Raw genomic sequence first — 461,373 nt, forward strand, 5'->3', positions numbered from 1 at the left:
AAATATAATAACTTTGCATTTAATTTACCTATTATTGTCATTCCACGAATTTGTTTAGTAAAACAAATTATAGTGGAATCCACATTTAAAAAAGTTAGGAAACTTTTTTAATATCGAAAAGTTTTACTAAATTTTTTATCATGGGATGACACCGATTAGTATAGCAACATTAACCCTTATATTCAATTTCCGTCAAAGTTTCATCTAAAATCCCTATTACCTCATCAATTACGCCTTTAGTTATCACCAGTGGCGGAGCAAACCTTACTACCGTTTCATGCGTTTCTTTGCTTAATACGCCTTTTTTCAGCATTTCTTCACATACCGTTCTGGCAGATGCGTATTTTTTATCTATTTCCACACCTATCCAAAGACCTTTGCCCCTTACATCTTTTATTAGGGGGCTACCTATTTTTTTTATTTTTTTCTTCATATATTGCCCAAGAAATTGGCTGTTTTCTGCAAGATTTTCTTCCATCAACACATTTAAAGCCTCCATGCCTATAGCAGCGGCAAGCGGGTTGCCTCCGAATGTAGAGCCGTGTGAGCCGGGTTTGAATTGTTCCATTACCTCTTTTTTGGCAAGGAACATAGAAACCGGCATAATTCCGCCTCCCAATGCCTTACCCAATATCAGCCCGTCCGGCTTGTCAATCTCATGTTCAAAGGCGAACATTTTTCCCGTGCGTCCCAAGCCTGTTTGTATCTCATCTAACATAAGAAGTACGTTATTTTCTTTGCATATTTTTTGTACTTTTTGCAGCCAGCCTTTCGGCGGGATTATTATTCCCCCCTCACCTTGCATAGGCTCTACTAAAAATGCACAGACATCCGGCGTAATAGCTTTTTGCAGAGCTTTTTCATCACCGAACGGCACCGATATAAAACCGGGCGTTAAAGGACCGAAGCCTTCTTTATATTCCTTATCGGAGGAAAAACTTATTATTGTGGTTGTACGACCGTGAAAGTTACCGTCTGCTACAATTATCTTAGCTTTGTTCTTTGCTATGCCTTTTACTTTATATCCCCATAAACGGGCGGCTTTTATGGCGGTTTCTACCGCTTCTGCCCCCGTGTTCATAGGCAATGCCATGTCCATATGTGATATTGTGCATAATTTTTCAAGAAAAGGAGCTAATTTATCCGAGTGGAACGCCCTTGAAACTATGCACAGGCTCTTTGCCTGATGCTCAAGTGCAGCTAATAGCCTAGGGTGACCATGCCCGTGGCTTACAGCCGAATAGGCACTCATCATATCTATATAACGCTTGCCTTCGGTATCCCAGACATAAACACCCTTCCCTCTTTTTAAAACAACATGTAAAGGGTGGTAGTTTTTTGCGGTATATTTGTTTTCTTTTGCAATTATTGAATCCACTTAAACTCTCCTAAGGGCTATTTTAAAGGAAGGCAAAACTTCATGTAAAATTGCTTGCGTCATTGTTGAATTAACAGGTTAACAATGCCTACAAAACCTACTTAGCCTCTCATTAATAATCATACATGAGAAAAATTAAAAAAAGATTAAATACTATAAAAAATTATTACATGAGAAGGGCAGCTATATAAATTAACAAGAATTCATGCTATTAATATTAACTAAATATTAATATTAATTTGCAATAATAGTTAACTATTTATAGGGATATCTATCCTACAAAAATACGTGTACAGTATGAATATAACAAGAACGGCTAAAGAACGGAAATATGGCGTAAAAACCGAGAATGGTTTTACGCTTATTGAATTATCCATGGTTATTGTGATTATAGGGCTAATTGTTGCTGGCATTGTTGGGGGGCAGGATTTGGTTCAGCATTCTCGAATTTTATCACAAGTATCTGACCTTAAAAAATATGAAATAGCTTATAATACTTTTAAACTACAGTTTAATGCTATTCCCGGCGATTTTAATAAAGCTTCACAATATTGGTCGGGTGTACAGGGAGGGAATGGTAATAATATGTTAAATGAACCTGAATATGGATATGACAACTCATATGAAAATTTAAAGTTTTTTCAACATTTATCCGAAGCTACTTTAATTAATGAAAGTTATAATAATACATTTGTTCTTGGTGGCGGTTATCCAAAACTAAAAATTGATGATACTAAAGGTATGGTTGCAGCCGGTTATCAAGTATTAACTGGGAGTGGTGCTTTTTTAACTTGTTCTCAGCTTAATAATTCTACTGCCCATGCAATTAGAAAAGCAGCTTTGTATATGAATGTAGGTGTGCCTGGAGGCGGAGGTGGTTATAATGATGTCTTAGGAGTATCTAGTCCAAAAGTAATGCAAGCTATTGACAAAAAAATTGATGATGGATTTGCAAATAAGGGGCGATTTCGTGGGTTCACAGTTATTGCTTTTTGCGGACAAGATGGTAATTGCTTAGATGGTGTAAACGGCGACTACCTTGTTAGTAATAATCTAAAACCTTGCGTTGGTGAATATATATTGGAAGGAGAAGTTCCTGAAAACTAAAAATACAAGCTTAACAAGCCGAAAAAGATTAAATACTATAAATTTCCTCATAGCATTCCCATGCGGCAGCATGTGATGCTATTCTTGATATAAGCCCCAAGGAATCACAAACCTGTTTATCGTTAGTATGGCTTGAGATGCTTGCAAACCCCATTCCTTTGGCGTTTAAATTACCGTATGAGTCTTTCTGTGTATTAAGGCGGTAAATGCAGCCTGCGGGTTTTGCACCTATCATATATATCATCGGTTCGGCAGGATGCCCTTCAACCTCATCTATTGTCGGTACGCCCTCTTGTATTATAACCTCGGTATTTTGTATGCCGCCTTTGATGGTGTTCATCTTATTGCGTATTTTCTTACTCATTTCGAAAACTTCATCGCCTGAGCTTGCCGTCATTATTCCCATGCCATAAGTCCCCCTGTCGGACTTTATAAACACATAAGGCTCTTCTTTTATGCCGTATTCATCATATTTGGCTTTAATTTTATCTATAGTTTTATCAACCCTCAAGGCTACACACTCAATACCCTTTCTTTCTTTAAAATCAACTACGCCGCATCTTTGAAAATAAGTTGTTATAAGCCAAGGGTCTATATTAAATTTATTACTAAAATCCCTTGCCATATTATTATATGTTTCAAAATGCGATGTCTTACGCCTTCTATACCAGCCAAAGCCCACCGGAGGCGATACTATCTGTTCCACATCTTTTAGAAGTTCGGGCGCACCGTCTGTCAGGTCATTATTTACCAGAATAAAGTCAGGGTCAAAGCCGCATTTTGTTTTAACACGGTTGCCGTCACGTATGGCAGGTTTAAAGATAACGTCCATATCTGAGGCGGATTTTAGGGTAACATCTTCCCCCGATTCGCTAGTAGCAAGATTAGTGGTACACACCTGTAGCCCCGCTCCTTTGATTATAGAAGTCAGGTAGGCAATATTTTCCAGATAATATACGTTACGAGTATGGTCTTCGGCTACTATCAGTATTTTTTTTACGTTCGGGTGGTATCTTGCAAAAAACTCCTTAGTGGTTTTTTCTGCTTTTTTACGCTCCGTTTCATTCAGGTTATTGAATCCGGCAGGAAACAGGTTCGTATCGACAGGGGCGAGTTTAAAACCGGAATTTCTCAAATCTACCGAATTATAGAAAAACGGAGGTGTTTTTTCAGAGATATCCTCGAACCATTTATCGACCTCATCTTCCCTTCCGACTATTATATCTTTAATTATTTTTCTTATATCGGGTATAGGTTTTTCTACCCTATTCAACAAAGTTGGGTTGTTCATCCCAATCTCCTAAAATATTCATAAAACTAGCCAGTGCGACTATCGCTGCGGTATCAGCCCTTAATATCCTAGGTCCCATACCGACAGCTACAACATAAGGCTTATTTTTCATTATTTCAAATTCTGATTGCGAAAATCCGCCTTCAGGGCCTATAATTATCGCATATTTGTTAAATTTTGCGTCTTTTAGTGCTTTTGCGAAAGGTTTTCCGGCTCCCGACTCATCGCATAATATCAATCCCCTGTCCTGCTCCCACCGGTCGAGCAGCCTATCGAGTTTTACAGGCTCATCGATTTGTGGAACCGTAAGCCTTCCTGATTGCTCGGCGGCTTCTATAGCTATCAGCCTCAACCTATCGGTATTGACCCTTGAGACTACCGTTCTTTGGGTCTGTACGGGTATCAGCCTTGACGCTCCAAGCTCGGTAGCTTTTTGCACCAGATTATTTATCGGTGCATTTTTCACAGGAGCAAAGTACAGCCGGATATCAGGCTCGTCCTTTTGCTTTCTTACCTGTTTTAAAGCCTGCAAAGAACAGCTCTTTTTAGATATTGCAGTTATTGCCGCTTGCCATTCGCCGTCTTTTGCGTTGAAAACAGATATTTCATCACCTTGTTTTTGCCGCATCACATTACACAGATAATGTGCCTGCTCTTTTGCAAGTTCCACAAATCCGTTTTGCTCAAGTTTATTATCTATGTAGATTCTTATTTTAGGCATTTTTAATCCCTATCAATACGGATCAACCGCTTCCACCCTTATACCGTCTGCAAGATGTGTAGACCTAACAAAATGACCCATTTTACCGGTCTGCACAACCCTTGCTGCATAATGATGCAAAATATAACCTGATGAATGCGGTTGTTCCAAATAGTCCAGTATGAGAAAGAAGTCATCTTCCGTATTCGATGATGGAACTTGCATTACAACATCTTCTGCGGAATATGGTATTTTTATCGCTTCGGATTTGCGAATGAACGGAAGTTGCAAGTCACTAAATTTAGTTGTTTTTTCTATTTTTGCCTTTACAGCCTCCATTTTTTCTTCAAATGAAATATTTATTATATTTCCTTCAAAGCCGTCAGACAATATTACCCTATTATCCTCACAAGATATCCGACGATTCCCGTCTTGTTCAAAATCGGCCGGCACGAATATCCTGCTTGATAACAATCCGTTACCAACCGGTATTATGTATACTCCGTCCCTGTCATCGCTAGTTTTAGCATCAGTATATAATTTTGTTCCCTTAACATCTTTAGACATAAAGTTTGAATCATAGATATACAGCCCCCTTGTCTCTAGTGCAACATAGCCATTACCCACACAGAACGCACCATCGGAATCGGCTATCGCATTAAGCGGTATAACAATTAAAAAAAATATCAATAATTTTTTCATAAAATGCTCCATGTAAAAAAGAACCCTTAAAGATAATCTTTAAGGGTTCTTAAAAATTTAAGTAAACAACTTACTAGCCGTTATTTTCTGTTGTTTCACCACCCATTTCGGCATCAGGTGTTTTTCCTTCTTGGGCATCGCCTTCTAAAGCAGCCGGCTCTTCGGACTCATTCTGAATTTCAGGCTCCGGCTCTTTGCTTGCAGAGGCGATAATTTCAATATCAGCCTTTTCTACGGCACTTTTTACATAATTTTGTATAGCTTCCTGATATAAGGTACGAGCAAGGAAGTTCTTAACCTGATCATAAGGTGCAGGTTCTGCCGCTTCTTTTGACTCCAATTTTACCACATGCCAGCCGAACTGCGTTTTAACAGGCTCGGAAACTCCACCTACCTCGGTAGAATTTAAAGAACTCTCAAGCTCAGGTATCATATTACCTTCAATAAGGTATCCTAAGTCACCGCCTATAAGAGCGGTTTTATCGTCAATTGACTTATCTTTAGCAACTTGCTCAAAAGATTTTGTCTTAAGAAGACTTATAACTTTTTTTGCCTCGGACTCTGTTTTTACAAGTATGTGCTTAACTTTATACTGGCTTTTACCTTCTAAAGCGGCTTTTTCTTTTTCATAACGCTGCTTTATAGTTTCGTCCGTTACCTGATCTTTCGCCATTTGTGCAAGGAATTCTTCTTTGATTACATTTTCCTTGAATGCGTCAACTCTTTCCCTGACATTCTCTTTATCGGCCATACCTTTTTTATACGCATCTTCCAATATCATTCTTTGTGCAGCAAGTTCTCTTATAACAAGGAATTTTGTTTCCTCGTCAAGTTGAGCAAAGCTTGCACCCTTAGCACCCTGAACCATGTTCGAGAATTGTTTTTCCGCTTCAGAACTATATACGGGCTTACCGTTGACCTCGGCAACCACAACATCGTCGGCTTTCTTTGCGGAACGTATCGGCGAATTGTCAATCCTGCCGCCGTTAAGCACAAAATAAACAGCGGCAACAATAACCGTGACTCCTGCTGCTACCGTAAAAAATAAATTTTTTGAAGAGTTCTTTTTTGACCTTCTCATTTTTGACTCCTGATTTTTACATAAAACTTTAAGCTAAAGATATAGGACAATATTAAAAACATGGCAAGTAAAATAAAATCTACTAATTATTTTTATACTGGCATTTTAAAGACTTATTAATTATTTCATTCCAATGCCGTTCCCACCCATTATGATGGGTAACATCGGGCAAATTGACAAGTTCAACGCATCCTTTTGTACTATCTGCCTTTTTAGCAAAATTCTCTGCAATAAAAGGCGGCACAACCGTATCATCTATACCCGACAAATACATTTGCGGTATCCCCTTTAAACCATCGACAAAATCGGCGGCATTTAACGAGTCATTAAGCCGATCTACTTTATGGTAGTTGTTGAAAGCGACATGATCAAGATTTCCGGCAACGCTTCTAAGCGAAACAACATCATCACGGGTAGCGGCTAATATTGCAGCTATCGCACCGCCGCCTGAAAATCCTATAAGATTAATTTTGTCTACTTTAGTATCAGCCTTGATATTATCAACAGCCTGCCCCAAAGAATCGACAACGAGCTTTGAATACTTACTTCCGTTCCAGAATTTTGCATCGCACAATCGGTCTGATTTCAAGTCAAAATACTGGCATGGTCTTGCCAGATATATCACGTTCTCGGACTTATCTAAAGATGCAAGTTTTAGTGCAACGGGATTTTTCGGCGTCGGGTTAACCGATAACCTTCCGGGTGCAGCCCAAGCAAAGCCGTCGCCTTCGATATATATGTTCGCCGGTTTTGCAGGATTTGTAATCCTTTGGTACGACGTAATGGAAAAGCCATCGGTTTCCACCAATGACCTTTGCATCATATTTTTCAAAGCTATACCGTCTGCTACCGCAAGCCTTTTAGGTACGGGGTTGTATGTGCATGATGATATAAAAAATAATATAAATAAAATTTTATATAGCCTCATCTTAAGCAATCAGCGTACATGATAAAGCCATTTTTTTAAGAGCCTGCTCGGTAAGCTTTCTAAGCTCGTCTTCTATCTGTTTTTCGTCTGTTATTTTTTGGTTATTATTATTTACTACCAACTCTCCTTTCAAAACATGTTTTTTCAGGCTTTCTACGATAGCTTTAAAATCATTTTCACCATTTACATATTGAATTAGCACCCTTCCAAAAAGGTCTATACTAACCTTGTTAGCAAGCTGATTCGTAATCCAGTCGGTATATGTTGCCTGATATCTTGCAAGCTCAGATGTCTTAGGTTTTTCTGAAACAGATGTAACATACGCAGGAGGCTGTGACGATATATCCAGATTATTTGAGAAAATAAGTATTAACATTTTATTTAATAACGGCTCTTCAAAATCATCCTTTTTGATATGGCTACCTAGCCTTTTTTTCACTTCCTCAATTACATTTTTTACAGATACCGCCTTTTTTTCTTCAATAATATATAATAATGCGGTTAATAAATATTTATCATTTACCTGAAACTCATTACCCCCACGGGACTTTTTAAAAGGAAACGGTTTATTCGCAAAAGGATCGGCATCTTTTACATCAAAGTCCGGCACTATATCAGAACTTACATAAAACTCTTTTAGTTTAGAGCTATTTATAGTTCTGTTTATCTTTGCACCTTTTTTGCATAATAGAGTAGAGCGGAAACGTCTGTTCCGTATAAAGTCCATATATTGTTCAGCTCTTACTATGTCATTACCGACTTTTTTGAGAACTTCAGCCGTCTCTTTAGGAAAATTACCTATAAACATAGTAGCAACGGAGGCATCACCCAGATATTGCAGATTGTTCTCATTTGCTTTTTTCATAAATTCATGAAAATAAAAAGGCTCATTATTTTCTTCCAGATGGTCGTGTATAAGATAAGAGTCGGAGCAATTACTAAGTGTGTCTATTTCATTTTGGATAAATTTAGTATACGCTGTATCGGTGTTTGTGCCGTTTCCGTGTTTTATAAAATTAAGCAGCATTCTCGCTTCCCTGATTTTATCAGCAGGATTAGGAAAATTACCCGTATGGTATAGCATCATCTCCCTTATGCTTCTGACCACACCCCAGCCGGGCAGCGTATTATAACTTATATAAGCAACTCCTTTGTCACTTAGATTCTCATTGCAAATCTCAAATATCTTGTCCTGAATATCTTTAGGAACCCATGATAAGATACCATGTACTATTATATAATCGAATTTACCTAGCTTTTTATCTATATCGGCAATAGAAATCCCTTTAAATTCAAGATTTTTTAGTCCCATATTTTCTTTATGTTTATTTGCCTCGGCTATTTGTACGGAAGAATAATCTACACCTACAAACTCACTATCGGGAAATTTTATTGCCATCGGTATTATGTTACCGCCACTTGCACAGCCCAGCTCTAAAACTCTGGCTTTTTTCGGATTTACAACATCTGCGTCAAAAAATCTTGCGACCGTATAAAGATGTTCAGGATGAGTATTTGAGTAAGGATAACTTATATAAGGAACTATATCATAATCATTCTGTATTTTTTCAGCCGCCATTTATACCTCTTAAACGTTTTATATTTTTATTATTGATAGCCCAAAATTGATAAGCCCTCGGCAACCTAAAGTCAACCGATAACAACTCATTTTATGGTATTGATAATAAAAAAAGGCTCCCATACCTTAGCATGGGAGCCTAATTTGTCAGATTTCTAACTTATGATTAGAAAGCAAAACGAGCTTTTACAGCACCGCTGTGAGAATTGTAATCCTCTTTGCTTGCCCAGTCATAGTCGAAAGAAACAGTTACATTGTCCTGAGCTAGAACATCTAAGCCCAAACCAACGTTGAACTGATGTTGAGCAACGTCAGCACCTTTAGTGGTGAACTGAGTTGCAGCAACTCCAACGAAGTTGTTCTTAGCTTCCTGCTCATCACCGATTAGATCATAAGTCCAGCTAGTGCTGATTTCAGGTATGTAAGTCATTGAACCGTCAACGATCGGATAGTTCAATTTAACACCTATATCAGTTTTCAAGCTGTGAAGATCTTCGTTATCAACAGTAAGAGCTTGCGCACTACCGGTCTCAGTGTAGCTATCAAGTGCCAAGTAGTTATATTTTAATGAAGCTACAGGAGTAACATTTAAGCCACCCTCAACGTCCATTTTATAACCGGCACCGATTTTAGCAGTATATTGCTGACCGTCAAAGTCGCCTTTAGCTTGGTTAGAGATCGTACCTACAACTATGTTACGTGTAGTATCAAACTTGTTCATAGTAAAACCTAACAAGCCGTCGGTAAACCACTTACCATAGTCATGAGTACCGTATAAGCTTAACTGGTATGAATCAATATCGGTATCACCGTTAGCCGAATCAGCTTCAGTTGAGGCGTAAGCAAAGCTTGCACCCACTTTAGTTTCTTCGCTAAGAGCAGTATCCGCACCGATTCCGAAACCAAGAGTATCAGCTTGATAACCTTTTACGCCATCACGATCATTTTGGTCTGCGGCAGTACCGAATACTTCACCCCAAACACCATGATTGTAAGACATACCACCAGCTGCAACACCGGTACCTGAAATACCTGCCAACTGGTCTAAACGGTTACCTACAACACCGAATCCCGCTTCAGCAGCAGCCGTAGCAGCAGCGTTGATAGCACCTGACATTTCAGGATTCAACGTAGCTAGAGAAGACTCAATCTGAGCAGCTGTCGTGAAGTTATCCAACTCGGCCTGAATCGCAAGGATACCTGCATCAGTTGTAACACCGATAGCTTCAAGTGCAGCACCTACCGCAGACTCATTTGCTAATGAGCTTGCAGAGTTATATGTGTTCGCACGAGTTGCAGTTAGAGTCAACGTATCATTTGCAACATCAGTAGTAGTCAAAGACGCAGCAAAGCTTAGTATGTACGAATCATCAGTAACATCAAGATTAGCAGCAGTTGCAGTTATAGCACCACCTGAATTATCTTCAAAGATGTCATAAGTAGTACCTGTTGCAACATAGTTAGTAGTATTTACTATGGCAGAAATATCGGCACCATTTACGAAAGTAGCAGCACCGGTTGATACCACTTTGTCACTATCATCGGCAGTTCCCGAAGTGATACCGACTTGTAGAGCAGCACTTGCAGACTGATCATAAGTACCGTCGATAGTGAAAGTCACATCACTGTTAACTTTCAAAGTACCGTTATTGTCAAAGTCAACAGTAGCACCACCGGCATCATCGATAGCAACCGCAGCAGTTACAACTGTAGTAGCACCTTGGTCGATGATAAAGTCTTTACCAGTACCTTCCATGTTGAACTTATGACCAACGCTGAACGTACCGTTATCAACATTTACTATATCAGTGCTTACTTCACCACCGGTAGTTATCGAATCAGTCGAGCTATCACCCACATTGATAACGTCACCGTTATCACCGTCAAGGTCGATAGTACCTGTTATAGAACCGCCATGCCAGTTTAACGTATCAACACCGGTACTACCCAAAATAGCTGAATTAGTAGCAGATGCTGCAGTGATATTACCGGTATTTGTAATGGTGATAGTTTCGTCACCATCATTTGACGATGCCAAAGTAATAACACCACCTGTTCCGGTATTGGATATAGTACCCGAGTTAGTAATACCATCACCGGCACCAGTTGCAGCATCACCCAAGATAACCGTTGCCGCAGTACCTGCCGCAGTAATTAAACCGGAGTTATTGATGTAGTTATCACTAGTTAGGTTAGCTCCGGTAAATGTAGTCATACTGATAGCTGAAGTAGCAGCACCGGTTGACTTAATCGTACCTGAGTTAGTTATAGTTCCGTCCATATCGGCAACAACTATAGCATTACCGACAGATTGTACTAAACCTGAGTTAGTAATGATACCGGTTGCAGTACTTAAATCGGTAACAACATTAATTGCCGCACCGGTTGAACTGTTTTGGATAGTACCGGAGTTATTAATTCCACCGGTTGTAGTGCCGGCAAAGTTAATTGTAGCCGCAGTACCTTGAGAAGTGATTGAGCTATCATTGTCTATATCCATAGTTAAACCGGTAGCTACATCAATAGCTGAAGTAGTCGAACTGGTTGAACTGATAGTACCCGTAGTGTTGTTCAGGTTAGTAACAGCCGCATCAATATCAAAAGTAAGAGCACCTGAAGTTATCGTACCTGTGTTAGTTAAGGTAGTGATAGCCGCAGTGTTTTGAATCGCACTTCCGGTAGCAGATGAGATAGTACCGCCGGTGTTGTTCAAAGTAGTGATTGCTGCAGCAGCTAATATACCTTTACCGGTAGTCGTATCTTGAATTGTACCTGTGTTAGTTAAAGTAGTAATAGCACCACCCGTGTTGTCAATACCGGTACCCGCAGTTGCTTTTATCAAACCACCCGTGTTGTTTAAGGTAGTGATTGCAGCATTGGCATCAATAGCGATACCTGTAGTAGCCTGTATAGTACCTGTGTTGTCTAACTTAGTTAAAGCACCGGTATTAACCTGAAGACCGGCACCGGTAGTTTCACTGATAGTACCCTTGTTCGTCATAAGAGCGATTGCACCACCCGTATGAACGGCAGCAGTACCGCCTGCGTTAGAGATTGTACCACCGGTATCGTTTGTAAGTGCAGTATCAGCTATAAGGCTTACAGTCAGACCCGCACCGGTATTTGAAATAGTTCCGGTGTTAGTTATACCGCCTGATACGGCACCTGTTGCCAAGATAGTTTGAGCACCACCTACTGACGAGATAGTTCCGGAGTTAGTGATGGAACCTGTTAGGGCAGCTGCGATACTAATAGTAACACCCGCACCAGAAGCTTCAATAGTACCGGCGTTGGTAATAGTTGAAGAAGCAGTACCTACGAACATGATTGCAGAACCGGTAGTAGTAGTGATTTTACCACCTGCATTGTTTGTCAATGTAGTGATGTTACCGCCGTTACCAAGTGACTTGATAGCCTCACCCGAACCGTTTGCAGAAATAAGACCGGTGTTGTCTATCAAATCAAGAACTTTACCTGTAGTTATTTCAATAACGTTACCGTCATTCGCAGTAGTTTCAATAGTACCGGTTGTAGCAACGGTAATATCGCCTAAGTTATTGGCAACTTCAATTGCAGCAGTTGCGTTAGCACCGGTAGCTGTAATCTTACCGCCTGCAGACACAACTATGTTCGCAGTAGTATCAGCACCCACTTTAATGGTATCGGCGTTACCGCCACCACCAACACCTGAAATAGTGTTAGCACCGGTAGTTAACGTAAACCCGTTCGAACTAGCGTTTAATAATATAGCACCGCTTGTAGTGCCGGCAGCGTTAGAGTTAGCACCGGTAAGAGTGATGTTGGAAGTCAACACCTCACTTGTAACGGTACTAGCCGCAGTGCCTAAGTTTGCAGCATTTGCAGGGCTCATCGCCAATGCTCCCAATGTAACGGCAGATGCCGTCGTCATCAGGTTCTTTCTCAAAGATTTTGTAATCATCTTATAATACCTTTTTATAGTTATTAACAATTTTTATAAAAATTATTAACGTTTTCATACAAATTTTAAAAACAAGCATGAAAAACGTTCAGTTGAAAAAACAACTAGCCTATATGCTTATATTGTAAATAGAGATATTAAAACTACAAATTGCAATTGTTGTAAATTCCGAAACTTTGTGTGGCATTATTGCAACCGGATTTTATGATAGCCTTACTGTAAATTTCAGGCTTTAGATGGGCAAAATCGATATGGGTGTCATAATTTGACATGCCGTTTTTATTGTTAGTTATAGAGTAGTTATCCACATATCGAACTTCCGCTTCATTAGCCGAAATTCGTAGCTTTTCATTAAAGTAATTTATAAAAGCAACATATTCTTCCCTTCGGCTATGGTGAAGCTCAGAAATTACAAGCTCTTCATGTGGTGCGGGGATACCCCATATATAAATATTATGGTTCATTCCCTTTAGAGGCACTATCACTTTTAAAAAATAAGCATCTAACAACTTGTCGGTTTCTTCGTGCAGATCATTACCGTATTTTAGATAACGATAATACACTCCTTCGTTGGTACGGCAATCTATCTCACCGAAGCTCATGACTATGTTAGAGGCGGAAGGAATTGAGTTCATTATCCTTTTATACGCCACCTTCATCTTATTATCTTTGTCATTTATAAGATGCCATATTTTACAGCCCCTTATAAGCTCGGTTTTACATTTATAACCTGCGTTATTTATATTAATAACTTTATTGGAACATGTTAATGTATGGCTATCTCCTACTAAATATAATATATTTTCGGCATTGCCGTCTTTCCATTGATGTTCCTTATAAAATGCGTCAAGATTTTTCAGCATATTGCAATATGCACGAATATCGCGGTTGTTTAAGTAATGAGGGTTTTTGTTTGAAATCGTATATGTTCTTTTTACGCTATCAATATTGACCGGAACATCACCCAGCACCCAATTAGCAACTTCTATACAAAGCCTTGCCTCGGCTTCATAAATAGAATCTTTTTTAAAGCCGGAAATATTAGCAGATATAAACTCCCTCCAACGACTAACTCCCCACTTATATAATAAAACATATCCGTAATTTAAAACAGCTACGTCCTTGCTCTTATCGCATTTACAATCCGTAGCACGTTTATAATAGTTTTCAGCCTCATTTAGATTGCCTTGCTCAAATAGTATATTTGCAATGTTCACAAGTGAGTCATAATAATCGGGTCTAAGCTCTATAGCCTTCTTATAATATCCGACCGATTGTTGAATATTTCCGTTACTTGCCAGAACATTCGCAAGATTATAATTTGCTTCAGGATAATTCGGGTATAGCTCTATAGCCTTTTTAAAGCAATCTTGTGCTTCTTCTTTCATATTATTATCGTTATAGATAGCACCCAGATTATTTATACCGTCAATATATTCCGGTTTTATTTCCAGAGACTTTTTAAAATAGGCGAATGCGTCCCCTATTATCCCCTTTTGTTTTGCGATAAGTCCTAATATGCAGTACGCCATATGGTTATCGGGATTGACCTCAAGGGATTTTTGACAGCATCTTATGGCGTTTTCATATTTACCCTTATTAAAAAAATTCTCCGCCTTAATATAAAACTTACATTTTTGTTCCATGATATCTAATTCTTCAAAAACTATATTTTATTAGTAATTATGTATTTATTATCCGTATATTTGACATCATAATCATACTTCCTTATTTTAATAGTGAAAATTGCATTAATTAATATATACAAATAATGACCTTAGAAAAAAAGTCCTATCAGATAAATGACATGTTGCTTGAAGCAAAAGAAAATTTCAACAAGGGAAGTACAGTTAATTCGACCCAAATATACAAAAATATCCTTCAAGTTGAGCCTTATAATTTTCATGCCAACCAAAACCTTGCCATAATATTGAATAATGGCGGACAAGCTGCACAATCGGTAGAACAGGCAAAACGTTCGTTATTAGGAGATTTAAGCAATATACCTGCTAATGATATAGCTATCCTTGGTCTATTCTTTTTAGAGCATGAAAAATATAAATACTCCTTAAAATGTTTTGAGAAAGCCCTAGAGAAAGAACCTGATAACTATTCTTTTATATATAATGCCGCATATGTTGCAAACAGGTCTGACAAGTTCAAAATTGCTATAAATTACTACCTGAGTGCTTTAGAAATAAAAAGAGAACCTTTGGTTTTAAACCAGCTTTCTGAAATTTATTATAAAACTTCCCAAATTGATAAAGCATTTTCTTTAACTGAAGAATCCCTGAAAATCAAACCCGACACACCCGATGCCCTTACCATGATGGGAAATCTTTTAATCACCATGGGCAAGCTAGATGATGCCGAAAAAAATTTATTGAGGGCAATCGACTTAAACAATGAATGTATAGACGCATATCTAGCACTTGCTCGCATAAAAAGATTGGATAAAAAATATATTCAGAATCTTGAGCGGCTTTTGCAAAACTCGTCCTTACACCCATCTGCCAGAACTTACGGTTATTTTGCACTTGGAGAGATAAATAACAACTTTAAAAATTATGACGAGGCATTTAAGTACTACTTGCTGGGAAACTCGATAAAAGTAACCGAAACTAATTTTAATATAACTCCCCTTATACAGACTACAAAACGCTATATAAGCATTTTCACTAAGGAATTCCTACACAAAAAAAGGGCTATCGGACACCCTTCAAAAACACCGATATTCATTGTAGGCATGCCCCGTTCAGGCACTACCCTTACCGAGCAGATAATTTCATGCCATAGTAAGGCTGTGGGCATCGGAGAGAAAAGCTATATTGAGCTGATAGCAAAAAAGATACCGCCCATAAAACCTAAAGGGAGCATTGAAGAATTATCTTTCCCCGAATGCTTACCTTATATGAAACAAAAGGATATTGCTATCCATGCCGTAAATTATTTTAAACTGATAGAGAATTTCGACGGCACAAAAAAGGTAGTTAATAAACTACCGGCTAATTTTATTCATTTAGGGTTCATATCGTTCTTATTCCCGAATGCAACTTTTATACATTGTAAGCGTCATCCTTTAGATGTTTGTTTGTCGATATTTTTTCAGCTATTTATAGATATTGAATATTCGTACAAGATAAAGGATATTGCCGATTATTATAAATTCTATCATTCCGTTATGAAGATATGGGAACGGCAAATGCCGGGCAGGATATATAACAGTTACTATGAAGAGCTGTTGTTCAAACAGGAAGAAAAAAGCAGGGAGATAATTTCCCATTGCGGTCTGAAATGGGAAGAGGCATGTCTGGAATTTTATAAGAAGGAAGGAAACGTACACACCGCCAGTAAGTGGCAGGTACGGCAAAAATTATATAGCAGCTCAATGAATAAATGGAAAAATTATGAGAAGTTCCTGTTGCCTTTAAAAGAGTTCCTGTCCGCTGAAATAGCCGAATACGAGAACTACATAAATACACAAACCGGATATATAGCATCCAACAATACCGAATCCGATTGCACATAAATTTAAAGGAATGTTAATTTAATGATAGAAACCAAAGAAGAAAAGGTAATTGCCTGTAACAAATATTTCAGGGAAAATGATTTTATTTCATGCCTGAACGTGGCTAATGAAATACTGGTAAATGAGCCTGAAAATGCAGATATCAGATATATCTCGGCACTATGTTATATTGCACTGGGGCAAAAACTTGATATTGCAGAGAGCAATCTTATCTTCTGTATAAATAAATTTCCTCAAAATCCTGAGCTTTGGTTTCAGCTCGGCCGACTGTATAGCACGGGGCAACGATTGAACGAAGCTATAAAGGCATATCTAAAGACCCTTGAGTTAGACAACAACCATGTCGCAGCCCTTAATAATATCGGCAATATATATAATGACTCCGGTGATAGTGCTACCGCATTACAGTATTTCAACAGAATTTTGCAAATCAACGATTCCCTTTATTTTGTTTATAACAATATCTCACTAATATACAAAAAAGCAGGTTTATTGCGTGATGCGTTAGGTTATATATTAAAAGCTATAGAACTTGAGCCGAGCAGAGCAGATATAAACCATAATGCGGCACTGATTTATTTGTCGCTGGGTCATAACCAAAAAGCACTTGAACATTATCAGAAGGCATTTGAAATAAACCCTTACAACATACAGGTCGCCACCGAATATAGGGAAACATTATCAAAAGTATGTGACTGGGACGAGGAAAAAAGGGTTGAAGACGCTATAAATACTCTCCTGCAATCCGAAAATAACAGAGATTTTCTAGTTGCTCCTATGGGCAATATTCAGGAGACATCCAATCTTGCTGAAAATCTGGAAATTGCTATAAAATATACAAAAAAACAGGTGCGTAATATTTTATCTATTCACAGACCTTTTGAACATAATCCGTCACAGCGGGGAAATCGTGAAAAAATACGTATAGCCTATATGTCCTCTGACATAAACGACCACCCTGTGTCCCACCTGATGCGGGGCGTTTTCAAAAACCATGATAAGGATAGGTTCGAGATATACTTATATTCTTTTAGCGGACAGGATAAGAGCGGCTATCAGGATGAAATAAAGTCATATTGCAATAAGTTCATAGATGTAGGTTCAATATCCAATTATGAAACAGCACGTATCATAAATGAAGACCAAATAGATATCTTAATTGACCTGAACGGTCATACGGGAACATCAAGAGTTGAAGCATTAGCACTTAAGCCTGCACCGATACAGGTAAACTATTTGGGCTATATAGGCAGTATGGGGGCTGATTTCATTGATTATATAATAACCGATGAAATAGTAACCCCTAAAGAACATCAGCCTTTTTATACCGAAAAATTCGTATATATGCCTAATTGTTATCAGGCAAATGATAATATGCTGGAAATATCAAAAGATACGATAACAAAAAAAGATGAAGGACTGCCTGAGGATAAATTTATATTCTGCTCTTTTAATCAATCCGCAAAGATTGAGCCTGTTATGTTCAGTGCGTGGATGAATATTTTAAAATCCGTACCAAACAGCGTCCTATGGCTTTATAAAGGCAGCATCTATAAAAACTACAGCCTGACGGAACAGAACCTGAAGAAAGAAGCTAAAAAACACGGCGTTGACGCTGACAGGTTGATATTCGCAGAAGGCACTCCTATCAGTCGCCATCTAAAACGCAAATCACTGGCAGACCTTGCTTTAGATACTAGGTTATACAATGGTGGAACGGTAACAAGCCAAACATTATGGGCAGGAATACCCGTATTGACCTTAAAAGGAGAAAACTTCGCATCACGTATGGCATCTAGTATTTTACACTCGGTAGGTATAGACGAGTTGATTACTCACACAATTGAAGAATACGAGCAAAAAGCCATTGAGATAGCCCTTTGTAAAGAAAGGGCTAAAGCACTTAAAGCAACGCTTACAGGTAACATAAAAACCAAGCCTCTATTTAATACCGAGCAATTCACAAAAGACCTTGAACGGTCATATGAACTAATGTTCGACAATTACATTCAAGGCAATGGCTGCAAGCCGATAAAAGTATCTAGGACTTAGATTTTACAAGACGCTTTTGTATATTCTGCACGTTCATTACCGGAGGGATATTCTTATTACGCAAATACATCCAGTCATATAACACAAATGCCTTGAATATTTTATCAAATTCTTCCTGTAATTCATCTAATGAAGGTTTCTTTTCGTTTTTAGGATACTCACCCCTTACTGCTTTGAATATTTCCCCAATAGTTCTTTTGCCGTCAATATATTTAAACAGTAATCCGGCGTTCTTTGTGTTTCTAAACCTCACTTCCATGTTGTGTACTTTACATGTTACCACTTCATTTAAAGAACAGTTTTTTACTACTTCGTATATCGCCTTATAGCTGCCATCATTCATCAGAACGGATAAAAAAGGTATATTATTATGATCTGAAGTGCTTGGAGTTTTAGATTTAATTTTTGAAGCTAAAAAAGAATGCTTAATTATCTTACCGTTTATTAACTCGGCAGCAGCTTGTTTTTCTGCAACAGAAAGCTTTTCAAAATTATCCCGTAAATGTCTGTTACCTATATATGCTTCTATATTATAAAGGTTATTTCCCATTATATTTTTGTCAGAATAACAAAAATGGGTAATATCAAGAGAAGATTTTTTACATAATTCATACAGCTTAGGAACGCAGTAAGCTACATCATTAGAATGTAGAAGCAGGTCATATATACCGGTGTCCCCGAACTCTCTTATATCTGAAAATAAGTGATGTACGTCCATAAATCCGCTTGTTTTGGGAAGATTGCTTAATACCGCCTTACAGTTCTCAACTTTTTGCTGCATGTTCTTTTCATTTTTATTGAGAATCTTCATAAGATTCTGTATCTGGTAAACACCTTCCCTTCCATATTTGGCATACACCATCAGAGCCATTACGCCGTTATCTTTTAAAACCGAACTTAATGCCTCAAGTCCTTTTTCAGGGGATTCAAGATGGTGCAGCACTCCCGAACAGTTTATATAATCAAATTTTTCATCAAATAATTTTGCACAGTCAAGTAATGAACCGTGAACCCACTCAACATTATCATCAAGCCCCCTCACCTTTAACCTTGCTTTGGCAACTTCCATTGATGCATTGCTGATATCAAGATAAACTATTTTGACATTCCTTTTTCGGCATTGTTCCGCCATTGTAACAAGTGCGTCACCTGTTCCTCCTCCTGCGACTAAAACACTATAGTTTTCAGAAAAGTCCTGCTTACCTTCGTAATGATAATAATTCAGAAAATCCAGCGATGCGGAAGGTACATAAGTAAAAGATTCATATTCGTTATTCGGGTCTCTAGGCGGATAAGGATAGCTCTCATACTGGTTTCTTACTTCTTCTATATAATTATTTTCTTGAAATAAACTATTTTGCAATTTTTCCTCCTAAAATTTATCACTGTACTTTTTTTTTATTTTAATATCTATATACTGCTTCTAAAAATTTATTAATGTTAATTAATTTGCAACCCATGACATATAGCCTAAGCACTAATAAACCTCAAAAGAAATTTACAAAAAATTTTACTCTATACCATATGTGCCTTCTGGCAATTATCATTGAGGGATATGTTGTACTGGCAAGCGAGATAATAGCGATACGTCAGCTTATATCCTTCGTAGGAAGTGACACTCCCATAGTTGCCATAATTATAAGTGCTGTTTTATTACCTATGGCATTTGGTTATTATAATGGGGGACAGCTATATAAAAAGCTTTCACAAAAGAACTTTACCGTACAGATAAGGGATATACTGATAAGGAACGCAACTATAGCGGCTGTGTTTTTAAGCCTTGCACTTTCCCATATAGTATTGTCAATTTTCTTTTCCAAAATAGGTGATATCGGAATTGAATCTAGGATAGCCAAGACTTTTATTTATTCGATTATATTTCTTGTTACGCCTGTCTACCTACTTGCACAAACCACGCCTTTAATAAGCAACTATTTTAAAAAACACAACCTTTCACAAACCGCCGGAAAGATGCTGTTCTCATCAACGGTAGGCTCTTTTTTGGGTGCAATACTTACCTCACTATTATTAATGCACCTGATAGGGGTTAACAACACAGTTATCACTACTATATTGGCATTGTCGTTTTTAGTTGTAATGTTAAGCAGGAAGCTCGTTTCATTTCAAACTATTACCGTTCTTATAGTATCGATTTTTGTGTTAGCACTGAATAACAACTATACTATCGGCAAGTTCGGTATCGTATCTAACAACCAGTATAGCACCATAGAGGTGGTTGACGTACCCGAAGAAAGGGAGTTTGAATCACGTTTATTGAAAATAAACAACTCCGAATCATCAAAGTTCACTATAGACCCGTCTAAACAATTCCCATACTTAAAATACGTTGAAAAATTTGTATTGAGCAAATTACCGCAGGACAGGATAAACAACATACTGGTCATAGGAGCAGGAGGTTTTTCCGTTGGAACTCAGGACACCACAAACAACTATGTTTATATAGATATCGACGATTCGTTAAAGGAAGTTTCAGAGAAATATTTTTTAAAACACAAATTATCTGATAATAAAAAATTCGTTCCGGAACCGGCAAGATTTTTTTTAAAGCGGGACACTGAAAAATATGATGTCATTATCCTTGATGCATATACTAACATACACAGTATACCGTCACAGCTTGTAACAAAGGAGTATTTTCTGGACGTGCAAAAGAGGCTAAACGACAAGGGTATTATGATAGCTAACATCATCTCAAAACATAATTTTTCCGACGAGTGGAGCGTTAAAATAGATAACACTATAAGGAGCGTTTTTAGTTCTGTTAACCGTATTCCGGTTCATACATGGGGACCATGGGAAGATAACGATTCAAACGTTATATATATTTCCTATAATGCCTCAAAGCCTAGTCAAAAGATATATACCGATAACAAGAACAGTCATTTTTTGGACAAGTAAACGTTAAACATCCGGATTAGCTTTGAAAAATTATACTAAAGACCTGCCGATTTTATTATTCAACATAATGATAATCCTTCCATGTATCTGACTTATTAAACAACTCCAACTCACAAGAACCGTTTCGTTCATCGTGTGGGCATTGTTGTTTAGAATCATACGGATATATTCCCACAGTATGATAAAGTGTTGCAGGGCTGCATTTTCCATGCTCCGTATTATTTGATATTCTTATACAATCACCCGTACAATCGGAATTTCTTTGACAATTTTTTCCACCATCTTCATATTTTACACTACAAATAGTATTATCATCATGATGGTGACTAGAAATAGGGTGATGTACTAAAACACCTAAAACACCTCCCTTATTTTCACATAAATCATCCTTTAAATAAAAAAGTGAAAAAAATACATTAACAATAGAAACTGTGGATAATAATATTACAAGTAGTATTGTACGTTTTACATATAACACTATTATTTTCTTAGAGAAATTCATAATAACTTTGTCTTGCCTCCAACTTTATATTTACAAAATAACTAAACATCCAAATTAGCCTTGAACTCATCGCCCATGACCGCACTTTGTTCGGTTATAAATTTGTATCTTAGTTCGGGTTTTTTGCCCATTAGTTCTTCAACTCTTGTTGCTGCCAGTTCCTGTTTGTCTTCATCGATAGATACTTTCAGCAACACACGGCTTTCTGGGTTCATGGTTGTTTCTTTTAGCTGTGCGGGTGTCATCTCGCCCAGTCCCTTGAAACGCCCTACATCAACATTGCCCCTGCCTTTTTCAAGCTCTTTAACCAGCCTGTTTTTTTCAGATTCGTCCGATGCATAAAATGATTTAGTGCCTTGCGTCACCCTAAATAGCGGCGGTTGAGCCAGATATAAGTGTCCCTGCTTTATCATTTTAGGCATGAACTTATAAAAATACGTCATCAGCAGTGACGCTATATGTGCACCGTCTACATCGGCATCGGTCATTATGATAATTTTTTCATAGCGTAAGTCTTCTTCCCTATACGCATCACCGACACCGCACCCGAATGCCAGACCCATATCTTTTATTTCCTGATTCTGCATTATTTTATCACGGGTAGCAGAAGCCACGTTAAGTATCTTTCCCCTAAGCGGCAAGATTGCCTGTGTTTCTCTGTTCCTTGCCATTTTTGCGGAACCACCTGCCGAATCACCCTCAACAAGGAATATCTCCGCTCCTTCAGGTGCCTGCCTTGTACAGTCGGCAAGTTTACCCGGAAGCCTTATTTTCTGTACGACGGTTTTCCGCACTATTTCCCTTGTCTGCCTGCGGCTTAAACGCTCCTCCGCCCTGTCCACCACAAAGCCCAACAGCTCCAAGGCGGCATCTTTATTATCTGTAAGCCAGTGGTCGAAACGGTCTTTTATTGCATGTTCTACCAGCCTGATAACCTCACGGTTAGACAGCTTGTCCTTAGTCTGCCCTTGAAATTGCGGATTAGGTATGAACAAAGATATAATGCCGTGTACGGTATTGAAAACATCATCGGCGGTAATGCTGCCTGCTTTTTTATTTCCTGCAAGTTCCCCGAATTCCCTTAACCCCTTGAATAATGCGTTACGCAAGCCCGTTTCATGAGTTCCGCCTTGCGGTGTGGGTACGGTATTACAATATGAACGGGTTTTCACATCACGCAAATATGCCCAGTGAACCGCCCATTCAACCCTTCCGGCTTTTTCGGGGAAAATCCCCTCACCAGTAAACGGCTCATCGGTAACGGTGCTTTCCTTTTTTATGGAGGACACAAGATAATCTGCTATACCGTTAGGGAAGCGGATAATTTCGCTGACCGGAGCTTTATTCTTTGCATTTTCATCTATAAGGCTTTCGGCACAGTTCCATCTTATTTCCACACCTTTAAAAAGATATGCTTTAGATTTTGCCTGATTATATAATCTGTATGGTCTGAACTTTGTTCCTTTATCGAATATACTATCATCAGGGTAGAATGTTATTTTAGTTCCGTGTTCCTTCGGCTTGCACTGCCCCACTACCTCCAGCTTGCTTGTTGCATCGCCTTTTGAGTATGTCTGCCTGTATATTTTTTCATCACGCTTTACTTCCACTTCCAGTTTTTCAGAAAGTGCATTCACCACCGATATTCCCACTCCGTGCAGTCCGCCTGATGTATAGTACACTTTATTGGAAAATTTTCCGCCTGAATGCAGGGTTGTAAGTATAACCTCCAATGCCGACTTATCGGGGTATTTAGGGTGTGGGTCAACGGGGATACCGCGTCCGTTATCGGCAATGGTGATACTGCCGTCCTCATGCATACTTATTTCGATATATGTGGCAAAACCGGCTACCGCCTCGTCCATCGAGTTATCGAAAACTTCCGATACCAGATGATGCCTTGCAGCCTCGTCCGTTCCGCCTATATACATACCCGGTCTGTGCCTTACGGGTTCAAGCCCCTCTAATACCTCAATATCAACAGCCGTATATTCATTTTTGGGCTGCTGCATTTTAGTCGGGTTTGAGTTAAATAAATCTGACATTAGATGTAAATTATATTATTTTAATCTTGATTCGTCGGGCGTGCTAATATAGCATACACTGTCGTTTACAGGGGGTTAAATTCAAGGGAAAACTTAAACTATATAACCGCCTTAAAAGACCGCCCCGCACAGGACAATACAACTAAAAAACAACAAATACCATAGTAAAATCTTATAAAAAACAAGATTACATTACGAAAATCGTAATAGTTTCAAGAAAGTGATATACTTTATAATAAAAACTGATATTTTTAATAACACTTGTTTTTTATAAAATGTTAACATTTATATGTTATAGTAACCATTTGTTAAGAAAGATACGCAGGAATAAATGGACAAGCACGAAAAAACCTATAATGAACTTATAAGTTTTTATGATTTCGCAGAGGAGCTTATCGACACTGTCGAAAACAAGAAAGTAAGCGATCCTGTCAGCCAGCTTGAGTTCATTGAACCGCTTGTTGAGCAGATAGAACTTGCTACTGATTCTCTTGCGGAAGAATACAGGCATTTTCTTCAAACCGGAAAAAGACCCGGCTTTCTGGTAAGGCGTAAGATAGCTAAATCATTGAAGAGTATATATGAATCACTCGGGGAATGTAAAAAATACAGCATGAAACAGGCATCAAAAGATGCCAAGGGTAATTAGCATGACCGAGGAAAATAAATTTCAAAAAAGCTTATTAAAAGATAAGAAAAACAATGAAAATCATGACCCGTCTGATTTTTTTAATTCGGATCCCGTTGTTCCTGATGATGCCAATATTGACGAAAGGTTTCGCTGCCTAGACGAAGTGACCGATCATTTTTATGAAGAGCAGTTACTCGGTCCTAACACCCACCGCAGCGTTTTAAACACGGCAGAACTAGCCAAAAAAGGGCAGATAAACCTTAGTAAAGCCGGAAAAACTTCTCCAAAAGGTAAGTCTAAGGGTATTTAGTTTTATACAAACTCCCTGAATATCGAGATTATAACAGCTTTTTTATCAAGATGTATCCTTGAAGTATCCGATATTAATGCGTTTATTCTCTCCCTGATATCAAGGCAACCTTCGATTGACTTTGATGCTTTTAATTTTGCAAAAATATCTTTTTCGTTATTATTTAGCTTCGATTCATATGACTGACTCGCTAAGGCTTTTATTATACGTATCATTAAGCCGTCAATCAGGTATGCCGTAAGCTGCCAAGGGATTTTGTCACCTTTTTTGGTAACTATATCGACCAGTTCCTGCACTCTAACACTATCAATACGGGGCAATCCGCTCAAGGCATTGATTATTTTTGAATATATTTCGATGCCGTCATTATTATATAACTCTATTGCCACCCCCGGTGAGCCGTTTGAAAGATATGTCACCATATCATTTTCATGCGGAGCTATCTGCGGTATGTTCTGTTGTATGATACATGATGCATGCATATCCGAAAGCTCGCCAAGATTAAGGTAGCGACACCTTGATTTTATAGTAGCAAGAAGCTTTCCCGGACAATGGCTGACAAGCATGAATATAGCTTTTGCAGGCGGTTCTTCCAAAAGTTTCAGCAGTGCGTTGGCTGCCGCATTATTCATGTTATCGGCACTGTCTATTATAACAATACGATATGCCGTTTCCGAAGCACTAAGCCTTAAGAAACCTGCTATTTTCCTTATCCGGTCAACACTTATATCGCCTGATGCTTTTTCCTCGTCAGGTTCGATTACCAGAAGGTCGGAATGGCTGCCGCCGGCAACCCTGATGGCAGACTGGTTATTTTCACTAACCGACAGGGAGTTCGAACCCGATAGCAAAGCCTTAGCAAAACGATAGGCGAGCGTTGCCTTGCCCACGCCCTTAGAGCCGCAGATAAGCCATGATTGCGGTATCCTGTCTGTCTTTAAAACATCTTCGATAAGGCTTGCGGCTTTTTCATGCCCGTAAAATTCATTGCTAATTCTTGGATGCCGACTTAAATTTATCTCTTTTTTATTGGCTTTTGTCATATTATAATGTTTTGTCTATATTCTTTATGAGTATATGATATACCATAAAATACACTAATACCTAGCCAAAAACTATGCACGCAGAGAAAAAAGAACAAGCCGACGACATATTAAGCCGCTATAAACAACTGGCAGAAACTTCAAACCTTGAGCCGGATGCAGCTCAGGAAGAAGTTGTAATGAGGCTTCATAAGCTGGCTCAGGAAATCGAGCTAAATGCAATTAGCGGCTCATCTAGTTTTTTAAAGAAAATACTTTCTTCAAAATCTGACAGGGTCAAAGGGCTTTATATATGGGGCGGAATGGGACGCGGCAAGTCTATGATAATGGACTTATTTTATGAGGCTTCTTCTTTAGCAAAAAAACGCAGGGTACATTTTCACGCCTTTATGCTTGAGGTACACAGAACATTGCACAAATGGCGTAATGATGAGGGACGCAGCGAATCCGACCCTATCCCCGCTTTAGCCAAAACCATAGCAGAAGATGCTAAATTGCTTTGCTTTGACGAATTGCAGGTTACGGATATCGCAGATGCAATGATACTGGGAAGGCTGTTTGACGAATTATTCAAATTGCATGTTATTGTTGTAGCCACATCGAACCGACCGCCTGAAGATCTATACAAAGACGGCTTGCAACGTGAGAGGTTTGAGCCTTTCATCGATCTGTTAAAGGAAAATATAGAGGTGGTTGAGCTTGATGCAGCTAAAGATTACCGTTTGGGGCATATACGTTCTCTTTCAACGGTATATTTCTCGCCCCTTGGCTCAGATGCCGACAAATTCATAAGGAATGCTTTTATAGAACTTACCAATAACGCCACTCCTGTAAAAGCAAGGCTTGAAACAAGCGGTAGGGTATTATATCTGAATAAAACACATGGTGATGTTGCATGGGCAAGCTTTAAAGAATTGTGCGAAACGCCGCTAGGTGCTGCCGATTATATCGAGATAGCAAGGGAATTTAGCACATTACTATTAACGGACATACCGAAAATGTCCCGTGAGCATCGCAATGAGGCGAAACGCTTTGTAACTCTGATAGACGAATTATATGAACATAGGGTAAAACTTATATGCTCTGCCCAAACCTCTCCTGAAAAATTATACGAACATGGCGACGGTGCATTTGAGTTTGACAGAACGGTGTCACGCCTTATTGAAATGCAAAGCAGTAAATATCTGGAAAAAGGTCACCAAAGCTGAATAGGCTCTAAGCTTACTCTTGCAATTGCGTAGGCTGTTCTTCTAAAGGTTGCGGCTCGCTTTTTTGACCGCCTCCTAATATTTGCAAGGCTTTTTCATGACCCTGTGCAGCAGCTTTTTCAAGCCATGCCCTTGCTGCCTGTAAGTTCTTTTGTACACCCATACCTTTATTAAGCATGAACGCAACCCTGTATTGCGATTCGGCATCACCGCTTTTTGCTCTACTTAGATAGCTTTGGTAAGCCATTTCTTCATCGGACATTTCCTGTTTACTATAAGGATTACTTGTTTTTATCCTTTTCATCATAAAAGGGTATGATTCATTTTTATAAGAAAACGGTACGGACACTTTTGCACCGCCAACCGCCGCTCCGACAGCATAGTTATATGTATATAGCTTTCGTCCGTCAGGCAGATTTTCCGATGAACTTGCCATAAGATTTCCTGTAATATTTCTGCCCCTGTCATTTTTAAAGTCTATGGTAAAAGGCATCTGATTTAAGGTAAGGATTTTAACTACATAGCCTTTATAATTTGTATTACTGTTTTCATCGGTTTTTACAGGCAGTTCGCCTTCTTGAATCTTTATTATGGTTGAATCACCTATTTTGTAATTCATACCGAAATCCCTTAAGGAGAAAAAGTTATACTGGATAATTTTTTGAGGTAATTTAGCCTGAAGGATACCTTTTATAGCCCCTACACTATCAAACCTTGCTCCATCTTTTAATCTTATTTTTCCGGCAACGTTCAACCCGGAACTTTCGGGATATTTTACCTCTTCAGGCTCCAAAGCAACTTTGTCATAATCTTTGGTGTTAGTAGATATTCGCTTTCCGTCACCACTTGCAACATATGCAATAAACGGGGTAGGTATGGGAACAATATTTTCCGTTTCCAGTCTGTCATGCCACCTTAAAGTATAGACCGTCAGCTTTACATTATCATAAAAAGCACCTGTGCCGCTTGCAACCCTGCCGCCATTTTCGGCATATATCGCAAAAGGTCCGGATATTTCGAAAAACGGCTTATCATACAATCTGTGAGCGTTGAAATCCCTAAAAGGCTTTATCGGGACAACCCTTTGGTCACCGATAAATTCGTTAATATTTTGATCCATCTCATGTACAAAGACAGACTTTCCGTCCGCAGCGTTAACCTGAGTATCCCCATCAACCCGAGCATCCTGATTATCGGCATCGGATTTACTACCGACCTCATTATTATCCCTGCCTACCAGCATAAACCCCGCAATACCGACGGCAAATAGCACTATAAACGATATTATATATTTCATATATTATTCCTGTCCGCTTCATATTCAGTATATCAACTTAAAAAAAAATTAAAATATATTATTGAGTTATATACTTAGCACCGTTATATTGCCTGAAAAAAATAATAAGGAATCGGCAATATAATGAAAGCAATTAAATTTTTCCTGATAGCGGTTATTTTAGTTATAGTAGCGGCAGTAGCGTATTTATATAGTTCTTTAAACGACGTTGTTAAAAAAGGCATTGAAACTGTCGGTTCTGATGTTCTGGGAGTGCAGGTAACCGTTAGCAAGGTTGATATATCATTAAAGGAAGGCTCCGCCGAGATTACCGGTCTGAATATCGGGAACCCTTCGGGTTATAAAAGTGATAATGCATTTTCCCTTGGCATGGTAAGGCTTGCGATTGAACCTGCTTCAATAACAACCGGAGTTATAAGGATAAAGGATCTAAGCATAGTATCTCCTAAGATAAATTATGAATTTGTTGGCGGTAAGTCTAATATAGATACTATTAAGAATAATATCTCAAAAGGCAAAGATTCCTCTTCCGGTTCGCAAAAAGATAGTGGTGGGCGTTCAGGCAGAAATTCCAAATCCTTTGTTATAGACAATATTTTATTTACTGACGCAGCGGTAAATTCCTACATAGGGCAATTGGAAAAGACAATAAACCTACCTGAAATAAGCATTCAGAATATCGGCACTAACGAAAATCCTGCATCTGCAAAACAGGTGGCTACCATAGTCATCTCCCAAATAGTAAATAGCGTCTTGAAGAACACCGACCTTAACTCGCTTGGTGCAGACCTAAAAGGTGCGGGCAATGCCTTAAAAGATAAGGTAAAAGGTATAGGAGGCGGACTAAAAGGAGTGTTCGGACAATAAACTAATCGGTAAACTGCTCACGGATTATACGCTCCTCTAAGGAATGTCCCGGATCGAAAAGTATATGGATATTTTTCTTTTTTTCTTCTTTTATAGTGACACTGACAACATCTCGTACCTCGGTAAAATCCGCAACGGCACTTACAGGACGCTTCTTAGGATTATGTACTTCTATTTTTACAAGTGCCTTATGATTCAGAAGTGCACCACGCCATCTTCTGGGTCTAAACGGACTTATCGGCGTAAGTGCCAGAACTTCTGCCTTTATAGGAATTATAGGCCCATGTGCCGATAGGTTATAAGCGGTACTTCCGGCGGGGGTGGCAAGCAATATGCCGTCACATGTCAAATCCTGCATACGCATTTTTCCATCAATACTTATTTTCAGGTTTGCCGCCTGACGGGTCTGACGAAGAAGTGAAACTTCGTTAATAGCAAGTGCATGATGCTCTTTTCCGTTCTTATCTACCGCCACCATACGCAGAGGGTGTAAATTATATCGCTTGGCGGCATTGATAGACTCTATAAGATTATTTTCCCTGAACTCATTCATCAAAAAACCTACCGTACCGCAGTTCATTCCGTATATGGGTTTATCGGCTTTTATATATTCATGCAAAGTGTGCAGCATGAAACCGTCACCACCTAGTGCAACTATCGCATCAGCCTGTGCAACATCATCTATAAACTCATATTTTTTCTTTAATTGCTCAAGCGAGCTTTTGGCTTTATCCGAATTATCGGCTACACATGCTATTTTTATATATGTCATATTTATTTTCTTTTTTGAATAAGTAATTATTCTATAGGGATTGTTCAATAAATATAGTTTTTGTCATACTGAATTTATTTCAGTATCTTCTTTATCACGTTAGAGATGCTGAAACAAGTTCAGCATGACAAACAATTAAAGATTTCAGTACAATTTTTACAAAAACTATATTTATTGAACAGTCCCTATTCTATAAGCTGATACGAATTAAGCAACTTCTTTTGGTAATTTGAATATAACGTTTTCAGGCGTACCGTCCATAGTAGTTACAGTCACGTCGTATTTTTTGCGGAAAAAACCTATAATTTTATCTATCAATATTTCCGGTGCGGACGCACCCGCCGTTATGCCGATACGCTCGACATTTTCAAACCATTTGACATTGATATCATTTACATCGTTGATAAGATAGGAAGTAACGCCCATTTCTTGGGCTAAATCCTTTAGACGGTTTGAGTTAGAGCTGTTTTGCGAGCCTATAACCAGTATAATATCGGTTATCTTTGCAAGGCTTCTTACTGCGTCCTGCCTGTTTTGGGTGGCATAGCAGATATCTTTTATACCCGGACCGCTAATGTTGGGGAAACGTTCTTTTAAAGCTGCGATAATATCTTTTGTATCATCAACGCTTAATGTTGTCTGGGTAACATAGGAAAGCCGGTTTTTATCGGCAACTTCTATTTTCTTAACGTCCTGAACATTCTCTACTAATATGACATCGCTTTTAACCTGCCCTGACGTTCCTTCAACTTCGGGGTGTCCCTGATGTCCTATCAGTATTATCTGATTACCGCCCTCTTCGCTTCGCTGTGCTTCTTTATGAACTTTGGTAACAAGAGGACATGTTGCATCTATTACCGGCAGTTGCCTGTTTTTTGCAGAATCTATTACCTTTTGCGAAACACCGTGCGCACTAAAGATAGTAACCGCACCATCGGGAACTTCATCAATTTCATTGACGAAAACCACCCCCTTCGCCCTTAGGTCATCTACCACATATTTATTATGCACTATTTCATGACGCACATATATAGGCGTACCGTATTTTTCAAGAGCCTTTTCAACTATCTCAATAGCCCGTTTGACCCCTGCACAGAATCCTCTTGGTTGTGCCAGTATTATTTTCATAGTGTTTTCCCTGACATTGTCATTCCACGAATTTTGTTAGTAGAACAAAATTATAGTGGAATCCACATTCTAAAAAGTTAGGAAACTTTTTAGACATTATCCTAAGTATTCAAAAACCCTCTAAGCTTTCTTGAGCGGCTCGGGTGTTTTAATTTACGAAGTGCCTTTGCCTCTATCTGACGGATACGTTCACGTGTTACCGAGAATTGCTGCCCTACCTCTTCTAAAGTATGGTCGGTATTCATGCCGATACCGAAACGCATACGAAGCACCCTCTCCTCACGAGGAGTAAGCGAGGCTAATATCTTGGTAGTGGTTTCACGTAAATTTGAAAGTATAGCCGCATCAAGTGGAGCTATAGCGTTTTTATCCTCGATGAAATCTCCAAGGAAGCTTCCGTCGTCATCATCACCGACAGGATTTTCCAAACTTACAGGCTCCTTGGCTATTTTTAGAACTTTACGCACCTTATCAAGCCCCATAGAAAGCCTTTCCGCCAGTTCCTCAGGAGTAGGCTCACGTCCCATTTCATGTACCATCTGGCGTGTAGTACGGACAATTTTATTGATTGTTTCTATCATATGGACAGGGATACGGATAGTTCTTGCCTGATCGGCAATAGAGCGAGTGATAGCCTGACGTATCCACCATGTAGCATAGGTGGAGAATTTATATCCCCTTCTATATTCGAATTTATCTACCGCCTTCATCAATCCGATATTGCCTTCCTGTATGAGGTCAAGGAACTGTAGCCCTCGGTTAGCATATTTTTTAGCAATGGAAATAACCAAACGCAGGTTGGCTTCTATCATTTCTTTTTTTGCCTTCGATGCGTCCCTGTCACCTTTTTGCACGTCATTGACCAGACGCTTGAACTCGGCAACGTCCAGACCTATACCTTTTGATATTGAAGCGATTTGTGCTAAATGTTTATTTATTTCATCTTCATGGTTGCCGGTAAATTCTGCCCAGCCTTTTTCTTTTATTTTCTTGGCTTTGCTTAACCAGTCAGGGCTTAACTCATTGCCGGTATAGTGCTTCAAAAAACTTACCCTTTTTACCTTATTATCTTCAGCCAGCCTGATAAGTCTGGTTTCTACGGCAAGTATCTCTTTATTGGCAGAGTATAATTTTTCCAGTAACGATTCTATTTTTCCCTCATTGAAGCGAACTCCCTCTAAGCTTTTCAATAAATCTTTACGAAGTTTTTTATACTGCTCGTCATCTTTTGCTGCGGCACTTTTATCGCCAACGGCTACAAGATAACGCTTTTCCTGTAGTTTTAGAAGTTTTTCGCATATCTTTGACGTTTCCTTGAATGACTCAAGTATCTGCGGTGTAAGAGCCTGCTCCATGGCGGCAAGCGACATATTCACATCGGCAAACTCGTCCTCGAACTCGTCTTCACCCTCTTCTTCCTCCTCTATATCCTCTTCATCATTTTCTTCGTCATCATAACTATCTGCGGCTTTCTTTTTCTTTACCTTTACCTTTACCTTTTCATCGTTCTCCCCGTTAGGTGATATTAATGCCGCCGCCGGCTCTTCAGTCGCATCATCTTCAAATTCCTCACCGAATTCAGCCGTATAGGTAGCATCAAGATCTATAACGTCACGCAGCAATATCTGGTCGTTAACAAGGTCATCATACCACGAGATTATGTCACGCAGTGCAAGCGGAGTCTCGCAAAGAGAAAGTAACATTGTTTCCCTGCCTTTTTCGATACGCTTGGCAATTTCTATCTCGCCCTCACGTGACAGCAGTTCAACACCGCCCATTTCACGCAAATACATACGCACAGGGTCATCGGTACGCCCGATATCCTCAACTACCAACGGGTCTGATGAAAAGTCGGTATTAGCGTCATTTTCCAGATCGTCTTCACTTTCTAAGATAGTTGCACCCTTATTGGTGATATCTTTAATGATATCCTCTATCTGCTCCACCGACAGAATATTTTTCGGCAGCTCGTTATTTATTTCCTCATAGGTAATAAAACCATGTTTTTTTGCTGCATGGACAAGCCTTTTGACAATAGCGTTTATATCGCTTTGCAAGTCTGTTCCCGTTTTTTTAGTTTCCTTAGCTTGTTTGACTACTGCCGTTTTACTTTTATCGGCTTTATTTTTTGCAGGGGCTTTTTTTGTCATAGTTTTTTAACCTGATTGTTAAATTGTTTATTGTTGTTCGAAAGTCGCTTCCATTGCTAATTTCTTTTTATTCAAATTTGATATTTCCTGCCTTCTTACGGCAGCTTCCTCTTCGGACTCAGGTGTCATAATCAATTGTTTTTCTTCACATTCTATATTTAGATAAAGCAACTGTAATACACAAGAATAGTAGTTCCAAGCCGTGACTGCTTTTTCATATCCTAATTTGTTTTTTAAAAATACACTTTCCGTTAAATCGTTTAAATAACTTATATAATTACTCATTCCCTGATTTTCAAGGTGAGTTTTTAAATCTTGTGCAGTAATGTTCTCCTGTGAATCGGACACTTCTAGAATAGCTTGCCCTATTTTGTCAAGCATCTGATTTGAAAATTCAATGTTAATATATTCATCATAGATATTTTCGTCCTTTAAAAGCTCGGGGTGCATAAGCAATAAAAGTATGAAAACCGTCTGGCAGCCCCCCACCGTATTAATGTCAAAATCAGGCATATTCTCAAAGTCCGTCTTCTTGACGATGGAATTATTCTTATAATATTTGCCTCGGTAAAACTCCCATAATTTATTGCGGAAGAAGTCTTTATAATATTTAGCTACCGTTTCGTTCTTTATAGTTTCGGCAATAATGTTCAATCGTTTTTCAAGCTCGGCTTTTTGTTCTGGAGTTTTAATATCTTTTTTCCCCGACTGCTCCTCCCATACGGCTTCCGAAAGATTTTTAGCGTTCTGTAATATTTTACGCATATTATTTACGCCGTATTTTTTTATATAGTCATCGGGATCCATACCGCCGCCCAATACTGCGAATTTAAGTGTGTATCCGGGTTCAAGCATCGGTAGGCACAAATTAGCCGCCCTGTCCATCGCCCTTTTTCCTGCCGCATCACCGTCAAGGCAGATAACGGGTTCTTTCGCCATATTCCATAGTCGTCTTAGCTGGGTCTGCGTTATAGCAGTACCAAGAGGAGCCATGGCGGTTTTTATTCCGGCAGCGTCCAAGGCGATAACGTCCATATAGCCTTCGGCTACCACTACCTTACCGGTTTTAAAGGCAAGCTTGCGTGCATTATTTTCATTATAGAGCATTTCGCCTTTTTTAAACAATACGGTTTCAGGCGAGTTTAAATATTTCGGCTTACCGTCACCCAGTATCCTGCCTCCGAAAGCCACTACCCTGTTTTTTATATCCGAAATAGGGAACATTAACCGCCCCCTGAATTTATCATAGATATCGCCACGGTCATTTTTAGTAAGCAGCCCTAAATCAAGCATCTGATTTACCGTTACGCCTTTGCCTTCAAGATATTTTTTCAAAGCCCCCCTGTCATCGGGTGAATAGCCTATCCTGAATTTAGCGACCGATTCGCTCTTTAATCCCCTGTGGACAATATAATCAGCAGCAATTTTAGCATCCGGCAGTTTTTCTTCAAAGAACTTACATGCCATTTCCATTATATCATAAAGCGACTGTGCCTCTTTTTGTTTTTGCACAACTTCCTTGCTCACCACGGGCATAGGCACGCCTGCCATATCGGCAAGTGCTTTAACAGCATCGACGAACGGAAGCCCTTCAGCTTCCATGGTAAACTTTACTATATCCCCATGTGCGTTACAGCCAAAGCAATGGTAAAAACCCTTTTCATCATTTACAGTAAATGACGGCGTGTTTTCCTTGTGAAAAGGGCAAAGCCCCTGAAATTCACGCCCGTGTGCTTTTAGTGCAACTTTACGCTTCACCACTTCGGAAGTGCGTAATCTTGTTCTTATCTCATCTAAAAAGGAAGGTGGAAATTGCATTTATTAAGTTGCCGGTGAACAGTAATTAGTAATATGCTGATATGTTAATAGTCCTTTATACACAAAAAAACCGCATCTGGCAAATGGCAACTTAAAACTTACAAATTTTATAACATTATCCCTTGACATATGCGGGGCTTTTACATAAATTGTCGGGCGTTTGCCTGAATGGCGGCAAGGATACAATTAATAGACAATTAAATATGACCAAGAAGGAAGTTACCATTCCAAAAAACGCTACGGCTGCATTAATTCTTGCCGATGGTAAGATGTTTTTCGGAAAAGGGTTGGGAAAAACAGGTTCTACCATAGGCGAAATCTGTTTTAATACGGGTCTTACAGGCTATCAGGAAACTATCACCGATTTATCTTATGCAGGGCAAATAATAACTTTCACATTCCCGCATATCGGAAATATCGGAACAAATGATGAGGATAACGAATCGGTAAACCCTTCGGCAAGGGGTATAGTAATCCGTGAAGATATTACCAATCCTTCTAATTTCAGGAATCAGTTGCACTTAAATGACTGGCTGAAAAAGAAAAAGCTAACCGGAATATGCGGAATTGACACAAGGGCATTGACTCGTCATATCAGGCTTCATGGCTCACAAAATGCTACCATAGTATTTTTTGCCGAAGACAGAACTATAGACTTTGAAGTTATAAAAAAACAAACCGCCGACTACCCTTCATTAAAAGGCATGGAATTAGCCGAAGGTGTTTCCTGCAAGGATTCATCTAAATGGAATCAGGGAAAATGGCAGTTAGGCAAAGGATTTAGCGAGAATAAAAACGCCAAATATAAAGTTGTCGCCATCGATTACGGTGCAAAATTAAATATCCTGCGTTGCCTTGCCCAAGTGGGGTTTGATGTAACCGTAGTACCTGCTACAACTTGTGCCAAAGAGATATTGAAACATAAGCCTGACGGAATATTTTTGTCCAACGGTCCGGGCGATCCGGCGGCAACCGGTGAATATGCAATTCCGATTTTAAAAGAATTAATTGCGGCGAACAAGCCTATTTTCGGTATTTGTCTGGGTCATCAGTTATTGGCATTAGCATTGGGCTGCACTACCACCAAGATGCATCAGGGGCATAGAGGTGCAAACCACCCTGTAAAAGACCTTGCCACGGACAAAGTGGAAATTACCAGCCAGAACCACGGCTTCGTCGTTACCAAAAACGCACTGCCCGATGATGTGGAAATTACCCACCTATCGCTTTTCGATGATACGGTTGAGGGTATAAAGTCGAAGACAAAGCCTGTGTTTTCAGTGCAGTACCACCCTGAAAGCTCCCCCGGTCCGCATGACAGTTATTATTTATTTGAAAGATTTTATAAGCTGGTAGAGGGGAGGGCGTAGAAATGTTCCGTACCTATATAAAAACCGCTTTTTTCACTCTTGTTTTATTTCAAATATTTTTTTCATCTTCTTTTGCATCAGATATGAGCATTGAGAATTGCGATGAACTTATAGCTCTTGATGGAGAAAATTCTAAAAAAATGCTGTGTTGGTATGAATCGGATAATACAAATGACAATTTCACTTACTCCGGAAAAATATATAACGACGGCAAGTTCACCGATTTAAAAGACGGAATATATGAAGCTCGCAGGCATGCAAGAGTTTTTCGTGCCGAGAACGGGTATGTAATGTTTCATAAAGATCGTGCCTTTCTGGAAAAGGCAAAGCCTGACGATAAAGACATATTCGCTGAATTTTACGAAGTAAATTTTGAAGGCTTACAGCGTGTATATATATGCGAGCATGATAAAGATAAAAAAGTAAATATATGCAATTCTGCTAAAGACAAAGAATACACAACCAGAACAAATGTGACCTTTGAAACAAAAGACGGATTTTTGCCTGTAGGATGTTTTTATCACACCGGCTGGCTAAGTGAGCCCGCACTTATTTGCGAGGATTTGCATTAACTGTCACCCTGAACTTGTTTCAGGGGCTTAAAACAAACAAACCGAACTCTAACCGTTAACAACTAAAACCAGATAGAAAAAATGCCAAAAAGAACAGACATAGAATCAATATTGATAATCGGAGCGGGGCCAATAGTAATCGGTCAGGCGTGTGAATTTGACTATTCGGGGACGCAGGCCTGTAAGGTATTGCGGGCGGAAGGATACCGCATAATATTGGTGAACTCCAACCCTGCCACTATCATGACCGACCCTGAGCTGGCAGATGCAACCTATGTTGAGCCTATCACGACTGAGATAGTTGAAAAGATAATTGCCAAAGAAAAGCCTGACGCAATACTTCCGACAGTTGGCGGACAGACGGCTCTTAACTGTGCTATGGATTTAGCAAGGTTGGGGATTTTAGATAAATACGGCGTTGAGCTTATCGGTGCAAAGCCCGATGTTATTGAAAAAGCAGAAAACCGCCATTTATTTAACGAGGCAATGGACAGAATCGGTCTTGAAGTGCCTCGCAACAGAATTGTACGCAATCTGTCCGAGGCTGATGAAGCTTTGGATTATGTGGGCTTGCCTGCAATAATCCGCCCGTCTTTCACCCTTGGCGGTTCGGGCGGTGGCGTTGCCTTTAACAAGGAAGAATATCACGAGATAGTAAAAAGCGGTCTTGATGCCTCCCCGACTAACGAGGTGCAGATTGACCAGTCCATCTTAGGCTGGAAAGAATATGAAATGGAAGTTGTACGCGACAAAGCCGATAACTGCATAATCATCTGTGCCATTGAAAATGTCGACCCTATGGGAGTCCATACAGGCGATAGTATAACCGTTGCCCCTGCCCTTACCCTTACCGATAAGGAATACCAGTTGATGCGTGATGCATCTTTAGCGGTATTACGTGAGATTGGCGTTGATACGGGCGGCTCAAACGTACAATTTGCCGTTGACCCTGAAACAGGAAGATTAGTTGTAATTGAAATGAACCCGAGGGTATCGCGCTCATCTGCACTTGCGTCAAAAGCCACGGGCTTCCCTATCGCGAAAGTTGCCGCAAAACTTGCGGTGGGTTATACGCTAGATGAAATAAGGAATGACTGTACTGAAGTTACCCCTGCGTCATTTGAGCCTGTAATTGATTATGTGGTTACCAAAATACCTCGTTTTAATTTCGAGAAATTCAAAGGCTCCGAGCCTTTGCTTACGTCTGCGATGAAATCGGTGGGTGAGGCTATGGCAATCGGCAGATGTTTTGCCGAGTCCTTACAAAAAGCATTGCGTTCTATGGAAACGGGTCTTGACGGTCTGAACGAAACTAATATCGGTGATGACATTGATTCTATCAGGGCATCGCTTGCTAAAGTTGTACCTGAAAGGATATTGAACATAGCACAAGCTATCCGTCAGGACGTGAGCTTAGATGAAATACACCGCATTACAAAATTCGACCCGTGGTTTTTAGAACAGCTAAAAACCATAGTTGATGCTGAAAAAGATGTTCAAAAAAACGGGCTTCCTAAAAATAAAGAGGATATGCTGTCTTTAAAACAACTAGGCTTTTCCGACAGGAGGCTTGCAAAATTAGCCTCTACAAAGCCTGAAAAAATAGCCGATATCCGCAAGAAACTAGGCGTAACGCCTGTTTATAAACGTGTCGATACATGTGCTGCCGAGTTTGAATCGTTAACGCCTTATATGTATAGTTGCTATGAAAACGGCGACATAAACGGAGCCGAATGCGAGTCAAACCCTACCGATAAAGAAAAAATAATAATACTCGGCGGAGGACCAAACCGTATAGGTCAGGGTATCGAGTTTGATTATTGCTGCGTACATGCTGTTTATGCGTTACAAGAAGCAGGTTATGAGACTATCATGGTCAACTGCAACCCGGAAACCGTCTCTACCGATTATGACACTGCCGACCGTTTATATTTTGAGCCTTTGACCGTTGAAGATGTTCTGTCAATTGTCGAGGTTGAAGCGTCAAAAGGCAAGCTTAAGGGCATGATAGTGCAGTATGGCGGTCAAACACCTCTAAAAATCGCCCGTCAGTTAGAGGCGGCAGGAGTTCCTATAATCGGAACATCACCTGACGCAATTGATTTGGCGGAAGACCGTGAGTGCTTCAAGGCATTGCTTAACAAGCTTGGGTTAAAACAGCCTGTAAATGATATATGCAGCAGCCTTAAGCAGGTCGAGGAGCGTGCCAAGGATATGGGCTTTCCGCTTGTGGTACGTCCGTCTTATGTACTTGGCGGTTCTAACATGGCTATCGTGCATGACCATGATGCATTGATAGATTATTTTAACAAAACAACCGTCTCATTTGAAGATGGACCGATATTACTGGACGGCTTTTTAACAGATGCCGTTGAGGTGGACGTTGACGCTATTTCAGATACTAGGGAAGTTTATATCGCAGGTATTATGGAGCATATTGAAGAAGCGGGTATCCACTCAGGGGATTCGGCATGTTCATTGCCGCCATATTCACTTAGTGATAAGATAATCGAGCAGATAAAAGAGCAAACAAGGAAACTTGCACTTGCCTTGAAGGTAAAAGGACTGATGAATGTTCAGTTTGCGGTCAAAGACGGTGATATATATATTTTAGAGGTTAACCCTCGTGCCAGCCGTACCGTGCCTTTTGTCGCTAAGTCAACCAACACCCCTATCGCTAAGATTGCAGCCAGAATTATGGCAGGTGAAACCCTTGCTTCATTTAATTTAAAAGAGAAAAAACTAAAGCATGTAGCCGTAAAAGAGGCGGTGTTGCCGTTTGCCAGATTCCCGAATGTTGACGTATTACTTGGGCCCGAGATGAAGTCTACAGGTGAGGCAATGGGGCTGGACAGGGATTTTGGCAGTGCATTTGCCAAATCACAGCTTTCTGCAAGTAACCCTATCCCAACGGGCGGAACCGTGTTTATTTCGGTTAAGGATTCGGATAAAAAGCACATAAAAGAGTTTGCAAAGACCTTAATTGCGGAAGATTTTAAGATAATAGCAACCCGTGGTACTGCTCAATTCCTTAATGATTCGGGTATTGAGGCTGAAAAGATAAATAAGGTTCTGGAGGGCAGACCGCATATTGTCGACCTTATCAAGGACGGAGGCGTTGACTTAATAATCAACACTTCCGAGGGTGCAAAATCCATTGCCGATAGTTATAGTATCAGACGTACGGCTCTGCTTAACAAAGTTCCGTATTCTACTACAATAGCAGGTTCTAAGGCATTGATTAAAGCCATTTGCAGAATGAAAGAGGAAAAGGGGCTTGAAGTTTTTTCTTTACAGTCCTACTTTTAGTGGTTAGTAATCAGTGGTCGGAGTCTGGTATTTGTTTTTATGAAAACTAAGGAAAAAATAGTAAAAAGTTATAAAGATTTAAAAATTTGGCAAAAATCTATTGATTTAGTAGATTTTGTATATAAAGAAACCGAGGCTTTTCCAAGTGATGAAACATACGGTTTAAGAAGTCAAATTCGAAGATGTACAGTTTCAATTCCCTCTAACATTGCCGAGGGAAGTTCAAAAAATCTACTAAAGAGCTATTAAGATTCTTGAATTGAGCTTGAAACGCAATTTTATATTGCAAATAGGCAAAATTATATTCATAAAAATATATTGGACTTATTAGATATTAAAACTAGCGAAATCGGAAAGATGATTAACGGTCTTAGAAATAGTTTATATAATAAATTAAGCTCTTCTAACCGAACTGTTATCACCGAATACTAAACACTGAAAAAAAGAGAGAAAAATGAGCGACAATTTCCCTATTACCAATACAGGCTTTGCAAGAATGGAAGCCGAATTAAAGGATTTAAAAAAGATTCAGCGTCCGAAGATATCGGAGGAAATTGCCGTTGCCCGTGAACATGGAGATTTAAAAGAAAACGCAGAATATCATGCCGCCCGTGAGAAGCAGAGTTTTGTTGAAGGGCGTATTGCAGAGCTTGAAGACAGGGTTGCCCGTGCCGAGGTTATAGACATTTCAAAACTGACACCCGATACCGTAAAATTCGGAGCTACCGTTACATTAATTGATGACGAAACGGAAAAAGAAGTTACCTACCAGATAGTAAGCGAGTATGAGGCTGATATTGAGAAAAACCTGATATCCGTAGTATCTCCCCTTGCCAAAGCGATTATAGGCAAACAGGCAGAAGACTATGTAGAAGTTAAAACCCCTCGCGGCGAAAAGGGATATGAAATCGTGAAGATTGAGTATAGGTAGATTTCAACCCTTCCTAATCTTAGGCAAATGCCAGTTATATTTGTAAGCTATCATTCTTATAACAAAACCGATAACAAAAACTGCTGATAAGGTTATATTATTAAGTTCGTAATATTCGCTAAGGGCTATCATCATTAACGCTATCAAAAGTGCTACCGAGCCATAGAACTCGCTGTTAAATAATGCCGGTATCTCGCCTAATATCGAATCCCTTACCACTCCTCCGCCAAGTGCCGTTATGATGGACAATACCACCACCCCAAAAGGGCTAAGACCGTTCTCTATGGCTATTACCGCACCCGTAATGCTGAAAGCTACCAGCCCTAAAGAATCGCTGACAACAAAAAACATCTGTCTTTCAAGGCGTGTATATTTATGCAGTTTCAGTAAATATGCCGCTATACAGGTTATAAAAACAAGATAAAATGCCGATATGTCCTTCAGAACATTGGGTACGCCGCCTATCATAATATCACGCACCAATCCGCCTCCGTTTGCGGTAAGGAAGGCAACAATGAACAGCCCCATAATATCCAGCTCCTTGCGTACACCCTGCAAGTATCCGCTAAGGGCAAATGCCAGCGTTCCCAAGGTTGATGCTGCGAAGAATATATTACCGTCCACAAAAGGCTCTTTTAGAAAGGTTTCATGACTGCGAGGATTACAATAACTATCATTAATAAAGTAGGCACTTCATTTAAGATGCGGTAGAATTTAGCACTATGTTTATTCTCACCCTTGGCAAAATACCGCCTGTATCTTGCAAGCATTCCGTGACAACCGAACATGAACACCAGCAAAGCTACCTTCGCATGGAACCAGCCGCCTAGCCCTTCTTTACCCAATATTAACGCAAGCATGATGCCTAAAATAAGCGATGCTATCATTGCCGGATTAATGATATAGCGAAGCAGTTTAAGCTCCATTATCTTTAATTTTTCATCTAGTTCGCCACCTGTTTTCGCATCGGCATGATAAACATAAAGACGCGGTAGATATAACATGCCTGCCATCCACGAGATTACCGCTATAAGATGTAGCGATTTAATTAAAAGATAATGGTCTGCCAAATCAGCCTCCACCGACAAATTGTACTATTTCTATTTTATCACCGTCACATATAACCGAATTATCATACTCGGACGCAGGGATTATTTCACGGTTTTTTTCTATAGCCACAATTCTCGGATCAAGATCAAGATTGGCAATAAGGCTGTTCACAGATAGATTTTCATCTAAAAACGCCTCTTTTCCATTTAATATTATTTTCATATTTGCTTTCCTATATGATATATTCTAACCTTACGAGTTCTTATATAATAAAAAATGTATTATTTCAATGACTAAAATCATTATTATCAACGGACCTAATTTAAACCTGCTTGGCACAAGAGAGCCTGACATATACGGCAGCAAGACCCTGAGTGACATTGAGAACGAGTGCAAACTTCATGCACAAACACTCGATATAGAAGTGGATTTTTTCCAAAGCAATGATGAGGGAGAGATAATAGACAAAATACAGGAAGCTTCAAAAACACAGGACGGTATTATTATAAATGCGGGGGCATATACCCATACTTCCGTAGCAATCCGTGACGCTTTAGTTAATTTCGGCAAGCCTGTGATAGAGGTTCACATCTCGAATATCTATAAAAGAGAGGAGTTCCGACATAAATCATATTTATCCGATATAGCATCGGGAATGATATGCGGACTCGGAACCCAATGTTACACTCTTGCACTTACTGCTATTAAAGAAATAGTTTGATTAATGCTCACATCCGGTTGAACAGGCGTGTCCGTGTCCGTATTTTTTAATAAATTTATTCATTTTACGCATTAACGTATCACGTTTTAATTTGGACAGGTAATCAAGATAAACCACACCGTCAAGATAGTCCGCCTCGTGCTGAATACAGGTGGCAAGAAATCCTTCCGCCTCTATTACCTGCGGCTTTCCGTCATAGTCAAGATATTTCACTTTTATCCGCCTTGGTCTGGTAATATCGGCACTTATTCCGGGGAAGCACAGAGATGCTTCTTCAAAAACCTGAGTCTCATCGGATTTTTCTATAATTTCAGGATTTACCATAAATAATTTAGTATCCGTGTCATCTTGGGACAGATTGATAACTATAACCCTTTTTAATACGTCCACCATCGGAGCCGCCATTCCGACACCGTTCTCTGCCTTTAAGGTATCCGCCATATCATCCATAAGAGTGCGTATTTCGTCCGTCACCTCATCTACGGGTTCGGATTTTTTCTTAAAGATAGGGTCGGGTGCTAGGACTAGTTGTAAGCTTGGCATAATTACTACTTAATTATTAAAAAGAATTTATTTGTAACGCAGATACTATAATATTAAATAATATGCAACTATACACTTACAATAAAACCGATATCATTTTTTTTCATTAATTATCTTGTATTTAAAAAATTACTTCCCATATAGCATTTATAAAGGCGTAAATTACGTCATAAAAAAATAAAATTGAAAATTGAGGATATTGAAAAATGGCAGTAATCGGTATTGACTTAGGTACTACTAACTCTTGCTTTGCCGTAATGGACGGCAAGGACGCAAAAGTTATCGAAAACTATGAAGGACGTAGGACAACACCTTCAATGATAGCTTTCACCGGAAGTGACGGCAAGGAAAAAGTAGCAGGTGAAGCTGCAAAGCGTCAGGTCGTGACTAACCCTGAAGGTACTATTTATGAAGTAAAACGTCTTATAGGTCGTCTGTTTGATGCGCCTGAGACAAAAGAGGACATGAAACACGTACCTTACAAAATAATAAAAGGTAAAGGTAACGCTGCTTGGGTTGAAGTAAAAGGTGAAAAATATTCTCCAAGCCAGATTAGTGCTTTCATTCTTCAAAAAATAAAAGCCGATGCCGAAAGCTATCTTGGTGAAACTGTTGATAAAGCGGTTATTACGGTTCCCGCCTATTTTGATGATGCTCAGCGTCAGGCAACTAAAGATGCGGGCAAGATAGCCGGTTTAGAAGTTCTGCGTATAATTAACGAGCCTACCGCTGCCGCCCTTGCGTACGGCATGGACAGAAATGACGGTAAGACAATTGCTGTTTATGACTTAGGTGGCGGTACATTCGACGTATCTATCCTTGAAATAGGCGATGGCGTATTTGAAGTGAAAGCAACCAATGGCGATACTTTCTTAGGCGGTGCCGACTTTGATACAAAGATACTTAACTATATCATCGAAACATTCAAAAAGGATTCCGGCATAGACCTTTCTAAAGACACTCTTGCTATGCAGCGTGTTAAAGAAGCTGCCGAGAAAGCTAAAATAGAGCTTTCAAGCTCTACCGAAACAGAAATAAATCAGCCATATATCACGGCTGACGCATCGGGTCCTAAACACCTGAACATGAAAATCACCCGTGCTAAATTAGAAGAGCTTGTAGACGAACTGATAGCTAAAACTATCGAGCCTTGTAAAAAAGCACTTAAGGACGCAGGTTTAAAAGCATCTGATATTGATGATATTGTACTGGTCGGCGGTATGACTCGTATGCCTAAAGTACAGAAAGCCGTTAAAGAGTTTTTCGGCAAAGAGCCTCATAAAGGCGTTAACCCTGACGAAGTTGTCGCGCTTGGTGCTGCTATTCAGGCAGGGGTTTTACAAGGTGACGTGAAAGACGTATTATTGCTTGATGTTACGCCTTTATCACTTGGTATCGAGACTTTAGGGGGAGTGTTCACACGCCTTATTGAGCGGAACACTACTATCCCTACCAAAAAGGGGCAAGTATTTTCAACGGCTGACGATAACCAGTCTGCGGTAACTATACGTGTATTCCAAGGTGAGCGTGAAATGGCTAACGATAATAAACTGCTCGGTCAGTTTAATTTAGAAAATATCCCTCCTGCACCACGCGGTATGCCGCAAATTGAAGTTGAGTTCGATATTGACGCTAACGGTATAGTGAATGTATCTGCAAAAGATAAGGCTACCGGAAAAGAGCAGAAAATAACCATTCAGGCATCAGGCGGATTATCCGATGAGGACGTTGAGAAAATGGTAAGAGATGCCGAGGCTCACGCTGAGGAAGATAAGAAAAAGAAAGCCGTTGCAGAGGTCAGGAATAATGCTGACAGCATGGTATTTGCAACAGAGAAGTCCTTAAAAGAATATGGGGATAAGGTATCGGCAGGTGACAAAAAAGCAATTGAAGATGCACTTGCAGACCTTAAATCGGCTTTAGATTCTGAAAAGATAGACGTTGAGGACGTAAAAGCTAAAACGGAGACGCTTACTCAGGCAGCCATGAAGCTTGGTGAGGCTATGTATCAGTCGCAGGCAGCAGCCGAGGCGGCAAACGGCGAAAGCGGCTCTTCTGATGATGACGGCGTTGTAGATGCGGAGTTTACGGAAGTTAACGAAGACTCCGACGACAAAAAGTCCAAAAAGAAGAACGGTACGGAAGGTTAACGCCTTTATCCCGTCTTTCTTATGGAAGACGGACGGATTTACAGGAAAAAGGGTCTAAAATGTCTAGGCTCTTTTTCCTTTATAAACGTTTTTTATTTATAGCTAAAAATAGATTTTTTTGTACACTTATGATACAATGAAAGTTATTATTATAAAAATTGAGCAACATATGACAAAACAAAAATATCTCATTCCGATTATAGTTATAGTCCTGACTTTCACAAATAGTGCGTTTGCATCCGGCACGCCCCGTGAGGTTACCGGGGGCAAAACTTTTGTCCCTATGAACATAATAATGCATTTTAACGCACTTTCGCAACATGACAGGGAAAAATACATTCTACATCTTTACTTAAAAGCCAGAGAGACATATCAACAGGAAAATTATGACCATAATTACCATGATTTTGTAAGATTATATTCCGCTGATAAAGTGTATAACGCTTTTAAAGCATCGCTGGAAAACGGTGCAAACCTTGACAGCCCGTTACTTTTAGGGGCAAATGAGCGTATTCTCAGAGTAAAATCCTTAAAAATATCACCCCCGGAATCTTCGGCTTCATATGCCGTTATAGATTTTGTATCCGAAGATATTGACAAAGAAACGGGTTCTCGGTTTAATACTAGGGAAAAAACTGCGAAAATCAAGTTCGCACCTCTTAATATCGGCAAAATGACGGTCAATTCTCTCAACCCTTATAATTTTCAGGTTCTTGATTATCAAATTTCTAACGGTAAGGAATAAATGGCAAAACAGGATTACTACTCTCTTTTAGGCGTAGAAAAAAATGCGTCGGCTGACGAGCTGAAAAAAGCCTATCGTAAACTGGCAATGAAATACCATCCGGACAGGAATCCGGGCGATAAGGAGGCTGAGGCAAAGTTCAAAGAGCTATCTCAAGCATATGACGTATTAAAAGATGAGCAAAAACGAGCCGCTTATGACCGCTACGGTCATGCGGCATTTGAAAACGGAGGCGTGGGCAGCAATGCAGGCGGTGCCGGTTTTGATCCCGGAGCGAACTTCGCTGACATTTTCGGCGATTTGTTCGGTGATTTCATGGGCGGGCGTGGCGGCACTGCTCGCACAGCAAGCCAAAGAGGCTCCGATTTACGTTACAACCTTGAGATATCTTTAGAAGAGGCATTTTCCGGTAAGCAGCAGAAAATACAATTCACATCGGCAACCACATGCGATAAATGTACGGGATCAGGTAGTAATGACGGTTCATCGGCTTCTAATTGCGGTACATGCGGCGGCATGGGTAAGATACGCATGCAGCAGGGCTTCTTTACCGTAGAGAGGACGTGTACCTCATGTAACGGTGCAGGCAGGGTAATAACGAACCCATGCAGCAGGTGCGGAGGTGAAGGACGCTTAAGAAAAGAACGCACTTTATCCGTAAGTATTCCTGAGGGCGTGGAAGACGGAACAAGGATACGCCTGACCGGTGAAGGTGAGGTGGGCTTGCGTGGTGCTCAGGCAGGTGACCTATATATATTCGTATCGGTGCGTGAAAATGAGTTCTTTATGCGTGACGGCAACGACATACATTGCCGCGTCCCTATAAAAATGACTACCGCTAGTTTGGGAGGCGATGTTGAAGTTCCCGTAATTGACGGTACAAGGGCAAAAGTCACTATACCTTCCGGCACTCAGACCGACGACAAGTTCAGAATGAAAGGAAAAGGAATGACCGTAATGCGTTCCGGTGGTCGCCGTGGCGATATGTATATACACTGCAACGTAGAGATACCGGTAAAACTTAACAAGCGTCAGAGGGATCTGTTAAAAGAATTTGAAGAACTCGACGGCAGAGGAACTAATCCTAAAGTTGAGAACTTCCTGAAAAAAGTAAAAAATATATGGGCAGACCTTTAGTTAAGACGCTGCATTTACCTTACGATTTTGGTTTGTAAGGCATTTTTTCAAAAAATTTTCTGGTGTTTTATCCACAATTAGTGTAGCTTTATAAAAAGCAAGGGGTTGCATCGAAAATTTATTTTGTAAGTACTTGTATTTTAACAAGTAGGCTGTTTTACCCCTATTTTTTGTAATTAGTATCGAAGGTATCGTTATGCTATATTTAATGCGCAAGCAGGATGAATCAATCATCATAAACAATGATATTGAACTCAAGGTAATTGAGATCAAAGGCAAATCCGTAAAATTAGGATTTAATTTCCCTAAAGGTGCGTCCGTACTGCGAAAAGAACTTTATGACAAGATAATGGCTGAAAATGAAGCCGCATTGAAAATGGGGCAAAGTGTTAGTAGCGATTTACTGTCATCATTACCTTTATCTGTCGATTTCGGCATAAAATCGAACGAAGATTCTGAGGATTCAAAGGAACAATAAGTAAATTAATTTTTCAATAATGTTGTCATCCCCCGAACAAGTCGTGGATAACAATTGGAACTCTTGAAAAGTTAATTTACTATACTTGTAAGCTATAGATGCTGAAATAAATTCAGCATGACAAATATGTGTATTTAGTGAACACTTTAGCTATTATAACAAATGCATTAATCCTTATTTTTTTTATACCTCATGCCACCCAGTATTCCTTTTATATCGCCCTTTTCCGCATCACCAAGGGGCAAGAGTATCTGCCTGTAGCATAAAGTTGCTATTTCCTTACAAGGTATTTCGATATTATGTATTAACGGTTTCTTGGTTTCAACAACCTTGTTATATGCATCCATCGGGGTTTCAAGGAATCTTACAATCAAATTTTTTATATGAACTCCTGATGAATCTTTTTTAAATTCAGTGTTCAGGTTCTTCCCCAGATAAATAGTTTTGGCTATATTCATCGTTATAGTAGGAACAAGTTCTATCAAGAATATATCCTTGGAAAACTGTACGTCAAATTCATTGATGTCAATTTCCTTTAACTCAGGAAAATTCCTTTTACCCCTTTTTTCATCCCAGTATTCTTTCAGATAGTCTGTCAATCTTCTGTAATTTTTTTGCTCTTCTGTCATTTTTATCCTAAAGATTATGAGTTAGTACTAACTATGTATTATTAATTTTCAATCATACCTTAGTCAACTTATAGTTAGTGAAAAATGCTTTTATTTAAAATCAATAGCCGATATCGGCAACAATATACAATAAACTTGCTTCATATATATCGCACATGTTATATAAAGCCTACTTTTAATATATAAATACCAAGCAAAATGATATGTATAGTGTAAATCAGATTCGTTCCAAATTCCTTGAATTTTTTAAAAGCAAGGGGCATGAAGTCGTACAGTCCGCACCGCTTGTACCCCATAATGATCCGACCTTGATGTTCACCAATGCGGGCATGGTACCTTTTAAGGACGTATTCACACAAAACGAGAAAAGGAATTATGTAAGGGCAACAAGTTCGCAAAAATGCGTAAGGGCGGGCGGCAAGCATAACGACCTTGATAATGTAGGATATACAGCACGTCATCATACTTTTTTCGAGATGCTGGGCAATTTCTCATTCGGTGATTATTTTAAGAAAGATGCCATACGCTATGCATGGGAGTTTGTAACGGACGAGAAATGGCTTGGCTTGCCAAAGGAAAAACTATCGGTTACCGTCTATCACACCGATGACGAGGCGTTTGCTATATGGAAAGAAGTATCAAACCTGCCTGATGAAAAAATACTACGTATCCCTACCAATGATAATTTCTGGGCAATGGGCGACACAGGACCTTGCGGACCTTGTTCGGAAATTTTTTACGACCATGGAGATTCAATAGAAGGGCAATGGACGCTTGATGAAAACGGCGAGGATATGTTCGGTGACCGCTTTATCGAGATATGGAATCTGGTTTTCATGCAGTATGAAAAACTATCAAACGGCGACCAGATTAACCTCCCCGCCCCATCAATTGATACGGGAATGGGCTTAGAGCGTGTTGCCGCTATTTTACAGGGCAAGCATAATAATTATGAAATCGATTTATTTGAAAATCTGATAGCTGCAATAAAGGACGCTACAGGCAACAACGATAATGAAAAAATAGCCTCACACAGGGTTATAGCAGACCATTTGCGTTCGGTTAGTTTTCTGCTGGCAGATGGTGTTATGCCTTCAAATGAGGGGCGTGGCTATGTGCTGCGTCGTATCATGCGTCGTGCTATGCGTCATGCGAGGAATTTAGGCTGTAAAAATCCTGTTATTTATAAAGTTGTATCCGCACTGGTAAATGAAATGGGAGATGCCTACCCTGAATTAAAACGTGCCGAGGCTTTAATCACCGAAATAATAAAACTGGAAGAAGAAAAATTCGGTGAAACCCTAGACAGAGGCTTGAAGCTGCTTGATGAGGAAACTAAAGACATATCGGCAGGCGGTATATTATCGGGTGAAGTTGCGTTCAAGTTATATGACACATACGGTTTTCCTTATGACCTGACAGTTGATATTTTGCGTGGACGCAATATTGAAGTTGACGAAGAAGGCTTCAAAAAAGCAATGCAGGAACAAAAAGACCGTGCCAGAGCGGCATGGAAAGGTTCTGGCGAACAGGCAACCGAAGAAATATGGTTTGAGATAAAGGAAGAGGCAGGGGCTACCGAATTTGTCGGCTATGAGGCAATAAAGGCACAAGGCAAGGTGGTTGCTATTATTGCCGACGGCATGCCTGTGCAAACACTGCATGGGGGTGCGGAAGGCTCGATAATTCTAAACCAGACCCCGTTTTATGGCGAGTCAGGCGGTCAGGAAGGCGATAAGGGCTTTATCCGCTCGGATAGCGGTTTTGAAATGCAGATTTCCGATACACAGAAAAAGCTTGGTGCATTGCATGTACATGTAGGAAAGGCATTAAGCAGTGAAATAAAGGTAGGTGACGTTGTAACCGCTAATGTTGATGAGGAACGCCGCAATAATTTACGTGCCAACCATTCGGCTACCCATATCCTGCATGCGGTATTGCGTGAGGTGCTGGGCGAGCATGTAACGCAAAAAGGGTCATTAGTGGCTGAGGACAAGTTGCGTTTTGACATATCACACCCTAAAGCCGTAACCAAAGAAGAATTGCAGCAGGCTGAAGATAAGGTAAATGAAATAATCAGACAGGATTCAGCGGTCATGACACGTGTTATGGAGCCTGAAGCCGCTATAAAAGCCGGTGCTATGGCATTATTCGGCGAGAAATACGGTGATGAGGTGCGTGTTGTAAATATGGGTCTTAACGCTGGTGGGGATTATTCCGTAGAGCTGTGTGGCGGAACCCATGTAAGACGCACATCGGATATCAAAGAGTTCAAGATAGTTTCAGAGTCGGCAATTGCGGCAGGAATACGTAGGATAGAGGCAATCACAGGCGATGCCGTAAAGGCATATGAGGCACAGCAGGACGAAAAGAAGCAACGGCAGATAGATGCTTACAAAACTGAAATAACCGCATTACAGGAAGAAGCAGCCTCCTTAGGCGAAAAGTCGGAGGTTAATGCCGATTCACTACAATCTGATGATGATTTCCGTGATGCTATAAAGGGCTTGAAAAAGCAGATATCAAATCTCCGTCAAAAGGCTGCTATGAGCGGTACGGTGGAAAAAGAGGAAATAAACGGCATTGCGTTCATCGGTAAAAATTTCGGTGATGTTTCGCCAAAAGACTTGCGTGATTTAGTCGGCAACTTACAACAACAGATTGGTTCGGGCGTAGTTGCTGCGACATCTTCCTTTGAAGGCAAAGGCTCACTGATTATTGCGGTAAGTGACGACCTGACTTCAAAGGTAAATGCTGTGGAATTAGTGCGTGCCTCCGCCGATATTCTGGGTGCTAAGGGTGGCGGAGGCAAGCCTAATTTTGCACAAACAGGCGGAACTAACGGTGATAAGGTTGAAGAAGCTATTGCCAAGATAAGGGAAACCTTGGCAGCTTAATATTTGTTCTTTTGTCATATTGAATTTATAGTAAATTTGAATTTACTATATTTAAGCATCTAATTTTAAGCTTAAAAGCCACTGAAAAGGTCTTCTAGGCAGAAGATTCGGGTGACATTAAAAGGAATACAAAAATGCAAAAACTAAAAACAGCAGTTCTTATATCAGGCAGCGGTACAAACCTTCAGGCTTTGATTGACGCATGCGGCAATAGTGATTTTCCCGCTCAAATAGTATTAGTGCTATCTAATAAAGCCGATGCATACGGATTAGAACGTGCAAAAAAAGCAGGCATCAAAACCGCCGTTGTAAATCATAAGGATTTTGCCTCCCGTGAGGAATTTGATAGACAGATGGACAAGGTGATTATTGAATCAGGTGCTAAATTTATCTGCATGGCAGGTTTTATGCGTCTTTTATCAGGCTGGTTTACACAAAAATGGCAGGGCAAGCTTGTTAATATCCACCCCTCTTTGCTACCTTCTTTTAAAGGTGTTAATGCACAAAAACAGGCGTTAGAATACGGCGTAAAGATTGCAGGCTGTACCACTCATTTTGTAACCGAAGAAATGGACGCAGGGCCTATTATCGCACAGGCGGCGGTTAAAGTTGATGAAAATGAAACCGTGGAGAGCCTGACAGCTAAAATCCTTGAAAAAGAACATGAAATATACCCCAAGACCTTACGGCTTGTAGCTGAGGGAAAAGCCTCCTTTTAAAATATCAAAATAATAGACAAGCGGCACTTACTCCTTTAAGGTACAAAAAGATTAATTTTTTAGTGAGGATTTTATTATGCTTTTTAATGACTTTATAATAACAGGTGACAACGATGACGATATCTCTACAGGTATCGGTCAGGATTTTATTATAAGCCGTGGCGGTGATGATACTGTAGTTTCAGGAGCCGACAGTGATATGGTGTTGGCAGGTTCGGGTAACGACCGTATATTCGGTGAGAACGGTCAGGACTTCCTGTTCGGCGGTACGGGCAATGACGAAGTTAACGGCGGAGAAGGAAATGACTGGTTGTTCGGCGGGGAAGGTGACGATCTTCTCATCGGCGGTTTAGGTGCTGATAAAATATCCGGCGGAGAAGGTGTTGACACCTTCAAATACGTATCAACATTTGAATCCAACGGCAGCTTCTTTGATATAATTTTCGGTTTTGAACAAGGAACGGATATTATAGACCTTTCCGAGCTTGATTTTGACGGAATAAGCAGCTTTGCGGATATTACCGTTGATAATCAGGGCGGAACTACGACTATCGCAGGTAACAGCGTGGATTTTTTCGTTCAGTTAAATGGCGGGCATGACCTTACTGCCTCTGATTTTGTATTCTAAATTACCTTGAAAATCCCTTGTTTTAATAAACGATCAGGGGATTTTCTTTTTTGCGCCTTGCAATTAATTGTTGTATTTTGTGGTGGCTTACTTATATTCTTATAGCTTGATTGTTAAATTTATCGTCAATTCAACTATTTCCATTACGCATGAAAAGATCCTTAGCATTTATAATCGTCGGTATAAGTTTATTCTTTACAATGTTGCTAATACCTGCACCCGATGCTATAGGAGATACGGGCTGGCGTGTTATCGCCGTTATATCCCTGATGTTGATATGGTGGATAAGCGAAGCCGTACCTATTGCCATAACCGCATTATTACCTATCGTCCTGTTTCCGGTATTGAAGGTTGTCCCGTTAAATGAAGTCACTGCCAATTACGGTAACCATATTGTTTTCCTGTTCCTTGGCGGCTTTACCATCGCCCTTGCCATGGAAAAATGGAATCTGCATACAAGGATTGCACTTGCTATAGTCAGAAAAACAGGGACTCACGCCAACGGTATAATATTAGGCTTTATGATTGCGACGGCTTTTTTGAGCATGTGGCTTAGTAATACCGCAACTACCGTTATGATGCTACCGATAGCGGCATCTATACTTGCATTGGTAACCAACGGCAAGGCACAAAGCGAGTTGCCTCAATCTACGGCACGTTTTGCGTTATCGCTGGTGCTGGGCATAGCCTTTGCCGCAAATATAGGCGGAACGGCAACATTAACGGGAACTCCGCCAAATGCTATTTTTGCAGCCTTCATGCAAAAACAGTATGATTATACTGTTGAGTACGGCTCGTGGATAATGATAGGCCTGCCTTTTGCCGTACTTATGCTGATAGCCTGCTGGTTCGTATTGTGCTTCCTTGTATATCCAAGCCGTATGGGAAATATTGCGGGTGCAAGTTCAGAGATAGAAAAACGCTATAAGGCTCTCGGTAAGATATCATATAACGAGATAATGGTTCTTGTAGTATTTGTATCTACGGCACTTTTATGGATATTTAAGTCTTCCATACTTCCTTTTGCCATAAAGGACGCAGGTATTGCTATAGCTGCATCAATAATATTGTTCTTAATACCGAGGGAAGATAAAAAGGGATTTCTGATGCAATGGGGAGGACGACCTGAGAATAACGACATGATAAAAATGCCTTGGAACATATTGCTGTTATTCGGCGGAGGTCTTAGCATAGCCGGTGCTATGGATAAAAGCGGTCTGGTCAGTGTTATCGGTGAGCAAATATCGTCTTTTGATTCACTGGGCATTTTCGGTATAGTAGTGCTTTGCTTTATAGTAACTTTATTTATAACGGAAGTTATGAGTAACCTTGCACTTATTACTATATTCCTGCCTGTTCTTGCCGGAATTGCACTGAACTTTGGTGAGAATCCGTTGTTATTTGCTATAGGGGCTACTTTAGCCTCTTCATGTGCGTTCATGCTGCCTATGGCAACACCGCCGAACGCTATTGTTTTTGCCAGCGGTTATATAAAAATTGCCCAGATGGTAAAGGTCGGTACGGTTATGAATATTATATCTATAATACTTATCACCTTACTTTCATACACCTTGATAAGTGCGGTATTTGACATTAAAGCTAAAACCGTTCCCCAGTGGGCTAAGGTTGTTGAGAAATAGTTACAAGTATCGTAACTAACTTTTCAACAATGCTGTCATCCCCCGAATTTGCGAAGCAAATTATAGGGGGATCTTGTTTTAACTTATTCAGATCCCCGAACAAGTCGGGGATGACAACTCTAACTATTGAAAAGTAAAAATACTATACTTGACCATCGGATGACTTTTATTTCGAGTCAGGCTTAATGAATAGGTGTATTACCGTTCCTATCTCTTATTGAAAGAGCCTTGTTGGCATTATCACCCAATACTTCCAGAGCATGGGTTAACACTTCGGGGCATGTATGGGAAGCAAGCCGGTGCAGAGCGGTCGATTGTTCACGATTATTTGTATCAGTAAGCTGGAAATCGGCAAGCCCGTATTTATCGGCTTCATCAAGTATAAAATTAACCACCTTATTATTGTTGATATTATGGCTGACTATATCCAAAAACGAGCCTTCATATATCTGATTATCGGACTCAAAGCGGTTACAGCTAAAAAGCTCTTTTTTCTCATTTTCGGATAATTCACTTATTGTCTGAAGTATTCTTTTACCGGTTATCTTCATATCCGTCAAATCCAGCTCCAAAGCACTTATAATTTTCTTAGAAAGTTCTTTGTTACAAGTTTTGTTTTTTTCTCCCATTTAACTCCCCCCTTCGGTTATTCAATGCCTTTTCAAAAAACAATGCTGCTATTACGCCTCATTGTAGTATAATTTTTATTACATTGCAAATTTTATTGGAACGAATTTAGGACGATAATTATAAGTGTTTGAAAAATCAGGCAACACACTCGGGTATAAGGATGTCGAGTATTAACTCACCATCTTTTGCCAATATATCTATCTCAACATCGGTGAAATTTAGTAAGGTATTTCGGATGTCTTGAAGGTCTACACCGCCTTCAGATTCATTTATGATTATCTTATGAATATCTATATTGCGGCTTTTAAGGGCATTTATAGCGGTCAGGGTGTGGCTGATAGTACCAAGATAGCTACCCGTAACCAATATCGCAGGCAGATTAACTTCCTGCATCAGGTCAAGAAATGTTTTTTCCTTGTTTATAGGAACCATAACCCCGCCAACGCCTTCTATTATAAGATGCTCCGATAGTGCTTTTGCACTCTTACAAAATTTAACGACCGTATCGAAATTTATCTCCCTACCCTCTTTTGCCGCTGCCATATCGGGTGAAAGTGGAGCTATAAACCGCCATGGAGATATAGTATCTATATCATCGGGGAAGAACGGTCTTCCCATAGCGGAAAGGATACGACAGGTATCCGTTTCTTCATTATAATCTTCCCAACCGCTGATTATAGGTTTAAGACCTAATACACTTATATTTTGGGCAACAAGCCTTTTTATAAGCGAGCATGTAACATATGTCTTGCCTATATCCGTACCTGTTGCCGTAATAAAATATTGTGTCATTAATTAGCTTTAGATGCGTTTTGCTTATTTTGCTGCATTTTATGCTGGGTAAACAATGCTCCAAAATCCACAGGGTCAAGCATTAACGGAGGGAAACCGCCGTCACGTGTTGCGTCTGAGATTATTCTACGAGCATAAGGAAATAGCATTCCAGGGCAATATACCATCAATACCGCCTCTTTTTCTCCTTCAGGCACGTCTACCGAGAATATCCCCGAATAATTAAGCTCTACTACGAAAAGACCACTATCTTTAACTTTCGCTTTTGCACCCATTATAAGGCTAACCTCAAAGGCATTTCCTTCTATAGCCTGAACCTGAATATCAACCGAAACATCTATATTGGGTTTTTCGCCCTTTCCTATCAGGCTCTTAGGGGCATTCGGATTTTCAAAAGACAGGTCTTTTACATATTGTGCGTTAATAATAACCTGCCTGTTAGGCTGTTGATTATTTGGCTGATTTTCGTTCTTTTGTTCTTTTTTTGTCATTAATTTAACCTTTTCTTCATATTTTTAGTTTATAATAAAACTATATAAATTTATTGTAATAATAACTATCTTGCAACAGTCTATAATTTGATATAAGATGTAATATAGGGTTTTACGAGGAATTACCAGTTTAAATTAATGTTTTTGGGAGTGCTAATGGCTTTTGATATAATTTTATTTGCCGCTTTAGCTGTCTATGTAGGAATAAAGCTTTTTAATAGCTTAGGTAATAAAGACTATGACGATCAGATAAAGCCGAGCAGCCATACTACGGCTAATAACGTTGTTCAGTTCCCTGAGGGACTGAAGCAGCATGTTACTGACGTAAAGTTTGAGGAAGTAACGGAAAATTACGCCGAATTAGAGAAAAAACACGGCCCTGAGATAGCATCGAATATAAAGAAAATCAGAAGACTAGACCCGTCTTTTACCGAAAGTAGCTTTTTAACGGGTGCAAGCAAGGCTTTTGAAATCATATTAGAGGCATTTGCTAACGATGATAAATTAACATTAAGAAAGCTTCTTTCAAAAGATATGTATAATAGCTTTACCGATGAAATAGAGAACAGGAAGAAAAGCCAAAAAACTTATGAAAACACTCTTGTTTCTATATTGGCTTCCAATATAAAATCTATTGCACTTGAGAGAAAATACGCAAAAATAGTAGTTGAGATAGTTTCCGAACAAATAAACCTTATCAGGGACAAAAAGGGTGATATTGTTGAAGGGAACCCTTCTACAGTTAACAAAATCAGCGAGTTATGGACTTTTGCCCGCAACCTTTCATCTTCAAATCCTAACTGGGAACTTGTAGCTACGGGCGATTCTAAATAATTTTACTTTCCCGAATATGCTTAATGTGCTAAATATACACCTATAATCAGGTAAGATATAAGGTATATATTTATGCGTATAGGTAATTTAGTTTCCCTTTCATTTTTGTTGTGTTTTTTATGTTCATGCAGCCTTTTCGGGGATAAACTAACCCTAAAAGAAGCAAGCTTTGAGGAGATTTCGGGCTGGCAGGACGATAGCCATAACGATGCTCTGATATCTTTTTTACAATCATGCAAAAAGTTCGAATCACTGCCCGAAGACAGGCTTGCGCATAATAGCGGCGTAGCAGGTACATATGGCGACTGGAAAAAGGTCTGCCGCAATGCCGTTTCAGGACAATATTCCGACCCGAAACTCTTTTTTGAATCTAATTTCAAACCCTATCTTGCCAGAAACTGGTGGGATACAAAAGGAACTTTTACGGGATATTATGAAATTGAATTAAAAGGCAGCAGGACTCGCAACGGCTCTTACCAATACCCTCTTTATTCTAAGCCGTTTGACCTTGAAGACGGAAACAAATATTACAGCCGAAAACAAATAGAAAAAGGTGCATTAGCCGGAAAGGGCTATGAAATTGCATGGGTTGACGACCCTGTACGGGCTTTTTTCCTACATGTTCAGGGGTCGGGGCGTATAAAGATGGACGACGGCTCGGTAATGAGGGTAGGCTATAACGGCAAGAACGGGCATAAATACGTTTCTATCGGTCGCTACCTGATAGATAAGGGCTATATTGACGAAGAAGAGATGTCGGCTCAGGCAATAAAAAAATGGCTATATCTGAACCCCGATAAAATGGTAAAAGTCCTAAATGAAAACCCTTCATATGTATTTTTCCGTGAACTTGGTCATGACGGAGGACCTATCGGCGGTCAGGGAGTACCTTTAACGCCTATGCGTTCGCTGGCGATAGATAAGCGTTTCGTACCATATGGTGCTCCCGTTTGGGTTGATGTGCGTCTAAAAGGAGAGAGTGAAAAAGAATTCAAAAGCCTTCTTATAGCTCAGGATACGGGTGGGGCGATAAAAGGCCCTGTGCGTGGCGACCTGTTCTTCGGATATGGCGATGAGGCGGAACACCTTGCAGGCTATCAAAATAACGTGGGCCACTATTTCATATTACTCCCGAAAAATTTATAGAAAAATGTATTTTTGCAATAAAGTTGCAACAAAACATCTATATTATATCGTTATGATACTTGCATTATAACAGAGCGGGAGTTTAAAATGGGCTTATTTTCAAAAACTGATAAAGATACCGGTGAAGTTGCCAAGGAAGCCGTAAAACAAACAAGCGACAACGCTAAAGAGGCACTCGGTTTTAATAAAGAAGAAAAAGGAGATATTAAGGAATTAGCTAAAGAGGCTAAAAAAGTCGGAGAAGCATTCGGAACTCAAGCAAAAGAAGCTAAAGGTTATGACGCTCCTGCAAATAACGCTAAAACTCCTGAAAAAGAACTAGCAATATAACGTTTTATGTTAGACATATTATCAAATATAGGAAACATCCTCGGAAGCATTACTAAAGCATCTGTTGCCACAAGTGCTTTAAAGGACGTTGCCGACCCGGCAGAAAAATCCGAAAAAGGGGATATAGGCTCCGTTGTAGCAGGAGGAGGCTTTCAAAAGCTAGCCGACACCTTGCGTGAGGGCGGCGTGACCGAGCAAAAGGACGGAGTTTCAACATCTGCCCCCAATGTTTCACAGGAGCAAGATAAAGGGCTTAACAGATAATAGTCCTATAATGCACACTTCCTTCGAACGCTCCTTATTTTCTATATTAAATTCCTATAAAGTTTATGTTATAGTAACAATATGGAAGAAGAAAATAATTTAACAGATGAAGATTTGGAGCTTTGGTATTATGTAAGTAAGACCGTCGAGCCTTTACACGGCAGAGAACCTGTCGAACCTCCCGCCCCTCAACCTACCGACACTTCCATAAAAACCGAAGCAAACCTTGAAGACATCGAAAAACTAATTTCACAGATGCAACAAGCCAAAATATCCACTCCCCGGTATGATTATATAAAACACGGAACAATGTCCGGCGTAGACAAATCTACAGCGAAAAAACTTACGGGAGGCAAATTCCAAATAGATGCAAGCCTAGACCTGCACGGCAAAACTCAGGACGATGCTTTGTATTTGCTTCGTAATTTTATCAACAGCTCATATAGCTCGGGAAAACGCAATGTTCTGGTGATTACCGGAAAAGGTGCGAACAATGACGGTATTTTAAAAAATCAGGTTCCTCGCTGGCTTAACAATGACGGCTTACGAGAGCGTATTATAATGTTTTCCCACGCAAAGCCAAAACATGGCGGTGATGGTGCTTTATATGTATTGTTAAGAAAAAATAAATAATTACCCCGTATAATAATTAATACATAAAATGATTTTACAGGACTTATGGTTAATGAACAAAATAACAAGGGCTTTACGTTAATTGAGCTTTCCATTGTTATCGTAATTATCGGATTGATAGTTGCAGGAGTAGTCGGCGGACAGGCAATCGTCCGTCAGGCAAAGGTACGTGCTGTAATTTCCGATTATAACCAAACTTTATCATCTATAAACGCATTTAACCTTGAATATAACGGACTACCGGGCGATTTTAACAGAGCCGCCGCATACGGCATAGGAGGTGATGGTGATGGTAACAAAAAGATACAAGGACAAACCGTTGAGGGTTATTACGCATGGCAACATCTGTCGAATGCAGGATTAATAAGCGGCTCTTATACCGGATTAGACGCAGGCAATCCCGACTATCAGATGGGTATAAACATTCCGGGCTCATCATATGGAGGTAGCGTTGCGATACATTTATCTTATATAGGATCTGTAGGGAGCAATTGCCTGACCTTAGTTACACTTCCTTTATTTGGAGTTATAAACGAAACAAATGTGATAACTTTCGGTGCAATTGAAAATGCACCTTCAGGCTGTCCAAGGGATGGTTTTCTACGGGTGTCGGAAGCACATGGAATCGATACTAAAATTGATGACGGAAGTCCTGATTCAGGAATAATGTTCAGTGCAAATACCAGAAATCTAAATGTTAACGGTGACCGCTGTGTCGATAATCGCGTTCAGGGTACAGGTGGTGCAAATTATGACTTTGATGAAGAAGGTAACGATTGCAGAATCCTGTTTAGATTTTAATTACGACAGCTTCTTTTCCACCACGTCCCAGAAAATCGTCTCCAAACGAGTATCATTCAATCTGTTTATCGCCTGAATACCCGTTGGCGAGGTAACATTTATCTCTGTCAGATATCCGTCTATTATATCAATGCCCGTCAAAATTAACCCACGCTTTTTAAGCTCGGGTTTAAGTGCATCACATATCTGTTTTTCTCGAGCTGTAAGCTCTGTTTTTTCACCATGCCCACCTTGCACAAAGTTAGATAATATACTCCCCTGTTCGGGAACTCTGTTTACCGCTCCGGCAACCTCACCATCTATCAAAATAATTCTTTTATCCCCCTTATGCACATTTTCAATGAATTTTTGTGCTATGATAGGAGTTTTGTATTTATCTATGAGTTTATCGGCTATTTCTTTGAGGTTTTTCTCTATCTTGAAAACGTCCCTGCCACCATGTGCGTATAGAGGTTTCAGGACTATTTTACCATGTTCTTTTTCAAAATTTTCAATTGAACTGATATCGGCAGATATCAGGGTTGGAGGCATAAATTCGGCAAAATCGGTCACGAATATTTTTTCAGGGCAGTTCCTGACTTGCATAGGGTTATTTATCACCAAGACATCATCGGATATTTTGTCCAGAATATATGTGTACGTCAGATAGTTCATGTCATATGGCGGGTCTTGTCGCATAAGCACCACGTCCATACCTTTAATAGCTATGGTTTGTCGGTTGCTTAATTCAAAATAATCCTTTTCCCGCCTATATAATGAAAGCTTTTGAACATTCGCAAAAACCTCTCCGTTTTGAAGAAACATTTGTTGCGGCTGATAATAAAGCAGCTCATACCCTCTTTTTTGGGCTTCTAACGCTAAAACAAATGTTGTATCGCTATTTATATTTATAGATGCGATATCGTCCATCTGCACCGCTATTTTCAGTGACATATTTATGACCTGCTAGCATCAGTCTTTAATATTGCATGGTTAACTACTTTTTGAACTCCTTTTACCATACTTGCAATAGTCGTTACCTTGTTAAGCTCGTTTGCGTCCTGAGCTATTCCCATAAGGTAAACAACTCCGTCCACCACCTCTATTGAGTAATTGACCGAACGCACGCCTTTTTCCAGCAGCAATCTGCTAGATATCTGGGTTTTAATCCACTTATTCTGCACTATATCGGTAAGGCTGTTTTCATCTTTTATCGTAATATCGTTAATCACTTCCACCACTCCCTTCGGCTTCCATGCCAGCCTTACGGCATCTATCCTTGTTTCGGTGGAATTAACGGTTCCGGTAAGATGCACTCTTCCTTCTATTACTTCAACCGAAATACCTGCCAACAGGTCTTTGGATTTTTCCTCATTAACATATAGCTGTTTTATTTTCCAGAATATTGCCGTATCGTCTAACGCCTTACCTGCCGTCCTTTCCTGTACTGCAACCGTACCTACCGTTGCTACCGAACCCAGCACCGCCGTTTCTACGCACGAGCTTGTCAAAAGCATTGCCGACATTAAAAATATTATTTTTTTCATAACTACCCTACTTGCTTTTATTTGTTATTCTCACTTTATTTCCGAATCGGCATAAATATATTCTCAAATTCTCTTTTCAACACTTCATCAACTTTTTCTTTAGGAACATTTATACCTAATTTTTCCAAAGATGTAACCCCATATTGTGAAATGCCGCATGGAACTATTCCTTCAAAATGGGAAAGGTCGGGGTTTATATTAATAGCTATACCGTGATAAGTAACCCATTTTCTTACTCTAATACCTATTGCTGCTATTTTTTCTTCAGTTCCTTCATTTTCTACCCAGATACCTACCCTTCCCTGCCTTCTTTGACCGTCCACGCCAAAAAAATTTAAGGTGTTTATTATCCATTGTTCCAGATCGAAAATATATGCTTTTATGTCCGTTGCCTGACGTTTTTTTAAATCCAGCATTACATATACCACCCTTTGTCCCGGACCGTGATAGGTATATTGTCCTCCCCTGCCCGTTTGATATACGGGGAATTTATCCGCCTCCAGCAAATCATGTTTGGCGGCACTGCTTCCTGCCGTATACAAAGGCGGATGTTCGGTAAGCCATACAAGCTCATCAGATGTTCCCGATATAATACCGGCAACGGTTTTTTCCATAATATTCAGCGATTCGGGATAGTCCTGCAAACCGTCGCTTATAAGATATTGCATATTATCTTGATTAGAATGAAATTTATTGCTAATAGTTCTCACCTACCAATATAATATTTTTATGACTTTGTAAAATTTATTAAGTTATTTTGTCATAACTAATATTTATGCATGCGGAAAATGCGACCGTGGCGGAACCGGTAGACGCGCAGCGTTGAGGTCGCTGTGCCTTTAATTAGGCGTGGAAGTTCAAATCTTCTCGGTCGCACCATACTTTCAAAATGCTTTTCATATTTTTAATTTATGCCTAACACCCCCATACGGGCAATAAAGATATCATTGGATTTCACCTCCTTTCTATGCTAGAAAACCTTTGCGTACACTTAAATATAAGGATTCGGAGCAGAAAATGTCGGAAGATAAAGTCGAGATAGAAAAAGATGACGCTTCTGCCGCAGCTAATGAGTCTTACGGTCTTTCCGACGAGCAGTCCAAAGAGTTGCTGGAGGCTTTAGAAAACAAGCAGCGTTCCGTTGTAAAGGGGCTTGTAGACCCTCTGCATAGTGCCGATATAGCGGATTTCATTGAGAAAATATCGCCCGAACAACGCAGAAGCTTTGTAAAATATATCCGTAAAGATTTTGCTCCCGAGATATTGGTTGAAATAAACAATAGTGCAAAAGAAGATGTAATCGGGGTCTTGGGGGCAAGGAAAAGTGCCGAGGCGATAAATACGCTGGAAAATGACGACGCTGTTGAGGTTATGGAAAACCTGACAGAAGCCGGTCAGCAGGTGATTTTGGGAGAAATGCCTGAAAACAAGCGTGAACAGATGGAAGAGAGCCTGTCTTTCCCCGAAGATAGTGCGGGGCGTTTACTTGACAAAAAGATAGTTTGTGTTCCTGAATTCTGGACTGTAGGTCAGACCATTGATTTTTTGCGTTCCAACAAGGACTTACCGAGGGATTTTTACCAAATATTCGTTTCCGACCCAAAAATGAAGCCTGTCGGCGGAGTTTTACTAAGCCATATCATGTGTTCAAACCGCTCTGTTAAAATAAAAGACATAATGAGCGAAAACCTAAAAACCATAAAAGCGAATATGGATCAGGAGGAAGTGGCTTTCATATTCAGGCAGTACGGTCTGGTTTCTGCACCCGTGGTAAATGAAGACGGGCGTATGATAGGTATTATTACCGTTGACGATATCGTACACGTAATAGAAGAAGAGGCTCAGGAAGATATCCTGCGTTTAGGCGGTATATCCGAAACCGACATACATACCGGCTTTGCAGAAACCACCATGAGCCGCTTTCCATGGCTGATAGCCAATTTAGTTACCGCTATAATTGCGTCTATCGTTATCGGTCTTTTTGAGGAAACTATAGAAAAACTTGCCGCCCTTGCGGTTTTAATGCCGATAGTTGCCTCAATGGGAGGTAATGCCGGAACCCAGTCAATTACCGTTACCGTGCGTGCGATTGCCACTAAAGAACTGACATCAACCAACATGATGCGTGTGGTAAAAAAAGAACTGATGGTAGGTGGGTTGAACGGTATTATGTTCGCTGTAATAACCGGCATATTGTCTTATGCGTGGTATGGAAATGCCGGTTTAAGCCTAGTATTTGCCGTTGCCACCATATTCACCTTGCTGCTTGCCGGATTATCAGGTGCTTTAGTTCCCGTAGGGCTGGTTAAGCTAGGCGTTGACCCTGCAATAGCATCAAGCGTTTTGCTTACTACCATTACCGATATCGTGGCTTTCGGGGTGTTTTTAGGCTTTGCTACTATGATATTATTTTAATCTCTTTCAGGTTTAACTCCTCGAAGCTTGCTTCGTATAATTTAAGTTGCAAGTAGCAAGTTGTAAGTTGTAAGTTGCATCTTAAGTCAGGCATCACTTGTAACTCGCTACTTGCAACTTAACTGCTCCGTAGTAGTTTACTTATTACCCCTCAATTTGAGCAACCTTGTTACTTACATGGATAAATATTTCCTCGGAAGCTTTCTTGGATTCTACAAAAGAATTAGCGTCTTTTAACCAGTTTGAAATTAATATTCTTGAATCACCTCTTAATTTTTCAGCTTCTTCTATAGCTTTTTCCACATTACCGTTTTTTAGTGCCTTTATTCCTCTGGCTATTATATCCTCTGTTTTGTTACCGGTCTCATTAGCCTCTATTTTTCGTATCTGTACAAGATTAGACAATTTTAATGTCAATCGGTCAACAACAGTCGGTGCGTCCTTACTATTTCTGCTAACATTCAATATTTCATCGGCGATATCATCAAAATCTTTAGTTAGCTTTTCTATATTAACAATTCCGTTCCTTGAATTTTCTTCTAAAATCGAAATGCTATATTTTAGTTCGGAATTTTCTCCGGCAAAGAACTTGAAAGCTCGCAATTCCTGTTCGAAACTAACCGAATTATTCACGGCTTCCCGTAATTTCACTGCGGATAGAACCAGATTATTGGAAAAAGTGTTTAACTTTGCCTGTTCAAGCTGTTCGCTGACGATATCTATTTTTTCTTCTAAGAAAGCCGTCCGGTCGCTAACATCGTTGAGTCCCGCCGATATTGCTTGGCTATCATACGCCATCTTCTCATATTCTTCAGGCGTTAAAGAATTTTGAACAACTTCTTTTTTATCTTCTTCAACTGTGAGCAAGTCCGACAACTCTTCAACGACCTCATCTGAAGACCCCTCGTCTTTTTTGGCAAAGATATCTTCATCTTCAGAATATTTTTCGGCAAAAACCTGCATATCTACGGATAGTTTTTCAATACGCCTGTCAGCGTCTTCAATCTTTCCCGTAAGTACTTTGTTTTCTACTTCCAGATTATTTATCTTGTCACCGTTTTTCTCGTTATCAGATAACAGAGCAGATATTTTTTGCGAGGTTTGAACATACTGAAATGACAATCCTCCTATAACCGCCCATGTAATAACGAAAAGAAAATTAGTTACCCTGTTTTTTGTTTTCGGACTTGTTTTATCATCCGTTTTTTTCTCAGACTCTATTTTTTCAACCTTATCTTCTTTTTTATTTACAGCCATATTAACGCCCTTTTTTACTTAAATCAGATTAGCAATATTTTTCATATCGAAGTTTTCCAAAACTATAACTTCTTTAAAACTCTGTTTTGATATAACATTTTTAATGTTTTCACTCAAACAAAAGCAAGTTGTATTTTTAAAATCATATTTACCTGCTTGTTCCGCAAATACTTCGGCGGTTCTTTTTGAAAAGAGAAAAACATAATCAAATTTTTTATCTTCAAAGTATTTTTTACATTTTGAGGATATTTTTTTGACAGGCATTGAACTATATACCACCACCCTTGTTAATTTAAAGCCTTCCGGCTTTAAGTCGTTAGCTATTATATCACCCGATATATATAACAAACCGCCATCTCTAGGGGAAAAATTCTTTTCTATATATTTTTTAAGACTTTCAACATTCCCTTTAGAAGAAAACACTTTTTCAAATCCAAGTTCTTTTGCCGCCTGTGCGGTTTTTTCACCTACGGCGACTATATCTTTTTTTGTATAACCTACGGCTCTAACCGCATTAGCACTGGTTGCAACCATTAGCTGACAGCTATCCAGATACGGGTGTATCACTTTATTGGCATTTTGATAAAACTGAATTTCTAAAAACGGCTCTATAAAGCTCTCAACCCCGATTTTTGCAAGATCTTCTTCAAACTTCTTAGAATCTATATAAGGTCTTGTAACCAATGCCAGTTTTTTTTCTTTAACCATTTTTTTCATGAGAATTTATTTTTAGTTGAAATTATACTTAAAAATTCCGTTAAGTAAATTCAATCTAAAATCTTTTTTACTCCCTTTTTCTCAACCCAGAAGAAAAATATGCGCATTACTCTCAATTTTTAATTGATTAACTTCACAAAACAAATATTTTGAATTAAAAAGTTAAAACATAAACGTATTATGAATTCAAAAGATCAAATTATGATAAAACGCCTCAAAGAACAAATGAAAATCTCGGGTCTTAATGCCAGACAGTTATCACTAAAGGCAAATGTGGGCAAGTCGTTTATATACGACATATTAAGCGGTAAATCCACAAACCCCACAACCAAGAAAATTCAGGCAGTAGCCGATGCTTTGGGCATAAGTATGCAGTATTTAATGTGTGAAAGTGGCAATGATAACCACATAAAAGATGAGGATTATGTATTTATAGACAGCCTTTATAAAGATGAAGTAAATACACACAACTCTATTGAGGCCAATACGTCAAAAAAACTTAAATTGTCCTTTAAAAAAGACTGGATAAAGAAAACGCTAAACACCAACATAGAAAATATACGGTCACTGATAATTAATGGCGACTATATGTCACCAACGTTACAAAACGGTGATATAGCTTTGATAGATATTTCAAAAAAAACTCCTAACCCGCCCGGGATATATATTTTATATGACGGTCTTGGTTTGGTAGTAAAAAGGCTGGAAAGTATAAAAAAATCAAATGAAAATGTTATCTATGTAACTGCTGATAATAAAAACTACAAATCTTATGAATGTTCTTTATCTGAACTGAATATTATCGGAAGGATAATATGGTTCTCAAGAGCGGTTGGTTAATGCACTTCAAAAAATATCAGACATTTTCCCACGTCATCAGAATAGTCGTAAGTTGCCGAGGTTAAGTTCTTAAAAAAGTTATTTTCTATAATACAGCCACTATCAAATCTTGTAGCTTCGTTTCTACTTGCCTTGATCCAACCATCACCAGCCAAACCATCATCAAGTTTTGTATCTATGCTAATAGTATCTTTTGTTGTTACATATTGATGTAATGCATTATTTGAAGACGTAATATCTCCAATTTGTAAATGCCATTGATTTATACTACTACCATAGACATTATCATCGCTACGAGCTATGCGATAATAAACTCCTTGTCCAAAAGGCGTCGCCTCATTTGTTCTTAAAAATTCAGGAGTCGGGCCGACAACATATTTTGTATAAAGGTTTTCTACTTGCAAAACTTCCCAAAAACCATCCGGTTCATTAGTGTTATGTTCCATTACCCTATTTCCGTTACCGTTTTGTATTGAAGGATAGTAAGATTGTATATTCCTTATGTCACCCGGTAAGGCATTATATTGTAGTTTAAACGAGTTCATTGCTGTTTTTACTTGATTCACATCTGAAATTAAGTTCCGCAGCTTTGCCTGTTTTACGAGTGCTTGTCCACCAACCACACTTGCAACAATCAGCCCTATAAGAACCATAACTATAGATAATTCTATCAGGGCAAAACCTTTTTTTAATAACAACTCTCTTTTAAACATTTGAATCTTAAATAAAATTAAACCATTTGTAAAAATAATATTACCAAAAAATCCTTAATATTCAATTAATTTCCTACTTTAAAATATTTTTCCTCCTGCTATATTCAAATCCATGAAAAAAGAAGATACGTTCATACATTTACGGGTTCATAGTTCATACTCCTTGCTTGAAGGGGCGATTCCACCGAAAAATATGGTAAAGCTGTGCAAAAAATATAAGCAACCCGCAGTAGCTATAACCGATTCGGGAAATTTATTCGGTTCATTGGAATTTTCAGGTGCGTGTGCCGAAGAAGGAGTGCAACCCGTTATAGGCTGCATCATTGCGGTGGATTTCGCTACCGTGAAAAGTCCTTTTTCTACGCCGGTCTATGATAAATTATTATTACTGGCAAAAAATGATGACGGATATTTAAACCTATTAAAACTTGTCAGTAAATCATTTTTAGAAACACCTTCCGATGAAAAAGCACACATCTCCGTTGAAGACCTAAAAAAACATAACAACGGATTAATAGCCCTGACAGGCGGCGATGACGGTATTATAAACAGATTATTACTTGAAAAACAGGTTGATAATGCAGAAAAAGAGCTTCTGAATCTAAAAGATATCTTCGGCGACAGGTTATATATAGAACTGATGCGCCTTGAATCACTGACAGAAGATGAAACCGAGCGTCCGTTAATAGACTTTGCTTATAAACACAATATCCCTTTAGTGGCAACTAATGACGTATATTTTGCCGATCAGGGCGTGCATGAAGCTCATGATGCATTAATGTGTATTGCCGACGGACGCTATGTAACCGAACAAAACCGTAAGAAAGTAGGCAAACAGAATTATTTTAAGTCAACCCGTGAGATGGTGGAGCTGTTCAAGGATATTCCCGAAGCTATAGAAAATACCGTAAATATAGCAAAACGCTGTAGCGTAATGTCCGAGTATCGCAAGCCGATGCTTCCCCATTTTGATTGCGGTGAAGGTCGTTCTGAAGCCGAGGAGCTAAAGAAACAGGCAAAAGAAGGGTTGCAACTCCGACTTGATATCCATGTTTATAAAGACGGTCAGACAGAAGATGAAAGAGAGAAGATAGATGAAGAATATTTTTCCCGTCTTGATTTCGAACTTAACGTTATCAACACGATGGATTTCCCCGGCTACTTTTTGATAGTATCCGATTTCATAAAATGGAGTAAGAAAAACAACATTCCCGTAGGGCCGGGTCGTGGTTCGGGAGCGGGTTCGGTTGTTGCGTGGAGTTTACAGATAACCGACCTTGACCCGCTTCGTTTCGGTCTGCTTTTCGAGCGTTTTTTAAATCCTGAACGTGTATCTATGCCCGATTTCGATATCGACTTTTGTCAAGAACGCCGTGAGGAAGTTATAAGATACGTTCAGCAAAAATACGGACGTGACAGGGTTGCACAGATTATTACCTTCGGAAAGCTACAAGCTCGTGCGGTAATACGTGATGTCGGGCGTGTGTTACAAATGCCTTACGGGCAGATAGACCGTATTTCCAAGATGATTCCTTTTAACCCCATTGACCCCGTAACTTTGCAAAAAGCCATTGATATGGACAGAAGCTTCAAACAGATGGTTGATGAGGATAAGGAGATATCCAAACTGGTAAATATAAGCCTGAAGCTTGAAGGATTAAACCGCCACGCCTCAACTCACGCAGCAGGTGTAGTAATAGCCGACAGACCTTTGGAAGAACTAGTCCCTGTTTACCGCGACCCTCGCTCAGACATGCCTGTTTGCGGTTATTCAATGAAATACGCCGAAGGTTCAGGGCTGGTAAAATTCGACTTTTTAGGCTTAAAGACCTTGACGGTAATATCTAAAACCTGCGAGTTTGTGCGGCAAAAGGGCATAGACATAGATATATCGAAAATACCTATAGATGACAAAAAATCCTTTGAGATGATATCAAAAGGAGATTCTATCGGCGTATTCCAGATAGAGAGTGCCGGAATGCGCGACACATTACGCAAGATGAAGCCGGACAATATTGAGGACATAATCGCACTTATATCATTATACCGCCCGGGTCCGATGGATAATATACCTGCATATATCAGGCGTAAGCATGGCGAGGAAGAGCCTGACTATTTAGACCCGATGCTGGAAGGAATTTTAAAAGAAACATATGGGGTTATTATCTATCAGGAACAGGTAATGCAGATAGCACAGGTAATGGGCGGTTATAGCCTTGGCGGTGCGGACTTGCTGCGGCGTGCTATGGGTAAGAAGATAGCTTCCGAGATGGATCAGCAACGCAAGATTTTCGTAGAGGGAGCGGTAAAAAACGGTGTGGCAAAATCAAAAGCCAGCTCCATCTTTGATTTAGTAGCAAAGTTTGCAGGCTACGGATTCAACAAGTCACACGCTGCCGCATATGCCATGATATCATACCAGACGGCATATTTAAAAGCACATTACCCCGTAGAGTTTTTATCGGCTTCCATGAATCTGGATATACACGATACCGATAAAATAAATACCTTCCGTGCCGAAGCCGTTGAGCAGAAAATAACCATTCTACCGCCTGATATCAACAAATCCTTTGCATATTTCAGACCCGAAAAAACTAAGAACGGAGAACTTGCTATCCGCTATGGTTTGGGTGCTTTGAAAAGTGTGGGTACTACCGCTATGGGTATTTTGGAAAAAGAACGCAGTGAAAATGGCGATTTTAAAGATATTTTTGATTTAGCATCAAGATGTGGCGGTCAGGTAATGAACAAACGCCAGATGGAAAGTCTGGTAAAGTCCGGTGCTTTTGACAATCTACACAACAACCGTAAACAGATTTTTGACGCTATAGAATCAATATTACGATATAGTTCTATGGTAAATTCCGAGAAAAACAGCAATCAGTCAAGCCTGTTCGGAGGTGATGAGCAGTCAAAAACCGATCAGCCCAAATTGCCTGAAACAATTGACTGGGCATCGCTGGAACGCATGAATAACGAGTTTGATTCCGTAGGCTTGTATCTTAACAGGCACCCGCTAGAGATATATGCAAATATTTTGAGAAAAATAAACGTAGTACCTTATAACGAACTTGTAAATACTCTTACCGACGGTAGCAACTCTATAAAAATAGCCGGCGTGCTAATAGCTAAAAGAATGCGTTCATCTCCAAGGGGGCGCTTTGCTACCGTTTCATTTTCAGATACATCGGGCATATTTGAGATATCCATATTTAACGAGGACGTATTATCTGAGGCAAGGGACTTACTTGAACCGGGGACGGTATTGTTAATGGAAGTTGATGCCAGAAAAGACGATGGCGGCATAAGAATGAATGCAAATTCGGTAAAAAACATTGAAGACCTACAACTTAATTATCACTTGCAGATACATCTTGATAACACTAACGGCATAGAAAAACTAAAAGAAACAGTCGGTGAGCCTGCTGTCAGAAAAACAGGAATCTCTTTTATTACTAAAACCGATACACACATTGTTCATATCGGGCTAAAAGATACATATGACGTAAGTGCTTCATCTATAGAGTTACTAAAAGAAATAGAGGGCGTAAGGGAAGTTGTTGAAGTTTAATTTTATCACCTATTTATTCTGAATTTATACCTACATAATATATTTCCCATTGATATCTTAAAACATGAGTAGTAAAACAACGGATATAGTATAGAAGACTATGCGAAAGAGCGTAAAGTTTAAATTTGAGTTCTTTTTATTTCCTCTCCCTCAGGGGGAGAGTAGTTTTTTGACTTTTGCAGAGCCTTCTATAAATAACATAACCAACAAAAAGGTATTTAACAGTGGAAGGAACGGATATAATATTAGAGAGTGCGGGTGCTTCGTTTTTTGACGGACAGCTTAATTTAGTTCTTCTTTGCAATTTGGCAATCGCTATAGCAATATTTACATCTATAAGGTGGCTCTCCGGTGTGGTATCGCACACTAACCCTAATAAGGAACTATTAAAAAAGGATAACCCTGCGTTCGGTATATCCTTAAGTGCGGTTGTTCTGGCGGTTACAATCGTATTAACAGGAGCTATATACGGAGACCCTATATATGCGTTGGAAGATTCCGTTATTTCGGTAGGATTATACGGAATAATCGGCTTAGTATTACTTGCCGTTGCAAGGGTTATTTTTGAAAAAATCGCCCTCCCTAATATTTCCATAAGGGACGAGATAATAAACGGCAATATTTCAGCAGCAATAGCCGATGCCGGAAATGTGATTGCGGCTGCTATAATAATAAGGGCTATGATGGTATGGGTAGACGCAAATACTATAGAAGGAATAGTGGTTGTTCTTATAGGATTCTCTATATCTCAGGTTATTCTTACAGCTACAACTATTTTACGTACCCGTAGATTTGCGAAAAAACTGGGCAAGACATATCAGGAACATTTCACTGAAGGCAACACCTCTGCCGCACTTAGATTTGCCGGAAGAAAAATCGGTACTGCATTTGCTATAACAGCTGCGGCAAATGTCTTATTATTCGAAGAAATAGATATAAAAATGTTGGTATTATACTGGTCTTTATTATCGGTTATAATGATATTAGCCTTGAGCATTCTCGCTTTTATCGCCAACAAGATAATATTATTTCATGTGGACACCGACAGCGAGGTTATAAGGCAGCATAATATAGCCATAGGTATAATACAGTGCGTAATTTACATCTCGCTAGGAGTGTTATTATCCGAATTATTGGCGTAAGGTTATTTTATAACATACCAGTATCTGCACCACCGGTTGTCGTTGATAATGCCGCAGTAATCCGATAACCGTTGCTCCCCTAGTTTTTCCTTTAGGGAATAGACTTCTTCGGGTTTTAAAAATCCTGAAGTATTTCCCGTAACAGAGTTCGGCTCATCCGCCTTTTCCAGATTCGGTAAGGCTGTTGCGTTTCCGTAGAAAACATTAATAGACACCTCATCTTTAGTACCGTTATAAAGTGATATTCCCGTCTTAGGGTTTAAGGTACTTGTCGGAATACCTTTTCCAAGTATTATTGATGAATCGAATTTTTCATTCAACATATACGCAAGGCTAAGATGCTCAAAAACATAGCTCATCTCACCACCATAAGTGTACTCGTCGGAAAAAAGCCCCTCCTTGGTTCTTATGGTTGAATCTCCATTGCCGCTTTCGGTAGAAGACCAGATATCTTTTGCATTTTTAAAATCTCCCGGCATAGCTTTATATTTTAGCCTAAAACCGTTAAATGCCGATTCCACTTCGGATAAAAGATTTATTTCATTACGTATTTTAGCCTGATGTTCAATCAATCCTTTTACTAAAATACCGGAAATAATAAGACCCGTTATTATCAGTATCATCAACACTTCAAGTATTGTAATGCCTTTTTGAATTTTATAATTTGTTACGGTTATCATTGAAAAAACGCTAAATAATGTCCTTAAATATAACACATTATAGCATTTTGCTTATAGAAAATCACTATGTATTAAAACATTTAAAAAAACCGTCAGGGCAAAGTCTTTCTCCCTCATTAGAGCAAGCCTTTTTATTTTTAGGTGCGTTCTTACAAATATCCGCCAACGATCTTATAAAATCCTTTTCAACCGAAAGGGTCGGAACTCTTATATACTCTTTAACATTATTTTCATCTGCCAGTTTTTTATATTCTATATCCAGTTCTACCAAAGTTTCGGAATGCTCTGACACAAAAGCTATAGGCACAAGCACCACCGACTTACCGTCTTTACCGGCTCTTACTATTTCTTCATCGGTACTTGGTTTTATCCACTCAAGCGGTCCTACCCTTGACTGATAACAAACATTCCAATCAAGATTTTCTATTCCAATCCGTTTTGCTATTTTTTCTGCCCCTTGCTCCACTTGCCATTGATATGGATCACCTTTATCAATTATCTTTTTCGGCAGTCCGTGTGCGGAAAATAACACCCTGATGTTATCTTTATTTTTAACCTTGTTTATCGCATCATTTATTAAATTCAGATGCGACTGAATAAATTTTTCCTCATAAGGATAACAACATATAGTTTTGGTAGGAACTTCCAGCCCTGCTTTTTTAGCGTTATTATTCCAGTCCTTTACAGATGATGCTGTGGTAGTGGTAGAAAATTGCGGGTATAGCGGCAGCAATATAATCTCATCCGGGTTATAGCTTTTTACGTCCTTTACCACTTCATGCGAAAAAGGATACCAGTAACGCATACAAATAAACACCTTGTAGGCAACCGTACCTTTTTCATTCAAAATCGCTTCTAAGGCATCTTTCTGTGCGATTGTTTGGGGGATAATGGTAGACTTACCACCCATATGTGAATAAATTTCCTGAGCTGTTTTTTCACGTCTAGATGAAATTAACTTCGCAAGGAAGAACCTGAAAGGATTAGGAACAGATATAATAGCCTTATCATTAAACAGATTAAACAGGAACGGTTTAACCGCATTTAAGCTGTCCGGTCCTCCAAGATTAAATAATATTACGGCTTTTTTTTGCATTGTTATTTATAAAAATTACCGGAACCAAATCAAAATTTGTAAAAAAAAATACACTCGCTATAAATTAAAACAAGTTAAACTTTTTTAACTTCATCTATTACAGCCTGCACGTTTTCTATGGGGGTATTTTGCAGTATACCGTGACCCAAGTTAAAGATAAAAGGCTTATCCTGCATTAAATCAAGCAATTTTCGTGTATATTCTACTGCGGCTTCTTTATCTGCCATAAGCATAACCGGATCAAGGTTTCCCTGCACTGTCACATCTACATTATCCCTTATCCACAATGCACTCATACTCTGATCGAAAGATATCGCATTCACGCCTGTTTGCTTAGAATAATCTTTATAAAGAACCCCCGCACCTTTAGGAAAGCCGATTATGGGAACTCTAGGGTAGACTTTACGCACATTTTCAACGATTTTTTTAGTTGGCTCTATCGACCATTTTTTAAACTGATCTTCGGTCAGAACTCCTGCCCAGCTATCGAATATCTGAAGTGCCTCAACTCCCGCACTAACCTGTGCGATAAGGTGCTTTGAAACAGCATCAACCAACTTGTCTATCAGCAGTGAAAACAGTTCTGGGTGAGAGTAGCTAAATGTTTTGGTTTTTAAATAATCCTTACTTCCGCCGCCTTCTATCATGTAGGTAGCCAAAGTCCACGGAGCTCCTGCAAAGCCTATTAACGCACGACTACCGCACAATTCGCCTTTTGTAATTTTTATAGCTTTATACACGGGTGATAAAAATCCTTCATCATAATTAAGTTTATCTATATCAGATTCATTCTCTAAAGCTTTTAATTTAGGGCCTTCATTTTTGACGAAACTTACATCCATGCCAAGTGCATCGGGAATTACAAGTATATCTGAGAAAATTATAGCAGCATCAAAGCCGAAACGTTCTATGGGTTGTAGGGTAACTTCTGCAGCTTTTTGTGGAGAATAGCAGAACTCCAGAAAGTTGCCAGTACTATTTCTTACTTGTTTGTATTCAGGCAGATATCTGCCTGCTTGTCGCATAAACCAAACCGGTGTCTGTTTGTTTCTTGTACCGTTTAATGTACTGATAAATAATTTTTCCACATCGGGAGAATCTTTCTTGTCTAACATAATAAATATATATTTATATATAATAATAGTTGTTTATGTGTGCCTGCATTACTGTGGATTAAATTTTATCCACAAGACCATCAACATATAGAAAAAGATTTATTTTACCAGATTCTTTTGTTATAGACATTTTTTCCACATACTGTTGATAAAAATTTATATGATATTCACATGTTCATATTTGATGTAGAAGCGTGGGTGGAAAAATATGGATAAGTAAGAAGTTTTTTTATCCATGTAGTTATCCACACGGTTATTTAGTTAGATGTGAACAATGCGGTTTTGTGCAGGGTTTTAAATTTTGATGGATGGTAAAAATATTATATGGATACACTAGGTGAGTAAGTGTATGACTAAAATTAGTTAAAAAACAAAAATACATAAATAAAATGAATGATTCAAAAGAATTAAATTTCCATTTACACCTTGTGTCGGATTCTACGGCCGAGACGGTAAGCTCTGTAGCTCGTGCGTCTATTGCACAGTTTGACGGTGTTGAGGTGGAAGAACATACATGGCCTTTGGTGCGTACAAAGGCACAGGTAGACAAGGTGTTAAAAGGTATCCGTGAAACGGGTGGTTTTGTAATGTACACTATGGCGGATAAGCATCTTCGTAAACATCTGAAAAAAAACTGTGAAGAAATGGGAATACCTTGTATATCCGCAATAGCACGCATGATTACGGCATTATCGGAGTGGATGGACAAGAAGACTACATTCCATAAACCCGGTCGTCAGCATGAACTTGATGAGGATTATTTTAACCGTGTTGAGGCTATAAATTTTGCACTTACTCATGATGACGGGCAGTCCGTATGGGATTTGGAAGAAGCTGATGTTGTGCTTGTCGGTGCGTCTAGGACATCTAAATCTCCAACGTCAATGTATCTTGCATATCGTGGTTTTCGTGCTGCTAATGTGCCTTATGTTACGGGTGTTCCGTTGCCTGATATTGTGCATAAATTAAAGAATCCTCTGGTTGTAGGTCTTACAATAAGCCCCGATGTTCTGGTACAGATACGTAAGAACAGGCTTTTATCAATTAATGAACAGAAAAGCACGGACTATACCGATATTGAGAGGGTTAAGGAGGAATTGGTGCAGGTAAGGAGGGTTTTTACAAAGAATCAATGGCCGGTTATAGATGTTACTCGCCGTTCTGTTGAGGAAACTACTGCCAATATAATACAGATGTTTGAAAAAAGGAAATATCAGCGTGAAAAGGAAGTTAAATGACGCATAAAAAAGTAGCGGTAATAGGATATCCGGTAAAACATTCATTATCCCCCGTGCTGCATGGCTATTGGCTTAAAAAATATAATATTGACGGCGAATACGGCATGCTTGAGGTGAAGCCTGAAGACTTGGAGCAAACGTTACTTGGATTGAAAGATAAAGGATATGTTGGTTGTAACCTTACAATTCCGCATAAAGAGGCGGCTTTTGAATTGGTTGATAAGCAAACATCAGTTTCTTTTAGAGGACATGAACCAACAGTAATAAAGGCTATTAATACAATATTAGTTGAGAATGACGGTACTCTCACAGCAGCTAATACAGATGTTTATGGCTTTATCCAAAATATAAAAGAATCAGAACCTAATTTTAATTTTACTAAAGGTAGTGCTGTTGTATTGGGTGCGGGTGGTGCCGCTAGGTCTATTGTTTACGGTTTGATACAGAGAAATGTTCCAAATATTTTTATTGTAAATAGAACAAGAAGAAAGTCTGATATTATGGTAGGTGATTTAGAGTATTTTACAGGCTTTAATGGAAATAATTCAAAATTAAAGGCTTTAGGCTGGAACGACCGTAACGAAATATTAGCAGATGCCAATCTTTTAGTTAACACCACATCGCTTGGGATGAAGGGCAATCCAGAACTTGACATAAACTTGGAAAAACTGCCGAAAAATGCGTTAGTTACCGATATCGTATATAGCCCGATTGAGGTTGACCCAAGCAACCCTACTTATACAAAACTATTAAAAAATGCATCGGCACGTGGAAATTTAGTTGTAGAAGGGCTGGGAATGTTGTTATATCAGGCAGTCGCAGGTTTTCAAATGTGGTTTGGAGTTAAACCTGAGGTTACAGAGGATTTGCGTAAACACGTATTGTCCCATATAAAATGAGTGACCACGAAAGGTAAATGTTTTATGATAGTAATTGGTTTAACCGGCTCTATTGCAACGGGAAAAAGCTTTGTAGCAAGGTGTTTTTTAAAGCTTGGTGCTGCGGTTTTTGATGCAGATAAGAATGTCCATGAATTGCTTACTTTCGGCGGTAATGCTGTAAAGACGGTGCGAGAGTTATTTCCCGAATCGTACCATGAAGGTGAGATTTGCAGAAGCAGGCTAGGAGAGATAGTTTTTTCAGATAGTTCGAAGCGTAAGAAGCTTGAGGAGATAATCCACCCTTTAGTTGATAAAAGAAGAAAGGATTTTCTAAAGCAGTGTAAAAAAGACAAGGTTAAGATAGCGGTTCTTGAAATACCTCTTTTATTTGAAACCGAGCGTCAGTCATTATGCGACTATGTGGTTGTAACTACCGTTGATTCATATACACAGGAAAAACGGGCATTGGAGCGTAACGGCATGACAAAGGAAAAATTCGATGCGGTAAACTCACTTCAGATGGCAAGTCGTGATAAGGTTAAAAAAGCTGATTTTGTTATAGATACGTCATTTAGTGAGTTTGCGGTGTTTAGGGAAGTGAAGAATGTGATGAATAAAATTTTGAGTAATAATGATTAATAAAAAAACTATTAAGAGTTGATGAGGCGGGGTATTTTTAATATGGTAGTAAAAAAACGACTCGTTATAGAGTGGTAAAGATAATTTTAAGAGCATTAAGGTAATAACGCAGAAATTTTATGAGAGAGATAACATTTGATACGGAAACAACCGGAATTGATCCTAATTCAGGACATAGGATAATTGAAATAGGTTGTGTAGAACTGATTGATAAAGTAAGGACGGGTGAGGTATATCATGTTTATATAAACCCGCAAAGAGACATACCCAAGTCTTCTACCGACGTGCATGGTCTTACAATGGGGTTTTTGTCCGATAAGCCCGTTTTTTCGCAGGTAGCTAAGGATTTTCTTGATTTTATAAGAGATGACAGGCTGGTTATACATAATGCGGCTTTTGACCTGAAGTTTATAAATTCAGAGTTAGGTAAGCTTGATCTTCCGCTTGTAGAATTTGAAAGGGCTACCGACACTTTGAATATGGCAAGAGAGAAGTTTCCCGGTGCAAAAGCCAGCCTTGATGCCTTATGTAACCGCTTCGGGATAGACTTGTCAAAGCGTGAAAAACACGGAGCATTGCTTGATGCCGAGTTGCTGGCAGATGTTTATATTGAACTGATAGGCGGTACGCAAGGAGCTATGCAGCTAGATGAGAATGAAATAAAATACGAGGAAAAAACCGTCCGCAGGCGGAAGTATCTTGAAAAGCGTAGTTTTGAGGTTTCTAAGGAAGAGTTAGATGCACATAAACAATTCCTGTCCGGTATAAAAGAGCCTTTGTGGGAAGTTTAAGGTGTAAGAGGGATACCCCACTTGCTTGAAAGGTAAGACTCCACATCTTTGCGGCTAGTGATAGAAAGTGCACTAGGGAAGAATAATATCTCGCCTATTTTTCCGTCCATTCCGCTTGAAGTTGTTCCGTCATAATTGCCTATATATACCGGATCGCCGGAGTTGGAGGCTGTCACAGGAACGGTACGGCTATTATTTAACGTACCGTTAATGTAAATTTCGTGAGTGGTGGCAGGACCGAATGTTCTAAAAGTAAATATATAATCGGTATTTGTAGTTATAGAGCCGTTAGTTGATTCTACGCCATCTGTGACGTCCAAAGTTCCGTCACCTATATCAAAATATAATCTCCACAGGTTGACATTGGCAGTTTTAAAAGTTCCTATTTCAAAAGGATTTGCGTAAACCGTTCCTCTATTGAAGAATACTCCCCAATAGTTTCCCAGCTCGTCGTATTTTAGTGTGAACATTACTGTAAAATTACCGTTTACATCAAAGTCATCTCCTGAAGCGTTGGGAATAAGAAGTGTATCAAAAGTTAATCGGTTAAAATCAATAGCAGGTTTTGCGTTTATGCCTGACGATCTGTATTTAGGTCTTTTTGAGGCGGTTCCTTGTTTTGCGTGGTTATCATTGCCCGATTTATCCTTCCAACAGCCCACGTCATCGGAATAGGCGGCTGTTGCACCCGTACATGTATTATTTTTCAATACTGTAGCTGCCTCCTCAGCGTCAAGCCACAATACGGCGGTATCTTTTATGTCGGGATCCGTTATATTCCATTTGTCTATTAGATAAGTGTTTATAACGTTACGCTCGCTGTCTGAAAGGGCGTAGTCATAGATTATTATTTCACCTATATTTCCTGAGTGGAACATCTTGTATCCCGGCTCGTTCCAAGCCCCGATACTTCCCGGTCCCCATTTTTTTGCGTTGTCTGTGGTTATATTTTTTGAAACCAGACTACTACCGTTTCGGAATAATTCTGATTTAGTGTTATCGTCATATGCCGTAGTTAAATAATATCTTCCGGCTATTGCGTAATCATCTTTTTGGACTGAAAGCGGATTTCTGCCCCTAATATCGAAATACATAGGTGCGGTTGTTCCTCCCTTATAACCTATCCAGGTTGATTTACTACTTACACCGGACGCTCCTATAATTGCTTGCCCTACCCCGGAATAGCTGCTTTCTTTATGTATAGCAAAAACCGTTGATTTGTCAAATTCACCTATATCAGGATATTCCAGCCTTGTTGATGAGCCGTTGAATTTTAGCGTAGGTAGGTTATTTTGTCCGTCAGCATCGCTTGTATATATAGGCTCGTAAGAGGAGTTGGCTTGTGTTGCATGGAAATTATTACCGGATTTATCCATCCAGCAACCGACGGTGTGTACCCCCGGGGTAGCCTTTGTTCCGGCATTACAGCCGCTTGTTCTCCAGACCGTATCGGTGTCCGAGGCATCATACCATAGGGTGGCTGCCTCAAAGACGGTTTGAGTGTCTATACCCCATTTATCGCCAAGGTATGATTCTACGGTTTGTTTGTTTCCTGTTGATAATCCCGAATCATATATTAATATCTCGGCAACATTTCCATGGAAGAACATACTATATCCGCTGCCGCCTTCGTAGTATCCTCCTACAGTTCCCGGCCCCCATTTTTTACTTTGAGGACTTAATACTATCTGAGAGTCTTTTACTACTCCGTCACGGTGTATGGCGGCATTAATATTATCATCAATTAATGACGTTATAGCATAAACACCGGTCGTACCGTATATGTCGAATATTTCAAGCGGATTTCTGTTCGTTGTTTCAAAACCAAGATATATTCCGTCATCAGTTCCGTAATAAAGCCAAGAGCTTCCGTTAAGCGCATTTGATGTTCCGAACATAACATTGTAAGTGTCGGGGAAGCTAAGCGTCTTGTGAACGGCAAATACGGTAGTTTCATTAAATGTACCTATATCAGGATAGTGCAGTGCATTACTACTGCCGTTAAACCTAACCGTAGGCAAGCCGTTCTGCCCCGAAGCGGTGCTTGTGTAGGAAGGCTGGCGTGAGCCGATAGGTTGAACGGCGTGATAATCATTTCCCGATTTATCTTTTAGGCATCCGACTTTATCGGAACCTGCAACGGCATTGATTGTGCAGCTATCATTAGAAAAGACCATACACTGATCGGCTGCGTCCAGCCATAATTTTACACCGGCTACGCCAACGTCGCTTTCTTCATAGGCAGGGCATGAGTTTTTACAAGGTATTCTTTCATTTGTCCAGTTTCCGTTCATATCGCAATCGCTAAGAGGATATCCCGGTGCTTGGGCAACATAACCGGAGGCAACATCACATGTTCCCGTTACGTTTTTTTCTCCGGCGAATGTAAGCGGATATGTAGCGTTATTTGTTAATGTCGGAGCTTCGGGACATGTTATTCTTACGCACTCATCGTTTACGGTATTACTCCATGTGGCAGTGTTGTCTGCATTTAATATACAGTTTCTTGTAGGGTCTGCGGAAACCTTTTTATATCCGGGGGTGCATGATGTGTAAGTGGCTGTTTGTCCGCCTAGGGTAGTAGGCCAGTAGGCGTTTCCCTTGTTATCTGCGGGAGCTTCACATATGCCTATTACGCAGTTTGTTTTAACTTCCTGCCAATCTCCGTTATTGTCGCAATATTCCATTACCGTGCCGTTAGTTCCGTTCGGACAGAATGCACCCTCTTTTATTCTAACGCTGCCTATGTTTTCACCGCCGCTACACCGGATTGGCTGGCACGTATCACTTAAGGTTGTCCAGTAGTCGTTAGAATCGTTATCTATACATTGTAAAATATGGCTTCCGCTTTTCCCCGGAGGGCAGCCTATATTTTTCGTTGAATCCGAACTTGCGTTACATGTTCCGTAGACCGGTGAGCATGTAGAGCCGATAGCGGTTTTTTCCCACGTTCCGGCTATTGTACAAACTTCTATGGCACTTCCGGTATAATTGCTGTTGCAACCGGACGATGATATTTTTGTATCACCGATATTGTTAATACCGCATAAAATTTCAGTACAGTTATCAGGGAAAGGAACTCCCCACTTGTTATCGGTACATTTTTGCATTGCATAACCGGACTTGCCCCAGTCACAAGCCTGTGCCGGTCTTATTTCGTCGTTTGTCCTACAAGAGAGGTCTGTTCTGTGTTCGCAGTCCGAGCGTATGACTTTCCAGACTCCGTTTTCCGTACATTGTTCGACTATTCCTTCGTTACCTTTCATTCCGTTTATACATGAAAGTTTTCTTATATCTCCGAATATACCGTTACCGGTACATTTTACTTCTTCGCAAAATGCACCCGTTACTTCCCATGTTCCTGAATTGTCGGAATCTACTCGGCATGTTTCTACGATTTTACCCGTATATCCTATAGGGCATTTTTTGTTGGAGTCGCTTACGCTTCTTGTTTGACCTATTGCATTACAACTTCCGGAAATGTCAGGCGCCTCGTTATTTGACGAACTTTTCCTTATTAAAAAAAACAGTCGGCAAGATGCCGACAAATTTGACAAGTTATAACTACCGTTGCTTTTTACGCATTCGTCACCTGTTCCTATGGCAAGGATAGAGCCTTCCAGAGGTTTTCCGTCATCAGCCTTATTATCCAGTATTTGTGCTTCCTCCGGTGTTAAGACGCTTAAATCGTTGGAAGAATCGCTGAAGCCTGTTAGTGCAATGATTATTGTTTGCTCGGAAATATCATTTGTCGGGTCGCTATCGCTATTGAAAACGGTGTTTGCTGACGGAAGTATTTTATACCCCCCTCCTTCAAAACCTGAAGCCGGAACGCCCTTTCCGGGTATGTTGGTTGAAACACCGTCAAACTCGCCTTCTATCATTCCTGCCGTTGATAGATGCTGCCACAGGTTAAGTGCTTCGGCATCGGTATCTATAACTCCGTTACCGTTGCCGCTTACGGCATTCGGCAGGTTTGAAACGTTAGCTATATCGCCCGGTAAGGCATCATATTGCTCTTCGAATTGTTCAATTGCTCTGGTAACATTTTTGATATCGGACAAGACACTGTTGCTTTTTGTATTTTTTAGCACTATGAAGCCACCTGTAGCCACCACGATAATGGCTGCGATAGATGCTAGTACCACTGACATTTCAGTGAAACTGAAACCCCCGGTACCTCTAATGTTGCTATACTATTATGACACACTGTTTTATAAAAAGATAGTGTTTTAATCGGGTGACAAAAAGAAGAATATGGAAGTTATTCGGAATAAGCATAGAAAACTCTGCAAAAGCGGGTAAAGTTCAAATCTTAGTCCCTTCTCCCTCTGGGAGAAGGTTAGGGAGAGGGAGGGGTGTTTCAACAAAACAGTATCTTGCAATAAAAGCATCTGTTTAAAAAAATCCCTCACCCACCTCCCTCCAGCAGGGAATAAGAGCTATGCACACGCAAGTGGATAAAGTTATCTTCCTTTTTCATAAGACTGCACTATATCATGTTAAAAAGGGTTTTGAATGGGAAATTTACTATAAAAGACCTCCGCATAAGCCCCTTCTCCCATGGAGAGAGGCGGCTTCATGCGGAGGCTTCGTTTTGTGAAGGTAGATCAAGGCGTTATAGGAATGTTCCATTTGTTACTAAGATATGTGTGCAACGTATCGCGCTCACTATCTGAAAGAGGGTAATCAAAAAGAATAATTTCGCCCATAGTGCCATTCCAATAAGATCCACTATCTAATGAACCTAATTGACCTGGACCAAGAATCTTATTGTGCTGCGCAACTGTAACAAAATCGTCATAATAGGTTCGATCGCCGTTCATATAGCTATATACACGAGATGAGCTTTCAATTATTGTAGTTACGTAATAATTATTACGACTTACACTATAAGAACCATATGTATCATGAGCCTGGCCTATGTATCTGCCAGACATTATACGGTTGTTAACAGATAAGCCGTATCTACTATACCAAACTGGGATGTGCGCCGCTCCAAGACCCCAGCCATTTTTTGCCATTATATATGCTGTCTTTGGATAGGTATCCGCTTTAGTGACTAAGAAAATGGAAACTTTGGCATGACTACCTATATTAGGATAATCAAAGTTATCATTAGATCCGTCGAAATTAATAGTTGGTATATTATTCTGGCCACTTGCTGCCGATGTATAATTTGGACGCTTTATAGAATTGGACTGTCTTGCGTGATAATTATTGCCTGATTTGTCTAGCCAACATCCAACACCTGTGGAGGAACCCGGAGATACATTTGCGCCTGAGCAAGTATTGCTGGCTTTAACTGTATTATTATCATATGAATCATACCATAACAGAGTGTTTTGTGGTAAAGCATCTGCATTTCTCCTTGCACAACGGACAGGTTGATTGCGGATCTTACCCTGGTCGGTTATCTGGTGACCGTCACTAAAACGCTGTATCCAGGCATTATTACTATTGTTCTCCGAAGACGACCAGTACCACGGATCATAGCAAAATGACTTGCTTTCGATGATGAACTTTTGGTCAGTATAATCGAATACTCAATTATTCTGCCTGCAATACCCCAAAAAGGTATATTTTCTTTGGTAACAATATAAACACTGTTACCGCCACCATCCGAGATGAACACGCTCACCGAGCTATGTCGTAACATAACTCGTTCCGGCTACCTCTTCCCCGAACTTTTTAACCAACCTTGTGCCTGTCGTGCCAGGCTATCAACTTTTTCTGCAATATCTGCGTATTGCTTTCTTGGTAATATCTTTATATCATGCGACAACCTAATCAAAAGCTGAACAACCTGAATATTCTCAAGGATCATCTCAATATGCTTTTCTTTATCCTTTGAGCTATTGGCTTTATAAATTATAATTACGAGTTCGATAATCTCATCTTTTAACTTTTGTCCCAGAGTATATTTATAATCTCTGGGGAAATTCTTTGTCAAATGTATAATCTTTAAAAGTAGGTCGTAAGTCAACTTATAAATAGGTAAATGTTGATATTGTGCCATTATAACTACAGATTCTTTTGTTACCTTACTAAAATAACAAATTATAAAAATTATGCCATATATAAAAAATTGCGAAGTCCCGCAAGCGGGACTAAATGATTAAATAATTAAATGATTCATCTCCTGGCACAACGGACAAGACTAATATGATGCTTATTGGTGTAGTACTGGAAACCGTTACCAAAACGCTGGTCCCAGGCACGAGTACTACTGCGCTCCGAAGACGACCAGTACCACGTGCCTGTAACATTAAAGCTACTTCTGAGAGGGCCTGTTGTTCCTGAGTTTGTTACATCTGCTGCATTATTAACCGTAGGCAATGGATGATCAGGGTCGTCTGTGCCAATTAAATTAGCATACATAACATCTAATTCAGATATTGCAGGTAAGTACCAGCCAGCACCTAGGGCATTACAAGTCTCTGCAGCAGCGTGAGTGCCTGAACCATCTGCTACTAATGTATCTGTATTGATTGGCCCATCAATTGCAGCTGTAGTAGTCCATACTGATAGATTTACAACATTTACAGTAGCAGATTCTGAATTTGCATTCTTCCATTGATATGTATCTCTTGTAGTAGTAGTAGTATCGCTATGTTCACACCTGTCATCAACTGCGTCATAGCTTTGGCTTAAATCACAGCGACGAACGAAGAAGTCAGTGGTAGTTCCCGGCACGTCTCCGGCATAGAACATTACATCATTAATATTATTAGGATCACAGCCACCACCTTCAATCATTCGTGCACAACCATGATCACCTGACTGGCTTGCATAAAAAAGATCTCCTTCCGGACAAAGAGGCATACCCATAACAGGACCTGTAACACCCGGACACGAAACAATGACACTGACTTTGCATTTAATCCTTTCATTACTCCAAGTGCCGTCAAGTCCACAGTCCGCTATAGGATATCCTTCGGGAGCGGAGTATCCGGAAGTTTGGCATTGATTAGGAGGGGTTACTGCCGAAATATTCCAGTCGCCTGCATTTGTGACCGGATATATAGCATCGTCGTCAGTAGTTACCGTATCGTTATAATTAGCAGCCGGTATTGCAGGACATGTTATCCTTACACATTCATTATTTACGGTATTGCTCCATGTTCCGTCCGCATTGCATAATCTGGTTGGTGTTCCGCCCGATTCTTCATATCCTTCTATACAAGTTCCTGTTGCAGGGTTGCTTGCAGTGGTTGTAGGCCAGTATGCATTTCCGTCAGTGTCGCTTGGTTGCTCACAAACTCCTGTTACGCAGTTGTTGGTGAGAGCTACCCATGCTCCGGTTTCATCACAATATTCCATTACCGTACCGTTCTTATTATCGGGACAGAAAGCTCCTTCTTTTACCCGCACATTTCCTATGTTTATGTCTCCATCACATTTTATAGGTCTGCAAGTGTCGGTTAGAGTCGTCCAGTAATCGGTATCTGCGTTTATACATGTTAATATGTGCGTTCCGGTTTTCCCCGGCGGACACCCTATATCTTTGTCCGCACTTACTCCGAAAGTACAACTTCCCGAATAATCAGGTGTGCATGTAGAACCTATAGAGGTTTTTTGCCAAGTTCCGGCACCGGTACAGACTTCTTTTACGGTTCCGTTGTAGTCCGCCGAGCCACAAGTTGAAGCAGAATCCTGCACATCACCGATATTATCGGAATCGCACAAAATTGCCGAGCATGTGTCGGTAGTAGGAGTTCCCCATTTATTGTTAGTACAGGTTTGTATCATATACCCCTGTTCACCCCAATCGCACGCCTGTGCATGAGGTCTTACATCACCGTTTGTCGGGCAAGGCGTTGATGTTACAATGTTGCAATCCGAACGCAGTACTTTCCACACGCCGTTTTCGGTACATTGTTCAACGATACCTTCTGTTCCTTTCATTTTGTTTATGCACGATAGTTTTCTTATGTCTCCGAACATACCGTCCTTACCGCACTTTACTTCCGTACATAGCCTGTCTGTAATTTCCCAGACGCCCTGATTGTCGGAGCCTATTCGGCATGTTTCGATAATTTTTCCTACGTAACCTGTCGGGCAGGTTTGGTTAACATCACCTACCTGCCTTGTTTGTCCGAGTTCGGCACAAGACCCCGAAACCTCAGGAGCAACATTACTCGCCTTCCCTGATCTAATTAAAAACAGCACTCTGCATGATGCCGTTTTTTCAGAAAGGTTATATTCACCTCCTGCCGTAACACAGTCATTATTTAATCCTTCTGCCAGAATAGTACCCGTTAACGGATTGCCGTCATCTGCCCGTTCATCTATTGTTTTAGCATCTTCGGAGGTTAGAATGGGCAGAGAGTTGCTAGAAGAAGAAAATCCTGCCAATTCAATTATTAAAGCCTGTTCCGGTAGGTCGTTCGTAGCGTCCGCATCGGTGTTGAATCCCGTACTTGCTGCCGGAGTTATTTTGTATCCCCCGCCTTCAATATCGGCGGGAGGAACTCCTATTCCCGGTAGATTTGTAGAGTTACCGTCAAAGCTTCCCTCAATAAGTCCTGCAATGCTTAAATGCTGCCATACGTCCAGTGCCTCATCTGTTGAGTTTATAGTGCCGTCACCGTTGCCTGCATTGGCTCCTGAAAGTGATGAAACATTGGAGATATCTCCCGGGAGAGCGTCATATGTTTGTTTGAATTCGGAAATGGAATTTGAAAAACTTGATATATCTGAAATGATGTTTTGTAATTTTCCTCGTTTCATCAGGCTAACACCGGCGGTTGTCATTACAACAACGGCTGCAATAGACGCCAAGACAACCGACATCTCGACAAAACTAAAGCCCTTGACCTTGTGTTTAAAATTTTCCCCCAGCATAATTTTCCCCTACATAAACATCTGATTTATTATTATATCATTTTTAAATATGTTTTTCAAGGTAATTGCAAAAATAGTTATAAATATGATATTTCTAAGGAATGGTTATTCCCCATTTATCTGCAAGGTATACTCTTACAGGAAGATTTGCACCGGAATTCCCTATTAGTATTATTTCTCCGATTTCACCATCCATGGGTTTCGTATCATTATCATTTGAACCTATTTCAGCGTCTGTAGTTCCTGCTGTTACCGTCGGATTACAACACCATGCATTATAGCTTGTTTGAACACCGTTTTTGTATGTTCTGTTAACGGCACCGTGTTTTATTTCTCCTAATAACGTGTATTGTCCCGAATCAATAACATTGCCTGAGGTTACAGAGCGTTCTGCACCCGGACCATTACTCATTGAAAATATAAACTGATTAGGAGATGTTCCGGAGCCGGTATGGTAATGATACATTCTGGCGACTCCGCTTAAAGTTTTAGAAAGAATACTGTTTCCGGTAGTAAAATTATCAAATTTCACTACTGCAAAAAATCTCGTAAAATCCGATGTATCTAAACCGTTATCATCTGCCATGGATAGTTTTTCACCGGCTGTTCCTGAAAAATCAACGGTATTAAGACTATTAGCAGATGATGAGATTACATAAGCAGGACGCTTTGAAGGATTCGTCTGTTTTGCTTCGAAGTTAGATTTTTTATCCTTAAAACATGCTACGGAATCGGAATCAGGAGTTGCGGTAGTGGTGCAGCTATCGTCACTAAAGACCTGACAATTATCACTTGCATCGAACCATAATATCATAGAGGCAAATGCCGGTGCAGATGCGTCTCCACAAGGGGTTCCTTTGCAGCTTATTCGTTCATTTTCCCAATCACCGTTGATGTTGCAATCGGCAACGGGGTATCCTTCCGGGGCTAAATAACCGGAGTTTTGGCATTGATTAGGAAATGTTACTGCCGAAATGTTCCGGTCGCCAGCATTTGTGACCGGATATATAGCATCGTCGTCAGTAGTTACCGTATTGTTATAATTAGCAGCCGGTATCGCAGGACATGTTGTCCGTACACATGCATCATTTACGGTATTGCTCCAAGTTCCGTCCGCATTGCAGTTTCTGGTAGGAGTTCCGCCGGATTCTTCATATCCTTCTATACAAGCCGTAGCATTTACATTTATGGTTCCGCCTATACTTGTGGGCCAGAGAGCATTCCCTTGGTTGTCTTTTGGTGATTCACAAACTCCGGTTACGCAATTGGTAAAAGTGGGTTGCCACGTTCCTGTTTCATCGCAATATTCCATTACCTTTCCGTTCTTGTTATCAGGGCAGAACGCCCCTTCTTTTACCCTTACGCTGCCGATATTATGTCCTCCGCCACACTTTATAGGTTGGCAGTTATCACGCAGGGTCGTCCAATAATCATTGCTGCCATTATCTATGCACGTAACAATATGGCTTCCTGTTTTCCCCGGCGGGCATCCGATGTTTTGGGTCGTATCTGAACTTGCACTACATGTTCCGTATATCGGTACACAGGTAGAGCCTATAGATGTTTCTTCCCACGTTCCTGCTGCCGTACATAATTCAACAACCTGTCCCGTATAATTACTTCCGCAATTACTTACGGTTTGTGTGTCACCGATATTGTTTGCGCCGCATGTTACATTTAAGCATTGAAAATCGGGTGCTGCGGAAGGTACGCTCTATTTATTGTTTGTGCAGGTTTGTAAAACAAATCCTGTTTCTTCTAGGTCACACGCCTGTGCTTTTCTGATTTCTCCGTCTGTTTCGCACGAAAGGTCGCTTCTGTGTTCGCAATCTGAGCTTACTACCTTCCAGATACCGTTTTCAGTACATCTTTCAACGATACCTTCGGTGCCTAACATATTATTTATGCATGAAAGCCTTCTTGTCGAGCCGAATGAACCTCCGCCGCTGCATTTTACCTCTACACATTTTCTTTCGGTTGTTTCCCATTCTCCCTGATTACCGGAGTCAATCCTGCAAGTCTCAACTACGTTGCCCTCATAGCCTTGTGGGCATTTTTGGCTAACGTCGCTTTTTTGCCTCGTCTGACCAAGCTCGTTACAGAAACCTGATGCTTGTGGAGCGTTCTGATGAGTGTTTTTTCCTTTTATGATAAATAGCACTCTGCATGAAGCTGTTTTTTCGGACAGGTTATATTCTCCTCCTGCCGTGACGCAGTCATTATTTAATCCTTCTGCCAGAATAGTACCCGTTAACGGATTTCCGTCATCTACCCTTTCATCTATTATTTTAGCATCTTCGGCGGTTAATATGGGCAGAGAGTTACTAGAAGAAGAGAATCCTGCCAATTCAATTATTAAAGCCTGTTCAGGCAGGTCGTTCGTAGCGTCCGCATCGGTGTTGAATCCCGTACTTGCTGCCGGAGTTATTTTGTATCCCCCGCCTTCGATATCTGCTTTAGGAACTCCTATTCCCGGTAGATTTGTAGAGTTACCGTCAAAACTTCCTTCGATAAGTCCGGCAACGCTTAAGTGATGCCATGCGTCCAGTGCTTCATCCGGCGTGTCAATAGCTCCGTTGCCGTTTCCGGCTCCTGATGCACCCGATAAGCCGGTTATATCTGCGATATCTCCGGGCAGAGAGCCGTATTTTTTTTCAAATTGTTCGATGGATTCGGTGAATTCGGAAATGTGTGTAAGTATATTGCGATATTTAGTTTTTTGAACCATGCTTACGCCACCCAATGTAAGTACGATAATGGTGGCGACCGATGCCAGAACTACTGACATTTCAGTGAAACTGAAACCCCGAGCCGGTTGTTTTAAATTTTTTATCATCATAGATTTTATTGTGCCTTTGTTATATAGCCACCTTATTATTGTACTATTTTTGTAACTTCACTTCAAGGTTATTATTGCGTTGCAGTAAGATATGTTATTTTAAAAGCGTCGAATACGATAATAGTATGTATTCGATTATACAAAAAATCAATTTATTACGAGGTTTTATGGCAGATATGTAGGTACATAAAGTTAAAAGCTTGTTAAATAATTTAGCCGTTTTTCTTGGCACTTGAAAAAGTGGAGAATTTGTAATATTAATGCTGTTGTAAATTAAGAATAAATATGCACATGGATACCGATACGATACAGGATAAGGAAGCTTCTCTGGCCGACCATTTAAGGGAGCTTAGGAGTAGGATATTCGTATCTTTAGCCGTTTTTGTAATAGCGTTTGCGGTCTGTTACTATTTCGCCGAGGATATATATGCGTTTTTAGTACGCCCGTTGGCGGATATTTATGGCAATGAACAGGATAAGAGGCTTATTTATACGGGGTTGACAGAAGCTTTTTTTACTTACATGAAGGTGGCGTTCTATGCCGCTTTGTTTGTATCGTTCCCTTTTTTAGCATCGCAGGTTTATATTTTTTTAGCTCCCGGTCTTTATAAGAAGGAAAAGAGGGTTTTATTGCCTTTTATAGTTGCTACTCCCATATTATTCGTAGGTGGCGGTGCTTTGGTCTATTACTGGATATTTCCCTTGGCGTGGAAGTTTTTCGTCAGTTTTGAAAGTCCGGGAGGGGCGGGAGGATTGCCGATACAGCTTGAGGCTAGGGTCGGCGAATATTTGTCATTGGTGATAAATCTTATATTGGCGTTCGGGATAGCCTTTCAGTTGCCCGTATTGCTTACATTGCTTGCCAGATTTGGCTTTCTAACATCGGAAGGATTGCGTAAGAAGCGTAAATACGCTGTGGTTATGGTGCTACTTGTTGCAGCGTTTTTGACCCCTCCTGATATTATCAGTCAAATAGGTCTTGCCTTGCCGATGTTGTTGTTATACGAATGCTCCATAATAGCATGTAAGTGGGTGCAAAAAAATAATGAAAGTTGTTAGTGTTAGTGCTAAGTGATGGAGTTTTTTTATCAGAATTATTATCACTCAGCACAAACACTCAACACAAACACTAATTATAAACGGAATAAAAATGCATAACATAAAAGCGATAAGGGAAAATCCCGAATATTTTGACGATGGTATGAAAAGGCGTGGTCTTGGGCCTATTTCTGACGAGATATTGAGGCGTGATAAGGAAGTGCGTGGCGAGAAAACGGCTTTACAGGATTTGCAGCAACAGGCAAATGAATGGGCAAAGAAGATAGGCATGTTAAAAGCCAAGGGTGAAGATGCGTCCGAGGCTATATCTAAATCTAAGGAGCTTAAGGCTCAGGTGCAGGAGTTAAAGTCCAAGATGGAGAATGAGTCGGAGGATATTCCTACCGAACTTGTTGACGAGCTGCTATATACATTGCCTAATATCCCCGCTGATGATGTACCTTTCGGAGAGTCTGAAGATGACAATGAGGAAGTAAGGCGTTGGGGTGATAAGCCTGATTTCGATTTCCACCCTAAGGAGCATTTTGAGCTTGGTGAAGCCTTGGGTCTAATGGATTTTGAAACTGCCGCTAAAATATCCGGCAGCCGTTTTGTTATCTTAAAAGGGGCGTTGGCAAGGCTTGAAAGGGCGTTGGGGCAGTTCATGATAGATGTTCACACTAAAGAATTCGGCTACGAGGAAACAGCCGTTCCTATTTTGGTGCGTGATGACGCTATGTTCGGTTCGGGTCAGTTGCCTAAATTTGCCGAGGATTCTTTTCAGACTACCGACAATTACCGTATCATTCCAACGGCGGAAGTGCCTCTCGTAAATGTGGTTAGGGAGTCAATTTTAAATGAAGACCAATTGCCGATGCGTATGGTATCTTTAACCCCGTGTTTCAGGTCTGAGGCAGGTGCTGCGGGCAAGGATACACGCGGCATGATACGTCAGCACCAGTTTTGGAAGGTTGAGCTTGTAAGCATTACCGATGAGAATAGTTCCGATGAGGAGTTGGAGCGTAAAACCGCATGTGCCGAGGAGATAATAAGAAGGCTTAAAATACCTTACCGTGTGATGAAGTTATGTACGGGCGATATGGGCTTTTCAGCAAGAAAAACCTACGACCTTGAGTTGTGGATGCCCGGTCAGGTAAAGTACCGTGAGGTTTCAAGTTGTTCTAATTGTGGTGATTTTCAGGCACGCCGTATGAATGCACGCTACAAAAACGAAAAAGGCGAAAATCTGTTTGTACACACATTAAACGGCTCAGGGTTGGCGGTAGGCAGGGCAATGATTGCCGTTATGGAGAACTACCAGAACGCTGACGGCTCAATAACCGTGCCTGACATATTGAAGCCTTATATGGATATTGACGTGATTAAATAATTATGGAACAGATAAAAGATTTTTTATTAATGAATGAGGAAACCCGCTGGGTAACGCAGGTTTTCATAGTTATATTCCTGACACTTTTTGCAGGCTATTTTGTTAGTAAGTTCGTAGAGAAATTAAAGGTCAAATTTGAAAAGACCAAGAATCTGTGGGACGATGCTTTGATTCTTGCCTTAAGGCGTCCTATACGCATATTGATATGGATTATCGGCATGACATTTGCGATTGAGATAATCTATAAAGAAACGCAAACGCCGATATTTTCTGCTATTTATCCGTTTCGTGACGTCGGTATAATTGCCTCGGTTACGTGGTTTGTTACCCGTTTTATCAAGAATGCCCAGAATAATATCATTGACAGGGGCAAGAAAAAAGACGGCTCCGATTATGACAAGACAACTATTGACGCAGTAAGTAAGATATTGCGTGCGTCTGTGATAATTACGGCAGCATTAGTTATATTGCAGACTTTGGGCTTTAGTGTTAGCGGTGTTCTTGCATTCGGAGGTGTCGGAGGCGTGGCGATAGGTTTTGCGGCAAAAGACCTGCTGGCAAATTTCTTCGGTGCAATGATGATATATTTAGATAAGCCGTTTAAGATTGGTGACTGGATTCGTTCTCCCGATCAAGAGATAGAGGGTACGGTTGAAGACATAGGCTGGAGACAGACTCGAATCCGAACTTTTGATAAACGCCCTTTATATGTGCCTAATTCTGTTTTCTCCAGTATTTCGGTTGAGAACCCTTCCCGTATGCAAAACAGGCGTATAAAAATGTATGTCGGTGTCCGTTATGATGATATGGGCGTGGTTAAAAAGATAGTTGACTATGTAAGGCAAATGCTTATTCAACATACGGAAATAGACGAGAACAAGACTTTGATTGTTAATGTTGATGAGTTTGGGGCATCTTCCGTTAATTTTCTTGTATATACATTTACCCACACAACTGACTGGATTCGGTATCACGAAATAAGGCAGGACATAATGCTTAAGATATCTGAAATTATTGATAAGCATGATGCACAGATAGCCTTCCCTACCACTACTTTGCATATTCCGGACGGTATTGCGGTCAATAGTTAAATATAATTTGTCATACTGAATTTATTTCAGTATCTATTTAAAAAACGCTCAATGCTATTTTGAGCGTGGTAATTAAGGAAAATATATGAAAATATCCCCTCTTGCTCCAACCTCTTTTCCTGTTATGCCTCAAATTGAGGGCGTAAAAATAGCTACTGCCGCCGTCGGTATAAAATATAAGAACAGGACGGATTTGATGCTTGCGGAATTTGCAGCAGGTACGGTTGTGGCGGGGTGTTTTACCAAATCAAAAACGTGTAGTGCCAATATTCTTTGGGGGCGTGAGGCGTTAAAACAGGGGGCGGCAAGAGTATTGATAGTAAATTCGGGGAACTCCAATGCGTTTAACGGTCGTTCGGGAGAAGAATCGGTTGAGCGTATAGTAAATTATACGGCACAGATTTTCGATTGTGATAATGAGGAGGTTTATCCTTGTGCAACGGGCGTTATAGGTGCACCGTTGCCTGATGATAAGATTACGAGTGCTTTATCTTCCCTTAAAAATAATTTAAAGCCCGATATCTACGAAGAGGCAGCGAAGGCTATAATGACTACCGACACATATCCTAAGGGCAGTACCCGAACTGCCGTTATAGGCGGCGTAGAAGTCAGGATAAACGGCATTGCTAAAGGTTCTGGCATGATTGCACCTGACATGGCAACCATGCTTTCCTATATTTTTACCGATGCTAATATCGAGCAGGAAAAGTTACAGAAGATATTTTTGAAATCTATAGAAAACTCCTTTAATTCAATTACGGTTGATAGCGATACTTCAACTTCCGATACGGCACTTATTTTCGCTACGGGCAAGGCGGGCAATGATAAAAAAGCCGACCTGAGGGATTTTGAGGACAAATTACAGGAGTTATTACTTGATTTAGCTCATCAGGTGGTGAAGGACGGTGAAGGTGCTGCCAAGTTCGTTCAAATTACCGTGACAGGAGCAGAAAATAAAAAAGCCGCCAAGGTTATAGCTATGAGTATTGCCAACTCACCCCTTGTTAAGACTGCAATAGCAGGTGAAGACGCAAATTGGGGCAGGATAGTTATGGCGGTAGGTAAGTCGGGAGAAGAGGCTGATAGGGACGCTATGAGCGTTTCTGTGGGAGGTGTAAATATAGTTACGGACGGTCAGCTAAACCCTTCTTATAACGAAGGTGATGTAACCGCCCATATGAAGGGGCAGAATATCGAGATATTAACGGATGTCGGTATAGATGATGGGGAAGCAACGGTCTGGACGTGTGACCTTACTCATGACTATATAACTATAAATGCGGATTATCGGAGCTAGTTTTGCTTAGTTTTATAGTATTTTTTGAAACTACGGTAACGGTAATAACATCTTTTTGTTCGAAGTTCTCTTGAAACCATTCACGAAGTGCTTATTTTCCAAAAATTCTTGGAGCATATGTGTTGTTGCAACGTCTGTTTATGTGTCCGGAAATTTTATAATTATCATACAAAATATTTATAGCCTCGTCATCGTTGCCAAAATAGTTCTGGTAACGAACAGAAACGTTAAAAAAGCCCTGTTTATAATAAGTAGGCTGTAAGATAAAGTTAAATGAGAGTGACATTAATGCTATTTTTCTTGTTTAAACGCTATAGCCGCATTTATCATATTTTCAATTTCCGAAGCGTCGGTGTTAGTAACGTCTTCGGACTCCGTAGCTAAAATTGTGCAGCGTTCACCCGTAACTTCGGCAAAGCCTCCGCTGATGAATATTTTTTGTTTGTCCGAGCCTTCTTCAAGCTGAACGACTCCCGGACGTATGCTTGAAATAACCGGCGAGTGATTGGCAAGAACACCAAAATCACCATCGCTTCCGGGTATAACTACCATATCGACATCTTTTGATAAGACTAATTTTTCAGGTGTTACCAGTTCAACGTTTATTTTGCTCATTTTATCCTCCGGATAAAGGAACTAAGAAAATAAGAGTTTTCTTAAATTCTCAGTTCCTATATTCATAGTTCTTTAATTATGCCGCTTTAGCCGCCATTGTTTTAGCTTTTTCGATAGCCTCATCAATTGAGCCTACCATATAAAATGCCGCCTCAGGCAGGTTATCGTACTTACCTTCAACTATTTCTTTAAAGCCTTTAATCGTATCATCAAGCGATACTAAAGTTCCCGGAGTGCCTGTGAATACCTCCGCAACGTGGAACGGCTGAGAAAGGAAACGCTGAATCTTACGCGCGCGGGCAACCGTAAGTTTGTCTTCTTCCGAAAGCTCGTCCATACCTAAAATCGCAATGATATCTTGTAATGACTTATATGTTTGTAAGACACGCTGAACTTCACGAGCCGTGTTATAATGTTCTTCACCTACAATGTTAGGTGCAAGCATCTGTGACGTTGAGTCAAGAGGGTCAACCGCAGGATAAATACCAAGCTCGGCTATCTGACGTGAAAGTACCGTTGTAGCGTCCAAGTGGGCAAATGAAGTTGCCGGAGCAGGGTCGGTAAGGTCGTCCGCAGGTACATAAATCGCCTGTACAGAGGTAATCGAACCTTTATTAGTTGAAGTAATACGCTCCTGCATCGCACCCATATCGGTAGCTAGTGTAGGCTGATAACCTACCGCCGACGGGATACGTCCCAGAAGTGCCGAAACTTCCGAGCCTGCTTGTGTGAACCTAAATACGTTATCTACGAAGAATAGTACGTCCTGACCTTCCTTATCACGGAAATATTCGGCTTGTGTCAAGCCGGTAAGGGCAACACGTGCACGTGCTCCGGGAGGCTCGTTCATTTGTCCGTAAACAAGGGCAACTTTAGATTTTGACTGGTCTTCAAGGTTAATAACCTTTGATTCGATCATCTCGTGGTAAAGGTCGTTACCTTCACGGGTACGCTCACCCACTCCGGCAAATACCGAGAAACCGCCATGTGCTTTTGCGATATTGTTGATAAGTTCCATGATAAGCACGGTTTTACCGACACCCGCACCACCGAACAATCCTACTTTACCGCCTTTTGCGTAAGGAGCTAGCAAGTCGATAACTTTAATACCCGTAACAAGTATTTCTTCTGAAGTGGACTGGTCTACAAAAGCAGGGGCTTCAGCGTGTATGGGAGCCCTTTCTTTGGTTTTTACAGGACCAAGCTCGTCAATAGGCTCGCCGATGACGTTCATGATACGCCCTAATGTTGCCTGGCCTACGGGAACAGATATCTGCCCGCCCGTATCGGTAACTTCCGCACCACGAACAAGACCGTCTGTTGCGTCCATCGCAATAGTACGCACTGTGTTCTCTCCTAAGTGCTGTGCAACTTCCAGAACCAGTTTCTTGCCGTTATTTTCACACTCCAGTGCGTTTAGTATCGCAGGAAGGTTTCCGTCCTCGAATTGTACGTCAACTACAGCCGAGATTACCTGAGTAATCTTACCTGTTGCCGAACTGCTTTTCTTTTTTGTTGCTGCCATTTTATCGCTCCTTAAAGTAACAAAGTTATTGTTTTTACAATCCAATTTTCAATACGGGATTTTCACCCGTTTTTATATTTACAAATGTACCGAAAGGTACGCTAATCATATCTTTACAATGACCTATGTCATCTGCTTTAAACAACGGAATAGTATTTATTCCCGTATATTTTTTTAAACTTTCCAAGGCTTCATTGAAACCCTTTTCTTTTTTTTCAAACTCGTCTTCAAAAAAACTTCCCAGTATTATGGCGACGCTTTCTTTGAAAAAGCCCGCCTGACCAAGATGATTGAATATGCGGTCTATACGACCGGCTGTTTCATATTTATCATCTTCTAGCAAAATAATCTTGCCTTCGGTGTTAATACTATTTTGAGTGCCTAGCGTAGTTTGTACCAACGAAAGGCAGCCTCCTATTATTTTTCCGGCAACCTGCCCTTGGGTTTTAGCTTTTTCGTTTAGAGGTTTTAGCTTTATATCGTCATATTTATCTTCAAATAAAGACTTTTTCAAACTTTCTAGGGCTTTTTGCGACACCTCACCGTTTGCTATCTGCTTTAACGGAGGGGCATATATACATGGATAATTCCATTTATTTACAAAAAAATTCATTAGTGCGGTATTATCACTAAATCCTATAAAAGCTTTTTTTGATACGGGTGCCGGAATCGTACCGAGCTTGTCAAGAAGCTGATATGAACCGTAGCCGCCGGCTATACACCATATCGCTTTGGACTCGCTATTTTTCAAAGCCGATACAAGATGATTAAACCGATACTCGACAGAATTTGATGTCAGCTCGTTTTTGCCGTCTATCAGCTCTAAATAGGGCTTTGTATTAGCTTTTAAGCCAAAATCCTCTATAATTTTCAAACAACTATTATATATCTCTTCACTAAATCCCGACGATGGCGCAATTAAGTCAACAATATCGCCTTTTTTTAGCATATCTACACCGCTTCCGCACCTGCGATAATTTCAATCAACTCGGTTGTAATGGCAGCCTGCCTTGTTCTGTTATAAACAAGAGTAAGTTTCTTAATCATTTCACCTGCGTTCCTCGTCGCATTGTCCATTGCGGACATTCTTGCACCATGCTCACTTGCGGAGTTTTCTAAAAATGCGTTATATACCTGCACACCTAGATTTTTCGGCAACAATTCTTCTAATATTTGTGACTCGGACGGTTCAAACTCGAAGATTGAATCGGTTTGTACGGCATGTTCCTTGTCTATGTTAAGCGGTATTAATTGTTGTTCGGTAACTTCCTGAGAAATTGCGGTAATGAACTTGTTGTAATATATCGTGCATACGTCAAATTCACCATTATTGAACATTTTTATAATGTTGTTTGATTGCTCTGCCGCATCTTCGAACGGAATGAATTTCTTTTTACTTATATCAAAAGTTTTCCCGATGATATTATCTTTATGTTCGTTTTTTAAAAGTTCATATCCTTTTTTACCGATACATATTATCTTATACTCTTTCTTTTGCGATTTAAGATTCTGTATCTTTGCTTTTACAGCCTTGATAAGGTGTGTGTTAAAAGCTCCGCATAACCCGCGGTCGGAAGATATTACCACCAGCAGGTGTACATTATCCTTACCGTTACCGACAAGCAATTTAGGTGCGGATTCCGGTGATACATTAGCGGCAAGGGTACTTAGGACTTTTTCCATGCGTTCTGCGTAAGGGGCTGCATTTTCAGCAAGCTCACGTGCTTTACGCAACTTTGCAGCGGATACCACCTTCATCGCACTGGTTATCTTTTGAGTCGATTTAACGCTGTTAATCCTGATTTTTAAATCTTTTAAGTTAGCCATAACTTTTCCCTAGAGTCCAAGAATTACAGAATCATGCTACAAACGTTTTTACAAATTCACCCAACACTTTTTTCAGCTTACCTTCAACATCTTCCGATATTTTTTGCTCGGTACGGATTGCGTCCAAAATATCCTTATGAGAAGAGCGAAGCTTGCCGAGGAATGCTTTTTCAAACGCAACCACATCATTTTGAGGTATTTTGTCCAGATATCCCTTTACACCGGCAAATATTACAACAACCTGTTCTTCCATAACAAGCGGAGAATACTGTCCTTGTTTAAGCAATTCCACTAATCTTGAGCCGCGAGCAAGTAACTGCTGGGTAGCCGCATCAAGGTCTGAACCGAACTGTGCGAATGCCGCCATTTCACGGTATTGTGCCAATTCCAGTTTAATTGAACCTGCAACCTGTTTCATCGCTTTTAGCTGTGCTGCCGAACCCACACGGGATACTGACAGACCAACGTTAACCGCAGGACGTACACCTTTATAGAAAAGGTCGGTTTCTAAGAATATCTGACCGTCGGTAATTGATATTACGTTTGTCGGGATATATGCAGATACGTCGCCCGCCTGTGTTTCAATGATAGGAAGGGCGGTAAGTGAACCTGCACCGTTTTCATCAGACATTTTAGCCGCACGTTCCAATAAGCGTGAGTGCAAGTAGAATACGTCACCCGGATATGCTTCACGACCCGGAGGACGACGAAGAAGCAGGGACATCTGACGATAAGCAACCGCATGTTTTGAAAGGTCATCATAAACTATCAGCCCGTGCATACCGTTATCACGGAAATATTCACCCATGGTAACACCGACATATGGTGCAAGATATTGAAGAGGTGCAGGGTCTGAAGCGGTTGCCGCAACAACTATAGTATATTCTAAAGCACCTGTTTCTTCTAGTTTCTTAACTACTTTTGCCACAGTTGAGCGTTTTTGACCGATACAAACATAGATACAGTAAAGCTTCTTGCTTTCATCATCGGTTTTGCTGTTGATTGATTTTTGGTTAAGTATTGTGTCGATAGCAACGGCTGTTTTACCTGTCTGACGGTCACCGATGATAAGCTCACGCTGACCGCGACCGATAGGGATAAGAGCATCAATAGCTTTAATACCCGTTTGCACAGGCTCGTGTACCGATTTACGTGCGATAATTCCCGGAGCTTTTACTTCAATACGGCTGGTCTGTTTGCATTTTAAAGGGCCTTTGCCGTCTATAGGGTTGCCAAGACCGTCAACTACACGACCTAACAGCTCTTTTCCTATGCCGACTTCAACTATTTTTCCGGTACGTTTTACCGTGTCACCCTCTTTGATATCCGTGTCCGCACCGAAGATAACCACACCCACATTGTCGGTTTCGAGGTTAAGTGCCATGCCTTTTAGACCGCCCTTGAATTCTATCATCTCACCTGCCTGAACATCGTCAAGTCCGTAAATCACGGCGATACCGTCTTTTACGGTAACAACCTGACCGATTTCACTTAATTCAGGCTCGTTATTATAGTTTGCTATCTGCTTTTTCAATATACTTGAAACTTCTGCCGCGCGGATACTCATAAATTTAACTCCTTAAACGAATATTTACTTTTTTTGCTTAACCGGCTATTGCCTGTTTTGTTATAACTTTTAATTTTTCCAGACCGCCCGATACTGATGCGTCTATCATTTTTGAACCGACCCTTACTATTATACCGCCCAAAATAGCCTCATCGACTTGCTCTTGTGCGGTTACGGTTTTGTTCAGAGTTTTACTCAAGGATTTCTCGATATCCGTAATTTGTTTTTTCAAAAGAGGTTTTGCGGATATAATGTTAGCCGTAACCTCTCCGTTATGCTCTTTTACCATTTCAAAATACGAACTTGCCACATCATAAAGAATTTTTAGCCTTCCGTTATCTATAAGCACCTTGATGAACTTTTCGGTAATGTCGTTTACGCCTATTTTTTTCAGGATAAACAGCATAGCATTATGCTGTTCCGATTTTGAAATCACAGGATTTTGCACAGCTTCACGTAAATTTTGTGATTCTTTCAACAGCTCCTGTAGTGAAACGAAGTCTTTTTGTACTTTGTCAACGGACTTTGACTCTAAGGCTAACTCAAAAACGGCTTTTGCGTAACGTTTTGATAATATGGAATTTGACATATTTGTAAGCTCTTCCCTTTACGAACTTAAGTGAATCGGGGCATACTTAGCATAGGCGGCGTGTCGTTGCAAGCAGTAATTTGATTTTGCTCAGAGTTTTTGTTTTATATATGAATAATGATGTAAAAAGATGATTCTTTTTTAGGCATTGCTAACAAAAATAATTAACACTTCTTAAGTTGTGTCATTCCCCGAACTTACGTATGTAAATTATAGGGGAATCTCAGGTAATTTGAACAGGATTACCCTATAATTTTGTTACACAAAATTCGGGTAATGACGTAAAACTACATTAGTTAGCAATGCCCTTTTTAGATTATAAAGATAATACGACTTTACATAATGTGTCGGTTAGGGTTGTCAGTTCTTCTTTTGATATGGTAAAAGGCGGCATGATATAGACAACGTCCTTAAACGGGCGAAGCCATACACCACGTTTTATGAATTCGCTACGCATTTGGAATATTTCGTCCCAGTTTGTATCCAACTGGACGACCCCTATCGCACCTTTTATCCTGACATCAATAACTTTCTCTAGCTTTTTTAGCGGCTTTAGTGCCTGATATAGCTGTTTTTCTATTGCACTCACCTGTTCAAGCCTGTTTTCTGATTCAAACAAATCCAAAGACGCATTTGCGGCGGCACATGCAAGCGGGTTTGCCATGAAGGTAGGGCCGCTCATAAGTGCTTTTTCCATTTCATCACTTAAGAAACCGTTATAAACATCTTCTGTGGTTATTGTGGCGGCAAGGGTCATAACTCCGCCCGTCAGCCCTTTTCCTACGCACATTATATCCGGAGTTATTGAGGCCTCCTCACATGCGAACATATAGCCTGTACGTCCGAACCCCGTCATTACCTCGTCGGCTATAAACAGCAGATCATATTTTTTACATATGCGGTATATTTCTGCAAGAACATCGGTTGAGTGGAATTTTAGCCCCCCTGCTCCCTGTACCAGCGGTTCAATGATAACGCCCGCTACGGTATCGCCTATGCCGTCAACCATAGTTTCAAATTCTGCGAAATCATATTCATCGCTCGGCACTCTTAAAGAGAATTGTTTAGGCATATAATCGTTAAAGAACCTGTGCATACCGTCATCGGGGTCACATAAAGACATACAGCCCATAGTATCGCCGTGATAGCCGTTATCGAAACTGATAAACTTATTACGTTTTTTGTTTCCCTGATTACGCCAGAATTGTACAGCCATTTTCATGGCGGTTTCAACTGCAGTTGAGCCTGAATCCGTAAAAAAGACCCTGTCAAGTCCGGTAAGATTAGCCAGTCTTCGGGCAAGTTTATACGCCTGTTCATTTGCCGTGCCTGCAAACATGAAATGCGGCATTATTTTTGCCTGCGTTGTTAAAGCGTTTATGATGTGAGGGTTATTATATCCGTGGCATGCACTCCACCATGAAGATATGCCGTCAATAAGCCGGCTGCCGTCCTCCAAGGTTACCTTGCAGCCGTCTGCGGACACGACCTTTATCGGCTCCGGTGCGGTTTTTTCCTGCGTGTATGGGTGCCAGATATGTTCTTTGCCGTTATTATACCAGTTATCCTTCTTCATTTTCTCCCCGAACAAGTAACTTTTTGTCATACACGGGATTCACCGTTGAATGACATTAGAGTAATTACTGCAAGTTCCTCCCCGAAATAGAATCTTCTATTGTTTTGCTGATTTCGTCTACTGCTTCAGCTATGTTTTCTTTCCTATCCCATACGAAATCACCGCATCCTATGAAATCCACACCGCTATGCGTAAGCTGTTCGCACACTTCCCTAGTTATATAGCCCTTTACGGCACATGGTTTTTCAGAATGGGTTTTCCAGTATTGGACAAGTTCAAAAGTTTTATCTCCGCTATATTCAAACGATACATAATCTATAATATCATTAACTATATATTTTTTTGCGGTTGCTATACAGCCTTTGCAGTCTATGCCGATTATAAAGTTGTCACCGAATTTTTTCCTTAGATTTTCTATATTTTCTGCCTCATTATCATCAAGTATGATTCCGTCGGCGTTATACTTTTCCAGCATTTCTATACGTGATTTAATAATGAATACAATGCCGCTATTTTTGCATATTGCAGAAACAAGATCGGCATTTGTGTGATAATCTTCATCAGAAGCGCCGGGTAGGTAAAACTCAAGAGCGTGCATGTTTTTTTCATAAAACGATTTGTTTACCTGACGGAAGGCGTGTCCGAGTGCTATCGGGAATTCATAGCCGCTAGTTTGCATGGGGCTAGTGAAATACAGCCCGATATCGGGCGAGCCTTCAACTTTATACTCCCTTTTTTTTGAGGCGGCTTTTTGTAAATTAAGTTCTTTTAATTTTTGTTCGTCCATATTCTTTTGTATTTGTTTATAATCGGAACTTTTTAAAGCTATCTTACTGCGGATTCCTTAATATTTTGTTTACAAATCCCTTCAATTTCAATTCCTAAGCGGTTAAATAGCTTTTTATCCTCATTTTCTTTGGGGTTTGGAGTCGTAAGTAGTTTTTCGCCGTAGAAAATTGAATTTGCTCCTGCCAAAAAGCACAAAGCCTGCATTTGGTCGTTCATGCTCTCACGTCCTGCCGACAGCCTAACATATGACTTAGGCATCATTATACGGGCAACGGCGATTGTTCTTACAAAATCAAAAGGGTCTATATCGGCTTCCAGTTCAAGCGGTGTACCTTCAATTTTGACCAGCATATTAATAGGCACTGACTCAGGGTGTTCAGGCAGGTTCGCAAGGGTTGACAGCATTTTTACCCTGTCTTGCAATGTTTCGCCCATACCCACAATGCCGCCGCAGCAGGTTTTAAGCCCGACCTCATTTATATTTTTCAGCGTTTCCAGCCTGTCCGAGAAGTTACGGGTGCTGATTATCTTTGAATAATATTCCTCGGACGTGTCTATATTATGGTTATAATAATCAAGTCCGGCTTCTTTGAGGCGGCTTAGCTGCTCTTTTTTAACCATGCCTAGTGTTACACATGTTTCAAGCCCCAGAGATTTTACCTCGGATATCATTTCTTCCACTTTAGGCAAGTCCCTGTCATTGAGGTTCCGCCATGCGGCTCCCATACAAAAGCGTGATGCTCCCGCATCTTTTGCTTTTTGAGCTTCCCCTTTTACTTTTGCTACATCAATCAGAGGTTCTTTCTTTAATCCGGTATCATAATGAGCAGACTGCGGGCAGTATTTGCAGTCTTCGGGGCATGCCCCCGTTTTTATACTAAGCAGGGTGCTTACCTGTACTTCGTTAGGGTTGAAGTTTTCACGATGTACGGACGCAGCTTTGAACACAAGGTCATTAAACGGCAATGCGAACAAAGCTTCCACTTCCTGATTTTTCCAGTTATGGCGTATGTTATTTTTTAAATGCTCAACATTCATAGTCATATATAATTTTATGTTTTTGCCCTTTATAGACATAATTGACCGAATTTGTAAGCAATTTATTTACTATCCTGACAAAGACCAACGTGCTTTTGGCACAAAGTCTATATCATCGACCAATCCGGCTTTCATTCGTTCAATGCCTGCCCATGCTATCATAGCCCCGTTGTCGGTACAAAGTCCGATAGGAGGGCTGTGTCGTGTATATCCTTTTTGTTCGGTAATTTCATCTATTGTGTTGTTGATATATTTATTTGCAGCAACTCCCCCTGCGATAACAAGACGTTTTGCGTCAGGGTATAACTCTTCATAAATTTCAATGGCATTTTTGAGCCTGTCTTTAATTATGTCACCCACGCATTTTTGAAATGATGCACAAATATCATTTATATCTTTTTCGGTTATATTTTCCAGTTTATCAACCTCACGTTTTACTGCCGTTTTTAGCCCCGAAAATGAAAAGTCGCAGCCTGCCCTTCCCTTTAATGAGCGGGGAAAGTTAAACCTGTTCTCATCACCTTCTAAAGCTCTTTTTTCAACGACAGGCCCTCCCGGATAGCCGAGTTTTAGCATTTTAGCGACCTTGTCGAAAGCTTCGCCCAAGGCATCATCTATCGTACCGCCTAATTTTTTGTATTTATTTACCCCTTCAACGCTTAGGAACTGGCAATGTCCGCCTGAAACCAGCAATAGCAGGAACGGAAATTCAACATCTTCGGTAAGTCTTACCGTAAGAGCGTGTCCTTCCAAGTGGTTTACTGCGATTATAGGTATATCGGCGGCAGAGGCTATACCCTTTGCCACCATTACTCCGACTATAACCCCCCCTATCAATCCGGGACCTGCGGTAACCGCTATTGCGTCCAGTTCGCTATAGCTGTTTATTCCTGCATCAGCCATGCTTTTTGTTATAAGGGTGTCAATCGCCTCAATATGTGCTCTGGCGGCTATCTCAGGAACCACACCGCCATAGTCGGCATGTTCTTTTACCTGTGATAGTATCCGGTGTGAAAGGATATCTTTTTTATCCGTAACTATTGCCACAGCGGTTTCATCGCAACTTGTTTCTATTCCTAATATTATCAAGGCAGTGTTTCCCGATTATTTTTGTTGTTACTTACATAAAGTGCAAGGAGGTGAATTTCAAGTGTAATAAAAAAAACCCCTCAATTAAGAGGGGCTTTCTTTATTACCGAGAAGAGTTAGAGTAAGTAATCTAGAATGTTTCCATTTTAATCATCATGTTACAAAGCGGAGCTGTTGCAGTAAATTGATATTCGTCAGGATTCGGAGTTGTATTTTGACAAGCAGTTGCCAAAACTCCTGCGTTTGTAAAGTCTGCACCTGCTTGCTCATCCGGATCCGGAGTTGCATCGGCCTGACCGTTTACAGCCACTACGTTACCGGCACTTGGAACGCCATCGTCAATTTTGCTGTCAATGTCATAAGCATCTAAAGGTACGAAAGGCTCTCCCGTATCAAAGAAGTCATCGTCCTGACTTCCAACGACACCGGTTATGAAATAGTTATCCGTTCCGTCATTGAAAACGCTCCAGCCAAATCCTGTTGTTTTCATTGCAGGTATGCTATTACCCACGCCGTCATTTATAGTACCTGTTCCGGTAGTGCTTGAAAATCCGTCAAATACACCTTTTACAAGCTCTTTACCCGGAGTGGTAAGTTGTGACCAAAAGCATGATATTTCACCGTTATGAAGTGTTACGGCACCACCGTTATTGTCCCCTATCAACCCGTTTCCGTCGCCAAGGTTCGCTTCACCGTCACATCCGGTTGCAGCGGCATCGGCACCTGTTATATTACAGTTTGTCGGGTTAGGTCCGTCACCGTCACAAAGCCCGAATTTGTCTGTGTCCGTATCACCCGGTATTCCGTTATATTTTCCTAAGAATGTGTTAACGGCAACCTGAAATTCCTGATGTTGACGTACCGTTGCACGAAGTTCGGCGGCTTTAATTAAATCCTGTCCTACCAAAACACCGCTCACAATAAGACCTATGATTACTAGTACTATGGCTAGCTCTACCAAGGTAAAGCCTTTTTGGGATTTTCTAGATTTATATGTCATTTTTCTTCTCCGTTTTAATTCTACTAATGTTATTTTAACCATAATTAGTTAATTATAGATTAAATCTTAGTCTTAGGGTGCATACAACAAGATCGTTCTGAGTGTTATACGTTACGGCGTTGTTATTTGCGGCTCCTGTTACACATGCGGTAGCGTTGCCGGCAGTAGCGTTATAAACAGCTGCTGTTTCTGCGTTTGTAGCGTTACCTGCCCTTGCATGAACAACACCTCTTCTTGGCTGACCGTCATCAATTTTGTCGTCAATGTTCTGAGCGTCAAGCGGGTTTAGAACGTCAGTTGTAAGATAAACTCCGGAAGCACCGCCTGTAACTCCTAACATAAAATAGTTTGATGAACCGTCACTGAAAACACCCCAGAACTGACCTACTTTTGTGCTTGGCAATGTAGCTGAGGCGGTAGCGGCAGTCACTGCTGCACCGTCATATGACCCCGGTATCAAGGCCGCTCCCGTAGAGCCGAGATGATTCCAAAACTGAACGTTCTCCCCCAAGTCGGATGCAGGAGTTGCTGTTGTAGCTATTGTAAGGTCGGTAGATGCCCCTAATAATGTGTCCCCGTCGCCGTTACCGACGAAACCGAAATCAGTCTCCGCCCTTACATCGCCCGGAAGACCGTTATATTTACCGCGGAATGTACCGACTGCGGCGTTAAAAGATTCATATTGCGTCACAACCGCCCGAAGTTCTGCACCTCTGACCAGATCCTGACCGACTAATACACTTGAAATTATCAATCCTATTATCACCAGTACTATTGAAAGTTCCACAAGAGTAAAACCGTTTTGTTTTTTTTGTAATTTCTTACTCATATTTTATCTCCGTAATTTTTATGCCAAAAAGCACTTAAAGTAAAATTCACGTAATAATAAATGTAATTATGCAATTTATACCAATACAACTTTAATATATAATATAGTACAACCATACGCTTACCATTTTGGGAAAAAATTACAAAATAAGCAGGTGATTTTGTAAGAAACTACAAAATGAGTAATGAATATCTGACTCTTGAGAACGTGTATTTTAGCGGTAATCCTGTACAAAAAGCGTTACCGCTGTCGTTAAAACGCTACCTTAATTTGTTGCACGCTTCTTTTATGCGTCCGCAGGCATTTTTCAAGGCTTCGTCCGATGTGGCGTAAGAAATTCTGAAGAATCCTTCCAGTCCGAATGCCGATCCGGGTACTACGGCAACCAATGCTTCTTCAAGCAAGTATGTAGCAAATTCGGTATCATTGTTGATTTTATTCCCCGATGGAGCAATTTTGCCGATTAATTCCTTGCACTCGGGAAACACGTAGAAAGCACCCTCGGGCGTATTGCATTTAATGCCGTCAATGTCATTTAGTGCGGCAACAACCATATCACGGCGTTTTTTAAAGGTTTCCGCACGTTCCTTCAGATAGGACTGATCACCGTTTAAGGCTTCAACCGCTGCTGCCTGACTTATGGAACAAGGATTTGAGGTGCTTTGCGACTGCATCTTGGAAATAGCTTTTATCAATTCTTCCGAGCCGCCCGCATAGCCTATCCTCCAGCCTGTCATTGAGTATGCTTTTGAGACCCCGTTTATTGTAAGGGTTCTTTCGAAAAGTTTAGGCTCTACTTGTGCAGGCGTTACGAATTTAAAACCGTCATATACGATATGCTCATAAATATCATCTGCCATGATATATAGGTTAGGGTGTTCAAGCAGTACTTGGGTAATAGCCTTCATTTCATCGTAGTTATATGCTGCTCCCGTAGGGTTGCTGGGAGAATTAAGGATTATCCATTTTGTTTTCGGTGTAATGACCCTGCTTAACTGTTCCGGCTTCAGCTTGAAATTATTTTCTGCAGGACATCCGATAAATACCGGATCTCCGCCTGCGATAGCTACCATGTCAGGATATGATACCCAATATGGTGCCGGGATTATGACTTCATCTCCATCGTTTAGGGTAGACATCAGGGCGTTATAAATTACGTGCTTTGCACCTGAACCGACCGTTATCTGTGAAGGAGTATAGTGCAGATCGTTTTCACGTTTGAATTTCTCGCAAATTGCCTGTTTTAGCTGAGGTGTTCCGTCTACTGCCGTATATTTTGTATCTCCGCTTCTTATAGCGTTTATTGCTGTTTCTTTAACATTATCTGCCGTATCGAAATCTGGTTCACCCGCTCCCAGTCCTATAACATCCTTTCCGGCGGCTTTAAGTTCACGGGCTTTTGTAGTTACCGCTATAGTTGCTGATGGCTTAATTCTTGAAAGACGTTTTGCTATTAGGGACATTATTAATCACCGTTCATATAAAATTAATTAATTTCGATTGTTTTCATATACAGAAAGATTTAACGTAATACAATAACAAATATTTGAAAAAAAGTGCTAATTAAAGTAATATAGATATAGTTAATACAAATCAAAAATTTTATTATGGTATTATTCAGAAAAAAAAAGAAGCAAAAAACAAAAGCTTCTGTCGGCGGTTTCTTCAAGGACAAGTTTATCGGTGATTTTGATCTTTCAGATGCGGGTGTTAGAACTGTTTCATTTATAAAAAAGAAGGTTTCGGACGGAATTCAGGGAATTTATGATTCAAGGGACAAGTTAAAGGATATTCCGGGGACGAATTACAAACTCGGTCTGTACCACATGCAGCAGGGCAATTTTTATGATGCCATATTCCGTTTCGGCATAGTCTGCCGTTTTGCACCCGATAATATCGATGCTCATTATAATCTTGCACGTTGCTACATGTTCAGAGGAGCAAACAAGGAGGCTAAAAAGAAGCTTGAGCATGTATTGAAAAAAATACCCGACCATGTTGAGGCTAAATATCTTTTGAAAAAGATAGATTCACCGAAAACCGTAGAGTTTATTCCCGAAAGTCTTATAAAAGAAACTATTGATATAAGAGCTGATTTTTACCGTCAGGATTATATTGATAACGGCTATTCGGGGTCTAAGGCTCTAGTTAATGAGGTTTTCAGGAACGTTAATGACAAGAACCCTAATTATGATGTGCTTGACCTTGGTTGCGGCACGGGCGTTTGCGGTTTTATATTGAAAAAAAGGTCTTTGGCGAGGCGTATTGTAGGTGTTGATTTGTCAAAGATAATGATAGAGACATGCAGGGGAAAAAGGGTTGAAAGCGAGCCTGTATATGATGAGTTGCATGAGGCCGAGATATCAAAATATCTGCAATCGGAGCAATCAAAATATAATCTTGTGCTGTCTGATCTGGCAACGGACTTTATAGGCAAACTTGACGGTTATGCGGTTTCTATAAAGCGTGTTTTGGTAGATGGCGGTTGTTATGCCGCCGTAGTCAGATGGGAAGATGAGTTGAAGGAAGGATATAAGCTTAACTCTGATTATGAGGATTTTAGCTATTCAAAAAAATACTTTGTAGATAACTTCGCAAAAGCCGGGCTAAAACTTACAGGTTCCAAGGAAATTGATATGGTGGGTGACGAGAAGGCCGAAATATTAATATTTAAGTCTTAAGTTAACAATTTGACTTCGTAATATAACGTTCTGTTATAAAATCATTATATGGTAGTTCATATAAAAGATATTCACAACATATATGTGTGATATTAATATTTAAGCTTGAACGAAAAGCGTTTTTGTGCGAAACTTCTTGTAATAACCATAGTGTTTTAAACATAGTCTATCTCGTATCTAAAAGGAATATCAACCCCAAAGGCAAGGAGTGCTTATTATGTCAGGAAATAGAAAACCACATATAATAGTTTTGGGGAACGAGAAAGGCGGGGCAGGTAAAACTACCACCTCTATGCACGTCATATCAAGTTTGCTATATGACGGATATGCCGTTTCAAGCATTGATCTTGATTCCAGACAGCGTTCTTTATCTAATTATCTGGAAAACAGAAAGAAATATACACAAACCCATCAGGTTGAATTGCCGTCCCCTTCGCATTATATAATAAATAACAGCAGGCTTGATTCGCAGGTTGAAGGTAATCTTGATGAGCAAAAGAGGTTTGAAGAGTGTTTGAAGCGTGCATCGCTTAGTAGTGATTTTATCGTTGTGGATTCTCCCGGTAACGACACATATCTTTCAAGGCTTGCCCATTCATATGCCGATACCATAGTTACCCCGATAAATGATAGTTTTGTCGACCTTAACGTTTTAGCGAAGGTTAATGAGGACGATTTGAGGGTTGACCGTCACGGCGTGTATTCGGAGATGGTTTGGGAAGCTAAAATTTACAGGGCTCAACGTGATAAGGGCGAGATAGACTGGGTTGTGCTGCGTAACCGTCTTACTAATATTGATGCTAAGAATAAAAGGAAGGTGGCGGAAGCTTTGAATAATTTCTCCAAGAGGGTGCGTTGCAGGCTTGCAGAAGGTTTTTCCGAGCGTGTGATATACAGGGAGCTATTCTTGCAGGGATTGACGCTTCTTGACCTTGCTAGTGATAAGGTAGAATTTGATATGAAGATGTCGCATGTGGCGGCTCGTCAGGAATTGAGGAAATTCATGGATTTTTTGCAGTTGGAAAAAAAGTTTGAAGCGGCTGCTGTAAATACACAGATTCCTTCGGTAGTCGCGACACCAACCCAGAACAGGGAAACGATAGCGGCATAGATGGCTTACATTGCTTTAATAGTTGCCGTAATCTGGGGTATTCTTATACTGCTTAAGCTTTATTCAAAAGCTGATCCGGTCTTAATCAAGAAGATATATAAGGCAGTAAATCTTGTTATCGGGGTATATTTTGTTTACCTGCTTTTAAGGGCGGGCTTGCCTTATATTGCGGCGATGCTTGGTGGTGCTATGGCTCTTGCCCCGCATTTTAGGAAGATAATCGGACTATTATATACTTTTAAAATGGTCAAGGGGCTTTTCAAAGAAACCAAGACCGGAACCCCTAGTCCCGATAATAAAAACATTAAGATGACTAAACGGCAGGCATGCGAGATACTAGGCGTTGAAGAAAATGCCTCTAAAAAAGAAATAGAGGACGCATACAAGCGCCTTATGAAGAAAAACCACCCTGACACAGGCGGTTCAAAATATTTCGCCACAGAGCTTAATAAGGCGAAAGAAGTCTTATTGAAAGATAAGTAGTATTTTATCATTCGGCAGCTTGACCTGAGAATCTTTTTTATATACACACGGTCGATGTAGGTGCGTGAAATATTTTGAGAAGCAAATGACAAAATCCAAAAGCATTGATGACAATGAAATAGCCAAGTTTTCCGCAATGGCGGACGAGTGGTGGGACTTAAACGGCAAGTTCAAGCCGCTGCATAAATTCAACCCTGTGCGGATAGAATATATACGTGATAATGTTTTATCGCATTTTGACAAACAGGATTTCAAGGGGCTAAAGTTTCTTGATATAGGTTGCGGCGGCGGCTTGCTTTCCGAGCCTATGGCAAGGCTTGGAGCTGACGTTACCTCAATAGATGCGGCTGAAAAGAATATAAAGATAGCCTCCTTGCACGCCGAGCAATCGGGTTTGAAAATAGATTATCAATGCACGAGTGCCGAAGAGCTTGCTAAAAAAGGTGGCAAATTCGATGTAGTTTTGAACATGGAAGTTATTGAGCATGTGGCGGATATCGGCTCTTTTGTGCAGGCATCGGCGGATTTATTAAAGCCGGAAGGTCTGATGTTCGTAGCAACTTTAAACCGTACTTTAAAATCATACGCTCTTGCCATAGTTGGAGCGGAGTATATTTTGCGATGGCTGCCTAAAGGAACGCATGACTGGAAAAAATTCTTAAAACCATCTGAAATTGATGAGCTTGCTAGCGATAACGGGCTAAAGTTAAAGGAAATACAAGGCGTATCATATAACCCTTTGACAGATAAATGGAAGCTGTCGGACGATGTGGATGTTAATTATATGATGTTATTCGGGAAACAATAGGTGTTAAGATACTATTTTTGTTGAAACACCCCTACATCTTCCTAACTGTTAGGTGGGGGGCGATACATGCAGGTATAACAAACACTTGCGAGTTTCTGCCCCTCACAAAAACACTTTCGTGTTTTTAACTCTCCCTCAAGGGGAGAGTAGTTCTTTGACTTTTACAACGGATTCTATAGTAAATTTTAATTTATATATATTTTGTCATGCCGAACTTGTTTCGGCATCTAAAGTGCGGCAAAAGTAGAACCTGAAATAAATGCTTCGATGACAAAACATATCTAAATAGCCGATATTTCCTTTATCTTACGAATGGCAATAATTATCATTGAAATATCAGGATCTTCGCTTGCTTTAAGATCGGAAATGAACGAGTCGTAACGAGATATCATTTTCGTGTTTTTTTCCTTCCAGATTTCAATGGCGTTTGAACAGATATTATCCTTACATAAATGTTTTACCGCTTCTAAAGTCAGCCTTCTTTGTTGTAAATAAATATCATCAACAAGACTTTGGTAAGACATTTTTTCCCAATAGTTATCGGAGGGAAGTTTGCCGAGCATCCTTACTATCAAGCCAAGGTTCAGGTTAGCTCCAAGCTCAAAATATAACTTACCGGCAACACTTAACGGCAATTTGGCATTGCTTGCCACCTGAACGATGTCACAGGCAGAACGCAACACGTTTAAAATTGCCACCTTATGAGCCAAATCATCATCGATACCCATTTCTTTGAAACGGTTAAAACGCATTTCATAAACCTCGGTTACGGACTTTGGCAGAACTTTAATCAGATTTTCCGATATTTCCTTAACACCGGGTGCAAAATCTTTTACCAGTTTTGATACCTGCAATGGCTGAGGACAGTTCCTCAAAAACCAGAATGTCGAACTTTCAACTAAATTCTGTACTTCCATAAACAATATCTGCTGGTTTTCCACTCCTGCCTTTTTAGCGACGGAGATATTATCCCATAGCTCACGCAACCCGAAAACGTCCCTTGCTATAGTATAAGACCTTGCGATATCGCAATAAGGCACGCCCGTATCTTCCTGAATATGGTAGAACAAGGCGCTGCCCATACGGTTTAAAATACTGTTGGTAACGGAAGTTGCGATAATCTCCCGTATAAGCGGATGGCTTTCGATTTCTTTTTTATATTTAACCTGAAGATTATCAGGAAAATATTTTATCAAATCGTCGCTGTAATATTCCTCATCGGGTATATTGCTGTTTAGAAGATTATCATACAGGACTATCTTGCTATATGCCAGTATCACACTTAGTTCCGGACGTGTAAACCCGGCTCCTTCAGCGTGCCTACGGGCAATATCCTCAGGTGCGGGCAAATATTCTATATTACGGTCAAGATGTCCGTTCTTCTCTAAAAACGACATCATTCTGCCCAGTATTTCAAGGATACCGCTGCCCTGCTGCTGTGCTATAGTAATAGCCTGAGTTTGCAGGTTGTTATCACGCAACACAAGCTGTGCGACATTCTCCGTCATCGATTCTAATAATTTATCCCGATTCGGCATATTAAGGCTGCCGTCTTCAACGGCTTTACCAAGCACTATCTTGATATTAACTTCATGGTCGGAACAATCTACGCCGGCGGAGTTATCTATCGCATCGGTATTTATTCGCCCTCCTTTTTGGGCATATTCTATACGCCCTAACTGGGTAAATCCGAGATTACCCCCCTCACCTACTACTTTTGCCCTTATTTCGGAGCCGTTGATACGCAACACGTCATTAGCCTTATCGCCCACATCATCATGGCTTTCGAATTTTGATTTGACATATGTACCTATTCCGCCGTTCCATATAAGCCCCACAGGAGCTTTTAGCATATATTTTATAAGCTCGTCAGGAGTTACTTTATCGGAATTTATCTCAAGCAGTTTTTTTATTTCAGGGCTTAAAACGATACTCTTGTCACTTCTTTGGAAAACGCCGCCGCCTTTTGATATTAATTGCGAGTTATAATCAGCCCATGACGACCTCGGCATCTTAAATAACCTTTCACGCTCCTTATAGCTTTCTGCCGCATTCGGGTTGGGGTCAAGGAATATATGCAAATGGTTAAATGCACCCACAAGCTTGATATGTTTAGAGCATAACATACCGTTACCGAATACGTCTCCTCCCATATCACCGATACCGATAACACTAAAGTCATCTTTGTCCACATCAACGCCCATCTCATAGAAATGGCGTGCAACAGATACCCACGCTCCTTTTGCGGTAATTCCCATTTTCTTATGGTCATATCCGGCCGAACCGCCTGATGCGAAAGCGTCTTTTAACCAGAAACCGTATTCTTCAGATATGGAGTTGGCTATATCCGAGAACGTAGCCGTACCTTTATCGGCGGCTACCACCAGATAAGCATCGTCACCGTCATGCCTGACAACATTCTTCGGATGTTTTATCTTACCGCCGACCATATTGTCGGTCAAATCCAACAACCCCCTTAAGAACGTCTTATAGCATTCTACACCTTCTTTTAGCAGAGCTTCCCTGCCGCCTTCGACAGGAGCTTTCTTAACCACGAAACCACCTTTAGAACCCACAGGTATAATAACGGAGTTTTTGGTCATCTGTGCTTTCATCAATCCCAATACCTCGGTACGGAAATCCTCGAGCCTGTCAGACCATCTCAAGCCGCCTCTGGCAACCTTACCGCCCCTTAGGTGAACACCTTCAACCCTTGTTGAATATACGAATATCTCGGCATAAGGGCGTGGTTTAGGCAACCATGAAATTTCCGAGGAAATGAATTTAAATGAAATATAATCCTTATAGTTACCCTTTGTGTCTTTTTGGTAGTAATTGGTTCTCTTGGTAGCGTTTATTAACTCTACCAACCCTCTTATTACCCTGTCTTCAGACAGATTCGATACCTTGCTCAGGATAGAATCTATTTCAACCGTCACATCGGCAGAGGCTTTTTCCCTGTCACCTTTAAAATCAGGATCAAAACGTATATTGAACAACTCAACAAGAAGCTTTGTCAAAGAATGATGGTTACATAAGGCATTTTGTATATATTCAAGGCTGTAAGCAAAACATGATTGCTGCAAATAGCGGCAATAGGCACGAATCATCTTAACATCACGCCATTTTAAATTAGCAAATAATATCAGCTTATTAAGGTTATCATTATGAACCTGTTCAAACCATATTTTATTTACGGCATCTTCAAAATTATTTTTTATTTCTTTTAATTTCGGCTTCGTGATTCCGCTTACAATAAATCTGAATCTGTGTATCCATATATTGCCGCATTCATTATCGGGAGTCACAAGGTATGTATGCTCATCTAGCGTGGAAAGACCCATATTTTCCAATATAGGCATTACCCTTGAAAGCCTGACCTGCTCGTTTAACGTATATATCTTGAACTCAAATATTTCCTCGGTACTTTCACCCGATTCATAAATATCAAAAGTAACATGCTTTTTATCTATTACCTTTTCAATCTGTAAAATATCATAATAGGCATCTTCTACCGAGAATCTGTTGCGGTAGCTAAGAGAAAAGGCTTTTCTATATTTTTCATATATTTCCTCGCCGTCTTCCTCATCGAATTTTTTATAAATATAGTCTTGCAGGTCGTCTACCCAGTTTCTTGCGGCAGCGGCTACCATAGACTCGATTTCTCTCTCGTCATAGTCCGGTACATTGCCCGGCTCGGTCTTAACGATAAATTGTAGCCTTGCCATATGTGACTCGGTAACCTGCGTATAGTGGTTCGATATCGTTCCGTTTAATTCGGTCTTTAGTATTTTCTCTATTTTTTTTCGTAAATTGGTGTTCATTCTGTCTTTTGGTATAAACACCAGACAACTGATAAACCGTTCAAATTCATCTTTCCTGAAGAACACCCGTACTTTCGGCTGGATATTAAGCATTACTATGCCCATTGCCGAATCGAACAAATGCTCTTCGGAGCTTTGCAGCAACTCATCTCTTGGAAAATCCTCCAAAATGGCGGAAAGAGCCTTACCGCTATGTCCGCCGTCGGAAAATCCGGATTTTTTATGGATAGACTCAAGCTTTTTCCTTATCAGAGGAACATTCCGGACGCTTTGATAATAGACTTTTGATGTAAACAGACCTAAGAACCTGTGTTCACCGATAACATTTCCCTGTTCATCGAGCTTCTTTATACCGATATAATCCATATGCACGGGTCTGTGGACTAACGATTTTCTGTTTGCCTTGGTTATTTCTAACAAGGTCTGTTCTTTTCCCAAAAGAGGGTTGGTCTTAATTTCTTTGCAGTTACGAGGGGTGAGGGAAGGGTCTCCGAGTTTTAAAATACCCAATTTAGAACCTTCTGTTATCGTCGCTTCCTTACCCGAAGATTTTTCATAATACACATAACCCAAAAACACAAAGTTATTATTCTTTAGCCAGTCAAGAAACTCTTTGATTTCCTGAGCGTTATCAAGAACCTGCTTTTTGCCGGAATCTTTCAGGGAATGTACCAGCAAATCCGCCGAAACGCCTATTTCAGTAATTACATGGTTGACTTTTCTTAATATATCGTCCCAGTCGGTAACCGCCACCTTCACATGCTTAAAAACCGTTTGAAGCTCTTTTTCAAGGTTTGCCGCCTGTTTATCCGAAAGCTTCATTACCTGCATCTGTATAACCGATTCTAAAGCACCGCCTGACGATGTATTAGCGGAAACGGATTGTAAAATGCCCTTGTCGTCACGCACAGCCTTGATAACGGGGTGGAACAGGTCAACTATTTTTATTTCATGCCTGTTTACTTCTTCAGTGAAAGAATCCACAAGGAAGGGTATGTCATCATTTAATATTTCGATATATGTAAACTTACTTTCCCAGCCGTCGTTTTTCAGGGTAGGGTTATAAACCCTTAACTTACATCCGCTACGTGGTTTTTCTTCAATAAACTTAAAAACACCGATTGCCGAAAGGCAACGTTTTTTTATTTCCCGTTTTTTTAGCTCTTCGGCAGAAGTGAACTTATATAGCTCTTTGATAAAGTCCATCAGCCCTTTATCCAGAAGCTTTTTCGAATTTTTACTAGCTTCGGCAGCGATTGAATCAATTACTTTTAATGTAGTTTTTAATTCTGCATTCATATTTGTAAAACCTTATTGACGCACAATTTTCATAAATTTTTAACCGTTATACACCTTTATTTGGACATTGTGTATAAAAAAATCCGGATAAATAGTAATAAAATCATTAAACATGTGTTGCTAACTAAACATAGTTTTTGTACTTTATATCAAATTTTTTTTAATAGCTTCATCAAGCCGAACTTATTTTGTGCATCTACTCCGAGATAAAAAAGATACTGAATAAATTCGCCTATGACGAAAACTATGCTTAGTTAGCAATGTCCACGAACGAGAAACCAAGATGCAAACAATATTTGCCTGTGCAACAGCTCCTATAAAATCAGGGGTAGCGATAATAAGGGTGTCGGGTTCAAATTCCCTGAATATATTAAAATCCTTAACGGGGCAGGGGGCAATCCCTGCCGGAACGGCATTACTTAGAAAAATAAAAAATCCCGGAACTGACGAAATAATAGACGAGGCAATTATATTATATTTTGCCGCCCCTAAAAGTTTTACAGGCGAAGATGTTGTTGAATTCCACATACACGGCAGCAGAGCCGTTATATCCGAAATGCTGGAAATATTATCAACATTTAAAGATACAAGGCTTGCAGAACCCGGAGAGTTTTCCAAGCGGGCATTCGATAACGGCAAAATGGATTTAACCGAAGCCGAGGGGCTTGCCGACCTGATAGACGCTGAAACAAAAGCACAGGCAAGGCAAGCCATGCGTCAAAAACAGGGGGTTTTAGGAAGCCTGTATGACGGCTGGAGGAGCGAACTTATTTCCATACTGGCAAATATAGAGGCTTACATAGATTTTCCCGACGAACCCATACCTGACGACACGGTTGCCAAGGTAGTTGAACAGGTGATGGGGCTAAAGTCATCAATCGCAAAACACCTTAACGACAACCGACGTGGGGAAAAATTACGCAGCGGTATAAATGCCGTTATAGCAGGCGCTCCCAATACGGGAAAATCATCTCTTATCAACTATTTATCCAAGCGTGACGTTGCTATTGTATCTGAAATAGCAGGTACTACCCGTGACAGCATCGAAGTTCACCTAGATCTTGGCGGCTATCCCTTAACAATTATTGATACGGCGGGGCTTCGTAAAAATGCCGATACAATAGAGGCTCAGGGAATTAAAATTGCGTTACAAAAAGCACAAGACGCTGACATCAACATATTGTTATTTGATGCAAATCAATTACCTGATATTGATAAAAACACACTAAGTCTTGTAAATGAAAATTCTATAATTGTAATTAACAAGATTGACCTAAAAGATAATATTACCATTCCTGATATTTTAGAAAAACATTCACCGATTCTAATCTCTACTAAAGAACAGATAGGGTTAGATAAGCTACTTTTAAGATTGGAGGAAAAAACTAAAGACCAACTCGACATATCATCGGATCCCGTTATAACCAGACAACGGCATCGCTCACTTTTAATAGAAACAAATATTTCTTTAGATAATTTCAGTCTTGATGATGAATTGGAGATTGCCTCTGAAAATCTAAGACAGGCGGCTGTATCGCTAGGAAAAATAACGGGTCACATTAATATTGAGGAAATCCTCGATAGTATTTTCAGTAATTTTTGTATCGGCAAGTAACAACAATATCTAGTCGGGAATTTTAAAAACCCTTAGCAAGCCTTCTCCCGAAGACTTTCTATAACTCAGTCCTCCTCGATCAATGTATGAATATGCAAAATACCCAGAGCCAAAGGCGATTTTAGGGTCATCGTAATTATCAAAATAACGTGAAAAAACTTTTTGCCCATCGCTGGTTCTTATTAAATATATAGCAGATATTTTTGAAGAGGTTCTATATTTGCCATCTATAGATACGGCTATATATTTACCACTTGGATCGGCGGCAACTAATCCAAGTCTATAATTCTTTTCTATATCGTGTTGCCCTTGTCCGAAAGGAAAATGCCACTTTACATAATCGCCAGAATTTCCTATGTAATCAACATTCCAAGATACAAAGGATGATGGGTATTGGGGATATTTTATAATGTTGTTGCCCGATTTCTTGGAAGAAGGCAGTTTCATTTTTCCTTCTTTTAATTTACACCCCTTCAAATCAAACTTTGAACTTACATCATTATCTATGTTCACTAATAATAAATTATCTTTTTCATAAGAAAAATCTTCAGGTTTGTTAAACCAATTTATGCTGACTCCCCTGTAAACACAGATTTCCTCCCAGTCTAGGCTTATATCTTCCAATTTGTGTGTTTGTATAGCCCCTAGAGCTTCTTGCATTTGCTTATATTCTTCCGACCCCGGTTTAGACATAACACGAAATAGCTCACTTAAATCATGTGAAAAAGACTGCCCTATACACAAAAAATAAAAAATTGTTGTTGTGAGTATTACTTTATACTTTTTTCTCATTCTTAACCTAGCGTATTTTATATTGCAAACGCAAAACCACATGGCTTGCCGTGGATGAAGTAATCCTAAATCCAACGAGATTTAGGCAAGCTATGCTTGTAATAGACTGATACCACGGGGCTTGCCCCGTGGAGGTTCACATAATAAGGTTAATAGTAACATGATTGTACAAACATATCAATTGCCAGCTTGTACATTTTTTGTTATAGTGCCGCAAATTGTTTCACGTGAATCAATTTCTAAAAACACGGTATAAAAATGAATAATTTTGATGTAATTGTTATAGGTGCGGGACATGCGGGCATTGAAGCGGCTACCGCATCAGCTAGGGTAGGGGCAGAAACCCTTTTAATAACACTTAAAGAAGATAATTTGGGCGAAATGTCATGTAATCCGGCAATCGGCGGTGTGGCAAAGGGAACAATAGTACGTGAAATAGATGCACTTGACGGAATAATGGGACGTGCTATAGACAAAGCAGGTATTCATTACAGAATGCTAAATGCCAGTAAGGGGCCGGCAGTTTGGGGACCTAGAGCTCAGGCTGATAGAAAGTTATATAAAAAAGCCGTTAGCGAAATATTAAAGGACTATGAAAATCTAACTATAAAATATTCATCTGTAGAAGATATCATAGTCGAAGATAATGTTGTAAAGGGTATAATTACAGAAGATAGTCAAATCATAAAATGTTCTAAAGTTATTCTAACAACAGGAACATTCTTACGTGGCCTTATTCATATCGGGGAAAAAACTATTGAAGCGGGCAGGGTAGATGAAAAGCCGTCGATAGGTTTATCGGATACTTTATGCAGATTGAATTTTAATATGGGACGTTTAAAGACGGGAACGCCACCACGTCTTGACGGCAAAACCATAAAATGGGATTTAGCGGAAAAACAATCCGGCGATGAAGTGCCGACCCCGTTTTCATATATGAATGACAAGGTGGAAGTTCCACAAATAAGTTGTTATATAACCAAAACCACTCCAGAAACTAAAAAAATCATTGAGGCAAATGTTCACCGTTCGCCGATGTATTCAGGAAAAATTGAAAGTACAGGTCCTAGATATTGTCCTTCTATAGAAGATAAAATAGTTCGCTTTTCCCATAAAGAAACTCACCAAATTTTTCTTGAGCCTGAGGGGCTTGATGATGATACCGTTTATCCGAACGGCATATCAACTTCATTACCGGAAGATGTACAGCTTGCTATATTAAAATCAATGCCGGCATTAGAAGATGCCGTCATGCTCCGTCCGGGATATGCGATTGAATATGATTATGTTGATCCACGTGAATTATATCCGACATTAGAGACAAAAAAAGTAAGCGGATTATATCTGGCAGGGCAGATAAACGGAACAACAGGATATGAAGAAGCCGGAGGGCAGGGGATAGTATCGGGTATAAACGCCGCTTTGCAAGCACTCGGTAATAATGAAAATTTCATATTAGACAGAGCGGATGCTTACATAGGCGTAATGATAGATGACCTGATTAACCTCGGAACTTCAGAGCCTTACAGAATGTTTACGTCAAGAGCGGAGTATCGATTATCAATTAGGGCGGATAATGCCGACCAGCGTTTAACCCCGATAGGAATAAAATTCGGAGCAGTTAAAGCTTGCCGACAAGAAGCATTTGAAAATAAAATAAATGAAATTAATACACAGCGTGAAAAATTGAATTCGCATAAGGTTAGCCCCACAAAGGCTAAACAATTCGGAATTAGCATTAATCAAGACGGTGTAAAACGTTCTGCCTTTGAACTTTTGCGTTATCCTGATATCAAATTTGAAGACGTAGCAAAAATCTGGCCCGACCTTAACGAAATGAACAAAGGTGTTCTACAGCAGCTTGAGATTGAAGCTTTATATTCATCATATCTTGCTAAACAGCAAGCGGATATTTTAGATTTCAAAAGGAACGAAAATATTAAAATACCTTCTGGCTTTAATTATGATTCGGAGATGATTAGCCTTCCTAACGAAGCCAGAATAAAATTCAAGCAAAACAAGCCCTTAACCATTGGCGCGGCAGGCAGAATACCCGGCATAACACCGGCTGCCGTAACGGCATTAATGGTTGCTATACGGCAAAATAAGGTTGCTTAATGTAAAAATAAGGGTTTATAATTTTGAAAGCCTTTTCACGTGAAACACTTTGACAAAGTGTTATTCTGCATTTAAGAAAAACAATCTGCAACCAATAAATTTTAGAAAATATGGAAGATAAAAACTATCTTGAACGGTGTTATAAGGAACTGCTTGAAATTACAGAAGTTTCACGTGAAACGTTCGAAAAATGTGTTGATTACATAAATTTGCTTCTAAAGTGGAACAAAAAGATAAATCTTGTCAGCAAAAAACATGAAAATTTTGAAGATATCTGGGAAAGGCATTTTATTGACTCGGCTCAGTTGTTAAAATACATTCCACGTGAAACAAAAATAATAACCGATTTTGGAAGCGGGGGAGGATTTCCCGGAATTGTAATCGCTATATTAGGAAATTACCAATTACATCTAATAGAAAGCGATATAAGAAAATGTGCTTTTTTAAATGAAGCCGCACGGCTTGTCAAAAAAGATATACAAGTCCACAACAAACGCATTGAAAATATTAATAGCTGGCAAAGCGACGTTTTGACAGCCAGAGCCTTGGCATCCGTCGATAAATTGTTAAATCTGACAAAAGATTTCCACGGGAAAAGTAAAATATGTCTTTTCTTAAAGGGGCAAAATGTAGTAGAAGAACTTAAAGAGGCACAGGCTAATTGGAGCTTTGATTATAATATGCACCATAGTCACTCAAGTTCCGACGGTCGTATTCTTGAAATAACGAACCTTAAGTAATAGGATATGTTATGCAAACCACTGAAAATACTACAAAAGTTATTGCTATTGCAAACCAGAAGGGTGGCGTAGGAAAGACTACAACTACGGTTAATCTGGCAACCGCTTTGGCAGCATCGGGAAAGAAAGTCTTATTGATAGACCTAGACCCTCAAGGAAATGCCAGCACCGGTTTCGGTGTCAAGAGGGGGGAGCGTAAGGGCGATATATACGATGTAATCTGTGACAAAATCGACATTAAAGATGCTATTGCTAAAACTGAAATTCCCGACTTAAGTTTATTATATTCGACCGTTAACCTATCGGCTGCCGAAATAGAACTGGTAAGCGTCGTAGGCAGGGAGTTTGTTTTAAAAGACAAGCTGGCTGAAATTAACGGAATGTTTGACTATGTTTTGATAGATTGTCCGCCGTCACTAGGTCTGCTGACCATAAATGCACTGGTTTCCTCCGGCTCTGTTTTGATACCTTTGCAATGTGAGTTCTATGCTTTGGAGGGGTTAAGCCACTTATTAAAAACTATCGACAAAGTAAAAAAACACCTGAACAAAGAACTAAAAATACACGGGATATTATTAACTATGCAGGATAAGCGTAACAACCTTTCTCAGCAGGTTGAAACCGATGTAAGGGGCTATTTGGGCGACAGTGTTTTTAAAACGGTCATACCTAGAAATATTAGGGTATCTGAGGCTCCGTCACATGGAAAGCCGGCAATTTTATATGATTATAAATGCTCAGGCTCTATGGCATATATACATTTGGCAAAAGAAATGCTCCAACGAGAAAAGTTAGCAAAAGCAGTTCCGGCATAATTTAGTTTCACGTGAAACTTGGTGTAGGTGATATTAAAAAAATAGGATAAAAAAAAGATGAAAAAATCTAAAAGTGCATTAGGAATGGGACTATCGGCATTATTTTCTGAGGAAGATACTGCCGTTATAGACAGCGAATCAACAGGTCAAAGGGCGGTAGTGCAAACATCTGAAGACCTGTCGGAGGAGGATAATCCTAATGACAGAATGAGAGCCAGACTGCTTGACGTTAATATGCTGGTTCCGGGAAAGTTCCAGCCACGCGGATATTTCGATGAAGAAAAGCTAAACGAGTTAGTAAGATCGATAAAAGAAAACGGTGTTATACAGCCGATTTTAGTTCGTACAGAGGATACCGAAGGGCGTTACCAGATTATAGCAGGTGAGCGTAGATGGAGGGCTTGTAAGCAGGCGGGCTTGGAAAGAATACCGGCGGTTATCAAGGAGTTATCGGACAGAGAAGCTCTGGAGGTGGCATTAGTAGAAAACATTCAAAGACAAAGTCTAACGGCTATTGAAGAAGCGGAAGGTTATAAAAAGCTACTGGAAGAATTCGGATATACTCAGGAAAAACTAGCTTCAAATTTAGGCAAAAGCCGTAGCCACATATCTAACATGCTGCGACTATTAAATCTTCCCGATGAAATAAAAGATTTCATAAATACAGGTGCTTTGTCTATGGGGCATGCAAGGGCTTTAGTAAACGCACAGAACCCTATAGAGTTGGCGTACAAGATTATAGAAGAGGGTTTGAGCGTTAGGGAAACCGAAAAATATGCCGCCGGAAGTGGAAAAAGGGGAGGCAGAGCAAATGCTGCTCCCGTTAAACCGAAATTAGAGCCTTCCGTACAAAATACCCCTTCTTCTAACGCTCCTGTCGGAGAAAAAGACCCCGATCTGATAATTATTGAAAACTCCCTTTCCAATAGTATGGGTATGAAAGTTACCATTGACGATACGGAGGAGGGTGGAAAAGTAACATTGTATTTCAATAATCTATCCGAATTGGACAAAATCTTACAAAAGTTAGGGTAATGAAATATAGCTTAATTGCTCCCCCCTCTGCTTTACGCAAGACACTAAAAGTTGAAAAAAGTTGCAAACTATTAATTTTTACATTATATAGTGCCTACGATATTATTAGGGGAGAGTAGGAATTGTATAATATAATACCGGTAATATTAGCAGGCGGCGAGGGCAATCGTCTAAAACCACTTAGCACAAAAAAGAAACCCAAACAATTTTTAAAACTTTCGTCCGGCAAGAATAAGTTAAGCTTATTACAGGAAACGGCTAAACGGGCTTTACAGATAACCGATGCGAAAGATATTATAGTAATTTCATCCGAAGCACACAAAAAGATAGCGATAAAACAGTTGGGCAAGATTCATAAGGACTTATGTAACAACGTTATACTTGAGCCTTGCGGGAAAAATACAGCTATGGCAACGTCAATAGCCGCCATTTATGCGGCTAACAACCATAGCGATCCGGTATTGCTGATTATGCCTTCAGACCACTTGATAAGCGATTCGACCGAATTGATATATAGCATAAAAAGTTCAATAGCCGCCGCTAAAAGAGGGCATATAGTCCTGTTCGGTATAAACCCTACAAGAGAGGATGGGAACTACGGACATATCGTACAAGGTGACGAGTCCCTGTTCAGGGAGCTTTTTGAGGTAAACGGCTTTATTGAAAAGCCTGATAGAGAAAAACTTTCAACCCTTAAAAAACATGATAAAAAATGGTGGAATAGCGGAATGTTCCTTATGTCGACAAGAACATTTTTCTCTGAAATGAAGAAGAAAAACCTCGATGTACTGACAAAAGCCAGTAATGCTTATGCAAGCCTAAAGGAATCCGATTACGGCTATACGATTAACGAAAGCCTTTATTCGGATGTAAGGTCGATTTCAATTGATAAAGCCATCATTGAAGATAGTAAAAAGCTACTGGTAAAACCTGTTGATATTGATTGGCACGACCTAGGCTCATGGCAGTCAATCTGGGAACTTAGTCAAAAAGACGGGAAGGGGACGCCACTTGAGAATTTCCTTGATAAAATAGCAGCGGCTTCTTAATGAGGTAACTCTTGTCATATATACGTAAATCAAATTCAAATTTACTATAAATTCAGAACAACAAGTTCACTTATCATCTTTTTTCGGAGCGAACATGCCTAAAGTGCTTTCAAATATTTTCATATTCTGCTCAGTCATGTTCTCAAACATCTTGATAGGAGTGAATCTTGTCCAGTCCGCACTAGAGAAATTGACCATTTTTTCCTGATTTTGTATGAACTGCTCCATCATGGCGGTAAGATAACTTGGCACTACACCTTCTAATTTTGTATTACCGTACATTCCTATTAGCTGCCTTAAGAAATTTATAGGGAGCAGGTTATACCCTTTTGCTTCCTGCTCAAAAATTATCTGGGTAAGTACGGAACGTGTAATATCCTCTTCGGTTTTAGCGTCCTTAACAACAAACTCCTCACCTCGCTTTATCATATCAAACAAGTCTTCCAAGACAATATAACAGCTAGTCTGGGTGTTATACAAACGACGGTTAGCATATTTTTTAATAGTTACGATGTCATTATTAGCTTGTTTTGTCATGGATAAACTCATATTTTATAGTTGAGTGGGTTAACAACAATTAATTTGGAATTAAGTGTCTGATAATAAAGATACCAGTAAGATTATACATGAATTTTTAGAGCTTTGGCAAAAACAATTTTCATTTATTGCCAAAGACCCTAAAACCATAGCCGCAATGCTGGCAACATTCGCCAGTGAACAGGGAAAATATTTTGATTCATTGAAGGAAAACAAAAATGCTGAGTCAGGCTCCGATACAAACTACATAACGATGCTGATGATGAGCTACACCGGCTCCGCAAACGCATTGCAGATCTTGAAACGAGGGTCGCTGAGCTTGAATCCTCAACTGGAAGAGGAAGCAAAAAAGCTTCAGGAGAAACTAAGAGAAAAAGACCTAAAAGAGCTGTCGCTTGAACTTACCAAGCAATTAAACAACAGGTTCGGTGAACTTGTTTCAGTTATAAAAACCCTAAACAGATATGATTATAAACGCACCTTAACAGAAGGAGAAACCGTCTGGCAGGAAGGTTCAACAAGACTTTTGTCGTTTGAATGCGAATCTGAAAAAACCGTTATTTTCATTCCGTCTTTAATTAATAAATCATATATTCTTGACCTGTCGGAAAAACGCAGTTTCATACGCTATCTTCAAAAGAACGGTATAAATTCATATCTGGTAGACTGGGGAGAGCCTGAACAGGGCGAGTTGGGCTTTGACCTTGATGATTATATAGTCGGTCGCCTCGATAAAATAATTGACCATGTGGGCAAGATTAGCAAAAACCCTATAATACCGGCAGGCTATTGTATGGGTGGCTTGCTTGCTATAGCATCGGCATTACGGAACAAAGAAAAGATAAGTGCGTTAGGGCTATTTGCCACCCCGTGGGAATTCCATAGCAACGATTTTCAACGCTTTAATCTTGATGAAAAGGGGGTTGATTCTCTTGAGCAAATCATTAACTCTTCAGGCAAAATACCGGCAGGTATCATACAATCAATGTTCTATTATCTGCACCCCGAATCGGTGCAGCATAAATTTGAAAATTTCTTTTCCTTTATCAATGACGAATCGTCTGACATAGAAGAATTTATGGCGATTGAACACTGGGTAAATGACGGTATATCCATGCCGTCCAAGGTCGCAAAAACCTGTTTCATAGACTGGGTTCATAATAATAATGTCAGCAACCTTAAATGGACGGTCGGAGGAAATACGGTAGACCCCACCAAATTAGACCTGCCGGTGTTCGTTTTAAACTCCGATAAGGATCATATAGTACCCACGGGTTGCTTTGAACCTCTTTTGCCCCTTTTGAGCAATAAAACATATTTAAAACAGAATTTAGGACATATATCGATAATTGCAGGTTCAAAAGCAGAAAACATTGTCTGGAAGCCTTTTAAAGACTGGGTCGAAAATATATAGCAATATGACAGGGGTGTAGTAAATTTGAATTTAATTTGGTTATATTTGTCATTTTAAATATATTAACCGATACTTTCATAAAGAAAATCCGTTTATAAATCCACTTGAAAATTCAAAGTGTTTGTGTAGAGTGTTAAACATATTTTCAATGAAATTATTATTATCGTAAAAATATGAACGTTAAGACCGATATATTGTCCAAGATAAATTTAGATATTTCTGACTTGAAAAAAGAAAATCTTTTCCGACAGTTGCATGAAACGTCAAGGACGGGCGGTATTCATATAATCCGTGACGGCAGGAAGTTACTTTCTTTTAGTTGCAATGATTATTTGGGATTGTCGCAGAATCCCAAGGTAAAGACAGCCGCTATAGTTGCTATAGAAAAATACGGTACGGGTTCGGGGGCATCGCGTTTTGTAACGGGTAATTGCCCGTTATATAAGGAGCTTGAACAAAAGCTGGCACAGATTAAGAAAACTGAAGCAGCTACGGTTTTCGGCAGCGGATATCTGGTAAATCTGGGTGCTATACCGGCATTTATGGGTGTGGGAGATTTGATAGTCGCCGATAAGCTTGTTCATGCCTGTTTGCTTGACGGAGCAAAATTGTCAGGTGCGAAACTTATGCGTTTTAGCCATAATTCCGTGGAAAAATGTGAGGAGTTGCTGCGAAAACACCGTGATATCTACAAGAACTGTATAATACTTACCGACCACGTATTCAGCATGGACGGAGATGTTGCTCCGGTTAGCCGGCTATATGATCTGGCAGAAAAATATAATGCGTGGCTTATGACCGATGATGCCCACGGATTCGGTATTTTACCCAATGCCAAGGCTCATATTCAGATGGGTACTTTGTCGAAGGCTGCGGGCTGTTATGGCGGCTATATTTGTGCTTCTGCCGAGATAGTCGAGTATTTACAGAACAAGTCACGTTCGCTTATCTACTCAACGGCATTGCCGCCTTCGGTGCTGGCATCTGCTATTGAAGCGGTGGGTCTTATAGAGCAGCAAAAGGATAAAGCCTGTAAAGCTCTTACTAACGCACGTTATTTTACGGAGCTTTTGGGTTTACCTGAGGCACAAAGTGCAATAGTGCCGATTATATTCGGTGATGAGCAGAAAACTATTACCGCATCAAAGATATTGGAAGATGAGGGATATCTGGTATCTGCCATAAGACCGCCTACCGTACCTAAGAATACGGCAAGATTACGCTTTACATTCTCTTCGTTACATACTAAACAGAATATTGACGATATTGTATCGGTTATAAGGCAAAAATTGTTTTAAAGAGGAATGTTATATTATAGTGTCGTAACTTTTCAAAAAGCGTTGTCATCCCCGACTTGTTCGGGGATCTTGAATAAGTTAAAATGAGATCCCCCTATAATTTTCTACGAAAATTCGGGGGATGACGGCATTTTTGAAAAGGTAATTTTACTATAGGAACCTCTGCAAAAGGAGTAAGGAGTTATAAAATTTAGTCCCTTCTCCCCAAGGGAGAGGGAGTAGTTTGTACACTTTTGCAGAGGCTGCTATAATTGTTTTTTGAATTTTTTGTCAACCTGAATATTGTTTCAGGTTCTCTCATAAAAAATAACAGATGCTGAAATAAATTCAGCATGACAATAATAAAGTGCAAGATAATGAAAAATATAATTACGTTTAGCGGTTGGGGGCAGGATTATGACGCTTTGGAAAATATTGCCCCCGGAGCTAATCATATAAATTATAAGGACTTTGATAATATCGAAGCCCTTTTCGAGTCGTTGAGGGACACGCCCTGTGATATGCTGATAGGCTGGAGCTTGGGAGGTCAGTTGGCATTAAGGGCGATAGATGCGGATATATTAAAACCCAAAAGGCTGGTGCTGATATCCACTCCGTTCCAGTTTATATCGGGACAGGGTTTATATTGCGGTATAAATATGGATAGCTTTATTGAGTTTGAGAATGATTTTACGCATGACCCTGAAAAAACTTTAAAACAATTTGCCGCCCTGATAGCCAAGGGTGACAAAGATGCCCGTAATATCGCTAGGATATTGAGAAATGCAAATAATGAGGACGCTATAAAATGGTTATATTGGCTTGACCAGTTACGCAGTTTTTCATGCAAAAAGACGGACTATGATAAGGTTCCCCCGACATTGGCTATTACAGGCAGCAATGATATGGTAATACAACCCTCGCAGATAGACCTGTTCCGTCCTCTTATAAGGTCGGGATATAAAGCTGCCATACTTGAAAAATGCGGTCATGCCCCTCACCTGCATGATGAGCAGAAGGTAAGGGAATTAATAGCCGGAGTAGCATGATATCGGTTTTTAAAAAGAATATATCTCGTGACTTTGATAAAGCCGCCGGAAATTATGACGAGCATGCAACGGTTCAGCGAAAGGCTGCCGATAATTTATTCTCAATGATAAAGGACGATATAACAAACAATAAGTTTGTGTTAGACGCGGGTTGCGGTACGGGTTATCTGCATGAATTATTGAGAAAGAATAAGATACATTGTCCTTTATTCCAGACAGATATTTCATATAATATGTGTAAGGTTGCCGACGGTTATGCATCACCGCCTGAATATGGAGGAACATATACCTGCCGCTCCGACGTTGAAAATCTGCCTTTTGCCTCCTCCTCGATTGATTTGGTTTTTTCATCGCTTACATTGCAATGGACGGATGCGGAAAAAGTTTTGCAGCAAATATATAATGTGCTGAAGCCGAAGGGAAAAATAGCAATTGCCACAATAGGTTGCGGTACACTTTCAGAGCTGCATGAATCATCATTATCTTTGGGCAAAGAATTATATATCAATGATAATTTTGTGAACGAGGAATATTTGAACGGCTTGTGCGTAAACACCGGTTTCAGGAATATAGAGGTTCAAAGCGGTACTATAAGGATAGAGCATGATAATTTAAAGAAGCTGCTTATTTCTATAAAAGGCGTGGGTGCAAGCTATAAGGCAAAGCGTGAGGCGAGATATTTAGGTAAGGATTACTTTGTGCGGTTGGAAGAAAAATATAAGGAAAACTTTTGCAGTAACAATAAACTTATAGCCGGTTGGAATATTATTTATGTTACGGCGGAAAAAAGTTAGGAAGCTTTTTGTAGTCATTCCAAATTACGTTTTTATTCGTTCTTTTTGTCCCCCGTCGAAGGGAGAGGGTGTTTTGCAGAGATTACTATAAATATTTACTTCCGTTGCTATTTATATTATAATAACAATATGGGTATAATACGTAAAATTTTGTTTTTAATTGTTTTTGTAAGCCTGTCCTTTTCGGGTGCGGCTAATGCTGCCGTTGATTGCTGTGTTAAAGATGGCAACCCGGAACATGTGCCTATGATGATGGAAGAGCCGTGTCATGATATGGAAGAAGATGTTAAAAATAACGATAATAGCTGTGAAAATTGCGGTTGTCAGCATTGTATAGGCAGTCTTTTCACGTTAGTGCAGCTAAAAAATGCAATACAAAAAATCTCAATATCAAATTCGTATTTTGATGATAATTTTATATCAATATCAATAAACAAAATACTCCAACCGCCCAAACATATCTCCTAACGTTTTTTACAAGGCATTATTGTGCCTTATGCTAATCTATAACAGGAGATATTTGAATGAAAGTTTCTATTTCATTTATGCGGAATTTATTTCAGCATCTATTATATATCGCAATAATGTTTGTTGCCTCTATTGCGATATCGGCGAGTTCGTTTGCACGCCCCGTTTCATATCCTGAGGGGTGGACTATTATGCAAATGAATAACACGAACAGTAACAATCTGCATGTCCATTATTCACCGACAGCTAAGTATTCCATCGGCTATAAAGGAGAGTATCACAGAGCGGAAGAATGGCAGTTTCACGGTATGCAGCTAAATTATCTGGCAAAGAGAGTAAATAAAAAAAGCTCTCAAGCCAATATTTATCTGAAATCGGCAATAGGTGCTGCCTATAGTGATTTTGGGGCTTTTGACAATAAGACCGAAGCTGCCGCATCAATAGGCATCGCCACAGATTGGGAAACAAGGAGGTATTTCACTTCATATGAAAACCGCCTTACCTATGCCGGTGATATCGAGAAATCCTTTGAACAAAAGGCGAGGGTGGGGATAGCCCCGTATCTTGGTAGTTATGGCGACCTGCATACATGGCTGATGCTGGAAGTAGATCACAGTCCCAAACGTGCCGATGAGGTTATTTATACACCGATGGTGCGGCTGTTTAAGGACGTGTATTTGTTTGAATTCGGTGTCAGCAGTAACAAAGATTTTTTAATTAATACGGTAATAAGATTTTAAGGAGAAATAACATGAAGAAAATATTTTTATCAATTTCAATTGCAGTTTTGTTTTTAACAACTAACGCTTTTGCCAACCACCCCGGACATACGCATGATAATGAGCCGGAGGAAGCCACAGAGTCGAAAACGGGTAGCATTGAGGGTGCAGCATGTGAAGATATAGTAACCGTGTCTGTAAACGGTCTTGTATGCGATTTTTGTGCAAGGGCTTTAGAAAAGACCTTCGGTAAACAAGATGAGGTTTCCCGAATCAATGTAGACCTTGAAAAAGGGAAGGTGGCTATAGCCATGAAAGAAGGTATGACCATTTCTGACGAGATGCTTACCAAGCTTATTACGGATTCGGGATATAACGTAACCGCAATTGATAAGGGTTGCTAACATGGATAATGAAGCTGAAAATTACGGCAAGAAACAGACTCTCTTGCCGTTTATTAGCCTTTTTACGTCATTAGGTACGCTTGTTTGCTGTGCGTTGCCTGCCTTGCTGGTGACGATAGGGGCGGGGGCGGCTCTTGCTGGACTGGTAAGTTCCGCTCCTTGGCTTGTTGCCTTGTCTAAATATAAAATATGGACATTTAGCATTGCGGGGGGGCTTATTATCGTATCGGGGATAGTACGCTATAAAAACCGCAATGCACCTTGCCCCATAGACCCCAAACAGGCAAAAGCATGTATGAAGCTGCGTAGGATAAGCTCGGTTATGTACCGGCTTTCGGTAGCCGTTTATATGATAGGGTTCTTTTTTGCGTTTGTGGCAAGTAAGGTTTTTTATTAGGATTAAAAGCCCTCTCCCACAGGGAGAGGGAGTCTAACAAAATGAAAATCGATGTTTTTTTTCGATTTAGTTCATCAGGACTTCCGGACGTTCCTGTAACTTTTTCGTTTCGGCTATGACATCGGGGCGTATTCTGGAACTTGGCAGTATTACATTTGCCGTTGTACCCACTCCTACCTTGCTATCAAGCCTGAAAGTACCGCCATGCATCTGGGTAAGCATCTGACACAGAGGAAGCCCGAGACCGGTTCCCTGATCCACGTCATCACCGTGAACCTGCTCAAATACTGCCATTGCTTTGGGTATGTCCTTAGAGTCAATACCGCGTCCGGTATCGCTTACCGATATAACAATGTTATTTTCATTATCATAATGGCTGGAAACTACTATGTTTCCGCCTTCAGGTGTGAATTTAACGGCATTTGATAAAAGATTTAAAATTATCTGTTTTATCTTTCTTCTGTCAGCGTAGATATAACTCTCGTTTTGCCCTACTTCGTTTATGACGTTAACGCCGTTAGTGCGTGCCTTTTGTTCAATTATACGTATTGATGAGTTAATGGTTTTACCTATATCTACTATCTCTTCACGTAAGGTTAGTTTGCCCGCATCGCCTTTTGAAAAATCCAGAACATCGTTAATAAGCTCAAGAAGGTGGTTGCCGCATGAATTAATATCGCTTATACGTTCGGTTTGCGGAGGTGTAAGCTTCCCGAAATAATCCTTTGCAAGCATTTCGGAAAAGCCGATAATGGCATTTAGCGGAGTGCGAAGCTCATGGCTCATTTTAGCAAGAAAGTCGGATTTTGCCTGACTGGCAAGCAATGCTTTATTTTCAGCATTGCGAGATTTTTTGACCTGTTTATCAAAGAAATATGAAAAGGTAATTATAAGACCTATAAATAATACGAAAATAGTTCCGAACAGAGAATATTCGTTCCTGACCCTATTTAAATGTTCGAAAATTCCCGTCTCGTCAATACTCAAAAACACGGAGACCGGCATATCTTTTAAGCTCTGTGCAGAATAAAGCTTGAATTTATTACCGGCATTTTTTTCAAATATACGGGCAGATATTGACGGCTCTTTTGTAACCTCGTTGATAACGGGTGTAAAAAAAACGTTTTGTTTATCACTTGCCAACAATACGTTTTCCGCATTGCTGTTGTGGGTAACGGCAAGCTGTACCTGCTTTTCGTTTAATGCCGATCTTAGTATGTTTATAAGAAGGTTGCCGTCTATTACCGCAAGCACCATGCCGTCATACTGACCTTTTAGATTCTCCAGACGGCGGCTGGCGATTATCCGGTTGTCTTTTTCACTGGAAAGGGGGGTGATATACAGGCTGTTATCGGTAATTTCTCTATGATGTACGGCATGCTTCTTGATGGTTTCCTGAACGTTCATGTAGAGTGTTTCGACATCGCTGTCTTTTCTTACCACTATATCGATAAATCCGTTCTCGTCACTAATCATCATAGCACTGATATGAGGGACTTCATTAACCCATAAGCCCATATTATGCTCCATATCGGATTTTAACGATTTGCCGAACAGCATATTGAAATACTGGCGTTCAACCGCCCTGCGTAAAGTCTGGTCAACCGATATAAAACCTATCTCGACATTTGACGACAATATCTCGGTAAGCCTCGAAAGATCGAGTTTTGCTTGTGCTATAGTCTCATTATGCTCACGTTTATTTTGAAATATAGCAAAAGAAAAAAATAGTAACAACGCTATAGCACTGATTATTACTATTGTTCTTAGGTTAGATATTTTTAAAAGCTGCTGTTTCATTGTTTTTAATTATAAAAAATGTATATTTCGATTAAGTTGTCTAATTAAAACGTGTATTACAAAGGGTAACTTATTAGATAAAAGTTAACGAAAGGTTAACGGATAAAAAAATATTTTTATGAGTATAAAATGGTAGCACATATTAACACCGTCGCATTTCAGGGAATCACGCCTAAAACCATAGATGTTCAGGTTCATATAGCTTCAGGGATACCTGCATTTAGCATAGTGGGATTGCCTGATAAGGCGGTGGGAGAATCCAAGGAGCGTATCCGTTCTGCGATGAATTCGTTAGGACTTTCCCTGCCGCCTTCAAGAATGACGGTAAATCTTGCACCGGCAGATGTAATCAAGGAGGGAAGCCACTATGACCTTGCGATAGCGTTGGGGCTGATGATTGAAATGAACGTCCTTAAAAATGAAGAACTTGCCGACTATGTCGTTTTAGGAGAGCTATCACTGGACGGCTCGGTCACTACCGTTGCGGGAACTTTGCCTGCGGCTATCCACGCCGCATCAATAGGGAAGGGGATAATATGCCCGGTAAAAAACGGCCCGGAAGCATGTTGGGCAGGAGAAATAGAGATTCTGGCAGCAAGTAACCTGCTTGAACTTATTAACCATTTTAAAGGGACACAGGTAATTACTCCACCTACGATAAAATTCGATGAGGCGGCTAACACCAACTACCCCGATTTGAGGGATATTAAAGGGCAGGAAAGTGCTAAACGTGCTTTAGAAGTGGCGGCTTCCGGCAATCATAATATGCTGATGACGGGACCTCCCGGATCGGGCAAGTCAATGCTGGCATCAAGATTGCCCGGAATAATCCCTGAGCTTTCAAGCAACGAAATGCTTGATGTAAGCATGATAGAAAGTATCTCGAATAACCTTGAGGACGGCAAAATAAAGCGTGTAAGACCTTTTCGTGACCCGCATCATTCATGCTCGATGGCAGCTATGATAGGAGGAGGGAAACGGGCTATGCCGGGAGAAATAACGCTGGCTCATAACGGTGTTTTGTTCTTAGATGAGCTACCTGAATTTCCAAGGCAGGTGCTGGATTCACTAAGGCAGCCGCTTGAGACGGGGCAGGTGACGGTATCAAGGGTAAACGCCCATGTTACATATCCGGCTAATTTTCAGCTTGTTGCCGCTATGAATCCTTGCAGATGCGGATATCTGGGTGATGCCGACAGGGCTTGTAATAAAGCCCCTAAATGTGCCGTTGATTATCAGTCAAAAATATCCGGTCCCTTGTTTGACAGGATAGATATTCATATCGAAGTTCCGCCGGTTACCCCTATGGATTTAAGCAAAGAGCCTGCAAAGGAAGGTAGTACCGAGGTTTTACAAAGGGTAAAAACGGCAAGAGAAATTCAGGCAAAGCGTTATGAGGGGCTTAACATTACTACTAACTCGCAGGCAGACGGTGAGATATTGTTACAAGTTGCTTCACCTGATAATGAGGGCAAAAAAATACTTGATACGGCATATGAGAAAATGGGGCTTTCTATGCGTGGATATAACAGGGTGTTAAGGGTTGCACGCACCATTGCCGATATGCAGGATAACGAAAAGGTGAAAAAAGAACATATTTGGGAAGCTTTGAGCTACCGAAAGGTGAATTTAAGGTAGTTCAAAGCAACTGCGGATTTTAATTTATAAAAAGCCTTTATATTGTAACAAAAAATCTATATAATATAGATACAATTTAAACCCTACTAGAAGTTTCTAAATAATTATAATATATACGGTGCATAGTAAGTTAATAGGCGGTATCAAGAATGAGAAGAATTATAAATAGTCACAAGGATATTTCTTTTATAGCACGCAGTCCTGAAAATGAGAACGGCACTTCCGTTGAGCGTGAAAACGCTATAAGTGAAAGTGACAAAAATTCGGTATTTGACCTATCAAATAAAAAGCGAAAAGAGATTAGGGATACGGGTGAGCCTATCAGAAACGCTCAAAGAGGCGGATATAATATAGAAATTGATGAAGTCGGCAGGTTCTTCGGTGATAACAGAGAAAAAGCTCAATCAGACCTTAAAACCTTGGAAGAAGAAACAAAAGATAAATCGCCGGAAGAAAAAAATGATGCCGTCCTTAAATTTATCAGGGAAAAAGGAGAGTTCCTAAAACAAGAGATAAATGATGAAAAACAAGAATATCTAAAAGAAAATGAGTCCGAGCTACCTATGTTCGGAGGGGCAGGAGAGGCAAACCCTCAGGACGAACAATCCCTTGGTGAGACGGAAGCAATATTGGCAAGGATACGTCAGGTAAACAGGCAGGCTAAGTTAGACCATGAACGCAAACGTGATGTTGCTGCCCTTGAAAATTCTATTTTAATAGGTGCTGCTGCCGGAACTGTTACCGCTACGGTAAAAGCCCCGTTTGAAATGCTGATAGGGGGACTTGAAGAAATACAGAGGGAAGAGGGGATAGACCTGCGTGTATTGACGGGTATCTTATCGGGAGTTGCCGCTGTTGCCGCCGCTCCGTCAAACATTATAAACTTCTTCGCTCTTAGAAATGAAAGAAAGATTGCCGAAAGAATAAATGACCCTGACTATCTGGCACTGCTTGCAAGAGATGAAAAGGCATTCTTTAAAGGAAGCACTCCTAGCGTTTTCACAAGAAAATCAGATATAGACCTAAGCGAGAAAAATACATTATACGTCGACCCTGACAGAGACGGTGAACCCGGAGCGGGTGCTACTATCGGTGAAACCGGTAACTTCATCGGTGGCGGCAGAGGGCGTACTAGTGACGATCACGGCGGATTCTTCAATTTTATTGATAATCACGCACAGGAAGTAATGAGGAATAATAGCTTGAACAGCATCAAGGTCAGCGATAGGGAGGTTAATACACCAACCCCTAATCAGGCTGATAAAGATAATCCTCAGGGTTTGGGTTATTAAAAAATAGGCATTGCTAACCGAAATAGTTTTGCGTCATTACCATATAATTTTCTACGAAAATTCGGGGGATTGATAACCTATGGTTATGGTGCGGAAGTTCATTTTAAATCACTATAAAAACCTCTGCAAAACCACATCTCCCTCTTCCTAACCGCTAGGAAGGGAGCTACATATGCAGGTGTAACAAACACTTGCGAGTTTTTACCCCTCACAAAAACACTTTCGTGTTTTTAACTCTCCGGCAAGGGGAGAGTAGTTTTTGGCTTTTGCAGAGCCTTCTATACTCTTATTTATATTTTACAACCTCACCGTCTTTTAAGGTTACTATCCTATCCATTTGCTTTGCCAGTTCAAGATTATGCGTAACTATCAGCATGGCAAGCCCGACGGATTTAGCCGATTGTATCAGTATGTCAAAAACATCTTTTGATGTTGCAGGATCAAGGTTTCCTGTCGGCTCGTCCGCAAGCAGGATAGACGGCTTATTGACTATCGCACGTGCAATGGCAACCCTTTGCTGCTCACCGCCTGAAAGCTCGGACGGTTTATGATCTATGCGGTGCGATAAACCTAGCCTTTTTAAGATATCTTTTGCTTCGTCCGTAGCCTTATTCATAGAACTTTTTAATATAAGCTGCGGTATTATTACATTCTCCAGTGCCGAGAATTCAGGCAATAAATGGTGGAACTGGTAGATAAACCCTATATCCTTGCTTCTGATAGAAGTTCTTTGCATATCGGAAGCTTTGGTGCAATCTTCGTCATTTATTATTATTTTACCGCTTGTAGGGCTGTCCAGCAGTCCGGCAATCTGTAACAGCGTGCTTTTGCCCGACCCGCTCGGACCTATCAGGGCAACAGCTTCACCCTGCTTTATATCAAGACAGGCGTTTTGCAGAACTTTTATCTTGTTCTTGCCCTGCCTGAACGTTTTACTGACTTTATCAAGCGATATAACTACCTTACTCATATCTCAAAGCCTCCGCAGGGTCTTGTCTTGCCGCCTTATATGCAGGGTATATAGTGGCAAGGAATGAGAACAAAAGACCCATTCCCACAGACCACGCAACATCAGTAGCCTGAATATCAGAGGGAAGCTCCGACAAAAAGTAAATCACAGGATCAAAAAGCTTATTACCCGTTATTGACTCAAGCTTGCTCCTTATGGATTCTATGTTAGAGGCAAAGCTTATGCCTAATATAAAGCCCAGTAAAGTACCCACAACCCCTATCGAAGCACCGCAAAGGAAGAATATCCGTAATATCATTCCCCTTGTTGCCCCAATGGTGCGTAAAATAGCAATGTCATTGCTTTTGTCATTTACCAGCATTATCAGGCTTGAAATTATATTAAATGCCGCAATGAACACTATCAGGGTGAGTATCAGGAACATAACCGTTCTCTCTACTTTGAGGGCATTAAATAAAGTGGCGTTCGATGTTTTCCAGTCGCTTACTATAAAAAGCCCCTCCAGTACGGACTCTATCTTCCTTACTATAAGCTCGGAATGTTGCGGGTTATCGGTCATTATCTCAATTGAATTAACCGAATCGGGGAACGAGAAGAATAATTGGGCAGATTCCAGCGGCATCAGGATAATGTTATTATCATACTCATACATGCCGGCTTCAAATATAGCCGCCACATAATAGCTTTTCAGCTTTGGCATAGTACCTAGTGCCGTAGCACGCCCCTTCGGCGATATCAGTGTAACCTTTTCACCTACAAACACCCCAAGACGGTTAGCAAGCTTTGAACCCAGTATAATCCTGTTTTCAAGGGCGAAATCCTCAATATCACCGTCTTTGATATTGTCGGCTATCAGCGGCTTTTCTTTAACATCTAAAAGGCGTATGCCCTTTACGACCGCACCGGTAGTAGTGTATTTGGTAGTTACCATAGCCTGTCCGTCAATTATCGGAGATAATGACTTTACCCCCTCAATCTGAGTAAGACCGCCTGTCAGCTCATCAAAACCGCGTATCTCCCGTTCATAGCTAGATATGTATATATGACCGCTTACACCGAGTATCTTATTGGTTATCTCCGCCCGAAAACCGTTCATGACTGCCATTACAACTATCAGCGTAGCAACACCAAGGGCAATTCCGATAAACGAAAAGCCTGCAATTACGGATATAAAGCCCTCACGCCTGCGGGAACGCAGGTATCTAAAGGCTATCATTCGTTCAATTTTTGAAAACATACTAATTTTTTATTTAGATAAGTTTTTCTAATGCAGCTTCAACTGATATTTCCTGTTTTTCGCCTGTCTTGCGACTTTTAAACTCAACCATACCTGCAGCTACTCCTCTTGGTCCTACGGCAACCTGCCACGGCAGACCTATCAAATCCATTGAGGCGAATTTTTTCCCGGCACTTTCTTTGGTATCGTCGTATAGTACCTCAACGCCTGCATTTTGCAACTTGTTATATATATCCTCACAAGCTTTATCGCAAGCTTCATCACCTGTGCGGATATTTACCAGCCCCACCTTAAACGGTGCGACGGATTCAGACCAGATTATCCCTGCATCATCATGACTTGATTCTATTATAGCACCTACAAGCCTTGAAACTCCGATTCCGTAAGACCCCATGTCGGGATATACGGACTTGCCGTCCTTATCCAAAATAGTAACGTTCATAGCTTTGGTGTATTTAGTACCGAAGTTAAATATATGCCCCACTTCTACGCCACGTCTTGTACGCAAATCTTCTTTTGCAACCGGACATTTTGCCTCATCGTGCATTTCATCGGCGGCAGCGTAAAGCTTTCTCATCTCATCAGGGTTCAATTCGTCCTGTGCTATAAGGTCATCAAACTTTTTGTCGTAATATATCTGGCTTTCGCCTGTTTCTGCCAAGATCTGGAATTCATGGCTCAAATCACCGCCTATAGCACCGTTATCAGCCTTGACCGGAATAGCCGTCAAACCCATACGCTTGAAGGTCTTTAAATATGCTTCATACATGATATCGTAAGACTTTTTAGCTCCCTCTTTATCAAGGTCGAAGCTGTATGCGTCCTTCATCAAAAATTCCCTGCCGCGCATAACACCGAAACGCGGGCGTATCTCGTCCCTGAACTTCCACTGTATGTTATAAAGGTTAAGCGGAAGGCTTTTATAGCTCTTAGTGTTTTTGCGGAATATGTCGGTAACCACCTCTTCGGCGGTAGGTCCGAAAAGCATATGGTTATCATGCCTGTCGGTTATACGCAGCATTTCCTTGCCGTAATCGTCGTAACGCCCCGATTCCTGCCATAATTTTGCAGGCTGTATGGTGGGCATCAATATCTCTATTGCCCCCGCCTTATCCATTTCCTGACGGACAATGTTCTCTATTTTCGTTAATACCTTTAAACCCAAAGGCAACCAGCTATATATTCCCGAATTTGTTTGGCGTACCATGCCCGCACGCAGCATTAACCTATGCGAAACTATTGTAGCCTCGGCAGGATTCTCCTTGATTAGTGGAATAAAAAATCTTGATAAACGCATATATGAATCCATTAAAGTCTATAATTCTTCTAAGTAGTATGCCTGATTATCATATCATTTTTTAATTATCAAATAATTCATGATTTTATAGCCAATTAACTTGATTTTTGCACGAGCATGCTTTGTAGCGAAGCGAGTGTTATCCTAACCGGCGAGCAAATCTCCATTTTGTAACAATTGTGCGGTATTGGCGCAATTTTGATTTTAAATAATTCTTTCTATATAAAAAAAATCCCTCCTGAATTACAGGGGGGATTTTTTATCGGTTAATCATAACTGCTCTTATAGCCTTCTATTTAGCTCTTCTTCCATATCCCTTACGGTCGAGATAAGGGTGGCATTAGCGTTATAGTTGGACTGAATACCGATAGTTCTTGTAAGCTCTTCAGCTATATCTGCCGTAGACCCTTCTAGGGAGCCTGCAACTACTGTTCCAGCTCCACCTTGTCCGGCATCTTTTAGGTTAACCTCGCCAGAGTCCTGAGTTACGGCAAAAGTGTTTCCGGTTTGAGGGGAAAGAGCATTCTGGTTTGCCACTGTAATTATAGGTAGTTTATAGATAGGTTTTATCTCGCCATTACTGAAATTAGCGTTTACGGTTCCGTCATCATCTACGGTTATACCCTTGAACTGTCCTGCTGCTACACCGTTTTGTTCTATGAACTCTACACTGTAAGAGGAGTCAAATTGACGCAGTCCGTCAGTAAGACCTATAACTGTAGCTCCCGGAGTGCCGCTTGGCTGCCCTGACGTTCCAAAATCGAAGACAACGGTGTTATCGACCGCACCGGTAGACCATGGTATTGTAAGTGGAGCCGTTAACGAATTTGAAACGTTGTTTAAAGAGCCGTCTCCGTTAAATGTTACTGTTCCGCTTACTAATAGCCCGTCAGCAGAGCTGTTGCTTAACTCTGACGGGGCAAGGGAATAAAACTCTACCGCCCATGTGTTGACACCGACTTTTAAGAATGAAAGCCTGAAGTCATGCCCCGTACCGAGTGCGTCAAATACTTCGATATTACGAGGGAAGTGAGGGGTAATATTACCGCCCGCCATGTTTAGTGTTGAATCCGATGAGTTGTATGTTACAGGAACGACCGCAGACTGTGCTGTTGCCGCCACGGTTCCCGTAATACTCATTTCAGTGAAAAAGCCGTCACCGACATTGTGGTTATCGGCTAAGCCAAGTTCCTTTACTAAATCATCGGATGAATCACCGATAACTAAGCCTGTGGCGGATGTAGCTGAGCTTATCGTAATACTAGTATTACCTGAGGCATTGTTCAATGTTGCTGCAAAATCTCCGTCAAGGTCAATAATTGATTGAAGCTCTGCCATTGTAGCAAATCTTAAAGCTCCGCCTGAAGCTGCAACGTCGGCTAATCCGAATTCAGTTAAGAAGTCTGTCGCATTTGAGTTGGCGAAGGTTAAGCCTAAGTCAGCATCAACAGCCGCTATATACAAAGTATCGTTCTCAATTCTTGCGATATAATCGGTACTTGCCTGTATTGCCGTTACTAAAGTTGCAAGGCTGTTAAATTGTCCTGCCGCTGTGTTGGGGGATACTGCGGTATATGTAAAGGTTGTTGCACCGCCACCATCATTAATAGTAAATGCGTGACCGTCGGTAATAGAACCGCCGCCGAATGTTCCTGCGGTCGTAGTCGCTGTAAACATAGCATTCGCCGAGGATATAGTGTCACTTGTTTCAAAACCACCATATGTAACTGTAAGGCTATTACCGCCTCCTGCCTGATCGTCCTCTAAAACAAGGGTATCACCTGCTGCCATTGCAGTTCCGCCAACCGGAACTATTAATTGGGTAGAAGTAATAGCCCCGTTCTCGTCAGATTTTAAATCTGCCGTAACTATATTATCTATTTTAGTTACAGTTAGTGTATCTTGCGGATCGGCAGAGAATATCTCTATATTAGCACCCGATGTAGGGTTGTTAATAATGGAATTAAGGTCAGCTTGAGCGTTTACCAGAGTTTGTAGTCCCGAAAATGTATTCCAGCGTAATACACCCGAAGATGCTGCTAACTGGTCACTAAAACCAAGCTCGTTATGTAAGTTACTGCTGCTGACATCGCCGAAAGTTATGGCTTCCGTTGCATCAACCGAAGAAACAAATAGCTGTCCGCCCGATGTTCTTGCGGTAAGACCTGTTGCAGCGTCAATTGCCTGAGCCAAAGTATCAAGGCTATTAAACTCACCGATTCCTGTTGAAGGATTTGCCGAGGTATAAGTAAAAGTTACTGTCCCGCTTGAAGTAGTGGCAATTGTGAACTGGTCACCCTCTGCAAGGTTGGTGCCTGTTGTAAATGAGGTGCCGGTAGTTGTCGAGCCAAAAATAGCAGATGTGGTGATATCGGAAGACTCGGCAAAACCGCCATAAACAAGGGTAGAAGCAACACCGTTCGATGTTACGGTTATGCTATCTCCTTTTTGTGTTCCGGCAACGGGAACTACTATGTCATCTTCGCTAATAGAACCGTTAACAGAAGATGAGCCGGGGGCAAGATTAACGGTAGCACCTTGAAATACCGCCTGACTGGAGTTAAGGTTCAAACCTGTGGATATTGTAGTGGTTGCAGATGCCGTACCGCTTGCGGCGTTGGTGTCAACTACTACTAACGAGCTGGTTGATTCTGCTGCCGTAGTATTAAGGTTGCCCGTGTCACCCGGTTTTCTGCCGTCATTATCAAGCGGCCAGCCAAGCAACTGTAGACCTTCGGGGTTTACAAGCTCGCCTTTGTTGTTAATATCGAATGAACCGGCACGAGTAAGCAATAATGTACCGCTTTCGTCCTGTACCGCAAAGAATCCGCTGCCTGATATGGCAAGATCTGTCACCCTTCCGGTTGATTCAATCAAGCCTTGTGATTCTATGATGCTTTTTGCGTTAACCGACACACCTCCGCTTGAATAACCGACACCTGAGTTAGTGTTTGTAACAAGCGTAGAAAACTGGCTTTTTACCGCTTTATAACCGGGTGTTGACGCATTTGCGATATTGTCGGCACTAATCGAGATACTGGTACTTTGTGCCTGTAGCCCTGTTACTGCCGAGTTCCTTGCTCCTGATAATCCCATAATTTATCCTCCTTATGTAAGTTATTAGTCATTAGTTGCTTAGGTTTCCCTAGCTTTCTTCACTTAGTTATCCTAATTATTTTGCGAGCGGATGGAGATAATATCCCCGACCGATGTTTTTATATTTCCTACCAGTAAAACTACATCGTCCGACTCAAAATTCGCTCCTGTTACTATTCCCTTTGTTACGGTGTCGACTGATGTTATTTTAGCATCTTCCCCTTCACCGATAGCGTAATCGACCGTAACGAAATATTCTCCGTCAGATAAAGGGTTGCCGGCATTATCAAGACCGTCCCAGACTATAGTGTTTTTGCCGCTGACTTTTTCACCGTTGGCACGCCTTACAACATTTCCTAGAGTATCCTGAATAACTATAAATACGTCATCGGGACGTTCGGGAATGTCGTATGAAAATTCCGCCCTTCCGTCTTTAAGGCTTACAATCGGGGTGTTGAACTCTATTTCCTTATCAAGGTATGACACCGGTGAGCCGAAATTATCACGTTCTGCCTTTAATAATGATTCTATTGATTCAAGGTGGGCATTCTGGTTTATTGACTGTTCAACTGAAGATAGCCTTGTAATACTGTCGATGAACTCCGTTCCCTCCATCGGGTCAAGCGGATCTTGAAACTTTAACTGGGCAAGGAGTATCGTCAGGAAGTCTTCCCTTGTGCCGACAAATGAGTCGAAATCCTCCCCGCTTTTTGTTTTTGTCGTAGATGCCAGCCCTATGCTTGATGCTGCATTTGATTCTATTGTTGCCATAATATATCTCCCTTATACCCTTATGTCCAAACCGTCTTTCATTACAAAGCTACGGTTGTAAATTTGTGAAATATCTTCAATGCCGTTATCCTCGGCATCTTCATTATTTTGTGCGTATGATTTGCCGAATGCTTCTTTTATTATTTCTTTCCACTTCTCATCACTTTGTTCGTGGAAACTGAAACTCAAATCGCCCGATTGTGTCTGAAGTGCGTCTTGTAATAGTCCTTTTAGCGAACCGGACTCTTTTTGAAGCAGGTTTAGCGTATCTATTTTCTCTGCCATAACGGCAACTTTGGTCTTGCCGTCATGACCTGTTTCTATGCGGACATCAACGCTGCCGAGTTCTTTAGGGTGCAGTTGGATTGTTATCTTACTTTCACCCTTAGCACCTAGTGACGAAATGCCGAATTTTATCTGAGCCATTACGTCATTTGCCTTATCTGCCTTTAAAGCTCCCATATTCTTTATGTTGTTGGATACCGTATCAACATATTTTTGGAATTTGATGAACTCTCCGCTATTAACAGGAGCGTCCGAATAATTCTGCACCGATGACGGAGTCAATGACTCTGAAGAATTTTGGAAGCTGTTTGAATTGTTATTTGAAAGGTTGTTTTGTAGCCCGCTTGCCTGTGTATTGGCAGGGTTTTGTGCTAACTTGTTTGACGCTATCTTTTGGTTGTCCAGTTGATTCTGTAAGTTTTTAGTTAACTCCTGAGTGTTTTGTGAATCACCTGAAATAAGGCTTTTCAAAATATCGGCGTTCTTACTTGTAAAGTTGTTTATATTAAGGTTTTCCTGCCTGTTATTATCGACTTTTTTGTCCTCAGGATTAATATTTAGCAGGCTTTTTACCTGATCGGATCTGATATTTGTTTGCTGAACCTGTGGCTCTTCGGCAATTGTTTTTGCTGTTTGTATGACATCTTCTGCAACTTTTGCTATCTGCCCTTCGCTGATATTAGCGATACCGCTAAGACTCTGTGTGTTTGTTTGTTGTGATTGTAAAAGGTTGCTGTTAATTTCAGGCGTATCACCTGATATTTCAATATTATCAAGTGCGGTTATTTGGGCTTTTGCAGAGGATTGCAGCCCTGCGTTTGCTATCTCGTTAGAAATTGACGATACTGCCTTGCCTAAGTTGCCTATTATATCGCCTACAGGTGTTATCTGTGTGTTCAAACCTTCGGCTTCCTGCAATGAAAGCAAGCCCTCCAATATGTGATTGCCTAAATTTTGCTTATTGCCCGATTTTTGCAGTAAGGCGTTATTTGTGCCTGAATTCTGTAAATTACCTATCAACCGTCCTAAAGAAGCATCGTCCGAGAAATCTATCTTGCCAAGGTCTATATTCTGTGATTTTAAGGATTTTAATATATTGATTATATCGTCGTTGCTTATGCCTGACGGTAGTTTTTTATCATTATCTACGTAATCTTTGAAATTCCGGTCACTTTCGGCATAATGGGCGGACGGCGAATTATCACCGTTCCTCCTAGTATCAGGCTTTTCTACCTGCTGTGCCGTTAAAATGTCCAGTAACCCGAGATTCATTATATTACTTATATTTTTATGATACCGCTTCTTTGCGATATGGAAAATTCATTCCAACCAAATATAAGCAATAGGCGTGCCAAGTCTTGTAACGCCTTGTATCTAGATGACTTTGTCGATGTGAACGGAGTTATGCTTATGATTAAAATATATAAAAAGAGGTAAAAATTGCCTTTTAGTTTAGGAAGTTATTGCCATATCTTATTTTTTAGACCGCATGGTTGTTTAGGGTTCAGAGGGCGGCGCATCTTGGGACTAAACGACTAATCTACCATATAGGTTTGCCGCTGCTGCCGATTCCAAGCTCGTCCCACATTTTCGTTACCTTATCTACGACATTTTTATCCATTTGTATCTTAGTACCCCATTCACGTTTTGTTTCCGCACCTATTTTATTCGTAGCATCAAAACCGACTTTACTGCCTAAACTCGGTTCGGGAGAGGCAAAATCCAGATAATCGATCGGCGTATTTTCTATAAAAGTCATATCACGGGCAGGGTCCATGCGGGTAGATATCGCCCATATAACGTCCGTCCAATCCCTTACATTAATATCGTCATCAACCACTATCACGAATTTTGTGTACATGAACTGCCGCAAAAATGACCAAACCCCCATCATGACACGCTTGGCATGACCGGCATAAGCTTTTTTCATGGAAACTACCGCAACACGATACGAACACCCTTCAGGCGGCAACCAGAAATCAACTATTTCAGGGAATTGCTGTTTTAGCAAAGGCACAAAAACCTCGTTCAATGCTTCACCTAATACCGAAGGTTCATCAGGCGGTCTTCCCGTAAAAGTACTAAGATAAATAGGGTTTTTACGCATGGTTATGGCAGAAACGGTAAATACGGGGAACTTTTCAACCTGATTATAATATCCGGTGTGGTCGCCATAAGGTCCTTCATCTTCATAGTCGTCAAGGCTTACATGTCCTTCCAGCACTATTTCAGCCTCGGCAGGCACTTTGAGAGGAACGGTCTTGCATTCAACCAGTTCAACGCTCTTTCCCCGTAGTAATCCGCTAAACTGATATTCGGACAAGGTATCGGGAACAGGCGTTACCGCCGCCAGTATCGTGCCGGGGTCTGCACCTATAACCGCCGCTACAGGGAACGGCTCGTTTTTCTCCTTAGACCATCTTTTATGCTGCTGCGCTCCGCCTCTGTGCTTTAGCCAACGCATTAAGGTAGTGTTTGCTCCGGTAAGCTGCATGCGGTAAATGCCTAGGTTAAAACCGTCCTGCCCTTTTTTTGTTATTCCTTGTGTAACAACCAACGGCCATGTGATAAGCGGAGCCGGTTCATTGGGCCAGCATATCTGTACAGGCAGTTTGTTCAGATCAATATCATCACCTTGTATAACAACCTCCTGACAAGGGGCTTTCTTTACGGTTTTAGGCGACATATTCAAGGCTTTTTTAACAATGGGCAGCATTTCCCATGCCTCTTTGATACCGGCAGGCGGTTCAGGTTGCCTCAAAAATGCTAAAGTCTCGCCTATTTCCCTCAAATTTTCAGGTTTGCAGTCCATACCCTTTGCGACACGCTCTACAGTGCCGAATAAGTTTACAAGTACGGGTATATCTGATTTTCCGTTTGGTGTTATAACATTTTCAAATAATAACGCAGGTCCTTTTTCTGCCAGAACACGAGTCTGTATCTCGGTCATTTCAAGTTCGGTGGATACGGGGTGTTTTATTCTTATTAAATCACCGTCCTTTTCAAGTTTGGCGATAAAATCCCTTAGTGATTTATATGGCATTATTTTTTATAAATATTTAAGTTTTTTACAGGATTATATAGTAAATTAACTTTTCAACAATGCTGTCATCCCCCGAATTTTCATAGAAAATTATAGGGGGATCTCGTTTTAATTTATACAGATCCCCGAACAAGTCGGGGATGACAATTTCTAACTCTTGAAAAGTTACGTTACTATAGTTATAAACTGTTGAAAATCAAGATACGTAAATCGGGTGGTGTATAATAAAAATATAAGCAGGTTAGAATATAGGTTTGATATTGTTTAAAAACGGCATTATATTTAAAAACCTAACCTAAAAAAAGAAATAAATGTTTAAATTCCTGACTTTTATACTTGTATTAACCCTTATCTCGGTTTCTGCCGTATGGTTTATTGAAAATGACGGGTCGATAGTGGTTGAGTGGATGGGATACCGGATTCAAACTTCGGTTATGTTCACGGTATTTTCTATTATAGTTCTGTTCTTTTTGCTGTTCGTTATTTTGCAGATATTGTCGGCTATAAAAAATGCTCCTAAGAACTATCAAAAATCAGTAAAAGATAAAAAGAAAGAAAAAGGGCTTATAGCACTGACGGAAGGTTTTGCCGCAATAGCCGCAGGAGATGTAAAGCAGGCAAAAAAACTTACTAAACAGGCAGTAGGATGTTTAGGTCACGTACCGGTTACAAAACTGCTTGCCGCCCAATCCGCACAGCTTGAGGGCAATTTCGGTGAGGCTAAAGTGCATTATAGCACAATGCTCGAAAATAAAGAAACCCAAATGATAGCTATAAAAGGGCTGCTTTTACAGGCGGAAAAAGACGGTGATACCGAAGAAGCCATAACCCTTGCAGGTAAAGCTATTCAGGCACAGCCTAACTCGGACTGGGCAAATAAAGTATTGCTTCGTCTTTATAAAATAACCAAACGCTGGAAAGAAGCACGGAATTTAACCGAACGTGCTGCAAAGCTTAAACTTATAACGAAAGAGCAGGCGAAACGTGATATAGCAGTGATGGAAGTCGCATTAAGTATTGAGGCTAAAGAAAAGGGAAATATACAAACGGCAATAGAATATGCACAAAAAGCCTGTAAGGCGTTGATAGGATTTCCACCTTCCGCCGTTATTTACGCAAAGTTATTACTTGAAGCAAATAAGAGCAACAAACGAAAAGCCGTTAATGTACTTGAAAAATGCTGGAAAATTAATCCGAATTCTTTGATAGCCGAAGAGTATATGGAAATTTATAGTGGTGAAACACCTGAAAAAAGACTAAAATACGCCGAAAGACTGCTAAAATTAAAACCTAATGATGTAAATTCACATATTATTGTAGCTAAAGCGGCAATTGCGGCAGATAATACCTCCAAAGCCAGAAACCATCTGAAAGTATCACTAAATATCAAAGAAACGTCTCAGATATGCCTTTTAATGGCTGAAGTTGAGCGAATAGAAGAAGTTGATGATGAGGCTGTAAAAAAATGGGTCAACCGTGCTAAACTATGCCCGCCCGATACAGGTTGGCACTGTAAAAAATGCAGTGCATCGCAAGCCGTATGGAATGCTAATTGTGATAATTGCGGCTCATTCGATAGCCTGAAATGGAGCAATAACAAATCTACGATAAATATAGTAAACCCTAAAGAACAACTCTCTATAGAATCCTAAAGTGATAAAATCTATCTGCAATGAACACTGTAATAGCTGTCAGTCCTATTCTCTGTAGCCGAGGTAGTATCGTTAAATCTCAAATATCGAGGCTTTTTACGAACTTGTTTAAGAGCAAGTCTTTGAAAAGTAAGGCTTATTAAAATTTGTAATAAAACTTTAATATTTCTCTTGCAATCAATGCCCGTTATTGATACAATAAAATTATTAGGGCTATGATAAAAACTAGGGAAGCTCCCGATAAAAAAATTAAGAAGAAAATACTTAGTAGATAATGTTCGGTTTCAGTTATTCTTAGATTTTATCCTAGCCTTAATTAAAAGATAAAAAAATAACAACACTCCAATTCCTTCAGTTCGAAAAATACACCTCCTCAAAAGGGAGGTGTTTTTTTATAATTTTTAGAAATTAAATTACTTTTAATTTTTCAATATTTATGCCCAACACCCTTGACATTGCTTTGGCTTTTAAAATAGATTCTTCAAACTCTTTTTCCGCACAAGAATCGGCAACAATTGCCCCTCCCACCTGAAACTCGAATTTATTATCTTCAATGATGATAGTTCTTATCACTACGGATAGGTCGGCACTGCCGTCCCCTCCAAAAATGCCTATCGCACCTGAATAAACACCTCTTCTTACTTTTTCCAGTTCAGAGCATAACTGCATGGCTTTTATTTTCGGTGCACCGGTCATAGAACCGGGAGGGAAGCACCCTTTTATCAAATCCGTTGTACTGCAACCCTGTTTTTTTATGCCTTTTACCGTTGATGCCATATGATGTACGGTAGCATAAGATGTCACCTCGAATAATCCTTCAACCTTTACCGAGCCTTCTTCGCAGTGGCGTGAAATATCGTTGCGGCTCAAGTCTACTATCATCAGGTTTTCAGCTCTGTCTTTTTCGCTCATCTGTAGTTTTTTCTTAGACTCCCTGTCTTTTTCTGCATCATCAAAGCGTGGGGCGGAACCTTTTATAGGTCTTGTGTCAACATCACCCTCGGCACTTACATGCACGAACCTTTCAGGGCTTGAAGAGATAATAAATCTGTTATCCAGTTTTAATATGGCAGAATATGGAGCGGGGCTTACTTTGCAAAGTTCCGTAAAAATATCGACAGGCTGTGCGTTTTTAATTTCACCATAGAATTTTCGGGTCAAATTAGCCTGATAAAGATCGCCTCTATATATTACGTCTTTTATATAATCGACCTTTTTAAGATATTCATCTTTAGTCATATTAGAAGCGGTATTAACTATCGTATGATTCAATATAGCGGTCTTTGACGGAGCCGGTACATAATTTAACATCTCCTCGGACTGTCCCCATATGTCTATACGTTTCTTTTTATGGTCGAATATAAGTAAAAGCCCGAAATTAATCATCCACATATCCGGCATGTTGATGAAGAACCCTTCATCTTGAGTTAATTTTTCCAGAGAGTTTTTCAGCCCGTAACCAAGATAACCAAGCCATGCGTTTTCGATTTCACTCTTATCGCTTGATAGGGCTTTTTCAAGCTCACTAAAATCCGATGATGTTATTTGTCTTTGCGGTTTCATTACCAGAATTGAGCGTGTGCCTGTAAAATCATTTTTCAGACCGGAATAGAGCATAATCCAGTTTTCTTGTTCATTTTTCAATGATGAAACTATGTCTAAAGGCTCTTGCCATGATATTGTTTTTAAAAGACGCATAAATAATGCTTACAAAATATTATAATACAACTTGTCACCCCTGCTAGCCTTTTGAGGGTCTTATGCACGTTAAGAGATGCTGAAATACAAGCATGACACGGTTAGTTTATTTACACCGAATATATTACAAAATCAAATTTATAATAAAATTCGGTTATTTTCATAATCAAAAATTCTTGGGTCATAGTCGCTATAATTCTTGCAAAATATGACAAAAAACAATATACAGGCACTACTTAAAAATATAAGGATTTACATAATGTCATACAAAATAGCGGTAGCCGGTGCTACGGGTAATGTCGGAAGGGAAATATTGAGCATTTTATGGGAACGTAAATTCCCTGTTTCCGAAGTGGTTGCACTTGCCTCAAAGAATTCAAAAGGTCAGAATGTCAGCTTTGGTGATACGAAGATATTAAAGGCTCAGGTTCTGGATGATTATGATTTTACCGGTACGGACATTGCGTTATTTTCACCCGGCGGTGCGGTATCTGCAATTCATGCTCCGCGTGCTGCCAAGGCAGGTTGTGTCGTGATAGATAATACTTCATATTTCCGTATGGATCCGGACGTGCCTTTGGTTGTGCCTGAGGTTAACCCTGATGCTATTGCCGATTATAAGAAAAAAAATATAATAGCAAACCCTAACTGTTCTACCATACAGATGCTTGTTGCGTTAAAGCCGTTACATGACGTATCAAGGATAAAAAGGATAGTGGTGTCTACATATCAATCGGTCTCAGGTGCGGGCAAGTCTGCAATGGACGAGTTGTTCAACCAGACTAAGGGTATTTACATGAACCAAAAATTACCTCCGATAAATTTTTCACGCCAGATGGCATTTAACGTAATTCCGCAAATAGATGTTTTTGCCGATGATGACTATACGAAGGAAGAGTTAAAAATGGTTAATGAGACTCACAAGATACTTGACCCTAATATAGGTGTTAGCGTTACTTGTGTGAGGGTTCCGGTATTTAACTGCCATGCCGAATCTATAAATATAGAGTTTGAAAGCCCTATGGAAGTCGCAACGGCAAGGGAAATCCTGCGTGAGGCAAGCGGTGTAACCGTTATTGACAACCCTATTGAAGGTCATTATGCAACCCCTATAGAGTGTGCAAGGGAAGATGATGTTTTTGTTTCACGCATAAGAAAAGACAAAACAGTTGAAAATGGTCTTAACATTTGGGTAGTTTCTGATAATGTAAGAAAAGGGGCTGCGTTAAATGCCGTACAGATAGCGGAAAAACTTATAGAAAGTTATTTATAATATATATAAACTCTAAAGTGCATTTAACGAAAACACCATATAATGTTATTTGGACAAAAGAGTATGAATTTATATATAAGAATTTTATTTTTTAGTTTTGCGGTTATTCTTTTTAAGCCGGACTTCTCATATGCCCGTCCTACTGTTGAGGAAATAGAGGAATTTATTTTCGAGCAGCGTAAACTAAATAAGACCCCCGACCTTATTAAAAAGTTCGGTACTGATTTTACGGAACTTTTCTTATCCAGCACAGACCTTAGCGGAGTTAATTTAAGCGGGGCAAATTTGCGTGAGGCAAGTTTATACGGAGCTAACCTTAGTAATGCTAATTTATCAAAGGTGAACCTTATCGAATCCGACCTTACATCGGCTAACCTTAATGGCGCGGACTTTTCATATACCGACCTTACCAACTGTGATATCCGAGAATCCACTGCCGAAAATACTAACTTCCGGCATTCAAAGTTAAAGAACGTATCATTTTTTAACAGCAAGCTGAACAAGGCTGATTTTTATAAGGCAAATCTTGAAAATATAAAGCTTCATGGTTCCGAATTAAAGGGCGTTAACTTTAATGAGGCAAACATGTACGGAGCCGACCTCAAAGAATCTAATCTGGAGAGGGCTAATTTTGTCGATGCGTATTTGGAAAGTTCGGACTTTCAGGGAGCAAGGGCGTTTTATACTAACTTTAAATCCGCCGATATGACGGGAGCTTTGATATCGCGGGCAAAGTTCTACAAGGCAAATTTAAGCAATACTCAGATTACCGATACGATTGCGTATTATTCTATTTTCCAAAGCTCCGACATGTCTGAAAGTGACTTAAGCAGATCAAATTTTTCCGGCTCTAATATAAAGTCTGTGAATTTACGTAAAGCTATCGCTAACAAAACCGATTTTACAGGTGCTAACCTTGAGGATTCAAATTTACTTTTTTTACAGGCAGTCGAGTCTGAGTTTAAAAGTGCAAACATGACCAGAACAAAGCTTGCCGGAGCTAATCTTGAGAAGTCTTCATTTTATGAAACTATTTTACGTCTTTCCGATCTTACAAATGCGAATTTAAAATCGGTAAGTTTTGACAAGACCGATTTAAGGTCGGTCAATTTAAAGGACAGTGACTTGAGGCAAGCTGCAATATGGAACTCCGACCTTATAGGAGCAAAGTTTGATAACTCTAACCTTCAGGGAGCGAACGTACGCTATTCTAACTTTGCAAAAACAGATATTTCAAACTCTAATCTTAAGAATATGTTATTGTTTAGTACTATGGGTCTTGAGACCAGAATCAAAGAGTTGCAGGAACTTGGCGTATTCACCTCCGTAAAAGATATAGAGAAGGCCTTACAAGAAAAGAAGGATCTATCTTATATGAATATGGAAGATCTTGACTTAACGGGTATAAATTTAAGCGGTGCTAATCTTTCTTACGGATTATTTGAGAAAACCAATTTTACGGACGCTATCTTAAATCAGGTTAATTTCAAAGGTGCGGATCTTTCCAGAGCTAATCTGGAAAAGGCAACCATACAAATGGCTAATTTTGAGGATGCCATACTAAACAGAACCTACATGCGCGGTTCCAAGCTGGACAAAGCAAATTTTACTAACGCTGACATGAGGGGAGCCGAGTTATGGCGTTCAAGCCTTGTCGGAGCGAATTTTACTAACACCAACCTTGAGGGTACTAACCTGATACAGAGCAATTTATATAAGGCACAGTTTGTAAACACTCGTATGCACAGAACGGATACCAGCGGAGCTATCCTATATAAAGCTACTTTAAAGGACGTTAGGGGCATTACTAAGAACGGTCTTGAGCAGATAATTGTACGGACTAAAGTAAAACCGAAACTTGATTAATGATATGGCAAAAAACAAAACTGCATTGATTACCGGTTCAACAAGCGGTATCGGACGGGGCATAGCGGAAGTTATGGCTCAAAACGGATATAACATTGTTATAAACGGTTTTGGCGATGCGGAAGAAATTAAAGAATTACAAAAATCTCTCGAACAAAGCGGAATATCCACATTATATTCCGATGCCGATATGACCAAGCCTGAGCAGATTTATAAAATGGTTGATGATACGGTCAATAAGTTCGGCTCGATTGACCTGCTTGTAAACAACGCAGGCATACAGCATGTAGACAATATTGAAGATTTCCCTAATGAGAAATGGGACGCTATAATTGCTATAAACCTTTCTTCATCTTTTCATACTATAAAGGCTGCCGTTCCTTATATGCAAAAGCAGAATTTCGGTCGCATAGTGAATATAGCTTCTGCACACGGTTTAGTGGCCTCACCGAAAAAAGCCGCTTATGTTGCGGCAAAACACGGGATTATCGGTCTTACAAAGGTAGTTGCACTGGAAAATGCGGAATCTGAAATTACCTGCAATGCTATTTGCCCGGGCTGGGTATTAACCCGGCTTGTACAAAAACAGATAGATGCAATTGCCGCAAATGAAAATATATCCATAAAAGAGGCGGAAATAAAACTTCTCTCGGAAAAACAGCCTGCAAAGAAATTTGTTCAGGTTCACCAGATAGGTAACATGGTTAACTTTTTATGTACCCAAGAAGCCGGAACTATAACAGGCTCTTCAATATCGATAGATGGCGGCTGGACGGCAAAATAATTATCGTTCCGAATGTTGCCAACTTTCGATTTCTCTTCTTTCATCTTCCAGTTCCTGCCAATATCTTTTGGCAAGTTGCGGTGCATAATTTTCTGCATAAGAATAGTCGATACGGTTTTTTAATTTAGATAATGAAGAATGTGCCTCTTTCATACTAACTTCACCGCCTTTTTCATAGATGGATTTATCATAATCGGGAGATTCAATATCGACAAACTGATCAAAATCACTTTCTTTTGCGGTCAGGTCGCTGTTTTTTAAATTTTCAATATTCAACTGAACAGGCTCATTTTTTTGCCTGAGAATCATAGGTTTTGGTTTCTGCTTAGAAACCTCGCAGGAATGCAGTTTATTATACTCAAAAAGAACCTCGGGATGTGTCATAATATATACTCTGTTTGCAAGCCTAGGCAGCCAGCTTTTTCTTTAATATTTCGTTTACCACCTGTGGATTGGCTTTTCCTTGCGAAGCTTTCATGGTTTGTCCTACAAAGAACCCGAATAATTTATCCTTACCCGAACGGTATTGTTCAACTTTATCCTGATTTGAGTCTAATATCTCGTCTATCATTTGTTCTATAGCACCCGTATCGGTAACTTGTTTAAGACCTTTTTCCTCAACTATAGAATCTGCGTCCTTACCGGTTTCATACATGATGGCAAAAACTTCCTTGGCTATCTTGCCGGATATCGTATTATCCTTAATAAGATCAAGAAGACCGCCTAATTGCTTAGCTGAAACAGGAGAGTCCTCAATATCATTACCGCCTTTTTTCAAAGCACCGAACAATTCCCCCGTCACCCAGTTAGCGGCAAGTTTAGGGTCGTGTCCTTTTGCCACTTCCTCGAAATACTCTGCGGTCGTCTTATCGGCTACGATAACAGAAGCATCATAAGCTGAAAGCCCCATATGTATCACGTAACGTTCTTTTTTTTCGTCAGGCAATTCCGGCAGTGTATCACGCAATTTTTGTACATATTCTTCTGTAAGCTCTAAAGGAAGTAAATCAGGGTCGGGGAAGTAGCGATAGTCATGAGCATCTTCCTTGCTTCTCATTGTTCTTGTTTCTCCCTTTACCGAATCAAAAAGACGTGTTTCCTGATCTATCTTGCCGCCTGTTTCATATGCTTCCACATGGCGGTTTGCCTCATATGCTATAGCCTGCTGTAAGAAACGCACCGAGTTGAGGTTTTTTATCTCACATCTGGTACGCAGCTCATCGGAACCTACGGGACGCACCGAAACGTTAGCGTCACAACGCATAGAGCCTTTCTCCATATCACCGTCACAAGTTCCCAGATAACGCAGAATAGTGCGTAATTTTTTCATATATTCGGCGGCTTCCTCACCCGAACGCATATCGGGTTTTGAAACTATCTCCATTAAAGCGATGCCAGAACGATTCAGGTCTATGAACGAGCTGTCGGGGGACTGGTCGTGCATTGATTTTCCTGCGTCCTGCTCAATATGGATACGCTCAACGCCTACTTCACGTGTGGAACCGTCTTTCATATCAAGCACAACAGTTCCCTCGCCCACTATGGGGTCGGAAAATTGCGATATCTGATATCCTTGCGGCAGGTCTGCATAAAAATAGTTTTTTCTGTCAAATATGGAGCGTAAATTTATTTTTGCCTTTAAGCCCAAACCGGTACGCACCGCCTGACGCACACATTCTTTATTTATCACCGGCAGCATTCCGGGCATAGCGGCATCTACAAGTGATACCTGCGTGTTCGGCTCCGCTCCGAAGAAAGTTGATGAGCCTGAGAATAATTTTGATTCCGAGGTTATCTGGGCATGTACTTCAAGTCCTATTACAATTTCCCAGTCGCCCGTATTTCCTTTAATAATCTGTGTCATAATATAGTTTCTAGTTATTGGTTATTATTAATTCGTTTTTTAAAACAGTCCCACATGTCACTCCCCGCTTTAATTGAGAGAAGATCCACGCATAAAGCGGGGATGACAGTTTAGGTTATTTTCGTATATAAATCTTCCCATGTCGGATTCATTTGTTCTATTACTTTTATTTTCCAATCTCTGCTCCGGCGTTTTAACCTTTTTTCTCTGTTTATTGCAACTTCCACTTCTTCAAACACTTCGTAATAGACAAGAGTTTTTGTATTATATTTTTTAGTAAAGCCTTCTACCACATTATTTTTATGCTCATAAACCCTTTTTACTAAATTTGATGTTACACCTGTATAAAAAACACCTTCTTTTTTATTTGTAAGAATATAAACATAATAATTCTTGCTGTTCATATAATTAACTTAAAAACTTGTCATCCCCGCTTTATGCGGGGATCTTCTGTCAATTTAACAAGATTCTCTTCTCTAATTTGTTTTGAATCCTACAGGAACGGTAAATTTTATCCTGCTGATAGTTTCCGTACTTTTTTCGTCTTCTTTGCCTTTTTCACCTTTCACGCCTCCCTTGGCGTTCACTACGAATATCTTAGCGTCCGCCGAAACCTCACCTGAAGTTTTACTGGTTTTGGTAGTTGAATCCATTACCTGTACGGCAATATCAAATGCGACTTCCTGTCTGTCCACCTCGTTTTCCACACGTGAATCATATGCAGAAGGAGCTATACATCCCTTTGAAGATTTATCTATCTCCTTACCGGCATCATAAACACCCTCTACTATATCAACCAGTGATTTTTTTATAAATGATTTAAGTTCAAGCATTTTTATGTCCTTTTTTTGTTGTCACCATGAAAGCCGCTATCAAGATAGCAGTTTAACCTTTCCTAAAGCCCCTTAAACTCGGCAGCCTTTTCTAACGTACCTGCTACCTTGAACAGCGTTTCCTCATCAAACGACCTTCCGATTAATTGTAATCCAAGCGGCAGACCTTCACTGTTCAAGCCTGTAGGGATTGACATTCCCGGCAATCCTGCCAAAGATGCAGGAACGGTGAAAACGTCATTTAAGTACATAGTTACAGGATCCATTTTTTCACCTGCTGCAAAAGCTGCCGTAGGGGTTGCCGGGGTCAGGATAACATCGCATTTTTTATAAGCATCGTCAAAATCCCTTGCTATCAGCGTACGTATTTTTTGTGCCTTCTTATAATACGCATCATAATATCCTGCCGATAACACATATGTGCCTATCATGAGACGGCGTTTTACCTCGTCACCGAAACCCTCGGAGCGTGTTGCCTCATACATTTCATCTAGTGACATACCTTTTTCAAGAACACGTAAACCATAGCGTACACCGTCATAGCGTGAAAGATTGGCGGAGGCTTCCGCAGGGGCGATAATATAATAGGTAGGCAATGCATATTTTGTATGCGGCAATGATATATCTACAATCTTTGCACCTGCCGCTTTTAGCATATTCTTGCCGTTTTCCCATAATTTCTCTATTTCAGGTGACATGCCGTCTTGATGGTATTCTTTAGGGATACCTATTTTCAAACCTTTGATATCTTTTCCCACCGCCTTGGAAAATCCCGGAGTTTCCATAGGGGTTGAGGTGGAATCTTTTTCATCATATCCGCAAATTGCTTCAAGCATTATGGAGGCATCTTTTACCGAACGTGTAAACACGCCTGCCTGATCAAGCGAGCTTGCAAAAGCTATCATGCCCCAGCGTGAACAGCGTCCGTATGTAGGCTTAATTCCCACATTGCCGCAAAATGCCGCAGGCTGACGGATAGAACCACCCGTATCACTTCCCAACGCACCCATGCATAAGTGAGCCGAAACAGCCGCAGCAGAACCGCCAGACGAACCGCCCGGCACAAGGGCAGTATCATCACCTTTTCTTTTCCATGGGTTTTTTACAGAACCGTAATAGCTGTTAAGGTTACCCGAACCCATGGCAAATTCGTCCATATTAGTCTTACCCAGCATTACCGCACCTTGCGAAAACAAATTAGCCGTAACGGTTGATTCATAAGTAGGCGTGAACCCGTCCAAAATGTGCGAGCATGATGTTGACCTAACCCCTTTGGTGCAGAACAGGTCTTTTACACCTACAGGGATACCTTCTAATTTACCTACCTTGCCTTCTTTACGCCTTTTATCGGATTCCTTTGCCTGCTGTAAGGCTATTTCCGGTGTTTTGACCACGAACGCATTGAGGTCTTCTTTTTCCACTGCGTCTATATGGGTCTTTGTCAACTCTTCAGAGGTAAAGTCTCCATTCTTTAATCCGGCTAATGCTTCTGCTATTGTAAGTCTGTTTAGTTGTGTCATTATTTTTTCCTTGTTGTGTCACACTGAATTTATTTCAGTATCTCCTTTTAATTTCATTAGATGCTGAAACAAGTTCAGCATGACATTGCTATTCCACTACCTTAGGCACTACGAAATAGCCGTATTGACTGCTTGGAGCGTTTGCTAAAATATCATCACGGCAACCGCCGTCAGTTACTTTATCTTCACGGCTGGGTGACTGCATATTTACTACCGATGCCATAGGTGGAACTTTGTCGGTATTGACCTCCTGTAACTGCTCTATCCATTTCAGTATGTTTGAAAGTTCTTCTTGAAAATGTACTACTTTTTCATCTGTTAATTTGATTCGTGATAGTTTTGCTATCTTTCTTACTTCTTTTTCTGATAAAGACATGCTATTTTCTCTGTTTTTACAATAATAAGGGTAATATTTATTAATACTTATAGGCGATAAAATCAAGTAAATGATAACTATTAACACAAAAGAGTTCTTTGAACACATACAAAAAAGCGGTGCTTTGCTGGGTCTGGATATGGGAAAAGCCAAGATAGGGATTGCGATATGTGATGCCGAGCGTATTATCTCAAGCCCCATGGAGATATATCAGCGTCGCAATATGAGCAAGGATATGGGGCATTTAGGCAAGCTTTGTACTGATAACCGCATTGTTGCAATAGTTATCGGCTTGCCGTTGGAGATGGACGGCTCGGAAAATGAGAACTGCGAATCGGTGCGTAATTTTGCCGATAAGCTGAATAAGAAAACAGGTCTTCCAATATTGCTAAAAGATGAACGTATGTCAACTGCGGCGGCAACGCGTGCGTTATCTGAAACCGGCATGACACGCAAAAAACGGCAGGGATTGGACGATAAGGTGGCGGCAAGTATTATCTTGCAATCTGCTATTGAAACAAAATAAAAATCCCCATACTTAATAAAACATTTAAATTTTTTAATAAAAAACCAAATGAAAACTCAAGATATTTCTGCTTTTTTATGCTACAATGTCGTTTTATGTTTTAGCGGTAAAACAAGCGTAAGTTTTTAAATAAATACTATATAAATTGCTGCATGAGAGAAGATTATTTACTTTCGACGTTAAAATCAACTCAGCTTTTTGCTTCTGAGATGCAAGTCTCATACGACAATAGCAAGCAGCTATATATAGGTAAATTTGCTTCTGCCAGAGGTGAATATCTAATCGAAGGGCCTAACAGAGCCGAAGTTACATATGAGATGGATCGTCTTCTTCAGGAAGAATACCGTCTTATGCAAAAAGAGGTCACTAAAAAAAAATCATTCCAAGAACAGGTATCAAGCGGGCGTTCGAGGGGTAGCGGCGGTCGTAGCATGGGCGGGGAAACTGTCCACAAGATAGACGCAAGCGAGGCTAACAGGCTAAGTGCGTCAAGGGGCTTAACCGCTATTGATGTTGTAACCGGAGGTATGGCGTTAGTTGCAGGGCGTTATGTCGAAGCAGGTATAGCAGCCGCCTCATTAGTGCTTGGTGACTTTTTTGAAGGTGTAGAAAGTCTTTGGGACAAAACCGATAAAGTATATGCCGTTTCATTCGGCGGCGTGTTAATTACGGCAAGCACTCGCCGTCAGCTACGCAGAAAACTCTCCAGACAGAAACAAAAACGCCTTCAGCTTATAATGAACCATGTACGTAAAATGGGTCTTATCAAGGGTGCGTCAGATGGTCCTATTGAAAAATATAAGCGTGAGAATAATAAGATAAGACAATTACGCAAAAAGAAGGAAAAGGCGTTACAGCTCGGTCCTGAAAAATGGCGGAGAACGGTATCTCCACAAGGGCAGCAAACCGGCTGGAGATCAAGGACACTTGACCTGAGAGAGCGTATAAAGGGCAAAAAAGCCCTTGCCGAACAGCTATGGGTAGAACGTATAGGAACAAGAGAGAAACGCCTGAATTGAGAATTGCTTAATGTTATTATAGGCATTGTTCACTAAAAATCGTTTTTACGCTTTATATCAATATTTTCGAACAATATACTTATCATAATTTACTATCCTCTTGCGGAAAGCTAATTTTTTATGCTAGAATTTCAATTTCCAAAATTATGAGAAAGTAAGTTATGCCGCCAAAACCTCCCTTGCAAAGCAAAGATATAGCAAAAATTTTTTCATCTGTAAGGAACAGGCTTGACCCATCTAACACACAAGCGGCAGGTGATGATAAAAATAATGCAAATATAACGTCGCATATCGAATCACATATTGAAAAGAATTTTCCTATCACCGTAAAACCTCAGGGAGTGCATAGTGAACTTATGCAAAAGCAGAACTTTACTTCATTAGGGCAGGGAGGTTTTTTAGAAAGATTAGGTTTAGAGAGTTTTTCCCTACAAAAAAAAGCCGCTCCAAAACTAAGCTTTAGCCAAGAGTCTGCTATTATACAAAAGGGTATTGTGGGCAAGATAACGTTTGATAAAAATATTTCACCTCCGCATCGGAAAAAAGTAGTCGGAGCTATCGGGAATCTCATAAAAAGCAGTTCCACTTCTCCACTTGTGCGTGACGTACTTAGTTCAACGTCAAAAAGCAATTCGGTAAACAAAGTGTTTTTTATCGAAGATCCCCGCATTCTGCTTACTAATAACGATTCAATGTACGCTCCTCCTGCAAAAGCCGCATTGGTCTACAATGTCAATGAAGCCGTCCCCACACAAGATACGTTAAGATCATTTATACACTCATCTGCCTATGCTTTTCAGCATGATTTGATGAGTGGCGAAAAAACCCAAGGCGTATTTGATAGTAATGCACTAATCAGAGCTTTCGAAAGGGATTATTTTAACAATAATGGCAATCCTCAATTAGAGAACTTTGCTCGCAAAATATCCTCCGCACGCAATGCAAATCAGCCGAGCAGTCCTAATGTAAAAAAAGCATGTGAGATACACGCACAATTTGTTGAGGAAATGGCAATTGACCTTAAAGGCACAAAAGCGACCTTTCCGGCTATCGCAAAAAAAGTAGAGGAACTGCACGAGCGATATAATCGGTCACTTGCCCAATCAACCGGCAATGTAAATAAAATAATGGAACGCTAGTAAGCCTTAATTAGCGTACCGCTCCTGCTTCTTTTGTTTTTTTATCAACCTTCTTTTCGCTATTAAAGAAGCCATTTCACCGCCGATATGTTCTTCACCGTATTCTTTGGCTATGGCTATCTGTTTTTGTCTTTGGGCATAGCGTTTTCTTTGTTCATCTGATTTTTCATCGTAGCAATGGTGGCAGCTTACACCTTGGGTGTAGTATTCATGTTGTTTATCTTCTTGCGTGATAGGCATGCGACATGCAAAGCACTGGTCATACTGCCCCTGTGCCAGCCCGTGTTTTACTGCAACACGTGAATCGAATACAAAACATTCACCTTCCCATAAAGATTCATCTTCATCTACTTCTTCCAGATATTTTAGGATACCTCCTTCTAAATGGTAGACATCTTTAACACCAAGCTGCTTTAGGTATGCTGTAGATTTTTCGCACCTTATACCGCCCGTACAGAACATGGCAACCTTCTTGCCCTTGAACTTATCAAGGTTGTCCTGTGCGTATTTGGGAAACCGGCGGAAAGTATCTGTTTGCGGGTCAACTGCGTTTTTAAAAGTACCGATAGCGGTTTCATACTTATTTCTGGTATCGATAGTAACTACATCGGGGTTGCCTATAAGTGCATTCCAGTCTTTTGGTTTTACATATGTTCCGACTATATGTTGAGGGTCTATATCCTCAACACCCATAGTAACTATTTCTTTTTTCAAGCGTACTTTAGCACGGGCGAATGGGATTTTATCGGCATATGATTCTTTAGTTACTATGGCTGCAAGTCTTGGGTCTGATTTAATATATCGGTGCAGTGCCTTTATACCTTGTTCAGTAGATGCAACCGTTCCGTTTATCCCCTCACGGGCAAGCAGCAGGCTTCCTTTTACGTTATTATCTTTCATTGCCCTTAGGAGCGGCTCTTTAAGATCTTCAAAATCCGTTAGAGTGGCAAAGTGATACATTGCCGAAACGACATATTGTGACATAATAATAATCCTTATATAGCGAAATCCGGAACGTAAATCCGGAGCTTTACACGACCGCCTTATAACATTATCGAATCAGTTTGTCTAGTTTTTTTGGAAGGACATGTCATCCTCGAAAATTGGGGGGGGACGAGGATGACATTAACAAAGGCATAATTTCTATATAGTAAAAAATTATTGGTAGGTTTATAGCACACTTATCGCACATGTGTCAACAACTAATGTCATAAAATAATACATTTTTTACAGTTTTACGCACATTTTCCGGCATTCAATGCTACTTATAGCATACATAACCAAATAAATACCAATTAAAAAATGTAAATATATTAATTATTGCAATCATAAATATATACGATTAATTTATCAGCCCCTAGTCATGTTCGTCTGGGGGATTTTTAATTTTAATATAGGTAATTTTATATGGCATTTATTCCAGGTACAAACGGTAATGATGTTTTAAACGGAACCAATGATGATGATATCATACTTGGGTTAGACGGTGACGACTTAATATTAGGTCAGTTCGGATTTGAATATATCGACGGCGGTAACGGCAACGACACTGCGGACTATAGTTATTATAACGGAGGTATAAACTCAAGCCTTACATCAGGCGGTACTGATTTCCCTAACGATGCATCTCCGACAGGTATTGATGTTCTTGTTAATATAGAGAACCTTACCGGTTCTTTAGGTGATGATATACTTCAAGGTGATAACGGTGATAACGTTATCATGGGTCTTGACGGTAATGATATCATTTTGGGCGAAGGCGGTAATGATACGTTACTAGGCGGTGACGGTGACGATCTAATAAGAGGTGGTTTCGGCTTTGAATATATAGACGGCGGTAACGGTAACGATACTGTTGACTACACCTACTATAACGGCGGTATAGTAACAGACCTTAACACCGGAATTACCGACTTCCCTACCGATGCTTCCCCGACAGGTGTTGATACTCTTGTAAGCATTGAGAACGTGATAGGCTCAACAGGTGATGATATCATAAAAGGTGATTCGGGCAATAACGCACTTATAGGTGATGCCGGTGACGATCAATTATTTGGTGGCAACGGTGACGATATCCTTATAGGCGGTGAAGGTAACGATTGGATTCAGGGCGGCTTCGGTTTTGAATACATTGATGGCGGTAACGGCATTGATACGGTTGATTACAGTTATTATAACGGCGGTATAAGTTCAAGTTTAATAGGTGGGTTCACTGACTTCCCTAATGACGGATCTTCAACTAATGTAGATGTGCTTATCGGAATCGAAAACCTGAACGGCTCTTTGGGTGATGATATTCTTCAGGGCGATAACGGTGATAACGTTATTCAGGGTCTTGACGGAAATGATATCATTTTAGGCGAAGGCGGTAACGATACGTTATTAGGCGGTGCCGGTGATGACTGGATTCAGGGCGGTTTCGGCTTTGAGCATATTGACGGCGGTACAGGTAACGACACTGTTGATTACAGCTATTATAACGGCGGTGTTGACACAAACCTTACTACGGGCATTACCGATTTTCCTAATGATGCTTCCCCGACAGGTGTTGACACTCTTGTCAGCATTGAGAATGTTGTAGGCTCGGGCGGTAATGACAATATTACAGGCAACTCTGATAACAACATGCTTTTAGGCGGAGAAGGAAACGATTCCATCTTCGGAAAAGACGGTGATGACGTATTACTTGGAGAAAACGGCAACGATATACTTGTTGGCGGTTTAGGTTCGGACATACTTTCAGGCGGTGCGGGAGATGATATATTCAAATTTACCTCATTATCCGATTCAGGTGCAGGTTCATTTGATTTCATATCCGACTTTACGAAGGGAGAGGACTTAATAGACGTTAGCGGTTTAGGGTTTACCGGTATTAATAACGTAGTACCTTTCGGTACTCAGTTAGCGTTCTATTATGACGGCGTTAATGATATTACCGCAGTATTATCTACGGGTAGCTTCGCCTTTATCTTAGACGGCAATGTTGCTTTAGATAATTCGGACTTTATCGTATAACGACTTTTATTTTTCTAAGGAAAAAGCCCCTATGATAAATAGGGGCTTTTTTTACTAATAACCCCTATACCTAAAAACAGGCACACATGTAACTTCATCAAATCCCACGTTATATTGTGCCGTATCATCATATGATGCAGCACCACTTGCCGTACAATTACCTGAGGTTGGGATTTGTGCATAAGACGGATTGTGGGGTAGGGAACTATGCCAGTGCAGCGTATTATTGACTCCAACATAGCCTTCAACTATCACCCAACCTGTAGCGGGTATTCCATCATCAATTTTATTGTCAACAGAAAATGTCTGTTTAGGAGTCAATGAAGGAGCAACCCCATAATTTCCCCAAGATGAATCTGAAGCTCCCAGAACATATTGATGCCCCTGCCACTGCAACCTGTTATAGACCCCCCAATGAGAACCCATATCACTAAGCGGTAACACCCGTTCTCTTTCAGTCTCGGTCATATTGGTACTAACTCCGACGGTAGTATATGGTGCAGGTAATAACTCGCTGGCATTTTGTCCTAAATGCACCCAAAAATTCCAGCACTCACCATCATGACCATTACCTGAATTATTTGGTGAAACGATATTTTTGTCCCCGTTACCATTTTGAATGCCCGGCCAATAATTACTAGCATTACTCATATCGCCGGGGAGAGCGTTATATTCCAATCTGAAAGTATTATATGCAGTATCAAATTTCTCAACATCAGATATTATCGAGCGAAGTTTTGTCTGTTCAACTAATTTTCCACCCCCAACAACACCGGCTACAATAAGCCCTATAATTACAATAACTACAGACAACTCAATCAGAGTAAAGCCTTCCTCAACTCTTATATTCCGCCATTTTATCATCCGTCTCTGAAGATAACTAAAATGCATAATTTGTCCATTATATAGTATTTTTACTTTTTAAGAGTTAAATTTGTCATCCGCAACTTGTTCGGAGATCTCTATAAATTTAAATAAGATTCCCCTATAATTTGCTTCGTAAATTCATAGGGATGAAAGCATTGTTCAAAAGTGCAAATACTATATTCTAAACCATGTAAATATTACAAGCTTTTTTAAATGTTTATTAAAGTTTATACATAAGAACACTAAAGTTCTTTTTGCCATTGAAAGGTTTTTGCGTTTCCTTCCCATCAAAAGTTATACCCTATGCTTACAGCTCCGAATATCGAATCCTTATTCTGATCTTCGAATTCTTTGGTGCGGTAAACGGTGGTATAGCTGATACGGGCATTCCCTACGGTGAAAGAAACGCCCGCACTTGCATCGAGGACAAAATATTCTTTGTCAATGCTGTGTGAATCGGCAAACGTATTGCCGTCCAAGAATATATTTCTTGCGATAGCACGCCCTTCTACTCCTGCGAAAAGCTGCCAGTCAAATTTGGCAGGGGTCGGGAAATATCCCGTTCCCGGCATTGACGGCTTTACAAGCAACGGCTTGTCCTGCAATCTATTATTTTTATGAGAGAATTTTATTATACCTCCTGTGTTGGCATAGGTATATACATTCCCTAATGAAAACCCGAAATGCGGTTCAATAGCGGCAACATAATTGCCAAGCTCGGCAGATAAAGCCTCCGGCCATCTACGCTGCCACGCAAGTATTAAACCCGGCTCATTTTTAAGCTGATTGTCCCACCCCTTAGGCTCGGGACTTTCTATAAGCTTATGAACGCCTTTTTGTCCCTCTTCTCCCAATGCTAACGGTCCTATTACACCTAGGGTAACTTCATAATCATCAACATAATTGTCTTTAATGGTTACCATTGCCATAGAGCCGTAAAGGAATGCCGCCCACGGACGGTCTGAATCGTCCTGAGCGACCTTATCAATTCTATCCGGTGTGTACATACTTTGTCCTATCGAGTAAGAAACCGATGTAACATCATTTATCTCTAGCCAGGGAAATATTTTCTCCAGATTTTCCGTAACTCCGGGCGGCTTCTTACCCAGTTCAAACCAACTAAGCCGGATTCCTGAAGTGTAGTTCTGGTCTGTTCCTGCTCCGAACAGGTCGTTTTCTACCGTTAAAGTGAAATAGCCGCGGTCTTTTTTAGATTTTATATTATTATTTACAACCTCTTCAAGGCTCGGGTTGTCCTGTGCAAATGCACGTGAACACGCCAATACGCTCAGGATATTTAATATTAAGAATGTTTGTGTGAATCTCATACCTTGGTTATAATCTAATTTACACAGTAAACAAATATAATTTTTAACCGCCGCATGAAAACAGCAGATATTTCGGCTACAAATAATAATATTATTTAAGCTCTACTTGAGAGGGCGAATTTTTGGCTAAAAACCACTAAATATTGTGGTTTCAAAAAAGTTATCCACATCCTTTTGTTGAAAAAGTATAAATTTTCTATACTAGATGTTGACATATATAACATCAGCTTATACTATATGTGCATAGGCTTTCGGTTGTTATCCTACTTTGCACTCCTTATGTATCTCCCTTGCGTTCAAAGTTCTAACCGGAAGCCTCCCTTTTCTTGGAAATCAAAGAAATTCAGCATTTTTTATACAAAGTTAACGGAAGTTGTCTTTAACGGTTAATAATCGCTAAGGCGATTTGGGGGGATTGTATTGTCAATAAATTTAGAAATACTATAACTGTATTTTGTAATGTGGAACTCGTTTGAGGCATCTCATAATAATTGCATATAAGATGCCTCAAAAATTAACACAACTAACTTAAGCCGTACCGGTTACGGCATTCTTGCCTTTGGAACGCTTACGGTTGATAAGTTGTTTTGCCGCCACAAGTATAACCAACGTACCTATATAAAATACCAATTGTATCGCATATGGTTTGGCGGTATAGCCGAAAAGGGCGTGTATTATCTGACCCAATAAACTCTCATTGCTTAGTATAAAGGACGAATCCCACACTGTGAACGCCATTGACTCGAACCAGCCCGCACTTGCCAGATATTTAGCGGCAGATGCAGACATTCCGGCACATAAAAACATCAATAACCATGTGGTAACACCGAAAACATGTTTAGGAGATATCCTCAATAGTCCGAAATACATAGCACCGCCAAGAATCGTACCGGCAAAAAGACCCAATACCGCACCCGATATAATGCTGGACATTTCTTTCCCCGAAGCCATCATGCCATGTGTGAATAACACTATCTCCGCACCCTCTCTCAAGACAGCCAGAGCGATAACTACCGCTATAGTATATAAAGGAAGGTTGCCTTCAATAACTTCGTTGCTTACATGCCTTAGATGTGCCGTTAGTTCTCGGGCGTGTTTGCTCATCCAAAGTGCCGTAGCACCTATAACCGCTGATGCGGATAGCAATATAATTGCATTAAACAATTCCTGTCCCAGCCCTTCGGCGGCATTAGATATTGCCTGAGCGAAGAATGCAACGACAAGTGAGCCGAAAACACCCGCACCTAAACCTATCAATATCCATTTGTTACGCTGCTCAAGCTCTTTTGCCGCAACCATAACAACCCCTAATATTATCGCTATTTCCAGTATTTCACGGAAAATAACTATAAAAACAGGTATTACATCTGAATTTAAATATTCAAGCATTTTAACCTTCCTTAATAAATAATCGTTTAGATAGACTACTCGGCAATAATAACACCTTGTGCGGTTGCCTCGTTGAACTCACCGAAATATTTATAGCTTCCGGCTTCTACAGGTCCGACAAAAACTATAGCCTGACTATTACCGCTGATGATTTTCTCACGGTTAAGGTCGTGGCTTTCAAATTCTTCAGGAGAAGAGTCCTGATTATCAATTACAAGCTTGACCTTTTCACCTGCGGGTATCTTTGTTTCGGCAGGAATAAAAAGATGGTCTTTAATTATAATCTTAAACTCTTTTATTTCAGCAGACGCTATGTTAGCGGAAAATAATACGGCTATAACACCTAAAAATAATGATTTCATAATAATCCTCGATATTAAATAGTAATGATTCTTAATTGCGTTTCGTGTAACTAATAACTAATTTTTTCTAAAAGTGCAAGTTTTTTAAAGAATCCTAATATTTATATAAATCTATAACAATTGCAGGCATTGATAAATTAATCGGTAAGTTAAAGAATGACATTTGGCGAATATTGTTTTATATTAATAACTAAAGGGAAATGTATTCGGTATAAATATATAGGTAATTATGCTAGTTACACGTAGGCAGGTTCACCAGCTTAAAAAGAAAATAAAGAACACAATTATGCTATTAACCATAAGCGGTGTTACTGCGTATGGGGGATTATATTTTATGGGCAAGGGGTATATTAACAAATATGATTTGCCTTTTTTGCCTGACGAAATGAATTTTTACCTTTTTTTAAACGGATATAAATTAAATGAAGTGGAGGCTTATATACCTGATGCTCCATTGCAAAAAAGACTTAAAACAAATAAAGATTTTACGAGTAAGGATAAAAAATACAGGTATGTAGCACATTCAACAATTCAGTTTTATGGCAGGGTTTTATCAATAATAAGATATCGAATAGACGATAAAGCTGAAATATCTCCTTATGACATGGCATCGGGGTGGTTGGATATGTCTAGGGTGGAGCTTATAAGAAATCTTAGGTTCTCGCAGGGTGATAGGAGGTTATACACCGACCCGTGGGATACATGGGCTCCTGATGACCCGAGAATTTCAATGAACTTTACTAATATGCATATTATACCTGCAAATAGTAAAGTTATGCAGACATTATCTACTATAAAAAAATATGACGTATTTGAAATGGAAGGATATCTGGTAGATGTAAGAGGGGTAGAAAAAGAATATGTTTGGAATAGCTCAAGAACAAGAGCCGATATAGGGCGAGGTTCAAGCGAAATAATTTATGTAACCGGCCTAAGAAGACTTGAACCGCCTATCAAATTGGAATAATTTTGGAATCCAAAAAATAAAAAGAAGTATGAACAACTTATGTTCGAGATAATACAAATTGCCGTTTTACCGCATAATGCTAATTATAATTATATACTGCACGGGGAAGGGGAAACCGTAATCGTAGACCCGTCTTTATCCGCTCCCATTATAGATGTACTCAAAGAAAAAGGGTGGCGTGCGGATAAAATAATCAACACACACCACCACTGGGATCATACTGACGGCAATATGGAGTTAAAGGAATTCTATAACGCAAAGGTAATAGGATTTTTGCAAGATGCCCATAGAATCCCCGGCATTGATATTTTCTTAAATGAAGGAGATGAAATACAAATATGCGGTGAAAAAGCTCGGATAATGTTTCTGCCCGGTCATACGACGGGGCATATCGCCTATTATTTTGAAGAATTAGATATACTTTTCTCAGGCGATGTTATTTTCGCAATGGGTTGTGGCAGACTATTTGAAGGAACGTACGAGCAGGCATATGAAAGTTTGCAAAAAATAGTGTCACTGCCACCACATACCAAAATTTACTGTGCACATGAATATACGTTAACTAACGGTAAATTCGTTCGGACAATCGACCCTAAAAACGAAGATGTAAAAACAAGAATGCAGATTACGGAAAAATTACGGGCACAAAATATTCCTACTATACCCACAACTGTAGAAACAGAACTAAAAACCAATCCGTTTGTCAGGGCTAAGAGTGTAGGTGAATTCGAGAAAATAAGAAAAGCAAGGGACAGATTCTAACAGGAAGTGAAAAAATTCAACGTTATATCAATGCTTGTTTAACCATTCATTTTGTGTTTTTTCTTTTATCTCTATTCCCTGTAAGATACCGTCTGCGTATATATGCGTCACTCTCATGGTTATGTTAATCTGAGATACTTCATTTTCCACATGTTCTTCGTTATGCTCAGAAACGGGTTGCCCCGTTTGTTTTAAAATATCCTTTTTATTCTCAATAATTTTTCCCTTTTCCCATTGCCTTGTCCCTCCTAGTCCTTACATATCTGTTAATATTCTATTGATATCTAAATATAGCAATTTTTTGTTACAAAAACGTTTCAACATGAGGCGTTTTATAAAAAACTTTATTTTTGTAAATTAATTGAAATAAAAATAGGCACTAATGTAAAGAAAGTGTAATAAATAGTGTAAAAACAAGAACTTTTGTTATAAAAAATTAGCATTTGAACGTATTGTTATCCCCGAACAAGTCGGGGATAACAATTTTAACTCTTCAAAATTCCTTGGTGAATTATAAAGCTTAAGCCGGAACAGCTTCTTCTTCGGTTACGGAATCGGCATCACTTGTTTTTAATATTCCGGCTTTAGTAAGTATTTTCTTCTCAATCTCATTGGCCATCTCAGGATTTTCAAAAAGGAATTTACGAGCGTTTTCTTTACCCTGACCTATTCGGGTACTTTCATATGAAAACCAAGAACCTGCCTTTTCAACAATGCCCGCCTGCACACCAAGGTCGATTATCTCGCCAAGCTTGGAAATACCCTCTCCATAGATTATGTCAAACTCAACCTGTTTGAACGGAGGGGCAACCTTATTCTTAACTACCTTAACTCTTGTCTGGCTGCCTACAACATCTTCCTTATCTTTTAAGGAGCCTATGCGTCGTATGTCAAGACGAACAGATGCATAGAACTTTAGAGCATTACCGCCTGTAGTTGTCTCAGGGCTACCGAACATAACGCCTATCTTCATACGAATCTGGTTAATGAATATAACCGTACAGCCGGTTCGTGAAACGGAACCCGTCAACTTTCTTAGTGCCTGACTCATAAGGCGAGCCTGCAAGCCCATGTGTGAATCACCCATATCTCCATCTATCTCTGCCTTAGGAGTAAGGGCGGCTACCGAGTCAACCACAACAACATCAACCGCACCTGAGCGTACCAGAGTATCGGTTATCTCTAAAGCCTGCTCACCGTTATCCGGCTGTGATATAACCAGATTATCAATGTCAACACCAAGCTTTTTGGCATATTCGGGGTCAAGTGCATGTTCTGCATCGACAAAAGCACATGTTCCGCCTTTCTTCTGGGACTCGGCTACTATATGCAATGTAAGGGTGGTCTTACCCGAACTTTCAGGGCCGAATATCTCTATAACACGACCCTTTGGCACTCCGCCCACACCCAAAGCCATATCAAGACCAAGCGAGCCTGTAGGAATGGCGGCAACTTTCATTGTTTCTTTTTGACCAAGCTTCATGGCAGAGCCTTTCCCGAATGCCTTTTCTATTTGTGCAAGAGCAGTATCTAGTGCCTTTTGTTTATTGTCGTCCATTTATATTACCTATTTTTACGAGTTTTATTAATAACAATCAGCTATACTAAAGTTAGCGAGAGTTTGCAAAATATTTATATCACCTACGACCGAAAAGCTTTTCGATATCATTTAATTTCAGTTCAACATAAGTAGGACGACCATGGTTACACTGCCCAGAATACGGAGTTTTTTCCATATCACGAAGTATGGCATTCATCTCATGTAGATTAAGTCTGCGTCCGCTCCTTACAGAGCCGTGACATGCCATAGTGCCGCAAACATGCTCAAAACTCTCCTGAACGTTTAATATCTCGCCATGTTCTTCCAAGTCGTTTGCAAGGTTCTTTATCAACCCTTGTGCGTCAACCTCTCCGAGTAATGCAGGAGTTTCACGCACTACTATAGCACTATCGCCGAACTTATCGATAATCAGCCCCATTTTCTGTAAAGCCTCTTTTTGTTCAAAAACCCTCATCGCTTCCATAGGGCTTAGCTCTACCACTTCCGGTATCAGCAATCTTTGTGATGACACGCCTTTGCCGTCCATTGCCTCTTTCATACGCTCATATACCAGCCTTTCATGTGCGGCGTGCTGGTCAACAATAACTATACCGCCCTTAGTTTGTGCAACTATGTAAGTTTCATGCAACTGACAGCGTGAAATCCCCAGCGGATAATTATTATCGTTTACTACTACATCTTCTTCTACCGGCTCATGCCTTACCGACACGAGCTGTTGTTCTTTGCTAAATAGTTGTTCTTGCGGTACGGTTGCGGAAGCCGACGGCTGCCTAAATTCAGCGATTTTTTCATTTAGTGCCGGTCTTACCTCGTTTTCTTTATTAGGGAAGTACGCACCGAAATTTCTGTTAACATCACTATATGAAGGTCTTGGAAATGCTGCAATCTTGCTTGCATTTTGCGGCTCTGATGATGGCTTGAACGCACTTAGTGCATGTGCCGATACGGTTGAAGATGCTCTGTGTCCTGCGGTAGACAGGGCGTTTTTCAACGTGCTGACTATCAGACCGCGCACCAGACCGTTATCACGGAACCGTACTTCTGCCTTGGTTGGGTGTACATTTACATCAACCTCACCATTGGCAAGTTCAAAGAATAATGCCACGACAGGATATCTGTCACGGGCAAGGAAGTCCTGATACGCTGCTCTGATAGAGCCTAAAAGCAGCTTGTCCTTAACCGGACGGTTATTTACGAATATATATTGCGAATTTGCCGTACCTTTAGAATATGTCGGCAGACAAGCGTAGCCATGTAGCCTGATTCCCTCTCTGGCAGTGTCCACCTCAATGGAATTTGCGTCAAAGTCACGGGATATCAGGTCATTTAAGCGTTCATTAAGCTTGCCGCCTTTAGAGGTGTTTATAAGTTCTTTTTTCTCATTTTTAAGTGTAAAGCCCACATGCGGATTAGCCATTGCAAGTTTAGTAATAACTTCCTGTATATATATCGTCTCTGTTTTTTCGGTCTTTAAAAATTTCAATCTGGCAGGAGTTGCAAAGAACAGGTCACGCACCTCTATTTTTGTACCCCTGCTTATCTGTGCGGGGAAAACTTCCGATTTTTCACCGCCATCTACTTTTATTGCCCATGCGTCATTTTCTCCTTCGTGGCGGCTGGTTACGGTCATACGTGAAACCGAACCGATAGAAGGCAGAGCCTCGCCCCTGAACCCTAAGAAATTTATATCGAACAAATCATCATCGGAAAGTTTTGATGTAGCGTGCCTTTCAAGGCATAGGTCAAGCTCATCGGCCGTCATGCCTTTACCGTTATCGGCAACCGATACAAGATTACGTCCGCCGTTATTTACAACCACATCAATTTGTGTAGAGCCTGCATCTATGGCATTTTCAACCAACTCTTTAACAACTGATGCAGGTCTTTCTATCACTTCTCCGGCAGCAATTCTGTTTATTGTAGTAGGGGATAATATGTGTAGTTTCATAAAAAATATTTTAATTATTTCATTTTTTTATACGTTACTATATACATCTGAATCGTTAAATTCAAACTATGTCTTTTATTAGTTTTTAATTATAAAAAAGGACTTTTTTAGATTTTTTAAGGACTCGTTAACTATTTGTTAACTATTTGAGTGCATTTTAGTTAACGCTTAGTTAATTTGATGCATTTTTTTGTCACGATTGTTTAAAATGATATTAATAGTTATATTTTCCTTGAAAAATAAAACTTTTAATGTGAAAGTAAGTGGTCAACATTGAAAGATGTTTTTAACATTAATTTTTTATAATAATAACTTTATAACAATGTATGTTTAAATTTTTCCGTAGGAGCTTTAGAGAATGCGAGTATTATTAGTTGAGGATGATTCTGCAACGGCAAGGTCAATTGAATTGGCTTTAGCTTCAGAGGGTATAGTCTGTGATATTGCAAATTTAGGGGAAGAAGGTTTAGAGATCGGCAAAATCTACGATTACGATATAATCATTCTTGATTTGATGCTACCTGATATAGACGGATACGAAGTTTTGTTACGCCTTCGTTCTGCAAAAATACAGGTTCCTATACTTATATTGTCGGGTTTATCCGGCAGTGAGCAGAAAATTAAAGGTTTAAGCTTCGGTGCCGATGACTATCTTACCAAGCCTTTCAACCGTGGTGAGTTGGTTGCCCGTATTCAGGCTATAGTAAGGCGTTCTAAAGGTTACTCCGATTCGGTAATACAGATTGATGACCGCATTGTTATGAATCTTGACAGCCGTACCGTTGAAATTGATAAATCACCTGTTCATCTTACTTCAAAAGAATACGGCATATTAGAGCTTCTTGTTCTTCGTCGAGGCTCTTTAATTACCAAAGAGATGTTTTTAAACCATTTATATGGCGGCATTGATGAACCTGACCTTAAAATTATAGACGTATTCGTATGTAAATTACGTAAGAAGCTGGCTAAGATTACGGGCGGGTTTAACTATATCGACACCGTTTGGGGTAGAGGTTATATCTTAAAAGAGAATGTGTCCGAAGATGCGGAGGCCGCCGTTCCTGCCGAGCAAGGAGCCTGAAAGGGGAAGACTCCGGCGGAGGATTTGTGAAGAAGTGACTAATCTTAAATATAACGGGCGAACTTGTCGCAGTGCTTGATTTTGCGGTTTAGTGAAAATTCTTATTACTCAGCCCTTTCACCGAAAATAGCCGTACCTATCCTAACATGAGTAGCACCGCAATCAATCGCCTGCATATAATCGCCGCTCATACCCATACTGCAAATATCAAGATTATGTTTATTACATAAGTCCCGTAGCATTTTAAAATGCGGCTTAGGGTCTTCGTTTACAGGCGGGATACACATTAATCCTTTTACGGGCAAACCTTTTTCTATACAATCTTTGATAAACATATCGGCATCTTTTGGTAGCACTCCGGCTTTTTGCGGTTCTTCACCCGTATTTACCTGAATAAGGCAATCAGGGTATTTACTTTGCTTTTTCATTTCTGTTATAAGTGCGTTTGCAAGCTTTTCCCTGTCTACCACCTCTATAACATCAAATGTCTTTATTGCTTCTTTTACCTTATTGGTTTGCAACGCCCCTATTAGATGAAGCTCCACATCAGAGTGTTTTTTACGAATCTCAGACCATTTCTGCACGGCTTCTTGAACTTTATTCTCACCGAAGATTTTGTGTCCCGCCTCAATAGCCTGCAATGTTTCATCGGCGGATCTATATTTACTTACCGCTATTAATTTAGCCCTTTCGTTAATTTGATAAGATATTTTTAATAAATTTCGCTTAATATGTATCATAAATGTAGTTTTTTTGAATTTATTGAAAATTTAAGATGTATTTTTACAACACAAATGCATAAAAAGGCGTGCAGGTAGCATTATTAAGCCATTATCTGTTGTTATCTGACACCACGATACTATCTTGTTCAAAGGTTATTTGAAATATTATTTTCAAGTACGACTGAATTTAGTTTTTTACTATTAAATTTAAAATATGGATAACAAAATGAAAAAAATCTTACTTGCTACAACTGCTGTCGGTTTATTTGCAGCCGCTTCGGCAAATGCATCAGGTCCTACTGTGACTGTTGGTGGTTATGCTGATTTCCAAGTCGGTTCATCCGATCAGGAATCTTTATTTGAAGCTAGTCCTTTGACTAACGCATTCTCTAAAGACTTACACACAAGAACCGATACTGAAATTTACATTAAAGTTGACGGTAAAACCGATAACGGTCTTGGCTATGGTGCTTTAATTGAGCTTGAAGCCGATGTAAGTGCTGATGATGATACCGGTGCTAATAACAATGCCGAAAGAGCTTATATCTATGTAGAAAGCGGATTCGGACGTGTTGAAGTCGGTGCTACGGGTGATGCGGGTGATGCATTGCGTGTTGACGCAAGCACATTTGCTCGTGCAACAGGTGGTATCGGTGGTGATTTCTACAATTATGCCGACCTAGGAAACTCTCAAACTCCTGTAAGTGTTAGCGATTTTTACATACTTCCGGGTCTTCCGACTGCTGTCGGTCTGACAGGTGAAGCTGACGGCGGTGTTAAAACTGCTCGTGCTACTGCTAACAAAATCAGCTACTACTCTCCGCGTATCCAAGGTTTACAACTTGGTGTAAGCTACACGCCTGACCAAGATGAGCGTGGTACTGCATCAGGTTTCAGTGCTGATGCAAACGGTGCTGCCGGTGCTGTTACAGGTATCGAAAATGCATGGAATGTCGGTTTAAACTATGACGGTGAGTTCAACGGTTTCGGAATTGAGGCTTCTGCTCAGGCTGAGTGGGGCAACACTGAAAATGCAGGTCTTGTTGCTACTACTCGTGACGACCTACAAGCTTATGCTTTCGGTTTAGCCGGTAGCTATGCAGGTTTCACTCTAGGTGGTTCATACGGAATTATTGATGAGTCTTCAAACACAGCTACATTGAACACCGAGATAGATTACTGGACATTAGGTGCTGCTTATGTGTTCGGACCATTCGGTACTTCAGTATCTTACATGGATTCAACTATTGAAAACCAAACGGGTACAAATGACGCTGAGTTCCAGAACATAGTAGTTGGTGCCGATTACCAATTAGCTCCGGGACTAGTTCCTTATGTTGAGGTTTCTTTCTTTGAAACCGATAATAACATAGCTGACGTTGCCGGAACTTCTGTTGACAACGAAGGTACTGTATTTATCGTTGGTACTGAATTAAACTTCTAAGTTTAACTAGTATTAGAATATTAAAAGGCGGATCATACGATCCGCCTTTTTTTGTTGAAAGTAACTTAAGTCAAAAAACTATAGCGTTTCTAATGTTAAATGATAATGTCATCCCCCGAATTTGCGAAGCAAATTATAGGGGGATCTGTTTTAATTGACAGAAGATCCCCGCACGGAGGCGGGGATGACAACTATCAATAAATTTTGGAAATACTATAAATTAGATCCCCCTATAATTGCCTACGGCAATTCGGGGGATGACAGCAGTATCCAAAAGGGTAAATACTATAATTTAAAGGACTATATATAATCAAACTAACAAATCCCGATTTCCGCCAATTGCCGTTGTATTTACCGTATATGTCTTTTCGGTTACGAATCTTAAAAGATAGTTAGGCCCTCCGGCTTTAGGCCCCGTACCGGAAAGCCCCTCACCGCCAAACGGTTGCACACCTACCGTTGCACCTATCATATTACGGTTAACATATAAGTTACCCACATTGACCCTTTGCCGGATATATTCCGCTCTTGATTCTACCCTGCTTTGAATGCCAAGCGTCAGCCCGTAGCCTGTAGAGTTAACTTCTGCAATAACATTATCAAGATTCTTCCCGCTATAGCGTACAACATGCAGGACAGGACCAAACACTTCCTCTTTCAAATCGGCAATAGAATTTATCTCAAACACATGCGGAACTACAAAATATCCTGCATCGGCAATTTCACTTTTTATATCGGCTTTTGCCACCAGCTTGTGTTTAGCTTTCATGCTTCGTATATGCGTATCAAGTTTCTTTTTTGCGTCAATATCAATAACGCTTGAAATATCGGTTTCCAACATTTGGGGAGAACCGATATTAAGGGTTTGCATAGCCCCCGATAGCACTTGTAGCAACTCATCGGCGATATCATTTTGCACGTACAGCACCCTTAAAGCCGAGCATCGTTGCCCGGCACTCATGAAAGCCGATTGGATTATGTCGTCAACAGTCTGTTCAACCAGTGCGGTAGAATCTACTATCATAGCGTTCTGACCGCCTGTTTCTGCGATGAAAGGAATTATCGAGCCCCCTCTTGCAGCCAGATTATTATTGATAATATTAGCGGTTTGATTAGAGCCTGTGAACACCACTCCTGCAACCCTGTGGTCATTGAGTAATTTTTTACCGATTGCCTCACCATCACCAAGAAGCAGGTTTATCACTCCTTTAGGTACACCCGCCTCATACAATAACCTTACGGCATATGCGGCAATAAGGGGTGTCTGTTCGGAAGGTTTTGCAATTACCGTATTGCCCGTCACAAGTGCGGCAGATACCTGCCCTAAGAAAATCGCAAGCGGAAAATTCCACGGACTTATGCATACAAAAACCCCTCTACCGGTGTAAGAAAGTAAGTTCTTCTCACCTGTAGAACCTTGCAATATAATATCTTCCCCCAGCAGTTTCCTTGCCTTGACGGCATAATATCTACAAAAATCCACTGCCTCACGCAATTCGGCTATTGAATCGGCTATTGTCTTGCCTGCCTCCCTCATACATAACGAGATTACCTCAAGGCTGTTTTTTTCCAGAAGGTCAGCCGTTTTCTCAAGAATTTCAGCCCTTTGGTCTACCGGAGTCTTGTTCCATTTTTCAAATGCCTTATGACTTACCTCAACAGCTTCTAAAACCTGTGTTTGTTTTATATTGCCTACCTTACCGACCTTGTGCTTATTGTTATAAGGGCTATAAACGTCCTGAACCTGCCCTGAAACTTCTTTATTGCCGATAAATGAAGTAGCCGACCATTTGTTACCCTTTAATTTATCCAACTCGCCCAGAAATTTTTCAACATCCGCCTTATTGCCCGTATCCAAGCCTATTGAGTTTTTTCTATCCTCATAAATATCCGAAGGTAAAGGGATTTTGTTTTTTTCAGCCTTATATTCAAGAATGTCGGAAGAAAGGTTATTAAGTGCTATTTTATCATCGGATACATTTTTTACAAAAGAACTGTTAGCACTATTTTCAAGCAGCCTTCTTATCAAATAAGGTAGCAGCTCCTTGTAGCTTCCTACGGGTGCATATACACGGCAAGGATATTTTTTGACCACCTCGTCATATATAGAGCCTCCCATGCCGTGTATTAACTGAAACTCGAATTGCTTACCCTTTGCGGCTTTTTCTATTTCGGCGATAGTAACAGCGTTATGCGTAGCAAACTGAGGATATATGTGGGCTTCTGTTTCCAGCATTTTATATGCACATGCCAGATATGATATATCGGTATGTTCTTTATGCGTAAATACGGGATAATCCTCATGTGAGGCAATTTGCGACTTTTTTATTTCAGCGTCCCAGTAAGCACCTTTTACCAGTCTTACGGGTATTTGTTTTCCGATATGTTTTGCCAGAGCCTCAATATAGTCTATAACCGCAAAAGCGTGCCTTTGATAAGCCTGTACCGCCAAGCCTATTCCCTCTGCTTCTTTTAGGTCGTTATCGCATAAAAGTTCGGTGAATATTTCCAGTGTCAGGTCAAGCCTTTCGTATTCTTCGGCATCTATGGTTATTGATATTCCGGCATCAAGAGCCTGCATAACAACTTCTTTTAATTTAGGCAGAAGCTCGACTTTTACTTTTTCAACATTAGTGTAATGAAAATGGGGGTGGAATGCAGAAAGCTTTATAGATATAGCCGGTCTTTTATATCTTGCCTGCGTCAGGTCAACCGCATTTTGTATATTCTCAATAGCGGTTTTATATTTGTTTATATATATCTGTGCCTGCTCGGGTGAGCGTGCAGCCTCGCCAAGCATATCGTAAGACATCACATAGCCTTTCTTTTCATATTTTTTTGCACGGCTCATGGCATCGTTAATATCTTGCCCCATAACAAAATGCCCGCCCAGCAGTTTCATAGACTGTTTTATAGAAGAGCGTATAAAGGGGGTTGCAGCAGACTTAATAGGCTTTTCCCGATTCAGGAATTTTCCTACGATTTTCATACCCAATGCCGAGGCTTTCATGACCTTTGAGTTTCCCTTTCCCTTAAACTCGTCCCATTTTACACCCTGTAGCTTGTCGTGTATAAGGGCGTTTGCAGTCGAGCTGTCGGGAACTCTGAGCAAAGCCTCACAAAGCGAAAGTATCGCTATACCTTCGTCCGTATCAAGACCGTACTGCCTGAAAAAAGCTTCAATACCTATTGAATCGACGTTATTCCTGATATGTGAAATATAGCTATTTGCAGCAGTCTTTATCGGGGCAAAGCTGCCACGTTTATCTTTTACGATTTTCTTTAATTTAAGAACGGTTTTATCTTCGGAGCATTTTGCTTGTGAACTTACCTCAAATAATAATTTACCTAATTTTTTATCCATAAAATAACATCGAATTCCCTGTTAAATAACAAGACTATTTGTTACATATTATGTTTATATAGTCAATTAACCTGAGTTTCTTAAGCAGGATTTATATATTGTTGAGACTTAGGTAGTGTCGACAAATTATTAATGAAAAGTGAAAATACTATAACTACCTGATTCTTTCTCTTCGACCGCCTGTAGCAGCAGGCTCCTCACCGGTGGGAGGAAGTGCGTCTTTTTCCACTTTACCTTCCTCGGGTAACGCTCCTCTTTGTCGCCTTTCTGCCTCACCACCGGCTCCTATATATTTTACAAGCAATTCATTGGTTCTTTTAGTTTCTGCCAGAATTTCTTTTAACAATTTTGTTTGTTCAGTATTTTCACCTACAATAACCGTTCTGTCATCAACTGCACTTGTGGACTTATTATTAAATCCGGCATAAGCCGCACCTGATGCTAACACAAACGTAACAGCAACGGTACTAATGTATTTTTTATTCATTATTTGTCCCCTTTTTAGTAGATAATATATTATATTATATTATCATGTCATCATATAATTATACTATAATTTTATGATGACAAACATTATTATCTGTGCCATTGATACTAAAGACATCAAACAGGCAAAAAAGCTTGCACTTTCGGTGAAGGACAGCGTAGCAATGGTTAAATGCGGTCTTGAGTTCTTTACGGCAAATGGTGCGGCGGGTATAAAAGAGATTGCGTCAACCGGCATCGAAATATTCCTTGACCTGAAGTTCCATGATATTCCCAATACGGTTGCAGAGGCCGTAAAAAGTGCGGTTAGCCTTGATGTTAGCATAATAACTATCCATACACTCGGCGGCAAGGCAATGATGCAGGCTGCATCTTATGCGGCAAAAGAAGAGGCGGCAAGGCTTGGAAAACAAAAACCGCTGATAGTAGGGGTTACGGTTCTGACTAGTATGGACGACAACGAACTAAACGGCATAGGGATAGATAAAGCGTCTTTAGAGCAGGTGAAAATATTAGCGAAGCTGGCAAAGGAATCGGGACTGGACGGCATTGTCTGCTCACCGCATGAAATAAAGTCGGTAAAATCGATATGCGGCAAGGATTTTGTAACGGTAGTACCGGGCATACGCCCCGACTCAAGCACCAACGACGACCAGAAGCGTGTTATGACACCAAAACAGGCGGTAAATGAAGGAGCTGATTATATTGTAATAGGAAGACCGATAACGCGTTCAAAAAATCCGGCAAAGACTGCACGGGATATTTTTAATATTATAAAATAATTCTTTACTGGATTTTGTGACATATTATTGTTATAATGCAGCCCCTGACATTATGTTAACTATAATTTTTTTATAAAAATATGATTAAGAAAATACTAATTTGTACATTATCTGCTTTTTATGCATTCGGCTCATACGCATCGACCGAAGGCTATCAAGGCTATGATTCAAAGGCTCCTGTCGAGATAACTTCGGATACTCTGGAAATAGAACAAGATAAACAAAAAGCCGTATTCAAGGGCAATGTTGAGGCTATACAAAGTAATATTACTATCAAATCCGATGAGATGCTTGTTCATTATAAATCAGGTGGGGGCAAATCCCAAAACTCGGTATCGAAGGTTGAAACCGTAGGCAATGTCACGCTAAAAACCCCTAAAGAAACCGCAAGCAGTAATAAGGGCGTTTTCGATGTAGATAAAAAACTCATTACTTTATTGGGTAATGTTTCACTAAAAAGTGGAAAAAATGTGGTAAATGGCGAAAAGTTTGTTTATAATTTGAACACGGGTAAAAGTAGTATCGTTAGCGATACGAAGCAAGAAGCGAACGGGACGGAGAAAAAAGGACGTGTTAGGGGGGTTTTTATTCCCGAACAATAGTTTTTCTCTTTTTAAGATACAGGTAGTCTATGATTAAGAGATTTATGGATAAGAAATCACTCTCGGTTAGGGAAAGTGCTGAAACATTGAAAAAGATAACATCGGGCAATACGCCTAAAATAAAAAAAACAGCCGATAAGAAGCAAGTGGACTTTGAAGCACTTAATAAGGCAGCTATAGATAAGATTACGAAAAAAAAGCCTGTAGCTAGCCAAAAATCGCTTTTTGAAGAGGCTATAGTAGAAAAGCCCGTTACTCAGCCGCCGGCTAATGATATAACTGCCGATGATAAGAATGTCATCGTTACCCCTTTAGCAGAGGAATCTACTCAAGATATCGTTAAGGAAGAAGCTGCGGTCAAAGAGCCTGCCGTTATTGAGGCTATTAATAACACGCAGGTCACAAAAGAAGTGAAAAAACAAGAGAAAAAGCCGTTTTTAAAGGCTGTAACCTCAATAGTATCCGAAGAAAAAGAGGATACTCCTAAAAACGCAAAGCCGGACGAGACGCACGACGAGCCTCCTCAGATAATCAAGTTTGAAAACTTGAAGAAAGATTCCCCGTCAAAAGAAAATATTTATTCTATCGGCAAGAAGTCGGACGAGAAGAAGAAGCCCAAAAAACCCAAATTAATTGCTACAAATCCCAAAAAAGGTTTGCATATTTGCAATTTAGGTAAGTCATATGGTGACAAGCCTGCCGTGCGTGACGTATCTATGGTATTAAACCGTGGTGAGGCAGTCGGCTTATTAGGGCCCAACGGTGCCGGTAAAACTACGTCATTTTATATGATAATGGGTCTTATCCGCCCTGATTACGGCACTATATCACTTGACGGTACGGATATAACCAACCTTCCCGTTTACCGCAGGGCTAGAATGGGTATAGGCTATCTTCCACAGGAAGCATCTATATTCCGCGGCATGACGGTTGAAGAAAATATACTTTCGGTTTTGGAGATATCCGAGCCGGTTTCGGAAAAAAGGTCTGCAGAGCTTGATTCGCTACTTGGTGAATTTTCGATAACGCATCTTCGCCGCTCTCCGGCAATTGCTTTATCAGGCGGTGAGCGTCGCCGTGTCGAGATTGCAAGGGCACTTGCGAGCAACCCTTCATTTATACTGCTTGACGAGCCGTTAGCCGGTATTGATCCGGTTGCCGTAGCCGATATCAAAGAGTTGATATCGCACTTAAAGAACAGGGGGATAGGGGTGCTTATCACCGACCATAATGTTCGTGAGGCGTTAGACCTTATCAACCGTGCTTATATTATCCATGACGGCAAGGTGTTGATGGAAGGCACTCCTGCGGAGATTGTCGGCAATAAGGAAGTGCGCAGAGTATATCTTGGCGATAAATTCAGCCTTTAAGTTTATGCTTTTTGTCATTTTGAACTCATTTTAGCACTTATTGCTTTTGAAAAATACTAAATAATCCTCATCTCTCCGGTTAACCGATTGCATTCAATTTTTATATTTTAGGGGTATAATTGTACCCCTATTTATCCCCCCCTGCACCCCAAGATTATATAAGTCAAAATAGGACAACATAGAACTAAAGATACGGACAATATCTATATATCAAGGAAAATCGGACTAACTAGGACTAAGTAAAACCAAAAGATGGCGGTGAGGGTGGGATTCGAACCCACGGTACGATTGCTCGCACGCCGGTTTTCAAGACCGGTTCCTTAAACCACTCGGACACCTCACCGGAAAATGGCTATCAAAATAAAAAGGAAAGCTGCTTTTAACAGATAGCTATATTTTATGCAAGCTCTTTTGAATGGATTTGTTAATGTTCTTAAACTTATTCTTTAGGCCATCTGTTATGCACCCAGAACCACTGGCTTGGTTCCTGCCTTACCCAGCCTTCCAAAATAGAATTTATCCTTATCATGGCAAGCCGGATATCTTTATGTTCATTGCCGGTATTATCGACTTTAAACGGCTCGTAGACTTTAACCTTGAACTTTGCACCGCCCACCCTTCTAACGTGCAAAGGAATTAGCCGACATTCATATTTAAGTGCAAGGTTAGCTATTGCAGGAGCCGTCATTGCGTCCCGTCCGAAGAACGGCACGGGAATACCGTCATTTTGCTTCTGGTCAACTAACATACCTATATGCTTGCCCTCTTTTATGGCTTTTATTAGCATTCTTGCACCTTTAGTGCCTTTAGGCATGCAACCTTCCTGATAATTGCCTCTAACGTCTAAAATAAGCTTATCCAGATACGGATTATTGGATTTTCTATATACAAGATTTACTGACGGACAACCTTTTTCGAATATAGTTTTCGGTACTATTTCCCAATTTGCAAAATGTCCTGAGAAAAATATAGTGGTTTTACCTGACTCACCGGCTTTTTTAATATGCTCGGCTCCTTCGACCTCAACTATTTTTGCAAAATCATCTTCTTTAAATGCCGCCATGTGCGGAAACTCACCGGCCACACGTCCAAGATTATCCCACATTTTTAGTATGGTATCTTCAACCTGTTTATCGGTAAAATCGGGGAAGGCGTTTTTAATATTACGCCTTGCAACCCTGTTCACTTTTAACAGCTTACCAAGATTCCTGCCTATAAAGCCCCCTATTGAGGACGCTGTACCGATAGGCAATATCTTAAAGAAGCCGTATAATAGCTTTACTATGCCGTATTCTAGCAGGTGTTTTATCTTCAAGGCACTTCTCTCCGATTTTACTATCAGGAATACTACAAAAATTAAAAGATACTTTCCAGTATTTTCCTTATTTCCTGCTCTTTTTCAAACTCAATAGATATAGGCAAGGTTTCAATGTCCTTTTTGTGAACGTTAGAAAGACGGACATAATCTTTTTCGGTAGTTATAAGTTTGGCGTTCCAGCTTTTTGCCAGATTCCTTAAATCGTCAATATCCTGTTGTTTATAGTTATAATGGTCGGGAAACTCTTTTTTCTCCCTGACATTATAGCCGTTTTCTACAAGTGTATTGAAAAATTTATCAGGATTGCCAAGTCCGCAGAATGCAACATATTTATCGGTTTTTTTATCATGTTTTTTTGCTTTTATCTTGGCCTTGATGATTTTTTTATCTTCAAGCTTCGATAAAATATATTTTTTATCATCACCGATGAACACCACTGCATCAACCTTACTAAGCCCGCTTTTCAGGCTTTCTCTCAAAGGACCGGCCGGAATGATATAGCCGCTGCCGATACCGTAGCTACCGTCAATTACCAGTAGCGACATGGTTTTTTCAATGGTAGGGTTTTGCAATCCGTCATCCATTATTATTACGTCAAAATCCTTTTCGCACGCAAGTTTTCCCCCTGTAACACGGTTTTTTGAAACTATGGTTGTAGCAACACGACTGAGCAATATAGGCTCGTCGCCCGTATCCTTTGCTTTATGTATATCGGGATTCACTATCGTAGTAACCCTTAAAGTGCCTCCGTACCCGCGAGTTAAAAATACGGGTTTCTTCCCCATATCGGTTATTATCTTGGCGATTGCTATGGCAGTAGGGGTTTTTCCGGCACCGCCAACCGTCACGTTACCTATGCAGATAACAGGCTTGGAAGGCTTATACGGTCTACTAGCCGCATTCCTAATGAAGCTTATCAACTGATATATAATACTAAACGGAAAGAGTAGAAAATTATAAAGTGATACTTCTTTCCAGAAAGACGGTTGTTTCATATTTCTTTAGAAATTTACATTATTTTTACAAAGCATGTACATCTTGTAGTTAATAATTGCAAGTAATTAACATAAAAATTATTACGGATATTACCAACTAGTAAATTTCGAAAATATACATGGCATGACATGCGGTTCTTTTGTTACTAAGTAAATATTCTCCGTTGGCAGCCGTCAGGCAGTTGCCATAATTGCTGCTCCACGCCCTATAGGCAAGAAAGCTGCCTTCAAGCGGTATGCCGTCATCAATTTTTGTATCTATAGCATGATATAGTGCCGGCGTTCCTGTTCCTACATCATCGTTAAAATCATGACAATGCGGCATATTTTGAAGGTTTCCCGCATGTAGATTCAAAGCGACTCTGGCTCTGATGGTTTGTGAATTTTGAAATTCAACGGTATAATTATCCCCTCCGAAAACACCACCGGGCAAGCCGCCTGATGCACCCATGCCTTTCTTAGGGTCTGTTATTAAAGAGGGATAGCCGACATTAATTTGTGGTATAGGCTCATACTTACGATCTGTCAAACCTGCCAGATATAGGTGGTAAAAGAAAATAAGATCTTCGCTATTGTTAACGCAATGTAAGTTATCTATCGAATTAAACCCCGAAATATCCCCTATTGCCGAATTCCCGTTGCCGTTCGGTACGGCAGCTCCCCAGTACTTAGATGCGTCTTTAAAATCACCCGGTATTGCATTGAACCTATATTTAAATGCTTCATAGGCAAGTTTATATTTTTCCAGCTCTGATATCTGTGTTCTTATTTTTGCCTGTTCAACGATAATATTTGAGCTTATTATGCCGGCTGTTATAATAGCTACTATCACTATAACGATAGATAGCTCGACCAGAGAAAAACCATTTGATTTTTTTACTAACATACAATGCCTTATTGTATGTTATACCCTAAAACGACACATTTTGCAAAGATATTGTTGTTATTCACGCCGTAAAAATTATAATGACAAAAAAGCAAAATATTATTATAAGAAGTTTGTTATGAAAAAATTATACACAATAAAAACAATTATCATTTTGAGTGTTTTAGCTATTTTAGGGGGCTGCTCAAAGGATCTTGATGTTCAGGCACAATATCCTAAGTCACAGGAAGATGAAAGACGTGTCCGTGCCGGCAAGCTGACCGGTGAAGGCGGCTTAAAGCTGTTTGGCGGGTCGTCTGATAATGAAGGCGGCAGTGGTTCGGGTTCTAATGTCGGCATAGGTATCAATAGTTATCTGTGGCGTGCTACGTTGGATACTCTGTCTTTTATGCCACTTGCTATAGCTGACCCTTTTGGCGGTGTGGTTACTACCGAATGGTATGAGGACGCTGACGCTAAAGGTGAAAGGTTTAAAGTTAATGTGCTTATCCTAGACCAAACGCTTCACGCAAATGCACTTAAAGTGTCGGTTTTCAAGCAGAACAGGATTAACGGGGAATGGCGTGATGCTAAACCTAATCAAAAACTGATAATAGACCTTGAGAACAAAATACTTACAAGTGCAAGGAATTATAAGGTTGAGAAAGAATCTCAGGGTTCTTAAATGAAAACTATACGCATTCCACGCAAATAAAAACATTGTTACACCAAACACCGTTTCAGGTGTCTTATTTAAACAAACTAAGGTGCTGAAATAAGTTCGGTATGGCAACTAAAAGAAAGGTCAAAAACTATGGCTGATTCCATAGAAAATTATAATGTACGCATAACCGAGAGTAAGTGGCAGCAAAAATGGGACGAGGCAAATTCCTTTTGTGTATCTGATGATAAGGATAAGCCTAAATATTATGTTCTTGAGATGTTCCCATATCCTTCGGGTCGTATCCATATGGGGCATTTGCGAAATTACACTATAGGCGATGTGATTGCCCGTTATAAAAAGGCACAGGGCTTTAATGTTCTTCACCCTATGGGTTGGGACGCATTCGGTCTGCCTGCTGAAAATGCTGCTATTGAAAATAATGTTCACCCCGCAAAATGGACTATATCAAACATTGATTATATGCGTGGTCAGTTAAAGAAAATCGGATTTTCATATGACCGGTCAAGAGAGTTTGCCACCTGCACGCCTGATTACTACAAGCACGAACAAAAAATGTTCCTTGATTTTGTTAAAAATGATTTAGCTTATCAAAAAGAGGCGATGGTCAACTGGGATCCTATAGATAACACGGTTCTTGCTAACGAGCAGGTAGTAGACGGTCGTGGCTGGCGTTCGGGAGCAATTGTCGAGCGTAAAAAGCTGCGTCAGTGGTTCTTGCGTATTTCCGATTCTGCCGAGGAGTTGTTACAATCCATCAAAACATTGGACGGCTGGCCTGAAAAGGTGCGTATTATGCAAGAACGCTGGATTGGCAAGTCCGAAGGATTGCGGATTTTCTTTGATATTGAGGGCGAAAGCGAGAAACTGGAAGTTTACACCACTCGTCCAGATACGATATTCGGTGCGGCATTTTGTGCTATTGCGGCTAACCACCCTATTGCTATCGAGATAGCTAAAAATAATCCTGATGCCCTGAAATTTGCAGAAGAATGCAACAAGCTGGGCATGGCTGAGGAAATAATAGAAAAAACTGAAAAACTTGGTTTTGATACGGGTTTGAAGATAGTTCACCCGTTTGATGAGTCTATAAAGCTGCCTTTATATATTGCCAACTTCGTATTAATGGAATATGGCACGGGTGCAATATTCGGTTGTCCTGCCCATGACAGGCGTGACCTTGAATTTGCCCGCAAATATGATTTGCCTGTAACTGCGGTAATATCACCGGACGGTAATAGTGATTTTTCCGTTGCAAATGAAGCCTATACGGGCGACGGTACGCTTATAAACTCCTCTTTTTTGAACGGCATGAGCGTTGCCGATGCAAAATCCCGTATAATTGATGAAATAGAGAAAAAAGAACAGGGTCGGCGGACTACAAACTATCGCCTACGTGACTGGGGAGTTTCCCGTCAGCGTTATTGGGGCTGCCCGATACCTATGATTTACTGCGGTGATTGCGGTACTGTGCCTGTCCCTGAAGAGCAATTGCCTGTTGAGCTACCTGAAGATGTGACCTTTGACAAGCCGGGTAATCCGCTTGACCGTCACCCCACTTGGAAACATGTTAAATGCCCTGCGTGTGGCTCAGACGCTTTGCGTGAAACCGACACTTTCGACACATTCTTTGAATCATCATGGTATTTTGCCCGCTATTGCTCACCTGAATATGATGGCGGACTAGATAAGGATTTATGCGATTACTGGCTACCTGTTGATCAGTATATAGGCGGTATTGAACATGCGGTGCTGCATCTTTTATATGCAAGATATTTCACATTAGCCCTGAACAAATGCGGATATTTAGGCGTAAAAGAGCCGTTTAAAGGCTTATTGACGCAAGGCATGGTCTGCCATGAGACTTATCAGGATAAGAACGGCAAGTGGTTATTGCCTGATGATGTAGTAAAAGAAAAGGGTGACGCAAAACATATTAAAACCGGCGAGCCCGTCACTGTAGGGCGTTCGCAAAAAATGAGCAAATCCAAGAAGAACGTCGTTGACCCTACCGTTATAGTTGACGCTTATGGAGCGGACACCGCAAGGTTGTTTATGCTCTCTGACAGCCCTCCTGAGCGTGACCTTGAATGGTCTGATTCAGGCGTGGAAGGTGCGTATAAATACATTAACCGCCTGTGGAAAATGGCATCTAGCCTTAATAATGAACTAAGCGGCAAGGAAACTAATAGCGATTTTGAACCTGACGGAAAATTGTTAGATGTTAAAAAGCAGATTCACAAGACCATTGAAGGTGTTACCGATGATCTGGATAATTTCCGCCTTAATAAAGCGGTTGCAAGAATCCGTGAATTAACTAATACTTTAAGCGATATTAAGTCTGATGATGAAAGGTCGCTTGCCATTATTAAAGAGGGTATGGAAACGGCTATATTGCTGTTTGCTCCGATGATTCCGCATTTGTCCGAAGAGCTGTGGAGCTTGCTGGGTAACGGTAAAATGGCGATAGACACCCCTTGGCCTGTGGCAGACAAGAAATATCTTGTTGATGATACGGTTACTATTGCCGTACAATTGAACGGCAAGCTGAAAGCTACCATTGAACTTGCTAAGGACGCTCCGAAAGAAAGTGCTGAGAAAAGTGCGTTGGATAACCCTAAGATAAGGGAAGCTTTGGCAGGTAAAGAGATTCGTAAAATAATTGTAGTACCAAACAGGATTGTAAATGTCGTTGCTTAAAAACTTTAAAAAAATAAATTCATATATTAATTCCCTCTCTCTATCGGAGATTGTTAGGGTGAGGTCAGTTGCAATGACTTTATCGGCATTTATAACCGCCTCATGCGGTTTTACACCCATATATAAGACGGTGGACGAAAACGGTAATGCGGCAATGAATCTTGCAGCAGTAAAAGTTGAATCATCGCATGACCTGATGGGACAGTTTTATTCTAACAGGCTGACCGACTTACTTAACCCTGCCGCTGTTCAGGTAGAGCCGCAATACCGTATGACAACCACCCTGAGCAAGAGCAAAACACCTCTTGCTATTCAGCAGGACAGGACGATTACCCGTTATAAGATTGTTGTTTCAGTCAATTACCGGTTGGTGGATATAAATAGCGGCAAGGTAATAGACGAAGGCAATTTAAGACGTGAAGGCGGTTATGACAAGGTAGATTCCGATTATGCGACTTATATCTCCGATGAGGACACCACAAGGCGTATTATAAAGGAACTGGCTGAAGATACACGTATAAGGATAATGGCAATTCTGGTGGAATAGTCCCATTGTACATTTGTACTTAAATAAGTATATAAAAAATGAAAATACAGCCTGCAAAGATTCAATCATTCATCAAAAATCCCGACAAGGGAATTGATTATATTCTGGTTTACGGTCCTGATGCCGGTCTTGTAAGCGAATATACAAAAACAATCGCAAAAACCGTATTAGATGACCTAAATGATCCGTTCCGTGTTGCCGATCTTTCATTTGACAGGCTGAAAGATGAGCCTTCTATTTTGGCAGATGAGATTTCAGCTATAAGTATGATAGGCGGCAGAAGGCTGGTTAAAGTGACCACCACATCAACTTCCCTGCCTAAGGAGCATGCCGATATTTTACAATCGGTAAAAAGTGAGGCTCTGGTTATTTTTTCCGCCGGCGATTTGCCTGTTACATCTACTTTAAGGAAGTTCTTTGAAAAAGAACAAAATGCAGCGGCTATTGCCTGTTATAAAGATGACAGCCGTTCTATAGCTGCGGTAATAAATGAAAAATTTGCTAAGTATAAGATAAAATGCGAGCCTGATGTCGTGCCGTATTTGTGTGGCAGTTTTGCCGGTGACCGCATGATAATCTTAAGTGAAGTTGAAAAACTTATAACCTATATGGGTGAAGAACAACATATAAAGCTCGAAGATGTGCAAAACTCCGTAAAAGACAGCAGCGAGTTTTCTTTAGACGAGCTTTGCAATGCCTTTGCTTCTCGCAATCCTCGTCAGACGGATTTACATATGACCAAAGCTTTATCCGAGGATATTGCGGTAATTATGATAATACGCAGCCTGCTACGTTATTTTATGCGCCTACAGGAAGCAAGGAACAAAATTGATTCGGGTATGAATGACCAACAGGCAGTTTCATCTTTGCGTCCGCCGGTGTTTTTTAAGCAGGTTCCGATATTCAAACAGCATCTAAATAGCTGGCGTAGTAATGACATATCACGAGTGATTAAGCAGCTAATCGAGCTTGAAATAGACTGCAAAACTACAGGCAACCCTGCCGAACTTCTTTGTCAGAGATTATTATTGGTATTACCGCTTGCCGTTAGGTGAGGATAAGAAATGCCCGAAATGGGAATAAATATATAACACCATTGCCATATATTAATTACTAAGATATAATTAACACTGCCTTAATAAGTTAATAAATACTCGGTATTTTAATTGTGGAGTAAAAAGGAGTTCTAAGCATGCCAACTGAAAAAAATAGCAAAATTGTAAACGGCAACCCGGTTGAAATAACATCTTCAAATGATAAACTTACAGATGCTCAACTTCAAAAAAATTATGAAGCGTCAAGAAATCAATTTAAAGAAAAATATGGGGTAGACTTTAATAATGTAAAAACCCGTGCAAAACGAGAAAAAGATGTAAAAAGCACAAAAGAACTTGTCGGTGAAGGAAAGAAACATTCGAAAGACGAATTTCAGCAAGATTTTAACTCATTAAAAGAAGCATTTGTAGCAAAAGGTTCATCATTTAAATTTTCCGACTTAGAAGCATATTCGAACGAACTTACAAAGCAAAAGTTTTTAGAGCCTGAGAAAGAAATAGTAAAAGAGAAGACACCGACACAAAAATTTTTGCAGAAAGCAAGAGCAACAGGAGGGGAACTAGCTCAAAAACTCCAACAAAGAGGAAAAACAGAGGCAACTCACGTAACTCAAGGTACTAGTTATGATAACTTATATACTAAGGAACAATTTGAGGAATATCAAGCTAGTAATCAAGTTTTAATTGATAAATACGGTATAGATATTGCTAGCAACACAAAAATGACCGATAAACAAGTTAAAGAGCAACTTATACCAAAATTAAAAAATGCACTTGAGCCTGAAGGAAGTTCACCGGAACAAATTCAAAAAAATAAAGTGCAATTTAAAAAAGATCTCGACAAACACAAAGCGGCGTTTACCGAACGATTTAGTGAACCGGATCAACTAAGTACAATTTCAAGACTTGAAAATAGTGAATATCTCCAAGAAATCAGGGAACAAAAACCTGATACTCCGTCAAAAGCGGCAAGCACAAGTCCAAAAGCAGCCAAACAGCTTGAAGGCATTGAAAGAAATACCGGCAACGGTTCCGACAACAAATCGTTTGCAAGTAGAACTCAAAGCCGGAACCAAAGGTAATAACTTCAACCTTACTTTGTCGGTAAAAGTTATATTACTCTCCATGTGCCGGTGAGAAGCTAGGGACATCGTTAAATGTGTACAGGTTTTCGGTTTTTATAAAATCAAAACCGTTTTCCTGTAATGCGTCAAGTAGCCGTATTATCTGACCATGCGAGCTTTTTTTTACCTCACCCAAGGGGAAGAAACGTCCCCACCAAAATTCGTCCGCTATAGGCATAGAGCCGCCTTTATTAGGCCATACTTTTAATCCCCTGCTGCCTATCATCTGTAATTTTAGGTCGGTATTTTCAACTACTTTCAGAAGAGCCGCCGCCAACTGTTCCGAATCACCTTTAGTCCAGTCAAAAAATACATCGACACCTATCAGTTTTTTCTCTTCGATATTTCTGTTAAATGTAACTTTCACATTAGAAATATTTGTAGCGGCATACATATAATTTGCAGGAGCAAGCTTTTCAGGCTTCTTGCCCAGACGTGCGATAACTGCCTTTGTAAACTCCTCGGTATTAACCTTCTGATAGCTTACACCCTCATTGTAAATATCAGCGGTGTGGATACCGTCTTCAATCGTCCTGAGGAATGCATTCCTGATTTTCTCGGCAATATTGGGTTGCCCTATATGTACAAGCATCATAACGGCAGCATTTAACAGACCCGAAGGGTTTGCTATGCCTTTACCCGCAATATCCGGGGCAGAGCCGTGTACGGCTTCAAACATAGCAAATTCATCACCGATATTTGCACTTCCTGCCAGACCTGCCGAACCCGATATTTCCGCCACAATATCGGATATTATATCCCCGTACATATTTCCTGTTACAATTACGTCAAAATCTTCAGGGTGGCTAGACAATCTGGCTGAACCCGTGTCAACAATAAGGTGGTCGTTTTCAATATCGGGGAAGAATTCGGCAGCCTCGTTAAAGACTCTACGGAACAAGCCGTCTGTCATTTTAAGGATATTATCCTTACTAAAGCAGGTTACTTTCTTACGTCTGCCGGCAACTGCATATTCAAAGGCAAATTTATTTATTTTTTCACAGCCCCTTCCGGTTATTACCTTTAAACTCTGACAGGTATTTTGTGTTTGCCTGTATTCGATTCCCGTATAAAGCCCTTCTTCGTTTTCACGTATAACCACAACATCAAGCTTAGGGTGTTTAGTGTTCACATAAGGGGCATAAGATACGCAAGGACGTACATTAGCGTAAAGACCTAAAACACGACGTAAGGTAATGTTAACGCTTTTATATTCTCCGCCTTGGGGGGTTGTTATCGGTGCTTTTAATAATATCTTGTTTCTTCGGATTATATTCAGGCATTCATCGGGTATTCCCGATTTAAAGCCCCTTTTATGTGCCCTTTCCCCGATTTCTACGGCATCAACGGTTATTGCCGCTCCTGCTTCTTTTAATATAAGTATGGTAGCTTCCATTATTTCAGGTCCGATACCGTCACCATATGCTACCGTAATATTTGTACTAGTCATTTTTATGCCTTTTACTAGTTTTCAATACCGGTGATTGTCGTCAACTACCTACGCTTTATAAAATTTATTACTTTTCACCGATGCTGAACATACTGACATTTAAATCTTAAAGTTTAGTAAATATATCTTCAATATTATCGACAATGTCATATAATCGGCGTGTTTTTTGACCTGCAAAGCCAAGATCCATGAACTGCTCGGTAAGCTTTATCCAATTGTCCCAATACCCTTTATAGTTGTAAAGAACTATCGGTTTATCGTGGGTATGTAGTTGTTTCCATGTTATTACCTCAAAGGTTTCGTCCATAGTCCCGAATCCGCCCGGCAATATAATAAAAGCATCCGATTTATTGAACATGGTCATTTTACGGGTATGCATGTCATCAACGGTTATAAGCTCGGTCAGACCGATATGCTCTCTTTCCAGACCGTCTAGGACTCTTGGGAAAACACCGGTTACAGTGCCGTCATTTTCTAAAGCGGCATTTGCCGTAGCTCCCATTAGACCGCAGTCGCCGGCTCCGAACACCATATGGTATCCGTTATCTGCTATTAATTTACCTACTTTTCTTGCTTCTTCAATATAATCCCCGCTTACATTATTACTTGCCCCACAAAAGACACAGACCGACTTCTTCATTTTTATAAAAACCTACTTAAAATTTATATTAATTGATGAATTGGTATAATGATTTACAAGTTTTGGCAATATTTTATTTCCTTATCGGGATTAATATAGTATTAGTTTTATTCTTTATAGTGATTTAAAACTTATTGAGATAATGCAAAGATGGGTTCTAAAAATCTTTTTAATCTGATACTTGATTCAATTCCTCCTATACACAAAGAAGGTTATAATTTTATTGCCATATTTGCGGTTACAACGCTTCTTCTTTTGATTATAGCACCCGCTTTTTTCGGTTTTTTAGGAATTGTAGCTACTATATGGTGCGCGTTATTTTTCCGTGATCCGCAAAGAGTGGTTCCTGTAGGCGATAATTTTATTATCAGTCCGGCAGACGGAATAATTTCCAAAATAGAAACCGTTTCTCCTCCCGAAGAGCTTGGTATAGGCAATGAGGAGGTTATAAGGGTAACGGTATTTTTGAATGTCTTTAACGTTCACATTAACCGTTTTCCGGTGACAGGCGAGGTTACCGGACTTAACTATCACCCCGGCAAATTCTTAAGTGCCAACCTTGATAAGGCAAGCGTTGAAAATGAACGCCAGTCGGTTGTTATAAAGACCAAAGAGGGCGGTCATACGGTAGTATGCGTGCAGATAGCAGGATTAATCGCACGCCGTATCGTGTGTTATTTGGAAGAAAAACAGGAAATGCAGGCAGGGGAGCGTTTCGGTCTGATACGTTTCGGCAGCCGTGCAGACATTTACCTTCCGGCAGGAGTTAACCCCAAAGTGGTTGAGGGACAAACTGCTATAGGAGGCGAAACCATAATTGCCGATCTGAAAAGCAAGGCTACGGCGAGAAAAGGCGAAGTAAGGTAAATATATGCCAAGCTCGAAAAAGTCTAATCCTAACGAACAATATCCTATCGTAAAACTTTTGCCGAATCTGGTAACTATAGTAGGCTTGTGTTTCGGCTTGTTTGCATTGAAATTCGCCATACTTGAACGCTGGGAGTTAGCTGTAGGGTTAATAATTATAGCTACATTCATTGACGGCATTGACGGGCGTGTGGCAAGAATGCTAAATGCGTCCAGTGACTTTGGGGCTCAGTTGGATTCTCTGTCAGACTTCTTCAATTTCGGGGTTGCACCTGCTTTGGTGCTATATTTATGGATAGGGCATGAAATAAAAGGACTAGGCTGGGCTGTAGCTTTATTCTTTATCATCACACAAGCATTACGTCTTGCCCGCTTTAACACTTCGCTGCATGACGATAACCATAACGACAATTATTTTTATGGCGTACCCGCACCTTGCGGTGCCGGTTTAAGCCTACTTCCCATGATTATAACGTTTTTCTTTAATGAGCATTTTGACGGGCAGGCTTTATTTGAAATTACCCCGATGACGGTAATTATATATATGGCGATTATCGGTATTTTAATGGTAAGTAGCGTTCCTACTATTTCGGTAAAAAAGGTCATTATACAAAAAAGGTTCGCATCTCTCTTTCTGGCATTCGGAGGATTATTTGTCATTGCACTTGTTACCGAGCCTTGGATAACATTACCGTTAATAGGAGTATTCTACCTTGCTACAATTCCTTTCAGCATCTTTTGCTACTACAGGAAATCCTAGGTTTTTAATCTGATATTACAAAAAATTCCACTAATTCCAAAATGCCGATTTTAGTAAAAAATTATAGTTACCGGCTTACCCCATAACATTATTTCATCGGACTCACCGGGGTTTTGTAAGTATCTTAGTTCTATTTCGAAACTATCATTTGTTGTAGCTACGACATTTTTGTTAAATTTTGAGTTTTTGGTATTACTAAAATTTATGCCACGGCTTTCCGAACTAAATTGTTTTGCGGCATCTTTTTTTAAAAATATTATACCGAGATATTTTTTCTCACCGATATCGTCAAAATAAGAAATTATAGGGGTTTTGATAGTAAAATCGCCGCCTTTTTCTGCAATTATGCTGATATTTTCCTTATCTTCAATAGTGTTTAATTTGTCATTTAATGCCGACATAAGATTAACTAGCTCTTTATTATTTTCTTTGGCGTTGCTAACCGACGGCAAAACGGACACAGTTGCACTCAATAAGAACACCATGAGCATAGCTTTTATTTTCATTTTAGCCTCATTACAAAATAAATTTGGAAAGGTCTGAATTTCGGACGAGGTCGCCAAGCTGTTTTTCGACATATTTGTCGTCTACCTGTACCGCACTTCCTTCATATTTATCACAGTTATAGCTTATATCTTCCAATAATTTTTCCATTACGGTATGCAGCCTTCTTGCTCCTATATTTTCAACGTTTTTATTTGATTCCGTAGCTATTCGGGCAATCTTTTCAATTCCTTCCTTGCTAAAGCTCAACTCAACATTTTCTGTTGCCATTAATGCCTCATATTGCTTTAACAGGCTTGATTCGGGTTCTTTTAGGATACGCACCATATCTTTTTCCGTTAAAGCGTTCAGTTCAACCCTGATAGGCAGTCTTCCCTGTAATTCGGGCAACAGGTCGGACGGGCTTGAAAGGTGGAAGGCACCCGATGCAACAAAAAGTATATAGTCGGTCTTTACCAATCCGTATTTAGTAGATACGGTAGTTCCTTCAATCAGAGGCAGCAAGTCACGCTGTACGCCTTCACGGCTTACTTCTCCACCCCTTGAATCCGAACGAGCCGTTATCTTGTCCATTTCATCAATGAACACTATTCCGTAATTCTCAGCCAATATCAACGCATCTTTGATAATCTTATCTTCATCGATAAGCTTGTCGCTTTCTTCATTCATAAGTATTTCATATGACTCGTCTACGGTCATTTTTTTAGTAACGGTACGCCCACCCATTGCCTTCCCTAGCAAATCACCGATATTCAATACGCCCATCTGGCTTCCGGGCATTCCGGGAATATCAAAAGATGACATGGCAGAGGACTGCGTTTCTGCAACGCTTATTTCAACCTCCTTATCGCTAAGCTTGCCGTCATGCAGTTTCTTGCGGAATTTTTCTCTTGTATCTTCCGATGCATTTTCGCCTACAAGCGAATCCAATATACGTTCTTCTGCGGCAAAATGGGCTTTTTCCTTTACTTCCTTACGCATTTTGTCACGGATAAGAGTAACGGCACTTTCTACCAAGTCCCTTATTATCGAATCTACATCACGTCCTACATACCCTACTTCCGTGAACTTTGTTGCCTCTACCTTTAAGAAAGGCGAGCCGGACAGCTTTGCGATACGCCTTGCTATCTCGGTTTTACCCACGCCTGTAGGACCTATCATAAGAATGTTCTTAGGCAATATTTCTTCTTGCAAAGCCCCTTCAACTTTTCTTCTACGCCAACGGTTACGCAATGCTATGGCAACGGCTTTTTTTGCATCGTCCTGACCGATGATATATCGGTTAAGTTCCTTTACTATCTCTTTAGGAGTTAAATTCAGGTCGCTCATTAATTTTCTCTTTCTTTATTTTTAGGATATTGCGATGGGTTTTATTTTGTTGTTTTTAAACTTTCAATAGTGACATTATGGTTTGTGTATATGCATATATCACCTGCTATTTTCATAGCTTTTTTAGCTATTTTTTCAGCGTCCATTTCTTTTATGTCAACTAATGCTCTTGCGGCTGCCATAGCGTAATTTCCGCCCGACCCTATAGCAAGTAAGCCATCATCAGGCTCAATTACATCACCCGTACCCGACATAATAAGTGAAACTTCGGAATCTACCACAATCATCATGGCTTCCAGCCTGCGTAGATATCTGTCGGTTCTCCAGTCTTTGGCAAGCTCAACACAGGCACGTTGTAACTGGTCAGGGTGTTTTTCCAGTTTTTGTTCAAGCCTTTCAAACAGGGTAAAAGCATCTGCGGTAGCACCTGCAAAACCTGCTATTATTTTTCCGTTAGCAAGTTTACGTACTTTTTTAGCGGAATTCTTCATAACGGTATTGCCTAGCGAAACCTGTCCGTCACCCGCCACTACTACTTTATTGCCCTTACGCACTGAAACTATCGTAGTGCCGTATATTGTATCGGGTTTATGATTAATCATGAGAGAAGACCTTTTTGTTATTTTAACTATATATGTAGTGGCTTTGAAATAAATTTCAAGGTTTGAACTATATTTCGTATTAAACAATATGTGTTATAGTTGTAATTTTTTAATATTTAATATATAAGATTGTTAAACTTTAGTATAATTAATTATATTTTATTTCATTGTTGAAAAGGATAAAAATTTTGAGAACCGCTTCTGTAAAAAGACACACAAAAGAAACTCAAATTGAAGTTGAGATAAACCTTGACGGGAAAGGTAAATACGAGGTTTCCACAGGGATCGGTTTTCTTGACCATATGCTTGAGCAGCTTTCACGCCATAGTTTAATGGATTTGAAGGTTCAGGCAAAAGGTGATTTGCATATTGATTTTCACCACACAACCGAAGACACGGGCTGGGCAGTCGGCGAGGCATTTTCTAAAGCTTTAGGTGATAAAAAAGGCATCACTCGTTACGGTCATGCTTATATCCCTATGGACGAAACATTAAGCCGTGTTGCACTTGACCTTTCCAACCGTCCTTACCTTATCTGGAATGTCGGTTTTAGCAAGGATAAGCTAGGCGATATGGATACGGAACTGTTCCGTGAGTGGTTTCAGGCATTCTCCCAAAGTGCCGGAGCTACTCTGCACGTTGAAAATTTGTACGGCGACAATAACCATCATATAATAGAATCATGCTATAAGGGGCTTGCCAGAGCGATTAGAACGGCTATTGAGATTGATCCCCGTAAATCCGATGAAGTTCCATCGACAAAAGGAGTCTTATAATTTTAAGGATATGCAAAATGAAACTTTATAATGTTTATTTAAAGAAAGATTCGGATAATCCGGCAGAATCCGTTAAGATAATTCAGGAACGCGGCTTTAATATATGGGCGGGTATCCTCCATGTTATATGGGCGTTATTTAATAGAATGTGGTTCGTAGCTGCCGTACTTTTCATAATAATGGCAACTATGGCTTATATATCTACGTTGAATGTTCTTGCCTATGAAGCCGTTATATTTATGAGGATAGGGTTCTTTGCATGGGTCGGTTTTTCGGCAAATGACTGGCTTTGTCAAAAAGCTGAACAGGACGGCTATGTCTTAATTGATATATTATCTGCCGAAACCGTTATTAAGGCTCAGAAGAAATACACCGAATCTTGCGTTGCACAATAACTTTTCGTGCATTTATCATGTCAAAACTGGCAATTTTTGTATAAATAGTGTACAATTCTTATATAAATAATATTTAGTCTTTAGGAATATTGATGTCACAAATAACTATAATTGATTATGGCTCGGGAAATCTTCACTCTATAGCGAAGGCTTTTGAAAAAGAGGCAGGTTCCCGCAAGCTGAAAGTTGTAATATCCGACAAGGCAAGTGATGTTGATAAGGCAAGCCATATAGTCCTGCCCGGAGTGGGAGCTTTTGGCGATTGTATCAAGGGTTTGCAGGGTTTGGACGGCATGATGGAATCTTTGCATGAGAATGTGCGTTTGAAGAAAAAGCCGTTCATGGGCGTTTGTGTCGGTATGCAGATGCTTGCCGATGAAGGTATGGAGAACGGCTCTCACAAGGGTTTGGGCTGGATATCAGGTAAGGTTTTACCGCTTAAACCTTCTGACGCTAATTTAAAGATACCGCATATGGGCTGGAACGAAATAAGGATAGAGCAGGAACATCCGGTATTAGAAGGGATAAGTTCGGGTGACCATGTTTATTTCGTGCATTCATATCATTTTGATTGCACGAACAAAAATAATGCTTTAGCCTCAGTTGATTACGGACAAAGAGTTGTGTCGGTGATAGCTAATGACAACATTGTTGCCGCACAGTTCCACCCTGAAAAAAGCCAGCAGGTAGGTCTGAAATTTATATCTAACTTTCTTAATATGTAATGGAGAAACCGAAGAGGCAATGTAAAACCGAAAGGAGGTTATATGGCAGATGCAATAAAAAAGGACGCAAATATCATACTAATTGAAAAGATTAGTGAGTTTAAGAACACTGACTTGGAAGACATCTGCGATGCTACCGAAAGTACCATTATAGACAATAAAGGCAGTTTCAATATCGGTTTGAAGCGTTCGGAACCTCCGGTCAGGGAGCGTCTTGAGCAATATTGGAAGGGAGTGCTTCTTGTACCGCAAAGAGAGCTTTTTGTCGGTCGTCTTGACGGCACGATATCTTCTTCGATACAGCTTATAAAGCCCGGCCCGAATAATCAGACTTCCGGCTTCACATGTTGGGTAGACCAGCATTTCGTAGCACCGTGGGCAAGAGAACACGGACTGGCAAAATCCCTGCTTAAAGCTGCTGAAAAAGAGGCTAAAGCACTTGGTCATACCGTTATGCGTCTGCGTGTTAACGCCACATTGCAAAGTGCTGTTCATATGTACGAATCATGCGGTTTCGTGCGTTGGGGTACGCTGGACAAGTTCGAGATAATCGACGGCAAAATGACCGCCGGACATTATTATTATAAGGATATAAAATAAATTCCATTCAGGCGAAAACGCTATAATTGAATATAAACTACCTCATTCCCGGATAGAATTTATTATCAAATTCAAAGGTTATTTGAACATATCTGTTACGCACGTCTTTATTTATCTTCCCCGGATTCTCACGCGGTTTGTTTTCGCCATATGCTTTAACATCAAGCAGTTTTGCATCAACCCCGTGTTCATTTATAAGATAATCGGCAGCCGCCTGTCCTCTGGCAAGTGCAAGTTTCATGTTATACTCGTCACTCCCGACAAGGTCGGTATTTCCTCTTAAAATGACCTTTCTCGGATTGAACAGGTCAATATCCTTTGCGACTTTGTCTAAGATGCTTTTTGCGGTGATACCGAGCTTGGTGCTATCGAATTTAAAGAACAGCAGAGAATATTCCGGCAGTTGCTTCAGCATTTTTTTCTGTTCGGCAAGAGCCTTTGAAAGTACAAGCTTATGGTATGCTTCCATTTTTCTTTTTTCAGCTTCTATTCTTGCCGTTTCCTTTTGTTTTTCAATACGCCTTATCTCTGCCAAAGCGTCCTTTATACGCCCCCTAACCTTATTGAATTCATCTTGGCACGGTAGTACGTCCTGTCCTTTTATTTCTTTCTGTGCTCTGACGTCCTCTTGGTCGGACCAGCAGTCAAACATAAGCTGCGCTCTTGCCGATTCTTCAGGAATCATTTCTTTAGTACCGTTTACAAAAGCAGCCTCAAGGAAATATTTTGACCCCAATAGCCCGTTCAGCCTTGCAATCGGTATTTCCTTATCGAACAGATTTTCCATATCCGGAGCAAGGCTCTGAGTAGTTACCAGAGCCTTTCTTCCATACGTATTGGCTTTTTTAAAGTTCTTTTTGCTTATCTCGTAATCGTAAAATTCAAGATATCCCATACGTAGAGTTTCAAGAAAAGGATCGTGAGCGACCGTTTTTTTTCGTACGGACGAAACATCTATCGGCTTAACGGTATTGCATGCTTGTAGCAGGATAGCTAAAACTATTATGAACAAAGTTTTATTCATATATCACTCCAAAATTGTATCTCGGGAACATTTTTACAATTAATTATTAAAAAATTCAAGGATAAACAATATTGAAGTAGCCATAATCCGTTATTTTTACTTGGAAAAGACCTAGAATATCACGCCGCAAGGTGACATTATATTCCTGACCGCCCGATATTCCTGTGGTGTAAGGAGCATTTCGGGGTTTATATCGTTATGTATGGCAACTTCCTGCACAACATGCGCCCATGAGCATTTATTAACGAACAGCATGCCTTCTATATCCAAAGTTCCGCCTTCCCCTATAAACCCCATTGTCGAGCAACTCCGCCCCATTAACACCGGTTGCATTATACCGGTTATAAGCTCGGGTCTGTTATGCGTCATGACTATAACTTTTCTTGCAGAGAATGGGAAAAGCTTATCCACTATCTTTTTCGGTGCCTGATGTTTTTCTTCACCTTTATTACGTGGTTTCCTGAACTTACCCGGTTCTATTATATAGCTTGTAACATGCGGTATTTTTTTCTCTGTCAGCCTTTTTGAAGCTTTTATTGCTTCTTTTAACTGATATGCACCCATTACCACAAGAGCAACTTCCGCCTTTGTAGGAAGGAATTGTGCCTGTTTAACACTTATTCCGCCATCATGCATTAGTTGTTTAGCCTCATCTTTAGAAAAAATCAGTTCCAAATCATGCTTCGGTGCGACAACAGTCCATATCTGTCCTTGAGTTTTATATACCTCGTCCATAACAGCCAGAGTGCTATTATAGTCGGCAGGATAAATAACCCTTGATATATCTGAGGTTTCACCAAGCATAGACTCACTCATTGACGGGTCTTGGTGCGATAGTTCGTTTTTGCTGTTTTCCCATGTGTTTGATGTCATAACTACAGGCACTGAAAGCCATTTTGCTTTTTTGCCGTGGTCTTTCATATGTTTTGAAAAAATGATTTCCTGCCTTGCCTCACCGAACATCTTTGAGCCGAACGCTTCATATGTAACTATTATATTGATACCGCCCTTATTACCGAAGGCGGCACCTGCTACGGCTTCTTCGTTCAATGCCGTAATCACATTACCCAGCGTAGATTCATGCGAAGCCCCTTCTGCCTCTACCACCCTGAATTTCAGTTCTTCCAAAGTATCGTCCATTTTATTAGACAACATTTCATCGGGGTTACCGACCCTTGGGCGTAAATGTTTATTATCCTGCAAGGTAAGTACGAATGCGGTGTCGATAGCGTCCATAGGGCCGGCTTTTTTACCTGCTTCAACCCTCTTCCATGGCAGTACGGTTGATTTTTGCAATGAAACGTCACGGTTTGCTATAGGATTGTCTTTTTCTTTAAGCCTATCGGTTTTTCTGTGGTTGGATAGGCAGCTTGTAGCCTCACTAAGATCCATTGAGTCAACAAATAGCTTAGCACAATGTATATTGAACCTTTCTGCGGCAACTACATCATATCTTGGATTTTTGACCAACGGCAGGTTATGGGCAAAATTCGTACCTTCGTTATAAAAACCCGCACCTTTTGGAGCTACTGCTACACCATACGGTATTTTTATTTTATATTTGTTTATATTATCGAGGTTGGCAACATTGCTGAGCAGACGTTTTTCCTGTTCCAAAATACACCATGCAAAAGCGGCAGGATCACGCCCGTCAAAAATAATAGGCTCGAAATCGTGTAGTTTCAGATATTCGGCGAACCACTCCGCACCGCCTTCCTGCTCCATTGTTGACCTTTGGTCTATCCTTCTGCCGTTAGATATCATTATCGGGCATATAAGACCGGAATCCTCGGCTCTCCACCATCTTGAAGTCCAGTCCGAACCTTTTTGTTCTTCGAAGGCTCCGTCACTTAAAAAAGCTACCAGCCTTTCGCCCAAAAGAGGCATATGGGCATATTGTAATGATGCAAACCCAAGATATCCGCCTTCTAAGTGTCCGCCGCCCGTATTTGCGTTAACGTGGCTGCCAAGGGGTGATTCCTGCACTCCTCTATCATTTATCTTATATGAATAAAAATCACGGCAGAACTTTGATAATGCCTTATCGTCATAGCAGTAATGCTTTTTATGGGCTTCCGTCATATTGTCCAGCAGCAGGTTGACCGAATCAATTGCAGACACGGCGTGTCCTTGCTCCATAACCCATGCTCTGGTAAAATTAGAAAGAGCGTTAGCCAGCATATATCCGACATAGGCAGGTATCATATTCAATGTTCCGCCTAAATGTCCCTGCGGGTCTTTCTTAAAGTCACTTAAGGCTAACTTCCTGCCGTCGGTGTAGACATTTTTTGCGTAGACCTGATGCACACTAAGCCACATAGCAGCATTAGCGACCTTGTCCGCTGATGAAAGCATTTTATAAAATGTCTGTTTATCTATATTGATATCTTTAAGAAGCTCCTTGATATGCAGCTTTGTAATCTGCTCGTGTTTGATAACCCCGTATCCGCTTAGCCATGTCCTTTCTTCTGTAGTCATATCTTCGTCGATCATATCGTATATTCCCAAATACCTTTCTTAACACATTATTGATAATAGCACGTTTTTATTAACAACCGGTAAAAAAATATTTTTATTTGCGAATTTCTAAATGATTAATTTCTTAACTATATGGTTGACCCAAAACTTGAAACATGTTATATTTTAATACAGTAATGTTACATATTATGACACATTAATGTTTACAATAAAAAAAGTGGGGGTATCCGTAATGGCATTTTATACAAGAAAGCCTTTAGGTTCTTTAAAACTAATTTTTACATTTTTATCAGCTATATTTATATCATTCGGCAAACCCACTATATCTTTTGCCGCTACGGAAGCATTCCTTAATTTTGATGATATAGTTAGTGAAGGTAGCGGATCATCGGGAATAGATGTAAGAGATGACGGAAAAATAGTAAATTATAAACCGGGCGACTGGTTTTGTATTGATATCGGAAAATCATTAGGTAATGATGCGGAAATTCGTATAAAGCTAAAAAGGCTGGAATCCAAAAGCGGTTCTATTTCAGTTAAACGCCTCACAAGTAACGGCACTACTTTGGGAACGGTAAACATTTCCAATATAAGTCGCAGTAGTTACCAATGGACTTCAAAAGTAAAATTGGGTGGAACGAGCCAGAAAGTGCTTTGCTTTGTTCTAAACGGTGCCAGAGTGCAAATCGAAAATATAGCCGTTACCCGTAATGACGATGACGGCAGTAGTGGCGGTGGAAGCGGAAGTGACGGAGGAAGCGGAAGCAATATCCAACATATGGGAACAAATGTAAAGTATGAGAAAGGTGATATTTCTATCAAAGCCCATTCTAGTACTCGTCCGGACGATTTATTATTGCTATTTGTTCACAGAACGGACGGTCCTGTTTTGAAAAGCAGTTTTAACGGCTGGAAATTTTTGGTAAAATGTGAGAAACATCCGACCAATTTTAACCAAAACGATACTCATTGCGATCACAACGGCACAAACACCGACCTTGGTCAAACGATATTTTGGAGAAAAGCGGATTTCTCAGGCGAAAAGACTTATAATATTGACATGAGCGGTAGTAAACCGACATGGGCAATGATAACCACGCTTAGAAATGCCAATACCGACAATCCTATGAGAGACTCTAAGACTTTAGGCTGTGATGGCACAAATAAAAGTAAATTTCCTTCTGTAAATGCAAAGAAAGGTGATTTACTGGTAATGTCTCAATCATTTGACGATAAAGTTTCAAAAGATAAGTTCGGAGCACCTAGCGGAGCTACAACCCGTGGGTATGTCGCAGGTTCTGATGAGGCAGGCTTTCTGTACACCAAGCCTGTCACTAAAGACGGCAGCACAGGTAGCCAGACAACTACAGGAAGCGGGGCTTCATCATGTAAGGACGGTCTTATATCTTTAACCATAAGAGATAAATAATTATCCGTAACTAAAAAACCGCCCGTTAAACCGAGCGGTTTTTTAGTATAAAAGACTTTTTCTAATTTTTTATTAGCGATAGTGTTTAAAAATAAGAGTGTTAATTTGCTAATAAACATACCAAGGATAACAAGGCAACATACTAAAATAGGAGATAATCTAATGATTTCAGGGCTTTCTAGTAAAGTGAGTTCTCACTTTAAAACCATTTTATATACGGGATTTTTTAGTTTAGCATTAGCTTCAACGAGTAATGCCGCCAGAGTCAGCGTAAATAACTGGCAACATTGCGGTAAAACAGTAGATATAAAAACGCATCTGAACAATTTTAACAACAACTACTTAAGTGCAACAAGCGACCTTGGTAAATTATCCGTAAGAACCGGCAAGGACGGCACTACAAAGTTTACCATACAATGTTTTACAGGCGATAATAAGATTGCACTTAAAACGAGTCAGAACAGATATGTTGTCGCAGTGGGTGATACTATAAAGGCAGACAGGACAAAGGTCGGAAACTGGGAAAAATTCGAAGTTCACACCGGAAACAGCAGCGGTCGCTTTGCCTTCAAAAGTAGTCACGGCAAATATATGGTAGCAGAGCCTAACCGTACCGTAAAAGCCGACAGAACAAAGATAGGAAGCTATGAAAGCTTCGTTTTAGAAAGCGGCGGAAGTACCTCGGGAGGGGGCGATACAACTAAAGGAATTATAAACGCTGACGAAGGATATGCACGCAAAGAGGGTAGCAGCTACCCGAAACATAAACCTACAAATCAAATCGGTAATGCCATATATGACGGAGGACTATCTGCTTCCGCTCTATGTTTTAACGTTAGCGGAACAAAAATTTGTGCCTCTGATTTTAAACATTCGGTAAAAAGTAGTGCCGGTGGTCATACAGGCGATAAAGCACCTTCTAGGAAGTTTGCAATACCTAAAAGAAGCGGCTCTGACTATTCTTTAATTGCCGTAAGTGGTGGCGGTCCTCACTTTAATCGCAATAATGAGCGTACTCGTGTTAGAATTGATAGCTCACCGGACTGCCATATTATCGGTCATAGGGGCGGCGATGATAAATCACTTTATTTAGTAAAAAGAAAAAATAATAACAGTTGTCACTTTACTTCTGATGGTGCTACACAATTTATGAATATTTCTACTAGCGGTAAAAAATTAACACTAATGTGCGGTAACACTCTCGATCCGATGTACGATCAAAAACCTACTGCATTTTCACCAAGACTAAAAACCGGTGAAATGGCAATATTTGGCGGCGATGACCCTGAGCATAGCTCGACTCGTATAAAAAACCTTAACGACGCTATTAATCCGAGTGAAAGTTCACGTAAGGCCATGTTCTTCCCGGAAAATAAGAAATTTAGCTTTGATGACCACATAATATTTACGCAAGGTAACCCATCGGGTCTTTACGGCTCAAACGGAATGAAGCGTAACGGAGCCTTCTTAATTCTAAAAGTCGGAAACGAAGAAGGTGACACAGGTAAGATTACCAAAGATTCGGCAGGTCATAATAATTGTGTAAATAAGTAAGTTATATTTTATAGCATAATTTAAAAAGAGGCGGTAATAAAATACCGCCTCTTTTTTTACCTCAGATAAGCCAGATTAACAAATTATTAAGAATTAGGCATTATAATCAAAAGCATAACCAAACATGCTAATTCAAACAAACAGGCAAAATGGATCCGTATCAGGCAGTAGCGTTTGCGTTTTTTCTTGGAGTTATTTACTATTATACCCGTTCAGGACAAGCTCACTATAATAAAGCCATGTCTTTTATGCGTAGAAACGAAAATGAACGGGCTATAAAAGAATTAATTCAAGCTGCAAAAAAAGGTTATGTAGAGGCGATGTATGAATTTGGTTGCATATGTAGCCGAACCGATAATTATCCGGAAGCAATAAAGTGGCTCAAGAAAGCGTCTGATAAATCACACGCAAAAGCTCAGACGAAGCTAGGAACATTGTATCTTCAAGGAGAGGGGGTTAGCCAAAATTATCAGCAGGCAATATTATATTTCCAAAAGGCTCTATCTAACAACGATCAGGACGCATTGATGAATATAGCATTGATGTATATGCAAGGATTAGGGATTGAACAAAATAACAATAAGGCAATGGAAATGCTGGAAAAAGCCGCAGAAAAAAGCAGTGCAAAAGCCTGCTATGAACTGGGAGAGATATATTTTAACGGAAAAGGAGTACAAAAAGATTCTGCCAAAGCATTTCAATGGTATAAAAAATCATCGGAGATAGGCTATATTGACGCTGCAAAAAAACTTGCATTCCTATACAGTAAGGGTGACGGTATAGAAAAAAACTATAAAGAGGCGTTACACTGGTACAATGTCGCAGCTAATAATGGCGATGAAGACTCAATGATGGAAGCAGGAATGATGTATCTTGACGGCAGAGGCACTTTGCAAAGCGATAAAAAAGCGGCTGAACTTTTTGAAAAAGCCGCCCGGAAAGGGAATCAACAAGCTAAGATAATACTTGAAAAAATGAACTACCGACTTGATGACCTGCCAAAAGCAGGTTAATACTCATTATTTAATAGCTAAGTTTCCCATTAATCGGTTTTCCCACTAAAATTAGTATTTCTAAATTTATTGATAGAAGCTCTTGAAGTCGCAATCCCAGACTTGTTCGAGAATATTATTCTACTTTGATTATATATCTCGCACAAGGCGAGTATGAAAATAATATGCTATACTAAATATATATAACCTTTATATTACCTTTCAATTTTATTATTAGAAATATTATGTTATCATTTAGTAACGATACATGTATTTATAAAAACAAATGTTATGACAGAAATAGACAAAAACGAATATTATTTAAAAATACCTTCCGGCTACAAAACCGAAATTGACGGATGCTTTGTAGAGCCTATTATTTATCAGCCCACTCCAAAAGGAGCTACGATAATTGCGGATTACTACAATGACAAATACGATTTATCGATTTCGGTAATAGATCACTCACAAAACGTACCGCAAGGTAGCGATTTAAAAGCCCGTTTTCAAGAATTTAGAAATACCGTTAAAAATTTAACCTTAGAGCCTGACAAACCTAAAGGGTTCATTCTAATGCACGGTCAAAACCATTCTGTTCCCGTTATAATGTCTAAAGAAACACAAGAAGACGGTTCAACAAAAGATTTTATGATAATATTTGACTCAACATCGGGTTCTAGGACTAAAGGATATTATCCTATTGCCAATATGTACCCCGAACAACAACTACTACTTAATAACGGCACAAGGCAAGCTGACGGTCAATCATGTATAACCGATTCACCGGCAATTTTAAAAGATGCATTAAGGATAGAAAAATTAGGTACAAAACTACTTGAAAGATCATTTAATTACGATGAATACTCGGCACAACAGAGAGAAAAAGAAGGGAGACCACCGAACAGGTTTCAATCAGCTCCCGTTGAAAATGACAACTTCCTTGTATTTGAGATGCCTTCATCATTATGCAAAACCGCTCAGATATCGAACTTCTTAGAAAAGAACAATGCCGACCTTGATAGCCCTATTATTTCAAACAAAAGTGATGCTATTTCTTTAAGCTTAAAACGTGAATCAAGCCAATCCACTGTTTCATTTATAAAGACATCTGAAAGCAACAATGAAACATTCACAGATAAAATGCTGGGTATAAACCGATATCTACACAAAAAAAGTAAACGCCACGCTGAAATAATTGATAAAAAGCTGCTTGAAATGCAAATAGAAAAAAGCGAAGTTACAACACCCGAAGAAAAAAAATGGTCAACAAAATTTACAAAAAAATCCGGCGAACCAAATGAAGACAAAGGTATGTCAATTTCCTAATAATCAACCTTAATAAAATATAAACCGTGTGCAGGAGCCGTAGGGCCGGCGACACTTCTGTTTTTTGCGTCCAGAATATCTTTTATATATTCAGGCTGCCATTTGCCCTCGCCTATGAATTTTAAAGTTCCGGTTATGTTCCTTACCATGTGGTGTAAAAAAGACTGAGCGGACACAGATATCCGTATAAGTTCGCCATTTTTTTCTATCCTAATCTCATCAAGGGTCTTTACCGGAGAATTTGACTGACATTGCGAGTCCCGAAAGCTTGTAAAATCGTACTGCCCTATTAAATATGAAGCAGCTTCTTTCATTTTATCAACATCAAGTGCAACAGGAACGAACCACGCCCTTCCCTCCTCTATAGCAACCGGTGCACGGCGGTTTATAATCCTGTAAACATAATATCTCTTTTTTGCACTGAAACGTGCGTGAAAATCCTTATTAACATTCTCACAATCCACAACTACTATTTTATTAGGTCTTATATGCTGATTTATAGCTCCCATAACCTTCAATGGCGGCATTATCTTTTGCATATCAAAATGAGCGACCTGACCTAATGCATGCACTCCGGCATCTGTTCTTCCTGCAACATGCAGCCGCACATTTTCGCCTGAGAATTTTTCAATAGACTCTTCAATACATTGTTGTATCGACATAGCATCACTTTGCCTTTGCCAACCGACAAGACCCGTTCCGTCATATTCAATAGTTAACTTATATCGGTTCATAATAGCACCAAAACAAATAAAAAAGGCGGCAATCCTTTAGACTGTCGCCTTTTTTAGAACAATGAGTGATATTAGTAAACTCTAATTTCAACACGACGCATTTCGCGATTCTCTTCTTTTTCTTTATCGAACCAGCCTTCACCACGAGCAGCAGTTTTTATATCTTCAGGTGCAAGACCTTTTTTCATTAGCTCGCTACTAACGCTTTCCACTCTTTTCATAGAGATGATTTTGTTAGTCTGCTTACTTCCGATACTATCGGAATAACCGATAACTTTGATTTTCTTGTCTTCCTCTTTCGCAAGGTTTGCTACTTCATTAAGTTTTGCTCTATCTGCTTGTGAGATTTGAGCACTTCCGGAATCAAAATATACCGAATATTTTTCTCCCATCATACTACACCCTGATAACATTCCTGCTACAAGGACAGTCCCGATAACTTTGCTAGCGTTCATATCGCTCTCCTTTTAATTAAAGTTTTTAACTGTAGCTAAATGCCACAGCTTCAGTAACACTAACAAATGCAATCTGCGTGCCAACTTATGATAGAATAAGATTTAGCCTTATTATACTTGGTTATTAGAAGGTTTTTGGAATACCAATAAATAGGCGATTAGCTACGCAATTGTTACAAACACGAACACTATTGTATCATTTTCGATTATATATTAGTTGTAAATACAACTAATAAGTACAAAAAAGGAGCTTTAAAAGCTCCTTTTTAATATAATATTCTTTAAGCAACAATAAGCTACGAGTCCATTTGTTGGCGTTTACGATCTAACTTACGTCGTCTACGATCGGACTCAGCACCTCTACGCTTTTTCTTCTCAGACTCTTTTTCATAATGCCTGCGAAGTTTCATCTCGCGAAAGATGCCTTCACGTTGCATTTTCTTTTTAAGAGCTCGAAGAGCTTGCTCGATATTACCGTGTACAGAAACTTGAACCAAGTTCAATACCCCCTTTAAAGGATTAGTAGTTAAACAAATTCCCCCGACAAACGAGAGAAGTAACTTATTAAACTATAAAGCCAATAAGTCAATACTTTATTGATTTATAATTTACACATTATATATTAAAATGAGCAAAAAATAAAGACATGGTATTTATTATGCAGGAAAAACGTGAAAAAATCCTTAAAGAGGCATTAAAAATAGTCCCGTTTGAAGGCTGGACTAATAAAACCCTTATAGAAGCGACTATATCCGCAAATCTTGAAAAGCAATACGCCAAGATTGCCTTTCCAAGCGGCGTTGCCCAATTAGTAGAATATTACTTACGTGATTTGGACTGTAAAATGTTGGATAAGCTAAAAGGGCAGAAATTTGATAACCTTAAAGTCCGTGAAAAAATAGCCCTCGCCATAAAAACAAGGCTGGAAATTGCCGAACAAGAAAAATCGGCGATACGTAAAACGGTTTCTTATTTTGCAATACCTTGTAATCATTTTCATTCAATGAAGTCTATATGGAAAACCGTTGACACAATTTGGTATGCAGTAGGTGATAAATCAGCCGATTTTAATTACTATACGAAAAGAAGCCTTCTGGCAGGCGTATATAGCAGCACATTGCTATATTGGCTAAATGATAAATCGGACAACCACGAAAATACATGGAAGTTTCTAAACAGGCGGATTGAAAATGTAATGATTATTAATAAGGCAAAAAGCTCATTTAGTAATTCATTTACAACATTAAACCGTAACAAAAAACACGCATAGATATACAATTAAACTTAAGCAAAGTAGTCATGGAGTAGTTCCCTATTGAACTCTTCTCATGGGCAGAAAAAAATCATACGCTGTTAGCACCAGTCTATTCTCGTCTTTTACAAGAAATTTCCAATGGCACCCTTTAGCCTCTATATAGGAATTTGCATATACCGTTCCCTTGCCCTTTTCATTTTGACTGTAGGAAACTTTAAAAGCACTCGCATTACAACGCTCTTCTTCATTGTTTGATTCTTTGAATTTTATACGTATGGCATCACTTTTCACAGATAATATAAAAGAATCTGACATAATTTTTTCTGCATTTTTTTTATGGTATTCACGAGAAAAAGCATTTAAATCTACTTCCCATTCTCCATTTAGATAGTTTTCAGCCTGTTCTTCGGTTTTTATGTCGTATGTATCTGATGAAAGAATATATTCATCACATATTTCGCCAAACTTACCTCTCGGACAATCTGACAATTCATTTAACTTCGACATCTCATATTTATTATCTTGCAATAACTCAGATGCTAAAGCTATGCCATTAACATTTAACAGCATTAAAAACAAAATAATGTAATAATTAGCATTGAACATCTTTAAATAACCCTTTAATCGGAATATTTTAAATTATATATCATGAACTTAATTTTACAATCAAACATTATTTGGCTGATAACCCGACAACCTTACCTACTATAACCAGTGTCGGCGGCTTTAAGTCCATTTCGCAAGCGTCTTTATATATGTTTTCCAATGTTGAAAAACATGACCTTTGATTTTTAGTAGTTCCTTCCTGAATCGCTACCGCAGGGGTGTCTTTATCTAATCCGTTCTTAATAAGATTATCGGTTATGCCGTCAAGGTTCGTAAGCCCCATATACAAAACCAAGGTGGTATCGGGACATGCTAGTCCTTTCCAGTCTAAATTGACCTCCTCACCTTTTTGTTTATGACCCGTAACAAACCTGACTCCCGTTGCAAGCCCCCTATGTGTAAGCGGAACGCCGCAATAGGCACTACAGCCGTCAGCCGCATTAACACCGGGAACAACTTCAAACGGAATATCGTGTTGAATCAGATACTCCACCTCCTCCCCTCCTCTGCCGAAGATAAAAGGGTCTCCGCCTTTCAATCTGACGACAATCTTGCCTTTCTTAGCCTCGGCAACCAGTGCGGAATTAATTTCGTCCTGCGTCATCACATGTTTTCTGCATGATTTTCCGGCATATATCCTTTCAACCGAATCAGGTATCAGGCTAAGGATTTCTTCGGATATAAGCCTGTCATAAATGACAATATCGGCAATTTCATTAATAAGACAAAATGCCTTAACGGTTAGCAGCCCTGCATCACCGGGACCTGCACCTACTATATAAACAAAAGGAGCGTCAGGTTTTGAGTATTTTATAACAATTCCCTAAAAAATCTTAATTGCCTTCGCAACGTTTTTTCATACGATTATAGGCGGCGGTAAAGCCTGACAATGAGTACCTGTCGATAGAGTATGTACCTTTTATTGAAGTACCCCTAATATCCAGATGGCTCTTTTTTATCATTAATGCAATCAACTCTTTGTCCTGCTTTGAGTCTTTAGCCCATGCCAACTCGCCTTTAGTGAACATTTCAAACTTATTGCCCTCTATATCAACCGCAACGTCGCTATTTAACTTATACTTATAACCTGAAGAGGCACTTACTTCAAAAACATCATCATTTAATCTGGTAACCAACAAGTAAGGATCTCCACGCTTAGTATAGTTGCCCGTTTTGCTTATAGGAAAGCTCGCCATATAGCAAGCAACCTTTCCTTGCAGATTTGTAGTATATACCGTCCAGTCCTTATACTCTTTGTCAACAACCTGAGCAAAAGCCACACCTGAATATGCTAATACGACAAAGCCGAATAACGGCGATAAAAAATTCTTTTTCATGAGGTAAAAGCCCTTCCTTACTATTAATACATTTAACAGAAATTAACCCTAATTTAATATCATTATAGATAACGCTTTAGAAGCTCTAAATCAAGTTGTTTATCGCAAAAATTATAACTATTTCAAAGCAATTTTATAACCGGTCTTATCGGTAATTATTATATCATTACCGATATCTATCTTTTTCCTTAAGCGATATATATGGGTTTCAAGTGTATGCGTGTCTACATCACCCGAATAACCGAAAACCAGCTCAAGCAGTTTCTTTTTATCTATAATATCAGGATAAGCATTAATCAATGAAACAAGTATCTTTGACTCGGTGTCGGTCAAATCTATCTTATCGCCGCCATTTATTAACTCATTACCTTTAAAATTAAATATAAAATCCTGAATTTTATATTTATAACCTAAAATTAAATTCTCAACAATAGCAAAAAGCGAATTTAATTTATAAGGAAGCTCAATATCCTTACCGACAAATATACAATTCTCATTTTTATAGTCGCTTTCACCGATATCACTTGCAACAACGGTAATATCGTTAACAGGCTTATTTTGAAGATATTCCGCCAATGAGTCATATTTAATGAAAAACAGCTCTGAGTTCAAACTGCTATAACCCGATAACAAGTCAAAAAAATCATCTTTTTTAGTAATTACGCTTACCTGCACACCATACCCGCTTGTATCTTGCTCATTTTTAATATAAAAACCTAAATATAATAAATTTTGGCATTGCTAACCAAAATAGTTAACACTCTTTAAGTTGCGTCATTCCTGTGAATTTACGTATGTAAATTATAGGGGAATCTCAGGTAATTTGAACAAGATTACCCTATAATTTTGTTATACAAAATTCGGGTAATGACGTAAAACTATTTTGGTTAGCAACGCCAAAATTCAAATTTACTATAACCTGAATATTAACTTGGAAATTATATGCTACTTGATAAAAAATCAAAGATATTATTATCAATTGAACGGGCTATAAACGAAATTAAGCTAGGACTTCCTGTAATTATAAAATCAGGAAATGAAGCAATATTAACAATTTCCCCTGAAACAGCTAATCGTAAACTACTGGAAAAAATCGCAAAACAGCACGAAGTAAAATTAACAATTACACAAAATAGATTGAATTTTATAAATAACAATAACAACGCAGCTTCAAATCAAACTATTGCTATTAGCCCACAAAATCTTTCGGATATTCCGCAAATTTGCGGACTTGAAGAAATATCACAAATTAACAGCACGGGCGGCAAGAAGGCTTCCGAAACTGAAAATGAGGCAATCGAGCTAAGCAGACTTGCCGAACTTATACCCTCAATGATAACATTTGATTATAATAACGAATATGACACGGAAAACATATCGGTAATAACAAAGGAAGAAATACACGAGTATAAACGCATAATATCTCTTGAGCTAAACGAAGCGTGTAGGACTAAGCTTACTTTAAGGCATGAAATACAAAGCGAGATTATAGCGTACAGGTCTAATATAGGTGGCAAGGAGCATTATGCGATAATGATAGGACAAATCTCTGACACCCCCATAATTAGGATACATTCATCTTGCTACACCGGTGATTTGCTTGATTCCCTAGCCTGTGACTGCCACGACCAGTTACATACCGCAATCGAGTTCATGAACAAAGAAGGCGGCGGCATTATATTATATATGCTACAAGAAGGCAGGGGAATAGGTCTTATTAATAAATTACGTGCATATACCCTGAAAGAAAAAGGATTTGATACGGTAGATGCTAACGAAGCTCTTGGATTCAACGATGATGAACGCCTATTTGAACCTGCCGCTACTATCTTAAAGAAGTTAAATATAAACCAAGTACAACTTCTAACTAACAACCCAAAAAAAGCAAAGGGTCTGGAGGAGTGCGGAATTAAAGTAATCAAATGCGTTCCGCATATTATGGAAACCAACAAACATAATGAAAGTTATATCAAAACAAAATCTGAACGACTCGGACACAAAATTTAACAGAAATAAAAAGCGAAAACGCTATACATGCGTTAATGTCAGTTGTTTTTGTATGAGTTATCTTATTTTAGAATCCTAATCTAATATTGTTTTTTTAAAATTTCCTTCCTTTTTTCCTTTAATATTATCTCTTTAAATTGCCTGAATAGTATCAATTCAAGATGAGGATATACGTTGTTAACTATCGTTTCCATTCCTGCCTGATTAGGGTGTATCCTGTCTGCCAATGTCAGGTCTGTATTTCCGGCGATATCTTTTAAAATGTTCGGGTATAATTCTATTTTGTATTTATCTGCAAGATATTCATACATACTTTGAAATTTATCCTGATATTGCGGGTGTGCCCCTTTTGGCAACTTTACCCCGGTTAATAGAATCTTCACATTGTTTTGTTGTAGCATTTGTACGATACTTGCCAGATTGGCATAGGTTGTCTGAGGTTTTAGTTGTGAAAAAGCATCATTTGACCCCAGTGCCAATATAACAATGTCAGGTTTAAAATCTAACACTATCTGCACTCTTTCAAGCGCAAGTTGCGTCGTTAGTCCCGTAAATGTTCCGTCAAGAACCTGTATATTGTCGTACCCTTCAGACTTCAATTTACGTTCAAGTGATTTTTTGAAAGTGTATTCTGCATCTAGACCCAATCCTGAGACCAGACTGTCTCCGAAAACTATTACTTTTACTAACTTCTGTTTATTTTTTGATTTAGTATCCGCATCACTTTTTTGGGAATATGCGACAGTTGTATCAAAAAAAAAGAAAAGAACAAAAAATATTACTAAATACTTCATTTAACTAATTTTATTTTTCTATAATCTAAAATATTATTCTATAACAAATTATAATCAAATTCAACTTACAATGAACGTTTCGTGTTATTTTCAATTGCAAAATTCATTTATGTAGTTTATCTACATGTACAAATATATAGAATACATAAAGGGTTTTAAGTTATGCATCTTACAAATGAGGTTAAGCAGATTTTAAGCGGTTATGAAAGTGATAACCCCGGAACAAAGACTAATTTATCCAGAATCTTAATGCACGGCAAGCTTGGCGGAACGGGGAAACTTGTTATACTTCCTGTCGATCAGGGATTTGAACATGGTCCTGCCAGAAGTTTTGCTCCTAATCCTGATGCATATGACCCTCACTATCATTATAAGCTGGCAATTGATGCAGGTTTAAGTGCATATGCCGCACCACTTGGAATGCTTGAGGCGGGAGCCGATACTTTTGCAGGTGCAATTCCTACCATTTTAAAGGCAAATAGCTGCAACTCGTTAGCACCGGGCATTAGAGATCAGGCTTTGACGGGAACTGTAAGAGATGCGTTAAGGTTGGGTTGTTCGGCTATCGGGTTTACGATATATCCGGGTTCGGATATGGCATTTAATATGATGGAAGAAATAAAAGATATGGCTTTAGAGGCTAAGGCTAATGGAATTGCCGTAGTTATATGGTCATATCCTCGTGGCGGTGAAATATCTAAAAAGGGTGAAACTGCCATAGATATAACTGCATATGCGGCACATATGGCAGCCTTGTTGGGTGCTCATATCATAAAAGTTAAGCCTCCTACGGACTATCTGGAGCAAGAAGAGGCAAAAAAAACTTATAAAGATAATAACATTGCAATTTCTACCATGAAGGAGAGGATAGCACATATTAAAACCGCTTCTTTTAACGGACGCAGGATAGTTGTGTTTTCAGGTGGTGCTAGTAAGGATACTGACGGCTTGCTAAATGAGATACGTGAAATACGAGATGGCGGCGGTAACGGCTCTATAATCGGTCGTAATACGTTCCAACGTCCTCGTGGGGAGGCAATAAACTTGTTGAACAGCATCATAGATATATACTTAGGTAAAAATTAATATGCCGGCAAAAAAGCAAAATAAGCTCAAAAAGTTATTAGCAAATCTCAGAAAGCCGAAGCCTACGGTTGCCGTATTGCGTCTAAGCGGCGTAATAGGTACGGTAGGTATGGCTAAAAAAGGGCTTTCACTTGACGAGTTAAATGAAGAGATAGAAAAAGCATTTGAATTGTCGGGGCTTAAAGCCGTTGCTTTACAGATAAATTCTCCCGGTGGCTCTCCCGTGCAATCTGAATTGATATATAAACGCATAAGAATGCTATCGGAAGAAAAGAAAATTCCGGTTTACTCATTTGTAGAGGACGTGGCGGCATCGGGCGGCTATTGGCTTGCCTGTACAGGTGATGAGATATATGCGTCTGAAAGCTCGATAGTGGGCAGTATAGGAGTTATTTCGTCAGGTTTTGGCTTTGTAGAGGCTATTAAGAAGCTCGGTATTGAACGCAGGGTATATACGCAAGGTGAAAATAAGTCGATTTTAGACCCGTTCCAAAAGGAAAACCCTAATGATATTGAGATTTTGAACAATCTACAAAAAGACGTGCATGAATCATTCAAGAATCTGGTTCGCACCCGTCGTGAGGGGAAAATAAAGAAAACCAACGAGAAAAAGCTGTTTAGCGGCGAGTTCTGGAACGGCGTAAAAGGAAAAGAGTTAGGGCTGATTGATGATATCGGCGATATGCACTCTGTTATAACTGAAAAATACGGCAAGAAAATTAAATTTGAGAAAATATCCAAGCCTCAAGGCTGGTTAAAGAAAAAATTGACGGGAGCGTCCCTGTCCGTAACTGACGGTATTACAAGCTCTATCGCCGAGAAAATTATCTGGAACCGTTTCGGGCATTAGAATAACAGATACTATAACATTTATGCTTATTATAGCAACAATGCTAACTCTTTACTTGAAAAACAAGTCTTTTTCGGCTACATATCAAACCATAATTATGTATTTAAAGAGTTTTAAAAATGAACGCTGCAAAAACTAAGGCTCCTCTGTCGTTTCAGGGAATGATAATGGCTTTACAACAATTCTGGACGGAACATGGTTGTATAATATTACAACCATACCACACCGAGGTTGGAGCAGGAACATTACACCCTGCAACGGTTTTAAGGGCTTTGGGTTCAGGTTCATGGAATGTTGCTTACGTACAGCCGTCAATCAGACCAAAAGACGGCAGATATGGTGAGAACCCTAATAGATTGCAGCATTACTATCAATATCAGGTGGTTTTGAAGCCCTCCCCTGAAAATTTACAGGAATTATACTTAAAAAGCCTGAGAGAAATCGGCATAGACACTATGAAGCATGATATCCGTTTTGTTGAAGATGACTGGGAAAATCCGACGGTAGGAGCTTGGGGACTAGGCTGGGAAGTCTGGTGTGACGGCATGGAAATATCACAGTTTACCTACATGCAGCAGGTTGGCGGAATTGACTGCTCCCCCATACCCGGTGAGTTAACTTACGGATTAGAGCGTATTGCCATGTATATTCAGGGCAAGGAAAGTGTTTATGATATATTATGGAATGATGAAGGTGTTTTATACGGCGATGTGTTTAAGCAAAATGAACGGGAGTTTTCAGCATATAACCTTGAATATGCAGATGCCGAGATATTATTCAGGCATTTTGAGGATTATGAAAGGGAATGTTTGTCATTAGTTGCAAAAAATCTTCCCCTTCCCGCTTATGACTTCGCCTTAAAAGCCAGCCACCATCTTAATCTGCTTGACGCAAGGGGGGTTATAGGTGTAACAGAGCGTGCGGCTTATATAGGTCGTGTAAGGACTTTGGCAAAGGCATGTTGTGAAAAGTGGGTTGAAAACTGCTAGGGTATAAAAAATGATTACAATGTTAAAGGCAAAATTGCACCGAGGTAAGGTTACTGAGGCAGACCTTAATTATGAAGGGTCGATAACCGTTGACCGTGACCTTTTGGACGCTGCCGGAATATTAGTTTATGAGCAGGTTGACGTTCTGAATATCAATAACGGCAACAGGTTTACTACCTATACGATTCCCGGTGAGAGGGGCAAAGGCGAAATATGTGTAAATGGGGCGGCTGCAAGGCTTGTCCAGAAAGATGATTTGGTGATAATCTGTTCATATACGCATATGGAAGAGGCAAAAGCTCGTAATTTCGAGCCAAGAGTTATCTTGTTAGATGAAAATAATAGAGTGAAAAATAATGGCACAATTGCTGCTTGAACTATTTAGTGAAGAAATCCCTGCCGGTCTTCAAATAAAGGCATGTAAGGATTTTGAAGAGGGTATCGGTCAGAAGCTGAATGATTCATCTATTGAGTTTGAGTCGGTAAATGCTTATTCTACCACAAGGCGTGTGGCTGTGGTAGTAGAAGGAATCCAAAGGACACAAAAAACAAGCATTGAAGAGCGTAGAGGTCCTAGGGTCGGCTCTCCAGATAAGGCTATTGAGGGTTTTTTAAGTTCAACCGGTTTAAAGATTGATGAATTAGAACAAAGAACGACAGATAAAGGCGATTTCTATTTTGCAGTCATAAAGAAGGAAAGTAAATCCGTATCCGATACGCTGGCTAAAGTTTTACAGGATTTTATATCGTCATACACATGGGCTAAGTCAATGTATTGGGGAGAACATAAGATTCGCTGGATTCGCCCCCTGCATAATATACTCTGCCTGTTCGACGGTGATGTTTTGCCGATACAGTTCGGTCATATAACTTCAAATAACAAAACTTCAGGACATAGATTCTTAGGTAAAAAGGATATTGAGGTAACTGATTTTTCTGATTATAAGCAAAAATTAGAACAAAATTCGGTTATTTTGGATATCGAAGACCGTAAGGAAATTATTTCAAAAAAAATAAACGAGCTTGCAAAATCAGTCGGTTTAAAAGTAAAAGAAGATTCTAAGCTTCTTGAGGAAGTTGCCGGATTAGTTGAGTTTCCCGTTCCATTGCTCGGCACTATTGAAGAAAAATTTATGTCGGTTCCGCAGGAAGTTTTGATAACTGCAATGCGTTCGCATCAAAAGTATTTTTCCGTAGTTGACGATAAGAAGAAAATCGCACCTTATTTTATTACCGTTTCAAACATAAAATCATCTGACGACGGTAAGCAGATAATTGCCGGAAATGAACGGGTTCTACGAGCCAGACTGGAAGATGCTAAGTTTTTCTGGGATACCGATAGAAGAAACACGCTTGAGTCAAAAATAGAATCCTTGAACAAGGTTATATTCCACGCAAAGCTAGGTACGGTTGCACAAAAAGTTTCACGCATTACCGATTTGTCAAAATTTTTAGCAGTATGGGTTCCGCATGCAAATCTGGTGTTAGTAGAAAGGGCTGCAAAATTAAGCAAAGCCGATTTAACTACTGAAATGGTCGGCGAATTCCCTGAGTTGCAAGGCTTTATGGGAAGCTATTACGCCATAGAAAGCAAAGAAGATAACGAAGTAGCCGATGCGATAAAAGAGCATTATAAACCCGTAGGACCTAATGATGCATGCCCGAAAGCCCCTCTAAGCGTAGCTGTGGCAATTGCGGATAAGATAGATACTTTAGTCGGATTATTTGCTATAAATGAGAAGCCTACAGGCTCAAAAGACCCCTACGCACTACGCCGTGCCGCATTGGGCGTTATTCGTCTTATTGTTGAAAATAAACTGCACGTTCCTCTGAAGTTGTTGATTGAAAAGTCAATGTCAAAATATCCTCCGGCATTATTTAAAATAGAATCACAAAATAAAAAACGTAAGTTGATACCGGTAGGTGGAAAAAAACGAAATGCTAAGTTCAGGCAGCTTAGGACTACGAAAGAACTACTTGATTTTATTGCAGATAGATTGCGTGTCCTGTTAAAAGACCGGAATATCCGTCATGATATAATTCAAGCAGTTTTTGATGACGGCAATGAAGATGATTTAACCCGTCTTGTAGCAAAAGCCGAGGCTTTACAGGATTTTTTAGACAAAGAGGACGGGATCAACCTGCTTGCCGCATATAAACGGGCTACTAATATAGTGTTAGCAGAGGAAAAAAAGGACAACGTATCCTATTTTGAAGAGCCTGATGTAGGCTTTTTAGAAGCAGGTGAAGAAAAATCCATATATAAAATATTCAACGAAATAAAACCTGTTATCAAACAGGCTTTAAAAGATGATGATTTTGTACTTGTAATGAAAGAGTTGGCAAAGCTTCGTAAACCGGTTGATGAATTTTTTGATAATGTTACCGTTAACTGTGAAGATAAGGATATTAGAAAAAACAGGTTATACCTTCTTTCCCAGTTGCGTGAGTTTTTGAATAATGTTGCTAACTTTAGTAAAATAGAGGGTTAAGCAATCCGAAACATCAAAAACGGTACAAAAAAGATAATTTAACCTTGCAAAAAGACATCTATTGTCTTATTAACGCAAAACAAAACTTTTAGTTTTGTCGGAGGATTAATTCTAATGGGTATTACACATATGAATAAATGGGTCTATAATTTTGGAGATGGTTCGGCAGAAGGAAACGCAGGCATGAAAGAATTGCTTGGCGGAAAGGGGGCTAACCTTGCTGAAATGTGCTCTTTAGGGCTTCCTGTTCCTCCGGGATTTACAATAACTACCGAAGTTTGTACTGCCTATTATGAAAATAACCGTAATTACCCTGCCGACCTTGAAATGCAGGTTAATGAGGCTTTAACTAAAATTGAAGACACTTTAGACAAAAAATTCGGTGATGCACAAAACCCTTTACTGGTTTCTGTGCGTTCGGGTGCTAGGGCATCAATGCCCGGTATGATGGATACGGTTTTAAACCTAGGCTTAAATGATGCTACTGTTGAAGGTCTGGCTCAAAAAAGCGGCAATGAAAGATTCGCATATGATAGCTACAGACGCTTCATACAAATGTATTCTGACGTGGTTTTAGGTGTTGACCACTATCACTTTGAGGATTTGTTAGAACAGAAAAAACAGGATAAAGGTGTTTTTCAAGATACCGATCTTGATTCTGAAGATTTAAAGGATTTAGTTTCCCAATATAAGCTGAAAGTTGAAGAAGAAATAAGCAAAGAGTTCCCGCAGGACGTAAACGAGCAGATTTGGGGGGCTATTAATGCGGTGTTCGGTTCATGGATGAACTCACGTGCAAAAACATACAGGCGACTTAACGAGATTCCTGAAAGCTGGGGAACTGCCGTTAACATTCAGTCTATGGTATTCGGTAATATGGGTAGTGATTGTGCTACCGGGGTTGCGTTTACACGTAATCCGTCAACAGGAGATAATGAGTTTTATGGTGAATATCTCGTAAATGCACAAGGAGAGGACGTTGTAGCAGGTATAAGGACTCCTCAACAGATAACTATTGACGGTAAGAACAAACAAGATAGCGACCTTCCGGCTATGGAAGAAGAGATGAATGATGTTTATAAGGAACTTGTAGATGTTTATAAAAAGCTTGAAAAGCATTATAAGGATATGCAGGATATTGAGTTTACCGTTCAGGATCGCAAATTATGGATATTACAAACCCGTAACGGAAAAAGAACAGCTGCGGCGGCTATAAAGATAGCCGTTGATATGGTAAATGAAGGGATTATAAGCAAAGAAGAAGCTATAAGCAGAATTGACCCTGCTTCACTTGACCAGTTATTACACCCTACTCTTGACCCGAAAGCACATCGCAGAGTAATTGACCGAGGTCTTCCGGCTTCTCCGGGGGCTGCATCGGGTGCGGTTGTATTTACCGCCGAAGACGCTGAAAGAAAAGTAGCTTTAGGTGATAAGGTTATTTTAGTGCGTATCGAAACAAGCCCCGAGGATATTCACGGTATGCACGTTTCAGAAGGTATATTAACTGCTCGTGGCGGAATGACATCACATGCGGCGGTTGTGGCGCGTGGCATGGGTAAGCCATGTGTTTCAGGTGCAGGCGGCGTTAGGATAGATTACAAGACTAAAACTTTCAAAGCCGGGAATACGGAAGTATCCGAAGGTGATATAATTACTATTGATGGCTCTAGCGGAGAGGTTATTTTAGGTAGCGTTCCTACAATTCAGCCTAATTTATCAGGTGATTTCAGCCAGATTATGAAATGGGCAGATGATGTGCGTGACTTAAAAGTGCGTACTAATGCGGAAACTCCCGAAGATGCGGCTACCGCAAGAAAATTCGGTGCCGAGGGTATCGGTCTTTGCCGTACCGAGCATATGTTCTTTGATGCAAGCCGTATTGTTTCAGTGCGTGAGATGATATTAGCGGAAAATGAAAAGGGTCGCCGCAAGGCATTAGCAAAATTGCTACCTATGCAACGAGAGGATTTTGTCGAGCTATTTAATATAATGGAAGGTCTACCGGTTACTATCCGCCTTCTTGACCCTCCTTTGCATGAGTTCTTACCACACACCGCTTTAGATATGGAAGAAGTTGCAAAGTCAATCGGTGTTAGCGTCGATGATGTAAAAAGGCGTGCCTCACAACTTGCCGAGCATAATCCGATGCTTGGGCATAGAGGGTGTCGCTTGGGCATAACTTACCCTGAGATATATGAAATGCAGTCAAGAGCTATTTTTGAGGCCGCCGTTCAGGTAAGCAATGAGGGAACTTCAGTAATTCCTGAAGTGATGATTCCTTTGGCGTTAAGCAAAAAGGAGCTGGAAATATTAAAAGCCGTTATTGTTAAAGCCGCAAATGCAGTGTTTGAAGAAAAAGGCAAAAAGATTGATTATCTTGTAGGAACAATGATAGAGCTTCCTCGCGCCGCTTTAAAAGCAAATGAGTTAGCCGAAGAAGCGGAGTTCTTTAGCTTCGGCACTAATGACCTTACGCAAACTACGCTTGGAATTTCACGTGATGATTCGGCTTCATTTATAGGTGCTTATAAAGAGGCGGGTATTTTTGAGCATGATCCGTTCGTGCGTCTTGACAGAGAAGGTGTCGGTGAGTTGATATCAATTGCTGCGACACGTGGACGCAAAACAAGAAAGGATATTAAGCTCGGTATATGCGGAGAGCATGGCGGAAACCCTGATTCCGTACATTTCTGTCAGGAAATCGGTTTAAATTACGTTTCTTGCTCGCCTTATCGTGTTCCTATAGCAAGGCTTGCTGCGGCACAGGCTGCTTTGGCAAATAAAGCAAAGGCTAAAAAAGTAGCTTAAAACTCGTCATACAATTATAGTAAATTAACTTTTCAACAACGCTGTCATCCCCCGAATTTTCGCAGAAAATTATAGGGGGATCTCATTTAAATTTATAGAGATACGTACCCGTACAAGGTGGATATAACAATTCTTTCTGAAAAGTTAAATTACTATATTATACGGTTAGTTTATCTTAAAGCGAAATCAGCTTCTCGGCTGCCGAGCGTGCCTCGGTAGTAATTTCATCACCTGCAAGCATACGTGCTATTTCTTCACGTCGCTCATCTAAAGTAAGAGGGCGGACATTGGTGTTTGTCCGATTTTTCGTTTGGATTTTTTCTACCTTTAAATGGTAATTACCCTTTGATGCAACTTGTGGCTGGTGGGTTATAGCAAATACTTGCAATTTATTTCCTAGCTTTGCAAGCCTTTTGCCTACTGCGTCAGCTACCGCACCGCCAATGCCCGTATCAACTTCATCAAATATCATGGTGGGAACGGACTTTACATCCGATAGCACCACTTTTAATGCCAATACGAATCTTGACAACTCGCCGCCTGACGCAATTTTAGAAATAGGGGCAAATGGTGCGCCGGGGTTGGTTTTTACAAGAAAGTTGACTTTGTCAAAACCGTCCGCCCCCCATCTTTCCTCTGTTTTTTGTTCGATTTCTACTTTTAATTTGGTATTTTCCATTTTTAGCGGGGCAAGTTCTTCCATTAACGCCTTTTCGATTTTTTTTGCAGCTATTGTTCTGGATTTATTTAATTCCGTAGCCGCCTCAATATATTTTATCTTTGCCGCTGCAACTTCTTTTTCAAGATTAGCTATTATTTCATCTTTATTGGCTATTGAATCCAGCTTTATTTTTACTTGCTCAATATATTCCTCCAAATTGTCGGAGATTACATTGTGTTTTCTGGCTGCGTCTTTTAGTGCAAAAAGCCTTTCTTCAATTTCTTCCGGATTTTCTGCGGAATCATCAATCTTTGATGCTTCGTTATTTAAAAGGTGAACTGCCTCGGTAACCTCAATAATTGCCCTGTCGATAACCTGTGATATCTCATCAAATTTAGGGTTAATATCAACCGAGCTTATCAGAGTGTTTTGTACAGACCTTAAGATATTTTCTACATTCCCCTCTTCTAGCAAAACAAACGACTTGTTAATCGCCTCAATAGACTTATCTCTGTTTAACAACATATTACGTTTTAAAGTTAACTCATCTTCCAGACCTTTTCTAGGTGATAATGCCTCAAGTTCCCGTAGGACAAATTTTAGGTATTCTTCATCAGATGCAGCTTTGGCTTCAGATTCTTTAAGCTCGGTTAATTTGTTTTTTAAAGAGTTATATTCCTGATAAGCATTTTTAGTTTTTGATAATTCTTTATCATTTTTAGCGAATTGATCTAATAAAAAGCGGTGTGTTTTTGGATTGAGCAAGCCTCTTTGGTCGTGCTGACCGTGTATTTCTATAAGTTGCTGGGCAAAAGTTGAAACAAAACCGGCACTTACGGGGCAGTCATTTATGAAAGCCTTGCTTTTGCCGTCATCAAATATAACACGCCTTAAAAGAACTTCTTCATCTACATCAATACCTTGCTCGGCTAACAGGTTTTTTAATAACGGATTATTGGAAATGTTAAAACTTGCGGTAACCGAGCCTTGCTTCTCCCCTGCCCTTATTAACGATGTTGAGCTTCTGTTTCCTATAGCAAGCCCAAGCGAATCAAGCAATATTGACTTACCGGCTCCTGTTTCTCCTGTTAAAACGCAAAATCCATTATCAAAAGGTATATCCAGTTTGTCGATTAATACTATATTACTTACATATAGATTTGTTAGCATATTATTCTTTGTTATTTTTATATTTTCTTAAATTTCGCATCCACGTTTTTTCTTCTTTATCCTCTTTTACAGTACCGTCTATTTCATCTGAAAGGTCTTGTGTATCGTCACTTTTCGGACTTGTTTTACTAAATATATCCAAGCTTCCCCAGCTAGAAAAATCGTACCACTTGCCTTTTATATCCTTTTGAGCATCGGCAGTGAGTTTCTTACCTTCAAGTATGCGGTAGGTTTTCGCATACCACGGGCTGTCAGGAAAGTTATATCCTAATACCGCACCATATTTTACAGCTTCTTCACGCACCCCGAGTATAGTATAAGCCTCAACTAATCTGTGCAGGGCTTCGGGTACATGTGAAGTTGTTTGATAATCTTTTACAACATTCTGGAAACGGTTAATTGCAGCTATGGTATTGCCTTGTTTTAAATAGAAACGCCCGACATTTACTTCCTTTCCTGCCAAATGGTCAACTACCAGATCAAGTTTTAGCCTTGCATCATTGGCATATCTGCTGTTTGGAAATCTTGATATAACCTCCTGTAGTGCCGAACGTGCATAAATAGAATTGCCCTGATCTTTATCTACGGTTGAGATTTGTCTATAAAAACTTAAAGCCCTCAAATAATATGCATAAGCAATATCTTCGTTACCGGGGTGCAGTTTTGTGAATCTTTCGAGCTTCAAAAGTGCGTCGTCATATTGCTCATCTTTAAAGCTTGAATATGCAGACATTATCTGTGATTTTGTCGCCCACTTGGAATAAGGGTATGTTCTTTCAACTTCCTCAAACCCTTCAATAGCATCATCATAATTTCTTCTGTCTAAGTTTGTGATAGCTTTATTATACATAGCCTCAACTGAAATAACTTCCTCGACTTCATCTTTCTTTTTTAAGGCAGAACAGGAAGTGATTAAAAATATGCAAACTATTGAAGAAAATATTTTAAAGAAATTCATATCCATATGCTCCGCTATGTCTATTTTCATACTAAATTTATTTCAGTACGACAAGTTACACTGATAAAGTTCACTATAGGAAATAACTTAATAATTTCCAGTAAATTAATCAATCCCCACCAGAGAATTTGCAAAAGATTCCGCATTGAACGGTTTCAGGTCTTCTATGGACTCACCGACACCGATTGCATGTATGGGCAATGCAAATTGTTTTGCAAGGCTTACAACAACTCCACCCTTTGCCGTGCCGTCAAGTTTAGTAACGATTATACCGTTAAGATTGACCATTTCGCCAAAAACTTTAACCTGACTATTGGCATTTTGCCCTGTAGTTGCATCAAGCACTATAATGCTGTTATGCGGAGCTTCTTCATCAAGTTTTTTTATTACTTTGATAATTTTAGTGAGTTGCTCCATAAGATTTTTTTTATTTTGCAGTCTTCCTGCGGTATCTATCATCAGAATATCTGCATTTTCTTCTTTTGCTTTAACAAAAGCCTCGTATGCAACGCTGGCAGGGTCAGCCCCTTCTTTGCCTTTTATTAAAGGACAACCCGAACGCTCCGACCAAACTTCAAGCTGCTCGACTGCTGCTGCACGGAAAGTGTCACACGCTGCTATTACGACCTTCTTGCCTTCTTTTTTATAGTTATTGGCTATTTTTCCGATAGTTGTAGTTTTCCCCGTTCCGTTAACTCCGCACATTAATATTACCTGCGGCTTTTTCCCCGTTAACTGTATGGGCTTTGCCACCGGTTCAATTATTCGGGCTATATATTTAGCCAAATCCTGCTTTATTTCCTCGGTTGTTACTTCCTTATCAAACTTATCTTTCGCTATTTTTGAAGTAATATAAGAAGCAGTTTGCACGCCCATATCGGAAGTTATTAAAAGGTCTTCTAAATCCTGCAATGTGTCATCATCAAGTTTTTTTCTGACGAAGATATCTTTAATGCCGTCATTTAGCTTTGAGGAGCTTTTATTTAGACCTTGCTTTAGTCTTTTAAGCCAGCCTTTTTGCTCGGCTTCTTCAGATTGCGGAGGTGTTTTTGAAGGCTCGGCAATTAAAGGCTCTTCTATCTGTGTTTGTGCAATAGTAACTTGTTCCGGCTCGTTTGCCGTATCATTATTTTCAGTTATAGGCGACTCGGAAGGAATCGGGTCAGAGGGCTGATCTTCCTGGGCATTTACCGCCTCAGGATTAATATCTTTTTTTTCTTTTTTCTTTTTTTTCCCGAATCCAAACATATCTTATGCAGCCTTATCTTTACTGCTTTTTTTCTTAGGCTTTAAATAATGCTTCAGATACTCGCCTGTAATACTATTCTTGCTAGCAGCTATTTCTTCAGGAGTACCGAATCCCACAAGGTTTCCGCCCTTATCACCGCCACCCGGACCTATATCAACTATATGATCGGCAGTTTTTATCACATCAAGGTTATGCTCTATCACTATAATGGTATTGCCGCCATCTACTAATTTATGAAGCACTTTTAACAACTTACCGATATCTTCGGCATGAAGACCGGTTGTCGGCTCATCAAGTATATATAAGGTACGTCCTGTAGAACGCTTGGAAAGCTCTTTGGCAAGCTTAACCCTTTGTGCCTCTCCACCCGATAAAGTCGTAGCGGATTGCCCCAGCTTAATATAGCCTAGCCCCACTTCCTTTAGTGCTTCCATTTTTTCTTTGATAACAGGAACTTTAGCAAAAAATATGTCGGCTTCTTCAACATTCATATTAAGAACGTCAGCTATAGATTTGCCTTTATATTTTACTTCCAAAGTTTCACGGTTATAACGCTCCCCATGACAAGCGTCACAATTTACATAGACATCAGGCAGGAAGTGCATTTCAATTTTTATCAGACCGTCACCCTGACAAACTTCACAACGACCGCCTTTTACGTTAAATGAGAAACGACCCGGTTTATATCCCCTCGCCTTTGATTCCGGCAGGTTTGTGAACCAGTCACGTATAGGACCGAAAGCCCCTGTATAAGTTGCCGGATTTGAGCGCGGCGTTCTACCTATCGGTGATTGGTCTATCTCGATTATCTTATCTATTGTTTCTAATCCGGTTATGGAATCGTGCATTCCGGGAGTTACTTTAGTGCCGTTTAGTTTTTTAGTAACGGCTTTATATAATGTTTGTATCACAAGGCTTGATTTACCGCCGCCCGATACGCCTGTTACACATGTAAACGCACCCAGTGGCAGGGTTACATCAATATTTTTCAGGTTATTTGCCCTTGCACCCTTTATTTTTATTGATTTTTTCTCACTCCAACTTCTGCGTTTTTCAGGTATAGGAATAGATTTTTTACCGCTTAGATATTGACCCGTAATACTTTCCTTGCTTTTCATTACTTCTTCGGGAGTACCTTTTGCAATGATATTACCGCCGTGGATACCCGCACCAAGCCCCACATCAATAAGGTAATCCGCCTGACGCATGGTGTCTTCATCATGCTCTACCACTATAACGCTATTACCTAAATTTTTTAGTCCTTGCAGTGTATTTAAAAGCTTTTGGTTATCGCACTGGTGCAGACCGATTGAAGGCTCGTCCAACACATACAAAACACCGCTTAAGCCAGAACCTATTTGAGATGCAAGCCTTATACGCTGGCTTTCTCCACCTGATAGCGTTCCCGATTCACGGTTTAACGTCAGATAATTCAATCCGACATTATCCAGAAATTCCAATCTTTTATTTAACTCTCTTAATATGCGTTCGGATATTGCTTTTCTTGTTTCATCTAATTTATCATACAAGCTGCCGAACCATTCTACGGCTTTACTGATAGTGAAATTTGCAGTTTCTCCGATATTTAACCCTTCAATTTTCACACAAAGAGATTCAGGTTTTAATCTGTGTCCGCTACATGCGTGACATTTTGTAAGATCCTGATATTTCTCCAACTCCTCACGCAACCATGAGCTATCAGTTGATTTCCAGCGTTTATTTAAGCTATTTACAACACCTTCAAACTCTTTTTTAAGCGTGAAGCTTCTTGAGCCTTCGTCATAATCGAATGTTATTTCTTCTTCGCCTGAGCCGTAAAATATAACTTCTTTGATATTCTCCGGCAAATCTTTGAAAGGCGTGTTTAAGTCAAATTTGTAGTGCTTAGCCAGCCCATGTAATGTTTGATCGACCTGACGTGAGTTAGCCTGCGCCCAAGGTGCTATCGCCCCTTTGTTCAGTGCTATGTTGTCATGCGGTACTATCAGCCTAGGGTCAAAGAAAACTTCTGTTCCAAGACCGTCACACTCGGTACATGCACCGTAAGGGCTGTTGAATGAGAACATTCTAGGCTCGATTTCCTCTAATGTAAAACCTGATACCGGACATGCAAATTTTTCAGAAAATACGATTCGCTCGCCTTTGGAGTAATTGCCTTTATAATCTTTAGGAAGGCTGACTATATCGACATATAGTATTCCGCCTGATATACCGAGCGATGTTTCTATTGAGCTAGGCAAGCGATTGCCCAAATCTTCTGCTACTGCAATACGGTCAACAACCACTTCCATATTATGGTGTTTATTCTTATCAACGGTTGGTAGGTTTGTAACTTCATGCAGCTCACCGTCAATCATAAAACGAGTAAAGCCCTGCTTCTTAAGTTCAAGTATCTCACGGCTATGCTCGCCTTTTCTTCCCCTTATAAACGGTGCTAATATATATAACTTAGTGCCTTCAGGAAGGGTCAATATCCTATCGACCATTTCAGAGATGCTCTGGCTTTTTATCGGTTGTCCGGTAGTTGGTGAATAAGGCACACCTATGCGTGCAAACAAAAGACGCATATAGTCATATATTTCGGTAACCGTAGCAACCGTTGAGCGTGGGTTTCTCGATACCGTTTTCTGGTCTATCGCAATGGCAGGTGAAAGCCCTGATATTGATTCTACATCGGGTTTGCCTTGCATTTGCAGGAACTGTCTGGCATAAGACGATAAACTTTCTACATATCGCCTCTGCCCTTCTGCGTAGATAGTATCAAAAGCAAGTGATGATTTGCCCGAACCGCTCAGTCCGGTTATAACAACCAGTTTATTTCTAGGAATGTCTATACTAATATTTTTTAAGTTGTGTTCTTTTGCACCGACTACTTTGATGAATTCTTCCATTTTGCCTCTTAAGATATAGTATAACTTCCAAGCTGTGCATTTTACATACATATCCCACAATAAGCAAGGAGTGAATGTAAGTTATGCCGGGGAGCGTTCAATAAACATTGATTGAGCCACGCTGCACTTGTTTGTTGCATCTAAAACACAACAAAACACACTCCTTTTTACACTGCATTAATTAACTTCCCTGCACGAAAATATTGTATTATCTGATACAAAGCAGCATTAGTAATTTTCTCCTGAGCCTGCAACGTAGAATCTGCGATATGATTTGTTAATATGCATTTATTATTCTTATCGGCTTTGACAAACGGCTCTATCAGATCCATATCACCGTCTATCGCTGCTGCGGTTAATATTCCCGAATTCAAAGCTTCTTCAAAATCGGTGGGGTTTATCAATTGCGGTCTTGCTGTATTTATTAACACACTGCCTTTTTTCATTAGCGAGAATTTTGATTTATCAAAAAAACCCTTAGTCTCCTTGGTTAAAGGGACGTTTAAGGAAATAATATCCGGTTTTGCCTTGAGTAACTCTTCCACAGAGTCATATCTTTTATAAGGAAGGTCTTTTTTGCTTCTGTTAAAATAAGATACCTTCATGTCAAACCCTTCACACATTCGGGCTAAGTTCGTACCTATATTACCCATACCTATAATAGCTATCTTTTTTTTAGATAATTCCTGCCCCTGATAATATGAAGGATCTTTTGTTGTATTATTTCTAACATCATTGTTAGAAAGGGAAATTTGCCTGTTCGCAACAATCTCCATCATAAGGGCAAAGGTATATTCTGCGGTAGATACGCTATTTTCCCCCGGAGTGTTCTCAACAACGATATTAAGCTTCTTAGCGGTTTTTACATCAATTGCATTCATTCCGCTGCCGCCTCTGACAATTATTTTTAAATTTTTAGCCAGTTCCATTACTTTTGCCGGAACTTCCCGCGGTCTTACAACTAAGCCGTCATAATCTCTAATTACTTTTTCAATATCTCCTTGCATATAATCGGGGCAATATGCGAAATGTATTTCTTTTTCACTAATATTTGCGGGTATGGGGTTCTTTATATGCACATACACACCTTTTTCGTTTTCCTCAAAGCTCATTAGAGTTCCTATATCCAATGATTCCGCAATAAGAATTTTTACCATATGATTTACTCCTAATTAATTTTGCACAATAATTGTTCTACATGACTCTTGTAAACATAAAAAAATTGCGATAAGTATATATCTATTATGAATATAAACCCTTTTATAGACCTTATAGCTACGGTATTTCGCATCTACGGGTGGATAATGTTCGCTTGGATTATCGTTAGTCTATTGCTGACGTTTAACGTAATTAACAGACACAATCAGTTTGTTGCCAGATTATATGAGGCACTATTCAAAATGACCGAGCCTCTCTTGCGCAGAATTCGCCGCTGGATGCCTGATTTGGGAGTTATAGATATATCACCGATAGTGGTATTCTTAGGAATCGAATTCATGATTCAAGTCTTATACACATATTTTTATAAATACGGCACATATTAATAAAAAATTAACCAAAAAATTGTTCAAATAACAACTTTTACATGCTATAGTAGAATCGTAATTTATAATAAAATATTGTATTAGATTATATAAATATGCATAGACTTGTAATTCTAGTATTGTTTGTATTACTATCCACAAAATCATACGCACAGGATAAAGTAGTATCATCTGACATATCGGTTTCAGATATAAAAGAACACATTAAGTCAGAACGAACGGTCTTGCGTGGAAAGTACAAGGTTGATATTCCGCTAAAATTTAAAAAAGAGTCTTCAATATACGCTACAAGGTACGGTAATACTAAAGAAGTGCTAAACTTAAACGGCTTGTCACTATCGGGAATGGACTTACGAGGCACTAGTTTTACAATGGCAAGCATGATAAAAACCGACCTAAGTGACGCAGACCTTTCAAATGCGGATTTGGTATATGTTGACTTAACCGGGGCTAATCTTAGCAACGCCAATCTTAGCAAAGCAGATTTCAGCAATGCCGTTTTTGATTCGACAAAACTAAAGGGTGCAAATTTTGATGGTACAAATCTTTTTGGGGCTAAGTTTATTAAAATTGGGGACTTAACGCAAGATGAGATTAATAATTTAAAAAAACGCACTAATTCTTATGTAGATTTAGAAAGAGAACCGTTACCTGATTATTATAAATTTGATAAGTAATTGGGGTTATTGAATTAGTATAGGCTAAATAAGCCTCCTTTTTAATTTTTTACTAACTCAACAAAAGTTGTCGTATTTATAACATGCTCCATCTCATTACCTTCTTTCCTTAACAGCTCTACTTTGCCGATATATTTGCCTAAAACCCATTCGGTATCTTTATGTTTATAACCGATAAACTGAAAGTTATGCCTACGATTTTTAGTAAACGGTCTTGTTTCGGTCTTAATTACTTCACCCCTTGGGTTTATTATAGATAATTTCAATCGATCACCCGCCACTATCCCGAATATATCGACCCAGAATACCATTAGCTTAGAATCATATTTTATCATCTTTCTGCTGAACTTCCCCTCTCTTGCTCCCTGCGAGTGAGGCACTTTCTCCGAAAAACCCATTGTGAGCAAAGACGTTGAGATATATTCCAACCTTTTTTCAGTTTGCTTATCCCATAAAGGATATATATCCAAGCTATCACAAGGCACATTTATTTCACCGGTAATAGGGTTGTCACCGGTGAACGGGTCAACGGGCTGTCCGTTTAAACTAACGGTAAACTCAAGGTATGGGAAAGAAGTAATTCCGGAAAGACCGACCTGACCTATAATCTCCCCTTTTTCAACATAATCACCGACTTTTTTAGTGATAGAACCGTTCATCAAATGGCAGTATTCGGTCTTATATCCTCTTTTATGGTCTATTATAACTCCGTTGCCACACTCACGCCCTCTTACAGCCTCTTCGCCTATCAGGTCAACACTTATATCGCTCATGCCGTCCCTAATAAAAACAACAGTACCGGAGTCCGATGCCACAACATTAACTCCATCTTTCATTTGAGTATGGCTTCTGAGCATAAAATCAGTGCTTTTATGATTATCATAGCTTAGCTTACCGCATGTGTGGTCGGTATAAATATCCTCTTCTATGCTTTTATCATAGTAGTTAAAAATTATGCATTCCTCACCGTAATCGCATGCGATAGGTATGCCTAAATCCAATGCATAAGCATGAAAATTATAAGAAATTACCGATAATACCGCTAAAAGCTTTTTCATATAAAGCTACTCAAGCATTTTCAATGTCTTTGATAAAAACTCTCTTCTGTACAAAACTATAACAACAACAACACTTGCAATCATAAGCAGTATAGGGCTTATAAACCAGCATATCCCCACAAGACCGAAATAATACGACCTCATTCCTTTATTGAAATGCATACTGGTGTTATAAATCATGTCCGAAATATTTTTTATATATTTATTTGCTTTTTCAGTGTCCTCTTGTGATGATTTTTCATCATCAATCCTAGGTGCCGATACCATTAAAACAATAGTAAAATTGAACTGGCGAATCACCCACGTAAATTTAAAAAACGAAAAAATAAAGATTAACAACATTGACAACGTCTTAAAAAACCATGTTGTTAAATTCATATGCTCCGCAAAAGGCAGTGAATCTATCATTTCAATAGCTCTATTACCGTAACCTAAAAGTGCGAACAGACCTCCTATTATCAAAATAGAAGTCGACGCAAAGAAAGTCGCACTTTGTATCAGGCTTGCAATAATCCGAATATCGACTAGCCTGTCTTCCCTTCTCATTAGGGAGTTTACCCAGTTTATACGGTGCTTATGCATTGCCGTAACAAGGTTAACGTCTTTGTGTCTATCTGCAAATAACGAGTAGCCCGACCATATTACGAAAAACCATAATAAGGCTATAATATCCAGAAGATATATATCAAAAATTCTTGTCATTCAACGTTACCTAGTAATCCTTGTGTAGCCAGTTTTACATCAGACTGCGACATGATAGAATCGCCGACCAAAAATGCCCAAACCCTAGATTCGTTCATTCTAATAATATCAGCGTATCCATAGATGCCGCTTTCGCTTACCACAACTTTTTCATCAGGCATAAGCGGAGCAAGTCTTTCAGTATTTGCAAGATCGACTTCCATTGTTTTTAAATTGCGGTTATTGATTCCTATTAATACGGACTTTAATTTTAACGCTTTTTTCAAATCCTGCTCGTCATGCACTTCAATCAAAACATCAAGCCCAAGCTCAATTGCTTTTTGTTCAAGTTCTATCGCTTTATTTACATCTAAAACAGCCATAATCAAAAGAATACAATCCGCTCCTATAGCCCTTGATTCTACTACCTGATACGTATCTAAAATAAAGTCCTTCCTAAGCACCGGAAGCTTACATGCATCTTTAACTATTTTTATATATTCATCATTACCCTGAAAATAATGCTCGTCGGTAAGAACGGAAATACATGTTGCACCGCCTTGCTCATAGGCTTTTGCTATCTCGGAGGGTTCAAAATAATGCCTTATCACTCCTTTACTCGGAGAAGCTTTTTTAGCCTCTCCTATTAATGCATTCTCGCCTGATTGGATTTTAGCTATTATACTTTGAACAAAACCTCTTGTTTCAGGCAATGATTTTATCTTCTCTAATAATTGCTCTTCAGATATTAATGCTTTCTTAGATTTTATATGTATTTTTTTATCTTCACATATCGCACTTAAAACATCACCTGATTCTTTTATTATCGACTCTATTTCCGCTCCCGTATGTTCGGCAAGAACATCGGCCTCATCTTCAGCTAGTTCAATTTTATCGGTAATGATGCTTATTTCCTGTTCTTGGTTTTCTTCCGAATCATATTCATCAGCAAGCTCGTCCTGAACAATTTCCTCATGCTCAAGGTTAACTATTTCAATGTCGGTATTATCAACTTTAGTTTTTTTCTTAACTTTACCGGCAGCCTTATTATCTTCGGATATAATATCTATCTTATCCTCAGGAACGTGATTAGTTTCAGAAGCGATTTGCTCATAATCGCTTTCTTCTTCATCATTAATTTTTAAATTATCATCAGATTCGGTGATATCGTGACTGCTCATTTTTAAAATCCATATAAGATAAATCGGATAAAGTATTTTTATACTTATACATCAGGTAGTACAAAAATATAAGGTAAAATTTTATTTTTCTTATGAGTTAGTAATTGCACATAATTTCATTAATGCGTCATTTGCCGCACCTGACTCTATTGACTCACTAGCTTTGACGATACCGTCTTCTATATTTTTTGCAACACCCGCAACCACCAAAGCCGCAGCAGAGTTTAGCAATACGATATCCCTATAAGCCTCTTTTCCTTTGTTCATTAGCAAATGTTTTAAATGCTGTGCGTTTACGTTGGGTTCACCGCCTTTTAAATCATCGGATTTTGCTTTTTTTATTCCAAAATCACTCGGTTCAATTTCAAATTTCCTTACCCTGCCACCTTTTAATTCCGCCACAAATGTTTTGCCTGTCGTGGTAATCTCGTCCATTCCGTCACTGCCATGCACCACCCATGCACGCTCAAGCCCCAGTTTTTTCAAAACCCTCGCAATAGGCTCTACTAATTTTTCACTATAAACCCCAAGCAATTGAAAACTAGCGTTTGCAGGATTAGAAAGAGGTCCCAGAATGTTAAATATAGTCCTGACACCCAATTCCATTCTGATCGGGGCAACATGTTTCATGGCGGTGTGGAATTTTGGAGCCATCATAAAACATATATTAGCTTCCCTCAACGCTTTTTCCATAACATGTTTGTCAGCGTCAATATTAACACCCACCATACTCAAAACATCTGCCGAACCCGATTTAGATGATATAGCCTTATTCCCGTGTTTTGCAACAGGCACACCACACCCTGCAACTACAAAAGCAACCGCCGTAGATATGTTAAAACTTCCCGAACTATCTCCGCCCGTACCGCATGTATCAAGAGAACCCGAAGGAGCTTTGAACTTTTCAGCTTTTACTCGCATAACTTTTGCCGCAGCGGCTATCTCGTCTATTGACTCTCCCTTCATACGCAAGCCTATAAGAAATGCTGCAATTTGTGCAGGAGTCGCACCACCCTTCATAATTATCTGAAACGACCTTTGTGCCTCATCTTCGGTAAGGTCGTTTCCCTCAACTATCTTTGATATGTATTTTTTTATTTCATTCATTTTTTTACCAATTTTAAGAAATTAGCTAAAATGTCATGCCCATGCTCCGAGGCAATACTTTCAGGGTGGAACTGCACACCGTAAATATCATACTCCTTATGCTGCAAAGCCATTACCAGACCGTCATCACTTTGTGCGGTTATTTCCAGACAATCGGGGAAGCTATCACGCTCAACAACCAGTGAATGATATCTGGTTGCCTTAAGGGGGCTTTTTATTCCTTCAAATATACCTTTTGAATTATGCTTTATGTTGCTGACCTTGCCATGCACAGGTTCAACCCTTACTATTTTTCCTCCAAAAACCTGACCTATGGCTTCATGCCCCAAACATACTCCGAATATGGGCAATTTACCGGCTGCTTTTTTAATTAATTCGGGGCATATACCCGATTCATTAGGAGTGCAAGGTCCCGGAGAAATAACAATACCTTTTATAGTATCGTCATTTAATATTTCGTCCACGGTCAAAGCGTCATTGCGCACAACCTTAACTTCAACGCCTAATTCACTGATATAATGATACAAATTATATGTAAAGCTATCATAATTATCTATTAAAATAATCATACTACCAATCCCTTTTAGCAACTTCTTCAGCAGCCCTTATCAACGCCATGGCTTTATTGCAGCTTTCCTGATATTCAGCCTCAGGGTCACTATCGGCAACAACACCGCCACCTGCCTGAACATACAGCTTATCGCCTTTTGCTAAGCCTGTCCTGAGCGTAATACACATATCAACATCGCCATTTGACGAAAAGAAGCCCACGCCTCCCGCATAAAAGCTACGCCTTACATTTTCCAACTCGTCAATTATTTCCATAGCCCTTATCTTGGGTGCACCTGAAACAGTACCAACGGGAAACCCTGCTATCACTGCATCTAAGGCATCTATATTTTTTTTCACTTTGCCTTCGACCTTTGATACTATATGCATTACATGCGAATAATATTCTATAACCATATTTTCAGTAACCTTAACAGTACCTATGCCAGACACCCTGCCTACATCATTACGACCAAGATCTATCAACATCAAATGTTCGGCAAGCTCTTTTTCATCAGATAGTAAATCTTTTGCTAATTTATCATCTTCGATTTTGTCAGCACCTCTTTTTCTGGTTCCTGCAATCGGTCTAACCGTTATTTTTCCATCGTTCATTCTTACCAGAATTTCAGGACTTGAACCTATCAGCGAGAAATCACCCATTTTTAAATAAAATGAATATGGCGAAGGATTCATACTTCTTAAAACACGGTATAGTGAAAGCGAATCGTAAGGGAAATCAATGGTAAATCTTTGCGAAGGCACTACTTGGAATATATCGCCTGCCATAATATATTCTTTAGCCTTATTTACCATTTCATGATATTCTTCCCTTGAAATATTACTGCTGATATTAAGTTTTTTATTTTGTAATTTGGCATCGGCATTTTTCAAATAATCTAAACTTAAATTGGTATCTATAAGCTTTTTTACCGTATATAAAATACGGCTTTCCGCCATTTTATAAGCCTCTTCGGCACTATCGCCAAAATTAAACACGGGGGCAGCGATTATCATAGAGTCATTTACCGAATCGAACACTATAACTATCCGAGGTCTTATGAATAAAGCCTCTGGAATACCTATAATGTCTTCATTGCCGTCAGGTAGCTTTTCCATATACCTGACCATATCATACCCCATAAAACCGAATATGCCTGACGACATAGGCGGCAAACCTTTGGGGATATTAAGCTGTGATTCTTTTATATAATTCCTCAATGACGAAAATACATCTTTTCCGTCATCAGCAAACGCATTTTTATCCGATGGATTTTTGTTTATTTGCGGAAAACCGTCAACACATCTCCAGATGCTATCGGGCGACATAACGATAAACGAATATCTGCCGCGACTTCTTCCCTGCTCTACTGACTCGAACAGACCTAAATATTCTTCACCTTTCAACTTCAGGGCAACAGAAACAGGAGTTTCTATATCGCAGGAAAGTTTAGTCCAGATAATATTACCTGTATTTTTATTATAGTTTTGTACAAATTCTTCAATAGCAGGTAGTATCTTCATATTATAAACTTAACGAATTCAACATATTCTCATTTTCTTCCACAGGGTATTGTTTTCTAAGGAAATAATTATACTGCCTCAATATATCGTCGGTAAAATCTCTTTTCAGACTTTCCTCCAGATTAGCAAGCTTACCTTTATCTACTTGAGAGTCTTTAATATCGGCTAATTTTCCCATTACATACTCACCCTTATCAGATAAATAATAAGATGTGGATTCACCTTTTTTCAAACCGAATAACTCAAGTGATAACTGCGCAGGAACGCCGCCTTCATTATCAAGGAAAGCGTCAGGTGACGGTCTTTTTATCTCGTCGGACATCTTAAATTTAAGTCCCATCGACGAAGCCAGTTCTTTAGGAGCTTTTCCGCCTTTTATTTCTATAGCGACCTGCTCGGCAATCGCCATTAGCTTCTTGCGTTTTTGAGATTCTTTCCATAAGGCTGTAACCGTTCCTTTTACCTCATCAAGTGCCTTAACCCTTTGAGGCACTACATTATCGACCCTCACCAGCACATATGTAGAATTATCAGAAAGCAGCGTCATAGACGAAACTTCGCCCGACTCAACTGAAAACGCAACATCGGCAAGAGTCTGCGGATCAGGTATATCGGTCAACGGCTTGCCCGAAGAACCTTGAGCATTGGAGTTTATCGAAGGAATACTATGTATAACCAAATCGAATTTTTTAGCTATATCCTCCAGTTTGTTACCGGCGGCAAGCTCATCTTCTATTTTTATTGAAGACTGCTCGAATATCTCCGCTGCCTTAACATCTTTTAAATAATCCTCTATCTCCCCACGCACTTCTTCAAAAGGTATGCCTTGCGGCTCGGATATTTTATTAATCGTAAATATATGCCAACCAAGATCAGTGTTTATAGACTCGCTATACTGCCCTACTTCCAGAGCGAAAACAGGAACAACCACATCTTCTGGCAGCTCGTCATGCCTGACTTCACCAAGCTCTATCTTTTTATCATCATACAAGGATACCTTACCTTCGTTTATATCCTCAAGAGCTTTTTGTGCATCTTCCTCTTTTTCAAAAAGATACTGTACAACATCTCTTTTTTCAGGCTCGGTGAATGATTCTATATTATCCTCATATTCCGCTTTCATAGCCTCTTCACTAACCTGAACGGAATTTTTAACATCTTCATAACCGTATGTCAGATACGTAACCGTTCTGCTTTCGGGAACGGCAAAATTATTGCTATTATCCTGATAATACTGAATAAGGTCGGCTTCCGAAGGCTCTTCCATCTCCTTAACATAATCAGTTGGAATATAAATAAGCTCAGCAGTACGGTACTCGTTGCGATACCTATATAATGTTTTGGCGGTATTTTTCATAGATGACGGCGATACCGCAAGAGTGTCAACTAAAATACCTATTGCCGCCTCATCTTTGATATCCTTAACATACTGTTTTTCGTCAAGACCGTTATATTGTAAAACCATTTTAAAGTTTTCGGGGTTAAACTTCCCCGACTCATCATAAAAAGCACTTTCTCTTGCTATAATATCCCTGACTACATTATCACCGACCTTCAAATTTAGCTCACCTACTCTTAATCTTATAAGCTTGTTATCGACCATCTGGTCAAAAACTCTTCTTTTAACATCAAATTGCTGCATAAGTTCGGGAGTAAGTGTTGTTCCTAATATCTGCTGAAAACGACTGATTTCCCTCTGCAAGGAGTTATAATACTCTTCATAACCGATTTTTTCGTCACCTACTTTAGCTATAGTCGTGCTGCTGCCGCCTCTAAATACGTCTCCCACGCCCCAGACAACAAAACTCAGGGCAAGAACACCTAGCAATAATTTTACAAAAATATTTTGAGAACCTTTTCTCATAGCTTCGAGCATAGCAACAACCTATTATGACTTTAATTATAAGCATTAAATAATAGTCATCGATTGCAATTAAAACAACAATGAATTTAAATAATTTGCTATTATTGATTTTTTTTATATAAGAGTTATGAATGTTTAATATTGTTCAATCATAAAAAAGCATCTGTAGCATGACAAAGAAAAACAAAAACATCCGAGAATACCCTATAATAATTGCAAATTGGAAGATGAACGGTCTTTTGCGTGAAAGTATGCAGAACTTCAAACAGCTAAGGGCAAAGATAAACGATAGCTTAATCGGCTGTGAAATAGTGATATGTCCTCCTTACACTTTACTGCGTGATTTTGCTGAAAAAATTCCGGGAACAGGCATAAAGCTAGGCGCACAAAACTGTCATGATAAACTTGAAGGTGCTTACACAGGCTCAATAAGTGCGAAAATGATTCGTGATATGACCTGTGAATATGTAATCATAGGACACTCCGAAAGAAGAACCACAAGGAACGAGGGAAGCGAACTGGTACGCAACAAAGCTGAAATTTGTCATAGCCAGAAGCTTAGTACTATCATTTGCGTTGGTGAAACTCTATACGAAAGACAGAACGACCTTGCCAAAATAGTGGTACGTGAGCAGGTTCTGCACTCAATACCGAAAACCTCAACCGCCGAAAACACTATAATTGCATACGAGCCTGTATGGGCTATAGGTACGGGCAAAACCCCAACGGCAGAACAAATTGAGGAAATGCATAATTACATAGCACATGTAATAAATGAAGAACTAAAACAATTTGAAAACCAGCCAAGAATCGTGTATGGTGGCTCGACTAGCTCACAAAATGCACGTTCAATACTATCTGTTCCAAGTGTTGACGGTCTTCTGGTGGGCAAAGCCAGCCTTGATCCTGATGAATTCTGGAAGATTATTGAGGCTACAGGCTAAATATATAATAAATTTAAGGAATACCTAAATGTCAGAAATGTTACATATATTACTTGTTGTGCAAGTTATAATAGCCGTTTCAATGATATGCGTAATTTTGCTTCAACGCAGTTCAAGTGACGGTTTGTCAGGTCTAAGCGGCGGTAGCGGAGGCGGCAATTCATTGGTATCGGGAAGAGCCTCTGCAAATATGCTCACAAAAACCACTGCTTACTTAGCTGTAGCTTTTATGGCTAACAGCCTTGCTATGGCAACTATAACAGCTAGAGGCACAAAAACCGTAGACAGGGTTATTGAAAATATCTCAACAGAAAATAATGCTTCTGATATCGGCGAATCGGGTGAAGTTAAAGAAATCGAACCTACCGTACCGGTATCCGAATAAACTTTTTTATTATAACATAAAAAAATAGTTTATTATTATTGATTTTATTGCCTTATTTTGTAGTATGCAGCAACAATTTTACTAATGCTTCTTTAAGTTTAGGATATGGCAAAATTTATATTTATTACAGGCGGTGTAGTTTCGTCTTTGGGTAAAGGGCTGGCATCTGCCAGTCTTGCTGCTGCTTTGCAATCAAGAGGGTACACTGTTCGCTTGCGTAAACTTGACCCATATCTGAACGTTGACCCCGGAACAATGAGTCCCATACAGCATGGCGAGGTGTACGTTACCGACGACGGAGCGGAGACCGACCTTGACCTTGGTCACTACGAAAGATTCACGGACGTTGTGGCTCGCAAGGGCGACAATATCACGACCGGTCAAATATATTCCAAACTAATCGCAAAAGAGCGTAAAGGCGAGTACTTAGGTGGAACTGTTCAAGTAATACCTCACGTTACCGACCTGATAAAAGAATTTATTTTAAGTGACACTGATGATACGGATTTCGTACTTTGTGAAATAGGCGGAACTGTCGGAGATATAGAAGGTCTGCCGTTCTTTGAGTCTATCCGTCAGCTTGGCTATCAGCTTGGTAAAGACAAGACTATATTTGTCCATTTAACGCTGGTTCCTTATATTCCGGCAGCAAGGGAGCTTAAAACAAAGCCCACCCAACACTCTGTAAAGGAATTACGCCAGATAGGTATTCAACCGGATATATTATTATGCCGTGCCGATAGGGAGATACCGGAGAGTGAGCGTAAAAAAATAGCCTTATTTTGCAACATAAAAGAAGAGTGCGTAATACAAGGACTTGACGTTAAGAGTATCTACCAAGTCCCTATAAAATATCACGAAGAAGGTTTTGACAATCAGATTCTCATGCATTTTAATATGCCGCATGACAAGAAGGCTAACTTAAAAAAATGGGAAAAACTTGTCGAGAACGACCTGTCTGCAACTGAAGAAATACACGTTGCCATAGTCGGTAAGTATGTAAAACTAACCGAAGCATATAAATCTATAATAGAATCCTTGCATCATGCTGCAATGGCAAATGAAGTTAACGTTAAGATACACTGGATAAACTCCAGACGCTTCTCAGCCGACACGGCTGCTAAAAAACTACCTTCCATGGACGCAATCCTTGTTCCCGGCGGATTCGGTGAGGACGGTGTTAAGGGGGAATTAAACGCTATAACATACGCAAGGACTAATAACGTACCGTATTTTGGAATTTGCAGGGGTATGCAGCTAAGTGTTATAGAGGCTGCCCGCAACCTTGCAGGCTTAAAAAATGCCGATACATCGGAGTTTAACGAGACGGAACACACCGTAGTCGGTCTTATGACCGAGTGGTTCAATGGCGAAAAACAAGAAACACGCAATAAAAACGGTGATTTGGGCGGCACAATGAGGCTAGGCTCATACCCTTGTAGATTAGTACCGAACTCACTGGCTAGGAATGTGTACGGCAAAGCCAATATTGAAGAACGGCACAGACACCGCTACGAGGTAAATATAGAATATAAAGAAATTCTGGAGAAGGCAGGCTTGTTATTTTCAGGCATGTCACCTGACGGCAAGTTGACTGAAATCGTTGAAATACCTAAACACCCGTGGTTCATAGCAGTGCAGTTCCACCCTGAATTCAAGTCACGCCCTTTTAGTCCGCACCCGTTATTTAAGGGGTTTGTTGAGGCGGCAATAAAATATAACAAAAAAAGAAAATAAAATGACCGAATCAAAACATATAAAAGTAAATAATATCAAGGTAGGTAACGACCTACCGTTTACATTGATTGCAGGACCTTGCCAGATGGAATCTCGTGACCACGCCTTGATGATGGCCGAAGAACTTACAACGATAACACAAAGGCTTAATATTCCTTTTATATATAAATCGTCTTTTGACAAGGCAAACCGTACAAGCCTGAACAGTAAACGCGGAATCGGTCTTGAAAATGCATTGCCGATATTTAAAGAAATAAAAGAAACATTCGGCTGCCCTACCCTTACCGATATCCACAATGAAGAACAATGCGGCTTAATTGACGATTCGGTAGATGTATTGCAAATACCGGCTTTTTTATGCCGTCAAACCGATTTATTGATAGCTGCGGCTAAAACGGGTAAGGTTATAAACATAAAAAAAGGGCAGTTCTTAGCCCCTTGGGATATGAAGAACGTAGCTGCTAAAGTATCAGATTCCGGCAATGATAACATCATATTGACCGATAGGGGTACTAGCTTTGGTTATAATACGCTTATATCCGATATGAGAGGGCTTGCAACAATGTCTGAGACCGGCTATCCGGTAATTATCGACGCAACCCACTCCATACAGCAACCGGGCGGTCAGGGAGGCACATCGGGAGGTCAGAGGGAATTTGTTCCGGTTATATCAAGAGCCGCAATAGCGGTAGGAATAGCAGGTACATTCATGGAAGTCCATCAGGATCCTGATAACGCACCATCTGACGGACCTTGCATGGTTATATTGCAAGAGCTAGAAGAAATCCTAAAAAAACTTGTAGAGATAGACTCCGTAGTTAAGAACTAACCGATAGCCTGATTTTTAGGGCTTCTTTTCTGACATGGAGCATCATTATCAGTATCCGCCGATACACAAGGACTTTTCAGATCATATTTTGCACTATCATCTTTTGCACATCCCTGAATAAATAATAACATCAAAACCACATATATATATTTCACGAAATACCCCGACTGAAATTAAGAAGATGTCTATATGATATAAATTTAAGCCGTAAAGTCAAATATACAATTAATTAACTTGATATAAATTTATAAAATCAGAAAATAATGAACACATCTCCTAGCTTACTCATCATCTTTTTTATCCGAGTCTTTGCTTTGCTTGTCCCTTTCACTTTGCTCAAGCCTTTTCCTGCGTAATTTTTCTCGTTCTTCTTCCTCTTGTCTACGCATTTTTTCAGAATAAACTAAATCACCCTCATATTCTCTTACATCTTTGTCCAATTCAAGAAGAGGCTTATTCTTCTCTTGTTGAGATTGAGATTTTCTATCTTGCTCTTTAGCACGCTGTGCTTCATTTTCTATCTCTTTGTCAATCCATTTTCCGTCATCAACTTCAGACTTGTTCTCAGCTTTTTTACTATCATACGCATATGAAATTCCGGCACTTGCTTTTTGTCTTTCAGTCAAACCTTCAACTAACACCGCTTGCATACTAGACGGTATCTGCCTGAATTCACTTGAATCAACGAAGTCTGCAATTCTATTTTGTAAAGGAGTATTATTACTTATATCACTATTACCTACCAAGCGTAACAATTCGTCAGCTTCTATAATTGCATCAACTTCGGATTTTGTATTGCCGTGAGCCGTTCCCGATGTCCGCAATTGTTCGGCAGCCAGCCCGAAGACTGCGGCAGCTCCTTTATCATTTGACCTAACATATGAATCCAGAAGAAGAGAGCCGACACCATTAGATATTGTAGCTTCCTGCTTCTCGGATTCTTTTAGTGCCGAATATAAAGCAGCCTGCATATCTATAGGCAACAACTCAAACTTACCGGATTCAATAAAACCAAGTGCCTCACGTCTTTGAGCTAAAGTTAAATTATTGACATCAATTGCACCATCTGCAAATCCAAGTTTATCGAGTAATGTTTTAGCCTTTGCCACTGCTTCATCAACGGCACTTTGAGCAGGCTTGTTTTTAGCAGATAAATCCCTATAAAGAGAAATAGGATTTCTTAACACCTTCTTAGAATCGGTTAAACCCGCTCCTCTACCGAATCTATTAATAATATCCAAGTCTTTACTTGCCTTAGCCTGTTTCAGTATTGAAGCTTCTAGTACGTTACGAGCCTTATCGTTATTATTAACCTGATTCAGCAATTTATTTAATAAAGGCCCTCCACCGCTTTGGGTGCCGGCTTTTAACATAGCAATATCCAGTAAACCTCTACCCTCTTTAGTCCTCATCATATCCGACAGACCTTTTTCAAGTAGGTTAGCTCCACCGCCTTTAGCAGCAGATTGTTTCAACGCCTGATTAAGAAGGCTTGCACCGGCATCACGACCTGCCAGTCTTTCCATCATTGTTTTATCGCTACTATTTTGAGCCGCCTTTAATATTGATTGCTCTAATAAGCTCTTCGCTCCTTTATCTTTACCGACTTCCCCTAAAGCCTTTTCAAGAAGGCTTCCGCTGCTACCGCCTTTACTACCGGCAGCCTTTATAATAGCCGCTTCTAATAAATTCTTAGCACCTTTATTTTTGGACATATCCGCAAGGGCTTGATCAAGTAGATTCTTCCCACCACCTTTAGCGGCAGAATCGGCAAGAGCCTTATCAAGTAAACTCAACCCTCTGCCTTTAGCATCTTTTATGGATTTCTCTAAGAAACTTACACCACCATTATTTGCAAGAACATCTCGAAGCGACCTATCCAATATACTTAAACCACCGGTATTACGAGCCTCTATCATAGATTTATCTAAAAGACTTAGACCGCCGCCCTTAGCAGCACCATCTCTCAACGCCCTTTCCAAGAAGCTTAAGCTTTCACCACCGCTTTGAGCGGATTTTCTTATAGCCTCTTCAAGAAGATTCTTGCCGTCTCTTACACCGTCCCTTAAGCCGCCTACTTTATCTCTTCCCAAATCCTCAAGATCTCTCAAACCGCCTACTTTATCTCTTCCCAAATTCTCAAGATCTCTTAAACCTCCGACTCCTTTTCTAATATCATCACTATCTTGTTTCCTTCTGATACTAGCCTCTATAGTACCCTCATCAGCCAAACCGGCAAGAGCAGACTTTCTTGCAGCATTCGTTAACAGGTTCTGCCCCTTCTCCATTAGAGGATTCTTATCTTCTTTTATCATACCGTCCTGAATGATGCCCATTTCTCTTGTTCTTATGCTCATACCTTTAGCACCCGTCAACTCGACCATAGTAGCTCTTTTTATTTTTCTAGGAGGAGCAAGACCTCTTGTAGAATAAGCACCGTCCCAAAAACTTAGCACTTCATCCATTAGATTTTTGGTATTTTGCGATTTTCCTATATTCCACGCTTTAGCTGAAAATTCTTTAAACCCTGACATAATTGTATGGGTCAATCCCATAGCAGGGCCGAATATATTAGCAGTATCACTCGGAGAACCTCCTTTTAACGCTTTAGCCATTTCAGGAACAAAATCCATAAACGCTAACATTAATAGGACGGCTACCATAAACACCAGAAAATCAGTGAATGACAAGAAATTTTTTTCAGTTTGATATAATGCTATTTTTTCCCTATCAAATATCGGGTCTAAATATGGTACGTCCTCATACCTGAAAGCCATTTCAGGATCTCTTCCGGCACCACCGGGATCTCTAAAGCCGTTTTGGTCAACATCCATCCATATATTGGTCATATGAGTACCGATATCAGGCATCCAGAATTTCAGGTTAAATAAGTGGAAATGGTGCGATATATTTTTATTAACACCTAAAAAGTCAAAATCGGCATATACATTCCAGCATACTTTATAACCGATGGTTTGTTCCATATATGAAATTATCAAAGCTGCAAACATACCTAATGCGGCCATAAGAAGTAAAATCTGTATCCCTGCCGAAACAAGAGAGTTGAACCACTCAACCGTTAAATGCTTAGTTTTCTCAAATAACATTGTAATTAGGAAGAAAGGAGCCAATGCTATTAAGATAGCAATAGAGATAAAACCTATTATATAAACAATAATTGCTTTAATAACCGCAAAAAGGAATAATACCATAGCAAGATATAAAAATATTATAAATATTATTCCCAACGGAAAATTAGAAAATAAAGTAGAGCTTATTTTAGCCGCCGTTTCACCGGAGAATAGTCTGGCTAACAATGCGTCCATAGAATACCAAGGGCTTTGCGGGTCATAATTCTGCCAAGGATTCAACAGCAGCGATCCTATACTGTCTACACCGTCAATAAATGCCTGAAACAGGAAGTTGTTGAAGAAATCCCAACTGTCAGGACCTATCAGGGATATTATGACTGCAACCTTAAACATCCGTATAACCGCATCTTTTCTATACTCTTCCTGACTTCTTGCTCCTATAATCAAACTATATCCATATATTATCATATAAAGAACAAGCAATGCTCTTATTAGATATATAAACTCGGCATGATTAACTATACCTTCGTAAATCCTTCTCATTATCTCTTTGACAGGCTCTAGAAAAAAATCTACTATCTTTTCAACAGGACCTGAATTCGGACTACGGGTTCCCTCTTTAAGTTTTACGGTATATTCACCCGTATTATCATTATAATATCTGTCAATTATCTTAAAGAACAACTGATCACTGGTATACGCCTCAGGGAACTCCATTACTACCTGCCCCCTTGCAAGATAGCCGTCCAATCCTCTTGCCATATTATGGGCATTCGACACATTACTTGTCGCCTGATCGATAAGAGACTGACCTTCAAAAGTTTTTGATGGTGCGGTAACAGACTCATCGCTTGTAATACCGGGTCTTTTGGAATCAGGTATATGATAAGTAGCTATTACATCACTATCGGTTGCGTTACCGCTATCATCATTTGGTGCAAAACCTACATACAATCCCATTCCATAACGGAAATAGCACGGCGTAAATCCGTTAGTCTTATTAATCGGCTCATATTGAGGATCGTTAGCCCCTTGTGCTACATAAGTATTAATTGCGGGATTCGGAGCTATAGGAGGACGTGCAGGGTTCTGCGAACTAGGAGCTGTTTGTATGTTAAAATTCTCAGGATTAAGAATTAAACGATAATCAAAATTATGGTCAAGATAATATAACGTATCGGTATCATCATAATGCTGCCACAGAACACTCGGTGACAAGTCAAAATGACCTGCATTGGTTCCGTTGTCACCAAAAACCGTCATTGACGGAGCGGCATTTCTTGTAGGACCTTCATTATTTGTAACCTTATACTTACACTCCCTATCTTCCACACTCTGACCTGCGTCATATGCAGTAACATCTCCTTCGGGCTTGGTAGAAGAATAATTAACCTCTCCACCGAACCAAGATGTCCACTGATCCGATTTACCGACGGTCATAACAATAGGGACAAGATTACGGTCTAAGATAACTTGACCGCTATCAATAGCTCTTACATGCTGATCCGGATAAGAGCCGTAAACAGCACCGTTTGTCGCAGCGGAATTTGAAACATAGTCATCTTTTGCTTTATAATATAGCGAGTAGTCAGGAGCATATTGCTCTTTAGGTCCGACAGTCTTCTCCATATCTTTTTTATCAATAAATCCGCCATATTGCTTGACGATACTCTCCGTATCGGCAGGAACCAATACTTTTGCGTATCCCCAGTCATCGGCTTCAACACACTCTAAACCACCTGAACCACAATCTCTCTTACAGTGTTTGCCGCCTGCATCACATTGCCTTTTACACACTTCTCTACCACAACCGCTTGCGAGCAGTAAAATAAAGATGCAAATTAAATTTAGTAATGCTTTCATCATAATATTTACAAAATAATCCAAAATACCTTTTTAAAACTTCTCTCCCTGTGCTTTATTGTAGCACAATTAAAACTTATTTTTTAAAGTTTTTAGTAATCGGTTTTATTATCCCTCCGTTTAGAGCTCCAAGTGCTCCCCGTCCTACTTTACCGGCGGCCGTATTGCCTGAGGCAAATCCTTTAGCAGCTCCCATAGCCGCGGAAGTACCCATGGTTATGGCAGCTTTCCCGTATCCGGCAAATTTATTTAAGGTTTGCCCTGCCGCAGAAGCTAACGATCCTACGGTACTACCGAACATCAATTCGGAAGTCAGATCGGCCATCCATTTAACAAAATTCAGTAATGCCGTTAAAATAATTAGATATATCAACATCATAAAGAACTGTATCGGCATCTCTAATCTACCCTGAGGAGAATTTGCCCCTTCGGCAGAAGGCAGATAGAAATTAAACAACGGACGATTGATATTTATTATACCACCGACAGTAACATCAAGGTTCCAAACCGTATCCCAGCATACACGATAATATAGTAACGAATATATTGCCGAATATACAAACACGTTAAATATCGCAAGTGCAGTAACAACCAGAACAGGTTGTAATGTGTAATTAATAAGGTTTTTAATCCATCCGTCAAATAGCGGCTTAGTTCTGTCGAATAACATAAATGTTAAGAATATAGGTGCAACAATCAATAAAAGTGCTATAGCCAGATTTGCTAAAAGATACAATATCATAGCTTTAAAGATAGCAAGTATGAATATTACCATTCCAAATAATATCAAAATTATGTAAATAAAGCCTACGGGACTTGCGAATAATAGACCTGCAATTTTTATCCAAGTAGCTTTATTAAATAGCGTATCAATCGTTATATCCGTAAATTTGAAAACACTAAAGTTATCCGGCACTGCACCAAGAGGATTAAAACCGGTATTTAAACTACCCATACTATCATACAGATCGGCAGACAAAGTATGACCCGTAAAGTCTCCGCTTAACAAAAATATCAGATCATCGACACCGTCAACAAAAAGTCGGAATAAAAAGTTATTAAAGAAGTCCCAGCTATCAGGAATAAACAACACTGAAATAATTGACATTTTTATTATACGTTTCAAGAAATCACCATAGTCATCATTAACCATTCCCAGCATGAACCTAAAGGAATAAAGGATAATGTATAGAATCAACACCGCCCTTAATATGTTAAGGAACGGACTTACGGTAACACCGTCATAAGATAATACCCCGCCACTTCCTACCAAAACCAAATACATCCTTTCGGCTATTCCCGGATGCCAAGCCTCTATTACATGTCCTGTAGTTGCACCGGTGTTATCTCTCCACTCCTGAACATCTCCATACATATCCCGGAAAACAGGATCCGTACTAACCACCATACCGTCTTCGGTAGTATAACTTCCTATGGTATTGCAAGTAGCCTCATCAATGGAGTAATTTAACTGCTCTTTTGATATATAGGTAGTTTGAGGATTACCGTTAGCATCAGTATAATTAACTGTGTTAGCTCTACAATATCCGAATATCATACCTTTAATAGGATTAATAATCTTTTGCGTAAAGTCAGAAAAGTCCGAGCTTACTTTTGTAGTTCTTATCTTTACTTTATACGAACCGAAATTATCTCCGTAATAACCCGGTTGAGGGTGTAGCGGAGAGGTAGTATCGTCCCTTATTTCAAACCATAACTCGGAAACACCACCTCCGGGTAAAACATCCTCATACTTACCCGGTCCCTTATAAAAAGCCGGATATGGAGAGGTATACGCCTCCGGTCTCATATCCATATTAACTTGGGCACCGGCACCTACCGTATATCTCACATACTGCACAGGTAAACCGCTCCACCCGTCTATCACAAGGTCACATACTCCGGGGTTAACAGGCGAACATCCTTCCGGGGTAGTCTGGTTTTCAATTGTAGCCTGCCCCGGACCAAGACGCATATGCATATACTCACCAAAAGTACCTATACATCCCTGACCTATTGCTATCTCATAACCGCCGTCATTCGGATTATCTCCGGTAAAATTATTACCGTCATTCGCATTGCCGTCATCATTACCGCCGTCATATTCATTATCCACCCAGTGATCACTAGGTGAATGTGTAGACCACGGATGCTCCCTACATTTCTTGCCTAGAGCAGTCTCCAAACCGGGGAACTCCTGCAATCTTCCGGCAGCTCCGCAAGCTGCCACTGAAGCTGTTACACAAACCTGATACATTCCAAGCCATGCGACCGGAATACAACGCATTGCTATAGGACCGAGTCCGCAGGCAAAACATTTACCGCTAAACGGTGTATCACCACCGCTCCAAGCATATTTACCCAGCCACGGCGAAAATCTTTCATCTCCGCTATTATCAAGCCCCCTTGCTTCTGCGGTTCTTGCATATTTCATCCATATATGACCGTCCTGTGCCGCAGTTCCTTTAAAACCGCCGGCATTATCACCTACCGTACCGTTGTCGAATAGTTCGAAAAACTGAGGAAAGTCACTGGTAATATAAGCCTTCCGGTTCGTTTCTAATTCAGGTGCCATAATACATGTATTCATAATATCGGTATCAGGTGCGGAAGGGTCGCACATATCTCTTGTAGTAGCACCGTCTGATCCGGCAAGCCTGATAAAACTGCACGTACCGGGTGTTACCGTAGGGTCACAAACCGTTCCGGGTTCAGCAGTATTCCTAACCGCACCGTACCACCAAACATCATTAGGAGGTGCATCTTCACCGATATACACATACAACCCCTCACCTTCTCTTTGAGTGCCGGCTCTATCATCGTAATTACCGTTTACAAGCATACTTAGCTTATCACCCGCTCCAACCCTCATCGGAGTTCTAGGACCGGCAGGCACTAAAGGTGTGTAGTCCAGACGTTGCCAGTTAGAGTTTCTAGGGTCTATTCCGTGCATTTCCGTGATTTCAAGACCATTTTCATTTTTTAGATTATAGTCCTGACCTTTAAATACTCTATCACCGGAACACAGATCAATTACACCGCTTATATCTACTTTAATATCTTCTCCGGCAAGGACTGATATACCTGAATATGTAAATTGCTCATTTGCATGGACTATTATCTCCCTGCTTTCTATATTTCCCCATTCATCTTCGTTAACACATTCAGGAGCCCCCGGCGGCACACCGCAAGACGATAAAAGAAGCATACCTACAAACAAACATAATTTTTCAGTAAACGCCCTTGAGCTTCCACTAAAAGATAATGTTTCAAAATATTCCTTAAATTTGTTCATATACTTCATTATCACCATTCTACCAAAAAACTATTTTATGATAAACAACATAAAATTAATTAGTTAACATTTTCTCCTATGAATCGTCCTTATCCTTATCCTTATCTTTGTCTTTCTCGTCATAACGGGTTGTATAGCTGTTTTTCTTAGCATCGTCCCAGAACTTCTTAGCCTCTTTAGCCTCGTCATTCTTCTTGATTCTTTCTTTGCGGTTTTTCTCCATTTTATCAAGGCGCCTGTTAACATTTCCTGCAAGATTTCTTGCTCCCTTAACCGCACTTTTTCCTGCCTTTAACGCCCTTGAATGCTCTACTCCGTACTTAACGGGATCTTTAGCAAAATCCTGTGCTTCCTTAGCAGCGTTCCTCGCTCTTCTGATATTTTTACCGACTATCCTGTCGTTATTCTTAATTACCGTTTTCTTAAGTGAATTAAACGCTTTAACAGGAACATTAGCCACGGCTTTAGCTGCGTTACCAATCGAATTGCCTACTCCTTTAGCTACGTCAGCAGTATATTTAACAGGATTTTTAACAAACTTAACAGCCTCAGTTCCAACAGCTTTACCGCCTCTATAAGCACCTTTAACGACTGCCTCACCACCTTTATAAGTAGCTGCAACAGGTGTAGCTATCTCTTTTCCTAGTTGTGAATAATACTTCTTGCGTCCTTCCGACATAATATCTTGACGTTTTCTATACTTACTCTTATAAGCTGCTTTATTTTCCATAAATGCCTTGTCAGCACTTTCAACCGAGGCTTTAACATTTCCTTTGTCTTTATAAGCCCATTTAAGGTTATTTTCATAAACCCTCCTCTCAACCTTACGGGCTTCATTCCTATCTCTTTGCGACCTCTTAGCGTCAATAACGGTATCTCTCCAGATTTGATTTGAGCTTTTCTTCTCAGGTAGAGGAGCTTTTCCTTGACGTTCCCTACGAGCGTTTTGCAACATTCTCTTTCTTTCGGCGTTTGTTATGCCTTTTCCTTGCTTAGCTTCACGCAGCTCTCTTAAATCTCTTCGCTTATCGACGTTAGCTCTTATCTTAGTTTCATCCAAGTTGCGTTTTAATTCTAATTCTCTGGCTTTACTTACTTTTTGCTCTCTGGCTTTAAACTCGGCATTACCTGCAAACAGATCCTTGGTGGTTTTAGCGGTCTTCTGCTCCGACCTTAATTCTTTTTTAGCATCTTTTATTCTATTTTTTACATCAGACCTGATCTCTTTTTTCTCAGCATTATAGGCTAGGTCTTTTCTGATATTATCCAGATATTTCTCTCTTTTAGCTTCTTTTGAAAGACCGCCAAACATTTCTTGTTTAGTCTTAAGCTCTCTTAACTCCCTTGAGGTCATTAAGCTTTTCTTCCAGTAGTTTTTTCCGCCCATACCGTCACTTTCACCTTTAGCGTCTATAAGCGGATTAAATCCGGAACGTCCTCCAAGCATTTTGAGGGCTTGTCGTTTAGTTTTCATGTATCTATCCGACATCCTTTCACCCAGCACTCTTTCGCTGCCCCAATCGGCAACCGCAAATCCTGCTTTACCGAAGGTAGTGCCTACTCTGCCTGCGGTTTTAATAGCACTCGTTCCCTGACCTACTACATTACTGGTTGCCCTGTTCAGGCTTGTTCCGATATTACCGGCAGTAATTGTAACTCCAACCTCTACTATCCAGTCTAAGAACTTAAGTAACGCACTACAGAATATTATAAATATAAATACAAGGAATATAGCGACAGGAGTTCTGGCAAACTCAGAATCAGGCTCCATTCCACGCCCTATAGACCAAGGTCTGTAACCATGGAATATACATGCCGCATCAAAGTCATGTACTAAATTAAAGAAAATCAATTCGTTAACAGGGAAATCTATTTCAAATATACATCCGTAACACACATCGAATGACAAAACGGTATAAAATGCAGAATATATAAATATATTAAATATTGTCAGAACCGTAAATAACAGAACCGGCTGTATCGCATAACTTATCAGATTCTTAATCCAGTTGTTGAACATTATTCTTGTCCATGAGAACAACAGGAATGATATAAACAAAGGTGCAAGGAATAATAGCAGCGAAACCATTATCACCGACAATATATACAATATAACCGCCTTAAGCAGAGCTATAACAAAAAGGATAATTCCTACATATATTAGTATTGCCAGTATAAAGCCTAATATCGAAGAGAACATCAACGCCTCAATCCTGATAGCGGCATCCGTACTAAAATATCTCTGCATCGTTGCGTTCAAAAAGTCGAAAGTAAACGTCTGCCCGCTAGGATCTACTACCAACGCATGTGCATCGCCACCTACCGCTCCTCTTGAATCAACCGTAGCCTCCATAAACCGACCGGAAACTATCTCAATCAAGTCTTCGGTTCCTTCAATAAATACACTGAATAAATTTTCATAGAAGAAAGTCCAGTTGTTTTCCGTCATAAGGGTAGCAACTATCATTAGCTTTACTACAAATTCAAATAGCTCCTTTTGGGTTATATTTGATAAACCTAACATATAGTTAAATGCAAAGAATATTACCGCAAGGACTAGAAGCATTCTTATGTAATATATAAAACCGCTATCAGTGGTAAGGCTTTCATAAACGTCCCTTGTAAGACCGCCTTCACGCAATCCGGTAGTTGCATCAACATCTCCCTGTAGTAGCTCTTTCACAGGATCTATCATTGAGTTTATAACATCCGTAAACCCAGAACTATCCAGTGTTAAATTAACATTATAAGAACCGGTATTACTTGCAGGCGAGTAATCACCGTCACCGAAACCGACACCTTTTGCCCAATTTATAGCACCGTTATCAATAACCTTTAGCCATATTGTTCCGGTTCCTACGACGTTGCTTGCAAAAGTACCGCCGGTAGCGGCAACAGCATCAAGATCTATAAGTTCTAACGGGCTATTGGGATCATTACCTATTGCCAAATGTAAAAACTCGCCTCGTCTACCGGGGCAATTATTTAGATATCGGATTTTAAAAATTACTTGGCTACTTGCGTCCTGACTATTTCCGGCATAATTATCCGCATGATTTCCTTGGTGGCTAAATCTAATATATAGCTCTTTGGGTGCATCTGCAGGAGGGCTTGGATGCAAACTCATTTGAGTAAGATCAAATCCATTCCACGCTATAGATATCTCATCTGGAGATGCTGTAGACGTATCAAATACAAAACCTGGGGAAGTATCAAATAAATTAAAAATACGCTTACCTGGAGTGGGAGGAATAGTTGTCACATCCCCAGCTAGAGTTAAAGTTTGACGAGGTGTAAGGGAGTTCACATGTGAAAAGTAACTAATAAAAGGAATACGACTGTCCAAATGCGTCTCACCATATCTGATTCCAGCAATATCTCCTGTAAAATCAGCACCTACTGCATCAATAGGTCCTTTCACGTTCCATATTCCAATCGGCAAATCTGGCTCGGCCAATCTAGCATATATTTGGTCACCATCAAACCAAGCTCCACCTAAAGGTGGGACACCTGATGGAGCTGGCATATTAAAATTGGTTTTCCACCACCCATCAATATCGATTTCAAAAGTATTACCGTATGGTATTTTAAATCCTGTACCTTGCCACGCTTTAGCTTCTTGTGTTGTTGGATCAAGCCTTACTGTTGCACTAATCCAGTTATTAGCACAAATATCAACATTATCATCTTCCGTCTGAACCGTCAGATACTGTCCCGCCGTCACAGTAAAACCGGTGTTGACCCATGCAGTCGCACCGGCTGAATTTGCCGGGACATTCACACGAACAGATGAAACCGTATTAAACCTATCACCATAAATACATTTATCAGTACCCGGATCTCCATGGCAAGCAGCAACAAGAAATAGGGTAATCAATAACCCTACTAATCTCACTATTAATAAATTTTTGCTTGCTACCATTATAATATATACCGATAAAACATTTTAAATTGTACAATATCTTTGTTAAGATTTTTATAAACATTTAAAAATCTTTTTTTAAATTACTACAAACTTTCCTTTACCTCACTTTTTGCATCAGATGCCCCCTCCACCTTAGCGTTTTTACGTTTTGCATTAATACTCTTATTTAATATTCTTTTTCTTGCCCTTCTTTCCAGAGTGTTTGTTATGCTCCGCCCCGCCGTAGCTCCGGCAAAGCTGCTAAACGGTTTAATTGCATGCTGACCTATCTTGTGAGGTGTTAACTTAGGAGCCCTTGAAAGACCGATAGCACCGCCACCTGCGGCATTTGTTAAAGTAACCGACATTTCTTCTACAAATCCTAAAACCGCAAAAGCCAAATAACAAACCAGAACCATTTGTATCAAGCCTATAAATAAGTGCTTTGCATCTTTAAACGAAATGGTTGAAAAGTAGTTATTTAACCCGAGTCCAAGATGGTTCGACCTTTCTTTCTTAATAGCTACTTTTTGCACTACACACCCCATTGCATGCGGATCTTCACATTCAAAGTCCTTGAAATCGGCTCCCTGATTAAATGCATTGTTAAAGTCCAATTCAGAACATAAAGCCAGTAAAGTTCCTCCCTTCCATTTCATGCAAAGCCTGTTATCATATTCTCCCCCCTCCATCGGTACAAATGTGTGATTACCCTCGTACATAGCCATATCCATAGCCGCAAACAAAAAACCAAGAAACGCAAATAATATTACGGGCTGTACCACATAAGCTATTATCTGCGATAACCATCCGTCAAAAATATTTTTGGTAAAATTGAACAGAACCGAAGGAATAATTAAAGGTCCTATAAATGCCAATAATACCAAGCCCATTGATGCCATTATATACACATGTACGATTCTGATTATCAGCATTATTGTAAATACCGTAACAATCACAGCTAAAATAAAATTTACAAACCCGATACCGATATTAGTAAATATTGAAGCAATAGTTAAGAGCAACAAATGCGGAGACCTCGGAGCCTTAACGTTATCACCGATACCTAACACCTTGGAAATTTTACAATCTATCATATCCCATAGCCGCATATACTCTTTATCTGCAGGATAATCTGTTCCTGTGTTAGCTACCAATACTCTAAAATCGCAATATCTATAACCATAGCTTGACGCTTGAAATTTAGCCTCATCATATATATCCAGGGCAGCATTTCTGGTACTAATTGCAGCATTAACCTGCCCTTGAGTACCCGTACCGCTCGCTAAATTTCGTCTTGCCTGTATAAGAAGGTTATTCGCAGTAAGTAAGTTTTCTGCCGCAGAACCGGGATTGGCCGGATTTAAATCTTCATTAGCAGCTTCAGCGGTAGCCAGATCTCCCGAAGAAGCTTCCAAAACAATCAAGGAAGCTGACTTTGAAATATTCTGCAATGAAGGTAAGAAGTCTGCCATTCCCGTTCCTATCGCAAAATAAACCACTAAGCCGACTTTTAGAGCAAACCAGTGCCACTCTCCCGTGCCTATACCTCTTTTACCATAAATGTACGGATAACCGAACACCATTACATAAAGGATTAAAAGTGCCCTAATAATATTAGTAAACTCTTCGACAAAAGACTCATATATTGTTAGCGTACCACCGTCCAGTATAGGCTCGTCAAAAAGATTTGACATAGTTTCTTCTATACATTCTATGACCACACCTGTAAAAGCACGGTTTGAACCGTCAGGATATCTAAACATCGAACTTGAAGAATCGTACTCGGTACAAACATCAGATATAAGGTCTCCCCAATCCATATCCACAGCTGTCGGAGGAGGAAGAGGAACCGGTATACAGTTAAACGGCAAAGAAGAATCAATCGGGTTAACAAGGCCATTGGACGAACCACCTATTAATCCGAATAATGCCCCGTCAAGTTTTTCATTTTCATCTATGACCGATCCTCTAACAGGTACGCCGCAATCTTCCGGGTAAAATGGTGCTTGGGCATAAACACACATCAAATCACCTTCCAGTTCCGCAACAATAGTTACCGGATTTACAGCCGGACCGCTACCGCAACTGCCGGTATTTATCAAATTACAAGTCTGATCACTATCTAAAAGACCGGCTCCCTTTTTGTATTGAACAGTTACCGTAAAACTATTAACATCTACTCTTGCACCGTTTAAATTACGATTGCCTTCACAAGAACAAGACGAATTACTATCGCCGGGGGAATTACATAAAGGGTTAGTATTATCATCTTCAATACTGGCATAAGGGTTACAGTTGCCGTGCAAAATAGACGTAACATCACCAACATAATCGGAGGAAGAGCCAAGAACCGTCCCCTGTGCAGGGATTGCACATACGGGAGCAGCATAGCTATTACTATACGGAACGACTATTGCTATCAGCAAAACCGATATAATATATTGAAATTGAATTTTTTTATAAAAATTTAACATCTTTTTTCCAAAACAGCCCTTTTAATAGCCGCTACACAAATTTATTAACTGTCCTTTTTACCTTTATTACTATCGCCTTCCTTTTTAGCGGTAAACTTCGCAGGTTTGTTTTCCTGAATTTTATTGTCTTTCACCGTAGTTTCTTTTATTTGATTTGCTTTTACCGTGTTTTCTTTAACGGCTACCGGTTTGGATCTGTGTTCATCGCCTTCTTTAACCTTGGTTTCCTTAATAGGCACAGCTTCCGACCTATGCCTATCGGCTTCTTTCACCGTAGTTTCTTTAACCGGCTCTGGTTTTGACTTATGCTCATCGCCCGGTTTTATTTTGTGTCTGTTATTTTCATTTAAAGCCCTGCTTGCATGTTCCAGATTTTCATTATCGGGGCTAGGTCTTGATATATCTTTTTCTTCCTGCCTGCTTACTTCTCTATCTTTTTTCTGATCTTTAGCCATAGATTTTTCCATAGTTCCTTCTTCCGTACGCCCTTCTTGCGGTCTTAACCTATCGCTAATATCTACTAATCCTTTTTCTTTATTATTTTCGAACCTCTCTTTCATTGCCTTACCTATCAAAGAGTTATCTTCTGTTCTTCCACCTCTTCCGCCGGCATTCCTGACGGCTATATCGGTCTCAAGCAACGACATTCCGCCTGTGCCGGCTCTCAAGCTCCTTGAAGCACCTAATCTTTCGAACGCCCTTGCATTGCCGGCAAATGCAGTGGTAACACTTCGTACGCCGGTATTTACAACTCCGCCTTGAGCTGCAAGTCCTGCCGCAGGGCCTATAACAGGAGTTCCGCCACCCGGTAATTCGCCACCTGTTAATTTTGATGATAATTTTTCTACAGTACCAAGTAATGCTTTTATTATCACACAAACCAGCAGCAATTTTAGCAAGCCTACCAGAAGCGTTAAATCCTGTTGATTTAACGCAACTTTATAAAACTTAATATCGGTAAGGTCACTTATAAAGGCTACGTCTATTTTATGAATCCTTGCAACTTGGAATATACAACCTATTGCATCGGGATCATCGCACTGCTCTAAAGTTATAGCCTGACCGTTTTGTCCCCCGGTTCCTGTTGATGCCTCTATTTGATATGGAATCGGCACAGGATCCGAAGCAATAGGAACGAACGAGCGATTATCGCCAAAATATATAATATCTATCACAACAAGGGCGAATGATAAAAATCCGAATAATATTACAGGTTGAACCAAGAACGATATTACCTGTTGCAACCACTTTAAGAATATATCCCTTGTATATCCGAACAATGCCGCAGGAATAATTAACGGCGATATAAATAACAGCATTATTAATCCCATAAATGCCAGTATATAAATATGGACGGCTCTAACGATGAGAAGGATTAGAAACAATATAACAACCACCGTTATAATAAATATAGGTAGACCGAAACCGGTTGATACCACTGCAGTAGCAGCTACCCATAGAACTTGGGGGTTCCATGTAATTTCATCAGGTCCTCCGGGTGCAGGCTCAAATAGCCCGTTATTATCCACATCAATCCAGTTATCCCCTATTCCAAGATACTTTGACAACTTACAATCAATCGTATCCCATATTGCCATATATTCGTGACCGGGTGTATATATTATCCCGCTAGCTGCACGGAAATCGCAATACTCATATCCGTTATCAACACTGGACTCCAGACCGACCTCCATAACATGAACGGTCATGGCTCTTGAAATATAATTAAACGAAGGGTACAATTCTGTCACACCGTTACCGATGGAGAAATATACGATTATTGCTAAACGCATACCGAACACTATGCATTCCTGTCTTGTAGGAGGATTTTTAGAAATAACCAATCTATAGCCGAAGAATATAACGTATAATATCAGCAACGACCTTACTAACGTAAAGAATTTATCCTGCACACTTTGGAAAAACGTCAGTCTATCCGGTTCGGCGGGATCCTGTATGAAAACGTTCCTCATAGTCTGATATATACACTCAACTACAACACCGGTAAAAGGACGAGGCCAGTTACTTGTAATAGGAGGGGGAGCACCGGTAGCAGATGTCGACCAATCAATATTTCTTCCCGGAACAAAAACATCATAACCGGTACACACCGGAGATATGATATCCGTTAAATTCAAAGTTCTCAAATCTTGTGGCGTATAAGCAGCCCTCAGACAGTGCCTATGACCGCTACCTATATTTTCAGCATACGTACTACCGCTAACGGTAGAACCCTCTGCAACGGCAGGTAGTAAATCCAGAACTTCATGCATAGTACCCGGGAATCCGGGATCTATCATTGAACCGCCACTATCAAAATACTCTGCCTCAACCCTCCATGTAACACGGCGGTCATCTGCATATGCGTATATACACATGTAATCCCCTTCTAGGGCAAGCTCAAATGTAACACCCAGTGATTGGTAAGGAGGATCGGACAATGTTAAATCGGCAATAGGATTAGTTATTGATAAACTAACATTCTCAACTACTCCGTTAGGTGCATCATCAAGAAGGTCTACCATTAAACTCGGGGGATACTCATCAAAAAAGCGTTGAAGAAATAACGGCAAGTCCTGATTTACCGTTCGTGAATCACCACGGACACTCACCAACGGATTAGTCTGCCCTTGCCTGACGGGACTACAACTACCTACCGCCCCCCCTCCCAAAGGGTCATAAATATTAACAACATCACCTGCAAAAATCGGCTCAACCACAGGTCGTCCCGCACCATCATCTAAAGCCATACCCGGACTTGCAGGATCCTCTACGCATTGAGTGGCAGGCTCGCATGTTGCGGTAAATATCGGCTGCCCTTTCCTTGTAGGATATCTCATAACCTCATTAGGCAGTAAAGGCTCCACTCCCACACCTGAAGGGCATAGGCTACCGCCTCTATATGAGTCTTCTAACTCATCAAACACACACACATAGTCAATGTTACCGCCGCTACTACACCCTAATCTTATTGCATCGATATCAAGGTTCGGGTCATAACAATCATAATCTTTATTATAACCTTCATGATATTCGGGACTTCCCATACCCTCATTTATATCCCAATCGCAACCACGGAAAGTAAGTAAAGTACCGCTTAAATCATCAAACTCCGTACGAGTTTCCAGATATAAGTATTCCCCTAGGGAATTAGTGGGCAAAAATTCGGCATCTAAATCATTTACAACACCATCGCCATTATAATCATCAAGATGAATATTAACAATTTTACTACTATCATAAGGGTATGACTCAAACCCTTTTTTTGTTACGTACAGCTCCTCGCCGTTATAGGTAATTACATCACCTTCTTCGGCTCCCATGTTAACACCGGGAAGAGCTACGTCAATAAGACCCGGGTTAACTTCCGTACCGTCATCAGTATAAAACATGGTTATAGGGGTTGTGGTAGAATCGCACTCGTTTGTATATCTTATCTCACCGTCCGAATCATAAAAATAGCATGTCGGAACCTCTAAAAGACCGGGAATCTCAAGTTCTCTGGGTGAAGTAATTCCGACAGGCTCAAATAAATTAAATTCAACATTAACGCTATTACCCGAACCACCTGTTATTTTAGCCCCCGGTAAACGACCCGTTGTCTGCTTGTCAATAGCTGACTTTATCTGCTCAAGAGTCATAGTTTGTGCAATAGCATTGTACACAACAAAAGGAGATATCAACAATAGTAAAAATGTTAATAAATATTTTTTGACTCTAAACAATTTAAGGCAGCTAATCATAAACAACTACCTAAACTGATATTCCGTGTTTATACATGTTTCACTCTCTCCCAAAAAACAGGTAACCAATCATCAGGATTATCACCCACTTCTTTTCTTATCTCATCAAGCAATATTACCGTCTCCGCACGTCCTGATAATACGTTTATAACGTTATCCATACCCGATAGATCAATACGTGCAACAACAGCGTCCGTACCCTGCTTTACCAAGAAAAACCTACTACCCGGATCGGTTGTTTTTATAAGTGTAAATTCTCTCTGACTTAGCATAAAATGCGACCTGTAGACATCTGTAGCCTTAAGGTTCGGTAAAAATATCTGCGTAGCCGTCTGCTGAATAAGCGTATCACTGATACGACTTTTACTAGCATCTTCAACCGATTGAGTAGCAAATATAACAAAACAATTTAACTTTCTTAATACTTTCAGCCAATCTTTGATTTTTGGTGCAAATACCTCATTATCAATTAACGCCCAAGCCTCATCGAGTACTATCATTGAAGGAGTACCGTCAAGAGAAAGGTTTATTTTGTGGAATACGTATAACAGAACCGGACCAAGACTAGGCTTATCCTTAAGTAACTCCGCCATTTCAAAGGCGAATATAAGGTCTGTGCTAAAATTAATATTATCTTTTTCATTATCAAACACACTGGCGTGTGAGCCGTGACCGTGCCACATAGCAATACGCCCCGATAATGAATCCGGCCCTCCCATTCCAAGGAACGGGACTATGTTTCTTAACATTCTGTCTTTAGGGTGTAATTTATAGTTACCTACGATAGCCTCTTCTATTTTTGCACTATCATCAGCAGATATTGACTCGCCGTTAGTACAAACCAGACTTTTCATAAATTCCGTAAGGAACGTTCGGTTTTCACCGGTATCTTCAAGTGCAAACGGATTAAAGCCGCATGGGGCAGACGGATCTATATCGGTGTAAACTCCCTCTAATGCCCTGATAAATATTTCTGCTCCGCGGTCTTTATCGAAGAAGAACATTCTGCATTTGAATTTCCTTGCCTGAGCACATAAGAAGTTCATCATAACCGTTTTACCCGCACCGGTCGGCCCGATAATAGTTGTATGCCCTACGTCCCTGACATGGAAATTAAAGAAGAACGGCGTACCTGAAGTAGTGTCCAAAGTTGTAACATGGTCTCCCCAGTGATTATCATGCTCTTGTCCGCTTGGAAAATTATGCAAAGATGCCAGACTCGATAAATTTAATGTGTTTATCGTAGTCTTTCTAACTGCAAACTCGTCATTACACGGTAACTGAGCCCAATATGCAGGTTCAAGATTAACCCTTTCCCTAACAGGTATCGCACCGGCATTCCCCAACTCCGTAGCTGCCATCGCAAGTGCATTTTCCAATGTTTTCGGATTATCTTCAATACATAGAACGGTAAGGTGATGCAGACCGAATCCTATACGACCACTCATCGCATCATCTAGTGCGTGATTAATTTCTTCGATCTGAGAAATCGCAACATCACCAGAATTTACCATACGTCCTTGTTGCAATTTCATGCTATTTATTGCACCTGTACGATCCGAAAACGAATATGACTGGCTTACGATTAATTCAAACGGCATTTGCAAAAAACCGTCCATCATAGTTGCCGAGGTTCTTGAAGGATATTCTTTGATGCTGACAATACCTGCAAATTTACTGCCTTTGGGTGTTTTCACTTCAATAGCACGGCTTCCGAAATATAACCTGTCTACAGGCAAGTATCTCGATATATCGGTTGAAGGGACAAGAATCGGTCTACTTTGACCGCAATTTACTAAAGTACCTAAAAACTCAAGTATTTCCGAGTAAACCCCTCCGCGTCTTTCTACAATACCTAGTACTTTGGGCTTATAGTCCCTAAAAGTACTGATCAATCTTGATGTCATTTCATCAAGTTCTTCATAACCTTCAAACATCGTTTTAGCCCAAAGGCTTTTGTCTGCGGTTTGCTGTAACTTTTCGAACATACTTTCAAAAGCGGCAACGCCGCTTCTTGAACTTTTTCTAACTATCGTGATGTAAATTTCATTTATAAAACTTTGGTGATTTATGTGCTTTTCACGCCATTGATCTTCAAGGTACGTGGCAAATCCGGGTGGCATGCTATGCCCTTCGTCCACCTGAAATGTGGACTTTCTTCTTCTCACCAAATGAAAATATAAAGATACCCTACCTGCTCCGATACCCTTAAACAAAAGGTTTCTGATATTTTTTCTAATATCGACATCTTCATCATCTGCCGTTTCAAACGAAAATCCGCCAAGCTTTACAACCTGAACAAGACTTTCATCTTCGGTCATTATGGTACTTCTATTCCAATGATATCTGTACGGAATAAAAAATGACTCCGGGAACTCTTTTCTTACATATTTATCTTTCTGAGTTCGTTGCCTAAAAATCTTAAGCATAAAAATACAATCTTTTACAAATTCGTATAATTCAATTCAGCAAATTATACGCATCCGATACATCCTTAGTAAAAAACAATGTATAGATGAAGGATACAAACCTCTAATTAACAAAATGTGCTTCAAATAAAAAAGTAAATAATTTTACTATACTAGCAAGCACCCCCAAAAAAAGTTACATTACGTCATATGAATTCATAAGACCATGATAAAATTTATTTTTACATTTATTGCACTTCTGCTGCTTTACCATAAAAAGCTCCATAAAAAGCGGTTCTTTTTCTGACAAAACATAAGCAAAGCCATGAATAGGTATCATACCGAAAAAAAATCTAAAATCCGAGGTAAGCACAAACCCCATACATCCGATAAGGAAGTAAGTCATTACAACCAAATAGCTCACACCAAATATCATTGAAGGTCTTGTCAGACCCAAAAACAACATATCGGTTTCTAACTCACCTGTTTCCATAGCATTGACTTTTTAATTCCAAATTTAATTAAGTTTAAATTACGCTTATTAATATTTTAACCGAGTTTTATTAAAGTTTTATTAAACTACATACTCTAAATTCTATTATTTAATGTTTTATTTTAACACGAAATAATAAACAAATCATCAAAAAACCTAGGATTTAATAAATAATATCCGATGTTCCGTTTCTTTTAAATACAAAATTATGTTTTTATGATTTTTTATAGAAACATAGTCAAGTTTGCTATATACATAGGCACTTCACAATAGACTCAACAAAACTATGAAGTATCTACACAGCAATGCAATACGACATTTTAAGCAAAATAAATGATGTAAGCGATATTCGCACAATGGACTTAAAAGAGCTTGAAACGCTTGCACAGGAGCTAAGATCAAGGACTATTGAGTGCGTATCCAAAACCGGCGGGCATTTAGGTGCCGGCTTGGGTGTTGTTGAACTTACCGTAGCACTTCATCATGTTTTTGAAACCCCGAAAGATAAGTTAATATGGGACGTAGGTCATCAAAGCTATCCGCACAAGATACTTACGGATCGCAACGACAGGATAGAAACCATAAGGCAACCGAACGGTTTATCAGGATTTACAAAGCGTTCCGAAAGTCAATACGACCCTTTTGGAGCCGGACATAGCTCAACATCAATATCGGCGGCACTTGGAATGTCAATTGCAAGGGACATTAAAGGTGAAAACTTTGAAACAATCGCTGTTATCGGTGATGGTGCAATGAGTGCCGGCATGGCTTATGAGGCAATGAACAACGCCGGTGACCTGCACTCACGAATGTTCGTTATATTAAACGACAATAACATGTCTATAGCACCGCCGGTCGGTGCTATGAGCGGCTATTTATCACGCCTTATATCATCAAAGCCTTACTTGACTCTAAGGAATGTAGCCAAAAAAGCTGTTAGCCACCTCCCTTCCGCAATTGAAAAAGTAGCTAGAAAAGCGGAGCAATATACTAAGGACTACTGGGTAGGAGGCAATTATTTCGAAGAAATGGGGTTTTATTATGTCGGGCCTGTAGACGGTCATAATTTAGGACAGTTAATAGCAATTTTAAAAAACCTTAAAAATGATAAAAGCATCAACAGACCTATCCTTATGCATATAGTCACCGAAAAAGGTCATGGCTACGAGATGCCTGAGGCAAAGGATCCATCATTGCATGCCGTAGGAAAATTTGACCTAAAAACCGGAACTTTAAAGAAAACAAAATCAAACGCTCCTTCATATACGTCTGTTTTTGCAAAACAATTAATTGAAGAAGCGGAAAATGACGGAAAAATAGTAGCAATTACGGCAGCCATGCCAAGCGGCACGGGGCTTGATAAATTTGCCGAAAAATTTAATGACCGCATGTTTGACGTGGGAATAGCCGAACAGCATGCCGTAACCTTTGCAGCCGGTCTTGCTTGCGAAGGATTAAAGCCGTTTTGTGCTATATATTCAACATTTCTACAAAGAGCTTATGACCAAGTAATACATGACGTTGCTATTCAAAAACTGCCTGTCAGATTTGCAATAGACAGAGCCGGGTTAGTCGGTGCTGACGGGGCTACTCACGCAGGCTCTTTTGATATAATGTATCTGGCAAACCTGCCTAATTTCGTTGTTATGGCTCCTTCAAACGAACTTGAACTTGCAAGAATGGTAAAAACCGCCGCACAAATAGATGATAGCCCCTCTGCAATAAGATACCCTAGAGGCGACGGTATAGGCATAGACTTCCCTAAAAAAATAAAACCTGTAAAGATAGGCAAGGGAAAAATAATACAAAGAGGTTCCGATATAGCGATATTATCTTTGGGAACAAGGCTGGAAGAGGTAAAAAAAGCCGCACAAGAACTGCAAAAACAAGATATATCGACAACTATAGTAGATATGCGTTTTGCAAAACCTGTTGATGAAAACCTTATCATTGAGATAGCAAAAACTCATAAAAATATAATAACCGTTGAAGAAGGCTGCTCAGGCGGACTGGATACGCAAGTCAACAAAGCTATAAACAACAGTATGTTGCAAGGCAAACCTAATGTTCTAAATTTAAATCTGCCGGACATCTTTATAGATCATGGGGTAGTGGAGGATTTATACGAAAAAGCCGGCTTAAATTCTAGCGGCATAGTAAAATCAGCAATTTCTTTAGTGAATAAAAGCAATTTAAAAGATATTAAATAACATTTTAGCAATGTCCTATTAATTGGCTGGAAAATATATAAAATACTACTTATGAAACAGCAAATAACCGGATATTTAAAATCTCACAGTAATGACGCTCAGGGTATATTATGGATGCTTTACGGCTGCTTCTGGTTTGCATGCATGGCCTCTATTGTCAAATACCTGACTTTTGATATGGAGCCTTTTACCTTGGTTTTTTTCAGAAGTCTTTTTGCACTGGTTTGCATTCTACCGGGGCTATACGGCTACGGTATCCACAAAATAAAGAGCAAAAATATAAGTTTTTATTTTACAAGGGCAATAACCGGAACTGCCGGAATGGTGCTTATTTTTGTAGCAATAGCAAAGCTCCCCATAACAACGGTAACGGCACTAACATTCACCGTTCCGCTGATTACAACCGCATTTGCGGTTATTTACCTTAATGAAAAACTCAAAAAGCATAATGTTATTGCGTTATTATGTGGCTTTTTCGGAGTGCTTATAATATTAAGACCGGGTACCGAAACATTTCAAACGGCATCACTACTGGTAATAGCTGCGGCATGTTTTTGGTCAATATCAAACATACTAATCAAAAAACTTACAAAAACCGAAGATCCCAAAGTAATAGTGTATCTAATGATAATTATCATGGCTCCGCTTTCTTTACCGCTTGCCTTATTAAAATGGCAAACACCCGATACCGCCCAGTTGCTTTTATTATTTTTATTGGCATTCGTATCAAATCAGGCACAGTTTTCTTTAGCACACGCATATTCAAAAGCGGATATGTCTACGGTTTTACCGTTTGATTACACAAGAATGATATTTATTAGTATTATGGCATACTTCTTTTTTGGGGAAATAATTGATTTTTATACCGCAATCGGCTCGATAGTTATATTCTTTAGCGGCGTGTATATTGTAAAACATCAGCGAAAAAAATCACCGCCGATTATTGATAGCGGAGAAACACTAACTTAATCACCGTCTTTATATCTATGTTTTTCAGCACAATTACTTATTCCGGTTTTTAAACAACACATATAGTCCCATTTGCCTTTTATGAATTTTCTACGCTTGGCGTAATAGTCGCTCACAATATACTTGCAACTGCTTAACCCCTTTACAGTACCGACATATATTTTCTTCTCATCAGGCTCATATTGAATAAAATATGAATTATAAGTATTTCTTTCATGAGGACTAACCGCATCATCGCCGCAGGACGAAAGAAACAATACAGACATCGAACATAATATTAGCGATAAGGTTTTCATAAGCAACTAAAAATACTATAAAAAATAATATTTCTCCCTATGATATTGTACCACAAAAACCACATACTAACAATATGCACTGCACAAAAACGAAATGCCCCCAATTTTATTTGATTTTATCCGATTAAAATGTAACTTTTGATAGCTTAATGTCGAATTTCTTTATAAATAACACCTTCAAGCGAGATAAAAATGACTAATAAAACCAAAAAAATTGAATCCGATAACAAGCCTACCGAGAAAAAATGCGGTATAATTGCTAAATTTTCTATTATTTTTAAACTAATCGAGTTTAAGCTTAAAATAGCTGATTTTTTAAGTCCGTTAGTAAATTTAGGCATAAGATTCTGGATGGCTTGGATATTCTTAAAATCAGGGGTTTTAAAGATTCCTAAGGACTTTTTGGGTCTTAACATAGGAAAAGGATATTCATGGGATAGTACTATTTATCTTTTTGAGGAAGTACACCCTGTTCCGTTATTATCACCAAATGTGGCTGCGGTATTAGGAACGGGATTAGAAATATTATGCCCTATATTGTTAATAATCGGTTTAGGTGCAAGACCTGCGGCGGCTGTATTACTTATAATGACAGGGGTTATAGAGTTTACAAGTGATCCTGATTTCCTATCTGAAACCGCAAGATTAATCCACCAATATTGGATGATATTACTGGCAGTAATCGTATTTAATGGTCCGGGAAAGCTATCCGTAGACCATATTATCCGCAAAAAATCCTTAAGCTGCCCTAAATACAGGGAAATTGCAGGAATCAAGGAGGCATAAAAGATGGGGATTTTTTTATCCCCACCTTTTTAAATTACGAATCAAACCAATAAATAAATAATATATTAGGAACTTATCTAATAATATTAATCAGAAAACGGCAACCACATTCCTAAATAAATTAACAAACCAATTGCCCCTTGATGCGGAATATATAAAATTGTATTCGGCAAATTATGCCGCTAATTTTTTTAACATTTTAAAAAAGGAATTCGATTATGCCTTTATTTTTTGGAACTGCCGGCAATGATACAATAGCAGGAACTGCCGGACCTGATTTAGTTGTTTCTTTTTCAGGAGATGACTTAATACGTACTGCTGACGATGACGATCTGATTTTTGCCGGAGCGGATAACGATAAAGTTTACGCCGGTAACGGTGATGACTATGCGTTTGGCGGCTCAGGAGATGACTATCTCAATGGAGGAGCCGGTCGTGACTTTTTAAGCGGTGGCGAAGGTAGCGATGAGCTGGAAGGCGAAGACGGAAACGATGTTCTCGTCGGCGGCAACGGCATTGACAGATTATACGGTGGAAATGACTCTGATAGGTTATCAGGCGGCAATGACACTGATAGATTAGTCGGAGGTAAAGGAAGAGACATACTTATGGGCGACGAAGGAGCCGATGTATTATACGGCTTCGACGGAACTGCATTAGGTGATGGAGCTACCGACATTTTCGATTTCAACCTACTTACAGATTCTAACTCCGTTGCTCATGATATTATAATGGATTTTGAGCAACAAATAGATAAGATTGACCTTGCCGACCTGTCTGCATTCGGTATCAACGGCATGGCGGATCTGGCTATAGGCGACGATGGTACTAACACATACATAAAAGGTGTTAACGTTGACTTTTTAGTTGAACTTTCAGGAGTTTATACCCTTGGTGCTACTGATTTTATTTTCTAGTAGTTATTATTGGATTTGCTGCAAATTGCAGCAAATGACATTTAAAAAATGTGTCATACGCCGGCTTTGTCCGGCGTATCCATTATGTATTTAATCAAAAAAGATAGCTTCTTAGCCCTATCTTCAACGGTATTTGCCTCAAGTAGCCGCTGCTTTTGTTTATCGTCAAAAGGCAGATGCATAGAAAAAAATGTAACTATATTAAAAGCCGGAGTATCGGGCAGTAAATCCCAATCCATTGCGATTGAGTTCTTTTGTGCGTATTTTTTTATAAGTTCTATGAGGCTCGGCTTGTCTATATCGGGATTAAGGTTAACTACTAAATCAGATTCATAGTCTTCAAAAGAAACGCCAAAACGCCTATATTGCCTCATAGTCGTAACTTCCCTGAGCAGTTTAAAGCGGCAATATCCGGTTAAAACTACAAAGAAACTACCATCAACCATTTCCTCGAACTTAGTGATTTTTCCCGCACAACCTATATTGTGGAATATGTCTTTTGCACCATGTTTCTTATCGCTATCGGTTATGCACACACCTACCATTCTATCTTTTGATGCCAGTGAGTCCTGAACCATATTTATGTATCGTGGCTCAATCAGCTTTTGAGCTATCTGCCCACCGGCCAGAAGTAAATTATTTCGAACAGGTAAAATAGGTAAGCTATCGGGAAATTTCATATATTTACTTGTTAGGCGGATAACTTGGCTTTGTAAGAACATAATAGGCGGCATATAGCATTATAGCCCCTGAACACAAAAGCCCTATTGCGGGTATATTAGCGAAGAAAAGCATATATATATAACTTAAGGTCATTGAACCGATAGATGCAACCTTAGCAACAGGAGGGATAACCCTGTATTTATCCCATAATTTAAGCTGATCACCGAACATTTTATGGTTATAAAGCCAGTCATGAAACCTTTGCGAACTTTTAGAAAAACAAAAAAGTGCTAATATAAGGAAAGGAACGGTAGGTAATAAAGGCAGCATCGCACCTATAAACCCCAGCCCTACGAATATAAATCCCAAAACCAGCATTATAGGTCTTGAAAAAAAACTAGCATATTTTACAGATGTTTTCATATCTAACCGGATATTTTTTGTTCGTAGAATTCTTCTCCGATAACTATCTGTTCCCTATTGTTTTTTTCACGCCATTCGTTAGTATCACGCAGGGAATATATACAACCGCAATATTCCTGTTTGTAGAATTTCTCACGCTTTGCTATATCATACATTCTTTGGGAACCACCGTTTTTTCTCCAGTTATAATCCCAATACACAACATCTTCAAACAATGCGGCAGCCCTATGACCGCAATCATTTATCTGATCCATATTTTTCCAACGGGAAATGCCCAGTGAACTGGTAATAACCTTAAAGCCGTTTGCTTTTGCATATTCGGCAGTTTTTACAAAACGCATATCGAAGCACATAGTACACCGAACGCCCCTTTCAGGCTCATTTTCCATACCCTTAGCTTTACCGAACCAGTTTTGCACGTCATAATCGGCATCAACAAATGCAATACCGGTTTTTTCGGCAAATCTTATATTTTCCTCTTTACGTATTTCATATTCTTTTTTAGGGTGAATATTAGGGTTATAGAAAAAAATCGTAAGTTCAATGCCGTTTTCTACCATAAGCTCCATAAGCTCACCCGAACACGGGGCGCAGCAGCTATGTATCAAAACTTTTTTCTCACCAAGCGGCACATCAAGGTCAATTTGGGGTCTGATGTGAGATGGAATTTTCTTAGTATCGGGAACCGTATCTAACATATTATTATTTCTTCTTTTCTTTAGGTTTCATCTCTATATCAGAAAGTTTCTTTAAAATAAAGTCCGAAGTTGTATCCGAAAGCTTATAAACCCAGCCTTTTGCAGCATCATTTATCCTTTTAGCCTCACCTTCAGCGGTGTTTTTATATGCCCTTGCAGAAATTTTAGCCCACACACCCTCACCTGAGTTTTCCACAACGGTTAGAATAACATCAATACCGTCATAAGTCCTATAGCTAACCTCTTGAATGAAGTTCTCATTATAAATAACTGATGAATCAGGTCGAATGGCCGTCAAAGTAAGGCCTTCATCAAGAACTTCTCCCATCTTATTTAACTGATTTTTGCTTTCAGGCTCTTTGCCGGAAGGTCCGGTTATATCAAAATCAACAGTAGGCATCATTCTGGTTATTTCATATTCTTCACCATGCTGCGGAGTATAAGTTACTTTCATAACCCTCTCCTTAGCAATATCATATTCAGGTCTGTTAAGGAACGTATTGATACCGATATCATAGTCCAAATCCCCCTTAACTAGCCATACCTGATTTTCATCGGTTTTTCTTACATAAATAGCATTTTCATTATTAAGTTTACCGAACGCCCTTTGCTTCCCTCTTATAAAATCGGCATAAACAATATCTTCCGTTGCATCGGACATAACTACTCTTACCATATAGTCCTCTTTTATTTCTTCCAACACCCCTAAATCTTCGAAACGCTTAGGATTATCTGTTTTCTTTTCAACTACCTTAAGCTCTTGAACATTTACTATAAGTTTATTAATAATGGCTTCATCGACAACATAATCGTACATTTTCTCGATTACCCATTTTCCACCCCTTTTGCGAATAGTTATCCGGTTATCTTTATTATATATAACTATCGTGGCAACATCATCAGCCTTCCCCTGAAGCTCCTCAATAAAGAAAAGCCTTGGTTTTTCATACTCATCGACCGACTTATCGCTTACAATATAAAACATATAAGCCAACACCGTTAATGTAAGCGATGCTAATATTAATAATTTTTTATCATTCTTTTTCTTTACTGCTTTTTTTGCCATAACAAACTAATTGTTCTTTTTATATTTCTTTTTTGTAGATGAGCTTTTTATCATAAAAATAAACACCGCAAAACAAGTTATTAAAATCGGCATCAACCAGATATTTATAAACTTCAAAGTACCGCCTAAACTTTCGATATTCTTCCTAAGCTCGCCTTTCAACCGCCTTGTTTCTCTCTTTATCTTTTCCATTTCTTGGCTGAACTTGCTAATTTCCAGTTCCTGCTGTCTTTTATATTGATAGCTGTTTTGAATATTTTCACGTGCCATATTCTGCAAGTCTGAAAGTTTTTTCTCCGTGTCGGCTAATTTTCGGTTAAGCTCCTCCTGCTTTTCAACAAACTTATCCTCCGATTCTCTCCTTAGCTCCTCAACAACTGTAAAAGGTCTGCTAAGAGCCCTTCTCCCCCTAAGGCTCATAAGCTCCGTAGTGCCGCTTAGATGCTCAAGCGAATTAATGACGAATGAGGCATTATCGGCAATTATATTTACCACTTTTTGCCCGTCATAATTTCGCATCTGCGCCCAGTTCTCTTCCGTTAATATATCGGTATCCGCCACAACTATAATATGCACCTTATCCCTTGAAACCGATATATGCTCGGTACGCAAAGCCTTCTTAGGGAACGCTGTTTTTAAATTTCCCGATATCAAAGCCGCTATAGTATATTTATTTTCATCTGCAACAAAATTGCGTAATAACTCTTCAGGATCTTTTGAGGGTCTTATCCGGCTTACAGATATTTTCATAGACTCCTGATTTGATTCTAATAACGGCGTTATATCAACGTCTAAAAACCCCAAACTATCTATATAACCGACTGAATTTACATTGATAGATTTTAACAAGGCGGTTATCAATTCTTCCCTGTTTATGTTTTCCTCTCGCAAATTTAACCACGGAAGATAATTAACAATATTCCATGTTTCCTTAGGGTTATCGCCCTTATTGAATTTTCTGGCAGCTTTCCTGTCTGCTATCACGGTACTTTCACTTATTTTTATACCCCAAGAGGCAAATAATTGATTGGTATTACCTGAAAAGCTCCGGTCATCAGGATTACCCGTTCCCGCCCCCTCTTTATTCGGGTCTGCGAAGAGAAGAAGTTTTCCTCCTTTCATCAAATACTGATCAATAGCATATAGCGTATCTTCGCTGAAATCCTTAGGCTGAACAACCATCAACACATCAATATCATCAGGTATTACGGTGTTTTGGGCATCTATACTTTCAATGTCGAAAGTTTCCTTTATTTGCCTTATGATTAGCCAGTCACTTTCTCCGCCCAAAACTTTCAGACCGAGCATAGGTCCGCTACCGAGCTTAAAACTACTTAAAACACCTACTTTTTTTCTTTTCGGATTATTAAGATCATAAATTATTCTGGTTATCTCATACTCAAGGAACTTCTCTCTTTCCATACCGAACACCGGTATTACCTTAATATCATCAACCGAATTTGAAGCAACAAGCCCCAAATATGCCTTAGTCCCCAGATTATCAATCTCCAGTCCTTTTATACCGTATGAAATAGCCAGTTCCTCCTCTTCGGAAAAAGGCTTAGGGTCAATTATTTTAAACTTTATACGCCCGTTGGAGTATTTTGCGTAATCTTCTAAAAGCCCTCTTATCCTAGCGGCATATGACTTTAAAATAGGTATTCCGTTAGCTACCGAGTTTGAATAAAAAAACCTTAATGTTATAGGCTCCTCTATGTCATTTAAAATGTTTTTTGAACCTTTTGATATGGTAAACATACCGCCTTCGGTAAGGTCTATCTGATACTTATTCAAACTCAACGAGCTTATAACATTTAGAGCAAAAAATAATATCACCGACAACACAACATACGGTAAAGCCCTGTATTTATTTCTTTTTTTATTCATTGCCATATCTAAGCTACGCCCTTTTTGTATCAATAACTACGATATTTATATACAGCCAAAAAACTATAAACGATACGAAGTAAACTATATTTTTTAAACTCAGTGCACCTTTCAAAATATCATCAAAATTCTGTATAAAACTAAATGAACTGACGGTATCTATAACAAACTGCGGTAAATTTAATGCACTGAAGAAATCCAGCACTATCGGAAACCCACTCACCGTAAACAAAAAACAGACCGTTATACTAATTACGAACGACACGACCTGATTTTGTGTCATAGCAGAAATGCAGGAACCTACTGCTAAAAAAGCCCCTCCCATAATAAAGCTGCCTATATAACTGATAATAATGATACCGTTATCGGGATCGCCAAGATAATTAACGGTCAGCCACATAGGGAAGGTCATAAATAATGCTATTCCTGCAAATATCCACGCCGCTATGAATTTACCTATTACCGACTCAAAGGTAGATATCGGCAATGTAAGCAATATCTCAATCGTCCCCGACCTACGCTCTTCCGCCCACAACCTCATTGATATTGCAGGTATTAAAAACAGATATAGCCATGGATGCCAATTAAAAAAACCTAACAGATTCGCCTGCTCGGCATCATAAAAACCACCCAGATAAAACGTGAACATACCCGACAGCATCAAGAATACTACTATAAAAACATAAGCTACGGGTGTTTCAAAATACCCCTTTAATTCTTTACATGATACGGCGATAATGTTTCGCATAATTTTCCCTGCTACTTCTCCACACTTGATTTAGTAAAGTTCCTGAAGGAATCGTTCAGATTTCCGGGCATTTCATAGATAGTTTCAACCGGAGCCTCGGTTTTTCTCATAACGGAAGCCACGCTTGAAAGAATTTCCTTGCCTTTTTTGGGATACGCAATAACGGAGTTCTTGTTTTCAACATTAACCCTGTCAACATCTTTAATTTGCAATATATCATTTAGTATGCTGTCGGCAGGTGCTTTATATAACCTGACATAAACCGCATTATTAGCAGGATCTTTTTCCGTTAGTTCTTTCGGCTTACCGCTTGCCACTATCTCACCCTCTGAAATAATGATAGCGTTTGTACATACGGCATCTACCTCTTCTAATATGTGGGTTGATATAACAATGGCTTTTTCTTTAGCCATCTGTAGTATCAATTGCCTTACATCATATTTCTGGTTGGGGTCAAGACCGTCTGTCGGCTCATCTAATATAAGAACCTTCGGATCGTGCAAAATAGCCTGAGCCAACGCCACCCTTCTTTTATATCCCTTTGACAGTGTTTCGATTGTTTTATAAAAAACATCACTTATGCCAAGCTTATCGACAACGAAATCCATACGCTCCTTTCGTTGATAATCACTCAATCCCCTTATTTTTGATATAAAATGCAGGAAGCTTGCGGGAGTCATATCGCCATAAATAGGCCCTCCTTCAGGTAGATACCCTATCTGCCTTTTAGCCTCTAGCGGATTTTCCAAAACATCGACACCGCCAACCTTCACATTGCCGGAAGTAGGATCAAGGTATCCTGTTATCATTCTCATAGTAGTGGTTTTTCCGGCTCCGTTAGGCCCTAAGAATCCCAACACCTGCCCCTTTTCAACTGAAAATGAAACACCTTTTACAGCTTGAAAACCTGCAAAATCCTTATGAAGATTTTTTACTGATACCAAAGATGACATTGATGTTTTCCTCTTAAAAACAATGATTCATTAATAACAAATAAAATTAATGTTTTCCAGATAAAAAGATATTAAAAATAGAATAACAAGGCATATATAAACACTATTGATTAACAGGCTAACATAGCAACTCTATTTAATCGACATAGTACCTTCAACTTCAAGACCGTATCCGTCCAGACCTATTATCGAATGTCGGGAATTAGTAATAAGCTTCATTTTTTTGACACCCAGATCAAGTAATATTTGCGCACCGATGCCATAATCTCGCAAGACCTGATTATCTTTCTTTTTATCGCCTATCCTATTCTCTACGATTTGCGATACCATAGTTTTATTTGGCTCTCTTAACAGAACCAGAACCCCACAACCTTCATTTGCTATGATTTTCATAGCTTTTTGCAGCTCACCGCTTTTGTCGTCAAACGTATCACCCAATACATCGGACAAAACATTCATGGCATGCATACGCACGGGAACACTCTTCTCTTTACCGATGTCACCTTTTACAAGAACGATATGCTCCGCATATTCAACCGTATTTACATAGACATACATATCAAACTCACCGCCATACTTGCTGGTAAATTTTGTTTTTTGTTTACAACTGACAAGCTTATCATTACGCCTGCGATATTTTATAAGATCGGCTATTGTTGCAACTTTAAGATTATGTTCTTTAGCAAACTCCATCAAATCCGGTAGCCTTGCCATAGTGCCGTCATCGTTCATTATCTCGCATATAACTCCGGCAGGCTTTAAACCGGCAAGTACGGCAATATCAATCGCCGCCTCGGTATGCCCTGCACGGACTAGAACACCGCCTTCCCTAGCCTCTAGCGGAAAAACATGCCCCGGAGTAACTATATCTTCCTTCGTTTTTTCCTCATCTATGGCAACAGCAATCGTACAAGCCCTGTCTGCGGCGGAAATACCCGTAGTCACACCTTCCCTTGCCTCTATAGAAACCGTAAATGCCGTTTGATGGCGACAGCTATTATGCCTTGCCATAGGAGGCAGCCCTAAAGTTTCTATCCTGTTTTTTGTCAGCGTTAAGCAAATTAACCCACGCCCGTACTTTGCCATGAAGTTAATAGCTTCCTTGTTAGCCATTTGTGCGGGAATTACAAGGTCGCCCTCATTTTCCCTGTCTTCATCATCAACAAGGATAAACATCTTGCCTTGTTTGGCATCTTCAATAATATCCTCAATAGGGGACAGAAATTTTTTAGGCATATCTATATATTCTTTTGTTCATTTAACCTTGCTACATAGCGGGCTAAAGTATCTATTTCAAGATTAATCTTTTGCCCTGCTTTAAAGCTATTAAAATTTGTAAACTCCCACGTATGCGGAATTATATTAATATAAAATTTATTATCATCAACCTTATTAACGGTTAAAGATACCCCGTTGAGCGTCACAGAACCTTTTGAAGCTATAAAATATTTTAACTCCCGTGGTGCTTTTAGCACTATTTCATGCGAATCATTAACCTTTTTTATACTTATTATTTCAGCCAATCCGTCAACATGCCCCGATACTATATGACCGCCAAGCTCATCACCTACTTTTAAAGCTCTTTCAAGATTTACTTTATCGCCCTCTTTCCAATCGGCAATATCGGTACAGGACACGGTCTCATCAGATATTTCCACACAATAAGTATCGTTTTTTTTAGATATTACGGTAAGGCATACGCCGTTATGTGCAATAGACGCACCGATATCTATAGAATCAATATTATATGAAGTTTTAATACGGGCAAGTAGTTCACCTTTTTTATCAAGTGAAACTATACTACCTATATCTGTTATTATTCCGGTAAACATTATTTTTCCGACTAGTTTGTAAATTGTCGGAAATAATATACAACTAATCCCAATCGTATGCAAACATCATCTGACAACCTTTTGCATCTTTAAATGCTGCATTGGCACTTTGATAAACCGAAGCTGTACCGGTTCCCGTATAACAAGGGGTTTTAGTGTCATAATTAGATCCGTCCCAACTTGCACCTGCCGATACAAACCCGAAATCAGGCAAGCCGTCATCCATTTTTTCATCTATGCCTTTTGCCTCAATTGGTGTAATAGCTCCCGCCCTGTATCTGTTATCCGAATGTATAGAAAAAATCCCTACGTGATTATTAAAGTCAGCCGTCACCGTATCATCATCGGAAGCACTGCAACATCTGACATATAATAAAACCTCATCTACAGAGGTACTGGGAACATTACCGGCAACAGCGGCAGTAGCTTCAACAAAACCGGTTCCCCAAACTCCGTTTAAATTCACGCTTAAAGTTATCATATCCGCAAGTGCAAGCTGCTTTACCGCCTGAAAAGGCTCATCACTTGTTGTTAAGCCCGTACCGTCCAAGAAATCCGTATCTATCACCCCGTCATTATCACCGTTGGCAGATTCTACCGCCCCCCAATAATCTTCAGCATCGGAAATATCTCCCGGCAAACCGTCATATCTTAGTTCAAACTGCTTTATAGCCGCTTTATACTCATTAACATTTACTATCAAAGCTTTCAGTTCCGATGACTCGATTAAGTGCTTTCCTGCCAAGGTTCCGGCTACCAGCAAAGATATTATAACCAGAACTATTGAAAGCTCAACTAACGTAAAACCTTTTGAATATCTTCGCATAATTATCCCCCCGATATTGTAACCGCCAAATACTATTATAGTATATATAACTTATAAAGTGAAATTTCATAGAACAATCTCAAAAAAAATCTTTACATATGCTTATTATTTTTTTATTTATCTACAAATCTAGTTAATTAAAATAAAGGACATGTGGAATGGCAGTTGATATGATAGATTTTTTTAATAACTCTTATAAGAATATTACAAAACATCACACTCAAATGGTTGAGGACGATAGAAAAAGCAGGTTATTACAAGGAATGCAGCTTACCGCCCGGACTTATTATTCCAATACCGCAGCAGAATTAAGCAGTAAAAATTTTAAGAATTTAAGCGAACAATTAGATACGGCTCACGAATTAAATATTGATTCCGGCAAAGTTTATGAAGCTTTATTCTCTAATTCATTTCCAAGTGAACTCCCGTCATCTTCATCAGGGCAAAATTCCGAGATAACTCGTATGCGTGAGGATCTTGATAAAAGCCGTCTTAAAAAAGCCGACAGCATTAAAGATGAAGCGAAAGAGTTATTAGATAATTTTTTAAATTCGAAAGAAGACACTAAGGAATATGATAATTCTAAAAGGGATTTACTCAGGGGAGTTAAACAACTAAGACAAAATTATCCTATCGGTCTTCGAATATCAAATTCGGGTATCTCATTAGAACAAGGCTCACCTGTAAGTAATGAAAAAAAGTTTGCAGACATGTTTGAAAGCAAGAAAACTTCAACACATGCCAAAAAAGTAACTTTTGCGGAAGAGCCTACAACAGTTTACAATATAGGGTTCGCCCGTTGATTTTAATATTTAAGGTTTCCGTGTAAAAACCGGTTCGGCATCTTTTGACAATGATTTATTGTAAGCATAACCTTCATAGTTAAATTTTATAAGGTCATCGGCGTTTGTTATTTGGTTCTCGATTATGTAACGTGCCATAAGCCCCCTCGCCTTTTTGGCGTAGACCATAATCATTTTATACTGACCGTTTTTATAGTCCTTAAATGCAGGGCTTATAATTTTAGCTTTTAGAAGTTTAGGCTTTACCGACTTGAAATATTCGTTAGATGCAAGGTTAACTATAAGCTCATTTTCACATTCATTAATTTTTTCAGTGATTTTATTACCCCAAAATTCGTATAGGTTCTTACCCTTGTTATTCCGTAACTTCGTCCCCATTTCCAGACGATATGGCTGCATCAGGTCAAGCGGTCTTAAAAAGCCGTATAATCCCGATAATATCCGCAAGTGCTTTTGGGCGAATTTTACATTTTGGTTATCTAATTTTTCAAATTCCAACCCGTCATATACATCGCCTTTAAAAGCATATGCCGCCTGTTTTGCGTTATCTTTTGTAAAAGGAGTAGTAAATTCTTTGTACCGTAGGTGGTTGAGTTCGGTTAATTTGTGACTCAGGCTCATTAAAGAGCTTATTTCTTCTTTTGATAATCCTCGTAATGTCTTTATAAGCTCACAGGAATTTTCTATAAAATCCGGAGTTGTATATTCACCTTTTACAGCCGTTGCAAAATCCATTGATTTGGAGGGTGATAATAAAACGAGCATTATTTTTTCCGCTTTTTCGTATGTTCGATAATTTCGTAATCAACATCAATAAAGTCGTCAATGTCACGGGATTTATCGCTATTATTTCGGGCTTTATTCATTTTGTACGTATTCCAAACACGCAAGATGGGTATTGCTATTATGAGTAGCGTTATTACCCCTATAGCCACTATAAACCCAAAGGTCAAAAAAGCCAGAACAGCCACGCCTACCAATACAAATTTTAAATTGGATTTAATTTGTTCGATTATAATTGCTTTTTTCTGACTAAAAGCCATATATTTCCTTTGCGTTGCCGTATAAAACCTTCTGTTTTTCCGAATCATTAGTGCAAGCATATTCGGATATTTCTTTTATAAAAGATAATACGTTATTATAATTCATAAACTCGCAATATTTTTTCCCTGCATATTCAGGCGTTGATTCGAGTACCGGACCTGCAAACGGAGCATCGCTCGCACCTAGTATTAACTTATCATGCCCGACCGATTCTACGATTTGCCTTATAATCGGCTTTACCTTATCTGCGTCAATACTGGTTCTGTAACCCGGACCTTTGAAGTATATATTGTTACGTAACTTTGATATTTCAAGTAGCCGCCTGAAATTGATATCGTCCTCGCCAAGCTTAGGCAAGCCCAGATGGTCGATAAGTATAGTGATTCCCTTGGGGATTTGTTTAATAAGTTCAACTATATATCCGCATGTTCCGAATATCAGGACATGCTTTCCCTCTGCTTCGATTATTTTTAAAAAACTTTGCCATTGTTCGCTCGAAATATCAGGCGTGGAATCTTTTGCGTAAAGCCTTATTCCCTTTACATCATCTCTTTTTATCCATTTTAATGTATTTTCATTATTCAAATCACCCTTTATTACACCTGCGGCTTTTTTGCCGTTCTTTTTCAGTTCGTCCAATGCACTGATTACATGTTGCGAGTTTTTTGACATACTAAAATCTACAACAACAACAGATTCGGGGGAATTGCCTTTTAACTCATTGAAATAAATCTCCGGAGTGTTCAATGAATTTTGCGGCTGTAATGTAGGTATTCCGTCATTGTTATCATTTTGTGCAAATAGATGAACATGTGTATCTATCCAGTTCATGAAAAATCCTCCGTTTATTAAAAAATTAGTTATATTTTTTTATCATATTAAAAATATTTTATACATGTTTTTTCCATGAAAAGCATCATTTTACAACCTAAACTAGATTGAAAATGGCAAAAAAACCTACAAAAAGCTGTTGCGTTGCACAACAACATGTTCTTGCCTAGTGTTTATATACAAAGTATATACTGCCATTGATAGTAAACTAAAGATATTTTTGCAACTTATTACAGGAAATAAAAAGTTATGGTATCTGAAAAAAAGAAACGTGTAGCAGGAACTCGCCCGAAGAAGAAGAGAGAGATAAGGGCAGGTCTATCGAATGTTATAGGTTCTATTAAAGAAAGCCGTTTTAACAGGTATATTTCGCACGGAATGTATCAGAACCAGAAAAATAAATTTTATTCCGCCGATGAGATAACAGAATTAAAAAATGCAGGCGTAGAAGACAGATTACCTCCACGTGCTACGGCATGGTATATGGATTTAGCGTCCAGAAGCCCGTCTATACGTAATTTAATAAAGGCACGCCCTGAAGAAACTAAAGATCTTTCAGGTGAAAGCGATCCTTCAAATCAGTTAAAATACAGCCCTGTACCCGGACTTCTTCACAAATATGAATTAGTGCTTTTGTATGTTGTCAGGGCATGTAGTTCATGGTGTAGATATTGCTACCGTTCTGACTTTTTAGTCGGTAGGACTGAAAAAGATATCGGCTCAATTCAAGAAATTACCGATTACATTAAGGGGCATAACGCAAAAGCAAAAGAACATAACAAGCCTGATGTTCCTTTGAAGGACAGGATTATACCTATCAGGGAAGCTTTATTATCGGGTGGTGACCCTATGGTGCTGTCTAACAAGAATCTTTTTGACTATATGCATGGTCTTGCTAATGCCGGTGTGCGTATGATTCGTATCGGTACTAAAGAGCTGGCGTTTTTCCCTCAGCGTTTTGACGAGAACTTCTTTGACATGATTGATTTGTTCCATGAGTTACACCCGCGTGTCGGGCTTGCCTTCATGGTACATTTTACACACCCTGACGAGTTATTGGAACTAGATGAGAACGGAAACCATATTGAAGATGACGAGGGTAATTTTAAGCGTATTGAGGTAACTGAAAAAGCGATTAAGAACTTACGCAGCCGTTATTTCATTACACTTGAGAACCAGACTCCTATTATCGATAGCGTCAATGATGATGCCGAAACTTTAAATCTCCTTCAAAAGCAGTTGAAACGTATCGGTATTAATAACCACTATTACTTCCAATGCCGTGAGATTGAAGGGCATAAGGCTTTTGCCGTTCCGGTTGAAAAGTCGTGGAAAATACACAGCATGTCACAAATGGGATTGTCAGGGATTGAGAAATCACGCTTTGCGATGTCCACCGAAACCGGCAAGATGGAGGTTGTGTCAGTTATTGATAAGCCTGATTTTAAAGCGTTAGGAATAGAGCTTCCTGAAGTTGTGAAGGCTTTTGTTGATGAGTTGATAGGCGATGGTCTTGTTGTATTTAAAATGCACCGTACTCCGTATTTTGATATGCAGGGTGACTTGGTAATAGCAAAAAGAAATCCTAATGCATTATGGATTTCCGGCTATGAGGACAGAATTATCTATGACGGGCGCAAAAAAGGCGATGAAAAATATTCTCCACTTGCGAAGATATTAAAGCCGTTTATTGAAGCTAATGAAGAAAAATTACCTGAAATTTTAGAGAAAGTCGCCGCTGCTGCTTTTTAATTAATCTTCTTGCAAATATAATTTTGATGCCCATATATAAATAAGGCAATACTTGCTACCCTCTCCCCTTGGGAGAGGGTAGCAAGTATGGCGACTAAATTATTTTCTAGTGAAAAGAAAACGATGAAACTTTTGTTATGTTATTTGTCACCCAGTCGTATGACGGGGTCTGGAAATGCTTGCAAAACCGCACCGGACCCCGTTATAAAAACGGGGTGACAAATCATAGTTATATTATAACTTTAAAAAGACCCTGAAATAAATTCAGGGTGACAATATAATGGGGTACAAAAATGGACTTTAATAAATTCACCGAGCGTTCCAAAGCAGTTGTTCAGGCGGCACAAAGCTCCGCACTTGCAGCAAATCATCAAAAATTTACTCCCGAACATCTTTTAAAGGCACTTATTGAAGATGAAAGCGGTCTTGCAGGTCAGTTAATAGTTTCTTGTGATTCTGACCCCCGTGATATTGAGGCACAGATAGAAACCTCTATTGAAAAAATGCCAAAAATATCGGGAAGCGGTTCGGGACAGCTTTTTATGGCTCCCGAGCTGGCTCGTATTTTTGAAGAAGCTCAAAAGCTTGCTAAAAAATCAGGAGATCAGTTCGTTACGCTTGAAAGATTGCTACAGGCTGCCGCAACGGTAAAAGGCTCAGACGTTTACGAAATACTAAATTCTAACGGCGTAACTGCACAAAAACTTCAAGCTGCCATTGATATAATAAGAAAAGGTCGTACCGCCGATTCACAGACCGCCGAGGATAGCTTTGACGCTTTAAAGAAATACGCTACCGATATGACCGAGCTTGCGGAAAAAGGCAAGCTTGACCCCGTTATAGGGCGTGATGAGGAAATACGCCGTACCATTCAGGTTATATCCAGACGTACCAAGAACAACCCCGTCCTGATAGGTGAGCCGGGTGTTGGCAAAACCGCTATATTAGAAGTACTGGCACAGCGTATGGTTGCAGGTGATGTGCCTGAAAATATGAAGAACTCAAGATTAATGGCTTTAGATTTAGGTGCATTGATTGCAGGTGCAAAATTCCGTGGAGAATTTGAGGAGCGTTTAAAATCTGTTTTGAACGAAATAAAATCGCATGCGGGTAATATAATATTATTTATTGACGAACTGCATACCCTTGTTGGAGCGGGAGCCTCTGAAGGCTCTATGGACGCTTCTAACTTGCTAAAACCCGCCCTTGCCAGAGGTGAATTGCATTGCGTAGGAGCAACTACGCTTGCCGAATATAGAAAATACATTGAAAAGGACGCTGCCCTTGCAAGGCGTTTTCAGTCTGTATTTGTGTCCGAGCCGACAGAACAGGATACAATTTCTATATTACGTGGAATTAAGGAAAAATATGAACTGCATCACGGTATCAGGATTTCTGACGGGGCATTAGTGGCTGCCGCTACTTTATCAAGCCGCTACATAACAGACAGGTTTTTACCCGATAAAGCCATTGACCTTATTGATGAGGCTGCAAGCCGCCTGCGTATGGAGGTAGATAGCAAGCCTGAAGAAATAGATGAATTAGACAGAAAGATAATCCAATTAAAGATTGAACAGTCAGCCTTAAAGAAAGAAAAGGATAAAGCTTCAAAAGACAGGCTTGAAAAGCTTGAGTCCGAACTATCAGAATTAGAGGAAAAAGCCTCCGACCTTAACAGTAAGTGGCAGGCTGAAAAAATGAAGGTACAAAGTATCCATAAAATTAAAGAGGAGTTGGACGCTGCCCGTTCCGAACTTGAAATAGCACAACGAGGTTCAGATTTACAGCGTGCCGGAGAGCTTACTTACGGTATTATTCCCGATTTAGAGAAAAAGCTTGTCGTAGCCGAACAAAATAATAGTAAAAGCACTGTAAAAGAGGCTGTTACCGAAGAGGATATTGCCGCTATAGTATCACGCTGGACAGGTATTCCGGTTGATAAGATGCTAGAGGGTGAGAGAGATAAGCTGCTTAAAATGGAAGAAAGGCTCGGTGAGCATGTTATAGGACAGGCTGATGCGGTAAAAGCCGTTAGTGAGTCGGTACGCCGCTCTCGTGCAGGTTTACAAGATAGGAACAGGCCGCTTGGTTCTTTCTTGTTCTTAGGGCCTACAGGAGTCGGCAAGACAGAACTTACAAAAACACTGGCACAATTTCTTTTTGACGACAAAAACGCCCTACTCCGTGTCGATATGTCCGAATATATGGAAAAACACTCCGTAGCACGCCTTATCGGTGCGCCTCCGGGATATGTAGGCTATGAAGAAGGCGGTAAATTAACCGAATCCGTGCGTCGCAGACCATATCAGGTGATTTTGTTTGATGAGGTGGAAAAAGCACACCCAGATGTATTTAATATATTGCTGCAAGTGCTTGATGACGGGCGTTTAACGGACGGTCAGGGGCGTGTTGTGGACTTTAAAAACACCATTATTATACTTACATCAAACTTAGGCTCGCATATTCTGGCTGAACAAAAAGACGTGGAAGATACGTCTAAAGTTCGTAATGAAGTAATGGAAGTCGTAAGAAGTGCTTTCAGACCTGAATTTTTGAATCGTTTGGACGAAATAATATTATTCCACCGCTTGTCAAGAAAACATATGGATTCTATTGTAGAAGTTCAAATGCGAATTTTATCAGGCTTGCTAGAACAAAGGAATATCAATATAGAGCTTGATAACAACGCTAAAAAACGGCTGGCTGACAAAGGATATGACCCTATGTATGGTGCAAGACCTTTAAAACGTGTTATTCAGCAGGAAATTCAGAATAAACTTGCTAATATGATTTTAGACGGTTCGGTAAAAAACGGAGATTTGATTAAAGTTACGGTAAAAAATAATGAGCTTTATTTTATTTGTCCCGATAAAAACGGTGCAAAAGCCGCTTAATTAAAAAAATATACATTTTTTGTCATTTGTTTACGAAATATTTACAATTGAACTTGTATAATTTATAGATTAACTTAAATAAGTTATTTTGCTAACTATAAAAAAATTTGAGCATATGTTACGTAAACAGCCGAAAAGTAAAACGAAAGTATCAAGCGGACAGCCTACAAAAGGTGGCTGGCAAATGGATAAAGCCGAGAAAAATAAAGGGTCGGGTATTAAGAACCTGTTCAAGATGATGTTACTTTTTCTTGGCGTAGGTTTAATCGGTGTAAGTTTCTTTCTTTCTTCGGACGGCGGAGTTGCCTCAATAACCGCTGATGAAAAAAATAACGATAATAACGGTAAGCTAGTTCATGTAACAGGTAAGCTGTCTTCAAAAGCACTTGAAGATCCTATGTTCCTTATAGGGTATGAGGGAGTGGGGCTAAAAAGAATTGTAGAGATGTACCAATGGGTTGAGTCTAACGGCGAGTATGCTAAGGAATGGAAAAGCGAGATAGTTGCTTTATCAGAAGATGCCAGTGACAAGGTTAATCCGCCGGAAATGTCTTTTTTATCAGAGTCGTGGAAGGTTGAAAAAGTAGATTTGGGAACTTTCGGTCTTTCCGAATCCATAGTTGAGAAAGTTGTTAATTACACTCCGTTAGAATTAAATCAGGAAAATTTTTCAAAATTAAATCAGCATGGTCAGGCAGCATTTAAGTTACATGAGGGTATGTATTTTTGGGGGCATGACCAAAATAACCCTTTAATAGGTGATATTAGAGTTAGGTTTGAAGTGGCAGAAGCAGCTACATATTCGGTTCTTGCCAAACAAACAGGCGGTAATTTAAGTGCATATAGCGATGGAGGAGCTACGATAGAGAAGGTAGCCAGAGGCAACGTTAGCTTAGAAACAATGCTAAAAGGCGTTGATTCTGTCGGTGGCGGCATTATGCCTCTTATACTTAGAGTTATTGGCGGTATTTCATTCGTTTTATTCGTATTAACAATAGTGCTCGGCAAGAAAAATTCTTCAAAAGCGGCTAAAGAACAAGTGGCTGACGGTAAAGAAGCGGTATCCGACAATCAACCTCAACAGAATACGGATAGCATTCCGGCTTCTACTGAAAATAAAACTGCGGCAATTGATGACGGATTTAATTCCGATAACATTGATGATGAAGTTTTAGAAGATATTGAAATGCAGGAAGACGGGTATGGTTACGAACCCGAAGATACCGGCAACGAAAATGCTATGCCCCCTTCTCTTGCCGCCGCCGAAGAGACTTATGACAACTTTAGCGACGACATTCCCGAAAACATAGATATGCCTTACGAAGACGACGATGACGATAACGAAGTGCCGGAAGGGATAGAGATTATAGGCGGTGATGACTTTGAAGAAGAATCACCCAGAGCGGATTCATCGGAATTTGAATCTTCACCTGAAGAATACGAGACAGAAGACGATAACGAAACCTCGGAAGGAATCGAAATTATAGAAGAAGAGCTTGATGAATTGCCTGAAACAGACGATAACGATTCCTTAGAGTTCGAGTCGCTATCTGAAGACGAACAAGAAGATGATAACGAACCTGAAGGGATTGAGATTATAGACGAAGATGACTTCGAAGAAGAAGTGCCGAAAAAAAATTCATTGGAATTTGAACCTTCATCTAAAGCACCCGAACCTGATGATAACGAAGTACCTGAAGCAATTGATATTATAGAAGAGGGACTTGATGTATTGCCTGAAACCGAAGATGATAGCCCGCTAGAGTTTGAACCGTTATCCGAAGATAAACAAGAATATGACGATATTATCATTGAAGATTTTGAAGAAGAATTCAATGAAGGTGGCACTGCCGAAGCTGAAAATGCGGAAGAAGTTCCCGACTTACCCAATCCGAGGGAATTTTTAAATAAAAACCCAAGCGGTAACGCCGAGGAAAATCTTGTGGAAGAAGATGAAGTATCATTTGAAATAGATGCCGGTAATATCCCTGATAACTTTGATCCGAATGCAGAAATGGAAATAGACACGGACGAAGATATAGAAATTGATTACGACGCATATATTGACGAAGAGCCTGACACTGATACCGAAAGCAATGATGAGAAAAAATAGCCATACTCACCATACTATGGTCTGACCGTAATATCCGAGGATATAATGCAAAACTCCCTCCTCCTTTGGGAGAGGGTTGGGGTGAGGGATTTTTTCAACATATACTTTAATTACAAGCTAAGACCTCTGCATAATACGTCATCGCCTGAATTTGTGAAACAAATTATAGGGCGATCTCATGAGATTACCCTATAATTGCCTTTGGCAATTCGGGTAATGACGAGCTTTATTTGCATTATGCAGAGGTCTTAAGCTACTGCGTTTGTTGAAACACCCCTCCCTCTTCCTAACCTTCTCCCAAAGGGAGAAGGGACTAAGATTTGAACTTTATGCAAAAGTCGCAAGCTACTATTCCATAACAATATCAGCGGTTTGGATACCTTTTGAACGTAAGAATGTAAGAAGGCTCATAAGACGGTCAATCGTAGCGTTTTTATCTCCGTACACAACCACCTTCTTTTCCGGTGAGTTACCGTAAGCATCAATAAGGGATTTTTTGAATAACTCAAAATCTTCGAATTTTTGTTCATTTATTGCCCACATTTTTTCTTCTGCAAAAATGGTGATTTTTATTGTATCTTCTTCAGTCAACACCTTTAAAGCGTCCTCTTTGTCCTCCGGAAGAGTTACATCAAAAACCTGTTGCATTGTATTGGTAGTCAGCACCAGAAAAATGATAAGCATGAACATTACATCAAGAAGAGGTGTAAGGTCGGGTATCAAATCTGACATTATTCCTTTGCGTTCGGAGCCTGAATTTACATCAATCATATTTAAATCTTCACGCCTTCAAGTTTTAACGAAAGCCTGTTTAACTCGGTTTCATATGCCGATATTCTTGTTTCCCTCATTCTTGCAAAGATAAATGCGGCAAATAAACAAGGCAATGCAACGATTAAACCCGCTGCGGTCGTTAACATAGCAGTCCAAAGACCCTCTGCAATTAAAGCAGGATATACAGGCCCTTCATGTGTCGCTATTTTTTTGAAAGACTCGATAATTCCAAGCACAGTTCCAAGCAGCCCCAGCATAGGGCTAACAACGGCAATTACCCTTAATATCTTGATACCGAAATCATAAGGCTTTTTTGCCTGCGTTAATAAAAAAGTCGCAAGCTCGTCCCGTATGCTCTTTGGTTGCCGAGAATTTTCTTCTAAGATATGTTTTATTTCATGGAAAACCCTACACTTGTCAACAGGCGGTAATTTTAAATAAAAGATTATACGTTCAAATATTATCGCCAACCCTATTAAGGATAGTATCATTATCGGAATGCCAAGAAAGCCTATATATTGTAATTTATCCATTTTTTTCTACTTTAAAACAAATTCGTACGGAGCCTTAACCCACTGTCTGGTAGGCACGTTATTCACATATGACGGTTCAAACTTCCACTTCCATGCAACTTGCATAACGGCTTCATCTAAAATTCTATATCCCGACGACTCAAACAACTCCACATCTTTTATTACACCGTCAATATCAATAAGAGCCTTTATAACAACCTTTCCTTCTAAACCCAACATTAAAGCTCTTTTCGGGTATTTGGGAGAAACCCTTACACCTTTAAATGAAGCATCTTTAATAAAACTGTTATTTGCAACGTCTTTTATAGGATAATCGGTTTTTTCTTCAACCGATTCCTCAATATACTTATCTTTCACTTCTTCACGGGCTATAGGCTCTTCAAACAAGGAGGCGTTCGGCAGTGGCTTGGCAATCTCGGCTTCTTTTAATACCGCAACCTGCTTTTCAGACTTAACTATCTTTTTTAACGGCGTTTTTTCAAATGCAGGTTTAGGTTTTGTAAAATTCAGGACTACAGAAGATCTTTCAATAGCACTAATGCCGTTATCATAAAACTCCGTTTGTTTTACAAAATACAAAAATGCAGCCAGTACAACAACATGGAGCGTTAATGAAGCACCTGTAGCAGTACCTATCCGGCAGAATTTTCCACTGTTATTTAACAATACGGACATGTTTTTTGATAATATTTTTTATATTATAAACCCTTATGGCGGATTTATAACAGTTTTTATTTTTTATTGCAATTAATAATGATTCTTATTGACATATATTTTTTCGGAGTTTATGAACTTGAGAATCACTTGCAAAAAAAACAAAGGAAATTAAAATGGCAAATAAAATTTCACTAAAAACATTTTTAGCATCAACCTCATTGATGACTGTTATGACTACAAGTGCCTTGGCAAATACGACTAAAGAGCTTGAAAGGGTTATGGTTATAGGCGGTCAGGATAAGGTAGCGGAAATTACAGGTTCTGCCCACTATGTGGGAGAAGAAGAATTAGATAAATATAATTATAATGATATAAACCGAGTATTAAGACAGGTTCCGGGTGTAACTATTCAGGAAGAAGAAGGGTACGGAAACAGACCTAATATCGGAATCAGAGGCGGACGTTCGGAGCGTAGTGCCGATATTACTTTGATGGAAGACGGCGTACTAATCGCCCCTGCCCCATATTCTGCACCGGCGGCTTATTATTTTCCAAGAGTTGACAGAATGGAAGCCGTTGAGGTTCGTAAAGGCTCAAGTACTATCAAATTCGGTCCTAGAACAACATCAGGTGCGGTAAATTTAGTATCAAGTTCGATTCCTGCCCAATCAGAGGGAAAGGCATTACTTGCATATGGTGATGATAATACACAAAGAGCGCAACTAAATTACGGTAACACACACGGTAGATTCGGATATGTTATAGACTTAGGTCATGAAGCTACCGACGGCTTCAAATCAATTGACGCAGTTGGCGGTGACACGGGATTTTCGATTCAGGACGTTATGGCTAAGTTTAGGGTAACCAGCGACCCTAACGCCGAAATATACCAACATATCGAGTTTAAGGTCGGAGCTACGGAAGAAGATTCTGACGAAACTTACTTAGGTCTTTCACAAGCTGATTTTGATGCTGACCCGTTCAGAAGATACGCAGCATCACAAGTTGATAATATGGACGCAGACCACCAGCAATTCCAGATAAGACACTATATCGAGCCTACCGATAACTGGGATATAACCACCACGGCATATAGAAACCAATTTGCACGTAACTGGTATAAACTGCAAAGTGTAGAAATCGGCGGTGCAACGCTTGGTACGGCAGATGCTATTGATAGTGCCGCATATCTTGCAGCATTAAAAGGACAGACAGACCTTGCGGGCGATGCTAATAATAACCTTGCCGTACGTGCTAATAACCGTGATTATGTTTCGCAAGGAATACAAACTAACGTGGGTCACCAGTTTGATTATGGAAAAACAAGTCACGATATAGAATTCGGTATTCGTTACCACTATGATGAGGAAGACCGCTTCCAGCATCAGGATTTATATAGCATCACCGGCGGCGTTATGAGCTTAACTTCAGCAGGAGCTCCGGGTAGCAACGCAAACCGTGTCGGTTCAGCCCATGCTACGGCTTTATTTATTGAAGATGAGATAAAATATGAAAACTGGACTATAGTTCCCGGTATCCGTTATGAACATATTGAACTCAAACGTGAAAACAGGGCAAACGGTCAGGTTCATGAAAACGACCTTGATGTTGTTGTTCCGGGAATCGGAATTGCCTACCAGATAAATGATGCAACAAGCGTATTTGGTGGAGTACATAAAGGTTTTGCTCCTCCGGGACCATCTACTAACACATCACAAGACCCCGAGGAAAGCATAAACTACGAGTTTGGAGTCCGCTTTACTGAAAATGCATTCAAAACAGAAGCTGTTGCATTTTATAATGACTATGACAACCTGCTTGGTGAAGAAACGTTATCAGGTGGTGGCGGCACAGGTACAGGAGAGCAATTCAACGGCGGTCAGGTAGATGTTTACGGCGTTGAGATAGGTCTGGAATATGACTTTTCAGCATTACTTGACGATTCAAAATATAAATTCCCGGTCGGAATCGGCTATACATATACAAAAGCTGAATTTGGAAGCAGCTTCGATAGTGCCTTTGATGAATGGGGTAGCGTAACAGATGGCGACGAGTTGCCGTATGTTCCTGAACATCAGGTTTATATTTCGGCAGGAGTTGAGGCTGAAAAATGGGCTTTGAACGCATCTGCTAAATATGTTGACGAGATGAGAACGGTTGCCGGAAGCGGCTCTATTCCGTCAGGATCGGGTACTGATGAGCATATAATACTTGATATAGCAGGTGAATATGAGGTTTATAAGAACACCCGTGTGTTTGCTACGCTTCATAACGTAACTGACGAGGAATATGTTGCGGCTCGACGCCCTGCCGGAGCAAGACCGGGAGCCCCTCGTACTTTACTTGCCGGTTTAAAACTTAAATTCTAAAAATTACTTTTTTTCATTTTGTTTACAGGCTCTATTAGCAATAATAGGGCCTGTGTTTTTTAACATATTGGTGTTTATCGTGAATTACAGTAAATTTGAATTTAATTTACTGTAATTAGCATGGATTTATTAATATTCCTTTATAACCTCGTAAGCTGCGTTACATTCCTCTGTTTGCATATTAATATCAAGGAAGTACCAGTTATTTTCGATTAATTCTTTGCATTTGCCTATATATATTATATTCGCCTCTAAGGGGTTTTGTTCGAAAAAATCTAATTTTTCTTTATATTTTGCTTCATCTAATATCTTATCGGTGTGATTAGCAAGTATATCCGATACTACCTGACAATGCGTATCTAACTTAATCATGTTTGATTTACACCATTTTAGTTTATATTTTGCTTCTAAAATATTACTTTTGTAATGCTGCTTATAATTTTCTATCTGTTTTTTGTCTTCAGATATTTTTTCAAGCACTTTTAAAGACATTTCACAATCATGAAGGCTATGCACAATTCCTTTGACGCATTTTTCTTTTATGCCTTGAGTCATTTCAATGTTATCAAGGTAATAGCTTTCATTCTTTTTTAAAGCGTTTAGTTTTTCAAGTTCCTGTTCTTTTTTTATTCTATTTAACCTTTTTTGTTCTGCCCTTGCGGCTTCACATTCTTCGTCTTTGATATTTTCATCATATTCATACCATTGATTTGCAAAAACAAGTTTACACCTTCCGGCAAGAAGGTCTTGCGCCTTATCGGGATTTTCTGCAAAGTATTTCCTGTAATAATTTTTATATTCTTTTTTGGCTTTTTCTCGTTCTTCTTCAAGTCTTTGTGCCGATTCCAACAACTCGGCAATAACATTTAAGGCTGCGAGGCAGTCTAAGGCTGAAACTTTGGCTCTTGTTTTATTTTCTATGCAGCTTACCATAAAATCTTCGGCTAATTTATGTTCTTTTGAAAAATAGTCGGTAAGGGACTGGTATTTTTTTGAATTAAATGAATTTGTATCGGTAATATTTTGAATGAATTGTTCTTTGTATTTACTTAATAGTTTTAATAATTCGATTTTATCATTTTTGATTTTCTGCTCATTTATGGCAGCCTGAACAGCCTGACACTCATCATTTTCTATAAAAATACTTGCACTGTTTTTTGGAGAAAACTCTTTGCATTTTGTTTTTAATAATTTTTGAGCCTCGGCAAGATTGCTTCTGAAATAATTCAAGTGCCTTTCAAATTCAACTTGATTTCTGTTTTTACTGACGGTTTCGTTATATATTTTAAATGCCGTTTCACATTTAGTGCTATCTGTTTCAATTTTTTCCTGACATTTTGTTACGGTATCTCTGGCAGCTAGAATGTTTCCCCTGTAGAACTCTTCAAGGGATATTTTTTTTTCTTTAATTTCTTCGTGTTCTTTTAACGCAACGGACGCATACCGGCATATAGTCGGATCTATTTTTTGCGTCTGACAGTCGGTGTCGGTTTTCTTGGCTTCTATTATATTTCTTTTAAAGTATTCAAGATTCTTTTCAATGTTGCCGTCGATTATTTTTTGATTATTTTTTGATTGTTCTATTTCTTCCAACTCTTCTTTTGCCGCTTCACATTCGATATCATGTAGCGATGTATCCTCATCATATTGCGGATTGGAAAATAGTTCACCACACTTATTATCCATAACTTCTTCTAGTCTGTTAGGGAATTTTTTGAATAATTTTCTATAATCATCAAATGATAATGATTCTTCTTCCGTATCAGGCGGACTTTCTTCGACAGGCTGTTCAAATACCTCTTTGATTATGGCTTGCTTTTCTTCGGATTCTTTTAGCTTTTTTAGCCCCTCTTCAGCAGCTTGGCATACTTTATTTTCAGCTTCAATATCGCTTGGACATTGTTCGCTCAATAATTTTTCTGCCTCTTCTTTATGCAGGGTAAAATAAGATGCATTTTTTTCTACCTCTAATGCACATAAAAAAATGAGAGATATTATGCAAAATAAAACCTTTCTTGTATCGATTTTGAAAAAATACAAAGCTAACCTGTGCTAAACCTGATTTAAAGAACGTTTAACCATTAATTTTTTTTACTTCTTCCAGCACTTCTTCTACATGACCTTTTACTTTAACCTTTCTCCACACTTGTCTTACTATCCCTTCCTTGTCTATCAGAAAAGTTGAACGGTCGATTCCCATATATTTCTTTCCGTACATGTTTTTTTCTATCCATGATCCGTATTTAGGGATTACATCAAGATTTTCGTCCGAAAGAAGTGTTATTTTAAGCGATTTCATGCTCTTGAAGTGTTCGTGTGTTTGCGGGTCATCTTTTGAAACACCGAAAATAATCGTATCATTTTTAGAGAATTCTTCCAACTTCTCCGTAAAGTCAATTGCCTGCTGCGTACAGCCGGGAGTGTTATCTTTCGGGTAAAAATACAGCACGATATTTTTGTTCTTTTGTTTTGATAAAGTTACTTCATCAAATTTATCCGATTTTAATGTAAAATCAGGTGCTTTTTCGCCTTGTCCTGCCGTGTTCATAAAAATCCTCTTCCTTATTTTTAATATATACTTTATACATACTTAAATTTTGATACACTCATTATTTACCTGTGTAAAATAGTTTTTTTTAATGTACAATCTTTTATAGATTTAGGATTGTTCGATAAATATAGATTTTATTCAAAATTAGCAAATAACAGTGATTATACGAAGTCTTAAATTTTCTACAAAATTGGTATTGATACTTAGTATATTATTTATACTTGGTTGTGCATCTTTGTTTGCATGGATTCTAACCGGTCCACGCTCCCTGTCTTCGATAACTCCGTCTATTGAACGTGAATTAAGTTCACTAAGCAAGAATATAAATGTTACTATAGAGGAGAGCTTCATAAAGTGGGATAAGGAAGAAAAGGCGATAGTTATTGAAGCAAGCGGCATTTCGGTATTAAACCGTAAATCCAATATACCCGTTGCAAGATTCCCCAAAATAGCATTTGATTTCAGCTTGCTGAACCTTTTGAGAGGCAATTTGGTGTCGTCTGATATAACCCTGATAAATCCGAGTTTTTATTTAGATACCACAAAAAAATCTTTATATTTTGATAGCAAAGAAAAAGATGATGTTGAAGCAAATTCGGCTTTTAATGATGTAGTAGAGTCTTTAAAAAAAGGGGAGTATAGTTTTCCTGTAAACAGCATACGCCTTAAAAACGCAGATTTGTTTATTAGTAACGGTTTTAGCGATTTTGTCTGGCATGCTAAAGACGGATATATAAGAATTGATAAAAAAAGTAAGGTAATATCCGAACTGAATCTGAATTTCGGGAAGGAAATGACATATCTGGGAGCTGAAATTTCCTATAAAGAGGGTGTGTATGATAACCAGTTAAAATTTAAGGATTTGCCAAGTTATATTTTATCCGATCTGTTCCCTGATAATGATATATTGAAAAACGTAAATTTAATCTCATCGGGTAATGTAAATTTTTTGATATCCGAAGAAGGGGAAATGATTCAAACCGAATTTGATATCGGTAGCGTTACGGGTGAAGTTGAGCTTTTAAAAGCTTTTGCTGAGAAATTTAAAATTTTAGGAGCGAAAGCTAAGGGTAGTTTTTACGATGGTTTTTCAATGTTAACACTGGATAAGTTTGACGCAAAAATTGACGACTCCATAGTTTTGATATCGGGCAAATTCGCAAATTTACTTCCCTCCCCTGATTTTGCACCGTTAATTAAGGCAGATGTTACGGTCAAAGATTTTAAAGTTAATAATTTGCATAAATACTGGCCCATATTATTGGGAGAGGAGGTTAGAGGTTGGGTTGTCGATAATATTACAGGAGCTGAGGTTGCCAAAGCAACGGGTAGTTTTAATTTTACGCCCGAATATTTTAACCGCATGTACGAATGGAACCGAAGCGGCAAAGTCGGTCCTATACCTCGCATGGCCGAAAATGCAATTGATGCCTTGATAGAAGTGGAAAACGGTAAAGTCACGTACATGGAACCATATCCGCACATAGATGATATTTCCGGCACTGTAAGTTTTACCGGAAAAGAGATGAAAGTAAATGTAAAGAGTGCAAAGATACGGGATTCCTTGGTTAATAATGCGGTTGTAATTATTGAGGATATGTACGAAAAAAACTCTCCTGTTAAAATAACCGGCGAGTTTAACGCTTATGTACGGGATTCCATAGCTTTTCTTAAACCTGCCTTAAAAAAACACAGGCTTACAAAGCATTTAGATAGTATATATCATGCAACCGGCACTTTAAGCGGTAATGTCGGTATATCTTTTCCTATAACTAACAGCTTAAGTTACGACCGGTTTGATATTGAAATTAACTCAAAATTTTCGGACGTAAAACTTCCCGCCTTTATAAACGGGCATGATGTAACGGATTCTTCCTTTGATTTAACATTAAAGGATAATCTACTTAATGTAGACGGTACATTCGGCATTTTGAAAGGCGTTGCAAAGGTATCTTACAACAGGGATATAACGGTTAATAATCAGGCTGACTATACTATTTCAGGTAAATTTACTCCTGAGAAACTTAAGAAGCTCGATATTGCCGACATACCGGAATTTATAAAGAACGAACTGTTCTTAGAAGTAAAAATGCGTGAAAGAGACGGGACAACTTATGCAAATGGAACTGCCGACCTAGCCGAATCCGAGATATCTATTCCCAAAGCTGATTTTTTTAAAGAAGTTAACAAGAAGTCAAAGCTGGTTTTTGCATTAAATAATTACAAGGAAGGGAGTATAAACGAAACAGAGGTTAAAAACTTTGTTCTTTCCGGTGATGATTTTGCAATAAACGGCAGTCTGAAAATAAACAATGCAAAGCTGAATAGTTTAGAGATAAAAAGTGCCTCATATAAAAATAATGATTATTCATTAAGCTACAAGCTTGAAAATAATGCTCATGTAGTACAACTTAACGGAAAAACACTGGATTTAAGTTCGGTTTCATTCGGTGAGTACTTTAAAGACGACAAGACGGACGAAAATAATGCATTTTCGTTTAAGGCTGCCGTTGACAAGGTTTTTATGAAGAATAGCGAGTCTTTATCAAAGTTAACGTTAGATATGGATTGCTCTTCCGAATTATGTTCTTCTATAAATGCTTATGCAAAAGCGGCACGTGATTCATTTGTCGTTTTGAGTGTAAAGCCTGTAGGGAAAAGTTATTCATTTATGCTTGAAACGGACAATGCAGGTTCGGTGATTAATGCTTTTGGCGTTTCAAAGCATATTGAGGGCGGGCGTTTAACTGTCGAATCGACATTTTCTAAGAGTAAAAACGGTTTAGTTGCAAACGGTCTGGTTCAGATACATGATTTTACGGCTATAAAAACGCCTATTTTAGGCAAACTTCTTACATTAGCTTCTTTAAAAGGAATATCCGACCTTCTAAATAATAACGGTATCCGGTTTGAGCGTTTTGCGGCTCCGTTCCATATTTCAAGAGGAGTGATAACCCTGCATGATGCCAAAACGGCAGGTTCTTCTATCGGAATTACTTCGGAGGGAACTATTGACATGAATTCCGGTCATATTGATTTAAGTGGTGCTATAGTTCCGGCATATGAAGTTAATAAAGTTTTAGGGGACATTCCGTTGCTGGGCAATCTATTAGTAGGAAAAAAGAACGAAGGAGTTATAGCCACCAAGTACAGGGTTAAAGGGCCGTATGAAGACGTTAAGATAACGGTAAATCCTTTGACTATATTAACTCCGGGCTTTTTGAGGAATATATTTGATATATTTTAACGTGCAAATGGTAGAAACTATCAGACTTTTTTAGATATGGCTATTGCGGTTTTGGTCATAAAAGAAACAGCTCCTCTTAGCAAGGGATATGCCGGAGCTTCTTTTGCATGATTTGCTATCCCTAAGTCCCTATGTTCAATTTCTTCATCACGGAACTTTTTGATTTTTTTCTTTAATTCGGCTTCATCATCAGACAGATTATCAAGCTGCTCCTGATAATGCTTCTCTATAACGTCTTCCACCGCTTCGGTGCATGCCATAGCTGCTTTTTCTCCCATAAGTGCCGTAGCCGCACCTAAGGCAAAAGCACCCACATGCCACACGGGCATCATAACCGTAGGTCTTACCCTGCGATTGGATATTTCATTCTCAAAATATTGCAGATGCTCTTCTTCCTGCCGTGCCATATGCTTTATGGTTTCATACGAAGCGGACTTTTTCAGGACTGCCATCTGACCGGCATATATCATCTTAGCACCATACTCACCGGCATGGTCTACTCTTATAACCTCATGAACAAATTGTTCATCTTTTATATCACCGGGTAATCTATTCTTTTTTGCCATGTGTTTTTCTGTAGGAATCGGACTTGTTCATCAATCTTATTTCTTTATACATTCTAACCGACATTATCAGCGTTATAAAACCGATAGAAGCGGAAAACATAAAATTCCACCCAGCCATTGATAAGCCCAAAAATACAAACTGCGGTTTATCACACGGAACATTAGGCTTGCCCATTATCTGTGTAGTCATTTCCTCTAAAGTTGAAGGCACTTCATCTTCTCCGACTACGCAGCCATCTGTAAGTGAAAATTTCCCCTGCTCCACACCAACGTGAAAAAAAGCCGTAGCTCCACCTGCTATTAACGCAAGCGAGCATATGAATATCAACATTATTCTTAATGTCTGGAATTTTTTCAAGAATATTGCTATCCCGCTTAGCAGGATAATTACAAAGTACGGTATCCTTTGGTATAAACACAATATACAAGGCTCCATACCGAACACATACTGCGACGTATAAGCACCTGATAATGCTAATATACTAAATATAAAGAGGAATAATGTTATGTTAATACGCATATTATTATATTGCACAAAAAAACATGTTTACACAACAAATTTATTGGGAAATATTAAGGCTTACTATCAAAACTATGGTGCATTACGCCGTTGGGGTGAAATGCGTCAAAAACAAAGGCAAACGTTACTACATAATTAGTATCCTTAAATAACCCTTCCTCAACTTTCTTTATCACCGAAACATTACCTATATCACGGGATAATGATATATTAAAATTGTCCAGAACGGAGTTTTGTAACGGCCTCCAAAAAAGAACTATATCGTTATGTTCTATTTGCTTCATTCTTCTAACCGTTTTTAAAGGCCATGCTTCATCACCTACAACAACCACATATTCCATCGGAGCTATCTCTCCCTTATATTCGCCGTCATATAAATAAGGAATGGTTGCACTATCATAGTCAGGATAAGGACTTGCACCGTAACTTCTTATAATATCATTTGGAACCAAAACCTTGCCGTTAGGCTGCCTTAGCCTGTACATATGAAAAGACTCGACCTTGGAGATAACTTTATTTAGCTCCCTGCCAATCATATCCCCCACAACGGCATCACCCGTATATTGCTGCCACCAGCTTTCGGTTTTCCTGTCATACATTAACCTGTTGGACTTATATAATTTACCCGTACTTCCAAACTCAACTTCTTCACCGTCTATAAGCCTTTCAAACACAATAGATGAATTACACAGCGGACAATATGTAACCGCAATAGGGGTGTTCCCTATCTTATCGTTAATTATCTCATGCCATAAAAGTATTCTGAGCGGATAAGCCCTTGCCTCACCGTTCAGATAAACGGTGATAACCGGCTCGTATCTACGAATATTATCTATCTCATCAACCGTTTTAAAAATCGGATTATCTATAGAAGGTATCCCGTCCTTTTTAGGCCCGCCTTCTATTATGCGGCTATAATCTATAGATGATTTCGTAAAATCGGTTTTAGACCATTCTTTTAGGTATTTTTTGTATAGCTTATCGCTGACTTCTTCCGAGTTTTCAGCAAATGCATTAGATGCAAACAAACTAAATATAACAACTATGACTATATTAAATTTACTCACATCTCACCGCCCTTATGATTGGGACTCCAACAATGTTTTAATATTTGTTATAAAACGATTAAAACTACCTGCCTGTTTAACATCTTCAGACGCAACAAGCGGATACCTTTTTCTTTCCATATTCGGTATCTGTATAAACAAGCTGCCTATTTTATCGCCTTTTTTTATAGGGCTGGCAACCGGACCTTCATACTCTACACCTACTTGTATATCATTTGAAGAAAGCTTCGGTATCAACAGCTCTATATCATCTTGGATTGCAATGCTTACTTCATTTGTCTTTCCTTGCCACACCTGTGCATTATCAACCACCTGCCCTTTTTTGAATAAAGTTTTCATAGCAAAGTTACGGAAACCATAATTTAACAATCTTTCAGCTTCATCGGTTCTGTTAAATTCACTATCCAGACCGTTTACCACAGCCAACACACGGCGACCGTCCTTTTCACCTGAAATAACTATGCCGTAACCACCATCGTCGGTATGACCGGTTTTTAAACCGTCAACACCGATATCCCTAAATAATAAAGAGTTCCTGTTGGCTTGCTTTATATTGCTATATTTATACTCCGCCTTAGCAAAATAATGGTAATATTCCGGAAAATCCTTGATTATACGGCGTGCAAGAATAGTCAGATCCTTAGCCGACATATAATGCCCTTCATCAGGCCAGCCCGTTGAATTTACAAAACGGCTGTTTGTTAAACCTATTCTTTTAGCAGTCTCGTTCATCAACTCCGCAAAAGATTCCTCCGACGAGGAAATACCTTCTGCAACGGTAATACAGGCATCGTTACCCGACTGTACTATTATCCCGTTAAGCAATTCTTCTACGGTCACTCTTTCCGTATGTCTTAGGAACATCTTCGAGCCGCCCTTTTTCCATGCCTCTTCACTGACGGTAAATTCATCATCAAGTTTTAATATGCCGCTCTTTAAACGCTCAAACACGATGTATGCAGTCATCACCTTTGTCATTGACGAAGGTACCATTTTTTCATCGGCATTTTTCTGATACAACACATCTCCGGTATCATAATCCATCAGTGCTGCATACTTCGCCTTAGTATCAAACGCACTTGCGGAAAAAGGTATTAAGATAAGTAATATAAAATAAGCTCTAGCAATCAGTTTTTTCAAAACAAAGACCTTTCTGATATTTAAATTATTATTGAATTGACGGAAGCTCTTTAACTATCATCGCATCAGGGTGACCGAGGTTAACTACTTTTTGTAAAGCCAGTTTAGCAACCTTCTCACTTGGCATCGGTCCAAGCCTTACCCTATAAAGCTTTCTTCCGGCTATTGAAACTGGAGCAACTATTACATCTCCCAAAGGCATAAGCCGTTTTTCTATCCTGTATGCATTCGCAACATCGCTATAAGTACCCGCCTGAACAAAATGCTGTTCGGTTTCAGGGAGCTTCCTTACATTATCATCATGCATCATAGGCTCTTTGTAATCAGGTTCCAACTTCAAAAGCTGCTTTGTTACACTTTCGATAGTCCCTTCAATTTCGCTATCATCTACATCGCCCTGCCATGTCCCTACCGCCTCTATGTCTACATCTTCTTCTATAACATCAAGTTCTTTTTCGGCAACATTTCTATTATTTTCCGACAGCTTATAATCTTCTTCTGACGGCTTAGAATCATTTATCTGTATTTCTGGCAAATCCCCCGATGACGCAGTCACGGCAGGACTTTTTGTCAACATATTAGAAAGCTTCTTAACCGGTTCTAATATCGAATTTTTATCCACCGAAAGAGAAAACGGCGTATTTTTTTCTTCCTTCATTTCATATTCTTCATCATCGATAGCATAGGGAGATTTAGATTCGGACGATTTGAACAAAGATGAAAATCTACTTTGCTCCTCCTCTAATGGAGTTTTAGAAGATGGCGACTTTTTTATTCCTGAAAGCAATCTGTTTGTCTGTCCTTTTAAGAACTGAACTCTTACCTTCGCTATTCCCTTTTCCCTGAAGCCCAGAATATCGGCGGCTCTTTCAGAAACATCAATAACCCGCCCTTTAGCAAAAGGTCCTCTGTCATTTACCATCAAAATTATCGTCTTGTTATTTTCAAGATTAGTTACCCTTACCATACTCGGCAACGGCAAAGTATTATGTGCGGCAGTTAAGGAGTTTTTATCGAACGTATCACCGTTAGCGGTTGGTTTTCCGTGAAATTCGTCACCATACCACGACGATATACCCGTCTCATCATAATCCGGCTGTTCCTTCGGATAATACCACGTACCGTCTATCTGGTAAGGATTACCGACTTTGTAATATCCTTTATGATCGTCATAGCTTACTTTTGGAGGAGTTTTTTTTGATACGGCACATGATACCAGCAAGATTGAAGCAATTAATGTTGATAATATTTTTTTATTGAACAACATGAGACAACCTCTCCTAATTAATGATCCCGTCAGATAGCATACCGACAGCCGTTGCAAAATACAACGAACGATTCCACTTTAACACGGTTTTATAGTTTGAATAAACCAAAAAAGCACGCTTTTTCTCATCTTCAGGCTTTATTATAGAAGCTTTAATATCGGATCTTTGAGGCAAGCTACCGCCATCTGCTTTTCTTACCCCTAATTTTTGCCAGTCAGACAATCCCTTCTCAATATCCCTGCCGATTAATTTTTCATCAAAATTCTTAGGCAACTTTACTTCACGCCCCCATGTAATATCATCATTCCAGCCTCTTTTAGAAAGATAGTTGGCAATTGACGCAAAAACATCTTCTTTAGTCCCCCAGATATCACGCTTACCGTCATTATTATGGTCAACGGCAAGCTCAAGAAAGCTTGACGGCATAAACTGCGTTTGTCCCATAGCACCCGCCCATGAGCCTTTCATATCTTCAAAAGCGATGTGACCTTCATCAATAATTTTCAGAGCATCGAGCAGTTCTTTCTTGAAAAACTCCACCCTTCTTCCTTCAAAGGCTAAAGTAGCAAGGGTGTTAACTATTGTAAAACCGCCCATATTTCTACCGAAATCGCTCTCTACTGCCCATAGTGCAACTATAAATCTTGGCTGGACACCATATTTTTTGCTAACTTCGTTTAGTATTTTTTCGTTTTCTTTTAACATAGCCTTAGCACGCTGTACCCTAAAATCAGGCACTACCGTCTGCAAATATTCTTCAAAGGTTTTTGTTTTATATGGCTGCGTTCTATCCAGTTCTATAGCCCTTGGAACAAATTTAACATCTTTCATGAACTTATAGATAGTTTGCTCACTGATACCTTTTTGCTTCGCCTCCTCTACAAAATCAACTATCCAACCGTGAAAAAGCTTCTCGTCATAAACCACCTCTTCCTTTTCATTTGCAAAAGCAATATTAGAAAGTAGCAATATCACTACAAAAGTAATTCTTTTTAAAATAGAAAATATCATCGAATACCCAAAACCTATTATACCTAGTTTATTTGCCCTAACAAGATAGCAAAAAATAACTCGTTAATGCAACCGTAATTTAACCTATCACACCCCGATTTCCTACTAAATATTATATACACGCAAGATTACCGATTGCAACAGTTGAATCTGCAATTAAATTGTCTATATATTATATAGATATCCATTTTAGGAGTATATAAAAATGAGAATTTCTTTTGCTTTATTGAGTGTTATAATTAGTTTGTTACTAATATTATCTTGGCACGGCAATGCACATGCGGCAGAAAAAAAAGCACCATCTTCAAAAGAAGAGGTGATATTATCATATGCTCCGCTTGTAAAAACAGCATCACCTGCCGTTGTGAACATATATACAAAGAAGAAAGTTACAGTTAAGCGTGGTATATCTCCATTCTTCAATGACCCTATATTCCAGCATTTCTTCGGCAATAATTTTTCGGGAGGCTCTGTAACCGAGCGTATTGAAAGCTCTTTAGGCTCAGGCGTAATAGTAAGTAAAGGCGGACTTATAATAACCAACCACCACGTAATTTCTGACAGTACCGACATAAGAGTGGTATTATCAGACAGGCGTGAATTCAATGCAAAAGTACTATTAAAAGATGAACGTACAGACCTTGCGTTATTAAAAATTGATACCGACAAAGACCTTCCTTATCTGGAACTCATGGATTCTGACGACTTAGAGGTTGGAGACATAGTAGTAGCTATAGGAAACCCTTTCGGCGTAGGGCAGACTGTCACAAGCGGAATAGTCTCGGCAGTTGCCAGAACTACTATCGGCATATCCGACTACCAGTTTTTTATTCAGACCGATGCGGCAATAAACCCCGGAAATTCAGGCGGTGCATTGATTAACATGGAAGGCAAGCTGGCAGGATTGAACACAGCCATATTTTCCAAAACAGGGGCTTCAAACGGAATAGGCTTTGCCATACCGTCTAATATGGTTAAAACCGTTATACGCACAAAAGGTGAAAGGGTTGTACGCCCTTGGCTTGGAATCGGCATTCAGGCAGTTACACAGGAAATAGCCAACTCAATAGGGCTTGAAAGGCCGGTTGGTGGGATATTATCAGCCGTTCACCCCGATAGTCCTGCATCTAGAGCAGGTTTAAAGGTCGGAGATGTAATAGTAGGCATTGACGAACATGAAATACTTGATGAACACGCCTTGCATTTCAGAGTTGCCACATACAATATAGGAGCAACAGCAAGTATTCATTTCGTACGAAACGGAAATTTAAAGTCCTCCAGAATAGAAATGGAACAGCCACCTGAGAAACCTAAGCGTGACACAAGAATATTCAAAGGCAACAACCCTCTTTCAGGCACTACGGTCATGAATCTTTCACCAGCTGTAGCTGATGAACTTGGTCTGAAGTTTCTGGCAGAAGGAGTAATAATCACCAATATTGATAAAGGTGTGGCATCAAGGATCGGTATTAACAAAAACGATATTATCAAAACCGTTAATAACAAAGAGATAAGCACCACCAAGCAGCTTGAGGAGTTATTAAATAGTAATTTTGCTACATGGTCGATTACGGTACAAAGAGGCAACAGGCTTTTAAATATCATTTGGAATGTCAGGTAAATGAAGTCCTTATTTGAAAATGATATTAAACAAAACACGTCAAAACCTCTGGCAGAACTGCTTCGTCCAAAAAAACTGGAGGAGGTTGTAGGGCAAGAACATTTGCTTGGTAGCGAAGGCAGCCTAACAAGATTCTTAAAGAACAGGAATCTGCCCAGCCTGATTTTTTGGGGAACTCCGGGTTGTGGAAAAACCACTATCGCAAGATTATTAGCAACCGAAATCGGCTACCACTTTGAAATTATATCCGCCGTTACCAATGGGGCTGCCGACCTGAAAAAAATATTTCAGTCCGCCCAAATACGAAAACAAAACGGCACTAACACATTACTTATGGTGGACGAGATACACCGCTTCAACAGAGGACAACAGGATTTATTCTTGCCATATGTTGAAGACGGCACTGTTACTCTTGTCGGAGCGACAACGGAGAATCCGTCCTTTGAAATAAATTCGGCACTTTTATCAAGATGTAAAGTTCTAGTCTTAAAGCAGCTAGATAACAATAGCTTAAAAGAAATTGTAAAAAGAGCAGAAAATCATTTTAACAAAAAACTTCCGCTTACTGAAAACGCCTTAGAAACCATTTGCCGTATATCCGATGGTGACGGAAGATATCTGCTCGGTATGTGCGAAGACTTATTTAATATGGAACATAGTCAGGAAATAGACACCCAGCAGCTAACAAAAATATTGCAAAAACGTTTTCCTATTTATGACAAGAATCAGGATAGCCACTATAATTTAATAAGTGCATTGCATAAATCACTCAGGGGGTCTGATGTTGACGCTTCACTTTATTGGTTCAACAGAATGCTCGACGGTGGTGAAGACCCGATATATATATGCAGAAGGCTGGTAAGGTTCGCAGTTGAGGATATAGGACTTGCAGACCCTAACGCAGTTGTTCAGGCTAATGCGGCAAAAGATGCCTATATGTTTTTAGGCTCACCCGAAGGAGAGCTTGCCGTAGCACAGGCAGTTATCTATCTTGCCACCGCTCCAAAATCAAATGCGGCATATACGGCATATAAATTATCAACCGCATCTGCAAAAAATAACGGCTCGCTGCCTCCCCCTAAATATATAATGAACGCTCCTACCAAGCTTATGAAAGAACTCGGTTACAAGGAGGGTTACATTTATGACCATGACACCCCCGAAGGATTTTCAGGACAGGATTATTTCCCCGAAGAAATGAAACGGGAAGAATATTACCACCCCGTTGAACGAGGCTTTGAACGTGATATTAAAAAGCGTATAGAATATTGGAAAAAAATTCGGGAGAGTCGACAATGATTCCCATATACATAGCAATTGGCGGAGCGATTGGCTCGGTTTTAAGGTATTTTACATCAAATTATTTCAACTCTGTTTTTAAATTCGGTTTTCCGGCGGGAACACTGGCTGTAAACGTCATCGGCTCATTAGCAATGGGGCTTATTATCGGATATCTGGTCAAAACACTTCCGCATAGCAATGAGATGAGGGCGTTTCTAACAGTAGGCTTGCTAGGAGGATTTACAACATTTTCAGCGTTCTCGCTTGATGCGGTTACACTCATACAAAGAGGAAATATATCACATGCTTTTATTTATATAGCTTTATCTGTTATTGTCTCTATAATGGCACTCTTTATTGGATTACAAATAACCAGAAATATACTTTAAAATAATGACAAAAGTTCAAACGGAAAAAGTTAAAGCAGAAGATAACGATATCAGAATAGACCGCTGGTTTAAAAGGAATTTTCCAGCCTTCAGCCATACATCAATTGAGAAAGCCTTACGCAAAGGTCAGATACGTATTGACGGAAAAAAAGTAAAATCCTCAACGCATGTTCTGGAAGGTCAGGAGATACGTGTACCTCCCATGAAGGAATACATAAGAGAAGATAAGCCAAAACCTAAAATTGACGAAAAATATATAACGGAAATACAAAAATCGGTTATCTACAAGGATAAGGATATTATTGTAATAAACAAACCTGCCGGTCTACCCACACAAGGAGGTGTAGGCATTAATGTAAGCGTAGATTCTCTTTTGGAATTTTTAAAATTTGATTATGATAAAAGACCCAAATTAGTACACCGCCTTGATAAGGACACCAGCGGAGCTTTAGTTCTTGCCCGCTCGACTACTACCGCATCGGAACTTACAAGTGCATTTAAGAGCAAAAACATTGAAAAAACTTATCTGGCTTTAGTGGTCGGCAACCCCGAACTAGATGAAGGTAAGATTGATTTAAGTATCAGTAAGCAGGATTCCGGGGCAGGCAAAGAAAAAATGATAGCTGATAAAAAAGGACAAAAAGCCGTTACATATTATAAAGTAATCGAAAAAATGGGCAAAAAACTAAGCCTTGTAGAGCTGTATCCGCACACAGGACGCACCCACCAACTACGTATTCATATGTCACATCTCGGAAATCCGATATTAGGGGACGGAAAATACGGCGGAAAATTAGCGTTCATTGAAGGATTAAGTAAAAAAATGCACCTTCATTCATATTCAATACAATTACCCGGATATCAAAAACCTTTTTTCGCTGAAGTCACTGGAAAAATGGCAGAAACTTTTAATAAACTGGGTATATCACATAAATAACCCTCTAAAACTAAAGCTTATTTAAAAACTTTATAAAATTACTGCAATTTTATAAAGTTTTTCATTGAAATATCCTACCCAAATATGTCATTATGGTTAATAGGGAATATTCATAAAAAATAGTATCTTTAATTTTATACATTTTTGTGCTATAATTAATTGAATTAATACATGTAGTGTTAAATTATAGGGAGAAAAGCTCTTGTTTTTTAGGTCAAAAAATTCTTTTTCTGTTCTTACTTTTTTTCTATTTACAATAGTTATATCTTTTTCTACGCCCTCATACGCAAATCCAAAATATGCATCATTGGTAATTGATGCCGATACAGGAGTTGTTATGCATCAGGAAAACGCCGGAAAAACAAGGCATCCTGCTTCTTTGGTAAAAATGATGACATTATATATGACGTTCCAAGCTATAGAACGTGGCGAACTAAGCATGAACCAAAGTCTTAAAGTTTCAGCACGTGCGGCAGGAATGCCGGCAAGCAAGCTGGGTTTAAAAAGAGGCTCAAAAATTAAGGTAAAAGACGCTATATTGGCTCTTATAGTAAAGTCGGCTAATGATGCTGCGGTAGTTTTGGCGGAAGGAATAGGCGGCAGTGAGTGGAAATTTGCAACCATGATGAACCGTATGGGCAAAAAGCTCGGAATGAATGACACAAATTTCGTTAATGCATCGGGTCTTCATAACTCACGTCAGGTTACAACCGCATATGACATGGCAAGACTTGCCGTTGCACTTCGCCGTGACTATCCAAGACATTATCATCTATTTAATAGAACAAAATTTTACTTCAACGGCAAAGTGTATCAAGGACATAACAAAGTTGCAAGTAGCTATAAAGGTGCAGACGGCCTTAAAACAGGATATATAACCGCAGCAGGTTTTAACCTTGTTACATCTGTAAGACGTGGCGGGAATAGCATTGTCGGCGTTGTTTTAGGCGGCACAACATCTAAACGCCGTGACCGACACATGGTTCAATTGTTAGATAGGGTGTTTTACAAAATGGCACAAGGAAACACACCTAAAGCCACCATGCATACGGGAGTTGTGCCGTTCCCTAATCTAAAACCGGGAAGAAGCATGCAGGCTGCCGTTTCAGACTCTACACCCGAACCGAATTTAAAACCTCAAGTATAGCTTATAATCTGCACTGAAATCTTTATTTTTTGTTATGCTGAATTTGCTTCAGCATCTCACACGTTGACACAAGACCCTGAAACAAGTTCACCGGTGACAAGTCAACCATTAAGCGTACAATTCCGTATATTTATTATACTCGTAACAATGACGGATATAAGAAGCGTTGAAAGCACTACTCGGCATCATCAAGCTTTAATTTAGATGATTTATCTATGCTTTTTTCTATGCATTTTATCATCAAGCCTGCGATATCTTTTCCGGTTACCTCCTCAATTCCCTCAAGTCCCGGAGACGAATTGATTTCCAGAACTTTCGGCCCTGAAGATGAGCGTATTATATCAACACCCGAAACATCAAGATGCATTGCTTTGGCAGCTTTAATAGCAATCCTTTTTTCTTCAGCCGTTATTTTAACAGAATCGGCAGTACCGCCTAGATGTAGGTTCGCCCTGAACTCGCCTTCTGCCGCCTGTCTTTGCATAGCACCGACAACCTTTCCGTCTATTACAAAACACCTGATATCCTTGCCTTGTGCCTCTTTAATAAACTCCTGAACAAGTATGTTAGCCCTAAGGCTCTTAAAAGCATTAATAACACTTTCCGCAGCTTTTGAGGTTTCAGCAAGAACAACTCCACGCCCCTGCGTTCCCTCCAACAACTTAACAACAAGAGGTGCACCGCCGACTGATTTAATTATCTCTTTCGTATCAAGTGGGGAACTTGTAAAGCCGGTCATAGGCATATCAATTCCCTTAGCCGCTAAAAGTTGTAGCGACCGAAGCTTATCTCTAGAACGTGATATAGATACCGATTTATTCAGGCAATAAACGCCCATAGACTCAAACTGCCTTACAACGGCACAGCCATAAAATGTTGCCGAAGGTCTTATTCTCGGTATTATGGCATCAAAGTCTTTTAGGCTTTCCCCTCCCCTGTACAGAACGTCAGGCATAGACGAGGATATATTCATGTAGCTTTGCCTTACATTTATAAAATACATGTCGTGACCACGCTGCTCACCGGCTTCCATTATCCTTTTATTTGAGTATAGATCCGGGTTACTGGCAAGAAGCCCTATCTTTAACCTATCAATTTTAACCGGAGCTACATTGTAATGCTTACAAACATCTTTTTCGTTCTTAATCCCCAGACAAAATGATGTATTAGGGTCGATTAACAACTCATTGGTCATCGCCTCACGCCCCAGCAGCATTCTGTAGCCCATAGAGTCCCTGTTTGTTAGGGTAATTTCTATGTCCCATTTTTTATCACCGAGTATGATAGGGGTTTTGATAACGTGCCTTGTCTGCTTTTCACCGCTTGAACTTTTTACGCTTCTTCTATCGACGGCCCTTGCAACGCATTTTTGTACTATCTTGCGATTGCCCTGAACAGGGTGTATATCAAACTTAACATACTTGATGCCGTCTTCAACAAAAGGATTGATATTAAAAGCATGTAACGATGATGTTTTAGCTCCCGAATCAACCCTTGCTTTTAATGCAGGCAGGTTAAGCTCCGGCAATGAACACCATTCTTCTTTTCCGATTATAGTTTTGTTAGGCATTAGTACCCTGCTTAGTTAAAAATGTCGAATAAATCTAATTACATTTATACATTCATATGTAAACATTTAATTTTAAATTATACGACTTTTTTTAACCTTCACGTAATTCCTTAGCTAATAAAAATGCCAGTTCAATACTTTGCGAAGCGTTCAGCCTAGGGTCACAGTGCGTATGATATCTATCTTTTAGGTTAACCTCCGATATAGCCTGAGCACCACCTACACATTCGGTAACGTCCTGACCCGTCATTTCAATATGTATCCCTCCTGCATAAGTACCCTCAGCCTTATGTATATCAAATACATTCCTGACTTCCGCAAGAACTTTATTAAAAGGTCTCGTTTTGTAGCCGTTAGGTGACTTAATAGTATTACCGTGCATAGGGTCACACGACCACACGACAATACGCCCTTCTGATTTCACTTTTTTAATAAGGGTAGGTAGGAAATCTTCCACTTTTTCAGCTCCCATACGGGAAATAAGGGTAATTCTACCGGCCTCATTATCAGGATTTAAAGTATCTAAGATACGTATAAAATTATCAGGGTCGGTCGAAGGCCCTACTTTCATACCTATAGGATTTGCTATACCACGCATATACTCAATATGTGCTTCCTCCAGATTACGGGTTCTATCGCCTATCCAAAGCATATGTGCCGAACAATCATAGAACTGAGCGTTATCGCTATCCTGCCTTGTTAAGGCCTCTTCATAATTTAGCAACAAAGCTTCATGTGAAGTAAAAAATTCCGCCTCATGTATTTCATCTGTTCTTTCCAAGTCTAAACCGAAGGCTTCCATAAATGAAAGGCTTTCGTTAATCCTGTCTACCAAATCCTTAAATAGCTTACCTTGAGCCGATTCGGTAGCAAATTCCATATTCCACTTATTAACGTTACGCAGCGATGCATAGCCACCCTTTGCAAGGGAACGCAAATAATTCAATGTAGCAGTAGACTGGTCATAAGCCTTTAACATACGCGCCGGGTCAGGCTCTCTGGCACCTTCGGTAAAGTCAATGGCGTTTACCATGTCACCACGATAACTTGGCAGCTCAACCCCATCAATAATTTCAGTGTTTGCCGAACGTGGCTTTGCAAACTGACCGGCTATTCTACCTACTTTTACAACCGGCTTTCCGGCTCCATACATTAACGCCACCGTCATTTGCAATATTACCCTAAAATAGCTTTTTAGGTTCTCGTCGCTAAATTCGGCAAAACTTTCGGCACAATCGCCACCTTGTAAGAGGAATGCTTTACCTTCAGCCACTTTAGCCAAGGATTTTTTTAACTGCATTATCTCGCTTGGCTGAACAAGCGGCATACGCTTTGCCAACTCCGACTCAACAGCCTTTAATCCTTCAACATTCTTATATATAGGCTGCTGCTGAATAGGAAAATCTCTCCATGAACTTTTAGTCCATTTCTCATTATTTGCAGATTTTACTTTACTAGTCATAAATCCTCGTTAATCTATGGTCTCTTTTTTAAGGTGCATAATTTAATCTTTTTATCAATAATTATAAAGGTTTTTTATTATAATGGGTAAGAAAAATAACATAATTGCCTTTCAAGGTGTTGAAGGAGCACATTCCGATATGGCATGTCGACAGGCTTATCCTTATATGGATACTATGGCATTTGCGTCATTCGAAGATGCTATGCAGGCTGTTTTGGACGGAACTACATCGCTGTGCATGATACCTATCGAAAACTCAAAAGCCGGACGAGTAGCAGAGATTCATAACCTTTTGCGTAACACCGAACTATCTATTGTGGGTGAATGCTTCCAAAGAATCGAACACTTCCTTGTAGCACCAAAAGGCACTAAAATTAACGATATTACAGACATTTACTCTCACCCTCAAGCCCTCATGCAGACTAAGGAAACATTAGCCGGCTATAATTTTAAAAAGCATGAATATTCAAATACCGCCGCAGCCGCCCAAGACGTGGCAAAGTGGAATGACAAATCAAAAGCCGCTATATCATCAAGACTGGCTGCCGAGCTATACGGCTTGGACGTAATACTTGAAAATATTGAAGATGCAAATGACAACACAACCATCTTCATAGTTATGTCACTTGCCCCTATTGATGTTAACCCTGACGAAAAAACCATCACAAGTGTGTTATTTACCGCCAGAAACATACCTGCGGCACTATATAAAGCACTTGGCGGCTTTGCCACAAACAACGTAAACCTGCTGAAAATCGAAAGTTATATAGCTCCGGGTACATCAAGCACCGCTGAATTTTTTATAAGCTTTGAAGGTCACCCCGACCGGCGTAATGTTCAACTTGCTATTGAAGAACTTGGTTTTTTCTGTAGAAAAATAAAAGTTCTGGGTGTATATTCTGCCGATCATAAAAGATATGAATAAGACTATATAACGGTTTATGAAAAGAAAAGCTGAAAACATTGATGATAAGCTAAAACAGCAAACGGCACTACCGCCACGACCTTTATTTCCGAACGAGTATTTGCAACAAAGTACGAAAAAAGATACGAAATGGACTAACAAGGTTACAAAACAAAACGTAGAGGTACAAGCTAAACATAACGCAAAACTTGTTCCTAACACAGTGTCGGAAGATGATTTGCCGTCTGCTGTTTTTGCACATTCTATAGAAGAAATAAAACAAATACTTCCTGATGCCTCCCTAATATCACCTGACGAAATAAAAAATATTTGGGATTCTGATGAAAAAAAATATACTAAAAAAATAAGCCCGGAAGGCACTTATATAACTAAAGATGGAGTTATATGCAGACCGCTAAAACCACCGTCTGCGTTTAGATAAAACCTAAATAACTAATTATAATAAAAATCATACCATTTTTGTTTTAGATTATTTATCTTTATTGCGGTAGGAATATGCACTTCTTTTATATAATTACGCTCCAGATTTTTCCAATCTATGGAAAAGGTAGTTGCATACATAACAAATACTATAGTAAATAAAGATATTCCGTTGGCAACCGAATTTAAAATTGACGGTCTGATATCGGCTCCTCTGTTTCTTATATTTTCAACCCTTTTTATCCTGCTTTTAGTTCTCGGGTGCGTCGAAAAGATACTGAAATACGACCCCTTACCAAGGGCGGCAAGCCCTAAGACCATTGAATACCCGCCGACAACATTAGCACTATCCCTATCACATCTATATTCTATAGAACGCCCGAACCACTTCATTAAAAAACCATGGACAGGCATATATACCCATCTTAAAAAAAGACCGGAGAACCACGTTACAAAATTATATGTCCTATAAATGAAAACTTTTATATACCAGCCTATAAACGGAATAAATAACAACACATTTGCAAGTATCAGCAAAAATATCCTCATCATATTTGCTACATAACGGTTGATAGTATAGCTTGAGGCGGTCAGCAATCCGGGCAGAAAATCCTTATTTACCAAATGTGACAACTCATGCCCCATAATTCCCTGTATCGCCCTTACATATAACTCCTCATCATCTTTATACCTTCTGTGTATCTCGAATATTAATCCTAAAGTTAGCGTAACCGTCTGATTATTAGAACCGCCTATAGCATAAGCATTTACAACCTCGCCGTCAGTGTCTATTAGAAGCCTAGTGTTTTCCACACCGAACTTACTCCTCAACCACTGGAAAGAATCCATTATTTCCTGCTGTCTGGGAATCGCTGTCATAATACTTATATGTCTTGCACGCCTGTTTAGGAACTTTGCCGTAAATCCGAAAAGCATATCAAAGAACATATACAACAACGTAAATACACAAATCATTGAAACAAACAAAAGGAATATGTCCCAAAACGCCTTTGCAAAAAAATCATTGAAAATTATATAAAGAGGGAAAAAAACTAATGAGGCAGGTATAAGTAAGAAAATAAAATTTGCTATTGTAAGCATAAACGTTAATAAAAATACAAAAGGCTTGGCAAACATGATAAGTTGATATTTAAGTTTTATGCAAAGTAAATTTGAATTTACTATACGTATTTTGTCATCCTATGGAAAAAATTTAGGAGAAATTTTTTACCATGGGATCCAATTCGAAAAGTTTAGGAAAACTTTTCGATATTAAAAAAGTTTCCTAACTTTTTTAAATGTGGATTCCACGAATTTGTTTTACTAAACAAATTCGTGGAATGACAAGTTTACACAAATTTAATTCAAATTTACTATAAAGCTACAATATCTTATATATTAGCTATCTAAACAACCATAAATTTATATTATTTGCTATGAACAGTAAATTGCAGAGCAGCTTTACTTTCAAACCGGTTTTTCTCTACTGTTTCAGGAGCGGAAAAACCAAGCCTTTTTGTATGGATATCACGTGCTACAACATAAACCCCTGACTGCTGCTCTGCTACTTTATTAAAAGTATATGAGAGTGCCGCCAAAGCATCACTTTCAAGCTTACTCCCGTCCGGTTGCATTTGGTTATGCATAGACAACGGAACCATTGAACATACAAAGGCAACTACTTTATTACTAGTCTGCAAATGATGCTGTAGCTCAGTCTTGAGAAGGGTCGCATTATGTGCGACATTATCGGTACCATGCGGTATTACAATAAAATTATGCTCATTATTATTTCTGATAATGCCCGCCAGAGAACTTATATCACTACTAGAAAACTGCTTACTATCCTTAATTAGCCGTTCAGACTCTTCATACACCCCCCAATCGTAATAATCTACCATTGGGTCGCTAATATGACCTTTCATAATACTCACAATTTCATGGCAGTCAAAAGTCGCTACATTATACGGTGGAAATCTAGGTAAATCATATGGCTTAGAACCCATTGTACCACCGGTGGGTATGACCAATTTACGCTGAGAAACCTCGTTTAAAGATTTAATAACATTACCGGACTTCATACAGTACTTATATCTAATAAAATTAACGCTCTAACAATACATTGGAAATTTGTATTTTTTATTGCAAAAACGCCTCTTCCTTCATTTCCATAACAGGTTTTGCACCGTTTACTATGGAAGCTAAAAGTCCGTATGTTTGCGGAAGGATTTTTTTCATGAAAAATTTACCTGTAGATATCTTTGCTTCATAAAAATCCTTATCAACTCCGTCTTCTTTTAATTTTCGCAAAGATACCTCGATAAGCTGCACCCAGATATATGCGAATACCACCAAAGCCATAAGCCTTAAATATTCACTTGAACCTGCCGCCGCCTCATCAGGGTTGCCCATTCCGTTTGCGGCTATCCATAAAGATGCCTGCTGACCGTTCTTGAGTGCCATATATAAATCTTTAGTATATTCGGACATTTCAGGGTTATCACGGTGTTTATTCACAAAATTATCGGCAGGGTGGAAGAAGGAACGTAAGTACTTGCCCATTTTTTTAGGAAGTTTCCTTCCGACTAAATCTAAAGCCTGAATACCGTTTGCACCCTCATATATCTGAGCGATACGTGCATCACGCACATACTGCTCCATGCCGTATTCTTTTATATATCCGTGTCCGCCAAAAATCTGCATACCCATATTGGTAGATTCAAACCCTGCATCGGTATAGTATGATTTCAATATCGGAGTAATAAACTGCACAAAATCATCAGCTAGCTCTTTTACCTTATTATCATCGTGTTTCTTGCTGATATCTATTTGTAAAGCCGTATAGCAAGCCAACGCCCTTGCACCTTCATTAAAGCTACGCATAGTAAGTAACATACGCCTGATATCAGGGTGTACCAAAAGAGGGTCGGCTTCTTTTTCAGGATATTTAGGTGCTTTTAGCGACCTTCCCTGCAATCTCTCCGATGCATATTGAGCGGCGTTCTGATATGACACCTCCGACAAGCCAAGCCCCTGAATCCCCACATATAGCCTCGCCTCATTCATCATAGTGAACATTGCCCTCAAGCCCTTATGTGCCTCTCCTACAAGATAACCGACAGCTGTGTCATAATTCATAACGCAGGTAGGTGATGCATGTATTCCCATTTTATGTTCAATAGAACCGCAGGTAACATTATTTGCACCGCCCAATGAACCGTCATCATTTACCCAAATTTTCGGAACTACAAATAAACTTATGCCTTTAACTCCGGCAGGTGCATCGGGCAATTTTGCCAGAACAAGGTGAATTATGTTTTCCGTAATATCCTGCTCACCGGCTGAAATAAAAATCTTAGAACCGCTTATCTTATACGTCCCGTCTTCATTGGGAATTGCCTTTGTTCTAATTAACCCCAAGTCCGTTCCGCATTGCGGTTCTGTAAGGCACATTACCCCCGACCATGTTCCGTCCACCATTTTGGGCAGGAATTTTTGTTTTATCTCATCAGTGGCATGCATATATATTGCATTATACGCACCATGCGTCAAACCCGGAGTAATTCCGAATGAGAGATTTGATGAGCATATCATTTCACTTACCGACATATTCAGAACTTCCGGCAGCCCCTGACCGCCAAAATCAGGCGAACATGTAAAGCTTGTCCAGCCTGATTGAACATAAGTTTGATACGCCTCTTTAAAGCCTGAGGGAACAGTAACCTTACCGTTATCGAATTTCACCCCCTCTGCGTCGCCGGACTGATTGATAGGGAACAAAACCTCTTCACATAATTTAGCACCCTGATCAAGCAATGCGGTAATGAGGTTATCGTCCACCTCTTCAAAACCCTGAATATCGTTATATTTCGAAACATTAAGCCATTCTTTTAATACGAACTCAAAATCTCTTACCGGTGCTTTATACTGAGGCATAAATTACTCCTTAACCGTTATTTTCTTTTGGAACCACAAATTTTAAAGTGGTAATTACAGGATAGTGGTCGGAACCCATAGCCGGCCCCCTTTCCCGTTTTTGAACTACAATATTATTTGACACTAAAATATTATCAATCGTTATCCCCATCAAATTAGGTAGGAACGAAGGCCAAGAAGGCTTATATGCTCCTATGCCCAGACCTATATCACCCTCTTTCATATTAGACGATTCTGCCATTTTCCGAAAATGGGGCGAGAACCTTGTACTATTAAAATCACCTACAACCAGCCTATGGTCTATTTTCTCTTTAACCACATGCTCGCCTATTGATTCAAGAACGTCCTGATTGGTCTGTGCAAAACTCGGAAATATCGGCGGCGGAGGATGCGTCCCGTATAAAACGAAAGGCACTTCATAACCCGTAGTCTCTCCTCGCAGGACTATTACTGGCGACTCGTCTTTTAGATATTTTATCTCTATCTCGTCAACATACAAACGGCTGAAAACCGCCATATTACGACCTCCTCTCATATCTTTACTGATATGATAAGGATACGCCCACTTTATTCTTCTGATAGCATCTTGCCATCTTTCATTGACTTCTAGTAGAACTACTATATCGACATCTTCGGTTTTAGAAACTATCCACCTAGTCATTTCATCGACATTAACGTTATTGCGGTTAACATTATATTGCAAAACCTTAACTTCATCGTAATCTTCGGTAACCTCCTCATTTATATCAAAATACGGTACAACCTTATAAGCCTGACTTGCACATATAACCAACGTTATCAATGCCCACATTTTTCTTTTTGCAAACAATAGTAGGATCGTCAATAGTGCCGCTATAAGTACGTATTGCACCACAAAATGCGAGAAAAGGTCAAATAACCAGTACATACTCGCCATATATGAAAACGATACCGAAAACAAAAGTATAACCGCAAGAAAAACCCACAGTCTTGAAATAAAACTTTTTTTATTCTTATCCCTACGCCGTCTCATTTGCTACCTGCATGTTATATAACTTTTTAATTCCTAAGAGGTTTGCCCGTCTCAAGCATATGTTCGATTCTGTCCAACGTTCCTTCATTTTTAACCAGTTCCATAAAAACATCAAGTTCCAGATTCAGTAAATCCTGCTCTGTAAGTTCTTTTGTTATATCGGTATTACCACCGCTTAACACGGTTGCAAGTGCTTTTGATACAACTTCGTCATATTTAGTAGCTTTACCGTTTTTTACGTATCCGTCAATGGCCATATTAAGAGCAGCCCTTGCAGTTTTACCCGGCAGGCTTATTGAACGCATTTGCGGCGGACTATATCCGTCAACCAACTCAAGGCACTTATTCTTTGCATCACTCAATAGCCTCTTACGGTTCATGCTAATTGAATCTTTATCAAGCAGGATAAGCATATCTTTAGCCTCCTCCGCCGACTTGGCTACTTTTGCAAGACCGATATTTTCAAAAGACCTGATTATGGCAGGCATAGTATTAGCCGTCTTTATAGGACTCAAACCACTGAACATACGCCCGAGTTTGGCCGTAACGGTTTGCTCATCAAGCCTTTTGTCTATATTGCGTATTAGCATTTCCTTACAACCGCCCCAGCCGGGAACAATACCTACACCAACTTCAACAAGCCCTGTGTACGTTTCAACATGTGCCTGTACCGCATCAGAATGCATCAATATCTCACAACCGCCACCTAATGCCATACCGCTTACGGCAGTAACAACAGGAAATGGGGCAAATTTCAATGCCATATAGGCATCTTGTCCACGCTTGATAATTTCCCTGATATCCTTCCATGCGGCAACATTTGCGGCAAATAACAAAACTCCGATATTCGCACCCACACAGAAATTATCAGAGTCATTAGCTATAACCAGACCTTTATACTGCTTTTGCACGATTTCAATTGATTTTTCTATCATTTCAAGAATCATAGGGTCGACGCTGTTCATCTTGGACGTATATTCAAGACATGCAATGCCGTCACCTATATACCATAAGCTTGCCGAAGGGTTTTTCAATATCGGTTTATTTCCTACCTTCTTATCAGCCAGCATCCATGCATCAGGTGAAACTTTTATTTCCGCATAATCACCGCTGCCGGTTATATAAAAACGCTTACCGCCCTCAAGTTTATACATCGGATTATCACCCGCTTTTTCAAGCAGTTTAGGAATACTCATTCCTTCCGACTTTAACTTTTCAGCCAGCCATTTTGCTCCCGAAACTTTATCACAACCTAATTTATCAATCAGCTCAAAAGGACCGTATTTCCAGTTATAGCCTAGCTTCATAGCTTCATCTACGGCAACAATATCATCTGATATTTCAGGCACTAACGAAGCCGCATAGCTCAATGTTTTCAATAATACCGACTTTCCGTATTTTCCGCCTATATCATCATGTTCTATAAGTTTTCTAAGCCCGCCTTTAGCCGCATCTACACTTTGCAAGCTAGGTCTTACAGCAGGAGAATATTCACCTGTTTTTAGGTCAATTACTTCCTTAATCTTTTCGCCTGTTTCGGTATTTAAACGGTAAAACCCTCCGTTACCCTTCCTGCCTGTATAACCTTCACTTATCATACGCTTAACAAGTTCAGGCTCTTTATATATCTTTATAAACTCATCGGTTTCGGGCAGGGTTTTTGAAAATTCCTTCGCTATCAAAGGCATCAAATCAATGCCTATCAAATCCAACAGACCGAATATGCCCGTTTTAGGAATTCCCACGGGTCTTCCCATTACCAAATCAGCCTCTTCAACCGTAATACCTATATCCATAGCGTCCAGAACACCGACAGTCATCCAGTAGCACCCGATACGGTTAGCAATGAATCCTGGGGTATCTTTACAATCGACAACTCCCTTACCCAGCTTCACATCACAAAACTCCCTGACGACTTTTGCTATATCGGCAGATGTATTCTCACCGACCACTAACTCAAGTAATCTCATATATCTTGGAGGGTTGAAAAAATGCGTAACCATAAAATGCTTGTTAAATTCTATAGGCATTTCTTCTATCAACAAATGCAGCGGTATCGTAGATGTATTGGAGGAAACCACAGCCTCAGGCTTTTTAAACTCACTTATTTTTTTATACAGATCCCTTTTGATTTCCAAATCTTCCAGAACCACCTCAATAATCCAATCAACATCGGATAATAAGCTTAAATCATCTTCAAGATTACCGGGTATTATAAGTTTGGCTTTACGCCTATGCGTCAATGGTGCCGGATCGGTTTTCAACAATCTTTCAATAGCACCTTTGGCAAGCTGACTTCTGTCTTTTGCATCTTTTGGAACGATATCCAGCAAGACTACTTCCGTTCCCGAATTTGCCACATGTGCCGCAATTGAAGCCCCCATAACACCGGAACCTATAACCGCAACTTTATTTATACTAAAACTCATACCTTAACTTCCCGTATTTTTTCTATATTGCTTCTAATATCGTAGCTATTCCCTGACCGCCGCCGATACACATCGTTGCCAGAGCGTACTTCCCCTTCTTTCTTTTTAACAATCCGGCGGCTTTACCTACAATACGCCCCCCTGATGCACCAAGGGGATGACCTAAAGCAATCGCCCCCCCGTCAAGATTTAGCTTTTCCGTATCAATATTAAGCTCCTTGATGACAGCGATAGCCTGTGCCGCAAATGCTTCATTTAACTCAATTATATCAATATCTTTTAACTCAAGACCTGCTCTTTGCAATGCTTTTTTTGTAGCATTAACCGGTCCTATCCCCATAATTTCAGGAGCACAGCCCGAAACGGCAAAACTTTTTATACGGGCAATCGCCTTCAAACCGTTTTTACCTGCATATTCCTCACTACATATAAGCAATGCTACCGCACCGTCAGTAAGAGGCGATGAAGTTCCGGCTGTTACCGTGCCTTTTGAATCAAACGCAGGTCTTAGCTCCTCCAGTTTTTCAACCGTAGTTTCAGGGCGGATACAACCGTCTTTAGATACCGTTTTACCACCATAGACAATATTGATTATCTCGTCGTTGAATTTTCCGCTCTCCGCAGCTTTATAGGCTTTTTTATGACTATCTACGGCAAATTGCTCCTGTACCTTTCTTTTTATATTATATTTGTTAGCAAGATTTTCCGCCGTTACTCCCATACTTTCATATGCTTCGGGATATCGTTCATATAGTTCGGGGTGAGGAAGCGGGTTAAAGCCCGTCATAGGCACTCTTGTCATTGATTCCATACCGGCGGCTATAAACACATCTCCCATACCTGCCGCAATGTTTGCAGCGGCAATATGCACGCTCTGCATTGATGAGCCGCAAAAACGGTTAACCGTTTGCCCTGCAACGGATATCGGCAGCCCTGCAATGAACGAAACAAGCCTTGAAACATTTAACCCCTGCTCACCTTCAGGGAAAGCACAACCCATTATCAAATCTTCAATATCGGTTGCCTTTACCCCCGTTCTTTCAACTAATGCTTTTACCACTTGGGCGGCAATCTCATCGGGTCTTATATCGGTCATTTCGCCTTTATGTGCCGGAGTAAACGGAGATCGTACATATCCGGCAATTACTGCATTCTTCATCAATTCCTCTACTACATGTTGTCAAATAATCCGATTATAGTAATTGCAAGTTAATAAAAACTCTAGTGTTTTTTTATATTATACTTATTCCAAATAACTTCCATGCGTTTGAGAGTAATTTACACGCTATAAAATACCCGTCATACTATTCAGCTCTCACCGACCTTATCCTTCTTAGCAAGTTCTCTTTTCAATATTTTTCCTATCAGCGATTTAGGCATTTCATCTACAAACTCAATATATGCAGGCTGCTTATATTTTGCTAACTTTCCTTTTAGGAATTCTTTTATTTGAGCCTCGGTTACTACCTCCTCCTGTTTCAGCTTGATATAGGCTTTAACTAATTGACCTTTTTCGTCATCGGACACACCCAGAACGCTAGCCTCCTCAATACAAGGGTGCTTATATAATTCTTCTTCAATTTCCCTCGGATAAACGTTGAAACCGCTTGTAATTATCATTTCCTTCAACCTATCGACAATATAGATATAACCGTCTTTATCCATATAGCCCATATCTCCGGTATGCAGCCACCCTGAGCGAATCGTAGCTTTTGTCTCCGCCTCATTACCGAGATAACCCTTCATGACCTGAGGGCCTTTGATGCATATTTCACCTATCTCACCTATCGGCATCGGCTTCCTTTCCCCTTCAATATCCATTATTTCAACAACGGTATTGGGCAAAGGTATGCCTATAGCCCCCTTCTTGTTCTCACCGAATAAAGGATTAGCCACGGCAACGGGTGAGCTTTCGGTAAGCCCGTAACCTTCTATCAGTTTACAACCGGAGATTTCCTCAAACCTTTCTTTAACTTCTAACGGCAACGGCGCACCGCCCGATATACAGAATTTGAGCGAAGACAGATTATAGCTAGGTGTTTTCTCATGGTTGTTAAGGGCGGTAAATAAAGTCGGGACTCCGGGCATTAATGTTATTTTCTTTTTAGGTATGTCTTTTAATAGATTACCTATTTCAAGGCGTGAATGTATTACTATTTTACACGCTTTTAATATGCTAAGATTCATAACTACGGTCATAGCAAAAACATGGAAGAACGGCAGAACGCCGAACATCACCTCCTCACCCTCCTTCAATCCCTCAAACCAAGCACCTGTCTGGATAGTGTTGCCGTATAGATTTGCATGTGTCAGCATAGCACCTTTTGGCGAACCTGTCGTACCACCCGTATATTGCAAAACGGCAACATCTTCTTTAGGATTAATTTCTACATGCTTGAAATTGCCGTCATTTTCATAGAACGAATCGGCACAAATATTAGCCTCTCCATAACTAACCGAGGCTACCGATTTCTTTTTAAATAAACCGAACATCACCCCTTTTAAGAGCGGCAACTGCTTTTTAAAATCACCCACAATTACCTTCTCAAGCATTGTAGATTGTAAGAGGCTTGCTGTTTTATCAAAAACCAAGCCTAAATTTAAAGTTACCATTATTTTTGTTTTGGAATCCTGCACCTGATGTACTAATTCATTAACAGTATAAAGAGGATTATAGTTAACTACAATCCCGCCTGCCTTTAAAATTCCGTAATACGCAATTATAAACAAGGGACAGTTCGGCATTAATAAACCTACCTTATCACCTTTTTTAACACCGTTGTCCTGAAGGCCTTTAGCAAATTTATCTGATAACTTTAAAATATCATTATAACTGTATATTTTTCCATAATAATCCACACAAACGCAATCGCCGTACTTTTTGGCAGACTCGTCCAAAATCATATGTAGGGGCTGCAAAATTATGGGGTTATCCCACTTAATATTTTCAGGATAGTTTTTCTCCCACAGATATTCTTTTTTACGTATAGCCATAATCAGATTACAAACCTTTCATTAATAAATCCATTTCAGGATAAACTATATTTTTTTTATTAGAAATATTTTTCTTATAAGTTGCAATATAGTAAATTCTAAATTCATTTCTCATAAAAAACGTCATTACCCGAATTGCCAAAGGCAATTATAGGGTAATCTCACCGAGATCGCCCTATAGTTTTCTAAAGAAAACTCGGGCGATGACGTAAATGAATTTAGAATTTACTATACATATCAATCATGACAATTTTTAGCCTTCGTAACGAAATCATTTGTAAAATTACTTATTGATGTTATCTTAAATTCCCGTTTTCCAATTTTTTATTACATAAGAAGGTATTTATATGAAACAGGATAACCCAAACGAACCCGACCAAAAACATAGTTGGCTACAAAAATTACTAGAAAACAACAGTAAAAAACAAGACCCTCTGGAAACAAGTCTGTCCGATTCGAGCAGAGCAGAAAAATCAGCCGACTTAGACGAGTCGGTTAGGTCGGGTCTTAATGCATCGAACAGAGCAAAGCTATCTGAAGAAAATAAAAGTAAAAATCACGTTCAATCATTAAAAGATGAAAGAAGTAAAATCACGGCTGAAGAAGTAATGTGGTTTGGAAGTTAAAATATAACTTAACATAAGTAGGGTTAGACAATATCCTACTTATGTCCCTTTTCAATTTTTATCAATGCTTCTAAAATTTTTCTTCCGATAACCTCCGATTCATATTTTTGAGCCGTCTTATATGCATTCTCAGCAAGTTTTCTAGCCAAAGCCCTGTCGTTTAATAATTTTTCCACCGCCGAAGCTATCATTCTGCTATCGCCTTTTTCAACAATAATTGCATCTTTTTTCTGCGTAGCTATTTCCGCAGGTCCTTCTGAATCGGTAGTGATTACCGCTTTTCCCCTTGCAAAAGCTTCCAGCAAAATTATACCGAAAGGTTCATGTATCGAAGGCAGCACAAAAATATCTATATTATTAAAAAACTTCGACTTATTCTCAACCCACCCCAAAAACTGAACCCTATCATCTAAATGCAAATCCTTAACAAGCTTTTTGAGTATAGGCTCTTCTTCACCTGTTCCGCCTATAACGGCTTTAAAATCAACTGCCCTGTCTTTTAGCTCGGATAAAGACCTTACAAAAAAATCAAATCCTTTTTTTTGTACAAAACGCCCCATAGTACCTATAACAACCGGCACTTTGAATTCACTTATAGCAACTTCGGAACTAGGCATTTTTATCATGTTCGGGATTTTGTATATAGTATCTTCTTTTTGTCCCATAGAGATAAGGGTTGATTTTAGATCTTCGGTTGTCGCAAACATGGCACTAAATCCGATTTGCCTTTTTAAGCTATAATTATGCGTAACGCCGACTATAGGTAGTTTAAGCTTTTGTGCGGGAGACCTTAACAGGATTGCCGCCCTGTTACCGTGTACAATAATTACATCAGGCTTTATTTGCTTCAGGATTTTCTTCAGATAACTTTTAGCCAAAAAGTCAAATATACCTTTATTTTTAACATTAACTATGTTCACCTGAAGACCTACCAGAGCAGGTCTTACCTGAGCATTAGGATGTATAATAGCCGTTACCTTACACCCCTGATTCTTCAGACATGTGCAATAATCTATAAAAGCTTGTTCTATACCTCCTAAACCACGGCTAAACATGGCGTTTACTACATGCATACAAGACCTTTTTTACTATTATCGATATCCAAAAATTAGAAAAAATGCACACAAAGCACCGTTTGGTGGTATCAAAATCTAAAAAGAACCACAAGTTTAAAAACTATACAAGATTATTTGCGACATAAAAGACTTTAATTAACCCAATTGCAAGTTTAACGATCAAACCGTTAAACTTACGTTAATTAATCGTCATCAGGTAATTTACTTTTTTGAACTCGGCAGGCTTTATAATCTCACACGACTCAACCCTTACCGAATGTAACTTACCGTCGAGTTCACGCTCCCAAAAATCCAAAAACCCCTTTAAATGTGGAAAATCAGGGGATTTATCATATTCTTGCCATAAATATGTTTGTAACAAAGAAGGATGGTCGGGCATAAAATAGAAAATATTTGCCGTTGTTAGCCTTAAATCATTTAACATTAACTGCATATAACTCATACAAATAACCTCCATAACCACGAGTTATAAGGTTATTATAGCATAAAATTTGTTAAATTTTGATTAAAATTAACAGAAAAACCATTACAAATAATACTATTCGCCCGTCATTATCCTGTCAACCAGCTCTTTAACCGTAGGAACGAATCCATCTTTATAGAAAGGATCTTGAGCAAACTTGTATGCGTTATGACCTGCAAACATCAATTGATCTTCAATAGAACCGGCTCCATGTGCAATATCCTGCAAGGTTTTTTGTATGCAAAAACTTCTTGGATCGGCTTTTTTACCGGTAGTATAATCATCATGATCCTTCCAGTTACTGAAGCTACAATGACTCAAACAGCCCATGCAATTTACCTGATCCTCATGAATAATATCAGCTTCTTTTTTAGTGACGAATATCAATGTAGATTCCGGCGTTTTCAACGCCTCCACATAACCTTCCGAAATCCATTTAACCGCTCTTTCTTTGTCTTGAGTTTCAACATAGACATTTCTTTTTCTCGGCCCTATAGGCAAGGCTTCGGTTAATACGCCTTCAGGATTAGTAACATACGGAATCTGCCTGTCCTGCCTGCCTTCAAGGCTTCTTAAAAAATCATTCCTCACAGCAGAAGAATAAAAGCCCGTAGGGCTAAATCTATTAAGCAGAACATCGCCCTCACTTAAGGTCAAAAGCCTTTTTTTCCAATCATCAGGCACAGGGCTTTCCTTTGTCAGTATAGGTCTTGTACCGTATTGAAAGCAAATCGGCCCTATCTCAGGGTTATCAAGCCAGTGTGACCAGTCTTTCAAATACCAAACCCCTCCCGCCATAACGATAGGCGTATCATTCAAGCCCACCGAATTCATAAAACTTCTTATTTGTGCAACCCTCGGATACGGGTCTTCCGGATTTTTAGGGTCTTCACTGTTACTTAAACCGTTATGACCTCCGGCAAGCCACGGGTCTTCATATACCACGGCTCCAAGCCTTTCGTATGATTTTGAATATGAACGCTTCCATAATGCCCTGAACGCTCTCATAGATGAAACTATAGGATAATAATAAACATTATATTTTTCTGCTATTTCAGCTAACTTATAAGGCATTCCCGCACCGCATGTAACGCCATGCACAAGCCCCTTAGCACCTTCCAGCACACCTTCTAAAACCCGTTGTGCGCCACCCATTTCCCATAAAACATTTATGTGCAAACGCCCTTCACCGTTAGATGTCTCATGAGCGATTTTAGCCTGATGGATACCGCCTTGAATACCCATTTGGACAAGCTCTTCATGACGTTCGCGCCTCGTATGTCCTTTATAAACTACAGGGATTACATTGCCGTCTTTATCGTAACTATCGGCATTTACGCCCGAGAAGGTTCCCACAGCACCGGCTGCGGCAAAAGCACCCGAACTATCACCGTTAGTTACAGCCACTCCCTTTCCACCCTCAACAATCGGTAAAACTTCTTTCCCTGATATAAGAACCGGTTTTAAATTTTTTAACAAAGTTTATTCCAATTTAAGTTTAAAAATATAGTTAAGAAAAATTTTATATCAAAGACACTTTAATAAGTCCACACGATAAAGACCTTTGACGATAAAAGTTAAAACAAACCTCGTAGTAAAGATTAAAGAATAACCGAGAAAATAACAGGTAGCACCCCTGCTTATTTAAGTATTAGCCGGCATTGCACAGACTACGCATCTTATCATAAGCCGCAGTAAAGCCGCTTAGTGAGTATGTATCGATAGAGTAAGTGCCTTTTGTAGAAGTGCCTTTTATTCTCATTTTCATTCCTTTTTTCATTTTACCTATTGCTATATTATCGTATTTTGCCGTTTTAAACCACGCAAACTCACCGTCTGTCACGCTAAGTTTATATTCCACGTTATCGATAATAGCACGAGGCTCCGTACCTTCTTTATACGGATAACCGCTCGTAATACTGAACTCATCACGATCACCGCTAACATTGGTTACCATCACATAAGGATCGCCCCTATGACTGTAATTACCGGTCTTATTAGTCGGAAAACTAACAATGTAGCACAACTTCCGACTGTTTTGATAAGAAGTATATACCGACCAGTCCTGATATGAGTTTTTAAATTCCTGCGAATTTGCAACCGAAGCTACCGCAAAAAATGAAAAAACTACTGATATAAATAATAATTTATGTCTCATATTAAAAAACTACTTATTTTTTGTTACTATTGACTACGCTAAAGGATTAACGCAAAAATCATTTTTGGTCAAATTATTTTCAAAAAAACCTTGATTTAGGCTAGTATCGGCGGAAAAATAGTTAAAAAATTAACTAACCGATCAGTTTTTTCATCTTTTCCCGAGAGGCTTGAAAACTTGATTCCAACTCACCGAACAGATCTTTGATTTCTTCAATGTTACCACCTTCATCTATCATCATTGAATGAGCTTCGCTCTCAATTTTATCGGCGATATCCGACACTATTTCAGCGCCGAATTCATTGGCAGTATTTTTCATTGTATGGGCAAGAGATTGGATTTTAAGGCAGTCTTTTGACTCAATTCCGTTTTGTATTCCGACAATATAAATTGAGGAATCTTTAAAGAAATTATTTATTTCCGAGGAAAAGTCATCTTCTAATAATTGTTTTATTTTCAGGTACTTTTTCTCATTTATCAAATGTAACATCGTTACAACATAGTAAAAACAAATATGCCTTTACCGCCTCTTTAAAATAATATAAAAACTATTATCATAAATTATACATACCAAAAGTTAACAAACAATTAACCCGAGTCAAAAACAATACCGATTATAACAACACAGCGATTTTAATATGAAAATTCTACTTATAGAAGATGATATAAAAGTATCCGAATATATAATAAACGGCTTAAAAGAAGCAGGGCATAACGTAGACAGCTCAAGGGACGGTAAAGACGGCTTATTTCTTGCTACCACCGAAATTTATGATGTAATTATAGTTGATAGAATGCTGCCGTCAGTTGACGGACTTACAATTATACAGACAATGCGGGCTTCCGATAACAAAACACCTGTTATCATATTAAGTGCACTTGGAGATGTAGACGATAGGGTAAAAGGTCTAAAATCAGGTAGCGATGATTACCTTGTAAAGCCTTTTGCCTTTGTTGAGTTGATGGCAAGAATAGATGCTTTAAGTCGCAGAACGGCAGGTTGCTCAGGGAAGAACCTAACCGTTTTAAAAGCAAGAGGCATTGAACTTGATCTGTTATCCAGAAAAGTAAGGGTAAATGATAAGGAAGTTGATATTCAGGGGCGTGAATTTAACCTCCTTGAATACCTGATGCGAAATAAAGGCAATGTAGTTACCAGAACCATGCTCTTAGAAGGTGTTTGGGATTACAATTTCGACCCTCAAACCAATGTTATAGATGTACATGTCAGCAGGGTACGCAAAAAGATAGGCGATGATGGCGGAAAAATAATCAGGACGGTTCGCGGTGCAGGATATATCATCGAGTAGCCCTCGAAATTATTATCAAAGTTCCAGCTTTAAAATGGCTGCTCTGTTTACGTTTCTGTTAAGCCTGTGCGTAATAATCATAGGATATTTCTTGTATGATTTCAGCCAAAAAAGCTTTTTGAGGGAAACTGAAGCCGCAATTAATAGTGAAATTGAAAACATACTGTCAATCACCTCCGATGCCGGCAGTAAAGGCGTGGAATCTCTAATTACAAAGCGAGGTAAACTAAAAAAACACCCTATATACTACTATCAGGATATAGACGGCAACTTTCTTGCAGGCAATATAGATAATGTTCCCAAGCAAACTTCGCTGATAAAAGAGGGTATAGTCGGTTTTAAAATAGACATAAACGGCACAGAGCATCAGGTTGCCGCCAAAATACACACATTTGCCGACGGTTCAAAGCTATTGGTAGCAAGGAACATTCACGACATAATAACCGGCTATAACAAGCTGAAAACTTTCAGTATTTTTATTATAATCTTTATGTTACTGGTAGTTTTGATAAGCTTCCTGATAAGTAACTTTGTTGTCAGCCGTATAAACAAAATAACCAATACGGTACGGCAGATAATAGACACAGGCGACCTGTCACGCCGGATATCGACCGATAGCAATTGGGACGACCTTAGCTATCTTTCCGATACGCTTAATCATATGCTGGAAAAAATAGAATCCCTGATGCAGAGTGTAAAGCAGGTCAGCGACAATATCGCCCATGATTTAAAAACCCCTATAACAAGACTAAGGGGGGACTTAGATAACTTAAAGAACAAAAAGCTTACCGGAAAAGATATTTCACAACTGGTAGATGAAGCAGACAGGATAATAAATATATTTAATTCCCTATTGAGAATCGCAAATATTGAAAAAGGCAAGTCATCGCAAAATTTCGCCGATATACAAATAAACACCGTTTTAAAAGACGCAGTTGAACTTTATGAGCCTTTCATACACGAAAATAACTTGCACATTAACTTTGAGGCGGAAGAAACTCTACTTATAAATGCAGATAAGGACATGTTGTTCCAGATGTTCGCAAATATAATTGATAATGCTATAAAATTCTCACCTTCTAACAGCGATATTAATATCAGGCTATCAAAAGAAAAAAATTATGCACTGGTATCCATATCCGATAAAGGAGCGGGGATAAATAAAAATGATTACGAAAAAGTTTTCGAGCGTTTTTACAGAGCCGATAAAAGCCGCAATACACACGGTCACGGTCTTGGACTAAGCATGGTTAAGGCTATTGTAGATATCCACAAGGGAATAATAAAATTAGAGGATAACAATCCGGGTTTAATAGTAAATATCTATATACCTATAAGATAAAAATTAAAATCTTTTAATATATCAAAGACCTTTATTTAATGTAGCCTGTATTATAATGTTCTTATTAAATATAATACGGATTCTTTTTTATGAAAATTGCTATAATAGGGAGTGGAATTTCCGGGCTTGGTTCGGCCTATTTACTGGGCAAAGAGCATGATATTACCATATATGAAAAAAATGATTATATCGGAGGGCATAGCCGTACCGTAGATGTAAAAATTGACGGTAAGGACATAGCTGTTGATACGGGCTTCATAGTTTTTAATTACCGCAATTATCCTAACCTTTCGGGGCTGTTTAACCATCTGGGCGTAAAGGTTGCAAAAAGCGATATGTCGTTCGGTGTAAGTATTGATAATGGCCGGCTTGAATACGGCACACGCAGACCTTTTGATATATTCGCCCAAAAAAGGAATCTACTACGCCCCAAATACTGGGAAATGCTTTTTGACATATTAAAATTCAACAAAAATGCAGACAAATATGTTAATAGGGACATCACCCTCGGAAAGCTCCTTGATGAACTTGGAACGGGCGATTGGTTCCGTAATTACTATCTTTTAGCTATGGGTGCTGCTATATGGAGTACGCCCACTAAAGGAATGCTTGATTTTCCTGCAAAAACATTTATCAAATTTTTCGATAATCACGGTCTGCTTACAGTTAACGACCAACCCCAATGGTACACTGTCGAAGGCGGAAGCAAAGAATATGTTAAGATAATTACAAAGAAACTTACAAACAGTGTCAGATTGTCATGCGGAGTTGAAAAAATAATCCGCAAAGAAAGCCATGTCGAGATATTATCCATTGACGGAAAAAAAGAAAAATATGACGCTGTAATCTGTGCTTGCCATAGCGATCAGGCTTTGAAAATGCTTGATGAGCCTACTGCCGATGAACAAAAAATACTCCAATCAATAAAATACCAACCAAATGAGATGTATTTACATTCCGACACAACCTTTATGCAAAAAAGGCAGGGGGCATGGTCTAGCTGGGTTTACCTGTCCGAAGGTAAGGAGGACAACTCCGAAAATATAAGCCTTAGCTATTGGATGAACAACCTACAACCGCTAGAAACCGACAAAACCGTCATAGTTACACTTAATCCGCACAGAAAACCGGACGAATCTGTTATTTACGACCACTATACTTTTGAACACCCTGTTTTTGATGATGATGCTATAAAAGCTCAGGAAAATATAGAAAAAATTCAAGGCAAGGATAAGATATGGTACACAGGGGCATGGCTTCAATACGGGTTCCATGAAGACGGTCTGTCAAGTGCCGTAAAGGTCGCAAAAAAACTCGGAGCAAAAATACCATGGCAATAGATGCTCGGATATTTAACGCAAAAGTTATGCATAAGCGTCTATTCCCGAAGGTTAACGGCTTTACATACGGTATATATTACATAGCATTACCGCTTGAGCAACTGAACGAAAAATCTACTGCCCTTCCCGATATATCTATAAATAAATATGCATATTTAAGCTTTTATGAAAAAGACCACGGCAGCCGTGAAGGAACAAATCTTGAATTATGGATAAGAAAAATCTTAAAAGAACATAACATAAACGAACATATTAAGGAGATACAATTAGTATGTATGCCAAGGGTGTTCGGTTATGTTTTTAATCCCGTAAGTTTTTGGCTTTGCTTTGATAAAAATGAAAAATTAATAGCAGTTCTATGCGAAGTTAATAACACTTTCGGAGAAACGCACAGCTATCTTTGTTATAATAAAGACATGAAGGAAATTAAAACCGATGATATCATAAAAACAAAAAAGCTATTCCATGTATCACCTTTTTTAAAAAGAGAAGGAGGCTATAAATTCAGATTTTCATTAAACGGCAATAAGCTGGGTATATGGATAGATTTCTACGATTCGGAGGGCAAAAAACAGCTAATTACCTCACTTATCGGAACATTAGAACCCCTTACAAAAGAGAGTCTGAGAAAAGCATTTTACAAACACCCATTGGTAACATTAAAAACTATTTTTCTAATCCATTGGCAGGCAATAAAGCTTATCATTAAAGGAATAAAATATATCCCTAAGCCCAAACAACTAAAAGACAGGATAAGTAAAAATTAAAAAAGTTTAATTTAACAGTAACCACCTATTTATATACTAAGCGGTATAATAGTAATTGTTTTCATTAGTACGGGACTATAATAATGCTAGAAAAACAGGTTATTAATAAATTTCTTCAACAGCTTGAGAAAATTCAATACGGCTCTGTCGGGGTAACTACTCCCGATGGGAAAAAATATTATTTTGCAGGTAAAAATTCCGCAACCCATGCCGATTTAAAAATTCATGATTACAGGGCAATAACCAACCTTTTGGCGAAAGGTGATATAGGGTTTGCCGAGAGCTACCGTGACGGCTTGTTTGACTCGGACAACCTCGAAAATCTCTTAACAGTAGCCTTGCAAAATGCCCAAATAATGGAAAGTTACCTATATGGAGGCAAGTTTTCAGGCATAATGGCACAATTGCTTTATTACATGCGTTCAAACACCCTAAAAGGCAGCCGTAGGAACATTCAGGCACATTACGATTTGGGAAATGATTTTTATTCCTTGTGGCTAGACCCTACAATGTCTTATTCGGCAGCCATATTCAAAGATGAAAACGAGCCTTTAGTTCAGGCACAACACAACAAATATGATAGAATAATAAATAGCTTAGACACAAATTCCGGAAGCCTTCTTGAAGTAGGCTGCGGGTGGGGTGGCTTTGCCGATAGGGCTGTTGAAAAAGGTGATTTCGCATTAAAGGGAATAACAATATCAAATCAACAATATCACTACGCAAAAGAAAGGCTAAAAAATAATGCCGACATAGTTTTAGAAGATTATCGTAAACTAGAAGGAAGATACGATAATATCGTATCAATTGAAATGTTTGAAGCTGTAGGGGAAAAATTCTGGACAACATATTTCAGTAAAATGAAATCATTACTAAGTCAGAAAGGAAAAGCCGTAATACAGACTATAACTATTGACGAGCAGTATTTTGAACGATACAGAAAAACCGGTGATATGGTAAGAAGTTTTATTTTCCCCGGCGGTATGTTACCTTCGGTAACACGCTTTAAACAAGAAGCGGCAAAAGAAGACTTAAACGTAAAACACATACACAGCTTCGGTCAGGATTACGCGAAAACACTAAAGCACTGGTCAAAGTCATTTGAAAGCAATCTGCCGAAAATCAGAAAAATCGGCTTTGACGAAAAGTTCATAAGGCTATGGCGTTTTTATTTATGTGCCTGCACTGCAAGCTTTACGGCAGGCAGAACAAACGTAGTTCAGGCAGAGTTAAGCCATGCTTAGATATTTTATCATTTCATCAATTATATTATTTAGTTTTTGTCAGACAAGCTTTGCTGAAAATTATCTGGAAAAACATATCCAATCTCCAAAAATAATAGGCAGCTCAAAATTCAAGGTTATGTTCTGGCATGTTTATGATGCGAGCTTATACTCAACCGACGGGAAGTTCTCTTTTGACAAAACATTCGCCCTCAAGCTCGACTATAAAAGAAAATTAGAGGGCGAAAAAATAGCAGAAAGGTCTGCCGAAGAAATGCGTAAAATAGGTTTTAATGATGAAGTAACTCTGGCAGGCTGGTTTTCGCAAATGCGTAGTATATTCCCGAATGTCGATAACGGTAATTATATTACGGGAATATATATACCGGGTGAAAATACTATATTTTATATGGACGGTAAAAAAATAGGTGAGATAAGTGATAAGGAGTTCGGAAAATGGTTTTTCGGTATATGGCTTAGTAAAAAAACAAGCGAGCCTGAACTTCGCTCAAAACTTCTGGGAATACGCTGATGCGTGAACAAATATCCGCAAAAGAGCTTGTATCATATGGCAGCCTTGCCGCTCCCCTATCTTTTGCGGGTATCTCCATTTATGTAAACGCCCCCGACTATTATGCAACACAGTACGGCATGTCATTAGGCACACTTGGACTAGCCTTACTGGCATTGCGTTTTATAGATGGAATACAAGACTCTATCATAGGTTATTTAAGTGATAGGAACATTCACAAACGAACGATTTTCATGCCCTTATCACTGATAATACTTGGTATAAGTTTTTTCATGCTGTTTAGCCCCATAACAAGCCATTATTTAATATGGTTCATATTAATGATATTTATATCTACTACGGCATTTAGCATTTTAACTATAAACCTTAACTCGATAGGTGCAATGTGGAGCCGTAATAGCGAACAAAAAACTACTATAGCCGCATATAGGGAAATATTCGGCATCATCGGTTTATTAATTGCGATAACACTTCCTTCAATATTACAAATGCAAATGGGCAAGGTATCCGCGTTCTTTATTATGGGATTAACACTTCTTATGTTAATAGCCCTCACTTTGCCCGTATTTTTTTCTTTAAGTGATAAAATTATACTAAAAAGTATATCGCCAACAAAATTAAACGTAACTTCGCTACCTACAATTCCCAATAAAATCAAACAGTTTTATATAGTTTACGCCTTGAGTATGCTTGCATCATCGATTCCTGCCGTTTTAGTATTATTTTTTATAAGGGACAGGTTGGATTTAGAAAATTATACGGGATTATTCCTGCTTACATATTTTGCAGCAGGTGCGATAGGCATACCTTTATGGAAAAAATTAAGCATAAAAAAATCGAAAAACATTGCATGGCTATACTCTATGTTGCTGGCAATTATAGTGTTCTTTTGGGCAACATTTTTAAACCAAGGAAGTTTCTGGCAGTATTTAATTATATGCCTGCTATCGGGCATAGCTTTCGGGGCAGATCTTGTTTTGCCACATTCGATTCTTGCCGATTATACCGACAATAAAAAAGATAGTAAGCATTCATCTTTTTATTACGGCATACTTGCTTTTTTAGCCAAATTATCTTTCGCACTGGCTGCGGCAATATCATTGCCATTATTGGAAAGTCAGGGCTTTGCACCTGCAAAAGTAAACTCTGAACATGCACTTACGGTATTAAGTATCATTTATGGTGCTATTCCGTGTGTGATAAAAATATTTTCAATATTACTACTTAGGAGAATGACAAATGCTACAAAAACTGATTATCATAGGAGCTTTAATAATGTTAAATAGTTGCGGAAACAAACTTGATGTATATAAGGACACTGAACCCAAAGCCGATATAAAAGAATACTTTAGCGGCAATATTAAAGCATGGGGGCTGGTGCAGAAACGCAGCGGTGAGGTAACTACACGGTTTGACGTTGATATGGTAGGAAAGTGGGACGGGAACAAGGGAACATTAACAGAAGATTTCCGCTATTATGACGGAAAAACCCAGCAAAGAATCTGGACACTTACTAAAAATGAAAACGGAACTTATACCGGAAAGGCAGGCGACATAATAGGCGAAGCGAATGGAAAATCCGAAGGTAGTGCCGTAAATTGGTCATACACGATGGATATACCTGTAGACGGAAAAACTTACAGGGTAAAACTTGATGACTGGATGTGGCTTATGAATGACGGTATATTGATTAATCGCTCTTATATAAAGAAATTCGGTATAGTAGTAGCGGAACTTACTTTATTCATGCAAAAACAGGATTAGCATGCCTTTTGACAACCAAAATATATGGATAATAGGTGCAAGTAGCGGTATCGGTAAAGAACTTGCCACACAGCTTGATGCCCTTGGAGCAAAACTTATATTAACTGCCCGTGATAAGGACAAACTAAATGAGCTGAACAAGCAGTTAAATAACAAACATAGCGTTGAAGCACTTGATGTCTCAAATCATTCAGATGTAAAGAAAGTTAGCAAGCATATTATCAAAAACCATGATAGCGTTGACAGGGTAATATTCCTGCCTGCCCTATATAAGCCCGATTCAATTGAGAATATGGACTTGAAGTTTATGTCCGATCTGGTAGATGTAAACCTCAAAAGTGTTTTTTATATAACAAATGAGGCTTTAAAAATATTTAACAAACAAAAGTTCGGGCAGATTGCCATATGCGGCTCGGTAGCAGGCTATACGGGTCTTGCCAACGGACAGCCATATAGTGCCACAAAAGCAGCTATAATAAACTTTGCCGAAAGCCTTTATCTGGAGTCCCCAAAATACATAGATGTAAAACTCATTAGCCCCGGCTTTGTAAAAACTCCTATGACGGCTAAAAATAAGTTCAAGATGCCGATGATTATCAATCCTCAAGAAGCTGCTAAGTTTATCATACACGGTCTAAATAAAAATAAATTCGAAATACATTTTCCAAAAACATTTACATTTCTGTTAAAAATAGTATCTATGTTACCTTACACGATTAAATTCTATGTAACTAAAAAATTTAGGTAAATATAATGCGGATATTGATTACGGGTGGTACTGGTTTCATTGGTAAAGCCTGTACTAAATTTTTGACCGCAAAAGAACATGAGGTAATTATCCTTACAAGAAGTAAGGATAAAGCACCTTTATATGCCAAAGTAATAAGTGAAATTGACGAAATAAAAAAAGGCGATAAAATCGACGTTATAATAAATCTGGCAGGCGCTCCGATTGATAAACGTTGGACGACAGAATATAAAAACGAGCTAATTTCAAGCAGGGTTGACATCACCGGTAACGTCATATCACTTATAGAAAGATTAAAAACAAAACCGAAATTACTAATCAGTGCATCAGCCATCGGTTACTACGGCTGTCAGGGCGGTGAGAGATTAGTGGAAAAATCAGCACCTGTTACAAATTTCACTCATGAACTATGTAAAACATGGGAAGACGAAGCTTTAAAAGCTAAAAATTACGGTGTAAGAGTTTGCATAGCAAGGCTAGGTGTGGTTTTTGGTATCGGTGGAGGTATGATTGAAAAAGTGCTTCCCTCTTTTAAAAGCGGTCTTGGCAAAAAACTAGGAGACGGTAACCAGTATTTATCATGGGTACATTTACATGATGTAGTAAGAGCATTTAACTTCTTTATTAAACATGATAGCTGTTCGGGAATTTACAATGTTACCGCACCTAATCCTGTAACTAATGAACAATTCACCACTGCCATGAATGATACTCTTCATCTTCCGACATTCTTATTTATACCGGCAGTTTTAATTAAACTGATTTATGGCGAAATGGGTGAAACATTACTTTTACAAGGACAGTATGTTATACCTAAAAAACTGTTGGACGAAGATTTCAGGTTTAATTTTAATACGGTTGAGGAAGCCTTGTCGCAAATTCTGGAAAACCGCAAACAACTTTAAACAACCGCTGCAACCCTTTTATTTACCTCGCTTTTTCCCAATATCTCAACAACCTCAAACATATCGGGAGATACATGAGAGCCTGTAATCGCAGCACGCAGCGGCATCATTATTTTGCCTAGCCCCAATTGCTTGTCTTCAGCGAACTTTCTTATAAAACTTTCAATACTCACAGCCTCCCAACTTTCAAGCTCCTCAAAGCTAATCAACAAATCACGTAACACTTGCGTGGCATCGCCGGATAAAGCTTTTTGTGCTTGCGGCGTAAATTCCGAAGGAACACCAAAAGCATAAAACAATGACAAATCAGTCAGCTCATTTAGATTTTTAACTCTTTGCTTTAAAGAGGTCATACCTTTAGTTAGCCACTTTTTAGATAAATCATCAATCGGCTTTCCAATTCTTTTTTCTAACAATGGGGTAATCAGCCCGACAAGACGCTCATCATCGGCTTTTGAAATATAATGTGAGTTCAAATTATCAAGTTTTACAAAATCAAACCTTGAAGGTGACTTGCCCAATGATTCCAAATTGAACCAATTTATTGCCTGCTCGGTAGAAATTATCTCATCATCGCCATGACTCCACCCAAGCCTTAGCAAATAATTACATATAGCCTCAGGCAGATATCCCATATCCCTATAAGCCTCAACTCCTAATGCTCCGTGTCGTTTGGACATTTTTGCTCCATCAGCTCCGTGAATGAGCGGTATATGTGCATAAACAGGGCTTTTCCAATCTAAAGCATCATATATCAATTGCTGTCTTGTTGCATTCGTTAAATGGTCATCTCCCCTTATAACATGGGTAACTTCCATATCATGATCATCGACAACCACTGCCAGCATGTATGTAGGCGTTCCGTCAGAACGCAAGATTATCATATCATCTTGTTCTGAATTTTGTACTACCACACGCCCCTGCACAACATCTTCTATTGCCGTTTCACCCTCCTGCGGAGCTTTCAGCCTTATTGCAGGCTCAATATCATTGGGGATATCCGCCCTATGACGGCAAGTCCCGTCATATTTAGGACTGCGTTTTTCCGCCATTGCCTGCTCACGCTTTGCATCTAGTTCTTCTTTTGTGCAATAGCACTTATACGCTTTTTTTTTCGATACCAGCTCCAAAGCAACTTCTTTGTGCCTTTCCACCCTTGAGAATTGATAAAATTCATCGTCCCAGTTAAGCCCAAGCCACTTCATGCCGTCTAAAATAGCGTTTACGGCTTCATCAGTGGAACGCTTACGATCCGTATCTTCTATTCTCAGAAGGAATTTACCGCCTTTATTTTTAGCGTAAAGCCAATTAAACAAAGCGGTTCTGGCACCTCCTATATGTAAAAAACCTGTGGGAGAGGGAGCAAAACGGGTTACAACTGTCATTTTATGTAATATCAATTAATTAAATTCGCTGTAGATTATTACATCAAAGACTTTAAAAAGTAAACTGTTAGGATTTACGAAAGTGTTAATAAACATGGTGTTTAAATTCAACCTTTCTTCCGAAGAACGTATTCAAGCTTTTGAATTGCAAGATCTTGCATTTGTTTTTGGGTCACGCCTTTAACGGGAGCCACTATACATGTCTCTGTGCCGGTCTTGGGGTCAATAGCACTGACTTTAACAGAGTCCCCTACCCTAACAAACTCAATTATATACTGATTATCGGCATCAGATTGCATTTTAATATATAATCAAAATTATAAGAACAATCCAAACTTATACTAATTCAACTTATGTTGCAACATTGAAGCACTTTCACCTTCAGGCAGCTGAACAACACGCCATGCATCTTCATCAGCGAAGAATTCATGCAACAACTTATTATTAAGCCCGTGTCCCGATTTAAATCCTGAAAGATGCCCTTTCAAATAAGCTCCGGCTAGATATATATCACCGATACAATCCAGCACTTTATGGCGGACAAATTCATTTGAGTAACGCAGACCTTCTTTATTGATAACACCACCATCGTTTACAACTATAGCGTTATCTAAAGAGCCGCCTCTTGCAAGACCGTTTTTCCTCATAAGGTCAACTTCCTGTTCAAAACAGAAAGTACGCGCACGACATAACTCACCTTTAAAAGTAACATCACGTGAGTCAAAAATAGCTTTTTGATTTGATATCACTTTATCACCGAAATCTATTTCCAGACCGACAGAAAAGCCTTCCGCAGGAGCGATAGATATATATCCGCTATCTGCCTTATCGCTTTCAGTCACTCTTATTTCTTTTAGAACTTCAATTACCTTACGTGTTTTATTTTGCTCTTTAACACCGGCACAATCAACAAGGAAAACGAAAGGCTCAGAACTACCGTCCATGATAGGCACTTCCGGAGCGTCTATCTCAATAACACAGTTATCAATACCACAGCCCCACAAAGCCGCCATTAAATGCTCTACGGTAGCAACCCTTACTCCGTCTTTATTGCATAATGTAGTGCCAAGCATGGTATTTGAAACATTTTTATAAGATGCTTCAACAACATTATCCTTGTCTTTAACATCAGTACGTATGAACACGATACCCGTATCTTCGGAGGCAGGATTTAATACTAAGCCTGTTTTCACTCCCGAATGCAAACCCACACCGACGCAGCTTACCTTATTTGCTAATGTTTTCTGATAACTGAACATAATTGTTATTTCCTTTATTTTAATGTGCTTTGCTTCCTGCAAATGACACGTAACCTCAATTACAACATAGCAATATGCCTTTGTATCTACAAATCACTCTTTATTACTAATTGTTACAGGATTAAATATTGCTCAGCCGGCAACGGGACTAACGGCATTAAAAATTTCCATTACGAACTTTTTTCCGAAGAAAATTATTAAAGTAGTTATGGTAATTCCTACCGTTCCGGTCACCATACCCAATATTATAAATATTCCGTCCTTACTTAATAATCCCAGCGACATAAAAAGAATTCCTACAGCGGGTATAAGATTTGTAAATGGCAGAGGTATCAATATAGAAATGGCAAAAAAAAGTGCAAAAAATCCTATCACTTTTTCACCCTCGGGCGATGAGGCAAACGAAAATCTCGGTCGCAAGACCCTCTCGGCTTTTCTCAAGTATGGAGCCGCTTTTTCAACGATTAGTGCCACAGTTTCACGCTTTATTGTTTTTGCACCTATTTTTTTAGGCATCCAAGGTGAATCCATTCCCCTTATCATTTGTATTGAAAAAACTATCAACGGAATTGCCGGAACGGCAGTAAGACCGGGCGGCAATGCAGGAACGCATAACGGAAGGGCAAAAAACACCATTAAAATCCCGAACCCTCTTTCATGCAAAGCAGTTTTTATTTCATGTAATGATATTCTATCGTTGCGGTTATCCCTAACCACACCTTCTAAAACATCAGATGCCAGCCTGTCTTTTTTACTCATTTATATGTATTATTATTACCTTGTCAGAATAGATTGTAACATGTTTGCATAAGCACAGCTACAAAAAATAATCCTCAAAAATAAAAATAATATAAAATTTTAAAATAAAACATAGTTATTATATCTTTAGCACAATCAAGCAATCCTATTAATGTTATCACTGAAAATATAAAGTAAAAATAATAAATTTACTTAATTCCTTCTTATGAAGTATTTTGCCGTTTTTTAGAAAAAATCAAGGGAACAACACACGGCATAAAAACTATTACAACGAACGCAAGACAAGCTAAAGATTAAAAAAACAACTACTTATCAACATACATGGTTTCATCTTCCGCCACATATCCGAGCAACCGCCTAGCCTGTTCGTCCAACAGGTCGGGGTCAACCGACTCATCTCTTAGCAGGGCAACTCTGTTTTCAAGCCTTAATTTTTCAGCACTCACATAATCAAGCTCGGTTTTTGCTTCGGCAACCTTCTTTTGAATATCTATCATAGACAAAAGACCGCTCTCACCGCTTATTACGTGATAAAAGAAGTATCCGAATACCAACATCAGTAAGAGAGTCCCTATAGACCCTATCAAGCTTACACCTGAAGAGGAAGAAGAATGCATACTTTGCTTTCCGTTTATTTGTTATTTATAGCTATTAATATTATGGCAGATTGCTGCAAAAATCAAGGAACTAATTAGCCCGCAATTCTCAGTTTCGCAGTTTTCAAAACTCTTTTACCAGGATACACAGCCTCATTGTCCAGATATTCTTCTATCCTGATTAGCTCATTATATTTTGCCAGCCTGTCCGAGCGTGACAAAGAGCCGGTTTTTATCTGACCTGCGTTAGTTGCAACGGCTATATGTGCTATGGTTGAGTCCTCGGTTTCACCCGACCTGTGTGAAACTATAGCATTATATCCGGCTTCCTGTGCAATAGAAATAGCCTCAAGAGTTTCGGATAACGTACCTATTTGATTAACTTTTATCAAAATTGCATTTGCCAGTCCGTCTTTGATTCCTTTTTTTAGTATCTCAGGGTTTGTAACAAAAAGGTCATCGCCTACAAGCTGCACCTTATCCCCTAATTCTTTTGTAATTTTTCTCCACCCTTCATAGTCATCTTCCGCCATAGCATCTTCTATAGAAACGATAGGGTATTTTAATATTAATGACTCATAATATTTTATAAGTTCATCTGAATTAAGCTTTTTCCCCTCGCCTTTCAGGTTATATACACCGTCTTTATAAAACTCGGTTGAAGCCGCATCTAAAGCTATAGCCACATCATGCATAGGTTGATAACCGGCATCTTCAATAGCCTTGATAATATAGCTTAACGCCTCATCAGAACTAGCCAAATCAGGGGCAAATCCTCCCTCGTCACCAACGCTCGTACTATAACCGTCTCTATCTAGGTTTTTCTTTAATTTATGGAATATTTCAGAGCCGATACGTATCGCATCACTTATGCTTTTAGCCGACACAGGCATTATCATGAATTCCTGTATATCAATAGGGTTATTCGCATGTTCCCCGCCATTTATTATATTCATCATCGGAACGGGCATTACAACGGCTTCTTCTCCGCCCAGATACTCGGCAAGAGGAATGTTCATACTATCGGCGGCAGCCCTTGCAACGGCAAGCGAAACTCCTAAAATCGCATTAGCCCCCAGCCTTTGCTTATTTTTGGTTCCGTCAAGCTCTATCATAGCCTTATCAATAGCAGCTTGATCGTATGCGTCCATTCCGACAACCACATCGGATATTTCGGTATTTACTGCATTAACGGCTCTCAAAACACCTTTTCCGTTATAACGATCTTTGTCACCGTCACGCAATTCCCAAGCCTCTAACGAGCCTGTTGAAGCACCCGAGGGAACTCCCGCACGACCAAAAGCACCGTCTTCCAACACAACATCAACTTCCACCGTCGGATTACCTCGACTATCAATAATTTCACGTGCCTGAATCTGAGAGACTGTTACCATTTTAAACCCTGCTTTTATTTACACTTTACAACATTAATAATAAGGCACTTTCTTTTACACTAGTAAATAAGGCAATTTGTAAAAAACCAAATTAGCCGATGATTAACAAAGCGTGAATGAGTCCGAACCGTACTATAGTTAAACTATCAGGGCTATTTTTTAATATATAAGTTCATTGTTAGCAAGGCATTTATGCCAAAACTACGCAACAATCCTTACTGATCTTCCAGATGCCTGTGAGGACCGGAGTGTTTATGCGAGTGGATATATAACTTGCCGTCCTTATCCATATGCTCATGCATTTCATTTGGTCCTAAATTTTTCATTAACCTGTAATGACTAGGCTTCGGCTCTGGAACGTTTATAGGTTCCGGCTGAGGCTGAGGTCTAGGTGCGGGAGGCTGAGGCACAGGAACAATAATCGGCTTAGGAGCAGGAGTTTGAGGCAAAGGTTGTTTCTGCCCCTTACCGCCGCAATCCATAAGGTCATAAATATGCCCCAGATATTCTATACGGGCATTGGCTTTTTTTATAGCTTCTTCGCCATCTACAAAACCACTCACCCAGCAAAGGGGCATTAAAGACTCACCCAAACCTATAGCCTGCTCTTGTGCGGCTGCATTTCTGTAGTGTTCGGCCTCATTAATCTCAAGTATAATATCTTTACAGGCAAGTTTTTTGTCACTTCTTTGAATTGCAGTAACCCTTAACGGCACACCGCAGGTACATGATGATAATAAAAAAAACAGACAGCCTATTACTGTTATTTTTTTAATTTCCAATTCAAAGCTCCCGACAAATTTCATAAAAAGAGCGGACACTATACACCAAAACAGCACAAAATGAAATATTAAATTCCGGTTAATCCCATATAATCGGATATACAAACCATGATTTTATAGATTTTTTCAAAAACATTGCTATATTTTAACACATGATTAAAAAAATATCCGTTTATACTAAAATATTTGTTCTGACTCTTTTGCTGGTTTCGGGGAGGGTAAGTGCTGAAGAAAACCATTCCCAAGCCGTTAGCCCGCAAGATTTAGCCACATACCAAAATGATATTGAACGAATTGAAAATTACCTCAATGCCATTAAAACTTTAGTTGCACCTTTTACCCAGACTTCATCTGATGACGGCAACGCAGACGGCACTTTTTATCTTTCAAGACCGGGTAAATTAAGATGGGAATATAACCCTCCCACCCCAATCCTTATTATAGCCAAAGGTTCGTTACTTACCTACTATGACTCGGAGTTAAATCAGATAAGCCATATAAGCCTTGATGACGGTCTTTCCGGATTTTTAACAAGAGAGAATATAAGCTTCGGCAGTAACGATATCTCAATATTAAAATTTACAAAAGAAAACGGAAAAATAGAGATTACCATCAGCCAAAAACAAAAAGAGGAAGAAGGTAATTTAACCCTTAGATTTTCAGATGAAACTGCCAAACTTTTAGGCATGACCGTAACCGATGCAATAGGGAAAACTACTACGATTGATTTTATAACTCTTGTTTATGACAAGCCTATTTCTACAAAATTATTTTCCCTTCCAAAAGTTAAAAAATAACATAACAGGAGTATAGCTATGCCAAGCTTTGATATTGTTTCTAAAGTAGATATTCAGGAAGTTGACAATGCGGTCAATTCCGTTCTAAGGGAAGTGGCACAAAGGTTCGACTTCAAAGGCAGTAATTGTACTTTAGAACTTGATGATAACGAGATTACCGTCAAAGCTGACGATGACTATAAGCTAGATCAGATACAGCTTATGCTCAAAGGACATTTTACCAAACGTAAAATTGACGCAAAATCTCTTGATTTCGGCAAACCGGAAATGGCATCGGGGAACTCTGTACGCCAAAAAATAACGGTAAAACAAGGCATTGACTCTGACACTGCAAAATTGATAGTAAAAGAAATAAAGAACAGCAAAATTAAGGTTCAGGCATCAATACGCGGAGAGGAAGTAAGGGTAGACGGTAAAAAACGTGACGATTTGCAAAATGTTATTTCAATGATAAAAGAAAGCAAGCTTGACCTGCCTTTACAATTTATCAACTTTAGGGATTAACACTTTTTTAACCGTTTAATGTTACACTTGAGCATAACTTTATTCAAATGCTTAAGAGGATAATATTGGCATTTACCGAACAACAAAGGAACGACTTTTTAAATTTTTTAAGTTCAATCGACAAAACAGTCGGCTCCAAGCTTCCTGCCAAAGAAGCAGGCGATTTTTTATACTTAATCGTAGATTACTCGGTTACTGACGAGGAGTTTGAATTAAGAATAGCCAAAATCTTTTTTAAAATTCCGGAAATGCTTAATGAACTTAGAAGTTCAATAAAGAATCTATCCGCCGTAAGGCAGGCAATGCTTGATGAAGAAAGTGCCAATGCGGAAGAATCCAGAGAAATTGCACTGGAGTTCTTTACACAAAGAGTCGATGAATATTATGAATTGGCTTTTTACGAAGAATTAGAAGCAGAACACGAACTCAACGCCATCGAGAAAAAACGCCGCAATGACCGCAAGGCTGAAAAACGTCAATTTGAAAAAGAATTACAAAGACTAAAAGCCGAACAACAGATAATTTTCGAGATTGAAAAAGAAGAGCGTCAAAAACGCAAAGAACAAAAGCAAAATGTCGAGAAACAAATTCAGGACGAACGCCAAAAAGAATACGATGACGGCGTAAAAGAGCGCAAGGAACGCCAAGAAAAAATAGAAAAAGAAATAGCCTCTTTGCAAACAAAACTACAGGCACAATATGAAATTGAATCCGAAGAACGCAGAAAAGTCAGAGAAGAAAAACAAGCCGAGCAGATAGAAAGAAGTAAGGCACAACAGGAAGTACAGGAACAACAAGCTCAAAAAAGACAAGAAGAAAAAGAACAGGAGCAAATGTTCATGAGAGCAAGACAAGCAGAACTTCAGGCCGAACAGGAACGACAGATTGCAATCCGGCTTGATAAAAAGCATAAAGAAGAGCAAGAGCGTATAAAAGTAGTAAGATCAATACAGGAATCACAACAAAAAGAACGCAATAACCGTAAAAAGCAATTACTTACTACAAACCCCAAGTTAAACTTAAAAAAAGACGGCTAATAAAGCTAAAACGGTATCACGAAAGAAAAAGTGGCTCCTTTATCAGGATAATTATTTTTAACCCATATTTTGCCACCATGTGCCTTTACCATATTTTTACATATTGAAAGCCCTAGCCCCGTACCGCCGCTTTGATCGTTAGTAGCGGAAGATTGTTTAAAAGGAGCAAATATCTCATGAAGTTCTTCTTCGGGAATACCGCACCCCTGATCTGCAACGTTAACCTGTAATGCATCAAGGCTACCACCGTTTCTTTTAGCTATTTCAGCCCTTTCAAAACTTATAGATATTTTTGATTTTTCAGGACTGAATTTTATAGCATTACCGATTAAATTTGTAAAAACCTGCGAAAGTTTTTGTCTGTCCACTCTGGCACAACATTCAAAATCAGGTTTTTCTACTTTTACAGTGAGATTACTATCTTTAATTACACCGCTCAATTCTTCTACGACGCTATTAGCAATTTCTACAATATCATTTTGCTCTTTTGCCAAAGATACCTTGCCCGATTCGGTTGCGGCTATATCTAAAATACCGTTCACCAGATATTTTAGTCTTTCCGTACTTTGTACTATCCTTTCAAAATACTTGTATAACTCGTCCCTTGAAACAGATTCGTCCTTAGCATCATTTATACCGAATTTAGCAAATGACAATATCCCGTGTACGGGAGTCCTGAATTCATGGCTCATATTGCGTATCCATTCACTTTTATGCTTATCGGCTTTTTCAGCTTTCATTAAGGCACGCTCAGTAACCTTAAGTGAGTTAGACAACTCCTCCGTTCTAGCGTCCACTAACTGCTCAAGATCTTTATTGTAGTCCCTCACCTTCATCACCATGCGGTTAAATACACCTGCCAAATTACCTATTTCATCATTATATATAACCTTTGCAGTGATATTATAGTTTTTCTCATTTGCTATCCGGCTGGCAGCTACGACAAGTTCGGCTATCGGTCTTGCTATAAACCTGTTTGATTTTAACGATATAAAATAAACCAAAATAAAAATAACTACACAAATCCCTAATGCACCGATAACCGCATAATACAAATGCTCCCTTACCTCTCTTAGGTCGGCAACAATATATATGCTACCTAAAACATTTTCAGAAATAGAAATTATCTGCCTGTTCACATACAGATATTTTGATTCTATATCTTTACTGACATCAGGTGTTTCGGGACATTGCAGATTCGTAAAGTTTGTATATTTTGCAATTACGGATAATTTATTATCATAGACACAAGCTAAAACTACCTCGTCTTTATTAGCCAGATCCGAAAGGTTTTTTTCCACTTGCTCGCTATCACCGAAAAACTCAAGTGCGGGAGCCGTTCTTTTTGCTATTATATCCGCCAGTAAGTTTATCTCCTCTACTACGCTATTCTTTACATTGTGGGTGTCATACACAATAAATAACGCACAGATAAGCGTTAGGGTAACCATAGTAATGAACATGGTAACCATCATTAATTTATTTTTCAAAGATGCTTCTGTAAACAGGCTGGTTATTTTTTTCATATATTAACAATTTAGTGATTACTTCCAAAAATTCCTAATTTTAAATTTTTGCAATTATATTTGGTATTCGTTAACACTTTATTAAGAAATATCACTTAATATCTTCGAATCAACAACAAAATGATGATTTTTACTCATGAAAATAAAACTATTAGTTGCTAGTACATTCTATATAACTTGTTTTAATTGGGCAAATGCAAATAATCTGTCGCCGTTGGAAGAGTTGCTTAATACGAAAGTAACCACCGTTTCCAAGGTGGAAGAAAGGGCATTTGATGCAGCGGCAGCAATACATGTAATAACTAAAGAAGATATAAAAAGGTCGGGTTTAACCTCAATACCCGAGATACTACGTCTAGCACCCGGCGTTCAGGTGGCACAAGCAGGTTCGGGACAATGGGCAATATCGGTAAGGGGGTTTAACGGACAATTCTCAAACAAGCTACTTGTACTAATAGACGGCAGAAGTGTTTATACACCTTTATTTTCAGGTGTTTACTGGGACGTGCAGGACACATTAATAGAGGACATCAAACAAATTGAAATAATCAGGGGGCCGGGGGCAACACTTTGGGGAGCCAATGCGGTAAACGGTGTAATTAATATAATTACGGAAGAAGCCGTAAATACTCAAAAAGGCTACGTTAACCTGATTACAGGCAATAACGAACAAATCGCATCGACAAGATATGGCGGAGAATTAAGTAGCAATACGAAATACAGAGTTTACGGTAAGTTTTCAAGACACAATGAAACAGAGACTTTAAGCGGAGCCGATTCCAACGATGAGTGGAATATGTGGCGTACGGGATTCCGTATAGACGGCAACAAGTCAACTAACGACTTATACACCATTCAAGGCGATGCGTATTCGGGAAATGAAAATCATAATCTGGTTTTACCGACGCTAACCTCTCCTTTTTCAACTACCGTACCCGATGATGAAGAGGTAAAAGGCGGCAACGTACTTGCAAGATGGAACAGGATATTTTCAAACGGTTCAAACACAACTATACAATCATATATAGATTATATAGACAGAAATGTTCATTATTTTAATCAGCAGAGATTAACTTATGACCTTGATATCCAGTATAATTTAAAGAAGCTTGGTGGGCATCAAATCACTGTAGGGGCAGGATACAGGCTTGTATCTGATGATATTGACGGAACGGCTTTCCTTAATTACACCCCTACTCAAAGAAACGATGACCTTTATAGCTACTTCATTCAGGACAAGATAACTTTAATAGACGAAAAACTGGCACTAACCGTAGGCTCTAAGTTTGAACATAATAATTACACAGGCTTTGAGCATCAACCGAGTGCAAGGATATCTTACACTCCTAATTTAAACCATACTTTATGGGCGTCGGTATCAAGAGCCGTCAGAGTTGCAAATAGAAATATGGAAGATGTTAATTTTCGTGCGGCAGGCTCCGGTTCAGGCTTTGTAACTTTTGTCGGCAACAAGCAGGCAGACTCAGAAGAACTTGTAGCATATGAAACCGGATACAGGGCTAAACTTCATAAGAATTTTTCATTTGATATTGTGGGCTTTTATAATTCATACGATAATTTAGCATCAAATGAATTTTTGAATGCTCTTACGGTTCAGGCAGGCAATAACAACAGCGGCAAGACTATCGGTTACGAAGTATCCGCAAAGTGGAGTGCTACTAAAAACATCATATTGGCAGCAAATTACACTAACATAAATATGGATATTGATTCGGCATCGGCAAGTCAGGTAACTTCTGCTTTAAATACACCTAAACATCAGGTCGGTATTTCTTCACACATAAACTTGCCAAAGAACATACAATTTAACAATCATTTATATTACAACCATAAGATACAGAATGGGGCAATTCCTTCATACTACAGATGGGACAGTAACATAAAATGGAAATTAAAAGAAAATTTTGAAATAACCCTAGCAGGTCAAAATTTAACAGATTCAAAGCATCAGGAGTTCACCGCATTTACATATAGTAATCAGGCTAATATCGGTAGAAATGTTTATGTAAAATTAAACTACCACTTTTAAAAGAGGTAAAAAATGGAGAAAAAAGTAAAATATTCTTTTTTTCATAAAAACAACAAACACGAATTAGTGCAGGATTACTTTCAATTAAGAACAGAAGTATTTCGAGAATATTGGGAGCTTGATAATTTTTCAGGTGAAGAAGATGAATTCGATAATGACGCACATATTCTGGTAATACATAAAAATAATGTATGTGTCGGAGGAGCAAGACTAGTTCTTCACTTACCCGGTAGTAGCAATTTACTCCCGATAGAGACCGATTCTTTTAAAATGGTTAGATTGTTTCCCGATTTTAATTTGGAAACAAACATATACTCGGAGCTATCCAGAGTTGTGTTGTCAAAAGAATACCGAACAGGAGAGTATTCGGCTTTTTTATACCACATGATCGGAGAAAAAGCACGCTCTTTAAATGTAAAGTATGTATTTGCCTGCGCCCCTTTATGTCAGGCTAGAATGTCCAAAATTGCATGTAGAAAAGTAGGAATCAATCTGGAAATAAAATCCGAAATAGATGTTCCCGAACTTCCTACATACGAAGGAAATAAAATGTATTTGTCCATTACTGACTTGACAAATACTCACTCAACCAAATATCAGGAACATTTACAAATAAAAGATACGGTATGATAAAGTTCTTATTCTCAAAATGTCCGGTACTTTTTGTATCGGGCATGGTCTTATTATGGAGTGCGTCCTCATATGCTCAGACCGATGAGAGTAGGGTTAAGGCATTGTGGGTGCATACCCTGATATCATACATAAAGTGGGATAGTGAGCATGAAAAACAAGATAAAACTATATGTACCAGAGGTCTGGACAGGACTTATCACTTCCTAAAAGAGATTCAGGAAGAAAAAAAAACTTCATATAATTTTATAGAAACCGGTAGTAACTCCGATCTGAATCAATGTAATTTGCTTTATATAGCAGCGTCCGAGAGGAACAACTTATCAAGCATATTAAACAATGTCGAATCAAAGAACATAGTTACCGTAAGTGACATAAAAGGTTTCGCCGAAGATGGCGGAATAATCGAACTTTCCCATAAAGACGGTACGGTAAAAATAAAAGTAAACGTTAAAGCAGCAAAAAAAGCAAAAGTAATAATAAATAGCGACCTGCTTGCAGTTTCTACTATTATCGACAAATAACTGTTCGTTCGTATTTCTAATTGTATTTAAATACAACTCTATATAATATGCCTTTATAAAAAATATAGTGATGATTGTGCAGAAATATATTGAACGAATAAGGAGGCTAGAAGGCAAGAGGCGATATTTTTTTTCGTTCATATTCGGTTGCCTTAGCGGTTTGTCTTTGCCTCCTGTTTATATGATTCCTGCTGCGATAGTCGGTTTTACAGCCCATTTGCATCAAATTGAATCTTGTACAAATAAAAAACAATCATTTTGGCTTGGCTGGTTCTACGGTCTGGGCTTTTTTGTAGTCGGTCTGTATTGGATATCGTTTGCACTTCTTGTGGATATAGAACAATTCGGCTGGATGATTCCTTTTGCAATGTTCGGCATACCTGCCGTTCTGGCTATATATACCGCCATAGTTTCCTTAATAACATACAAACTAAAATATACGGGCTATCAAAGGGTGATTTTATTTGCCGTAATATGGACGGCATTTGAAATGTTACGAGGAATAGCTTTCACCGGATTTCCATGGAATTTAATCGGTTATATCTGGACGGTGTCCGACTCCATGCTTCAAATAACCGGTATCACAGGTATATTCGGCTTGAGCTTTATTACCGTTTTGGCATTTTGTATGCCCTACTGTATTAATCGAAGCGGCAAAAAACCTGTAATAATAGCCTTTAGCGTTTTATTGCTTACATTCGCCTTCGGTCAATTAAGGCTGTGGAATGCTGAAAATACATTTTATCATCAGAAAATAAGGATAGTTCAGGGCAATATCGAACAGCAAAATAAATGGGACGAGGACTATAGGAGTAGTATAATAAATAAATATCTGAAAATGACCGTTTCAAAACCTTTTTATGCGGTAAAGTACGTATTATGGCCTGAATCTGCAATTCCTTATTATCTGGAAGCAGATTCATTTCTTACCGATGCTATAGGCAACGTAACTCCTTCAGGTGGATTCTTAATTACAGGCTCAATACGTTCGGAACGCTCCGAGCTTGGTTTTACAGGAAATATATATAACTCAATTCACACAATTGACCATAACGGAACTATAATATCGGTTTATGATAAACATCACCTTGTACCGTTTGGCGAATATGTGCCGTTGCGTTCCGTTCTTCCTATCGAAAAAATAACTCCCGGTCAAAAAGACTTCACCGAAGGAAACGGAGTAAAGACCATGCCTGTTCCGGGCATGCCTTCATTCAGCCCTCTTGTTTGTTATGAGGCTATATTCCCCAATGCCGTAATTGATAAAAATAACCCGCCCGACATGATGATAAACGTTACTAACGATGCATGGTACGGCAACAGCTCCGGTCCATATCAACACTTTAACACGGTACGGGTAAGGTCAGTTGAACACGGCATACCTTTAATAAGGGCTGCAAATAACGGAATATCGGGAGTTATAGACCCTTACGGCAGAGTCTTAGAAAAAACTAAATATGGTGAAGATGCCGTTTTAGACGCTAAAATACCCCACGCCTTAAAATCCCCTACCCTTTACACTAAATTCGGGAATTATATTATTATGCTAATTATGTTAGCTATGTGCGGATTTGTATATTTTAGAAAAAATTTGGGCATTGCTAACTAATAGAAACTTGTAAAATTCATTTACGTCATACCCTGTGTTTTCTTTAGAAAACTATAGGGCGATCTTATGAGATTACCCTATAATTGCCTTTGGCAATTCGGGTAATGACGTTTCTCTTTTAGGATAGGAATTGAACAAGTTACTATAGGTTAGCAATGCCTAAATTTATAGTATTTACTTTATCTGCAATACATAAATAAGCGAAAATAACTTCCTTAACGTTTCAAAATCCACAGATATCCTTTCGTCCAAAAGCTCCTCAAGGATTTCCGAACCTTCATTATGCACCCCTCTCCTGCCCATATCTATAGCTTCCGTCCTTCTTGGATCGGCAGTTTTTACGGCATCATAATAGCTTTCACAGATAATGTGATAGTCCTTGATAACCGATCGAAGCGGAGAAAGGGAAAAAGACAGGTTCTCAAGTTTGTTATCACCGTTACTGATATTCATTACAAACTTGTTGCTGACTATTTCAACGCACAAATTATAAGGACCCGAATGTCCTTTCAACTCGAACTCGTTTTCTTCAAGTATATCTGTAATAGCTCTTTGGCGAAGATGGCTGTTTTTTTCACTGCGGATTATAGACTTTGAATCTATTGAGATTTTTTCAATCCTGTTATCAGTCATGCCTTGCCCTTATTGACAGAGCGTGGGCTGTCAATCCCTCTTCATCAGCAAGGCAGGCAGTACGCTTTGCAAGCTTGAAGAACGCTTCCTTGTCGCACCCGATAAGAGAAATTCTTTTCAAAAAGTCATAAACCGACAAGCCCGATGAAAATCTTGCAGTTCCCGCCGTAGGCAGAACATGGCTGGGACCTGCCATATAATCCCCTATCGCCTCAGGTGTAAAACGCCCTATAAATATCGCACCTGCATTTTTGATATCTTTTACGATAGAATTTGCGAATTTATCATCTAAGGCTAGCTCAAGATGCTCAGGTGCTATCCAATCTATCAGGTCAACCACTTCTTTTTCAAGGTCTTCAACTATTATGACCGCACCATTTTCCGACCAGCTTGCACCTGCTATTTCCGCACGTTCCAGCTCTACGCATATCTTATCTACCGACTTCATCACTTCAAAAGCGAACTGTTCATCGTCAGTTATTAAGATACTTCTTGCGTTTTCATCATGTTCTGCCTGTGATAACAGGTCACTTGCTATCCATTCGGGGCTGTTCTTGTTGTCGGCAACTACCAGTATTTCTGAAGGCCCTGCTATCATATCAATACCCACATAGCCTGAAAAATAGCGTTTAGCGGCAGCGACATAAGCATTTCCCGGACCTACTATCATATCCACCCTCGGAACGCTCTTTGTACCCGTTGCCATTGCAGCGATTGCCTGAGCTCCGCCGATTTTGTATATCTGATGAATACCGGCTATTTTTGCGGCTGCCAAAACTGACGGGCTTAACTTTCCGTGAGGTGCAGGAACGACCATTACAATATTTTCAACGCCTGCAACTTTTGCAGGAATTGCGTTCATTAAAACTGAACTTGGATAACTGGCTAGCCCTCCGGGAACATAGATACCGACATTTTTTATAGGCTTCCATATATTACCGAGCCTGACCCCTATATCATCTTTATAGTCAATATCTTTGGGCATCTGCTTTTTATGATAGGATTCTATCCTGTCCGCTGCGGTTTCCAGAGCATCTATTACATTACTTGAAACGGCATTATATGCTAACTGTATCTCTGTTTCGGTAACTTTTAACTCCTCGACCGAATCAGCTTTGACATTATCAAACATGTTTGTATATTTAAGTACGGCATCATCACCTTCTGCCATTACTTCATCACATATCTTTTTAGCCGAATTAACAACTTCAGGACGCATTTCAGCCTTACTTGAAAATGCCATTAACTCATCAAGGAATTTTATAAAATTCTCATCTGTACTTTTAGCTATCTTAACCATTTATAGCTCCTTTAAAACCGTCAACTATTTCATTTATCTCACTGCCCAGAGTTTTCAACGCCGTGCGGTTTACTATCAGACGGGAGGAAATATCCGCTATTTTTTCAACTTCCTCTAAACCGTTAGACTTGAGTGTAGCACCGGTTGAAACAAGGTCAACTATCCTGCGGCATAATCCCAATTTAGGGGCAAGTTCCATTGCGCCGTTTAATTTTACACATTCGGTCTGAACGCCTTTTTCAGCGAAAAATTCTTTAGTGGTTCTGGGATATTTAGTAGCAACACGGATATGGCTCCATCTGGAAGGGTCTTCTTCTTTTACCAGACCTTTTGTAGCTGCAACCGACATGCGACACTTCCCTATACCCAAATCCAGTAATGAATACACCTCATTATTATCAAATTCGGTTATAACGTCACTTCCGGCAACACCGATAGCCGCCGCTCCAAATGCAACGAACGTTACAACATCAAAGCTCCTTACCCTGATAATATCAAAGTTACTTTTATTCGTCGTAAATCGCAGCAATCTTGTATTTGAATCGAAAAACTCCTTCTCCGGAACTATTCCAGCTTTATCGAACAAAGGCATCAGCTCTTCTAAAATGCGACCTTTAGGGACTGCAATAATTAATTTATCCGTCATCTTACTTTTATAATATATTTTAAGAGTTTTCGAATATATCAAATAACATTAAAAAATAAAAGTATAATCGGCAATAACTAACGCAGAGTGTTTGATAAACATAGTGCAAAAGTCAAAGAACTACTCTCCCCTTGCCGGAGAGTTAAAAACACAAAGTGTTTTTGTGAGGGGTAAAAACTCGCAAGTGTTTGTTAGACCTACGAAAGGGGATAAAAAGAACTCAAATTTGTGGGTGAAGGATTTTTTCAACATATGCTTTAATTTCAAGCTGCTGTTTTTTGTTGAAACACCCCTCCCTCTTCCTAACCTTGTCCCAAAGGGAGAAGGAACCAATATTTGAACTTTAACCTTTTGCAAATGGTTCTATAATACTCGGCATACGCAGTCTTTGACCTGCTTATCCAAGCTCAATCTTATGATTCTCCGATTAAAACTAAGCGGTGACGCAGCTTTCTTGCTTTTCTTCTTTTAAATCACTTTTCGTATCTTCGTTTTTTTTACTATCCGATTCGGAAGCGGCTATAGCTTTTACCAAAGATAATACTTTTTTCCTGAGTTTTATATCCGCTATAGATTGATAAGCCTTAACAAGAGCCATTAACTCCTTGTTATTGAACTTTTCATGTTCAAACAAAAAATCACCGTCTGCTAAAGAGCTGTTTTTTCTAGAATTACTTTCGTCAAGGTCTTCAAAAAAATAAGAAATGCCCACGCCCAGCAAACATGAAAATTCGTATAAACGGCTGGAGCCGATTCTATTTAAACCTCTTTCATATTTTTGAACCTGTTGAAAAGTTATGCCAACAGAATCACCAATATCTTCCTGACTCATACCAAGAATAGTCCTTCTTGCTCTAAGTCGTTTACCTACATGAATATCTACCGGATGCGGAACCATAATTTTACAAACTTTATATTTAACTCTTCAAAACCCTTAAGAAATTAACAGATACACTAAAAAATTAATTCTTAATAGACTAATTTAACTACCTAACCACACGGTTGAGCAAGGAAATACTCGCTCAACCACACGTCAAAGCTGCACAATTATCGAAAAAAGCAATATTTATCAAAACCTTACATTAATGAAAAAAATATTCCGAATATGCCTACTCCGCAATGGAATATAAGGTTAAAAAATAAAACCTTACAAGACAATGTTAATAGCATCTCATCTAAAACACTTAAAAACATTCATAAAATTGCCGATTAATTAGAAAGCATGTTGTATTTTTCGGTCACTTGCTGTATAAGGCTGTTCTTGAAATTATCTTATGGAATTTTTATGACTCAGATTCGCAATATTGCAATCATTGCACACGTTGACCACGGCAAAACCACACTTATTGACAACCTTTTGAAGCAAAGCGGCACTTTTAGAGAAAATGAGAACGTGCAAGAACGTGTTATGGATAGTAACGACCTTGAAAAAGAACGTGGCATAACAATACTTGCAAAATGTACCTCCATTAATTGGAAAGATACACGAATTAATATCATAGACACTCCCGGACACGCCGACTTCGGAGGAGAAGTTGAGCGTGTATTGTCAATGGCGGACGGAGTTATACTTTTAACCGACGCTGCCGAAGGTCCTATGCCTCAGACAAAGTTCGTACTTTCAAAAGCACTTGCACAGGGTTTAAAACCGATAGTTGTTATAAATAAAGTTGATCGCCCGGACGGTCGTCCCGATGAAGTAGTTAATGAGGTTTTCGACCTGTTTGCAGCACTAGATGCCAATGAAGAGCAGCTTGACTTCCCTATATTATATGCCTCAGGTCGTAACGGCTGGTGTACAACTGAATTAAATGATGAACGCAAAGACCTTACACCTATGCTGGAGTTGGTATTAAAGCATGTTAAAGAGCCTGATGTTGATTTGAACGCTCCTTTTTCAATGCTGGTAACACTTCTTGAATCAGACCCTTTCTTGGGACGTATCCTTACAGGGCGTATTGTTAGCGGTAAAGCAAAGATAAACATGCCTGTAAAAGCAATCAATCTGGAAGGTGAAGTTGTTGAGCAGGGCAGACTTACTAAATTACAGTCATTCATAGGGGTACACCGTGTTCCGGTTGATTCTGCCAATGCAGGTGACATTATATCTATAGCGGGAATGGAAGAAGCTTCAGTTGCCGATACAATCGGTGACATTTCCATATCAAAGCCGATTCAATCCACTCCTATCGACCCTCCTACTATGGCGATAACCATCGGAGTGAATGACTCTCCGTTTGCCGGTCAGGAAGGTTCCAAAGTAACTTCCCGTATGATACGTGACCGTTTATTTGCCGAAGCTGAGACAAATGTAGCTATTACCGTTAACGAAACAACCGGCGGTGAGGCTTATGAAGTTGGCGGAAGGGGCGAGTTGCAGCTTGGTGTTTTGATAGAAACAATGAGGCGTGAGGGTTTTGAACTTTCCGTTTCAAGACCAAGGGTGCTATTTAAAGAAGAAAACGGCAAGAAATTAGAGCCTATTGAAGAAGTGGTTGTTGATGTTGATGACGAGTTTTCAGGAACGGTTGTTGAAAAAGTAAGCTTGAGAAAAGGTAAAATGGTTGACATGCGACCGTCAGGCGGCGGCAAGACTCGCATAGTGTTCCACGCACCTTCACGTGGTCTTATCGGTTATCAGGGGGAATTCATGACAGACACCAAAGGTACCGGCGTTATGAACCGACTATACCACTCACATGAGCCGTATAAAGGCGAAATCGAATCACGCCGTAACGGTGCTTTGATATCTACAGGACAGGGAGAGGCGGTTGCATATGCTATATTTAATCTGCAAGAACGTGGTGTAATATTTGTCAAACCTCAGGAAAAAGTTTACGAGGGAATGATAGTGGGTGAGAATAGCCGTGATAACGATCTGGACGTAAATATATTAAAAGGTAAACAGCTTACCAACGTAAGGGCATCAGGAACCGATGAGGCTATAAGGCTGACTCCTCCTAAAAAACATACGTTAGAAGAAATGATATCTTATATCGGTGATGATGAACTGGTTGAAGTAACGCCGAAAAATTTAAGGTTAAGAAAGCGTCTACTCGACCCTAACGCCCGTAAAAAAGCAATGCGTGAGAAAAAGGCAGGTTAATCGGGCAAAAATTACTTGTAATTGACGTAAAATACCTTATTAATATGCCCTCAAAATAAGCACCCGTAGCTCAACTGGATAGAGTACTTGACTACGAATCAAGCGGTTAGAGGTTCGAATCCTCTCGGGTGCACCATTTGCTCTTATTTTAACGTCTACTAAAGTCCGGTTTTCTCTACATATCAACACTTATCCGGTTTAATTGCTTCCAAAGACCTCCGTTAACACGCTGCCATTCGGGCTTTACCGAGCTTTGATTAACGATAATTGTGTTATGGTGGAGCCAGTCGGACTCGAACCGACCACCTCAACGCTGCCAGCGTTGCGCTCTACCGGATGAGCTATGGCCCCATGGGGAAGGGTATTTTATTAATATCTTTTTATTAAAGAAACAAGCAAAACTTTACAAATAAGTGCTTATTTATTTGTATATGAAAGTATATCGGCAAGATTGACTGAATCTGCTATTTTTAATGCGTCCGAGTGAGACAGCTTAAACCCTTCAACTTCCAGAACCGCATCTTTGCCTACGGCAATAACGAGCTTGTTATTCTGCGGACTACGATAGAACTTGGTTATATAACCGTTATACTCCCCTACTCCGCCGCTACCGTCATTTAAAGTAGCAAGTTCATATATCTCGTTGTTAAGATTTGAACCTACAACTATAGATATTTTTATTAACTTATCATCGCTTACAAATTCCTGCGAGGCAACCGCCTGACCTGATATATACCCCTCCTCCTCAGGCTCGATTACCTCGGTTCTCAGTTCCCATCCGACAACTTCTTTAGGCAGAAATTCTTTTAAATCTTCAGACTGCTTTTGCCTTATATAGGCAATTGCCTCATTTAATTTATCAACTGATTTGAACTTATTGTCAGAAATATATTCATTATCGGCTTTTGACAATATATCGGATATATCACTCTTTTTTACCGTTTGTTCGGAGGCAACGGACTCCATTGCCATAGGCGTATAAACAGCCACTTCCTGATTGGTTTTGTTATAGTGTATCACACTTAGTATGCACGCTAATGCTATCATAACAAGAACAAAGAACGAATATGCAACTTTCATAATACCTCCGATTTTTTTATAAAAAGATATACCACCTATCATCCGATGCCAAGACAAAATTATTTATTAGAATAGTACTTACACCCTTTATAGGAGGTAAGCAAATCGACTTCCTCACCGTTTTCATTAATACCGAAATAACATCTATATTCGGGAACGGTCATTTTAGAGCGCATCTTTATGAGCCACCCGCCCTCTTTTTTATCAACAAAAACCTTCCAACCCAAATCTTTGTGAGAATCAGAAACTGACAAAAATATATGGCCTTGAATGTTTTTGTTAGTCAAAGCCAGTTTAATAAACTCCTCTTTATTTTGCACGGGCAAATCAGGAGTCATATATTCTTTAATCTCATCTATATTTTCAAACTCAAAATCAGGCTCCGGTGCGGCAAACAGATGGTAGAGGAAACCTCCGCCCATACCTCGTTCTACCTTTTGTGCGTAAGAATTATTATTTATTATCAATGCAATAATAATTAAAGCTAAGGTAAAAAATTTCCTTTTAACCACTGCTTGCCTCATTTAAATCATAGTTATTCAAATTTGCCCTTCTGTTAGCCGGATAAAAATACGGCTCAACATACGATGCCTTCAAACCGTCAGGGTTGAACACAACATCATAAACAGCTTTTACTGGCTCTTGGATATTATTCCAATTATTATTTAACAAAGCATCATCTACCAATGCTTTATATTCTTCATCGTCGGAATTTTGTTCATCTACCAGTTTAGCCATACGGATAATGCTGTCTTTAACCGTATCCTCATTCACCACACCATGCAGCAGCCAGTTTCTTACAAATGCGGCTTTAATTCTTGCCGTTGCCCTATCTTCCATTAACGGGTCGCCCGATAGCTCCTTCACTCCCGAACAGCCTATTCCCCTTCTTACCCATGGCTCGGCATAGGCAAGTAGACCGTGAACGGCAAAATCAAGATTCTCAATAATTTCACCCCTACTTAGCTCATCAAGATTTGCTGCCGGAAAATCAAACAAATCTTTAATATTAACCTGCTTGATATTTTTTCTGTACCCTTCCTGCATTTGACGTACATTGCCGAATATATGGAACGCCATGGCATGGATTCCTGCCGCCATAGGTGATGGCGACCACCCTGTATCGGTAAGCCCCTTTACCTGCTGTTCCTTGCTTTTTAGCAATCCTTTCATATCTTTTATAGCTGCCCACATTCCCGCCCCTATCTGAGGTACGTTCATTTTCAGGCTGATATTAACGTTATGCAGCTCATATGAGGTCTTGTATAATTTTGAAGGCAACTGCCTGTATGGAGCTATTGCCCCCTGATGCATCATAAGATCAATAAAACTACCCGTATAATCAAGAAAACCCGTATTAGTAAAGAATATTATATCCTTAGCCTCATCTATGCATGCGGCAAGCTGGGCATTAGTACGCATTTCCTCATTCATAATGCCTATTTTATTTGCGTTTTCAGGCAATCCCAACATTTGATTTATACGGTCAAATAATTTTACATTAAGCTCAACTTCCTCCCTGCCGTGCATTTTAGGGGCTACATGGTATCTATAGCCTATTAAACTTGTTATGAAGCAATCCAGTATCTTTTCAGGTATGGTATTACCGTCAACCGTGATAATATTTTTATCGGCTATCATGTGAGAACCTACATCACGAACTAACGCTAATGAACTCCTTTTTAAGGTTTTTTCCCGCTTGGTCTTTACACATAGATATTTTGTGTCTTTATTTATTTTGCGCGTCTTTCCCCTAACCTCGCATTGAAGGTCGCCGTCATGAATGCCTTTTAATATCCTGTAAGCCTCATATTTATTTTCAGGAGTCGAAACCGAAGCATCCTCCAAATCAATTATATAGGTAATCGCCGACTCTACGATAACGTCCTTGATTTTATTCTCGCCTATGAGCAATTCAATTTTCAGACCGTTATTTTCCAGCAGAATCGACGTTATCTGCTCTCCTTCCAAAGTTATGCCTATAAGCTTATCGCTAGTAAAGTTTATAGCCTCATCATCGGATTTTTTTGCAACTAATAAATTATTTGTTTTATCATACACGAAGCTTTCTATATCGCTCCAACCCATATTATTTTCAAATTTTACGATTTTATCAAGGAATCCGTTTGTATAGCCGATAACCTCAGCCTCACGCTCTTTATCTTCTGTTTTTTCATCAATTATATTTGAAGTGTACAGGCTGCTATATAAACTTTGCCATCTGGCGTTAGCAGCATTTAACACCATATTGACCTTATCGGCAGGAACTACAAGCTGTGGTCCTGCCATGGGGTTTAATTCCTCGGCAATTCCAATAGATGAGACATTCTTGTTACCATCTGAATTTTCAATAAATCCTATATCTTCGAGCTTTCTTACAACTTTAGAAGTTGGAATAGAGCCTTGTTGTTCCTTAAAAAATGAGTCTATCTGCTCTTGCAATTCGTCCCTTTTTTTCAAAAGTTCGTTATTTGGGGCTGAAAATTCCCTTGTCAGCTTTGCAAGATATTCAAATATGCTTTCAACTTTCAGTTCTCTTTCCTGACAGATTTCACTGACAAAATCGTATAACTCATTAGATACATTAATGTTTTCAGATATTTTTTTCATTTTAATTCAATTTACCTCATAATTGACCGCAATTAACAATATAAGGTTATAAGGCGTTTAACCTCAAGATTTTTTATTGATTAAATGTTCGTATGGGTTTATATACACGGGTGATTGAAAATAAATTTGCGGGTACTATACTCATGAAAGACTTAGAAAATAATAAGATTTTAGCATCAATTATCGTAGCCGGCTTAATAGCCTTAATATGCGGAAAAATAGCTAACGGTCTATACCACCCTGTAACGGAGCCTGAGAAAAGAGGGTTTCAGGTAGAAGTTGCCGAAGCCGGAAGCGAAGGCGAAGAAACCGCCGAAACCGTAGAAGAAGTAATAGATATCCCCGCTCTTATGGCTGCCGCAAGTGTTGAAGAGGGGCAGAAAGTTTTCAAACAATGTGTTAGCTGCCATACTCCTGAGCAAGGTGGAGCTCATAAACTAGGACCTAATTTAGCAGGTGTCGTTAATGCAAAACAAGCAAGTAAGGAAGGTTATGCATATTCTGACGCTTTAAAAGCCGTCGGTAAAACATGGACATATGATGAGCTGTTCGCATTCCTAAAAAAACCTAGAAAATACGCTAGCGGAACAAAAATGAGCTTTGCAGGAATTAAAAAACCCGAGCAAATAGCTAACGTAATTAAATATATGGAAAGCAATTAAAATACTTAAAATGGTTAAAAAATACAAAAAAGGCGTTATTTCAAATAACAACCTGTCGGAAAACAAAGAATTAAATAAAATTAGTAAGTTAGTAGATTCCCACACTGAAGACGAAAAAGAGCTAAATGAAGCTCTCACAGACGGCTTATTCGGTTCTTACGTTCTGTATAAGAGTGAAAAAAACAATTTTTCGGACTTAGAGACTGTAAAAGCAAGCAATAGGTTTGTTGACTTAGTAGACCGCAAGACTAATGTTGAGAACTTTCGGTAATTATAGTCCTTAAAATTAACTTCCACCTATTAATGCCATCCTCGCCTAAGTGCGAGGATCTTCTTTAAACCTGCGGTACGGAAGTTATTTTAAATCACTATAGAAAATCTGCTTATTTCTAAGATTTTTTATGCCATTTTATTTTATTGTATATATGATAATTTATATCATATAAAAAAACAGATAGTTTCATAAAAAAATGATAAGGTTATCCGCATTACTTATAATATTTCTAATGTTTTTCAACGGCATAGGTTACGCTGAAAGTAAAACTTCACACGGAATATCAATTTTCGGCGATTTGAAATACCCGAAGGATTTTAAACATTTTGACTATATTAACCCCGATGCACCCAAAGGCGGCGAAGTAAAAATAGCCGCCATCGGAACATATGACAGCTTAAATCCGTATGTCATCAAGGGAGTTCCTGCCGAAGGCATTGAAATGATATTCGATACACTTATGAAAAGCTCTGCCGATGAAAGTGCGTCTGAATATGGGTTAATTGCCGAATCGGCGGAAATTTCACAAAACGGTGATTATGTAATATTCAATTTAAGAAAAAATGCCGGATGGCACGATGGAACACCCATTACCGCAGATGATGTCGTTTTCTCATTTGAAACCATAACAACAAAAGGACACCCGCAATATAAATCTTACTATCGGGATTTTGAATCGGCAGAAAAACTCGGTACGCATAAAGTAAAATTCAACATCTCAGACCCAAATAACAGGGAGTTACCGTTGATAATCGGTCAACTTCCTATAATTTCGAAGAAATATTATACTGAAAATGACTTCGAAAAAGGCACGCTTGATTTTCCACTTGGCAGCGGTGCATATAAAATAAAGAGCATAGATGCCGGACGCTCAATTACCTATGAAAGAGTTAAAGACTACTGGGCAAAGGATTTACCTGTAAATGTCGGTCACAACAATTTCGATATAATAAGGATAGATTATTACCGTGACGCAACCGTAGCGGTTGAAGCATTAAAAGCAGGTGAATATGATTTTCGTCGGGAGAACATATCAAAAACATGGTCAAATGCCTATAATATCAGGCAGGTAGAAGACGGGCGTATGATTAAGGAAGAACTACCCGACGGCAAGCCTACAGGTATGCAGAGCTTTATTTTCAATACCAGACGTTCGGACTTTGCCAATATAAAGGTGAGGAAAGCACTGCAATACGCATATGATTTTGAATGGGCAAATAAGCAGCTATTCTATGGTGCATATGCAAGAAATCGTAGTTTTTTCGGCAATTCGGAATTCGAAGCAAAAGGGCTGCCAAGTGACGGTGAGTTGAAATTGCTGGAACCATACAGGGACATATTGCCTAAGGAAGTATTTACAGAAGAATATAACCCTCCTGTTTCAGATGGTGAGCTTGGACATCGCCAAAACCTTCTAAAAGCCCAAAAGCTTCTAGATGATGAAGGCTGGGTATTAAACGACATGAAAAGGATAAACCCGAATACGGGCGAGCCTGTCAATATAGAATTCCTGCTTGTATCACCTTCTTTTGAAAGGGTTGTTGCCCCGTTTATAAGAAGCCTGAAAAAGCTTGGCATTGAAAGTACTATACGCACCGTAGATACCTCCCAATATATAAAGCGTATGGAAGAATTTGATTTTGATATTATGGTTAAGTGGTTCGTGCAAGGGGCGGCTCCGGGTAACGAACAGATAAATTACTGGGACTCTTCGACTGCCGATGTAAAGGGAAGCCAAAATCTTATAGGGATAAAGAACGAAGCCGTTGACGCTATGATAAAGCATATAACATCTGCAAAAACAAAGCCTGAACTAATAAATGCGGCTAAGGCACTTGATAGGATATTGCAATGGAATTACTATGCTATTCCGCAATGGCATTCAAGAACGCATCGTGTTATTTATTGGAACAGGTTCGGGCGACCTAAAATTACTCCGCCATATTCCCTTGGCTTCCCCGATACATGGTGGATAGATAAAGAAAAAGAAGAAAAACTTAATAAGCTGCAAAATAAGGAATCTTAAATGGTAAAAATAGCGACATGGAACGTTAATTCCGTAAAAACAAGGATAGAGCATCTTGTTGAATATTTGAGGAGTGACGAAGCACCTGACATATTATTACTACAGGAGTTAAAATGTATGACCGACAAGTTCCCCTATATGGAAGTGGAGGATTGCGGCTATAATACTGCCGTACATGGTCAGAAAACCTATAACGGAGTAGCCATACTTTCAAAGTTCCCGATTGAAGATGTTGTAAAACAACTACCGGGCGATGAAGATGATGAGCAGGCAAGGTACATAGAAGCGGTTATTTCATTAGAGAACAAGGCAATAAGGGTTGCTTCGGTTTATGTTCCCAACGGTCAGACACCCGACTCGGAAAAATTTCAGTATAAAATGCGATTCTTTGACCGCCTTTATGCCCATGCAAAAGAGCTTTTGAAATATGAAGAAGTGCTGGTTATAGGTGGTGATTATAACGTTGCCCCCTCCCCCATTGATGTTTACGACCCCAAGGCTTTAGATGGAACGACATGCTTCCACATAGATGAACGCAAGAAATTCCGTACACTCGAAGGACTGGGGCTGACTGACGCATATAGGGCGGCAAATGAAAATAAAGAACAATTTAGCTGGTGGGATTACCGTGCAGGTGCATGGCAGCAAAATAAAGGTATGCGTATAGACCATCTTTTATTATCACCTGAAGCTGCCGATATAATGGTTAGTTCCGATGTCTATCTTGAACCACGCACCAAAGATAAACCGTCAGACCATACGCCTGTGTGGTGCAAATTAAAAACAAGTATTTAATGCAAATGCCCGTCATACTATGGCCTGACCATAGTGTCTAAGATATACAACATTTCGTTTATTACCGTCATACGCCAACACCGCTCGGCGTATCGATTGTAAAATCTCTATAGAAGCCTCTGTAAAAGTCCAAAAACTACTCTCCCCTTGAGGGAGGGTTAAAAACACAAAGTGTTTTTGTGAGGGGTAGAAAACTCACAAGTGTTTGTCACACACGCCTTGTGCTGGTATCTCTAATTTAAATAAGATTACCCTATAATTTGCTCCGCAAATTCGGGTAATGACGTGTATATAATATTTTCTCTTAACCATAAAAAAAGCCCCATAAAATGAGGCTTTTTTTTGAAAATATAATATTCGATTAACGCTTGGAGAACTGGAAGCTCTTTCTTGCTTTTGGACGACCCGGCTTCTTACGCTCAACAGCACGGCTGTCACGAGTAAGGAAACCACCCTTACGCAATACCGAGTGGAACTCGGGGTTATATTTATCCAAAGCCCTTGCAATACCGTGTAAGATAGCTCCGGCCTGACCTGAAAGACCACCGCCTTTTACAGAACACACAACATCTATTTCACCGTTGGTATTGGTCGTATCAAAAACCTGACCTATAACCATACGAAGTACCGGACGACCGAAGTAAATTTCAGCATCTTTACCGTTGATAGTAATTTTACCGTTACCTTTTTGTATCCAAACTCTTGCAGAAGATTTCTTCCTACGACCCGTAGCGTAAGAACGACCAAGTTTATCTATCTCAGGCTTACGATCTTCTTGTACTAACAATTGTTCTGTCATGCTGCTTCACTCTTTTTGTTTTTTCTGTTTTGAGAACCAAAATCCAATATTTCAGGTTTCTGACCTGCGTGAGGATGCTCAGAACCTTTATAGATATGTAATTTTGACATTTGTTCACGCCCTAAAGGACTTCTTGAAATCATTCTTTCGATAGCCTTGCCGACAACACGCTCAGGATATTTCCCTTCGATAGTCTTACGAACGTTTCTTTCTTTAATACCGCCCGGGTATCCGGTATGCCAGAAATATTTCTTACCCTCGTATTTCTTACCCGTAAGGTGAACTTTTTCGGCATTTATAATTATAACATGGTCACCGCAATCAATGCTCGGAGTGTATGTAGGCTTGTGTTTGCCGCGAAGTATCATAGAAGCTTTTGAAGCCAGCCGCCCCAAAACCAGATCTTCGGCATCAATAACATACCATTTTCTTTCAATTTCAGATGGTTTTGCACTATAAGTTGTCATTTTATATCTACTTTTTTCTAATGTTTCCTAAGCTTACACTTATAAAGAGGGAGATATATAAGCCATATACACACTATTTGTCAATGAAAAATTAGTATTAGTTTAACTTTATGGTTAATATAAAATTTTATATACCGTTAATCTTGTAAACAGTTAGACTTTACAAAAAAAATAAAATATGCTCAGGTGGTATATTATTTTTAAGGTTAGTAATTTTGGAGTTATTTTAATGCCTGATTTGATTGATGAAATTAAGGAAGATATAAAGCAGGAAAGGCTTACTAAACTATGGCAGGATACAGGCACTTACATCATCGGCGGTATCATTTTAACAATAGCGGTAACTGCCGGTAATGTTTTTTATAAAAGCTACAAAAAGTCTAAATATGAGAATTTGGGTACCGAGCTTTATTCGGCATATGTAAAGGAATCTATTAACGAGCCGGATAAATCTATTGACGCATATGATAATATCGCAAAAAACTCGGATACGAATATATCGGCAATTGCCGATATACGTAAGGCTGCTTTACTTGATAAGGCCGGTAAAAACGATTTAGCAATACAGCTTTATAAGGATATTTCGGAAAACAATTCATACCCCATTGAGTTCAGGGAGCTTGCTGAAATATTATATTTAAGGAACGCAATAGAGTTTAGCGAACAAAACGATATATCGCTTATTAACAGACTTGAGGACATCTCTAAGTCAAACGGACCTTTCAGATATTCCGCAAAAGAAATGCTGGCGTTTGCTTTGTACGAGAGCTTACAATATAATGATGCAAAAAAACTTTTCACAGAATTAAGTGAAGAGGAAGCCACTCCCGCAACAATGAGGAGCAGGGCAAATGAAATGGTTAATGCAATCAATATAGAATCTGAAGATACAAATGGTTAGTAGATTTTTATTATTAACGGTATTGTTATTATCGGTTAATGCGTGTAGCTATTTTCCTAATTTAGGAAAAAACGAAGAGATATACGGCAATAAAGAAGACAGGGTCTCTATTTTAAAAGCCGAAAGTAATATAAAGGTTGATTCTGAGGCGGCTCTCACACCCCCAAAGCTACCTAAAACACGCTTTAACAACAAATGGTCTAAAAGCCATGGTTATGACTCCCTAACCCCTGAAAATATCGAAGCCCCTCTTGAGTTCAACTTTCGTGCTATAGAGTCAATAGGAAAAGGCACGCCGAAATCCGTAAAATATACTATTTCACCCGTTATAGCCGAGAACAAGATATTTACTATAGACAACGATGGTGTAGTAACTGCGTTTGATGCAAATGATATACGAAGTGAATTTTGGAAATACGAAATAGAAGTTGATAAAAAAAGCGGAAATTTCTCAAGTGCCGGAATGCTTTACTATGAAGGACATCTATACATATCGACCGGTTTTAATAAAGTCATAGCACTTAATGCCGAATCGGGTAAATTATTATGGAACCGCAATATTAACGGCGTTGCCCGCTCTGCACCCGATGCCCATAACGGCATATTACTTATAAGCACGGCAGAAAATAAGCTATATGCGTTAGATATCAAGGACGGTGCTATTTTATGGACGCACAACGGTACGACCGAGGAAATAAGCGTTTTAGGTACGGCATCTCCCGTAGCATATAAAAATCTGGTATTTGCGTCATATTCTTCGGGTGAGTTATACGCACTGAATATAGAAAACGGCAACATATTATGGTTTGACTCTCTATCTACCGTATCGGATTTAAAAAGCGGCTCCTTTGTGGATATTGATGCGACACCGGTTGTAATAGGCGATAAAACATTCGCTATTAACCGTCAGGGTGTTCTTGCAGCATATGAGACATTCGGCGGTTACAGATTGTGGGATATCGAGGTCGGCGGCGGCAAAAACCTTTGGTATGCAGACAATATAATATACCTGATAAACGATGAAAACATGTTAATCGCTATAAACACGAAAATAGGCGGTATTGCATGGATAAAGCAACTACCCGAATATGAAAAGCCTAAAAGAAAAGTAGGGCGATATTACTGGACCGGACCGGTTTTAGCTCAAGATAGGTTGCTAATTGTCGGTTATCACGGAGAGTTATTATCTTTATCACCTCTAAACGGTGATATCATAGATGTTACAAAAGTGCTTTCGGGCATTTCCCACCCACCTGTAGTAGCATATAATTCCTTATATATGATTACAGGAAACGGCAAGTTGGTCGTTTATAAATATATTGATAAAGCGGGTAGAAAATCACTAACCGAAAAATACGTGCAACCCCAATAATCAGCTTTTATTATATAAAACTTCATATTGCTATAGTAATAAATTTGGTATATAAACACCTTTTCCGATTTATATCGGTACTATAGTTTTTCCGCTTATTATTACACGATTAATTTAAGGCGATGTATGGAAATACTACATGAACCGACAAATGACGAAGTGTAACAAAAAATAAGAAGTACCATTAACCATGTCATTTACAGCTTGTATAATAGGAAGACCTAACGTTGGCAAATCCACTCTATTTAACCGCCTTTCAGGTAAAAAACATGCACTTGTTGATGACAGACCGGGAGTAACACGTGACAGGCGTGAAGGAGCTGCCAGAATCGGTGACATGGAATTTAGGGTAATAGATACGGCAGGTCTTGAGGAAGCGGAAGAAGATGCTCTTGAAACACGTATGCTAAAACAGACTCGGCAAGCGGTAGAAGACTCCGACTTATGTTTAATGGTAATAGATGGAAGAGCCGGCTTAACTCCCGATGACAAGTTCTTTGCCAACTGGCTGAGAAAGATTCACAAGTCAATTATCCTTATAGTAAATAAATGCGAAGGTTCTCAAGGTGAATTCGGACTCAACGAATCATACGGGCTGGGTTTTAGGGATATAGTTCCTATATCTGCCGAGCATAATGAAGGAATGGCAGACCTATATGAAGCAATTGCTCCATATAAGGCACAGTATGATTATGAAATAGGTGAACTGGAAATCACAAAAGAAGCTGAAGACGGAGATAAATTCATTCAGGTAGCGATAGTCGGCAGACCAAATACGGGAAAGTCTACATATCTTAACAGTTTATACGGCGAAAACCGTGTATTGACAGGACCTGAGGCAGGAATTACCCGTGATTCAATATCTATAGACTGGCAGTTTGAAGGTAAAAATATCAGGCTGATTGATACGGCGGGTATCAGACGAAAATCCAACGTACAGAAAAAGCTGGAAAAACTATCCGTAGCCGATTCACTGCGTGCGTTACGTTATGCCCATGTGGCAATATTGATGATAGATGCCACTATGCCTTTTGAAAAACAAGACCTGCATATCGCAGAAACCATCGCCAACGAAGGGCGTGCCGTAGTTATAGCCTTAAATAAGTGGGACTTGGTCGAAGATAAAGCTGCAACCCTAAAAGAATTAAAGTATAAAGCTGATGAATTATTACCGCAAATCAAAGGGGTTAGCCTGATAACCATTTCAGCTTTAAATGGTGAGAATGTTGAAAAGGTTATGAAGTCAGCCTTGGAAGCATATAATGTATGGAACAAGCGTATCACCACTTCAAAATTGAATGATTGGCTAAGGGAAGCCGAAAGTAAGCACCTCCCTCCCCTTGCTAAAAACAAAAAACGTATCCGCCTTAAATATATGACCCAAGGCAATACCCGCCCCCCTACATTTACGGTATTTATAAACCGTCCTGAAGATTTACCTGCAAGTTATAAACGATATATCGAGAACTCTTTAAGGGACGATTTTTCAATGCCGGGAGTGCCTCTTAGGGTAATGTTCCGTAAGAATGAAAATCCTTATGAAAAAAAGAAGTGATAAATCTATAATTTATCCAAATACCACTCTATTATACAACTATCAAGCGGGCTATCTAAATCGTAATCAGCGACATTAGAAAGATGGTCTGCAGTGGCACAACCACCTAGAGCCTGTATACGGTGTGTTATTAAATTACCTGAATCTGCATCACCATCGTCAATTTTGTCATCCACAGATTTAGCTTGCCTAGCATTAAGACTATTAGTACCTGCCCATATACCGCCGGTACTATCATTGACTATACCGATCCTAAGCTTTGTACCATAATGCTTTAAATATCTAAGCTCCTGATCCTCACTAGGAGGACTACCGGTAACACTATAAAATGTAAAACTAATATTACCGTAAGGTTGCGAACTCGGTATATTAACACCCGTATCAAAATGTATATTACCTACATCCGCTACCACACCGCTAAACTGAGCAGGAATAAGCTCTGATCCGGTAAGATGCGCCCAAGCATATAAGTCTTCGCCATTTTGTTTTGATATCAGCCTAACTCTTCCGTCCCCATCTCCGTTTGTTATAGTCACACCACCTGCTGTAGTCCAAAACGATGTAGCCTGAGGAAAGTCGCCAGGCCAATAACCATATTCTTCCTTAAATGTATTTATAGCAGACGTATATTGAATAATTTCAGTTGATAAACGCCTTAGCTTGGCGGCATCATATAACTGCTGTCCACCTATTACGCCGGCAACAATAACACCTATAATAGCCACAACTACAGACAGCTCAACAAGGGAAAAGCCTTTTTGTTTTTTACGATTTTTTAAGTTAAGTAAATAAAATTTCATATAATTTATTTTTTTTATAATCAAAACCTATCTAAATAAAACTCCATTATACAGTCTTTAGCCGTACTTGATAAATTATAGCTTGCTGCCGGTGCGTTATATGGTGCGGTTGTACAGCTACCTCCGACATCAGTATGTGTAATTAAATTACCCGAATCCGCCTTTCCGTCATCAATTTTTACATCAATCGCCTGAACCTGCTTTGCAGCTAATGAATTTGCATTATTCCAAGGTCTGCCTACATTATCAAGCCCCGAAACCCTTAGTTTAACGCCTCCTATTTCTTTATATATGTAATTATCTTCTGTTACAATAAAGCTAAAAAAAGAAAATACCATATTTTTAAATGCAACCGATATAGGAATATTAACACCGGCATTATAATGAGTTACACCGGCATCTGAAACAAGCCCTGAATAAGTCCTCTCCGGTATAAGTTCAGAACCGGATAAATGCGCCCACGAATATAAATCCTCATTATTTTGCCAAACATCTAATGTAATAACATTATCACCGTTTCCGTTAGTAATATTTACACCGCTTTTAGGGGTAGCCGTCCAAAACGCAACAGCTTGCGGAAGGTCTCCCGGCCAATAACCGTATTCTTGCTTGAAAGTATTTATAGATGATACGTAACTTGTTATTTCCGTTGATATGCGTCTTATTTTAGCAGAGTCATATATCTGCTTTACACCGATTACGGCTGCAACAATAACGCCTATAATAGCCACAACCACAGACAGCTCGACAAGGGAAAAGCCTTTTTGTTTATTTAGAGCTAAATTATTTTTAAAAAGCAACGGCATAATCTTAAAATTATGCCACAAAATGATTAAAAAATCATTAAGCCTCTACTAACTCAGCCTTTGCCGGCTCTTTTTCTTCATCTTTTTGGCGTTTTTTATAAGAATTTTCCAAAAGGAACTCATTAAGCTTCTTTACCGACTTATGTTTTGCCGCATAAGTAACCACTCTGCCGCTTTTTTTAGACTTTAAAACACCGGCATCATTTAATTGAGATAAGTGAAAAGAAAGCGTTGCAGGCGGAACTTGCAGTATCTCCGATATCATGCCCGCAGATATCCCTTCTTCCCCCTCTTGTATCAGCAGTCTGAAAATCGCTAATCTGGTTTCTTGAGACAACGCCGATAAAATTTTAAGTGCTTTTTTTGCTTTCATATTTAAAACTAGTCCTACATTTTTTTTCACAGTTATTTAATAAATATATAAAAATAAAATAACAAGTAGTTTTTTAAAAAATTATTTTATTTTCCGACAGATATTCTTCGACGTGCTTCACATAATTATCCTCTGAAATCTTAATGAATTTCGCCTCGTCCTCAGTTAAATCCCTAAAAAACTTACCGGGATTTCCAGCCCAAATCTGACCTTTTTTCACCACCTTAGAAGGAGTTATTAAAGAACCTGCCGCAACCATGCCGCCCGATTCGATAATTGCATCGTCCATTATAGTTGCCCCCATGCCCACAAAGCATGAATCTTCTAATTTACATGCATGTAATAACGCCTGATGACCTATTGTAACTCCGCTTCCTATTATAGTCGGGTGACCGTTTCTGGTAACATGTATTACCGTTCCGTCTTGTATATTGGTTCTCTCGCCAACCCTAACGTGTGCAACATCGCCACGCAGGACACAACCGAACCATATTCCCGATTTAGTCCCTATTTCAACATCACCTATTATATCGGCACTCGGTGCTACGAATGCTCCGGCGGCAATAGTCGGTTTTATCCCTTTATAAGTGTGTAAGCCGGCCAAGATATAAACTCATCTTATTTATGGAAAAACAGGAATATAATCTAAACCGCACGTTTCATCAAGCCCAAAGATTAAATTCATATTCTGGACTGCCTGCCCTGAAGAACCTTTTGTAAGATTATCTATAACTGAAACTATAACAGCCCTGTTATCGCTATTTCCTTCTGCAACAGAAATTAAACACATATTTGTACCGGCAACGTCCCTTGTGGACGGAAAAATACCACTTAAACCGACATTTACAAAACTCTCTCTATCATATTTATTATTCAAGGATTTTTGCAAGTCGGCAACGGTTTTATTTTTATTCAATTTTACGTAAATAGTAGACAATATTCCTCTGCTCATAGGCACTATTTGCGGAGTAAAATTAATTTTTATATCACTTTTACTTACAGAAGATAATGTTTGCTCCATCTCCGGAATATGCCTGTGTTTATTGATGTTATAAGGCTTAACCCCTTCATTTACCTCAGTAAATAAGAATGCCTGTTTAGCCGCCCTGCCCGCACCGGTAATCCCTGTTTTAGCATCGATAATAATATCCGTTTTTTCAATAATACCGTCTGTCAATAACGGTACTAGCGGCAATGTAGCTCCCGTAGGATAGCAGCCGGGACATGCAATTATCCTTGCGTTTTTGATTTCTTCCCTGAATATCTCGGTAAGACCGTACACGGCTTCTTTTTGCAGCTTTGGTGCGGCATGTTTATTTCCATACCATTTTTCATACACATCAACATCTTTAAGCCTGAAATCGGCAGAAAGGTCTATTATTTTAAGATGAGTAGGCAATTTCTTTATAATTTCCTGTGAAGTTGCATGTGGCAAGCAACAAAATGCAACATCTATTCCTTTAAAATCAACATCGGAAAGTTTTACCAGCTCCGGCAGGTCAAACGCTGCCAAATGCGGGTATATTTCCGATACTGGCTGCCCTGCACTACTTTCGGCAACCAGATACTTAATTTCAACATGCTTATGCGTCAGCAATATCCTTATCAGTTCAACGCCCGTATATCCGCTTGCCCCGATTATTGCCGCATTTATTTTTTTAGTCATAATATTAATAGCTTATAATGTTTTTAATCTCTTTCAGGTTTAATTCCTCGAAGCTTGCTTCGTATAATTTAAGTTGCAAGTTGTAAGTTGCATCTTAAGTCAGGCATCACTTGCAACTCGCTACTTGCAACTAAACTATATGCCCCTTAGCTTGCCTCAGGGGTTTTTACTAATATCATAGATGTAATTTTTGATTTATCAAGAAGCCTTAGCCTCATTCCACAATCTATCCATTTCTTCTAAATCGGATTCCTCAAGGCTCCTATTCTGTTTTGCAAGGCTGTTTTCAATATGTTTAAAACGCCTTATGAACTTTTCATTGCAGCCTTTTAAACAAACTTCAGGGTCAATTTTCAGCTTACGCCCAAGATTGCTTACACAAAACAGCAAATCTCCGAATTCTTCTTCAATATTACCATCTCCTGCCACGGCTCTTTTTAACTCATCATATTCTTCGTCAATCTTGTTATACACCCCTTCTAAATCAGCCCAGTCAAAACCGACCTTAGCCGCCCTTTTTTGCAGCTTTACCGAGCGTGTTAACGCAGGAAGTGCGATAGCTACGCCGTCTAAAACACTCACAACATCGCCGTCTTTAGCTTTTGCAGCTCGTTCTTGGGCTTTTTGTTCCTCCCATGCTTTTTCTTGCTCCTGTGCGGTTTTTATATCGGCATCTCCAAAAACGTGGGGGTGTCTTTCGACAAGTTTATTTATTATGGAATCAACCACATCGTCAAAATTAAAGCTACCCTGTTCGCTTGCCATTTGACTGTGGAAAATAACCTGTAACAGCAAATCCCCCAACTCTTCTTTTAAAGCCTGCATATCACCCTTGTCTATCGCATCGACAACTTCATAAGCCTCTTCGATAGTATGCGGCGATATTGATTTAAAGTCCTGCTCAACGTCCCAAGGGCAGCCTTTTTCGGGGTCACGCAAAAGCGACATTATTTCTTTTAATCTTTCAACATTATTCATAATATTATCTTTGTTAGTTATTCATTTTTAGAAGAAAACCCGAAAGCCATCTTGTATGTAAGGATATTCATTTCAGGCAAGTGGTCGGGCGGCACGGGGATAACGGGGTCAGCCCTTTCCGCCATTGAAAGCAGTGCCGAATCCAATATAGGGTGACCGGTTGATTCTTCAATTTCAGCCTTTAATACCTTACCGTTACGCCTGATAGTAATTTTCAGTATTCCGCGTCCGCTTAATCTTAATAGTTCGGCTTGTTCGGGATATACCTGAAATTTTTTCAGCCATAACGGCAGCATCTGCTCATATGTAACCAAATCCTGAGATTCTTCATCGGTGACATTCCCCACCTTTGAGCCTAAAGTACCGACTTCATGTTTTTCAGATGAAGACGGCTCAATATAAATTTCATCTGATGCGGTATCAGGTATTATCATTCCTTCTGCCGCCACTTCAACCACTTTCCTGACCATTTTTTGCTCTTTGGCTACAAATTGGCTTTTTTTGCTTATATCACTATCTTGCGGTTTCGGCTTCGGCTTTACATCAATAGCATTAAAATCTTCCGTTTCATCGGATAATTTTAATTCCGACAAATCTATATCACTCGTATCATTATCATTTGCATTATCCGCCTCAACAACATCTTGATTTTCCTTAGGAACCGAGGCTATCGGCAAAGGGCTATTCTTATTTTCAAGTGCTGCCTTATCAACTCCGAGTTTTATTTTTAACTCATGGAATTTTGTAGGTTCATTAGCATCATCAAACGCAAAATTAACCGTTAGAAGAAGTATATGTATAACTCCTGAAAAGATAAAAAATATACTGAAATACTCATTATCTTTTTTCATTATTTGCTCACCTGTGTTACAAGTGAAACATCGTTGCCTCCGGCATCTTTTATAGCGTTCATTATATAAATCAGGGTTTCAGCCGGAACGTTCAGGTCAGACTTAATACTTATCTGTTGATTCGGGTAATTTATATAAAGGGTATGTAATATAGTTTTCAAATCATCTTTGGCTACAATATCATTATTTATAGCTATTTTGCCGTCACTTGATAAATACACCGTACTTGGAATCTGCGGCTTCATATTACCGCTTGTAGATTGGGGCAGGTTTACTTCAAATATATCGACACCTTCTATTGAACCTGCCACCATAAAGAAGATAAGCAGTAGAAAAATCACATTAATAAGCGGTATCAGGCTTATTTGCGTATTAATTTTTTTTGCACGTTTAAATTCCATGTTAAAACCGCATATTATCCTGAACCTTCAACTATCGAAATATTATAACCTCCGGCAGATTTTATGCCGTCCATTGCGGTTACCAATTCCTGCACCGAAACGCCTCGCCTGTTTGTTACGATAACACTCCTGTCCTTATTATCCTTTAATTCATCGCCGACTATATCACCAATAAGTGACAAGCTATATTCCTTTCCCGAATACACAAAACTATTACCCTCTTTGAGTATAACAAGAACAGGGTCGCTATTGCCCGTATTTTCAATTGAAGAAGTGCTTTTAACCGATGTTATATTCAGGTCTACAGCCTCGGTTAACACAAATTCACTGGTTAACAGGAAGAAAACCACCAACAAAAATATAATGTCGATTAACGGGGTTAGATTTACCGCTCTTCTTTTCTTAGTAGTTCTGGCAAATTCCACTTCTTTATGTTCCTGACTTTGATAATGACAAAATAGACGAAACGCTTTCTTTCATATTAGAGCGTATTTCTTCGATTTTTCCGTCAATTATATAATGTGCGGCAATTGCAGGTATCGCCACCATCAGTCCGGCAACCGTAGTAAGCAATGCTTCCCAGATTCCTCCCGCCAAAACCGAAGGGTCTACCCTTGAGCCTACCTGATGAATCCCTGCAAAGGCTTTTACCATACCTATTACCGTACCTAGCAAACCTAACAAAGGGGCAATATTTGCCACCATCTCAAGCCCTCTTAAATGGCTTTCAAATGTTCTTATTACCTTTGACCCCGAAGCTTCAACGGCTCTTTCTCTCTTTAAGTCGGTCATAGGCATCATAACGGCATATCTGAGTGCAGTTTCAATAACTCTTGCTATAGGGTTTCTCTGATTTCCGGCAATCCGTGAAGCCTCGCCTAGTTTTTGGCTTTCCACCGATTCAATAAGCGGCTTTAAAAAATCGGTTCTAAATACTTCCAGACTCCAGAACTGATATATTTTATAAAATATTACAGAAACAACATAAACCGAAAGGAGCAGCAAAATCGCCATTACCGCACCGCCTTTTTCTAATAACTCCGTTAATATCATACCTGACCTTTTTATTTTTTACGTTTATTAGAAAATCAAAGATTTAGCGACTTTAAGCCAAAAAAAAATAATTTTCTATATTTTTATTTAAAAGAAAAGTATAAAACCATCAAGCATATAATATTCATGTCACAAAATTTTGCGGGTTTAACAAAGATACAATAATGAAATCTTCTAGAATTTCAGGTAATGAGCTAAACAAAGCCGATATAAGCAGGCTTAGTCCTGTAAAGAAATATCTCTTTCCATATAAGCCGTACATAATAGGTGCGTTTATCGCACTTTTGATAACATCTTCATCAGTCCTTGGATTAGGTAAAGGGCTTGGATATCTTATTGATAACGGATTAAGCGGCAACAATCCGGAGCTACTTAACAAGGCACTCATTGCCATGATGGCAATAACCACCCTGCTTGCTCTTGGCACATATGCACGATTTTACCTTATAACATATACCGGTGAAAGGGTAATTTCAGACATAAGGAATGACATCTATAACCACATATTAAAGCTGTCACCTGATTTTTTCGAAAAAACAAAAGCAGGTGATATAATCTCCGCCATAAATGCAGATTGTACATTAATACAATCGGTTGTCGGAAGCAGCTTATCTATTGCATTGAGAAATTCAATAATGCTTATAGGCGGTGCAGGGTTGTTGATACATACCAGCCCGAAGCTTGCCGGAATCGTATCTATAGTTATCCCTATGGTATTATTTCCGATAATATTACTAGGTAAAAAACTCAGGAAAGCATCAAGGGCATATCAGGAAAAAATAGCTGAAATTTCTTCGCACTCCGAAGAGACGATAATGGGAATAAAAACCATACAGGCTTTTGTCAATGAGGCGCATGAGGCAAGTATTTTTGATAACACCTTAAAAAGCACCTTAAAGGCGGCAAAAACCCGTATAAGGCTAAGGTCTTTACTGACCTCGATAGTGATTTTATTTGTATTCGGTGCTGTTGGTTTTGTATTATGGATAGGAGGGCAAGACGTATTAAACGGTACAATCACCCCCGGAAAATTATCTTCATTTATTTTCTATTCCGTTTTAGTGGCAGGCTCCACAGGAGCTCTCAGCGAAGTTATCGGCGACTTGCAGCGTGCAGCAGGTGCGGCTGACAGGATATTTAACATACTAAAAACCCAACCTAGCATTAAAAACTGTGTTGCCCCTAAAAAAATATCCGACCAGACAAAAGGCGATATAACTTTTGATAATGTAACTTTTTCCTATCCTTCAAAACCTAAAATAGCAACCCTGAAGAACGTTTCATTTGAAATAAAAAATGGTGAAACCATTGCTATCGTCGGTCATTCAGGTGCAGGCAAAAGCACTATATTCAATCTGTTACTTAGATTTTATAATACAAGTTTCGGTGATATATATATTGACGGTATCAAGATAAAAGATATTGAGCTTTCGCATCTTCGCTCTTTATTCGGATTAGTCCCACAGGATACGGTGATTTTCTCTGCATCTGCTTATGATAACATATTATTCGGCAGACCCGATGCTACCGCAGAAGAAGTTAGAAATGCGGCTAAACACGCCGCAGCTTTAGATTTCATTGAAAACCTGCCTGAAGGCTTTAAATCGCACTTAGGTGAAAAAGGAGTACGCCTTTCAGGTGGAGAAAAACAGCGTATAGCAATTGCACGCATGTTCCTCAAAGACCCTAAAATATTGTTATTGGACGAGGCGACATCTGCACTTGATGTTGAAAACGAAAATTCCGTACAAAAGGCATTTGAATCCTTAATGCAGGAAAGAACCACACTGGTAATTGCCCATCGCCTATCTACCGTACAAAAAGCCGATAAAATAATTGTGTTTGATAAAGGCGAAATAGTAGAAACCGGAAATCATAAAACCCTTATGGGCAAAAAAGGAGTTTACGCAAAACTTGTTTCAATGCAGTTTAGTGAGTAGGATAAATTATTAATTAATCCTTAGTAATCCAACCGCCGCCAAGCACTCTTGAGCCGTCATAAAAAACACATGCCTGCCCCGGAGCTATTGCACGTTCAGGCACGTTTAATACTATTTTTGCAGTATTGTCATTCGATGCGAATATCTTTGCATTTACAGGGTCTTGCGTTGAACGCATCTTCACAGTGACTTCCATACCTTCTGACGGAATATCACCGGAGCCTAGCCAGTTGATATCTTTTATACCGAATGAATGCGAATCAAGGTCACTTTCAGCACCGACTATCACCTGATTTTTTTTAGCGTCTATTTTTACAACATATAAAGGGTCACCGCCGCCGATACCCAACCCCCGACGTTGTCCTATGGTATAATTGACTATTCCTTTATGCTCGCCGAGCTTTTCGCCTTTTACATTCACAATGTCGCCGGTCTCCCAAGCTTCGGGACGCAACCGCTCTATAACTTTTGCATACGAACCGTTAGGAACAAAACAAATATCCTGCGAGTCAGGCTTATCGGCCACTTCCAGTCCGTATTCTAAAGCAAGCTCACGGGTTTTTTCTTTTTTCAGACCGCCAAGCGGGAAATGTATGTAATTAAGCTGTTCTTTAGTTGTGGCAAACAGGAAGTAGCTTTGATCCTTAGAATCATCAACAGCTTTGTGAAGTTCAGGGAAACCTGTTTCATTATCAATTCTTTGCACATAATGCCCCGTCACCAAAGCATCGGCATTTAAGTCTTTAGCTACCTTGAACAAATCCCTGAATTTTACCGACTGATTACATTTCACACACGGTATAGGAGTTTCACCCCTCAAGTAAGAATCGGCAAAATCGTCCATCACCGATTCTTTGAAGATGCTTTCATAATTCAGTACATAATGAGGGAATCCCGCTTTATCGGCAACCTGTTTTGCGTCATAAATATCTTGTCCGGCACAGCAAGCACCCTTTTTTTCCAAAGCAACACCGTGGTCGTATAACTGCAATGTCACCCCGATAACCTGATAGCCCTGCCTATGCAGCATGGTTGCCACAACCGAGCTATCCACTCCGCCTGACATAGCCACAACGACTTTAGTATCTTTTATATCTTTATTAGGACAAAATGTATTTTTCATGTGACACTTGTAACCGAAAACACAGTAAATTTCAAGTTATTTAAGCATCAAGCCGCAAGCAATTTTGCAATCGGTTTAAAACTTTTTCTGTGATGGACGGTTACACCGTATTTTGCTAGCCCCTCCTGATGTATTTTAGTACCGTATCCTGCATTTTTTTCCCAGCCGTAATAAGGGAACTCCTCTGCAATTCTTTTCATTATTCTATCACGGGTTACTTTGGCAATAATTGCCCCTGCTGCAATAGAAAGGCTTTTTGAATCCCCTTTGATTACGGCATGTGCCTTGCAGCTTAAAACCGGACACTTGTTTCCGTCTATCAGAGCCATGTCAGGTTTTACGCTTAAGTTATCCACAGCTTTTTTCATTGCCAGCATAGAAGCCTGAAGAATGTTCATTTCATCTATATCTTCAACGTTAACAATGCCTACACCTATTTGTGCAACTTCCTGTAATTTATCAAAAATATACTCCCTCTTCTTCTCGCTTATTTTTTTTGAGTCATCAATCCCAAGCGGAAAATCATCTCTGTTTAAAATTACCGCACCCGCAACTACAGGTCCTGCCCAAGGCCCTCTACCCGCTTCATCAACGCCTGCAATCACACCGCTAAAACTATTTTCTATTGAAAAATCCGGCATATTTCCCCCTTAACTAAATGTTACAAAAAATATTACTTAGTTCAATTAATTATCATTGAAAAATATATGTAAGCATGTATTAGTTAAATAGTACATTTGAATTTATAAGCTATATAAATCTTTCAAAATTTTTTGCAGAAAATGTTATGTCACGTATAGTAATCATATTACTGCTTTTATTCACATCCGCATGTAGCTCAAGTCTGCAACAGCTACAAAAAGTAAAGCCTACGGGAAATACATATCAGATACGCCTTGCTAACGAGTATCTGCAATATGCCGAGGCGGAAGCCGATCAGTATGACTGGTATGACTCGGGACATTTTGCACGTAAAGGGCTGCGTTCTGCCAAAGGGATTGAAGTAGAGCCTGAACAATTGGAATATTGGGATATTAAAAACGAGGATTTGCCGACATTACGGCAGGCACGCCGATACCTGATATCAACCCTTGACAATGACATGAAAAGAAATCACCCCAAAGAAGCGGCTAAGGCTATGTTCTTGTTTGATTGCTGGGTTGAGCAAACAGAAGAGGTGTGGCAGGAAACGCACATATCCTATTGTCGTGAAAAATTTTATGAGACCTTAGACGGGCTATATATTTTAGCCGAAAACGACCGCAAAGCTAAAGAAGAAATGCTTGCTATGACCGAACAAAAGGTTGCCGAAGTCGCCATACCTGAAATTCAAAAAGACCTTTCTACCGACATAATAAATTCAAGAATGACCGAGGGCATAAAGCTATCGGACTATGCGGATAAAACAGGTGAAAATAATACCGACAAAGCCGGAACGGGAGGACCTCTTGTTTGCGATGCCGACTGCACAAATAAAGTAGAGAAACGGTTATTGTATTTTGCATTTGATAGTGCCGCTATAACCGGCCGAACTAAACGTGTACTTCATGAAGTAACCACAAAATTACAAGACGTTGAAAGCTACGAAATAACCTTAAACGGCTACGCCGATAGGGTAGGACATGAAGATTATAATATGGAGCTTTCAAAAAAAAGGGCGGAAGCCGTAAAGAAAGAGCTGATTGAAAAAGGCATACCTTCGGAACAAATAGTCATTTATGCCTTTGGTGAGATTCACGGCATAATTGAAACTAATGATGAAATAGCGGAAAAAGAGAACCGTTCGGTTCAGATAATCCTTGAAATGTAGTTTATAACTTGACCTTATTGCAATGGAAGCTATTTTATACTCTAAAAAAACATGAGAACCGTAAGTGAAACTAAAAACTGACAAAACACAAGAAAACTCACCTCTTTTTACATTAAAGTCTCTTGTTAAGTCAGACCTGAAAAAAGTAGATAAACTTATATATAGCCTGATTGTTAATAAAATTGATTTAATCCCTCAAATTTCAGAGCATACAATATCATCGGGGGGAAAGAGGCTTAGACCTATACTAACTTTGGCAAGTGCCAAGCTATGCGGATATACCGGCACTTCCCATATTGATTTGGCTGCATGTGTGGAATTTATCCATACCGCCACTTTATTGCACGATGATGTTGTCGACAAAAGCGATTTAAGACGTGGCGAACAGACTGCAAACAGCCTGTGGGGAAACAAGGAAAGCATTTTAGTCGGTGATTATCTTTTGGGAAAATCATTTCACTTAATGGGTGCGGCAAAATCTCTGGATATATACCGAATACTGTCTAACGCAGCCGTTGTAATTTCCGAAGGAGAAGTTTTACAATTATCGGCCTCAGGCAACATAGACGGCGGTAAGAATAAATATTTTGAAATAATTTCCGCAAAAACTGCCGAACTATTTGCAGCAGCCGCACAGGTAAGTGCCGTAATTGCAAAAAGAACCGATGAAGAAATACAAGCCGTAAGAAATTTCGGATTTAATTTAGGAATAGCATTCCAGATAGTTGACGACCTTCTTGATTATTTTTCCAATAACGATGTAATGGGCAAAAGCGTCGGTGATGATTTCAAAGAACAAAAAGTTACGCTTCCCGTAATATACGCTTATGAAAAAGCAACCGCTGACGAACAAAACTTCTGGAAAAGATGCATTAACGAAGGTAGGCAATCTGAAAATGATATAGAAACTGCAATTAACTACATGAAATCGCATAATATATACGATACGGTCATGAACAAGGCATTTGAATACGCAGATATCGCCAAACAATCATTAAGTATATTTAACGACTCCGACTATAAAACGGCACTTTTAGACATAGCTGATTTTTCAGTAAAAAGAACAAGTTAGATTTTAAAGAATTGCAAAAATGAAAAAACTACTCTCCCCTTGCCGGAGAGTTAAAAACACAAAGTGTTTTTGTGAGGGGTAGAAACTCGCAATTGGTTGCTATATCTACATTTGTCACCCCTCCATCAGGGTGACAAATGTAATTAATTATTCCGACTAAGCAGCATTAGATAACGAATCAACATTTTTTATCCAGTCCGCCAGCCCCCTAATACCTTCCAAGGTATAAGCACAATATTTTTCAACAAACTCATCGTTGATTTCTTCTTTTTCAGCAGCTTTTAACGCTTTTGTACCGTCAAAATCAACATATGCAAGGCGTGCTGATAAATATTCGGCAGGAATACCGAACACGGCACTATGTAATAACGCTACGCCTGTCTTTTTCAATATTTCCAGACATAGTTTCTCAGATGTATTAATACCTTGAGCATTGAACTTTTCTTTAAACGGAGTGAAGTCAACATAGAAATAAAAACCGCCCTCTGCCTCATGCACCTTAATGCCCGCAGCGGTTAAAGCCGCATGTGATTTTGCAGCAAGTATTTTCAAGATAGCACGCTGATTCGCCAGATATTTTTGGGTAACTTCGTCATTTTTGTAAGCAACAACGGCAGCATTTTGTTCAGGAGCGTTAGCACAAGAATAAGTTTCAGACGCAATACCGAGCAATACGGTTTTCAAATCGTCCATTCCCTCAGGCAGGAACGCAAGACCGATTCTCCAGCCACCGGCACCCGACCATTTAGAAAGACCCGAAGTAATGATAGTACCTTCAGGATAATAAGTTGCCAGACTTTCAAAAGTGGCATCATGGGTTAAGAAAGCGTATATTTCATCGGCAAGCACAAGAATCTTATGTTTTTTCATAACAGTAGCCAATGCTTTTAACTGTTCTTTTGTATAAGTTAGCCCTTCAGGGTTGCCCGGATAATTCAATATCATAATCTTTTGTTTACCGTCACGGCATTTTGAACAAGCGGCATCTAAAGCTTCAGGCTCAACTCTCCAGCGATTATCAAAAGAACTTTCAACACGCACAACATTATGCCCTAAAAGATGGGCTTGCGGCTCATACGAAACCCATGCAGGAGAAGGGATAAGCACGTCAGCTTCTTTAAATGCAGCCATTACGGCGTATAATAGGATTTTAGAACCCGTGCCTACCAAGCAATTTTCAGGCTTAAGGTTCAAACCTTGCATTTCATTGTGAAATTTAGTAGCAGCTTCCCTTAGTGCCGGCAGCCCTTGCACAGGAATATATCCATGCTCATGTGCATTATCTTTTAATGCCTGAATAACTCTGTCTACGGGTCTAAACGGAGATTGTCCGAAACCAAGTTTATAGATTTTCTCACCTTTTGACTGTGCAAGACGTGATTGCTCGTTAATCAACAAAGTTTGCGAAGGCTCAACTGTTCTAAGAGATTTTAAAAAGCTCATGGCTACTCACCGAATTAATGTTACAAAACATAATAAAAAGAAGACAATATCACCGGTTTTCGTATGGTGCAAGCAAATATTAATAGGTTAAGATACATAATTTGATGCACATAAACGACAATTAAATATTGATAAAAAGGACAAAAACCGTTAAAAAGTTACAACTTTGGTTGATATTTCGTCATGCTGAATTTATTTCAGCATCTACAATATATTCAAACAGATACTGAAACAAGTTCAGTATGACAATAGTAATAGACATGGAAAAGCAAAAATGAAGCCGTTACCTAATAAATATGACCACAAGGAAACCGAAAGCCGTTGGCAAAAAGCATGGGAAGAAAACAAGGTCTATGCATGGGACGAGTCACAGCCGCGTGAGAATACTTATGTGATAGATACCCCTCCCCCGACCGTTTCGGGCTTGTTACATATGGGGCATGTCTTTTCATACTCGCAGGCTGATTTTATTGCGCGCTATCAGCGTATGAAAGGGAAAACGGTATTTTACCCTATGGGCTTTGATGATAACGGCCTGCCCACGGAACGCTTGGTAGAAAAAGTAAAAAAAGTACGCCCTACCGATATGAGCCGTGAAGACTTCATAAAACTATGCGAGGGCGTTTCGGAAGAAGCCCGCAAGGAATTCCGTAAATTATTTGAAGAAATTGCACTATCTGTAGACTGGAAACAGGAATATCACACAATTTCAGAAGATAGCCGTAAGATTTCGCAGCTTTCATTTTTAGACTTATTTAATAAAGAAAGAGCATATCGCAAACTGCAACCTATGCTTTGGGATCCTGTTGACCAAACGGCAATTGCACAGGCAGAAATTGAAGATAAGGAAATGCCTAGCCAAAAGAATTATATACATTTTGGCTTGGAGGGTGACGAATCACGTAACTTAGAAATAATGACCACTCGTCCTGAGTTGCTTGGGGCGTGTGTTGCGGTTATTTATAACCCTAATGACGAACGTTACAAGGATTTAGAAGGCAAACAGGCAATAACTCCTGTTTTCGGTGTTAAAGTTCCTATTATCGCCGATGAAAAAGTTGATATGGAAAAAGGCACAGGACTTGTTATGTGCTGTACGTTTGGTGACGAAACGGATATCGCTTGGTGGCGTGAACATGACTTGCCAACAAGAATGCTTTTAAATAAGTATGGGAAAATTATAGAAGCAAATTTTGTTTATAGTGATGATTTACAAACTTCAGATGAAAGTATTAGCCTAATATACTTTCCAAACGAAGGAAGTTCTGTCAGAAGTACAGAATCCGATGCTCATGGAGCTAATTACAGAGATAACATTACTAAAAACAATTGTGACAACCTTAGCAAAACTGCAAAAGCTTTCAGAAAAATCCAAGGACTAAAGTCAAGAACTACCGCTCGTGAGAAAATGCTAGAGTTGTTAGCCGAAGAAGGAGCGATTTTTAAAGAACCCGAAATAACCGTACACGCCGAGCCTTGTGCCGAGCGTTCAGGCTCTCCGCTTGAGATTTTACCAACTAATCAATGGTTTGTAAAAATTCTTGATCAAAAGGAAGAATTAAAGAAAAAAGCTGAGGAATGTAACTGGTACCCTGAATTTATGAAAGTTCGCATTGATCAGTGGATTGATGGGCTTTCATGGGATTGGTGTATATCTCGTCAGCGTTATTTCGGTGTGCCGTTTCCTGTTTGGTATTCAAAGCGAGCAGGCGAAGAAGGCAAAATAATTATAGCCGAGCCTGACCAACTTCCCGTAAACCCACTTGTTGACTTGCCGAAAGGCTATAGCCGTGAAGAAGTTGAAGCAGAAGCCGACGTAATGGACACATGGGCAACCAGCTCTGTTAGTCCGCAGCTTTCATCAAGAGGGATAAATGCAGGTGAATTCCCTCTCCATGAGGGAGAGAGAGCAAGGGAGCAAGGAAGCCTTGTATTAGATGCCAACCGTCACAAAAAGCTTTTCCCTGCTGATTTGCGCCCCCAAGCGCACGAGATTATCCGCACATGGGCATTTTACACAATAGTAAAAGCTCACTTGCATGAAGATACTATCCCTTGGAAAAACCTGATGATTTCAGGATGGTGTCTGGCATCTGACAAAACTAAAATGAGCAAATCTAAAGGCAATGTCGTAACTCCGGTTGACCTGATTGAAGAAAAAGGCTCTGATGTAGTGCGTTTCTGGGCTTCAACTTCTCGCCTTGGAGCTGATACGGCATACTCGGAAGATGTTTTAAAAATAGGTAAAAAACTAGTTACAAAGCTTTGGAATGCAACAAAATTTGCAGCTATACATCTTGATAAACTGACGCAAAAACCATCAACAGCAAAAGCCGATGTAGAGTCAGGAATTATCAATGAACCACTAGATTTATGGATACTCACAAGATTAAATAAAACCATTAAAAAATCTACAGAACAATTTGATAAATACGAATATTGCAACGCACGCACAGCAACAGAAGACTTCTTCTGGAACGACTTTTGCGATAATTATTTAGAGCTTGTAAAAACACGTGTTTATGGTGAAGCGGAGGGAACAACTAAAGAAGGTCAACAAAGCGCCGTTCACACAATATATCATTGTTTAGACGGAATTTTGCGTTTGTTCGCTCCGATTATTCCACACATAACCGAAGAACTATACGCCCATATTTTCGATGATAAAATTGAAGAATTCGGCGGTTCTATTCATGCTCGTGGAACATGGTTAAACTATGAGGACTACCCAGTAGATGAGGCGGCAGAAGAATCAGGCATTGCATGTGTCAGCATCTTAGATGCGGTTAGAAAAATGAAAGCCGAGCGTAATGTTTCTATAAAATGGCCTCTGAATTTCATAGCTATATCAAATGATGATGTGAAAGAGAAAATCAGACCTCTAACCGAAGACCTCAAGAATGTTACAAACTCGTCCGAAATAATATTCGGCGAACAGGTGACTAAAGACGGTCAGGGGCAAACCATAGAAACAACAAACGGCTATAAAATAACCGCTGAGTTTGCAACGGAAAATTCTGATGCGGCTTAGTAAAAATGTTATGCTGAATTTATTTCAGCACAGCATGCGTAACACCCCTCTTACATAGTTAGGGTTAATTACTAATCTTCTCCCTAGCCCATTTATGTCCAAGCTCCGCAGCTCTTTTATACCACTTCATTGCCTCAGCGTCATTTTTCGGGATACCGCTGGTTTCCATTGAATACATACGGGCAAGATAATAGCATGCATTAGCATGACCCTGTTCGGCTGCCGCCTTATACCACCTTTGTGCCTCGGTTGGAATTAGAGGAACTCCCCGCCCCGTATCAAACATCAAGGCAAGATGATATTGAGCTTTAGCGTCACCATCTATGGCATGCTCCTTAACATAATCAATATCTTCTTGTGTAACTCCGTCTAAAAAAGACATTTCGTTTAATAAATGTACGCTCATAATAATTTCCCCATATTATTTTTTCTTTAAAGGAACTACCCTGCCCTTCAAAGGTTCTAAATCTTTTTTAACCTCAACATCCAGATGCACCAATATTTCAGCATTTGGAAGAAACTTCAAGATTTTCATTTCAATATCATCTGAAATAGCATGTGCATTTATAAGCGATAAATTGCCGTCAAGCTCAAGATGAAATTGTATAAACGGCTTGATTCCCGAACTTCTGGTTCTCAAGTCATGAACTCCTTTGACATTTTTACTTGTCATTATACAATCAATTATTTTTGCCCTGTCGTCGTCAGAGAACTCTTTATCCATCAATTTATCGAACGCATCTTTGCCGACTGAAAAAGCACTTTTGAATATATGGATAGCAACAATAAGTGCAAGTAAAGGGTCAATCCATTGTAGCTTAAACAACACTGATGAAACAAATGATATAATAACCAATAAGTTTACAAAAAGGTCGGTTTTATAATGCAATGAATCGGCTTTAATTGCACCGGAATTAGTTTTTGAAATTACATATTTTTGATAAGACAACAACATTAAGGTAAGTAGGCTTGATATAATCATAACACCAATACCGGCAATATGGTTGCTAACCTCTTGTGGATTCATAAACCTTGCTATTGCCTCTGCAAATATAAACAGACCTGAACCTGCTATAAACACACTTTGGGAGAATGCGGCTATATCCTCAGCCTTGCCATGCCCGAAGCGATGATCCTCATCGGCAGGCTGCAACGAATATCTTACTGCTATAAAGGTAACTATTGACGCAATAACATCAAGCATCGAATCTATCAAAGAAGAAAGAAGGCTCAATGAATCGGTCATGAACCACGCTATAAGTTTGATAAAAATTATTAAAATAGCTACACTTACCGACATAAATGTCGCTATTTTCAATAATTTTACTGCCTCTTTGTTAGAAATTTCCATAGTTTTCTTTATAAATTATAAAAAAAACTTTTGAAATATAAAATATTCCTGTTATAACAAAAACGTTATATAAAAATGAACTTTAAATTTAAATACACTACCGGTTTTTATACTTATTTTAGGAGATAACAGTATTATGCGTTTAAAAAGCTATGTAGCGTCATTATCGCTTTTATCATTTCTTACGGCATGCCAGCCCGGCTCAATGCAAAGTTTTGAAAATATTTTCACAAAAGAAAATGTAGGAACTGCTACAGGGGCGGTAGGCGGTGCATGGATCGGCTCTAATGTCGGTAAGGGAAAAGGCAATATTGCCGCCATTGCTGCGGGTACACTGCTTGGGGCGGCACTGGGAAAATCAATCGGAGCTTCACTGGACAGAGCCGATATGGCATATTATGACCGCACATCAAGAGAAGCCCTTGAATATAAAAGGAACGGGCAGACTTCAACTTGGGTAAACCCTGATAACGGTAACTCAGGGACTATAACCCCTATAAAAACATATCAAACAAGCACCGGAACTCATTGCCGTGAATATTCACAGACAATATCTGTGAACGGCAGACACGAGGAGGCTTATGGCACTGCTTGCCGTCAGCCTGACGGAACTTGGAAGATTCAGAATTAATTTAAAATAAAACCAGAGAATACTTACTATGAATACTACGCCAAAAGGCAATTTAATGGAAGGTAAACGCGGTTTAATAATGGGCGTTGCCAATAATAAATCTCTCGCATGGGGAATATCAAAAGCATGCGGTGACCAAGGTGCGAAACTTGCATTTACATATCAGGGCGAAGCCTTGAAAAAAAGGGTTACCCCACTAGCCGAGTCATTAGGCTCGGATATAATTTTACCTTGCGATGTAACGGACAGCTCAAGTATTGATGCTACGTTTGCGGAAATTGAAAAAAAATGGGGTACATTAGACTTTGTCGTACATGCCATAGCCTATTCCGATAAAGACGAACTTACAGGTAAATATGTCGATACATCGCCTGAAAACTTCACAAAGACAATGAATATATCATGTTATTCTTTCACCGCTATCGCTAAAAAAGCTTCAAAGCTGATGCAAAACGGAGGAAGCATGGTAACATTGACTTACTACGGTTCGGAAAAGGTTATGCCTCATTACAATGTTATGGGAGTTGCTAAAGCTGCACTTGAAGCAAGTGTGAAATATCTTGCCGTGGATTTAGGCGGAAATAACATAAGGGTAAATTCCATATCGGCAGGACCTGTAAAAACTCTTGCGGCTTCAGGAATCGGCGATTTTCGTTACATCTTAAAATGGAATGAATATAATTCACCGCTTAGACGTAATACTACCATTGAAGATGTCGGCGGTGCCGGTGTTTTCTTACTGAGTGACCTAGGTAGCGGCACTACAGGTGAAAACTTACACGTAGATTCAGGGTATCACGTTGTCGGCATGAAAAATGCAGATGCACCCGATATCTCAACTATTTAAATCATTTAATAAAAACTATAACTAAAAAAGGGATTAACATGACAGAACGAAAAATTTACAAGGACATTGAAACTTTGAAAAACCCTGAAGTAGCAACTGCTTATCTTCAAAAAGCCATAGAATCTTTTACAAAAACAGGAGAAGCGAAAACCTTCCTTGCAGCCCTTCGTAAGCTTACTAAAGCTCAGGGCGGTATGACTGCATTATCTCGCAGAACCGGAATTAACAGACAAAATCTATATAGAACTTTTGCTTCTACAGGAAATCCGAAGTTCAAATCATTAGGTACTATACTAAGAGGCTTAGGATACACACTTACAATAGAGCCTGTCAAAGCTAACGAGCAGATTAAGCAGGACATCGACAGCACTATCGAGAAGATAATTGCCAATACTCAAATCGAAGAAGAATTAGCATAGATGGCTACAAACAGCTTCGGGAAGCTTTTTACTTTTACCACATGGGGTGAAAGTCACGGTGAAGCAATCGGTTGTGTTGTAGACGGAGTTCCTCCTCTGATTTCTCTTTCGGAGGAGGATATACAGCCTTTTTTAGACAAAAGGAAACCGGGGCAATCACGATTTACCACCCAAAGAAAAGAAAGCGACACTGTAAAAATACTTTCAGGTGTTTTTAAAGGTAAAACCACAGGTACACCGATAAGCCTTATTATCCATAATGAAGATCAGCGTTCTAAAGACTATGGCGATATAAAAGATAAATTTCGCCCCGGACATGCTGATTTCACCTATATGCAAAAATACGGTATCCGTGACTACCGAGGCGGCGGGCGTTCCAGTGCAAGGGAAACCGCAATGCGTGTTGCAGCAGGAGCCGTAGCACGTAAAATTTTAGGTGATTCCATAAAAATAAGAGCAGCATTAGTTCAAATCGGAGCTGAAAAAATCAATACGGAAAATTGGGACTGGAATGAAGTTAATAACAATCCGTTCTTCTGCCCCGATAAAGAAGCTGCAAAAAATTGGGAAAATTATCTTGATAAAATAAGGAAAAACGGCTCTTCCATAGGTGCTGTAATTGAAGTTCGGGCAGAAGGCGTACCTGCCGGTTGGGGAGCACCTCTTTATAATAAATTAGATTCTGATTTAGCCGCCGCATTTATGACAATTAATGCCGTAAAAGGTGTTGAGATTGGAGCGGGAATGGCTGCGGCAGAATTAACAGGCGAAGAAAACGCTGATGAGATAAGAATTGATAAACAAGGCAATCCGCAATTCCTTTCAAATAACGCAGGCGGTATATTAGGAGGAATTTCCAGCGGTCAGCCTATAATTGCCAGATTTAGCGTAAAACCTACAAGCTCAATTCTTACACCGAGAAAAACTATTGACCAAGCCGGAAACGAGCATGAAATAATCACCAAAGGCAGACATGATCCTTGCGTTGGTATTCGTGCGGTTCCTATCGGCGAGGCTATGATGGCATGCGTGCTTGCCGACCACAAGATGATTCACAAAGCTCAGTGTGGGTAATTTAATACTCCCTATCCACTATATATTCTGCAAGCTCCCTTAAAAGGTCTGCTTGTTTGCCGAAAGTATGAAGATGCCTTACAGCCTGTTCAGCCAATATCCTTGCTTGCTCTTTGGCTTTTTTAACACCCATAGCACTAACAAACGTTGCCTTATCGGAGGATTTATCGATTCTTTTTTTATCACCCTTCTTAGAACCGTCACCGGCTTTAGCGTCCAGTAAATCATCAGTAATCTGAAATGCCAGACCGATATCATGAGCATAACCTTTCATCAATTTCCTTAAATGCTCAGGTGCATTTCCAAGAATAGCACCGCCCTCACATGATACGGCAAATAACTCGCCCGTCTTTAATCTTTGTAAATTAATTATCTCATTAATACTCATCTTACGCTGATCGGAATCCAGATCAACCATCTGTCCACCAACCATACCGTTTGCCCCAGCCGCTTTTGCCATACATTTTACCAACTCACACCTTACGGCATGGCTTGAATGCGTCGAGCGGTCTGAAAGTATCTCAAATGCAAATGTTAAAAGAGCATCTCCTGCCAAAATAGCCGTAGCTTCATCAAATTTAACATGACAGCTTGGCTTCCCTCTCCTTACATCATCATCATCCATTGCAGGCAAGTCGTCATGTATCAATGAATATGTGTGGACAAACTCAATTGCCGCCGCAAGCTGTAGGGAAGAAGATGTGCTAACGCCAAAAAGATTTGCGGTTGTAACCGTCAAAAAAGGTCTGAGCCTTTTACCCTCGGATAAGGCAGAATACCTCATTGCCTCATATAGTCTGGTTTGTGTGCCTTCCCCTGCTTCGGGCAGAAGCAAATCCATCTTTTCATAAAGACTATCAGAAACACTTTGTAATACCTTATCTAAATCCGACATGTTTATTACCTATAAATATTTGATTAGTTTTTGCTCCTCACCACCAAAACCGAACGGTCGGAGTGCCTGACAACTTTAGCAGCATTAGGTCCTAGAAGATAGTCTTTTAGTCCGGGTTTATGAGCCGACATTATTATTAAATCGGCATCAATAGTTTTTGCCGTTTTAATAATGCATTCATAAACGGAGCCTTTAGCCACTATGTTTCTTACCTTTATATCATCAGGAATATTTGCATCAACAAATTCATGTAACGCTTCTTTTGTTTTATCTACAACCCTGTCAATTGAACCTTTAGGGAAATATTGCTGCACAAGGCTCATTCCGTAATCGGACACAACTGCCATAACGTGTAATTTTGCACCAAGTGCTTTTGAATGTTCAATTGCCGCCGGCAAAGAATCTTTCCACGAGCCTTCTTCCGCAATATCAACGGGATAAAGTATATTTTTATACATCGCATTAACCTTATTTTATTATTTAATTATTATCGACGCTCATTATCTCACTGCGTCTGTTTCTTTGCATTAGAATTACACCAAAAAGCACACTCATAGCAACTAAATATATCCAGTTTCTGTTGATTTGTTGTTGAGAAACATCTAAAGAGGTAATTTCGTAATCAAAATAAAACCCGTCTTTTTCCGCCTGACTGTTAAAAACGATATCATCGACAAAAACCTGTCCTTCTTCTTTTCTTACAACAAGTCCGTATTCACGCAAGCGATCAAGACCTTTATGTTCTTCTTTTATATCAATAAACGCCGAGAATGGTCTTGGGTCGCCTATATTATTTTCTCCCATTACACCTATTTTTATACGCTGCCCGGCTTCAGCTTCATTAAAGGCTGTATCGACTTGATAAACAACCCGCTTCTCATAAGGCGGCGTTATAATATCCATCCAGAATCCCGGACGTAAAATAGCAAACGCAACTAGCAAAAGAATAGCCGATTCATATAGCCTGCTCTTAATAATAAAATAACCTTGCGTTGCTGCTGCAAATACCAACATAGCTATTGTCGCCTTTATAAATATTATAGTCCCCATCAAGAAACTATCTACACCGATTAGCAACAGGTCGGTATTATATATAAAGATAAAAGGCAAAATTACGGTACGAATACTATATACGAAAGCCTGAACACCGGTTTTGATCGGATCGCCCCCTGAAACTGCCGCCGCAGCAAATGAAGCAAGCCCCACAGGCGGTGTGACATCTGCCATAATGCCGAAATAAAATACGAACAGGTGGATAGCTATCAGCGGTATCTCTATACCGTTTTGTTTGGCAAGCTCGCTCACAACCGGAACCATAAGGCTGGAAACAACAATATAGTTAGCGGTTGTCGGCAGTCCCATTCCAAGTATAAGGCATATGACCGCCGTATAGATAAGCACAAGCACAAACGAGCCTCCGGCAAGACGTTCTACAAGCTCGGTAAGCACCTGCCCTACTCCCGTCAACGATACAACGCCGACAATAATACCTGCTGCCGCAGTGGCAATACCGATTCCCGTCATATTTCTTGCACCTGATATAAGACCGTCAAGCAGGTCGATAAGACCGTCTATCGCTCCTTGTTTTATCTCGCCTGACTTTCTGAAAAATGCACTTATAGGTCTTTGAGTTACCACAATAATTATCATAAAGAAGGTAGCCCAAAAAGCTGAAAGTCCGGGAGATAACTTCTCTATCATCAAGCACCAGACCAGAACGACTATAGGCAATATATAATAAAGCCCTGTTTTAACGGTTGGTCCTGTTTCAGGCAACTTTGACATTACACTATTTGGATCATCCATTTCCAAAGGCGGAAATTTAGATGCATAGTATAATAACCCCAGATATACGGCAGTAACACCAAAAGCTATTATGTATTTTGCGTTATCTTTAAAAACATCTTTCACCCAGCCGATACCGTAATAAACAGCCCCTGATATAATAATCAGGCTGGTTACAATTATTGCATAGGCTATTATTTTTTGCACAAAGGTTGAAGTTCTACGCTTCCTCAATGACTTCATGTCAGCTTTTAAAGCCTCAAGGTGAACAATGTATAACAATGCTATATATGAAATTACTGCCGGAATGACAGCCGCCTTAACAACTTCAATATAAGGGATACCTACATATTCTATCATAAGAAAAGCCGCAGCTCCCATAACAGGAGGCATTATCTGACCGTTTACGGAAGCAGCAACTTCAACAGCTCCGGCTTTCTCCCTTGAAAAGCCCACTCTTCTCATAAGAGGAACTGTGAAAGTGCCTGTAGTTACTACATTCGCTATTGAAGAACCCGAGATAAGCCCCGTCATGCCGGAAGCAAGTACGGCAGCCTTTGCAGGCCCCCCTTTGAGATGCCCTAACAACGAAAACGCTACCTTAATAAAATAATTTCCGGCGCCTGCCTTCTCCAATAACGAACCGAACAATACGAACAAAAACACAAAATCTGTTGATACGCCTATAGCGATTCCGAAAACCCCTTCAGAACTGAGCCATTGATGCGAAGCTACTTTAATTATACTTTGTCCCTTGTGAGCTATCAGATCGGGCATAAAAGGGGCGTTACCTGCAAAAGTATAGAACAGGAATATTGTTGCAATGATTACAAGCGGAGGGCCTAAAGCCCTTCTTGCGGCCTCCAATAACATCAACATTCCTACCACTGCAATTATCACGTCAGAATTTGTCGGCGCACCGGATCTGTCTGCCAAAGCATCTTTATTAAAAAAGAGATACAGAACACATGTTATGGAAATTAATGCAAAGCCCCAGTCAATAGCGGGTATATATCCCCTAGGACTATTTTTAAAGGCAGGATATGACATATATGCTAAGAATAACGCAAATGCCAGATGTATATATCTTGATTCGGTGCTGTTGAAGGGGTGTATCTGAAGGAAATCAAACAGATATTTTCCTACAAATTCATTATATGAAAGCACTGCATCGCTATATGGGATCGGCGAGGCTACCCATAGTTGGAACAATGACCATGCAAGTGCTGTAAAGAATAATATCTTAGCGGACAAACCCGACGGACGTCTTGCACCGCTATCACTTTCAATTACCAGATCCTGTAATTCAGAGTCGGTCATCTTTGAAACGTTAGCACTTGCAGAATTATTCATATAAACCCCATACTTTTTTAACTATAGTTAATTTCGATAGTGTCTTTACAAGAAATTTCAGCATTTTGCGGAATAAATATAGCAACTTTGAATTGAATTTAATTTACGTATATTTATATTTGTCATTCCACGAATTTTGTTAGTAGAACAAAATTATAGGGGAATCCAATATCTAAAAAGTTAGGAAACTTTTTAGATATTGAAAAGTTTTCCTAAACTTTTCAAATTGGATCCCATGATAAAAAATTTTACTAAATTTTTTTCATAGGATGACACCGATTAGTAAATTTAATTCAAAGTTACCATACAAGAGCCTAAAATAAAGATTTATATACTTTATATTAATTTTCTATAAATCGCAAAAATCACAGAGTAAAATATATATAATTAATTTATCTATAGGTGAAGGAATATTTTAACATTTTAACAAAAAAGGCTCTCAAATTTGAGAGCCTTAATGTTTATATATAATCTATACGGTATTATAACAATCCTCTTTCGCTGAAATAACGTCTTGCACCTTCATGTAAAGGAGCGATATTACCTTCTGTTATTAGTTTTTTAGGATCAAGGCTCACAAAAACCGGGTGAAGCGTTTTAAAGTTATCAAAATTATCAAACACAGCTTTTACAAGTTGATAAATAACCTCATCATCAACTTTGCTTGTAGATACGAAAGTAGCTTTAACACCGAAAGTCCTTATACTATTATCATTACCGGCATACATTCCACCGGGTATCGTCGTATATGCGTAATAAGGGCTTTTATCTACCAGACGGTCAATTGAAGGACCTTCAACCGGAATTATTTTAACATCGCACGATGTTGCAACTTCCTGAACCGCACCGTTCGGATGACCGGCATTATATATCATTACGTCAATTTTGTTATCACAAAGAGCTTGCGGCTGCTCGGAACCTTTAAGCTCAGCAGTCACCTTAAAATCCTCTTTTGTCCAACCCATAGCCCTCATAACAACTTCCATAGTCGCCCTGTTACCTGAACCGGGATTACCTACGTTTACTTTTCTACCTACAAGATCATCAATTGAGTTGATGCCTGAATTTTTTCTCACGATTATAGTGAAAGCCTCCGTGTGCAATGAAAACACGGCACGTAGGGTACTAAACGCACCTTGGTCAGCAAAAATGCTTGTTCCGTTATATGCATGATATTGCCAGTCTGACTGAGCCACCGCCAAATCAAGACCGCCATCTCTCAAAGCATTAAGGTTATAGACCGAACCACCTGTGGACTCAACCGAGCAACGTATCCCGTGATCTTTTCTACCGCGATTTACAAGGCGGCATATTGCTCCGCCAGTAGGATAATAAACACCTGTTACACCACCTGTACCGATAGTTATAAATTTATCAGAAGCTTTTGCGGGGCTAGATACCGGACTGATCGCCATAGATACTATAAGCACAGCCATTGATAATAGACTTATTACAAAAAATCGATTCATAAAAAAAACCCCTTTTTTCACAGTATTTTTAAATATATAATTGAAATTATATCGTTAGATTAAACTAATACTTTAGATTTAACTAATTGTTTCATACCAATAACATAATTTTTCCCGACAAACAAGGAAAAACCTTCCTACAATCTTAATAAATTTGTAAATAACGGCTTATTTTTCCATTCAATAAACTATTATTAAATCAAAAAAAATTATTTACAAACAATTCATCAATTTTTCTACAGCGTCAGTTTTGCCCATGCTATATGAATTTTTTGCCATACTTATTAGTTTTTCAGGATTGCTCAATAATGATTTTAGCGTTTTATTAAGCTCCTCTTGTGTAAAATCGTCCTGACCGATAAGAATTGCAGCTTCTTTTTTCGCAAGTGCCAGAGCATTTACGGTTTGGTGATCGTCAGTGGCGAATTTATAAGGTACTAAAATTGACGGACGACCTGCAACGGTAATTTCCGAAACGGTTGAAGCCCCCGCCCTTGCTATGATAAGATGTGACGAGCTTATTCTTGTCGGTATATCCTCAAAAAAAGTTGCAAGGTCGGCACTAATACCCGCTTCATCATAGATTTTTTTTACACGGTCTAGGTCTTCATTCCTGCATTGCTGGTCTATGCGTATCTTATGTCTTAACTCTTCGGGCAGATTACAAATAGCCTGCGGCACAACCTCACTGAATATGCTAGCCCCCTGTGAACCGCCTGTTACCAGTATATGTATAGTTTCTCCGTCATCGGGGTCAGGATAAGGAATCTCACGCAATGCTTTTATTGCAGGACGAACGGGATTTCCCGTTAACACAACCTTGTCATAATATTTTTCACTAATTCCTTTTACTTCCCTGAAAGATGTAGCAATTTTAGTGACTTTTCCGCATAAGAACCTGTTTACCTTTCCCATAACACAATTTTGTTCATGTATAACTGTTTTTATTTTCAGCATATTGGCAGCATACATTGTAGGAAAAGAAGGATATCCGCCAAACCCTACAACTATATCGGGCTTTATTTTTTTCAGTTCAATCTTTGCCTGCCTTATGCCCGCAAAAATCATAGGCACTGCCTTGAGCTTTGCAGCAATTGTGCCGCCTGTTGATGCTGCCGAAATAACCCTTACTTCCATTTTTTCAGGTGTCAGCAAGTGCTTTTTATATCTTTTATCGGAAATAAGTATCGCCTTATGACCCCGCTCGATTAACTCAGATGCAAGGGCTTCAGCCGGAAATATATGTCCTCCCGTGCCTCCGGCGGCTAACACAACTATTTTGTTCTTGTTGTTTTCTGACATTAAGCATCTTCCCAAACTAGTTTTTTCTTTTTCAAAACACTTCCGTATCTTGTTTTTGTAAGCCCCAGCATCATTCCCATAGCGATAGCTATTGCGAACATTGAGGAACCGCCATAGCTAATAAAAGGCAGTGTCATTCCCTTTGTCGGCAACAAGTGCAATGCTACACCCATATTGATTATAGCCTGCAACCCGAACTGCATCAAAAGCCCTGAAACTGCATAGACAAAGAACAAGTCGTCCTCATTCATCATTCTTCTTAAACCTCTAAGAACAATAAACCCATATAAACATACTATTATAATACAGGTAATTGCACCCAACTCCTCACCTATAACTGCAAAAATAAAATCAGTATGTGAATCAGGCAATGATTGCTTTACTATCCCCTCGCCCGGTCCCCTTCCGATAAGACCGCCGCTATCAAATGCGTCCAGCGACTTTCTTACCTGATAATTACCGCCGCTATCGAAAATATAGCTATCTATACGCTTCGCCACATGCGGAAAAAAGAAATATGCCACAAGTAGTACAAACAACCCGGAAAGAACTATGCCTATAACAAGAGGTATAGATAATCCCCCTACAAAAAGCTGCCCTCCCCAAACGGCAGTTACCACAAAGAACATACCGAAATCAGGCTGACTTATAAGAAGTGCCGCCACAAGTGCATATAAGATAAGTGATATCTGAAAACCTTTAAACCCTTTTCTGTTTTTAGCCTCCGATAGCATCCACGCTATAACTATTATAAAGAAAGGCTTCATAAACTCGGACGGCTGAAGCGATTGCCCCGCTATGAATATCCAGCGTTTTGCACCGTTTATCTCATGCCCGAACAAAACCACTCCCACCATCAGCAAAATGCTTACTAAAAAACCGAATGTGGCAATCCTTCTTATTGCTATGGGAGGCATAAAAGAAACCGTCACAATAATAAGGAATGTTCCTAATAAGAACATAAGCTGTTTTTTTGCAAAGTGAAAACTATCATAGCCGATACGGTCGGCTATCGCAGGGCTTGTGGTAGCCACCATCACAGCACCAAAAAGAATTATCATAGTTATTGCAAGCAAGGATAACTTGTCAACCGTCCACCACCAACCGGTAAATATATTCTTATTTTGACGGTCAAACTTCATGTTACTTACATGTAATTGTTTTATTAACTTCTTGCACAACTATTATTATACCCAAATAGTGCTTCTAACTTTTTTCTTTCTAATAGCTTGGCTTGATTAACAAATCCCTTTTCTTCCGAACTTTTAATCTGCTCATCAATTAAAGCGATTTCCTTGGCTCTTAATTCTAGAGCTTTTTCTTTGTTAGACAAATTCTTTTCTTCATTTGCCAATACTAATGAAGTATACTCAGCACCCTCTTTATTTTTTGTATAATCAGACTTAAAATTACTTAAACAATTTCCCATTACTTGCTCCTAAACAAAATATTTATTGTTAACTAAAATAATATTATTACTCATCAACCGCCATTTTACCATTAACATAAGCAATAAATGCGTCACCTCTTTCTTCGAAATTAGACCACTGATCAAAAGATGCACATGCAGGTGATAAAAGCACAACCGGTTGTTCTTCGCTACAACTTTCTGCATCTTTTTTGGCTTTAATAAAAGCGTTTTTTAAATCATTACATTTTGTAAACTCAATCTTACCTTGTAATGTGCCTGCAAATTCGTCTTGCGCCTCACCTATCAGATAAGCGTGTTTTATCTTTGGGAAATAACGGTGTAGGGATTCAATACCTCCCGACTTCGGCACTCCTCCTAATATCCAGTATATATTGCCGAAAGTCTCCAGTGCCTTAGATGCTGCATCGGCATTTGTTGCTTTACTGTCATTAATATAAACAACGCCGTTTTCTTCCCTGACATACTGCATTCTGTGCGGCAGTCCGTCAAAGCTTCTTACACCCTGTACAAAATCCTCCATTGTAACACCGCAATGCTTGGAAACAACGTAAGCTGCACAGATATTTTGTGCATTATGTTTACCCTGTATTTTTTTCAACTCACCAAGTTCAATACCGAACTTAACATTCTCACCGTCCACTATCAGCGTTTCTTTCATACTTACGCCGTATTCGAGTATTTCATTAACCGAAATAGGTATTATATTTGAAATTTTTGCTTCCCTCTTTAAACCTTCAAAAACATTTACGGAAAAAGAGTCGTCAACCCCTATTACAGCCGAATCTCCTTCGCCCTGATTTGTAAAAATATTCTTCTTGGCGATTATGTAGCCTTCTATTCCTCCGTGCCTGTCCAAATGGTCGGGCGTTATATTCAACCAGACGGAAATATCGAACTTGGTTTGTTTTATAAGGTCAAGTTGATATGATGACATTTCTATTACATATACACCGTCACTGCCCAGATTTTCCAAGTCCAAAGCAGCAATACCAATATTACCGCCGACAGCACAGTTAATTCCGGCATTCCTTAAAATATGCCCTATCAAAGCCGTAGTTGTGGATTTGCCGTTAGTTCCGGTTATTCCTATAAATTTTGATTTTGGATTTGCACGATATAAAAGCTCAATATCACATATTATTTCACAACCTGCATTTTGTGCAAGCTTTACGACCTTATGCGGCTGTGGGTGTGTAAACGGCACTCCGGGGCTTAAAACCATAAAATCAACATTATTCCAGTCTATTGACTCAATATCCTCAACCGAAACGCTAGAAATGTTTTCATTTTTCAAAGCTGTCTTAGATTCTTTTGAGTCATCACACGCAATTACAAAAGCACCACCAAAAGCCAGAGCTTTTACAGATGACATACCTGCCTTGCCCAAGCCGAAAACAACTACTTTTTTATCTTTAACAAAATTTAAATTAATCATCTTAGTTTCAACGTTGATAGTCCGATAAGTGCGAAAATTACTGCCAGTATCCAGAATCTTATAACAATAGTCGGCTCACTCCAGCCCTTTTTCTCAAAGTGGTGGTGAATGGGAGCCATACCGAAAAATCTTTTTCCGGTAAGTTTGAAATAATAGACCTGAATTATAACCGAAACGGCCTCCATCACGAATAAACCGCCTATTATAGCTAAAACTATTTCATGTTTTACTATAACGCTTATAACCCCCAAAGAGCCGCCAAAAGCAAGACTTCCCGTATCCCCCATAAATACTTTTGCCGGAGGTGCATTAAACCACAGGAACCCCAGACCCGCACCTATCATCGATGCACAGAACACGGCTATTTCACCCGCTCCCGATACGGCATGTATCTGAAGATAATCGGCAAACTTAACATGCCCCACAAGATAGGCTATCAAACCAAAACATGCGGCAGCTATCATTATCGGAACAATAGCAAGTCCGTCAAGACCGTCTGTCAGGTTAACCGCATTAGAAGCACCCACCATCACAATGATTACAAAAGGTATATAAAAAATTCCCAGATTAAGTAACAGGTTTTTTAAAAAAGGGAACGCAAGATGGCTTTCCATCTGCGGGGAAGACAAATGCTGTATCCACAGGCTTGCTATCAAAGCTATAGAAACCTGTGCGACTATCTTTAATTTTCCACGCACGCCCGTAGTGTTTTTCTTAGTAACCTTCAGATAGTCATCAATAAAACCCAAAGCTCCATAACCAAACGTTACAAACAGTACCACCCATACATATTGGTTGGTTATATCTGCCCAAAGTAATGTTGATATGCCTACCGAAAGCAACATCATCACCCCTCCCATCGTGGGAGTTCCTTTTTTTGTCAGTAAATGACTTTCAGGGCCGTCAAGGCGAATAGGCTGCCCTTCGTTCTGCTTATTTTTCAGCCACCTTATAATAGAAGGACCAAAGATAAAACCTATTAACAGGGACGTAAAAATAGCACCGCCGCTTCTAAAGGTGATGTATCGGAATACATTTAAAAAGGTGTAATCTTCCACCAAAGGCATTAATAAATTATATAGCATTCTTCATACCTTTATCGTTACATATATAATTAACAACATTCTCCATCTTCATTCCTCTTGAGCCTTTTACAAGAACAACATCGCCGTCTTTTAAGCAGTTATAAACGCTTATTGCTATTTCGGACGAATCATCTTTATGATTTCCTTTTATTTCATCAGGCAAACGGTTATAAAGTGATTTTGTTAATTTTCCAGCCGTAAATACGACATCTACATTATTTTCTATAATTTTCTTCGATAGCTCCTCATGCATTTTTATCGCATCATCACCCAGCTCGAACATATCCCCTAAAACGGCAACTATACGATTATTATACTTAGCCTTAATATCCCCTAGAACTTTCAGGGAAGCTGAAACTGCGGCAGGACTTGCGTTATATGTATCGTCGATAAGGGTAATATTGCCGAACTTTCCCTCAATACACATTCTTTTTCCCCTGCCCGCTTTTGCTTCAAAATCTGCAAATGCATCTGCGGCACGCTCTAAATTTGCACTTACGGATTTTACCAACGCCAAAACGCCCAATGAATTTAATGCGTGATGCTCACCGAAAATGCCAATCTCATACCGAACTTCACTACCGTCTAATGAGGCCATAATATTTGCGTTATTTGCCGCTTCCTCATAATTATTCAATCTGAAATCAGCACCACCGCTTTTACCGAAAGTTTTAATATTTTTTATATTTTTCTCATCAGCTATTTTTTGTAAGTAAGGGAAATTAAGGTTATCGTAATTTAGTACCGCAAATCCGCCTTCTTTTAATCCGTCAAAAACCTCAGCCTTAGCTTTTGCTATGCCCTCTATCGAATCAAAAAACTCAAGATGCACAGGCTCTACATTAGTAATAATAACACTGTCAGGTTGAGCCAGAACAGAAAGTGGCGAAATTTCACCGGCACTACTCATTCCCACCTCTAATACCGCATAATCGGTATCGGCAGGCATTCTTGCAAGTGTAAGGGGCAAGCCGTAATGATTGTTTAAATTACCTATAGTGGCATGAACTTTTCCCTGATGTTCAAGGACGTGGGCAAGCATTTCTTTGGTAGTAGTTTTACCCACACTGCCCGTTACCATTATAACTTTGCCTTTCATTCTGTCACGGCTATATCTTGCCATATCCCACAATGCGTCAAAAGTATTATCGACTATTAAAAGATTATCCCTGTCATCTAAATCATCGGGAACATAATTTACAACCGCAGCACAAGCACCTTTTTCAAGTGCGGATTTAACATATTTATGACCGTCATTATTATCGCCTACCAGTGCTATAAACAGGTCGCCCGATTCTATTTTTCTGCTATCGATTGAAACGCCCGTAGCTTCCCAGCTATTAACCGAAACACCACCCGTTGCGGTTTGTACATCTTCACTGCTCCATAACGTCATATTATTTTTCTCCGCAATTAATTTCAAAAAAGTTTCCTAACTTTTTTGAATGTAGATTCCACTATGATTTTATTCTCCTAATAAAATCCATGGAATGACAGTAAATTAAATAAATCCCCTTGCCACCTCAACATCATCAAACGGCAAAACATTTTCCCCGATAGTCTGTGTTTTTTCATGCCCTTTTCCGGCTATTAGCAAAACATCACCTTTTTGCAGCTTTGAAATAGCATGTTCAATCGCTTTGTGTCTATCCGATATTTCTTCAGCCCCTTTAGCAGATGCTAATATTTCCTGCCTTATCTGTGCCGGATTCTCACTTCTTGGATTGTCATCTGTCACAACAACATTATCGGCAATCTGAACAGCTATCTCTCCCATTAGCGGACGTTTTCCTTTATCCCTGTCGCCACCGCAACCAAAAACTACCCATAATTTACCCTTAGTAAGAGGCTTCAATACATCAAGGGCTTTTTGCAATGCATCGGGGGTATGTGAGTAATCGACAAATATACTAAAATCATTATCCGACTTTGTTACCCTTTGCATTCTCCCCGGAACGCAATCAACTTTTTCCAAAGCAAAAGCAGCCTCATCAACGTTAGCACCCGATGCCACCGCAACCGCCATAGCACAAAGCATATTATAAGCCTGAAACTCACCTATTAATGAGGTATTTATATTATAAACCCGACCTAATACTTCAAAAGATATCTGCTGTCCCTCGGCGGTATTTAGTATATCGAAAATATCAATATAGTTACGCCTTGCCCTGCTATATTTTCCGACTGAAAATACCGTAAGCCCTCTTTTTTGACACTCGGTTTCAAGCTGCTCAAACTGTTCTATATCGGCATTTAGGACGGCAACTCCGTTTGGATCCATAACTTCCGTAAACAGACGCATTTTTGCAGCAAGATAGTTTTCAAAATTACCGTGATAATCCAGATGGTCACGTGTAAGGTTGGTAAAAGCTGCTACTTTAATATTAAGTCCGTCAGGTCTGTATTGGTCAAGCCCGTGACTTGAAGCCTCCATAGCAAGATGTGTAACTCCGCTATCTGCTAACTGCGAGATTATCTTACGCAATTTTACAGGGTCTGGAGTAGTTAGGAAGTTTGACCTGTCAAAGTCTACCTTGCCTTCCGAATCCTCTATACCTACAGTCCCCACACTTGCCGCATGTTTTCCTAGTTCTTTCCAGATTTCTCTGCAAAAATGTACTACCGATGTCTTACCGTTAGTACCGGTAACCGCAGCTATTACTTCAGGCTGCCTGTTATAGAATTTTGAAGCTATCTGACTGAATGTTTTTCTGGGACTATCCGATTTTATCAGACAAATATTTTCAGGTATCTCTCCTTCAAAATCATTATCGCATAAAATCGCCGCCGCACCCGATTCGATAGCCGATGCGATAAACTTTGTACCGTCAACGCTTGCCCCTTTTAAGGCAGCGAACAAAAAACCCTCCTCAACCTTTCTGGAGTCAAGGGCAACGCCCTCAATCACAACATTGCCGTATTTTTCATCAATTGCTATCAAGCCGTCATTACTCAACTGCCGTAATAGCAACCTGTTGTTTGTCTCGCTCATTGTCGTACCAAAACTCTTTCTGTATTTCATAATCATTTTCATCCACTGGTGTTACGCCCAATATAGGTGCTATTCTTTTTATTACTTCTCCGGTAACAGGGGCGGCTACCATACCCCCTGTTGTATAACCGCCGGTTTTAGCATTTCCGACAGGCTCGTCCATCATCACAAGAACAACATATTTTGGCTCATTCATTGGAAAGGCAGAAACAAACGATGAAATATTTACTTTTGTATTATATTTGCCTTCTTTGGGTTTATCCGCCGAACCTGTTTTTCCTCCGACAAGGTATCCTTCCACATCAGAGTTCTTACCCGTACCATGCTTTACAGCCAGCCTCATTATTTTTCTTATTTTATCGGACGTATCTTCTTTGACCACCCTAACACCGCTATTTAGGAAACTGAACCTGCTTTTCTTCAATAAAGTAACAGGATTTAACACACCACCATTTACAAGGGCTGCCGTAGCACTTGCCACATGCATAGGGGTAACTGCTATACCATGCCCATAAGATATAGTCATAGTGCTTACTTTTCCCCAATTATCGGGATATAGCGGCTCTGATTTTTCAGGAACTTCTATTTCAAGCTCATCAAGCAAACCCAGTCTGTCCAAAAATTCCCTCTGAGCTTCCTCCCCTGCATCTACAGCTATTTGTGCCGATGCTATGTTAGATGAGAACATGAATACTTCAGATGCAGTAAGCTCTTTCTTTTTCTGGTGGTAGTCACGAATAGTAAATCTGGCAACTTTTATCGGCTCGGAAACATCAAAAATATCTTTCAATTTCAGATTATTTTTTTCAAAGCCTAATGCCATGTTGAAAACCTTGAATGTAGAACCCATTTCGTAAACGCCATAGGTAGCTCTATTGAACTTTGAATCATGGTCTGCCTCGCCCGGATTATTCAAATTGAAATCCGGCATACTCACCATTGATATTACCTCGCCCGTATCTGCATCTAAAACTATACCCGCTGCACCCAATGCTTTAAATTCGTCCATAGCTTCACTCAAAACGTCCCTTACGACACTTTGCACTCTGATATCAACAGAAAGCTGTAACGCTTCATTTACTCCGCCTATGTTGTTACTACCGCTTAAATATGTGTTAAATTTCTTTTCAATGCCGGATATACCTTTACCGTCAACATCAACAAAACCCAATATGTGCGACATTAGATTCTTGTGTGGATATATCCTTTTTTCTTCCTCTTTAAAGTAAAGCCCCGGTAATCCAAGCTCATTTATCTTATACTGCTCTTTAGGTGTAAGGTTTCTTTTTATCCATACAAACTGTTTATCCGAGGAAAGTTTACTCTTCAGGCTAACAGCATCAGTGTCGGGGAATATCGTACTGACCTTTTTTACCGCATCGTCAATATCTAAAATCACTGTCGGATTTGCGTAAAGCGATGCCGTAGATAGGTTTACGGCAAGCAAAGTACCGTTCCTATCCGTTATATCTGACCTTGTCTTGATATCATCATCGTAAAACTCGTCGTTGCTTTTGGCGGTAAATACCTTACCTCCCTTAAAAACGGAAACCTCTATCAAACGGAATATAAGTACCGTGAAAACAACGACGAACATACCGGAGACAACAAACAACCTTGACCTGCTGTTACGTACGTCTTCAAGCGAGGCTCTGCCCAGACTCACCGTATCATCTTGCGAATAATTATTTTCTTCTACCGCCACAAGGTATGCCTTTCAAATTTATAAATACAAATTTGCATTTTACTTGCCATCATACAATAAAAAGTTAGAAAACTTTTGAATGTGGATTCCAATACGACTTATTTTCCTAATAAAAATCCGTAGAATGACATAACTGCACTAGTAACTCGAAAGAGTAGGTCTCAACTGCGGTCTGCTAGGCATAGCCTTGTTAGGCTTTACACTTGCCAGATAAACACCGCCGATTTGTTCAGCCCCTTTCAATTGAGCAACTTTTGTATATTCAAGATTCAAATGCTCATTTGCAAGCCTTTTTATTCTGGAAGGCTCATTCAAATACGCCCATTCGGCATGCAACACGTGGATAATCGCCTTATCCTCAGCAAGCTGCCTATGAACTTCAACCAAATCTTTTTTAAGGTTCTTAACCTTATTTTGAATATGAAACAAGCCGAAAACCGTTGATGCCAGCATAATCATAAAAACCGTTACAAACATTTTTTTCATTGTACGATACCTCCTGTATCTAATTTTTCTGCGGCACGTAATTTTGCCGAGCGTGAACGTATATTTATTGAAATTTCTTCTTCACTTGGCTTAATAGCCTTATTGCATAGCAGTCTGAATGTTGCCGATGCCGTTTTTTTCTCAACTATTGGAAGGTGTCTGGATACTCCTTCATTCTTACCGCTTTTTTTATTTACGAACTCCTTTACAATTGCATCTTCAAGTGAGTGGAACGTTACCACTACCAACCTTCCGTATGGAGCCAGTATTTTTTCCGAAGTTTCCAATACGTCCCTTAATTCTCCTAACTCGTCATTAACCCATATCCTCAAAGCCTGAAATGTTCTGGTTGCAGGGTCTATCTTATCCTTTGCCATACGCACCACGGAACGCACTATACTTGCAAGCTCGCTTGTTGTAGTTATCGGCTTTTCAGCTCTTGCCTTTACAATCGCCGAGGCTACACGCCTTGATTTTTTTTCACCGCCATACTTATAAATAATATCGGCAAGCTGTTGTTCATCTGTATTATTTACAACATACGCAGCGTCAGTACCCTGCTGCGACATACGCATATCCAACGGCCCTTGCCTCATAAATGAAAAACCTCTTTGTGCTTGGTCAATTTGCATTGATGAAACACCTATATCAAGCACAACGGCATCAACTTTTTCAACTCCCGCATCTTTTAACAATCTTTCCATGTCACTAAAACGACCGATAAGCAGCTCTATCCTTCTCGGAAACTCAGCCTCCAGCTCTTCTGCAAGCTGCTTTACGTTTGGATCGCGGTCTATGGCGTAAACCTTGCAATCCGCAGCTTGCAGAAGAGCTTTGCTGTACCCCCCGGCTCCGAAAGTTCCGTCCACATAGACTTCGCCATCTTTCGGAGACACGTATTCCAACATCTCGTTCAACATTACGGGATAGTGCGGAGAGCTATTATTCATCTGCCCCCCCTTTTTTATTCAGGCGTAAATTAGCACGCTGTCTTTTAGCAAGATCACGGGCTTTACCTGCATATTCTTCAAATGCCTCTGGCTCCCATATCTCAAAAGTAGCACCTTTTCCTACAAATACCGCCTTATCATCAATACCCGTATCCTTTAAAAATCCTTCAGGCAACATAACACGACCTTCCTTGTCAAAAGGAAGCTGCATACTACCGCCCAAAATAGTAGCTGCAAATGCGTCACGCTCATCAGAATAAGGATCTAATTCGTCAATACTCTCACTTAACCTTTCAATACGATCCATACCGCAAGCTTCAACGCAATTATTTATAAAAGAGGGATAAACAACGATACCCTTATATTCCTGCTTTGATAGTGCGGCACGAAAATTAGCCGGAACGGAAACACGCCCCTTCTTATCAACCTTGTTTACGTAGGTAGACAAGAACAATGCCATACTATCTTAACTCCTTATCACCCCTTGCTTTTTCAATCTCAGGCAAAAAACCTTTCAAACGGTTTTTTGAATTCCTACCTGAAATTCAAAAAACACCCCCTCAAAGTCCTACCTGGAGCAAAGAGAGGAAGCCCAAAAATTCAAACCGCAAACTTACCGCTACCTGCCAGTCCCATATGGTTCAAAATGGTTTTTCATGGGTTTATATGGTAAATTTATATAAAAATATGGGATTGGTCAAGCATTCTTTGGAAAAAAATCTAAATATTTCAGATATTCGGCAAATCATTTTTTAAAAGCGAACAGGCTGGCGTGACAAAATTATCAACAGCAGGTAGAAAAAGTATGAAATATTTAATTTTTTTAAAAATTTTTGATTCATTTTATTGACATATACTGCGGAATATATATAATTCAATCGCTAAAAAGGAAGGAGGATCAGCCGATGAAAGCATTTTTCAAAAAAAATATTATTACTTGTCTAAGCTTGGCAATATCAGGTGCTATTATATCTGATGCTTCAATAGCCGCACCGAGAGTTACCGTACAAGAATATCACTATACGGTTAGCGGTCGTACCATGGACGAGATAAAACAGGCTATTTCAAAGCAGGCTCCCTTACAAAATGACGGCAACAACTTCTCTGCACTTACAAAGTATGATATAGGGTGGAATTATACTTTTGATAAGTCGGGCAAAAACTGTAAAATCGCTACTGTCACGACAAGTGTGGTTATAACCCATAATTTCCCAAAGCTTGAGAACGTTAATCAGCTTGACATGACGACCCAAACCGAATGGGGACGTTATTTAGCTTCACTACAAACGCATGAGGAAAAGCACGCTGATTTGGGAATTGAAGCTGCCGGCGAAATTGAAAAAGAAATAGCAAAGATAAAACCTCAAAGTTCATGCACAAAACTTTCAATTGAGGCAAACAACATAGCACGCAATATCATAAACTATTACCACAATAAAAATGCAGACTACGACAAGGAAACCGTACACGGTCTGTTACAAGGGACGACATTATCCTCGTATAGGACATTTTAGCACACATCTCAATGCCTTGGTTTAAAATATTTGCAATTGTTTCAATTTTTAGTTACAATATAAATTGAACGCATTGAGATTATTGTCAAGGTATGACACAAATGAGAGCTTTTAAACTATTTATTATTGTTACAATAGTAACATTATTAAGTCCTGACATGCCCTTAGCACAGGAGTCTTTACGCCCGTCAGACAGCAACAACGTTGATGAAACGGTATTAGAAGAACTAACCTTCAGAATGCAGAAAGACCCTAACGACTTAGATGCATTCTTCAGATATGCAAACTTGTCTGCACGGCACGGAAAGCTAAAAAGTGCTGAAAATGCCTATCTTCATATGCTAAAAATAAACCCCAACCTTAACAGGATAAAAACTGCCCTTGCTATTATATATATAAGAACGGGCGATAAAGCTGCCGCAAGAACCTTATTAAAAGAAGTCTTAAACTCCAATCCTCCTTTAGAAGTAAAAAACAAAATAGAAGCAACCTTAGCTTCCATTACCAAGGATACGGACGATTCTGAAAATCCACCGCAGGAACAGGCAGCATCTGCAACAAACGAATTACCCGAAAAATACACACAAAAGCAGTTTCTACGAGAAGTACAAAAGCGTATCGATCCGGAAAACCGCCCCATGAACGTAAAAATCAACGAAGCTAAAAAAGCCGAAGCGGAGAAAAACTTAGACCCGCAAATAAAAGAGGCAAGAGAGCAAATTAAAATAATACAAGAAAAAATCGCAAAGACACCCGATAATCTGGACGGATATTTTGCCCTTGCTAAACTTGCCGAAAAAACAGGCGAGTTTAAAACCGCTGAAGAGGCATATCTTCACATGATAGAGAAAGCGCCTAAAATAGACCGCATAAAGCTGGATTTGGGCTTATTATATGTAAAAACAGGAGAACTAGAAAAAGCAAAGTCACTTTTTGAAACTGTTCTTGCCAACAATCCGCCCGAAAAGGTTAAGGAAAACATTAACGGCATACTTGAGAAGGTAAAATATGCAATGAAAACGCATATTATATCAGGTTCCGCCTCATTTGGCGTTAACCGTGATTCAAACGCCACTTCTGCCGCATCAACAGGCGAAACCACATTTAGCGATATAAGCATACCTCTTGCCGAAAACTCTACGAAGAAGGAAGACGCTCAAATTTTTGCCACAACATCATTATCGCATTTATATAAATTTGATAATAATAAAAGCAATATATGGAGTGCAACTTTCAACACCGCAGGTACATTATATAAAACCAGCCAGACTACCGAGCATCAACTGGACATCTCTCTTGCATCTATAAAATCAGGGCCTACTTTAAACCTGAACAAACTTAAAACACAGATATCGGCAGCCGGAAACCTAAGCATTATAAACCTTAACAGCTTTAAATACCTTAAAACAAGAGGTGGTGAGCTTACTTTAAAATACGCTCCTACAAGCAAGCTAATACTTGATAACACGGTAGCTTATGAGTACAGATATTTTTACAACTCCCCGACATCTACAAACACGGGAAGAACAGGAAACGCTTATCAAAACAAGGTAGGGGCTACCTATGTTTTAACCGAAAAAGATATACTTACCTCCTCTTTGACATGGAGGAACGAGTCTGCAAGGGAAGCAAAAAACGCATTTTTTCAAATTAACCTAGGTTTAGGATATATACGCCAGCTTCCATACGACATAACGGCAAGTGCCTCAGCAACTTTTAAAAGAACGCACTACGACGATTTTGACACTTCAATAAGCTCTACCATACTTAGAAGGGATCTTGAAAAAACATTTACGCTTGCACTGATGAAAAAACTACCTAAAAATATCAGCCTTACTACAAGCTACCAGTACAAGAACTCAAACTCGAACATACAGAACTATACATATGATAACCACCGAGTTTCCACGGCCGTAGGCTGGTCTTTCTAAAGGTCTGAAAAATGAATAACACCTTAAGAATACTAATATCACTATTAATCTTGTCTTTAGCGATTTATATTAAAATATCGGACTTTAGGATTGTCAAACAAATGCAGTTAAAGGTTTTTGATACCTTCCAGCAAAAATATCCCAGACAATACACAGACCAACCGATTAAAATAGTTGATATAGACGATGAAAGCTTGGAAGAGCTGGGGCAATGGCCATGGCCGAGAAGCATTATGGCAGATCTGGTAGACAGGCTTAATGAGGCGGGTGTGGCTGCAATCGCAATGGATATCGTGTTTTCCGAAGAAGATAGAACATCTCCCAAACACATATTATCATTATGGAAAAAGGAAGATAAGCTTTCTTATCTGCTTGACGAGCTACCCGACCACGACACGCTATTTGCCGATTCAATATCGGGTGCTAACGTAGTTACGGGTTTTGTTTTAAACAATGATATAAGCGGTAAATTCGCACAGTCAAAAGCCGGCTATTCATATGCAGGCAATGACCCAAGCCCGTTCCTTTCAAGGTTCAGGGGATATATAACAAGCCTGAAAATATTAGAAGATGCGGCAAACGGTAACGGTGCTTTAAACAGTATTGTTGATGATGACGGAATAATACGCAGAATTCCTCTGGTACTGATAACTGCAAGCACTTTTGTCCCCTCACTTTCGGCAGAAGCCCTAAGGATAGCACAAGGAGCATCTACATATATAATTAAAACGGCAGGTGCAAGCGGTGAAACTTCATTCGGTACGAATAGCGGTATAACATCGGTTAAAATAGGGCATTTAGAGATACCTACGGATAGAACCGCAAAATTATGGGTATATTACACTCAATACACCCAAGAACGCTATATTCCGGCATGGAAGGTGCTTGACCCCGATTACGATTTATCACACTTGGAGGGCAACATTATTTTCATCGGGACTAGCTCGGAAGGACTAAGGGATATAAGAGCTACACCGCTAAACCCTGCCGCAAACGGGGTTGAAGTACACGTACAGGCGTTAGAACAAATGCTTACGGGAGATTTCTTAAACAGACCTGACTGGGTACATGGTGCTGAAATAGCAATGATGGTTGCAGTCGGGCTTACCCTTATTATCATGATGTCAAAGCTTTCAGCTCTTTGGGGAGCGTTATTCACATTGTTGTCATTAGGCGGCTCTCTTGCATTTTCATGGTATTCGTTTTTAGAATATAAAACCCTGATTGACCCTGTAATACCAGGTATAGCTATCTCTTTAATTTATTTATCGGAATCCCTGATACGATACATAAGCTCGGAGACGGAAAAGAAGCAGGTAAGGAACGCATTTAGTCATTATATGTCCCCTGCCCTCGTTGAACAGCTTGCAAAAAACCCCGATAGCTTAAAGCTTGGCGGTGAAACCAAAGAGCTTACTATATTATTTTGCGATATACGAGGTTTTACAACAATATCCGAGCAGTTTGACGCACATTCACTTACGCATTTTATAAACCGTTTCCTGACACCTATGACAACTATCATTCTGGATAAGAAAGGCACGATAGATAAATATATGGGCGATTGCATAATGGCGTTTTGGAATGCACCGCTAGATGATGAAAACCACGCACAAAACGCCTGCTTATCCGCCCTTAAAATGCTTGATGCACTTGTAGAATTGAACAGTCGGCAGGAAAAGGAGGCTAAAGAAGCCGGTCGTAAGTTTATTCCGATAAATATCGGAATAGGTCTAAATACGGGTAACTGTTGTGTCGGCAATATGGGTTCGGAACAACGTTTTGACTATTCGGTTTTAGGTGATGACGTTAACCTTGCATCAAGGCTTGAAGGACAAAGCAAAACCTATGGGGTAAACATAGTAATTGGTGAAAACACCAAGAAAAAGATAGACGATATGGCAACATTGGAGCTAGACCTGATTCAGGTAAAAGGGAAAACAGAGCCTGTACGCATCTTTACTTTACTTGGAGATAAGGAATTAAAAATATCAGATAATTTCAAATTATTATCTGACGATTTTAATAAAATGCTTCATGAGTATCGCTCGCAAAACCTGAAAAAATCCAAATCATTATTACGGTCATGTAAAACACATGCTGCAAAAATAACCGCTATTAATATTGAGGGTCTGTTCGAACTATACGAAGAGAGAATAAAAGAGTTTGAAAAAAATCCGCCTCCAAAAGACTGGGACGGCGTTTTTATTGCAACTAGTAAATAATAATATTATGCTTAAAAATACTTGCAAGTATCAGGCGTACAAGTTAAAGTCAATAAATCCTCAATCAAATTAATGAAGCTTAAGGTTTGATAAATAATATGAAAGCTAACCAAAACTTAACAAATTTAAAATTAAGCGGTTATGAGAATGCTCTTCATCAGTCTGTTGAAAATGCCGACTTAGTAAGCTTTAGAAGAAACCTTAAAAAAGGTGCAAATCCTTATTACGAGAAAAACAGTAAAGACATTTTTGATAAAATAGAAGACCTTAAGTTTCAGGACGAACAGCGTCTTTATGATGCAGTTGTACAAAAAAATGTTGAGGGTTTTGTAGATGCTCTGGAAACGGGTGCAAGCTACCTATTTGCACCGGACGACAAAACATTCACATTTGATAAAGTTAACGACCTCCTGCAAAGTACAGATAGCGATAGCCAAGAAATTGGAATCTTCATGTATGAACAATTATCAGAGCATAAAATAAGAAAAACCGACTCGGCAAAAACAGCCGACTTAATGTCTCAGACGCTCTTAAAACACGAAAAAGATAGAACTAAAAGTTACTTTAAAAACAACGCTCCTGTTCCAAAGCTTCCCTTAATAGATCAAAATGAGTATTATATGGACTATACTACGGACGAGGATCAATGTATGAGTGCCTTGATTGATTTACACAAAACACCCCTCACTCCCAATAACACACCTATAACAAAAAGCACGCACGGCGACATTAGTGATGACGAAAGTCTAGAATCACTAAAAACTCACACAAGTAAGTATTTAAACGAAAAGAATAAAAATCACCGTAGTTTATAATTATACTATAATTTATTTATCCCTTGAAAATATTAACCAAATGGTACATATTGCCTACCTTAGATGGTCGGATGGCTGCTGTGTTTACACAGAGGAAAGTCCGGGCTCCATGGAAAAACGGTGGTGGGTAACGCCCACCGGAGGTGACTCTAGGGAAAGTGCCACAGAAAATAACCGCCTTAATGCTTTTTATTAAACATTAGGGTAAGGGTGAAAAGGTGCGGTAAGAGCGCACCGCGTATATGGCAACATCATACGGCAAAGGTAAACCCCGCCGGGAGCAAGACCAAATAGGAATATCGCGTATTTTTTACAGGTGTTTTCCACACCGGATATTCGGGTAGGTTGCTTGAGGCATTTAGTGATAAATGTCCCAGATGAATAGCCGTCAATTACAGAACCCGGCTTACAGACCATCTAATACTTTACTTTAAATACACATAGATACAATTATTATGACAAATTTAACAGGTCCACAAAGACCACCCGAATCAGGAAAAAAAGCAAAACAATTAGTGATATTTTTACATGGATTAGGTGCGGACGGTAACGACCTTATCTCACTTGCGGATTTTTTCGCTGAAGCACTGCCCGATGCTCATTTTGTATCCCCTGACGCACCTTACCCGTGTGATATGTATCCGATGGGAAGGCAGTGGTTTAGCTTACTTGAACGCAGTGAAGAAGCAATATTAAAGGGAGTCAAGCTTGCCGAACCCGTTTTAAACGCTTTTATAGACGCAAAAAAGAAGGAATTAGGTCTAGAAGATAAGGATATCTTCTTGATAGGCTTTTCACAAGGTACGATGCTATCATTACACACGGCTTTCAGACGACCGAAGCCGCTTGGGGGTATTTTAGGATATTCCGGTGCATTAGTTGCCCCTCACCTTCTTAAAGATGAATTAGTATCCAAACCTCACGTATGCCTTATACATGGCGAGGCTGACGAAATAGTGCCTTTTGACGCTTTTGGTAATGCGATGTCGGTATTACAAAAACAAGGCGTTATGGTTCACGGCTACTCTCAGGAAGGCTTGGGTCACGGAATTGATCCGGCAGGCATTCAATTAGGTATCAAATTCCTGAAAAACGAGCTTTAAAAGTCATTATTCCCCTTATTTATAAATGATTTATTAACGATTATTAAATATAATTGTAATAAGGGGGAGATATAAATGGCAACAAAAAATAACAAGGCAAGTGTTTTAGTCGTTGATGACGACGACATGAATCTAGATATTCTACAACACAGGCTTACAAAAGAAGGGTATCTATCAACCGTTATTGATAATGGGCAAGATGCATGGGACTTGCTGGACTCTCACCCTAATGACTTTTCCGTTGTATTGCTTGATAAGATGATGCCTCGTATGGGGGGCATGGAAGTTTTATCCAAGATGAAAATGCACCCTATATTAAGGAACACACCCGTTATTATACAAACCGGCGATGTAGGCAGCAAGGAAGCAACCGAAGGGATAGCCGCCGGAGCGTATTACTATCTTACAAAACCGTTTGATCCCGACATGATGATAGCCGTTGTAAACTCCGCTATAAAAAACTTTGAACGTCAGGGAGTTGCAGTTCATAATGTCCGTAATGCCGTATGTGAAAAGGCAGCATTTGAGCTTGCCACCAATGCTAGATTTGAAATTAGGAATACTAAAGAGGCACTAAACTTATCTTCTGCCATAGCATCATTGGCAGCAAAACCCGATAAGGTCAGTATTGCTATATTAGAGCTTATCATAAACGCTATTGAACATGGAAACCTTTGTATAGGATATGAGCTTAAAAAGTCATTATCATTAAGCAATAAACTTGACGAAGAGATTGAAAAAAGGTCAAAATCACCCGAACATCGGGATAAAAGGGTCTATGTATCCGTACAAATGAAAAAGGACGATGTAATAGTTACAATATGCGACGAGGGGCAAGGATTTAACTGGAGAAAATTCAAAGAGTTTGATCCGGTACGCCTAATGGAACCTAACGGGCGCAGCATAGCTATTATAAACAGCCTGATGGACGTACACGTACAATATCACGAACCGGGAAATAAAGTTGTATGTACTTTTATGAGGAAATGATTTCTCCCCCCCCTTCATCGCACTATGGCTTGAACATAGTATCAAGCAGGTTCATTTATATAATTTTAGGGTATGATTTACCTTGTTTGATATACTTTCAATGGTACAAAAATTAATCTTAGAATGTATTTCAAATGAAGAGTGTTAAAGAGGTCGCGGACTATGCTATTCCCGCTACACCTCTTTTAGTATTAGTATCGCTCTTTAATAACGCCTTCTTATGCTCATTTTTAATAGCTTTTTCAGTTTCCGGCGATACACTCCAACGAACGTTTATGCCTGTAGATTTACTCAAGTTAGAAGAGGTTTCTGAGTTTGCACTACAAACATCCGGATTTTTAGCAGACGACTCCATTAATCCTATATAATGTTTAATATCGCTTGCATTGAATTTTGATGCTACACCTTGTACTAATATATCTAGAGATTTATCATTTACATCCCCAATTTGTTGTTGAAGACCGGGATTGGCATCAAATATTTTTCTAGACAAGCTTCTTAATTTATCAGCAGTATCCGAACTACCTACCTCTCTATGCTTTGCACACTCTTCTTCAAGCTCTTCATTAGATGAATATCCTTCCGGAGGGTTATATTCCGAAGCAATACGTAACTTACCTCCAAACTTGTAATTAAACTGTTCCTGAAATTCTAACGAAGGGTATGTGTGTTTTTTAGTTGTATCTTTCATGATATCACCTTGACTATATTAACAGCATTTACTGTAACATAATTTTCGTATTTTCCATATAATTAAAAAGTGTTTTGTAAAAGCAAACGGAAGCCTCCGGTGGATGGCGTAGTTTGAGGTGTAGAACGGATTTATACAATTATTAAAAAATAACAGACGTGAAAGAGTGTTTTTCAGATCACGATATAAGAGCAAAAGTTTGTATTAATACTGCAACCAATAAAGCTGAAAAAATATCCTACAACATGCAAATGTCATAACCACAAGACGTGCGTATCATTGCAAAATAGCAACGTTTCCACCTGCACAATGGAAAAAGGAATAGTACAAAGCAAGTTTTTCAAATCGCTAACATTGGTGCCCGCGGCCGGACTTGAACCGGCACGTCCAAAAAGGACAACAGATTTTAAGTCTGCAGCGTCTACCGATTCCGCCACGCAGGCACTTAAAAAATGAAAAGACGTTAATACTATCATTGCGGTATTAGTGCAAGTGATATGTTCAAAATTGTTCAATAAAATTACAGCCAGTTAGGGAGTTTATCCTTTTTGAGCATATCCTCATAGTCCTCTCGCTCCCTTATAACTGCGAATTTATCATCATTTACCATAACTTCAGGGATAAGCAACCGTGAGTTATACTCGCTTGACATAACCGCTCCATATGCTCCGCACGAGCGTATGGCTATCAAATCTCCGGCAATCAGTTCAGGCAGCTTACGTTCTTTGCCGAACACATCGCCGGTTTCACATATAGGCCCTACAATATCCATTTGCAGTACATTCGGTTTTTCGTCAACAGGGATAATCTCATGATATGCGTCATACAAAGTAGGTCGTATCAGGTCATTCATAGCGGCATCTATGACCAGAAAATTCCTATGAGCGGTTTTTTTCAGATAAATAACTTCAGATACCAATATTCCGGCATTGCCCGCAATCAAACGCCCCGGTTCAAACGCAAGTTCACAGCCCAGCCCGTCTGTCGCCTCTATTACCATTTTAGCGTATTCATCAGGCGATGGCGGCAGCTGGTCTTTGTACGGTATACCAAGTCCGCCACCCAAATCAAGATGTGAAATATTATGTCCGTCTGCCCTTAAATCTTCTACCAGTGATCGTATCTTGGCAAATGCCGCCTTAAATGGTTTTAATTCTATAAGCTGCGAGCCTATATGCGTTGCAACGCCTCTTATGTGGATATGCTCCATTTTGGCGGCTTTGCTGTAAATCTCCCTCGCCTGTTCATATGAAATACCGAACTTATCTTCTTTGCGTCCGGTAGATATCTTATCATGAGTTCCGGCATCAATATCGGGGTTTACCCTAAACGATACGGGTGCTTTTACGTTTAAAGAACTTGCAACCTCGTTTAAAGACTCAAGCTCAACTTCAGACTCAACATTTATCTGCATAACGTTGTTTTTAAGTGCAAATACAAGCTCACTCTTTGTTTTGCCCACACCTGAGAAAACTATCTTGTCGGCAGCTATTCCGGCGGTCAGACACCTTCTTATTTCTCCTTCGGAAACACAATCACCCCCCGCCCCTAAATTAGCAAGGGTTTTTAATACGGCTAAATTTGAGTTCGCTTTAACGGCAAAACATATCGTTGCATTAACATCTTTCAACGCATCGGCAAAAACATTGTAATGACGCTCCAAAGTTGCTGTTGAATAACAGTAAAAAGGCGTGCCGACTTTTTTTGCTATTTCTTTTATAGCAACATTTTCGGCAAACAATTCACCGTTTTTATAGTTAAAGTGATCCATAAAGTGCCTTTATGCTTTTTATATTTTAAGGGTACAGCATTTACACTTTTTCTACCTATATGTCACTACATAATATGGAATAACTAAGGAGTGTTCTACAACCTAAGCCTTGCCTATCATACTAAGTAGCTTTTTCATTCTCTCTTCTGACAGTTTATCCCAATAAACATTTACCTGCTCAGGAACAAAATGCCGTTTGAAAGCCTTAACTACATCTTCGGTTTTGCTGCCGTAATATCCGTCCACCCTGATATGATAGCCATAATCGGAAAGCATTTTCTGCACTCTGGCAACGTCTACATCTTCCTTACCCGGTTCAACTAAAACATCACCGCCACGCCATACTTTTTTTATATCATGCCATAAACCTATGCCCTCTTCTGCCAATCCCTGCCAATCAAATAATTCACCGGGATCTTCCTTTCTTGAGGGCGCTATATCCGAATGACCTACTATATTACGTGCTTCAATACCATGCCTGTTCATAATATCTTTTGCCAGTTCTTTCGCAGATGCCGTTTGTTTTTCCGTGAAAGGTTCATAACCGAATTCATGCCCCGGATTTTCCATTTCAATCCCGATTGATATATCATTTAACGAAGCAATGCCACGCCAACAGCTTATTCCTGCATGCCAAGCCCTTTTTGATTCGTCAACAAGGTTAATTACATCTCCGTTTTTGCATATCATATAATGCGCACTTACCTGAGCCTCCGGATCGCACATTCTTTTTAAGGCAGCCTCAGCCGTTTTCATGCCGGTGTAATGCATAACAATAATATCAACGCTTGCCTTATCGGGTCTTTCATTAAAATTAGGCGACTTAAAATTGCTCAATTTACATCTCCTGCCTTTGCAAATTTAGGTTTTCTTATCACAATAATTGATACTCCAGCCACTGTCAAAGCCCCGCCCAACAACACCTGCCACGTAAGCTGCTCTCCTAAAAGCAATACGCCCGATGCTACGCCAAAGAACGGTATCAGCAATGAATATGGAGCAACTACGTTTACAGGATATTTTTTCAGCAGATAATACCATGAGCCGTGTGCTACCATCGTTGCCGCTATTGCGATATAAAATACCGAAGCCCATTCTTTTAAAGGGGCGTTTATCAGCAAGTCAATATTATAATCCTCTACTAACAAGGAAATGAGGAACATATGCGGCAAGCCAAGCAAAGAAACCCATGCGATAAATGCCATTGGGTTGATATCACCGAGATTTTTTACCATTATATTATACACTGCCCAACAAAAAGAACTGCTTATAAGCATCCAAAATGCCTCATAATTACCGGAAACATTAGGCGTACCCACGATTACAAAAGTACCGAGTATGGCAAGGAATATACCGAATATCCCCTTTTTACCCATCACCTCGCCAAAAAAGAAATATCCCAAGGTAACCGCAAAAGGAACACGCATCTGGTCAATTACTATCCCGACGGTAGAATCCAGCCCGTGTTCTAAAGACAAGAACATAAAGCCAAAATGCCCCACTATAAAAACAAGCGATATCTTGTACAAATCTTTTAGCGGCAACACACGCTTTCGAAGGAAAGGAGCAAGTATAACCACAATTATAAGCAGTCTTAGGGATAACATAAGGAATGTAGGAAAGTATGCCAAAACTGATTTTGCAATAACAAAATTCAATCCCCATATAATAGCTATCGCTATTGCAAGGGCAACATGTGCAGGTTTCATTTTTTCTCAAGCGTCTTTTTATTAAAGGCCTTTTTACTCTTTATAGCCTCATAAGCCTGAGTATAAAGATTAAATTGCTCTTTAGCCAATTCTTTTATTTCCACCATTACATTGCCACTTGCAAACCTATCGGGGTGACAATCGCTTATCGCACGTCTGAATGCCTTTTTCAAATCAACATATGACACATTGTTGGAAACATTCAATAACCTGAACGGGTCATTACTTGTATCTAATCTATGCTTCCTTAAAATCCTTGAAAAATAATTTTCATTAAATTTCAGTGCAAAAACTATTTTTTTCAAAAAAACAGCTTTTTCACCGGTAAAAGAGCCGTCTGCATCGGCGAACACGAAAAGGTCATTAATAAGTTCTTCTAATAACAGCCTGTTATTAGGAAATAAATTAGTCAATTGATGTGCATAGTGAGTAGCGTCCACACCGTCTACTACTGCCTCCTTATAAAAAGATTCAACCTTACTCGGTTCAGAATCGGGTATAGCGAATATCTCTTTAAATGAGACTATCTGCTCATCAAGATTTTGTGAAGGGTTATCAACATTTGCAAGTTTAGCAGCAATAGCTATTACATATAGAGTAAAAGCTATCTGAGCCGTATTGGCTTTTTCCAGCTTCTTTTTGCTTAAAGAAGCCTCTCTTTTTGCGATAACTTCGCTTCTGTGACCTTTTTTTACATAAACAAGTTGTTCGGACATAAGCAATCAACGGTCAGAAAAGTTTTCTTAAAATAAATTCGTCCATGACAAAAAAACACCTTAACACAGAACTTTACAAAATATCTATTTAAAACTTTCTTTTGCTTCAATTAAATATTGCTGATATTGATTTTTTACTTCTTTTTCGTCTACTTCAAAACCTTTTGAACGTATATCTGTAAGCATTTTTTCAATAACGGCACTTTCTCCCGAATTAGAAAAAGAATAGTCCACAACTTCGGTTGCGTATGCGTCTATGTCGGAGCCTTCAAAGTGCATTTTCTCCGCAGCCCACTTCGCCGTGAGTATATTTGCTCTTGCACGAACCTTAAATTCCCTTTCCTGATCATGTACGAATTTGTTTTCATAAGCCTTTTGACGGTCATCAAATGTACCCATAGTATCATTTTCCTTACTTTTATTGTTTATAATAGCTTTTTTGATTGAATTTTTGTGTTTTTGTTATAGTAATAAGCAACAATTCTTTCAACAGAAAGTTATAATACTATCTAATATTAATTTTGGTATAAAAAAATGGCTCCTAGGCGTACAAAAAAACAAATTTATGAAGGCAAGGCAAAAGTCCTCTTTGAAGGACCAAGACCGGGAACCATAATCCAGTATTTTAAAGATGATGCTACGGCTTTTAATAATAAGAAGAAAGATGTTATTTCAGGCAAAGGTGTCCTGAATAACAGGATTTCGGAATTTATTATGTTAAAGCTAAAAGACGTAGGTATCCCGACCCACTTCATAAAACGCCTTAATATGCGTGAGCAGTTGGTGCGTCAGGTTGATATAATACCCTTGGAAGTTATCGTAAGGAACGTTGCCGCAGGTAGTTTATCAACACGCCTTGGCATTGAAGAGGGTACGGAACTTAGCAAGCCTCTTTTAGAGTTTTGTTATAAAGATGATAAACTAAACGACCCTTTGGTAAGTGATGAACATATTCTTACATTCGGCTGGGCAGACCCTATTGAGCTTGATGAGATAAAAAATCTGGCATTACGCATTAATGATATACTTTTCGGTATGTTTGCCGGAGTCGGTATCCGTCTTATCGACTTTAAAATAGAGTTCGGTCGTATTCAGGACGAAGAAGAAGGCTATGTAGAGATATTGCTGGCTGACGAGATAAGCCCCGATTCATGCCGCCTATGGGACGCAAAGACCAATAAAAAACTTGACAAGGATCGCTTTCGCAGAGATATGGGTGATGTTGCGGAGGCATATCAGGAAGTAGCCAGAAGGCTTGGAATATTTATAGATCACAATAAATCCGATGATGAGGAAAATATATAATGAAAGCACAGGTATATATAACTTTAAAGAACGGCGTTTTAGACCCGCAAGGCAAGGCGATTCAAGGAGCTTTGGGGCATCTGGGTTTTGACGGCATAAAACAGGTGCGTCAGGGCAAGTTCATTGAAGTTGAGATAAACGAAACCGACAAAGCAAAAGCTGAAGCTGCCGTAAAAAACATGTGCGAAAAGCTGCTTGCAAATACGGTTATTGAAAATTACAGATTTGAATTGGTTTGATTAAGTTGCTAGTTGCCAGTAGCTAGATATTTAAAACCAACACTTACAACTTACAACTTAAGACTTACATATGAAAGCAGCAGTGATAACATTCCCCGGTTCAAATTGTGACCGTGATATGTATGAGACGATAGAAAGCATATCGGGAAGAGAAGTAAAAAAAGTATGGCATGCCGATACCGACCTTCCTAAGGGGCTTGATTTTATTGCCCTGCCGGGTGGATTTTCTTATGGTGACTATTTGCGTTCGGGGGCTATGTCGGCAAAGTCACCGATTATGAATGAAGTAGTTAAAGCGGCACAAAAGGGTACGTATATATTAGGAGTTTGTAACGGCTTCCAGATATTGACGGAGGCTGGTTTGCTACCGGGTACGCTAATGCGAAACAAAAACCTGAAGTTCATTTGCAAAACTGTTGAGCTAACTGTAGAAAATAACGATAGCGAATTTACAAAAACTTATCATAAAGGTCAGCATATACAAATTCCTATCGCTCACCATGACGGTAATTTCTATACCGATGAGGAAACCTTAAAAGAAATTGAAGATAACGGACGGGTTGCCTTCCGTTACACGAGAGAAAATCCGAACGGTTCAATTAATAACATAGCAGGTGTTTTTAGTGAGAATAAAAGGATTCTGGGCATGATGCCACACCCTGAACGTGCGGCAGACGAAATTACGGGCAACACCGACGGACAGGCATTATTTGAAGCGTTGATCAGCAGTATGGGAAATTAATATGGCAGCAGAAAAACAGAACGTAAATTTTGAGACGGCAAAAGAATTCGGATTAAGCCGTAGCGAATATGACAAAGTCCTTGAGATAATGGGGCGTGAGCCTAACCTTACCGAGCTTGGCATATTTTCTGTTATGTGGTCGGAGCATTGCTCATATAAATCAACCCGTATTCACCTGAAAAAGCTACCCACAAAAGCCGATTGGGTAATCTGCGGGCCGGGGGAAAATGCCGGTGTTATTGATATCGGTGACGGACAAGCCGCTATATTCAAAATGGAAAGCCATAACCACCCTTCATTTATCGAGCCTTATCAGGGTGCTGCAACGGGCGTAGGCGGTATTATGCGTGATATTTTCACTATGGGAGCAAGACCTGTCGCTAACATGAACGCCCTACGTTTCGGAGAATTATCCCACCCTAAAACCCGCCATTTACTATCGGGCGTAGTATCGGGTATCGGAGGATACGGAAACTGCATGGGAATTCCTACAGTTGGGGGGGAATGTAACTTCCACAAATCATATAACGGCAATATACTTGTAAACGCAATGTGCGTAGGGCTGGCAAACGCTGACAATATATTTTATTCGGCGGCATCTTCGGTCGGTAGCCCTGTTGTATATGCAGGAGCGAAAACAGGACGTGACGGAATTCACGGTGCAACAATGGCATCTGCTGAATTTGATGATGATTCCGAAGAAAAACGCCCTACCGTTCAGGTTGGTGACCCGTTCACCGAAAAACTTGTTATGGAAGCATGTCTTGAGCTTATGGCAACCGATAGTATCCTTTCAATTCAGGATATGGGAGCGGCAGGCTTAACATGTTCATCGCTTGAAATGGCAGATAAAGGCGGTACGGGAATTGAGCTTGACTTAGATAAAGTGCCGCAGCGTGAAGAAAATATGAGTGCCTATGAAATGATGCTTTCTGAAAGTCAGGAGCGTATGCTTATGGTAATAAAGCCTGAAAAAGAAGATGTTGCACGTAAGATTTTTGAAAAATGGGAAATTGATTTTGCGGTTATCGGAAAAATTACCGACACAGGTCGCATGGTTTTAAAACATAAAGGCGAAATAGTCGGTGACTTGCCGGTAAGCCCTCTTTCAGAGCAGGCTCCTATTTATGACCGTCCGCATAAACCCACTCCGAAACAAAAAGAAATCGACTTTAATGATTTAAAAGAACCGGCTGATATAAATGGCATTCTTAAAAAATTACTATCCGATGCCAACCTAGCCTCCAAACGCTGGATATGGGAACAGTATGACTCTCAGGTAGGAAACGACACTATAGCCGCCTCAGGCTCAGATGCCGCAGTCGTTCGTGTACACGGCACAAACAAAGCATTGGCTATAACAACCGATTGCTCTCCTAGATATTGCTATGCAGACCCTATAGAAGGCGGCAAACAAGCCGTTGCGGAAAGCTGGAGAAACATAACTGCAACAGGCGGAAAGCCGCTTGCTATTACTAACTGCCTGAATTTCGGCAATCCTGAAAAACCTGAAATAATGGGGCAGATTACAGGCTGTCTGGAGGGCATGGGCGAAGCGTGCCGTGAGCTTGATTATCCTATCATATCGGGCAATGTGTCATTATATAATGAAACCAACGGCGTTGCTATCCACCCTACCCCCGCTATCGGCGGTGTAGGTATAATTGCCGATGCACAAAAAACTATGGGCAATTCATTTGTAAACGAAGGCGAACAAATAATTGTTATCGGCGAAACAAAAGGGCATCTTGGTTCATCTATTTATTTGTGTGAAATAGAAGGAAGAGAAGAAGGTACGCCGCCTCCCGTTGACCTAAAAACCGAGAAGAAAAACGGTGATTTTGTCCGCAAGCTTATTGCAGACGGCAAAATAACCTCCTGCCACGATATATCCGACGGTGGGTTATATGTTGCCGTTGCTGAAATGACGTTAAAAAATGATATCGGTGCAAACTTAAAAATTGAAACCGACATAGCTGAGTTTGCATATTTGTTCGGAGAAGATCAGGCTCGCTATATAATAACCGCAAAGAACTCGGACGCAGTCGATATATTATATTTAGCCAACGATGAAAACGGTATATATGCCGAAGAAATAGGAACTACAGGCGGAAGTAGCATTAAAATAAATGGAAGCTCAATTAAAATCTCCGAGATTAAAGGGATTTTTGAGAAGGTCTTGCCCGAATATATGGGGTAAATAATCTACTCTTTTCTTAAATCTTGATTGACACGAACCAAATGTTCTTTTGTATCAAAATAATAAACTTTTATCTTTAGAGGCTTATTAAGATATTGTTCGGGTAGATAGGCGGAATTATTATTACCTGATAATGTTTTCATCGGACCTCCGTAGGATTTTTGATCCAAGAACACCTCCTTATCACCGTCAATAACACTTAGACTGCTAATATATTGTTCTTCATTATTATTTACTATCTTATATCCATAATACATCTGATTGTTGCTTCCACCCTTGCTACCGCTTTCTTTAAGGGTGAAATTAACTTTTTCGTTTGTTATATCTTTCGAAAAACGGCTTATATTACGCTTTGCTATCTCACTAATATCCAAATCCGTTATTTTTAAAACAACATCATCAATTACAGCCTCTTTTTCATTGCCGTCAGCAACCTTGGTATAAATATCAGCCCTAACATTATAATTATATATATCATCAATCTGCACCGAGTTGTTTTCATACTTTAAATACAGGCTGTTATCAATTATAGGCGAAATAGAAAAACGCCCCGAACTTAGATTTTTACAATAATCACAATCAGGATTAGGCTGTTGAACGCTATCAAGAATATTTATATCGGTTTTGCCGTATAAAAATTTACCGTTAACATATTTTCCTTTCTGATAAATTCCGGTAACTTTAGTTTTATTTAAATTAGCATCTAAAATTTTATAACTAGGGTGCGTAACTTTTATTTCAAATCCGATTTTAGGATCAAAACTAGACCTGCTTTGTGCAGATTTGATATTATAAGAAATTATTTCAGCATTAAAATTAACGCCTTCCACATTAGCTAAGGCTATCGGATTAATTACAAAAAGAATTGCCGTAATGGAAAAAATATTTTTCATTATTTTTTTATTAAAAATTATCTAATCATTATAGAATAAAATTCATGATTTGTACATATTAAGAACCGGAAGCTCCATTATCCTCATGCATAGACGAATAATGGTTTACAAGTGAGAGTACATAATCAAGATTTTTTACATCTTCTACGTTTTTCACTTTTTTAAGTATCTCTCCTCTTAGTTCTTGTGCAACGGTTTTTAGATGATTTTCTCTTTTGGTCAACGATGCGTATTTTGACTCTAAACTCCTTAAAGCCGTAATAAGAACCTCAGAAGCCTCAAATAAATCTTTAGGCAGCCCTGCCCTTCGGTATAAAACCCTAAATCCTTTATTGCTACTATCTCTGACTAATTGCCTTATATTTAACACGGGAGTTTGTGTAAGACGAGCTATTTTAACTTCAAAAATATTCATATTAGACATACATAAGGCATATATCGGGGATAGTTCTTCAGGGATTTTTAACCTTTCCATCAACTGGCAGAACTTATAATATTCGGCATCGGTACTTCTAAGACCTATAAGCTTCATCTTAGCAACATCACGGCTTTTTCTGACCATGTCGTCCATACGGACGAATGCGTCCTTGTGCTTTTCTTGAAGGCTGTTATATAGTGACTCGCTGATTTTATCCGCAAGGCTCTCCACTATAGATACAGGCAGGGTTTCCCTTTCTACCAACGCTCCCATTATTTCTTCTTTTTCACCGAAAGTTTCCACGATATGACCGATACTTTCCTCAGAAATACGCACACCTTCGTTTTGAAGAAGCGTATCTACCACGGCTTCATTATCCGTTTCTATCAGCACCTCTGCCACACCTTCTGATACGGTATGCCTTTTTGAAATGGATTTCTGCTTTTCCGCATCTTCGGTAGAAGTAACTATCTCTATAAGGTCGGCATCGGTCAGCACATCGGAAAACTCTAATACCGGCAAGGATACTTCCTGCACGTCATGTGCGAGCGATAATATTATATCCCTTGGAATGTCGGGATTATCTTTTATTGCTTCAGATAATGTTTTTCTGATTTTTACTTCGGTATCTTTAACAAGCGTTCCGAATATTCTAGCTGCAGCAACCATCTGTTCCTGACTAAAACCGCCGCTATTATAATAATCGGCAATTTTTTTTGTTATATCTATCTTCTTTTCGAATGGGCTTTTTATTAACTTTTGTATATCATCATCAGTTAACTCATACCTGTTGCCACTCTCTTCCAAACTCATAATTTATACCGAAAAACATATGGTTTAATATACCTTATCAAGAAAATAATAGTGTCTAATTTTTAATATTTAGTTAATTATATTCTACATAATTGTTATTCTTTAGTAATTATAGTAACTTTGCATTTAATTTATCTATATTTGTCAGTTAAATTCAAATTTACTATAGAAGCCTATGCAAAAGTTAAAAAACTACTCTCCCCTTGAGGGAGAGTTAAAAACACGAAAGTGTTTTTGTGAGGGGTGAAAACTTGCAAGTGTTTGTTATACCTGTATGTATCACCCCCTCCCTAACCCTCCCCCGTAAACGGGAGAGGGAATAAAAAGAACTCGGATTTGAACTTGTCACCTTTTTGCAGAGGCTTTTATAATTCATTTAAAGTTAAACAGCGTTTGATTTTTTCTGTTTATATTCGTGATATTCTTTTATACATTGCTTCACCATTCCTTCCGAAAACGGCTTTGTTATATAGCCCTCAGCACCTTCTTCCATAGACTTTAAAACATCATCTTTCAGCCTACTGGCAGTCATCATTACAACATATGCATCTTCATTCATTTTCTTTATTTTTTTCAATATATCATGACCGTTACCGTCGGGAAGGGCAATATCGAGAAAAGTTATATCGGGATTTTCTTTTTTATAAGCATCAACACCTTCCTTTGCCGTTTCTGCTGCAATAACTTTATGCCCTTTGAGCATTTCTTCAGCTATGTTTAGAAACATTCCGTTATCTTCTACTAACAAGATTGATAATTTTTTCTCATCAGTCACTATTTTTATCCCCACACTAAACTTTAAAAATTCGTTGCATTAGTATTTGTTATTGTAAATTCCGTAGTAACGTCGGTTATTAACTGCGCCCTTGCCGTAAAATCGGTAGTTGTCGTCTGGTTTATACAATAATTATAAAAATCATTCGTTAAAACATTATCACCGTTAAACAGGTTCGTATTTATTGTTGCAGATGCATCGGCACACCCTGCTCCGGTTGAATAATAAATATTATTATCGGTAAAATATTCCTGTTGTTGCAGATAAATATTACGAAGGTTGTTCTGAGCGGCTACCGCTCTGGAATTTGATACATAGCCCTGATATTGAGGAACTGCTATAGCTGAAAGTATGCCTAAGATGGCAACTGTTATTAATAACTCTATTAATGTAAACCCTTTTTGCATAACACACGCCCTATATTCTTCTACAATGCACAAAAAAGGGAGGGAAACCCTCCCTTTTTATAAGATTATACTATTACTCTAAAACAATTAGATCGGTAGCAGTTTCATCAGTATCAGCTGCGTCACCATCATTGTTTAAGTCAAAATTTGAAGTAACAGTGATTTGTGTAGCAGAAGTAGCACCGTCCATGTAGATAGCACCTACTACAGCACCGGCAGCACCATCGGTAACACCGTTAAGTGATTGGTCATAAGGGTTTTTCAAACCTTTTTGAGTATTGAAATAAGCAGCAGCGGCAGCCGTGAAAGTAGCCGAAGTTGCAGTATTACAAGTAACCGTAGATGTACCCATAGTTACTGTTGCGGCACCTGTAGAACAGTTAGTAACCGAACCCGAAAGTAAGCTTACAATCGACTTATGAGATGATTTTACAGCATTGATTTTAGCTTGTTGTTGATAACCCTGATATTGAGGAATCGCAACAGCAGCCAATATACCGAGAATCGCCACAACGATTAACAATTCAATAAGTGTAAAACCTTTTTGACCTTTTTGAGTTAAATTATTCATGATAGAACTCCAATAAACTTAAATTACAAAAAATACTTTTAATTTCAATTCTTAGGTATATTTCAACCTTTAATAGAAATTAATAACCTTAATGAAACTAAAGAGCAATTTAAATAAACATTTATTTTAAAAATATTTTTTGCTATTTAACTTCAATTAAAACAAAATACAAACAATCCGTAAAAACCATTTTATATTCCGCCTATAGTTATATTTATATCACACTTCAACTTAAGAGTTAGTTAAATAATAGTTAACAAGTTATTAACGCACCATAATCAGTTAACTATTTGTTAATTATACACTCTAAGGAAAAATACAACTATATCAAAAGCTTAATTAAATAACAGCTTTTTTGATTGATATAAGAAATCAATAAGATTAAAAATAAATGTAAACTTTTTTAGGTAAAAATATGTTTGTAACAATTATAATATCAATTTTAGTCGGATTAGTCATAGGCGATATCTTATGTTTCATCGTATATGAGATATGCAGAATAATAGACGAAGAAGAAAGCGGAAAGAAAACCAAGAGCAAAAGTAATATTTTCAAAACCTATCTGAATTTCGTACTAAAACAGATGAAGGAAGGTAACAAGCAGTTTTTCATATTTTATTTATTATTAGACGTTGCAACGGTATCCTCTACGGTTTTCATGATTCTGCATTATGGTGTAACTAAAGAGGCAATATCGGCACTTATACTTATTTACAGCCTTATAGTGCTTACATTTGTCGATGCTAAAACGCAATATCTCCCTGACATTATAACTAAACCGCTTATTGTGTTGGGTCTGATACAGGGGTATTTTGAAATATTCACAAGCTTTAAAGAATCATTAATAGGAGCGGTAGCGGGGTACTGGTCGCTTTGGCTGATTAATACTACATTCAGGCTGATAAGAAAAAAGGACGGCATGGGTCAGGGCGATTTTAAATTACTCTCGGCATTGGGGGCATGGGTCGGCTATCAATACTTACCTTTTATTGTGTTTGCATCATCATTCTTGGGTATATTTGTGGCTTTGGGATTGGCTAAATTTGCCAATAACAAGCTTTCAGCCCCCTCACCTTTTGGTCCTTCGCTATCTATAGCAGGAATAATAACCCTTATATGGGGTGAAGATTTAATAAACTGGTATTTGAGCTTCCTAACTTTTTAGAATGTGGGTTCCACTATAATTTGTTTTACCAAACAATACTACATAATTGTGTCATTTTGTACTTAATACGGAATCTAAGGAATAAAATAAGTATGCACAAAGTGCATGCATTATTATATGGCTTGGATACTATGGTCAAGCCATAGCATGACGAATAGCGCCTGATAAATATATTAACTCTTTCTTAACCTTAATATGATACAATTATCATGATGGGTGCAATGTTAGTTAAATCATTGTTTTAATAACAAAATAATCAGGTAGGGAGAGAGATTATGCATGAACAGACACCTCAAATGATGCCGTCAGGACAAGGTCAGCAAGGGCAACAACCGCACGTAGCTACAAATTCAGCCACCCCGACAGTGCCTAACGGTAGTGCGAACGGTCAGGCAATGCCGAATGCTACTCCTGCTGCCGCACCACAACCTGCAACGGTCGCTCCTCAAAGCCCTGCTCAACCTCCGGCAGCTCCTGCAACTGCACCGGTACAACAACCTGCGGAGAGTATTAAAGTTGAAGACTCAAAGCCTCCCTTACCGGACGGAATGCTTGATAAAATAGTATATTATGCCACTAATTTTAAATTATCGGATATCCATATCCATTCAAATGAGCCTATAGCAATCCGTCAGCACGGTTCTATAGAAGTACAGAGGAATGATTTCATCACCGACAAGAAAATAGGTGCTTTTATAGAGTCGATTTTAGACGAGGATCAAAAAGAACATTTTCAGAAAATGCGTGATATCGACCTTGCAATAGAAGGCGGCGGCATGAGGTTCAGGGTAAACGCATATATGACTTTACGCGGCCCTGCTATGGTATTGAGGAAAATTGAAACCGAGGCTCCCGACATTGAAAAACTTAACCTGCCAAAAGCAGTGTTTGATATTACCACACAGAAAAACGGTCTGGTACTTGTTACAGGACCTACGGGTTCGGGTAAATCCACTACATTGGCATCAATAATTAAAAAGATAAACTCAACAAGAAAAGAAAACATAATAACCATTGAGGATCCGGTAGAGTTTATCCACGAAAGCAACGTAGCCCTTATCTCGCAACGTGAGGTAGGAAAGGACGCTTTCTCATTCGGCAGTGCGTTAAAAGCCGTTTTGCGTCAAGACCCGGACGTGATTCTACTAGGTGAGATGCGTGACTTAGAAACCGTGGGACTGGCATTAACGGCAGCGGAAACAGGACACTTGGTATTTGGAACGCTGCACACAAACGGTGCGCCAAATTCCATAAACCGTATATTGGACGTGTTCCCTCCTGCACAGCAGGCTCAGGCACGTTCACAGCTATCACAATCAATAAGATTGGTAGTTACGCAAAGGCTGATAAAAACAGCGGACGGAAAAGGACGTGTCGCAGCATTTGAGGTTATGAAATCCAATGCCGCCATCTCTAACCTTATACGTGAAGGTAAGATATTCCAGATAGAACAAACAATGCAAACAAGTAAAGGAGAAGGAAACATGCTTATGAAAGACTCCATACAAACTTTGCTTGATTCAGGTAAGATCCGCAAAGAGGACTTAGAGGACGCTCACTAATAGTGGGAGGATTTGATATGTCTTATAACAGAGGATATACATTACTTGAACTACTTGTAACCATAGCGATTATCGCTTCGGTAATAGCCGTAGGTTCAGGAACCGGTATAGGAAACCTTAATACCAAAAAAACAGCTCAAAATACATATAAAGAGCTGCGTGACCAGCTTGCTACGCTTCGCAATCATGCAATGTCAAAGAACACAACTGCAAAAATAGTAATTACGCAGGTAGGTTCAACATATACAATGACATTATCATATTCGGCAGTTACCACAAACAACTGTCCGTCAACGGGAGTATGGACAACGATACAAACCAAAGAAATCGACGTACACACTAATTACGGAATAACCGGAACGGCTTTTACTAACAATTTGTGTTTTTACAGGGACGGCAGTTCTTCGGGAGGGTCTTATATAGTAGCACCTGTTATCGGAGCTACGGGAACCACCTATACTTTAGATGTAACAATTGCAACGGGGTATATAGATGTTACGGAAAGTTAGAAGATTATTATTACCGCATTTAAATAAATGCAAGGGCTTCACCCTGATTGAAGCCATGATTTCCGCCGGCATAGTTGCTATGGGCTTTGTGGGTGTTTTTACTCTAATCGCCTCATCGGAGCAATTTACCAAACGTGCCGTTGCAAGACAAAAAGTGCAGTTGATAGCCGACCAGATGATAGAAATAATTGAAACCGATACCGCTAACATAAATTCATACGCAATGGATTTGTCGACATGCACCCCGCCTACAACCGCCGACCAATGGGACGTGCGCGGCTATGAATGGTGCATAAGGCTACAAAATGAGGTAGGTGCGGCAGGTGCAACCGATACAAGGACGATAACCGTTGACACAATTGCAGGTGACAGGAGGATAGTAAGTATATTTTTAGAAGGATATAACCAAACCATACTTATAGTAATGAAAAGGATTTTTGATGTTTAGTTTTGAAAAATTTCTTATCAAAAGAACTACTCGGAACTGCCGAGGATACAGCATGCTTGAGTTGATACTTGCTGCTGCCGTAGGCTCTATTATTATAGCGGGCGGCTATACTTCTTTTGTGGTTTTATCGAAGCAATATAGCAGGGTTTCAGCATTTTCAGAAGTACAGCAAGCAGGCATTCCTTCTATAAGGCTAATCTCCAGAGATTTGAGAATGGCAGGAAGGGTAGCTATGGATACCAATATCGACCCCGTATATGGTGCTATTGCAAACCCGATAATTATAACTGATAGCGGTGATGCATGCTGTGACAGTATAACAATAATATATGACAAGGATTCAACCGTTAATCCGCAAAGATGTCAGGTTACATACGATATACAGCCACGAATAAACCCCGCAAGGAATGCATTATATATGACGGTAACAACGTTGTTATCAGATGCAGGCGATCCATGTTTAGGCGACGGAGCTGCATCATTAGTTGCAGACTACATAGAAGACTTGCAGTTTGTAGGTTCTGATAATAACTCTAACGGTGACCCTCAGCTTGTAGATGTAAGCATAATAGCCAGAAGCCAAAGTACCCTAAGCTCAACAAATACATATACTCGTCCGTCTCAGACAATAGGTAATTATAATTTTAGCTTTACCGACAATTTACACCGTGACGAGTTCACCACAACAGTTAATATAAAAAACTTAAGGGGGAACTAATCATGTTATTGAAGATTAAAAAAACAGACTCCCAAAAGGGTAATATTCTACTATCATCAATGTTTATATTGATAGCGATGAATCTGCTTGGTGCAGGGTTGATGCAAAGCTCTACAAGGGAGCTTACAACAGCTACATTTAAATCCGTTGATTCGGAAGTGTTCCAGATTACGGAAACATGCCGACATGATGTAATAACTTTTTTTGAGGGACAGACAGGCACACCTTCATCAATAAGTGATATAGCAACTTCTAACCTGAGTGCTATGATGACAGGTAGTGAAACCACGACAGAAACAAATAAACTGACAGGATATAGCTATGGCTGCTCTACAACATATATTACGTCCAAAAATGTAAGCTCCGGAACAGGTACGGGAGGCGAAGTAGGCTCAGCAGGTGGTGAGTATGGCGGAGCAGGAGCACTTTCATTGAAAGACTATTATCAGGTTATATCTACAGGCTCAGGACCTGATAACGCACAAAAGGTAATTAATACAATTATTTCCGTCGAATACTAAAACCAATCGTTACATTATTATAGCAAAAAGGCAACCTTTAGTTGTTAACCAAATATTAATATGTTCATGGTATCTTTGATAGTAAATTAGTACGTAATTAGTTCAAAAGGGAGATTAATTACTAATATACCTTAGTAATTATAAAGATAATATGGGCTTAGACAGTTTAAAAGGTAAATTAAACAAAAAAGCAGGCGGCTCAGGTAACCGAGCATCTGGGTCCGGTGAATCGGGTCTAAAAAAATTATTACGCGGATTAGTAGGTAAAAGCTCTCTTGATAAAGAAAAAATACTTGGCGTTGATATAACTCCCCATTATGTCCGTATATGTCAGCTAAAACGCACATATGGAAAGTGGATGCTAAATAATCTTGCATCTGCATGTATGGAAAATTTCTTTAGAAAAGCGGATATGATGGTCAATACGGATTCATATGCAGAGAATCTAAAAGACCTTGTTTCAAAAAATAAGATAAGCAGTAAAAATGTTGCCTTCACAGTTCCCTCTTCAAGCTCAATTGTAAAAATACTACAATTTGCGGATATGTCGGACGAAGACTTCCATCAGGCTGCAAAGCTCGGAGCGATATGGGAAAGTGCCGTTAACCTTGAAGGAGGTGCTAACGAATATCAGATTTACTATAAAATTTTAAGGCATAATCCGGCAAAAGAATCATCTCCACAGCCTGTTTTTGCACCCGTTAATGAAACACTTGCGGAAACTCCGATGGAAGAGCCGATGCCACAAGAAGCTCCAATAGAAATACCTGCGGAAAATCCGATAGAAGAGCCGATGCCACAAGAAGCTCCAATAGAAATACCTGCGGAAACTCCGATAGAAGAGCCAACACCACAACAAGAAGCTCCGATGGAAATGCCGGTGGAAAATCCGATGGAAGAGCCAACACCACAACAAGAAGCACCAACGGAAATACCTGCGGAAAATCCGATGGAAGAGCCAGCCCCACAAGAAGCTCCAACAGAAATACCTGCGGAAATTCCGATGGAAGAGCCTACACCACAAGAAGTTCCAATGGAAACACCTGTGGAAACTCCGATGGAAGAACCTGCACCACAAGAAGCTCCAATCGAAATACCTGCGGAAGCTCCAATAGAAGAGCCTGTGCCACAGCAAGGAAATCCGCTAGATAATCCCGATGAAACAACAAATAACGACGACGACAAAAATACTATGGCAGAAGCCGAGGGTGCTCCTGCATTTGAGGAAACGGCAATAATTTCAGAAGAAATACCTGCGGAAATTCCAACCCAAACGGCTACAATGGACGTTTTGTTCATAGCAACAAAAACGGCAGACATAGATTTATATGCTAACATAATAAGCAAAGCGGGGTTAAAGCCCGTATTAGCAGATGTACGTTGCCTTGCCTTAAAACATGCTCTTGAAAGTTATCCGAAAATTTTTGAGGAAATCAGAGAACCATATGCATTTATGGAATTTGGTCCTGACGAAAACTATGTATTCGTAGTCGATGGAGAAAGGACTAATATATACAATGTGTATATGTCCGAAGACGATACTATAAATTTAATTTATAGCCCTGAAGACCGTGACAAAATGAACATATTCGTTCAAAATTATGCTAATCAGGCATTGCAGATAATTCAGGATCATCAGGCTAATCACCATACGGACGCAATCAAGCATTTGTACGTTAATTCGTCAGCACCTATACATGTGCATGACGCATCTACCGAGCCTACCATGAAAGTTTTTGTCCGTGAGATGAAAAAACTTATGACGGGGCGTACAATAAAAGAATGTGATTTTTGCAGTCATATTGAAGTTCCGGAGCAGTTCGCTAAAAAGGTAAATGCTGAGGGCAATATATCGGCATGGGCTACATCGGTCGGTATCGCCATGCGTAAACTTGACGTGTTTGATGTAGAAAAGCATGAGGGCGTTACCGATATAAACCTGTCTAACCTTTTACCGAATTTTGAAAAAAACAAAGCCGATGCAATCACAAGCATAGCCTCATCTTTTGCGGGAGTTATATTGTTCCTTCTATCTGCGGCAGCATTAGGATTTTCGTTTATCTCGCTACAAAATCATAACAAATCTCTTATCGGCGAAATAGAAAGCATGGGAGATGTTGATTCTAAATACGCCGTAACGAATGAAGAGTTAAATAGAGTGTCCATTCTGGTTAATCAGGTTAAGTCACTTGATAATATACAGTCTTCCCTGCCATCTAACCAGCCGGGATTAATTATAGCACTCAAGCATATTTCACAATCATTTCCTGAAGGACTGTACCTAAATGAAGTTACATACGACCTACCTAATGAGATTACCATAAAGGGAATGTCGGTAAATGATCATGCGATTTTAAGCTTTGTAAAAACTCTTAACGAAAAACCGGAAATAATGAAAGTATCCCTAAAAACAATGGAAACCGAAACCAAAGAAAATTCAAAGAACATTCCCGGCATGCCTAATCAACCTTCAGCAACAAAAAATTTCACGCTGTCAGGAAATATTAATATCAAAAACGGTCAGGCACAGGTTTTGGACATAACAGGTCTTAAAGATAACGGAGAGGAAAATGGCAATTGATCTAAATCAGGATATGGGGGCATTAATAAAAAGCCTTATGGGCAAAAACAACGGCTCTTCTGACAGTGGAGCAGCCGCATCGGCTAACGCCTCAAACGAAGGCTCGGTAGCTGATAAAATAATACCTTTTCGAAATGTTATAATAATTTTCATCATTATTATAGGCTCTTCAGTAGCTTATTATAAGCTACATTATACAAAAATGGTCAAGACTAATGCTGAAAAAGCGGAAGAAATCGAACGATTGAACAAGTTAAAAACCGATACGGCGAATTTAGAAAAGCAAATAACCAATATGAGGAATGATCTTAGTGCCTCTAAAGAAGAATATCTGGAAAGCCTGTCGCATTTCGGCAACAGCGAGGATTTAGGGGAACTTTATCAGTCTATAAGCATTTTAGCGGAAAAATACGGTTTGAAAGTATTGAATATAAAAGAGACAACCCCTCCTCCTCCTCCGGCGGAGCCTTTGAACTCAAAGGGCACAAAACCCGCCTTCCAGAAAAAGGCTAACATAACGGAAGTAAAGGAAATTCAGGTAAAGGTTGAGTTGAAAGGACCATATGTAGAATATATAAGATTTAAAGAAGACCTTGCAGTTGCGGAAATGCTTCTAAAAATCAATGAGGAAACGGTTAAGGTAAAGAAAGATGAGGTTGGCAAAGTATATTCGCAACTAACTTTAACAACTTATGCAATTGACAAAAAACCCTTCCAGAAAGTTATAGCAACCGATGACAATGGAGACAAATAAAATGAGTAAGAAATTATTAGCATTAATTACAATCTCCGTTTTTCCATTCTTCGCAAATGCTGAGGAAATCCGTGATCCTTTTGCTCCTTTGGGGTGGGGAGGAAGTCAAAATCCTTCAACTGAGAATTTAGATGCCGACTCCATTGAAAGCATGAACGTAACTCCGCTTACAAAAGACCCTTTGGCAACTTATCAGCTAGGAGGAGTAATTGTATCCCCCACCGACTCCATAGCGTTAATACGGACAAGGAGTAAAAGGGATTACTTTGTAAATATCGGTGATGAAATAGGAATGGAAAGAGGAATAATTGACGTGATATCCTCAGACGGAATCACGATTGATGTAAACGGTAAATTAATTGATTTAACAGTTAGCAACGGGTTCGAGATAAAAAATGAAAATGAATAATAAACTATTAAGTATCTTATTACTTACGTTCTTAACTGCCGGATGTATGGACGTTGAGAAAGCACTGGAAGGCGAGCTTATCGAAAAGGATAGCCTTATCGCTAATAAAAAATTTATTGAGGAAAGTAAACAACGTGCCGACAAAATGATAAAATACGGCCCTGAGATTGCCGAGATCGACCAGTCCGACATAAGGGAGAATACAAGGGAGATATTGAACAAAGAGGAAGCACCGAACTACGATTCATTACAAGATGACGGTACGGGCAAGATATTCCCTATAGATTTAAATGTAGAAAATGTTGATATAAGAACCTTCACGCAAATGCTTTCAAGAATTACCGACATCAACTTCCTTGTATCCGACGAAGTAAACGGCTTTGTGACAGCTAAACTTACCGACGTATCATGGCCAAGCGCCCTTGACTCGGTACTCAGCCTTAAGAGTCTGGCAAAGCATGTCGATAATAAAGCAAATATAATCAGAATACACAGCCAGAGCAATATAGTTGCACTGGAAAGTTTTGAAAGAAAAAGGAAGGAAGATCTGCAAAAAACGGCAGAACTTTCAAAAGCAAGCGAGCCTTTATATACGGAAGTATATAAGCTTTTCTATACAAATCCTGAAGAAGTAAGCGGAATATTAAAAAGCGTACTGGGTATATCGGGAACGGAAGAAAATGAAGGGGGATTGCAAAGTGCTCAGATAACCATAGATAAAAGGGTTAATCAGCTTATCGTAAAAGCAAGGAAAGACGACCTTGATATGATGCAGAAGGTTATTAAAAAAATAGATTCAAGAACAAAACAAGTTTTCATAGAGGCTTTTGTAGTTGAAGTTAATGATGACTTTGAAAAACAGCTTGGTGTACAGCTTGGTACTAACCTCAGCCATGCAATTCCAAAAGGAGAGAATGGAAAAACATTTAATGTAAGTACAACCGGTATCGCAGGTGGCGGTGTGGGAGGTCTTGCAGCTGATACATCATCAAACGCACTTAGCAACTTCTCCGTACCGGGTGCTACAAGCGGAATTGCAGGCTTAATCGGGCTAGGTGATGCGGCAGACTTAAAACTTGCCCTTACCGCTTTAGAAAGGAACGCCGTTTCAAAGATTATCTCTAATCCGAGAATATTCACTCTGGACAATCAGAAAGCCACAATCTTCCAAGGCACTGAAGTTCCATATGAAACCGTATCGGCTGACGGTACGAGCATTGAATTTAAATCGGCAGGACTTAACCTTGAAGTAACCCCTACCGTAGTAGGTGACGGAAATCTTATGATGCAAATAAGCCTGAATAAAGATACCGTTGATACGTCAATATCCAACCCTCCGATAACCTCAAGCTCAATTAACACGAATCTTGTTACAAAAGACGGTTCTATTGTAGTAATCGGCGGAATATATACACAAAGCAAAACCGACTCCGAGGATAAAGTCCCGTTCTTTGGCGACTTACCCGGTGCAGGCAAGCTATTCCGCAGGGACGGACGCACAAATGACCGCAAAGAACTAATGATATTCATAGCTCCTAGGGTTATTTAATAGCCGTCATACTATGGCTTGAATATCCAAGATATGTGACACTTAGTTTATATTACGTTTTTTCTCAATAACTTCAATGTGTTATCTCACCTCGTCGAATGACGGGATCCGGTTTCAAAAGAGAGATTTTCCTTTTGGCTCCAGACCCCGTCATTCGACGGGGTGACAGATAAACGCAACATTTTAACAAAAGCTCTTTCTATCATAGGCGAATTAAAGCCCCTCCAACTTAACAAAATATTAAGAAATTTAATATATGATATGCGTATGAGTCTCTACATAAGAGCAACATTATATAATGTATAATAAACGTATTATTAAAATATGAGCAACGATAAGCCGCAAAACCCAGGGTTACCGCCGGGAGTTCCTCCAACCCCGCCACCTGATATCCCAATGGCAAACGCACCGGGAACACCCCCTGCTATGCCTCCTGCCGGCTTTCCTCACGGTCAACCCCCAAGACCGATAGCACCGCCGAATCCAACCGCTATCGGCACAGCACAAAGACCACCGGGAATGCCGCCTACGGCTCCCGTGGCTCCTACGGCTCCCAAAATATTATCACCTAAAGAAGCTTTCCAGCAAGCCCTGTCAATGGGTGATAGTGACGGTCCTAAAATCGGCGGACAGGCAAATCATAGTGCCGAACTTGCATCTTGCGGTTCAAACGTAATCGACTTCGTAAGCAACGTTATTGAAAACGCAATAACATTGGGCATCAGTGATATTCACTTTGAGCCGTTTGATAACACTGCACGCCTTCGTTACAGAGGCGACGGTATATTGCGTGAAGTACCGGAGTTATCCGATTTCTTACATGAAAATTATTCTGCAGTATCTACACGTGTAAAAATACTTTCTTCGCTTGATATATCGGAAAGAAGGTTACCGCAAGACGGTGCTATCCAGTATGATTACAAGCAGGGAACCGACTTGGTCAACCTGCGTGTTTCCATACTGCCTACAACATGCGGCGAACGTATAGTTATGCGTGTTATGGATAAGAGTGCACTCAATATGCCTATAGACAAACTGGGGTTTTCTGAAGACTGCCAGAAGAAATTATTAAAAGCCATAAAATCTCCTCAAGGTATGATTTTAGTTACAGGTCCTACAGGTTCGGGTAAATCAACAACATTATATGCGGTACTAAACGCCCTTAACTCACCTGAGGTAAACCTGATGACAGCAGAAGATCCGGTAGAATTTGACGTTGAGGGTATCGGTCAGGTACATGTAAAAGATTCAATAGGGTTAACATTCACGGCTGCATTACGTTCATTTTTAAGGCAGGATCCTGAAGTTATAATGGTCGGTGAGATTCGTGATAAAGACACCGGAGATATAGCCGTAAAAGCATCTTTAACAGGTCACTTGGTACTAAGCACGCTTCATACAAATGACGCTCCAAGCACTGTAACACGCCTGATAAATATGGGAATACCGGCTTATTTGATAACATCTTCATTAACACTTGTCGTTGCACAAAGGTTGGCAAGGAAAATATGCACCGAATGTAAGATTGAAGACCCGGAAGGAAAGCGTGAACAGCTTTTAGCATTGGGATTCACGGAAGAAGAATTAGCTGACGGTAGTGTAAAAGCATATAAGGGAAAAGGTTGTTCTGCCTGTATGGACACGGGTTCAAAAGGAAGAAGGGCAATCCATGAGGTTTTGGTAGTAACAAGAAATTTAAAAGAAGCTATTCTTGCAGGAGCAAACGATCTTGAGCTAGGTACTGTGGCAAAGAACAAGGACGGTTTCGAGTCCATGCAGGACGTAGGAAAGCGTTTGATAAAAGAAGGCATTCTTACAATTGAAGAATTTAAACGCGTTTTAATGGTTGAGGATTGATAAATGGCTATTTTTCAGTGGAAAGGAATTCAGGGTAGTGAGGTAGCAAATGGCGAAATTGAGGCTAGGAACTCTGATGAAGCAACTAAAAAATTAAAAGACCAAAAGATAATCGTTACTAACATAGTTCTTATCAGCGGTCAGGAAATCCCAACCCCGACTGAAGGCAAAGAAGAGAAAAAAGTAAGTACCAAACAGGGGCTTAAGCCTAAAAAATACAAGGCAAAAGGCATAAAGGTAAAGGACAAGGTAATATTTACCAAGAAGTTCTCTACGATGGTATCTGCGGGTCTGCCTATACTAAAAACCCTGCAAATGCTAGAAAGCCAGCAGGAAAACCCTAATTTCAAATGGGTGGTAAGGTCTATAACCGAAGATGTAGAGTCAGGCTCAACCTTATCGGAGGCATTTGCCGAACACCCTGCTATTTTTGACACGGTTTATGTCAACCTTGTAAAAGCCGGAGAAATGTCAGGTAAACTTACTACATTCTTGCAACGTCTTGTTACACAGCTTGAAAAAGCCGAACACATACGTAAACGCCTTAAAGGGGCATTAAGTTACCCTATAATTTTGCTTTGCGTAGCATTTGCGGTAATAACGCTGATGTTAATAAAGGTAGTACCGGTGTTCCAAAACATGTTCGGTCAGATGGGGCATGACCTTCCCGGACCGACGCAATTAATTGTAGATATAAGTGAATTCGTGCGTGATCCGGCAAAAGGCGGAACAATAGTATTTATTATGGTAGCAACCTTCATATCCGTAAAATGGTTAAAGAAAAATAACATGGCATTTAAGAAGAAATGGGACAAACTGGTTTTAAAAATTCCTATTATCGGTAACTGTATTCAAAAATCCACACTAGCAAAAATAGCTATGATAGAAGGAAACCTTGCCGCTGCCGGTGTTTCTGTTATGGAATCACTGGATATAATCGAACAAACCATGACCAATACCGTTTTTATTGAGGCGTTTGATGTAATCAAAGACGGCGTATCTTCGGGTAACTCTCTATCTTCATTATATTCAATGTGTCCTATATTCCCTCCTACATTCTACCAGATGTTAGCTGTGGGAGAAGAAACGGGTAATATGGAAGATATGTTCGATGCAACAACGGCATTTTATGAAGAAGAGTTCGATATGGCTGTAGACAGGCTAACCGAGGCCTTAGAGCCTATAATGATTGTATCTATGGGCATAACCGTAGGATTTATCATTGTTGCAATGTACATGCCTATATTCCAGATGGGTGCAATGGTCGGTGGTTAGAAAAGAAAACAGAATGACCCGTTAATTGGTTTTTGTACTAAAAATAGTTGTCATGCTGAATTTATTTCAGCATCTGTTATGCTTTATAAGAGAACCTGAAACAAGTTCAGGTTGACAAAAGATTATAAAAAAACCAATTTTTTCCGAAAAAATACCATACTATGACCATAATTCCTGCTTTTGCCATGCATTGGGAACTTCCAGCGTTCCCTCGGGTTCCTCGCCGCCCTCTGATAACGTAAAAGATTGCCAAGCCGTTTCCCACTCTTTCGGTATCGGATATGCCGGTTGAATCTTTGTTTCAACTTCAAATCCGAAGCTTTTATAGAAATTGGGATCACCCAGAACGAGAAGCTTTAAAAAACCGTTACTTTTCAACGAATCAAAACCATGCCTTATCAGACTGCTTCCTATACCTTGACGTTGATACTCAGGCATAACTGCCAAAGGACCTAACAAAGCCAAAGGATATTTTTTTGAAGATACATAACATTTAGAAAGTGCAACATGACCTACAAGATGACTATTTATAAACGCACAAATGCTTGTTACATTTTGTTTATCATCAAATAATTCTATAATAAGAGGAAATAACTCCTCATCAGGAAATGCTTTTTTGTATAACAGCTCCATTGAAGATATATCATCTTTGTTAGTTTTACGGATTTTTATTTTACTAGCCATAGAAAAAACCAATATATTTTAAAACATAACTGTTTCTAACAAATAATCATCTAACAACATAACCTTCGCCTCAGAAGTCCAGATTAACGCACATCTTATCTTTTTATCGGGGTATATCTCCTGCAATGCGTCTTTATAAGACCTCATTTGCTTTAGATAATTTTTATGCACTCCTTCTTGGTTTTCAGGGACATTATTATTTGTCTTATAATCAATTACCAGAACTTCATCATCTGTTACAAAAAGCCTGTCAATACGCCCCGATATAACAAACTTCCCCACCATACCGACTATCGGCACTTCTGCCTTTGAACCTTTGCCGAATATTTTCGATATCGAACTATCGTTTAAAACAGAAAAAACACAGTTTTTTATATTATCAATCTCGTTTTCGGATAGTTCATTCTTATATTTATTTAGGAACTCTAAGGCTTTTTCCTCTCTTTTTTCAACGGGAAGTTCGGGCAGATATTGCAGCAGTTTGTGAATTAGCTTTCCTTTAAGTATCGCCCCCTTGACTAAAGGAGAGTTAACAACAGGCACATCACCTTCAAACCGAGAGGGCGTAAGAGGAACGGAAGGAGTTGGCTCCTGAGGCACTTTTTGCCCGACAAACTCAGGCAATGAAACCGTTTTCTCCTCAACCTTTTGAACTTCATTATCATTGCCTACTTCAGATAGCTGCTTAGACCTAAGCACCAGCTTTCCGTCAACATTCTCCGCAATATCTTCTATGCCGTTTTTTACCACATTATACCAGCACTCATCTGCTATCTTTTTATTATCCTGATAGCCTGCTATATAAAGTTCATCTTCGGCTCTGGTAAGAGCTACATACAACAGCCTCAAATACTCGTCATTAGCCTGACTTTTAGCACTATCTTTTAAACCCTTACAATACTCATTTAAGTTTTCACTCAAACCGCTCCATAGCATTATCGGTTCACCGTTATATTCGGTTCGGAATATATTACCGCTTTTATTCTTCGGCAATGATGTTGTATCGGGCAAGAACACAATCGGAGCCTGCAACCCCTTTGAGCCATGCACGGTCATAATACGCACCTCATCATTTCCCTGCTCAAGGTCACGCTTAACTTCGGTTTTTCCCATTGAAAGCCAGCTTAAAAAACCTTGTAAAGCAGGTGGGTGGCTTCCCTCATACGCAAGAGCCAGCGACAAAAACTCATCAATCGGGTCATTCACTTCCTCACCAAGCCTTGATGCAAGTTTTTTTCTTCCGCTTTTTGCCTCAAGAATATGTGAATATATCTCAAACGGCGAAACAAAATCCGTCTTATTCAACAAGCCCACAAGGTACTCATAAGCTGCCTGAAAAACAGCTTCTTCCTTTTCCTTTAGGACAGACCATAAAGACCTCTTTCCTCTTTTATAAGCGATTTCAAACAACTCTTCTTCGTTCATGCCTATAAGGGGGCTTTTCAAAACCGCGGCTAAGTTCAGGTCATCTTCCGGCAACAAAAGGAAATTCCCCAACGCCATTAAATCCATTACCGCAATATGCTCGGTCAATATCATTCTGTCCACACCTGCAACCGCAACATCATTTGCCTTTAGCTCGCTCACCAGATAATCGACCAACGCATCACGGCGACGCACTAATATCATTATATCACCGGGTCTTACTCTCTTGCCGGTAGCCTCTATCTTCCGCCCCCCGTCTATCCATTCCTTAACCGTTGCGGCTATTTTTGCGGCTAATCTTCTTTTTATATTAGTTGTTTCAATTCTCTTAATCGGCAACGCCCAAGGCTCAAGGCTATCCTTTTCCTCTTTTTCCAATAAAGACCAAAGCTCAACCAGACCTGCATGACTTTCCCTATGGGCGACATGTGGAATATATTCGGGCAGGAACGATACTGATTTTCTGATATTCTCTTTTGAAAATATAGCATCAACACACTTCAAAATTGCCGAAGTGGAACGGAAAGACCTGTCCAAAGCTATGGTTTCCCAGCCTTTTTGTGCATCTTTTGCCCTTTTGGAAAACACCGACTGCATTTGATTAAACACTTTAGGGTCAGCCCCTTGAAAGCTGAAAATAGACTGTTTTTCATCTCCGACTATAAAAACGGTACGGTTTTTTTCAGATGCTCCCTGCCCTACGAAAAACTCTCCGCACAATGCCTCTATCACCTTCCATTGCTGCGGGCTTGTATCTTGTGCCTCATCAACCAGAAGATGGTCGATTCCTCCGTCTAATTTATATAAAATCCAAGGGGCAATACCGCTTTTATTAAGAAGATTATTACTGGCGATTATCAAATCATTGTAATCTAAAAAAGCTTTAGAATTTTTAGCTTTTTTATACAGAATTAAAATAGCCTCACTTACATGTAATAAGTCTATAGTCAATTGTGCTATACGAACAGACCTTACCTTATCCAGCAATGTTAAAACGTCAGATTGCTCTTTTTGCATCCACTGTTCACAATCAGGGTATTTTTTAGCGATATTATTATTAACAAGTTTTTTTCTAGGCTCAAATTCAGCCGTTAAAAATGCAAGAACATAACTGTTGAATGCACTTTCAATATCGCCTTTATTTTCAAAGACATCTATAAAAGATTTTATACAACTTCCCGCCTTGATATCATTTGCCCCGCCTGCCGATAAAATATCTGCATAGCCCTTTATTTTTTCAATATCATAGTCTTTATAACTATCAAATATCACCGATTGCTCGGTTTCGTCTGCCTTTACATTTAAAACATCGCAAATTCTTTCAACTATCTCAACCATGCTATAGCGGCTAAACAGATATTCTATTTTTTCACGCTCGTTGGTTATGTCATGTAATATTTGTGCAAAACCGCCCTCATCTACCCTCCATGCAATATTATTGATTGCCTTGCTTACAACTTCACTATGTTCATCTTTTTTTGATAACAGCCTCATGCGAGATTCTTTTAATAGCTCCAATGAAGTTTGCTCGTCAATAACCTGAAAGTGCGGAGCTATACCGGCTTCAAGAGGAAATCTTCTCATCAGGTTCTGGCAAAATGAGTGAATAGTCTGAATTTTCAACCCGTCGGGAGTATCAAGCACGGAAACAAATAACCTTCCGGCAAGGGTCAGTGTTTTTTCATCAGGCACGACTCCCGTTAAGTCCGTAATATCCTTTATCAGTTCGGCTTTTGATGCCGTCACCCACTTCATAAGGTTTTTATTTATGCGGTTTGCCATCTCTGCCGCTGCGGCATTAGTGAATGTCAGGCACATTATTTTACCGGGCGGAACACCTCCCAACAAAATTCTAAGCACCCTGTCGGTTAGCACCTTCGTTTTACCGGAACCTGCCGATGCCCCCACATAAACAGAATGTGCCGGATTAGATGCTAATTTTTGTGCTTGGGTCATAGTTATAACTTACTATATTGTTTTTCTGATTTAGGCAAATATCCTAAAATTAATGATTTGGTAATAAAGGTAGCATATAATAATAATTTGTTAACAAAATTTTGCATGCATTTAAATGGAAAAAGAAGTACGTAAATTAAGACTTACAGATTATTTACAGCAATTCTGGGATAATGCCAGAGGCGAAAACGTATTTCCGTCTATAGACTGCATAAGGGAAACCGAAATAGATGAAAGTCTGGTAGATGACGTATTTATATTATTAATTCACCACCAATCGAACAACCACTATTTTTCCACGACATATATCGGCAATAACATTCTAAAGTTACACGCTGACCCTCTTGATACGGAAAACAAGGATAAGTCTATTAATAACTTTTTAGAATCGTATAAAAAACACTTTGACAGAATAGTTACATCACGCAGACCCATGACTCATAACATAGAGATACATCAGGGCATAAATCAGGTGCTAAAATACCGGCAAATATTGCTGCCCATAGGCAACTCGGAAGATAAACCGATAAATGCTATTTTAGGAGGCATGCGGTACAAAAGGGACTCAAACTAATCTCTTTCATCTATCCACGCCATCTGAATGGCTTCCAGAATTTTTTCATTACATCCGTTAGGTTCACCTTCAAAATCATCAAGCTCATTAACCCATTTTTTCAAATCCGTAAAACGAAGATTTACATTATCAGCATCCGGGTGTGCTTCTTCTAATTCTATAGCTATTTCACGAACATCAAGCCAACTTAATCCCATATAAACAATCCTTATAGTTTTTTTAATGTTATAGTATAGCCAAATAAGTAAACGATACAAATCTATAATTAACTATAGCCTTATTAAGGCTTTTTTATTATAAGTTAAAAAAAGACCTCTGTATAATACGTCATCGCCTGAATTTGTGAAACAAATTATAGGGCGATCTCATGAGATTACCCTATAATTGCCTTTGGCAATTGGCGAAATACTTTATAAAAATAATTAAGTAAACTTATTATTTTTATTTCGTATTTTCGGGTAATGACGAGTTTTATTTGCATTATGCAGAGGTCTTTACAACTAACTTCCAAACAGGTGTTCCCTCAAGATGCCGTGTATTTGGGTGTTATATACTATTGTTGGCAGCTTATCCGTACTCCTGACCAGTATTCCTCCCGAATAGTCGGCGTTCCCGACATTTTTCAGGTCAAAATATAACTCTTTACCATCGTGGTTTTTATAATGATAAGCACCGCTTTCCTTTTTTGACAACACCTGTAAGCCTCCTGCATCACTATCTGATGTAGTAAGTATCATAGTATCTTTATGCTTTTTCCTGTAATCCGACATTACGCCTATGGCATCATCAGCTCTTGCGGCGGCATCAATAACGGCATGAATATTACCTTTATTGGCAAAATTATCCGTTGCTTCCTCTTCGGCGATAATCAGAAATTCCTGCCCTTCAAACAGTTCCAGCGTTGCTTTTACCATTTGCCCGATTGTAGGTGCATAATCAAAATAGCGAGGCAGGTTATCGGCTTGCAGCATTTCCTCGGACATATCATTGAATGTATGACCGGCAGCAAATACTCCCAGTAACTTCTCAGGCTTTTCTGTTATTGCCTGCTCCAGTTCCTCTTTATTGTAAACCACCTTATAGCCTGCATTTTTCGCATATTCTATTAAATCCTTGCCGTCTTTTCTACTTCCTAAACCATGCACACCTTTAACACCGCTTGGCAGCATATGCTTTTCCCCGCCTGACAAAATAACTTCAACTCCGCTTTTTATTATTTGTTCGGCTATAGTGTCATAATCCTGACGGCTCTTTGCCCTTGAAGCAAAAACCCCCGTTCCCGGTTCAATTATACTGCCTGAATTGATAAGTGCGGTTTTATGCCCGTGAGATTTAGCCTCTTCGATTATAGTGCCGCGAAAGCCCGATTGCGAGGTGATTTCCTCTCCGTCTATCATACCGTAGCTACTCGCCTGTGCCAAAACGCCATAAGCATGTGCCGTCGCACCGCCGTTAGAGGTAGCAACAGCCGAATCAGACATGTTACCTATATAAACCCCCATATTCTCCAGCTTATCCCAGTTAAGTCCCTCTTTAGGCAGTCCTTTTACATATCTTAGAGCCTGCCATGTATTTACCCCCATTCCGTCAGGGTGAAAGAAAATAGCCGATTTTGCGTTTGAAATATTTGGAGTCATTACGCTAACAACAGATATTGCTATAACAGTAAATAGGTTGAAAAATTTTAACATCATTATTCCTTGAGCATAGAAATATTCCACCTTACCAAATAAATGGAAATCATGCCAATGTAAAGGAATATATTTAAGTTTTATTTACTTTCTTCATCAATGGTTGCCCCTACCGAATACAAACCTTGTATAAAAATAACTGATACCTATAAGGCTTACACCTAAACCGAGGAATGAGAATACACGGAATAGCCCCTCAAGTTCCGATGCATCATATAGGAAAACCTTACCTACCGTAAATAATATAACGCATAGTGAAGCGTATCTTAGCATTATGTCTTTCCTGATTATTCCGGCAAATAATATAACCACCCCCAAAACCAACCACGCAGCAGAATATGAGTATATTTCAGCATTTGAGGTAATTCCGTGATTTAGATACTGACCGTGGAATATATGCCTGACATTCAGGCTTACCAGCATAAATACTATAGCCAGTATAAAACCTCCTATTAATCCGGCTGTTTTATATTTTTCAATATATCTTAACTGCCTTCTTGCATATATCGACCATATAACAGGCAGACCGAACGGCAATAACAGCGAGTTGAAGATAGTTACGCCCGATATTTTCTGAGCTTCCCATAACGGATTATATAGGAACATATCGAAATAGACTACACGGAATACCGCAGCCAGACACAAGACCGTTCCGCCTTGACTAAATGCCCACCGCCCCCAATATCTTCCGCAGAACATACATAACAGACCATAAACGAACAACACGTTGGTAATAATTCCCCTTTCATTAAAACCTGCCTTAATGAACAATACATCGCTATCGGGGTGTATAATATTACGTGTAACATAATACCCCATTACGGCTATAAGGGCTATAGAGGCTACCTCAAACCATCTTATAAGGTTATTATCTCTTTGTTTACACAGTAAATAGGCACTTCCAAGTAACATACAGGCAGGTATACCCAACTGAAAGAAAGGCCATTTAACTATCGGAACAGCTTCTTGCAAATGCAATTTAGCTTCAACAAGACTAAATGCCGTTAGTTGAAATAGTAGTAATATTTGCGGTAATAACACGAATCCGAATACACATGCCACAATAGCCGTTATACTCCTAAGTGAGGCTATAGATACCTTATTATTTATCCACGCTAAAGCCAACACTTGGGTTGCAACTGCCACCGACAGGAACTCCTTATCTAGTTCTATGAACAACGCCAGTGATATAAATGTAGTCGCTGCAACCGTAAATATCGTGTATAAATGCTCCTTATAAGGATATCCCTCAAGTTTATTATATATTCTGAATAATACATATACAGCCATTGCAGTAAGAATGATTGCCAGCCCTCCCCAGAAAAACGGGATATCGGCAAGTAATGATGTTTTATGCAGCTTTGCATATGCCATAAGGTAGTATGAAACACTTGTTATACCTGCCAGACTTCCCCAGATTATAGGTCGCCTTGACATGAACATAAGTATGTATCCGCTTGCTATGTAAATAAAAGAGAATGTAAGGATAGTTAAGCCCATGTCATATGGTTCTTTTGTATGCCAGCCAACTATCATTACGGCATTTACCGCCATAGATATCCATGGCACGAATCCGTATAACTTATCATTGAAATATGCAAGACCTATACCGGCAATTGCCAATAAGGCAAACAGCCCCCATTCCAACCCGCCAAAGTTAGCCTCAGCCCCGATAAGACCCATTATCATCAAAGTTCCGCCCAAACCTATATAATTCAATATAGAACTCAGCTTAGACCTGCCTTCAGGTTTATTTTCTATATCATCTTCATATTGCCTTCTTGAGCTTATAACTATCGTTGCGGCTATAGCTACGAGGAACAGCCCCAGATATATACTATCTCCTGCCGTATATCTGTCAAATAACCACGCCAGTACCCATAAAAACGATGCGATTATAGTAGGTATGGATAGCCACCACCACTGAGTTTTACGTATAACTATAAGCAGCCCCGATGCCGTAAAATACAGATATATGAACAATCCCAATATATTCCCCGAACCCGTACTTAGCAAGGCAGGTGTTAGGAAGCCTCCGGCAAAACCCAGCAACGCAATCGGAGGACCATGCCTGAGTGACAGCACTAAAGCGATAGCCGTAACAGCCGCCATGCCAATAAAACCGACAAACATAGGAACTATCTCATATAAACGGCTTGCGGCAAACACAGAAACATACAAAACGGCGATACCAGCTCCTGTTAATGACTGCGATATCCTGATACCGTTTGCAAAGTCAGGTCTTTGTCTTACCCATTTTCCGCCATATAGCAGCCCCACACCGAATATAACACCCAACACCACCCTCATTTCAGGGCCTATAAGGTTGTTATCTATCGACCATTTAACCAGATAGAATCCCGCCAACGCCAAAGCTACACCGCCTATCCAAACAGGAAGCCTTGCACCGAAACGCTCTTCAAAGCTCAATTGAGGCTCAGGTTCAGGTTGTGGTTCCGGCACATAGCTTTCAGCCTCCTCCTGCACTATCTCTTGTGTATAAACTTCCCTCTCAACAGCTTGCACCTGCTCTTCAGGTTGATTGATATTTTCGTCTTCTTCTAAATTTTGTTGCTCGACAGCAGGCTCATTATATTGTTGAGTTACAGTATTAACATTATTAGAATTAAACTGTGATATATATTCCGTTAATTCCTTTAACTTCTTCCTTAACTGATTTACTTCCCTTTGCAGCTCGCCTATTCTTGAGTGGTTAACCCAAGGCATTATAATACCGCTTACTAAAATTAATATTACAATGCTAAACCCAAATAATAATAATAATAACATTACCGTTACTCCATAAATAATATAATGACCCATGTAATTGCGGCATTGAGCAGTGCTATAAGTACGGCAGCACTGCCTACGTCCTTAGCTTTTTTTGATAATTCGTGTTTTTCTTCCGATATCCTATCCACAACCGCTTCAATCGCCGTATTAATCAATTCCACCATTAACACCAGCATAAGACTTCCGATAAGAAGTACCCTTTCCACCGTAGTGCATTCCACAATGAATGCGGCAGGCAGGAAAAATAGCATACCGAATAATTCAAGCCTGAAAGCTGCCTCGCTTTTAAAGGTGGCGGTAAGCCCGTCGATTGAATATATCAATGAATTAATTAGTCTTTTTATACTGTAGAACGGATATTGTTTTGGTTTCATTTTTTTCCTTAAAAGTATTTTTTTTATAAAGCCCGTCTTATTTTAAAGTATCCTGTCATGACATTGAGCAACAATATCAGGCTGAATACCCATAAAATATAAGTTGTAAAGCCATCTATAACATAAAACTCAAAATATAACCATATATATAGTAAAAAGCGAGGTCTTATTAACCACTTATACGGAATGCCCATTGCACTACGCACCATCGAAAAACCTATAACAACCGTGTATAGTAATATATATACGGCTCCTGACAGAGGGGTAACCAGATTAGCATCTATCAGCCCCAATCCTATTGCAACTATAACTATCTGGTCGCAGGCGGTATCGGCAAAACTTCCCTTATTTGAATCGGTTTTACTATATCTTGCCAACGGTCCGTCGATTCCGTCCAGCAATACGTGTAGTAATAACATGAACAATGTCAGACCATAATCATAATTTATAGACAATGCCGCAGCAATACCTGTTACAAGTGATAAAATAGTTATATGGTTTGGTTTTACACCATGTTCTTTCATGAAATTTAAAAGCGGTGCTAATATGTAGGCTCGTATTTCCTGCCCCCATAACATAAACTTCATTTCACCGCTTGAATAACATTTATTATCTCTTTTCATAACTCACCTCCAACAGGTTGGTTTCAAGGTGCTTTATTGCCGAGCCCGTATTGTGAAAATATATCCCTTTATATAAAAAAGCACCGAAAGGGTTGTGCGTATGCCCGAAATATATATGCCTGACATCATTTAAAAACTCAGGATTATAACGCCTTATAGAACGCATTATCTTTTTAACACAATAATTTGGAGTCATAACAAAACGTATCAGTTTATGGATTCTGAACGCTATTACCAAATCGTACAGATGATTTAAGACACCGCCTTTTTTATCGTCTTTGCTTACCGCAAGCCTTTTAAAAGGGTTATCGTTGTTTAACGGCAGGTCACCATGTAAAAACAGTTTATCATCTAATAATAAATGCGTATTGTGGTAGGAAAAATTATCAAGGTTTATCTTATCAAGCTGCCTGACAAAACCTTCAAGGCAATCATGGTTGCCCAATATATAATAAAAACGACAATGAGGTCGGCTTTTACATAGACTTTCAACCCAATTAACCGCAAAATCTATCGCTTCTTTCGTAGACTCCCTTGTAGACCACTTAAAATCAAATATATCACCGTTTAAAACGCAAAAATCAGAGCTTGCTGCAAACTCCTCAATTTTACTCTCAACACTTGAATCTGTACGGCTTGTATCAAGGTGAAGGTCGGATATAACGAATCCCTTTTGTATTTTTGTATCTTTATCAGTCACTTTTTGTATCTCCTAGCAAAAAATAATTGTTGCCAATATTGTTATTATAGCATATAATTATACAATGTTCA

404 protein-coding genes, 5 tRNA genes, 1 other RNA gene and 1 pseudogene are annotated in these 461,373 nt (G+C 39.5%); 182 read left to right on the forward strand and 229 right to left on the reverse strand.

What is annotated here, in order from left to right; all coding sequences use genetic code 11:
• Positions 1-169: 169 nt before the first annotated feature.
• Positions 170-1,378 (reverse strand): ornithine--oxo-acid transaminase, encoded by a 1,209-nt coding sequence (gene rocD, locus O2942_03210; GenBank protein MDA0781255.1) that lies wholly within the window; start codon positions 1,376-1,378, stop codon positions 170-172.
• Between the two features lie 297 nt (positions 1,379-1,675).
• On the opposite strand from rocD, the gene O2942_03215 reads away from it, so the two are divergent.
• Entirely contained in the window at positions 1,676-2,485 is an 810-nt protein-coding gene (locus tag O2942_03215; GenBank protein ID MDA0781256.1) for a prepilin-type N-terminal cleavage/methylation domain-containing protein, read from the forward strand.
• Positions 2,486-2,513: 28 nt separating this feature from the next.
• Here O2942_03215 and gshA read toward each other — a convergent pair whose 3' ends face one another.
• From gshA to O2942_03255, 8 genes are all read right to left on the reverse strand, one after another.
• Positions 2,514-3,776 (reverse strand): glutamate--cysteine ligase, encoded by a 1,263-nt coding sequence (gshA, locus tag O2942_03220; GenBank protein MDA0781257.1) that lies wholly within the window; start codon positions 3,774-3,776, stop codon positions 2,514-2,516.
• On the reverse strand, positions 3,751-4,497 hold the full coding sequence (locus O2942_03225) for a 16S rRNA (uracil(1498)-N(3))-methyltransferase (GenBank protein MDA0781258.1): 747 nt from the start codon (positions 4,495-4,497) through the stop codon (positions 3,751-3,753). Before O2942_03225 ends, gshA begins: the two co-directional genes overlap by 26 nt.
• Positions 4,498-4,509: 12 nt before the next feature.
• Positions 4,510-5,178 carry a hypothetical protein gene (locus O2942_03230; protein MDA0781259.1) on the reverse strand — a complete coding sequence of 223 codons (669 nt, stop codon included), beginning with the start codon at positions 5,176-5,178 and terminating at the stop codon, positions 4,510-4,512.
• A gap of 73 nt (positions 5,179-5,251) precedes the next feature.
• Complete coding sequence (locus O2942_03235; protein MDA0781260.1) at positions 5,252-6,259, reverse strand: peptidyl-prolyl cis-trans isomerase; 1,008 nt, start codon at positions 6,257-6,259, stop codon at positions 5,252-5,254.
• An 82-nt stretch (positions 6,260-6,341) separates the two neighbouring features.
• Entirely contained in the window at positions 6,342-7,187 is an 846-nt protein-coding gene (locus O2942_03240) for an alpha/beta hydrolase (GenBank protein MDA0781261.1), read from the reverse strand.
• A gap of 1 nt (position 7,188) precedes the next feature.
• Positions 7,189-8,766, reverse strand: coding sequence for a methyltransferase regulatory domain-containing protein (locus O2942_03245; protein ID MDA0781262.1), 1,578 nt, complete (start codon positions 8,764-8,766; stop codon positions 7,189-7,191).
• Between the two features lie 166 nt (positions 8,767-8,932).
• Positions 8,933-12,706 (reverse strand): autotransporter domain-containing protein, encoded by a 3,774-nt coding sequence (locus tag O2942_03250; protein ID MDA0781263.1) that lies wholly within the window; start codon positions 12,704-12,706, stop codon positions 8,933-8,935.
• 143 nt (positions 12,707-12,849) lie between these two features.
• On the reverse strand, positions 12,850-14,352 hold the full coding sequence (locus O2942_03255) for a tetratricopeptide repeat protein (protein ID MDA0781264.1): 1,503 nt from the start codon (positions 14,350-14,352) through the stop codon (positions 12,850-12,852).
• 125 nt (positions 14,353-14,477) lie between these two features.
• Between O2942_03255 and O2942_03260 the strand changes: the two genes are divergently transcribed.
• The gene (locus O2942_03260) at positions 14,478-16,235 is read left to right on the forward strand and encodes a sulfotransferase (GenBank protein MDA0781265.1); all 1,758 of its coding nucleotides are present in this window, start codon (positions 14,478-14,480) and stop codon (positions 16,233-16,235) included.
• A gap of 21 nt (positions 16,236-16,256) precedes the next feature.
• Entirely contained in the window at positions 16,257-18,287 is a 2,031-nt protein-coding gene (locus O2942_03265) for a tetratricopeptide repeat protein (GenBank protein MDA0781266.1), read from the forward strand.
• On the opposite strand, the gene O2942_03270 is transcribed toward O2942_03265, so the two are convergent.
• Positions 18,277-19,650, reverse strand: a complete 1,374-nt coding sequence (locus O2942_03270; protein MDA0781267.1) for a class I SAM-dependent methyltransferase — start codon at positions 19,648-19,650, stop codon at positions 18,277-18,279. The genes O2942_03265 and O2942_03270 overlap by 11 nt on opposite strands.
• A 95-nt stretch (positions 19,651-19,745) precedes the next feature.
• Here O2942_03270 and O2942_03275 point away from each other — a divergent pair, with 95 nt between their 5' ends.
• Complete coding sequence (locus O2942_03275; GenBank protein MDA0781268.1) at positions 19,746-21,206, forward strand: fused MFS/spermidine synthase; 1,461 nt, start codon at positions 19,746-19,748, stop codon at positions 21,204-21,206.
• A 55-nt stretch (positions 21,207-21,261) separates the two neighbouring features.
• Here O2942_03275 and O2942_03280 read toward each other — a convergent pair whose 3' ends face one another.
• Complete coding sequence (locus O2942_03280) at positions 21,262-21,684, reverse strand: hypothetical protein (GenBank protein MDA0781269.1); 423 nt, start codon at positions 21,682-21,684, stop codon at positions 21,262-21,264.
• A 65-nt stretch (positions 21,685-21,749) separates the two neighbouring features.
• Positions 21,750-23,753: a DNA topoisomerase IV subunit B gene (gene parE, locus O2942_03285; GenBank protein MDA0781270.1), complete on the reverse strand. Its 2,004-nt coding sequence runs from the start codon at positions 23,751-23,753 to the stop codon at positions 21,750-21,752.
• Between the two features lie 331 nt (positions 23,754-24,084).
• Between parE and O2942_03290 the strand changes: the two genes are divergently transcribed.
• Both O2942_03290 and O2942_03295 read left to right on the forward strand, forming a co-directional pair.
• Positions 24,085-24,402 (forward strand): hypothetical protein, encoded by a 318-nt coding sequence (locus tag O2942_03290; protein MDA0781271.1) that lies wholly within the window; start codon positions 24,085-24,087, stop codon positions 24,400-24,402.
• Between the two features lies 1 nt (position 24,403).
• On the forward strand, positions 24,404-24,694 hold the full coding sequence (locus tag O2942_03295; GenBank protein ID MDA0781272.1) for a hypothetical protein: 291 nt from the start codon (positions 24,404-24,406) through the stop codon (positions 24,692-24,694).
• A gap of 2 nt (positions 24,695-24,696) precedes the next feature.
• Here the strand turns inward: O2942_03295 and O2942_03300 are convergent, their stop codons facing one another.
• Complete coding sequence (locus O2942_03300) at positions 24,697-25,737, reverse strand: DNA polymerase III subunit delta' (protein ID MDA0781273.1); 1,041 nt, start codon at positions 25,735-25,737, stop codon at positions 24,697-24,699.
• Positions 25,738-25,811: 74 nt separating this feature from the next.
• Here O2942_03300 and zapE point away from each other — a divergent pair, with 74 nt between their 5' ends.
• Positions 25,812-26,945: a cell division protein ZapE gene (gene zapE, locus O2942_03305; GenBank protein ID MDA0781274.1), complete on the forward strand. Its 1,134-nt coding sequence runs from the start codon at positions 25,812-25,814 to the stop codon at positions 26,943-26,945.
• 13 nt (positions 26,946-26,958) lie between these two features.
• Here the strand turns inward: zapE and O2942_03310 are convergent, their stop codons facing one another.
• Complete coding sequence (locus O2942_03310) at positions 26,959-28,242, reverse strand: hypothetical protein (GenBank protein MDA0781275.1); 1,284 nt, start codon at positions 28,240-28,242, stop codon at positions 26,959-26,961.
• Between the two features lie 123 nt (positions 28,243-28,365).
• Between O2942_03310 and O2942_03315 the strand changes: the two genes are divergently transcribed.
• Positions 28,366-29,109 (forward strand): hypothetical protein, encoded by a 744-nt coding sequence (locus tag O2942_03315; protein ID MDA0781276.1) that lies wholly within the window; start codon positions 28,366-28,368, stop codon positions 29,107-29,109.
• A 1-nt stretch (position 29,110) separates the two neighbouring features.
• Here the strand turns inward: O2942_03315 and O2942_03320 are convergent, their stop codons facing one another.
• The 4 genes from O2942_03320 to dnaG all read right to left on the reverse strand — a co-directional run bounded on the left by O2942_03320 (position 29,111) and on the right by dnaG (position 34,977).
• A complete protein-coding gene (locus tag O2942_03320; GenBank protein MDA0781277.1) occupies positions 29,111-29,881 on the reverse strand; it encodes an NAD kinase in 771 nt (256 codons plus the stop codon).
• A 207-nt stretch (positions 29,882-30,088) separates the two neighbouring features.
• Positions 30,089-31,009, reverse strand: coding sequence for a 4-hydroxy-3-methylbut-2-enyl diphosphate reductase (ispH, locus tag O2942_03325; protein MDA0781278.1), 921 nt, complete (start codon positions 31,007-31,009; stop codon positions 30,089-30,091).
• Positions 31,010-31,110: 101 nt separating this feature from the next.
• Complete coding sequence (rpoD, locus tag O2942_03330) at positions 31,111-33,159, reverse strand: RNA polymerase sigma factor RpoD (protein MDA0781279.1); 2,049 nt, start codon at positions 33,157-33,159, stop codon at positions 31,111-31,113.
• 27 nt (positions 33,160-33,186) lie between these two features.
• On the reverse strand, positions 33,187-34,977 hold the full coding sequence (gene dnaG / locus O2942_03335; GenBank protein MDA0781280.1) for a DNA primase: 1,791 nt from the start codon (positions 34,975-34,977) through the stop codon (positions 33,187-33,189).
• Positions 34,978-35,180: 203 nt separating this feature from the next.
• Here dnaG and carA point away from each other — a divergent pair, with 203 nt between their 5' ends.
• The 5 genes and pseudogenes from carA to greA all read left to right on the forward strand — a co-directional run bounded on the left by carA (position 35,181) and on the right by greA (position 41,159).
• Positions 35,181-36,347, forward strand: a complete 1,167-nt coding sequence (gene carA / locus O2942_03340) for a glutamine-hydrolyzing carbamoyl-phosphate synthase small subunit (protein MDA0781281.1) — start codon at positions 35,181-35,183, stop codon at positions 36,345-36,347.
• Positions 36,348-36,430: 83 nt separating this feature from the next.
• Positions 36,431-36,919 (forward strand): hypothetical protein, encoded by a 489-nt coding sequence (locus O2942_03345; protein ID MDA0781282.1) that lies wholly within the window; start codon positions 36,431-36,433, stop codon positions 36,917-36,919.
• Between the two features lie 81 nt (positions 36,920-37,000).
• Positions 37,001-40,228 carry a carbamoyl-phosphate synthase large subunit gene (gene carB, locus O2942_03350; GenBank protein MDA0781283.1) on the forward strand — a complete coding sequence of 1,076 codons (3,228 nt, stop codon included), beginning with the start codon at positions 37,001-37,003 and terminating at the stop codon, positions 40,226-40,228.
• 39 nt (positions 40,229-40,267) lie between these two features.
• A pseudogene (locus O2942_03355) lies at positions 40,268-40,660 on the forward strand (four helix bundle protein).
• A gap of 22 nt (positions 40,661-40,682) precedes the next feature.
• Positions 40,683-41,159: a transcription elongation factor GreA gene (greA, locus tag O2942_03360; GenBank protein MDA0781284.1), complete on the forward strand. Its 477-nt coding sequence runs from the start codon at positions 40,683-40,685 to the stop codon at positions 41,157-41,159.
• Between the two features lie 3 nt (positions 41,160-41,162).
• Here greA and O2942_03365 read toward each other — a convergent pair whose 3' ends face one another.
• Genes O2942_03365 through thiS form a run of 3 tightly spaced genes read right to left on the reverse strand, consistent with a single transcriptional unit; the run spans position 41,163 to position 42,431 of the window.
• Positions 41,163-41,783 carry a trimeric intracellular cation channel family protein gene (locus O2942_03365; GenBank protein ID MDA0781285.1) on the reverse strand — a complete coding sequence of 207 codons (621 nt, stop codon included), beginning with the start codon at positions 41,781-41,783 and terminating at the stop codon, positions 41,163-41,165.
• 11 nt (positions 41,784-41,794) lie between these two features.
• Positions 41,795-42,229: a protoporphyrinogen oxidase HemJ gene (hemJ, locus tag O2942_03370; GenBank protein MDA0781286.1), complete on the reverse strand. Its 435-nt coding sequence runs from the start codon at positions 42,227-42,229 to the stop codon at positions 41,795-41,797.
• 1 nt (position 42,230) lies between these two features.
• Positions 42,231-42,431, reverse strand: coding sequence for a sulfur carrier protein ThiS (gene thiS / locus O2942_03375; protein ID MDA0781287.1), 201 nt, complete (start codon positions 42,429-42,431; stop codon positions 42,231-42,233).
• Positions 42,432-42,498: 67 nt separating this feature from the next.
• Between thiS and aroQ the strand changes: the two genes are divergently transcribed.
• Entirely contained in the window at positions 42,499-42,930 is a 432-nt protein-coding gene (gene aroQ, locus O2942_03380) for a type II 3-dehydroquinate dehydratase (protein MDA0781288.1), read from the forward strand.
• Here the strand turns inward: aroQ and def are convergent, their stop codons facing one another.
• Positions 42,931-43,473 carry a peptide deformylase gene (def, locus tag O2942_03385; protein MDA0781289.1) on the reverse strand — a complete coding sequence of 181 codons (543 nt, stop codon included), beginning with the start codon at positions 43,471-43,473 and terminating at the stop codon, positions 42,931-42,933. It abuts the gene before it with no gap.
• A gap of 206 nt (positions 43,474-43,679) precedes the next feature.
• Here def and dnaK point away from each other — a divergent pair, with 206 nt between their 5' ends.
• The 4 genes from dnaK to csrA all read left to right on the forward strand — a co-directional run bounded on the left by dnaK (position 43,680) and on the right by csrA (position 47,983).
• Complete coding sequence (gene dnaK / locus O2942_03390; protein MDA0781290.1) at positions 43,680-45,623, forward strand: molecular chaperone DnaK; 1,944 nt, start codon at positions 43,680-43,682, stop codon at positions 45,621-45,623.
• A gap of 169 nt (positions 45,624-45,792) precedes the next feature.
• Positions 45,793-46,368, forward strand: a complete 576-nt coding sequence (locus O2942_03395; GenBank protein MDA0781291.1) for a type IV secretion system protein — start codon at positions 45,793-45,795, stop codon at positions 46,366-46,368.
• Positions 46,369-47,505 carry a molecular chaperone DnaJ gene (gene dnaJ, locus O2942_03400; GenBank protein ID MDA0781292.1) on the forward strand — a complete coding sequence of 379 codons (1,137 nt, stop codon included), beginning with the start codon at positions 46,369-46,371 and terminating at the stop codon, positions 47,503-47,505.
• 196 nt (positions 47,506-47,701) lie between these two features.
• Positions 47,702-47,983, forward strand: coding sequence for a carbon storage regulator CsrA (csrA, locus tag O2942_03405; protein MDA0781293.1), 282 nt, complete (start codon positions 47,702-47,704; stop codon positions 47,981-47,983).
• A 167-nt stretch (positions 47,984-48,150) separates the two neighbouring features.
• On the opposite strand, the gene O2942_03410 is transcribed toward csrA, so the two are convergent.
• Complete coding sequence (locus O2942_03410) at positions 48,151-48,612, reverse strand: PAS domain-containing protein (GenBank protein MDA0781294.1); 462 nt, start codon at positions 48,610-48,612, stop codon at positions 48,151-48,153.
• Positions 48,613-48,815: 203 nt separating this feature from the next.
• On the opposite strand from O2942_03410, the gene alaS reads away from it, so the two are divergent.
• The 4 genes from alaS to O2942_03430 all read left to right on the forward strand — a co-directional run bounded on the left by alaS (position 48,816) and on the right by O2942_03430 (position 54,496).
• Complete coding sequence (gene alaS / locus O2942_03415) at positions 48,816-51,509, forward strand: alanine--tRNA ligase (protein MDA0781295.1); 2,694 nt, start codon at positions 48,816-48,818, stop codon at positions 51,507-51,509.
• Between the two features lie 134 nt (positions 51,510-51,643).
• Entirely contained in the window at positions 51,644-52,228 is a 585-nt protein-coding gene (gene purN / locus O2942_03420; protein MDA0781296.1) for a phosphoribosylglycinamide formyltransferase, read from the forward strand.
• A gap of 76 nt (positions 52,229-52,304) precedes the next feature.
• Positions 52,305-52,856 carry a calcium-binding protein gene (locus O2942_03425; GenBank protein MDA0781297.1) on the forward strand — a complete coding sequence of 184 codons (552 nt, stop codon included), beginning with the start codon at positions 52,305-52,307 and terminating at the stop codon, positions 52,854-52,856.
• A 149-nt stretch (positions 52,857-53,005) separates the two neighbouring features.
• On the forward strand, positions 53,006-54,496 hold the full coding sequence (locus O2942_03430) for an SLC13 family permease (GenBank protein ID MDA0781298.1): 1,491 nt from the start codon (positions 53,006-53,008) through the stop codon (positions 54,494-54,496).
• A 182-nt stretch (positions 54,497-54,678) separates the two neighbouring features.
• On the opposite strand, the gene O2942_03435 is transcribed toward O2942_03430, so the two are convergent.
• From O2942_03435 to secB, 3 genes are all read right to left on the reverse strand, one after another.
• A complete protein-coding gene (locus tag O2942_03435; GenBank protein MDA0781299.1) occupies positions 54,679-55,125 on the reverse strand; it encodes a hypothetical protein in 447 nt (148 codons plus the stop codon).
• Between the two features lie 136 nt (positions 55,126-55,261).
• The gene (bioD, locus tag O2942_03440; protein ID MDA0781300.1) at positions 55,262-55,918 is read right to left on the reverse strand and encodes a dethiobiotin synthase; all 657 of its coding nucleotides are present in this window, start codon (positions 55,916-55,918) and stop codon (positions 55,262-55,264) included.
• The gene (gene secB, locus O2942_03445; protein ID MDA0781301.1) at positions 55,918-56,409 is read right to left on the reverse strand and encodes a protein-export chaperone SecB; all 492 of its coding nucleotides are present in this window, start codon (positions 56,407-56,409) and stop codon (positions 55,918-55,920) included. The genes bioD and secB overlap by 1 nt, the downstream gene beginning before the upstream one ends.
• 156 nt (positions 56,410-56,565) lie before the next feature.
• On the opposite strand from secB, the gene O2942_03450 reads away from it, so the two are divergent.
• From O2942_03450 to O2942_03475, 6 genes are all read left to right on the forward strand, one after another.
• Positions 56,566-57,243 (forward strand): Tim44/TimA family putative adaptor protein, encoded by a 678-nt coding sequence (locus tag O2942_03450; protein ID MDA0781302.1) that lies wholly within the window; start codon positions 56,566-56,568, stop codon positions 57,241-57,243.
• 72 nt (positions 57,244-57,315) lie between these two features.
• Entirely contained in the window at positions 57,316-58,389 is a 1,074-nt protein-coding gene (locus tag O2942_03455) for an MltA domain-containing protein (GenBank protein MDA0781303.1), read from the forward strand.
• Between the two features lie 87 nt (positions 58,390-58,476).
• Positions 58,477-58,719: a hypothetical protein gene (locus O2942_03460; protein MDA0781304.1), complete on the forward strand. Its 243-nt coding sequence runs from the start codon at positions 58,477-58,479 to the stop codon at positions 58,717-58,719.
• A gap of 6 nt (positions 58,720-58,725) precedes the next feature.
• Positions 58,726-58,983 carry a hypothetical protein gene (locus O2942_03465; GenBank protein MDA0781305.1) on the forward strand — a complete coding sequence of 86 codons (258 nt, stop codon included), beginning with the start codon at positions 58,726-58,728 and terminating at the stop codon, positions 58,981-58,983.
• 81 nt (positions 58,984-59,064) lie between these two features.
• Entirely contained in the window at positions 59,065-59,616 is a 552-nt protein-coding gene (locus tag O2942_03470) for a Smr/MutS family protein (protein MDA0781306.1), read from the forward strand.
• A gap of 45 nt (positions 59,617-59,661) precedes the next feature.
• On the forward strand, positions 59,662-60,417 hold the full coding sequence (locus O2942_03475) for a prepilin-type N-terminal cleavage/methylation domain-containing protein (GenBank protein MDA0781307.1): 756 nt from the start codon (positions 59,662-59,664) through the stop codon (positions 60,415-60,417).
• Here the strand turns inward: O2942_03475 and gshB are convergent, their stop codons facing one another.
• Genes gshB through lipB form a run of 3 tightly spaced genes read right to left on the reverse strand, consistent with a single transcriptional unit; the run spans position 60,418 to position 62,653 of the window.
• Positions 60,418-61,350: a glutathione synthase gene (gene gshB / locus O2942_03480; GenBank protein MDA0781308.1), complete on the reverse strand. Its 933-nt coding sequence runs from the start codon at positions 61,348-61,350 to the stop codon at positions 60,418-60,420.
• 2 nt (positions 61,351-61,352) lie between these two features.
• The gene (locus O2942_03485) at positions 61,353-61,943 is read right to left on the reverse strand and encodes a BON domain-containing protein (protein ID MDA0781309.1); all 591 of its coding nucleotides are present in this window, start codon (positions 61,941-61,943) and stop codon (positions 61,353-61,355) included.
• Between the two features lie 35 nt (positions 61,944-61,978).
• Positions 61,979-62,653, reverse strand: a complete 675-nt coding sequence (lipB, locus tag O2942_03490; protein MDA0781310.1) for a lipoyl(octanoyl) transferase LipB — start codon at positions 62,651-62,653, stop codon at positions 61,979-61,981.
• 80 nt (positions 62,654-62,733) lie between these two features.
• Here lipB and O2942_03495 point away from each other — a divergent pair.
• Positions 62,734-62,822 (forward strand) — tRNA-Leu (locus O2942_03495).
• A gap of 138 nt (positions 62,823-62,960) precedes the next feature.
• Complete coding sequence (gene mgtE / locus O2942_03500; protein ID MDA0781311.1) at positions 62,961-64,358, forward strand: magnesium transporter; 1,398 nt, start codon at positions 62,961-62,963, stop codon at positions 64,356-64,358.
• 144 nt (positions 64,359-64,502) lie between these two features.
• Here the strand turns inward: mgtE and O2942_03505 are convergent, their stop codons facing one another.
• Positions 64,503-65,615: a mitofilin family membrane protein gene (locus tag O2942_03505; protein ID MDA0781312.1), complete on the reverse strand. Its 1,113-nt coding sequence runs from the start codon at positions 65,613-65,615 to the stop codon at positions 64,503-64,505.
• 18 nt (positions 65,616-65,633) lie between these two features.
• Entirely contained in the window at positions 65,634-66,323 is a 690-nt protein-coding gene (locus O2942_03510) for a uroporphyrinogen-III synthase (GenBank protein MDA0781313.1), read from the reverse strand.
• Between the two features lie 189 nt (positions 66,324-66,512).
• Here O2942_03510 and O2942_03515 point away from each other — a divergent pair, with 189 nt between their 5' ends.
• Entirely contained in the window at positions 66,513-67,172 is a 660-nt protein-coding gene (locus tag O2942_03515) for a LexA family transcriptional regulator (protein MDA0781314.1), read from the forward strand.
• Here the strand turns inward: O2942_03515 and O2942_03520 are convergent.
• A complete protein-coding gene (locus O2942_03520) occupies positions 67,169-67,885 on the reverse strand; it encodes a prepilin-type N-terminal cleavage/methylation domain-containing protein (GenBank protein MDA0781315.1) in 717 nt (238 codons plus the stop codon). The genes O2942_03515 and O2942_03520 overlap by 4 nt on opposite strands.
• Before the next feature lie 112 nt (positions 67,886-67,997).
• On the opposite strand from O2942_03520, the gene dnaE reads away from it, so the two are divergent.
• Entirely contained in the window at positions 67,998-71,456 is a 3,459-nt protein-coding gene (dnaE, locus tag O2942_03525) for a DNA polymerase III subunit alpha (GenBank protein MDA0781316.1), read from the forward strand.
• Between the two features lie 224 nt (positions 71,457-71,680).
• A complete protein-coding gene (locus O2942_03530; protein MDA0781317.1) occupies positions 71,681-72,598 on the forward strand; it encodes a DUF350 domain-containing protein in 918 nt (305 codons plus the stop codon).
• 2 nt (positions 72,599-72,600) lie between these two features.
• Here the strand turns inward: O2942_03530 and O2942_03535 are convergent, their stop codons facing one another.
• From O2942_03535 to hemE, 3 genes are all read right to left on the reverse strand, one after another.
• Positions 72,601-73,278, reverse strand: coding sequence for a hypothetical protein (locus O2942_03535; GenBank protein MDA0781318.1), 678 nt, complete (start codon positions 73,276-73,278; stop codon positions 72,601-72,603).
• Between the two features lie 64 nt (positions 73,279-73,342).
• Positions 73,343-74,374, reverse strand: a complete 1,032-nt coding sequence (gene hemH / locus O2942_03540; GenBank protein ID MDA0781319.1) for a ferrochelatase — start codon at positions 74,372-74,374, stop codon at positions 73,343-73,345.
• A 74-nt stretch (positions 74,375-74,448) separates the two neighbouring features.
• Positions 74,449-75,489, reverse strand: coding sequence for a uroporphyrinogen decarboxylase (hemE, locus tag O2942_03545; GenBank protein ID MDA0781320.1), 1,041 nt, complete (start codon positions 75,487-75,489; stop codon positions 74,449-74,451).
• Positions 75,490-75,878: 389 nt separating this feature from the next.
• Here hemE and O2942_03550 point away from each other — a divergent pair, with 389 nt between their 5' ends.
• The 4 genes from O2942_03550 (at position 75,879) to dnaQ (ending at position 79,038) form a co-directional block, all read left to right on the forward strand.
• On the forward strand, positions 75,879-76,727 hold the full coding sequence (locus O2942_03550) for a kinase/pyrophosphorylase (protein MDA0781321.1): 849 nt from the start codon (positions 75,879-75,881) through the stop codon (positions 76,725-76,727).
• A complete protein-coding gene (locus O2942_03555) occupies positions 76,724-77,626 on the forward strand; it encodes a shikimate dehydrogenase (protein MDA0781322.1) in 903 nt (300 codons plus the stop codon). The genes O2942_03550 and O2942_03555 overlap by 4 nt, the downstream gene beginning before the upstream one ends.
• A gap of 24 nt (positions 77,627-77,650) precedes the next feature.
• The gene (coaE, locus tag O2942_03560; GenBank protein ID MDA0781323.1) at positions 77,651-78,247 is read left to right on the forward strand and encodes a dephospho-CoA kinase; all 597 of its coding nucleotides are present in this window, start codon (positions 77,651-77,653) and stop codon (positions 78,245-78,247) included.
• A gap of 119 nt (positions 78,248-78,366) precedes the next feature.
• The gene (gene dnaQ / locus O2942_03565; protein MDA0781324.1) at positions 78,367-79,038 is read left to right on the forward strand and encodes a DNA polymerase III subunit epsilon; all 672 of its coding nucleotides are present in this window, start codon (positions 78,367-78,369) and stop codon (positions 79,036-79,038) included.
• On the opposite strand, the gene O2942_03570 is transcribed toward dnaQ, so the two are convergent.
• From O2942_03570 to O2942_03590, 5 genes are all read right to left on the reverse strand, one after another.
• Entirely contained in the window at positions 79,035-83,192 is a 4,158-nt protein-coding gene (locus O2942_03570; protein ID MDA0781325.1) for a hypothetical protein, read from the reverse strand. The genes dnaQ and O2942_03570 overlap by 4 nt on opposite strands.
• Before the next feature lie 456 nt (positions 83,193-83,648).
• Complete coding sequence (locus O2942_03575) at positions 83,649-84,062, reverse strand: hypothetical protein (GenBank protein MDA0781326.1); 414 nt, start codon at positions 84,060-84,062, stop codon at positions 83,649-83,651.
• Positions 84,063-84,709: 647 nt separating this feature from the next.
• Positions 84,710-85,057, reverse strand: coding sequence for a four helix bundle protein (locus tag O2942_03580; protein ID MDA0781327.1), 348 nt, complete (start codon positions 85,055-85,057; stop codon positions 84,710-84,712).
• A gap of 116 nt (positions 85,058-85,173) precedes the next feature.
• Entirely contained in the window at positions 85,174-87,885 is a 2,712-nt protein-coding gene (locus O2942_03585; GenBank protein MDA0781328.1) for a hypothetical protein, read from the reverse strand.
• A 94-nt stretch (positions 87,886-87,979) separates the two neighbouring features.
• Positions 87,980-89,197, reverse strand: a complete 1,218-nt coding sequence (locus tag O2942_03590) for a hypothetical protein (protein MDA0781329.1) — start codon at positions 89,195-89,197, stop codon at positions 87,980-87,982.
• A 136-nt stretch (positions 89,198-89,333) separates the two neighbouring features.
• Between O2942_03590 and O2942_03595 the strand changes: the two genes are divergently transcribed.
• Complete coding sequence (locus tag O2942_03595) at positions 89,334-89,501, forward strand: hypothetical protein (GenBank protein ID MDA0781330.1); 168 nt, start codon at positions 89,334-89,336, stop codon at positions 89,499-89,501.
• A gap of 98 nt (positions 89,502-89,599) precedes the next feature.
• Here O2942_03595 and O2942_03600 read toward each other — a convergent pair whose 3' ends face one another.
• A complete protein-coding gene (locus O2942_03600; GenBank protein MDA0781331.1) occupies positions 89,600-90,724 on the reverse strand; it encodes a hypothetical protein in 1,125 nt (374 codons plus the stop codon).
• A gap of 285 nt (positions 90,725-91,009) precedes the next feature.
• Here O2942_03600 and tatC point away from each other — a divergent pair, with 285 nt between their 5' ends.
• From tatC to argJ, 4 genes are all read left to right on the forward strand, one after another.
• Entirely contained in the window at positions 91,010-91,783 is a 774-nt protein-coding gene (gene tatC / locus O2942_03605) for a twin-arginine translocase subunit TatC (GenBank protein ID MDA0781332.1), read from the forward strand.
• A gap of 91 nt (positions 91,784-91,874) precedes the next feature.
• Positions 91,875-93,152 carry a serine--tRNA ligase gene (serS, locus tag O2942_03610; protein ID MDA0781333.1) on the forward strand — a complete coding sequence of 426 codons (1,278 nt, stop codon included), beginning with the start codon at positions 91,875-91,877 and terminating at the stop codon, positions 93,150-93,152.
• A 2-nt stretch (positions 93,153-93,154) separates the two neighbouring features.
• Complete coding sequence (locus tag O2942_03615; protein MDA0781334.1) at positions 93,155-94,243, forward strand: mechanosensitive ion channel family protein; 1,089 nt, start codon at positions 93,155-93,157, stop codon at positions 94,241-94,243.
• An 85-nt stretch (positions 94,244-94,328) separates the two neighbouring features.
• Positions 94,329-95,540: a bifunctional glutamate N-acetyltransferase/amino-acid acetyltransferase ArgJ gene (gene argJ / locus O2942_03620; protein ID MDA0781335.1), complete on the forward strand. Its 1,212-nt coding sequence runs from the start codon at positions 94,329-94,331 to the stop codon at positions 95,538-95,540.
• Between the two features lie 291 nt (positions 95,541-95,831).
• Here the strand turns inward: argJ and atpC are convergent, their stop codons facing one another.
• The 13 genes from atpC to O2942_03685 all read right to left on the reverse strand — a co-directional run bounded on the left by atpC (position 95,832) and on the right by O2942_03685 (position 109,447).
• Positions 95,832-96,155 carry an ATP synthase F1 subunit epsilon gene (gene atpC, locus O2942_03625; GenBank protein ID MDA0781336.1) on the reverse strand — a complete coding sequence of 108 codons (324 nt, stop codon included), beginning with the start codon at positions 96,153-96,155 and terminating at the stop codon, positions 95,832-95,834.
• A gap of 76 nt (positions 96,156-96,231) precedes the next feature.
• On the reverse strand, positions 96,232-97,680 hold the full coding sequence (gene atpD / locus O2942_03630) for a F0F1 ATP synthase subunit beta (GenBank protein MDA0781337.1): 1,449 nt from the start codon (positions 97,678-97,680) through the stop codon (positions 96,232-96,234).
• Between the two features lie 34 nt (positions 97,681-97,714).
• The gene (locus O2942_03635; protein MDA0781338.1) at positions 97,715-98,629 is read right to left on the reverse strand and encodes an LD-carboxypeptidase; all 915 of its coding nucleotides are present in this window, start codon (positions 98,627-98,629) and stop codon (positions 97,715-97,717) included.
• 2 nt (positions 98,630-98,631) lie between these two features.
• Positions 98,632-99,507 (reverse strand): F0F1 ATP synthase subunit gamma, encoded by an 876-nt coding sequence (locus tag O2942_03640; GenBank protein MDA0781339.1) that lies wholly within the window; start codon positions 99,505-99,507, stop codon positions 98,632-98,634.
• A 31-nt stretch (positions 99,508-99,538) separates the two neighbouring features.
• On the reverse strand, positions 99,539-101,074 hold the full coding sequence (gene atpA / locus O2942_03645) for a F0F1 ATP synthase subunit alpha (GenBank protein MDA0781340.1): 1,536 nt from the start codon (positions 101,072-101,074) through the stop codon (positions 99,539-99,541).
• Between the two features lie 37 nt (positions 101,075-101,111).
• The gene (locus O2942_03650; GenBank protein MDA0781341.1) at positions 101,112-101,663 is read right to left on the reverse strand and encodes a F0F1 ATP synthase subunit delta; all 552 of its coding nucleotides are present in this window, start codon (positions 101,661-101,663) and stop codon (positions 101,112-101,114) included.
• 316 nt (positions 101,664-101,979) lie between these two features.
• Positions 101,980-103,269, reverse strand: coding sequence for an adenosylmethionine--8-amino-7-oxononanoate transaminase (locus O2942_03655; protein ID MDA0781342.1), 1,290 nt, complete (start codon positions 103,267-103,269; stop codon positions 101,980-101,982).
• A 34-nt stretch (positions 103,270-103,303) separates the two neighbouring features.
• The gene (locus O2942_03660) at positions 103,304-104,026 is read right to left on the reverse strand and encodes a thiamine phosphate synthase (protein ID MDA0781343.1); all 723 of its coding nucleotides are present in this window, start codon (positions 104,024-104,026) and stop codon (positions 103,304-103,306) included.
• A gap of 38 nt (positions 104,027-104,064) precedes the next feature.
• Entirely contained in the window at positions 104,065-105,066 is a 1,002-nt protein-coding gene (gene bioB / locus O2942_03665; protein ID MDA0781344.1) for a biotin synthase BioB, read from the reverse strand.
• Between the two features lie 69 nt (positions 105,067-105,135).
• Positions 105,136-106,155, reverse strand: a complete 1,020-nt coding sequence (gene tsaD, locus O2942_03670) for a tRNA (adenosine(37)-N6)-threonylcarbamoyltransferase complex transferase subunit TsaD (GenBank protein MDA0781345.1) — start codon at positions 106,153-106,155, stop codon at positions 105,136-105,138.
• 130 nt (positions 106,156-106,285) lie between these two features.
• Positions 106,286-107,155: a prepilin-type N-terminal cleavage/methylation domain-containing protein gene (locus O2942_03675; GenBank protein ID MDA0781346.1), complete on the reverse strand. Its 870-nt coding sequence runs from the start codon at positions 107,153-107,155 to the stop codon at positions 106,286-106,288.
• 52 nt (positions 107,156-107,207) lie between these two features.
• Complete coding sequence (locus O2942_03680) at positions 107,208-107,984, reverse strand: prepilin-type N-terminal cleavage/methylation domain-containing protein (protein ID MDA0781347.1); 777 nt, start codon at positions 107,982-107,984, stop codon at positions 107,208-107,210.
• A 260-nt stretch (positions 107,985-108,244) separates the two neighbouring features.
• A complete protein-coding gene (locus O2942_03685; protein ID MDA0781348.1) occupies positions 108,245-109,447 on the reverse strand; it encodes a pyridoxal phosphate-dependent aminotransferase in 1,203 nt (400 codons plus the stop codon).
• A 144-nt stretch (positions 109,448-109,591) separates the two neighbouring features.
• Here O2942_03685 and O2942_03690 point away from each other — a divergent pair, with 144 nt between their 5' ends.
• The 4 genes from O2942_03690 (at position 109,592) to ubiG (ending at position 113,067) form a co-directional block, all read left to right on the forward strand.
• Positions 109,592-110,665: a methyltransferase domain-containing protein gene (locus O2942_03690; protein MDA0781349.1), complete on the forward strand. Its 1,074-nt coding sequence runs from the start codon at positions 109,592-109,594 to the stop codon at positions 110,663-110,665.
• A 217-nt stretch (positions 110,666-110,882) separates the two neighbouring features.
• Positions 110,883-111,776: an AAA family ATPase gene (locus O2942_03695; GenBank protein ID MDA0781350.1), complete on the forward strand. Its 894-nt coding sequence runs from the start codon at positions 110,883-110,885 to the stop codon at positions 111,774-111,776.
• Complete coding sequence (locus O2942_03700; protein MDA0781351.1) at positions 111,777-112,259, forward strand: DnaJ domain-containing protein; 483 nt, start codon at positions 111,777-111,779, stop codon at positions 112,257-112,259.
• A gap of 85 nt (positions 112,260-112,344) precedes the next feature.
• Entirely contained in the window at positions 112,345-113,067 is a 723-nt protein-coding gene (ubiG, locus tag O2942_03705; GenBank protein ID MDA0781352.1) for a bifunctional 2-polyprenyl-6-hydroxyphenol methylase/3-demethylubiquinol 3-O-methyltransferase UbiG, read from the forward strand.
• A gap of 281 nt (positions 113,068-113,348) precedes the next feature.
• Here ubiG and O2942_03710 read toward each other — a convergent pair whose 3' ends face one another.
• A complete protein-coding gene (locus O2942_03710) occupies positions 113,349-118,190 on the reverse strand; it encodes an NAD-glutamate dehydrogenase (GenBank protein ID MDA0781353.1) in 4,842 nt (1,613 codons plus the stop codon).
• A gap of 283 nt (positions 118,191-118,473) precedes the next feature.
• Here O2942_03710 and mnmE point away from each other — a divergent pair, with 283 nt between their 5' ends.
• A complete protein-coding gene (mnmE, locus tag O2942_03715; GenBank protein MDA0781354.1) occupies positions 118,474-119,805 on the forward strand; it encodes a tRNA uridine-5-carboxymethylaminomethyl(34) synthesis GTPase MnmE in 1,332 nt (443 codons plus the stop codon).
• A gap of 9 nt (positions 119,806-119,814) precedes the next feature.
• On the opposite strand, the gene O2942_03720 is transcribed toward mnmE, so the two are convergent.
• The gene (locus tag O2942_03720) at positions 119,815-120,597 is read right to left on the reverse strand and encodes a hypothetical protein (protein MDA0781355.1); all 783 of its coding nucleotides are present in this window, start codon (positions 120,595-120,597) and stop codon (positions 119,815-119,817) included.
• Positions 120,598-120,855: 258 nt separating this feature from the next.
• Between O2942_03720 and mnmG the strand changes: the two genes are divergently transcribed.
• From mnmG to O2942_03745, 5 genes are all read left to right on the forward strand, one after another.
• Positions 120,856-122,715, forward strand: a complete 1,860-nt coding sequence (mnmG, locus tag O2942_03725; protein ID MDA0781356.1) for a tRNA uridine-5-carboxymethylaminomethyl(34) synthesis enzyme MnmG — start codon at positions 120,856-120,858, stop codon at positions 122,713-122,715.
• Positions 122,716-122,825: 110 nt separating this feature from the next.
• Entirely contained in the window at positions 122,826-123,455 is a 630-nt protein-coding gene (gene rsmG / locus O2942_03730; GenBank protein ID MDA0781357.1) for a 16S rRNA (guanine(527)-N(7))-methyltransferase RsmG, read from the forward strand.
• Positions 123,456-123,466: 11 nt separating this feature from the next.
• Positions 123,467-124,270: an AAA family ATPase gene (locus O2942_03735; protein MDA0781358.1), complete on the forward strand. Its 804-nt coding sequence runs from the start codon at positions 123,467-123,469 to the stop codon at positions 124,268-124,270.
• Positions 124,271-124,327: 57 nt separating this feature from the next.
• Positions 124,328-125,305 (forward strand): ParB/RepB/Spo0J family partition protein, encoded by a 978-nt coding sequence (locus tag O2942_03740; protein MDA0781359.1) that lies wholly within the window; start codon positions 124,328-124,330, stop codon positions 125,303-125,305.
• Between the two features lie 122 nt (positions 125,306-125,427).
• On the forward strand, positions 125,428-126,354 hold the full coding sequence (locus tag O2942_03745; GenBank protein ID MDA0781360.1) for a sugar phosphate nucleotidyltransferase: 927 nt from the start codon (positions 125,428-125,430) through the stop codon (positions 126,352-126,354).
• Between the two features lie 66 nt (positions 126,355-126,420).
• Here O2942_03745 and phaR read toward each other — a convergent pair whose 3' ends face one another.
• Positions 126,421-126,891 (reverse strand): polyhydroxyalkanoate synthesis repressor PhaR, encoded by a 471-nt coding sequence (gene phaR, locus O2942_03750; protein ID MDA0781361.1) that lies wholly within the window; start codon positions 126,889-126,891, stop codon positions 126,421-126,423.
• 55 nt (positions 126,892-126,946) lie between these two features.
• On the opposite strand from phaR, the gene O2942_03755 reads away from it, so the two are divergent.
• The 8 genes from O2942_03755 to O2942_03790 all read left to right on the forward strand — a co-directional run bounded on the left by O2942_03755 (position 126,947) and on the right by O2942_03790 (position 133,413).
• Positions 126,947-128,305, forward strand: a complete 1,359-nt coding sequence (locus O2942_03755) for a hypothetical protein (protein ID MDA0781362.1) — start codon at positions 126,947-126,949, stop codon at positions 128,303-128,305.
• Positions 128,306-128,478: 173 nt separating this feature from the next.
• A complete protein-coding gene (locus O2942_03760; GenBank protein MDA0781363.1) occupies positions 128,479-129,603 on the forward strand; it encodes an 8-amino-7-oxononanoate synthase in 1,125 nt (374 codons plus the stop codon).
• Between the two features lie 356 nt (positions 129,604-129,959).
• Positions 129,960-130,631 carry an alpha/beta fold hydrolase gene (locus O2942_03765; protein ID MDA0781364.1) on the forward strand — a complete coding sequence of 224 codons (672 nt, stop codon included), beginning with the start codon at positions 129,960-129,962 and terminating at the stop codon, positions 130,629-130,631.
• Positions 130,628-131,425 carry a methyltransferase domain-containing protein gene (locus tag O2942_03770; protein MDA0781365.1) on the forward strand — a complete coding sequence of 266 codons (798 nt, stop codon included), beginning with the start codon at positions 130,628-130,630 and terminating at the stop codon, positions 131,423-131,425. Before O2942_03765 ends, O2942_03770 begins: the two co-directional genes overlap by 4 nt.
• 129 nt (positions 131,426-131,554) lie before the next feature.
• Positions 131,555-131,893, forward strand: coding sequence for a hypothetical protein (locus O2942_03775; GenBank protein MDA0781366.1), 339 nt, complete (start codon positions 131,555-131,557; stop codon positions 131,891-131,893).
• Positions 131,894-131,949: 56 nt separating this feature from the next.
• Positions 131,950-132,633: a hypothetical protein gene (locus O2942_03780; protein MDA0781367.1), complete on the forward strand. Its 684-nt coding sequence runs from the start codon at positions 131,950-131,952 to the stop codon at positions 132,631-132,633.
• Positions 132,634-132,644: 11 nt separating this feature from the next.
• Positions 132,645-133,016 carry a cation transporter gene (locus O2942_03785; GenBank protein ID MDA0781368.1) on the forward strand — a complete coding sequence of 124 codons (372 nt, stop codon included), beginning with the start codon at positions 132,645-132,647 and terminating at the stop codon, positions 133,014-133,016.
• 1 nt (position 133,017) lies between these two features.
• Positions 133,018-133,413 (forward strand): hypothetical protein, encoded by a 396-nt coding sequence (locus O2942_03790; GenBank protein ID MDA0781369.1) that lies wholly within the window; start codon positions 133,018-133,020, stop codon positions 133,411-133,413.
• Between the two features lie 66 nt (positions 133,414-133,479).
• Here the strand turns inward: O2942_03790 and O2942_03795 are convergent, their stop codons facing one another.
• Complete coding sequence (locus tag O2942_03795) at positions 133,480-135,213, reverse strand: ATP-binding protein (protein MDA0781370.1); 1,734 nt, start codon at positions 135,211-135,213, stop codon at positions 133,480-133,482.
• A 129-nt stretch (positions 135,214-135,342) separates the two neighbouring features.
• On the opposite strand from O2942_03795, the gene O2942_03800 reads away from it, so the two are divergent.
• Together O2942_03800 and O2942_03805 are read left to right on the forward strand one after the other, a co-directional pair.
• Positions 135,343-136,851, forward strand: a complete 1,509-nt coding sequence (locus O2942_03800; GenBank protein ID MDA0781371.1) for a YifB family Mg chelatase-like AAA ATPase — start codon at positions 135,343-135,345, stop codon at positions 136,849-136,851.
• Positions 136,852-137,000: 149 nt separating this feature from the next.
• Positions 137,001-138,143, forward strand: coding sequence for a hypothetical protein (locus O2942_03805; GenBank protein MDA0781372.1), 1,143 nt, complete (start codon positions 137,001-137,003; stop codon positions 138,141-138,143).
• A 286-nt stretch (positions 138,144-138,429) separates the two neighbouring features.
• Here the strand turns inward: O2942_03805 and O2942_03810 are convergent, their stop codons facing one another.
• The 7 genes from O2942_03810 to O2942_03840 all read right to left on the reverse strand — a co-directional run bounded on the left by O2942_03810 (position 138,430) and on the right by O2942_03840 (position 148,842).
• Positions 138,430-139,113, reverse strand: a complete 684-nt coding sequence (locus O2942_03810; protein MDA0781373.1) for an ABC transporter ATP-binding protein — start codon at positions 139,111-139,113, stop codon at positions 138,430-138,432.
• A complete protein-coding gene (locus O2942_03815) occupies positions 139,106-140,350 on the reverse strand; it encodes a lipoprotein-releasing ABC transporter permease subunit (protein ID MDA0781374.1) in 1,245 nt (414 codons plus the stop codon). Before O2942_03815 ends, O2942_03810 begins: the two co-directional genes overlap by 8 nt.
• A 13-nt stretch (positions 140,351-140,363) precedes the next feature.
• Entirely contained in the window at positions 140,364-141,647 is a 1,284-nt protein-coding gene (locus O2942_03820; protein ID MDA0781375.1) for a proline--tRNA ligase, read from the reverse strand.
• Positions 141,648-141,929: 282 nt separating this feature from the next.
• Positions 141,930-144,743 (reverse strand): flagellar hook-basal body complex protein, encoded by a 2,814-nt coding sequence (locus O2942_03825; protein MDA0781376.1) that lies wholly within the window; start codon positions 144,741-144,743, stop codon positions 141,930-141,932.
• Between the two features lie 72 nt (positions 144,744-144,815).
• A complete protein-coding gene (locus O2942_03830) occupies positions 144,816-145,514 on the reverse strand; it encodes a flagellar hook assembly protein FlgD (GenBank protein ID MDA0781377.1) in 699 nt (232 codons plus the stop codon).
• A 12-nt stretch (positions 145,515-145,526) separates the two neighbouring features.
• Positions 145,527-147,071 (reverse strand): flagellar hook-length control protein FliK, encoded by a 1,545-nt coding sequence (locus O2942_03835; protein ID MDA0781378.1) that lies wholly within the window; start codon positions 147,069-147,071, stop codon positions 145,527-145,529.
• Between the two features lie 268 nt (positions 147,072-147,339).
• Entirely contained in the window at positions 147,340-148,842 is a 1,503-nt protein-coding gene (locus tag O2942_03840; GenBank protein ID MDA0781379.1) for a UbiD family decarboxylase, read from the reverse strand.
• A gap of 311 nt (positions 148,843-149,153) precedes the next feature.
• Here O2942_03840 and O2942_03845 point away from each other — a divergent pair, with 311 nt between their 5' ends.
• The gene (locus O2942_03845; protein MDA0781380.1) at positions 149,154-150,494 is read left to right on the forward strand and encodes a hypothetical protein; all 1,341 of its coding nucleotides are present in this window, start codon (positions 149,154-149,156) and stop codon (positions 150,492-150,494) included.
• A gap of 408 nt (positions 150,495-150,902) precedes the next feature.
• Here the strand turns inward: O2942_03845 and O2942_03850 are convergent, their stop codons facing one another.
• The gene (locus O2942_03850; protein ID MDA0781381.1) at positions 150,903-152,192 is read right to left on the reverse strand and encodes an anthranilate synthase component I family protein; all 1,290 of its coding nucleotides are present in this window, start codon (positions 152,190-152,192) and stop codon (positions 150,903-150,905) included.
• A 259-nt stretch (positions 152,193-152,451) separates the two neighbouring features.
• On the opposite strand from O2942_03850, the gene O2942_03855 reads away from it, so the two are divergent.
• From O2942_03855 to O2942_03865, 3 genes are all read left to right on the forward strand, one after another.
• Complete coding sequence (locus O2942_03855) at positions 152,452-153,465, forward strand: aspartate-semialdehyde dehydrogenase (protein MDA0781382.1); 1,014 nt, start codon at positions 152,452-152,454, stop codon at positions 153,463-153,465.
• 63 nt (positions 153,466-153,528) lie between these two features.
• Entirely contained in the window at positions 153,529-155,331 is a 1,803-nt protein-coding gene (locus O2942_03860) for a pentapeptide repeat-containing protein (GenBank protein MDA0781383.1), read from the forward strand.
• A 4-nt stretch (positions 155,332-155,335) separates the two neighbouring features.
• A complete protein-coding gene (locus tag O2942_03865) occupies positions 155,336-156,115 on the forward strand; it encodes a 3-hydroxybutyrate dehydrogenase (protein ID MDA0781384.1) in 780 nt (259 codons plus the stop codon).
• Here O2942_03865 and O2942_03870 read toward each other — a convergent pair whose 3' ends face one another.
• The 6 genes from O2942_03870 to gatC all read right to left on the reverse strand — a co-directional run bounded on the left by O2942_03870 (position 156,116) and on the right by gatC (position 160,708).
• Positions 156,116-156,499 (reverse strand): hypothetical protein, encoded by a 384-nt coding sequence (locus tag O2942_03870; GenBank protein MDA0781385.1) that lies wholly within the window; start codon positions 156,497-156,499, stop codon positions 156,116-156,118.
• A 22-nt stretch (positions 156,500-156,521) separates the two neighbouring features.
• Positions 156,522-157,979 carry an Asp-tRNA(Asn)/Glu-tRNA(Gln) amidotransferase subunit GatB gene (gene gatB / locus O2942_03875; protein ID MDA0781386.1) on the reverse strand — a complete coding sequence of 486 codons (1,458 nt, stop codon included), beginning with the start codon at positions 157,977-157,979 and terminating at the stop codon, positions 156,522-156,524.
• Between the two features lie 110 nt (positions 157,980-158,089).
• On the reverse strand, positions 158,090-158,383 hold the full coding sequence (locus O2942_03880) for a GIY-YIG nuclease family protein (GenBank protein MDA0781387.1): 294 nt from the start codon (positions 158,381-158,383) through the stop codon (positions 158,090-158,092).
• Between the two features lie 72 nt (positions 158,384-158,455).
• Complete coding sequence (locus O2942_03885) at positions 158,456-158,812, reverse strand: hypothetical protein (protein MDA0781388.1); 357 nt, start codon at positions 158,810-158,812, stop codon at positions 158,456-158,458.
• Between the two features lie 62 nt (positions 158,813-158,874).
• Positions 158,875-160,332 (reverse strand): Asp-tRNA(Asn)/Glu-tRNA(Gln) amidotransferase subunit GatA, encoded by a 1,458-nt coding sequence (gene gatA / locus O2942_03890; GenBank protein ID MDA0781389.1) that lies wholly within the window; start codon positions 160,330-160,332, stop codon positions 158,875-158,877.
• An 88-nt stretch (positions 160,333-160,420) separates the two neighbouring features.
• A complete protein-coding gene (gene gatC, locus O2942_03895) occupies positions 160,421-160,708 on the reverse strand; it encodes an Asp-tRNA(Asn)/Glu-tRNA(Gln) amidotransferase subunit GatC (GenBank protein MDA0781390.1) in 288 nt (95 codons plus the stop codon).
• A gap of 70 nt (positions 160,709-160,778) precedes the next feature.
• On the opposite strand from gatC, the gene ruvX reads away from it, so the two are divergent.
• The 3 genes from ruvX (at position 160,779) to O2942_03910 (ending at position 163,392) form a co-directional block, all read left to right on the forward strand.
• Positions 160,779-161,234: a Holliday junction resolvase RuvX gene (ruvX, locus tag O2942_03900; protein MDA0781391.1), complete on the forward strand. Its 456-nt coding sequence runs from the start codon at positions 160,779-160,781 to the stop codon at positions 161,232-161,234.
• A 152-nt stretch (positions 161,235-161,386) separates the two neighbouring features.
• The gene (locus tag O2942_03905; protein MDA0781392.1) at positions 161,387-162,253 is read left to right on the forward strand and encodes a hypothetical protein; all 867 of its coding nucleotides are present in this window, start codon (positions 161,387-161,389) and stop codon (positions 162,251-162,253) included.
• 161 nt (positions 162,254-162,414) lie between these two features.
• Positions 162,415-163,392 (forward strand): hypothetical protein, encoded by a 978-nt coding sequence (locus O2942_03910; GenBank protein ID MDA0781393.1) that lies wholly within the window; start codon positions 162,415-162,417, stop codon positions 163,390-163,392.
• 6 nt (positions 163,393-163,398) lie between these two features.
• On the opposite strand, the gene O2942_03915 is transcribed toward O2942_03910, so the two are convergent.
• Positions 163,399-164,376, reverse strand: coding sequence for a rhodanese-related sulfurtransferase (locus tag O2942_03915; GenBank protein ID MDA0781394.1), 978 nt, complete (start codon positions 164,374-164,376; stop codon positions 163,399-163,401).
• A gap of 423 nt (positions 164,377-164,799) precedes the next feature.
• On the opposite strand from O2942_03915, the gene O2942_03920 reads away from it, so the two are divergent.
• A complete protein-coding gene (locus O2942_03920) occupies positions 164,800-166,407 on the forward strand; it encodes a calcium-binding protein (protein MDA0781395.1) in 1,608 nt (535 codons plus the stop codon).
• Between the two features lie 54 nt (positions 166,408-166,461).
• On the opposite strand, the gene O2942_03925 is transcribed toward O2942_03920, so the two are convergent.
• The 4 genes from O2942_03925 to O2942_03940 form a co-directional block, all read right to left on the reverse strand.
• The gene (locus O2942_03925; GenBank protein ID MDA0781396.1) at positions 166,462-167,298 is read right to left on the reverse strand and encodes a prepilin-type N-terminal cleavage/methylation domain-containing protein; all 837 of its coding nucleotides are present in this window, start codon (positions 167,296-167,298) and stop codon (positions 166,462-166,464) included.
• 263 nt (positions 167,299-167,561) lie between these two features.
• Positions 167,562-168,602, reverse strand: a complete 1,041-nt coding sequence (locus O2942_03930; protein MDA0781397.1) for a lipid A deacylase LpxR family protein — start codon at positions 168,600-168,602, stop codon at positions 167,562-167,564.
• A gap of 528 nt (positions 168,603-169,130) precedes the next feature.
• Positions 169,131-169,991: an FTR1 family protein gene (locus O2942_03935; GenBank protein ID MDA0781398.1), complete on the reverse strand. Its 861-nt coding sequence runs from the start codon at positions 169,989-169,991 to the stop codon at positions 169,131-169,133.
• Positions 169,992-170,026: 35 nt separating this feature from the next.
• Entirely contained in the window at positions 170,027-170,353 is a 327-nt protein-coding gene (locus tag O2942_03940; GenBank protein ID MDA0781399.1) for a cupredoxin domain-containing protein, read from the reverse strand.
• 229 nt (positions 170,354-170,582) lie between these two features.
• Here O2942_03940 and O2942_03945 point away from each other — a divergent pair, with 229 nt between their 5' ends.
• A complete protein-coding gene (locus O2942_03945; protein MDA0781400.1) occupies positions 170,583-171,320 on the forward strand; it encodes a hypothetical protein in 738 nt (245 codons plus the stop codon).
• Between the two features lie 39 nt (positions 171,321-171,359).
• Positions 171,360-172,082: a hydroxyacylglutathione hydrolase gene (gene gloB, locus O2942_03950; GenBank protein MDA0781401.1), complete on the forward strand. Its 723-nt coding sequence runs from the start codon at positions 171,360-171,362 to the stop codon at positions 172,080-172,082.
• Between the two features lie 27 nt (positions 172,083-172,109).
• Here the strand turns inward: gloB and O2942_03955 are convergent, their stop codons facing one another.
• The 3 genes from O2942_03955 to mutL form a co-directional block, all read right to left on the reverse strand.
• Complete coding sequence (locus tag O2942_03955) at positions 172,110-172,232, reverse strand: hypothetical protein (protein MDA0781402.1); 123 nt, start codon at positions 172,230-172,232, stop codon at positions 172,110-172,112.
• Between the two features lie 370 nt (positions 172,233-172,602).
• On the reverse strand, positions 172,603-173,640 hold the full coding sequence (gene recA / locus O2942_03960; GenBank protein MDA0781403.1) for a recombinase RecA: 1,038 nt from the start codon (positions 173,638-173,640) through the stop codon (positions 172,603-172,605).
• A 79-nt stretch (positions 173,641-173,719) separates the two neighbouring features.
• Positions 173,720-175,591, reverse strand: a complete 1,872-nt coding sequence (gene mutL, locus O2942_03965; protein ID MDA0781404.1) for a DNA mismatch repair endonuclease MutL — start codon at positions 175,589-175,591, stop codon at positions 173,720-173,722.
• Positions 175,592-175,949: 358 nt separating this feature from the next.
• On the opposite strand from mutL, the gene O2942_03970 reads away from it, so the two are divergent.
• Positions 175,950-176,672 (forward strand): response regulator transcription factor, encoded by a 723-nt coding sequence (locus O2942_03970; GenBank protein MDA0781405.1) that lies wholly within the window; start codon positions 175,950-175,952, stop codon positions 176,670-176,672.
• A 104-nt stretch (positions 176,673-176,776) separates the two neighbouring features.
• Here O2942_03970 and O2942_03975 read toward each other — a convergent pair whose 3' ends face one another.
• Positions 176,777-177,412: a YggS family pyridoxal phosphate-dependent enzyme gene (locus O2942_03975; protein MDA0781406.1), complete on the reverse strand. Its 636-nt coding sequence runs from the start codon at positions 177,410-177,412 to the stop codon at positions 176,777-176,779.
• Between the two features lie 208 nt (positions 177,413-177,620).
• On the opposite strand from O2942_03975, the gene O2942_03980 reads away from it, so the two are divergent.
• Positions 177,621-178,838 carry a porin gene (locus tag O2942_03980; GenBank protein ID MDA0781407.1) on the forward strand — a complete coding sequence of 406 codons (1,218 nt, stop codon included), beginning with the start codon at positions 177,621-177,623 and terminating at the stop codon, positions 178,836-178,838.
• Positions 178,839-179,148: 310 nt separating this feature from the next.
• Here O2942_03980 and putA read toward each other — a convergent pair whose 3' ends face one another.
• On the reverse strand, positions 179,149-182,202 hold the full coding sequence (gene putA / locus O2942_03985) for a bifunctional proline dehydrogenase/L-glutamate gamma-semialdehyde dehydrogenase PutA (protein ID MDA0781408.1): 3,054 nt from the start codon (positions 182,200-182,202) through the stop codon (positions 179,149-179,151).
• A 154-nt stretch (positions 182,203-182,356) separates the two neighbouring features.
• On the reverse strand, positions 182,357-182,689 hold the full coding sequence (locus tag O2942_03990; GenBank protein ID MDA0781409.1) for a hypothetical protein: 333 nt from the start codon (positions 182,687-182,689) through the stop codon (positions 182,357-182,359).
• Between the two features lie 73 nt (positions 182,690-182,762).
• On the opposite strand from O2942_03990, the gene pyrF reads away from it, so the two are divergent.
• The 3 genes from pyrF (at position 182,763) to lptB (ending at position 185,442) form a co-directional block, all read left to right on the forward strand.
• Positions 182,763-183,470: an orotidine-5'-phosphate decarboxylase gene (pyrF, locus tag O2942_03995; GenBank protein MDA0781410.1), complete on the forward strand. Its 708-nt coding sequence runs from the start codon at positions 182,763-182,765 to the stop codon at positions 183,468-183,470.
• A gap of 80 nt (positions 183,471-183,550) precedes the next feature.
• The gene (gene lptA / locus O2942_04000) at positions 183,551-184,072 is read left to right on the forward strand and encodes a lipopolysaccharide transport periplasmic protein LptA (GenBank protein ID MDA0781411.1); all 522 of its coding nucleotides are present in this window, start codon (positions 183,551-183,553) and stop codon (positions 184,070-184,072) included.
• Positions 184,073-184,704: 632 nt separating this feature from the next.
• Positions 184,705-185,442, forward strand: coding sequence for an LPS export ABC transporter ATP-binding protein (gene lptB, locus O2942_04005; GenBank protein MDA0781412.1), 738 nt, complete (start codon positions 184,705-184,707; stop codon positions 185,440-185,442).
• Between the two features lie 253 nt (positions 185,443-185,695).
• On the opposite strand, the gene O2942_04010 is transcribed toward lptB, so the two are convergent.
• From O2942_04010 to O2942_04025, 4 genes are all read right to left on the reverse strand, one after another.
• A tRNA-Ser gene (locus O2942_04010) sits at positions 185,696-185,785 on the reverse strand.
• 96 nt (positions 185,786-185,881) lie between these two features.
• A complete protein-coding gene (locus tag O2942_04015; protein ID MDA0781413.1) occupies positions 185,882-186,757 on the reverse strand; it encodes a lauroyl acyltransferase in 876 nt (291 codons plus the stop codon).
• A 41-nt stretch (positions 186,758-186,798) separates the two neighbouring features.
• Positions 186,799-187,755, reverse strand: a complete 957-nt coding sequence (gene lpxK / locus O2942_04020; GenBank protein MDA0781414.1) for a tetraacyldisaccharide 4'-kinase — start codon at positions 187,753-187,755, stop codon at positions 186,799-186,801.
• Between the two features lie 97 nt (positions 187,756-187,852).
• Entirely contained in the window at positions 187,853-188,641 is a 789-nt protein-coding gene (locus O2942_04025) for a prepilin-type N-terminal cleavage/methylation domain-containing protein (GenBank protein MDA0781415.1), read from the reverse strand.
• A 118-nt stretch (positions 188,642-188,759) separates the two neighbouring features.
• Here O2942_04025 and O2942_04030 point away from each other — a divergent pair, with 118 nt between their 5' ends.
• The 5 genes from O2942_04030 (at position 188,760) to O2942_04050 (ending at position 194,686) form a co-directional block, all read left to right on the forward strand.
• Entirely contained in the window at positions 188,760-189,305 is a 546-nt protein-coding gene (locus O2942_04030) for a DUF3576 domain-containing protein (protein MDA0781416.1), read from the forward strand.
• A 129-nt stretch (positions 189,306-189,434) separates the two neighbouring features.
• Complete coding sequence (gene leuS, locus O2942_04035; GenBank protein MDA0781417.1) at positions 189,435-192,002, forward strand: leucine--tRNA ligase; 2,568 nt, start codon at positions 189,435-189,437, stop codon at positions 192,000-192,002.
• 58 nt (positions 192,003-192,060) lie between these two features.
• Positions 192,061-192,549, forward strand: coding sequence for an LPS assembly lipoprotein LptE (gene lptE / locus O2942_04040; protein MDA0781418.1), 489 nt, complete (start codon positions 192,061-192,063; stop codon positions 192,547-192,549).
• Positions 192,550-192,587: 38 nt separating this feature from the next.
• A complete protein-coding gene (gene holA / locus O2942_04045) occupies positions 192,588-193,604 on the forward strand; it encodes a DNA polymerase III subunit delta (GenBank protein MDA0781419.1) in 1,017 nt (338 codons plus the stop codon).
• Between the two features lie 137 nt (positions 193,605-193,741).
• Positions 193,742-194,686: a hypothetical protein gene (locus tag O2942_04050; protein ID MDA0781420.1), complete on the forward strand. Its 945-nt coding sequence runs from the start codon at positions 193,742-193,744 to the stop codon at positions 194,684-194,686.
• Positions 194,687-194,720: 34 nt separating this feature from the next.
• On the opposite strand, the gene O2942_04055 is transcribed toward O2942_04050, so the two are convergent.
• Positions 194,721-196,178: an NADP-dependent isocitrate dehydrogenase gene (locus O2942_04055; GenBank protein MDA0781421.1), complete on the reverse strand. Its 1,458-nt coding sequence runs from the start codon at positions 196,176-196,178 to the stop codon at positions 194,721-194,723.
• Positions 196,179-196,284: 106 nt separating this feature from the next.
• Complete coding sequence (locus tag O2942_04060; protein ID MDA0781422.1) at positions 196,285-196,818, reverse strand: TIGR00730 family Rossman fold protein; 534 nt, start codon at positions 196,816-196,818, stop codon at positions 196,285-196,287.
• Positions 196,819-196,968: 150 nt separating this feature from the next.
• Between O2942_04060 and O2942_04065 the strand changes: the two genes are divergently transcribed.
• A complete protein-coding gene (locus O2942_04065) occupies positions 196,969-197,685 on the forward strand; it encodes a phosphatidylserine decarboxylase (protein MDA0781423.1) in 717 nt (238 codons plus the stop codon).
• Positions 197,686-197,689: 4 nt separating this feature from the next.
• Complete coding sequence (locus tag O2942_04070; GenBank protein ID MDA0781424.1) at positions 197,690-198,445, forward strand: phosphatidylcholine/phosphatidylserine synthase; 756 nt, start codon at positions 197,690-197,692, stop codon at positions 198,443-198,445.
• 50 nt (positions 198,446-198,495) lie between these two features.
• Here the strand turns inward: O2942_04070 and O2942_04075 are convergent, their stop codons facing one another.
• From O2942_04075 to hslV, 3 genes are read right to left on the reverse strand one after another with little or no spacing between them, the layout of a single operon-like run.
• A complete protein-coding gene (locus O2942_04075; GenBank protein MDA0781425.1) occupies positions 198,496-198,951 on the reverse strand; it encodes a hypothetical protein in 456 nt (151 codons plus the stop codon).
• Positions 198,952-198,961: 10 nt separating this feature from the next.
• Positions 198,962-200,278 carry an ATP-dependent protease ATPase subunit HslU gene (gene hslU / locus O2942_04080; GenBank protein ID MDA0781426.1) on the reverse strand — a complete coding sequence of 439 codons (1,317 nt, stop codon included), beginning with the start codon at positions 200,276-200,278 and terminating at the stop codon, positions 198,962-198,964.
• A gap of 41 nt (positions 200,279-200,319) precedes the next feature.
• Complete coding sequence (gene hslV, locus O2942_04085) at positions 200,320-200,880, reverse strand: ATP-dependent protease subunit HslV (GenBank protein ID MDA0781427.1); 561 nt, start codon at positions 200,878-200,880, stop codon at positions 200,320-200,322.
• Positions 200,881-201,068: 188 nt separating this feature from the next.
• Here hslV and hisB point away from each other — a divergent pair, with 188 nt between their 5' ends.
• From hisB to O2942_04105, 4 genes are all read left to right on the forward strand, one after another.
• Positions 201,069-201,656, forward strand: coding sequence for an imidazoleglycerol-phosphate dehydratase HisB (gene hisB / locus O2942_04090; GenBank protein ID MDA0781428.1), 588 nt, complete (start codon positions 201,069-201,071; stop codon positions 201,654-201,656).
• Between the two features lie 17 nt (positions 201,657-201,673).
• Complete coding sequence (locus O2942_04095; GenBank protein ID MDA0781429.1) at positions 201,674-202,051, forward strand: DUF2628 domain-containing protein; 378 nt, start codon at positions 201,674-201,676, stop codon at positions 202,049-202,051.
• Between the two features lie 92 nt (positions 202,052-202,143).
• Positions 202,144-202,776 (forward strand): imidazole glycerol phosphate synthase subunit HisH, encoded by a 633-nt coding sequence (hisH, locus tag O2942_04100; protein ID MDA0781430.1) that lies wholly within the window; start codon positions 202,144-202,146, stop codon positions 202,774-202,776.
• A gap of 42 nt (positions 202,777-202,818) precedes the next feature.
• Positions 202,819-203,376 (forward strand): GNAT family N-acetyltransferase, encoded by a 558-nt coding sequence (locus O2942_04105; protein ID MDA0781431.1) that lies wholly within the window; start codon positions 202,819-202,821, stop codon positions 203,374-203,376.
• A 37-nt stretch (positions 203,377-203,413) separates the two neighbouring features.
• On the opposite strand, the gene O2942_04110 is transcribed toward O2942_04105, so the two are convergent.
• Positions 203,414-204,400, reverse strand: a complete 987-nt coding sequence (locus O2942_04110) for an OmpA family protein (protein MDA0781432.1) — start codon at positions 204,398-204,400, stop codon at positions 203,414-203,416.
• 111 nt (positions 204,401-204,511) lie between these two features.
• A complete protein-coding gene (locus O2942_04115; GenBank protein MDA0781433.1) occupies positions 204,512-206,893 on the reverse strand; it encodes a xylulose 5-phosphate 3-epimerase in 2,382 nt (793 codons plus the stop codon).
• A 217-nt stretch (positions 206,894-207,110) separates the two neighbouring features.
• Here O2942_04115 and O2942_04120 point away from each other — a divergent pair, with 217 nt between their 5' ends.
• The 4 genes from O2942_04120 (at position 207,111) to O2942_04135 (ending at position 212,179) form a co-directional block, all read left to right on the forward strand.
• The gene (locus O2942_04120) at positions 207,111-208,307 is read left to right on the forward strand and encodes a hypothetical protein (protein ID MDA0781434.1); all 1,197 of its coding nucleotides are present in this window, start codon (positions 207,111-207,113) and stop codon (positions 208,305-208,307) included.
• Between the two features lie 105 nt (positions 208,308-208,412).
• Positions 208,413-209,861: a hypothetical protein gene (locus O2942_04125; GenBank protein ID MDA0781435.1), complete on the forward strand. Its 1,449-nt coding sequence runs from the start codon at positions 208,413-208,415 to the stop codon at positions 209,859-209,861.
• Between the two features lie 149 nt (positions 209,862-210,010).
• Complete coding sequence (locus O2942_04130) at positions 210,011-210,874, forward strand: tetratricopeptide repeat protein (protein ID MDA0781436.1); 864 nt, start codon at positions 210,011-210,013, stop codon at positions 210,872-210,874.
• A gap of 270 nt (positions 210,875-211,144) precedes the next feature.
• Complete coding sequence (locus O2942_04135; protein MDA0781437.1) at positions 211,145-212,179, forward strand: hypothetical protein; 1,035 nt, start codon at positions 211,145-211,147, stop codon at positions 212,177-212,179.
• Here O2942_04135 and truA read toward each other — a convergent pair.
• From truA to rpsU, 3 genes are all read right to left on the reverse strand, one after another.
• A complete protein-coding gene (truA, locus tag O2942_04140; GenBank protein ID MDA0781438.1) occupies positions 212,176-212,913 on the reverse strand; it encodes a tRNA pseudouridine(38-40) synthase TruA in 738 nt (245 codons plus the stop codon). The two genes, O2942_04135 and truA, sit on opposite strands and share 4 nt — an antisense overlap.
• A gap of 71 nt (positions 212,914-212,984) precedes the next feature.
• Entirely contained in the window at positions 212,985-213,368 is a 384-nt protein-coding gene (locus O2942_04145; protein ID MDA0781439.1) for an OmpA family protein, read from the reverse strand.
• Positions 213,369-213,664: 296 nt separating this feature from the next.
• The gene (gene rpsU / locus O2942_04150; GenBank protein MDA0781440.1) at positions 213,665-213,904 is read right to left on the reverse strand and encodes a 30S ribosomal protein S21; all 240 of its coding nucleotides are present in this window, start codon (positions 213,902-213,904) and stop codon (positions 213,665-213,667) included.
• A gap of 122 nt (positions 213,905-214,026) precedes the next feature.
• On the opposite strand from rpsU, the gene O2942_04155 reads away from it, so the two are divergent.
• Positions 214,027-214,638, forward strand: a complete 612-nt coding sequence (locus O2942_04155) for a COQ9 family protein (GenBank protein ID MDA0781441.1) — start codon at positions 214,027-214,029, stop codon at positions 214,636-214,638.
• A gap of 42 nt (positions 214,639-214,680) precedes the next feature.
• Here the strand turns inward: O2942_04155 and O2942_04160 are convergent, their stop codons facing one another.
• From O2942_04160 to O2942_04175, 4 genes are all read right to left on the reverse strand, one after another.
• Positions 214,681-215,229 (reverse strand): hypothetical protein, encoded by a 549-nt coding sequence (locus tag O2942_04160; GenBank protein ID MDA0781442.1) that lies wholly within the window; start codon positions 215,227-215,229, stop codon positions 214,681-214,683.
• A 67-nt stretch (positions 215,230-215,296) separates the two neighbouring features.
• The gene (cobA, locus tag O2942_04165) at positions 215,297-216,007 is read right to left on the reverse strand and encodes a uroporphyrinogen-III C-methyltransferase (GenBank protein MDA0781443.1); all 711 of its coding nucleotides are present in this window, start codon (positions 216,005-216,007) and stop codon (positions 215,297-215,299) included.
• A gap of 55 nt (positions 216,008-216,062) precedes the next feature.
• Positions 216,063-216,566 carry an invasion associated locus B family protein gene (locus O2942_04170; protein ID MDA0781444.1) on the reverse strand — a complete coding sequence of 168 codons (504 nt, stop codon included), beginning with the start codon at positions 216,564-216,566 and terminating at the stop codon, positions 216,063-216,065.
• 117 nt (positions 216,567-216,683) lie between these two features.
• Positions 216,684-217,241 carry a winged helix-turn-helix domain-containing protein gene (locus O2942_04175; GenBank protein MDA0781445.1) on the reverse strand — a complete coding sequence of 186 codons (558 nt, stop codon included), beginning with the start codon at positions 217,239-217,241 and terminating at the stop codon, positions 216,684-216,686.
• A 267-nt stretch (positions 217,242-217,508) separates the two neighbouring features.
• On the opposite strand from O2942_04175, the gene O2942_04180 reads away from it, so the two are divergent.
• Positions 217,509-218,573, forward strand: coding sequence for a GTP cyclohydrolase II (locus O2942_04180; GenBank protein MDA0781446.1), 1,065 nt, complete (start codon positions 217,509-217,511; stop codon positions 218,571-218,573).
• Positions 218,574-218,653: 80 nt separating this feature from the next.
• On the opposite strand, the gene O2942_04185 is transcribed toward O2942_04180, so the two are convergent.
• Positions 218,654-219,367 carry a GDSL-type esterase/lipase family protein gene (locus tag O2942_04185; GenBank protein ID MDA0781447.1) on the reverse strand — a complete coding sequence of 238 codons (714 nt, stop codon included), beginning with the start codon at positions 219,365-219,367 and terminating at the stop codon, positions 218,654-218,656.
• 162 nt (positions 219,368-219,529) lie between these two features.
• Between O2942_04185 and O2942_04190 the strand changes: the two genes are divergently transcribed.
• The 6 genes from O2942_04190 to ppdK all read left to right on the forward strand — a co-directional run bounded on the left by O2942_04190 (position 219,530) and on the right by ppdK (position 227,595).
• Positions 219,530-220,453 (forward strand): class I fructose-bisphosphate aldolase, encoded by a 924-nt coding sequence (locus tag O2942_04190; protein MDA0781448.1) that lies wholly within the window; start codon positions 219,530-219,532, stop codon positions 220,451-220,453.
• 1 nt (position 220,454) lies between these two features.
• Entirely contained in the window at positions 220,455-221,303 is an 849-nt protein-coding gene (locus O2942_04195; GenBank protein MDA0781449.1) for a S49 family peptidase, read from the forward strand.
• Between the two features lie 119 nt (positions 221,304-221,422).
• Positions 221,423-222,292 carry a glycine--tRNA ligase subunit alpha gene (locus O2942_04200; protein ID MDA0781450.1) on the forward strand — a complete coding sequence of 290 codons (870 nt, stop codon included), beginning with the start codon at positions 221,423-221,425 and terminating at the stop codon, positions 222,290-222,292.
• Between the two features lie 10 nt (positions 222,293-222,302).
• On the forward strand, positions 222,303-222,668 hold the full coding sequence (locus tag O2942_04205; GenBank protein ID MDA0781451.1) for an aspartate 1-decarboxylase: 366 nt from the start codon (positions 222,303-222,305) through the stop codon (positions 222,666-222,668).
• Positions 222,649-224,784 carry a glycine--tRNA ligase subunit beta gene (gene glyS / locus O2942_04210; protein ID MDA0781452.1) on the forward strand — a complete coding sequence of 712 codons (2,136 nt, stop codon included), beginning with the start codon at positions 222,649-222,651 and terminating at the stop codon, positions 224,782-224,784. The genes O2942_04205 and glyS overlap by 20 nt, the downstream gene beginning before the upstream one ends.
• A gap of 129 nt (positions 224,785-224,913) precedes the next feature.
• Entirely contained in the window at positions 224,914-227,595 is a 2,682-nt protein-coding gene (gene ppdK, locus O2942_04215; protein MDA0781453.1) for a pyruvate, phosphate dikinase, read from the forward strand.
• 175 nt (positions 227,596-227,770) lie between these two features.
• Here the strand turns inward: ppdK and recN are convergent, their stop codons facing one another.
• From recN to O2942_04240, 5 genes are all read right to left on the reverse strand, one after another.
• Positions 227,771-229,426: a DNA repair protein RecN gene (gene recN / locus O2942_04220; protein MDA0781454.1), complete on the reverse strand. Its 1,656-nt coding sequence runs from the start codon at positions 229,424-229,426 to the stop codon at positions 227,771-227,773.
• A 1-nt stretch (position 229,427) separates the two neighbouring features.
• Positions 229,428-230,414 (reverse strand): outer membrane protein assembly factor BamD, encoded by a 987-nt coding sequence (locus O2942_04225; GenBank protein ID MDA0781455.1) that lies wholly within the window; start codon positions 230,412-230,414, stop codon positions 229,428-229,430.
• A 75-nt stretch (positions 230,415-230,489) separates the two neighbouring features.
• Positions 230,490-231,632: a signal recognition particle-docking protein FtsY gene (gene ftsY / locus O2942_04230; protein MDA0781456.1), complete on the reverse strand. Its 1,143-nt coding sequence runs from the start codon at positions 231,630-231,632 to the stop codon at positions 230,490-230,492.
• Positions 231,633-231,635: 3 nt separating this feature from the next.
• Positions 231,636-234,524 (reverse strand): excinuclease ABC subunit UvrA, encoded by a 2,889-nt coding sequence (gene uvrA / locus O2942_04235; GenBank protein MDA0781457.1) that lies wholly within the window; start codon positions 234,522-234,524, stop codon positions 231,636-231,638.
• 167 nt (positions 234,525-234,691) lie between these two features.
• Complete coding sequence (locus O2942_04240; protein MDA0781458.1) at positions 234,692-235,681, reverse strand: NAD(P)-dependent oxidoreductase; 990 nt, start codon at positions 235,679-235,681, stop codon at positions 234,692-234,694.
• A gap of 87 nt (positions 235,682-235,768) precedes the next feature.
• Here O2942_04240 and O2942_04245 point away from each other — a divergent pair, with 87 nt between their 5' ends.
• Entirely contained in the window at positions 235,769-236,068 is a 300-nt protein-coding gene (locus O2942_04245) for a YggT family protein (protein MDA0781459.1), read from the forward strand.
• A 95-nt stretch (positions 236,069-236,163) separates the two neighbouring features.
• A complete protein-coding gene (locus O2942_04250; protein MDA0781460.1) occupies positions 236,164-236,745 on the forward strand; it encodes a pentapeptide repeat-containing protein in 582 nt (193 codons plus the stop codon).
• A 41-nt stretch (positions 236,746-236,786) separates the two neighbouring features.
• Here O2942_04250 and O2942_04255 read toward each other — a convergent pair whose 3' ends face one another.
• The 7 genes from O2942_04255 to O2942_04285 all read right to left on the reverse strand — a co-directional run bounded on the left by O2942_04255 (position 236,787) and on the right by O2942_04285 (position 244,721).
• Positions 236,787-237,803, reverse strand: a complete 1,017-nt coding sequence (locus O2942_04255; GenBank protein ID MDA0781461.1) for a M23 family metallopeptidase — start codon at positions 237,801-237,803, stop codon at positions 236,787-236,789.
• Between the two features lie 6 nt (positions 237,804-237,809).
• On the reverse strand, positions 237,810-238,505 hold the full coding sequence (locus O2942_04260; GenBank protein ID MDA0781462.1) for a DUF599 domain-containing protein: 696 nt from the start codon (positions 238,503-238,505) through the stop codon (positions 237,810-237,812).
• Positions 238,502-239,308, reverse strand: a complete 807-nt coding sequence (gene trpC, locus O2942_04265; protein MDA0781463.1) for an indole-3-glycerol phosphate synthase TrpC — start codon at positions 239,306-239,308, stop codon at positions 238,502-238,504. The genes O2942_04260 and trpC overlap by 4 nt, the downstream gene beginning before the upstream one ends.
• Positions 239,309-239,755: 447 nt before the next feature.
• On the reverse strand, positions 239,756-240,772 hold the full coding sequence (gene trpD / locus O2942_04270; GenBank protein MDA0781464.1) for an anthranilate phosphoribosyltransferase: 1,017 nt from the start codon (positions 240,770-240,772) through the stop codon (positions 239,756-239,758).
• Positions 240,769-241,341 carry an aminodeoxychorismate/anthranilate synthase component II gene (locus tag O2942_04275; GenBank protein ID MDA0781465.1) on the reverse strand — a complete coding sequence of 191 codons (573 nt, stop codon included), beginning with the start codon at positions 241,339-241,341 and terminating at the stop codon, positions 240,769-240,771. The genes trpD and O2942_04275 overlap by 4 nt, the downstream gene beginning before the upstream one ends.
• A 1-nt stretch (position 241,342) precedes the next feature.
• Positions 241,343-242,845: an anthranilate synthase component I gene (gene trpE / locus O2942_04280; GenBank protein MDA0781466.1), complete on the reverse strand. Its 1,503-nt coding sequence runs from the start codon at positions 242,843-242,845 to the stop codon at positions 241,343-241,345.
• A 1-nt stretch (position 242,846) separates the two neighbouring features.
• The gene (locus O2942_04285) at positions 242,847-244,721 is read right to left on the reverse strand and encodes a SurA N-terminal domain-containing protein (protein MDA0781467.1); all 1,875 of its coding nucleotides are present in this window, start codon (positions 244,719-244,721) and stop codon (positions 242,847-242,849) included.
• A 158-nt stretch (positions 244,722-244,879) separates the two neighbouring features.
• Here O2942_04285 and tpiA point away from each other — a divergent pair, with 158 nt between their 5' ends.
• From tpiA to kdsA, 4 genes are all read left to right on the forward strand, one after another.
• Positions 244,880-245,653, forward strand: coding sequence for a triose-phosphate isomerase (gene tpiA / locus O2942_04290; protein ID MDA0781468.1), 774 nt, complete (start codon positions 244,880-244,882; stop codon positions 245,651-245,653).
• 28 nt (positions 245,654-245,681) lie between these two features.
• Entirely contained in the window at positions 245,682-246,038 is a 357-nt protein-coding gene (gene secG / locus O2942_04295; GenBank protein ID MDA0781469.1) for a preprotein translocase subunit SecG, read from the forward strand.
• Between the two features lie 105 nt (positions 246,039-246,143).
• Positions 246,144-247,775 (forward strand): CTP synthase, encoded by a 1,632-nt coding sequence (locus O2942_04300; GenBank protein MDA0781470.1) that lies wholly within the window; start codon positions 246,144-246,146, stop codon positions 247,773-247,775.
• Position 247,776: 1 nt separating this feature from the next.
• Positions 247,777-248,604: a 3-deoxy-8-phosphooctulonate synthase gene (gene kdsA, locus O2942_04305; GenBank protein MDA0781471.1), complete on the forward strand. Its 828-nt coding sequence runs from the start codon at positions 247,777-247,779 to the stop codon at positions 248,602-248,604.
• Here the strand turns inward: kdsA and O2942_04310 are convergent.
• From O2942_04310 to O2942_04345, 8 genes are all read right to left on the reverse strand, one after another.
• Positions 248,601-248,759 (reverse strand): DUF2706 domain-containing protein, encoded by a 159-nt coding sequence (locus O2942_04310; GenBank protein ID MDA0781472.1) that lies wholly within the window; start codon positions 248,757-248,759, stop codon positions 248,601-248,603. The two genes, kdsA and O2942_04310, sit on opposite strands and share 4 nt — an antisense overlap.
• A 126-nt stretch (positions 248,760-248,885) precedes the next feature.
• Entirely contained in the window at positions 248,886-253,562 is a 4,677-nt protein-coding gene (locus O2942_04315) for a type IV secretion system protein (GenBank protein ID MDA0781473.1), read from the reverse strand.
• Positions 253,563-253,635: 73 nt separating this feature from the next.
• Positions 253,636-256,854 (reverse strand): type IV secretion system protein, encoded by a 3,219-nt coding sequence (locus O2942_04320; protein ID MDA0781474.1) that lies wholly within the window; start codon positions 256,852-256,854, stop codon positions 253,636-253,638.
• A gap of 76 nt (positions 256,855-256,930) precedes the next feature.
• A complete protein-coding gene (locus O2942_04325) occupies positions 256,931-260,731 on the reverse strand; it encodes a type IV secretion system protein (protein ID MDA0781475.1) in 3,801 nt (1,266 codons plus the stop codon).
• 131 nt (positions 260,732-260,862) lie between these two features.
• On the reverse strand, positions 260,863-263,235 hold the full coding sequence (locus O2942_04330; protein MDA0781476.1) for a type IV secretion system protein: 2,373 nt from the start codon (positions 263,233-263,235) through the stop codon (positions 260,863-260,865).
• A 44-nt stretch (positions 263,236-263,279) separates the two neighbouring features.
• Positions 263,280-266,876: a type IV secretion system protein gene (locus tag O2942_04335; GenBank protein MDA0781477.1), complete on the reverse strand. Its 3,597-nt coding sequence runs from the start codon at positions 266,874-266,876 to the stop codon at positions 263,280-263,282.
• A gap of 131 nt (positions 266,877-267,007) precedes the next feature.
• The gene (locus O2942_04340) at positions 267,008-269,407 is read right to left on the reverse strand and encodes a VirB4 family type IV secretion/conjugal transfer ATPase (protein MDA0781478.1); all 2,400 of its coding nucleotides are present in this window, start codon (positions 269,405-269,407) and stop codon (positions 267,008-267,010) included.
• A gap of 175 nt (positions 269,408-269,582) precedes the next feature.
• The gene (locus tag O2942_04345) at positions 269,583-269,879 is read right to left on the reverse strand and encodes a VirB3 family type IV secretion system protein (protein ID MDA0781479.1); all 297 of its coding nucleotides are present in this window, start codon (positions 269,877-269,879) and stop codon (positions 269,583-269,585) included.
• A 305-nt stretch (positions 269,880-270,184) separates the two neighbouring features.
• On the opposite strand from O2942_04345, the gene dxs reads away from it, so the two are divergent.
• Both dxs and O2942_04355 read left to right on the forward strand, forming a co-directional pair.
• Positions 270,185-272,089, forward strand: a complete 1,905-nt coding sequence (gene dxs / locus O2942_04350; protein MDA0781480.1) for a 1-deoxy-D-xylulose-5-phosphate synthase — start codon at positions 270,185-270,187, stop codon at positions 272,087-272,089.
• A gap of 51 nt (positions 272,090-272,140) precedes the next feature.
• Positions 272,141-273,058: a DMT family transporter gene (locus O2942_04355; GenBank protein MDA0781481.1), complete on the forward strand. Its 918-nt coding sequence runs from the start codon at positions 272,141-272,143 to the stop codon at positions 273,056-273,058.
• On the opposite strand, the gene O2942_04360 is transcribed toward O2942_04355, so the two are convergent.
• A complete protein-coding gene (locus tag O2942_04360; protein MDA0781482.1) occupies positions 273,055-273,324 on the reverse strand; it encodes a hypothetical protein in 270 nt (89 codons plus the stop codon). The two genes, O2942_04355 and O2942_04360, sit on opposite strands and share 4 nt — an antisense overlap.
• 222 nt (positions 273,325-273,546) lie before the next feature.
• Between O2942_04360 and O2942_04365 the strand changes: the two genes are divergently transcribed.
• Both O2942_04365 and O2942_04370 read left to right on the forward strand, forming a co-directional pair.
• Positions 273,547-274,140, forward strand: a complete 594-nt coding sequence (locus O2942_04365; GenBank protein ID MDA0781483.1) for a DoxX family protein — start codon at positions 273,547-273,549, stop codon at positions 274,138-274,140.
• 218 nt (positions 274,141-274,358) lie between these two features.
• Positions 274,359-275,057, forward strand: a complete 699-nt coding sequence (locus tag O2942_04370; protein ID MDA0781484.1) for a calcium-binding protein — start codon at positions 274,359-274,361, stop codon at positions 275,055-275,057.
• 53 nt (positions 275,058-275,110) lie between these two features.
• Here O2942_04370 and O2942_04375 read toward each other — a convergent pair whose 3' ends face one another.
• From O2942_04375 to O2942_04420, 10 genes are all read right to left on the reverse strand, one after another.
• The gene (locus tag O2942_04375) at positions 275,111-275,737 is read right to left on the reverse strand and encodes an LON peptidase substrate-binding domain-containing protein (protein MDA0781485.1); all 627 of its coding nucleotides are present in this window, start codon (positions 275,735-275,737) and stop codon (positions 275,111-275,113) included.
• 4 nt (positions 275,738-275,741) lie between these two features.
• Positions 275,742-276,143, reverse strand: a complete 402-nt coding sequence (locus tag O2942_04380; GenBank protein MDA0781486.1) for a YbaN family protein — start codon at positions 276,141-276,143, stop codon at positions 275,742-275,744.
• A 2-nt stretch (positions 276,144-276,145) separates the two neighbouring features.
• Complete coding sequence (locus tag O2942_04385; protein MDA0781487.1) at positions 276,146-276,841, reverse strand: epoxyqueuosine reductase QueH; 696 nt, start codon at positions 276,839-276,841, stop codon at positions 276,146-276,148.
• 4 nt (positions 276,842-276,845) lie between these two features.
• A complete protein-coding gene (locus O2942_04390) occupies positions 276,846-277,907 on the reverse strand; it encodes a DUF4340 domain-containing protein (GenBank protein ID MDA0781488.1) in 1,062 nt (353 codons plus the stop codon).
• A gap of 6 nt (positions 277,908-277,913) precedes the next feature.
• A complete protein-coding gene (locus O2942_04395) occupies positions 277,914-279,800 on the reverse strand; it encodes a Gldg family protein (protein MDA0781489.1) in 1,887 nt (628 codons plus the stop codon).
• A gap of 7 nt (positions 279,801-279,807) precedes the next feature.
• A complete protein-coding gene (locus O2942_04400; GenBank protein ID MDA0781490.1) occupies positions 279,808-280,542 on the reverse strand; it encodes an ABC transporter permease subunit in 735 nt (244 codons plus the stop codon).
• Between the two features lie 11 nt (positions 280,543-280,553).
• Positions 280,554-281,495, reverse strand: a complete 942-nt coding sequence (locus O2942_04405; GenBank protein MDA0781491.1) for an ABC transporter ATP-binding protein — start codon at positions 281,493-281,495, stop codon at positions 280,554-280,556.
• Positions 281,496-281,627: 132 nt separating this feature from the next.
• Positions 281,628-282,731 carry a 3,4-dihydroxy-2-butanone-4-phosphate synthase gene (gene ribB / locus O2942_04410; GenBank protein MDA0781492.1) on the reverse strand — a complete coding sequence of 368 codons (1,104 nt, stop codon included), beginning with the start codon at positions 282,729-282,731 and terminating at the stop codon, positions 281,628-281,630.
• Between the two features lie 2 nt (positions 282,732-282,733).
• On the reverse strand, positions 282,734-283,327 hold the full coding sequence (locus O2942_04415) for a riboflavin synthase (GenBank protein ID MDA0781493.1): 594 nt from the start codon (positions 283,325-283,327) through the stop codon (positions 282,734-282,736).
• Between the two features lie 43 nt (positions 283,328-283,370).
• Complete coding sequence (locus O2942_04420; GenBank protein ID MDA0781494.1) at positions 283,371-284,153, reverse strand: prepilin-type N-terminal cleavage/methylation domain-containing protein; 783 nt, start codon at positions 284,151-284,153, stop codon at positions 283,371-283,373.
• 158 nt (positions 284,154-284,311) lie between these two features.
• Between O2942_04420 and O2942_04425 the strand changes: the two genes are divergently transcribed.
• Positions 284,312-284,956: a hypothetical protein gene (locus O2942_04425; GenBank protein MDA0781495.1), complete on the forward strand. Its 645-nt coding sequence runs from the start codon at positions 284,312-284,314 to the stop codon at positions 284,954-284,956.
• A gap of 9 nt (positions 284,957-284,965) precedes the next feature.
• On the opposite strand, the gene yaaA is transcribed toward O2942_04425, so the two are convergent.
• Genes yaaA through O2942_04440 form a run of 3 tightly spaced genes read right to left on the reverse strand, consistent with a single transcriptional unit; the run spans position 284,966 to position 286,831 of the window.
• The gene (gene yaaA, locus O2942_04430; GenBank protein ID MDA0781496.1) at positions 284,966-285,721 is read right to left on the reverse strand and encodes a peroxide stress protein YaaA; all 756 of its coding nucleotides are present in this window, start codon (positions 285,719-285,721) and stop codon (positions 284,966-284,968) included.
• Complete coding sequence (locus O2942_04435) at positions 285,721-285,999, reverse strand: hypothetical protein (GenBank protein ID MDA0781497.1); 279 nt, start codon at positions 285,997-285,999, stop codon at positions 285,721-285,723. The genes yaaA and O2942_04435 overlap by 1 nt, the downstream gene beginning before the upstream one ends.
• Positions 285,989-286,831 (reverse strand): amidohydrolase family protein, encoded by an 843-nt coding sequence (locus tag O2942_04440; protein ID MDA0781498.1) that lies wholly within the window; start codon positions 286,829-286,831, stop codon positions 285,989-285,991. Before O2942_04440 ends, O2942_04435 begins: the two co-directional genes overlap by 11 nt.
• 249 nt (positions 286,832-287,080) lie before the next feature.
• On the opposite strand from O2942_04440, the gene O2942_04445 reads away from it, so the two are divergent.
• From O2942_04445 to O2942_04455, 3 genes are all read left to right on the forward strand, one after another.
• Positions 287,081-288,583 carry a hypothetical protein gene (locus O2942_04445; GenBank protein MDA0781499.1) on the forward strand — a complete coding sequence of 501 codons (1,503 nt, stop codon included), beginning with the start codon at positions 287,081-287,083 and terminating at the stop codon, positions 288,581-288,583.
• Between the two features lie 293 nt (positions 288,584-288,876).
• Positions 288,877-291,477 (forward strand): ATP-dependent chaperone ClpB, encoded by a 2,601-nt coding sequence (gene clpB / locus O2942_04450; GenBank protein ID MDA0781500.1) that lies wholly within the window; start codon positions 288,877-288,879, stop codon positions 291,475-291,477.
• A gap of 115 nt (positions 291,478-291,592) precedes the next feature.
• Complete coding sequence (locus O2942_04455) at positions 291,593-293,590, forward strand: TMEM43 family protein (GenBank protein ID MDA0781501.1); 1,998 nt, start codon at positions 291,593-291,595, stop codon at positions 293,588-293,590.
• 348 nt (positions 293,591-293,938) lie between these two features.
• On the opposite strand, the gene O2942_04460 is transcribed toward O2942_04455, so the two are convergent.
• From O2942_04460 to O2942_04470, 3 genes are read right to left on the reverse strand one after another with little or no spacing between them, the layout of a single operon-like run.
• Positions 293,939-294,361, reverse strand: coding sequence for a biopolymer transporter ExbD (locus O2942_04460; GenBank protein ID MDA0781502.1), 423 nt, complete (start codon positions 294,359-294,361; stop codon positions 293,939-293,941).
• 2 nt (positions 294,362-294,363) lie between these two features.
• Positions 294,364-294,897 carry a MotA/TolQ/ExbB proton channel family protein gene (locus tag O2942_04465; GenBank protein MDA0781503.1) on the reverse strand — a complete coding sequence of 178 codons (534 nt, stop codon included), beginning with the start codon at positions 294,895-294,897 and terminating at the stop codon, positions 294,364-294,366.
• A gap of 6 nt (positions 294,898-294,903) precedes the next feature.
• Positions 294,904-295,572 (reverse strand): energy transducer TonB, encoded by a 669-nt coding sequence (locus O2942_04470; GenBank protein ID MDA0781504.1) that lies wholly within the window; start codon positions 295,570-295,572, stop codon positions 294,904-294,906.
• Between the two features lie 155 nt (positions 295,573-295,727).
• Here O2942_04470 and O2942_04475 point away from each other — a divergent pair, with 155 nt between their 5' ends.
• Positions 295,728-297,923, forward strand: a complete 2,196-nt coding sequence (locus tag O2942_04475; GenBank protein MDA0781505.1) for a TonB-dependent receptor — start codon at positions 295,728-295,730, stop codon at positions 297,921-297,923.
• 129 nt (positions 297,924-298,052) lie between these two features.
• Here O2942_04475 and O2942_04480 read toward each other — a convergent pair whose 3' ends face one another.
• Together O2942_04480 and bcp are read right to left on the reverse strand one after the other, a co-directional pair.
• Positions 298,053-299,834, reverse strand: coding sequence for a hypothetical protein (locus tag O2942_04480; protein MDA0781506.1), 1,782 nt, complete (start codon positions 299,832-299,834; stop codon positions 298,053-298,055).
• Positions 299,835-299,997: 163 nt separating this feature from the next.
• Positions 299,998-300,471, reverse strand: coding sequence for a thioredoxin-dependent thiol peroxidase (gene bcp, locus O2942_04485; protein ID MDA0781507.1), 474 nt, complete (start codon positions 300,469-300,471; stop codon positions 299,998-300,000).
• Between the two features lie 160 nt (positions 300,472-300,631).
• Here bcp and O2942_04490 point away from each other — a divergent pair, with 160 nt between their 5' ends.
• Positions 300,632-303,721, forward strand: coding sequence for an AsmA-like C-terminal domain-containing protein (locus O2942_04490; protein MDA0781508.1), 3,090 nt, complete (start codon positions 300,632-300,634; stop codon positions 303,719-303,721).
• A gap of 20 nt (positions 303,722-303,741) precedes the next feature.
• Here the strand turns inward: O2942_04490 and O2942_04495 are convergent, their stop codons facing one another.
• From O2942_04495 to O2942_04520, 6 genes are read right to left on the reverse strand one after another with little or no spacing between them, the layout of a single operon-like run.
• Complete coding sequence (locus O2942_04495) at positions 303,742-304,287, reverse strand: demethoxyubiquinone hydroxylase family protein (GenBank protein ID MDA0781509.1); 546 nt, start codon at positions 304,285-304,287, stop codon at positions 303,742-303,744.
• Positions 304,271-304,807: a disulfide bond formation protein B gene (locus O2942_04500; protein ID MDA0781510.1), complete on the reverse strand. Its 537-nt coding sequence runs from the start codon at positions 304,805-304,807 to the stop codon at positions 304,271-304,273. Before O2942_04500 ends, O2942_04495 begins: the two co-directional genes overlap by 17 nt.
• Before the next feature lie 53 nt (positions 304,808-304,860).
• The gene (locus tag O2942_04505; protein ID MDA0781511.1) at positions 304,861-305,874 is read right to left on the reverse strand and encodes a DUF3179 domain-containing protein; all 1,014 of its coding nucleotides are present in this window, start codon (positions 305,872-305,874) and stop codon (positions 304,861-304,863) included.
• A gap of 12 nt (positions 305,875-305,886) precedes the next feature.
• Positions 305,887-307,014: a D-alanyl-D-alanine carboxypeptidase gene (locus O2942_04510; protein MDA0781512.1), complete on the reverse strand. Its 1,128-nt coding sequence runs from the start codon at positions 307,012-307,014 to the stop codon at positions 305,887-305,889.
• A gap of 28 nt (positions 307,015-307,042) precedes the next feature.
• On the reverse strand, positions 307,043-308,281 hold the full coding sequence (locus tag O2942_04515; protein ID MDA0781513.1) for a septal ring lytic transglycosylase RlpA family protein: 1,239 nt from the start codon (positions 308,279-308,281) through the stop codon (positions 307,043-307,045).
• Positions 308,282-308,294: 13 nt separating this feature from the next.
• Entirely contained in the window at positions 308,295-309,281 is a 987-nt protein-coding gene (locus O2942_04520; protein ID MDA0781514.1) for a lytic murein transglycosylase, read from the reverse strand.
• 217 nt (positions 309,282-309,498) lie between these two features.
• Here O2942_04520 and O2942_04525 point away from each other — a divergent pair, with 217 nt between their 5' ends.
• From O2942_04525 to O2942_04545, 5 genes are all read left to right on the forward strand, one after another.
• Positions 309,499-310,914 (forward strand): Do family serine endopeptidase, encoded by a 1,416-nt coding sequence (locus O2942_04525; protein ID MDA0781515.1) that lies wholly within the window; start codon positions 309,499-309,501, stop codon positions 310,912-310,914.
• The gene (locus O2942_04530) at positions 310,915-312,213 is read left to right on the forward strand and encodes a replication-associated recombination protein A (protein ID MDA0781516.1); all 1,299 of its coding nucleotides are present in this window, start codon (positions 310,915-310,917) and stop codon (positions 312,211-312,213) included.
• Positions 312,210-312,584: a fluoride efflux transporter CrcB gene (gene crcB / locus O2942_04535; protein ID MDA0781517.1), complete on the forward strand. Its 375-nt coding sequence runs from the start codon at positions 312,210-312,212 to the stop codon at positions 312,582-312,584. Before O2942_04530 ends, crcB begins: the two co-directional genes overlap by 4 nt.
• Positions 312,585-312,588: 4 nt before the next feature.
• Positions 312,589-313,521 carry an RluA family pseudouridine synthase gene (locus O2942_04540; protein MDA0781518.1) on the forward strand — a complete coding sequence of 311 codons (933 nt, stop codon included), beginning with the start codon at positions 312,589-312,591 and terminating at the stop codon, positions 313,519-313,521.
• 202 nt (positions 313,522-313,723) lie between these two features.
• The gene (locus tag O2942_04545) at positions 313,724-314,668 is read left to right on the forward strand and encodes a D-alanyl-D-alanine carboxypeptidase (protein ID MDA0781519.1); all 945 of its coding nucleotides are present in this window, start codon (positions 313,724-313,726) and stop codon (positions 314,666-314,668) included.
• 175 nt (positions 314,669-314,843) lie between these two features.
• Here the strand turns inward: O2942_04545 and rimK are convergent, their stop codons facing one another.
• The gene (gene rimK / locus O2942_04550; protein ID MDA0781520.1) at positions 314,844-316,238 is read right to left on the reverse strand and encodes a 30S ribosomal protein S6--L-glutamate ligase; all 1,395 of its coding nucleotides are present in this window, start codon (positions 316,236-316,238) and stop codon (positions 314,844-314,846) included.
• Between the two features lie 91 nt (positions 316,239-316,329).
• Positions 316,330-317,700: a 3-deoxy-7-phosphoheptulonate synthase class II gene (locus O2942_04555; GenBank protein MDA0781521.1), complete on the reverse strand. Its 1,371-nt coding sequence runs from the start codon at positions 317,698-317,700 to the stop codon at positions 316,330-316,332.
• An 82-nt stretch (positions 317,701-317,782) separates the two neighbouring features.
• Between O2942_04555 and O2942_04560 the strand changes: the two genes are divergently transcribed.
• Positions 317,783-318,625 carry a prephenate dehydratase gene (locus O2942_04560; protein ID MDA0781522.1) on the forward strand — a complete coding sequence of 281 codons (843 nt, stop codon included), beginning with the start codon at positions 317,783-317,785 and terminating at the stop codon, positions 318,623-318,625.
• 16 nt (positions 318,626-318,641) lie between these two features.
• The gene (locus tag O2942_04565; GenBank protein MDA0781523.1) at positions 318,642-319,046 is read left to right on the forward strand and encodes a hypothetical protein; all 405 of its coding nucleotides are present in this window, start codon (positions 318,642-318,644) and stop codon (positions 319,044-319,046) included.
• A gap of 11 nt (positions 319,047-319,057) precedes the next feature.
• Here the strand turns inward: O2942_04565 and O2942_04570 are convergent, their stop codons facing one another.
• The 7 genes from O2942_04570 to O2942_04600 all read right to left on the reverse strand — a co-directional run bounded on the left by O2942_04570 (position 319,058) and on the right by O2942_04600 (position 329,416).
• Positions 319,058-319,993 carry a M48 family metalloprotease gene (locus O2942_04570; GenBank protein ID MDA0781524.1) on the reverse strand — a complete coding sequence of 312 codons (936 nt, stop codon included), beginning with the start codon at positions 319,991-319,993 and terminating at the stop codon, positions 319,058-319,060.
• A 479-nt stretch (positions 319,994-320,472) separates the two neighbouring features.
• The gene (locus O2942_04575) at positions 320,473-321,126 is read right to left on the reverse strand and encodes an asparaginase domain-containing protein (GenBank protein ID MDA0781525.1); all 654 of its coding nucleotides are present in this window, start codon (positions 321,124-321,126) and stop codon (positions 320,473-320,475) included.
• Positions 321,127-321,184: 58 nt separating this feature from the next.
• Complete coding sequence (locus O2942_04580; GenBank protein MDA0781526.1) at positions 321,185-322,981, reverse strand: acyl-CoA dehydrogenase C-terminal domain-containing protein; 1,797 nt, start codon at positions 322,979-322,981, stop codon at positions 321,185-321,187.
• A 10-nt stretch (positions 322,982-322,991) separates the two neighbouring features.
• A complete protein-coding gene (locus O2942_04585; protein ID MDA0781527.1) occupies positions 322,992-323,993 on the reverse strand; it encodes an endonuclease/exonuclease/phosphatase family protein in 1,002 nt (333 codons plus the stop codon).
• A gap of 26 nt (positions 323,994-324,019) precedes the next feature.
• On the reverse strand, positions 324,020-326,422 hold the full coding sequence (locus O2942_04590; GenBank protein MDA0781528.1) for a 3-hydroxyacyl-CoA dehydrogenase NAD-binding domain-containing protein: 2,403 nt from the start codon (positions 326,420-326,422) through the stop codon (positions 324,020-324,022).
• Positions 326,423-326,444: 22 nt separating this feature from the next.
• Entirely contained in the window at positions 326,445-327,581 is a 1,137-nt protein-coding gene (locus tag O2942_04595; GenBank protein MDA0781529.1) for a thiolase family protein, read from the reverse strand.
• A 149-nt stretch (positions 327,582-327,730) separates the two neighbouring features.
• Positions 327,731-329,416, reverse strand: coding sequence for a long-chain fatty acid--CoA ligase (locus O2942_04600; protein ID MDA0781530.1), 1,686 nt, complete (start codon positions 329,414-329,416; stop codon positions 327,731-327,733).
• 347 nt (positions 329,417-329,763) lie between these two features.
• On the opposite strand from O2942_04600, the gene O2942_04605 reads away from it, so the two are divergent.
• A complete protein-coding gene (locus O2942_04605) occupies positions 329,764-330,042 on the forward strand; it encodes a hypothetical protein (GenBank protein MDA0781531.1) in 279 nt (92 codons plus the stop codon).
• Positions 330,043-330,077: 35 nt separating this feature from the next.
• Here the strand turns inward: O2942_04605 and O2942_04610 are convergent, their stop codons facing one another.
• The 5 genes from O2942_04610 to O2942_04630 all read right to left on the reverse strand — a co-directional run bounded on the left by O2942_04610 (position 330,078) and on the right by O2942_04630 (position 334,229).
• Positions 330,078-331,115, reverse strand: a complete 1,038-nt coding sequence (locus tag O2942_04610) for a glycosyltransferase family 4 protein (GenBank protein ID MDA0781532.1) — start codon at positions 331,113-331,115, stop codon at positions 330,078-330,080.
• A 181-nt stretch (positions 331,116-331,296) separates the two neighbouring features.
• Positions 331,297-331,560: a hypothetical protein gene (locus tag O2942_04615; protein MDA0781533.1), complete on the reverse strand. Its 264-nt coding sequence runs from the start codon at positions 331,558-331,560 to the stop codon at positions 331,297-331,299.
• Positions 331,561-331,656: 96 nt separating this feature from the next.
• Positions 331,657-333,060, reverse strand: coding sequence for a nitronate monooxygenase (locus tag O2942_04620; protein ID MDA0781534.1), 1,404 nt, complete (start codon positions 333,058-333,060; stop codon positions 331,657-331,659).
• 172 nt (positions 333,061-333,232) lie between these two features.
• Positions 333,233-333,739, reverse strand: a complete 507-nt coding sequence (locus O2942_04625; GenBank protein MDA0781535.1) for an invasion associated locus B family protein — start codon at positions 333,737-333,739, stop codon at positions 333,233-333,235.
• A 133-nt stretch (positions 333,740-333,872) separates the two neighbouring features.
• Positions 333,873-334,229 (reverse strand): Hpt domain-containing protein, encoded by a 357-nt coding sequence (locus O2942_04630; GenBank protein MDA0781536.1) that lies wholly within the window; start codon positions 334,227-334,229, stop codon positions 333,873-333,875.
• 148 nt (positions 334,230-334,377) lie between these two features.
• Between O2942_04630 and O2942_04635 the strand changes: the two genes are divergently transcribed.
• The 10 genes from O2942_04635 to O2942_04680 all read left to right on the forward strand — a co-directional run bounded on the left by O2942_04635 (position 334,378) and on the right by O2942_04680 (position 343,670).
• Complete coding sequence (locus O2942_04635) at positions 334,378-335,049, forward strand: response regulator transcription factor (GenBank protein MDA0781537.1); 672 nt, start codon at positions 334,378-334,380, stop codon at positions 335,047-335,049.
• A 34-nt stretch (positions 335,050-335,083) separates the two neighbouring features.
• Positions 335,084-336,391 (forward strand): HAMP domain-containing sensor histidine kinase, encoded by a 1,308-nt coding sequence (locus O2942_04640; protein MDA0781538.1) that lies wholly within the window; start codon positions 335,084-335,086, stop codon positions 336,389-336,391.
• Positions 336,392-336,480: 89 nt separating this feature from the next.
• The gene (locus tag O2942_04645; GenBank protein MDA0781539.1) at positions 336,481-337,731 is read left to right on the forward strand and encodes an FAD-dependent oxidoreductase; all 1,251 of its coding nucleotides are present in this window, start codon (positions 336,481-336,483) and stop codon (positions 337,729-337,731) included.
• Complete coding sequence (locus tag O2942_04650; protein ID MDA0781540.1) at positions 337,722-338,498, forward strand: DUF1365 domain-containing protein; 777 nt, start codon at positions 337,722-337,724, stop codon at positions 338,496-338,498. Before O2942_04645 ends, O2942_04650 begins: the two co-directional genes overlap by 10 nt.
• Positions 338,499-338,581: 83 nt before the next feature.
• A complete protein-coding gene (locus O2942_04655) occupies positions 338,582-339,742 on the forward strand; it encodes a cyclopropane-fatty-acyl-phospholipid synthase (protein MDA0781541.1) in 1,161 nt (386 codons plus the stop codon).
• Entirely contained in the window at positions 339,735-340,253 is a 519-nt protein-coding gene (locus O2942_04660; protein ID MDA0781542.1) for a chalcone isomerase family protein, read from the forward strand. The genes O2942_04655 and O2942_04660 overlap by 8 nt, the downstream gene beginning before the upstream one ends.
• A complete protein-coding gene (locus O2942_04665; protein ID MDA0781543.1) occupies positions 340,253-341,539 on the forward strand; it encodes an MFS transporter in 1,287 nt (428 codons plus the stop codon). Before O2942_04660 ends, O2942_04665 begins: the two co-directional genes overlap by 1 nt.
• Positions 341,529-342,017 carry a DUF3833 domain-containing protein gene (locus tag O2942_04670; protein ID MDA0781544.1) on the forward strand — a complete coding sequence of 163 codons (489 nt, stop codon included), beginning with the start codon at positions 341,529-341,531 and terminating at the stop codon, positions 342,015-342,017. The genes O2942_04665 and O2942_04670 overlap by 11 nt, the downstream gene beginning before the upstream one ends.
• A 1-nt stretch (position 342,018) precedes the next feature.
• Complete coding sequence (locus O2942_04675; GenBank protein MDA0781545.1) at positions 342,019-342,765, forward strand: SDR family NAD(P)-dependent oxidoreductase; 747 nt, start codon at positions 342,019-342,021, stop codon at positions 342,763-342,765.
• 5 nt (positions 342,766-342,770) lie between these two features.
• A complete protein-coding gene (locus O2942_04680; GenBank protein MDA0781546.1) occupies positions 342,771-343,670 on the forward strand; it encodes a TIGR01777 family oxidoreductase in 900 nt (299 codons plus the stop codon).
• Here the strand turns inward: O2942_04680 and gltX are convergent.
• From gltX to O2942_04715, 7 genes are all read right to left on the reverse strand, one after another.
• Positions 343,667-345,055 (reverse strand): glutamate--tRNA ligase, encoded by a 1,389-nt coding sequence (gene gltX, locus O2942_04685; GenBank protein ID MDA0781547.1) that lies wholly within the window; start codon positions 345,053-345,055, stop codon positions 343,667-343,669. The two genes, O2942_04680 and gltX, sit on opposite strands and share 4 nt — an antisense overlap.
• A 107-nt stretch (positions 345,056-345,162) precedes the next feature.
• Positions 345,163-345,354, reverse strand: coding sequence for a hypothetical protein (locus O2942_04690; protein ID MDA0781548.1), 192 nt, complete (start codon positions 345,352-345,354; stop codon positions 345,163-345,165).
• A 42-nt stretch (positions 345,355-345,396) separates the two neighbouring features.
• Complete coding sequence (gene lpxC, locus O2942_04695; protein ID MDA0781549.1) at positions 345,397-346,314, reverse strand: UDP-3-O-acyl-N-acetylglucosamine deacetylase; 918 nt, start codon at positions 346,312-346,314, stop codon at positions 345,397-345,399.
• Positions 346,315-346,446: 132 nt separating this feature from the next.
• Complete coding sequence (locus O2942_04700) at positions 346,447-347,073, reverse strand: exopolysaccharide biosynthesis protein (protein MDA0781550.1); 627 nt, start codon at positions 347,071-347,073, stop codon at positions 346,447-346,449.
• Positions 347,074-347,378: 305 nt separating this feature from the next.
• Positions 347,379-347,690, reverse strand: a complete 312-nt coding sequence (locus O2942_04705) for a septum formation initiator family protein (protein MDA0781551.1) — start codon at positions 347,688-347,690, stop codon at positions 347,379-347,381.
• 74 nt (positions 347,691-347,764) lie between these two features.
• Positions 347,765-349,063 carry a phosphopyruvate hydratase gene (gene eno, locus O2942_04710; GenBank protein MDA0781552.1) on the reverse strand — a complete coding sequence of 433 codons (1,299 nt, stop codon included), beginning with the start codon at positions 349,061-349,063 and terminating at the stop codon, positions 347,765-347,767.
• A gap of 215 nt (positions 349,064-349,278) precedes the next feature.
• The gene (locus tag O2942_04715; protein MDA0781553.1) at positions 349,279-349,845 is read right to left on the reverse strand and encodes a hypothetical protein; all 567 of its coding nucleotides are present in this window, start codon (positions 349,843-349,845) and stop codon (positions 349,279-349,281) included.
• Positions 349,846-349,997: 152 nt separating this feature from the next.
• Here O2942_04715 and O2942_04720 point away from each other — a divergent pair, with 152 nt between their 5' ends.
• Genes O2942_04720 through O2942_04730 form a run of 3 tightly spaced genes read left to right on the forward strand, consistent with a single transcriptional unit; the run spans position 349,998 to position 352,183 of the window.
• Complete coding sequence (locus O2942_04720) at positions 349,998-350,642, forward strand: outer membrane lipoprotein carrier protein LolA (protein MDA0781554.1); 645 nt, start codon at positions 349,998-350,000, stop codon at positions 350,640-350,642.
• Between the two features lie 18 nt (positions 350,643-350,660).
• Complete coding sequence (locus O2942_04725) at positions 350,661-351,146, forward strand: YajQ family cyclic di-GMP-binding protein (GenBank protein ID MDA0781555.1); 486 nt, start codon at positions 350,661-350,663, stop codon at positions 351,144-351,146.
• Between the two features lie 47 nt (positions 351,147-351,193).
• Positions 351,194-352,183 (forward strand): hypothetical protein, encoded by a 990-nt coding sequence (locus tag O2942_04730; GenBank protein ID MDA0781556.1) that lies wholly within the window; start codon positions 351,194-351,196, stop codon positions 352,181-352,183.
• A 5-nt stretch (positions 352,184-352,188) separates the two neighbouring features.
• On the opposite strand, the gene O2942_04735 is transcribed toward O2942_04730, so the two are convergent.
• Positions 352,189-353,709, reverse strand: coding sequence for an ATP-binding protein (locus tag O2942_04735; protein MDA0781557.1), 1,521 nt, complete (start codon positions 353,707-353,709; stop codon positions 352,189-352,191).
• Between the two features lie 136 nt (positions 353,710-353,845).
• Here O2942_04735 and O2942_04740 point away from each other — a divergent pair, with 136 nt between their 5' ends.
• The 4 genes from O2942_04740 (at position 353,846) to lnt (ending at position 358,522) form a co-directional block, all read left to right on the forward strand.
• Positions 353,846-355,759, forward strand: coding sequence for a TonB-dependent receptor (locus O2942_04740; protein ID MDA0781558.1), 1,914 nt, complete (start codon positions 353,846-353,848; stop codon positions 355,757-355,759).
• A 12-nt stretch (positions 355,760-355,771) separates the two neighbouring features.
• Positions 355,772-356,389, forward strand: a complete 618-nt coding sequence (locus tag O2942_04745) for a GNAT family N-acetyltransferase (GenBank protein ID MDA0781559.1) — start codon at positions 355,772-355,774, stop codon at positions 356,387-356,389.
• Positions 356,386-356,913 (forward strand): YfiR family protein, encoded by a 528-nt coding sequence (locus O2942_04750; protein ID MDA0781560.1) that lies wholly within the window; start codon positions 356,386-356,388, stop codon positions 356,911-356,913. Before O2942_04745 ends, O2942_04750 begins: the two co-directional genes overlap by 4 nt.
• 76 nt (positions 356,914-356,989) lie before the next feature.
• On the forward strand, positions 356,990-358,522 hold the full coding sequence (lnt, locus tag O2942_04755; protein ID MDA0781561.1) for an apolipoprotein N-acyltransferase: 1,533 nt from the start codon (positions 356,990-356,992) through the stop codon (positions 358,520-358,522).
• A gap of 174 nt (positions 358,523-358,696) precedes the next feature.
• Here the strand turns inward: lnt and O2942_04760 are convergent, their stop codons facing one another.
• The 4 genes from O2942_04760 to O2942_04775 form a co-directional block, all read right to left on the reverse strand.
• Complete coding sequence (locus tag O2942_04760) at positions 358,697-359,155, reverse strand: UPF0262 family protein (protein MDA0781562.1); 459 nt, start codon at positions 359,153-359,155, stop codon at positions 358,697-358,699.
• Positions 359,148-360,455 (reverse strand): histidinol dehydrogenase, encoded by a 1,308-nt coding sequence (gene hisD, locus O2942_04765; protein ID MDA0781563.1) that lies wholly within the window; start codon positions 360,453-360,455, stop codon positions 359,148-359,150. The genes O2942_04760 and hisD overlap by 8 nt, the downstream gene beginning before the upstream one ends.
• Entirely contained in the window at positions 360,448-361,101 is a 654-nt protein-coding gene (gene hisG / locus O2942_04770) for an ATP phosphoribosyltransferase (protein MDA0781564.1), read from the reverse strand. Before hisG ends, hisD begins: the two co-directional genes overlap by 8 nt.
• Before the next feature lie 433 nt (positions 361,102-361,534).
• Positions 361,535-361,999 (reverse strand): helix-turn-helix transcriptional regulator, encoded by a 465-nt coding sequence (locus tag O2942_04775; GenBank protein MDA0781565.1) that lies wholly within the window; start codon positions 361,997-361,999, stop codon positions 361,535-361,537.
• 387 nt (positions 362,000-362,386) lie between these two features.
• On the opposite strand from O2942_04775, the gene typA reads away from it, so the two are divergent.
• Entirely contained in the window at positions 362,387-364,207 is a 1,821-nt protein-coding gene (gene typA / locus O2942_04780) for a translational GTPase TypA (protein MDA0781566.1), read from the forward strand.
• 59 nt (positions 364,208-364,266) lie between these two features.
• Positions 364,267-364,343 (forward strand) — tRNA-Arg (locus O2942_04785).
• 139 nt (positions 364,344-364,482) lie between these two features.
• Here O2942_04785 and O2942_04790 read toward each other — a convergent pair.
• The 4 genes from O2942_04790 to O2942_04805 all read right to left on the reverse strand — a co-directional run bounded on the left by O2942_04790 (position 364,483) and on the right by O2942_04805 (position 367,897).
• Positions 364,483-364,558: transfer RNA gene (locus tag O2942_04790), tRNA-Ala, on the reverse strand.
• Between the two features lie 66 nt (positions 364,559-364,624).
• The gene (locus O2942_04795; protein MDA0781567.1) at positions 364,625-365,287 is read right to left on the reverse strand and encodes a hypothetical protein; all 663 of its coding nucleotides are present in this window, start codon (positions 365,285-365,287) and stop codon (positions 364,625-364,627) included.
• A 59-nt stretch (positions 365,288-365,346) separates the two neighbouring features.
• A complete protein-coding gene (locus O2942_04800) occupies positions 365,347-365,799 on the reverse strand; it encodes a hypothetical protein (GenBank protein ID MDA0781568.1) in 453 nt (150 codons plus the stop codon).
• Complete coding sequence (locus tag O2942_04805; GenBank protein MDA0781569.1) at positions 365,792-367,897, reverse strand: hypothetical protein; 2,106 nt, start codon at positions 367,895-367,897, stop codon at positions 365,792-365,794. Before O2942_04805 ends, O2942_04800 begins: the two co-directional genes overlap by 8 nt.
• A 143-nt stretch (positions 367,898-368,040) precedes the next feature.
• Between O2942_04805 and O2942_04810 the strand changes: the two genes are divergently transcribed.
• From O2942_04810 to O2942_04825, 4 genes are all read left to right on the forward strand, one after another.
• The gene (locus O2942_04810; protein ID MDA0781570.1) at positions 368,041-368,559 is read left to right on the forward strand and encodes a cytochrome c family protein; all 519 of its coding nucleotides are present in this window, start codon (positions 368,041-368,043) and stop codon (positions 368,557-368,559) included.
• Positions 368,560-368,569: 10 nt separating this feature from the next.
• Entirely contained in the window at positions 368,570-368,830 is a 261-nt protein-coding gene (locus tag O2942_04815) for a hypothetical protein (GenBank protein ID MDA0781571.1), read from the forward strand.
• A 235-nt stretch (positions 368,831-369,065) separates the two neighbouring features.
• On the forward strand, positions 369,066-370,859 hold the full coding sequence (locus O2942_04820; protein ID MDA0781572.1) for an extracellular solute-binding protein: 1,794 nt from the start codon (positions 369,066-369,068) through the stop codon (positions 370,857-370,859).
• Entirely contained in the window at positions 370,860-371,654 is a 795-nt protein-coding gene (locus O2942_04825) for an exodeoxyribonuclease III (protein ID MDA0781573.1), read from the forward strand.
• A gap of 361 nt (positions 371,655-372,015) precedes the next feature.
• On the opposite strand, the gene rpsI is transcribed toward O2942_04825, so the two are convergent.
• Both rpsI and rplM read right to left on the reverse strand, forming a co-directional pair.
• A complete protein-coding gene (rpsI, locus tag O2942_04830; protein ID MDA0781574.1) occupies positions 372,016-372,453 on the reverse strand; it encodes a 30S ribosomal protein S9 in 438 nt (145 codons plus the stop codon).
• Positions 372,450-372,920, reverse strand: a complete 471-nt coding sequence (gene rplM, locus O2942_04835) for a 50S ribosomal protein L13 (GenBank protein ID MDA0781575.1) — start codon at positions 372,918-372,920, stop codon at positions 372,450-372,452. The genes rpsI and rplM overlap by 4 nt, the downstream gene beginning before the upstream one ends.
• Positions 372,921-373,149: 229 nt before the next feature.
• Between rplM and O2942_04840 the strand changes: the two genes are divergently transcribed.
• The 3 genes from O2942_04840 (at position 373,150) to der (ending at position 376,748) form a co-directional block, all read left to right on the forward strand.
• Entirely contained in the window at positions 373,150-373,821 is a 672-nt protein-coding gene (locus O2942_04840; protein MDA0781576.1) for a hypothetical protein, read from the forward strand.
• A complete protein-coding gene (locus O2942_04845) occupies positions 373,814-375,193 on the forward strand; it encodes a PQQ-binding-like beta-propeller repeat protein (GenBank protein MDA0781577.1) in 1,380 nt (459 codons plus the stop codon). Before O2942_04840 ends, O2942_04845 begins: the two co-directional genes overlap by 8 nt.
• Before the next feature lie 190 nt (positions 375,194-375,383).
• Positions 375,384-376,748 carry a ribosome biogenesis GTPase Der gene (gene der, locus O2942_04850; GenBank protein MDA0781578.1) on the forward strand — a complete coding sequence of 455 codons (1,365 nt, stop codon included), beginning with the start codon at positions 375,384-375,386 and terminating at the stop codon, positions 376,746-376,748.
• A 5-nt stretch (positions 376,749-376,753) separates the two neighbouring features.
• On the opposite strand, the gene O2942_04855 is transcribed toward der, so the two are convergent.
• From O2942_04855 to O2942_04900, 10 genes are all read right to left on the reverse strand, one after another.
• Complete coding sequence (locus O2942_04855) at positions 376,754-377,548, reverse strand: prepilin-type N-terminal cleavage/methylation domain-containing protein (protein ID MDA0781579.1); 795 nt, start codon at positions 377,546-377,548, stop codon at positions 376,754-376,756.
• 20 nt (positions 377,549-377,568) lie between these two features.
• Positions 377,569-378,354 (reverse strand): prepilin-type N-terminal cleavage/methylation domain-containing protein, encoded by a 786-nt coding sequence (locus O2942_04860; protein ID MDA0781580.1) that lies wholly within the window; start codon positions 378,352-378,354, stop codon positions 377,569-377,571.
• A 37-nt stretch (positions 378,355-378,391) separates the two neighbouring features.
• Positions 378,392-378,727: a metalloregulator ArsR/SmtB family transcription factor gene (locus O2942_04865; protein ID MDA0781581.1), complete on the reverse strand. Its 336-nt coding sequence runs from the start codon at positions 378,725-378,727 to the stop codon at positions 378,392-378,394.
• Between the two features lie 73 nt (positions 378,728-378,800).
• Positions 378,801-379,331 carry a gamma carbonic anhydrase family protein gene (locus O2942_04870; GenBank protein MDA0781582.1) on the reverse strand — a complete coding sequence of 177 codons (531 nt, stop codon included), beginning with the start codon at positions 379,329-379,331 and terminating at the stop codon, positions 378,801-378,803.
• An 18-nt stretch (positions 379,332-379,349) separates the two neighbouring features.
• On the reverse strand, positions 379,350-380,393 hold the full coding sequence (gene argC, locus O2942_04875; GenBank protein ID MDA0781583.1) for an N-acetyl-gamma-glutamyl-phosphate reductase: 1,044 nt from the start codon (positions 380,391-380,393) through the stop codon (positions 379,350-379,352).
• A 198-nt stretch (positions 380,394-380,591) separates the two neighbouring features.
• Complete coding sequence (gene mazG, locus O2942_04880; GenBank protein MDA0781584.1) at positions 380,592-381,371, reverse strand: nucleoside triphosphate pyrophosphohydrolase; 780 nt, start codon at positions 381,369-381,371, stop codon at positions 380,592-380,594.
• Positions 381,372-381,388: 17 nt separating this feature from the next.
• On the reverse strand, positions 381,389-382,222 hold the full coding sequence (locus O2942_04885; protein MDA0781585.1) for a TonB family protein: 834 nt from the start codon (positions 382,220-382,222) through the stop codon (positions 381,389-381,391).
• Positions 382,222-382,623, reverse strand: coding sequence for a biopolymer transporter ExbD (locus tag O2942_04890; GenBank protein ID MDA0781586.1), 402 nt, complete (start codon positions 382,621-382,623; stop codon positions 382,222-382,224). Before O2942_04890 ends, O2942_04885 begins: the two co-directional genes overlap by 1 nt.
• A 14-nt stretch (positions 382,624-382,637) precedes the next feature.
• Positions 382,638-383,048: a biopolymer transporter ExbD gene (locus O2942_04895; protein MDA0781587.1), complete on the reverse strand. Its 411-nt coding sequence runs from the start codon at positions 383,046-383,048 to the stop codon at positions 382,638-382,640.
• 4 nt (positions 383,049-383,052) lie between these two features.
• The gene (locus O2942_04900) at positions 383,053-383,676 is read right to left on the reverse strand and encodes a MotA/TolQ/ExbB proton channel family protein (protein ID MDA0781588.1); all 624 of its coding nucleotides are present in this window, start codon (positions 383,674-383,676) and stop codon (positions 383,053-383,055) included.
• A gap of 164 nt (positions 383,677-383,840) precedes the next feature.
• On the opposite strand from O2942_04900, the gene O2942_04905 reads away from it, so the two are divergent.
• A complete protein-coding gene (locus O2942_04905; protein ID MDA0781589.1) occupies positions 383,841-385,616 on the forward strand; it encodes an ABC transporter transmembrane domain-containing protein in 1,776 nt (591 codons plus the stop codon).
• Between the two features lie 13 nt (positions 385,617-385,629).
• Here the strand turns inward: O2942_04905 and mnmA are convergent, their stop codons facing one another.
• Entirely contained in the window at positions 385,630-386,739 is a 1,110-nt protein-coding gene (mnmA, locus tag O2942_04910) for a tRNA 2-thiouridine(34) synthase MnmA (GenBank protein ID MDA0781590.1), read from the reverse strand.
• 47 nt (positions 386,740-386,786) lie between these two features.
• The gene (locus tag O2942_04915; GenBank protein ID MDA0781591.1) at positions 386,787-387,380 is read right to left on the reverse strand and encodes a ribonuclease HII; all 594 of its coding nucleotides are present in this window, start codon (positions 387,378-387,380) and stop codon (positions 386,787-386,789) included.
• Between the two features lie 146 nt (positions 387,381-387,526).
• Here O2942_04915 and O2942_04920 point away from each other — a divergent pair, with 146 nt between their 5' ends.
• On the forward strand, positions 387,527-388,549 hold the full coding sequence (locus tag O2942_04920; GenBank protein ID MDA0781592.1) for an OmpA family protein: 1,023 nt from the start codon (positions 387,527-387,529) through the stop codon (positions 388,547-388,549).
• A gap of 64 nt (positions 388,550-388,613) precedes the next feature.
• A complete protein-coding gene (locus tag O2942_04925) occupies positions 388,614-389,621 on the forward strand; it encodes a polyprenyl synthetase family protein (protein MDA0781593.1) in 1,008 nt (335 codons plus the stop codon).
• Positions 389,622-389,777: 156 nt separating this feature from the next.
• Here O2942_04925 and O2942_04930 read toward each other — a convergent pair whose 3' ends face one another.
• Complete coding sequence (locus tag O2942_04930) at positions 389,778-391,064, reverse strand: aminotransferase class I/II-fold pyridoxal phosphate-dependent enzyme (GenBank protein ID MDA0781594.1); 1,287 nt, start codon at positions 391,062-391,064, stop codon at positions 389,778-389,780.
• Positions 391,065-391,338: 274 nt separating this feature from the next.
• Between O2942_04930 and O2942_04935 the strand changes: the two genes are divergently transcribed.
• The gene (locus O2942_04935) at positions 391,339-394,095 is read left to right on the forward strand and encodes a valine--tRNA ligase (protein MDA0781595.1); all 2,757 of its coding nucleotides are present in this window, start codon (positions 391,339-391,341) and stop codon (positions 394,093-394,095) included.
• Positions 394,096-394,159: 64 nt separating this feature from the next.
• Here O2942_04935 and O2942_04940 read toward each other — a convergent pair whose 3' ends face one another.
• Positions 394,160-394,501, reverse strand: a complete 342-nt coding sequence (locus O2942_04940; protein ID MDA0781596.1) for a tetratricopeptide repeat protein — start codon at positions 394,499-394,501, stop codon at positions 394,160-394,162.
• Between the two features lie 15 nt (positions 394,502-394,516).
• Positions 394,517-395,446 (reverse strand): cation diffusion facilitator family transporter, encoded by a 930-nt coding sequence (locus O2942_04945; GenBank protein ID MDA0781597.1) that lies wholly within the window; start codon positions 395,444-395,446, stop codon positions 394,517-394,519.
• Between the two features lie 136 nt (positions 395,447-395,582).
• On the opposite strand from O2942_04945, the gene O2942_04950 reads away from it, so the two are divergent.
• The 4 genes from O2942_04950 to aroC are packed head-to-tail and all read left to right on the forward strand — an operon-like array spanning position 395,583 to position 398,417.
• The gene (locus O2942_04950; protein MDA0781598.1) at positions 395,583-396,077 is read left to right on the forward strand and encodes an RT0821/Lpp0805 family surface protein; all 495 of its coding nucleotides are present in this window, start codon (positions 395,583-395,585) and stop codon (positions 396,075-396,077) included.
• Between the two features lie 28 nt (positions 396,078-396,105).
• Positions 396,106-396,924 carry an enoyl-ACP reductase FabI gene (gene fabI, locus O2942_04955; GenBank protein ID MDA0781599.1) on the forward strand — a complete coding sequence of 273 codons (819 nt, stop codon included), beginning with the start codon at positions 396,106-396,108 and terminating at the stop codon, positions 396,922-396,924.
• A gap of 38 nt (positions 396,925-396,962) precedes the next feature.
• Positions 396,963-397,343, forward strand: coding sequence for a putative addiction module antidote protein (locus O2942_04960; GenBank protein MDA0781600.1), 381 nt, complete (start codon positions 396,963-396,965; stop codon positions 397,341-397,343).
• Positions 397,344-398,417 (forward strand): chorismate synthase, encoded by a 1,074-nt coding sequence (gene aroC / locus O2942_04965; GenBank protein MDA0781601.1) that lies wholly within the window; start codon positions 397,344-397,346, stop codon positions 398,415-398,417.
• 1 nt (position 398,418) lies between these two features.
• Here aroC and O2942_04970 read toward each other — a convergent pair whose 3' ends face one another.
• The 15 genes from O2942_04970 to mraZ form a co-directional block, all read right to left on the reverse strand.
• Complete coding sequence (locus tag O2942_04970; GenBank protein ID MDA0781602.1) at positions 398,419-399,312, reverse strand: polyprenyl synthetase family protein; 894 nt, start codon at positions 399,310-399,312, stop codon at positions 398,419-398,421.
• Positions 399,313-399,335: 23 nt separating this feature from the next.
• Complete coding sequence (locus O2942_04975; protein ID MDA0781603.1) at positions 399,336-399,770, reverse strand: universal stress protein; 435 nt, start codon at positions 399,768-399,770, stop codon at positions 399,336-399,338.
• Between the two features lie 22 nt (positions 399,771-399,792).
• Positions 399,793-402,450, reverse strand: coding sequence for a TRAP transporter permease (locus O2942_04980; protein ID MDA0781604.1), 2,658 nt, complete (start codon positions 402,448-402,450; stop codon positions 399,793-399,795).
• A gap of 482 nt (positions 402,451-402,932) precedes the next feature.
• Positions 402,933-403,919 carry a TAXI family TRAP transporter solute-binding subunit gene (locus O2942_04985; protein ID MDA0781605.1) on the reverse strand — a complete coding sequence of 329 codons (987 nt, stop codon included), beginning with the start codon at positions 403,917-403,919 and terminating at the stop codon, positions 402,933-402,935.
• Positions 403,920-404,132: 213 nt separating this feature from the next.
• Positions 404,133-405,221 (reverse strand): undecaprenyldiphospho-muramoylpentapeptide beta-N-acetylglucosaminyltransferase, encoded by a 1,089-nt coding sequence (gene murG / locus O2942_04990; GenBank protein ID MDA0781606.1) that lies wholly within the window; start codon positions 405,219-405,221, stop codon positions 404,133-404,135.
• The gene (ftsW, locus tag O2942_04995; GenBank protein MDA0781607.1) at positions 405,221-406,363 is read right to left on the reverse strand and encodes a putative lipid II flippase FtsW; all 1,143 of its coding nucleotides are present in this window, start codon (positions 406,361-406,363) and stop codon (positions 405,221-405,223) included. The genes murG and ftsW overlap by 1 nt, the downstream gene beginning before the upstream one ends.
• Positions 406,364-406,386: 23 nt before the next feature.
• On the reverse strand, positions 406,387-406,650 hold the full coding sequence (locus tag O2942_05000; protein ID MDA0781608.1) for a hypothetical protein: 264 nt from the start codon (positions 406,648-406,650) through the stop codon (positions 406,387-406,389).
• 46 nt (positions 406,651-406,696) lie between these two features.
• Positions 406,697-408,088, reverse strand: a complete 1,392-nt coding sequence (murD, locus tag O2942_05005; GenBank protein MDA0781609.1) for a UDP-N-acetylmuramoyl-L-alanine--D-glutamate ligase — start codon at positions 408,086-408,088, stop codon at positions 406,697-406,699.
• Positions 408,085-409,173, reverse strand: coding sequence for a phospho-N-acetylmuramoyl-pentapeptide-transferase (gene mraY, locus O2942_05010; protein ID MDA0781610.1), 1,089 nt, complete (start codon positions 409,171-409,173; stop codon positions 408,085-408,087). The genes murD and mraY overlap by 4 nt, the downstream gene beginning before the upstream one ends.
• Positions 409,163-410,596: a UDP-N-acetylmuramoyl-tripeptide--D-alanyl-D-alanine ligase gene (locus O2942_05015; GenBank protein MDA0781611.1), complete on the reverse strand. Its 1,434-nt coding sequence runs from the start codon at positions 410,594-410,596 to the stop codon at positions 409,163-409,165. Before O2942_05015 ends, mraY begins: the two co-directional genes overlap by 11 nt.
• 78 nt (positions 410,597-410,674) lie before the next feature.
• Positions 410,675-412,165: a UDP-N-acetylmuramoyl-L-alanyl-D-glutamate--2,6-diaminopimelate ligase gene (locus O2942_05020; GenBank protein ID MDA0781612.1), complete on the reverse strand. Its 1,491-nt coding sequence runs from the start codon at positions 412,163-412,165 to the stop codon at positions 410,675-410,677.
• A complete protein-coding gene (locus O2942_05025) occupies positions 412,122-413,870 on the reverse strand; it encodes a penicillin-binding protein 2 (protein MDA0781613.1) in 1,749 nt (582 codons plus the stop codon). Before O2942_05025 ends, O2942_05020 begins: the two co-directional genes overlap by 44 nt.
• 138 nt (positions 413,871-414,008) lie before the next feature.
• Positions 414,009-414,356, reverse strand: coding sequence for a hypothetical protein (locus O2942_05030; protein MDA0781614.1), 348 nt, complete (start codon positions 414,354-414,356; stop codon positions 414,009-414,011).
• Positions 414,353-415,306 (reverse strand): 16S rRNA (cytosine(1402)-N(4))-methyltransferase RsmH, encoded by a 954-nt coding sequence (rsmH, locus tag O2942_05035; GenBank protein MDA0781615.1) that lies wholly within the window; start codon positions 415,304-415,306, stop codon positions 414,353-414,355. Before rsmH ends, O2942_05030 begins: the two co-directional genes overlap by 4 nt.
• Entirely contained in the window at positions 415,299-415,766 is a 468-nt protein-coding gene (gene mraZ, locus O2942_05040; GenBank protein ID MDA0781616.1) for a division/cell wall cluster transcriptional repressor MraZ, read from the reverse strand. Before mraZ ends, rsmH begins: the two co-directional genes overlap by 8 nt.
• A gap of 445 nt (positions 415,767-416,211) precedes the next feature.
• Here mraZ and O2942_05045 point away from each other — a divergent pair, with 445 nt between their 5' ends.
• From O2942_05045 to O2942_05075, 7 genes are all read left to right on the forward strand, one after another.
• Positions 416,212-416,820 carry a DUF922 domain-containing protein gene (locus O2942_05045; protein ID MDA0781617.1) on the forward strand — a complete coding sequence of 203 codons (609 nt, stop codon included), beginning with the start codon at positions 416,212-416,214 and terminating at the stop codon, positions 416,818-416,820.
• Between the two features lie 101 nt (positions 416,821-416,921).
• Positions 416,922-418,751 (forward strand): surface lipoprotein assembly modifier, encoded by a 1,830-nt coding sequence (locus O2942_05050; GenBank protein ID MDA0781618.1) that lies wholly within the window; start codon positions 416,922-416,924, stop codon positions 418,749-418,751.
• An 11-nt stretch (positions 418,752-418,762) separates the two neighbouring features.
• Positions 418,763-420,976 carry an adenylate/guanylate cyclase domain-containing protein gene (locus O2942_05055; protein ID MDA0781619.1) on the forward strand — a complete coding sequence of 738 codons (2,214 nt, stop codon included), beginning with the start codon at positions 418,763-418,765 and terminating at the stop codon, positions 420,974-420,976.
• Positions 420,977-421,074: 98 nt separating this feature from the next.
• Positions 421,075-421,791: a hypothetical protein gene (locus tag O2942_05060; protein ID MDA0781620.1), complete on the forward strand. Its 717-nt coding sequence runs from the start codon at positions 421,075-421,077 to the stop codon at positions 421,789-421,791.
• Positions 421,792-421,850: 59 nt separating this feature from the next.
• Positions 421,851-422,216, forward strand: an RNA gene (gene rnpB, locus O2942_05065) — RNase P RNA component class A.
• Between the two features lie 30 nt (positions 422,217-422,246).
• Complete coding sequence (locus O2942_05070) at positions 422,247-422,894, forward strand: dienelactone hydrolase family protein (protein MDA0781621.1); 648 nt, start codon at positions 422,247-422,249, stop codon at positions 422,892-422,894.
• Positions 422,895-422,969: 75 nt separating this feature from the next.
• Positions 422,970-423,884: a response regulator gene (locus O2942_05075; protein ID MDA0781622.1), complete on the forward strand. Its 915-nt coding sequence runs from the start codon at positions 422,970-422,972 to the stop codon at positions 423,882-423,884.
• Positions 423,885-424,044: 160 nt separating this feature from the next.
• Here O2942_05075 and O2942_05080 read toward each other — a convergent pair whose 3' ends face one another.
• The 7 genes from O2942_05080 to O2942_05110 form a co-directional block, all read right to left on the reverse strand.
• Positions 424,045-424,575 carry a hypothetical protein gene (locus tag O2942_05080; protein ID MDA0781623.1) on the reverse strand — a complete coding sequence of 177 codons (531 nt, stop codon included), beginning with the start codon at positions 424,573-424,575 and terminating at the stop codon, positions 424,045-424,047.
• 355 nt (positions 424,576-424,930) lie between these two features.
• Positions 424,931-425,018 (reverse strand) — tRNA-Leu (locus O2942_05085).
• Between the two features lie 77 nt (positions 425,019-425,095).
• A complete protein-coding gene (lysA, locus tag O2942_05090; GenBank protein ID MDA0781624.1) occupies positions 425,096-426,346 on the reverse strand; it encodes a diaminopimelate decarboxylase in 1,251 nt (416 codons plus the stop codon).
• 102 nt (positions 426,347-426,448) lie between these two features.
• A complete protein-coding gene (locus O2942_05095) occupies positions 426,449-427,183 on the reverse strand; it encodes an N-acetylmuramoyl-L-alanine amidase (GenBank protein ID MDA0781625.1) in 735 nt (244 codons plus the stop codon).
• Positions 427,180-428,055 (reverse strand): EamA family transporter, encoded by an 876-nt coding sequence (locus O2942_05100; protein MDA0781626.1) that lies wholly within the window; start codon positions 428,053-428,055, stop codon positions 427,180-427,182. The genes O2942_05095 and O2942_05100 overlap by 4 nt, the downstream gene beginning before the upstream one ends.
• On the reverse strand, positions 428,052-428,771 hold the full coding sequence (locus O2942_05105) for a TerB family tellurite resistance protein (GenBank protein ID MDA0781627.1): 720 nt from the start codon (positions 428,769-428,771) through the stop codon (positions 428,052-428,054). Before O2942_05105 ends, O2942_05100 begins: the two co-directional genes overlap by 4 nt.
• A gap of 84 nt (positions 428,772-428,855) precedes the next feature.
• Complete coding sequence (locus O2942_05110; protein ID MDA0781628.1) at positions 428,856-429,170, reverse strand: DUF1476 domain-containing protein; 315 nt, start codon at positions 429,168-429,170, stop codon at positions 428,856-428,858.
• Between the two features lie 135 nt (positions 429,171-429,305).
• Here O2942_05110 and O2942_05115 point away from each other — a divergent pair, with 135 nt between their 5' ends.
• The 4 genes from O2942_05115 (at position 429,306) to purL (ending at position 433,257) form a co-directional block, all read left to right on the forward strand.
• Positions 429,306-430,076, forward strand: a complete 771-nt coding sequence (locus tag O2942_05115) for a phosphoribosylaminoimidazolesuccinocarboxamide synthase (GenBank protein MDA0781629.1) — start codon at positions 429,306-429,308, stop codon at positions 430,074-430,076.
• On the forward strand, positions 430,073-430,315 hold the full coding sequence (gene purS, locus O2942_05120; GenBank protein ID MDA0781630.1) for a phosphoribosylformylglycinamidine synthase subunit PurS: 243 nt from the start codon (positions 430,073-430,075) through the stop codon (positions 430,313-430,315). The genes O2942_05115 and purS overlap by 4 nt, the downstream gene beginning before the upstream one ends.
• Positions 430,316-430,385: 70 nt before the next feature.
• Positions 430,386-431,057, forward strand: a complete 672-nt coding sequence (gene purQ / locus O2942_05125) for a phosphoribosylformylglycinamidine synthase subunit PurQ (GenBank protein ID MDA0781631.1) — start codon at positions 430,386-430,388, stop codon at positions 431,055-431,057.
• A 1-nt stretch (position 431,058) separates the two neighbouring features.
• Entirely contained in the window at positions 431,059-433,257 is a 2,199-nt protein-coding gene (purL, locus tag O2942_05130; protein ID MDA0781632.1) for a phosphoribosylformylglycinamidine synthase subunit PurL, read from the forward strand.
• Between the two features lie 5 nt (positions 433,258-433,262).
• On the opposite strand, the gene O2942_05135 is transcribed toward purL, so the two are convergent.
• The 5 genes from O2942_05135 to O2942_05155 all read right to left on the reverse strand — a co-directional run bounded on the left by O2942_05135 (position 433,263) and on the right by O2942_05155 (position 437,134).
• Complete coding sequence (locus tag O2942_05135; protein MDA0781633.1) at positions 433,263-434,150, reverse strand: hypothetical protein; 888 nt, start codon at positions 434,148-434,150, stop codon at positions 433,263-433,265.
• Positions 434,151-434,208: 58 nt separating this feature from the next.
• Complete coding sequence (locus O2942_05140) at positions 434,209-435,381, reverse strand: DUF2336 domain-containing protein (protein ID MDA0781634.1); 1,173 nt, start codon at positions 435,379-435,381, stop codon at positions 434,209-434,211.
• 382 nt (positions 435,382-435,763) lie between these two features.
• Positions 435,764-436,156 carry a response regulator gene (locus tag O2942_05145; GenBank protein MDA0781635.1) on the reverse strand — a complete coding sequence of 131 codons (393 nt, stop codon included), beginning with the start codon at positions 436,154-436,156 and terminating at the stop codon, positions 435,764-435,766.
• A 23-nt stretch (positions 436,157-436,179) separates the two neighbouring features.
• Entirely contained in the window at positions 436,180-436,563 is a 384-nt protein-coding gene (locus O2942_05150; GenBank protein MDA0781636.1) for a prepilin-type N-terminal cleavage/methylation domain-containing protein, read from the reverse strand.
• Positions 436,564-436,636: 73 nt separating this feature from the next.
• Positions 436,637-437,134 carry a prepilin-type N-terminal cleavage/methylation domain-containing protein gene (locus O2942_05155; GenBank protein MDA0781637.1) on the reverse strand — a complete coding sequence of 166 codons (498 nt, stop codon included), beginning with the start codon at positions 437,132-437,134 and terminating at the stop codon, positions 436,637-436,639.
• Between the two features lie 415 nt (positions 437,135-437,549).
• On the opposite strand from O2942_05155, the gene O2942_05160 reads away from it, so the two are divergent.
• From O2942_05160 to O2942_05215, 12 genes are all read left to right on the forward strand, one after another.
• Positions 437,550-438,299 carry an A24 family peptidase gene (locus O2942_05160; GenBank protein MDA0781638.1) on the forward strand — a complete coding sequence of 250 codons (750 nt, stop codon included), beginning with the start codon at positions 437,550-437,552 and terminating at the stop codon, positions 438,297-438,299.
• 548 nt (positions 438,300-438,847) lie between these two features.
• Positions 438,848-439,861, forward strand: coding sequence for a PilT/PilU family type 4a pilus ATPase (locus O2942_05165; protein ID MDA0781639.1), 1,014 nt, complete (start codon positions 438,848-438,850; stop codon positions 439,859-439,861).
• 17 nt (positions 439,862-439,878) lie between these two features.
• Positions 439,879-440,370, forward strand: a complete 492-nt coding sequence (locus tag O2942_05170; GenBank protein MDA0781640.1) for a type II secretion system protein — start codon at positions 439,879-439,881, stop codon at positions 440,368-440,370.
• Entirely contained in the window at positions 440,354-440,818 is a 465-nt protein-coding gene (locus O2942_05175) for a prepilin-type N-terminal cleavage/methylation domain-containing protein (protein ID MDA0781641.1), read from the forward strand. Before O2942_05170 ends, O2942_05175 begins: the two co-directional genes overlap by 17 nt.
• Positions 440,811-441,536, forward strand: coding sequence for a prepilin-type N-terminal cleavage/methylation domain-containing protein (locus tag O2942_05180; protein MDA0781642.1), 726 nt, complete (start codon positions 440,811-440,813; stop codon positions 441,534-441,536). Before O2942_05175 ends, O2942_05180 begins: the two co-directional genes overlap by 8 nt.
• A 2-nt stretch (positions 441,537-441,538) precedes the next feature.
• The gene (locus tag O2942_05185; GenBank protein ID MDA0781643.1) at positions 441,539-442,057 is read left to right on the forward strand and encodes a hypothetical protein; all 519 of its coding nucleotides are present in this window, start codon (positions 441,539-441,541) and stop codon (positions 442,055-442,057) included.
• Positions 442,058-442,208: 151 nt separating this feature from the next.
• Positions 442,209-444,638, forward strand: a complete 2,430-nt coding sequence (gene pilM / locus O2942_05190; protein MDA0781644.1) for a pilus assembly protein PilM — start codon at positions 442,209-442,211, stop codon at positions 444,636-444,638.
• On the forward strand, positions 444,628-445,392 hold the full coding sequence (locus O2942_05195; protein ID MDA0781645.1) for a hypothetical protein: 765 nt from the start codon (positions 444,628-444,630) through the stop codon (positions 445,390-445,392). The genes pilM and O2942_05195 overlap by 11 nt, the downstream gene beginning before the upstream one ends.
• 1 nt (position 445,393) lies before the next feature.
• Positions 445,394-445,801: a pilus assembly protein PilP gene (locus O2942_05200; protein MDA0781646.1), complete on the forward strand. Its 408-nt coding sequence runs from the start codon at positions 445,394-445,396 to the stop codon at positions 445,799-445,801.
• On the forward strand, positions 445,788-447,350 hold the full coding sequence (pilQ, locus tag O2942_05205; protein ID MDA0781647.1) for a type IV pilus secretin PilQ: 1,563 nt from the start codon (positions 445,788-445,790) through the stop codon (positions 447,348-447,350). The genes O2942_05200 and pilQ overlap by 14 nt, the downstream gene beginning before the upstream one ends.
• A 324-nt stretch (positions 447,351-447,674) precedes the next feature.
• Positions 447,675-449,207, forward strand: a complete 1,533-nt coding sequence (locus tag O2942_05210; GenBank protein ID MDA0781648.1) for a GspE/PulE family protein — start codon at positions 447,675-447,677, stop codon at positions 449,205-449,207.
• 3 nt (positions 449,208-449,210) lie between these two features.
• Positions 449,211-450,482, forward strand: coding sequence for a type II secretion system F family protein (locus tag O2942_05215; GenBank protein ID MDA0781649.1), 1,272 nt, complete (start codon positions 449,211-449,213; stop codon positions 450,480-450,482).
• 159 nt (positions 450,483-450,641) lie between these two features.
• Here O2942_05215 and O2942_05220 read toward each other — a convergent pair whose 3' ends face one another.
• The gene (locus O2942_05220; GenBank protein ID MDA0781650.1) at positions 450,642-451,166 is read right to left on the reverse strand and encodes an N-acetyltransferase; all 525 of its coding nucleotides are present in this window, start codon (positions 451,164-451,166) and stop codon (positions 450,642-450,644) included.
• An 18-nt stretch (positions 451,167-451,184) separates the two neighbouring features.
• Complete coding sequence (gene addA / locus O2942_05225) at positions 451,185-454,547, reverse strand: double-strand break repair helicase AddA (protein MDA0781651.1); 3,363 nt, start codon at positions 454,545-454,547, stop codon at positions 451,185-451,187.
• A gap of 115 nt (positions 454,548-454,662) precedes the next feature.
• Here addA and O2942_05230 point away from each other — a divergent pair, with 115 nt between their 5' ends.
• A complete protein-coding gene (locus tag O2942_05230; protein MDA0781652.1) occupies positions 454,663-455,121 on the forward strand; it encodes a hypothetical protein in 459 nt (152 codons plus the stop codon).
• On the opposite strand, the gene iscX is transcribed toward O2942_05230, so the two are convergent.
• The 6 genes from iscX to O2942_05260 all read right to left on the reverse strand — a co-directional run bounded on the left by iscX (position 455,118) and on the right by O2942_05260 (position 461,302).
• Complete coding sequence (iscX, locus tag O2942_05235) at positions 455,118-455,318, reverse strand: Fe-S cluster assembly protein IscX (protein ID MDA0781653.1); 201 nt, start codon at positions 455,316-455,318, stop codon at positions 455,118-455,120. The genes O2942_05230 and iscX overlap by 4 nt on opposite strands.
• A gap of 303 nt (positions 455,319-455,621) precedes the next feature.
• Entirely contained in the window at positions 455,622-456,815 is a 1,194-nt protein-coding gene (locus O2942_05240) for an alkaline phosphatase (GenBank protein ID MDA0781654.1), read from the reverse strand.
• A 93-nt stretch (positions 456,816-456,908) separates the two neighbouring features.
• The gene (locus O2942_05245) at positions 456,909-459,539 is read right to left on the reverse strand and encodes a DUF2339 domain-containing protein (GenBank protein MDA0781655.1); all 2,631 of its coding nucleotides are present in this window, start codon (positions 459,537-459,539) and stop codon (positions 456,909-456,911) included.
• Positions 459,540-459,607: 68 nt separating this feature from the next.
• Positions 459,608-459,979: a diacylglycerol kinase gene (locus tag O2942_05250; GenBank protein MDA0781656.1), complete on the reverse strand. Its 372-nt coding sequence runs from the start codon at positions 459,977-459,979 to the stop codon at positions 459,608-459,610.
• Positions 459,980-460,002: 23 nt separating this feature from the next.
• Positions 460,003-460,602 carry a CDP-alcohol phosphatidyltransferase family protein gene (locus O2942_05255; protein MDA0781657.1) on the reverse strand — a complete coding sequence of 200 codons (600 nt, stop codon included), beginning with the start codon at positions 460,600-460,602 and terminating at the stop codon, positions 460,003-460,005.
• Complete coding sequence (locus tag O2942_05260) at positions 460,589-461,302, reverse strand: metallophosphoesterase (protein ID MDA0781658.1); 714 nt, start codon at positions 461,300-461,302, stop codon at positions 460,589-460,591. Before O2942_05260 ends, O2942_05255 begins: the two co-directional genes overlap by 14 nt.
• Between the last annotated feature and the right edge of the window lie 71 nt (positions 461,303-461,373).

It is taken from the genome of Pseudomonadota bacterium (genome assembly GCA_027620075.1).
In the GTDB taxonomy this organism is placed as follows: domain Bacteria; phylum Pseudomonadota; class Alphaproteobacteria; order Rickettsiales; family UBA6187; genus 1-14-0-20-39-49.

Bases quoted from the DNA above. Each gene is read 5' to 3' on its own strand.
- O2942_03215 (MDA0781256.1), top strand. From the start codon at position 1,676: ATGAATATAACAAGAACGGCTAAAGAACGGAAATATGGCGTAAAAACC.
- gshA (MDA0781257.1), bottom strand. From the start codon at position 3,776: ATGAACAACCCAACTTTGTTGAATAGGGTAGAAAAACCTATACCCGAT.
- O2942_03225 (MDA0781258.1), bottom strand. From the start codon at position 4,497: ATGCCTAAAATAAGAATCTACATAGATAATAAACTTGAGCAAAACGGA.
- O2942_03230 (MDA0781259.1), bottom strand. From the start codon at position 5,178: ATGAAAAAATTATTGATATTTTTTTTAATTGTTATACCGCTTAATGCG.
- O2942_03235 (MDA0781260.1), bottom strand. From the start codon at position 6,259: ATGAGAAGGTCAAAAAAGAACTCTTCAAAAAATTTATTTTTTACGGTA.
- O2942_03240 (MDA0781261.1), bottom strand. From the start codon at position 7,187: ATGAGGCTATATAAAATTTTATTTATATTATTTTTTATATCATCATGC.
- O2942_03245 (MDA0781262.1), bottom strand. From the start codon at position 8,766: ATGGCGGCTGAAAAAATACAGAATGATTATGATATAGTTCCTTATATA.
- O2942_03250 (MDA0781263.1), bottom strand. From the start codon at position 12,706: ATGATTACAAAATCTTTGAGAAAGAACCTGATGACGACGGCATCTGCC.
- O2942_03255 (MDA0781264.1), bottom strand. From the start codon at position 14,352: ATGGAACAAAAATGTAAGTTTTATATTAAGGCGGAGAATTTTTTTAAT.
- O2942_03260 (MDA0781265.1), top strand. From the start codon at position 14,478: ATGACCTTAGAAAAAAAGTCCTATCAGATAAATGACATGTTGCTTGAA.
- O2942_03265 (MDA0781266.1), top strand. From the start codon at position 16,257: ATGATAGAAACCAAAGAAGAAAAGGTAATTGCCTGTAACAAATATTTC.
- O2942_03275 (MDA0781268.1), top strand. From the start codon at position 19,746: ATGACATATAGCCTAAGCACTAATAAACCTCAAAAGAAATTTACAAAA.
- parE (MDA0781270.1), bottom strand. From the start codon at position 23,753: ATGTCAGATTTATTTAACTCAAACCCGACTAAAATGCAGCAGCCCAAA.
- O2942_03290 (MDA0781271.1), top strand. From the start codon at position 24,085: ATGGACAAGCACGAAAAAACCTATAATGAACTTATAAGTTTTTATGAT.
- O2942_03295 (MDA0781272.1), top strand. From the start codon at position 24,404: ATGACCGAGGAAAATAAATTTCAAAAAAGCTTATTAAAAGATAAGAAA.
- O2942_03300 (MDA0781273.1), bottom strand. From the start codon at position 25,737: ATGACAAAAGCCAATAAAAAAGAGATAAATTTAAGTCGGCATCCAAGA.
- zapE (MDA0781274.1), top strand. From the start codon at position 25,812: ATGCACGCAGAGAAAAAAGAACAAGCCGACGACATATTAAGCCGCTAT.
- O2942_03310 (MDA0781275.1), bottom strand. From the start codon at position 28,242: ATGAAATATATAATATCGTTTATAGTGCTATTTGCCGTCGGTATTGCG.
- O2942_03315 (MDA0781276.1), top strand. From the start codon at position 28,366: ATGAAAGCAATTAAATTTTTCCTGATAGCGGTTATTTTAGTTATAGTA.
- O2942_03320 (MDA0781277.1), bottom strand. From the start codon at position 29,881: ATGACATATATAAAAATAGCATGTGTAGCCGATAATTCGGATAAAGCC.
- ispH (MDA0781278.1), bottom strand. From the start codon at position 31,009: ATGAAAATAATACTGGCACAACCAAGAGGATTCTGTGCAGGGGTCAAA.
- rpoD (MDA0781279.1), bottom strand. From the start codon at position 33,159: ATGACAAAAAAAGCCCCTGCAAAAAATAAAGCCGATAAAAGTAAAACG.
- dnaG (MDA0781280.1), bottom strand. From the start codon at position 34,977: ATGCAATTTCCACCTTCCTTTTTAGATGAGATAAGAACAAGATTACGC.
- carA (MDA0781281.1), top strand. From the start codon at position 35,181: ATGACCAAGAAGGAAGTTACCATTCCAAAAAACGCTACGGCTGCATTA.
- O2942_03345 (MDA0781282.1), top strand. From the start codon at position 36,431: ATGAGCATTGAGAATTGCGATGAACTTATAGCTCTTGATGGAGAAAAT.
- carB (MDA0781283.1), top strand. From the start codon at position 37,001: ATGCCAAAAAGAACAGACATAGAATCAATATTGATAATCGGAGCGGGG.
- greA (MDA0781284.1), top strand. From the start codon at position 40,683: ATGAGCGACAATTTCCCTATTACCAATACAGGCTTTGCAAGAATGGAA.
- thiS (MDA0781287.1), bottom strand. From the start codon at position 42,431: ATGAAAATAATATTAAATGGAAAAGAGGCGTTTTTAGATGAAAATCTA.
- aroQ (MDA0781288.1), top strand. From the start codon at position 42,499: ATGACTAAAATCATTATTATCAACGGACCTAATTTAAACCTGCTTGGC.
- def (MDA0781289.1), bottom strand. From the start codon at position 43,473: ATGCCAAGCTTACAACTAGTCCTAGCACCCGACCCTATCTTTAAGAAA.
- dnaK (MDA0781290.1), top strand. From the start codon at position 43,680: ATGGCAGTAATCGGTATTGACTTAGGTACTACTAACTCTTGCTTTGCC.
- O2942_03395 (MDA0781291.1), top strand. From the start codon at position 45,793: ATGACAAAACAAAAATATCTCATTCCGATTATAGTTATAGTCCTGACT.
- dnaJ (MDA0781292.1), top strand. From the start codon at position 46,369: ATGGCAAAACAGGATTACTACTCTCTTTTAGGCGTAGAAAAAAATGCG.
- csrA (MDA0781293.1), top strand. From the start codon at position 47,702: ATGCTATATTTAATGCGCAAGCAGGATGAATCAATCATCATAAACAAT.
- O2942_03410 (MDA0781294.1), bottom strand. From the start codon at position 48,612: ATGACAGAAGAGCAAAAAAATTACAGAAGATTGACAGACTATCTGAAA.
- alaS (MDA0781295.1), top strand. From the start codon at position 48,816: ATGTATAGTGTAAATCAGATTCGTTCCAAATTCCTTGAATTTTTTAAA.
- purN (MDA0781296.1), top strand. From the start codon at position 51,644: ATGCAAAAACTAAAAACAGCAGTTCTTATATCAGGCAGCGGTACAAAC.
- O2942_03425 (MDA0781297.1), top strand. From the start codon at position 52,305: ATGCTTTTTAATGACTTTATAATAACAGGTGACAACGATGACGATATC.
- O2942_03430 (MDA0781298.1), top strand. From the start codon at position 53,006: ATGAAAAGATCCTTAGCATTTATAATCGTCGGTATAAGTTTATTCTTT.
- O2942_03435 (MDA0781299.1), bottom strand. From the start codon at position 55,125: ATGGGAGAAAAAAACAAAACTTGTAACAAAGAACTTTCTAAGAAAATT.
- bioD (MDA0781300.1), bottom strand. From the start codon at position 55,918: ATGACACAATATTTTATTACGGCAACAGGTACGGATATAGGCAAGACA.
- secB (MDA0781301.1), bottom strand. From the start codon at position 56,409: ATGACAAAAAAAGAACAAAAGAACGAAAATCAGCCAAATAATCAACAG.
- O2942_03450 (MDA0781302.1), top strand. From the start codon at position 56,566: ATGGCTTTTGATATAATTTTATTTGCCGCTTTAGCTGTCTATGTAGGA.
- O2942_03455 (MDA0781303.1), top strand. From the start codon at position 57,316: ATGCGTATAGGTAATTTAGTTTCCCTTTCATTTTTGTTGTGTTTTTTA.
- O2942_03460 (MDA0781304.1), top strand. From the start codon at position 58,477: ATGGGCTTATTTTCAAAAACTGATAAAGATACCGGTGAAGTTGCCAAG.
- O2942_03465 (MDA0781305.1), top strand. From the start codon at position 58,726: ATGTTAGACATATTATCAAATATAGGAAACATCCTCGGAAGCATTACT.
- O2942_03470 (MDA0781306.1), top strand. From the start codon at position 59,065: ATGGAAGAAGAAAATAATTTAACAGATGAAGATTTGGAGCTTTGGTAT.
- O2942_03475 (MDA0781307.1), top strand. From the start codon at position 59,662: ATGGTTAATGAACAAAATAACAAGGGCTTTACGTTAATTGAGCTTTCC.
- gshB (MDA0781308.1), bottom strand. From the start codon at position 61,350: ATGTCACTGAAAATAGCGGTGCAGATGGACGATATCGCATCTATAAAT.
- O2942_03485 (MDA0781309.1), bottom strand. From the start codon at position 61,943: ATGAAAAAAATAATATTTTTAATGTCGGCAATGCTTTTGACAAGCTCG.
- mgtE (MDA0781311.1), top strand. From the start codon at position 62,961: ATGTCGGAAGATAAAGTCGAGATAGAAAAAGATGACGCTTCTGCCGCA.
- O2942_03505 (MDA0781312.1), bottom strand. From the start codon at position 65,615: ATGGCTGTAAATAAAAAAGAAGATAAGGTTGAAAAAATAGAGTCTGAG.
- O2942_03510 (MDA0781313.1), bottom strand. From the start codon at position 66,323: ATGGTTAAAGAAAAAAAACTGGCATTGGTTACAAGACCTTATATAGAT.
- O2942_03515 (MDA0781314.1), top strand. From the start codon at position 66,513: ATGAATTCAAAAGATCAAATTATGATAAAACGCCTCAAAGAACAAATG.
- O2942_03520 (MDA0781315.1), bottom strand. From the start codon at position 67,885: ATGTTTAAAAGAGAGTTGTTATTAAAAAAAGGTTTTGCCCTGATAGAA.
- dnaE (MDA0781316.1), top strand. From the start codon at position 67,998: ATGAAAAAAGAAGATACGTTCATACATTTACGGGTTCATAGTTCATAC.
- O2942_03535 (MDA0781318.1), bottom strand. From the start codon at position 73,278: ATGATAACCGTAACAAATTATAAAATTCAAAAAGGCATTACAATACTT.
- hemH (MDA0781319.1), bottom strand. From the start codon at position 74,374: ATGCAAAAAAAAGCCGTAATATTATTTAATCTTGGAGGACCGGACAGC.
- hemE (MDA0781320.1), bottom strand. From the start codon at position 75,489: ATGTTAGACAAGAAAGATTCTCCCGATGTGGAAAAATTATTTATCAGT.
- O2942_03550 (MDA0781321.1), top strand. From the start codon at position 75,879: ATGAATGATTCAAAAGAATTAAATTTCCATTTACACCTTGTGTCGGAT.
- O2942_03555 (MDA0781322.1), top strand. From the start codon at position 76,724: ATGACGCATAAAAAAGTAGCGGTAATAGGATATCCGGTAAAACATTCA.
- coaE (MDA0781323.1), top strand. From the start codon at position 77,651: ATGATAGTAATTGGTTTAACCGGCTCTATTGCAACGGGAAAAAGCTTT.
- dnaQ (MDA0781324.1), top strand. From the start codon at position 78,367: ATGAGAGAGATAACATTTGATACGGAAACAACCGGAATTGATCCTAAT.
- O2942_03570 (MDA0781325.1), bottom strand. From the start codon at position 83,192: ATGTCAGTGGTACTAGCATCTATCGCAGCCATTATCGTGGTGGCTACA.
- O2942_03575 (MDA0781326.1), bottom strand. From the start codon at position 84,062: ATGGCAAAAAATGGCTGGGGTCTTGGAGCGGCGCACATCCCAGTTTGG.
- O2942_03580 (MDA0781327.1), bottom strand. From the start codon at position 85,057: ATGGCACAATATCAACATTTACCTATTTATAAGTTGACTTACGACCTA.
- O2942_03585 (MDA0781328.1), bottom strand. From the start codon at position 87,885: ATGCTGGGGGAAAATTTTAAACACAAGGTCAAGGGCTTTAGTTTTGTC.
- O2942_03590 (MDA0781329.1), bottom strand. From the start codon at position 89,197: ATGGAATATTGCGATGAAACAGGAACGTGGCAACCCACTTTTACCAAT.
- O2942_03595 (MDA0781330.1), top strand. From the start codon at position 89,334: ATGCACGTAACAATATGGCTTCCTGTTTTCCCCGGCGGGCATCCGATG.
- O2942_03600 (MDA0781331.1), bottom strand. From the start codon at position 90,724: ATGATGATAAAAAATTTAAAACAACCGGCTCGGGGTTTCAGTTTCACT.
- tatC (MDA0781332.1), top strand. From the start codon at position 91,010: ATGCACATGGATACCGATACGATACAGGATAAGGAAGCTTCTCTGGCC.
- serS (MDA0781333.1), top strand. From the start codon at position 91,875: ATGCATAACATAAAAGCGATAAGGGAAAATCCCGAATATTTTGACGAT.
- O2942_03615 (MDA0781334.1), top strand. From the start codon at position 93,155: ATGGAACAGATAAAAGATTTTTTATTAATGAATGAGGAAACCCGCTGG.
- argJ (MDA0781335.1), top strand. From the start codon at position 94,329: ATGAAAATATCCCCTCTTGCTCCAACCTCTTTTCCTGTTATGCCTCAA.
- atpC (MDA0781336.1), bottom strand. From the start codon at position 96,155: ATGAGCAAAATAAACGTTGAACTGGTAACACCTGAAAAATTAGTCTTA.
- atpD (MDA0781337.1), bottom strand. From the start codon at position 97,680: ATGGCAGCAACAAAAAAGAAAAGCAGTTCGGCAACAGGTAAGATTACT.
- O2942_03635 (MDA0781338.1), bottom strand. From the start codon at position 98,629: ATGCTAAAAAAAGGCGATATTGTTGACTTAATTGCGCCATCGTCGGGA.
- O2942_03640 (MDA0781339.1), bottom strand. From the start codon at position 99,507: ATGGCTAACTTAAAAGATTTAAAAATCAGGATTAACAGCGTTAAATCG.
- atpA (MDA0781340.1), bottom strand. From the start codon at position 101,074: ATGAGTATCCGCGCGGCAGAAGTTTCAAGTATATTGAAAAAGCAGATA.
- O2942_03650 (MDA0781341.1), bottom strand. From the start codon at position 101,663: ATGTCAAATTCCATATTATCAAAACGTTACGCAAAAGCCGTTTTTGAG.
- O2942_03655 (MDA0781342.1), bottom strand. From the start codon at position 103,269: ATGACAAAAAGTTACTTGTTCGGGGAGAAAATGAAGAAGGATAACTGG.
- O2942_03660 (MDA0781343.1), bottom strand. From the start codon at position 104,026: ATGGACGAACAAAAATTAAAAGAACTTAATTTACAAAAAGCCGCCTCA.
- bioB (MDA0781344.1), bottom strand. From the start codon at position 105,066: ATGAATGTTGAGCATTTAAAAAATAACATACGCCATAACTGGAAAAAT.
- O2942_03675 (MDA0781346.1), bottom strand. From the start codon at position 107,155: ATGACATATAAATCTAGAAAATCCCAAAAAGGCTTTACCTTGGTAGAG.
- O2942_03680 (MDA0781347.1), bottom strand. From the start codon at position 107,984: ATGAGTAAGAAATTACAAAAAAAACAAAACGGTTTTACTCTTGTGGAA.
- O2942_03685 (MDA0781348.1), bottom strand. From the start codon at position 109,447: ATGTCCCTAATAGCAAAACGTCTTTCAAGAATTAAGCCATCAGCAACT.
- O2942_03690 (MDA0781349.1), top strand. From the start codon at position 109,592: ATGGTATTATTCAGAAAAAAAAAGAAGCAAAAAACAAAAGCTTCTGTC.
- O2942_03695 (MDA0781350.1), top strand. From the start codon at position 110,883: ATGTCAGGAAATAGAAAACCACATATAATAGTTTTGGGGAACGAGAAA.
- O2942_03700 (MDA0781351.1), top strand. From the start codon at position 111,777: ATGGCTTACATTGCTTTAATAGTTGCCGTAATCTGGGGTATTCTTATA.
- ubiG (MDA0781352.1), top strand. From the start codon at position 112,345: ATGACAAAATCCAAAAGCATTGATGACAATGAAATAGCCAAGTTTTCC.
- O2942_03710 (MDA0781353.1), bottom strand. From the start codon at position 118,190: ATGAATGCAGAATTAAAAACTACATTAAAAGTAATTGATTCAATCGCT.
- mnmE (MDA0781354.1), top strand. From the start codon at position 118,474: ATGCAAACAATATTTGCCTGTGCAACAGCTCCTATAAAATCAGGGGTA.
- O2942_03720 (MDA0781355.1), bottom strand. From the start codon at position 120,597: ATGAGAAAAAAGTATAAAGTAATACTCACAACAACAATTTTTTATTTT.
- mnmG (MDA0781356.1), top strand. From the start codon at position 120,856: ATGAATAATTTTGATGTAATTGTTATAGGTGCGGGACATGCGGGCATT.
- rsmG (MDA0781357.1), top strand. From the start codon at position 122,826: ATGGAAGATAAAAACTATCTTGAACGGTGTTATAAGGAACTGCTTGAA.
- O2942_03735 (MDA0781358.1), top strand. From the start codon at position 123,467: ATGCAAACCACTGAAAATACTACAAAAGTTATTGCTATTGCAAACCAG.
- O2942_03740 (MDA0781359.1), top strand. From the start codon at position 124,328: ATGAAAAAATCTAAAAGTGCATTAGGAATGGGACTATCGGCATTATTT.
- phaR (MDA0781361.1), bottom strand. From the start codon at position 126,891: ATGACAAAACAAGCTAATAATGACATCGTAACTATTAAAAAATATGCT.
- O2942_03760 (MDA0781363.1), top strand. From the start codon at position 128,479: ATGAACGTTAAGACCGATATATTGTCCAAGATAAATTTAGATATTTCT.
- O2942_03765 (MDA0781364.1), top strand. From the start codon at position 129,960: ATGAAAAATATAATTACGTTTAGCGGTTGGGGGCAGGATTATGACGCT.
- O2942_03770 (MDA0781365.1), top strand. From the start codon at position 130,628: ATGATATCGGTTTTTAAAAAGAATATATCTCGTGACTTTGATAAAGCC.
- O2942_03775 (MDA0781366.1), top strand. From the start codon at position 131,555: ATGGGTATAATACGTAAAATTTTGTTTTTAATTGTTTTTGTAAGCCTG.
- O2942_03780 (MDA0781367.1), top strand. From the start codon at position 131,950: ATGAAAGTTTCTATTTCATTTATGCGGAATTTATTTCAGCATCTATTA.
- O2942_03785 (MDA0781368.1), top strand. From the start codon at position 132,645: ATGAAGAAAATATTTTTATCAATTTCAATTGCAGTTTTGTTTTTAACA.
- O2942_03790 (MDA0781369.1), top strand. From the start codon at position 133,018: ATGGATAATGAAGCTGAAAATTACGGCAAGAAACAGACTCTCTTGCCG.
- O2942_03795 (MDA0781370.1), bottom strand. From the start codon at position 135,213: ATGAAACAGCAGCTTTTAAAAATATCTAACCTAAGAACAATAGTAATA.
- O2942_03800 (MDA0781371.1), top strand. From the start codon at position 135,343: ATGGTAGCACATATTAACACCGTCGCATTTCAGGGAATCACGCCTAAA.
- O2942_03805 (MDA0781372.1), top strand. From the start codon at position 137,001: ATGAGAAGAATTATAAATAGTCACAAGGATATTTCTTTTATAGCACGC.
- O2942_03810 (MDA0781373.1), bottom strand. From the start codon at position 139,113: ATGAGTAAGGTAGTTATATCGCTTGATAAAGTCAGTAAAACGTTCAGG.
- O2942_03815 (MDA0781374.1), bottom strand. From the start codon at position 140,350: ATGTTTTCAAAAATTGAACGAATGATAGCCTTTAGATACCTGCGTTCC.
- O2942_03820 (MDA0781375.1), bottom strand. From the start codon at position 141,647: ATGCGTTTATCAAGATTTTTTATTCCACTAATCAAGGAGAATCCTGCC.
- O2942_03825 (MDA0781376.1), bottom strand. From the start codon at position 144,743: ATGGGATTATCAGGAGCAAGGAACTCGGCAGTAACAGGGCTACAGGCA.
- O2942_03830 (MDA0781377.1), bottom strand. From the start codon at position 145,514: ATGGCAACAATAGAATCAAATGCAGCATCAAGCATAGGGCTGGCATCT.
- O2942_03835 (MDA0781378.1), bottom strand. From the start codon at position 147,071: ATGAATCTCGGGTTACTGGACATTTTAACGGCACAGCAGGTAGAAAAG.
- O2942_03840 (MDA0781379.1), bottom strand. From the start codon at position 148,842: ATGCCATATAAATCACTAAGGGATTTTATCGCCAAACTTGAAAAGGAC.
- O2942_03845 (MDA0781380.1), top strand. From the start codon at position 149,154: ATGTTTAAATTCCTGACTTTTATACTTGTATTAACCCTTATCTCGGTT.
- O2942_03850 (MDA0781381.1), bottom strand. From the start codon at position 152,192: ATGCGTCTTTTAAAAACAATATCATGGCAAGAGCCTTTAGACATAGTT.
- O2942_03855 (MDA0781382.1), top strand. From the start codon at position 152,452: ATGTCATACAAAATAGCGGTAGCCGGTGCTACGGGTAATGTCGGAAGG.
- O2942_03860 (MDA0781383.1), top strand. From the start codon at position 153,529: ATGAATTTATATATAAGAATTTTATTTTTTAGTTTTGCGGTTATTCTT.
- O2942_03865 (MDA0781384.1), top strand. From the start codon at position 155,336: ATGGCAAAAAACAAAACTGCATTGATTACCGGTTCAACAAGCGGTATC.
- O2942_03870 (MDA0781385.1), bottom strand. From the start codon at position 156,499: ATGACACATCCCGAGGTTCTTTTTGAGTATAATAAACTGCATTCCTGC.
- gatB (MDA0781386.1), bottom strand. From the start codon at position 157,979: ATGACACAGATTATTAAAGGAAATACGGGCGACTGGGAAATTGTAATA.
- O2942_03880 (MDA0781387.1), bottom strand. From the start codon at position 158,383: ATGAACAGCAAGAATTATTATGTTTATATTCTTACAAATAAAAAAGAA.
- O2942_03885 (MDA0781388.1), bottom strand. From the start codon at position 158,812: ATGCTTGAACTTAAATCATTTATAAAAAAATCACTGGTTGATATAGTA.
- gatA (MDA0781389.1), bottom strand. From the start codon at position 160,332: ATGACACAACTAAACAGACTTACAATAGCAGAAGCATTAGCCGGATTA.
- gatC (MDA0781390.1), bottom strand. From the start codon at position 160,708: ATGTCTTTATCAGAAAAAGAAGTAAGAAAGATAGCAAAACTATCACGA.
- ruvX (MDA0781391.1), top strand. From the start codon at position 160,779: ATGATAACTATTAACACAAAAGAGTTCTTTGAACACATACAAAAAAGC.
- O2942_03905 (MDA0781392.1), top strand. From the start codon at position 161,387: ATGAGAGAAGATTATTTACTTTCGACGTTAAAATCAACTCAGCTTTTT.
- O2942_03910 (MDA0781393.1), top strand. From the start codon at position 162,415: ATGCCGCCAAAACCTCCCTTGCAAAGCAAAGATATAGCAAAAATTTTT.
- O2942_03915 (MDA0781394.1), bottom strand. From the start codon at position 164,376: ATGTCACAATATGTCGTTTCGGCAATGTATCACTTTGCCACTCTAACG.
- O2942_03920 (MDA0781395.1), top strand. From the start codon at position 164,800: ATGGCATTTATTCCAGGTACAAACGGTAATGATGTTTTAAACGGAACC.
- O2942_03925 (MDA0781396.1), bottom strand. From the start codon at position 167,298: ATGCATTTTAGTTATCTTCAGAGACGGATGATAAAATGGCGGAATATA.
- O2942_03930 (MDA0781397.1), bottom strand. From the start codon at position 168,602: ATGAGATTCACACAAACATTCTTAATATTAAATATCCTGAGCGTATTG.
- O2942_03935 (MDA0781398.1), bottom strand. From the start codon at position 169,991: ATGCTTGAATATTTAAATTCAGATGTAATACCTGTTTTTATAGTTATT.
- O2942_03940 (MDA0781399.1), bottom strand. From the start codon at position 170,353: ATGAAATCATTATTTTTAGGTGTTATAGCCGTATTATTTTCCGCTAAC.
- O2942_03945 (MDA0781400.1), top strand. From the start codon at position 170,583: ATGCTAGTTACACGTAGGCAGGTTCACCAGCTTAAAAAGAAAATAAAG.
- gloB (MDA0781401.1), top strand. From the start codon at position 171,360: ATGTTCGAGATAATACAAATTGCCGTTTTACCGCATAATGCTAATTAT.
- recA (MDA0781403.1), bottom strand. From the start codon at position 173,640: ATGGACGACAATAAACAAAAGGCACTAGATACTGCTCTTGCACAAATA.
- mutL (MDA0781404.1), bottom strand. From the start codon at position 175,591: ATGAAACTACACATATTATCCCCTACTACAATAAACAGAATTGCTGCC.
- O2942_03970 (MDA0781405.1), top strand. From the start codon at position 175,950: ATGCGAGTATTATTAGTTGAGGATGATTCTGCAACGGCAAGGTCAATT.
- O2942_03975 (MDA0781406.1), bottom strand. From the start codon at position 177,412: ATGATACATATTAAGCGAAATTTATTAAAAATATCTTATCAAATTAAC.
- O2942_03980 (MDA0781407.1), top strand. From the start codon at position 177,621: ATGAAAAAAATCTTACTTGCTACAACTGCTGTCGGTTTATTTGCAGCC.
- putA (MDA0781408.1), bottom strand. From the start codon at position 182,202: ATGGATAAAAAATTAGGTAAATTATTATTTGAGGTAAGTTCACAAGCA.
- O2942_03990 (MDA0781409.1), bottom strand. From the start codon at position 182,689: ATGAATAAAAAATACATTAGTACCGTTGCTGTTACGTTTGTGTTAGCA.
- pyrF (MDA0781410.1), top strand. From the start codon at position 182,763: ATGATGACAAACATTATTATCTGTGCCATTGATACTAAAGACATCAAA.
- lptA (MDA0781411.1), top strand. From the start codon at position 183,551: ATGATTAAGAAAATACTAATTTGTACATTATCTGCTTTTTATGCATTC.
- lpxK (MDA0781414.1), bottom strand. From the start codon at position 187,755: ATGAAACAACCGTCTTTCTGGAAAGAAGTATCACTTTATAATTTTCTA.
- O2942_04025 (MDA0781415.1), bottom strand. From the start codon at position 188,641: ATGTTAGTAAAAAAATCAAATGGTTTTTCTCTGGTCGAGCTATCTATC.
- O2942_04030 (MDA0781416.1), top strand. From the start codon at position 188,760: ATGAAAAAATTATACACAATAAAAACAATTATCATTTTGAGTGTTTTA.
- leuS (MDA0781417.1), top strand. From the start codon at position 189,435: ATGGCTGATTCCATAGAAAATTATAATGTACGCATAACCGAGAGTAAG.
- holA (MDA0781419.1), top strand. From the start codon at position 192,588: ATGAAAATACAGCCTGCAAAGATTCAATCATTCATCAAAAATCCCGAC.
- O2942_04050 (MDA0781420.1), top strand. From the start codon at position 193,742: ATGCCAACTGAAAAAAATAGCAAAATTGTAAACGGCAACCCGGTTGAA.
- O2942_04055 (MDA0781421.1), bottom strand. From the start codon at position 196,178: ATGACTAGTACAAATATTACGGTAGCATATGGTGACGGTATCGGACCT.
- O2942_04060 (MDA0781422.1), bottom strand. From the start codon at position 196,818: ATGAAGAAGTCGGTCTGTGTCTTTTGTGGGGCAAGTAATAATGTAAGC.
- O2942_04065 (MDA0781423.1), top strand. From the start codon at position 196,969: ATGGGTTCTAAAAATCTTTTTAATCTGATACTTGATTCAATTCCTCCT.
- O2942_04070 (MDA0781424.1), top strand. From the start codon at position 197,690: ATGCCAAGCTCGAAAAAGTCTAATCCTAACGAACAATATCCTATCGTA.
- O2942_04075 (MDA0781425.1), bottom strand. From the start codon at position 198,951: ATGAAAATAAAAGCTATGCTCATGGTGTTCTTATTGAGTGCAACTGTG.
- hslU (MDA0781426.1), bottom strand. From the start codon at position 200,278: ATGAGCGACCTGAATTTAACTCCTAAAGAGATAGTAAAGGAACTTAAC.
- hslV (MDA0781427.1), bottom strand. From the start codon at position 200,880: ATGATTAATCATAAACCCGATACAATATACGGCACTACGATAGTTTCA.
- O2942_04095 (MDA0781429.1), top strand. From the start codon at position 201,674: ATGAAACTTTATAATGTTTATTTAAAGAAAGATTCGGATAATCCGGCA.
- hisH (MDA0781430.1), top strand. From the start codon at position 202,144: ATGTCACAAATAACTATAATTGATTATGGCTCGGGAAATCTTCACTCT.
- O2942_04105 (MDA0781431.1), top strand. From the start codon at position 202,819: ATGGCAGATGCAATAAAAAAGGACGCAAATATCATACTAATTGAAAAG.
- O2942_04110 (MDA0781432.1), bottom strand. From the start codon at position 204,400: ATGAATAAAACTTTGTTCATAATAGTTTTAGCTATCCTGCTACAAGCA.
- O2942_04115 (MDA0781433.1), bottom strand. From the start codon at position 206,893: ATGATCGACGAAGATATGACTACAGAAGAAAGGACATGGCTAAGCGGA.
- O2942_04120 (MDA0781434.1), top strand. From the start codon at position 207,111: ATGGCATTTTATACAAGAAAGCCTTTAGGTTCTTTAAAACTAATTTTT.
- O2942_04130 (MDA0781436.1), top strand. From the start codon at position 210,011: ATGGATCCGTATCAGGCAGTAGCGTTTGCGTTTTTTCTTGGAGTTATT.
- O2942_04135 (MDA0781437.1), top strand. From the start codon at position 211,145: ATGACAGAAATAGACAAAAACGAATATTATTTAAAAATACCTTCCGGC.
- truA (MDA0781438.1), bottom strand. From the start codon at position 212,913: ATGAACCGATATAAGTTAACTATTGAATATGACGGAACGGGTCTTGTC.
- O2942_04145 (MDA0781439.1), bottom strand. From the start codon at position 213,368: ATGAACGCTAGCAAAGTTATCGGGACTGTCCTTGTAGCAGGAATGTTA.
- O2942_04155 (MDA0781441.1), top strand. From the start codon at position 214,027: ATGCAGGAAAAACGTGAAAAAATCCTTAAAGAGGCATTAAAAATAGTC.
- O2942_04160 (MDA0781442.1), bottom strand. From the start codon at position 215,229: ATGTTCAATGCTAATTATTACATTATTTTGTTTTTAATGCTGTTAAAT.
- O2942_04170 (MDA0781444.1), bottom strand. From the start codon at position 216,566: ATGAAAAAGAATTTTTTATCGCCGTTATTCGGCTTTGTCGTATTAGCA.
- O2942_04180 (MDA0781446.1), top strand. From the start codon at position 217,509: ATGCTACTTGATAAAAAATCAAAGATATTATTATCAATTGAACGGGCT.
- O2942_04185 (MDA0781447.1), bottom strand. From the start codon at position 219,367: ATGAAGTATTTAGTAATATTTTTTGTTCTTTTCTTTTTTTTTGATACA.
- O2942_04190 (MDA0781448.1), top strand. From the start codon at position 219,530: ATGCATCTTACAAATGAGGTTAAGCAGATTTTAAGCGGTTATGAAAGT.
- O2942_04195 (MDA0781449.1), top strand. From the start codon at position 220,455: ATGCCGGCAAAAAAGCAAAATAAGCTCAAAAAGTTATTAGCAAATCTC.
- O2942_04200 (MDA0781450.1), top strand. From the start codon at position 221,423: ATGAACGCTGCAAAAACTAAGGCTCCTCTGTCGTTTCAGGGAATGATA.
- O2942_04205 (MDA0781451.1), top strand. From the start codon at position 222,303: ATGATTACAATGTTAAAGGCAAAATTGCACCGAGGTAAGGTTACTGAG.
- glyS (MDA0781452.1), top strand. From the start codon at position 222,649: ATGGCACAATTGCTGCTTGAACTATTTAGTGAAGAAATCCCTGCCGGT.
- ppdK (MDA0781453.1), top strand. From the start codon at position 224,914: ATGAATAAATGGGTCTATAATTTTGGAGATGGTTCGGCAGAAGGAAAC.
- recN (MDA0781454.1), bottom strand. From the start codon at position 229,426: ATGCTAACAAATCTATATGTAAGTAATATAGTATTAATCGACAAACTG.
- O2942_04225 (MDA0781455.1), bottom strand. From the start codon at position 230,414: ATGAAAATAGACATAGCGGAGCATATGGATATGAATTTCTTTAAAATA.
- ftsY (MDA0781456.1), bottom strand. From the start codon at position 231,632: ATGTTTGGATTCGGGAAAAAAAAGAAAAAAGAAAAAAAAGATATTAAT.
- uvrA (MDA0781457.1), bottom strand. From the start codon at position 234,524: ATGGAAGAATTCATCAAAGTAGTCGGTGCAAAAGAACACAACTTAAAA.
- O2942_04240 (MDA0781458.1), bottom strand. From the start codon at position 235,681: ATGGTAAAAATTCTTATTGCGGAATCATTGGATATAGGAACTCTAATG.
- O2942_04245 (MDA0781459.1), top strand. From the start codon at position 235,769: ATGAATATAAACCCTTTTATAGACCTTATAGCTACGGTATTTCGCATC.
- O2942_04250 (MDA0781460.1), top strand. From the start codon at position 236,164: ATGCATAGACTTGTAATTCTAGTATTGTTTGTATTACTATCCACAAAA.
- O2942_04255 (MDA0781461.1), bottom strand. From the start codon at position 237,803: ATGAAAAAGCTTTTAGCGGTATTATCGGTAATTTCTTATAATTTTCAT.
- O2942_04260 (MDA0781462.1), bottom strand. From the start codon at position 238,505: ATGACAAGAATTTTTGATATATATCTTCTGGATATTATAGCCTTATTA.
- trpD (MDA0781464.1), bottom strand. From the start codon at position 240,772: ATGAATGAAATAAAAAAATACATATCAAAGATAGTTGAGGGAAACGAC.
- O2942_04275 (MDA0781465.1), bottom strand. From the start codon at position 241,341: ATGATTATTTTAATAGATAATTATGATAGCTTTACATATAATTTGTAT.
- trpE (MDA0781466.1), bottom strand. From the start codon at position 242,845: ATGAAGATACTACCTGCTATTGAAGAATTTGTACAAAACTATAATAAA.
- O2942_04285 (MDA0781467.1), bottom strand. From the start codon at position 244,721: ATGCTCGAAGCTATGAGAAAAGGTTCTCAAAATATTTTTGTAAAATTA.
- tpiA (MDA0781468.1), top strand. From the start codon at position 244,880: ATGACAAAGAAAAACAAAAACATCCGAGAATACCCTATAATAATTGCA.
- secG (MDA0781469.1), top strand. From the start codon at position 245,682: ATGTCAGAAATGTTACATATATTACTTGTTGTGCAAGTTATAATAGCC.
- O2942_04300 (MDA0781470.1), top strand. From the start codon at position 246,144: ATGGCAAAATTTATATTTATTACAGGCGGTGTAGTTTCGTCTTTGGGT.
- kdsA (MDA0781471.1), top strand. From the start codon at position 247,777: ATGACCGAATCAAAACATATAAAAGTAAATAATATCAAGGTAGGTAAC.
- O2942_04315 (MDA0781473.1), bottom strand. From the start codon at position 253,562: ATGATGAAAGCATTACTAAATTTAATTTGCATCTTTATTTTACTGCTC.
- O2942_04320 (MDA0781474.1), bottom strand. From the start codon at position 256,854: ATGAACAAATTTAAGGAATATTTTGAAACATTATCTTTTAGTGGAAGC.
- O2942_04330 (MDA0781476.1), bottom strand. From the start codon at position 263,235: ATGTTAAATTTTTATAAAAAAATTCAATTTCAATATATTATATCGGTT.
- O2942_04335 (MDA0781477.1), bottom strand. From the start codon at position 266,876: ATGACTCTTGAGCAGATAAAGTCAGCTATTGACAAGCAGACAACGGGT.
- O2942_04340 (MDA0781478.1), bottom strand. From the start codon at position 269,407: ATGCTTAAGATTTTTAGGCAACGAACTCAGAAAGATAAATATGTAAGA.
- O2942_04345 (MDA0781479.1), bottom strand. From the start codon at position 269,879: ATGGAAACAGGTGAGTTAGAAACCGATATGTTGTTTTTGGGTCTGACA.
- dxs (MDA0781480.1), top strand. From the start codon at position 270,185: ATGCAATACGACATTTTAAGCAAAATAAATGATGTAAGCGATATTCGC.
- O2942_04355 (MDA0781481.1), top strand. From the start codon at position 272,141: ATGAAACAGCAAATAACCGGATATTTAAAATCTCACAGTAATGACGCT.
- O2942_04360 (MDA0781482.1), bottom strand. From the start codon at position 273,324: ATGTCTGTATTGTTTCTTTCGTCCTGCGGCGATGATGCGGTTAGTCCT.
- O2942_04365 (MDA0781483.1), top strand. From the start codon at position 273,547: ATGACTAATAAAACCAAAAAAATTGAATCCGATAACAAGCCTACCGAG.
- O2942_04370 (MDA0781484.1), top strand. From the start codon at position 274,359: ATGCCTTTATTTTTTGGAACTGCCGGCAATGATACAATAGCAGGAACT.
- O2942_04375 (MDA0781485.1), bottom strand. From the start codon at position 275,737: ATGAAATTTCCCGATAGCTTACCTATTTTACCTGTTCGAAATAATTTA.
- O2942_04380 (MDA0781486.1), bottom strand. From the start codon at position 276,143: ATGAAAACATCTGTAAAATATGCTAGTTTTTTTTCAAGACCTATAATG.
- O2942_04385 (MDA0781487.1), bottom strand. From the start codon at position 276,841: ATGTTAGATACGGTTCCCGATACTAAGAAAATTCCATCTCACATCAGA.
- O2942_04390 (MDA0781488.1), bottom strand. From the start codon at position 277,907: ATGGCAAAAAAAGCAGTAAAGAAAAAGAATGATAAAAAATTATTAATA.
- O2942_04395 (MDA0781489.1), bottom strand. From the start codon at position 279,800: ATGGCAATGAATAAAAAAAGAAATAAATACAGGGCTTTACCGTATGTT.
- O2942_04400 (MDA0781490.1), bottom strand. From the start codon at position 280,542: ATGCGAAACATTATCGCCGTATCATGTAAAGAATTAAAGGGGTATTTT.
- O2942_04405 (MDA0781491.1), bottom strand. From the start codon at position 281,495: ATGTCATCTTTGGTATCAGTAAAAAATCTTCATAAGGATTTTGCAGGT.
- ribB (MDA0781492.1), bottom strand. From the start codon at position 282,731: ATGCCTAAAAAATTTCTGTCCCCTATTGAGGATATTATTGAAGATGCC.
- O2942_04415 (MDA0781493.1), bottom strand. From the start codon at position 283,327: ATGTTTACCGGAATAATAACAGATATAGGTAGTATAGTTTCACTTGAT.
- O2942_04420 (MDA0781494.1), bottom strand. From the start codon at position 284,153: ATGCGAAGATATTCAAAAGGTTTTACGTTAGTTGAGCTTTCAATAGTT.
- O2942_04425 (MDA0781495.1), top strand. From the start codon at position 284,312: ATGGCAGTTGATATGATAGATTTTTTTAATAACTCTTATAAGAATATT.
- yaaA (MDA0781496.1), bottom strand. From the start codon at position 285,721: ATGCTCGTTTTATTATCACCCTCCAAATCAATGGATTTTGCAACGGCT.
- O2942_04435 (MDA0781497.1), bottom strand. From the start codon at position 285,999: ATGGCTTTTAGTCAGAAAAAAGCAATTATAATCGAACAAATTAAATCC.
- O2942_04440 (MDA0781498.1), bottom strand. From the start codon at position 286,831: ATGAACTGGATAGATACACATGTTCATCTATTTGCACAAAATGATAAC.
- O2942_04445 (MDA0781499.1), top strand. From the start codon at position 287,081: ATGGTATCTGAAAAAAAGAAACGTGTAGCAGGAACTCGCCCGAAGAAG.
- clpB (MDA0781500.1), top strand. From the start codon at position 288,877: ATGGACTTTAATAAATTCACCGAGCGTTCCAAAGCAGTTGTTCAGGCG.
- O2942_04455 (MDA0781501.1), top strand. From the start codon at position 291,593: ATGTTACGTAAACAGCCGAAAAGTAAAACGAAAGTATCAAGCGGACAG.
- O2942_04460 (MDA0781502.1), bottom strand. From the start codon at position 294,361: ATGATTGATGTAAATTCAGGCTCCGAACGCAAAGGAATAATGTCAGAT.
- O2942_04465 (MDA0781503.1), bottom strand. From the start codon at position 294,897: ATGGATAAATTACAATATATAGGCTTTCTTGGCATTCCGATAATGATA.
- O2942_04470 (MDA0781504.1), bottom strand. From the start codon at position 295,572: ATGTCCGTATTGTTAAATAACAGTGGAAAATTCTGCCGGATAGGTACT.
- O2942_04475 (MDA0781505.1), top strand. From the start codon at position 295,728: ATGGCAAATAAAATTTCACTAAAAACATTTTTAGCATCAACCTCATTG.
- bcp (MDA0781507.1), bottom strand. From the start codon at position 300,471: ATGAACACGGCAGGACAAGGCGAAAAAGCACCTGATTTTACATTAAAA.
- O2942_04495 (MDA0781509.1), bottom strand. From the start codon at position 304,287: ATGGCAAAAAAGAATAGATTACCCGGTGATATAAAAGATGAACAATTT.
- O2942_04500 (MDA0781510.1), bottom strand. From the start codon at position 304,807: ATGCGTATTAACATAACATTATTCCTCTTTATATTTAGTATATTAGCA.
- O2942_04515 (MDA0781513.1), bottom strand. From the start codon at position 308,281: ATGTTGTTCAATAAAAAAATATTATCAACATTAATTGCTTCAATCTTG.
- O2942_04525 (MDA0781515.1), top strand. From the start codon at position 309,499: ATGAGAATTTCTTTTGCTTTATTGAGTGTTATAATTAGTTTGTTACTA.
- O2942_04530 (MDA0781516.1), top strand. From the start codon at position 310,915: ATGAAGTCCTTATTTGAAAATGATATTAAACAAAACACGTCAAAACCT.
- crcB (MDA0781517.1), top strand. From the start codon at position 312,210: ATGATTCCCATATACATAGCAATTGGCGGAGCGATTGGCTCGGTTTTA.
- O2942_04540 (MDA0781518.1), top strand. From the start codon at position 312,589: ATGACAAAAGTTCAAACGGAAAAAGTTAAAGCAGAAGATAACGATATC.
- rimK (MDA0781520.1), bottom strand. From the start codon at position 316,238: ATGCCTAACAAAACTATAATCGGAAAAGAAGAATGGTGTTCATTGCCG.
- O2942_04555 (MDA0781521.1), bottom strand. From the start codon at position 317,700: ATGACTAGTAAAGTAAAATCTGCAAATAATGAGAAATGGACTAAAAGT.
- O2942_04560 (MDA0781522.1), top strand. From the start codon at position 317,783: ATGGGTAAGAAAAATAACATAATTGCCTTTCAAGGTGTTGAAGGAGCA.
- O2942_04565 (MDA0781523.1), top strand. From the start codon at position 318,642: ATGAAAAGAAAAGCTGAAAACATTGATGATAAGCTAAAACAGCAAACG.
- O2942_04570 (MDA0781524.1), bottom strand. From the start codon at position 319,993: ATGTTCTTTGATATGCTTTTCGGATTTACGGCAAAGTTCCTAAACAGG.
- O2942_04575 (MDA0781525.1), bottom strand. From the start codon at position 321,126: ATGAAGTCCGGTAATGTTATTAAATCTTTAAACGAGGTTTCTCAGCGT.
- O2942_04580 (MDA0781526.1), bottom strand. From the start codon at position 322,981: ATGCCTCAGTATAAAGCACCGGTAAGAGATTTTGAGTTCGTATTAAAA.
- O2942_04585 (MDA0781527.1), bottom strand. From the start codon at position 323,993: ATGAGACGGCGTAGGGATAAGAATAAAAAAAGTTTTATTTCAAGACTG.
- O2942_04590 (MDA0781528.1), bottom strand. From the start codon at position 326,422: ATGAGTTTTAGTATAAATAAAGTTGCGGTTATAGGTTCCGGTGTTATG.
- O2942_04595 (MDA0781529.1), bottom strand. From the start codon at position 327,581: ATGAAGAATGCAGTAATTGCCGGATATGTACGATCTCCGTTTACTCCG.
- O2942_04600 (MDA0781530.1), bottom strand. From the start codon at position 329,416: ATGGCTATACGTAAAAAAGAATATCTGTGGGAGAAAAACTATCCTGAA.
- O2942_04605 (MDA0781531.1), top strand. From the start codon at position 329,764: ATGAAACAGGATAACCCAAACGAACCCGACCAAAAACATAGTTGGCTA.
- O2942_04610 (MDA0781532.1), bottom strand. From the start codon at position 331,115: ATGCATGTAGTAAACGCCATGTTTAGCCGTGGTTTAGGAGGTATAGAA.
- O2942_04615 (MDA0781533.1), bottom strand. From the start codon at position 331,560: ATGAGTTATATGCAGTTAATGTTAAATGATTTAAGGCTAACAACGGCA.
- O2942_04625 (MDA0781535.1), bottom strand. From the start codon at position 333,739: ATGAGACATAAATTATTATTTATATCAGTAGTTTTTTCATTTTTTGCG.
- O2942_04630 (MDA0781536.1), bottom strand. From the start codon at position 334,229: ATGTTACATTTGATAAATGAGAAAAAGTACCTGAAAATAAAACAATTA.
- O2942_04635 (MDA0781537.1), top strand. From the start codon at position 334,378: ATGAAAATTCTACTTATAGAAGATGATATAAAAGTATCCGAATATATA.
- O2942_04640 (MDA0781538.1), top strand. From the start codon at position 335,084: ATGGCTGCTCTGTTTACGTTTCTGTTAAGCCTGTGCGTAATAATCATA.
- O2942_04645 (MDA0781539.1), top strand. From the start codon at position 336,481: ATGAAAATTGCTATAATAGGGAGTGGAATTTCCGGGCTTGGTTCGGCC.
- O2942_04650 (MDA0781540.1), top strand. From the start codon at position 337,722: ATGGCAATAGATGCTCGGATATTTAACGCAAAAGTTATGCATAAGCGT.
- O2942_04655 (MDA0781541.1), top strand. From the start codon at position 338,582: ATGCTAGAAAAACAGGTTATTAATAAATTTCTTCAACAGCTTGAGAAA.
- O2942_04660 (MDA0781542.1), top strand. From the start codon at position 339,735: ATGCTTAGATATTTTATCATTTCATCAATTATATTATTTAGTTTTTGT.
- O2942_04665 (MDA0781543.1), top strand. From the start codon at position 340,253: ATGCGTGAACAAATATCCGCAAAAGAGCTTGTATCATATGGCAGCCTT.
- O2942_04670 (MDA0781544.1), top strand. From the start codon at position 341,529: ATGTTAAATAGTTGCGGAAACAAACTTGATGTATATAAGGACACTGAA.
- O2942_04675 (MDA0781545.1), top strand. From the start codon at position 342,019: ATGCCTTTTGACAACCAAAATATATGGATAATAGGTGCAAGTAGCGGT.
- O2942_04680 (MDA0781546.1), top strand. From the start codon at position 342,771: ATGCGGATATTGATTACGGGTGGTACTGGTTTCATTGGTAAAGCCTGT.
- gltX (MDA0781547.1), bottom strand. From the start codon at position 345,055: ATGACAGTTGTAACCCGTTTTGCTCCCTCTCCCACAGGTTTTTTACAT.
- O2942_04690 (MDA0781548.1), bottom strand. From the start codon at position 345,354: ATGCAATCTGATGCCGATAATCAGTATATAATTGAGTTTGTTAGGGTA.
- lpxC (MDA0781549.1), bottom strand. From the start codon at position 346,314: ATGTTCAGTTATCAGAAAACATTAGCAAATAAGGTAAGCTGCGTCGGT.
- O2942_04700 (MDA0781550.1), bottom strand. From the start codon at position 347,073: ATGAGTAAAAAAGACAGGCTGGCATCTGATGTTTTAGAAGGTGTGGTT.
- O2942_04705 (MDA0781551.1), bottom strand. From the start codon at position 347,690: ATGCATTCTTCTTCCTCTTCAGGTGTAAGCTTGATAGGGTCTATAGGG.
- eno (MDA0781552.1), bottom strand. From the start codon at position 349,063: ATGGTAACAGTCTCTCAGATTCAGGCACGTGAAATTATTGATAGTCGA.
- O2942_04720 (MDA0781554.1), top strand. From the start codon at position 349,998: ATGATTAAAAAAATATCCGTTTATACTAAAATATTTGTTCTGACTCTT.
- O2942_04725 (MDA0781555.1), top strand. From the start codon at position 350,661: ATGCCAAGCTTTGATATTGTTTCTAAAGTAGATATTCAGGAAGTTGAC.
- O2942_04730 (MDA0781556.1), top strand. From the start codon at position 351,194: ATGCTTAAGAGGATAATATTGGCATTTACCGAACAACAAAGGAACGAC.
- O2942_04735 (MDA0781557.1), bottom strand. From the start codon at position 353,709: ATGAAAAAAATAACCAGCCTGTTTACAGAAGCATCTTTGAAAAATAAA.
- O2942_04740 (MDA0781558.1), top strand. From the start codon at position 353,846: ATGAAAATAAAACTATTAGTTGCTAGTACATTCTATATAACTTGTTTT.
- O2942_04745 (MDA0781559.1), top strand. From the start codon at position 355,772: ATGGAGAAAAAAGTAAAATATTCTTTTTTTCATAAAAACAACAAACAC.
- O2942_04750 (MDA0781560.1), top strand. From the start codon at position 356,386: ATGATAAAGTTCTTATTCTCAAAATGTCCGGTACTTTTTGTATCGGGC.
- O2942_04760 (MDA0781562.1), bottom strand. From the start codon at position 359,155: ATGACTGATAACAGGATTGAAAAAATCTCAATAGATTCAAAGTCTATA.
- hisD (MDA0781563.1), bottom strand. From the start codon at position 360,455: ATGGTTAAGATAGCTAAAAGTACAGATGAGAATTTTATAAAATTCCTT.
- hisG (MDA0781564.1), bottom strand. From the start codon at position 361,101: ATGACGGATAAATTAATTATTGCAGTCCCTAAAGGTCGCATTTTAGAA.
- O2942_04775 (MDA0781565.1), bottom strand. From the start codon at position 361,999: ATGGTTCCGCATCCGGTAGATATTCATGTAGGTAAACGACTTAGAGCA.
- typA (MDA0781566.1), top strand. From the start codon at position 362,387: ATGACTCAGATTCGCAATATTGCAATCATTGCACACGTTGACCACGGC.
- O2942_04795 (MDA0781567.1), bottom strand. From the start codon at position 365,287: ATGAAAGTTGCATATTCGTTCTTTGTTCTTGTTATGATAGCATTAGCG.
- O2942_04805 (MDA0781569.1), bottom strand. From the start codon at position 367,897: ATGAAAAAAATATCTGAAAACATTAATGTATCTAATGAGTTATACGAT.
- O2942_04810 (MDA0781570.1), top strand. From the start codon at position 368,041: ATGAAAGACTTAGAAAATAATAAGATTTTAGCATCAATTATCGTAGCC.
- O2942_04815 (MDA0781571.1), top strand. From the start codon at position 368,570: ATGGTTAAAAAATACAAAAAAGGCGTTATTTCAAATAACAACCTGTCG.
- O2942_04820 (MDA0781572.1), top strand. From the start codon at position 369,066: ATGTTTTTCAACGGCATAGGTTACGCTGAAAGTAAAACTTCACACGGA.
- O2942_04825 (MDA0781573.1), top strand. From the start codon at position 370,860: ATGGTAAAAATAGCGACATGGAACGTTAATTCCGTAAAAACAAGGATA.
- rpsI (MDA0781574.1), bottom strand. From the start codon at position 372,453: ATGACAGAACAATTGTTAGTACAAGAAGATCGTAAGCCTGAGATAGAT.
- rplM (MDA0781575.1), bottom strand. From the start codon at position 372,920: ATGACAACTTATAGTGCAAAACCATCTGAAATTGAAAGAAAATGGTAT.
- O2942_04840 (MDA0781576.1), top strand. From the start codon at position 373,150: ATGCCTGATTTGATTGATGAAATTAAGGAAGATATAAAGCAGGAAAGG.
- O2942_04845 (MDA0781577.1), top strand. From the start codon at position 373,814: ATGGTTAGTAGATTTTTATTATTAACGGTATTGTTATTATCGGTTAAT.
- der (MDA0781578.1), top strand. From the start codon at position 375,384: ATGTCATTTACAGCTTGTATAATAGGAAGACCTAACGTTGGCAAATCC.
- O2942_04855 (MDA0781579.1), bottom strand. From the start codon at position 377,548: ATGAAATTTTATTTACTTAACTTAAAAAATCGTAAAAAACAAAAAGGC.
- O2942_04860 (MDA0781580.1), bottom strand. From the start codon at position 378,354: ATGCCGTTGCTTTTTAAAAATAATTTAGCTCTAAATAAACAAAAAGGC.
- O2942_04865 (MDA0781581.1), bottom strand. From the start codon at position 378,727: ATGAAAGCAAAAAAAGCACTTAAAATTTTATCGGCGTTGTCTCAAGAA.
- argC (MDA0781583.1), bottom strand. From the start codon at position 380,393: ATGACTAAAAAAATAAATGCGGCAATAATCGGGGCAAGCGGATATACG.
- mazG (MDA0781584.1), bottom strand. From the start codon at position 381,371: ATGAATAATGTTGAAAGATTAAAAGAAATAATGTCGCTTTTGCGTGAC.
- O2942_04885 (MDA0781585.1), bottom strand. From the start codon at position 382,222: ATGAAAAAAGATAATGAGTATTTCAGTATATTTTTTATCTTTTCAGGA.
- O2942_04890 (MDA0781586.1), bottom strand. From the start codon at position 382,623: ATGGAATTTAAACGTGCAAAAAAAATTAATACGCAAATAAGCCTGATA.
- O2942_04900 (MDA0781588.1), bottom strand. From the start codon at position 383,676: ATGATATTAACGGAGTTATTAGAAAAAGGCGGTGCGGTAATGGCGATT.
- O2942_04905 (MDA0781589.1), top strand. From the start codon at position 383,841: ATGAAATCTTCTAGAATTTCAGGTAATGAGCTAAACAAAGCCGATATA.
- mnmA (MDA0781590.1), bottom strand. From the start codon at position 386,739: ATGAAAAATACATTTTGTCCTAATAAAGATATAAAAGATACTAAAGTC.
- O2942_04915 (MDA0781591.1), bottom strand. From the start codon at position 387,380: ATGCCGGATTTTTCAATAGAAAATAGTTTTAGCGGTGTGATTGCAGGC.
- O2942_04920 (MDA0781592.1), top strand. From the start codon at position 387,527: ATGTCACGTATAGTAATCATATTACTGCTTTTATTCACATCCGCATGT.
- O2942_04930 (MDA0781594.1), bottom strand. From the start codon at position 391,064: ATGAGCTTTTTAAAATCTCTTAGAACAGTTGAGCCTTCGCAAACTTTG.
- O2942_04935 (MDA0781595.1), top strand. From the start codon at position 391,339: ATGAAGCCGTTACCTAATAAATATGACCACAAGGAAACCGAAAGCCGT.
- O2942_04940 (MDA0781596.1), bottom strand. From the start codon at position 394,501: ATGAGCGTACATTTATTAAACGAAATGTCTTTTTTAGACGGAGTTACA.
- O2942_04945 (MDA0781597.1), bottom strand. From the start codon at position 395,446: ATGGAAATTTCTAACAAAGAGGCAGTAAAATTATTGAAAATAGCGACA.
- O2942_04950 (MDA0781598.1), top strand. From the start codon at position 395,583: ATGCGTTTAAAAAGCTATGTAGCGTCATTATCGCTTTTATCATTTCTT.
- fabI (MDA0781599.1), top strand. From the start codon at position 396,106: ATGAATACTACGCCAAAAGGCAATTTAATGGAAGGTAAACGCGGTTTA.
- O2942_04960 (MDA0781600.1), top strand. From the start codon at position 396,963: ATGACAGAACGAAAAATTTACAAGGACATTGAAACTTTGAAAAACCCT.
- aroC (MDA0781601.1), top strand. From the start codon at position 397,344: ATGGCTACAAACAGCTTCGGGAAGCTTTTTACTTTTACCACATGGGGT.
- O2942_04970 (MDA0781602.1), bottom strand. From the start codon at position 399,312: ATGTCGGATTTAGATAAGGTATTACAAAGTGTTTCTGATAGTCTTTAT.
- O2942_04975 (MDA0781603.1), bottom strand. From the start codon at position 399,770: ATGTATAAAAATATACTTTATCCCGTTGATATTGCGGAAGAAGGCTCG.
- O2942_04980 (MDA0781604.1), bottom strand. From the start codon at position 402,450: ATGAATAATTCTGCAAGTGCTAACGTTTCAAAGATGACCGACTCTGAA.
- O2942_04985 (MDA0781605.1), bottom strand. From the start codon at position 403,919: ATGAATCGATTTTTTGTAATAAGTCTATTATCAATGGCTGTGCTTATA.
- murG (MDA0781606.1), bottom strand. From the start codon at position 405,221: ATGTCAGAAAACAACAAGAACAAAATAGTTGTGTTAGCCGCCGGAGGC.
- ftsW (MDA0781607.1), bottom strand. From the start codon at position 406,363: ATGAAGTTTGACCGTCAAAATAAGAATATATTTACCGGTTGGTGGTGG.
- O2942_05000 (MDA0781608.1), bottom strand. From the start codon at position 406,650: ATGGGAAATTGTTTAAGTAATTTTAAGTCTGATTATACAAAAAATAAA.
- murD (MDA0781609.1), bottom strand. From the start codon at position 408,088: ATGATTAATTTAAATTTTGTTAAAGATAAAAAAGTAGTTGTTTTCGGC.
- mraY (MDA0781610.1), bottom strand. From the start codon at position 409,173: ATGCTATATAATTTATTAATGCCTTTGGTGGAAGATTACACCTTTTTA.
- O2942_05020 (MDA0781612.1), bottom strand. From the start codon at position 412,165: ATGAGCGAGACAAACAACAGGTTGCTATTACGGCAGTTGAGTAATGAC.
- O2942_05030 (MDA0781614.1), bottom strand. From the start codon at position 414,356: ATGAAAAAAATGTTTGTAACGGTTTTTATGATTATGCTGGCATCAACG.
- rsmH (MDA0781615.1), bottom strand. From the start codon at position 415,306: ATGAATAATAGCTCTCCGCACTATCCCGTAATGTTGAACGAGATGTTG.
- mraZ (MDA0781616.1), bottom strand. From the start codon at position 415,766: ATGGCATTGTTCTTGTCTACCTACGTAAACAAGGTTGATAAGAAGGGG.
- O2942_05045 (MDA0781617.1), top strand. From the start codon at position 416,212: ATGAAAGCATTTTTCAAAAAAAATATTATTACTTGTCTAAGCTTGGCA.
- O2942_05050 (MDA0781618.1), top strand. From the start codon at position 416,922: ATGAGAGCTTTTAAACTATTTATTATTGTTACAATAGTAACATTATTA.
- O2942_05055 (MDA0781619.1), top strand. From the start codon at position 418,763: ATGAATAACACCTTAAGAATACTAATATCACTATTAATCTTGTCTTTA.
- O2942_05060 (MDA0781620.1), top strand. From the start codon at position 421,075: ATGAAAGCTAACCAAAACTTAACAAATTTAAAATTAAGCGGTTATGAG.
- O2942_05070 (MDA0781621.1), top strand. From the start codon at position 422,247: ATGACAAATTTAACAGGTCCACAAAGACCACCCGAATCAGGAAAAAAA.
- O2942_05075 (MDA0781622.1), top strand. From the start codon at position 422,970: ATGGCAACAAAAAATAACAAGGCAAGTGTTTTAGTCGTTGATGACGAC.
- O2942_05080 (MDA0781623.1), bottom strand. From the start codon at position 424,575: ATGAAAGATACAACTAAAAAACACACATACCCTTCGTTAGAATTTCAG.
- lysA (MDA0781624.1), bottom strand. From the start codon at position 426,346: ATGGATCACTTTAACTATAAAAACGGTGAATTGTTTGCCGAAAATGTT.
- O2942_05100 (MDA0781626.1), bottom strand. From the start codon at position 428,055: ATGAAACCTGCACATGTTGCCCTTGCAATAGCGATAGCTATTATATGG.
- O2942_05105 (MDA0781627.1), bottom strand. From the start codon at position 428,771: ATGTCCGAACAACTTGTTTATGTAAAAAAAGGTCACAGAAGCGAAGTT.
- O2942_05110 (MDA0781628.1), bottom strand. From the start codon at position 429,170: ATGGGTACATTTGATGACCGTCAAAAGGCTTATGAAAACAAATTCGTA.
- O2942_05115 (MDA0781629.1), top strand. From the start codon at position 429,306: ATGGCTCCTAGGCGTACAAAAAAACAAATTTATGAAGGCAAGGCAAAA.
- purQ (MDA0781631.1), top strand. From the start codon at position 430,386: ATGAAAGCAGCAGTGATAACATTCCCCGGTTCAAATTGTGACCGTGAT.
- purL (MDA0781632.1), top strand. From the start codon at position 431,059: ATGGCAGCAGAAAAACAGAACGTAAATTTTGAGACGGCAAAAGAATTC.
- O2942_05135 (MDA0781633.1), bottom strand. From the start codon at position 434,150: ATGAAAAATATTTTTTCCATTACGGCAATTCTTTTTGTAATTAATCCG.
- O2942_05140 (MDA0781634.1), bottom strand. From the start codon at position 435,381: ATGAGTTTGGAAGAGAGTGGCAACAGGTATGAGTTAACTGATGATGAT.
- O2942_05150 (MDA0781636.1), bottom strand. From the start codon at position 436,563: ATGCAAAAAGGGTTTACATTAATAGAGTTATTAATAACAGTTGCCATC.
- O2942_05155 (MDA0781637.1), bottom strand. From the start codon at position 437,134: ATGAATAATTTAACTCAAAAAGGTCAAAAAGGTTTTACACTTATTGAA.
- O2942_05160 (MDA0781638.1), top strand. From the start codon at position 437,550: ATGTTTGTAACAATTATAATATCAATTTTAGTCGGATTAGTCATAGGC.
- O2942_05165 (MDA0781639.1), top strand. From the start codon at position 438,848: ATGCTTGATAAAATAGTATATTATGCCACTAATTTTAAATTATCGGAT.
- O2942_05170 (MDA0781640.1), top strand. From the start codon at position 439,879: ATGTCTTATAACAGAGGATATACATTACTTGAACTACTTGTAACCATA.
- O2942_05175 (MDA0781641.1), top strand. From the start codon at position 440,354: ATGTTACGGAAAGTTAGAAGATTATTATTACCGCATTTAAATAAATGC.
- O2942_05180 (MDA0781642.1), top strand. From the start codon at position 440,811: ATGTTTAGTTTTGAAAAATTTCTTATCAAAAGAACTACTCGGAACTGC.
- O2942_05185 (MDA0781643.1), top strand. From the start codon at position 441,539: ATGTTATTGAAGATTAAAAAAACAGACTCCCAAAAGGGTAATATTCTA.
- pilM (MDA0781644.1), top strand. From the start codon at position 442,209: ATGGGCTTAGACAGTTTAAAAGGTAAATTAAACAAAAAAGCAGGCGGC.
- O2942_05195 (MDA0781645.1), top strand. From the start codon at position 444,628: ATGGCAATTGATCTAAATCAGGATATGGGGGCATTAATAAAAAGCCTT.
- O2942_05200 (MDA0781646.1), top strand. From the start codon at position 445,394: ATGAGTAAGAAATTATTAGCATTAATTACAATCTCCGTTTTTCCATTC.
- pilQ (MDA0781647.1), top strand. From the start codon at position 445,788: ATGAAAATGAATAATAAACTATTAAGTATCTTATTACTTACGTTCTTA.
- O2942_05210 (MDA0781648.1), top strand. From the start codon at position 447,675: ATGAGCAACGATAAGCCGCAAAACCCAGGGTTACCGCCGGGAGTTCCT.
- O2942_05215 (MDA0781649.1), top strand. From the start codon at position 449,211: ATGGCTATTTTTCAGTGGAAAGGAATTCAGGGTAGTGAGGTAGCAAAT.
- O2942_05220 (MDA0781650.1), bottom strand. From the start codon at position 451,166: ATGGCTAGTAAAATAAAAATCCGTAAAACTAACAAAGATGATATATCT.
- addA (MDA0781651.1), bottom strand. From the start codon at position 454,547: ATGACCCAAGCACAAAAATTAGCATCTAATCCGGCACATTCTGTTTAT.
- O2942_05230 (MDA0781652.1), top strand. From the start codon at position 454,663: ATGGAAAAAGAAGTACGTAAATTAAGACTTACAGATTATTTACAGCAA.
- iscX (MDA0781653.1), bottom strand. From the start codon at position 455,318: ATGGGATTAAGTTGGCTTGATGTTCGTGAAATAGCTATAGAATTAGAA.
- O2942_05240 (MDA0781654.1), bottom strand. From the start codon at position 456,815: ATGATGTTAAAATTTTTCAACCTATTTACTGTTATAGCAATATCTGTT.
- O2942_05245 (MDA0781655.1), bottom strand. From the start codon at position 459,539: ATGCCTTGGGTTAACCACTCAAGAATAGGCGAGCTGCAAAGGGAAGTA.
- O2942_05250 (MDA0781656.1), bottom strand. From the start codon at position 459,979: ATGAAACCAAAACAATATCCGTTCTACAGTATAAAAAGACTAATTAAT.
- O2942_05255 (MDA0781657.1), bottom strand. From the start codon at position 460,602: ATGAAAAGAGATAATAAATGTTATTCAAGCGGTGAAATGAAGTTTATG.